This window comes from Agrobacterium rosae, from assembly GCF_002915175.1.
In the GTDB taxonomy this organism is placed as follows: domain Bacteria; phylum Pseudomonadota; class Alphaproteobacteria; order Rhizobiales; family Rhizobiaceae; genus Agrobacterium; species Agrobacterium rosae.
On record NZ_NXEJ01000006.1, the window covers coordinates 113,193 to 561,455 of the forward strand.

Sequence of the window (448,263 nt, forward strand, 5' to 3'; positions counted from 1 at the left end):
ATGTCGGCTCGGACGCTGCATTTCCTGATGTCTCGGCGCGAGATGCCGCTGCACTTCGTGAATTGGGTGTAGCCATTTAAGAAAAGTGCCGGATGAATTGCACTTTGGGCGTTCATCCGGTAAACCTGCCTGAAAATGGCCGGATTTTAGCACCAATGCGGGCTGCCGGTCGTCTGGACGGCTTGGGCGGAAGGGTTTCCATGAGCATGACGCAGAGTTTTCGCATGTATGGCACGATTGCGGGCGCAGTGACTGTTGGCCTTGCGCTGAGCGCATGCACCAGCCCGACCTACGGCACGGGAAAGACCTCGGCTGAACAGCTGGTGGACGATCTTGGTAGCGCCACGTCGATTACGGGCAACCAGGACAAGCGTAACCTGAAATACAATCCGCGCCCCGGCCTCGTCGTGCCGGCACAGGCACGCGCAGATCAACTGACGCAGCCGCAGCAGAGCCTTGCCAACCGCGAAACCAACCCGCAATGGCCGGAAACGCCGGAAGAGGCGCGCGAGCGTCTGCGCCAGGAAGCCGACGCCAACAAGGACAACCCGCATTACCGCTCACCACTTCTCGCCGGTAACGGCACCAACGGTCAGATGACCGAAAGCCAGAAGTGGGAAGCGTTCCGCAAGGCCAAGGCCGACGCGCAGGGCGGCACCGTCGTGAACAGCAACCAGCGCAAATTCCTGACCGACCCGCCAGTGGAATACCGCAACCTGCCACAGGATCAGTTGGCCGACTTGGGCGAGCCGGAAGCGAAAAAAGAAAAAGAACGCAAGAAGAATGCAGCCATGGCCAACACCGGCAAGAGCTGGTGGAACCCGTTCCAGTAAGGGGATTTTCTGGTTCGTGAGGCGGGTATGAATTTGCCTACGTCGTTGTCTTAAGGTCGCGGCAAACTCAACCTCCGTCATCCTCGGGCTTGACCCGAGGATCTAACGAACCCCAACATCCAAAGTGGTAGATCCTCGGGTCAAGCCCGAGGATGACGTTGAGTGTGGGGCGAGCGTAGCAACCGCTCCAACCCTACTTACACTCTGCTATCATTCCGCTTCCCCTGAAAAAACTCCCGCAAAACCTCGCTGCTCTCCCGCTCTGCTATCCCCGAATAAACCTCCGGCGCATGGTGACAGGTCGGTTGATTGAAAAACCGCACACCACTTTCTACCGCACCACCTTTGGGATCGTTCGCACCATAATACAGGCGGCGGATGCGGGCAAAGGAGATGGCGGCGGCGCACATGGTGCACGGCTCCAGCGTCACATAAAGGTCGGCACCTGACAGGCGTTCCTGTCCCAGTTCCTCGCATGCCATGCGTATGACGGCGATTTCGGCATGGGCGGTCACGTCGTTCAATTCGCGGGTTCGGTTGCCGGAACGGGCAATGATGCGGCCATCCAGCACCAGCACTGCACCGATGGGAACCTCGTCACGGGAGCCCGCTGCTTGCGCTTCGGCAAGCGCCAAGTCCATGAAATGCGTCGTTTCCGCCATTGTTCGTGCAATTTCCTCTTAACCAGTGCCGCGTGACCTGATAGGACACGCCAAACAACAGGCAAACAACAAATGACATTCAAAGACAAGCCGAAGCGCGCTGGGGCTAAGACATTCGACCGGGATAGCAAGCCGAAGTCCTCCGGCAAGCCCGATGCTGCGCGTGAGAAAAAGCCGTTCGTGGCAAAAACGGAGAGTGCCGTCGCGGAAACCGCAGCGGCAAAACCCGAGCGTATTTCCAAGATCATTGCCCGCGCAGGCGTGGCCTCGCGCCGCGATGTCGAGCGGATGATCATGGAAGGTCGCGTCTCGCTGAATGGCGTGAAGCTTGACAGCCCCGTCGTGAACGCCACCCTCGATGACAAAATCGAGGTTGATGGCGAACCGATCCGTGGTGCCGAGCGCACGCGCCTTTGGCTCTACCACAAGCCGTCGGGTCTGGTGACGACCAATTCCGATCCGGAAGGGCGCCCAACCGTTTTTGACAACCTGCCGAAAGAGCTTCCCCGCGTCCTGTCTATCGGGCGTCTGGATATCAACACCGAAGGCCTGCTGCTGCTGACCAATGATGGCGGCCTGTCGCGGGTTCTCGAGCTGCCGACCACCGGCTGGCTGCGTCGCTACCGCGTTCGCGCCCACGGCGAGGTCGATCAGGCCGCACTCGACAAGCTGAAGGACGGTATTGCCGTCGATGGCGTGCTCTACGGCGCAATCGAGGCGACGCTGGACCGCACGCAGGGTCGCAACGTCTGGATCACCATGGGTCTCCGCGAAGGCAAGAACCGTGAAATCAAGAACGTCCTCGGCGCTCTCGGCCTTGAAGTGAACCGCCTTATCCGTATTTCCTATGGTCCTTTCCAGCTTGGCGACCTGCCTGAAAGCCAGGTCGTGGAAGTGCGTGGCCGTATGCTGCGTGACCAGTTGGGTCCACGCCTCATTGAAGCGGCTGGCGCCAATTTCGATGCGCCGATCTATGATGCTGTTGGTGATGAAGACGAAGCCCCGGCTCCGCGTCCCGTAAAGTCCGAGTGGACCAAGCGTAGCGCAGCGGAGCAGAACCCGCGCGGTGGCAACTTCGCCGAAAAGCGAGATAATACTCGCGATAGCGTACAAGGAAAGCCGGATGGCAAACGTCCAGGCAAACCCTTCGCCAAGGGCCGTGATGAGGGTCAGGAAGACCGTGGTCCCAAGCGTCCACCAATGGGCAGCAATCGCACGGCCAATGTGTGGATGGCACCGGGTGCCAGGCCAACTCGCGACGGCAAGGAACGCAAATCTTACCGGGATGAAGCTGAAAGCGTTTTCAAACCATCAGCAGAAGCCGATGCCCGCCGCGCGATCGTCAGACACAAGGATGTCGATGGCGAGTGGATCCGCGCGGACAAGCCAGCGCAGGATGAAAGCCGTGGACGCGGCAAGGGTGGCGACCGTGGTGACCGCGGCGGCAAATCCTTTGGTGATCGTCCAGCCCGTGGCGGCGAACGCAGCGACCGCCCATTCGGTGACCGCAAGCCGCGTGAAGGCGGCGACCGTGCAGAACGCCCCCGTGGCGAACGGTCGTTCGGGGATCGCCCGGACCGCGGCGGCAAATCCTTTGGTGATCGTCCCGCCCGTGGTGGCGAACGCAGTGAGCTCCCATTTGGTGACCGGAAGCCACGTGAAGGCGGCGATCGCGCAGAGCGTCCCCGTGGCGAACGATCCTTCGGGGATCGTCCAGACCGAGGCGACCGGCCCGCACGTCCAGAAAGATCATTTGGCGACCGTCCGGCTCGCAGTGGTGAACGTAGCGAGCGCCCCTATGGCGACCGCAAGCCCCGTGAGGACGGAGATCGTCCACGCGGTGAGCGTCCTTTCGGTGACAAGCCCCGTGGCGTAAAGCCGTTTGGCGATAAGCCGCGCGAAGGCAGACCTTCTGGTGGTAAGCCGGGTGGTTTCGCAGGCAAGCCAGCGTTCGGAAAGCCGCGCGGCGAGCGTTCCGAAGGCGGGTTTTCGGGCAAGGGTCCCGGAAACAAGGGGCCTGGCGGCAGCGGTCCCGGTGGCAAGGGCCCGGGTGGTAAGCCAACTGGAAGCAAACCGACTGGAAACAGGGGAATGACGCGTAATGCGGATCGTAGGCGGTGAGTTTCGCGGCCGGTCACTGGCCGCTCCGAAATCGAATGCAATCAGGCCGACTATCGATCGTACGCGTGAAAGCCTCTTCAACATCCTGAGCCATGCCTATCCGGAAAGTCTGGATGGGACGCGGATTCTCGATGTGTTTGCCGGAACCGGCGCGGTGGGGCTCGAAGCCCTGTCGCGTGGTTGCCGGGTTGCACTCTTTGTCGAAAACGGCGTCGAGGGCAGGGGCCTCTTGTGGGAAAACATCGATGCTCTCGGTCTGCACGGTCGTGCGCGCATTCTGCGCCGCGATGCCACCAAGCTCGGCAGCGTCAACAATATCGAACCCTTCGATGTCTTGTTTGCAGACCCACCCTATGCACAGGGGCAGGGCGAAAAAGCTTTCGTCGCGGCCCATTTGGGTGGTTGGCTGGTGCCGGGGGCTCTGGCCATTCTCGAAGAACGCGCCGATGTCCTCGTGACGGTCGATCCGGCGTTCAAGCTGATGGAAAGTCGCACCTTTGGTGACTCCATCATGCATTTTTACCGCTACGAGCCTTGATACGTCTTTGCAGGCGGTGATGCACGAGGTTGCAGTCGTGCGTCACTCTCCTGTCGTCTTTGTGTCATAGAGCGGGAAGCGAAATGACTTGAAGGAGAGGCCGCACCCGTGGCTGACAAGAAAAAGAAACTCTCTGGCAAAAAGCGTAAACGCGAAGAAGCTGCCAGAGAAGCCCGCGTAAAAGAAGTTCGCGATCCGACATTCGCGCTGGCCCTGGGTGGCGGTGGTGCACGCGGCATCTGCCATATCAATATCGTTGAAGCGCTGGATGAGCTCGGTATTCGTCCCACAGCCATTGCGGGTTCGTCCATCGGCTCCATTATCGGTGCTGGCATGGCCGCTGGCATGAGTGGCCGCGACATCAGAGAATACACGCTGGAACTCATGGGCAAAAAGGGCAGCGTTGCCAACAAGCTGTGGAGCTTGGGGCCCGCCTCAATGCGCCACGCCGTGTTCGGCTTTCGCCTGGGGCAGTTCAATCTGGAGCTTGTTCTCGATGCTTTGCTGCCATCGGCCATGCCAAAGACCTTTGAAGGGCTGAAAATCCCGCTGAAGGTAACGGCAACGGATTATTATGCGCAGTCGGAGGTCATCGTCGAAAGTGGCGACCTGCGCCAGGCGCTTGCCGCGTCCTCGGCCATTCCCGCACTGTTCATGCCCATCCGCATGAATGATCGCATCATGATCGACGGCGGCATTTTCAATCCGGTGCCTTACGATCACCTGTTGGATAAGGCGGATATCGTGATTGCGATCGATGTCGTCGGCGGGCCGGAAGGCGATGGCACGACGATGCCCAGCCGCTTCGAGAGCCTGTTTGGTGCCAGCCAGTTGATGATGCAATCGGTGATTTCGTTGAAGCTGCGCATGCACCCGCCGCATATTTTCCTGCGCCCGCCGGTCAACCGTTTTAAGGTGCTGGATTTTCGCAAGGCGCATGAGGTGCTGGCCGAATCCCTGGTCAGCAAGGACGATCTCAAGCGCCAGATTGAGATGCAGGTGGAGCTTTATCATCGCGGCCACGGCGTGGACGTATAGGCATTTCCCTCAATTACCGGTGAAATGCCGCTTTGGCCTTGATGCGGCAGGTGCGCCGCAATAAATGAAGGTCAACGAAAGGCTTAACCCATGTCCTCAGATATCGATTCCTCCAAGCTTCTCGAGCGTGCCAGTGAACTGGTCGATATGGCCCGCCGCGCTGGTGCCGATGAAGCGGATGCCGTCATCGTGCGGTCGCGGTCGCAATCCGTCGGCGTGCGGCTCGGCAAGGTGGAAAGCACGGAGTCGTCCGAGAGCGACGATTTTTCGCTGCGCGTATTCGTCGGCAAGCGCGTCGCCAGCGTTTCGGCCAATCCCGGCTTCGACCTGAAGACACTTGCGGAACGTGCGGTGGCCATGGCCAAGGTGTCGCCGGAAGACCCCTATGCCTGCCTTGCAGACGGCAACCGGCTGGCAAAGTCTTACGATGATTTGCAATTGTTTGACCCGACCGAAGTCTCCGCAGACCAGTTGCGCGAGGCGGCGCTTGCGGCGGAAGAAGCGGCGCTGGCGGTTACGGGCGTTAGCAATTCATCAGGTGCCGGTGCTTCCAGCGGCATGGGCGGCATGGTCCTCGTTACATCTCATGGCTTTTCCGGCAGCTACATGGGCAGCCGCTTCGGCCGCTCCGTCAGCGTCATCGCCGGTGAAGGCACCAAGATGGAGCGCGACTACGATTATGACAGCCGCCTCTATTTCGCCGATCTCGACAAGCCTGAAGACATTGGACATCGCGCGGGTGAGAAAGCAGTCAAACGCATCAATCCCCGCCAGGTCGATACCGGCAGCAACGTGACTGTAGTGTTCGACCCGCGCATCGCCCGTGGCTTTGTCGGCGGCATTGCCGGTGCCATCAATGGTGCTTCGGTTGCGCGCAAGACCAGCTTCCTGCGCGACAAGATGGGCCAGCAAGTGCTGAAAAAAGGCCTTGTCATCACCGACGATCCGCAGATCGTGCGCGGCGCGTCGTCGCGTCCTTTCGATGGAGAAGGCGTGCGTGGCGAAAAGCTTGTCATGATCGAGGACGGTGTTTTGAAACACTGGTTCCTCTCCACCTCCACGGCGCGGGAAATCGGGCTGGAAACAAATGGTCGCGGCGTGCGCGGCGGCACATCAGTTTCTCCGGCATCCACCAATCTGGCGCTGGAGCCTGGCGATATCTCGCCGGAAGATTTGATCGCGCAGGTCGGCACCGGCTTTTACGTGACCGAACTCATCGGCCATGGTGCCAACCTCCTGACGGGCGAATATAGCTGCGGGGCGAGCGGCTTCTGGATCGAGAATGGTGAAAAAGCATTCCCTGTCTCCGAGGTGACGATAGCGTCCAATCTCAAGGATATGTTCATGCGGGTCACCCCTGCAAACGACATCGACCGCAAATTTGGCGTCGCTGCACCGACGATCGCTATCGAAGGCATGACCATAGCGGGACGCTGATAGCACCATTCATCGGTTGCTTTGAGGGCAATGGCCGATGCATGTTGATGCACCGGAGACAGCGCAATGAACGACGATAATATGACTGATGTTGCAGGAGCCGACTGGAGTTCCGATCTCGAGCTCATTCTGGATGCCGCCCGCGAGGCCGGTCGCGTTGCGATGACATTTTTTCGCAAAGACCCTGAGGTCTGGTGGAAAAAGGGCCATTCGCCTGTCAGCGCTGCGGATTACGCCGCGAACGAAGCTCTGGAGACGATCCTTCGCAAGGCACGCCCCGGTTATGGCTGGCTTTCGGAAGAAACCGACGACGATGAGGACCGTCTATCCAGAGACACGCTGTTCGTTGTGGATCCAATCGACGGGACCCGCGCATTCATCGGCGGCAAGGACACGTGGTGCGTCAGCGTCGCTGTCGTGCACCATGGCAGGCCCACCGCTGCTGTTCTCGTCGCCCCGGCCTTCAACGAGGAATTTACGGCAGTTCTGTCTGGACCTGCCATGAAGAATGGTCAGGTACTGTCTGTGTCTGATGCCAGTTCCGGAGACATCAAGCTTGCAGCGCCCGAAGATGTGATTGCGCAGCTTCCTGCGCATCTCAAATCACGCGTTCACCGCATTCCGCATGTGCCGTCGCTCGCCTATCGCTTGGCTATGGTATCAGACGGTCGCATCGACGGAACGCTGGTCAAGGCCAATTCCCATGACTGGGATTTGGCAGCGGCCGATCTCATTCTGGAGCGCGCCGGCGGACAGCTTCTGGACCTATCCGGAGCTCCACTGACGTATAATCGTCGTGAGGTCAGCCACCCCGAATTGTGCGCCGCAGCAAATCATTTGCTGCCAGACCTGTTGGAGCGGTTGAAGTCACCGGCCAGAGGTTGATTTTCACCGGAAAATCCCGCAGATGAAGGCCTCACGGAGCGGGACTGCGAAAGACATTCTGGATTTTTCGCATAAAATCCCGATCCTTTCGGTGAAGATCAGAACGTCGATAGTCTGCAAAAGACTTCCGATCCATCTGATCACAAGACTTTGAACGATGAGAAAGAAGAGAAGACTATGACCGTAGCGGGCAACGAAAAACAGCTTCTGCACCTGGTATTCGGCGGCGAGCTGGAAAATCTTCAGGACGTACAGTTTCGCGATTTGAAGGCGCTCGATATCGTCGGCATCTTTCCAGACTATGCAACGGCACTGACAGCGTGGAAGTCAAAGGCGCAGCAGACTGTGGATAACGCCCATATGCGTTATTTTATAGTGCATATGCACCGCTTGCTTGACCCCCAGAGCAAATAATCGCTGGTTTCCTACTTCCTTTGTACTATCGTGAATGGACAAGAGGTTGTGTGAGTCTGCGGGGACACGCATAGCCTCTCCGGCCTCGGCATCATTTTTTCGTTGGCCTTTTATGCTCTGAGACAAAAAAGACGCATTTTCATAAGAAGTAGGTTTTACGTCATCGACCCGAGGAATGTGGCGCTGTTCTCGGGACATTCGATGCTCAAATGAAAAACAGGGCAACGCGGACGGTTCCATTTTATGGCCTGACGCTCTGATATCGATCACAGGGGAAAACATTGCGCGCATTGATCAAAGGCAGCATGTCATGAATAGCCGGATCGCACGTTTCGCCCTTTCGGGTTACAGAATTGCTGGCGTTGCCGCCTATCCCTTTGCCAGACCCTATCTGATGTATCGCTCTACAAAGGGCAAGGAAGACAAGCGCCGCCGGATGGAACGTTTCGGCCATGCCAGCGCAGACCGTCCGCGCGGCCCGCTGGTCTGGTTTCATGCCGCAAGCGTGGGCGAAACGCTGGCTCTCGTTCCGCTCATCCGTGAAATCCGCAAACGCGACATTCACGTTCTTTTGACCACTGGCACAGTCACGTCAGCAGAGCTGAGCAAAACCCGTTTGGGTGATGACGTCATCCACCAATATGTGCCGCTCGATATCAAGATTTCCATCAACCGCTTTCTGAGCTACTGGACGCCGGACGCCGCAATTACCGCCGAGTCCGAGATTTGGCCCGTCACCATGATGGAGCTCGAGCGCCGCCATATTCCGCAGATACGCGTCAATGCGCGGCTGTCCGATCGCTCTTTTGGTCGTTGGCAGCGTCACTCCGAATTTGCAGAGGCTCTGTTCAGCAAGCTGGCTCTGGTCGTGGCGCAGTCCGACGTCGATGCCGAGCGCTTCCGTGATCTCGGTTCATGGCCTGTCGTGGTATCGGGTAATCTCAAGGGTGATACCGATCCGCCGCCGTGCGACGCTGCCCTGTTGGATACCTATCGTCGCCAGATCGGCAATCGCAAGACATGGGCCGCGATCTCTACATTCGATGGTGAAGAGAAGGCTGCTGCTACCGTTCACGCAGCTATCAAATCGCGCGACGGGCAACTGACATTGATCGTACCGAGGCACCCGGAGCGGGCGGATGATATCGAGGCCATGCTCAAGGGCATGAACCTGACCGTGGCGCGCAGAAGCCGCAACGATGTCATCACACCGCAAACGGATATTTTCCTTGGCGACAGCATTGGCGAGATGGGCCTTTACCTGCGGCTGACCGAACTGGCTTTTGTTGGGCGTTCGTTGATGGCTGAAGGTGGTCAGAACCCGCTGGAACCGGCGATGCTGGGCTGTGCCGTATTGTCTGGCGCGCATGTCCAGAACTTCCGCGAAGCTTACCAGAAACTGCTGCGGTCGGGCGGCGGACGCATTATCCGAGATGTGGAAATGCTGGCCAAAGCCGTGCATTACCTGTTGGTCAACGACAATGAGCGATACAAGATGATCGATGCCGGTGGCAGGGTCATTCAGGATATGCGCGGCGCGCTGTCTGCAACGGTCAAGGCGCTTGAGCCCTATATCAATCCTTTGACGGTGACGGCGAAGCTTCAACCGCGCAGTGCGGCCGGCTGATCGTGGACGTCAAGGCCCCTGCAAAATCACCCGCCGCCATTGCGGCTGTCCTGTTCGACAAGGATGGGACGCTCATCGGCTATGATGCAAGCTGGGGTCCGGTCAATCGGCAGCTTGCAGCGATTGCTTCGAAAGGCGATGCCGAACTCGCGGATCGCCTTCTTCTCGCCTGCGGCATGGACCCTGTTACTGGCCACGTCCAGCCAGATAGCCTGCTTGCTGCTGGCAATACGGTGCAGATTGCCGAAGGGCTGGTGGCAGCGGGTTCTGCTTGCGACCTCGCTGAACTCACACAACGCCTCGACCGGTTGTTCACCGAGGCGGCTGGAAAATCGGTTGCCGTGACCGATCTCAAAGCCTTTTTCGCGCGCCTCAAGGGCAGGGGCTACAAGCTTGGTATCGCGTCCAGCGACAATCAGGCCTCTATTTGGCAACTTGCGAAACGCTTCGGCTTCGAAACCGATCTCGATTTCGTTGCGGGTTATGACAGCGGTCACGGGACAAAACCACAGCCGGGCATGGTGCTGGGCTTCTGCAAGGCAATCGGTATGCCACCGCACCGTGTTGCCGTGGTAGGAGATAACAACCACGATTTGCACATGGCGGCCAATGCGAATGCCGGTCTGCGGATTGCCGTGCTGACCGGCACGGGCTCGAGAGAGAGCCTGCGTGCGGATTCGGATTATTGTTTTGACGATATCACCGACCTTGAAGGCCTGTTGCCGCAGCGGCCAGCCCTGTAGGGCTGAATTTCAGTGCTTTCGTACCGCCTTTTTGCAAAATCCTTACCTTTCTGCGAGATAGCTTCTGCTACCACATTGGCAAAGCGGGAGTTTGGAGACTGATGGTTTCGGAAGCGCCGCCATTCTGGTGGGAACAGCCCGGTTGGCAGGCATGGGCTCTGTCGCCCTTTTCTTATCTGTATGGCAAGGTTGCCGGGCGGCAGATGAGGACGTCGAAGCGTGCGTCCGTGCCGGTTCCCGTCATCTGCATCGGCAATTTCACGGTAGGTGGCGCAGGCAAGACCCCGACCGCGATCGCTATCGCCAGAGCCGCAATCGACAAAGGTTTGAAGCCAGGTTTTCTCAGCCGTGGTTACGGTGGAACCCTGGATGTCACCACGCTTGTAGATGTGGGTCACCATCGTTCCGTGGATGTCGGCGATGAGCCGTTGCTGCTGGCGCGAGAAGCAACCACGGTCATTTCGCGAAAGCGCGTCGATGGCGCGCGCAGGCTGGTGGCTGAAGGCGTCGATTTCATCATCATGGATGACGGGTTTCAAAGTGCACGGCTGACGCTGGATTATGCGCTTGTCGTCATCGACACTCAGCGCGGCATCGGCAACGGTCATTTCGTCCCGGGCGGACCCGTCCGTGCACCTCTGTCCGAGCAGATGCGCCAGCTTTCAGCCATCCTGAAGGTCGGCAACGGGCAGGCGGCAGATGCCATTGTGCGAACCGCATCGCGCGCGGGCAAGCCTGTCTTCGTTTCATCCATCCAGCCCAGACCGCAGCCGGATTTTGCGGGCAAACGCGTGCTGGCCTATGCGGGTATTGCCGATCCGAACAAGTTTTATCGGACTGTCGAGCAGCTCGGCGGCGAGATTGTGGTGAAACGATCCTTTCCGGACCATCATCATTTCAGTGATGAAGACATTCAGAACGTGGCCGAAGAAGCCGCTAAATTTGATCTCTTGCCGGTTACGACAGCCAAAGATGCTGTGCGCCTTGCCGGACATCATGGCGGTGCAGCTCAATTGCTTGAACGCACGCTCGTCATCGAAATCGACATGAAGTTCGACGATCCGACCGCGCCGCAGATGATCATTGAGGCCGCCTTCGAGAATTACAGCCGTCGGAAGCTCCAGAGACAATCATCGTGATGTAATTTGTCGATTATCACCTTGCCGAGGAACAATCGGGGCTTGCAGGGCTTCTCTTCATGAAGAATTCCAATTTTGGATTGTTGTGAGGAGAAAACGATGGCGCAAGACAAGGTCGAGAAAAAAGTATTCACCCCGCGTGAAAGCCGCCAGGGTTTAAAGGGCAGTCCGGTTCTGATCATTTTGGTGATAAGTCTGCTGCTGGCGGGAGCAGTTTGGATCGTCGCGGAAACATGGGGCGAATCGACGGCTCCCGCAACGTCTGAAGTGCAGCCAGCGCCGGGTCCGGGAACACCGGCTACCACGCCAAATCCGGGTGCGCAGGGTGCCAATACGTTCGATAACAATACGCCTTCCGGCTCGACACCGCCGACAGAGGGAACGGACAGAAACCCCAGTTCAACCAACACGACCACACCATAACGAAAAAAAGCCGGGCGATATGCCCGGCTTTTTTCTTGCGTTGTAAAGCTTAAGCAGCCTTTTGAGCAGCTGCATTGACCGAAGCAGTGGCAAGCTCCGTCAACGCCTCGTCGGTTGTGGACTCTTCATTCAGCGTCGCTTCGAGAAGCGGTACAACTTTGGTGTGTCCAAGCTTTTCAGCCCAGGCCTTCAAGGTGCCATAACGGGTGATCTCGTAGTGTTCGACGGCCTGCGCTGAAGAGATCAGGCCAGCGTCAAGAGCAGCGGTGCCCTTGTAGTCTTCGATGATTTCTTCACCTTCGGCGATGATGCCCTGAATGGCTTCGCAAGTTTTGCCCTGAGCACGCTTGCCGATAAGCTCAAAAACTTCCTGGAGCCGTTCGATGTGCCCCTGGGTTTCTTCCTTGTGCTTTTCGAATGCTGCCTTCAGCTTTGGGTCGGTCGCGGCTCGGGCCATCTTCGGCAATGCCTTCAGCACCTGACGCTCGGCATAGTAGATGTCTTTCAGCGTATCGTAAAAAAGATCGTCTAGTGTTTTCTCGGCCATGTTCATCTCCCATTGAAAATCGTGCTTTTGCATTACACTCCGAGCTAACCAGCGCCGGGTGTGATCGTTCCTGCTCGATCGCGCACAACTTCAATTATATTTTAGGGAAATGTGTTTTTAGGTCAGGCACTGCGTTTCTGATTGGGCAGCGCTCCTGCACGTTTTTCCGCTTCGAACGACGCGGCTGCATCGGCATAGGGCTCCTGACGGACAACGCTCCAATAACGCAACTCATCGATTGGAATATGTTTGCCGGTCATGGCGCAGATGACATAGGAACCGGTCTGGACGATGCGCATATCGCCATCGAGATATTCGATCTTGGCCTCGCGATTGCTGCCACCTTCAAATCTGTTCATTTGTCCTGTCTCCTGACGCTGGGTCTTTTTAACGTTGCCGCAGCCGGAATACCAGCGTGGCATGCGGGGAAATATCTCAGCTTCTGCCGAAGAGCTTTTCGATGTCCGCAAGCTTGAGTTCGATATAGGTCGGGCGTCCGTGGTTGCATTGGCCGGAGCCGGGCGTGTTTTCCATCTGCCGCAACAGCGCGTTCATTTCCTCCGGCCGCATGCGGCGGCCTGCCCGCACTGAGCCATGGCAAGCCATCGTGGCCGCGACATATTCCAGCTTGCTGGCAAGGCTGCCCGCCGTATCCCATTCGGCAATTTCATCGGCGAGTTGCCGCACCAGGCCCTGTACATTGACCTCGCCCAACATGGCAGGCGTTTCACGCACCGCCACGGCGCCCGGCCCGAAACGTTCGATGGTCAGCCCCATGCTGTCGAAGTCGCTGGCATGTTGCATCAGCCGGTCGCAGTCTTCTTCCGGCAAATCGATGATTTCGGGGATCAGCAAAACTTGCGATGCGGGACGCTTGGAATGCAGCGCTTTGCGAATCTCCTCGAATACGAGGCGCTCATGCGCTGCGTGCTGATCCACGATCACGAGACCGTCTTCCGTCTGGGCGACGATGTAGTTGGCGTGAACCTGCGCCCGCGCAGCGCCCAGTGGATAGCGAGAGGATTCCGTCACCGCCGTCGCGTTAGTGTCGGTGTGATCCGCGCGCGCTGTGGGCATGCCGATGTCGGTGAACTGAGACTGCGGCGTTTCGTGCAGAGACAAACCACCTGAAACCAAAAGCGGTCGGGAAGGTGAAGTGGCAGGCGACCATGCCTGTGATGAAAAGGGCCGCACGGTCGATGGGCTGTATCCCGGACGAAACGCATTCATCATCTGCGCAGCCCCGGTGGTTGCGGCGCGGTCTCCCTCACGGGCCAAGGCCTGACGCACGGCACCGACGATGAGCCCGCGAATAAGGCCGGGGTCGCGAAAGCGCACATCGGATTTGGCTGGGTGCACGTTGACGTCCACCAGCGCTGGGTCAAGCCGCAACGCCAGGACTGCAATGGGGTAACGCCCATGCGGTATGGTCTCGGCATAAGCTCCGCGAATGGCCGAAAGCAGAAGTTTGTCCTGTACCGGGCGACCGTTCACGAACATATATTGATGCGCGGAGTTGCCACGATTGAAAGTCGGCAGGCCGGCAAAGCCGGTCAATGTCACGTCTTCGCGCTCGGCATCGATCTCGATGGCATTATCCTTGAAATCCGCACCGAGAATCTGCGCCATTCGCGCAAGGTGGTCATCACCGGTTGCTGGAAACTCCAGCGTCGAGCGGTCCGTGCCTGAGAGCACGAAGCGGATATGCGGAAACGCAATCGCCATGCGCTTGACGATTTCGGTGATCGCCGCCGCTTCGGCCTTTTCCGTCTTCAGGAACTTCAAACGCGCAGGCGTGGCAAAGAACAGGTCGCGCACTTCTACAATCGTGCCGGTATTGGAGGGAGCCGGTCGCACGGGTGAAAGCTTGCCGCCGCTCACCGAAATAATCGCACCTTCGGCGGCACCCTGCTGGCGGCTGGTAATCGTCAGCTTGGCTACGGAGCCGATGGAGGGCAGAGCTTCACCGCGAAAACCCAGCGTGCGGATATCGTCCAGCGCTGTGGAAATCTTCGATGTGCAATGTCTGCGGATTGCCAGTTCCAGATCGCCGGGCGACATGCCGCTGCCATTGTCGGCAATACGCACAAGCCCTTTGCCGCCACCGGCGGTCGCGATCTCGATGCGCGTCGCACCGGCATCGATGGCGTTTTCGATCAGTTCCTTGGCAGCACTGGAAGGTCGCTCGATGACCTCGCCTGCGGCAATCTGGTTGATGAGGGTCTCGGAGAGCTGTTTGATGGACATGGTGCTATTTTCGTGGATTCTTCCGTCTTGTGAAAGGAAAATCACACCGATTGTGGCAGATGTGTTGGTTGTCCCGCTAAATATTTCTGGGAAACAACGTTAAGCGCGTCTTAAGGGAAAGCTTCTACTGTGCAATCAGCTGGAAATGAATGCAGCATCTATGTCCCTTCGCTGCCGCCAGGGGACGTGTGACGGAAAGCTGGGGCCGTTACATGATCTCAAACGTCTGCTTTGAGAATCCAACCCGCATGTCCAATAGTTTATCCATTTCCATGCGGCCATTGGCCGGCTTGTTGTGAGTGCATTTTGCCTTGAGACGTGCGTGTGAGGAATTGCAATGAAGGGTGAGGGGGCGGTCTGTGCAGACATTTACACTGCCATGCTTGACGCCGTTTGCGATTCGATTTCCTGCGCATTGATCATCTATGATCGCGACGACCATATCGTCTTCGTCAATCGTCGTGTTCTCAGCTATTTGCCCGTTTGTGAAACCAAGCTCACGGTTGGCACCCGGCTTCGCGATTTTTTGGCCTCGTTGTACGATGGCCGAAAGACAGCTGACAGCGATTTGCTGCCGCGTGGCGTCGAGCGGGACGATTGGGTCGCCGAACAACTGTCTTCCCATTGGAAAGAGCGCTCCGAAACGGTGGAGCAGCGCGCTGGCGGCAGATGGCTGCGCCTCGTCAAGAGACGCTTTCCGTCCGGCCTGGGCATCTGCGTCGTCTCTGATATTTCCGAGCAGAAGAAGCGCGAAGATCAGTGGCGTTCAGATATCGAACGTGTGCAACTGACCGAAGAAATTCTCGATACGCTACCGCTTTCAATTTTCGTCAAGGATCGTGACACCTACTACGTTGCCGTCAACAAGGCAGGATGCGCCCTGTTGGAAACATCTGCCGATCTCATTCTGGGTCGCACGGTTTCGGATATCCATGCAGAACCGCTCGCCTCGCGTATCGATGCCATGGATCAACACGTTCTTGAAACAGGCACACCTGCTATTCTGCCGGAGCGGGTCACGCGGCTGACGGGCGAAGAAGTTCTTGTCATCACGCGAAAGCAGCGCGTGGGTAAGCCTGGTCGATATTTCCTCGTAACGACGATGGACGACGTGACGACATTTGCGACGGCGGATGCCGATGGCAAGGGTGTCATTCGCGGGCTGGAGCACATGTCTTTCACTCCGTCGTCTTATCTGGAGGACGAGCATCATCAGTCCTCGCAGATATTGACGGGTCGCAGCATTCTACTCGTCACGCCCAATGATCATCTCGGAGAAGTGGCGCGCAAAAAAATGGTCGCCGTTGGTGTCGATTGCGCGGTCGCGAAAAGCCAAAACGAAATGAAGGCTTTCATCGAGTTTGCCACCTCGGCCAAGGTCCGGATCGACCTTGTGATCGTCGACGTGCAACTGGATATCGCCTGTCTGGATCTGCCACAAACCTATGGCCTGGATGCCATGACTGCCGATGATTTTCAGTTGGAAAGTTCTCTGATCAACCAGATGACGCGCCATTTTCGAAACAAGCATCAAGCGCTATCATCGACGCAGGCGGATGGCAGTCTGGAAATCTGCACCGGAAGCACACCGGCATCGACGAAAAAAACGACACTCGATGTTCTTGTCGTGGAAGATAACAACATCAACCAGATCGTTTTTTCGCAAATCCTCGAAAGTCTGGGGCTGAGCTACAAAATTGCCGCCACCGGCAAACAGGCATTGCAGCTTTTCGAGCAGGAAAAACCATCCTTTGTGTTGATGGACACGACGCTACCGGACTTCGATGGTTTCGAAGCAACACGCCGATTGCGCAATATAATGGGAGCGGAGCGCACCCGTACGCCCGTCATCGGCGTCGTCTCGCTGGCTTTCGAAGGTGATCGGCAAGCCTGTCTGGACGCCGGCATGGACGACATGCTGCTGAAGCCTGTCAGCCCTGACATGGTGGAGATATTGCTCAAGCGATATCTGCCGGAAAGCCAACATCGTATTCGAGGATGATTGACGCAAAGTGGCGGAATCCTGTGAAAATCGATGGCTATTTCGCAGACTTCAGCAATAGTGTTATTTTAAGAATCACACATCATTCTCAGCAAAACTTCCCACAATCTGTTGTTCAGGATGCGCGCATGAAATTGCTAGAGCCAAATGCGCCGCATGTAAGCCAGCACGAGTTGCAGGCCATGGCCTACAGCGATCCCCTGACAGGTCTGGGAAACCGGTACCGGCTGCGTGATAAAATCCGCATGCTGGCAGCAGAGCGCGCCAGCGACCCGGCACCTTTTACCATTGGGGTCGCGAATATTGACGGTTTCAAACCGATCAACGATCTTTTCGGCGTCGAGGCGGGGGATGAGATACTCTGTCAGGTCGCCCATCGCCTCAAGGCCTGTGTGCCGGATGGTGCGGTCGTGACCCGTCATGACGGCGATGAGTTCGCCTTCGTTTTGCCGCTGGTCTTCGAGCGCTCAGGCGCAGAGCGTGTCGGACATATGATCAAGGACGTGCTGTCTGCGCCCTATGATTTGGGAGACCGGAACGTTCGTCTGTCCTCGTCCTTCGGCTTTGCAATCTACCCTTTTGCGGGCGAAGAGTTCGAGGATTTGTTGAAGAGCGCGGAAACCGCGCTTTATCGTTCAAAGCGCCGTGGCAGTGGCCAGATCACCGTTTATTCGCGCGAGATCGCGCAGGAAATGAAACGCGCGACGCAGCTTGAGCAGGCTTTAAGAAACGCTATCATCAACGACGCCGTTGACGTCCATTTCCAGCCTATCGTGCGTCTCAACGATGCGACGGTCATCGGGTTTGAGGCACTGGCGCGGTGGAACGATCCCGATCTGGGTTTCGTGTCGCCCGCCGTCTTCGTGCCACTAGCTGAAGAGCGCGGCTTCATCGATGCTTTATCCGAGACGCTCTTGCGCAAGGCCGCGGAAGCGGCACTTTCCTGGCCACGAGAACTGTTCTTGTCCTTCAACCTGTCCTCGGCACAGTTGATGGATCCCGGTACGGCGGAAAATATCCTGTCGATCCTGCGGCGCGTCGGCCTCGATCCCCGTCGGGTGGAACTGGAGATCACTGAAACGGCGGTCATGACATCGGCCGATACCGCGCAGCGCATCATCACCGAGCTTCAGCAGGCGGGTGTCCGTATTTCGCTGGACGATTTCGGCACCGGCCAATCGAGCCTGGGGCGTTTGCGTGATTTCTCATTCGACAAGGTCAAGATCGACCGCGCCTTCGTCTCACGCATCAGCACCGACCGCCCTTCGGAACATATCATCAAGGCCATTGTCGCCATGTGCGACGGGCTTGATCTCGAGGTTGTCGCAGAGGGCATCGAGGATAAAACCGAGGCGGAAAAATTGCGCAGCCTCGGTTGCGCCATGGGCCAAGGTTATTTCTATGGTCGACCGGTGGATTCTGCGGCAACACACCGCTATCTGCAGGAAAACTATCGCGACATGTCAGCCTCTGGCCGCGATTTCGGATAGTAAGGAGGCGCGTATTACACGTTTGCCAGTGGCCTCTAACCTCTCCGCCGTCATGCTCGGGCTTGTCCCGAGCATCTAACGAACCACGACATTCAACGTGATCAGATCCTCGGGACAAGCCCGAGGATGACGAAACGCGGGCGTCTGTGGACTGAAGAAACGTGGCTGAAATGGAAATCACTCAAACCCTATAAGCCCCATCCAGCACGCCGTTTACCGTGATACCAAGATCGACAGTCGTTCCGTAAAGCGGATTGGCCTTCACTGTCTCGTCGTCCAGACCTTCGCAGGCTGAGGTAACAGCAAGGCGATTGGCGGCAGCGCCGAAAAACACCGGGCAGGTCGTCTGTTTCGCTGGCACTTCATATCGGTCGAGATGCTGTCCGGTCGGTGAATAGCGGTCCACGGCACCGACGCCCCATCGCGCGTTCCAGATGTTGCCTTCAGCATCGCAGACAGCGCCGTCCATGCCACCTTCTTTGCCTGCCTGATCGATCAGGACTTTGGCCGAGCCGGTTGGAAGGCCCGTCTGTGGGTCCAGCGGCACGCTCATGAGCTTGTTCACTTTTGTGTCGACATAATATCCCGTTGCGCCATCCGGTGAAAAGCAGATGGCATTGGAAATGCTGATATTCTCGAACAGCGTCGTCACCACGCCCTTGGCCACGTGATAGATGCCGCCTGCACCGTTTTCCGCCTTCTTGCCCATGGTGCCGATCCACAGCGAGCCGCTCTGGTGCACACGCCCGTCATTCGAGCGGTTGCCAGGTTTACCAGGCTCGAAATCGACATGGAGGAAGAGGTCGCCCGTTGCCCGGTCACGAATGAACAGACCTTCTTCGGACGCCAGCAATTGCCGCTTCTCGTCGATCCGTGCCACGACGCTCGCCATGAAGGGCAGGGCGTGGACGGTTTTCTCGCCGGTCGCCGGATCGAGTTCGTGCAATTCCTTGCCGAGAATATTCAGCCAGCAAAGCTTGTTGCTCAGCGGATCGAAACTCGGTCCTTCACCCAGATGCATCTGTGTCGCGTCCAGCACCGTGCCTGCAAATTCGTGGATATCAGCCATGGTTTATGCTCCGATCGCAATGTCGTAGGCTTTGATAGTGAGCAACGCGCGTTCCCGAACGTCCGCCGCCGTCATGCCGGGCTTGTAGAGGCTGGTGCCGAGACCAAAGGCTGTTACGCCGATGCTGGTGTAATCGCTGAAATTCTTGTCGGAAACGCCGCCGACAGCCGCAACCAGCGTATCCTTGGGCAGAATGGCGCGGATGGCGTTGATGCCGGATGGGCCAAGAACGCTGGCGGGGAAGAATTTCAGGCCGGTGGCACCGGCTTTCAACGCCAACAAAGCTTCGGTCGGGGTCAGGACGCCCGGCATGGTGACCATGCCCTTTTCGCGCGCCGCCGTGATGACCTCGACATCGACATTCGGGCTGACCATCAGCTTGCCGCCTGCCGCATCGAGCTTCGCGACATCTTCGACGGTCAGTACGGTGCCGGCACCGATCAGCGCATCTGCCGGGGCAAGCTTTGCGGCGATTTCGATGGAGCGAAAAGCGTCGGGCGAATTGAGCGGAATTTCAATGGCGCGCAGGCCGCTTTCCAGAAGCACGCTCACCACGCCCTCTGTTTCTTCTGGCCGGATGCCGCGCAGAATGGCGACGAGCGGGTATTTCATTTCGGGGAAGGGAATACGCATTGTAAAATCTCCTCAGTGCCAGATGGTATGTGCAGCGGCGACAAGCCCGTGGCGAACGGCTTCATCGGCATCGATGGTTACGAAATTGATGGACAGGGCGTCGAAGGCCGCCTTGTAAAGCGCGCCCAAAGCGCCGGATGCGATGAGCACCACCTTTGCGCTTTTCGGTGCAGTGGAATGGGCTCCGGCGATCTCCAGACCGATCATGGTGCCGGAAAGCTTCGCCTTGGCGTCTGTCGCGGAAAGGCCGTGCAGCAGTTGCCCGGACCGGACCGTAAACAGCCGGTTCGTCGCCATTTGCGGGTTGGCGTAGCTGTCCGCAACGGCTGCGCGGAAGGCAGGCAGATCACCGGTAAAGGCTTCCGCCTCGGAAACGGCATGCGACAGGATGGAGTGTTTGGAAATGACGTCGAACAGTTCCCCGGTCATGAAGGTGGAAAAGCCCGTGACCTTCAGATTGCTGACGCTGACCCATTTGGAATGCGTGCCGGGCATGCAGACCAGTTGATCGCCGGTTCTGTAATCGGCAGACAAGGCACCCAGAAGCTGGGTTTCCTCGCCGCGCATTACGTCAGGTGTTTCTGCCGCGCGCTGGGCAAGCCCGGGAAGAATACGAATATCGTCAGCCTGGCCCGGTACGCGCACCGCACCCTTCAACACATCCGAGAGATCGGCGGGCACATCCACATAACCGGCCTCGACCCAGCCCTGCCGCGCTCCTGCCATACCGCAGATGATGACGGGAAGGCCTGATGGTGCGGAAAGGGCGGCAAGATGGGAGGCCAGCACCTCTGGAAAACCCGTCCGCATGGCGGTTGTCATGCCTTCGGAACTGCGTCGTTCGCCCAGTATGTCGCCGGATTTGCTCATCAACCAAAGCCGGAAACTGGTCGTACCCCAGTCCACGGCAACAAATGCGGCATCGGACATTACAAAAGACCTCCATCGATGATGATTGTTTGGGCCGTCATGGCGGCAGATGCCGAAGAGGCCAGAAAGAGACAGGGACCGACGAGATCGTCAGCCGTCAATGCGCGCTTGAGGCACTGGCGCGCAACACCCTGCGAAATCGAATCGTCCGTCAGCCACAGTTCCTTCTGCCGCTCGGTCACGATCATGCCCGGCAGAATAGCGTTGACGCGAATGTTTTCCGTGCCCAGCCGTCCGGCGAGGCTTTTCGTTAGGCCGACGATGCCAGCTTTGGCAGAGGCATAGGCCGGCAATTCGCCCATGTTCAGCAGATAGGAAATGGACGAGAAATTGATGATCGACGCGCCCTCGGCTTTGCGCAGATAGGGCAGCGCCGCCTGTGTCACGAAAAACACCGGCTTTAGGTTTACCGCGTGGTTTGCATCCCAATAATCGCTGGTTACGGTGTCGATATCGTGTCGATCATCCCAGGCTGCGTTGTTCACCAAAATTTTGATGCCGTCAGTCGCGTCCGCCGCTACCTTCACGGCATGTGCCAGTTGCGATTGATCGCGAAGGTCGGCTTCGACGAATGTCACAGGATGGCGCGTTCTCGTGGACAGATTTTCGACAAGGCTCTGGCTGGCAGACACATTGATGTCGATGAAGGCGACTTTTGCGCCTTGCTCGGCAAAAGCCGTGACCAGCGATGCGCCGATGCCCGAACCTCCGCCGGTAATAAGGACGCCCTGGTCCGCGAATTCGGAAAACTGCCCGGAATTTTCCGCCATCACGCCTCCCAGCACGGATTGCAAGTTCCATTATTTGGAACTAAGTTTCATTTGACGGAATATTGCCCTTTCCCTCTTTGAAATGTCAAGCGCAGCAATGTCGCACATGGAGATAACATGGTGTCCCATCTTATCGAAAACACAGCGGATAGCACCACCGGTACGCTGGGAAAGGCAATCGCTTTGCTGGAACTGGTCGTCATGTCGCCGCAACCGCTTCGCTTCACCGATATTCTCCAGCGCTCCGGTCAGCCGAGAGGCACGCTTCACCGGCAACTGGTGCATCTGCTGGAAGAGGGCCTGCTGGAACAAAAGGACGATCAGACCTACGTCGCGGGTGCGCGACTTTTGACATTCGCATCGCAGGCATGGAGCGGCAACGATCTACGCTCCATCGCCGCACCGCATTTGCGCATTTTGCATGAAAAGACTCAGGAATCGGTGCATCTGGGTGTGCTGCGGGGCGCGGAAATCATCTATCTCGACAAGATCGACGGCCAGCATGCGGTGCGCATGTATTCGCAAATCGGCCGTGTTTCGCCAGCCTATTGCACGGGGATCGGCAAGGCAGCGCTATCGCTCCTCCCGGAATCCGAGTTCTCTGCTATTTCTAAAGCCATCGCGTTTCATCCCTATACGTCAAGTACGATCATTTCTGCAACCAAGCTAAAACAGGAAGTCGACACTCTTCGCATGCGTGGTTTCGGCTTCGATCTGGAAGAACATGAGAGCGGAATTCAGTGCATAGCGGTTCCCATTGCCGCGCCGGGCCAGCGTTTTCACGCTGCCATCTCTGTAACCGGCCCGGCTTATCGCCTCACGCGTGAACGTTTGGAGGCGTGGTCGGAGATCGTCCGCGAAGCAGCGCAGAATATTTCTTCAGATTTATTGGTGCGCCTGCCACCAACGCACGAGTGAGCAGATAGAAACCGCGCCCGATTGTACAATAACAATATTCGGGCTGCAAAGTATGATTGGTGACTGCAATCAACTTTTGTTTGCAAAAAAGTAGCGTGTTGATATTCATGCCCTAGCAAATTTGTGCTATGTAATCTCTTCTTTTAAGCCGATCTCGCAAAGAATCAAAAATCAATGTTGACCCCTGAACTTTCCCCTTCTTCGCATCCCGGTGCGGAATGCGCGCAGGACGTGGAGCAGTTAAAGACGCAGTTCGATATCTTCCGCTTTCTGAAGAAAATAACCGAAGCATGGGGGATGAAGGCCTTCATGGTCATCAACCTCCCGTCCCACATCGCGCTGGAGTTGTCACAATATACTGTCATCACCAATTGGCCAGCGGAGTTACTGCACCAGTATGATCATGAAGGTTTGCTTTCGCGCAGCAACGTGCTTCGGACGCTGAAGCAATCCAGCGTTCCGTTCCGGGTCGATCTGGAATTCACCACGCGGGGTCATGATGATGTCTTCGCCAAGAAAATTTCGGATCTCTTTGGTCGTTTTGGCATGACGAGTGCGTTGTGGTTTCCGGTACAAGATCCTTCCGGTCAGAGAGGTGCGGTGTCGTTTCATGGCGACAACATTGATCTGGCACCGCGCTGCGTCGCTGAAATAGCTTATATTTCAGCTCATGTTTTCAGCCGTCTCGCTTACGTCCGCAGCCTTGATTCTCGAATCCCCGAAACGCTGACGGATCGCGAGATCGACTGTCTGAACTGGACTGCTGCCGGCAAGACCAGCGCGGAAATCGCCGAAATTCTCACGCTTTCGGAACATACCGTCAATCATTACCTGAACCGCGCAACCAAAAAACTCAACACGGTCAACCGCACCCAGGCAGTAGCAAAAGCATTGCGTGTCGGTATTATAAAGTAGAAATATTTTCGATTTTTCCATTGTTATCTGCATGAACGTAAGCAATTCTTGGATTGCTCGTGGCAGAGGAGATTCGTTTGGCGGCTTCGAAAAGCTTCAAGGCTGGGTTTTCTCCGACAATCGATTGCGCTGTGCTCGTTGTCGCAGCCGAAAAAGGTTTCGACACCGACGAGGGTCTTTCTCTGGAGCTCGTGAAAAAGCCAAGCGCAGGCGACCTGTTGGTCGCGTGGGGCGCTGGCGATCTCCACGGGCTTCATCTTCCAGCCTCCTTGCCTGTCGCGTCGGCTCTTGGCCTGCCGGATATGCCTGCTGACCTCGTTGCGCCATTCGTTCTGGCGACAGGAGGCGCAACGCTCACTGTCTCGCAGATCCTGCACGATGATCTCGCCGAACAGGGAATGAAGATACCCGATCCCGCCACCGTCGCCCGCGCTGTTGCCCGCGTGGCGGCATCACGCCAACTTGCGAAGCTGAAACCGTTGGTGTTTGCCGTCGAGCATCTTCTGGCGGTTTCGGTGTTCGAGTTGCGGTATCTGCTGGGCAGTGCGCATCTGCACACGGATCGGGATGTCAACATGATTGCAGCCTCACCGGCAGATATGCCGGACATGCTGGAGGCAGGTGACATAGACGGTTTTTATGTGGGTGAACCCTATGGTAGTGCAGCGGTTCTGCGAGGAACGGCGCGTATCATCACCACGAAATCGCACATCTGGCAGAATGCACCGGAAAAAGTTCTGGCGCTTTCACGCGATTGGGCAAGTGCCCAGCCGGCCACATTGGAGGCGCTGCTGCGCGCGCTGTACCGTGCTGGTGAATGGTGCTCCAGCCACGCCAATATCGAAGAGCTTGCGGGCATTCTGGCTGCTCCGCATTATCTGGACGTAGATGGCGATTTCATCCTGCCCGCGCTCACGGGCTATGTTTCGCATTCACCAGCCCGGATGCTGGAATGCCCCGGCTTCTTTTCCACCAGCAGCAAGGCGGCGAATTTTCCTTGGCAGAGCCAGGCATTGTGGTTCTTCAGCCAGATGCTGCGGTGGGAGGATTGCCCGCCGGAATTTGCCGAGGACGCGAAGGCCTACGAGGCGGCATGCCAGGCCTTTCGCCCGGACCTCTTTCGCAAAGCGATGAAGCCGATCTTCGCACCCGTGCCCGCCGCCAATATGAAGCTTGAGGGAACATTACAGGTGCCGGTTCACGTGGGCGCATCGCGGTCCGACCTTATTCTAGGCCCAGATGCCTTCTTCGACGGACGAATATTCGACCCCGAAAAGCTGGGGGCTGGCAGCGAAAGCTGAGAAGTGGTTGTTACCGAAGTCAGCCATTTATGCTTTATCATTGGCGAAACGGGCGCGGTTGGTTATTGAAGACCGGCGCATCGGGCGCAATGGATACCGGCATGACACAGGGCGATAAGAAGCAGATCGAGCAGGCATTGGAGAGCGTTGTCTATCCGGGCGGCGATAAAAGCATCATCGCGCTTGGCATGGTGTCGGAAATATTCATTGCGGATGCCAAAGCCTATTTCTCAATTACCGTTCCGGCTGATAAGGCCGACGATATGGAGCCCTTGCGACTTGCGGCCGAAAAGGCAGCGCTGAGTGTCTCCGGCGTAAAAGCGGCCATGGTTGCGCTTACGGCAGATCGCAAGCCCGGCTCCGCTCCTCCGCCCAAAGCTGCACCCGCACCTGCACCGGCAAAGTCGGCACCGCAGCCGCGCACCAAGGCTGGTGTTCCAGGTATTGGCGCGATTATCGCCGTGGCGTCCGGTAAGGGTGGCGTGGGAAAATCCACGACGTCCGTCAATCTGGCGCTTGGGCTTCAATCGCTCGGCTTGCGCGTCGGCATTCTGGACGCGGATATTTATGGCCCATCGCTGCCCCGATTGCTGAAGATTTCCGGTCGCCCGCAACAGGGCGAGGGCCGCGTCATCATGCCGATGGAAAATTATGGCCTCAAGGTCATGTCCATGGGCTTCCTTGTGGATGAAGAGGCGGCGATGATCTGGCGCGGGCCGATGGTGCAGTCTGCCTTGATGCAGATGCTGCGCGAGGTGGCGTGGGGAGAACTCGACGTGCTGGTGTTGGATATGCCGCCGGGCACGGGAGATGCACAGTTGACCATCGCCCAACAGGTGGCACTGGCAGGGGCCGTTATCGTATCGACCCCGCAGGACATGGCGCTGATCGACGCCCGCAAGGCCGTCACCATGTTTAACAAGGTCGAAGTGCCGATCCTCGGCATCGTCGAAAATATGAGCTATTTCATCGCGCCGGATACGGGTGCGCGTTACGATATTTTCGGCCATGGCGGGGCAAAGGCGGAAGCGGAGCGCATAGAGGTGCCTTTCCTCGGAGAGGTGCCGCTGACAATTTCCATTCGAGAGTTGTCGGATGCTGGAACCCCGGTTGTCGTGGCGGAGCCGGATGGACCGCAGGCGCAGATTTATCGGGATATTGCTCAAAAAGTCTGGACGCAGGTTGGTGCCGGTCCGCGCAGGACCGCACCACGGATCGTGTTCGAATAACAGGCCGTTATTGATGCACTATGCGCATAGCACTCGGTCTTTCGCACGGCTTGACAGGGCCGCGCTTAGGTAGAAATCCATGTCGACTTTCTTTTATAGCGGGAGATTTCGGTCTGCGGCGTCATCTATGATATTCTGCTAAAATACTGAAATACATTGGTTTTTATCAAAAAATTAGAATGTTGCTGCAATGGTGTCCTGCAAGTGGTGTGGTCTGCTTCCTGCGTCGCATCGTCTCGGTCGGCTAGGCCTGTTAAAAAATACTCCTTGATTCTTATGGGCATAGGGAGCATAGGCCGCGCCGTTTGATCCGCCGTCCATCCCGGACGTTTGCGGAAGCCACACATGATGTGTTAGAGCAGCCTACCGGCATTTGTCGGTGTGCTGACCGGAGAAACTGATTGATTAAAGCCTATCGCTCGAATTGCGAGGCAATCAGCCTGTCGGCGGACCGTTCGGTCCCGCAGATTTCGGACGATATTGTCTGGATCGACCTCATCAACCCGGAGCGAGCCGAAGAGATTTTCGTTGAAAAGGCGCTGGGTGTCGAGCTGCCAACCCGCGAAGATTTGAAGGACATCGAGCCGTCCAGCCGTCTTTATGTGGAAGATGGCAATGTTTTCATGACGGGTTCGCTGGTTTGGAATGCAAACTCCAAAGACCCTCGGCTCACGGACGTCGCCTTCATTCTGGCCGGCAAACGGCTTGTGACCATTCGTTACGCTGAACCGAAATCATTCAACCTTTTCACGGCAGCCATTACCCGTGTGCCGCATGAGATGCGCAGCGGTGCCGCCCTTCTGTTGAAGCTTCTAGAAACCATCGTGGATCGCACCGCAGAAATTCTGGAGAATTCCGTTGTTGGCATCGATACGGTCGCCGCAGGCATTTTCGGAGAGCAGGCGCGCAGTAAACGCAAGGCACCGCGCTATCTGGAAGACAAGATTGCGGATATCTCTGCCTATCACCGACTGATATCGAAGGTGCGCGATAGTCTGGCGTCACTGGCCCGCCTGCAATCTTTTCTGCAAGCCACACCAAATGTGCAGCAGGACAAGGAAGCCAAGGAAACGGGGCGCTCGATCGGCCGCGATATCCAGTCCCTGTCGGAGCATGCCTCCTTTATATCAGGCAATCTCACATTTCTGCTGGACGCGGCGCTCGGCATCATCAATGTCGAGCAGAACGCTATCATCAAGATTTTCTCCATCGCGTCGGTCGTTTTTCTGCCGCCAACGCTCGTGGCATCTGTTTACGGAATGAACTTTAACGTCATGCCGGAGTTGCAGTGGTCCTATGGGTATCCACTGGCAGTCATCGTCATGCTTGTCTCGGCTATTATTCCGTTCATTTTTTTCCGATGGAAGGGCTGGCTCTAACCGGTCAGAATCAACATGTCTCATACCTTGGATAAGGAAGACCTCGGCAAGCCGGAGGCGGATGATCACCGCCTGAAAGGGTTGTTTGCGGCCATGCTGGGTTCTATCGGCGTCGTCTACGGCGATATCGGTACCAGCCCGCTCTATGCCTTCCGCGAAGCTCTGAAGCCGATATCGGGCGACGGATTGACCGAAGCGGAGATCATCGGCCTCATATCGCTGATGATCTGGTCTTTGACCATTATCGTCACCATCAAATACATCTGTTTTCTGCTGCGGGCGGATAATGATGGCGAAGGCGGCACACTGTCGCTTCTGGCGCTTCTGATGAAGTCGGCGGGCAGCAAGCGCGGCGTGCTGATCATGCTGGGCCTTATCGGCGCTGCTCTCTTCATGGGTGATGCCATGATCACGCCAGCCCTTTCCGTGCTGTCGGCGGTGGAAGGGCTGAAGCTCGTCACTCCGCAGATGGATTCCTTCATCATTCCCATCTCTGTCGTCATCCTCGTCGGCCTTTTTGCCATCCAATCTCACGGTACCGAGGTTGTGGCCAAGTTCTTCGGCCCGATCACCGCTGTCTGGTTTTTGGTCATGGGCATGGTGGGCCTGCTGCACATTTCGGATGATTACAGCATTCTCTACTCCTTCAATCCGTACCATGCCGTCGAATTTCTGCTTGCCGAAGGCTTTTACGGCATCGTCGTTCTCGGTGCCGTGTTCCTGACCATCACCGGTGCCGAAGCGCTCTATGCGGATCTGGGGCATTTCGGTCGCAGACCCATTCAGTGGGCGTGGTTCGTGCTGGTCTTCCCGGCACTGACGCTCAATTATCTCGGTCAGGGCGCGCTGGTTCTTAAAGACCCGACCGCCATGTCCAACCCGTTCTATTTGATGTTCCCGCAATGGGCTCTGCTGCCAGCGGTTATTCTCGCGACCGCCGCCACCATCATCGCCAGCCAGGCGGTCATTACCGGTGCCTTCTCGCTCGTCCGTCAGGCCATCCACCTCGGCTACCTGCCGCGCATGGAAATCCTCTTCACGTCAGAGACCAATACAGGGCAAATCTATCTGCCTTCGGTCAACACGGTCCTGTTGTTCGGCGTCGTTGCGCTGGTGCTGACGTTCAAAAGTTCCGACGCGCTGGCCACGGCCTATGGTATCTCGGTCACGGGCGCGATGGTCGTCACCAGCCTGCTGTTCTTCCAGTTCGCCCGCAGTCATTGGAAGTGGTCGAAATCTCTGGCGATGCTGGTGATTTTCCCGTTCATCTCTCTGGAACTCATCTTCCTCGGTGCCAACCTGTTGAAGATCCATGATGGCGGCTACGTACCGGTGCTGCTGGCCATGGCCTTTGTCATCATCATGATGACATGGCAGCGCGGGTCGAAAATTCTGTTCGCCAAGACACGCCGTACCGATGTGCCGTTGAAAGCCTTCGTAGCATCGGTCGAAAAAGAAAGCTCGCATGCGCCGGTGCGCATTCCCGGCACGGCGATCTTCCTCACGGGCGATCCCGAGACGGCACCTGCGGCGCTGCTGCACAATCTCAAGCACAATCACGTTCTGCACGACAAGAACGTCATCCTGACGATCCGTACCGAAGACACGCCGCGTATCCACCCGGACAAGCGCTATACGATCACCAAGATCAGTGAGCGTTTCGTGGTTGTGGAGCTTCACTTCGGTTTCATGGAAACGCAGAACGTTACGCAGGCCTTGGGATATCTGCGCCGCACCGGCTACAAGTTCGATATCATGTCCACGTCGTTTTATCTCGGCAGACGCAAGTTGGTTCCTGATCCCAAGTCCGGCATGCCCGGCTGGCAAAACCGCCTGTTTATCGCCCTTGCGGAAACCTCGGCAGACCCATCGGATTACTTCCGCCTTCCGGCCAACCGTGTGGTGGAGCTCGGTTCGCATGTTGTGATCTGAACCACGCATAGTCCCGATTTCTACGTCATCAGCGCCATCCTTGGAAAAGGGTGGCGCTTTTTCATTGGCCAACACGTTAACGTGAAGGTGGGCAAGCGCTCACCGTTAACCAAGCATCAAGGTTAATGAGAGATTATTCGGCTGTGTAGCAGTGTGTTGCGTTGTCCGGAGTACTGGTTTTGCGTTCAAAGAAAGTATCGCGTCGCGGGTTCTTCTTCTCGTTCGAGAAATGGACATCGCCTGTCGTCTTCGGGCTTGCAGCCTGGCTTGTCTTTCCATCCTTCGCCGCGCGTGCCGATCTGGCGTCGCTCCTGGCCGGGCTTGATGCCGGCGGTGAGCAATGGCGTATGGTCTTGACCAACTCTCCCGCAGGTTCGGTTCACAGCGCGTCACTGGCATTCAACGATGCTGATTTGGCACCGGCGCTCAGCGGGGCAGGGATGATCACGCCCGATGGCCGAAAGGTCGCCTTCGTGACGGGCAAGAATGGCAAGGAAACATCGCCGGATAGCGACCGCGTCAATCGCGCTGCCAAAAAGGGTCGTGTTGTTTCTTCAGAAGTCATGCAGCCCCCGAAAGCCTTCACGGCTGGCTCGGTTCTTCAGCGCACCAGCATGCTGGATGTCGAACCGTTGAAACGCAAAGACCGTACCGCTTTCACCAGGCAGAAGAAGAGCAAGGACATCGAGCTCGCATCCTTCTATTTCCGCAGGGATGAGACCAAGACGGAAAAAAGCGTCTCGCCGATGGTAGCCGAGCTGATCACCAATCGCTCTGCCGATGTTTTGGCAACGGCCTATGCGCCGCCAGAGCCAGACTTCGCCCGCGAGTCGCCTTTCGATGCCATTTTGAAAAAGCCGAACGCTGGACGCTTCGTTCCGCAGATTGCCGCCGATGACCATGCCTGGGCCGCGACGCCACTGCCGGCAGAGGTGTTTTCCGCGGCCGAGCAGCAGTGCCTCGCATCCGGTATCTATTTCGAAGCGCGTGGCGAATCGGTCAAGGGTCAGGCGGCGGTCGCGCAGGTCATTCTTAACCGCGTCCGCAACCCGTCCTACCCTAAAACCATCTGCGGCGTGGTTTACCAGAACAAGGATTGGCGCAATCGCTGCCAGTTTTCCTTTGCATGCGACAATATCAAGGACCGCATCAACTCCGAGCGTCACTGGAAGATGGCGAGAGAAGTGGCCATGGCAACATCGGCTGGCAAGATTTGGCTGAACGAAGTCGGCTCCGCTACCCACTATCACGCCGTGTATGTGCGCCCGGCCTGGGGCAAGAGCATGAAAATGGTGGGTAGAATCGGTTTGCACGTCTTCTACCGCACCTATGGCGGTGGATGGAGCTGATATCCCGGGCTTTTTACCGGGATATGACGATCAAAATCGCCGATTCCACAGCCGAACAATGTCCCTAAATTGCAAATATCGGCCAAGTCATTGTTTTGATAACGTAATTTTGTATATTGTGAACGGCCTTCTGTGCCTTGACTAGAGAAGTCCCTAAAACTATGTTGCGCCCGACTTCAGAGCGGGCTGGAACATGCGCAAAGCCCTGCCGTTTACAACTCCAAAGAGTTCTGGCACCACCAGAACGGAGCAAAAGGGCAGGATTTGAAAATGACCGGCAACCGTAACGATAGTCTGGAAGAGCGCCGAAAACACCTTGCCGATCAATTGGCCAAGGTCAAAACGGATGACGCGGCCGAGAGACGAACGGAGCAGAATGCGCAGGAGAGCCGTAAAGGTTATGCACTTGCGATCAAGCTGTCTTCAGAATTCATCTCCGCCATCATCGTCGGTGCCATGCTGGGCTATCTTCTGGACTATTTTGTGGGCACGTCGCCGTGGGGGATGATCGTACTTCTTCTTCTCGGATTTTGTGCCGGCGTACTGAACGTTCTGCGTTCTGCCGGAGTGGTGGCAAAGCCGCCGCTTCTCGAAGGCGGGCTCGGACAAGACAAGAGTGGAAAGCAGGGCGACTGATGTCGCTCCTTTCCATATAAGACGTTAAAGTGTCGCCTTTCGCGGCAAAAGGTAAAGAGGGCATACGTTGGCAAACGATCCGACCCATCAGTTCATGGTTACGCCGATCATCCCGATTGAGATCGGCGGCGTCGATTTTTCGTTCACCAATGCGTCTCTTTTCATGGTCGCAACGGTCGCAGCAGCGTCCGGCTTCCTGTATTTCGCAACGTCGAACCGCGGCCTGATCCCAACCCGCATGCAGTCCGTTGCTGAAATGTCCTACGAATTCATCGCATCGATGCTGCGTGAAGGTGCTGGCAAGAAGGGCATGGTCTTTTTTCCCTTCGTGTTTTCGCTGTTCATGTTCGTTCTGACGGCGAACCTTCTCGGCATGTTCCCGTATTTCTTTACGGTCACCAGCCAGATCATCGTGACATTTGCACTGTCGTGCCTGGTCATCGGTACGGTCGTTGTTTACGGTTTCTACAAGCATGGTCTGCATTTCCTCGGCATTTTCGCTCCGGCAGGCGTTCCAAAGGTCCTGTTGCCGCTTGTGTCGTCGATTGAAATCATCTCCTTCCTGTCGCGTCCGATCAGCCTTTCCGTTCGTCTTTTTGCGAACATGCTGGCAGGTCACATCACGCTGAAGGTTTTCTCGGGCTTCGTCGCCTCCATGGGTGCCTTGGGCGCTCTGGGTATCGGTGGCGCAATCCTGCCACTCATCATGACGGTCGCAATGACCGGCCTGGAATTTCTCGTCGCCTTCCTGCAGGCATACGTCTTCGCGGTACTGACTTGCATGTACCTGAACGACGCCGTGCATGGCGGTCACTGAGAAGTAAAGTCGCTGACCCCGATACCGGGTGTCAAACATAGCCGCAACAACCATTCTAAGGAGCTTAACATGGAAGCGGAAGCAGCAAAGTACATCGGCGCAGGTCTCGCATGCCTCGGCATGGCTGGTACGTCCCTCGCTCTCGGCCGTATCTTCGGCGATTTCTTGTCGGGCGCACTGCGCAACCCGTCTGCCGCTGACAGCCAGTTCGGCCGTCTGGTATTCGGCTTCGCCGTTACGGAAGCTTTGGGCATCTTCTCGCTGCTCGTCGCTCTCCTTCTCCTGTTCGCTGTCTAATATCGGCATCAGGTATGGATCACGGCTCGCAGCAGCGTGCCGTGATCCTTCGCATTTGCACTACCCCTGGAGGTGAGCATGTTCGTGACCGAGGCTTTGGCCCAGTCAGCACCGGCGACAAGTGAAACGAATACCGGAACTCCGGCTGTCGGTCAGACCGCTCCGGAAGCAACGCATACGGAAACCGGAGTGGCACATGATGCCGGTCACGGCTCCCCTGTGTTCCCGCCGTTCGATCAGTCCACTTACGCATCCCAGCTTCTTTGGCTGGCCATTACGTTCGGCCTTTTCTACGTGCTCATGAAGAAGGTCATCGTGCCGCGTGTCGGCGGTATTCTTGAAGACCGTCACGGCCGTATCGCACAGGATCTCGATGAAGCGTCCCGGCTGAATGCCGAAGCGGATGCCGCTATCGAAACATATGAAAAAGAACTTGCCGCTGCTCGCGCCAAGGCCGGCTCCATCGCCGCCGCCGCCCGTGATGCTGCGAAGGTCAAGGCAGATGCCGATCGCGCAGCGATCGAAGCAGACCTGGCTCAGAAGCTGACCGCTGCCGAAGCCCGCATCGCTACGATCAAGCAGCAGGCCTTTGCTGATGTCGGCGCAGTTGCCGAAGAAACCGCAACCGCGATTGTCGATCAGTTGATCGGCACCAAGGTCACAGAAACGGATGCCAAGGCAGCAGTTGCCGCCGCATCCGCAGTGAAGGAGGCTTGATATGGCGTTCGATGCAACATTTTTCGCACTCGTCGGTCTCGTCCTTTTCTTCATTCTGATTGCCTACCTCAAGGTTCCAGGCATGTTGGCAGGCTCGCTCGATGAGCGCGCTGGCAACATCAAGGAAGAGTTGGCGGAAGCAAAGCGCCTGCGTGAAGAGGCACAGCACCTGCTGGCCGAATATCAGCGCAAGCGTAAGGAAGCCGAAGCGGACGCTGCCAATATCATCGCATCCGCAGAACGCGAAGCCGCTGCCTTGACCGCGGAAGCCAAGGTCAAGACTGAAGAGTTCGTCGCACGCCGCACTGCGCTGTCCGAACAGAAGATCAGCCGTGCCGAAGCCGAAGCCATCAGCGCCGTTCGCTCCGCAGCCGTTGATCTTGCTATCGCAGCATCAGAAAAGATAATTGCTGAAAAGGCTACGGCCGCTACGAAAGCGAACCTTTTCAACGCCGCCGTTGGCGAAGTCAAAACGCGTTTGAATTGATGGTATGAAGCGGAACGCTTCGAGCTGTTCCGCAAGACCAGCCTTTGAAAACCCCTGCCGAGCAATCGGCGGGGGTTTTCGTTTTCTGACCGTTATCTTTGCTGCGTGCAATACTTGATAGTCAGATCAACGATGGCAAGTCGCGGCGAGGTAGTTCGGTTCATAGGTCCCGCTCCGTTTTGACTGGCTTCAGACTTTCTCTTTGGATCTATAATAACATCCGAGAGGCCGAAGTATTTTCGAAAACCTATGGTGCAGACGCTGCGGAAATTTGTCCGTTTCGCTCATAAATATGCGTTCTTTAGTTGTATTAATGATTGCGTAATATAGCTTTACAAATTTAATAAATTTTAAAATATAGTAATAGATCATATTTATTAGAGTATGGTTTGAAATATATTGTCCGCCGGCAAGATTCTTTAGTGTCTTGCGCTTGGAAGCCATTTTCAATCTCCATACATATTATGCATGCAGCAATTTATATCCGAAAATACCATTTAGCGGTTGGAATATTCCGCATCGGGAGGTCATTCATGAAGATATCCATAGGTGTTGTTCTAGCCGGTCTGTCGGGTATTATGTTGCTCGTCGCAGGCGTGCAGGGAAGTTTCTCTATTTCCTCGCTTAACCAGATCAGAAGCGGCATAGACACCATCGTCGGTGATCGCGTTCCGGCTTTCATTCTGCTGGGTAAGGTCAGTGCGGAAGTCAGCAATATACGTGATGCGCAGGCCTCCATCGTGAGCGCGACGCCAGATAGCTGGCCGCAATTTGAGACGCAGATGCAAAATGCCCGAACAGCCCTGGATGCTGACTTCCGTCAGTACCAGGAATACATCGTGGACGAAGCAGACCGCAGGCTCTTCTCGAATTTCAGCGAAAAGTGGCGGCTGGCGGATGGTCGCTGGAACGATGTGAAGACATTGCTGACAAGCGGCAAAATCGACCAGGCAAGGTCCAGCTTTGTGGGCGAAGCACTGACGGCTTTTAACGACGCCAAGACCGTTCTTCGAAGTGCAGTTGACGATATGGAGAACGACGTTCGGAATGAGGGGGCGTCCACCACTGACATCGCAGAGACCGCTGCCGAACTCAACTATATTTCCCTTGCCGCCGCCCTCGCCATCGGTGCGGCCGCTGCGCTCTTCGGAAATTTCCATCTTGCAAGACCTCTAGTGCGGATGACGAATGTCATGCGACGCCTGTCGGACGGTGACTCGGATATCGTCATTCCCGCACGCGGTCGAAAAGATGAAATCGGTGCTATGGCCGAAGCCGTGGAAATATTCCGTCTCGCTGCTATCGAAAACAAGCGTCTCGAGGCGCAGGCCGAGACTGATCGCACGCGAGCTGAGGTCGAGCGACTGGCTGCACAGCAGAAGGCCGAAGCCGATGCTGATGAACGATTGAGGGCTGCAACGTCTGGACTGGCGGATGGCTTGAAGCGTCTGGCGTCTGGCGATCTCGCTTTTCAGATCAATGACGTCTTCGCTCCGGATTTCGAAACTCTGCGACACGACTTTAACCGTTCGCTGAAGCAACTGGGTGCCACGCTGTCTGAAATCTCGCACTCCATCGATACCATGAATGATGGAACCCGTGAGATCGCCCACGGCTCGGTGGACCTTTCAAAGCGCACGGAGCAGCAGGCCGCAACGCTTGAGGAAACGGCCGCTGCGCTCGATGAGATAACGGTGAACGTTGCCAGCTCCACCAAGCGTGTCCATGAGGCAAGAGGGGCCGCAACGGAAGCCAATCGCGCCGCCAAACTATCGGGAGACGTGGTTGCCACCGCAGTGGACGCCATGCAGCGGATCGAGCAGTCATCCAGGCAGATTTCCAACATCATCGTGGTGATCGACGAGATCGCGTTTCAGACCAATCTCCTGGCTCTGAACGCGGGTGTCGAGGCAGCGCGTGCGGGGGAGGCGGGTAAAGGCTTTGCGGTCGTGGCACAAGAGGTGCGCGAGCTCGCCCAGCGTTCGGCAAAGGCCGCCAAGGAGATCAAGGAGCTCATCAGCAAGTCATCGGTGGAAGTTGAAAACGGTGTCAAGCTCGTGCAGCAGACGGGCGAAGCGCTGAAAACCATCGAAAGCCATGTCACTGTGATGAACGAGCACATGGGAGCCATTGCGACGTCCGCTCAGGAGCAGGCAACAGGCCTTGCGGAGCTGAACACCGCCGTCAACCAGATGGACCAGACGACCCAGCAGAATGCTGCGATGGTCGAAGAAACGACATCTGCAACATCGGCGCTTGCCAGCGAAAGCGATAAGCTGCGCACCTTGTTGCAAAAATTCCAGCTCGTCGCACAGGGATCGCAAGGGCGGGATAACGGTAGCTACGAGATGCGACGCGCCAGCTAAGGTTATGCCTTGCCGTCACTCTGTCCGCATGGGCCTGAAGCTCATGCGGTGCAGCGGGCAGGGGCCATTGGCCTCGATGGCACGCAGATGCGTCGGTGTGCCATATCCCACATGCGCTTCGAAACCGTAGGCCGGGTGAATCAATCCAGCCCTCTCCATCATCCGGTCTCTGGTGACCTTGGCGATGATGGAGGCGGCGGCAATGGAGACGGAGCGACCGTCGCCCTTGATAACGGCCTTCGCATCACAGGAAAGACCCGGAGGAATATCGCGCCCATCGGCCAGCACAATGGCAGGCGCTATATGAAGTCCAAGCACGGCCCGCCGCATGGCATCCAGGCTGGCCCGCAATATGTTCATGCGGTCGATCAGGACGGGACCGGATGAGGCGACAGACACAATGGATGTTTCCAGGATTTTCTCGAACAGAACCTCTCTTCGGGCTTTGGAAAGCTTTTTCGAATCATTCAGTCCATCAGGAATATTCTCAGGATCGAGAATGACAGCAGCGGCAACCACAGGACCGGCCAATGGCCCACGTCCTGCTTCATCCGTGCCAGCCACCGGCCACTGACCGCGTTTCCTGGCCTCACGTTCCAAGCTGAAATCCGGGCCGGTATCGGTCATGTCAAAAAGTGCAGGAGAATCGGATGCTGTGCGTTGCTTCATGCGGCGGAAACTCGCACAGGCAACCGATCTCCCGCAAGCCCCCGGTCGCAGGGCGTTCGCAACAGCCACGGGGCGGAGGCTGTTGCACGAGGTCTCATGACCTCTGGCTCTTCAATTGGGGCAAAAGAGCAAAACGCATGCGAGGCGGCAGATTGCCGGGGGCATAATCCGTAGCGCAGGGCATAGACGCTACGGATATTCTTGAAACATCAGCCCTCAAGGCCTGATGCCTTTTTGTATTCCAGTCAGTCTTGACTGTTCAGATCGAAGACGAACTGGTTGAGATTGTCACAGCAGTGAAAGCTGCACGCCTGCACCTCCTGGAGCGATGAAGAGATCGTCGCGAAGGTGGATGCCGCGGCGGATCAGGCCAAGCCTTTTGGTCGCCATCTCGAACCGGCGGCCAATCTGCCAGGCATAGGGTCCGGCCCCTTTCATCCGCTTGCCGAATTCGGCGTCATAATCCTTGCCATCGCGCATGGAGCGCACCAGCGACATGACATGCTGATAACGATGCGGATAGCTGCGCAACAACCATTCACGAAACAGCGGACTGACCTCCAGTGGTAGGCGAAGCAGCACATAGGACGCTTCTGTCGCACCGGCTGCCTTTCCAGCCTCCAATACCCGCTCGATCTCGTGGTCGTTAAGGGCCGGAATGACCGGTGCCATCATCACGGCCACCGGAATACCAGCCTCCGTCAGTGTCTTGATCGCTTCCAACCGCTTGGTCGGCGTCGATGCGCGCGGCTCCATGCTGCGAGCGAGCTTGCGATCCAGTGTCGTCACCGAAATACCGACCTTCACAAGCCCCTTGGCGGCCATGGGAGCAAGAATGTCGATATCGCGGGTGATCAGTCCGGATTTGGTGACGATGGCGACGGGATGCTCGGCTTTTGCCAGTACTTCGAGGATTTGCCGCATGATGCGCCATTCCCGCTCGATGGGCTGGTATGGATCGGTATTGGTGCCGATGGCAATCACCCGCGCCTTATACCCCGGCTTGCCCAGTTCCCGTTCCAGAAGCTTTGCGGCATCCGGCTTGGCAAATAGCTTTGCCTCGAAATCCAGACCAGCAGACAGACCCATGTAGCTATGGCTCGGCCTCGCGAAACAATAGATGCAGCCATGCTCACAACCGCGATAGGGGTTTATAGAGCGGTCGAAGGGAATGTCGGGTGAATCGTTACGGGTAATGATGGTGCGGGGTTTTTCCACCTGCACTTCGGTACGAAACTCCGGCAGTTCCTCAATGATTTGCCAACCATCGTCGACAGGCTCGTGCTGCAAGGTCTCGAAACGTCCACCGGGATTGATGCCCGCGCCACGTCCACGACGCCGGTCGATCTCAATCCGCAGGCCCGATGCATCGGCCAGCGCATTGGCAATATCTGGCGTATGGCCCGGCTGAAAAGCAGCCTGCCCGGAAAGCACATGTTGTCTCATCTGGATGCTCCTGACCGGCATGAACCGGCTTGGTGGATGCATCGATTCTTAAACCACGAATGAGAACATTACAAGAACAAAATGCCGAAACGCGCCATAGCTATTTCTTTTGCATTGCGGTAGGAATTTTATCGATGAAATGTTGTGCCGGCGCAGGCTTTGCTATTTTATCGATCATAGGGATCACAAGCTGATAGACATATGCTGACAGTCATCATGGAATGCCGGGATCAGGAGCCGGAGCTTGCTCATACCCTTTCCACGCTCGTTTCGGGTGCCGTGGAAGGGCTGATCAGTGACGTCATCGTGTTGGACCACGCCTCCAGCGACGGCTCTGAGCGTGTGGCTGAAGCCGCTGGCTGCCGGTTTCATACGGAATGGGACATCAGGGATATCATCGGCTCGGCACGCGGCGAGTGGATATTGATGATGGAGCCGGGCAGCCGCCCGCAAAACGGCTGGATCGCTGACATCAGCGAATATACGGCGCTGAGCAGGATGCCGGCACGCTTTGCTCCCTCGCGCCACTACCGCCCATCGTTTCTGTCGCGTTTCATACGGCGCAGACCGCCGCTGGAATATGGCCTGCTGTTAGCCAAGCAGGAAGCGCTGTCAATAGCAAAGTCCGGCATGCCGCTCGATCATTTCCCCAAATCGCAGAAAACCCGTCGCCTGAGCGCGGAGCTTATACCTTCTTGGGTGCTGCGCGCGGCGCGCTAGTTACCCTTGCGCCTTGCCGCGCTTCAGGTGCTCGTCCAGACGCGGCATGATCTCCACGAAATTGCAGGGCATGTGGCGGTAATCCAGTTGCGCCTTCAAGATTCCGTCCCATGCATCCTTGCAGGCACCGGGAGAGCCGGGCAGTACGAAGATGAAAGTGGAATTGGCAAGCCCCGCAGTTGCGCGCGATTGGATGGTGGATGTGTTGATCTTGTCATAGGAAATGCGGTGGAAAACGGCGGAAAAGCCATCCATGCGCTTCTCAAACATCGGCTCCAGCGCCTCCGGTGTCACGTCCCGCCCGGTAAAACCCGTGCCGCCCGTGGTGATGACCACATCGATCTCGTCGGACAGCGTCCAACTGCGCACCTGCGCCGCGATAGCTGCCTTATCATCCGCCACGATGGCGCGGTCCACCAAAAGATGACCAGCCTCGGCAATGCGGGCGACAAGTGTATCGCCGGATTTGTCGTCGGCCAACGTGCGGGTGTCGGAGACGGTCAGGACCGCGATGCCGACGGGAATAAACGCTCTTTCAACAGTCATCTTGGCAGCCCATCTATGGTTTTCGTTGATTGAACATACCAGCCGGGGCGCTGTTGGCGAAGCGTGTTAGCCGCAGTTTCAGCGCCCTGCACAGTCGAAAAAATCCCGAAACAGGTCGCGCCGGAACCGGACATGCGCACCAGTTCAGCACCGGCCTGTGACAGCAGGTCAGATGCCTCGCCGATTTCGGTCAAAACCGCCCGCGCTGGCGGCTCGAGATCATTGCGGCTTTTGCCGATAAAGGCCATCCATGGTTCATCGCCACGTTCTCCCAGCGTATGATTGTTCTTGCTCGTCAGGCGCTTGAAAATCTCCGGTGTCGAGACACCTTTTAGCGGATTGACGAGAACGAGGTTCAACACCGGCATGTCATGGAGCATTTCGATGTCTTCACCAATGCCGCGTGCAATCAGCGGCTGACTGGCAAGGCACATTGGCACATCGGCCCCCAGTTTAAGGGCGATCTCAGCGAGTTTTCCGGGTGCTAATGCGATGTTCCAGTGGCGACACAGAACACGCAAAGTCGCTGCCGCATCCGCCGATCCACCACCGATTCCCGATGAAACGGGCAGATTTTTCTCAAGATGAATGGCAACCGGCCGAAATTCGAGCCCGGATGCCTGACGCAGCAAATCCCGTGCCTTGAGCACCAGATTGTCTCCGGCATCGCTTTGCATGAGAGTTTGGGAGAACGGTCCGGAGATGGAAAAACGGTCTTCCAGCGCGTCTTCAATGTGAACGACGTCGCCCACTTCAGTAAACGTCACCAGCATTTCGAGCAGATGATACCCATCTGCCCGCTGACCTGTCACATGTAGCGCGAGATTGATTTTGGCAGGAGCGGCCTCTATCGTTTCGACCGCTCCTATAGGCTTATGCGAGAGCATAGCGCCTTAGGATTTCTTGTCCGGGGTAGGGGCAGGTGCCACGGGCGGCTGTGGTGTGGCCTGATCCTTCTTGGCTGTGTTCTGCGCGTCTTTTTCCAGCGGCGGTAGGCCGTTGGCGATCTTTTCCTTCACCTTCGCCTTGTCGACATCGTCGCTATCGCCGATCAGAGCGCGGTTCCACTGATAGACCGCTTCGATCTTGCGACCCACGCGCCAATAGGCGTCACCCAGATGGTCGTTGATGGTCGGATCGCCAGCGCGCAACTCGATAGCCCGTTCCAGTTCCGTCACCGATTCATCGAAAGCGCCGAGGCGGAAATGCGCCCAGCCAAGCGAATCGACGATGTAGCCATCATTCGGACGAAGCTCGACGGCGCGGCGGATCATGTCGATCCCCTCATCGAGGTTCATATTCTTGTCCACCCAGGAATAACCCAGATAGTTCAGAACCTGGGGCTGCTCAGGGTTGAGTTCCAACGCCCGTTTGAAGTTGGGTTCCGCCTTGTCCCACTGCTTCAGGCGCTCATAGGCGATGGCACGCTGAAAAAAGATGGTCCAGTCGGTCTTCTTCGGCACGGCACCGATGACCTCGACGGCCTTGTCATAGTTCGCAGCCATGGCCGCGTAGTCCTTGGCATCGGACAAGACCGAGCCATAGGCAAGATAGGAGCGAATGTCGGTTGGATCGGAGTCGAGCAATGATTTGAGGTGCTTGCGCGCCTCTTCCACCTTGTCCGTCTGCGCCAGCGTCAGGCCAAGCTGCAATTCGGAGATACGGTGCATCGGCGAATCCGCAGGCACTTCGCGGTAGAACGCAATGGCGCGGTCCGGCTGCTTCTGCGCTTCGGCAAGACCACCGAGCAGGATCAGCGTGTCGGCGCTTTTCGGGTCGAGTGCACGCGATGTCTGAAGGTAAAGCGTGACGATTTCTTCCGCACCTTCGCGGTTCAATGCACCGGCAATGGAGAACATCACGGAAGCCGCACCTTCTTCAGCGGTCTCGACCTGCTGATCGGGCTTTTCACCCTTTTCGATGCTCTGGCGCAAAGCCTTCAGCGGCGCATAGTTCGGCGCGAATGTATCGCCAACGGCAATGGTGTCCAGCGCCTTCTGCTTGTTGCCAGCTTTGGCCTCCAGCCGGGCCAATGCCATCACGGCGCGCATGTAAGTATCGGTCGCAGTCGCACCGCCTTCGCGGTCCGCGACGGCATCGTTCAGGTTTTTGCGGGCAGCTTCGGTGTTACCCGTAACCAGCGCTATGGCACCGGCATGATATTTCTGGAAGATCGAGATCCAGCCCGGTCCCTTCATGCCATTGACGAGAGCCAGGGCTTCCTTGCCTTTGCCAGCACCGGCGCGCGCCCATGCGGTCAACAGCGTGTTGACCATGCGGTCCAGATCGTTGGGGCCGGTATATTTCAGGATTTTTTCCGCAGCGGAAAATTCCTTGTGCTTGATGGCCGCCAGAGCACGAATGATGGTGGTCACGCGCTCTACGGACGAATCGTCCTTCAGCGAATCAGCAATCTTCGCACCGGCTTCGAAATCGCCACTCAGCAACTGTGCGATCATCAGGCGCTGACGAATTTCCACATTGGCCGTGTCGAATTCCAAGGCTTTTTGGTAGAGCGTGATGGCGGTAGCGAAATCCTGATCCACATCGGCTGTGCGGGCTGCCAGAAACGCGCCGGAGAAAGTGTTGACCTTTGCGGGGTCGAAAGTCACCGTTTCCTGAGCCTTTTCGGCAGGTTTCGTCTCGGCAAAGGCGGCGGTAGGGCCAGCGCTTATGGAGAGTGCGGCGATGAAAGCCGCGCCACAGAGAAGACGAAATGCTGGTTTGCGCCGCATAAAGGAACCTTTGCTTTTGTGCATATGCACCGAAATTTCCGCTGCCGCCTTACAGTTCGGCGCAAGCGGATGCACCTTGACGCTGTAATGCTTGAACTGGATTGTCCTGCCCGAACCGAAACGATTCAGGCGATGACGCACCACGTCACGACAGAATGGCTTTTTTGAAGCAAGCCCGCAAGAAATTCTGCGCCTGATATTCGATTTGTGAGATGTTGGCATCGCGAAATGCCTGAATGGTTTCGCGATGCCTGAAGGCCTTCAGTTCACCCGGTCGATACAGAAGTCGATCACTTCCATCAGCGCGTTTTTCCACGGGCTTTGCGGCAGAGGCGCCAGCGCATCACGGGCAATGGTACCATAATGGTTGGCGCGGGTAATGGTATCCGCAAGGCCATTATACTTCCTGATGAGGCCGAGTGCCGTCTCCAGATTTTCATCCGTGCTCTCGCCGTTTTCAATCGCTCGCTTCCAGAAAGCGCGCTCTTCCACCGTGCCGCGACGATAGGACAGGATAACGGGAAGCGTGATTTTGCCTTCGCGGAAATCGTCACCGGTGTTCTTGCCCAGATCGGCAGACTTGCCGCCATAATCCAGCACGTCATCCACCAGTTGGAAGGCAAGGCCGAGATTCATGCCATAGGATTTCAGCGCGCTGCGGGTGGCCTTGTCGGTTTTGGCAACGATGGGGCCCACTTCGGCGGCGGCGGCAAACAGCGCTGCCGTCTTGGCGCGAATGACCTGAAGGTAATCGTCTTCGGTCGTTTCCATGTTCTTGGCAACGGAAAGCTGAAGAACTTCGCCCTCGGCAATAACGGAGGCAGCTGTGGACAGCACATCCAGCGCATCCAGCGAGCCGACTTCCACCATCATCCGGAAGGCCTGGCCGAGAAGAAAGTCACCAACCAGAACGCTGGCCTGATTGCCCCAGATGGTGCGAGCCGTGGATTTGCCGCGGCGCAGATCACTCTCATCCACCACATCGTCATGCAGCAGGGTGGCGGTGTGCATGAACTCGACGCTGGTCGCCAGCTTGATGTGGTGGTCGCCCCTATAATCGAACATGGCGGCGGATGCGAGGGTCAGCATGGGTCGCAGGCGTTTTCCACCCGATGAGATCAGGTGGTTGGCCACTTCGGGTATCATCTGGACATCTGAACCGGCCTTGGAAAGAATAAGCTGGTTAACCCTTTCCATGTCAGGAAGGGTCAGGTCGACAAGCGGCTTGACGGATGCGAGTTTGTTTTTGCTTTCTTCAAGCGGTATGACGACGCCCAACGGTCCGGACTCCTGTTCACTATTGGGGCCGACAATAGAAAGCGTCGATGGAAGCGGCAAGGGGCGAATTGCCTCACACCGTTCAAAAAGATGGGATTTGGGGTGGAAACTGACCTATGCGTGAACTGATCCGTACAAACGATGCCGTTCTTCTGTCCTTCTCGCAGAGCCTGATGAAAGACGCCGGCATCCACTGCCTCATCGCCGATCAAGGCATGAGCATTCTCGAAGGTTCGCTCGGGCTTCTTCCCCGTCGTTTTCTGGTGGAGGAAGAGCGCGGCGACGAGGCGCGCCGCATTCTGACCGATGCCGGGCTTGCAGACGAGCTGCGCGACGACAAGGCTTGAAAACCCATGGCAGCCACCGTTTCCGAAACAGTCGATGCGTTTCATCGCGGACGCTTCCAGATTTTACAGCCAAAGGGCAGGGGCCACAGGGCTGGTATGGATGCAATGCTGTTGGCCTCTCTCGTAGCTGATGATACCGCGTGTCGCGTGGCTGACCTTGGGGCTGGAGCCGGGGCCGCAGGCATGGCGGTGGCCTCACGTCTGGAAAAGGCTGACATCACCTTGTTTGAGTTTTCGTCGGAAATGGTCGATTTCGCGCAGCGAAGCCTGCAACTTCCGGCCAATGCCATTTTTAAAAATCGTATCCGCGTCCAACAGGCAGATGTCACCCTGCGCGCCAATGCCCGCAGGGAAGCGGGGCTGCTCGACAACCATTTCCACCACGTCATCATGAACCCGCCTTATAATGACGCAGGCGATCGTAAAGCCCCGGATGCGTTGAAAGCCGCAGCCCATGCCATGACGGACGATCTGTTCGAAAACTGGCTGAGAACCGCCGCCGCCATCATGGTGCCCGGCGGCCAACTCTCCCTCATCGCCCGCCCCCAATCCATAGCCGACATCATCACCGCCTGCGGTCGCCGCTTCGGCGGCCTGGAGATTACCCTCATCCACCCAAGGGCAGGCGAGGACGCGGTACGAATGCTCGTCACCGCCATCAAGTGCTCCCGAGCACGCCTCACTTTCCGCGCGCCGCTGACAATGCACGAAAACGACAGCCACGCGTTTTTGTCGGTGGTGGATGATTTGAGCAATGGACGGGTAGGGTATGGACGGAATCGGAATTAGTCTCGGCGCAGCAACCCCCATCATGAGTAACTTAGCTCAGGTGCGGAGTCGCCTCCGCAGTGTAGACCAAGAGTTAAGGGCTCGACGGTAGCAGCCCTCATCCTGAGGTGCGGAGGCAAAGCCGTAGCCTCGAAGGACGAGGGTTGCGGGTGGTCGGAAGCGACGGATGCCGCAACGTCTCTCCGCCCTATGGTGAGGCGCGCGGCCCGAAGGGCGGAGCCTCGAACCATCGAGGGCGGCCCCTAGTTTAAGCTGGTTGCTTAGCGACCGCTGGTCCCCTTCGCGAAAGCTCCGGCAGCGTGTCATAGGCCATCGCAATCAAAGCTTCCTTCTTGCGCCGGGACCAGCCTTTGATTTGGCGCTCCCGCTCGATTGCATCGACAATGCGGTCATAGGTCTCTGTAAACACAAGTTCCACCGGGCGGCGTTTGGAGGTGTATCCATCGTAGATACCGGCGTTGTGTTCCCACACGCGGGCTTCCACGGACTGCTTCGTCAGTCCGGTATAATATGATCCATCGCAGCAACGAACGATATAGATGGTTACTTCCATGGCGGGAATTTGCTGTGCTTGCGCAACCAGTTCAATGCTGAAAACTGCGGGTGTTTTGCCTTTTGGAGTAAAATAGTCCGCAGCCCCCGCCCTTCGAGGCCCCTGCGGGGCACCTCAGGGTGAGGGCCGCTACCGCTGCGGAGCAACAGGCTCAACGGTAGCAACCCTCAACTATCCAGAGCCACGGGCTCGACCCAGCAACCCTCACCCATCCTGAGCCTGCCGAAGAGGAGGTGTCTGTCTGTGCTGGGCTCAACCGATAGCAACCCATCCTTCCGATGCGCCCTTCTGTGCTGGGCTCAACGCAGCAACCCTCATCCTGAGGTGCGGAGGCGAAGCCGGAGCCTCGAAGGACGAGGGTTGCGGGCCAGTGGCATCAGGTCGTTAAAGCACACACCCACTCACCCCTCACCAAATTATCACCACCCCCACCATTGTCTTTACCCCAGCCATACCCACATCGGTTCACATAGGAATGACGATGAGGATAAGATGGCTGGAATTTTGAAGCGACTGGTGCCGAAGCGGTTTCGTAAGACGGAGCTGATCATTCCCGTGGTCCGTATGCATGGGGCCATTATGGCAGGCGGCAGTCAGTTTCGTCCGGCACTCAATCTGGCATCCTATGCGCCGCTGCTGGACAAAGCTTTCGGCATGAAGGACGCGCCGGTCGTCGCTATTACCCTCAACTCACCCGGTGGTTCGCCGGTCCAGTCGCGGATGATCTATAACCGTATCCGCCAGCTGGCCGAAGAAAAGAACAAGAAAGTCCTGATCTTCGTGGAAGATGTGGCGGCATCCGGCGGTTACATGATTGCGCTGGCGGGGGACGAGATCATTGCCGATCCTACCTCCATCGTCGGCTCTATCGGCGTCGTTTCCGGCGGTTTCGGCTTCCCGGAAATGCTGAAGAAGATCGGTGTTGAAAGGCGTGTCTATACGGCAGGTCAGAACAAGGCGATTCTTGATCCTTTCCAGCCGGAGAAGGAAGGCGATATCGAATATCTGAAGTCGCTTCAGCTTGAAATCCACAATGTTTTCATCGACATGGTCAAGCTGCGCCGTGGTTCAAAGCTGAAGGACGATCCGGCGCTCTTCTCGGGCCTGTTCTGGACCGGTATGCGCGGCCTCGATCTGGGGCTCATCGATGGTCTTGGCGATATGCGCGATGTGCTGCGCCGTCGTTACGGCGATAAGGTCAAGCTTCAGCTTGTCAGCGGCGCGCGCAATTTCTTCGGTAAGAAATTGCCCGGCGTCGATCTGCATGCCCAGTCAATCGCTGCATCCACCGCTTCGGGGCTTGCGGAAGTGGCGGAAGAAAAGGCATTGTGGGCGCGTTACGGATTTTGATGGACAAACGATAGATGGCCCAATTGATAACGCTCGCCCTGCTCATGTTCGGGGCGATCATTCTTTACAAACGCTTCGTTGGCGATGCGAAAAAACTGTCCGAGAAAACCAAACGGCAGGAAAAAGAGCGTGAGACCGGTGCCACCGGCACGCTGATCAAAGATCCGAAGACTGGCGAATACCGCGTCAAGAAGGAAGACGAGGTCTGATCAGGCCTCAAGCAGTTGGCTCACCAGCCACCGCCTCCACCACCACCGCCACCAGACCCAGACGAACCACCGCCACCGGAAAAACTCGACGAAGACGAGCTGACCGGTGCCGGTATCGTTGAAGCAATGGTCGATGCCATGGTGGAGGAGAAGCCGCCAATGCGGGTTCCGAAATTGCTGTAGTTACCGCTGTACCATCCAGGCGAATATTCTCCCGCTTGGGCATTCGCCAGCCACGTCTCGAACGTCTCGCTCCAGGGTTTCTCGACGCCCAGCGCCACCGCGTAGGGCAGCAGGGTTTCGAAATGCTGCGGCGACATTTGCGGCGCGCCCTGCATGTTCATCCGGTCCTGTTCGGCAACCGTCAGGTAAAGCCGCAGTCCTTCGATTCCGTCCATCAGTTTGCGCCCCAACGGGGTCGGCGCGCCCATCAGCATAACAAACACGATGTTAGCGGTGATGATACCGGCCACGGACATGATGGCGGGCAAGTGCAGTGCTTCGAGCGTTTCCAGCGAGACGATGGTGATCGCTCCGCCAATACCGGAGATCAGCATCGATCCCACCAGCGCAAGAACGACGATCATACCTATGCGCTTGAGCAGAGATCCACCACGCGTCAACGATTTCCCGAATAGGAGTGCAAAAATCGTTCCGACAAAGGTCATGATGCCGATAACGAACATCGCAACAAGGGCTTCAGGCTCGAAATTGCCGAACAACAAAACTGCTAAGACGATGAAGATGGACAGGAAAATGCCTAAGATGATGAAGCCAACATTGCCATGGTAATATTTGCCACTATGCTCCGACTCGATCGCTTTGCGAAAAGCATTGCCGAGCGATACGACCCGTGAGCCGTTTTCCTTTTTGATCTCGAATGCCATGCCCGGTTCATCGACCGTATTGATCAGCGTTGCCTCACCCGCCTGCAACTTGCCCTCGATCGGCTTTTCGGTGCGACGAATGATGAGCGAATTCTTCAAATCCTCCAGCACCACGTAACCTTTGACCGCAAGGTTGAGGGCGGCGGCGGAAAACGCCGTCCAGCCATTATCGGAAAAACCGTGATTATCGACGTAGTTGACGAGCGCAGGCGACAATCCTTCCGGCGCGTCCCAACGCGGCACGATAATGCCTTTGGCAGGATCGCGGCCAACAGCTGACCAAGCCCGGTAATAATAAAGCAGGATGAGCATGAAGCCGGAAACACCCAGCACCGAACCCAAATGGTCCTGCAACCACCAACTCCGCGCCTGCGCAGCCGATGGCGCGTCGATTGCACCCTTCGGCAGTTTCACTGCAATCGTCATGCCTTCGCCCTGATAGAAGGGGCGCGTCGAAGCGAAGAACACCTCGTTGCCCTCGGTCATCACGCGTGCGTCCTTGCCGGTCGCGCCAAGCTTTCCGGTAAAGACAGCGGTATCGGTCGGCGTCACGTTTTCAGGCAGGGAAACGGTGGCGGAGATGTCGCGCATGGGAAACTGCCAGCCATTGCCGGTCACGTTCCAGGTCAACTCGTCATAGATGTCGAAATAGCGGATCTGCCTGTCGGTGGTGTAGGTAATCTGGAAAACATGATCGCCGGTCTGCAAAAACCGGTCGGCATTGCCGGTATAGATGCGAATGCCGCCATCGATGCTTTCGGTTCGCCAGTCTTCTGGTGCGCCATCTCGCTCCACCGATAGAACCTTGAAGCCGACTTTGGTGCGGCGGCCGTTCTTGTCCAGCGCATAGAGCGGGAAATCACGGAAAATGCCGCGCTTGATCCGGTTGCCTTCGGAGCGAGCCGTGATCGTTTCCGTCACCGTCAGCTCACCGCTTTTGGCGACATCCACCACCGAATGATAGGAGCTGATGAACTCCTCAGCTGCAGCGGGAAGGGCCGCGAGCATGAAGACGAAAAGTGCGAGACATCTGGCAGCAATGGTCTTCACGGTCGGCGCGCTCCCTAAAATCAGTCCTGTCCGGTTTCGCTGTAATCCACACCCAGTGAACCGAGCGCCTTCCAGTAACCCGGATAGGTCTTGCCCACGCAAGCAGGGTTCTGAATGGCGATGCCGCTGGTCTTCAGACCAGCCAGCGCAAAGCTCATGGCAATGCGGTGGTCGTGGAACGTGTCGATGGAGGCAGATACCGTTTGCCCCGCAAGGTCGGGATCGGCATGCACGATGAGGTCGTCGCCGTCTTCCTCGGCCAGCCCTTCGCGGATTGCGTTGAGGCCGAGCGACAGCGCCCTGATACGGTCGCATTCTTTCACCCGCAGATTGGCGATGCCGACGAAGCGTACCGGCGTTGTGTTGTAAGCGGCCAGCACGGCAATCGTCGGAATGGCATCCTGCATCTGGCTGCCATCGATTTCGGCGGGCAGGTTCGGAAACTGCGCCATGACGGCATAGGCCTTGGCATCCGGCTGGGTGAACTTGTCGGATGGCGTGCCGATATCGATCTGGCCGCCCGTCAGCAGTTCAGCACCCCAGAGATAGGTGGCGGCGGATGCATCCGGCTCGATGTGGAAATCGGTGGCCTTGTAGCCTGTCGGGTGCACGCGCCAGATGGCGTTGCTGACCCGCTCCACCGTCCCGCCGAAGGCTTCCATGGCAGACACGGTCAGGTCGATGTAACCCTTGGCACCGATATCCTCACCCGCCAGAATAATGTCCAGCGGCTGTGCGCCGCACGGTGCCGCCATAAGAAGAGCCGAGACATATTGGCTGGAAAGATTGGCATCGATGGTGACGCTGCCTTTGGTGAAGCCCTGACCGTTGCCCGTCACCGTCACCGGTGGGCAGCCGGTTGCCGCCTCCGCTTCGATGCCCAGCGCGTTCAGCGCCTCGACCAGCGGCTGGATCGGCCGTTTGCGCATATGCTCGTCACCATCAACCACAATGGTGCCCTCCACGGATGCAACCGCCGCCGTCAGAAACCGTGTGGCCGTGCCGGCATTTCCGAGGAAAAGCGGCTTGTCGGGCGCGGTCAATACGCCGCTGCTTTCCACCACGAAGCTTGTCGCATCCGGCTCGGTCACCGTCACGCCCATGGCGCGCAAAGCGTCTGCCATATAGAGTGTATCATCGCTTTTCAGCGCGCCGGTGAGAAGGCTGCGGCCCTTGGCAAGACCGGCCAGCAGCAACACGCGGTTGGTGATGGATTTGGAGCCGGGCGGCTCCACCTTGCCGGAAAGCGGATGGTTTGGCGGGGTGATGGTCAGTTCGATCATGGCGTTATCGTTTTCTCAACCAGCCAGATGCCGGTTTTTAGTATCAGAATTTCACGGAAGGAACGGCGCGGTCCGCCTCGTTGGTGATCTCGAAAAACGGGGCTTTGATAAAGCCGAAATTGCGCGCGACGAGGTTGGAGGGGAAGCTCTCCACCTTGACGTTCAGATCCCGCGCCGAACCATTATAATAGCGGCGAGACATCTGAATTTCGCCTTCGATGGTGTCCAGCGATTTTTGTAATTCCAGAAAGCCTTGATTGGCCTTGAGGTCCGGGTAGGCTTCCGCCAGCGCAAACAGCTTGCCCAGCGCCTGGCTCAACAGTCCTTCGGCTTGCGCACGCCCCTCGACATCACCGGCGGGCACGGCTTGAGCGCGGTTGCGCATGGCCACCACTTCCTCAAACGTGGTTTTCTCGTGGGCGGCATAGCCCTTCACGGTCTCGATGAGGTTGGGAATGAGATCGGCGCGGCGCTTCAGCTGCACGTCGATACCGGACCACGCTTCCTCCGTCATCTGTCGCGCCGAAACGAGGCCGTTATAGATGAAGACGACATAAACCGCGATTGCCGCGATGATTGCCAGTGCGATAAACATGTCCCATTCCCCCTCAGAAAACCTGCGTTCCAGCCGGACGATAGTCGTTCCAGCCAGCCATGTCATCGCCTGTCAAAATAAGTCGTCAGGCAGCCTTGTTCCAGTTCGCGCCGCCCGCATCCGTCATCAAAAACGCTTCGCCACAGGCCTTGGACAATGTGCGAACGCGCAGGATATAGCTCTGCCGCTCGGTCACGGAAATCACGCCGCGTGCATCCAGAAGGTTGAAGACGTGGGATGCCTTGATGCACTGGTCATAGGCCGGAAACACGCATTTGTGCAGCATCTGGTTGGCATTTTCGCCCGGCGCTCCCGCCGCCAGCAGCGCCTGGCATTCCTTTTCCGCATCGATGAAGTGGCGGTGCAGCATGGCGGTGTCGGCATATTCGAAGTTGTGGCGGGAATATTCCTGTTCGGCCTGCAAAAACACATCGCCATAGGAAATCTTCTCGTCGCCTTCGCGGCCGTTATAGTTCAGGTCGTAGACATTATCGACGCCCTGAACATACATGGCCAGACGCTCCAGACCATAGGTCAACTCACCCGCAACGGGAGAGCATTCAATGCCGCAAACCTGCTGGAAATAAGTGAACTGCGACACTTCCATGCCATCGCACCAGCATTCCCAACCCAGACCCCAGGCACCCAGCGTGGGGCTTTCCCAGTCATCTTCCACAAAGCGCACGTCATGCAGCAACGGGTCGAGACCGATTGCCTTCAGCGAACCCAGATAGAGTTCCTGCAAATTGGACGGGTTTGGCTTCAGAATGACCTGATACTGGTAATAATGCTGCATGCGATTGGGGTTTTCACCGTAGCGCCCATCGGATGGACGGCGCGATGGCTGCACATAGGCGGCCTTCCATGGCTTCGGCCCCAGCGCCCGCAGCGTTGTTGCCGGGTGAAACGTCCCTGCGCCCACTTCCATGTCATAAGGCTGCAACACCGCGCAGCCCTTGTCGGCCCAGTAATTGTGCAGCGTCAGGATCAGCGCCTGAAAGGAACGCTTCGGGTTCATATGGTCTGGAACGTCGGTCATTGCAGTCATCACGGCCATCGATTGTTGTCAGTAAGTACTTACTTACTTCGGATGCGGACAGGTGCCATGGGTAGGGGCTGCGGGTCAAGGCTTCTGTGCGGGGGAGGTTGCCTTGCACGCACGCATACGACGGTAGCTACCCTCATCCATCATCCTGAGCTTGTCGAAGGAGAGGTGCCCCGCAGGGGCCTCGAAGGACGAGGGTAGCGGGCTTAGGGCAGAGTGCGCGGCGGATGCTTCGAGGCTTTGTCCTTCGGCCAAAGCACCTCAGCATGAGGGCGGTGGGCGTGGCAGCTACGAAGACAACGTGTATAAGCCACACCCGCAAACGCCAACAGCAGAACCTCCACCCGATATTAACAATTGTGCACCCGCCTCAAATTTTGCTAGCAGAGGCCAACCGAAAATCCATCAGACCGGAAAATAGATATGCCTGATCTTCTGCTCGAACTTCGCTCCGAGGAAATCCCCGCCCGCATGCAGCGCAAGGCGGCGGGTGATCTGAAGAAGCTTGTTACCGATGCGCTGGTGGAAGCAGGCCTGACCTATGAGGGTGCGCGCGAATATTGGACGCCGCGCCGCCTGACGCTGGATATTCGCGGCCTCAATGCGCGCTCTGCCGATGTGCGTGAGGAAAAGAAGGGTCCGCGGACCGACTCCAATGAGAAGGCCATTGAGGGCTTTTTGCGCGGTGCCGGTCTGTCGTCGGTCTCGGAAGCGCAGGTCGTCAGCGATCCGAAGAAGGGTGATTTCTATATCGCCATCATCAACAAGCCGGGCCGCCCGGCGGAAGATATCATTGCGGATGTGATGCCCGGCATTATCAGGGGTTTCCCGTGGCCGAAATCCATGCGCTCCGGCTCGGCCTCCATGCCGAAGGGTTCAAGCTATGGCGGCATCGAGGGCAAGGGGTCTGAAAGCCTGCGCTGGGTGCGTCCGCTGCAATCCATCGTCTGCCTGTTCGGCCCTGAACATGACGAGACGAAGATCATTCCTTTCGAGATCGACGGCATCGTTGCATCCAACATCACCTATGGCCACCGCTTCCATGCGCCTGAAGCCATCACCGTTCGCCGGTTCGAGGATTATTCCGCCAATCTGGAAAAAGCCAAGGTCATTCTGGATGCCGAGCGCCGCAAGGACATCATTCTGCACGACGCCAAGGATTTGGCATTCGCCAACGGTCTGGACCTGGTGGAGGATGAGGGTCTGCTGGAAGAGGTCTCCGGCCTGGTGGAATGGCCGCAGGTGCTGATTGGCACATTCGAGGAAGATTACCTCGAAATCCCCGCCGAAATCATCCGCCTCACCATCAAGACCAACCAGAAGTGTTTCGTCACCCGTCCACAGGGTGCGACCGAAGGCCTCTCCAACCGCTTCATTCTGGTCTCCAACATCGAGGCGAAAGATGGCGGCAAGGAAATCATGCACGGCAACGGCAAGGTCGTGCGCGCCCGCCTGTCGGATGCCAAACATTTCTGGACCCGCGACCAGGGCGACCTGCCGGACCTTGAAACGCTAAAAGATTCCGCCGCAAAGTTTGACTTGGACCTGACCAAGCCGCTGGACCAGCGCATGGCCAAGCTGGATGCGCTGAACGTCACGTTCCACGCGAAGCTCGGCACACAGGGTGAGCGCGTGGCGCGCATCCGTGAACTGGCCAAGCAGCTTGCACCGGTCATCGGTGCCGATGCTGATCTCGTAGACCGCGCCGTGGTTCTTGCCAAAGCCGACCTGCGCACAGAAGCCGTTGGTGAATTCCCGGAACTGCAGGGCCTGATGGGCCGCAAATACGCGGCGCTTCAGGGTGAACCATCATCAGTCGCCGCCGCGATAGAAGATCATTGGAAGCCCAATGGCCCCTCCGACCGTCTGCCGGAAGATAAGGTTGGTTTGACCGTAGCGCTCGCCGACAAGCTCGACACCCTCGTCGGCTTCTGGGCCATCGATGAAAAGCCGACGGGTTCGAAAGACCCGTTTGCGCTGCGTCGTGCGGCGCTGGGTGTGGTCCGGATGATTTTGGAGCGGAATGTTCGGTTGGGCCTAGCGGACATATTTATATTCTCGGGGCGGCACTTGCTTGCTCAATTTCTGAAGGCTGATGCTCGGCAATTTGATGTTTTAAGCCGGATAATTGAGAAGCAATATATCGGCGGCTGGTTAGGCCAGTTGGCAGGTAATGAGAATAGTGATGACGCAAACTATAAGATGTACGGGTTTGATGAGATCAACAAACTACCAATCCAGGCATGGGAGGAAAGTCGCGCTTCAGACCTCCTCTCTTTCTTCCATGATCGCCTCAAAGTCTACCTCCGCGATCTCGGCGCTCGCTACGATCTCATCGAAGCTGTCCTCACGCCCGAGACCGACGATCTACTCATGGTCGCCCGTCGCGTCGAAGCGCTGACGGCTTTCGTGACGGATCAGGATGGCATCAACCTTCTGGCCGGCACCAAGCGGGCCACCCAGCTTCTGGCTGCGGAAGAAAAGAAGGGAACTGTGGTGGCTGACAGCGTTTCGGAAGAGTTGCTGAAGCTCGACGCGGAAAAGGCGCTCTACGCTGCCATCAAGACCGCATCCGCCGATGCCGCCAAGGCCGTCGAGACGGAGGACTTCCGCTCCGCCATGCAGGCGCTTTCGACGCTGCGCGCACCGGTCGATAAGTTCTTCGAAGACGTCCTCGTCAATGATGAAGACAACGCCATCCGCGCCAACCGTCTGGCCCTGCTCAAGGCCATTCGCGAAGCGACGGGAACGGTTGCGGATTTTTCGAAGATCAGTGGATGAGGTTGACAGGGGGCGTAGAGTGCGTCGCTCACCCCCCTCTGCCCTGCCGGGCATCTCCCCCACAGGTGGGGAGATCGACTCGCAGATAGCACTCGACCATCTTGAGCGTTGTGGAGACGATCTGTGATGACGGTGCGGATGAACCAGCGAGCTTGCGCCCAGCTAATCTCCCCACCTGTGGGGGAGATGCCCGGCAGGGCAGAGGGGGGCTAGCCACGCATGAAAACATTCAACGACCAGCCCGCAAAAATCCTCATTAGCGCCTGCCTGCTCGGCCATGCCGTCCGCTATGATGGTAAAGGCAAGCCGCTTGCTCATCCTGCCATCGAGCGCTGGAAAGCCGAGGGCAGGTTGGTGACGATCTGTCCGGAGATGGCGGGTGGGATGGCTGTTCCGCGTCCACCTGCGGAAATAGAGAAGGGTGCTTCTGGTCTCGATGTGCTGGAAGGGCGCGCTCGCGTTTTGGAAGTCACCGGTGGTGATGTCACGACGCAATTTATAGCCGGAGCTCAAAAGGCGCTGGCGTTCGCAAAAGCCAATGATTGCGCCTATGCCCTGCTGATCGACGGCAGCCCCTCCTGCGGGTCGGTTGCGATCTATGATGGCTCCTTTTCAGGTCGCAAACATGCGGGAAACGGCGTCACCGCAGCATTGCTTCAACAGGCCGGTATCGCGGTCTATCCCGATCACCAGATCGATGATCTCGCCAGCCGTCTCAGCTAATTTATAAAAAAAACGCCGGAGATTTCTCCCCGGCGTTTTCGTGTGTTGCATGATGTCTGCGCGGTTCAGCTCGCGCGGCGCATTTCCTGTGCCATGCCGTGCAGGCTGCCGTTCTGGGAGCCGGAGACGCGGAAGGTGCGGATGAGGTTGAGCAGTTCTTCGGTATCCACGGAGAGCGATTCTGCCGATGCCGTGGTTTCTTCGGCCATGGCGGCATTGTGCTGCGTTGCCAGATCCAGTTGGTTCACCGAAGACGAGATGGAGCGCAGGGTCGTGTCCTGTTCGGATGCCGAATGCGCGATCTTGCCGACGATTTCGTTGGCCGATTTGATCTGGTCGGAGATGCGCTTGAGCGCTTCGCCGGCCTCGCCAACAAGGCGAACGCCGTTCTGCACCTGGGTGGAGGAGCGGGCGATCTGGTCCTTGATTTCCTTGGCGGCAGCCGCGGAGCGCTGGGCCAGTTCGCGCACTTCCTGGGCAACCACGGCAAAGCCCTTGCCGGATTCACCGGCACGTGCGGCCTCGACACCGGCATTCAGCGCCAGAAGGTTGGTCTGGAAGGCAATTTCATCGATCACGCCGATGATCTTGGAAATCTCGGCGGAAGACTGTTCGATGCCGGTCATTGCGCCAATGGCTTCTTCCACCACGCGGTCGCTGCGGGTGGCTTCGGTGCTGACGGCACCCACGCGCTTTGCTGCTTCATGCGCGCCGTCTGCGGTTTGGCGCACGGCAACGGTCAATTCGTCAAGGGCGGCAGACGTCTCTTCCAGATTGGCAGCCTGACGTTCGGTGCGCTGCGAAAGCTCGCTGGATGCCTTGCGGATTTCATCCTTGGAACCGCCGATGTCGATACCCTTGGAATTCACCCGCGCCATGGCGGCATCGAGATGCGCCAGCGCTTCGTTGAAGTTGTCGCGCAGATCGGCATAGCGTGTGCCAAGGTCGCGGCAGCGAACGGTCAGATCGCCCTGTGCCAGTTTTTCCAAGGCTTCGCCAATGGTGGCCACCACGCGTGCCTGAAGTTCGGCTTCGCCGCGCTGGGTGTCCAGGTTGGCCTGGCGTTCCGAGTTCATCTGTTCCTGCTGCTCGTCCTGATGGCGCTGCATCGCATGGCGCTCCCGGACTTTTTCCTGCAGAGCCTTCGTCGCGTTGGCCATCATGCCGATTTCGTTTTTCATGCCCGTATGGGGAACGGTCAGGTCGATGTTTTCATTGGCGACTTCGCCCAGCGCCTTGTGAATATCATTGAGCGGCTTGGAAATTCCGCGAATGACGAGATAGGCGGCGATGAGGCCCAGAACGAAAACGAACAGCCCGATGGACAGCGCCTTGACGATGGTGGAACGCACCTGCGCCTGAAGGTCATCGATATAGACCCCCGTCACGACAGCCACCTTCCATGGCTCGAATGCCATCGTGTAGGAACTCTTAAGGAAAGTGTCGCCCTCAAAGCCCGGCTTTGGACCGTAGAAGGTAGCTTCACCGCCGCCTGCGCGGGCAAGCCGCACCAGTTCGTCGCGGTAGGCGAAGCCCTTGCTATCGGTCTTGCCCTTCAGGCTTTGTCCTACGCGCTTGGCTTCCGGATGGAACACCACCGTCACGTCGTAATCATAGCCGAAAATATAGCCATCCGGTACGTAACGCATGGCCGAAACCGTTTCGAACGCTTGGGCCATGGCCTGTTCGTGGGTCAGCGTGCCAGCCTTTTCCTTGTCGTAGAAGGACTGGAAAATGGCAATGGACGACTGCACCTGTGTGCGCAGCATGTTGTAACGTTCCTGATAGATCGCATCGACAGACGATTTGATCTGGACGTAGGTGGCCAGCGTAAAGGCTGCCATCAGCGCAACCACCAGCAGGATCAGTTGGCGGGAAATCGGCAAGTTCTTCATGAGTGCTCACAGAGGTACTGCTCCGCAGCTGAACGGCGACGGGCGATTGAAATGCATTTTCAGAAGGAGCGCATGATGCGCGATACATGTGCACTCATCGCACGACCTAATAAAGTCATAGCTTTAAAAATTTGAATAAATATTTAAGTTTCAGCCAATGAAAGTGATCTGCAAGAATTATTGTAGGATTTATATCTTGCAGCGCTGGTTTTCTCCGCCTTCGGTTGCTTGCGAGAACGAAGAGTAACTCGAGAAGACGGCTGTAAGCTTTACTGGGATTGTCGCAACATTACCCCGTCAAGCACCAGCGGGGCGGACATATTCGCAGTCAACGGCGGCGCAATGTCTTTTTCAACGACATTCTCAATTGCTGACGTCTTCACCAGCCTATCGATCGTCGGTGTGTTTTCTGTACCTGCCGTTGAGGTGTCCTCAGCGGGCAGCCAGGCCGGATTGTTGCTGACATAGGTGACAGGCGAACCGCCGAGCCACGCTTCCGTGCGCACAATCTGTTTCTTGCCGTTCACATCACGAATGGAAATATCTTGCGTGCCCGGTGTGAGAGAAGGGGCAACATTCGCGGTTTTCAGCTTTGCTTTGAACGGAGGACACGCTTCGCATAAAACGGATACGACGCTGTCGTTGCCGGTGCGGTTTCCCTTAATGACTTCGATGGACGACGCCATAGCAGAACCGCTTGCGAGCACAATCGCTATTGTCAGCAAAGTCCTGCTCATGAAAACACCCGTTTCGTCGCTTGAATACAGGTGGAGTTTTACCGGAACTTCCTTTCCAACCGGTCAGGAATTTTGGTAAATATTGAACGAAATCCGGTACTATCGATCTTGTTTTTCGCGGGCCACCGCCTGCCAGCCAATGTCACTGCGGCTAAAACCATTGTCCCATTTCACCTCTTTGGCGAGGGCATAGGCGCGGCTCTGCGCTTCGGTAACGGTCTTGGCAAAAGCCGTCACGTTCAGCACGCGCCCGCCGGTGGCGACCAATTGGCCGTCCTTCAGCGCGGTGCCGGCATGAAACACCTTGGCGTCTTCACGGGCTTCGGGAATGTGCGCGATCGGCGTGTTCTTGTCGTAGGAGGCGGGATAACCCTTGGAGGCCAGAACGACGGTTAGCGCGGCATCATCGCGCCACTCGGCCGTGACCTGATCCAACGTACCGGTGGCTGTGGCATGGAGAATGGGCAGCAGGTCGCTTTTCAGGCGCATCATCAGCACCTGGCATTCGGGGTCACCGAAGCGCACATTATATTCGATCAGTTCCGGGCCTTTTTGCGTGATCATCAAGCCTGCGAAAAACACGCCGGAGAAGGGATTTCCGTCCTTCGCCATGCCTGAAATCGTCGGCTCGATGATTTCCTTCATGGTCCGCTCGACCATCTCAGGCGTCATGACCGGGGCGGGAGAGTAAGCACCCATGCCGCCGGTATTTGGGCCGGTGTCGCCATCGCCAACGCGCTTATGGTCCTGCGCGGTGGCGAGCGCCAGGGCCGTCTTGCCATCGGAAAGGCAGAAGAAACTGGCTTCCTCGCCATCCAGAAAAGCTTCCACGACGACTTCCGCGCCTGCAGAGCCGAAAGCACCATCAAAACAATCATCTATGGCAGACACCGCCTCGGCCTCGGTTATGGCAACCGTGACGCCTTTGCCCGCTGCCAGCCCATCCGCCTTGATGACGATAGGCGCGCCCTGTTGGCGCACATATTCTTTGGCTGGCTTGGCAGCTTTGAAGCGCTTGTAAGCACCGGTCGGAATATCGTAACGGGCGCAGAGATCCTTGGTGAATCCTTTGGAGCCTTCCAGCTGCGCTGCGGCCTTTGATGGGCCGAAGGTGGCGATGCCAACGGCGCGCAGATCATCCGCGAGACCAGCAACCAGCGGTGCCTCCGGACCGACGATGACGAAGTCGATGTCGTTTTCCTTGGTAAAGGCAATGACAGCGGCGTGGTCTTCAACATCAAGCGTTACAAGCGTCGCGTGTTCGGCAATGCCGGGATTGCCGGGGGCGGCAAAAAGCTGAGTGAGGCGGGGGGACTGGGCGATTTTCCACGCCAGTGCATGTTCGCGTCCGCCGGAACCGATCAACAGAACTTTCATGGTCAACACCCCTGTCATCTCGTGTTTTATCGTGTTGTTGGGGCGTTAAGGGCCAAGGGCTGAAAGGTCAAGCGCGGCGCATGCTTTTCTGTGGAATCGCGGAACCTTCTTGTTGTCATGCCATAATCAGTATCTATGTTCGGGCAAATTTCAAAACAGTCCAGAGAACCATATGTCCGCAGATAATGCCCGCCTCGCTCCCCTTATCGCTTCCGAAATCAACGCCCGTGCCGAACAGGTGACTGCGGCGATTGCGCTGCTGGATGAAGGCGCAACCGTTCCCTTCATTTCCCGCTACCGTAAGGAAGTGACCGGCGGTCTTGACGATACGCAGCTTCGCACGCTGGCTGAGCGGTTGTCCTATCTGCGCGAACTGAATGCCCGCCGGGCTTCGATCACTGAATCCATCAACGGTCAGGGCAAGATGACCGATGAGCTGTTGCGCAAGATCGTCTCGGCCACGACGAAGGCGGAACTCGAAGACCTTTACCTGCCCTATAAACCCAAGCGCCGAACCCGCGCCGAAATTGCCCGTGAGCGCGGTCTTGGACCGCTGGCGCAAGCGATCTGGGACAATCGCGGCGCTGATCCGGCCACTTTGGCGCAGGCCTATGTTCAGGGCGAAGTGGCAGACGTGAAGGCAGCGCTTGAGGGCGCTCGTGACATCGTAGCCGAAACCATGACTGAGAATGCCGATCTGCTGGGCCGTCTGCGTGATTACATGCGCCGCAACGCCACCTTCCGCGCCAAGGTGGTGGAAGGAAAGCAGGCGACAGGCGAAAAATTCTCCGACTATTTCGACCATTCCGAAAAATGGGCGACGGTGCCGGGCCACCGCGCCTTGGCCATGCTGCGCGGCTGGAACGAGGAAGTTCTGACGCTGACCATCGATGTCGATGCGGATGATCCGTCGCCGGTCAAACCGGCGCAGCGCACCATCGCCAGCGCATTCGATATCCGCAGCGCTGGCCCTGCGGATGCGTGGCTGATGGAGGTCGCGGGCTGGACGTGGCGCGTAAAGCTTTCCATGTCGCTATCGCTTGATCTGATGCGCGAATTGCGCGAGCGTTCTGAAGAAGAGGCAATCCACGTCTTTGCCCGTAACCTCAAGGATCTGCTGCTGGCAGCACCTGCCGGTTCGCGCGCCACCATGGGTCTCGATCCCGGCATCCGCACCGGCGTCAAGGTCGCCATCATCGATGGCACCGGCAAGCTGCTGGAAACGACGACCGTCTATCCATTCCCGCCAAAGAATGACATTCGCGGCACGCAGGCAGAGCTTGCGAGCCTCATCAAGAAACACAATGTCGAGCTGATTTCCATCGGCAACGGCACCGGCAGCCGCGAAACGGAACGGCTGGTGGCAGACATGCTGGGGCAACTGAGTGGCGCAAAGCCCACCAAGGTCATCGTATCAGAAGCGGGCGCGTCGATCTATTCCGCCTCGGCCAGTGCCGCTGCGGAATTTCCCAATCTCGACGTAACATTGCGTGGCGCGGTTTCCATCGCCCGCCGCCTGCAGGACCCGCTGGCGGAGCTGGTGAAGATCGAGCCGAAGTCCATCGGCGTCGGCCAGTACCAGCACGATGTCGATCAGGGCAAGCTTTCGCGCTCGCTGGATGCTGTCGTGGAAGATGCGGTGAATGCTGTCGGCGTCGATCTTAACACGGCATCCGCTCCGCTTCTGTCACGCGTTTCCGGCCTCGGCGCATCGATTGCCGACGCCATCGTTCTGCATCGTGACCAGACGGGACCGTTTGCCAGCCGCAAGGAACTGTTGAAAGTGCCACGCCTGGGACAGCGCACATTCGAGCAATGCGCGGGCTTTTTGCGCATTACCAATGGCAAGGAGCCACTGGATTCGTCTTCCGTACACCCGGAAGCTTACGGCGTGGCCAAGAAGATCGTCGCCGCCTGCGGTCGCGATCTGCGCTCTGTCATGGGCGATAGTGCCGCGTTGAAATCGCTCGACCCGAAACAGTTCATCGATGAGCAGTTCGGTCTTCCGACCGTCAAGGATATCATTGCCGAACTGGAAAAGCCGGGCCGCGACCCGCGCCCGAGCTTCAAGACAGCAACCTTTGCAGATGGCGTGGACGAAATCACCGACCTGAAACCCGGCATGCTGCTGGAAGGCACGGTTACGAACGTCGCCGCCTTCGGTGCCTTCGTGGATATCGGCGTGCACCAGGATGGCCTCGTCCACGTGTCGCAGCTTGCAGATCGCTTCATCAAGGACCCGCATGAGGTGGTGAAGGCTGGCGATGTGGTGAAAGTGCGTGTGGTGGAAGTGGACGTGAAACGCAAACGCATTGGCCTCACCATGCGCAAGGATGGCGGCGAGGCTGCGCCCCAGCCCATGCGCGAAAAGGGCAACGCCAATGCCATGCGGCATGCTAGTGCAAAGCCGCAGCCGCGCGCTGAGACGGCGCCACCCGGCGGTGCATTGGCGGCGGCTTTGGCTGAGGCGATGAAGAAGCGGTGAGGGGTGAAACGCCTTCTTTCACGGTGTGCAGGACGCAGATTTAGACGGTAGTGGGTGTGGCTTACCCCCCTCTGCCCTGCCGGGCATCTCCCCCACAAGGAGGGAGATCGGCTGGGCTCCTGCTCATCACCCTATCCGCAGCCTTCAAGATGGCCGAGCGGTTTCCACGAGTCGATCTCCCCACCTGTGGGGGGAGATGTCCGGCAGGACAGAGGGGGGTAAGCCCACCCACCGTCGCTTCCCCTCTATTAAAACCCAAAGAACCAATCTGAAATCATTCAATATTTTTGAAAATAGAGTGGCTTGAAACTTTGTATGAAAGGGATAGCTTAATTCCAAATTGATAAGTGAGACTTAGCTTATTAGGGGATGAAATGGCCTCGTCTTTGCATGCTTTACTTGGAAAAATAGTCAAGACCGGCAATCTGGTCGTTACCGGCCCAAGTGGGCTGCACGTTTACGGCGATGGTACCGGAAAACGGGTTGCCCTCAACTTTACCGATGATGCGGCGATGGATGAAATCGCCGCCGATCCGGCGCTGAAGCTGGCGGAAATGTTCATGGAAGGGCGCATGGCTGTCGTTGAAGGCGACATCTATGACTTTCTGGCATTGATCAAAAGCAACACGCTGAGCGAAGCGCTGACAATCGGCATGATCTGGCGTGGCATGGCGCGGATTATTGCAGCGCGCATCAAGATGCATCTGCCGGTCAATCACAACAAGGACAATGTCGCTCACCACTATGATCTCAGCGCCAAGCTGTTCGACCTGTTTCTGGACGAAGACTGGCAATATTCCTGCGCCTATTTCAACCCGCCGGGCATCAGTCTCTATGAAGCGCAGGTCGCCAAGAAGCGGCACATTGCCGCAAAGCTGATGCCGCAACCGGGGCAGCGTGTGCTGGAAATCGGTTCCGGCTGGGGCGGCATGGCCATGTATCTGGCTGAAAGCTCTGATGTGGACGTCACCGGCATTACGCTCAGCGAGGAGCAATTGCGGGTTTCGCGCGACCGGGCGCAGAAACGCGGTCTGGCGGATAAGCTGCGTTTCGAATTACAGGATTATCGCTATCTGTCTGCCGCGCAACCTTTCGACCGCATCGTTTCGGTCGGCATGTTCGAACATGTCGGGCCGACGCATTACCGCGAATATTTCACCAAGGCGGCGGAGTTGCTGGACGATAATGGCGTGATGGTGATGCACTCCATCGGCCAGCCCTATCCGGCGCTGGCGACCAATCCCTTTATCGAAAAATATATTTTCCCCGGCGGATACATTCCCTCGCTGGCGGAGGTTCTGCCTGCGGTGGAAAAATCGGGACTTTTGGTGCGCGACATCGAAATTCTGCCGATGCATTACGCTCACACGCTGCGCAAATGGCGGGAGCGTTTCGTCGCCAACAAGGCAGAGGCCATCGCGATCTACGATGAGCGCTTCTTCCGCATGTGGGAGTTTTATCTGGCTGGCTCTGAAATGGCGTTTACGCACGAAAACTTCTATATTTTCCAGATACAGCTGACCAAACGAGGGGGCGTGGTGCCGGATAATCGCGACTACATCGCAAAAAACGAAGCGCGATTGCTGGAATTTGAAAAGACTCGATCGCCGCTGGAAAAAGTTCTGTTTTGACAGGTGGAGCGTGCCGCATGTGCGGTGTTTTGCTTGACGCTTCGTAAATGCCGAGCGTAGAACGCTGGCATGGTTGACCAAGGTGATCTTTCCGGCCGCGTTTCCGACGCGCCATCCAACAATTGGGTCTATCGGATATTACCGAGGACCCTGTGGCCCTATGCGCAATTGGCCCGTTGGGACCGTCCCATAGGCTGGGAATTGTTGATGTGGCCGTGCTTTTGGTCAGCGGCGATGGCGGCCAATGCGGCGCAGCATCTCGGCACATTCTCTTGGGGCCTTCTGCTCTTCCATCTTTTCCTGTTTTTTGCCGGTTCAGTCGCCATGCGCGGCGCGGGCTGCACCTATAATGATCTGGTCGATCACAAGATCGATATGGCGGTGGCGCGCACCCGCTCGCGTCCGCTGCCGTCGGGACGCGTCAGCCGCAAACAGGCGAAAATCTTCATCGTCATTCAGGCGCTCGTCGGACTTGCGGTGTTGTTGTGCTTCAACGGTTTTGCGATTGTCGTCGGCCTGTCATCCCTGATCTTCGTGGCAATCTATCCCTTCGCCAAGCGCTTCACCAACTGGCCGCAGTTTTTTCTGGGTCTCGCCTTTTCATGGGGGGCATTGATGGGCTGGGCGGGTCAATTCGGGTCGCTGTCTGTCTCACCGGTGCTGCTTTACGTCGGCGCAATCGCCTGGACGATCGGTTATGATACGATCTACGCCCATCAGGATAGGGAAGATGACACGGCCGTCGGCATAGGCTCCACCGCGCTGCTGTTCGGAGATAAGACACATGGCTGGCTGATTGGTCTTTATGGCACAGCGCTCGCCTCCATCTTTGTGGCCTTCCTGACGGCAGGCGTTAACTGGAGTGGCTACCTCGGACTGGTCATCGCGGCGTTTTTGCTGTTCCGGCAGGTGAAGGTGCTGGATATCAACAATGTGGAACAGTGCCTCGCTCTGTTCAAATCCAACAATCGCGTCGGCCTCCTGATTTTTGCAGGTCTGCTTTTGCCGTTGGTCTTCGGTTGATACGAAAAACCCGGCTGCGTTTGATAACGCGCCGGGTTTACCGTTTATCCACAGGATGGTGGATCAGCTGCGGGCGATGATTTCCTTGCCCTGAATACGCATGGTCAGGCCCAGCGAACCGGTGCTGCGGCGCACGAGGAAGCGTGGGCGGCGGTCTGCGAAGTAAGAGTGGCGGCGGCGCGGGCGGGTAGCCTTGGTGCTGATATGGCCGAGATGATCTTCCAGCGGGCGGGCGATGCCATCGGCTTCCACCATCAGCATGGGAATGCGATACTTTTCCGACCAGCTGCGCCAATCGGCAGCGATGTCGCACAGGTCGTGCGCCACCAGCAGCGGAATGCAGAGGTCCGGGTCGTCGTGGTGAAGTTCGAGCGTCACGGTAACCTGTCCGTCACCATGGTCGATGGCGCGGGCAGCAACGCCCTTGAAGGCGCGTGCCGGAAGGGCAAAGGACAGCGGAAGACCGCTGGAATGGAGAACCTTGCGGAGAACCGCGCCGCGCTCGTCGAGCGTGATAGCCACATCGGCTGAACCTTTGTCCTTGCCGTAGGTGATCTGCTGCGGAAACCGCGTAGGGTCTAGCCGGAGTGTCGCGCCTGCCCATTCGGGCTTCAGAACAGTGTTGGTCATATCATGCTATCCTTGTTTTACCTGAGAGCCGTTTCATGGTCTCGTCCGGGACTTTTCGTCCTCTGATAGGGAGAAGATAGCGGCCGCATCTTCGTGACAGCTTAAAAATCGAGGTTAAGAAAACTTTGCATTCCCAAATGGTTAGCAAAACGCAGACCGATAGGGTTTCGAATTCCTGAATTGGCACGTGCGCCATTGCGCAGGCGTTTGTGCCAACATGACATTTCCGGATGATATGAATTCGGAGAAAACGCGCTGGCTGTCCCCGCGCTTATCGCCTTGAAGACAGCTTGCGCAGGGCAAGTCGCTCTGGACAATTGCCAAAGATGCGAAAGCCAAAAATGGGTGGGGATGAGGTGTGCGCAGCCCAAAAAAAGGCAACGCCATAGGGTGCCCGCAAATGTTGCCCGACGCTCTATCTCAGGACTGAGGCGATGAAATCCGCGCTAGATGCGAACCACTTTGCCGGGGTTCATGACACCCGCCGGGTCAAACGCTGTCTTGATTCGGCGCATCAGTTCCATTTCGATACCGGGGCGGATGGCGGCCAGCTCGTCACGCTTTAACTGTCCAATACCGTGCTCGGCAGAAATCGAGCCGCCATGCGACAGCACGATGCCATGGACGATGTGGTTGATCTCGCGCCAGCGGGCGATGAACTCCGCCTTATCCGCACCAACTGGCTGGGAGATGTTGTAATGGATATTGCCATCGCCCAGATGACCGAAGGCGCAGATGCGCGCACCGGGCATGGCTTGCAGGACACCGGCCTCTGCTTCCGCCATGAATTCCGGTATTTTTGAAATCGGCACGGATACATCATGCTTGATGGAGCCGCCCTCCGGCTTTTGCGCATCCGACATGCTTTCGCGCATGTGCCACAAGGCCTGACGCTGTGCCTCGGAGGAGGCGATGACCGCATCCTGCACGACACCAGCCTCAAAGCCCTGCTCCAGCAGGGTTTCGATCATGGTTTGCGCTGTCTCTGCCGTATCGGAAGTCGAGATGTCGATCAGCGCATACCAGGGATGCGGCGTTTCCAAGGGGTCGCGAACGCCGGGAATGTGTTTTGCGGTGAACTCTATACCAATACGCGGCATCAGTTCGAAGCCGGTGAGGGCCGCGCCGCAGAGCGTCGAGGCGCGGTCGAACAGGGTCAAGGCGTCTGCGGGCGAGTTCAGACCGGCAAAAGCGACCTGATTACCTCTGGGCTTTGGAAAAAGTTTCAGCACCGCACCGGTGATAATGCCGAGCGTCCCTTCGGAACCAATGAACAGATCACGCAGATCATAACCCGTATTGTCTTTCTTCAGCCGACGAAGACCGTTCCAGATTTCGCCGGTGGGCAAAACCACCTCAAGGCCCAGGCACAATTGCCGCATATTGCCATAGGCCAGAACGGCGGTGCCGCCCGCATTGGTGGCAAGGTTTCCACCGATGCGGCAGGAGCCTTGCGATCCCAGCGACAGCGGAAACATGCGCTCTACCTTATCCGCCGCTTGATGGACGGTATCGAGAATGCAGCCGCCATCCACGACGATGACATTGGCGACGGGATCGATATCGCGCACGCTGCTCATCCGTTCCAGAGAGAGAATGACATCGCTGGCATCGCTGCGGGGCGTCTGCCCGCCCACAAGGCCGGTGTTACCGGTCTGCGGCACGATGGCTGTACCGGTTTCGCTGGCGAGGGTCATGATGGCTGCGACCTCTTCCGTCGATGCCGGTTTCAACAGAAGCGGCGAGGCACCTTTATAAAGCCCGCGATTTTCCACCAGATGCGGAGCAAGATCGGCCTGATCGCGCACGGCGTTCTTTTCACCGACGATGGTGACGAAACGCTGGATCAGATCATCGGGCAGAGCAATCGTCGTCATGAGGTCCTCGTGGTCAGTCAGGGGCGGGGGGCAGCGGCACGCGCCAGCCGATCGTTGATGGCTTCACCCAGCCCTGTTGCCGGGATGGGCATGATGGCGATGCTACCAGCACCGCTGGAATCGGCGGTCTTGAGGTGATCGAAAAGATTGGTGGCGGCTTCCGCAAGATCGCTGGTGGCGCTGAGATTAAGAACGATTGCGGCGTTCTCTTCCCCAGCGACGCGCTCGCCACCGAAGCGGATCAGCGCCTCACCCTTTTCGACGGATACCGCATTCAACCGCACGGATGCACCGGGCGCATAATGCGAGGCCAGCATGCCGGGGGCCTCGATGGCGGCAGATGCCTTTTCCGAGCGGATGAGCTTGAGGCCGATGACCTGTTCGATATCTTCGGCAACAAGACCACCGGGGCGTAACAGGCGCACGGTGCCGTTCTCTTCAACCTTGACGATGGTGGATTCCACGCCGACCGTTGCTGCCCCGCCATCCAGGATAAGGCTGACCTTCTCACCCAAATCCGCTTCCACGTGGGCCGCGCTGGTGGAGCTGATCTTGCCGGAGCTGTTGGCGCTGGGGGCGGCGAGTGGTTTGCCGAAGGCGGCGATCAGGTCGCTGGCAAAACCCTTGGGAATACGGATGCCGACTGTATCCAGACCGGCTGTCGCCAGCGCATGGATCGTGCTTCCGGGTTTCAACGGTAGAATAAGGGTGAGTGGCCCGGGCCAGAAAGCTTCTGCCAATTTGCGCGAGATGGGATCGAAGATCGCGTAGTCTTCTGCCATCGCGATGCTCGCCATATGGCAGATCAGCGGGTTGAACTGCGGGCGGCCCTTGGTTTCGTATATGCGGGCAATGGCAGCGGGGTTCGTCGCATCGGCAGCAAGGCCGTAGACCGTTTCGGTGGGAATAGCGACGGGATGGCCGGACGACAGGACATCGACAGCCTCGCGGAGAGCCGTTTCCCGGTCCTGGTCAATGTGAATATGACGCGCCATGAATGCTGCACCTTATGAGGCGCGCCGCTGACAAGCGCCGCACAGTTTTGCGCGACTGCTTTAGAGCTTTTCAGCTTGCTTGGAAAGCCGTTAGCTCCGGACTCAGAGCGTGCGGATCAACTTGCGCATTTCGTTGGAGCGGGTGCCAAGCATCAACACGTTCTTGAGTGCGATCTTCGGATCGTGTGTGCGAAACAGCAGGCCATCGCGGTGGATGGTCTTGTCGATCTGCACGGTTTTGTCACCGTTCATATCCATCGCGACCGCGAAATACATGCGGGAATGGCGCGGGTCGATATTTTCGAAGAACTGTTCGTCGCCGCACAATTCCGAAAAGAAGTTGGCGAAATAAAACGACCACATGACCTGCTTTCGCAAGTCGAAACTGGTGCGTGATGCCGTGACGTGGCAATAGCCCAAATGCGGGCTTGCTTCGATTGTGCGATGAAACACCATCTGTGGAAAGTAAATGGAACGGTGAAAGGAGTTGAGCCGTGAATGGGTCATCTCACCGGCGGTCTGGAGCTTGCGGCCGGTCATTTCGGCGACTTGGTCATGTGTGAGATAGCGCGGTTCGCGCGGAACCCACTTCTCCTCATAACGGGCGATTTTACCGGTGCGCAGAAAATCCGAATGGGCCGTTTTCGAGCGTGGGGGTGCCGCCATACGTGCATTCGCATCGAAGTAGCGGATTGGCGTTCCCTTCTGCATCGGGTGAGCTCCTGTTGCCGATCCACAGATTTTTACCGGAAGGGGGTTAAGATTCCCTTGTCGTGCAGTGGCGGATGTTAAGGATTGGCTGCACTGGCGTTTGTGTCATATTGCGACTGCTTCTCCCGGAAAGAGAAGAATAAGCCGCTGTTTTCGAAACAAAATTAGAAACTATTGCTTTTATGCGGCATGTCGCAAATTGTCGCCAATGCGGAAGCCGATGTCGCTGTATGTGGTGCTGAAGATCGGCGTGAATGGTTAGATAATTCCAGCTAAACGCGGGGAGACGCCTTCAAAGGCGCACCGCGACTTTTCGAGGACATGGCCATGGATTTGCGTGAAACCGTATTGCGCCAACTGAAAAACCGTCGTGAAGGCTTCACGCTGGACCAGCCTTTCTACGTGGATCAGGACTATTTCCAGCTGGATATGGAAAACATCTGGTATCGCGATTGGTTGTTCGTGGCGCATGATTGCGAAGTGCCAAAGACCGGCACCTATCTCACGGTCCAGATTGGCGATTACTCGGTTGTCATCGTGCGCGGCAAGGATGGCACCATTCGCGCCTTCCACAATTCCTGTCGCCACCGTGGATCACGCGTCTGCACCAGCCAGAAGGGTCAATCCGCTCGCCTCGTCTGTCCATACCACCAGTGGACCTATGATCTGGATGGCAAGCTTTTGTTTGCGCGCCATATGGGGGATGATTTTAACAAGGAAAACTTCGGTCTGAAGCCGATCGCCTGCGAGACCGTCGCCGGTTACGTCTTCATCTGTCTGGCAGAACAGCCGCTGGATTTTGCGCCGGTGCGCGCGGAAATCGAAGCCTACATGGCACCGCACCGCATCTGGGAGGCCAAGGTCGCCCATGAAAGCACCATCATCGAAAAAGGCAACTGGAAGCTGGTGTGGGAAAACAACCGCGAGTGCTACCATTGCGCCGCCAACCACCCGGAACTCTGCCGCACCTATCCGGAAAATCCGAGTGTGACGGGCACCGATGGCGGCGCGAGCGACCCGGAGATCGGCGGCCACTGGGCGCGCTGCGAAGCCGCCGGGCTGCCCAGCCGCTTCAAGATCGATCCCCAAGGCCAGTTCCGTGTGGCGCGCATGCCGCTGATCGGCGAGGCCGAAAGCTACACCATGTCCGGCAAGCGCGCGGTTCGCCGCCCGCTGTCTGACGATGTGACCATCGATCATATCGGTGCACTGCTTCTGTTCCATTACCCCACGACCTGGAACCACTTCCTTGGCGACCACCTGATTTCCTTCCGCGTGCTGCCGCTGGGGCCACAGGAAACGCAGGTCACGACCAAGTGGCTGGTGCATAAGGATGCCGTGGAAGGCGTGGATTACGATCTTGAAGACCTGACGCATGTCTGGAACGAGACCAACGATCAGGACCGCCGCATCGTCGAGGAAAACGCCTTCGGCATTCGCTCGCCTGCTTATGAGCCCGGCCCCTATTCGATGGAAGATGAGGGCGGCGTCATGCAGTTCGTAAACTGGTATGCCGATTTCATGATCGACCGTCTTTCGGGCGACAAGCAAAAACTTTCGGCTGTCGCATGACCGCGATGAACATGAAGACGACATACAAGCATATCGATGAGATGAAGCCGTGGAGCGACAAGCTTCACATGCTGGAATGCATTTCGGTGACGCCCGAAACGCCTGACGTGATGACATTCCTGTTTCGCTCCGAAGGCCCGAACTGGTTCCGTTATCTGCCCGGCCAATTCGTGACGCTGGAACTGCCGGTGGGGCCGGAGCCGCTGTTTCGCACCTATACGCTGTCATCCAGCCCATCGCGCCCCTATGCGCTCGCCGTCACTGTCAAGGCTCAGGCTACCAGTGTGGGCACGCGCTGGATGTTCAACAACCTCAAGCCGGGCATGCGCATCCGTGCTCTCGGGCCGCTGGGCGACTTCTCCTATGTACGCCATCCGGGCGAGAAATATCTGTTCATCTCGGCAGGCTCTGGCGTTACGCCGATGATGTCGATGGTGCGCGATATGAGCGACCGCGCGCCGCAAAGCGATATTTCCTTCATCAACTGCTCGCGCTCTCCATCAGACATCGTGTTCCGGCACGAGCTGGAATATCTCGCACGCTTCATGCCCAACCTGTCACTCGGTTTCATCGTTGAGAGCTGCGGGCGCACCGATCTCTGGTCGGGACTGAAGGGCATGGTGGACAAGGCCAAGATCGCGCTGCTGTCACATGATTTCATGGATCGCACTGTGTTCTGCTGCGGGCCGGAGCCGTTCATGGCGGCGATCCGCTCCATGCTGGATGCCTCGGACTTCGACATGGCGCGTTACCATCAGGAAAGCTTCTCCCCGGCCATGCCTGTTGCCGTCGGCGAAAGCGATTTGCCCGATGAAGGCGAAGTGCTGGCGAAGATCGGCTTTACCTTGTCCGGCAAAGATGTGCCATGTCAGCCCGGCCAGACTATTCTGATGACGGCGCGTGCCGCTGGCGTTCGCATCGGGGCTGCCTGCGAATCCGGCATATGCGGAACCTGCCGAGTTCTGAAATTGTCCGGTGAAGTCGAGATGAACCACAATGGCGGTATTCTCGATGAAGATATCGAGGAAGGCTATATCCTCGCCTGCTGCTCACGTCCTTTGACGGATGTACAAGTAGAGGCCTGATTATACTTGGTTTCATTTTGCACAATGGAACCAAAATCGAATTTTCCCGTTAGTTGGTCATCGATGCGCGGTCTCAACGCGTAATGTCATAAAACGGAGGAAACTCATGCTGAATTTGCGCAAGACCAGTGTTGCGACAGCTTTTATCATGCTTCTGACGAGCTTTACGCCGTCTCAGGCATTCCAGGTCCCACTTCCAATGCCAAAGCCCGTCCAGTCGACCACCACAACGACAGACAATGTCGTGCAGGTGCAGTATGACGGACGTCGCATCTACCGCGACCGCAATTTCCGCAATCGGGATTTCCGTAACCGCGACCGCGATTACCGCCGCCCATCTTACCGCCAGGGCTATTACAATGGCCACCGCGGCTATCGTGACCGTCGCCCCGGCTATCGCCAGCACAATGGCATGTGGTTCCCGCTCGCAGCTTTCGCAACCGGTGCCATCATCGGCGGTGCCATGTCGCAGGGTCGTCCAGCCTACGGCAACAGCCATCAGCAGGCCTGTGCAAGCCGTTACCGTTCGTACCGCGCTTCTGACAACACATATCAGCCAAACAATGGTCCACGCAGACAGTGCGTTACCAACTAATCAATGATTTTAGAAGAGCCCGGCGGACGTCGGGCTTTTCCTATTGTATTTATTAAGAAGCCATCAAGTGACTGTGAACACACTGTTAATGCTGGGTTCAGCTAGCCATTTATAATCTGAGTTACATATAAATGAGCCCGCATCTTGTGGGCTGGAATGCCAAGACAAGAACAATCGTTATTCACAATGCGCCGGTAGAGTACCCGGTCGTGGATGGAGGAAATCAGATGCAAAATTATGTGAAAACCCTTTGGGCTGCCGGGTTCTCGGCGTTGATTGCCGCAGGATCTGTCGTACCAACACAGGCAATGCCGATCTCCGTTGCGCCGCCAGCAATCGAGAAGGCCGATAACGGCGTCGTGAACGTTCAGTACTGGCGCGACCGCGGTTACAGACGCGACTACGGCGGCGGCTATTATCGCGGCCATCGTGGCTACCGCGACTACCGTCCCGGTTATCGCCATCACAATGGTTACTGGTTCCCGCTGGCCGCTTTCGGTGCCGGTGCCATCATCGGGGGTGCCCTATCGCAGCCACGTGAAGTCTATCGCCCTGTGCCTGAATACCGTCCGCGTCCTGTCTACCGAGCCGCACCGCGTGCTGGCTTGAGCCAGAGCCACGTCAACTGGTGCTTCGGTCGTTATCGCTCTTACGATGCCTATAGCAACACGTTCCAGCCTTATAACGGCCCACGCCAGACCTGCTATTCGCCTTACGGCTGATCGATTGACACGTTGAAGTAAAAAACGCCGTCCGGCTCCATCCGGGCGGCGTTTTTGCGTCTAGAGAATACCGGCGCGGCGCAACACGACCCAGGCAAAAAGGATCGATGCGACGATGAAGCTGGCAGCGTAGATTGTACCGCTCGTGCCTTCGGTAAAAGGAAGGGCTCCGGTATTCATCCCGAAAAAGCCCGTGACCAGCGTTGGCGGCAACAGAAAAGCCGTCATCAGCGACAATATGTAGAGGTGGCGGTTCGTCTCCGATGAGAGTTTAGAGTCCACTTCCTCATGTAGCAGCCTTGCACGGTCCTGTAGCGCATAGACGTCGTGATCGACCGCCTCGAGTCTGCCTGTCAGTCGTGCAGCGACATCTTCGAAGCCTGCGGGCATATCCTCCTCGTCGGCAGCCGATGCCCTGCGCATGAGTGTCAAAACCGTGCGCAAATGCCGGTGCAAACGCACCACTGTGCGCCGGACCGGGGCCAGCCGGCGACGCTCATCACGCGGCGTGCTGTCATAGACGATATCTTCGATGGCGTTCAGCTCTTCGGTCGTTTCCATGACCAGCGTGATCAGAGTGCGCTGAAACTCTGCGACCAGTCCTTCAAACACGTGGGAGGGCGTTGAATAGCGCTTCGGGTTCTTGTCGATGTTGGCACGAAGACGGTCGATGGAGCGCAAGGGTTGCAGGCGCGTGGTGATTATGTAGCGCTCACTGAGCGCGAAATGCAGCCAGCCGATATCGCGGGTTTCCTGGTCGAATTCCCGCTGGAAATCCACCAGCGTCCCGTAAATCGCACCTTCATCGACAACGATGGATGGGTGCGTTTCGTGGGTCGTCAAACTTGCCTTCACGCTCTCGTCAAGGCCTGGCATCGTCTCCAAGAATCCGACAACACGGGTATCGGCAATATTGAGATGCAGCCAGAAAAACCCGTCGTCTGCCTGTAATTCAGTCAGCTCGACATCCGGCGGTAGCCGGGTGCAGTTTCCATTGCCCGACTGGAAGCGGTAAGCCCAGACGAGACCGGGAATGGCAGGGTGAGGGATGTCCATGGCGTGTTCCTGAGCGGCATTCGCGGCGGGCAGCGGTGCTACGTCCCGCTTTTGCGACGACGTCATGCTGATCAGAGTTTTGTGACAGTTTGATTACAATCAACTGATCCGCCAACCGGATTTTTCAAATTGACGTTTACGTAAAAATCAATTAGCCCCGAAGGCTATCGCATTGCAAGCTGACGCTTCGGGAGGAGGCAGGATGTATATCGCACCGGTAGACGATATCGCTTTTACGCTGAAACATGTGGCAGGTCTGAAGGCCGCGCTCGATCAAGGCGCGTTCGGCGATCTCGATGAAGACACTGTCGATGCCATTCTGCATGAAGCCGGTCGTTTCGCCACGGATGAGGTCGCGCCGCTCGCCGAGATTGGCGACAAGCAAGGTTCCAAGCTGGTGGATGGTGCCGTGCGCACCCCGGATGGCTGGGCAGATCTTTATCACCGTTGGGCGGAAGGCGGCTGGAACGGCCTGACTGCGCCGGAAGAATTCGGCGGGCAGGCGCTGCCGCATCTGCTGAACGTGGCAGCACTAGAGATGTGGAACTCCGGCTCCATGGCCTTTGCGCTTTGCCCCACCCTCACCATGGGCGCGGTGGAAGCCGTTGCCAAACACGGCAGCGACGACCTCAAGGCAACCTACCTAGAAAAGTTGGTATCCGGCGTCTGGACCGGCACGATGAACCTGACCGAACCGCAGGCTGGTTCGGATTTGGCAGCTCTGAAGAGCCGGGCGGAACGCGCCGGTGATGGGAGCTACCGGATTTTCGGCCAGAAGATTTACATCACCTGGGGCGAACACGACGCAGCTGACAATATCATCCACTTAGTGCTGGCCCGCCTGCCGGATGCACCGGCTGGAACACGCGGCATCTCGCTGTTTCTGGTGCCGAAATTCCTGCCGGATGAAGCGGGTAGTCCGGGCGAACGCAACGATCTCTTCTGCCACTCGCTGGAGCATAAGCTCGGCATTCACGGCTCTCCCACCTGCACCATGATCTTCGGCGATGGCCGCTACGGCTCCGAAAAAGGTGCGATCGGCTGGATCGTCGGTGAGGAAAACAAGGGCTTGGCCTGCATGTTCACCATGATGAACAATGCGCGTCTGGCCGTTGGCATGCAGGGTGTTGCGATCTGTGAAGCGGCGACGCAAAAGGCCATCGTCTATGCCAAGGAACGCACCCAGGGCAAGGCACCCGGCACCAAAGCCACGGGCATGAGCCCGATTATCGAACACCCCGATATCGCCAGAACACTGTTGACAATGAAGGCGCTGACGCAAGGCTCGCGCGCCATCTCGTTCTCCTGCGCTCACGCCATCGATATGAGCCACGCCAAGACGGATGCGACGGAGCGGAAATTCTGGCAGGAGCGCGCGGCCCTTTTGACGCCGATTGCGAAGTCCTTCTCCACGGATGCCGGTGTGGATGTGGCCTCGCTCGGCATTCAGGTGCATGGCGGCATGGGCTTCATCGAGGAAACCGGAGCGGCCCGCTACCTGCGTGATGCCCGCATTGCGCCGATCTACGAAGGCACCAACGGCATTCAGGCCATCGATCTCGTCACCCGCAAGCTGCCGCTCTCCGAGGGCACCCAGGTGCGCGGCTTCATTGCCGAGCTAAAAGAGCAGGCCGAGGCAGTGAGAGCGTCGAACACACCGGAGCTTGGCGAAACCGCGCGTTATCTAGACCAGAGCATCACCGATCTCGAAGAGGCAACCGAATGGCTGCTGGATGCCCTGGCAAAGGGCGAGACATCAGCAGCGCTCGCCGGTGCCACGCCGTACCAGCGGTTGTTCGGACTGGCGCTAACAGGTGCCTATCTCGCCAAGGGTGCGCTGGCATCGGTTGACGACGGGCAGGGGGCAAACCGAATTGCGCTCTGCCGTTTCACCGCCGAAAACCTTCTTGCGGAAACATCCGCCCTGAAGGATCGTGTGATTGCTGGTGCCGCGAGCCTTGAAGCGGCCCGTGCCGTGCTGGGTTAAGGAGTTCCCATGTCTGCCGATCATATTCTCTTGGAACGTCCGCAAGCCGCACCCGGTGTGCAGGTCATTCGCTTCAACCGCCCGGATAAGAAGAACGCCATCACGGATGCGATGTATCGTAGCATGATCGACGCCTTGCAGGCGGCAGATGCGGATGATGATATCCGCGCCATCGCTTTCCTCGGTTCCAACGGCTGCTTTTCGGCTGGCAACGACATGGCCGATTTCATGGCCTTTGCCATGTCCGGCGGCAAGGGACGACTGGCAGCGGGAGATTTTCTGCACGCGCTGGTCGGCGTCGGCAAACCGATCGTTTCCGGCGTCGATGGTTTGGCCATCGGCATCGGCACGACGCTGAACCTACATTGCGATCTGACGGTCGCCTCCAGCCGCAGCCTGTTCAAGACACCCTTCGTGGATCTGGCATTGGTACCGGAAGCGGCGTCCAGCCTGCTCGTGCCGCGCATCATGGGTCATCAGCGGGCCTTTGCGCTGCTGGCGGCGGGAGAGGGGTTTTCGGCAGAACAGGCGCTTCAGGCCGGTTTGATCTGGAAGGTCGTTTCCGAGGCTGATGTCGAAACGGAAACCTTGAAGATCGCTGCATCCCTGGCATCGAAACCACCACAGGCACTGAAGATCGCCCGTGATCTCTTGCGCGGTGACGGCGCGGAAGTGCGCGAGCGTATCGACGCTGAAATCGTTCATTTTGCCGCTCAATTGCAAAGTGCGGAGGCCAGAGCAGCCTTCGAGGCGTTCATGCGTCGTTAAGCGTGGCTGGTGAAAACTGGCAACCTTTACGGAACCGGAACAGATGGCGGATATTCCTTGTCGAATATCGTTCATCTCGTGAGAAAGCCGCCACCATGCGCAATATCGTCTTCGCAATGCTCGCCTTCATGCCCATCTCCAGCGTGGCGGAGGCGGCAAGTTTCCAGCCGCCGCTGATGTCGCAGCCAGCGCAGAGCGACGTTATCCAAGTTCAGAATTACAACAGTCAGGCCGGTCAATCCAATCGAAACAACAACTCCGACCGCCGTCGTCCGCGCTTCGTCTGCGTGGTAACGCCACCCGATAGCGCCAATCGCTCACGCCCCTACGTCTGCCCGGTGCAGCAGGGCCGCGTTGGCGGTCGCTGCCGTTGTGATGGCGTGACTGGTAATGGTAATATCGATACGGCCTGGTGAGGATAGCGAGTTCCCTCATTCCTGTCCTTGTGACAGGAATCCAGTCGCCGCGCGTCTGCGCGGCGGGAAGAGTCTTTTCAGCCCAACGACTTGGGTTGGCTGGATTCCTGTGACAATCACAGGAATGAGGGAGAAATAGCTTACTTCTCCAGCGTCGCAACCGCTTCCACATGTGGCGACCATAAAAACTGGTCGATCGGCGTAACCTTGGTGATGCGATAGCCGCCCTCGACCAGAATGGCGAGGTCACGCGCCAGAGACAACGGGTTGCAGCTGACGGCAACGATCTTCTTGACGCTGCTTTTCGCCAGTTCCTTGCACTGAGCTTCGGCACCCGCACGCGGCGGATCGAAGACGACGGCGTCGTAGTTCTTCAGTTCTTTGGCGGTCAGCGCATGGCGGAAGAGGTCGCGTTTTTCAATGGTGACCGGCTTCAAACCTTGCGTGTTGCGGGCCGCAAGATCGAGCGCTTTGAGCGCCTTGTCTTCGGCTTCCACCGCATGCACCTTACCAAGACGTGCCAGCCGCAGGGCAAATGTGCCGGACCCGCAGAACAAGTCGGCAATGCGCTTGGATTTACCCACATGCGTCAGCACCAGTTCGGCCATGGCATCTTCCGCCGGTTTGGTGGCCTGCGCGAAACCGCCGGATGGTGGCGAAATCATCACGCCGTCGAAATCGATCAGCGGCTTTTGCGGCTCGATCAGAATTTCACCGGCAATCGAAACACGCGCAATGGCGCGCGTGGCCAGCGTGATTTCCGTCGCCGTTCTACGCTGCTTGTCGGTTGGCGCTTTGATGCCTTCGAAGGAAATATCGAGCCCGGTCCGCGTTTCCATGACGGTGATACGGAACGGCTCGGCATTCGATACGAGCGGCAGGCCGATGGCACGGATGGCGTCCAAACGCGAGACGATGCCGTCCGATGCGATGGGACATTCCTCGATGGCGACGATGTGATGGCTGCCTGCCTGGCTGAAACCCAAAAGCAGGCCTTTTTCTGTTTTGCGCGCAGAAAAGACAACGCGGCGTCTGTCTCCGGGGCGACAGTGCACCAACCCGTCAACCTCGGCATCCAGCCCCTTGGATTTCAAGGCTGCAACGACAAGACTACGCTTGAAGACATGATAGGGTTCATCGGCCATATGCTGCAACGAGCAGCCGCCGCAGGTCCCGTTCTTGCCATCAGGGCCGAAGTGGCGGCACGCAGGCTCTTGCCGTTCCGGAGCCGCCTCGGTAATCGACATGATCGTGCCCACGTCCTTGACGCGTGCGATGGTCACGGTCTCTCCGGGCAGTGCGAAGGGCACATAGACAGTGCCGTCGGGACAGTGGGCGATGCCGTCTCCCTGGGCACCAAGGCTTTGTATCTTCACGGTCTGGGCTGTCATGGCTTTTTGCCTCCGAGAAGGAATTCCTCGTTGCCGTCACCACCCGCAATCGGCGAGGGAATGAGGCCGAGGCTGACCCAGCCCATGTCTTCCACCAGCCAGCGTTCAAGTTCTGCGGCAACGGCCGGTGCGGTCTCTGGCTCTTTTAGAAGCCCGGCTTTGCTGATCGCGTCGCGCCCGGCTTCGAATTGCGGCTTCACCAGCAAGACGGCGAACGCTCCAGCCTCGGCCAGTTCCAGCGCAGGTGCCAGTGCCAGCTTGAGCGAGATAAACGACACATCCGATACGATAAAGCTGATCTGCCTGTTGTCGATATCGTCGCTGGTCAGGAAGCGGGCGTTGAAACCCTCGATGCTGGTGACGCGCCTGTCGTTTTCTATGCGTGGGTGGATCTGGCCGTGACCGACATCGATCGAGGTGACGTGAGACGCGCCGCGCTTGAGCAACACTTCGGTAAAGCCGCCCGTGGACGCGCCGACATCAAGACATTCGCGATTGCGCGGGTCCAGCTGGAAATGGTCGAGTGCGGCGACCAGTTTCAAGGCCGCGCGCGATACGTAATCCTGCGCGGGATCGCTGATCTCGAAGACGACATTTCCGGGAAATGTCAGGCTGGGCTTGGTGACGACCTTGCCGTTGACGCGTACGGTGCCGCGCGCGACGGCATCACGTGCACGAGAGCGGCTGGCGAACAGGCCGCGCGATACCAGAAGCTGGTCCAGCCGGTGATTTTCAGATGAATTAGACATGGCCGTTTCAATGACTGCCAAACGCCCTTAGCGCAAGCATTTTATGCGTTTGAGCCGACAGCATAAGGCGCTCGCGCCAAATGAATATGCAGCATACATAATAGGTGTTGGGAAACTTAAGCGAAAATAAACGGCTTTATTGCATTCTGCGGCACAGTTGAGTTGATCTCACCCCTTCTGCCATGATGGCGGCCCCCGGATCATAATGTGTGATGTCGCAGACTGCTTTCCTATGCAGTCGCACCTGAAGCGTGTCGAAAGAGCCCTCGATGTCTTTGAAGAATCTCCCTATTAACCTCAAGCTGGTTGCCACTTTCGTAGCATTGATGGCTGTCTGCCTCGTGGCATCGGCGGTCGTCTTTCTGCAAACGATTGAAGCCAAGGGCTTGTCGGAACAGCAGACAAACACCGCCAGGATCATGTCGGCAGTTGATGATGCGAAGGCTGCGATGCTGGAGCAGGCGGTCAATCAACGCGGCTTCCTGCTGTTTCGCAGCGACAGCACATATAATGATGTGTTTACCCAGCGCGATCTGATGTTGAAAAAACTCGATGAGGCTCGCGGCCTGGCCGTCGGTCAGTCGGAAATCCTGAAGTCCATCGACGACATGCAGGCAACCGCGACGGTGTTCTACACGCAGTTGGCGCAGCCACAGATGGCAGCTCGCAAGAACACCGAGGCACCGATTTCAGAGGTCATCGAGATTGGACGCAATCAGGCCAAGGGTCAGTTGGATGGCTTCCGCGCTGCTGCTGCCAAAATCAAGGAACAGCTGTCGACCGCTTCTGCAAACCAGGTTGCTGCGCAGTCCGCCGCTCATAGCAATCTTGAACTCGCCCTCTTGGTTGGCGGTGCCGCCGCTGGCGTTGTTGCCGTGCTGCTGATCTGGGCGCTGTCTCGCGCCATCGTTTCTCCGATTGTCGGCATGACGGATGCGATGAGCCGCCTTGCTGGTGGTGATACGACCGTCGAGGTTCCCGCACTCGACCGCGGCGATGAAGTCGGCAAGATGGCAAAGGCCGTTCTGGTCTTCAAGGAAGCCGGTATCGAAAAGTCCCGCCTGGCAGACGAAAGCGACCGTTTGCGTTCATCGACAGAGGCAGACCGCCGCCGCAATGAAACGGAGAAGGCACGCGCCGACGCGGAACAGACTTTTGCCAGCGAAGAACTGGCGAAAGGTTTGCAGTCTCTCGCCGATGGCAATCTGGTCTACCGCATCGAAACCCCATTTGCAGAATCCATGGAGCCGCTGCGCATCAACTTCAACAACTCGCTGGACAAGCTTCAGGAAGCGCTTCGCAACGTTGGCGAAAATGCTTCTGCCATCAACGCCGGCGCGTCTGAAATGCTGTCTTCCGCAGACGACCTTTCCCGCCGCACCGAACAGCAGGCAGCGTCCATCGAAGAGACGGCTGCTGCCCTGGAGCAAGTCACGACGACTGTTCGTGACAGTGCAAAGGGCGCAGAAGAGGCAAGCGCTCTGGTTCAGCGTGCTCGCACCGGTGCAGAAAACTCCGGCGTCGTCGTTCGCAAGGCTGTTGCGGCCATGCAGGAAATCGAAAAGTCTTCCGGTGAGATTACCAATATCATCGGCGTTATCGATGACATCGCGTTCCAGACCAACCTTCTGGCGCTCAATGCCGGCGTTGAAGCGGCACGTGCCGGTGAAGCGGGCAAGGGCTTTGCGGTTGTCGCACAGGAAGTGCGTGAACTCGCACAGCGGTCTGCCAATGCCGCCAAGGAAATCAAGGCTCTAATCGGCGCATCCAGCGCGCAGGTCGAAAACGGCGTGAACCTGGTGGGCGAAACCGGCAAGGCTTTGCAGGCAATCATTGCCGAAGTCGAGGAAATCAACTCGCACGTCGCGACGATCGTTACCGCCGCCCGCGAACAGGCAACCGGCTTGCAAGAGATCAACACGGCCGTCAACACGATGGACCAGGGCACGCAGCAGAACGCTGCCATGGTGGAAGAACAGACCGCCGCCAGCCACGCTTTGGCACGGGAAGCAGAAAGCCTGAACGAACTGATCGGTCAGTTCAATCTTGGTGGCGGTGCACGCTCTTCGACGGCGTTCAAGCCGGCACAGCACAGCGTACCACGGTCGGCCTCCGTACCAGCACCAAAGCCGAACTATTCTGCGCCCGCTCGTCCAGCGGCAAAGATCGCGCAGCCTACCGCGCGTCCAGTCTCGTCGCCAGCGCGTGCGCTTGGCCAGAGCCTGGCGAAAGCCTTCTCACCGAGGACCGAGGCTGTCGCCGCGAAGCCGGTGGCTCAGGATTGGGAAGAGTTCTGAGATCGGCCACAGTCTGACATTCACAACCCGCCGGAGCGATCCGGCGGGTTTTCTTTTGTAGCTTAAGATGAAAGCCCGATTGTGATCGTCGCGGACAGGACGCCGCTTTCGAGTTTCTCGAAATCGAAAATATGGTCCGTCGCATCGGCTGGGATGATGTTATCGTCACCATTGGCGGTGTCGCGCCGTGGTCTGCCGATATAATCCGGATGCTGGCCATAGACGATATCGCTCAGCGTATCGTCAAAATAAAGCTGGCTGACGAGCAGTTCCTTACCATCGACCAAGATGCGGCAATGAATGTGAGGTGCGCGACCGCGATACCAGCCTGGATAAGCGGTGAGAAACGTTGCCTGACCATCCGCCTTGGTCAGTTGCCGCCCGCGAAAGGCAAGGCCGCTGAGGGCTTCGGCGTCGTTCGCGGTGCACATGTCGGCCGCCTCACGACCGGAATAGATTCCGCGGTGATCGGTATGCCAGATTTCCACGTCTGCATTCTCTATTGGCCGACAATCGGCGCTATGGACAATTCTGACCGCCATGCGCATGGGAAGACCAGACTTGCCTTCGGAAACATCTTCCCGCAGCGGCACGTTATTGACGTGGCAAGGGCCAACTGTCTGGGCTGCGGTGACGATGCAATTCGGACTGCTTCGAAACACCGGCGACGGTAGTTTCGCGATGTCGACCGCCTTGGTTCCACCGTGGAGAAAATCGGTTCCCTTCCAGTCGAACTGACGGGCGGCAATGGCTTTATGCTGGCGAGGCCACAGCGATATGCCCGCTGCGGATGCGGCGATAATAACGCCTCCTCCAAGAATAACAGTTCTTCTTTTCATCAATTTTTCCACTCTACAAAACGCTTGTTTGTAGAGGGCGGAAAAGGAAATCCAAGTTAAATCTTGTCCATGCGCGCAGGCAGAACGGCTAAACGGCGTAACCGACGCCCGCCTGTTTCTGGCCCAGTGCGTTGAATACGGTGGATACGATGCCCGCCCGGTCAAGGCCTGCATTGGCATACATGATTTCCGGCTTGGCCTGCTCGACCCACTGGTCGGGAAGCGTCAAGGTGCGGACTTTCAGGCCCGTGTCGAGCAGACCGGCACTGGCCATAAAATGCAGCACATGCGCACCGAAGCCACCTGCCGAGCCTTCTTCGATGGTGATAAGCACTTCGTGATGGCTGGCCAGTTGGCGAATAAGATCAAGGTCGAGCGGCTTGGCAAAGCGTGCGTCTGCAACCGTGGTGGAAAGGCCCGCCGCATCCAGATCTTCGGCCGCAGCCAAGCATTCCGCAAGGCGCGTACCGAAGGAAAGCAGCGCGATTTTTGTGCCTTCCTTGACGATTCGGCCCTTGCCGATCTCCAGAATTTCGCCGCGCACCGGCATCTCGATGCCGACCCCTTCGCCGCGTGGATAGCGGAAGGAAATCGGACCTTCATCATAGGCAGCCGCCGTGCGCACCATATGTTTCAGTTCCGCCTCGTCCGAAGCGGCCATCACTACCATGCCGGGCAGGGTGGCGAGGAACGTCGTGTCGAAAGAGCCGGAGTGAGTAGGGCCATCAGCGCCGACGAAACCGGCGCGGTCTATCGGAAAGCGCACCGGCAGGCTCTGAATGGCCACATCATGCACCAGCTGGTCATAGCCGCGTTGCAGGAAAGTGGAATAGAGCGCACAGAACGGCTTGTAGCCATCCGCAGCAAGGCCAGCGGCAAAGGTCACCGCATGCTGTTCGGCAATGCCGACATCGAAGCTGCGTGTGGGGAACAATTCGGCGAGCTTATCCAGACCCGTGCCGTTCGGCATGGCTGCGCTGACGCCAACGATCTTGTCGTCAAGCGTGGCTTCCTGGATCAGCGCTTCCGCAAAGACGCTCGTGTAGCTCGGTGCATTGGGCTTGGCTTTCGCCTGCGCGCCGGTGATGACATCGAATTTGTTGACGCCGTGATACTTGTCAGCAGCGGCTTCGGCGGGCGCGTAGCCCTTGCCCTTCTGCGTCACGACATGGATCAGCACTGGGCCCTTCTGGTTGTCGCGCACATTGCGCAGCACCGGCAACAGATGCTCGAAGGAGTGACCGTCGATAGGGCCGATGTGGTAGAAGCCCAGCTCTTCGAACAACGTGCCACCGGTGACATAGCCACGCGCATGGGTCACGGCACGGGTGATGGCGCGGTCGATGGTCTTGCCCAGATAGGCCGTCAACTTCTTGCCGAAATCACGGAAGCCCATATAGGTGCGGCCAGACGCCAGACGCGCCAGATAAGCGCTCATGGCACCGGTTGGCGGCGCAATCGACATGTCGTTATCATTGAGAATGACGATGAGCCGGGCATCCAGCGCACCGGCATTGTTCAGCGCCTCGAACGCCATGCCAGCGGACATCGAGCCATCACCAATGACGGAAATAACCTTGCGGTTGCTGCCGTCAAGCTCGGCCGCCACGGCCATGCCGAGACCGGCGGAAATGGAGGTGGAGGAGTGGCCAGCGCCGAAATCGTCATATTCGCTTTCCGCGCGACGGGTGAAGCCGGAAAGGCCGCCTTCCTGCCGCAGCGTACGGATACGATCACGACGACCCGTCAGAATCTTGTGCGGATAGCACTGATGGCCGACATCGAAAATCAACCGGTCTTCCGGCGTGTTGAACACCTTATGGATAGCAATGGTCAGTTCCACCACACCAAGGCCCGCACCCAGATGCCCACCGGTCGTGGACACGGCGTCGATCATCTCATCGCGCAGTTCCCTGGCCAGTTGTGGCAGGTCGCGATCCTCGATGGACTTGAGATCGGATGGGAATTTCACCCGGTCAAGCAATGGTGTCTCTGGCATTCCGGTCAATCGTTCGGCCTTCGTATTTTGGTGTTCGATCTGCCGCTTCCAGATGGTGTGCACTCTGGCCTTCGACAAGACTAAAATCGTTTTAACGAATTTCAACCCTGCGGCAAAGGGACAAACTCCTCTTCATCCCCCGGTACAATGTCGAAGCGTCCAGTTCTCCACTCTTCCTTGGCTTTTTCTATACGTTCTTTTGATGACGACACGAAATTCCACCAGATATAACGCTTGGAATTCAGCGCCGCGCCGCCAAAAATCATGATGTGGCAACCGGCGATGCCGCCCTTCAGCGTAATATCGTCCCCAGCGCGAAACACGATCAGTTGATCGGCGGCAAAAACATCTCCCGCCACTTCCAGGCACCCAGAGAGAATATAGATCGCCCGTTCCTCATGATCTGCCGCAAAGGGGAATTTGACGCCCGCGCCCAGCGTCAGGTCGACATAAAGCGTATCCGTGAACGTCTTGACCGGCGAAGATAACCCCGCAAACGAGCCAATGACGACACGGCCCGATGCACCTTTCACATCGTTGACAGGCATGGCGTCCCGCCCGGTGTGTGAAAAATCCGGCGCGATTTCTTCCTTGTTGTCGGGCAGGGCAAGCCATGTTTGCAGCCCGGACATGGACAGCGGATGACCCCGCAGGTTTTCCGGCGTCCGTTCCGAATGAACAATGCCGCGCCCCGCCGTCATCAGGTTTATGTCGCCCGGGCGGATGGTGAGTTCGGTGCCGAGACTGTCACGATGCTTGATTTCACCATCGAAAAGATAAGTCACAGTGGAGAGTCCGATATGCGGATGCGGCTTCACATCCAGCGCTTCCCCGGCTTTGAGAATGGCAGGGCCCATGCGGTCGAAAAAAATGAACGGCCCGACCAGTCGCCTGTCGCGCGTCGGCAATGCTCGTCTGACCGCAAACCCACCAATATCGCTGGAGCGCGGAATGATCAGGTTCTCGATGGCATCGCAGGCAAAGGCATCGCCTGCGGCGGGGTCATTTCCGGGAAAAAACGACATGGCAAATCTCCTGCGTGACTGGCAGGTAGATTAGCACGATTTGGGAGGCTGGTGAGGGTTCTCTTGTAAACGCTGTGTTCTCTGTTGCCCAAGGAGAGATGGGTGGATTCTGTATTAGATTTTCCGTCACCCTCGGGCTTGTCCCGAGGGTCTAACGAACCCCAACGTCAAACGTGATTAGATCCTCGGGACAAGCCCGAGGATGACGACGGTAAAGGGTGAGACCGGCGATCGTTCAAAGGGAGTTACACCTATTCTCCGTCCAACGGCTCCACGCCAACCGGCTTGCCCGCGCGATCCAGACGAATTTTCTCGATGCGCTTTTCAGCGGCCGTCAGCAGGGTTTCACAATGTTTCTTCAGGGCTTCGCCGCGCTCGTAAATGGCGATGGATTCGTCCAGCGCCACATCGCCGCGTTCCAGACGGGCGACAATGCTTTCCAGCTCGGCGACAGCCTTTTCGAAAGAATAACCGCTGACATCGGCTGTGTTGGCATTTTCCGTCATGTTCAACCCTTCATCATTCTCAAAATATGCATAGCTGCCGATTCCGCCAGCCCTTCCAGATCATAACCACCTTCAAGCAGGCTGACGACCCGGTTGGCGGCAAATTTGTCGGCCATCTCAAGAATTCGCCCCGTTGCCCAATCGAAATCATCGCCCACCAGATTGATCTGCGCCAAGGGGTCGCGGTGATGCGCATCGAAACCCGCCGAGATGATAATGAGATCGGGCGAGAAATCGGCAAGTGCCGGCAGGACGCGGGATTTGAACGCCTCGCGAAAATGATCGCTGCCGGTGTTGGGCGAAAGCGGCGCGTTCACGACGTTATTCTTGATGCCGGTTTCTTTTTTATCGCCGCTCCACGGGTAAAGGGGCATCTGGTGTGTGGAGCAGAACAGGACCGAGGTATCGTTCCAGAAAATGTCCTGCGTGCCGTTGCCATGGTGGACGTCCCAATCAACGATCGCAACGCGTTCCGCCCCATGCACCTTCTGCGCATGGCGGGCCGCGATGGCGGCATTGTTGAACAGACAAAAGCCCATGGCCTTTTCTGTTTCCGCATGGTGGCCTGGCGGGCGGCTGGCTACGAAGACATTGTCGGCAGCACCGCTAAACACATCATCCACTGCCGCCATGGCAGCGCCGATACCGGTCAGCGTCGCCTGCAGACTTTTGGGCGAGGCATAGGTATCAGCCTCGATGCGGTTGATCTCGCCATCCTCTTCCGGGATCTGCCGCATGATCGAGATCAGATGGCTCTCCGGGTGCGCCAGCAACACGGCATCCTCGTTCGCCTGCGGCGCTTGCTTGCGCTCCAGCCGCTCGAAATTGGGATGCTCTAGTGCGATGTTTAGCGACCGCAGCCGGTCGGGCCGCTCCGGATGACCCGCAGGCGTTATGTGTTCCAGGAATATCGGGTGCTCGTAAAGCCGTGTGGCCATGGCGGTGACTCCTGAAAAGGGGCAGCGTTATGCGCGTTGCGGCAGCAGCGGATATCCGGCCATCACGGCGCGGCCGGCGAATGCTGAGAGAACCGCCTTGAGGATATCGCCCGGAATGAAGGCCATGGAGCCGACAAAGGCCTTCTGAAAACCGATGCCAGCTGCAAAGCCGAGATAGGTGATGCCGAAGGCATACAGCACGATTACCCCACCGGCAACGCTGGCCAGAAAGAAGCTGACACCCTGCACGAGGGCCGACTGATCCCGATTGACCAAACGTTCGGACAGATAGCCGGTGGTGAAGACTGCGGCGATCCAGCCTATCAGGAAGCCTGTGGTCGGCGTATAGAAGATCGAAAGCCCACCGCGGCCGCCTGATAGCACCGGCAGGCCGATGGCGGCGATGAGGATTGTGAGAAGAACCGCCAGCGTGCCACGCTTTGCCCCCAGCACCACACCGGCCAGCATGACGCCAAGCGACTGCGCGGTAATGGGCACGGGAATGAAGCCAAGCGGGATGGGCGGCAACAGGCCAAGCGCGATGATGATGGCTGAAAATAGTGAAATCAGAACGAGGTCACGGGTCTTCATTCTCAATAGGCTCCATCTATAAATCTGAGGACGAGGTTTGGCCTCTGAAACCGCGCGCGTCAATGGCGTCTGCAATGGCATCGGCATCCTTCAACGTCATAATGATCAGCGGCACGAGGATCGTATGCAGTCTGGTCTTCATTCCCCGGGCGCGGTGCGCATCGCGCAAAGTCTCGTAGCGGTTGATGACTTCAGGCACGAAACGCACGACAAGCCCAACCGCCAAGCCGACATCGGCGGCCTTGGCAAGCCCCAGTTTTTCCAGCGGACGCAGCGCAAAAGCGATTTCGTCCATGAACTGGGAAATGCTGACGCTGGCCGTGATCGCCGTCGCCAGAAGCGTTAGGGCCGTCAAACGCAAAAGAGCAATCGCCGCATCCACTGCCGAAATCAGCAAAAAACTGAAAGCTGCAATGATGGCAATGGTCAGCAGAACAGGCCGCAGCCGCGCAACGATTTCCCGAACACCCAGATGCGTCTGCCACAGCACCAACCCTGCCACCAAAACGGCTGCGAAGAGGATGAACGGATCGCGCGTAAGGAACAGGCCAATGCTGAACAGGGCGAGGCTCGCCAGTTTGATGCGCGGCGATAGCTGGTAAAGCCAACCACTTCCTTCGACGTGCAGGCTTTTCATGTCAGTGCCAGCTCTCGGTAAAGCCGGATGGCCTCGGCAGGGGATGCGTCGGCGTGAAGCCGGTTCTGATGGAACAGAAGCACGCGGTCGAAACTTTCCAGCAGCGGAAGATCGTGGGTGATGACGATCAAATCCTGCTCCAGCCCCGCCATGGTTCGCTCCACCAGCGCACGGTTTTTCAGGTCCAGCTGGTTCGTCGGCTCGTCCATGATGAGGATTTTCGGATTGGTTATGGTCAGCGCTGCCAAGGCCGATAGCTGCAATTCGCCGCCGGAAAGCTCATGCGCGCGGCGTTTTGCCAGATGCTGGATATCGAAGCGCTGCAAGGTGGCGTCCACCGCCGCTTCGATGTCGGCCTTGTTCAGCCCCTTGTTCTTCAGGCCAAAGGCGATGTCGTCGCGGATGATAGGCAGGATGATCTGGTTTTGCGGGTTCTGGAAAATAAAACCGACATCCTTCAAAACCTCCGACGCGTCCTTGACCGTATCCAGCCCGTTGACGCTGACATGGCCACTCGTCGGTTTCGTCAGGCCATTGATCATCCGCGCGAAGGTGGTTTTGCCGGAACCATTGAGGCCGATAATGCCGATGCGTCGTTGGTTAAGCGTCAGCGTAAGAGGCTCGACCGCCGCTCTGCCCTCAAACGCCACCCCCGCATCGTTAAAACGAATATCCACTACCAGTCCCCAAATGCTGTCGCTGTTCCTATAAACGTAGGAGAGGGCAAACGAAACAAGGAACAAAAAAAGAACATTGATTTTTCAGTCTCGCAACCATAGGCTTTTACCATGGCGATTCTGATTTCGAACGAAGCAGCACGACGTATCTTCCTGGCGCGACAGGGGCTGTCCGCATCGCCCAGCCGTGCCATGGGCAAGGCCGATTTGTTGAAACTGATAACGGATATCGGTTTCGTACAGTTGGATAGCATCGCCACGGTTGAGCGGGCGCACCACCAGATCATTTTCTCGCGAAACCAGACCTACAAACGGCAGCATCTCACAGACCTGCTGGAGAAGGACCGGGCGCTGTTCGAGCACTGGACGCATGATGCCTCGATTTTGCCAGCGACCTTCTACCCCTATTGGAAACACCGTTTCCGCCGCCGGGAGCCCGTTATTCTGGAACGCTGGCGCAAGTGGCAGGGAGAGGGGTTCGATGCGGCCTTCGAGGAGACCTATCGTCGCATTGCCGAAAACGGCCCCGTCATGTCACGCGATATGAAGGCAGAGGGCCATCAGTCCGGTGGCTGGTGGAACTGGCATCCATCAAAGACCGCGCTGGAATATCTCTGGCACACCGGCAAACTGGCGGTGGCTGGCCGGATGAACTTTCAGAAGGTCTATGACCTCGCAGAGCGGGTCATTCCGGCTGAACATCATGATAAAGAGGTTCACCACGACGAGTTCGTCGACTGGGCCTGCCGTGAAGCACTGACGCGGCTGGGCTTTGCAACGTCAGGCGAAATCTCCGCCTTCTTCGACATCGTAACGCCGCAGGAAGCCAAGCAATGGGTAACTGATCATCGCGATGAGCTCTGCGAAGTCTCGCTGGCTTCTTCGGATGGTGCCAAGGAGCGTGTCTCCTATGCCTTCGAAGGGTTTGTGGGCGAGGCCGAATCGGAGATCGAGCCGCCCAACCGCATCCGCGTGCTCAGCCCGTTCGATCCCCTGCTGCGCAACCGCGCTCGCACCGAACGGCTGTTCGGCTTTTTCTACCGCATCGAAGTCTTTGTGCCCGAGCCGAAGCGGCAATACGGCTATTACGTCTTCCCGCTTCTGGAAGGGGACAGGTTGGTTGGTCGCATTGATATGAAGGCGGAGCGTAAAGGTGGAACGCTGGATGTGAGGCGCCTCTGGCTCGAAAAGGGTGTGCGTGCCTCTTCGGGCCGTCTGGCAAAGCTGGATGCTGAGCTGAACCGGCTGGCGAAGTTTACCGGTGTTGAGACTGTACGGTATTTGGATGGCTGGCTGGGGTGAGAGGGCGATGCCATTCCGCATCCTCATTCCTGTGCTCGTCACAGGAATCCAGTCGCCGCGCGTCTGCGCGGCGGGAAGACTTCTTTCACCCAAAGACTTGGGCTGGCTGGATTCCTGTCACAAGGACAGGAATGAGGGGTCAGGGAGATACTCTGAATTCACCCGATATCCGTCGAGCTAATCTGAATTCCAAAACCCTCGAGCCCGACATAGTGGCGCTCGCGGGAACTCAGCAGCTTGATCGAGGTGATGCCGAGTTCCTTGAGAATCTGTGCGCCGAGACCGATTTCCAGCCATTCGTCGTCACGTGTTCGGGCTTGGGCGTGCGCTTCTTCCGGGTCGCGGGATTTTCTGCGTCCGGCCACCTGTCCAACGCCAACCGAGCCTTCGCGCAGGTAGATGATGACGCCACGGCCTTCGGCTGCGATTTTTTCCATGTAATGCTGCACGGGCTGCTTCTTGCCGAAGATGTCGTCGGCCACGTTTTCCGGGTGCAGGCGCACGGGAATGTCGACGCCATCACGGATATCGCCGAAGATGACGGCCATATGCTCCATCGGGTCCCAGGGCAGGGAATAGGTCTGCGCCTTTGCGGGGCCGAACGGCGTTTCGAGCGTAAACTCGCTTTCCTTTTCGACCAGCGTTTCCTTGCGCTGACGATAGGCGATGAGATCAGCCACCGACACCTGCTTCATGCCATGGGTCTCCGCAAAGGCCGAAACCTGCGGGCCGCGCATGACGGTGCCGTCATCATTCACCAGTTCGCTGATAACGCCGATGAGCGGCAGGCCTGCCAGCTTGCAGAGATCGACTGCCGCTTCCGTATGGCCGGAGCGCATCAACACGCCGCCTTCGCGGGATACCAGCGGAAAGATATGGCCGGGTCGGGTGAAATCCGCAGCGCCTGCGTTTGGGTTGGCGAGGTTGCGAACCGTCACATTGCGGTCGCTGGCGGAAATGCCTGTGGTCGTGCCGTGTTTGAAGTCTACGGAAACGGTAAAGGCGGTGGTGTGGGCGCTATCGTTTTCCGCGACCATGGCGTTGAGATTGAGGCGTTTTGCCTCTTCCCGTGGCATGGGCGCGCAGACGATGCCGGAGGTGTGGCGCACGATAAAGGCCATTTTTTCCGGCGTGCAGTGCACCGCGGCAACGATCAAATCGCCTTCGTTTTCGCGGTCGTCATCATCCATGACAACAACGATCTCACCGGCCTCGAAGGCCCTGATAGCTTCAACGACACGCTTCTGATCATATGTCATGGTGGTTTGTGTTCCTATTTCAGGCGACCGGTCTGGCCACGGTCTCTCAGATAATGGTCGGCAACCGTGCAGGCCACCATCGCTTCGCCAATCGGCACGGCGCGAATTCCCACGCAGGGGTCGTGTCGGCCCTTCGTGCGGACATCGACATTGTTGCCATCGGTATCGATGGATTGCCGTTCCGTCAGAATGGATGACGTTGGCTTGATCGCAAAACGCGCGACGATAGGCTGGCCCGTTGCAATACCGCCCAGAATGCCGCCGGAATGATTGGAGAGGAAAATCGGCTTGCCGTCATTGCCCATCCGCATTTCGTCGGCATTTTCCTCGCCGGTCAGTTCAGCCGCAGCAAAACCTTCGCCGATTTCCACGCCCTTGACGGCGTTGATGGACATGAGGTTAGAGGCAATGTCCTGATCAAGCTTGGCATAGATGGGTGCGCCGATACCGGCAGGTACGCCTTCTGCTACGACTTCAACGACAGCGCCGATGGAAGATCCGGCCTTGCGGATGCCGTCCAGATACTCCTCCCAAACAGGAACCATTGCGGCATCAGGGCAGAAAAACGGGTTCTGATCCACCTGGTTCCAGTCCCAGTTAGCGCGGTTGATCTTGTGTTTGCCGATCTGCACCAGCGCACCGCGAACATCGAGGCTCGGAACCACTTTGCGGGCGAGCGCACCGGCGGCAACACGCGCTGCCGTCTCACGCGCCGAAGAACGACCGCCGCCGCGATAATCGCGAATGCCGTATTTCAGATCATAGGTAAAGTCGGCATGGCCGGGGCGGAAGCTTTTGGCAATTTCGCCGTAGTCCTTGGAGCGCTGATCGGTGTTTTCGATCATCATCGACACCGGTGTGCCCGTGGTGATCATCGTCTCACCGTCGCCGTCCATCATCACGCCGGAGAGGACTTTCACGATGTCATCTTCGCGGCGCTGGGTCACAAAACGGCTCTGGCCGGGCTTGCGCTTATCCATCCACTGCTGCACTTCTGCAAGCGTGAAGCGGATGCCGGGAGGGCAGCCGTCGATGACGCAGCCGAGCGCTGGACCATGGCTTTCGCCCCAGGTGGAAACACGAAAAAGATAACCGAAGGTATTATGCGACATGTGATCAGACCGAGCGAGCGGCATTCCGCTTGCGGAACGCATTTCTAAAAAGAGGCGGGTTTTTCATAGTGCAAAAGGCACGGAAGGCAAAAGCCTTTCTTTTGCCAATTCCGTTCCTACCTTTGCGTGTTTTCTAAAAATATCGTTGGGCTGGATCACGCGTCGTGATCGTCACGAGACTTTCAGCCATCTCTCACCACCGGCGAAATCGGAAAATTCCTCTGGGGGGAGCGGTCTGGAAAAAGCGTAACCCTGAAGCATGTCGCAACCTATCTGTCGCAGGAGAGCGGCGTGATCATGCGTTTCGACGCCTTCGGCGATGGTCTCGACACCCAACGATCGCGCGATATCCACAATGGAGCGAACAAGCGAGCGTTCCTGCGGTGAGGTGAGGATGGGCATGACCAGTTGGCGGTCGATCTTCAGCCGCTTTGGCTTCAGGCGCAAAAGGCTGATGATTGATGTGTGGCCGGTGCCGAAGTCATCGATTTCGATGTCGATGCCCAGAGCCTTGATGCGTTCGATGTTGCTGGTCGCGATATCTTCGTTCTCATCGAGGAAAATCGCCTCTACCAGTTCGAAGGTGATTTCGCCTGGCTTGATGGCCAACTGCTTGAGACTGTCTATCAGGTGATCGTCGTGCAGGCGGCGGACTGAAACGTTCACGGAAATGCGCGGCACATCAATGCCCTTCATGCGCCAGATTTCCTTGTCTTGCAGTGCATGTTGCAGAACGATCTGGTCTATCATCGATACAACATTGATTTCCTCAGCAATTTTCAGGAACTTGTCCGGGGTAAGAATGCCCCTGACGGGATGACGCCACCGGACCAGTGCTTCCACGCCGGTCAATGCGAGTGTGTTGGCGCAGAACTGCGGCTGATACCAGGCTTCGAATTCACCCCTCTCAAGTCCGGCCAGAATTTCGTCTGCCGTTCGTTTGTGGTTGACGATTTCGGCCTGAAGGTTCTGCGTGAAGAACTCGAAGCGGTTCCGGCCCGTCGCCTTGGCGCGGTAAAGCGCGAGATCCGCGTTGATGAGCGTCCGGCGAGCATCGGCGGAGCCGACATCTGCGAATGCGATGCCGATGGAGACGCCGCAGCGACAGGTAAAGCCATCGAAATCGAAGGGATAGCTGAAATCCGAGATGATTTTAGCCGCGATCGACTTGATGTTGTCCTTGTCGTTCAGCTGGCGGATCAGGATTACGAACTCGTCACCGCCGATACGCGCGACGACATCTCCCTCGCGCACGTTTCGGGTCAATATTTGTGCCGCATGGATCAGAACCGCGTCACCGGCCGCGTGTCCCAACGTGTCGTTGATCTGCTTGAAACGATCCAGATCGAGATGGAGAATGGCAAAACGCTTGCGTTCCCCTGATGATGGCGATGACAGAGCGTCCAGCTCCTGATCGAGCTTGCGGCGGTTTGCAAGGCCGGTGAGCGGATCGTGAAGCGCGTTGTGCTCGATACGGGTTTTTGCCTGTTCCAGCTCTGTGTTTCTTGCTTCGGCCTCATCCTTGGCGGAGCTGAGCTGTTCCGAAAGCAGAACGTCGGCGGTAACATCGAAAGCGATGCCGACGATCTTTCTGGTTCCATCGCGGTTTTCGTGAAGACGACCGACCGCTTTTACATACCGAATGCTGCCATCGGCCAAGACGACACGCTGTGTCGAAACGCGATCGGGGTCGTCGGCGTCTCTAAGCCTGTTTATAAGGGCAATGGGTCTTTCGTCGGGATGGAGACAGTTCAGGTAATCATCCCGTGTAACATGCCGCTCCGGCTCGCGTGGTAGCCCGTAGAGCTCGCACATGCGCTCATTCCAGACCGCGCTGGAATAGTCATGTGCCGCTTCCCATATGCCGCAATTGTAGGATTCCAATGCGAGTTTCAGGCGTCCGGAAAGCTCTTCCAACTCATGTTCACGGCTTGAAAGCTCATGCAGGGCAAGTTCGAGTTCCGCGTTCTTGATGTCGCTATTGTCTTTCGCCTCGCGCAGCTTTTGCGCCATGATCATGTCGGATGTGACGTCCCACAAAATGCCGGTGGTCTGATGCGATCCATCCGGCTTGATGTAGCTGGAACCGGCAGAACGCAGGTAGCGTACGGTTCCACCCGGCAAGGCAACCCTGTAGACCTCCGAGGAGGTCTGCTGACCGGAAGAACAGTTGAAGAAAAACCTTGCCGCTTTTGAGCGATCCTCAATTACCAATGCCGTGAGCCACTCAGTCAGCAGCGGTCGCCGCTCCAACATCGGGTAGCCGTGCAGGCTGGCAGCCCGCTCATCCAAATAACAGCGAGACGTGTCGTTTTCGATTTCCCAGATGCCGATACTGGAGGAGTCCATCGCCAGTTTGAAGCGTTGGGAGAGTTCGAGAAGTTTCGTCTCGCGAACACGAAGGGTTTTGATATTGCGATTGCGCTCCGATAGTAGCAGCGCCGCCACGATGATGGGCAGGAGCATGGAAATTGCCGCGATGGCGAGCGTCGTGCGCAAAGACCTGTAATAGGGCTTCACCGCATCCCATCCAGACGCGGGTGTCGCCCGGATTTCCCAACGTGAACCGGGCAAATCCACGGACTTGACCAAGGGGTTTTCGTGCAGCGGCTCCAAAACCTGGCCCACGATCTCATTGGTCACCGTGTCGCGGATTTCGAACCTGATATCGCCGGACTTACCATCGAGCGGCGCAAGCGTATCATAGCCGATTGTGTGCAGAAGCTTTCGCCTGTCGACCACGGCCAGAACCAGTTCGTCCTTTTCCGCATTGGTGGCCGTTTCGGGCGGCATTGTCACGATGACCAAAATGGTTCCGCCTGCCGCAGGCTCGAAAATTTGCGTCTCAGGCAGACGTTCATTGGCGGGAAGGGCAGCGAGTTTCGCCAATCGTTCGCTCAGCATCGCGCTGATTTGCTCTGCGGGAAAATCAGGTGCGGATTGCGACGTATAAAGTTTGTCCAGCTGGAAACCGCGCGCAAATCCAATGGCTATGAAATGATGGGATTGCTGCAACTGGTAATCGGCAATCTTGTCCAGTTCCGTCTGTGCACCCTCTGACGTAAAAGTCGCGTAGTGGCCGAGGGAGGTCAACGTCGAGACGTCGTTGCTCAAGCGCATGACGAGGCTGTCGTGTAAAACATCAAGCGCATATTTGGCGTGCGTTTCGAGGTCTTCACGAAGAGATACGGCACTTCGGTGATCGATAAGGTTGAATGCACCGAGCATGATACCGGCCATCGCCATCGCCAGCAGGGCGGCAACGATCCTTCGTTTCACGATTTCGTTAAGGCGTTCCCCAATATTAGCCCAAAAACTCACTCAAATTATCCTTCGGCAATATCGCATTTTTCTCTGCTATACAGCTTAAAATACAATATATTCTAAATCGCAGAATATAGTCTTTATGTTAAATTATACTAATTTAATAAATGCGCGGATTGCACGTACCTGAAGAGAAAGCTTCTCTAAAGGCTTGATTAAAAGTTAAAATCCATTCATCAATTGGATCGAAAATGTCATGGTTGCGGGCGAATTCCGCCACATTCGGGAGGCAAATCTTGTCGCATATGAAGTTCTTCAGCACCCTTAAGAAAGCCATAGCGATGCGTTTGATGATTGCCGCACTTTTGGCCACAGCCGGTCTGTTTGCTCCCTTTAATGCATTTGCGCAAAGCGTGGATGTCGAGTCGACAATCAGCAAGGTTGACGTAAAAGGGCTGTCGATAACGCTGGCCGATGGCAAGAATTACAAGGTGCCGGAAGAATTCAACTTCGATGGCCTGCAGGCCGGGGTCAAGGTCGTAGTGTTCTACACCGAAGTGGATGGCAAGCGTGTCGTGGATGATCTCGAGGTCATCCAGTAGCGATCACGCTGAGGGGTCGATCCACTCAACGGTGCCTTTTTCCGTTTCTACTCTCAATATACGATCCTGCGGAATGGCAATTTCCGCAGCTACATCCTTGTCCACACCGGATATCAGACGGAACATCGACCGGATGACGCCGCCATGGCAGACGCAGACGGTCGGACGATCAACCGAAGCCAGCCATGCTCCGATACGCCATGAAAGAATTTCATAGCTTTCGGCATCCTGCCCCGGCGGAATGAAATCCCATTTCGTCGCCTTGCGGGCTTTTACTTTTTCGGGTTCGGTAATCTTCAGTTCGGGAAGCGTTTGTCCCTCCCAGTCACCGAAGGAAATCTCCACAAGGCGTTCATCCGTGCGGTAAGCTGTGGGCTCCAGTCCCATAGCCCCGCGTAGCAGTTCCATTGTCTCGCGGGTGCGGCCCAGTGGACTGGCAACATAGTCGAAATCGTTGGCGGTGGACCCAAGAATGCGGGATAGTGTCTTGCCGTTTTCGGTCGCTTGCGAACGGCCGAAGTCATTGAGGGGAATATCCTTTTGACCTTGCAGTCTGCGGATTGCATTCCAGTCTGTCTGTCCGTGACGGATAACATAGACCAGCAATGCGCAACCCCTGTCTTATTCTTTCAACGATGCACCTGAGATAGGGCATGTCGTCTGTGATTGGCATATCTCGCGCAAAACTGCCCTACACGTTTGCGCGAGATATCGGTATTTCAGTCTTTTACAACGGAGATGTCGGGAGCGTCTACCGACTTCATTCCGATCACATGATAACCGGAATCGACATGGTGCACTTCACCCGTGACGCCTGTCGACAGATCGGAGAGAAGGTACAGTGCGGACTTGCCGACTTCCTCGATGGAAACGGTGCGCTTCAGCGGCGCGTTATATTCGTTCCACTTGAGAATATAGCGGAAATCACCAATGCCGGACGCAGCGAGCGTCTTGATAGGGCCTGCCGAAACAGCATTGACGCGAATACCACGATTGCCGAGATCTACGGCCAGATAGCGCACGCTGGCTTCAAGCGCTGCCTTTGCGACACCCATGACGTTATAGTTCGGCATGACTTTTTCAGCGCCATAATAGGTCAGCGTCAGAATTGCGCCGCCATCGTTCATCACCGGCTCGGCGCGTTTTGCAACGGCGGCCAGCGAGTACACGGAAATATCCATGGTGCGGTTGAAATTCTCACGGCTGGTGTCGAGGTAACGGCCGGTCAACTCGTCCTTGTCGGAGAAGGCGATGGCGTGAACGACGAAGTCGATCTTGCCCCAATGCGCCTCGATGTTTGCAAAAACACCATCGATCGTTCCAAGGTCTGTCACATCGCAGTGTCCAGCCATAAACGCGCCCAGTTCCTGAGCCAACGGTTCCACGCGCTTCTTGAGAGCGTCACCCTGCCAGGTGAAAGCAAGCTCGGCACCGGCATCGGCACAAGCCTTTGCAATGCCCCAGGCGATGGAGCGATTGTTTGCGATGCCCATAATGAGGCCACGCTTGCCAGCCATGAGGCCAGATGTCTGAGCCATTGTTTGCTCCCTATCCTTAAATCGAACTTGCCTATGGCATAGGCAGAACGCCTGTTCAAGCAGGGTTGCATCATCTCATGTTAGGGAACGTAACAATGGGTGCGTTGTTCACGGCTTTCGCTGTGACGGAACCGAAAAGCCGCTTGAAAATTTTGGCGCAGCGTTAAAGATAGAGCCCTTCACGCATATGGCGCATGAGATCCATCACCTTCGCATCCGGCGTATCCAGCAGAATGATGCGCAGTTCCACGACAAAATCGCCGTATCCGCCAGATCCGTCCTTCAATCCCTTGCCATCGACGCGGACGGCACGATCAGAACCCGACCATGCGGGTACCGTGACTTTCAGTTCGCCATGCGGGGACTGGACAGTGGCTTCGCAACCCAGCACAGCATCCGCCAATGAAATCGGGAAAGTGGTATGGATATCGAAATTGCGAATGGAGAATGTATCGTCTCGCGACGCCAGAAGCGTGACCACGAGATCGCCACGGGCGGATTCGGGTAGTTTCAACCCCTGACCCTTCAACCGAACCACATGGCCGTCGGTCATTCCAGGCTCCAGTTGGAAGCGAACTTCCCGCTCTTCCGGCATGCCGATCGTCACCCATTTCTGCTCGATAAGATCGGAAACGGTGACGATGGCTTCGGCGGTGATATCGGGAGCCTTGTCTGGAACAACAGTCGTGCCCCGTATGCGGCGCAAAAGGGCGCTGAAGAAGCTGCTGGCCTGCGCTGCACGCGCTTCCATCTTCTCACTCTGTGCTGTCGCATGTTCCTCTGCGGACATGTTGGGATTGTCGGTAGCAGCATCGGGCTTGGCCGCGCCTACTTTGGCCTTCGCGTCCGCACCGAAGATACGCTCCAGCATATCTTCTGCCGATTCCGGCTTGGCACTCTCGGGGTGTGGTTCGGCTTTGCTGGCGCGTGTTTGCGCCTTGGCGAGCTCTTCCATCAGCTTTTCGGCAGCCTTGGCGCGTTGCGCGGCTTCTCTGGCAGCGGCACGCTGTTGCATGATGGTCTGGTCGCGTTTTTTGGTTTCCGCCACGCGCCGAGCCTGATCATAAAGTCCGCGCTTTTGCGGATCCTTCAGCAGGTCATAGGCCTGGCCAATCTCGGCAAAACGCGCGGTCGCGTCCGGGTCGGTCTGGTTTTGATCGGGATGCACGGCTTTCGCCTGTGAGCGCCAGGCTGCTTTTATTTCATCTGATCCGGCATCTCTTTGAACGCCGAGAATAGAGTAAGGATCACGCATCCGAACCTCCAATCATCCCAGTCGGTTCAGGCCGTATTCTTTCGTCATGAAAAGCCTGCAACACGAAAACCACCCGTCTTGAACGTGCATGCAGTCTTTGCGTTGCATCGTTCGTTTGAAATCGGATTTGACTGTCGCAAGAAGTTGCTAATCAGACCTTTACAGCAGGCGTTGCAATGCATGTCGCGACAACTGTAATGGTAGACAGGGTAAATGCTTTATTTCTGGCTGAAGCGGGTCATCAACCATTCGCCGGTCTCGGAGAGACAAGCTTGACCGCTGTAGCTGGCAACGCCTTCGAAGGAATGGCGTGTGGTATCGAAGTCGCGGCATACGAAGCCGGTGTTTCTGTCTTCGCGTATCGCGGTCACGACGCCTGCGCTGCCTGTCGCTGCATTGGCCCAAGGCAGGGGCGAGTCTGAAATTTTGGCGAGATCGGCAGACGTAACGGCATTGCGGATCGTCGCATCATCTGAAAGTGTCTGTGTGGTCTGCTGGTTGGGAACGGAGGCAGTGGACAGCGACTTGTCGACCTTCTCTCCGCCAAACAGGTCGAGACTGACGCAACCTGTCAACATGACGAGCATGCATGCAGTGGCGGAAACATCCACGACTGACGACAAGAAGCTCTTTGTTCGACTGTTCGACTTTGCTATGACGATCACCATCTCTAGACCAGAACACATCTCTGGTACGCAAATCAGCTCAGGAGCATTTAATTCAATATGTCGGAAAGTGGGTTAACATCCAGTGACTTTACAGAGGAAAATGAACCTTTCGCACTTTTTGCGGATTGGTTGCGTGATGCGACGGCCTCTGAAATCAACGATCCAAACGCCGTGGCGCTCGCCTCGGTGGACGAAGACGGCATGCCCAGCGTCCGCATGGTCCTGCTGAAACACGCCGATGAGCGAGGCTTTGTTTTCTACACGAATTTCGAAAGCCGCAAGGGCATTGAACTGCTTGGCCAGCAAAAAGGTGCCATGTGCTTTCATTGGAAAAGCCTGCGCCGGCAGGTGCGAATCCGAGGTTCCGTCGAAGTCGTCAGTGATCAGGAAGCGGATGAATATTACGCGTCGCGTCCACGCGGAAGCCGCATCGGTGCCTGGGCCTCGAAGCAGTCGCGTCCTCTTGAAAGCCGGTTTGCGCTGGAAAAAGCTGTCGCCACCTACACCGCGAAATACGCGATCGGCGACATTCCTCGCCCACCGCATTGGTCTGGTTTCCGCATCCAGCCTCTGACCATAGAGTTCTGGCAGGACGGCAAGTTCCGTCTGCACGACCGCGTCGAATTTCGTCGTGAAACGCCCGAAGGTGAGTGGTCGAAGGTGCGGATGTATCCTTGAGCGCAGCCATGCGGCATGTAAAATTGCCGCATGGGTCCTATCGACACGACCGGGGAATCATGGTGAATTGCGCATGAACAAAGGAGGAACGAATGCTTTCTCAACTCATGCTGCAATTTGAACATGCCTCACAAAAATACGCGAACGAAAACGGTATCGAGCGAGACCCGGACTGGTACGTGCTCAAGCTTCAGGAAGAAGTGGGAGAGGTTACGCAGGCTTGGAACAGGTTGAGCGGTCGCGGGCGCAGCAAAGGCAAAACGCAAGAGGAAATGCGACAGGATCTTTCAGACGAAACGGCCGATTTGTTGGGGCATGTGCTGTTGCTTGCCCACAATAGCGGCCTCGACCTTGAAGCGTCGATCAAGCGCAAATGGCGTTTTGAGCCGGGCGTCTAGTTTAAAACAGAATTTATGCGAGTTTTAGAAGCGTTGCGACGTCGAAAAGACTGTCGCAGATCGTCACGCATTTCTCTCGCATCGCATCCGTCGCAGGCGCGACATCCGGCACCATCACGGTCTGCGTACCAGCACTCCATGCGGACTGGACGCCGTGATAGGAGTCTTCCAGCGACAGACAATCCTCCGGCGCAAACCTCAGACGTTTGGCGGCAGTCAGGTAGGGAAGGGGAGACGGTTTCGGTTCGGCATAGTCTCCACGCGCCAGAATATGATCGAAGCGCCGCGTGAGATCGAAAGCCCCCAAATGGCGGTTGACGGATTCGTGGCCGGAAGAGGTGGCGATGGCGCGGGGTATTTCGAGTTTATCCAGCAGATCGAGAATTTCGATAACGCCGGCTTTCAGCGCCACGCCATCGGCCATCTGGATCGCCAAATGTCGAAGCCACGCCTCTCTGAATGCCTCCATCGGAAAATCATCACCATATTCCGAGCGTATGGTTGCGGTGATGACGTCCCACGGGCTGCCGCAGACCCGTTGATACACTTCCACCGCCATGCCGTGTCCGCCCTCATCCGAGGCGGCCAGAAACGAATCCCGGTAGTGTTTTTCGCTTTCGATCAGAACTCCGTCCATGTCGAAAATGACCGCTTTTGGTCTGCGCAGAAGTTGAGCCATTTCTGTTTAGCCGAACCGGAACTGGCGTTCGCCAAGGCTTTCGAAGGGTCGGATCAGGTAGCCATCGGGATCAGCGACGATGAATTGTCGGTTGCCGACTTCGGTTTCGCCCTTGCGATACCATTTTTCTTCCACGGGCAGAAACAACTCCACACCTGCCCGTGTCAGCCTGTCGAGAATGGGCTCCAGTGACGGAACAGCCAGTTGCAGGTTCATGCCGCGTCCATAGGGATAATTCACCGGCGCATTTTCCTGCTCGAATGTCCGCCCCGCTCCAACCTGATCGATCATCAACTGGGCATCCCCCAGCGCCAGATAGGTAAACCCTTCCTCCGGTCGCTCATAGACCACATGAAAGCCGATCAGATCGCAATAAAACATGCGGCTCTTCGGCCAATCGCTGACGGCAAGTTCGGGAACGAGGGCGTTCGCTATAAAGGTCATGATGTCCTTAGGTTAAAGTGGATCGTGCTAAACCGGATAGTCCCAGCAACTGTCAGAGATGACAAACACTTTGTCTCAAAGACGTTGAATCACTCTGACTGTGTCAGGCCTTCGTTCCGCCCACGGTAATCTGATCCATACGCAAATGCGGCTGGCCGACGCCGACGGGAACCCACTGACCTGCCTTGCCGCAATTGCCGATGCCGGTATCGAGCTTCATGTCGTTGCCGATCATCGTCACGCGTTTCATCGCATCCGGACCATTGCCGATCAGCATGGCACCCTTGACCGGCGCGCCGATCTTGCCGTTCTCGATGAGATAGGCTTCCGTGCAGCCGAAGACGAATTTACCCGAGGTTATATCTACCTGACCGCCGCCGAAGGAGACTGCGTAAATGCCCTTCTTGACCGACGCGATGATTTCTTCCGGCGTCTTGTCGCCACCCAGCATATAGGTGTTGGTCATGCGTGGCATCGGCACGTGTGAATAGCCTTGCCGGCGTCCGTTGCCGGTGGCTTTCATGCCCATCAGGCGGGCATTCTGCCGGTCCTGCATGTAACCGACCAGCTTTCCGTCTTCGATCAGCACATTATAGGCGGAAGGCGTGCCTTCATCGTCTATCGTCAATGAGCCACGGCGGTTGTCGATGGTGCCGTCATCCACCACGGTTACGCCGGGAGCGGCGACCATTTCGCCCAAAAGGCCAGCAAAAGCAGAGGTTTTCTTGCGGTTGAAATCGCCTTCCAGTCCGTGGCCAACGGCTTCATGCAGCATCACGCCCGGCCAACCGGCACCCAGCACCACATCCATGGTGCCAGCGGGGGCATCAATGGCCGTGAGGTTCACCAGCGCCTGCCGCAACGCCTCATCTGCACCGCGCTGCCAGTTTTCGGTGGTAATGAAGTCGCCAAAGCCGACGCGTCCGCCAATACCGTAGGAACCGCTTTCCTGGCGGTCGCCTTCACCGGCAATCACCGAAATATTGATACGGGTCATCGGACGGATGTCGCTGACGCGATGACCATCGGCGCGCAGAATATCTACGATCTGCCAGCTTGCGGCGACACTTGCCGTTACCTGGCGGACCTTCGGGTCCTTGTCGCGCAAATAAGCATCGATCTCGGTCAGAAGCTTGACCTTCTCCTCGAAGGTCGGTGCACCAATCGGGTTTTCGTCGCCATAAAGCTTCTTGTTGGTGCGTTGCGGGGCAGCCGCATAGGAGCCGGAATAGCCTTTGGTAACAGCGCCGACGGCATCGGATGCGCGCTTCAGAGCAGCCAGAGAGAGCTCGCCCGCATGAGCATAACCCACCGTCTCGCCTGCCACGGCGCGCAGGCCGAAGCCCTGATCCGTATTGAAGCTACCGCCCTTGAGGCGGCCATTGTCGAACGTCAGTGATTCCGCCTGCGCGTGTTCAACGAACAATTCGCCATCGTCAGCACTCGAAAGCGCATCGGCGATCTGGGCGCGCAGCTGTCCTTCATCGCAATCGAAAAGGGTCAAAAGGTCTTGGGTCATCGCGGGCTCCAGTCGTGGCTGTTAACAGCGCATTTAAGTGCTGGAGCCCTACGGCGCAAGATTGATCAGGGAAGCGTGTCGTAGCCTTCGGCAAAGCCGCGCAGTTCGATTGGAATGCCGACGCGGTCCTGATCAACGGATTCACGCAGCGCGAACACCGCGTTTTTGCCGGCGCGCAGAACCTTCAACAATTCGTCATCGATATCCACTTCCACGTAGCAGCCTTCGGAGAAGCAGCGTGTGAAATAGGCGCGACCGATATTGTTATTGTCGATGTAGAGCTCCATTCCGTCCTTCAGCAAAACGCCGAGCGGAGCGAGAATACGAAGAATCCGGGATTTGCGGTCCGCAGTTTTCAAGATGACCACGGAAAGACCGACTTCCGGACGGTCGTCCGCAATCACGTTCTGCATCAGAGCGCACTGCTCTTCGGAAGCGCCTGCAGGTTTGTCACAGATGACCGACCACGCGCCATGCGTCGATTTCGGCGTCCCCGGCTGCTGCGGCTGACCCGGCACCGGCTGCTGCTGCGCAAAACCCGCAGCGGGAACGATAATGGAAAGACCGGCGGCGATAAAAAAAGCGCGCGCAATCGGAGACAGACGCATGGATACCTCAGGATTCGAATCAGTGCGGCTATTTTGACGTCCCGACCGGGAAATGAAAGAGCCAGCCACCTCAATTCCAAGCGAGTGCGGCCAAAATAGGACTTTGCAGCATGCGGCGCTGCACCAATGCAGCTTCTGAGGCTATGATACGTGCCGACCGGGAGGCGGGATAGCCTTAAAAATCGGACCAATGCCAACCAAGGCGATATTGCGGCGAAAGGCAAACTATGATTTGAGTCATAAGTATAAGCATGGATTCTGCGTTTGAGATTGATCATGATCAAACGCGTGAGGGAGAGGTACCGTGACTAACAGAATTTACGCAAGCTTGGTGGGCATAATCTGTCTGCTCACGGCTGTCGGCGCTCGCGCCGACCAGCCGAGGGAATGGCAGATGGGATTGCAGGAGGCGGCAACGCCCATCATGCATGAAATTCGCTGGTTCGAACAATATACGCTTTGGTTTATCGTCCCGGTCACGCTGTTCGTGCTCGCATTGTTGATTATCGTGGCGGTCAAGTTCCGCGCATCGAAAAACCCAGTCGCATCCAAGACCAGCCATAACACGGCCATCGAAATCGTCTGGACGCTCGCTCCGGTTCTGATCCTGATGTTTTTGGCATTTCCATCGTTCAATCTGCTCAACGCGCAGCTGACGCAGCCGGAAAATCCGGATTTGACGCTGAAGGCAACGGCGACGCAGTGGCAGTGGAATTATGAGTACACGGCCGCGCAAGGCGCAGAGCCACTTGCTTTCGACAGCTACCTTCTGAAGGACGTCGACCGCGCAGCCGCTGGCAAGAATGACAAGGCTGTTTATCCACGCCTTCTGGCCGTCGATAACGAAATGGTCGTTCCTGTTGGTAAAACCGTGCGTCTGCTGGTTACGTCAGCACCGACGGATGTCATTCATGCTTTCGCGATGCCCGCTTTCGGCGTCAAGATCGATGCCGTTCCCGGTCGTTTGAACGAAACATGGTTCAAGCCTGAAAAGGAAGGCCTTTATTACGGTCAGTGTTCCGAGCTTTGCGGCAAGGATCACGCCTATATGCCAATCGCCATACGGGTGGTTTCCGAAGAGCAATATAAAACCTGGTTCGCCGCTGCTGCCTCAGATTTGAGCGGTGCGAACCGGGCGCTCATGGCCTCGGTGGATGGTGCGTCTAGCACTGTTCAGGTCGCCGAAAACGAAACCAAATAACGTAAGGAGTGAGGACAATGGCTGGACATTCCACACACGACGATCATCACTCTGTCGAGCGCGAAGCGCACCATGATGATCACGCGCACCATGCGCATACACCGAGCTTCGCTCAGCGCTGGCTCTTTTCAACCAACCATAAAGATATCGGTACGCTCTATCTGATCTTCGCGATCATTGCAGGCATCATCGGCGGCGGCCTTTCGGTCGTCATGCGTATGGAGCTTCAGGAGCCCGGCATTCAGATTTTTCACGGCCTCGCAGCCATGGTCTATGGTTTTGAGGGCGATGCCGCTATCGATGGCGGCAAGCACATGTACAATGTGTTCACCACTGCGCATGCGCTGATCATGATCTTCTTCATGGTCATGCCAGCCATGATCGGCGGCTTCGCCAACTGGATGGTGCCGATCATGATCGGCGCGCCTGACATGGCGTTCCCACGCCTCAACAACATCTCCTTCTGGCTGATCGTACCGGCTTTTATCCTGCTGCTTCTGTCGCTCTTCGTTGAAGGACCGGCTGGTGCCTATGGTGTCGGTGGCGGTTGGACGATGTATCCGCCGCTCTCTACCAGCGGCATGCCTGGGCCTGCGGTGGATCTGGCGATCTTTGCGCTTCACATCGCCGGTGCGTCTTCCATTCTCGGTGCCATCAACTTCATCACCACGATCTTGAACATGCGCGCGCCGGGCATGACCCTGCACAAGATGCCGCTGTTTGCCTGGTCGGTGCTGGTCACGGCGTTTCTGCTGCTCTTGTCTCTGCCAGTTCTGGCAGGCGGCATCACCATGCTTCTGACAGACCGCAACTTCGGTACGTCCTTCTTCGCGCCTGAAGGCGGCGGTGACCCGATCCTGTATCAGCACCTGTTCTGGTTCTTCGGTCACCCGGAAGTTTACATTCTGATCCTGCCCGGCTTCGGCATCATCAGCCACATCATCTCGACCTTCTCGAAAAAGCCGATCTTCGGTTATCTCGGAATGGCCTATGCCATGGTCGCCATCGGTGCCGTCGGCTTCATCGTGTGGGCGCACCACATGTATACGGTCGGTCTGTCACTGGAAGCGCAGCGTTACTTCGTTTTCGCAACCATGGTCATCGCGGTTCCGACGGGCATCAAGATTTTCTCCTGGATCGCAACAATGTGGGGCGGCTCGCTGACCTTCACGACGCCGATGATCTGGGCGATCGGCTTCATCTTCCTCTTCACCGTTGGTGGTGTGACGGGCGTACAGCTGGCCAATGCCGGTCTCGACCGCTCGCTGCATGACACCTATTATGTCGTCGCACACTTCCATTACGTGCTGTCGCTGGGTGCGGTGTTTGCCATCTTTGCTGGCTGGTACTACTGGTTCCCGAAGATCACCGGTTACATGTACAGCCAGAAGATCGGCAATCTGCACTTCTGGGTCATGTTCGTCGGCGTCAACCTGATCTTCTTCCCGCAGCACTTCCTCGGACTTGCCGGTATGCCGCGCCGCTATATCGACTATCCCGATGCCTTTGCTGGCTGGAACTATGTTTCCTCCATCGGTTCGTATATCTCGGCCGTTGCCGTCCTCATCTTCCTCGGCGGCGTATGGGAAGCTTTCGCAAAGAAGCGTGTGGCTGGCGACAATCCATGGGGTGAAGGTGCGACAACGCTGGAGTGGCAGCTGTCTTCGCCGCCGCCATATCACCAGTGGGAACAGCTTCCCCGGATCCGCTGAGGCATTTTGTCAGAGCGTCTATCTCGACTGAACATGATAGATGTCAGTTTCACGCTCAGACAAAAGACGTAAAGGAGCGCCGCATATATGCGCGGCGTTTCCTATGAAAGCAGGAAAAATGACTGTTATCGACAATCGCGACACGCTGGACATGGATAGCTTCACGCTATCAGAGGCGAGTGCGCGCGATTATTTCGAACTGCTGAAACCCCGCGTTATGTCGCTGGTGGTGTTTACCGGTTTTGCGGGCCTCGTTCTGGCTCCCGGTAGCATCAACCCGTTTTTGGCACTGGTTTCCATCCTCTGCATCGCAGTGGGTGCGGGTGCCTCCGGCGCACTGAATATGTGGTATGACGCCGATATCGACGCGGTCATGACACGGACCGCCAAGCGGCCAATACCTTCGGGACGCATTCAGCCCGGTGAAGCGCTTGCTTTTGGTCTGATACTTTCCGTGTTTTCGGTTGCCATTCTTGGTTTGGCCGTCAACTGGTTTGCCGCTGGCCTGCTGGCATTTACGATTTTCTTCTACGCCGTCGTTTACACGATGTGGCTGAAGCGTTCGACGCCGCAAAATATCGTCATCGGCGGTGCCGCTGGTGCGTTTCCACCCATGCTCGGCTGGGCCTGCGTTACCGGTGGTGTGTCGCTTGACAGCACCATCCTGTTCCTCATCATCTTTCTTTGGACTCCTGCCCATTTCTGGGCTCTCGCGCTCTTCAAGATGCGCGATTACGGCTCGGTCGGCATTCCCATGATGCCGAATGTTGCCGGTGAACGCTCCACCAAGAACCAGATGATCGCCTACGCCGTCCTGACGGCTTTCGTTGCAGTGGCACCGTACTTTACCGGCCTTGCAGGTGGTGGTTACGGTATCTTTGCAGCCGTTCTCAGCATCATTTTTATCTACTGTTCCATCTCGGTCCGTCTTATGCCCGACGGAGATGAGCGGATGGTGCAGGCGAAAAAGATGTTTGCCTATTCCGTTTTCTATCTCTTTGCGATCTTCTCCGGCCTTCTGGCCGATAATGTCGCGCCGTCGTTTCTGACATTGATCAAAGGGGCTGCGTGATGGAAACGATCAAGCTGAACGATGCGCAGAAGCGCTCTCGCCGAGGTCGAAACATCGCTCTTGGCGTCGTGTTGGCGGCGCTGGTGGTTCTTTTCTACATCATCACCATCATAAAAATCGGCGGCTTCTAAGCACCGGGCGACAAGAGGGGGAGGGATATGACAGCAACAGCAACATCCACGAAGAAAACGAGCAACAGTTCGATTCTTGTGCTGTGCCTGGTTTTTGTCTGCGGCATGGTCGGCATGGCCTATGCGTCAGTCCCGCTGTATCGCCTGTTCTGCCAAGTCACCGGCTATAACGGCACGACCCAGCGCGTCGAGCAATATTCGGATGTCATTCTCGACAAGACGATGAAGGTGACGTTCGATTCCAACACTTCCAACGGTTTGAACTGGGATTTCCAGCCGGTTAACAAATCCGTGGAGCCGAAAATCGGCGAAACGGTTCAGGTCATGTTCCGGGCGACAAACCGTTCTCCTGTGGCGACCTCCGGAAGTGCGGTCTTCAACGTGACGCCGATGGAAGCGGGTGCCTATTTCAACAAGGTGCAATGTTTCTGCTTCACGGAAACAACCTTGCAGCCGGGTCAAACGCTTGAAATGCCGGTCGTTTTCTTCATCGATCCAGAGATCGTCAAGGCTCGGGAAACGAAGAACATTCATACACTGACACTGTCCTACACATTTTATCCGTCGAAGACGGAAAAACCGGTTGCGTCCTTGCCGGTAAAGACTGAACGTGACGAAACGAAACTATGAGAGAGGGAGGTGCGGCCGGTTCCGGTCGCGCTGCATGAGTGGCCTTTAACGAGTGCCGCTTTATTGAATGACTAGGGAAGAGCCTGCGGGGATCGTTCACATGGCAGACACACATCAGAAGAAACATGACTACCATATCATAGACCCCAGCCCGTGGCCGCTTCTGGCCTCGGTCGGTGCGTTCTTCCTTGCCTTCGGCGGCATCTGTTACATCCGCTACCTGAATGGCGGTTCGTTCAAGCTGTTCGGTCTGGAATGGGCTAACCCCTGGCTGTTCTATGTCGGTCTCGCCATCATCCTGTACGTGATGTACGCCTGGTGGGCAGATACGGTGAAGGAAGGGCATGAGGGTCACCACACCCGCGTCGTCGCGCTGCATCTGCGCTATGGCATGATCATGTTCATCGCGTCAGAAGTCATGTTCTTCGTTGCATGGTTCTGGGCCTATTTCGATGCCAGCCTTTATCCACACGAGGCCATTCAGGCGTCGCGCCTCGCATTTACCGGCGGACAATGGCCACCAAAGGGCATCGAAGTTCTCGATCCCTGGCATCTGCCGCTCTACAACACGGTCATCCTGCTGTTGTCTGGCACCTGCGTAACGTGGGCGCACCACGCGCTGCTGCACAATGATCGCAAGGGCCTGATTTCCGGACTGGCATTGACGGTCGCACTCGGTGCATTCTTCTCTTTCGTGCAGGTCTATGAGTACATGCACGCGCCGTTCGACTTCAAGAATTCCATCTATGGTGCGACCTTCTTCATGTCGACCGGCTTCCACGGCTTCCATGTTTTCGTCGGAACGGTGTTCCTGCTGATCTGCCTGTTGCGCGCCATGAAGGGTGACTTCACGCCCAAGAATCACTTCGGTTTCGAGGCCGCCGCCTGGTACTGGCACTTCGTTGACGTCGTTTGGCTGTTCCTGTTCTTCGCTATCTACGTATGGGGCGGCTGGGGCGCACCTTTGGCGGGTTGAGACTGATGCATTGGTTTTGAAAAGGGCGGCGCGTGCCGCCCTTTGCTTTTCTGAGGTCCCGCAGCAGAGTGAAAACGAGACGACGATGCAAGATGATGAAACGCTTTATCCACCTGTCGATCCCGTGAAAGTGGGTCTGCGTGGCTGTTGTCCGCGATGCGGGCACGGTCGGCTTTTCGATGGTTTCCTGAAGCTGAAACCGCGATGCAGCGCCTGCGGTCTGGACTATGCCTTTGCCGATGCGGGGGAGGGGCCTGCGGTTTTCGTCATGCTGATTGTCGGTTTTCTCATCATCGGCATGGCGCTGTGGCTCGATGCCCGTTTTGCACCGCCTGTCTGGGTGCATGCGTTGATCTGGATACCCGCTGCGATCATCATCTCTCTGATTTTGCTGAAGAAGATGAAGGGCATCATGATCGCCTTGCAATATCGCAACAATGCACGCGAAGGCAGCCTTGATCGTGACTGACACCAAGACCACCACATCCAGCCAGCGAAGCCTTTGGTTTGCCGCCCCTTTCGTGCTTCTGGTTCTCGTTCTTCTGCTGGCGCTCGGCACATGGCAGGTAAAACGCCTGTATTGGAAAGAGGCGCTGATGGCGGATATCGAGCAGCGCATTCATGCCGCACCCGTACCGCTTTCGGATATCGAAAGATTGGCGGCATCGGGCGGCGATATCGAGTATCGCACCGTTGCGCTGTCGGGGACATTTGACCACACAAAAGAACAGCATTTTTTCGCGACGTTTCAGGGCCAAAGCGGATATTACATCTATACACCGCTGCGCCTTGACGATGGCCGCACTATTTTCGTCAATCGCGGTTTCGTGCCTTACGATATGAAAGAGCAGACAAAACGGACGGCGGGCGAAGTCTCGGGTGTCGTTTCTATCGAAGGGTTAGCGCGGGCTCGTCTGGCGGCCAAGCCGTCCAGCCTGTTGCCAGACAATGACCGCGCGAAGAATATCTATTACTGGAAAGACCTGACCGCGATGACCGATAGTGCCGGGATCGCGCCTACCAATGTGCTGCCCTTCTTCGTGGATGCCAATGACGCACCCAATCCCGGCGGCTGGCCAAAGGGCGGGGTGACGTTGATCGATCTGCCGAATAATCACCTTCAATATGCGATAACATGGTACGGATTGGCGCTCGCCCTTGTCATCGTTGCAGGTTTTGCCTATGTCCGGGGCGTAAGAAATTCCAGAGAATGAAGCACCGGGAGGCTGAAGGAGAAGGAATGAATATTGCCGTTTCCAAACCGCCTCTGACGATCAGGCTCTGCGGCCCGCGCGGTTTCTGCGCCGGTGTCGACCGTGCCATCCAGATCGTCGTGCTGGCTTTGAAAGCCTATGGCGCACCCGTCTATGTTCGCCATGAGATCGTCCATAACCGCTATGTGGTCGAAGGGCTAGAAGCCAAGGGTGCGATTTTCGTTGAGGAATTGAACGAAATTCCAGCAGAACATCGCCAGCAGCCAGTGGTTTTTTCAGCGCACGGCGTGCCGAAATCCGTGCCTGAGGATGCGCAGGCCAGAAACCTGTTTTATCTCGACGCAACATGCCCGCTGGTATCGAAGGTCCATAAACAGGCCATGCGCCACCAACGTCTCGGTCGTCACGTCGTCCTCATCGGTCATGCCGGCCACCCGGAAGTCATCGGCACCATGGGTCAATTGCCCGAAGGTGCGGTATCGCTGGTGGAGACGGTGGAAGATGCGGCGCTTTATCAGCCCGTCGATACGCAAAATCTGGGTTTCGTGACGCAAACGACGCTCTCGGTGGACGATACTGCAGGCGTCATCGCCAAGCTTCAGGAACGCTTTCCAGCCATGCAGGCCCCGGCGGCAGACAGCATCTGCTATGCCACCACCAACCGTCAGGATGCGGTCAAGCAGGCAGCACCCGGCTGTGACCTGTTCATCGTCGTCGGCGCGCCGAACTCTTCCAATTCAAAGCGCCTTGTCGAAGTCGCCTTGCGGGCTGGTGCCAAACGTTCGGTTCTGGTCCAGCGCGCCGCTGAAATCGACTGGGACCAGATTGGCGATGTGCAGACGGTGGGTCTTTCTGCGGGCGCGTCCGCGCCGGAAGTTATCGTCGACGAGATCATTCAGGCCTTCAAGGCTCGTTTCGATACCACGCTGGATCTGGCCATCACGGTCGAAGAGACCGAGCATTTTCTGGTGAATCGCGAACTGCGTGAGATCGAACTGACAACGCAGGACATGGCCTTCGTCAATGGCACCGCAAGTGACGCTCTGCCACCAAAGCCAGCCTCCGGCTTTTGATTACAAATACCCCCGCATTCTTCAAGAGATCAGACATTGGCAGTTTATACGGATATCAGCGAAGACGATCTGAAGCATTTTCTCGGGCAATATGACGTTGGCGAGCTGACGTCCTATAAGGGCATTGCCGAGGGCGTGGAAAACACTAATTTCCTGCTGCACACGACCAAGGAGCCGCTGATACTCACGCTCTATGAAAAGCGCGTGGAAAAGTCGGACCTGCCGTTTTTCTTAGGTTTGAAGCAGCATTTGTTCGCAAAAGGTCTGTCCTGCCCGTTGCCGCTTCCCCGTCACGACGGTGAATTGCTGGGCGAACTGTCGCAGCGGCCTGCCGCCCTGATTTCGTTTCTGGAAGGCATGTGGTTGCGCAAGCCGGAAGCCAAACACTGCCGGGAAGTGGGCAAGGCTCTTGCCGCCATGCATCTGGCCGGGGAAGGGTTCGAACTGAAACGTCCCAATGCCTTGTCAGTCGAGGGCTGGAAGGTTCTCTGGGATAAATCCGAAGCCCGCGCCGATGAAGTCGAGGCTGGTTTGCAACAGGAAATCCGCGCCGATATCGATTTTCTCGCCGCCAACTGGCCGAAGGATTTGCCCGCAGGCGTCATCCACGCCGATTTGTTTCAGGACAACGTCTTTTTCCTGGGGGATGAGCTATCGGGCCTGATCGACTTCTACTTCGCCTGCAATGATTTGCTGGCCTATGACGTGTCCATCTGCCTCAACGCGTGGTGCTTCGAAAAAGATGGCTCCTATAATGTCACCAAGGGCAAAGCGCTTCTGGAAGGCTACCAGTCAGTGCGGCCGATGAGCGATGCGGAGCTTGATGCGTTGCCGCTTCTGGCGCGGGGCTCGGCGCTACGCTTCTTCCTCACGCGTCTCTATGACTGGCTGACGACGCCGGAAGGCGCGCTCGTCGTAAAGAAAGATCCGCTGGAATATCTGCGCAAGCTGCGCTTCCACCGCGCCATCGGCCACTTTACCGAATACGGGCTGGTGGGGCGATGAAGCACGTCGAGATTTATACCGATGGTGCCTGTTCCGGCAATCCCGGGCCGGGCGGCTGGGGCGCTGTTCTTCGCTATGGCGAAACCGAGAAGGAACTGTGCGGCGGTGAGGCGGAAACGACCAACAATCGCATGGAACTCATGGCCGCTATCTCGTCGCTCAACGCGCTGAAATCCCCCTGCGAAGTCGATCTCTACACCGACAGCGCCTATGTGAAGGACGGGATTACCAAGTGGATTTTCGGCTGGAAGAAAAAAGGCTGGAAGACCGCAGACAACAAGCCCGTCAAGAATGTCGAGCTGTGGCAGGCGCTGGAGCTGGCGCGCGAGCGCCACAAGGTGACGCTGCACTGGGTTAAGGGCCATGCGGGCCACCCGGAAAATGAACGCGCCGACGAGCTTGCCCGCAAAGGCATGGAGCCGTTCAAACGGCGGTAACAGACAGGTGCTTTACTGGGGTTTGCGGATTGCGCTTCCCGGCCTATCTTCATCAAAAACATAAAGCAGAAGAGGGACACCCATGATCTTACATTGCGTTTTCGTGCGCTTCAAATCCGCGACCGCGACGGCGGAAAAACAGGCGATCTATGAGGCCATTACGGCGCTGAAAGATGTCATCCCCGGCATCATCGACGTAAAATGCGGACAGAATGTTTCATCCGAGGGTCTGAACGGCAATTTTCTGGATGGCTTTATCGTCACGCTGGAGAGCCTGGAAGCACGGGACGAATATCTCGCCCACCCGCAGCATGTCGATGTTGGTGAACGCCTGATCGGACTGACCGATGGCGGCGCGGCGGGCCTTCTGGTCTTTGATATGTCAGTCTAATTTACGACTGCGGCGGTAAGCCGCCGCAGTCGTTGCATCCATCAGCTTGATTTGCTGATGGCAGCCGCTATCTGCTCGACATTGTAGCGGAACATCTTCTCATAGGTCGAAGCAGGGCCCTTGGCCTTGGAAAGCGCTTCGACATACAATTCGCCGCCAGGCTCTGCGCCGGTGGCTTTGGCAACCTGCTTTACCAAACGCGGATCATTCGAGTTCTCGAAGAAATACGTCTTCACATGCTCGGCCTTGATCTGCTCGATCAGCTTGCCGACATCTCCGGCAGACGCTTCTGTCTCGGTGGACACGCCCAGTGGCGACAGGAATGTTACCTTATATTCCCGCCCGAAATAGCCAAATGCGTCATGGCTCGTCAGCACCTTGCGGCGATCTTCCGGAATGGCATCGAATTTCGCATGCGCGAAGGCATCGAGACCATCCAGTGTCTTGAGATAGGCCTCGGCATTTGCCTTGAAATCTTCCTTGTCCGTCGGGTCCGCGGCGGAAAGCGCCGTTTCGATGTTCTTGACCCAGATTTTAACATTGACCGGGCTGTTCCACACATGCGGATCGGTCACGGTCTTGCCGTCTTCGTCCATCTCTCGCGTCTTGATACCATCGGAAACCGTCACGGGTGTTCCCTTGTAACCGGAGGCAGAAATCAGCCGGTCCATCCATCCTTCTAGGCCGAGCCCGCTGACGAAAACGACGTCTGCCGCCTTCAGGTTTTTCGCATCGGCGGGCGATGGCTCGAATTCATGCGGATCGCCATCCGGCTTCACGAGGCTGGTCACGGTCACATGCTTGCCGCCTACCTGCTTGACCACATCGGCAAGCACGGTAAAGGACGCGACGGCCTTCAGTTCTGCGGCGGATACGGGAGCCGAAAGGGCGATAAGTGCGGAAATGGCAGCAGAGAAAAGTAAAGTGCGGGATAACATTGGCACGTCTCCAGATTTAGCCCTTTAAATGCGGGCGGGTGAAATAGCGGCCTGCGAGACCTGCGGGTGCCGCCACGATGGACAGCCCGTAGAGGCAGGTTGCAGCCATGATGATGGTTGGCCCCGAAGCCAGTTCGAAATGGTACGAGATGACAAGGCCGACATAGCCGGAGATGGCGGCGCTCACAGCGGCAACCACCAGCATGGAGGGAAGATTGCGCGTCCATAATTGCGCAATGGCCGCCGGTAGCATCATCAACCCCACCGCCATCAGCGTGCCGAGCGCCTGAAAGCTTGCCACCAGATTGATGACGACAAGCACCAGAAAGATGACGTGATAGACGGGACCTCGACCGCCCACGGCTCTCAAAAAGCCGGGATCGAAGCATTCGGTCACCAACGGGCGATAGATGATGGCGAGGACGACGAGTGTCAGCGAGGTGATGGCACCGATCTGGTAGAGAGCTGGCGCGTCGATGGCGAGGATCGTGCCGAAAAGTACATGCAGAAGATCGACGTTCGATCCATGCAGGGAAACGATCAGAACCCCGAGCGCCAGTGACGCCAGATAGAAACTTGCAAAGCTCGCATCCTCCTGCAACGGCGTGATGCGGCTGACGATACCCGAGAGAAGCGCCACCGAGAGCCCGGCAACCAGTCCGCCAATACCCATGGCGGTCAGAGATAGGGAACCGGCGATGAGATAACCGATGGCCGCGCCCGGCAAAATGGCATGGCTGAGCGCATCTCCCATCAGGCTCATGCGCCGCAACATCAGGAAAACGCCGATCGGGCTGGCACCGGCTGCAAGGCAGAAGCAGGCGATCAGCGCACGCCGCATGAAGCCGTAGTCCTGAAACGGCGCAAGGAAAATATCATAGGCCGTCATGCTGCGGGCTCGCAGACGTCGCTGGCATCATCCCACCTTTCGGCCATGATACGGGCGCGTAACAGATTGACGGGCGACATGACCTGATGTGTCGGTCCCCATGCAATGAGTTCACGCGCGATCAGCAGCGTCTCGGGAAAATGCGTGCGCACCTGTTCAAAGTCATGCAACACGGCAATGACGGTGCGGCCCTCGCCATGCCAATGTGTAACGATATCCAGAAGGTCGCGGGTCGTGCGCGCATCGATTGCGGTAAAGGGCTCATCCAGCAGAATGACGCTGGCATCCTGCATCAACAGGCGGGCGAACAGAACACGCTGGAACTGCCCGGCAGACAGCGCGCCTATCGACCTTTTTTCAAAGCCCGAAAGGCCAACCGTTGCTAGCGCCTCTTCCGCCCGCTTTTCATCTTTTTGGGTGACGCTGCCAAATGCGCCTGCGGTTTTCCATGTGCCGAGTAACACCGTTTCCAAAACAGAAATCGGGAAACGCCGGTTGATGTCTGTTGCTTGCGGAAGGTAACCGAATTCGGCGCGCTTGAGCGCGTGATCGACGGAGCCTTGGGAGGCTCTAATATCGCCGATGATCGCCTTCAGCAGCGTCGATTTACCGGCGCCATTCGGGCCAGCAACCGCCGTCAGGCTTCCCTTGGCAAAACTGCCCGAGATGTGGTGCACCGCCGGGTGGCGGTCGTAAGCCACCGTCAGATTATTGATCGTCAGCACCGCAGGATTGCTCATGACAACACCACGGCCCAGTGGATGCCGAGCCAAAGCGGAGCGAGAATGATGAGCGCGATGATGAGGCGTGTGGATATGGATTGTTGCAGGAGGCGGCGAAAAGAAAAGGCATGCAGCATTTGGATGCTCACAATAATGTTATACAATTACGGTAATAGTATAACAATTGCGGCGGAAGAATGGCGCTTGAATGGGGATTAGCTGATGGGTGTTATGCTGCTCAACGGCATGCGTGGCGCGTCACGAAGAGCGAGTGGCAGGAAATCCTGGGCTCTACGCCCAGGATTACATCAAAAGCAAATTAAAGCTGCTCGATCATCGTCGCAGCGGACGAAACCGTTGCCTGACCGGGATTTTCTTCAACGTTCAGCGATTTGACCACGCCGTCTTCCACCAGCATGGAGTAGCGCTTGGAGCGAACGCCGAGGCTACCAGCGGAGAGGTCGGCATCGAGGCCGAGCGCCTTGGTGAAGGATGCATCCCAGTCTGCCAGGAAGTGGATTTTGCCTTGGCCGCCTGAGGATTGCGCCCATGCGCCCATGACGTGCCAGTCATTGACGGCGATAACAGCGATGTCGTCGACGCCGCGCGCAAGAATGGTATCGCGGTTTTCGAGATAGCCGGGAAGGTGGTTCAGCGAGCAGGTGGGTGTGAACGCGCCTGGGACGGCGAAAACAACGACCTTCTTGCCGTTGAAAAGAGCGTCTGTCGTTGTTTCAACCGGGCCGTCAGCCGTCTTTTCCTTGAAGGTCGCAGATGGAAGTTTGTCGCCGATCTTGATGGTCATGATGTCGCTCCTGTGGCAATGATCCGGCGCGACTATAGAGGATGATTTCGCAATGTCGCCAGCGAATTTCATCGTCCCTCACTGCGGAAAATCAAGCGGAGCTTCCATCACCTTCTCACCGGATTTCACCAGAATGGTCCAGCGCTGACCCTTGGGATTATAGGACTTCGGAAGTCCTTTTATGTTCATGTAGAAAGACAGCTTGCGCTTGTCGCGCACCATGTTCTGCGGCTCGAAATAGGCGTAGCCGGAAGGGCCGGCAACGAAGATTTCGGTCTCCTTCGGCGCATCCTCCGGTAGTCGCAATTCAACACCCAGTAGGGTCTTGTCGGGCGTGATGTGGAAACTCTGCACCCGAAAATCGTCGTTGGCCGGTTCCGGCAAAGCCATATTTGCGGTTTCTACGGCCTGCGTCTCTTCTTGTGTGGCCGCTTTTCCGTGATCCTTGCGGATGTCGAAATTGGCTTCGAATGGAATGCAGATATTAAGGCAGACGCCGATAAAAGCCGTCAGCCGCGCCCTGTCTTCATCGGAGCCGGGCTGAGACTGCAATGTGAAGGGCAGGCTGACGGGCGTGTCATAACCGATGTCGCTGATCTCGTCGTTCTTGATGAGCTTAGGCACCGGAAACGCCAGCGAGGTCAGGGTTGCGCCACTGGAGGGGTCAAGCTTGATCTTTGGCGGAATTCCAGCTTCTCCCGGCTCGCGCCAGTAGGTTATCCAGCCGGGCTTGAGCTCGATCTGCAGAACTGCGTCGATGCGGCCAGTGGCGTCGGCCGGCTTGCTGACGACGCGCATGCGCCCGCCTTCACTCGCTTCCCACTTCGTTACATCGGCCTGTGCGAGTTTGGGGGGAGATGCCAGTGCGAGCGTAAGAGCAAACAGTGGCAGAGATGCGCGTAAGAAAAGAAAGAGCGTAGCGTTCATGTCTTCGGTCTAGCCTAACATCTATCAGGGGGCCAGTTACGATTTTCACCCCTTCATCATTTTCGGTTGATTGATCGGCCTCTATGTCGCATCCTTCGTCTATGACCAACCCTTATGCCGTACCTCTTTCCACGAGAATATAGCAGACCGGAGGCGCCAGTGACCTTTTCGACCCTGATGGACAAAAAAGAGCGTGGCTTTCTGGATGGCCATTTTCTCATCGCCATGCCGGGACTGGAGGGTGGTTCGTTCGAGCGCTCGGTGGTCTATATTTGCGCCCATTCAGATGCGGGTGCCATCGGCTTCATCATCAACCGCGCCCAGCAGATCACCTTTACCGATGTGCTGCTGCATCTGAAGATGATGGATCAGAACGACGCCATCATGCTGCCTGACCGCACCCGCGAATTTCCCATTCAATGCGGCGGGCCTGTGGAGTCCGGCCGGGGTTTCGTGCTGCATTCGGATGATTACAGCAGCGAATCCAGCATCCCCGTCAGCGACGATATTTCCCTAACGTCGACGCTCGATATCGTGCGCGCCATTTCCGGCGGGCGGGGGCCGGACAAGGCAACCATGCTGCTGGGGTATGCTGGCTGGGGGCCGGGACAGCTTGAAAACGAGATGGTCAACAATGGCTGGCTCAACTGCCCCGCATCCGAAGAGCTGATCTTTGATCGCTTCCTCGACAACAAATACGAGCGCGCCCTTGGTTTGATGGGTGTGGACCCGCGAATGTTGTCGGCGCAGGCGGGTCATGCTTGAGAGACGTAAATTTTAGCGGAACTAAAATTTGATCCTGACGTTTTTACCTCGGTCGCCAGCGCCACGTCTGGTTAAAAAACTAGGGAGAAATATCATGGGTAGCACATCCGATAAAGTCGCTGGCAAGGCCAACGAAATTGCAGGCAAGGTCAAGCAGAGCGTAGGCAAGGCAACCGACAATGACAGCCTGCGCGCCAAAGGTGCAGCGCAGGAAACCAAGGGCAAGATCCAGACCACGACTGGTAAAGCCAAGGATGCCGTCAAGGGTGCGGTCGACCGGGCCTAATCTGCCTGTAGCTCAGCGACCGCGCTGACAACAGTTCAATAGAAGCGCATGTGTTCTTGAAACACATGCGTTTTTTTATCTGTCATCTCACATTTCCTCTTAGCTCAGAGCCGATTTTGCGGTTCGTTTCCAGGAGCGATACATGCGCCTATTTTCATGCGCTGCTTGCGGTCAGCCCGTCCATTTTGACAATCGCTCATGTGTCAAATGCGGTCACCGTCTGGTCTTTGTGCCTCAGACGCTTTCCATGGAAGCGATCGAGCCTGCCGGTGATCCAAACTGGTCGCTCGTGGCGCATCCGGAGCGTCAGGTCCGGTTTTGTGCCAACGAAGTCAACGACATCTGCAACTGGTCCGTGCCAGCAGAAAGCAACAGCAATTTTTGTCCGGCTTGCAGCCACAACAGGCTGGTGCCAGATGCTTCGACCGAAGAAGGTGTCGAACAATGGCGCAGGCTGAGCCAGGCCCAGCGACACCTTTTTTATTCCATGCTTCGCTTGAAGCTGCCGCATCCCAATCGCGACGTCGACCCGCAGGGCGGTCTCGTTTTCGACTTTCTGGTGGATGAAGTGGCGCCGGATGGCTCGATCATTCCGGCCATGACCGGCCATGATGAAGGCCTGATCGCCATCCGTGCCGCCGAGTCTGACGATGCGACGCGCGAGCAGATCAAGAGCAACATGAATGAGCCCTACCGCACCATGCTCGGCCATTTCCGCCATGAGGTCGGTCACTTCATCTGGAACAAGCTGGTGCGCGATGCGGACCGGCTGGAAGCGTGCCGCGCCGTGTTCGGAGACGAGCGCGAGGATTATGGCGAAGCGCTGAAGCGTAATTACGAGCAGGGACCACGTCTTGGCTGGCAGGAAACATTCATCAGCTCCTATGCCTCCGTCCATCCGTGGGAAGACTTTGCAGAGTGCTTTGCGCATTACCTGCACATAGTCGATACGCTGGAAACCGCACACGCATTCGGCATCGCCATCGAGCCTGAAGGTCATCAGGAGCTGGAAACGGATGTTGCCTTCGAGCCTTACAGCGCAAGAAGCGCGCAGCAATTGGTCGATGCGTGGATCCCTCTGACGGTCGCTCTCAACTCCATGCAGCGCAGCATGGGTGAGGCGGATCTCTATCCCTTCGTGCTGGCCCCCGCAGTGGTGGAAAAGCTGGAATTCATGCACAAGCTATTGCACGACAAAATTCCAGCGAACCAGCAGACCGATTGGCAACAGGGGTTTCAGCAGCAGGCGCATCAGGATCAGGCCCTTTTGACCACCTGAAAACGCTCCCGAAGCAGTCTTAGGGCTGCATCGGGTGTGTCCGGCGTACCGAACAGGAAGCTTTGCCCGTAATGACAATTCATGCGGGCAAGCTCTGCTGCATCTTCCGGCGTTTCGATACCTTCAGCAACCACCTGCATCTCCAAGGCACGCGCCATGGCAATGATGGAGCGTAGAAGCACATTGCGCTTGTCGCTGGTGTTGGCGACCAGCGCCTTGTCCAGCTTGATCGTGTCGAACGGGAAGCGTGTCAGATAGGCGAGCGAGGAATAGCCCGTTCCGAAATCATCCAGCGCAAGGCTCAGGCCGGTTTCCTTGAGCTTGGCGAGAACAAGCCGCGCCTGTTCCGGATTTTCCATGACGACAGACTCGGTCAGTTCCAGCTTCAATTGTTTCGGATTGCAGCGGGTTCGCTGCAACATGCTGCGCACATCCGTATAAAGCTCGTTATTCAGCAGCTGTGCGCTGGAAATATTGACCGAGATGAAAATCGGCAGCTTGTCGATGGCATGTTGCCAGTCCATTAGGTCAGTCGCTGCCCGTTCCAGAGCGAACATTCCCAAAGGCTCGATCAGCCCGGAGGCCTCCGCCACTGGAATAAATTCGCTTGGCGGAATGGTGCCGCGCTTGGGATGTTCCCACCGCATCAGCGCTTCAAAGCCAGCGAGATCGCCATTATCCAGCTTGATGATGGGCTGGTAAGCAAGCGATAGCTCCTTGCGCTCGATAGCGCGGCGCAAATCGCTTTCCATTTGCAGGCGGTCGGTGCCCGATGTGCGGAAGGCCGGGCGGAACGGCTCGACACGGTTGCCACCAGCGCGTTTGGCGCGGTACATGGCAAGCTCGGCATCGCTGAGCAGACCCGCAGCATTTTCCTGTTGATCGATCCACGAGACGAGGCCGATGGAGGCCGTCAGAATGATTTCGCGATTGGCGAAGTTGATCGGCACCATGATGGCTTTGTTCACGGCATCGGCAAAATCCGCCACGCGCTGCGGGTCTCGCTCCGAAACCAATATCAAACCGAATTCGTCACCCGAAAGCCGCGCCAAGGTGTCTTGCGGTTTCAGAAGACGACGCAAGCGTCGTGTGAGCGCGATCAGAATATTGTCACCGGCGGCAATGCCCAGCGTGTCATTGACCAGCTTGTAGCGGTCGATATCGATCGCCATCACAGTCGGGCGAACCGTCTCACCCTCGGGTGCGAGGTTGAGGACGGATTGCAGGCGGTCGAGGAAGACCTGGCGGTTCGGCAGGCCGGTTAGATTGTCGCTCAACGCATCCTGCAACAGCCGCTCGATGGAGTTTTTCTGTTCGGTAATATCGGTGATCGTGCCGACGCAGCGAATGATTTCACCGTTCGAGCCCAGCACGGGCCGTGCACGAATTTGCAGCCAGTGGAAATGCCCGTCTTCGGCGCGAATGCGGAATTCGTGGTTCAGACGTCCCTTGCGGTGGTCCAGCAGAACGTCCAGTGTCGCCTTGAAGCGGTCGCGGTCGTCAGGATGCAGGCGCGGTATCCAGTTTCTTGCCGCGCCATGCATAGTGCCGGGATGAAGCCCAAGCTTGACCGAAACATCGGGCGTCGTGACGATGCGGTCGCGCGTGACGTCCCAGTCCCATACCGTATCTCCGCTGCCGGTCAGAGCCAGCGATTGCCGCTCCAGATCGGAAAACAGTCCCTGCTGGTAGGCGCTACCCGCAAAGGCGTGCTGAATAACGGTAAAGCCGATCAGCAGGACGATCAGCACCAGCCCGCCACCAAGGGCAGGCTGGACGATGTCGTTGTCCAGTTGTCCGGTGACCGTCAGCCAGCTTCCAAACAGCCAGACGATGATCAGCGCCCAAGACGGCACGAGCAAAATGGCGCGGTCATAGCGGTTGAAACCGAGATAGATGATCAGCACGATGCCAGCCGTTGCCGTCAACGCGAAGGACAGGCGAGCGATACCGGATGCGATGGACGGATCATAGATCGCTACGCCGAACAATGCGCCAAGGCCGATGATCCATGCGAATGTCGCGTAACCCAGATGCGCATGCCACCGGTTCAAATTGAGATAGGTGAACAGGAAGACCACGAAACTGGAAGCGAGCGCCACTTCGGCACCCGCGCGCCATATTCGCTCGTCGCTGGAGGTAACGGTGATCAGCTTTTCCAAAAATCCGAAGTCGACGCAGATATAGGCCAGAACCGCCCAGGACAGCGCCGCCGAAGCGGGTAGGACGGACGTGCCTTTGACGACGAAGAGAATGGTCAAAAGGACCGCCAACAGGCCGGCAATACCCAGAACAATGCCGCGATACAGCGTGAAGGCGTTGATCGTGTCCTTGTAGGCCTCTGGTTCCCACAGATAAATTTGCGGCAATTGCGGCGTCGACAGTTCCGCCACGAAGGTGATCACCGCGCCGGGGTTGAGCGTGATGCGAAACACGTCCGCGTCGGCGCTGGGTTGCCGGTCCAGCGCAAAACCTTCACTGGGGGTGATGGCGATGATGCGCTGGGAGCCGAGATCCGGCCAGAAAATTTTCGAGTTTACCAGCCGAAAATGCGGTGCGACGATCACGCGCTCCAACTGTTCTTCAGACACATTGGCGAGTGCAAACACCGCCCAATCGCCCTGATGCGCGGGAGAGGAGGCACGCACCTCGATACGACGACGAATACCATCGGGACCGGGTGCGGTGGAAACCTGAAAAGCCTCGCCCTGATTGGCGTAGATATCTGTTGTTGCGGTCAAATCCAACGCCGTATCGTCGCGGGAAATCTTGACCGGCTCAAACGCATGCGCTTGTGCGGTAAACAGCACGAATAAAAACAGCAGAGGCGTAAAGCGCGCTGCGGCCACAAGACGTCCAACGAGGCGCGACGCAAGGCTAATATATTTCATCTATCCTACTGCGTCCCGGCGGGATTTTGCTTATCGGAAATGAGGGAGAACATGACGTGGTCCCGCCAATTGCCGTTTATTTTCAGATATTCCCGCAAGAGACCTTCCCGCTGAAATCCGGCATTTTCAAGCAGCCGTATGCTTTTGAAGTTTTCTGGAATACAGGCTGCCTCAATACGGTGCAACTGAAGTCCGTCGAAGATGTAGGGTATTACCAGCTTTAATGCGGCAGACATATGGCCTTGGGCCGCGTAAGCCTCACCAATCCAGTATCCAATCATGCAGCTTTGCGCGGCACCGCGCCTGATATAACCGATGGTGATGCCGCCCAGCAGCGTTCCATCCTGGGTAAAGAGCAGCAGCGATATCGCCATGCCCGAGGAAAATTCCTGGCCGTTGCGGGTCACGCGCACGCGAAACGAACTCTCGGTCAACTCGTCCGCGCGCCACGTCGGCTCCCATGGCTGGAGGAATTGCCTGCTTTCCGACCGCAGCTTGTACCACTGCCTGTAGTCGGAATAGCGCGGCAATCTCAGCAGATACTCAGCGTTACGAAGTTCCGGTGTATCGCTGTTGCGGGAAAGAAAACGCAGCATGTAAGGTCAGACCTCATCCCCACTTGCCGCGGACATATGCCCTTGCCGTCAGCCGTTAGCCTGTATTTTGGTGGATGGCGTTGCCGAAAGCTCCGCCGTAATGTCCGAAAGCGGCAGCAGGTTTTCCAGCGGGCCGATGGCGGACAATGTTGGAACTGTATCGAAAAACAAGCGGCCTGCAAGATCGGTCAGACGTTCTGTAGTGATATCGCCCAGACGCTGCATCATCTCGTCATTGGGAATAGGGCGGCCATAGAGCATCATCTGGCGGGCGATCTGCCCGGCGCGCGCCGCAGGGCTTTCCTGACCCATCAAAAGCTGAGCGCGGATTTGCGCCCGGGCGCGGTCGATTTCTTCCTGATGGATGGTCTGCGACGATTTGCGAAGCTCATCGAGGATGACAGGAACGAGTTCCGCTAGGTCGTTGCTGCCGGTCGCGGCATGAATGCCGAAAATGCCGGTATCGGAAAAACCCCAATGGAAGGCATAGACCGAATAGCAGAGGCCGCGAAACTCACGGACTTCCTGAAACAGCCGCGAAGACATTCCGCCGCCCAAGATATTGGCGAGAATCTGCGAGCAGTAGAAATCACGGGCGTGATAGGCTTTGCCTTCGAAACCCAGCAGGACCTGCGCATCCATCAGATCACGCGTTTCACGGATTTCACCGCCGGTATAGATCGCTTTTTCCATGACGGGGGTCGCGACCGGAAGCTGCGGCAGACCGGCGAAACGCTGCTCGACCTGCTTGACGAAGCTCTCGTGATCCACGGCACCTGCGGCCACCACGAACATGCGGTCGGTGGTGTAGTTGCGTGCCAGATAATGACGAATTTGACCTGTCGAGAAAGACTGAACCGTATCGGGCGTACCCAGAATAGGGCGACCGATGGTCTGATCGCGATAGGCGACACCGGAGAAATTATCGAAGAGAACGTCATCGGGCGTATCGGTCGCAGCGCCGATTTCTTGCAGGATTACGTTTTTCTCACGCTCCAGTTCCGCCTCGTCAAAGGCTGACTCCGTCAGGATATCGGCGAGGATATCGACAGCCAGCGGCACATGGTCTTTCAGGACGCGGGCGTAGTAGGAGGTGGTCTCGGTCGATGTAGCGGCATTGACTTCGCCGCCGACATTCTCGATTTGCTCGGCAATTTGCCGGGCGGTGCGACGGGCCGTGCCCTTGAACGCCATATGTTCGAGAAGATGCGCGATGCCATGCTCGTCATCGGTCTCGTTGCGGGAACCGGATTTGATCCAGACCCCGAGAGCAACGCTTTCAAGGTGAGGCATTCTTTCGGTAACAACCGTCAACCCGGAGGAAAGCCGGGTTACATTCACACTCATATCAAGTCTTTCCGCGTCACTCACCCTTGGCGCGAGCATGTTTGCCGATGAATGTTTCTACGGCGTCCAGCTCAGCATTCAGGATATCGAAACGCTCCTCCCGGTTCATCAGATCAGCAAGCCATACTGGAAGCGCTGGATCGATTTCGCAAGCGGATTTTACAGCAGCAGGAAATTTCGCCGGATGCGCAGTGGACAAAGTGACCATCGGAGTGTTTGATTTTTCGTGCTTTTTCGCTACGAAAACAGCAGAGGCCGTGTGCGGGTCGAGCAGGTAGCCACTCTCGGCCAAAGTATCGCGAATGGTCGCAGCAACCTGTTTTTCCGTGGCGCGGCCCGCGCGGAAATCGCGCTTGATGAACTTCATCGCCTTGTCGGAAATATCGAAAGCGCCAGATTGTTTCAGGCCATCCATGGAGCGTTTGACGGCCCCGGCATCGCGATCATAGGCTTCAAACAGAAGCCGCTCGAAGTTGGATGAAATCTGAATATCCATGGACGGCGACGTTGTGGCGTGGACGCCGCGCATTTCGTAACGACCGGTCTTCAGGGTTCGCGCCAGAATGTCGTTGTCATTGGTGGCAATCACCAGCTTGTCGATGGGCAGGCCCATCTGCTTGGCAACGTAACCTGCAAAAATGTCGCCGAAATTGCCTGTCGGGACAGTGAAGGACACCTTGCGGTCGGGACCGCCCAGCGAAAGCGCTGCCGTAAAGTAATAAACGACCTGCGCCATGATGCGCGCCCAGTTGATGGAGTTCACGCCCGACAGCTTAACGCTGTCGCGGAATTTACCGTCGTTGAACATCTCTTTGACGAGGGTCTGGCAGTCATCGAAATTGCCATGAACGGCAATCGCGTGAACGTTGGACGCTGTCGAACTGGTCATCTGGCGCTGCTGCACTGGCGAAACCTTGCCATGCGGAAACAGAATGAAAATATCGGTGCGTTCGCGGCCCGCAAAGGCATCGATGGCAGCGCCGCCGGTATCACCCGATGTCGCGCCGACGATGGTGGCGCGTTCGTTGCGCTCTGTCAGCGTGTAGTCCATCAGGCGGGCGATAAGCTGCATCGCAACGTCCTTGAAGGCGAGCGTCGTGCCGTGGAAAAGCTCCAGAATGAACGAATTGGGACCAGTCTGCACCAAGGGAACGACTGCCGGGTGGCGGAACGTGGCGTAGGCGTCATCAATCATCGCGCGGAACGCATCGGCCGGAATCTCGCCGCCGGTAAAGCGGTAGAGAACCTCGAAAGCGACTTCCTGATAGGTTTTTCCGCGAAGCGCGCGAATTTCCTTTTTCGACATGGTCGGCCATTTGCGGGGAACGTAAAGTCCACCGTCACGCGCCAGACCCGCCAGAAGCGCGTCGGAAAAACCAAGAGATGGGGCGCTGCCCCTGGTCGATACATATTCCACGAGATAGTCCCTTATCGTCGGCGGCGTCTGCGCTGGAAGCCCTTGTTTGGCAGCGTTGTGAAGGATTTTGCAAATTTAGAGCAAATCCGAACGCAACCAATCGATTTTTTCCAGCGCCGCTGCTATAGACCATCGCCGACGGGCATGAAAGGCCAATAAACGGGTTCTACGGTCCTGCATCGGTGTAGTTTTTGAAGGGTTGAACAGAGTGACAGGGAATATTTTGCGTTTGTCCGCCGCCATATCGCTTCTGGCTGTGATCAGCGGTTGCAACTCTTCCAATCCATCGGACTCGATGGCGGTGAATGCACCGACCGCTGAGGCTGTGTCACCGGTTGTTCAGGCGAATTGCCCGGGTATCACCATTCTCGACTCCAACGCCGTACACCGCGTTTACGCCGGTGGTGGGAGCGATCCGACGAAGCTGGTCTATCAGGCATCACTTTCCGATACGACGCGCTCCTGCAGCATGAGCAACGACACTTTGACCGTGAATGTGCTGGCGCAGGGCCGTCTTGTTCCCGGCCCGCTCTCCAAGCCCGGCCGCATCAACCTTCCCATCCGCGTAACGGTGAAGGACGGCAACGGCGAAATCTTCTCGCAGGTCACGAATTTCCCTGTCGATCTTCCAGCAGGCGATGCAGGCACGCAATTCATCTTCAACAACCCCAACGTCGCCATTCCGAACGGACCCGGCGGCGCATCGCGCCAAACCAATGTTTTCATCTCGTTTGATGAGGGCGGTGCTGGCACGAAGAAGGGGCGGCGCGGGTAGGTTAGCCAAGCAGTGTTTGCTTGGCTCTAAAGCCCTGCGGCTTTGCGCAGGGCTTCGTTCATGCGGCCCTGCCAGCCTTTTCCGCTTTGACGAAACCTGGCAATCACGTCCTCATCCAGACGCAACGTGATTTGTCTCTTCGGGTTTTCCAGGGTAGGGCGTCCGCGGGACACGCGCTGTTCGTCCATGGCTTTGAAAAATTCTGCGGGTAAAACCTCTGCAGCAGGTCGCGCACGCTCTAGCTCAGCTTCGGGGATTTCGGGAAAGTCTACGGCGTCCCAATCGGCTTCGCTATATCCACGTCCGGCTTGGAAGGTCTTTGCTTTTAAGGTCTTGGCCAAGGTAGCCTCCTTCTTTCCCTGTCGCTGGCCTGCCGGAAGCTTACGATGGAGATCGCTTCCGCCCCGAGCGTCGCAAAGATGACGGCGGCGGTTCCATCGCGGAAATATCCTACCGCCTTGAAGCGCCGCTGGCTTCGCTCACTGACCAGGCTTTCTTCAACGAGGGCATTTCCCCAATCAAACTCGCCGATATCGGCAAAGTCAAAACCATGCTTGTCGATATTGGCGAGTCGCTTTGGCTCGTCCCAGATAATCTTCATGAATTAATGTAACTACATTTATTAAAATATCAATGTCGTTACTCAAATCAGGAAAATATCTGCATGGCAACTCAAGCCACCCCGGCCCATTCCGACAGCGCTTCGATCGTCGCGGGCAAGTCCTGCATGCGAGCGATCACCGTTTCGGCGCCGGCATCCGTCAGGCGATCCGCGTGGCTGGGGTAGGTGTGGGATGCACCGGTGAAGCCGATGACGCGCATGCCTGCGGCGCGTGCGCCTTTGATGCCGTGAACGGAATCTTCAATCACCACAACGCGGTCCGGCGGGACGTTGAACTGTTTTGCGCCATGCAGGAAGATATCCGGCTTCGGCTTGACGCGGTCAGCACCCAGATCCTTGGCGGAATAGATATGGCCTTCGAAGTAGGGCTTCAGGCCAACCTTGGTCAGCATCATCTCCAGACGGGCGCTGGAGGAATTGGAGCAGATGCAGCGTGGCAGGGTCAGGCGCGACAGTGCGGTCTTGACGCCTTCGATCACCTTCACGTCACGCTCGAGCCGCGCATCCAGAAGTTTCTCGGACTTTTCCAGCAGCGATGCGGATAGGGGAATGCTCGCTTCGCGCTCGACTTCGAGAAGAATGTTCTTCCACGTCATGCCGGAGAAGCGCTCGCCCATTTCCTCGGTCGAGATCGGGTAGCCGGCATCCGTCAGCAGGCGTGCTTCAACCTGGGCGGCAATGATTTCGGAATCGACGAGAACGCCGTCGCAGTCGAAAATGATGAGATCAAAGCCGCTCATGGGCTCTCCTTAGCGATTGGGTATGGAGGAAACGGTTGATACCGAAATATTTGGGCGCTTTTAGACCATGTGGACCATAAGCTCAACCGATGCCATCGCAGACGAGCCTTGCTCGACAAGTTTCGTGCCGCGCTTTATGTCATGCCATGGCCAAAACTCCGAAAACCAAACCCGAAGATACCATTGCCGCAAAAATCAGCCGGACCCTGGCAGACCGTATCGTGCGTGGGGAACTCGCCCCCGGCGAGCGGCTGCGGCAGGACCATGTCGCCGAGGAGTTTGGTGCCTCGCATGTTCCGGTCCGCGAGGCGTTTCGTCGTCTGGAAGCGCAGGGGCTTGCCGTCAGTATTCCGCGCCGCGGCGTGCGGGTGGCCGATTTCGGCCTGCCCGATGTCCAGGAAGTGGCCGAGATGCGGGCGGCACTGGAAGTGCTGGCGCTGCGCCACGCCATTCCCAACATGACGCCAGCCATTCTGGACGAAGCGGAGGCGGCAACGCTGGCGGGTGACAGGGCTATGGATGTGCGCCAGTGGGAGGAAGCCAACCGTCGCTTTCACCGGCTTATCACCGCGCCCTGCGCCATGCCGCGATTGATGGAAGCGATCGACGGACTTCATGCAGCAAGTGCGCGTTTTCTGTTTTCGGCGTGGCGGGCAGGATGGGAACGGCGCACGGACACCGACCACCGCGCCATCATTGATGCCCTGCGCGGCGACCGCGCGGAGGAGGCTGTGCGTATTCTGGATGGGCATGTGCAGTGGATTGGCCGCACGGCAATCCGTACCTCGACTGGCTTGACCCGCGACGCCTTCGTTATCGTCGGCTAAATTATAGATAATTTTAAATGGCGCTATACTGCTGATTTTGTAAGGTTTATGCGGATTCTATCCACATGGCGTGATTATCCCTGAATGAATTCTTACACCCGTCTCTGGCTTCCGATGAGTTTTTCGTTATCAATCATGCTGTCTTTGAGGAATTATCTATAATTTGAAAAGGAAGACACTATGACAGCTCAGATTCGTAACGCTCCCTCCGGTTTTCTCGATCTCTCATCAAAATCTTTTGTCCAGCAGTCCCTATTCGTCGTTGCTGGAACGTTGGTCTTGGCGCTCGCATCGAAACTCTCAGTCCCAATGATCCCGGTGCCGATTACCATGCAGACGTTCGCTGTTACGATAATCGGCGCTCTCTATGGCTGGAGGCTCGGGACGTTGACAGTGCTTGCATGGTTGGGTGAAGCCATGCTTGGCATGCCGGTTCTCGCTGGCGGTTCATCCGGTCTTGCACCCTTTGTCGGGCCGACTGCCGGTTACCTTGTTTCCTTCCCCATCATGGTGGCGCTTGTTGGCTTCATGACGGAGAAGGGGATCAACGGTCATCGTCCGATTGGCGGTTTCCTGCTGCATCTCTCCGCAAATGCGTTGGGTCTCGCCCTCGGTTGGGCATGGCTTGCGGGTCTGTTGGGTGCTGAAAAAGCCTGGATCGCGGGCGTTGCGCCTTTCATTTTGGGCGCCGTTATGAAATCGGCTCTTGCCGCTGCCGTTCTCAAAGTCGTCGCGCTGCGTGCAGAAGCGTCCAAATGACGGTTCGTCTCAGGGCACATCATTTGCTCTGCATGCTGACCTATGTCGGCAAAGGTTATACGCCCGGCTTCACGGTCAATTACGACCGTGTGGCCGAGCGGCTGAATGGCGGAGAAGAGATCGAAATCGTGTCCGGACCGGACGACATCTGCGCACCCCTGCTGGGCGATGATGCCGCCCACTGCTTCAAGGACAGTGTGAATGGACGGGACGCAAAAGCCTTGGAAGTCGTGGCGGAGTGGCTTGGCGAAACGCCTAAAATTGGCGACCGCATCGGGCCGGATGAAGCCTTCATCGAAAAGCTTCGGTCCGGTTTTCAGCAGGGGCATCTGAGAAAAGCATGTTCGGGCTGCGAATGGACAAGCCTCTGCGACCGCGTCTCGCAATCCAATTTCTGCGGCGTAAAAATCGCGCCGCAGATTGCTTCCAAGGTTATTCGGTGATGTTCAGTTCGGTGCGTTCAGCAGCGGTTACCGTTGCGTTGACTTCCTTGGGCTCACGCTTGGATTTATCGTCATAGGTGACTTTCACCGCGTAATTGCCTGGGCGCAGGGTTTCCTGATGCTTGGTGTCGTAGCGCCCTGAAATTTCCTTCTGGGTTCCCTGAATGTCCCTGGTCGTTTCGAGAATGTCGATGCGCTGCGCATCCGGCGCGGAAACAGCCAGAACGCCAGCGTCCAGATTGACGGTCAGGTTCGTGCGCTGTCCGGGGGTCACGGTAAAGGGTGTGTCGACGCTGACCTGTCCCAGCCGCGCACGCATGATGAAGTTGCCCGCGGGCATCTGCATCATCTTGCCCACACCGTAGGTGCCGGTCAGGGTTTCACGCGTGCCATCCAGCGTTTCGTCAGGGGAAAGGGTTTCGAAGCGGATATTGTCTGTTTCCACCGCGCGGCCACCTTCTTTGTAGACCGCGTTGGTCACCACGACACCGCTCGGAATGATGATGTCGTGGCTGATGGTCTCACCTGCCTTGACGGTGATCTTTTCTTGCGCACGGGCAGGGCCAATCCGGCCCTCCAGTGTCAATTCTCCGGCCGGCACGAAGATTTGCTTTGATCCATAAATGCTGTCGCTGAAGCCGGCACCCTGTTTGACCTCGACCCGTGCGAGCGGCTCGGCTTCCTTACTGTCTTGGCTGCGCTTGGGAACGATGGTCAGTTGCGCGGCATTGAAATCGACCTTCACCTCCGCAACCGCACCGTCCTTCACATCGACGGCTACCTCGCGGCTGATATTGCCGAGGGCAGCCACCGCCACATATTTGCCCACTGGTATTTTCTCTTCGAATGTCGCGTCGTAAGCGCCGCTGACATTCTCGTCGCTCCGTCCGCCGGTGCTGTCGGCCTTGTAGAAATCCCAACGCACCTTGTCGCTGTTGCCCAGCGAAGGTCCACCCTGAACGAGGACGGCATCCGTCTTGACGTTGATCTGCGGTTTGATAACCGGTGGTTTCGCTTCCTGTGAAAAAGCAGTCGTCGCGAAAAGCGTGGAAACGATAATCAGTGAAACGCGCATCTAGTATTTACCCCTGCAACCCATACCCTTGGCTCCATCTGCTAGATGGCGCGCAAAATTCCGAAATCACAACGATAATCATAGGCATCTTGTTCCACCGACTGTTTTTTTTGATTTTTCTGCCACGCGTTCAGCCTTTGATAACCATCTTCGGTAACCATAGCGTCAGTTCAGTCGAGTAAGCGTATGGAGCGAGTACCTATGGCATCAGTGTTTCCGCTGGCCGATTTTCGGCACGCCGGTTTTGATCTTGCAGGTGAAAGCGATGCCTGGAAAGACAGTATCATAAAGGGCGATTGCGTTGCCGCTCTCGAGGCTCTGCCCAGCCAGTCCATCGATGCAATTTTTGCCGATCCACCGTATAATCTCCAGCTTGGTGGCACGCTTCATCGCCCGGACCAGTCGTTGGTCGATGCTGTCGATAATGATTGGGACCAGTTCGCATCCTTCGAAGCTTACGATGCCTTCACCCGCGCCTGGCTTCTGGCCTGCCGCCGGGTACTGAAGCCCAATGGCACCATCTGGGTCATCGGCTCCTATCACAATATCTACCGCGTCGGCTCCATTCTTCAGGACATGAATTTCTGGATTCTCAACGACATCGTCTGGCGCAAGACCAACCCGATGCCGAACTTCAAGGGTCGCCGGTTCCAGAACGCACATGAGACCATGATCTGGGCCAGCCGCGATGCGAAGGCGAAAAGCTACACCTTCAATTATGAAGCGCTGAAAGCCTCCAACGACGACGTGCAGATGCGTTCCGACTGGCTGTTCCCGATCTGCAGCGGCGGAGAGCGCCTGAAGGGCGATGACGGCAAGAAGGTCCACCCGACCCAGAAGCCGGAAGCATTGCTTGCCCGCATCATCATGGCGTCCACCAAGCCAGGCGATGTCGTGCTCGACCCTTTCTTCGGCTCCGGCACGACAGGTGCGGTTGCCAAGCGTCTCGGTCGTCACTTCGTCGGCATCGAGCGTGAGCAAGACTATATCGATGCCGCCTCTGCCCGCATCGCCGCCGTCGAGCCTCTTGGCAAGGCGGAACTTACCGTCATGACCGGAAAGAAGGCCGAGCCGCGCGTTGCCTTCAACGTGCTTCTCGAAAGCGGTCTGGTTCGCCCTGGTCAGGTTCTGACGGATGCGAAACGTCGTTACAGCGCCATCATCCGTGCCGATGGCACGATTGCTTCTGCCGGTACCGCCGGTTCCATTCACCGCCTTGGCGCGAAAGTGCAAGGACTGGATGCCTGCAACGGCTGGACGTTCTGGCACTATGAGGATGGTGAGGCTTTGAAGCCGATCGATGATCTGAGAACACTGATCCGTAATGAAATGGCAAAGGCTGGATAAAGCGATCCACCGCTTTGCCCTTGCCAACGAAAGGCGGTCTTGCCGCCCCACATACTTCATCCGGTTTTAGTACCTTCAGTCCCGGATGAAGAGTAACAGACGCCCGGCGTTCCCTGAACGTCGGGCGTCTGTGTATTCGTTATTAATCATAGCAGAATTTTCTTAAATATATCAATTGCATGGCAAGCCTGGAGCAAGTATGGCTCTGTAGCTGTGTGTCCAAGGGAGCCACAGCAAGCCGCCAATGGGTCTGGCCGGAAATCAGAATTGATTTTCGGCAAAACATGATTCGCAAATAACAAAGGCGGCAACTTTCCCGGATATGAGATTTACAAATCTGGTCGCTTGCGACCAGACTGGTGCAGGTAGAAGACCGCCATTTTCGCCTGCACCAGCCATTCTCATCTTATACGTCGATGCCATATGTGGCCAAATCGGCTCTCAATTTCTCAGCACCGGTAAAATGCACGGCCTGCCATCCGGCAGCTTTCGCGCCTTCCACATTCGGCAGCGAATCGTCAATGAAAATGCTGCTGGCGGGATCGAGATCAAACGTCTGCGCATGCAATTCATAAATCGCGACATCCGGCTTGATCAGGCCGACATCACCCGAAACGGTCACGCCGCGCGAAAGGGTGAGGAAGGGATACATCTTCTGCGCTTCGCGGAACGTGTCTGAGGCGAAGTTGGTCAGCATGGTCACATCATAGCCGCCATCGATCAGGCCTTTGAGGATGGCGACCGAATCGTCATAGGAATGCGATACCATTTCGTGCCAGTGCAGGCGAAAGGCGCGGATCGTTTTTTCGTGATCGGGATGGTCCTGCAAAAGCAGCGATTCGGCCTCATCCCAAGTCCGTCCACGATCCTGCTCCAGATTCCATTCATGGGTGCAGACGTTTTCGAAGAACCATGCCCGCTCGTCAGCGTCAGGGATCAGGCGACTGTAGGGAATATCAGGGTCGTAATGGATCAGAACCTTGCCGATGTCGAAAACGATGTGATTGATCTTGGTCATCAATTTTTCCTGCTTTTATCAAATGCGAGAGGAATAGCCTGAGAGATGGCTTTTTTCATCACGGTTGGCAAAGCCTGAGCTTCAAGATTTGTGACGGGCTCCCACCATTCGTCATTGGGACCGGGTTGCACGCGTCTCGAAACTTTAGCCCGGAAAATGGAAAGCCTAAGCTCGAAATGGGTAAAGACGTGAACGATTGTCCCCGCAGGCTCCCATTCCGCGTCGAAGGGCGCATGCTCTGTACCGGTGCCGCCATCGATTCGGGCGGTCCATGCCGTGGTCGGCACCTCAGTCATGCCTCCGAGAAGCCCGGTTTCGATACGGCGGCGCAGCAGAATCTCGCCTTTGTCATTCAGCGCAACGAAGGCCGCACCGACGCGCACCGGCTTCTCCTTCTTGGCAGCCTTCACCGGAAAGCGCTCCGGCTCACCCTGTGCAAGCGCCAGACAGTGGCTGTTGTAAGGACAGATTGCGCAAGCCGGGCGCTTCGGCGTGCAGATTGTCGCCCCGAGGTCCATCATCGCCTGCGCAAAATCACCTGGACGATCAGCCGGCGTGATCTCCGCCACCTTCGCCCGCATCACACCTTTGGAACCGGGCAGGGGAGCGTCGATGCAAAACAGGCGGGAAATCACTCGCTCGACATTACCATCCAGCACGGCTGCCTGCCGGTTGAACGCAATGGCCGCAACAGCTGCCGCCGTATAATCGCCAATGCCGGGGAGCTTTTTCAAACCTTCTTCGGTGTCTGGAAACACGCCGCCATGCTCATTCGCAACGGCTTCGGCGCATTTCTTCAGGTTGCGGGCGCGAGCGTAATAGCCAAGCCCCGCCCAAGCCGACATAACGTCGTCGCTCGGGGCGGCGGCCAGATCCTCGACCTTTGGCCATAGCGCCAGAAACTTGGCGAAATAAGGCTTTACCGCTTGAACGGTGGTCTGTTGCAGCATCACCTCGGACAGCCAGACGTGATAGGGATTGGCCCGCAAGCCCCTGGCCGTCATCGGCGGCGAGGTGCGCCACGGCAGGTCGCGGTGGTGCCGGTCATACCACGCCAGCAGCATATCCGCGTAAGGCGGGTGTTCGATTTTATGAAGCATGGTTTGCTGTGGCCCTCGTATTGCGCCTATACTTGGTTCATCCGCTTGCGCCGATCAAGCCGCGAGTTGACGAGGTGAGAATGAAAAAGCCCCGCAAAGGCGTTATCCAGATTGCCGAAATCGCAAACGGCATCATCGACCCCGTTCTGGCGAAACGCGCTGGAATCAGCACGTCTCTGCTCGGTTCGTGGGACGAAATTGCAGGAAGCGACTTTGCCGATTGCACACGCCCGGAAAAGATAACATGGCCGCGCCGTGACGAGGGGCCGGACCGTGGCGGATATCAGGCAGGCGTCCTGACCATTGCCTGTGAAGGTGCGCGCGCGCTGTTTCTGACCCATGCGCAAGGTGAGTTGATTGCCCGCATCAACGGCTTTTTCGGCTTTCCTGCGGTGCGGCAAATCAGGATCGTCCAGAAACCGGTATCGCAAACGCTTAATCGCCGTCCCAAGCCGCAGCCCTTGCGTGGCGAGGCCGCCAAGCGCCTGGAAGGCATGATGGACGGCATTGAAAGCGAGGCTTTGCGCAAGGCCGTGGAGCGCCTCGGCACCGCCGTTTTGCAAAAGCGTGTTCGTCGCGGCACGATTTGACGCAGCCTAAAGACGCACACTGTCCTTGACTGGTCACAATTCTTTGACAAGAAGAAAAGAAATGGCCGCTTGTTCTGAACAGGTGGTCGCTATATCGCAATTGTAGACAATTTCAGTCTTTCACAAACAGGTGCTTGATGCATTTTCCCGAATTCAATATCACCCGCCGCAATCTTCTTGGTGGTGTCGCCCTTGCAGCCGTTGCCGCCGCCTTGCCATTTGCATTGACGCCGGGTGTCGCCCTTGCGCAGGAGTTGCCGGAATCTTCCGGTAATGTCGATATGGCCGCCGTCATGAAACCCGGCCCGCTTCCAGACCGCGGTCTTGGAGACGTGAATGCACCGGTGAAGATTGTCGAATACATGTCCATGACATGCCCGCACTGCGCGAATTTCCACAATAAGACGTTCGATGAGATCAAAAAGAAGTACATCGATACGGGCAAGGTCTATTTCGTCATCCGCGAGTTCCCGTTCGATCCGCGCGCTGCCGCTGCCTTCATGCTGGCCCGTTGCGCACCTGAACAGCAGTACTACCCGTTCGTTTCCATGCTGTTCAAACAGCAGCAAAGCTGGGCCACGGCGCAGGATGCACGCGCTGCCCTGCTGCAAATGTCGAAAATGGCCGGTTTTTCACAGGAGACATTCGAGGCCTGCTTGACGAACCAGAAGCTTCTGGATGATGTGAACGCAACGATGCAACGCGGTGCGACGGAATTCGGCGTCAACTCGACCCCGACCTTCATCATCAACGGAAAGCGCTACGCTGGAGACATGTCTGTTGAAAACATGTCGGCTCTTGTCGACAGCCTGCTCTAAGAGACGTTACCGGACAAAAGCGGGCGACGGATATTTCCGTGCGCCCGTTTTTTATGATCGCAGGGTAGCAGCATGAAGTTCAACAAGCTTCGCCTGCTCGGCTTCAAATCCTTCGTTGAGCCTTCGGAATTCATCATTGAGCCCGGCCTGACCGGCGTCGTCGGTCCCAATGGCTGCGGCAAGTCCAACCTTGTCGAGGCGCTTCGCTGGGTGATGGGCGAAAACTCCTATAAGAACATGCGCGCATCCGGCATGGATGACGTCATTTTTTCAGGCTCAGGCAATCGCCCCGCCCGCAACACCGCCGAAGTCGGCCTCTACCTCGACAATTCCGACCGCACCGCGCCCGCCGCCTTCAATGATGCAGATGAAATTCAGGTCACGCGCCGCATCGAGCGAGAGAACGGCTCGGTCTATCGCATCAATGGCAAGGAAGCCCGTGCCAAGGATGTGCAGCTTTTGTTCGCCGACGCTTCCACCGGTGCGCGCTCGCCGTCCATGGTGGGGCAGGGGCGCATTGGCGAACTGATCAACGCCAAGCCGCAGGCACGCCGACAGTTGCTGGAAGAGGCGGCGGGTATTTCCGGTCTGCATTCGCGCCGCCATGAGGCGGAACTACGCCTGCGCGCCGCCGAGACCAATCTGGAGCGGCTAGAAGATGTCACGGCGCAGCTGGAAAGCCAGATCGAAAGCCTGAAACGGCAGGCGCGTCAGGCCAACCGTTTCAAGATGCTGTCGGCGGACATCCGCGCCCGCGAGGCGACCTTGCTGCACATCCGCTGGGTGGAGGCCAAGCAGGCCGAAGGTGAGGCGGAAAGCGCGCTCAATCAGGCAACCAACGTGGTCGCGGAAAAGGCGCAGGCACAGATGGAAGCGGCCAAGGCGCAAGGCCTTGCCAGCTTCAAACTGCCGGAACTGCGTGAAAACGAGGCCAAGGTCGCTGCCGCTCTGCAACGCCTGCAAATCGCTCGCACGCAACTGGATGAGGAAACCAACCGCATCCTGCGCCGCCGTGACGAGCTTGCCCGTCGTCTGGCGCAACTGGGCGAGGATATCGAGCGCGAAGAGCGAATGGTTTCCGACAACTCTGAGATTCTTGCGCGTCTGGATGCCGAAGAAGCCGAAATCCTCGAAATCTTGGCCGACTCGGGCCGCTATTCCGAGGAAACCCGCGAAGCTTTCGAGGAAGCTGCCGCCAAGCTGGCCGAGAGCGAGCGGGTTTTCGCAAGCTTGACCGCAGAACGCGCCGAAGCCTCCGCCAACCGCACGCAGCTGGAACGCACCATCCGCGATCTGGCCGACCGGAAAGCACGGCTTGACCGTCAGGCATCGGATGCTGCTGCCGAAATTGAAAATATCGATGAAAAACTCTCTGGCCTGCCCGACCCTTCGGAAAAACGCGAAAGCGTGGAGGCCGCCGAAATCGCAGTCGAAGACGCTTTGATTGTCGTGGAGGAAGCCGAATCGGCGGTAGCCAATGCGCGTTCCGCAGAAGCGCTGGCGCGTGGACCTGTGGATACGGCGCGCAATCGTCTCAACGCGCTGGAAACCGAAGCGCGCACCATCTCCAAAATGCTCGCCGCCGGTGCCGTCTCCGGTTCGTTCACGCCGGTGGCCGAAGAATTACGGGTTGATCGCGGCTTTGAAGCAGCTCTCGGCGCCGCCTTGGGCGATGATCTCGAAAGCCCGCTCGACCCTGCCGCTCCGGCCTACTGGACCGCCAACGGCGAAGGTGCCGCAGACCCGGTACTACCGCACGGCGTTGCGACCCTGCTTGCGCATGTCGCGGGACCGGACGCGTTGAAACGCACGCTGCGTCAGACCGGCATTGTCCCCAGCGCCGAAGAAGCCAAGCGGCTGATGCCCACGTTGAAGCCCGGTCAGCGCCTCGTTACCAAAGACGGTGCGCTGTTCCGCTGGGATGGCCACATCACCAGTGCCGATGCTCCCGGGAACGCGGCGCTTCGGCTTGCCCAGAAAAACCGCCTTGCTGAACTGGAAGGCGAGATTGAAGAGGCCCGTTACGCCTTGGAAGAGGCTGAAGAGCAGCTTGCCGCCAGCGCCGACGAGATTCGCCTTGTTGAAAGTCAACTTGCCGACGCGCGGGACCGTAGCCGCATCGCGTCGCGCCAGCTTGTCGAAGCCCGCGATGAACTATCCATGGCCGAACGCGCCTCCGGTGATCTTCTGCGCCGCCGCGATATCGTTTCCGAAGCGATCAACCAGATTAGCGGCCAGATCGAAGACATTGCCGTTCAGGAAGAAAATGCCCGCATCGAGTTGGAAGACGCGGCCGATCTCTCCGATCTCGATCTGCGCCTGCGCGAAAGCCAGCTTGAGGTCGCAACCGATCGCAGCCTTGTGGCCGAAGCCCGTGCCAAGCATGAGGGCCTGAACCGTGAGGCGGAAGCCCGCCAGCGCCGCATCAATGCCATCGCGCAGGAGCGTGCCACATGGCAGGGCCGCGCCGCCAGCGCCAGCGGCCACATCGCCACCTTGCGCGAACGCGAAGACGAGGCCCGCGATGAGCTTGCGGAGCTCGATATCGCGCCAGAAGAGTTCGATGAAAAGCGTCGCAATCTTTTGACGCAACTACAAAAGACCGAGGAAGCACGGCGACAGGCTGCCGACCAGCTGGTTGAAGCGGAAAACCTTCAACGCGAAGCGGACCGCACAGCGACCATCGCTTTGTCGGGGCTGGCAGAAGCCCGCGAAAAACGCGGTCGCGCCGAAGAACGCCTCGTCTCCGCCCGGGAAAAACGTGGGGAAGGCGAACATCGTATCCGCGAAGCCTTAAACGTCGAGCCGCATCTGGCCTTCCGTTTGACGGGTCTTGGTCCTGATGCGCCGATGCCCGAGACCCGCGATGTCGAACGTGATCTGGACCGGTTGAAGATAGAGCGCGAACGCTTGGGCGCGGTCAACCTGCGCGCCGATGAGGAGCAGGCGGAGCTTTCCGAAAAGCTGGCAGCGCTGATCAAGGAACGCGACGATATTATCGATGCGGTGCGCAAGCTGCGCGCTGGCATCCATAATCTCAACCGCGAAGGACGCGAGCGTCTGGTCGCCGCCTTCGATATCGTCAACACGCAATTCCAGCGGCTGTTCACCCACCTCTTCGGTGGTGGTACGGCGGAGCTGCAATTGATCGAATCCGATGATCCGCTGGAAGCGGGCCTCGAAATCCTCGCCCGCCCGCCGGGCAAGAAACCGCAGACCATGACGCTGCTGTCGGGCGGCGAGCAGGCGCTGACGGCGATGGCGCTGATCTTCGCAGTCTTCCTCACCAACCCCGCACCCATCTGTGTGCTGGATGAGGTGGACGCGCCGCTGGATGACCATAATGTGGAGCGTTACTGCAATCTGATGGACGAAATGGCGGCAACCACGGATACGCGCTTTGTCATCATTACCCACAACCCCATCACTATGGCGCGCATGGACCGCTTGTTCGGCGTCACCATGGCCGAACAGGGCGTTTCGCAGCTCGTTTCAGTCGATTTGCAGATGGCTGAACGGTTGATTGAAGCCGTCTGACCCGTCAACCTCGGCTTTTTATAAAAAAGACTCCCAAAGCAGCTCAAACTTCCGTAACGTGAAGTATAATTATTTATCTATCCTAATGATATATTGCCTTATATTCTCTCTTCCAAGTTGGCCTCATCACATCATCAGATGAATATTGCTCATCCCTCAGTTGGTGTTTTTTCTTGCAGATGAGCTGTTATGGTCAAGATGCGAGCAATTTGATCAATTTTTCAGCAGAATAGTTGTGTTTCATATCTAATTAATTGTTCAATAGCATTCTTTTAGTGCGTGTTCTGGAAACTACCTTGTGTGTCGTTCCGAATAGCCTGCGATTTTATGGTGGTGCGTCGCTCAAGAGGATTTCCATGTCTATTCGCTCCAAACTTCTGTCGTGCATATTTTTCCTTGTAGCAATACTTGCGGTTACGTCCGTATTCTCGATTTACGCTTTGAATGAAGAAGCAAGGCTTCTGCGCAGCATCGTCGCGGACCGGGTCATGCCCATGGCCCAGCTCAAATCCATCTCCGATGATTATGCAGTGAAGATTGTCGATACTGTCCATAAGGTCAGCGGTGGTTCTCTGAGTATCGATCAGGGCATTCAGAACATCAGTGACGCCAAGCAGAATATTGACAAGTCATGGGCCGCCTACAGCGGCACTTATATGGAAGACGATGAGAAACGCCTTGCGGATGATTTTCAACGCATGCGCCAATCGGCTGACGAGAAAATCGAAGGCATTGTGACGCTTCTCAGGGGCGGCGATATCGAGGAGATCGGCAAATTTGCAGATGGCAAGCTCTACGCGATCATTGATCCATTGGGCGAAGCCGTTTCCAAACTCATCGCGATTCAGCTAGACGCGGCCCATGACGGCATGACGGCTGGCGAAGAGCTCAAGTCTTTCATCTTGCACACTTTGCTTATTCTTGGCGTGATTGCCCTTGTTTGCGCGGCCACCTGTGTCTTCATCGTCCTGCGCGGTGTCATCAGGCCCATTCAGGTCATGACCGGCTCGATGTCATCACTGGCATCCGGCAATATCGATCTGGAAATTCCAGGCGCTGAGCGCAAAGACGAAATCGGCAGAATGGCGCAGAACGTGGTTGTTTTCCGCAACAATGCCATTGAGCGTCTGCGTCTTGAACAGGAAACGGAAGCCAATCGCAGCCTGTCCGAAAAAGAGCGGATGGCGCGTGAAGAGCAGAAGGCCAGAGAAGCAGCCGACACCAGCTTTGCCGTCGATAATCTCGCAGATGCCCTGTCTCGCTTGTCGGATGGCGATGTGTCGTTCCGCATCAGCCAGCCTTTTGCCGCACATCTGGACAAGGTCCGCGAGAACTTCAACGGTTCTGCCGAAAAACTGCAGTCGGCGCTGAGCCGCGTTGCCGAAAATGCCCGTGGTATCGATGCCGGTGCCAATGAAATCCGCTCGGCTGCCGACGATCTGGCCAAGCGCACGGAACAGCAGGCCGCGTCGGTGGAAGAGACCGCAGCGGCGCTGGAAGAAATCACCACCACGGTAAAGGATTCGACCAAGCGTGCCCAGGAAGCCGGTCAACTCGTGGCCAAGGCACGCACTGGTGCTGAGCAGTCCGGCGATGTCGTTCGCAAGGCCGTTGTTGCTATGGAGCAGATCGAGAAGTCCTCGTCGGAGATTTCCAACATCATCAGTGTCATCGATGAGATCGCCTTCCAGACCAACCTGCTGGCGCTCAACGCCGGTGTGGAAGCGGCCCGTGCCGGTGAAGCAGGCAAGGGCTTTGCGGTGGTAGCACAGGAAGTGCGTGAACTGGCGCAGCGTTCTGCAAAGGCTGCGAAGGAAATCAAGGCGTTGATCACGACGTCGAACGACCAGGTTCAGCAGGGCGTACAGCTGGTCGGTGAAACCGGCCGTGCTTTGGAAACCATCGTCACCGAAGTGCAGGAAATCAACCGTCACGTGGTGGCGATCGTGGATGCGGCACAGGAACAGTCCTCCGGCTTGCAGCAGATCAATACCGCCGTGAACCAGATGGACCAGGACACGCAGAAGAACGCAGCGATGGTGGAAGAGCAGACGGCGGCCAGCCATGGTCTGGCGCGTGAAGCAGCATCGCTGAACCATCTGCTTGGCCAGTTCAAGCTGGGTGGCGGTTATGAAGCACCGGTTCGTGCAGCAACACCAGTCGAGCGTCCGGTTCAGTCACCAGCCCGCGCACTGGGGCGCAAGGTTGCATCCGCCTTCAGCGGCAATGCCGCCGTCAAGTCCGACTGGGAAGAATTCTGAGCAGAAGCATCTGAGTAAATTGTTGGGTGTCACGCCGTCCGCGCCTGTCGCGGGCGGTTTTTTGTTGCCGCTGGAGCGGCTTGCGCCGCATTTATGCTGCACTGCGGTGGCATCGTGGAACAGAGGCCGTTTCCAACACTGTGACAATGCTGTAAAGGGTTGAAAAATAATAACGCTTCTGGGTGGAGAGCGTAGAATGAAAAAGTGGGTTTATACCTTCGGCGACGGTGCTGCCGAGGGCCGCGCGAGCGATATCGCCATATTGGGCGGCAAGGGTGCAAACCTTGCCGAAATGGCGAGCCTCGGCCTGCCCGTTCCCCCCGGCCTGACCATTATCAGCGAAGCCTGTGCGCGTTATCATCAAGGTGGTCGCTGCCTGCCCGAAGAGTTGAAATTACAGGTCACCAGCGGCATTTCCGGCATGGAAGCCATCACCGGTCGTACCTTCGGCTCCGGCTCTCAACCCCTTCTCTTGTCAATCCGCTCCGGCGCGCGCGCCTCGATGCCTGGCATGATGGACACGGTTCTCAACCTCGGTCTCAATGACGAGACGGTGCAGGCGCTGGCCGATAATTCCGGCGATGCCCGTTTCGCATGGGATAGCTACCGCCGTTTCATCCAGATGTATGCCGATGTGGTCATGGGGCTGGATCACGAAATCTTCGAGGAGATTCTCGAAGACGAGAAAGGTCGTCTCGGCCACGAATATGATACGGAGCTTTCCGCGCCTGAGTGGCAGCATATCGTCTCGCTCTACAAAAGCCTGATCGAAGACGAACTTGGCGATCCCTTTCCGCAGGATATGCAGGTGCAGTTGTGGGGTGCCATCGGTGCCGTCTTTGCCAGCTGGATGAACACCCGTGCCGTCACCTACCGCCATCTGCACAATATTCCCGGCGATTGGGGCACGGCGGTCAATGTTCAGGCCATGGTGTTTGGAAATCTCGGCTCGTCCTCGGCCACCGGCGTTGCCTTTACCCGCAATCCATCCACGGGCGAAAAAGAGCTTTACGGCGAGTTCCTCGTCAACGCCCAGGGTGAGGATGTCGTGGCGGGCATTCGCACGCCGCAATCCATCACCGAAGAGGCGCGCATTACCTCCGGCTCAGACAAGCCGTCCATGGAAAAGCTGATGCCGGAGGCATTCGCAGAATTCATCAGCATTTGCGGACGGCTGGAAAGCCATTATCGCGACATGCAGGATATGGAATTCACCATCGAGCGCGGCAAGTTGTGGATGTTGCAGACCCGCTCCGGCAAACGCACCACCAAGGCGGCGATGAAGATCGCTGTCGATCTGGTGGAGGAGGGGCTGATCACCACCGATGAGGCGATCTGCCGTATCGAGCCTTCCTCGCTCGACCAGTTGCTGCACCCCACCATTGATCCATCCATAGAGCGCCCCATCATTGGTTCCGGCCTCCCGGCCTCACCGGGGGCGGCATCCGGTGAGATCGTCTTCACCTCCGAAGAAGCCGTTTCAGCTGCCGCCGAAGGCCGCCCCGTCATCCTCGTGCGCATGGAGACGAGCCCGGAAGACATTCACGGCATGCACGCCGCCGAGGGCATTCTGACCACCCGCGGCGGCATGACCAGCCACGCGGCCGTCGTGGCGCGCGGCATGGGCATCCCCTGCGTTTCCGGCGCTGGCTCCATGCGGGTGGATGTGCGCAACAACGTGCTGATCGGCGTTGGCTGCGTGTTGAAGAGGGGCGATGTCATCACCATCGACGGCTCATCCGGGCGCGTGATGAGGGGCGAGATACCGATGACCCAGCCCGCTTTGTCCGGCGATTTCGGTAAGCTCATGGAATGGGCCGATAGTACACGGCGCATGAAGGTGCGAACCAACGCCGATACGCCGGCGGATGCGCGTGCCGCCCGTGCCTTTGGTGCGGAAGGCATTGGGCTGTGCCGTACCGAACACATGTTTTTCGAGGGTGACCGCATTCAGGTGATGCGCGAGATGATCCTTGCTGAACATGAAGCGGGCAGGCGCGTCGCGCTCGATCAACTGTTACCGATGCAGCGGCAGGATTTCACCGAACTGTTTTCCATCATGCACGGCCTGCCGGTGACGATCCGTCTACTGGACCCGCCCTTGCACGAATTCCTGCCGAAGACGGATGGCGAGATCGTAGAGGTGGCGGCGGCCATGGGCATGTCGCAAACGCTGTTTCGCCAGCGGCTGGATGCACTGCATGAGTTCAACCCGATGCTTGGCCACCGCGGTTGCCGTCTGGCAATTTCCTATCCTGAAATCGCTGAAATGCAGGCCCGTGCGATTTTCGAAGCCGCTGTCGAAGCCGCACGCCAAACAGGCGCACCCGTGGTGCCTGAGATCATGGTGCCGTTGGTCGGCCTGCGCTCGGAGCTGGATTATGTCCGCGCCGTCATCGACCGGGTGGCAGCAGCCGTGGCGCAGGAAACCGGTATGACGCTAGAATATCTGACGGGCACGATGATCGAGCTGCCGCGCGCGGCACTTCGCGCCCATGTCATTGCCGAGGCCGCAGAATTCTTCTCCTTCGGCACCAACGACCTGACGCAGACGACATTCGGCATATCGCGTGATGATGCCGCCCGCTTCATCGAAACCTATCAGCGCAAGGGCATCATCGAGCGCGACCCGTTCATCTCGCTCGATTTCGACGGCGTAGGCGAGTTGATCCGCATAGCGGCCGATCGTGGCCGTCAGACGCGCCCGGAACTCAAGCTCGGCATCTGCGGCGAACATGGCGGCGACCCGGCCTCCATCCATTTCTGCGAGGATGCGGGTCTGGATTACGTTTCCTGCTCGCCGTTCCGCGTGCCGATTGCGCGGCTGTCTGCGGCGCAGGCCACGCTCGCCATGGCGGAAAAACGGGAAACCGATACCGCCTCGAAGGTCGTACCACTGAGGGCCATTCCGGCGAAGGTGTGAAGCTCTAGCGGTTCTGTACGATGATGCGGCGTTCCACCACGACCGGGCGATAGAACATGTCGCGGCTGGATTGCGCCTGCCATGCACGGGCATCGGCCCGGCGATCCAGGTCCAAATCCAGCAGGCATCCGGCCATCTGGTCGGTGTTGGGGCGGAAGCCATAACCACGGCAGGTGGTCTCATCACGCGCTCGTCGTTCCTCCGGGCTCAATGTCTGGCAGGATGAAAGCGCCAGCATTGTCGCAACTGCGCCAAGAACGATGGAAACACGCATGATGTTAACTCCCTGTAGTGCCAGCTCACGCTGATCTTGCTGCCTGCTGATTACGCTGGTTTCGCCGCATGGAAAAGCCCGTCATGCGTCAAAGGTTGCAAGTGCTGCGCAGCCTATTTCGCGCGAACAGATTCCATTCGACGTCGAAACCCATTATGACACGGTAGATGAGCGATTCCCGCGAGTCCTGACCCTATCTGCGGAATGTCTTCGTTGCAAAAACTACAGCATCCGGGTGCCGCTTCATGACTGTGCGTTTCGTTCGGCCCGTGTCCCATGCGGCCTATCTTTCCCGATATCTCGGCTTTGCTGCGCTGGCACTCTTCCTCATCGCAGCGCCGTTGCACCGTTTCGGTCCGTTGACGACGCCCGATTTCGTTTCGCTGACGCTGATCTCCGCAGCCATTGCAACGGTTGCCCTTCTGCTGGCCATCATCGGCTTGCAGCGGCTATGGTCGGTGGGCGCAAAAGGCGGGCTATGGTCGCTTTCCGCGCTGCTGCTCTGCGCCATACCGCTTGGAACGATTGCATTCGGCACGTTTCTATATTGGCAAAAACCGCAGCTCTATGACGTTTCCACCGATATCGTCGATGCACCAAACTGGCTGTCCATTCCCACCGCCAATCAGCAATGGCTGCCGCGCCCGGCTATCGTTTCCAAAGCAGACCGCGATGTGCAGGCTGCGGCCTATCCAAGCCTTGCCGGCCATCGCTACGAAGGCGCGATCGACCGTGTTTATACCGCTGCTCGCAAGGTCGCCAAGGCACAGCGCATCCGCATCGCCCACACGCAAGGCCTGATAGGCTCGCTGCCGGACGTGCAGCCCGGCATGCCGCGTCAGGACCAGACCGAAGGCGCAACGGACACGCCGATCGAGGAGCTTCCCACCAATGTGCCCGTGCCACTGGCACGACCAGCGGACGCCCCCGCACCGACCTTCTTCGATGGCAGCGGCGTGGTGATGCTGCAGGGCGAGACGCGCACGTTGATCTGGGGCCTGCGTTTCGACGTCATCATCCGCCTGCGCGAAGACACGGAGACCACCTTGGTCGACGTCCGCGTCGCCTCTCGCTTCGGCCCGAATGACCTGGGTATGGGAGCCGAAATCGCAGAAGCCTATCTCGATGCGCTGGATGCTGAAATGCAGGGTCTCAACGACAATTGATGACCATCAAATGAAGCGTTCGCGTTCCTCGGCAGTCGGCATCCGGCAGGCCTGACGCCGTCCCGCAATCATCATGCGGTTGCGCGCAACAAGATCGTAGACATGGTCTCGAAGACGATGCGGCACGCCCCGCAACATCGCCGCAATGCTGATGGTGCCGCCCAGAAGTTTGAGCACGCGCAACACGCCATCGGAGCGAGGGTAGGCGATGCCGTGTTCGATCAGGAGACTGGTTTCGTAATTATCCGTTCTATAGCCGTAATGTCGCATCAACGCTGTGCCTAGTTCAGATTGGGCAGGCGTGAAGCGAAACAATTTTTTCGTGTCATGACGCAAGACGAAGTCGATATCGCGAGAGCAAAAGCCGCATTCACCATCAAAAACGATGAGCGGCTTGTCATCGGGAAAGTTTGGAACGGATGGATCTTCGCGATAGCTATAGGCTGCGGTCATAAAGTTTGCCTTTAGACAGGGTGGTATATTCCACCAAGGAATGGCGGGCCATCAGTCTGCACTTCGCCTTTCTCGATCAGGTCTTCGATATGGGCGAGAACGGATAGAGCGGCGGCTCCGTGCAGACGCGGGTCGGTACTGCGGTAGATGACTTTCACCATATCAGCTATGGTTCGGTCTCCGGCCTTGATGCGGGCCAGCACCGCTTTTTCCCGCATGCGCCGGTGGGCGCGAAGCCCGCGCATGAAGGCGGTCGGGTCGTTCACCGGTCCGCCATGGCCGGGCAGAAACAATCGGTCTTCACGGCGCAGAAGTTTTGCAAGCGAGCCCATGTAATCGCTCATCGAACCATCCGGCGGCGCAACGATTGTCGTCGCCCAGGCCATCACATGGTCGGCGGAAAACACGATGCCGGTATTATCGAGCGCAAAGGCTGAATGGTTTGCAGTGTGGCCGGGCGTGTGCAGGGCGGTTAGCGTCCATCCGTCGCCGGAAACGCTTTTTCCATCACCCAGTGCGATATCAGGCACGAACTCCGTATCGGAGCTTTCCGCGAAGGGGTTACGCTCACCTTCATGCAAAGGTCGTGCGGCGCGATGCGGCCCTTCGGCAACGGTCATCGCACCGGTTGCCAGCTTCAACCGTTCAGCCAGCGGTGAGTGGTCACGATGCGTGTGGCTGACGAAGATGTGCGTCACCTCCCGCCCGGCGAGCGCTGCCGTCAATGCCTGAAAATGCGCTTCGTCGTCTGGACCGGGATCTATGACGGCGACGGATGTGTCGCCGACAATATAGCTGTTGGTGCCGTGAAAGGTGAAAGCGGATGGATTGTTGACCGTCAGGCGCTGCACGCCATCCGCCACAGGCACGGCGGTGCCATAGGCGGGGTCGAAATCACGGTTGAATTCCGGGTCTGCCATAGGCTCGGTCAATGTCCCTTACTTGTATTCGATCTCAATGAAAGACATTGGCTCGTCGCCGGCATTGATGACATTGTGCGAAACACCGGCCTCACGACGGTAAGGTATGCCCCGCGCCGAATCCACCCGACGGCTGCCAGTCTCGTCTTCGATCAGGAAATGACAATCCGTCATCGGCACCACGACATAGCCCAGCCCATGCGTGTGGTGGCCGGTATCGGCACCCGGCTCGAAATCCCAACGAATGATCCGCACCACGGCATCATCCAGCAATGTCGTGGGTATGGCAGGGGGACGGGCACTATATTTGCTCATGAACACCTTCACCGGAAAAGGCCTGAAAATTCGGCTGTTTTCTGACCTAACATGAAGCATTGGCTGGACACACAATAAATATTGCCGATCCAGCAACTTAATCATTGCCGCTGCCGTCTCGCTTTGCTAATCAGGCGCCGTTCAGGCAGTGGCGTTTCGCCAATCTGCCCTGTTGGGGCGTCGCCAAGCGGTAAGGCACCGGTTTTTGGTACCGGCATTCCCAGGTTCGAATCCTGGCGCCCCAGCCATTGTCGAAACAGGTCCATCCTGCGGCAAACCGCGAGAGCCAAATCAACCTTTTGTTGATTTTTGTCGGCGAAATGATTAGGTTAAACGCATGTTAAACCCAATCCATCGCGGGGAGTTTCGATTATGACTACAAAATCAGCCGCTCCTAAGCCGGTAGATAAGCCCAGCTACGAGCCACGCCCGCAAAAGGGGCCGGTGGATTACGAAGCGTTAGGCCAGTTGGCAATCAAGCGTTTCCCTAAGACTTTGGCCGAACTTGCTAAGTGAGCCCAATTGGTTGCCCGCTGAAGCAATCATCAAGTTCAATAGACAGCAAGTCGCGTTAACTGACGAAAATCATGCGCTCCTGTTTCCCGAGAAGCTTGATGGCGCTATCGTGCGCCCTCAAAACAGCTTCTATTACGACGGAAATTCAGATGCCGTTTCTCTGTCAGTAAATCTTATGCTTTCAGTTGCAAGCGCTCATGCGTTTGAGCAGGGCAATAAACGAACAGGCTTCGTTTCAGGATACGCGTTTCTCTTATCAAACGGCTATGATATTCACGCTGATCTACTGGACAGCGCGTATTTGGGTCAGGCTTTCACGGATTTAATCAAGCGTGTCCGTAGCGCTTCGGAATTCGAAGCCATTCTCAAAGCCAACGTTTTCGCTGTGTAAAACCGAGCACTTCGTTTAATTGATTTATACATAAGAAAGGCACGCCCGAAGACGTGCCTTTGTATTCGAATATTTTTGACAGGCGATGATGCCTGTCAAAATCGATTATTATAGCGCCATGTCCGGGCGCTTCACGGCGGGTTCGCTGGTTGTTGCGCCCGACGCTGCGTTGATCGCTGCCATATCGATCTGCGGCGGCGTTGGCAGTTGCAGATGTTCGCTTGTGTAAGCCCATTCCTGCATGACCTTTTCCGGGTCAGCATTCAACTTCGTGCCATAGCTCGGAACGATTTCGCGAATCTTGGCTTGCCATTCCGGGCTGGCGACCTTGTCCTTGAAGACCTTCTCGAGCACGTTGAGCATGATCGGTGCTGCCGTGGACGCGCCTGGGGATGCGCCGAGCAGAGCGGCGATGCTGCCGTCCTTGGCGCTGACGATTTCGGTGCCGAGCTTCAGCACGCCGCCCTTGTCCTTGTCGCGCTTGATGATCTGTACGCGCTGTCCTGCCTGCCACAGACGCCATTCGCTCTGCTTGGCACCGGGGAAATATTCCTGAAGTGCTGCAAAACGGTCGTCGTCGGACAGCATCAGCTGACCAGCCAGATATTCCACCAGCGGATATTCATCTATGCCGACGCTCATCATCGGCCATGCGTTGCTCAAAGTGGTCGATGTCAGCAGGTCGAAATAGGAGCCTTCCTTGAGGAACTTGGTGGAGAAGGTCGCAAAGGGTCCAAACAGCACCACACGCTTGCCGCCGATGACGCGCGTGTCCAGATGCGGGACGGACATGGGTGGCGAACCGACGGATGCCTTGCCGTAAGCCTTGGCCAGATGCAGCATGGTGACATCGGGGTTTTCGTTGACGAGGAAGGAGCCGCCTACCGGGAAGCCCGCATAATCGTCACCTTCGGGAATGCCGGACATCTGCAGCAGGTGGATGGCACCGCCGCCAGCGCCCACGAAGACGAATTTCGCATCGACGGTGCGCTCGGAATCGTCTTTGAGGTTGCTGTAGGTCACGCGCCATGTGCCATCGGTGTTACGCTCGATGGCGGTGACTTCGCTGGAAACCTGAAGGTTGAAGTTCTGTTGCGTCTTCAAATGCGCAACGAACTGGCGGGTGATTTCACCGAACTCCATGTCGGTGCCGAGCGGAGACCATGTCGCGCCGATTTTCTGGCCAGGGTCGCGGCCCTCCATCATCAGCGGAACCCATTTCTTGATCTGCTCCGGGTCGCTGGAATATTGCATGCCGGCAAAAAGCGGGCTCGCCTTCAGCGCCTCGTAGCGCTTTTCCAGATAGGAGATGTTCTCATCGCCCCAGACAAAGCTCATATGCGGCGTGTGGTTGATGAAGGAGCGCGGGTTCTTTAGAACGCCGTTGCGCACCTGCCATGCCCAAAACTGGCGCGAAATCTGGAACGCTTCGTTGATTTCAACGGCCTTGGAAATGTCGATACCGCCATTGGCGGTTTCCGGTGTGTAGTTCAATTCCGCAAGGGCGGAGTGGCCGGTACCGGCATTGTTCCAGCCGTTGGAGCTTTCCAGTGCCACGGCATCCAGACGCTCGAGCATCTCGATGGACCATGTCGGCTCCAGCTCATGCAGCCAGACGCCAAGCGTGGCACTCATGATACCGCCACCAATCAGCAGCACATCGACCTGTTTATCGGCAGATTGCGCCAATGCAGGCGCGCCCGGCAAGGCCGCAGCGGCGAGACCGGCAAACGCCGTGCCCAGCACCTGGCGACGGTTCATGGTAAAGTTGTCGTGCGAAAATCCGTCGGTCAGGCCATTGCCCTTATCGTTTTTAATCACGTCTTTTCCTAAACTGATGATGGTTTTAAATTTGTGCGGCGCAATAACGCAAACCAACCTGTAAGACAACGCCGTCAAAATATGACTAACGAGGCAGCGTGAGAATTTGGGGTGACTACAGCACTAAGTCGATCCGCCAAAATTCCGCCTCAGAAAAAACACCGACTGCGACATTTTGCCTTAGTTTTCCGCACCATAGGGCGGGGCCCGCGTTCCAGACATAGGCTGGATCAAGATGCGCGCTAGTGGCTTTAAATCGTTTAGATTGCGCGTTATGCGCCATTTGCATAACAGCCGTGCAAGCCGGGATTGAGCTATGCATTGCTGCGAAAAGCGATGCCGAGTGAGCTCTGCTCAGTAAAAAGCCCGCCGGAAAAATCCGACGGGCTTTTTGGGAAGTGAGGATATCAGGACTTATTCGCCGCCAAGAAACTCGGCGCAATAGCTCGGTCCGTTCACGCCGGGGCGGTCCGACACGGTGCGGATGGAGCGGATCGTATAGTCGCTGCCAACAACCAACTGCACGGTGCAGGAGAGATAGACCTTGCGGGCAGACGACGTCTGGCGACCGCGCTTGCCGTCCTTGGCCTCGTCAAACTTCGCAGGGATAGTGGTGGTCTTGTAACCGCCGCGCCAGTTGTAGGTCGTCGTGTTGCCGGAATCGACATCGCTCAACGGTGGGCCATATTTGGCAAAGAACACGCCAGCCGACTGACCAACCCAGCGGGTTTCCACGGCGCTTTTAGGAGCAAGCGAAGGGGTTGTGGTGGTGCAAGCGGAAAGGGCAATCGCCAGCCCTGCCAATGTTACACTGCGAAATCGCATGTCGAGATATCCTTGTTGTGCCGTTTCCGGTGTTTTCGCGGGAGATGATGTTCCCCTAGCAGATTTATGGGCAAACGGCAGTGGCGGCAGACGTCACAATGAATATTTTTTGCCACAATTGCTTTTTTGTAACGATTGCGGTGTCGCAAACCAACATCGAGCCGCTGTGAACGGGGGCATAAAATTTTGTAAGCCCGCTTGTCGAAGAAAATGTGCCGTTTTATACCGGCGCTGTTGGTCACGGAGTGTAGCGCAGTCTGGTAGCGCACGTCGTTCGGGACGACGGGGTCGGAGGTTCGAATCCTCTCACTCCGACCATTTGCAACACCAGTGTTGCAGGGCTTCTGGATCTATTGCCCGTTAAAGTAACTCCGTTCTCCGAAAGCAGGATTGTGCACATCGTCACAATGTGTTCCGCTATCATGGGTCACAACTTGCGCGACTATTTTTGGGCTAGAAGCAAATTCCGTCGCTTTTAACGTGAAAGTCCGGGGCCGTGTCGCGGATGGAATATGGTGTATTAGTAAAATTGATATTATGCTTTTCTTCGTCTTGCTTATGAAAAACGTCCAGCTGTAACGTTTCAGTTTATTCTTCAGCTTCGCCTGACAGATAAGGTAAATGGATGCCGCACTCTCGTAGACGAAAAGCGAACGTAAAAGTCACATTGCAGGATGTTGCAAAGGAGATAGGTGTCAGCGCGATTACGGTTTCGCGCGCGTTGCGTGAGCCGGACAAGGTTTCGGAGGCCCTGCGGGGGCATATTCTCAGCGTCGTGGACAAAATGGGGTACGTTCCTGATTTCAACGCCAGAGCCTTGGCCAGTGGGACCAGCACATTCATCGGCGTTCTGTTGCCATCCCTGTCCCATCCCGCCATCAGCGCGATTCTGAACGGCATAGAAGCGCGGATAAGGGGCACCGATTACCGAATTCAATATGCCAATACCCATTATGACGCCGAGGAGGAGGTTAGGCAGTTGCGATCTTTCGCAGCACATAGCCCGGCGGGTGTCATCGTTGCGGGTACGGATCGACTTGAAAATCTGGACGCCATCGTCAACGAGGCCGGTTGCCCGGTTGTCCAGACCATAGATATTTCACTGAAAATCAACGGCGTTGCTCTCGGCATCAACCATAAACAGGCCGCCATGGTCGCCACCCGACATATGCTGTCCCAGGGGTATCGTCGAATTGCCATGCTTGGCTGCGGCAACGACATTAGAGTTCGATTACGGCAGGCGGGCTATTGTGAGGTCATGCAGCAGGCGGGCTTGTTCGATGAGAGCCTGATCATCTGGCAGGATGCTCCACCCAGTATTCACCTCGGCTCTCGTTTGATCCGTCGCTTCCTCGAGGAAAGGCCTGACGTGGATGCCGTGATTTGCCACAGCGACGACTTGGCTCTCGGTGTCATTTTCGAGTGTCAGCGCTTGGGTATTCGTGTGCCGGAAGAATTCGGAATCTGCGGCTTCAATGATTTGGAATATGCTGCTACGACCGAGCCGCCGCTGACCACCATTCGCGTCCCGCGCTTCGATATAGGCTATACCGCTGCAGATATCGTCATCACCTTAGGGCAGGGCGGAAGCATAGGTGAGCGGACTTTGGATTTGGGTTTCGAATTGGTCGAGCGCCAAACCACCCGCCGCTCCAAGGCCGTCGCCTCCGCGTAGATCATTGTCGGGAGAACGGGCTGCCGTCGTGGCCCGCAATGGCAGGCGAACAATATTTTCCTCAAGGAACCTTTGCCCACGAGCATGCGTTAGGTCAACAAGGTGAAAAGGAGAAAAATATGCTAAAAGCTATGGTTTTGTGGGCAATGGGTGTGCCTCTGGTCGTCGTGGTTCTGATCTGGATGTTCTTCTTCTGATCATGAACTTGACGTGAGAATATAACCGAAAAAGCGCTGGTCTTAGACCGGCGCTTTTTGTTAGTTCTCTTACGTTCAGGCCTATCACGAGGTATTTTAGTTCAAACCACCCGGAGTTGGTGGTCTGCGAACATCGATGATCAATCCCGTCGAATTGGCGGAGATTGCCGTTAAGGTGGTGCGAGCTACTTCCTCCGGGTCGAGAAGTGTCAGAGGGTCTTCAATCCCAAAATTTGCGGTTCGCATTGGCGTCTTCGTGCGTTCTGGATTGATGCAATGAACGCGGATGCCGTCATTGTGCCATTCCTCGGCAAGCGCCTGAGTCAGGTTCACAATCGCAGACTTTGTGGACGAATAGATTGCGTAATACGCGCGACCTCGCGTGTAAGAGCTTGATGTGAAATTGATGAGGGCTCCGCGTGATCTCATCAGATGGTCGCGAGCGGCATAGGCGACGTTGATGGCACCGTAATAGTTGATCGCAACCATCTCGTTGATTTGCTGATGGGTCATCTGCGAGAGCGGACGCTTGATCAATATACCAGCGGTATTGACGATAGCGTCGATGGGGCGATCGGACGCGACTTTCGCAAGGAAACCATTGACGGAATTGAAATCTGCGACATCGACACTGTTGGACGAGCGGCTGGCGACAATCGCTTCGGCACCGTTGACGAGCGCCATCTCCCGAATCGACTTCCCGATGCCACTGCTGCCGCCAAACAGAACAATTCTCTTTCCGGCCAGTGATCTGAGATCAGCCTCATTCGTCAAGGCGCTGGTGCGGGATTGCATGAGTTTTTCAGCGAGAAAAAGATCTGTCGGGGTGGTGACCTTAATGTTGGTATCTGCACCATGAACCGTGGCGACGGGAAGGTGAGGGAGCATTCCACGCACGACACCACAATCGCACGTAAAATCTTTCAGTCCGCCGGCGATTGCTTTTTCATATGCCTGCTTCAGGACGCCAAGCGTGAAGGCTTGAGGCGTCTGCCCTCGGCGCATCGTGCTTCTTGGCGGGATACTGGAGATGCAGCCGTTGTCGTGGACTGAAACGATTGTGTCTGAAGAGGGAATCACCACGTCGACAGCCGGAAATACGTCCAGTGCCGTAACGCACCGGTCCAGAATTTCCTCGGTAACAAAAGGTCGGACAGCGTCGTGCAGCACGACTTTCGTGCCATCGTCAAAATCGCTTAGAGATTTGATTGCGGAGTATGTCGAGTCCATCCGCTCCTGACCGCCGACAATGACTTTCGTGACCTTCGACCAGCCATTCAGATTGACCAGATGCCAGCATTGGTCGACATAGTCCAAGCGTGTGACCACGATAATCTCGTCGATATGCGGGCTTTTTTCAAAGACGTCGATCGTATGCTCGATGATCATACGACCTGCCAACTTCAAGAACTGTTTGGGGGTGGCTGCGCCAAAGCGCGCGCCAACGCCGCCACCCAAGATAACACCAACAGTCTTCATTTATGGCTCCGCTTGATTATGTTTGTCGTATCGTGTCGAGAGTTTTGACGCCTAGTTTAAACCGTCCCTGATGCCTTCGGCGATCGTGTCGAGAATGACGGCAGAGGCTTGTCCGCGATGAGGGATGATGCTGTCGAACAGCGCTTTTCGCTCGGCTTCAAACCCCCACGCCTTGCCATTCTTGTATTCGAGAACGGCATGCTGAAGCTGATCGAACGTGGTAACGCGTCTGGAGGCGGCTTCTGCCAATTTTCCCAAGTCGTTGAATTCCACGTGGTTCTGTGAGTCAAAAAAGACCAAGGGCTTATTGAAAAGCGGGTATTCCGCGAGGAAGGATAGCCCATCCGATATCATCAGGTCCGATGCGGCAAAAAGCGGGCCATACTGCTCCTCTGAAAACGTGCAGTTCGGCATATTATTCCAGGCGTTGCGAAACATCGTCCGTGCCTCGGGGTTGAGGACGCTGCCGAAAAGAGCCGGATGAGGTTTTAAGACAAAATCGATATCCGGGCTTTGTCTGGCCCAGGACAGCATCTGCTCCCAGATACGGTCGAATACGCCAAAACCCAGGCCTCCTCCTTTACCAAGGGAGTAGTGTGGTGCCCATACGACCTTGAAGTTCTGGCGATCCTGATGGGAAATCGGCCAGGATGGCGCGTCGATATCACCCAGCAAGCGGTCAAATTTCGGAAAGCCGCTGGTGATGAATTTCTTCGGATCTGAATGTTCGAACGAACGGAAATACTCTTGTATTTTGGGCGTTTCGCAAAAAATCCGCCAAGCCGCGCGGTGAAAGGGCTGGTCGAAGCCGAGCGCTGAAACGTCGGTCACGACAGCATCGCCCAGCGAGGCTGCGAGACTGAGCGCATAGGGAACATAGCAAAGGCGACTGAAGGTCAGTTCCTGCGTCCGAAATGCAGGCTGCACACCCATATCCCACTGCTGCTGGCGGAATATGACGGCTGGCTTCAACGCTTTGAGAATATCCAGTGCCGCATAGGAATCGTCCATATTGAAGCGAAGATGGGGAATTCCCTTCTCCGAAAAAGCACTGCTGACCTTGTCCTCACCCTCGAAAACCCCGCGCCCCAGAATTCCAACATGGATGGAGATGATGATCGGGTCAAACCTGTCATCCGCTACCATGGCGTCATAGACGTCAGAAAGCGCATCCCACATGGGTATGGACTGGATGAGGAAGACGGTGCGGATTGGAAAAACCCCGCTTGTCTGTTCGCGCAGGGTCATGTTCGCGGTTTGCTTTAGGGAAGCGATATCAATCGTCTTTTGCCTGCTGTCATGCACGATGGCGAGACCAATTTTCGACAGGTCACTGCGAAGACCACCGTCTGCCGTCGTCGTGACGGCGTTGGACAACTCGTCTACTTTGCTGTCCAAATCCAGTTGGGCATTCTGCATATGCTGCAGCAGCTTGACCACTTCGATTTGAATTTCGCCATTCATTTCGTTGTTTTGTATCAAGGCATCCAGCCTCGAGCCAACGTCTTCGATTTTTGAGGCGAGAGCATCAAGCCGGTCAGTCAATTGAAGAGAGATTGAAGCGTCCATATAGCCCGTTCCGAGTTTTACTGTGAATTCCGTGAGCGGCGTTGGCGCGCAAACGGATTTGGACAGTGAATATACTAGTGACGGAAGTACCTGACTGAACTGTAGTGGGGCTTGCGTGGCAGCGGTCATCGATGAGATCGGAATGCGCAGCGACGGCGAACATCTCAAAACGCAGAAAGGCACCGGTGTTGACCGGTGCCTTTCATATTTACGGAGCCAGCGTTTTAATCCAGTTCGTCCAGCAATCTGGAGGCCGTTGCAGCACTGGTGCGACGGACTTCGATCTCGTCTCGTCGGCTGGAAAGCTGCTCGCCGGCCAGCAGCGCTTCGGCCAGATCGGCTGGAAGCGAGATGATGACGCGTTCGCCCTGGGAAATCTTGCCCGTGTCGGCGCGTTTGCCGATGATCATGCCACCCGCGACGGTGTTGTTGGTATCGGGGTCGATCAGGATGAAGGAGCCGGTGGAACGGTTCTGTTCGTAAGGGTCGAAGATGGCGGTTTCGTCAAAGGCAAGGCGAACCTTGCCGATGGCGTTCATGGCGAGCGTGTCGGTATGGGCTGCCCACTGACCGTTCTTCAGGTCGAGATGCGTCACTGGCTGAACCGTAACGCGCTGGCGGCGGCTGCCGCTTTTCAGCCAGTAGCGCTTGCCGGGCTCGATGCCGCCGGGCTGAAGCGCCACGATCTGCGCATCGAAGGCATGACCGGTCTGCGGTTGCGCTTCGATGGATACGATCATATCGCCACGCGACACATCTACCTGACGGTCGAGAACCAGCGTGATGGCATCGCCGGAGACCGCTGCGTTGCGTACCAGATCGAAGGTGACGATCTGCTTGACGTTGGCCACCATGCCGGATGGCAGAATGACAACGGAGTCGCCGGGTTTCACAGCGCCACCGGCAACCGTGCCCTGATAACCGCGGAAGCTTTCGCCGGGGCGTGATACGCGCTGTACGGGCAGACGGAAGCCACCGGTCTGCGTGGACCGCGCTGTGGCCAGCTCCAGCGTTTCCGCAAGCGTCGGCCCTTCATACCACGGCATGGAGGGCTTTCCGGAGAGAACGACGTTCTCGCCTTTCAACGCCGACATGGGAATGGCGGTGATCTGCTTGATGCCGAGCGACAGCGCAAATTCGCGGAAGTCGTGGGCAATCAGCTCGAAACCGGCCTTGTCGTAGTTGGTCAGGTCGATCTTGTTGACGGCCAGCACGAACTGACGAATGCCCATTAGCGCGGCAATCGTTGCGTGGCGGCGGGTCTGTTCGAGGATGCCGGTGCGGGCATCGACCAGCAGTACGGCCAGATCGGCGGTCGATGCGCCGGTGGCCATGTTGCGGGTATACTGCTCATGGCCGGGTGTGTCGGCAACGATGAAGGCGCGCTTGTCGGTGGCGAAATAGCGATAGGCGACATCGATGGTGATGCCCTGTTCGCGCTCAGCCTGCAAACCGTCCAGCAGCAACGCAAAATCGGGCAGGCCGAGATCGTTCTGCTTACCGCTGTCGCGGTGCAGCGTGGCGGCCTGATCTTCCTTCACCGCCTTGGTGTCCCAAAGCAGGCGGCCGATCAGAGTGGACTTACCGTCATCGACACTGCCGCAGGTAATCAGACGCAAGGGTCGCGTATCTCTCACGGCTTTTGCAGGCTCCACAAACGGCAGGATGGTGGCGGATTGAGCTGTGGTGTTCTGGGTCATCAGAAATAGCCCTCGCGCTTTTTCTTTTCCATGGAGCCGGACTGGTCGCGGTCGATCGCACGGCCCTGACGTTCCGAAACGGTGGCGATCTCAAGCTCGGAAATCACCTCATCCAGCGTCGTCGCCTCGGAGTTGATCGCACCCGTCAGCGGGAAGCAGCCCAGCGTGCGGAAACGGATCATGCCGTGCTGGATTTCTTCGCCGGGCAGCAATTCCAGCCGCTCGTCTTCAGCTAGGATCATCATCCCGTCGCGTTCGACATAAGGGCGCTCAGCGGCGTAATAGAGCGGCACGAGCGGAATATTTTCGGCTTGAATGTAGCGCCAGATATCGACCTCGGTCCAGTTGGACAGCGGGAAGGCGCGCACGCTTTCGCCCTGACGAACCATGCCGTTATAGATGTTCCACAGTTCCGGGCGCTGGTTGCGCGGATCCCATTTATGATCAGGCGTGCGGAAGGAATAGATACGCTCCTTGGCGCGGCTGGCTTCCTCGTCGCGGCGCGCACCGCCAAAGGCAGCGTCGAACTTGCCGGCATCCAGTGCCTGACGCAGCGCTTCCGTCTTCATGATGTCGGTATAGAGCGCCGAACCATGTGTGAACGGCGTCACGTTTTCGCTCGCGCCACGTGGGTTGGTGTAGGAGATGAGGTCGAGATCGTATTCCTTGACGATGTTGTCGCGGAACTCGATCATTTCCTTGAACTTCCAGCCCGTATTGACGTGAAGCAGCGGGAAGGGGATGCGACCCGGGAAGAACGCTTTGCGCGCCAAGTGCAGCAGCACGGACGAATCCTTGCCGATGGAATAGAGCATCACTGGATTGTCGAATTCCGCCGCAACTTCGCGGAAAATGTGGATGGCTTCGTTCTCGAGGGCCTTCAGGTGGGGATCGAGCGGCTGCTTTGGTGTGCTGACATTGCTGCCTTCCGTCTCCGGAACTGCATTGGACATTGTAAACTCCGGCAATCTGATAAAAGTCTAGGATTGTTGTGAGGCGGCTGAGATGGATGAGGCTTGAGGGGCCTCGGCCACGTGAAGACCGCATTCGCGCTTCTCGTCATTCTCCCACCACCATCGACCGGCGCGTTCTGTTTCGCCGGCCTTGATGGCACGGGTACACGGCTCGCAACCGATGGATGGATATCCACGGGCGTGGAGAGGATTGACGGGAATGTTTTCCGCTATGACATGCGCGTTGATCACTTCGATATCCCAGTCCGCAAGCGGATTGATCTTGATCAGATTGCGCTCGGCATCATATTCGGCAAAGGGCGTTGTCGCCCTGTTACCCGACTGGCCCCGGCGAAGGCCGGTAACCCAGAAGCTTGCGCCCTCAAGCGCTTTCGCCAAAGGCACCAGCTTACGCACATGGCAGCAAGCGTGCCGGGCTTCGACGCTATCGTAAAAACCGTTGAGGCCGAATTTCGCGGCATAGGCGTCGATATCATCCTGTGCCGGGTAAAAACGCTTGATGGCTATATCGTAGCGCTCTTCAGTTTCGCTGATGAGGTTGACGGTCTCTGTAAACAGCCGTCCGGTCTCCAGGGTGGCAACATCGACTGGCAAACGATGTGTGCCGATGGCCGCCGTAATGACCTGATCCTCGATACCAAGGCTCGTTGTAAAGACCGCTCGTCCACCCAGGCCAGCAATTAAAGCCAAACGACCTGCGAGATCAAGATCAGCAAGCGTGTTGTCTAACGATGTGACATCATGGGCGGAAAGGATATGCGAGGCGGTATTGAGGGTCATTCCAAGGGTTCCGAACTCTACTGCTCGGAATATCGCTGAATTCGGCGTCTTTTGACAGGAATGGCTATGCTTGTGTGGATCGTCAAAGAGCAAATATCTCTCGTGTGCGCACAATATGCGCAAAAGACACCCACAGATGCAGTATTGGCGCATCTCAGCCGCTGCATAAAATCGTTTTGCCGCTAAAAAGCAAGATCAATTTGCGATATATTCGCTAATTTTTGTAGATTTCTACTGCCGGGCGGTGCCGGTGAACGATCCGAATGGTGCCAGTCGCTCAGAAAAACATTCCCATCAGCTAAATTTTTTCCGTATTCGCGGCGGAAATATGGTAAAAATGCGAACTGATTTTGCGTTCACCGCCCGTTTTTCGTGCGTCCTGTTGCGTGTTTTGTTAGACTGGCGGCGTGTTTGTTGCCGTTCAAGCAACCCCAATGGAAACACTTTTGCGATTGGATCGCACCTGATTGACCGGCCGGGCTTTACAAGTAGTGTGAGGCGCAGAGCATCTAGGAGGGTTACGATGTCCAAATTACTATCCAGCCTCAGCGCTGTCGCGCTCGGCTTGTCTGTCACTCTGGGTGCTGTCGGAACGGCCTCGGCAGATACCAAGCTGTTGAACGTCTCTTACGATCCGACCCGCGAACTCTATAAGGACTTCAACGAAGCCTTCGCGAAAAAATGGAAAGCCGACACCGGCGAAGACGTCACCATCCAGCAGTCGCATGGCGGTTCCGGTAAGCAGGCCCGCTCGGTGATCGACGGTCTTGAAGCCGATGTGGTAACACTGGCACTTCAGAGCGATATCGACGCCATCGTCAAGAACAGCGGCAAGATCAACGCCGACTGGCGCACGCGCCTTCCGCACAATTCATCGCCTTACACTTCCACAATCGTGTTCCTCGTTCGCAAGGGCAACCCGAAGGGCATCCACAATTGGGGTGATCTGGTAAAGGGCGATATCCAGATCGTCACGCCAAACCCGAAAACATCGGGCGGCGCGCGCTGGAATTACCTCGCAGCCTGGGCTTGGGCTAACGAGGAATACAAGGGTGATCAGGCCAAGATCAAGGCTTACGTAGGCGAACTCTACAAGCGCGCTCCGGTGCTTGATACGGGTGCCCGCGGTTCGACCGTGACATTTGCACAGCGCCAGATCGGTGACGTGTTGTTGGCCTGGGAAAACGAGGCCTACCTGGCCGGTGAGGAATTCGGCAAGGACGAGTTCGAGATCGTCGTTCCGCCAATCTCCATCCTCGCTGAACCACCGGTCGCCGTCGTTGACAAGAACGTCGATGAGAAGGGCACACGCAAGGCTGCCGAAGCCTACCTGCAATATCTCTATTCTGACGAAGGTCAGAACATTGCAGCCAAGCACTTCTACCGTCCGTCCAATCCTTCTGTCGTCTCCAAGGATTTGCTGAAGCAGCTGCCGGATATCAAGCTCGTCACTATCGACGATCCGCAGTTCGGTGGCTGGGCGAAAGCACAGCCGGAACATTTCGGGGATGGCGGCATTTTCGACCAGATTTACAAGCCCGCCAAGTAAGCGGATGATGTAAAACACCAAACAGGCCGCGCCATCGCGACCTGTTCGGATCGGAGACACGATCGACCGGCCTTGGGGCCGGTCGATGGCGCATAAGAGGGCGGCTGACGATGGCCCCCGTTTTACCCGGAGCCTTGATGAGCAATACCCCATCGCCAACCAAGTGGAAGTGGCGTCAATCCAGTGTCCTGCCGGGCTTCGGTCTGACGCTCGGTTACACCATCACCTACCTGTTTCTGATCATCCTCATTCCGCTCGCCGGCCTCGTCTGGTCTACGGCAAGGCTCGGCCCCGGAGAATTCTTCGCGATTGCCACCGATAGCAGAACGCTCAACGCGTTGCGTATCTCGTTCACCACCGCATTTCTGGCAGCGCTCGTCAACGCCGTCTTCGGCGTCCTCATCGCCTGGGTGCTGGTGCGCTATCGTTTTCCCGGTCGTCGTTTCGTTGATGCCATCGTGGACTTGCCGTTCGCGCTGCCCACAGCCGTTGCCGGTATTGCGCTGACCGCGCTCTATTCCAACCGTGGCTGGGTCGGGCAGATGTTCGAGCCCTTCGGCATCAAGATCGCCTTCACACCGACCGGCATCGTCATCGCTCTCATCTTCATCGGCCTGCCTTTCGTCGTGCGTACGGTGCAGCCGGTCATGGAAGAGATTGATCGTCAGGTGGAAGAGGTGGCCGCAACGCTGGGTGCAAACCGTTTCCAGACCATCACCCGCATTCTGCTGCCGGGCCTCACGCCCGCCATTCTCACGGGCTTTGCGCTGGCCTTCGCGCGTGGGGTAGGGGAATACGGTTCGGTCATCTTCATTGCCGGGAATATTCCCTATGTCTCTGAAATCGCACCACTTCTCATCGTCATCCGGTTGGAAGAGTTCAACTACCCCGCCGCCACCGGCATCGCCACCATCATGCTGATCATTTCCTTCTCCATGCTGTTCGTCATCAATCTCATTCAGGCGTGGAGCCGCAAGAGGTACGGTTATGCCTGATAACGCGCGCACCATCTCATCCAGACCCTTCCGTGATCCGGCCAGCGAAGGCCTGCCCGCAAAGCTGGTGTTGATCGGCCTTGCCTTCCTGTTTCTGGCGCTGTTTCTCGTTCTTCCGCTGGTCGCCGTCTTCGTGGAGGCCTTCCGCAAGGGCGGCGAATATTTCTGGGAATCGATCATCGAGCCCGACGCGCTTTCGGCTATCCGTTTGACGCTTCTCGTCGCCGCCATCTCGGTGCCGCTCAACGTCGTCTTCGGCGTTGCCGCCGCCTGGGCCATCGCGAAATTTGAGTTCAAGGGCAAGGCGTTTCTGATCACGCTGATCGACCTGCCTTTCTCCATCTCGCCGGTCATCTCGGGCCTCGTCTACGTCATCCTGTTTTCGTCCCACAGCGTGCTGGGGCCTTTCCTCAAAAGCTATGGCATCGAAATCCTCTTCGCCGTGCCAGGTATCGTGCTCGCCACCATCTTCGTGACGTTTCCCTTCGTCGCGCGTGAGTTGATCCCGCTGATGCAGGATCAGGGCACGGGTGATGAAGAGGCGGCTATTTCGCTCGGCGCATCCGGCTGGCAGACCTTCTGGTTCGTCACCCTGCCGAACATCAAATGGGGTCTGCTCTATGGCGTGCTGCTGTGCAACGCCCGTGCCATGGGCGAGTTCGGTGCCGTCTCGGTGGTTTCGGGCCATATCCGCGGCGAAACCAACACCATGCCGCTGCATGTAGAGATCCTCTATAACGAGTACAATATCGGTGCGGCCTTTGCCGTGGCGACATTGCTGGCTGGCCTGGCGCTGGTCACGCTTGTTCTCAAAACCATTCTTGAAATACGCTTTGGCGCGGGCAACGCCGCCGGCAAGCATTGAAGGGCATGTCCATGGACGTCAAAGTTTCCAACATTACCAAGCAGTTCGACCGCTTTCCCGCATTGAACAATGTCTCTCTCGATATCCGCTCCGGGGAATTGATCGCACTGCTCGGCCCCTCCGGCTCCGGCAAGACAACGCTTTTGCGTCTCATCGCCGGACTGGAACAGCCCACTCAGGGACAGATATTCTTTGGTGATGAAGATGCCTCCCATCGCTCCGTGCAGGAGCGCAATGTCGGCTTCGTCTTCCAGCACTACGCTCTGTTTCGCCATATGACGGTGGCCGATAATATCGGTTTCGGCTTGAAGGTGCGCCCATCATCGAACCGTCCGTCGAGAGGCGATATCCGCAAGCGCGTCTCCGATCTCTTAGATATGGTCCATCTGTCCGGTCTCGAAAACCGCTATCCCAACCAGCTCTCCGGCGGTCAGCGTCAGCGTGTGGCGCTTGCCCGTGCCGTTGCCATCGAACCCAAAGTTCTGCTACTGGACGAACCTTTCGGTGCTCTGGATGCAAAAGTTCGCAAGGAACTGCGCCGCTGGCTGCGCGAGTTCCACGACCGCACCGGCCACACCACTGTTTTCGTGACCCATGACCAGGAAGAGGCGCTGGAACTGGCCGACCGCGTGGTCGTCATGAGCCAGGGCAAGATCGAACAGGTCGGCACTGCCGACGATGTCTACGATACCCCCAACTCGCCCTTCGTGTTCTCCTTCATCGGAGAATCGTCCAACCTGCCGGTCACCATCCGCGATGGGCACATGCTGTTTCAGGGAGAAAACATCGGCATCCGTGATGCCTGCGAGGGCGACGGCGATCTGTTCTTCCGCCCGGAAGACGTGGTCCTCACCGATGACCGCGATGCGCTCTACGGCAAGGTCACCATCTGCCGCCGTCTTGCGGGAACGCGGATTGCCGAGATCGATATCGCCAACAACGGCCACGCACCTTACCATCTGGAAATCGAAGTGCCACTCGACGCTACCGTCGCCGTCGGCAACGAAGTCCGCTTTCGCCCAACGCGCTGGAAAGTCTTCCGCAAGTAAAGCCCGGAATAGGAAAAGGGCCGCTTGTGGCGGCCCTTCCATGAGTTTGGTCTAGTGTCAGACCTGGAAACGTTTAGCAACGTCCCGCTGGAAGGCGGATTAAGCCGAGGGCTGCCTCGTCAAAATCAAATCCTTTCCATTGCCTGCTACGAAGACCGAAATCTCATTAGACATTGGATCACCTTCCTTTCACTACGTTGAACATGAGAAGAAGGTAATACGATTCGGCGAGATTGCAAGGGCTTGGGAAAATCATGCCGCCTTTTCTGCTTTCATGTCGAACTCGAAGTGAATGTTGTCGTACGGAAACGCGATGCCATTTTGGTGCTTGTCGATAATGCCCGCATTGATCAGCGTCGTTACATCACGGTGCACGGCCTGCACGTCGCGCCCCACACGTCGTGCTACTTCACGGATGGCGAGGGGGCCTTGGCCAACGAGGGTTCGGACAATACTCAGGCGCAACGGCGCAAGAATGCGGTGCAGATCGTCATAGCTCGAAAACTCGATGGAGGGCGTTGCTTCTACCGCCTTGCCTGAAAGGGCAAGCTCTCCGGCGGCCGCAAAACGGGCCTTCATATCGTTAATGGTGCTTAATCGTATCGTCAAACTCGTCATTTCAGTGCCCTTTCCATGTCGGTTTGAAAAGCATCGAAAAGTGCCTCAAGCGTTGTAAATTCAATCGCCTCTTCATGGTCACCAATATGGCGATGATCTCCTTTGCCACGCTCATTGTCGTAACGAAGAATACAGTCGCCATTCACCACAAGCGCCAACCGATATTTGAATGGATGTGTGCTGCCCGGTACGGCGTCTGGCAGATGCCACAACGCGACCTCAAAAAAGGTCGTGTCATTAACGACCCTCCGAGTTTTTTCAATCAGCGTCGCCTTCATGTTGTTATTTCTAACAACCCGCGAAGGTGTTGTCAATGTTAACAACGGAAAGCGTCACGAAACCCGCATCACAATCTTCCCGATATGGCTGCTAGACTCCATCAACCGGTGGCCGTCTGCCACATGGTCGAAGTCGATGATATCGTGGATGACCGGCGCAATTTCGCCAGCTTCCAGCAGCGGCCAGACCTGCGTTACCAGCTCATCGCGGATGGCGCGTTTTTCGTCTGCGGTGCGCGGGCGCATGGTGGAGCCGGTGACTGTCAGGCGTTTGACCATGATGGGGCGGAGATCGACCTTTTCTGCCATATTGCCGCCCAGGAATGCGATGATCGATAGACATCCGTCCTTGGCAAGTGAGGCGAGGTTCTTCTGGAAATATGACGCGCCGATCATGTCGAGGATGACATCGACGCCCTTACCATCGGTCTCCGACTTAATGACTTCGGCGAAGTCCTCTTCGCGGTAGTTGATCGCCCGTCTCGCACCAAGCTTTTCGCAGGCCTCGCATTTTTCCTTAGAGCCCGCCGTAGTGTAGACATCAGCGCCGAAAGCCTTGGCAAGCTGAATGGCCGTTGTGCCGATGCCGCTGCTGCCGCCGTGGATTAGCACGGTTTCGCCTTCCGTCAGCCCTGCCATCTGGAACAGATTGGCCCAGACGGTGAAGAAGGTTTCTGGCAATGCGGCAGCTTTCACCGCGTCATATCCTTTCGGAAAGGGCAGGGCCTGGCCCGCAGGCACCACGCAATACTCCGCATAGCCACCACCATTTGCCAGCGCGCAGACCTGATCGCCTAACCTGAACTCGCTGACCCCTTCGCCCAGTGCCACGACTTCTCCGGCAATCTCCAGTCCCAGCACAGGACTTGCATCCTTGGGCGCTGGATATGTGCCCTGCCGTTGCGCAACGTCCGGCCGGTTGATGCCCGCCGCCTGCACCTTCACGAGAATCTCTCCGGCCTTGGGGGCCGGCAAAGGCCCCGTTGCGAAGGTCATGACGTCGGGTGCGCCGAAGTTTGGCAGGTCAACAAATTTCATCGTTTCGGGCAAAGTCATCAAGGGCCTCCGTCGGGTTATCATTGCCCTGAACTTAGGTCACCTCTGCGGCACTTAAAAGAAGGCGCATTGTCGCTGAGCTCAAATAGTCTCGCCGTAGGTGCGCATGACAAGGCCAAAGTCGTTTTCCTTGGCAGCATTCTTGATCGTAGCAATCTCGCCGCCGATGCGCTCCGGGTCGCCAATGATCAAGCCCTTGGACAGTTGAAGCACGCCGATGGAGCAGCGCAGCAGCGCAAAGTCGCGCTCGTTACCAAACCGGTCGTGGCCCTTGATCTGCCCCGCTGCGCGGTCCTCGTCCGAATAAAGCTGCACCACGTCGTCGTGAAAATCGCTCAGCAGGCGCTCGAGAATTTCCGTGACTTCGTCCTGCGTCCAGTCGCGAACGCCGATGAAGAAATCATCGCCGCCGATATGGCCAAGGAAACAGTCGCCAGAAAAGAAATAGCGCTTCATCAAGGCCGAAAACAGCGTGATGGCATGGTCGCCAACATGGAAGCCGTATTTATCGTTGAAGGGTTTGAAATTGTCAAAATCGCAATAGCAGAAGAAACGGTTGTCGTCGCTGTCGCCGCAACTGTCTTCGATGAAGCCGCTGATAGCGCGGTTACCGGGCAGGGCCGTCAGTGGGTTTTGTTCCTGCGCCAGCTTCAACTGCTTTTCATTGATGACCTTGATCAGCGATGCGGCGGACACGACGCCGATATAGCGCATGTTTTCGGTCAGAATTACGCAGGCGCTGCCGCCTGTATTGGCAAAGACATTCATCAACTGATCAGCATCCGCATCCAGCCCGACGATGGGTGCACCATCGACGAAATGCGAAATCGTCCGCTCATAGACCTTGTTTTTGAGAAGATCCCGCCCGAACGGCTGGTAGATATATTCTTTCAGGTGATGCTCATTGATGACGCCGCGCGGCTCTCCATTGGCGTTGAGAACCGGAAAGAAGGCCTGTGCCGGGTTGCGACGAAACAGCTCGAAAACGCTGTCGATTGTGTCGTTTTCAAAAACAGTCGGCAGGCGCTCGATCTGCCGGCGGATAAGGATTTCGTCCAGCGTCTGGCTGCTGCGGCGCGTTTCACCCAGATGCTGGAGATGCGGAAAAGCGCTCTGCAATTCGCTGACGAAGGTTGTGGGGCGGGAAATGAACCAGCCCTGCACCAGATCCACGCCATGTTCGCGGCAGGCCAAAAATTCCGCTTCGGTTTCGATGCCCTCGGCAATCACCCGCACACCCAACACATGCGCGATGTTGACGATATTTTTTACCAGATGGCGCTTGCGCGGATTACGGTCCACACCGGAAATAAAGTATCGGTCGATCTTCAGATAATCGACCGGAAAATCGCACAGAAGCTTCATTTCGCCATGGCCGACACCGAAGTCATCGATTGCCAGTTTGAAACCTTCCTTGCGCATGCGCCCGATCAGCGCACTGAATTCCGGCACGCTGGTATTGTCGAAACGTTCCGAAAGTTCAAAGCAGATAGAGGACGGCGGAATGGACGCCTTGGCGAGATGCTCCAGAAGCTTGTCTAGAATGGCATCGCCATGCGGTATCAAGCGAACATCGAGATTGAGAAACAGCGTCGCGGAGGAGAACTCCGGCAAGGTGGAAAACTTCGCCAGCGCGCGTCCGGCCAGCATCTGTTCCACGGTTAGAAGCTGCCCATCTTCGGCAATCTGGTCCAGAAGATCGAGGGGGCTGGAAAAGCCGATGCGGTCGAAACCGCGCATGAGCGACTCATAGCCGAATACAGTGCCGGTCGACGCTTCGACAATGGGCTGAAACGCTGTTTCAAGGACAAGTTTTGCCATGGAAGCCATTTGCCCGCTAGCAAAACGCCTGATGACGTCCGGGTCGATCGCCGTCGACATATGATCTTCTCCACCGACTCGCCCAGTTTTATGGTTTTGGCGGGCGCTTTTGCGCAGGAGAATGGCCGAAAGTTCTCAACAAAAACTTTCTCGTTGATGAAGTTTTTTTGAATTTTTTATGACAGTGCTTCAACCCGCTAAAACAGCTTTAGCGAAACAACTTCAGTGTTTTAGCCGTGCCGGCGTTTCAGGGCGTGGGCTGCATAAAGCTCTGCAACGTTCAGATGTTCGCCGACTGGCGTGGATGAGTTGCCTCGCTTTGAAGCCTCGTTTCGACCAGCAGTCTCAACCCAAAGCCGAAGTGCTGCACGAACGACTTCGCTTCCAGATGCGTAGTCTCCGCAGTCGACTGCTTCGCGCATCTTCGCAGCCTGTTCCGGGGAAATAGATACAGTCACCATAGGCATCATGCTTCTCCCTGTTTGATCGTTCCGTTCTACAAAGATGTCAGAGCGAACCGTCATGGCCGTTTTAAATGTTCGTCACTGGCCAATCGTGAGCGAACTTGCGTGATTATTATATTAGCACAAATGTGAAGTGCGCCCGAAGAAACGCCGACCTCCCTTTTATGTTCCAGGTGAATGTTCGTTTTACAAAACGGGGAAGTGCAGCAAAAACCGCTCCGCTACCACGCGCATCGCGCCGGTAACTTTCGTTCATCAAGCGAATGTCATGGGTCATGCGTGCGGCCTCTCATCTGCCAGTGACCATAACCTAACACATTTGCGGCAACGGGCAAGGTTTCCAACCACTTTGGAGATGGCGCAAAGAACACGTTCGCGTGTCGCATTTATTATTGATTGATCAGTCAATCAATAATAAATTGCCCTCCAAAGGAGAGTGCCAATGCCCAAACTCGGAATGGAGCCAGTGCGCAAGAAAGCGCTGATGGATGCCGCACTTCGCACCATCGGTCAGCAGGGCTCCCTGAACGTAACCATGTCGGATATTGCCCGTGAGGCTGGGGTGTCGGCGGCGCTTGCGCATCATTATTTCGGCAGCAAGCAACAGCTTCTGCTGGAAACGATCCGCAGCCTGCTGCGCGCCCTTCGTGGCGACGCGATTGCGGCACTAAGCCAGGCATCAGGGCCTCGGGCACGGCTGAGCGCCATCGTGCGGGTTTCCTTCCACAGCGACCAGTTCACCAATGAAACGGTTGCCGCATGGCTTGCATTTTATGTGGAATCCCAAAGATCCGAAGACATGCGCCGCCTGCTGGTCATCTATAACAGACGCTTGCGTTCCAATATCGTGGATAGCCTCAATCGTCTGTGCCCGCCGGATGATGCAGCCCGCATTGCGGAAGGGGCGGCGGCCCTGATCGACGGGCTCTATATCAGGCACAGTCTTCAGGCCGCACCACTCGGTATCTCCGCAGCGCCAGCGCTGGTGGAGAATTATTTCGACACACAGCTCAAACCTTTTGCGGACGCCAAGCCGTCCATCCGCCTTTTGTAAGGACCACATAATGACATTGAAAGCTCAGCCGAAAGCCTCGCATTTCATCGATGGAGATTACGTCGAAGATGCTGAGGGCACTGTATTTGAAAGCATTTACCCGGCCACAGGCGAAGTCATCGCAAGACTGCATGCGGCCACGCCTGCCATCGTGGAACGCGCCATTGCTTCCGCTAAAAAGGCACAGAAGGAATGGGCGACCATGAGCCCCACCGCGCGCGGTCGCATCCTTCGCCGTGCAGCCGATATCATCCGCGAGCGCAATCGCGTTTTGTCGGAGCTTGAAACGCTGGATACGGGCAAGCCCATTCAGGAAACCATCGTCGCGGATTCGACCTCCGGCGCGGATGCCTTTGAATTCTTCGGCGGCATCGCGCCTTCAGCGTTGAACGGCGATTACATCCCGCTCGGCGGTGATTTTGCCTATACCAAGCGTGTGCCGCTTGGCGTCTGCGTCGGCATCGGCGCGTGGAATTACCCGCAACAGATCGCCTGCTGGAAGGCCGCACCGGCGCTGGTCGCTGGCAACGCCATGGTTTTCAAACCATCGGAAAATACACCGCTTGGTGCGTTGAAGATTGCGGAAATTCTGGTGGAAGCTGGTTTGCCGAAGGGCCTGTTCAATGTCATCCAGGGCGACCGGGACACTGGGCCGCTGCTGGTCAACCATCCAGATGTCGCAAAGGTTTCGCTCACAGGCTCCGTGCCAACGGGTCGTAAGGTGGCCGCGGCTGCTGCCGGGCATTTGAAGCATGTGACCATGGAACTCGGCGGCAAGTCGCCGCTGATCGTGTTCGATGATGCTGACATCGAAAGCGCAGTTGGTGGTGCCATGCTGGGCAACTTCTACTCGTCCGGCCAGGTCTGCTCCAACGGCACCCGCGTTTTCGTCCAACGCGGTGCAAAACAGCGCTTCCTCGACAACCTCAAAAGCCGCACCGATGCAATGATCATCGGCGAGCCCATGGACGAAGCGACCCAGATCGGACCGCTTGTTTCTAAGGCTCAACAGGAAAAGGTGCTGGCTTATATCGAAAAGGGCAAGGCCGAGGGTGCCACGCTCATCACCGGCGGTGGTATTCCCAACAATGTGCCGGGTGAGGGTGCTTACGTGCAGCCGACGGTGTTTGCCGACGTAACCGACACCATGACCATCGCCCGCGAGGAAATCTTCGGGCCAGTCATGTGCGTGCTGGATTTCGATGACGAAGACGACGTCATCGCCCGCGCCAACGCCACCGAATTCGGCCTCGCAGGCGGCGTCTTCACAGCAGACATCAACCGCGCGCACCGCGTGGTGGACCAGCTAGAGGCGGGGACGTTGTGGATCAACACGTATAATCTCTGCCCGGTCGAGATGCCGTTTGGTGGGTCGAAACAATCAGGGTTCGGGCGGGAGAATTCAGCGGCGGCGCTTAGTCATTATAGCGAGTTGAAGACGGTGTATGTGGCAACGGGGAAGGTGGATGCGCCGTATTGATCGAGATCAGAGGCTCATCCTCGTCCTTCGAGGCCCGTTTCACGGGCACCTCAGGATGAGGATGAGAGCACGCGTTTCGGCATTCAGCACTCCACAGCAACACACGTTTTCAACGACACAATGCAACGTCTCTCCACCCCATCCTTCGAGGCTCATTTTATGGGCACCTTAGGACAAGGATGAGAGCAGGCGTTTCGCCCTCAGGCACCCTAGCACGCACGTTCTTCAACGAAATAAATGCACAACCTCTCTCCACCTCATCCTGAGGTGCCCGTGAAACGGGCCTCGAAGGACGAGGTGGCCACAGCAAAGAGCAACCACAATGCAAAACGCAGATTTCGTCATCGTCGGTTCGGGTTCCGCAGGCTCTGCCATGGCCTATCGCCTGTCGGAGGACGGCAAATATTCCGTCATCGTCATTGAAGCCGGTGGTTCCGATTTCGGCCCCTTCATCCAGATGCCAGCCGCCCTTGCATGGCCGATGAGCATGAAGCGCTACAATTGGGGCTATCACTCCGAGCCCGAGCCGAACCTCAACAATCGCCGCATCACCGCTCCGCGTGGCAAGGTCATTGGCGGATCGTCTTCCATCAACGGTCTCGTCTATGTTCGCGGCCATGCGGAAGATTTCAACCGTTGGGAAGAGCTTGGTGCGCATGGCTGGTCCTATGCGGATGTGCTGCCCTATTACAAGCGAATGGAAACCAGCCATGGCGGCGAGGAGGGCTGGCGCGGCACGGATGGGCCGATGCACGTGCAGCGCGGTCCGGTCACAAACCCGCTCTTTCATGCCTTCGTCAAGGCCGGTGCACAGGCGGGGTTTGAACTGACGGACGACTATAATGGCTCCAAGCAGGAAGGTTTCGGCCTGATGGAGCAGACCATCCACAACGGTCGCCGCTGGTCCGCCGCCAATGCCTATCTGCGCCCAGCACTGAAACGGAAAAACGTCGCGCTAGTGCATGGTTTCGCGCGCAAGATCATCATCGAGAGCGGCCGCGCCACGGGTGTCGAGATCGAGCGTCGGGGCGGGGTGGAAACCATCCGCGCCAACCGTGAGGTGATCATTTCGGCCTCGTCCTTCAATTCGCCCAAGCTGCTGATGCTCTCCGGTATCGGCCCTGCCCAGCACTTGCGCGACATGGGCATAGAGGTCATAGCGGATCGCCCCGGCGTCGGTGCCAATCTTCAGGACCATATGGAATTCTATTTCCAGCAGGTCTCCACCAAGCCCGTTTCGCTCTATTCATGGCTGCCGTGGTTCTGGCAGGGCGTGGCGGGTGCGCAGTGGCTGGTGACAAAGGGCGGTCTTGGTGCATCGAACCAGTTCGAGGCCTGCGCCTTCCTGCGCTCCGAGCCGGGCCTGAAACAGCCGGATATCCAGTTCCACTTCCTGCCCGTCGCCATTTCCTATGATGGCAAGGCGGCCGCGAAAAGCCATGGTTTTCAGGTTCATGTCGGCTTCAACCTGTCGAAATCACGCGGCAATGTCACGCTTCGCTCGTCCGATCCGAAAGACGATCCGGTCATCCGTTTCAACTATATGAGCCACGCCGAAGACTGGGAAAAATTCCGCCACTGCGTGCGCCTGACGCGGGATATCTTCAGCCAGAAGGCATTCGATGACTATCGCGGACCCGAAATACAGCCGGGCGAGGGTGTCCAGTCGGATGAAGACATCGACGCATTTCTGAGAGAACATCTGGAAAGCGCCTATCATCCCTGCGGCACCTGCAAGATGGGAGACCGCAACGACCCGATGTCCGTGGTCGACCCGGAATGCAGGGTCGTCGGCGTGGATGGCCTGCGCGTCGCCGACAGCTCGATCTTCCCGCATGTCACCTACGGCAACCTCAACGGCCCCTCGATCATGACAGGGGAGAAGGCATCGGACCATATTCTGGGCAGACAGCCGCTGCCGCGCTCCAATCAGGAGCCATGGGTTAATCCGCGTGCGGAGGTGAGCGATCGCTGAGGATCAGTGGTAATCGTCTTCGCGCTGGTGACGAATGGCAAGGATGGAGACGGTTTCTGCGTCCTCGATTTCGATAAGGGCAATATAGCCTGATGAACCAAAGGGTATCAAAAGCTCTCGACGCCGCCCGTTGTCGCCAATGGTTTTCCGTGTCGCGAAAGGAAATTCCTTGAGGTTTTCTATGGTGCTGATGATTTTATCGAGGGCTTTTTCCGCTGTGGGGAAATCTTTTTCCAGAAGAAATTGATAGAGCCGCGTGATGTCGTCTCTGGCGGAGATCGTGTATCGAAGATTGAAACTCAACGGCCAAGCTCTGCCTTTTTAGCTGCAAGCATTGCCCGCAACTCCGCATGAACTTCATCTGCTGAATAATAAATTCCTGTCCGTTGTGATTCTTCCAACGAAGCAAGCCCGCGCGCGATGAACTCTGCTTGCGATTTCCGAATTTCCACCTGTTTGCGAACCGCCGCTTCCATGAATGCGGAAAGCGTCTCGCCTTCGTTTAAAACGCTTTCCGCCTTGTCGCGAAGTTCCGGCTCAACGCGCAGGGAAGGCAACGTGGCAGTTTTTAAGGGTCGGCTCATGGATAATGTTCCGCATTGCAATTGCGATGCGCGATCCTGCTCCATTCCGTGGCAATTGTCAAAGACGAGGTTGCAATCGTAGCATGGCAGGTCGATAAGAGGGCTTCTCCCGGACGACAGAAAAGTTGCCATGCCTTCCAAATACAAGAAAATGAAGATGTTTCGCCGCTCCCGCGTCATGTGGGGTTCGTGGCGTGTGTGGAAGCCTCGTGCTGTCTTCTGGACCGGCGCTCTGGCCGTCGGTGTCATCAGCGTCGCTTTTGCGAAGATGGCGGATTGGGCGCAGCATCTGTTCTTTTCCGTCACCTCGTCGGGAGAGTGGGCATTTCTTCTGCCATTGATCATCACCCCGCTCGGCTTCGCACTCTGTGCGTGGCTGGCCATCACGGTGTTTCCCAATTCCGGCGGTAGCGGCATTCCGCAGGCAATCGCGGCACGGCACTTTCATGATGACGAGGAACGGTCACGACTGCTGTCTCTGAAACTGGCCGTAGGCAAAATCGTGCTGACCATTGCCGGCCTCTTGTCAGGCGCATCCATCGGGCGTGAGGGGCCAACCGTGCAAGTGGGCGCGTCGATCATGCTTCAGGCGGCACGCATCGGCGGCATGGCGCAGGCGCGGGGGCTGATCCTCGCCGGTTCCGCCGCAGGCATCGCCGCAGCCTTCAACACGCCTCTCGCCGGTATCGTCTTTGCCATCGAGGAAATGAGCCGGACCTATGAGGCGCGTTCCAACGGTCTGGTGCTGACCGCCGTCATCCTGTCGGGCCTTGCGTCGCTGGGTCTTGTCGGAACCTACACCTATTTCGGCACGAGCACAGTCGTGGCGCAGACGGCGGCGGATTGGGGTCTGGTGCTGGTTTGCGGCATTGGCGGCGGTGTGTTCGGTGCGCTGTTCAGTGCGGGCGCGTTGAAAGCCTCGCAGCGCATTCGTCGCTGGAGCCACAGCGTGCCGTTGAAGCGGATGCTGATCGTTGCCGCCGCTTGCGGTCTGGCCTCCGCCATCATTGGTGTGGCAACGGGTGGTGCGACGTTCGGCACGGGGTATGAGCAGGCGCGCTCCGCGATCGAAGGGCAGGGCGCGCCGACCTTCTTTTTCCTCGAAAAGCTGGCATCGACGTTTCTTGCGATGATGTCGGGCATTCCCGGCGGCATTTTCGCGCCCTCACTGTCGGTCGGTGCCGGTTTCGGTAGCACGGTGTCGTCCATTCTCGGTACCAGCATCGGGCTTGGTGCCATTCTCGGCATGGCCGGATATTTCGCCGGGGTCGTCCAGGCCCCGATGACGGCCTTCGTTATCATTTTGGAAATGACCGGCAATCATGAGGCGGTTATCCCCATCATGGCGGCGTCCATGTTGGGATATCTGACATCACGCATGATTTCGGCGGAACCGCTTTACCACGGCCTGTCACGGGTCTTCATCGCGCAGGGTATTCGTGCCAAGCGCGCGCACCGCACGCCAGACGATCATACGCCCAGCGTTGATGCCGTGCCAAAATAGCCGAGCCCCGGTATTTTGATGCCGTGGTTCACGATGTCGATCCCGGCGACAAGACCGAGGAAATTGATCTCGAAACCACTTCTGGCACCTGCGGAGACGCCGAGGAAACCACCGAGCGAAACGCTCACATCCTTCCAGTCGTCCGCGACGTGGATAAATTCCCCGTTGGGCAGATAATCGCGACCGACAGCATCGGGCGGCAGCACCACACCCAGTTCCGGCACTTGGCGCAGCACATGCGCCACGAAGGTGTTGGAGTTGGGACCCGGATAGATGTGATAGCCGCCTGGCTTTCCATAGGGGTAATCGGCGATGGCCTGCTCGATTTTCGGGATCAGCCGTTCGGCTTCCTCCCCGTGCAGTTCAACGACGCGGCGCGGCATGTTGGAGTACCAATAGGCATCAGGCGCATAGGCATTGCGGCGGATGGGGTTGCCCCAGCCCACCTTGTCGTAGCGCTCGTAGGTGGAAGCCCCATCTTTTTTCACCACGATCCAGGCGTGGCTGGCAATCGAGCCTTTGAAGCCACCGGTCATGGCGGAATAGACGTAGATCGCCGCAGGCTTATCGGCCTGTGCTTCAGGCAGAATACCCGCCGAAGACCAGCGGGCATTGCGATAGCCGGTGGGGTGCTCCTTCATGGCCCACAGCCCTGCCGACGCCAGCGCCGGCAACAGGTAGATGACGAAGACGGCAACTAAAAAACGTTTGGCAAATTTCAATGCGGCAACCTCGTGCATCGTGACGACAATTCCTTTAAACAACGATCCCAAATTCGCATTTTTTGAGGCCATACCCATGCACAACCCCGTTACCGTCGAAGTCTTCAGAGGAAATCTCGTTGAAAGTCGTCATCGCGGCATGGCCGTCGTCATGGATGGCGCAGGCGAGGTCGTGTTCTCGGCGGGTGATATCGAAGGTGGCGTGTTTCCGCGCTCGGCCTGCAAGGCGATGCAGGCGCTTCCTCTAGTAGAGAGCGGCGCGGCGGATGCCTATGGTTTCGGGGCAAAAGAGTTGGCATTCGCCTGCGCATCTCATTCGGGTGAAGATGCCCACGTGCAGCTAGCGGCAAGTATGCTGGCGAAGGCTGGTAAAGACGTGGAGACGCTGGAGTGCGGCGCGCATTGGTCTTCCGATCAGAAGACCATCATCCACCAGGCCCGCACATTGGAAAAGCCATCGGCACTTCACAACAATTGCTCAGGCAAGCATTCCGGCTTCGTCTGCACCTGCGTCCATACGGGCATGGAAACGAACGGTTATGTCGGTTACGACCATCCTCTCCAGGCCGAAATACGTGCCACGATGGAAAGCCTGACGGGCGCTGCCATCGGCCATGATAATTGCGGTGTCGATGGTTGCTCCATTCCCACCTATGCCATTCCACTGAAAGGTCTGGCGCATGGCTTTGCCAAAATGGCGACGGGGCAGGGGCTGGAACAAGAACGGGCAAAGGCCTCACGCCGCCTGATCGATGCCTGCATGGCGCAACCCTTTTACGTGGCTGGAACGGGTCGTACCTGCACGCGGCTGATGGAGATCGCACCCGGTCAGATTTTCGCCAAGACCGGTGCCGAGGGCGTGTTCGTCGCCGCCCTGCCGCAGCAGGGTATCGCCATGGCCGTCAAGTGCGAGGATGGCACGACGCGCGCAGCGGAAGCCATGATTGCCGCGCTGCTGGCGCGTTATTTCGAAAAGGATAGCCCCGAGCAGCAGACGCTGTTGAGCATGGCAAACCGCTCCATGAAAAACTGGAACGGCATCCATGTCGGCGACATCAAAGTGACCACCCGGCTATAGGCGGGTTCACGCCGCTTCGTTGTTGCGGGCGTCCCACATGGCCTTGAACGCGGGGCGAGACTGGCAGCGTTCCAGCCACGCCTTGACCGATGGGTTGCCATCGAACAGCGGTGCGTGCGCCTGCGCGTAGCGCACGACTTCGGCGGCGTTGATGTCTGCGACGCTGAACCGGTTGCCGACCAGATAGTCTTTGCCTGCAAGGTGCTGCTCGAGAACCTTGAACGGTCGGCGTAACATGCGCGCCGCCACTTCGATCACCGCCTGCCCGGCGTCGCTGTCCGCCAGTCCTTCGGCGGCAGTGGACGAAATCTTCAGAGCGTTGGTCTCTATTTCGGTGGCTGCGAAGAAAGACCACTGCATCATCTGCGCGTCTTCGACGATATCCGCCGGGGCCAGCGCGGTGCCATGCTTGCGCGCAAGATACAGGTTGATCGCCATCGACTCGTAAAGGACCATGCCATCGTCACCGATGCAGGGAATGGTGCCCATGGGGTTGATCGCCAGATAGGACGGGCTCAGGGTGTTGATGGGGGCATCCGGTGCCAGAGGATCGCTTAACCGTCTGGCCTGGATGACGGGCACATGCGTGAACTCAAGCCCGAGTTCTCCGGCCAGCCACAACGTGCGCGTGGCTCTAGAGCGATAAACTCCATAGATCGTCAACATCAGCAATTCCCTTCGATTTGTGGAGGTAAACTATTGCTGACATTTGCAAAACGGAAGCCGGAATATCGAAAGGCCCCGCGATTTTTTCTGACAACCAAATGCATCTTTCGATTGCATTTTAAGTAGAATAGAGTTAATTGCGGATATATTGTACCCATATTGTTCAGCCGTAAATCTATTTGCAGATATTGACAGTGTTACGGCTTATTTTAATCGGGCATAAGTAATTTTGCTCTATGTTCGTAGTCGCTGATCTCTGTCCGTGAAATATGGTTTCCGGCTGTTCAGAGCAATGGACAAATGGGGAGAGTAGCGTTGGTAGGGGGCGTGGCACGATGCGTGAAGAAAATGGCGCTCGTTCGTTGAGCACACAAGCATTGGCAATGGATCTGCTCAAGACCGGCCTTTCCGACTCCAGACTGTCTTATCTTCTCGACAACATACCGGAGATGGTTTTTTTCAAAGATCTCGACGGCCGCTACAGCTACATGAACGCGGCTGCACTTGCATGCCTGGGCCACGAGGTCAGTTTCATTAAAGGCCGTCAACTGACGATTTTCGACATGGCCCCGCCAGATGTCGCGCGCCGGATCGATGAGATGGACCGACGCATCATGGCGACAGGCGAGGGATTGTACGAGGCCGAGGAGCGTATCTCCAGGGATGGCCACGTTCGTTGGTATTCGGGAACCCGCATCCCGATCCGTAATGACGAGGGCGAGATTATCGGTCTTGCCGGGGTTTCCCGCGATATAACCGCCGCCAAATGGCAGGAATCCCTGCGCCGCAGCCACGCGGCGCTTCTGGAAATGATCGTCCATGGGCAACCCTTGCCAACGATACTGGAAGCCATCGTCAATACGGTGGAAAACCTCTTGGACAATATCAACGGCTCGATTTTGCTGGTGGAGCAAAACCGGCTGCGCAATGGCGCTGCGCCATCTCTTCCGGAAAGCTACACATCGCTGATCGAAGGTGTAGAAATCGGCCCAGCGGTCGGCTCCTGCGGCACGGCAGCATGGCGGCGCGAAGCCGTTTATGTGAGCGATACGTTTCAGGACCCATTGTGGAAGGACTTCGTCGAGGTCGCCATGCGGCATGGCCTTCGCTCTTGCTGGTCCACACCCATCATGGGGCAGGGCGGCGCGCTGCTCGGTACATTCGGCCTCTATTCCGGGACTGTGCGGGAGCCCACGGAGATCGAAAAAGAAATCATCGATATGGCGACCAATATCGCCGGTATTGCGATTGACCGCCGCCGCGCCGAGGAACGGGTGCACTTCATGGCGCATCACGATCCGCTGACGGGGCTTTCCAACAGAAACCTGTTCTGGACACAGTTCCGACGCGCCATTCACGAGGCAAAGCGCGAAGACAGGCTGGTGGCGATCACCTATATCGATCTCGATAACTTCAAGCAGATCAATGACGTCCACGGACATGCCGTTGGCGATGAGGTTCTGCGCAGTCTGGCGGAGCGCATCAGCAGTTGCATTCGCGCCTCCGACATTGCCGTCCGGCTGGGCGGAGACGAATTCGCCATCATATTCAGCAATCCCAGACACGATGAGCCGGGGATATTGCGGCGACTGGAAAGCATTCGTGAGCGCACAGCCGAGCCGATTGCGCTGGAAAATGGTTCTGTCAGGGTAACCTGCTCGTCAGGCACGGCCTTTTACCCCAGCGATGGTGAAACGCCGGAAGCGCTGTTGGCAAAAGCCGATGCGGCCATGTACGAAGCCAAGAAGAATGGTCGCAACACCGTCCGCGTCTTCGAGCAATCCTTCGGTGCCGGTATCTGATTAAGCAGGTCGCTCTAGCGGCCCGTATCTGCTTTTGCCGCAGTCTGAAAAGCAACGGCATCCGGCGCAAGGCGCTTTTCGAAACGCCCGATGAACCTGTCGAACAATCTCGCAAATTCCGCGATGTCCTCGCTTGGCCAATCGCTGACCACCTCGCGAATGATGCTGATTTTGGCGCTGCGCATCTCTTCCAGAATGCTGTGGCCCAGCGGCGTGATATTGATAACGCTCCGTCGCCCGTCCTCCTGGGACGCCTCTCTTTTAAGAAGTTCGCGACCGACCATTTCCGCCACCACGCGGCTTCCGCGAGACGGGTCGAGACGCATGGCTTCGGCAATTGCTCCGACGGTTGCAACGCCGCCCGCGCGGTTGACGATATCCAGCACATCGATATGCGATAGCTCCAGCCCGGGTGCCAGCTTGGCAATCGCCATACGGCCAATCACGCGACGCCCGATCATCAGCCGCATGCGCGTCATGGTGTGGCTGATGTTTAGGACCTCGTCGCGGTCGACTGTGTCAGCATCTTCCGAAAACGATGTCGGCGCATTCATTCCTGCAATTCCCCCGATATTTCATGTGACGCTACCACAGACATAAAAATATGTCATTGACACATATGTGCGAAAGGCACATAAATTTCTCATCAAGTGTGAGATCTCCTATGAATATGTCCGTTACGCCCGTGGTGCCGCTGGTTCCAGATCGCCGCCGCAGGCTTGTCGTGTTTTCCTTTCTGATGCTGGCGATGTTCATGGCCACGCTCGACAACCAGATCGTATCGACGGCGCTGCCGACGATCGTCGGTGAGTTCGGCGCGCTGGAACGCTTTGGCTGGATCGGCTCCGCCTATCTCCTCGCCACCAGCGCCGTCATGCCGGTTTATGGCAAGCTGGGTGATCTGTTCGGCCGCAAATATGTGATGATGGCCGCCATCGTCATTTTCACTCTCGGGTCGCTGGCCTGCGGATTGGCGTGGTCGATGGATTCGCTGATTGCAGCGCGCGTGCTGCAAGGCTTTGGCGGCGGCGGTATCATGGTGTCGATCTTCTCCGTCAATGCCGATCTGTTCGAAGCGCGGGAGAGGGCGCGGTACCAGAGCTATTCCAGCCTCGTCATCATGGCATCGGGCAGCGTCGGTCCGCTCCTTGGCGGTACGATGAGCGATGTGTTCGGATGGCGCTCGATATTCCTGATCAACCTGCCCATCGGCATCGTGGTCCTCACCGGCCTTGCGTTCATGTTGCCTTATCGTCGTCCGGAGCGTCAGCCGAAGATCGATTATCTCGGCGCGTTGTTGCTGGCGCTGACAATTTCCAGCGTCGTCCTTTGGGCTGACAGCTCGCAACTCTTTGGCTCCATCTTCGCGTGGAAAAGCCTGTGCATCGTCGCCTTTGCCGCCATCACCGCATATTTGTGGGTGCAGGTGGAACGCCGCGCGCTCGAACCGGTCGTACCCTTGCGGTTGTTCAAGGACAGCACATTCCCGCTGTTCATGATTATCTCGCTGGTCAGCGGCGGGCTTGGCATCGGTATGGTCAATTATTATGCTCTGTTTCTGCAAACGACGACCGGCCTTTCGCCATCGTCTGCCGGGCTTTTCTTCATCGCCATCACCGGCGGGATCGTCATGGGGTCGCTGTCGGCAGGGCGCATGATCTCGAAAACCGGCAACTACAAACCCTTTTCCGTGGCGAGCCTGAGCATTGGTGTGGTTGCCATGCTGCTGTTTTCACAAATGCATGCCGGAACGCCGCTCTACATCATTGGTGCCATCATGTTCGTTCAGGGGCTGGGTGTCGGTCTGGGTCAGCAGGCCCCTATTATCGGCGTACAGAACTCGGCACCGAAATCCGATATCGGTGCAGCCAGCGGCGCGGTAACGCTGACCCGCATGGGTGGAGCCGCGATTGCGATTTCCGTTTATGGCGCGATAGTAGCGTCCAGCCTCAAGGGCCTCGCGGTGGATATTCCAGGCGTCGGCAAGATCGAGGAACTGACGCCGAAAATGCTGGCGGAGTTGCCGGCAGCTTCACAAACAGCCGTTGCCAACCTATACGCTGGCGCTTTCACCCCGCTGTTTTATGCGGCGGCTGCAACAGCGGCTATTGGTCTGGTGGCCGCACTGGCATTGAAAAATGTCCGGCTTCCCGCAACGGTCACGGAAAAGCCCGTCGCCGCGGTGGAGTAAGGACAAGCGCTGAAAACATTGTGGTGTGCGGAACGTGTTGCTGCGGCGCGCGTTTCTTCGTTCAACGCCGTAAATGATAGCGCATATGAAGCCAGAGAAATTACTCAATCCCACGCCGAAAGGGCTCTATTGCCCTGTCGGTGATTTCTATGTGGACCCTGTGCGCCCCGTGCCACGGGCGCTGATCACCCACGGCCACTCCGACCACGCCCGCGCGGGCCATGAAAAGGTGCTGGCCACCCGCCAGACCCTGGATATCATGCGCATCCGCTACGGTGAGGATTTCACCGGCAGCGAACAGGCAATCGGCTTCGGCGAAACAGTCGAGGTCAATGGTGTGACCGTCGGCTTTCATCCCGCCGGTCACGTTCTGGGTTCGGCGCAGATTTCCATCGAACATGACGGCACGCGCATCGTCGCATCGGGCGATTACAAACGCGGCATAGACCCGACCTGTGCGCCATTCGAGCCGGTGCCATGTGATGTCTTCATCACCGAAGCCACCTTCGGATTGCCAGTGTTTCATCACCCAAAGCCGGCCCGAGAGATCGCCAAGCTTCTGACCTCGATAAAACAGTTCCCGGAGCGTACCCATCTGGTCGGTGCCTATTCGCTTGGCAAAGCGCAGCGGGTGCTGCGTTTGCTGCGTGACAATGGATATTCCGATCCGGTCTATATTCACGGGGCGCTGGCGAAACTGTGCGACTATTATATCTCGCAAGGCATCGACCTTGGCGATCTGCGTCCGGCCACGCTGGAAAAGAGCAATCCCGCCCAATTCAAGGGTGCCATCGTCGTCGGCCCGCCATCGGCCTTTCAGGAAAAATGGGCCCGCCGTTTCAATGAACCGCTGATCTCGTTTGCATCCGGTTGGATGATGGTGCGGCAGCGCGCCAAGCAGGGTGGGGTGGAATTGCCGCTCGTCATCTCTGACCATTGCGACTGGCCCGAATTGCTGGAAACCATAAAAGAAGTCGCACCGTCTCAGGTGTGGGTGACCCATGGGCGCGAGGAGGCACTCGTGCGCTGGTGCGAATTGCAGGGCATTCCGGCCCGGCCGCTGCATTTGGTGGGCTATGAGGATGAGGGGGATTGATGGTGGCATTCGTTTCCCACGGCAAGACCCCTCCCCAACCCCTCCCCACAAGGGGGAGGGGCTTAACCCGGCTGCGCCCTCTACAGCGAGTTGAAATTCAGTTTTCTCGGCACGGTTTCTCCCCCCTTGTGGGGGAGATGGCCGGCAGGCCAGAGGGGGTCTTTCTCCACGAGGCTCTCCCATGAAATCCTTCGCAACCCTCCTAGACCGCCTCGTCCTGACCCCATCCCGCAACGGTAAACTCAAGCTGCTGACGGATTACTTCCGCGACACGCCCGACCCCGACCGGGGCTACGGTCTTGCCGCTATTGCTGGCACGCTGGACCTCAAAAGCGTCAAGCCTGCCATGCTGCGCGAGCTGGTCATGGAACGCATGGACGAGGTGCTGTTTCGGTATTCCTACGACTATGTCGGCGATCTCGCAGAAACCATCGCGCTGGTTTGGGATACGAGCCAGAATGCCGACGTGGCGCAGGCGGATGATCCCGGCCTTGGCGAAGTCGTTGGGCTGATGAACTCGCTGGGCCGAACAGAGGTCCGTTCCGCCGTGCGCGATCTTCTGGACAGGCTGGAGACGTCGTCGCGGTTCGCATTCCTCAAGCTCGTCACCGGTGGCTTGCGCATCGGTGTGTCTGCGCGGCTTGCGCGTCAGGCGCTGGCGGATTTCGGGGGCAGGGACATCACGGAAATCGAAACGCTGTGGCATGGCCTGACACCGCCTTATGAGCCGCTTTTCGCATGGCTGGAAGGCAAGGAAGAGCGCCCCGTTCTGGCCACGCCCGCCATTTTCCACTCCGTCATGCTATCCACGCCTGTCGGCGACAATGATCTGCAAAATCTCGATCCGCAGGATTTCGTTGCCGAATGGAAGTGGGATGGTATCCGTGTGCAGCTGTCCCGCTCCGGCGAGACCCGTAAGCTCTATTCCCGCTCCGGCGACGATATCTCGGGCGCGTTTCCGGATGTGCTGGAACGCATCAATTTCGAAGGCGTCATGGATGGTGAATTGCTAATTGGCGGCACGGCCCGCTCCAACATTGCGACCCGTACCTTTTCCGATCTCCAGCAGCGCCTGAACCGCAAGACAGTGACAGGCCGTATGCTCGAGGAATATCCGGCCTTCATCCGCGCTTATGACCTGTTGTTCGAGAGCGAAGAAGACATTCGTGCACAGACCTTTCTGAAGCGACGCGAAAAGCTTGAGCATCTCATCGACAACGCCCCGCATGACCGGTTCGATCTGTCGCCGCTGGTGCCGTTTGCCAGCTGGGATGAGCTGGAAACCTTGCGAAAAGCACCGCCAGATCCCGTCATCGAAGGCGTGATGATCAAGCGCAAGGACAGCATCTACCAGGCAGGGCGTGCCAAAGGTCCTTGGTTCAAGTGGAAGCGTGATCCCTTCAACATCGATGCCGTGATGATGTATGCGCAGCGCGGGCACGGCAAACGGTCCAGCTATTATTCGGATTTCACCTTCGGCGTCTGGTCGGAAAATGAGGATGGCGAGCAACTGGTGCCAGTCGGAAAAGCCTATTTCGGCTTTACCGATGCGGAATTGGAAGTGCTGGACAAGTTCGTGCGCGACAATACGGTCGAGCGCTTCGGGCCTGTCCGTGCCGTGCGCGCCACGCCGGATTTCGGCTTCGTGCTGGAGGTGGCATTCGAGGGCATCAATCGCTCCAATCGCCACAAATCCGGGGTGGCCATGCGGTTTCCCCGTATTGCGAGACTAAGGGCTGATAAATTACCGTCTGAAGCGGATCGGTTGGTCACACTTATGGCGATGATCGATGAGAAGGCTGGATAAATTGTCGCCAGTTTTCTCGAAACAGTGAGTGGACAATCGAATGGGTCAATGGTGAAATTGAAATGTGCGCAACGTTGTTCTTGGTGATCGCATATGCAAGATGATTCCTCCTCGCAAACAGTTTTTCGCAATGGCCTCACGCGCCGCCACTTGATGGTGGCGGCCGCCGGGCTTTCCGCTTTGGCACTCGTCCCCACGCGGACAAGCGCCAGCTTGAGCATGCCAAGCAGCCTTCCGCTTGAGGAGCTTGATTACGCCGCTGCGCGCAGGCGGTTTCGCACCCATCTGCTGCGCAAGATTTCCGCGCCGGAAAAATCCGCGCCGCTCGGCACGCCTGTGGACGGAACGCGGGTGACATATTCCGGCGGACCGAACGGATCCATCGAACTGGTGGCATGGCTCTCCAACTATACGCCGTCTAAGAAACTGAAGCCCGCCGTGCTATTTCTGCATGGTGGTAACGCCACGGGCGATGGCCACTGGGCTTTGATGAAGCCCTATTGGGAAGCGGGCTTCGTCGTTCTGCTGCCGTCTTTCCGCGGCGAAAACGGCCAGAAGGGCAATTATTCAGGGTTCTACGACGAGACTTCGGATGCCCTGGCCGCGGCGTCCTATCTCGAAGGCCTGCCTGGAATAGACCCGGATCGCGTCTTCCTGGCCGGTCATTCCAACGGCGGGACTTTGTCATTGCTGGCGTCCATGACGCGAAAATTCCGTGCAGCCGTACCGATTTCCGCCGGGGTCAATTCATGGCGTTACTTCAATCGCTATACGGATGAGGTCTGCTTTGATGACAGCAATCCGCAGGAATTCGTCATGCGTTCGTCGGTCTGCTTCGGGCCGAGCCTGAAATGCCCGACATTATTGTTGCGCGGCACGGAAGAGCGTCCCTTTGATGCCGACCACAAACTTTTGATGGAGCGGGTTCAATCGGCGGGAATGCGGATCGACAACATGCTGTTGCCAGGCAATCATAATGGTGTGGTGCCGGGCGCGGTGGTCGAAAGCATTCGTTTCTTCAACCAGTTTGCCTGATAGCATCCAGAACTGACCATTCCTCCAGCTTCGCGCCAGCCGGGTAGGTCATTGTTGCCGCAACGATCACTCCCTGTGAAGCGGTTCAATGACAGTTCTATCCTTGAAACACTGCCGTCGCCTTTTGTCCTTTGCGGTGCTTTCCCTCATGCCGATTTTGGGCGGTTGCCTTTTCGTGACGGATACGAGCCGCATGAATCCTGACGTGTTCGTGCAGGAAACGGCACCTGTCTTCAATTACAACAATGTCGGCTCCATTCCGCGCCCGCCACTTCCGCCAACCCCGGGTTCGATCAACAGTCGTCCGCCTGATCTTTTCCGCTCGCAGTTCCAGCAGCTTTACGGCCCGCCATCGACGGCCCAGCCGACAGGGTCTGGCCTGTCGCCCGCTTACAGCAACCGGACCGTTGGCTACGGCCTGCCGGTATCCAACCCACTGCACCGCGCCATGTACGACCAGATCAGCGATGAAGGTCATACGCTGCCCGCCATTCCCTATTCCCGTGTCGATCCGCGCTTTCTGCGCCAGGACGTAGACTACCAGACCGCCGAAGCGCCAGGCACGATCGTGGTCGATACGAAGCAGCATTTCCTCTATCTCGTTCAACCGGGTGGAAAAGCCGTGCGTTACGGCGTCGGTCTCGGGCGAGATGGTTATGCATGGGCCGGTCGCGGCAAGATACAATGGAAGGCGAAGTGGCCGCGCTGGACGCCGCCGGACGAGATGGTGCAGCGACAACCGGAACTGGCGTCGATATCGGCTGCCAATGGTGGCATGATCCCCGGTCTCAACAATCCGCTCGGTGCCCGGGCGCTTTATATTTTCAAGGACGGCAAGGACACGCTTTACCGCGTTCACGGCACGCCGGACTGGCAGTCGGTGGGCAAGGCGACATCATCCGGCTGCGTGCGCATGCTCAATCAGGATGTGGTCGATCTCTACGACCGAGTGCCGCAGGGCGCGCCGATTGTGGTTATTTGATCACGCGCGAAAAGAATGCTTGGCGAATGGGCCTATGTTGCAGACGCGCAACTGGCCTTTAGGTATGTATTAACCACTATACCAATACGTGATCTGTCGTGGAACAAACGACGTACAGCGAGATTGATGGATGGTTCTGCAAACCCGCGTAACATCCGCCCCAGTCGCTTCGATGTGAGAAAAACGGCCTTATGATGAGCACCGACACAGACTTTTCCAGACGTACCTTCCTTTCCCTTCTTGGCCTTTCCTCTGCATCGCTTCTGGCGGGCTGCGCCTCATCAGGCGTCAGACCCTTCAACAGCGTTGAACCGGGCAGCCTGGCCAGTAACTTTGCGGGCGATTTCCGCTCGATGTTCGCTGGCGGCATTTCCGATGCAGAGCTTGCCGTCATGTATGGCACCGTCGAGGATGGCGGCTACGTCATCCCCGCCATTCCCTACCAGAAAATCGATCGCCGCTATTATCGCCAGCGCGTCGTTGATCCGACCGGCGAGCCAGCAGGCACCATCGTTGTCGATACGCGCTCGCGTTTCCTCTACGTGGTGGAGCAGGGCGGTTCCGCCATGCGTTACGGCGTCGGCATCGGCCGTGAAGGCTTCGCATGGTCGGGCGAGGGCGTGATCCAGTGGCGTCAGAAGTGGCCGAAGTGGACACCACCAGACGAAATGGTTGCCCGCCAGCCGGAACTGGTCAAGTTCTCCTCCAAGAATGGCGGCATGCCACCAGGCCTGAAAAACCCACTCGGTGCCCGCGCGCTCTACATCTTCCAGAACGGCAAGGACACGCTTTACCGCCTGCACGGTTCGCCAGAATGGAACTCCATCGGCAAGGCCGTGTCTTCCGGCTGCGTCCGCCTGATGAACCAGGACATCATCGACCTCTACGACCGCGTGCCGAACAAGGCGCGGGTTGTGGTTTGGCAGTAAAAACAAGCTGTATCCGTAATCCTCGGCCTTGTGCCGAGGATTTGATCATGCGTCGAAGAGCTGAGTGCTTGGGATCGGGTGATGCCTCATTGTCCAAAAAGACGAGAACATTTTAAGTCATCACGCACACATTATTCGTAGCGATGTCTGGTCAATTCACCTGCACGCCACGCTCCTCCAGCGTATCGAGAATCTCGTTTGTTGCATTTTTCGTCTTGAAGTGACCCACTTTTTTTAGTGATGGCATATCGAGCAATGCGCTCAGATTGTCGGAAGGAACATTGATGCTTATCCACTCGAGTTTTTGCAGTGGAACCAGTGTACGAAGGTCGAAACGATCGATCATTGAAATCACCGAAATGCCTCTCAGATTAACGCAGTGATGAATATCTGATGTATCGTGGATGTCGAAGGCACCTTCTTCTCCACCCCAAAAATACCATGCATACGGATAGATTTCCTCGCCTCCGTCAAATTGTACCCAATCGACCGCCGCAAGCTGTTCCTCGCTTAGAGGGTATCGAACAAGATAATTCAGTGCTTGCGGAATCAATTCGTAACCATCCTGCTCCAAATCTACAGGTCGTCCAAGAACATGGGTGGCAAGTTGTTCTGGCGTTCCGATATCAAGCATTTTGAACCTTAAAAGTGCCGACATCACAGCAAGCTTGAGGTTCGGATCTGAGAACGGCGCACCCGGAACAGTATTTGCATCACGATATGGTGGTGCGCTTGGCTCAGCATATTTGGCTTCGGGATTGGAGATGGTGATCTCTGAAACAGCGTCATAGCTTATGCGCGTAGTCAGCAACCCCTCTGCTAAATGCATCGTCCCCAAGCGAGTTTGCTTACGCGCCTTGCTTTCCTCGCCAATCTGCAATTCTGGCACAGCCTTGCGAAGATCGGCGAGGTCCATCCCCATCGGAATGCCTGCGATGGTTTCCCTGAAGCGCGAGTCGAAGTCAATTTTTCCGATCAGTCCATTGCGATCAATACGAACAACGACGCCAACGGTGTTTTGTAGAACATCGACTACGCCACCCTTATGCGGGGCAGGCGCGCGCCATTTCGGTCCCATGGCTTTCTCGACCGCCGCCACCGGCATTCGTGGCCGCAGCGCTGCCAGAGCCTTCACATCGACCTCTTGATTTGATGCCGCCATGCCTTTGCCTCGCATCCTTAGAGATATCGCCAGCAATACCACTGTCATCAGGAAGTGTCTCTTGAGCATAGGCACCCCTCACTCTTTCACCAAATTCTCCCTCAGGGCATTTAGCCGATCCCGCAACTGTCCAAGCTCCTCCAGACTGCACCCCGTCGCCTCGCCAATCGAGCGCATGACGTTGGCGGCTTTTTTCTTCATGTCGGCACCTTCCGGTGTCAGCGCGATCAGCACTTGACGCTCATCCACCGTGCCGCGTTTGCGGGTAATCATGCCCGCCTGTTCCAACCGTTTCAGAAGCGGGGAAAGGGTGCCGGAGTCGAGGCCGAGCATTTCGCCCAACACTTTCACGGTTGCCGTTTCCTTTTCCCATAGCGCCATCAAAACGAGATATTGTGGATAGGTCAGGCCCAGTGGGTCGAGCAGAGGTTTATAGGCGCGGTTAAAGGCATGCGCTGCGCCGTAGAGCGCAAAACATATTTGCAGGTCGAGCCTCAAAAGGCCTTCCATCGTTCCGTCATCCATTGTGTGGGCTCCAAATATGCGGCTGGAGAGGGAACAATTTATCCCGTCACTCGGTTCCTGCCACATGCAAAAGGCAACGCAATCTTCCAAATTGTTATGTCAGAGATCGAAAAATATCTCAATGTGCAAAATTATATTGCGCACAATTCAATTGTGAGCTATATGAAACTCAACATCAACCGAAGGAAGTGAATGACATGGCTATTCTCTACACCACCCAGGCAAGCGCAACCGGCGGCCGTGCAGGCAACGCCAAGTCCGCAGACGGTGTTCTCGACGTCAAGCTGACCGTTCCAAAGGAACTGGGCGGCGATGGCGCAACGGGCACCAACCCTGAGCAGCTGTTTGCAGCTGGCTACTCTGCCTGCTTCCTCGGCGCGTTGAAGAACGTCGCTGGCAAGGAAAAGGTAAAAATCCCTGAAGACACGACTGTGACAGCAAGCGTTGGCGTTGGCCCGCGTGAAGATGGCGGCGGTTTCGGCATCGACGTATCGCTGAAGGTCAACATCCCCGGCCTCGACAAGGCAACAGCTGAAGACCTGGTCAAGAAGGCGCATATCGTTTGCCCTTACTCCCACGCACTGCGCACCTCCACTGAGGTTCCTGTTTCTGTCGAGTAATCTCGTCCCCCATGATTTTCGACACAGCAAGGGCTGGCACATTGCCAGCCCTTCTTGCTTTCAGAAATAAATCAGCTACATTCTTTCTATGGAAAGGATATGCACATGAATATCCAGATCAAACCCGTCGCTGATTCCGCTGAACAGGGCAGGGTCGTTACCAAGGCGGTTGTCTCAGCCGCAGAGCGTCTCGGCCTGAATGCGGCGCGCATCGCCGATATTCTCGGGGTTTCGGCACCCACTGTTTCGCGCATGAAAAAGCTCGATTTCATTCTCGAGCCCGGCAGCAAAGCCTTCGAACTTTCCGTTTTGTTGATCCGCGTCTTTCGCTCGCTCGATGCTATCGTCGGCGGCGATGAAGCGGTGGCGCGCGCATGGCTGCGCAATCACAACGATGCGCTGGCTGATGTGCCTGCCGAAAAACTCACAACGATAACTGGATTGCTCGATGTCCTTGCCTATCTGGACGCCAGACGCGCTCCAATCTGAAAAGCGTGACATATCAGGTCCTTGGTGGCGGCTTGTGGAAGCGCAACATCAGGTTTCCACCATGAAGCTCGTCGATACTGTGAATGAGCAATCGCTGCTGGAGGATATTCTGGAAGGCAGCAAGCGGCGGTTCCCGCCGGAATGCGCTGACCTGGATTATCTGCTGGCGACACCGTTTCGCTATGATTCAGCCTATCCGCACGGCTCACGCTTTCGCCGGGCAGGATGGACCAAGGGCGTTTATTATGCCGCCGCAAACGTTGAAACGGCGCTGGCCGAAATGGCGTTTTACCGCCTGCTGTTCTACGCGGAATCCCCCGCCACGCCGCTGCCCGCCAATGCGGCGGAGTACACCGCCTTCTCCGCCGAGATCGGCACATCCTCCGCACTCGATCTGACCAAGCCACGCCTTTCGGATGACAAGGCCATCTGGACGCATCCAACCGATTATGATCCCTGTCAGACGCTGGCAGAGACGGCGCGGGCGGCGGATATCGAAGCGATCCTCTACCAGTCCGTCCGCGATCCCGATGGCGGTCTGAACATCGCGCTTCTGACGCCGTTGGCCTTTGCCAAAAAACAGCCGGTAGAGCGGGTCAGCTGGCGCATTCGGCTGGCGAAGACCGGCATACAGGCGCTGTGCGAATTTCCCATGCGGCGTATTGGTTTTGCGGTGGAAGATTTTGCGGGCGACCCGCGCATTGCCGGGTTGTTAAGGGGGTAGGACCACCCACCACCTCCCTCATTCCTGTGCTTGTCACAGGAATCCAGCCGACGCGCGTCTGCGCGGCGGAGAGAGTCCTCCCAGCCCAAGGACTTGGGCTGACTAGATTCCTGTGACAAGCACAGGAATGAGGGTGGTGGGTGATTGGTTGGCTGGTGGGGAGGGTGCCTACCCCAAATCCACAAGATCCCGCCGCAGCCGGTCCGCATCGCCGCTTTCGATTTGGGCCTCAACCTCGCCATGCGTCCGGGTCCAGATGGGAACGGCGGAAGCGAGCACGGCCATACCTTCTGCCGTCAATTTCAGCCGCTTGCCGCGCTTGTCTTTCGGGTCGGGTTCTATGGAGAGCAGGCCGCGCTTTTGCAATGGTTTCAACGCCGCCGTCAGCGTCGTGCGGTCCATGGCCAACAGGTTCGCCACTGGCCCCATCGGCGGTGGCTCGGGTCGGTTGAGGGACATCAGCAGGGAAAATTGCCCATTCGTCAGCCCCACCGGCTTCAACGCCATGTCGAAACGGCGGGCCAAGGCGCGTGCGGCGCGCTGCGCGTGCAGGCAGAGGCACGTATCGCGTACCAGAAGCGTGGTTGAAAAGGGAATCACCGCTGCGTTTGACATAGGGGCAATATGTTGATATCAACGTAAATAGTCAAGCACATTTGTTTTCGTCGCCCGGCAGCATTTTACACGCCAATCAAGCCAAAGCCACGTGACGAGCATTATTCTTGCAGATGATAGATCGAGGAGGATCGGATCATGCCGCATGCTGTCGTTTCCAGAGAGGAGTGGCTGGAGGCCCGCAAGGCGCTTCTGGTAAAGGAAAAGGAACTGACCCGCGCCCGTGACAGGCTGAACGAAGCGCGCCGCGCTCTGCCTTGGGAACCGGTGACGAAAGAGTATATCTTCGGCACGCCGTCCGGCCCCAAATCGCTGGGCGAGTTGTTCGGCAATCGCAGCCAGCTCATCGTCTACCACTTCATGCTGGCACCGGATTGGGAAGAAGGCTGCGTCGGTTGCTCCTTCTTCGCCGACCATGTCGATGGCGCAATGGCACATTTGAAAGCAGGCGATGCCGCCTTCGTTGCGGCATCCCGCGCGCCGCTGGACAAGATCGAGGCATACAAGGCGCGCATGGGCTGGAAATTCCCCTGGGTTTCCGCTGATGGCAGTGATTTCAACTATGATTATCAGGCCTCGTTTCGCGATGAAGACGTCGCGTCCGGCACCATCCATTACAATTACACAGATATGCCCGCCATGGGCGATCTGAAGGATCTGCACGGCACCAGCGTTTTTGCGAAAGGCGAGGATGGCCAGATTTACCACACCTATTCCACCTATGCCCGTGGTGCAGAACAGACGCTGACGACGCTGATGCTGCTCGATCTGGTGCCGAAGGGCCGCAACGAGGAGGGCACCATGAACTGGGTGCGCCGCCACGATCAATATGAGAATGCCCCGAAACCCGCCAGCTGCTGCCATTAACGCCACGAGGAGGAAGCCAGAGATGGAAAGCGCAAAGCCGCAAAAAGAACACGCATTTCTCGAGCGCCTTGTCGGCGAATGGGTGATGATTTCAAGCTCCGGTTATGAAGGATACGATCCTGACGATGCCGAGCAGCGTTTCACCGAAAGCATCAAATCCGTCGGCGGTCTGTGGATTGTCAGCGATGGCAGGGGAAAGATGCCGGACGGGACGCCGATGGCGGCGATCATCACGCTCGGTTTCGACCCTGCAAAGGGCCATTATGTCGGTTCATGGATCGGCTCCATGATGACGACGCTGTGGGTCTACAAAGGCTGGCTGGAGCCGGACGGCAAGACGCTGGTGCTGGAGGCGCAGGGTCCGAAGTTCGATGGCAGCGGCGAAATCGTTACCTATCATGATGTTCTTACATTGCACGATGATAATAGCCGCACTTTCTCCGGCAGCGTGTTGCAACCGGACGGAAGCTTCAAGCAGTTCATGTCCTCGGAATTCCGTCGCAAGCAATAATGGGAGTAAAGCAATGTCAGATACACATGGGAAATTCATCTGGGCCGAACTGATGACGCCCGACAAGGATGCGGCAGGCCGCTTTTACAGCCACGTCGTTGGCTGGGAGTTGAAGGACTTCGGTTCGCCGGAGATGGGTTATAAAATATTCGAGGCCAATGGTGTGGGGGTCGGCGGCATGATGGAGCTGACGGATCAGCATAAAGGCGAGGGCATTCCGCCGAACTGGACACGCTATGTGGCGGTGGATGATGTGGACGCCTCGGCCAAGCTGTTCGAGGAAAAAGGCGGAAAAATCATGCGCCCGCCGCAGGACATCCCTGGAGTCGGCCGCTTTGGTGTCGTGACAGACCCTTACGGTGCGGTGTTGTGCATCATGAAGCCCCTGCCGATGGATAGTAGCAGCGGCTTTCCGGAAGATACCCACACACTCAACGGCCATGTCGGCTGGAACGAGCTTTTCACCGATGACGTGGACAGCGCCATGGCGTTTTACGGCGATGTCTTCAGCTGGACCAAGGACCACGATATGGACATGGGTGACATGGGTCCGTACCGCATATTCGCCTATAATGGCAAAGCCATTGGCGGCATCATGAAATGCCCGCCACAGGTACCCGTTTGCCACTGGGCCTATTATTTCAATGTCGATGGTCTGGACGACGCCGTTACCCGCGTCAGCACCGGCGGCGGCAAGGTTGTCAACGGCCCGATGGAAGTTCCCGGCGGTTCCTGGATCGTCAACTGCCAGGACCCGCACGGGGCTTATTTCTCGCTGGTTTCACCACGGAAATGAAGTGGAGGGGTGGGGATCACCCACCCCTCGGCAGCCGCACATGGTCGATGAAGGCGCGAAGCTTGGGTGCCAGATTGCGGCGGCTGGGGTAGTAGAGGTAGAAGCCTGCGAAGCTGTGGCAATAGTCTTCCAGCATCGGCACCAATTGCCCGCGCTCGATGTACGGGCGAAACGTTTCTTCCATTCCGAAGGTAATGCCGGCGCCAGCGCAGGCGAGCTTGATCATGAGCTGCATGTCGTTGGTGGTAAATTCCGGCTGCACCGTCACGGCATATTCACGGTCATTTTCTGCAAATTCCCAGCGGTATGGCGCAACGCCGGGGCGCGGACGCCAGCCAATGCAGCTGTGGCCAATAAGGTCTGCGGGGTGGGATGGCACGCCGTGGCGATCCCTATAGGTGGGCGAACAGACCGGAAGCTGGCGTTGCTCGATCGATACGGGGACGGCGATCATGTCTTGCGCAATCAACTCGCCCAGCCGCACGCCCGCATCATATTGCTCAGCCACGATATCGAATTCCTCATCGGTCACGATGATATCCAACTGAACATCCGGATAGGCCTCGGCAAAGCTGGCAAGCAGCGGGCCGGAGAGAAATCGTTCGGCAATCGACGACACAGCCAGTCGCAATTGCCCGCGCACGGCCCCGCCAAGTGATGAGGTGGTAAGCGCTGCCTGCGTGAGATTGGCGATGGATGGAGACACCTGAGCATAAAGGTGTTGCCCCGCTTCCGTCAGGCTGACACTGCGCGTCGTGCGCTGCACCAGCGCTATTCCCATTACCTCTTCCAGCTTGCGGATGGTCTGGCTGACAGCGGAACGGGTAACGCCCAGCCGGTCAGCGGCAGCGCGGAAATTACGCTCGTCGGCGACCATGCAGAAAATCGAGAGAGCATTGAGATCGATATGCATTGGTTAGATTTTCTATCCATTGACGTTAGCATTGAGGCAGTTATCACGACAATGCCACTGAACTATCTTGTTCGCAACAGCACCGCTCCAACAGGCGGGCTGGGAAACAAGGAGATAAATCATGACATTGAACAAAGTCGTTCTCATTACAGGTGCATCGAGCGGTATCGGCGAGGGCATCGCCCGCGAACTGGCCACTGCCGGCGCAAAACTCGTCATCGGCGCACGTCGTGTGGACCGTCTGGAAACGTTGGCGAATGAGCTTCGCCAGCTAGGCGCAGAGGTCGTTGCCCACCCCCTAGACGTGACGGACAGGGATAGCGTCGCAGCCTTTGCGGAAGCGGGACGCAAGGCGTTCGGTCCCATCGACGTCATCGTCAACAATGCCGGCATCATGCCGCTGTCGCTGATGTCATCGCTGAAAGTCGATGAATGGGACCGCATGATCGACGTCAACATCAAGGGTGTGCTTTACGGTGTTGCTGCCGTGTTGCCGGAAATGACCAGCCGCAAATCCGGCCAGATCATCAACATCGCCTCCATCGGTGCGCTGGCGGTATCGCCAACGGCAGCGGTCTATTGCGCCACGAAATTCGCGGTGCGTGCCATTTCCGATGGGCTGCGTCAGGAAAACAAGGATATCCGCGTGACTTGCATTCACCCAGGCGTGGTGGAAAGCGAGCTGGCCGGAACAATCACCGACCCCGCTGCTGCGGAGCTGATGAAGGGCTATCGCGCCATCGCGCTGAAACCCGCCGCCATTGGCCGCGCCGTGCGCTACGCCATCGAGCAGCCAGAGGATGTCAATGTCAACGAAATCGTCGTTCGCCCGACCGCTGCGTGAGGGGAGCAACCGATGAACATGGTCTCGACCTCGGTTGCCATCGCACTGGCAACCGCCGCCATTGATGGCATTTCACCCGCGGCCAACACCACCAGGGAGGTACAGATGACAAACCCGACATCCCAAAACCAAACTCACCCCTATCTCGGCATGTGGGTGACGGGCGATGGCCAAATCCGCCAAGAACTGCTGCCGAATGGACGATATGACGAAGCGCGTGGCAACCGAAAAAGCGCCTATCGGGGGCGCTATGAGGTCAACGGCGATCATATCGACTATTGGGACGATACTGGTTTTACCGCGGATGGGAAGTTCGTGGACGATGTGCTGTACCACGGCGGCATGATTTTCTATCGGGAGAAGTGACCTCTTCCCTCATTCCTGTGACGAGCACAGGAATGAGGGTGAGGGTAAGCACTGAAGTCTTTTTCTTGAAACGGTGCCTTTTTTACCGCCGCAAGCTTCCCAAAATACCCCGCACCAGTGCCCGCCCAACCGAACTCGCCACGGTCCGGGCGGCACTCTTCATCGCCGCCTCGATCACCGTTTCGCGCTGATAGCCGCCAGCCTTACGTTTCGTCCCGGTGGTGGAAGCCTGTGTCGGCTCTTCATCGCCAAAGCCCGGCAGTTTCCAGCGGCTTGCGGCGCTGTCGGCGGGCTGATTTTCCTGTTCTTCGGCCGCACGTTTGGCTGCTTCCGCATCGGCAGCTTTCTGCGCACGGGCCGCCAGCAGTTCGAAGGCCGATTCGCGGTCCAGGTCGACGTCGTAGACGCCCGCGACCGGGCTTGAAGCCATAATGCTTTTGCGTTCATCGTCGCTGACAGGGCCGACGCGGCCGGATGGTGGGCGAACCAGCGTCCGTTCCACGATAGAAGGTGCGCCCTTGTCGCCCAGTGTCGAAACCAGCGCTTCGCCGGTGCCGAGTGTGGTGATGGCGTCTGCCGTGCTGAAGGCGGGGTTCTGGCGGAATGTATCGGCAGCGGTTTTGACCGCCTTCTGTTCACGCGGCGTATAGGCGCGCAACGCGTGTTGCACCCGGTTGCCCAGCTGGGCCAGCACGGTTTCCGGCACGTCGAGCGGGTTCTGTGTCACGAAATAAACGCCGACACCCTTGGAGCGGATGAGGCGGACAACCTGTTCCACGCGCTCCGTCAGCACTCTCGGCGCATCGTTGAACAGAAGGTGCGCTTCGTCGAAGAAGAAGACCAGCTTCGGCTTGGTCGGATCGCCCACTTCCGGCAGTTCCTCGAACAGTTCCGACAGCATCCACAGCAGGAAGGTGCCGTAAAGGCGCGGGTTCATCATCAGCTTGTCAGCCGCCAGAACCGAAATCGTGCCGCGGCCATCGCTGGTGGTGCGCATGATATCGGAGATTTTTAGCGCCGGTTCTCCGAAGAAATGTTCCGCACCCTGCTGTTCCAGCACCAGCAGCCCACGCTGAAGCGAGCCCACTGATGACTTGGAAATCAGGCCATATTGGTTGGAAAGTTCAGAGGCATGTTCACCCATATAGTTGAGCAGCGCCTGCAAATCCTTCAAATCCAGCAGCGGCAAGCCGTTCTGATCGGCAATCTTGAAGGCGATGTTGAGCACGCCCTCCTGCGCTTCCGATGCATCCATGAGGCGGGCCAGCAGCAAAGGCCCCATCTCGGCAATGGTGGCGCGAACGCGGTGGCCTTTTTCGCCGTAAAGATCCCAGAAAATGACCGGAAACTGCTCGAAGGTGAGGTCGGTAAAGCCGATCTGCTCGGCGCGCTTTGTGACCCAGTCCTTGGCCTCGCCCTTGGCCGCAATGCCGGACAAGTCGCCCTTCACGTCGGCGCAGAACACCGGCACGCCCGCCTTCGCAAAGCCTTCGGCCAGCACCTGGAGGGATACGGTCTTGCCCGTACCGGTCGCGCCGGTAATGAGGCCATGGCGGTTTCCGAATTTGAGATCGAGATATTCGCCCTTGTTCAGGCTGTCGTCGGCGTTGCGGCTCGTGCCGATGTAGAGCTTTCCGTCCTGCAGCATCTGGCGATTCCTCCGGTATAGCGGGCAGTGGCTGCCCTTTATCCAATCTTTGCAATATACTTATAGGAACTGTTGGAAGGCTCAACAACTGTTTGATAAAGCTGTCAAAGCTTGAGGTGCAAACTTGGCCGCGGCGTCATTTCCCACCTTGTATCCAAACTTCAGTTGTTTTACGTTGACGTTAACGTCACTTATTTGTTCGGAGGAAAAAATTATGAGCGATATCGTCACCCAGGTTGCCGACAAGGTTGGTATTGAACATGACAAGGCCGAGAAAGCTTTGGGCATGATGCTGGGTTTCCTGCAGCGCGAGGCGGATGATGCCCCGGTTGCGAAGATGATCGAATCCATTCCCGGCGGACCTGATCTGGTTGCCCGCTTCAACGGCGAAGGCCAGGGCGGCGGCGGTTTGCTCGGTGGCCTGATGAGCGCCATCGGTGGTGGCGGCATCATGGGTCTGGGTCAGCAGCTGATGAGCCAGGGCCTCGGCATGAGCGAAATTTCAGCGCTGGCCAAGGAAACCATCGCCATCGCTCGCCAGCACGCAGGCGACGAGACAGTGGATCAGGTCATCGCATCCGTTCCAGGCCTCAGCCAGTTCGCGTAATATGTGACTAGACTGCCGGGCGCGGAGGGTGTTCGCTGAACAGTTTCCGCGCCTTTTCTATATCCGCATGGTGGGTTTCGGCCCATATCCAAACGCCGCAGAAGGCGCTGCCGAGGCTTTTTCCAAGCGGTGTGAGACTGTAGTCCACATGCGGCGGAATGACGGGGTGGATGACGCGTTTCACCAACCCATCGCACTCCATCTGCCGCAGGGTTTTCGTCAGCATTTTCTGGCTGATGCCGCTGACGTGGTGGCCGATCTGCGTGAAACGCAGCGTGCCGTTTTCTTCCAGAACCTCCAGAATCAGCATCGTCCACTTGTCGGCGACCTTGGCGATAATGTCGCGCACCAGCGCCTCGATGACCGGATCGGTCTCTTCCGGTGGCGGCGACTTGCGCTTTTCTTCAATGACCTCATCGGCCAGATGCCTTTTCATGCAGACACTCTCCTTTGGGTGCGTATAAATATTTTGGGTGCCTACTACCCTTTGGAGAGCAATCTACCTAGATTTTATCCAGACAACAAGGAAGGGCATTCCCATGAACGTCACAGGCAACACAATCCTCATCACCGGCGGCGGCACCGGCATTGGCCGGGCGCTGGCAGAAGCGTTCCACGCACTTGGCAACAAGGTCATCATTTCCGGTCGCCGCGAGGCGGTCTTGAAGGACGTTACGGCGGCAAATCCAGGCATGGCATGGGCCACCATGGACGCGACGGATGCCGAGGGCATTCGTACCTTTGCCGATAAGCTCATCGCCGACCATCCAGACCTCAACGCCGTCATCAACAATGCCGGCATCATGAAGAACGAGGATATCAAGGCAGCACCTGATTATCTGGAGATCGCCGAAGAAACCATCACCACCAATCTTCTGGCCCCCATCCGTCTCACAGCAGCGCTACTGCCGCATTTTCTGACGAAACCAAAAGCCGCGGTGCTGACCGTCTCATCCGGCCTCGCCTTCGTTCCCATGGTGGCCACACCCACCTACAGCGCCACGAAATCCGCCATCCACGGATATTCCATGGCCATCCGCGAACAGCTCAAGGATACGTCTGTCGACGTCATCGAAATCATCCCGCCCTATGTGCAGACCACATTGCAGGGCGACCACCAGGCCACCGACGAACGCGCCATGCCGCTTGAGGCCTATATCTCTGAGGTTATGGACATCCTGACCAACCAGCCGGATGCAACCGAAGTGGTCGTGGAACGTTGCAAGCCGCTCCGTTTTGCCGCGCAGAACGGCAATTTCGATCAGGTGTTCGCGATGGTGAATGGGTTGCATTCTTGAAAGAGTGGGAGGGCGGCGGATAGGTCACCCCTTCAGGCCACCATCACCCCGGCCTTTGGCCGGGGTCCAGCCAACCCAAGTCCTTGGGTTGGGAGACTTTTTGACCTGACAGACGTCAGGTCGCGAGATTCCGGCTCAAGGCTGGAATGACGGAGAGTGTTCAGTCGTCATTGCAGTTAAGCCATCGACTAGCGCAAAACTACTTATCCCAATCCGGTGCAAGATGACCCGGGTTGACGATTCGGCCATCTGCCTTCGCCAGCGCAAAAATCGCCTGCATCTCATCATTGGATAGCTCGAAATCGAAGATATCGTAGTTTTCCTTCAACCGGCTTTCCGTTGCCGTCTTGGAAAGCGCGATAACATCGGGCTGCTGTACGGCCCAGCGCAGTGCGACCTGCGCGGCGGTCTTGCCGTGTTTTGCGCCGATGTCCTTCAACACCGCATCACCTGGCACCTTGCCATCTGCCATCAGGTAATAGGCGGTGATCGAAATGCCGTTCTTGCGGGCGGCTTCGATGACCTTGGTCTGGTCGAGATAGGGGTGGTATTCGATCTGGTTGTTGGCAATGGGTGCGTCGGAAAGTTTTACGGCCTCTTCCATCAAGGCGACGTTGAAGTTGGAAATGCCGATATTGCGGACCTTTCCGGCCTTATGAACTTCGTTCAGCGCGCCGATGCGCTCGGATAGCGGCACATCGCTCTTTGGCCAGTGCAGCAAAAGAAGATCGACATAGTCGGTCTTCAGCTTGGTCAGGCTCTCATCCACGGATTTAATGAAATCAGCGTGCTTGTACTGGTCCACCCAGACCTTTGTGGTGAGGAAGATATCGCCACGGGCAATCCCGGAATTGGCGATGACTTCGCCGACAGACGCCTCGTTTTTGTAGATCTGCGCCGTATCGACATGGCGGAAGCCGAGCTTCAGCGCTTGCGGTAAAATGCGGTGGACATCTGCGTCTGGCATGCGAAATGTACCGAAGCCGAGAGCCGGAATATTTGCGCCATTGGCGTTCACTGTGTGCATGGTATTCTCCATTGTGGGAGTTGGCCCCGCAAGGATGCGAGGCGGGAATGGTATAGGGATAAGTGTGTCGGTAGCTGTTTGGTTCAAGCCGCGTGGGCGAGATTCGTCTGACGGCGGTCGAGCGAGCCGCTCAGAATCGTCAGGCCCAGCGCGCCTGCGACCAGAATGGCACCCACCCACGGCGTTGCGCCAAGGCCGAGCGGCGAGGCGACAACTATGCCGCCGATCCAGGCACCAACGGCGATGCCGAGATTGAAGGCGGCGATGTTGAGGGCGGATGCGACATCCACCGCACCGGGGCGGAAACGCTTTGCCAGTTGCACCACATAAAGCTGCAAGCCAGGCACACTGGCAAAGGACAGAAAGCCGAGAGCGACCAGCGTGACCAGAGCAGCGGGCGCAGAGGGTGCGGTAAAGGTGAAGACAGCCAGCACCAAGGCCTGAAAGGCGAAGAGCCATGTCAGCGCCTTGACGGGGTCACGGTCGGCGATGCGACCGCCACCCAGATTGCCGGCGGCAATGGCCAGACCATAAAGCACCAGAACGAGGCTGACGGTGCTTTCTGCAAAGCCTGTGATGTCCTGCAGAATGGAGGCCAGGAAGGTGAAGGTCACGAAAGTGCCGCCGTAACCCAGCGCCGTCATGCCGAAGACGATCAAAAGGCGTCCTGACCCCAGAACCCGAACCTGATCCATGATGCTGGCAGCAGGTGCTTTTTTGAGGTTGCCAGGCAACAGGGCTGCAATACCGAGCAATGCGATGACGCCGAGTGCCGCAACGGCCCAGAATGTGGCGCGCCAGCCAAAGGTCTGACCGATCAGCGTTCCCAGCGGCACGCCGGTGACGATGGCAACCGTCAGCCCCATGAACATCATGGCAATGGCGGAGGCACGGCGGTTTTCGGGTACCAGATCGGCGGCGATGGTTGCGCCGACGGAAAAGAAGACGCCATGCGCAAAGGCCGAGATGACACGTGCCACCAGCAGCATTTCATAGCTTGGGCTCAGCGCTGCGGCCGTGTTGCCGATGATGAAAAGCGCCATGAGGCCGAGCAGAAGTGGTTTGCGGTTGATGCCGCCCGTCAGGGCCGTGATAACGGGTGCGCCGAAGGTGACGCCGAGCGCATAGACAGAAACGATGAGGCCTGCCAGCGGCAGTGTTATATGGAGATCATTCGCAACGGTGGGCAACAGCCCGACGATGACGAATTCCGTGGTGCCGATTGCGTAGGCCGCAATCGTCAAAGCAAAGAGAGCCAATGGCATGGTCGTGCCTTTTCTGCCCGGGGGGTGGGCGATGGAGCTGAACGATGTGTTGGCATCAGATATCGGTGCGAATGACTTGTTTGATAATCCGGATTAATCGATAATCATCTGTGAAATAAAATCACAGGTGGTCCATGGATAATCGCGCCGGCGAAATGGAAGTCTTTGCACTGGCTGCGGAGCTGAAGAGCTTTTCGGCGGCTGGCAGGCGGCTGAAAATGTCGCCGTCTGCCGTCAGCAAGCTGGTGTCCCGGGTGGAGGAGCGCTTGGGAACACGCCTGCTGGTTCGCTCCACGCGGACGCTGGAACTGACGCCAGAGGGCGATATCTATCTGCGACGCGCCCGCCGCATCCTGAAAGACATAGAGGAGACCGAAGAGCTTGTGGCGGGAGGGCGTGAAGAGGCGAGAGGCCTTTTGCGGGTCAACTCATCCGTCGGCTTTGGCGAGCGCTGCATTTTGCCGCTTGTGGGTGAGTTCACGCAGAAGCACCCGAAGGTGCGGCTCGACCTGACGCTGACGGATGGCGTGATCGACCTGATTGGCGAACGAACGGATATCGCCATCCGTGTCGGCCCCATGCGGGATTCGTCGCTGATGGCACGACGCCTGTTTTCCAGCAGCCGGGTCATCGTCGCGTCGCCGGACTATCTGGAAAAACACGGGCTACCGAAATCGCCTGACGATCTGGACCACCACAATTGTATCGGCTTCAATTTCCGCCGCAGCCTGGATGAATGGCCATTCCGCGATCCCGGCTCCGATGTGGTCTACACAAAGGCCGTGACCGGCAATATTCAGGTCTCCAGCGGCTCCATCAAACGGCAACTCTGCCTTCTAGGCGTCGGCATTGGCCGCATCGGTGCGTTTCACGTCTGGCCGGATATCGAGGCGGGAACGCTGGTTCCTGTTTTGGAAAACTACAATGGCGGCGATGTGGAGGTTGTTCATGCCGTCTATGCCGGGCACGAACATCTTGCCGCCCGCATCCGGGCGTTCATCGATTTTCTGGCAGAGCGGATCGATTGATCCACCCCGCCAGATTTTTGTTAGCTCGTCAGGCGCGGTGAGGTGATAACCCGCTTGAACAGGGCGGCCATCGCGTCGGTGATGCCTTCCGTAGGGCTGACTTCGAAGTAGAGGCCGGGGGAAGCGCATTCCTGCATCTTGGTGCCGATCTGCGACTGGAACGGGCTGATCCATGTGTTGTACCAGGCATTCGTCGGCAATGGCAGATAGGTGGTGTAGAGCACCGCAATACGGTAGCCCTTGGTTTTTAATGCCGTGCAGAGCTTGGTGTCGATCGGTTCCTGACAGCGACCGCCGGTGACCTTCTTGGTGCAACCGGATGGCTTGTAGCTATCGCCGACACCATCAGACACGAAGAACACGACCTTGTCGGGTGTGGCAGAACTTGCGCCATTGCCGGGGTTGCCGATCTTGTCGCTGATCTGTGTCATCGCCCGGTCGAAATCCGTCATCTGGTCATTGTTGTAGCCCTGATACGGAATGGACATGAGGTCGATGGCACTTGCCTTCTTTTTGGTAGTGGCAAGATCGGCGCTAAGCGGGGCGACTTCCAAGAGTTTGGTATCTTCTGCCTTTTCACCGAAAGTGTAGACCGCCATTCGATATTGGTTGACGTTCTTTCTGGTGGCGACGGCAGTGTCCATCAAGCTTGCGGTGGCCGTGGCCACGACGTTGATGCGCGTTGTTACGCCCAGCTTTTTCGCCTTGAAATAGTAGCTGTTCTGATCGGCCACACCATCCTTGACGATGTGGCAGGCAAACGCACATTTGTCGCTGGTGTTGGCCACAAGCTTGGCGACGTCGTTGGGTGTGGCGCCAACGCCCATGGATGGGGTGTTGTCGAGCAGCAGATAGAAATCGCTGAACATTTCCGTTTCGTATTTCGCGGTGGCCTTGCCGGATACGGTCACGAAATCCTTGCCGAGTATCCGCGTCAGCGATGTGTTTACCGTTGCCTGAAAGGTCACGGCGGCCTGCACCACGTTGCCGACCTTTTCGACCGACAGCTTGACGGTATCGACATTGAAATCGTCGCGGCCAACGGCGTCTTTATTGAAGAAGTCGAGCGTCTCACCCGGTGGCAGTTCGATCGCGCCGTCGCTGGACATTTTTCGAGCTGCTTCCACCTGCGCCGACATCTTTGCCACCGCTGACAGCACGGCCGCATCTGCTTGCTGCTGAAGATCGGCCTTTACGGCCATGGCCTGGCTGATATCAAGCGCAACACCGGCGGTACCGAAAATAGGCACGACCATCAGCGCTGTAAGAATACCGAAGTTACCTGCTTTATCGTGCCAGAAATTTCGCACGGTCTACCCTCTCGCGTTAATATGTCGAGAAGCATAGACGAGCAGGATTGAGAACTCGTTTCGTGAGATAACTAACATCCGATGAATCTATTATATCAATCTATCGATATTATCGGTAACCGAGCAACGGCCAAGTAAAGCCGTCCATGAGGAGAAGTTTTTGTCCCGCTCTCAACGCCTGCTCGATCTATTGCATATTTTGCGCACGCACCGCAGACCGGTGAGCGGCGCTGAACTGGCACGGGCAACGGGTATCAGCCTGCGCACGCTCTATCGCGACATCGCAACCCTTCAGTCACAAGGCGCGAATATAGAGGGTGAGGCGGGCGTCGGTTATGTCTTGCGCCCCGGCTATCTGCTGCCGCCGCTGATGTTTACCGAAGCGGAAATCGAGGCGCTGGTGCTGGGTTCGCGCTGGGTGGCGGGCAGGGCGGATGGGCCAATGGCGGATGCGGCACTGGCAGCGCTGGCGAAAATATCCGCCGTTATCCCGCATGAGTTGGGGGAAGAGCTGGAAAACTCCACGCTGCTGATTGGCCCCGGCAAGGTGCTGGATGTCGCCCATATCGATCTTGGCGTGGTGCGCACCGCTCTCCGCAACCAGTCGAAGGCACAAATCGAATATGGCGATGAAGCCGGGCGCGGCTCACAGCGCATTATCTGGCCCTTCGCGCTGGCATTTTTCGATCAGGTCCGAGTGGTCGTGGCGTGGTGCGAATTGCGACAGGATTTCCGAAGCTTCCGTGCCGACCGTATCCTGTCTTTCCAGCCGCTGGGCATGAGATACACGCGCAGCCGCCAGTCGCTTCTCAAAGAGTGGCGTGAACGGCAGAAAATGACTGCTGACAAAAACTGACAGCAGCAGGGTCTAGGCTCACTCCATCATCAAAAAGGAGACAAAGCGATGACCCACCCCAACTTTACAATCCTGTTCGTCGATAACCCGGTAAAAAGCACGGAATTCTATCGAGACCTGTTCGGCATTGCCCCGGTCGAGGCGTCCGAAACCTTTGCGCTGTTCATTCTGCAAAGCGGTTTGAAATTCGGCCTCTGGTCACACCACACGGCAGAACCGGCGGTTACCGTTACCGGCGGCGGTGCGGAAATCGTCTTTCAGGTGGAACAGGACGGCGACGTGGATGCGTGGCACCGCGACTGGAAGGCGAAAGGGCTGACCATCCTGCAAGAACCGACCGCAATGGATTTCGGTTACACCTTCCTCGCCACCGATCCCGATGGACACCGTCTGCGGGTTTACTCGGTCCATGATTGATTTGCCAGCTTTTGTGGCACCTGAACCAGCCCGCCAACCTTTCTTCCGTCATGCTCGGGCCTGTCCCGAGCATCTGCTACGTCGAGTATTTTTCGACGTGATTGGATCCTCGGGACAAGCCCGAGGATGACGTGGGAGGTGAACTACGCGCTTACTTCTTGACCGCCACGATGAACAGGCGCGGGAAGCGCAGCAATCGCTGCCTGTCTGCCGCAGGCGGGTATGCGGCGTCGATGCGTTTCAGGTAATCCGCCAGGAAGGCGGCGCGGTTTTCTTCGCCCGCCGCCTCCAGATAGGGGCGAAGGCCGGTGCCTTTGACCCATTCCACGATCGCTTCCGCGTTGCGCATGGGGTGATTATAGATCGTGTGCCAGATATCGACGCGCGCGGATTTTGCGGACAGTCGTTCGAAATAGGTGGATGGAGAGGGTAGGGGTTTGCGGCGCAGCCTGTTGCCCTCGAATGCTGCCTTCCACGGCCCGGCAGCGCCGGTTTCTTCCATCGCCAAATGTGTCGGCTCACCCAGATTGTCCGGCATCTGCACGGCCAGAACGCCGCCGGGCTTGAGGTGATCCATCAGTGACACGAGAATGTCGAGATGGTTGGGCAGCCACTGGAAAACGGCATTGGCATAGAACAGATCGGCCTTTTGTTTGGGCTTCCATGTGGCGAGATCGGCCTTTTGGAACTCCGTATTCGGCAATCTCAGCCGCGCCTTTTCCAGCATATCGGCGTCGCTATCCACGCCGGTTATGACGTTGACGCCATAGCGCTCGGCCAGAAGTTCGGTGGAATTGGCAGGGCCACAGCCCAGATCGTATCCTGCCGTCAACCGTTCCAGCGGCACTTGCGCCAACAGGTCGCTGGCGGGGCGCGTGCGCTCATTTTCGAATTTCAGATATTGCTGCGCGGACCAGGCCATGATGCACTCCCTTAAAGGACCGAAACATCGCATGGCAGAACGATGCGGGCCAGAGCCTATCCATCAAAAAACGTTATGGATCAATCGATGCTGGTTTTGTCGTTGCGCAACAATATCCATCGCCGGGGCCGCTTTTCCGTAACTTTCCATCAATTTCGCAGATCGGTCGAATTTGGTCTTGACGCAAAAGGTGCAGAGGCATTCATTCCCGCCATTGCACAAGGAGAATGCCATGTCCGTCGATACAGCACCCCGTTCCCCCACCTGGACCTATGTCGATGGTCAATGGCTTCCCGGCAACCCGCCGCTGATCGGGCCGACCTCGCATGCCATGTGGCTGGCCTCGACGGTGTTCGATGGCGCACGTTCATTTAACGGTCTGGCACCGGATCTGGATTTGCACTGCCAGCGCGTCAACCGCTCCGCTATCAATATGGGCATGAAGCCGACCATGACGCCTGATGAGATCGAGCAGCTTGCGCTGGAAGGTGTCAAGAAATTTGACGGCAACGTGGCCATCTACATCAAGCCAATGTATTGGGCCGAACACGGCATGCCCGGCAGCGTCGTGGCACCGGATGCCGCATCCACCCGCTTTGCGCTGTGCCTGTTCGAAGCGCCGATGGATGCGGGCGCGCCGGTTACACTCACCGTCTCCCCCCTGCGTCGCCCGTCGCCGGAAACGGCCATGACGGATGCCAAGGCCGGCAGCCTTTACCCCAATAGCGGCCGCGCCATTCTGGAAGCCCGTTCGCGCGGGTTCAACGGCGCACTGATGCTGGATATGAACGGCAACGTCGCCGAAACATCCTCGGCCAACGTCTTCATGGTCAAGGACGGCGTCGTCTTCACGCCGGTCCCCAACCGCACCTTCCTCGCCGGTATCACCCGCTCCCGCGTCATGGGCCTTTTGCGCCAAGCCGGTTTCGACGTGCGCGAAGCAACGCTTTCCGTGCAGGATTTCCGCGAGGCGGATGAGATTTTCTGCTCCGGCAACTATTCCAAGGTCTCGCCGGTAACCAAGCTGGATGACCGGGAATTGCAGGCCGGTCCGGTGGCGCGCAAGGCGCTGGATTTGTATATGGAATGGGCGGCGAGCTTGGGTGCTGAGGCGGAGTGAGGCGGGCAAGTCGTGGGGTCGAGTTTGCGGCGGAACCCCTCACTTGCGATTTCTAACACTTGAGCTTCGCTCAAGATGTTGAAATCGCTTTCTCTCCCACAAGGGGAGAGATAAAATGCCGCGCCGCCGCAGGTTACCTCTCCCCCTGTGGGAGAGGACAGAAAATCACGATCTTAGCTGAAAGCTAAGTCGTAGATTTTCTAGGTGAGGGGTTCCGCCCCTCGCTCCAACCTCAACCCTGCACCAACACCCCCCGCGCCACATCCACCACCGCCTGCGTCAACGGCTTCAACCTCTCCGCAGCCAGTCTATTCACCTGCCAGTACAGCGGAATATCCAGCGGCGTCTCCGCCACCAGTTCCACCAGATCACGCGATGCCAGATGATCCCGAACCAGCATTTCAGGGTTCATGCCCCAGCCCATGCCCAGCAGGGCAGCATCGACAAAGCTCTGCGTGGAGGGAAGCCAGTGGGTGGGGTGGACCACCGGTGCGCCGAAGACCTTCGACACCCATTGATGTTGCAGCCGGTCTTTCTGGTTGAAGGTCAGCGCCGGTGCCTGCGAAAGCCGCGCTTCGGTCACGCCGCCGCCGAAATAGCGGGCCATGAAATCGGGGCTGGCCGTGGCGTGGTATCGGAGGGAACCGAGTGGCGTGACGCGGCAACCCGGCACCGGTTTTTCCAGGCTGGTGACGGCGGCCAGAACCCGGCCACGTTGCAGCCAGTCCGCCGTGTGGTCCTGATCGTCCACGGCGATGTTCATCAGATAGTTCGAGCCAGTCGAAAAGCCGGATATGGCCTTCAGAAACCATGTGCCGAGGCTATCGGCGTTGGTCGCTATATGCAGCGTCACTTTCTCGCCCGGTTGGTTCGGCGCCAGAAGCGCTGGCAGTTGCCCGAACAGCTCGTTTTCCAGCATGCCCACATGCTCCATGTGGCGGCACACCCATTCGCCTTTTTCGGTCGCGGTACAGGGGTTGCCGCGCAGAATGAGCACGGTGCCAAGCCGTTCTTCCAGCTGTTTGACCCGCTGGGAAATTGCAGACGGCGTCACATGCAAGGCGAGCGCCGCCTTTTCAAAGCTGCCAGTCTGCACCACCATGGACACTGCACGAAGCGCTGCATAATCGAGCATGAAATTAGCCTGCCTTAATCCACCTAAGAAACCTTAACTGGATTAACGTGAATGGCACACCTATGCCAAGCTTGAAACAAGGGCAGGGCTATGGATTTTTCGACCTATATGACGGGCTTGACGATGGGGCTGACGCTGATCGTCGCCATCGGCGCGCAGAACGCCTTCGTGCTGCGACAGGGGCTGCGGGGCGAACATGTGTTTGCTGTTGTGCTGGCCTGCGCCGTGTCGGATGCGATCTTGATTACCGTTGGCATTACTGCCTTTCGCCAGATCGCCGCCGTCCTTCCCGCACTGGAACCGGCCATGCGCTATGCCGGTGCAGCCTTTCTGTTCTGGTATGGCGCAAAAAGCCTGCAATCGGCGCTTGGTGCTTCGAATGTTCTCGTTGCCGCATCCGGTACCGTGACCTCTCTCGGCTCGACACTCGCCACTTGTCTCGTGCTGACATGGCTCAACCCGCATGTCTATTTGGATACGGTGGTTCTGCTCGGCACCATCTCCACACAGTTTCCGGGGTCGGAAAAAGCGTTTTGGGCTGGTGCCGTCACCTCATCCTTCCTGTTCTTCTTCTCCCTTGGTTACGGCGCGCGCTGGCTGCGCCCGATCTTCGCCAATCCTCAAAGCTGGCGCATACTTGAAGGCGTCATCGCGCTCACCATGTGGCTGATTGCCATCAAACTGTTGACCGGTGGGTGAGAATGGCTGAAAGCGCCCGCAAGGGCGCGGTCATATGTTTGTCGCGCCGGAGGCCAAGTGCCAGCTTGCGTTCAAGCTTGGGAGATAGAGAGCGGATCGTCAGCGGCGAAGATGTCGCCTCATCCCGTATAGCCATGGCTGGGACGATAGCCACGCCCAGCCCCGCTTGTGAAAGCTTCTTCAAGGCTTCGACGCTGCCCAGTTCCATCACCGGCTGTATCCGCTTGCCGCCCGCCTTCAACCACTCATCCACCAGCCGTCTCGTATTGCCGCCTTCATAAAGCAACAGCGGCTGAGCAGAGAGACACTCCGCGGTGATCTCTCCTGCTGGCAGTGTGGCATCTGGCGGAAAGATCGCAACCAGCTCTTCACAGTGGATATCGCGCAGTTCGATGCTGCGCCCGGTAGCGGGCAGAGTCACGATGGCCGCGTCGATCATATTGTCTTCCAGATGCCGCAGAATGTCCGGCGTGTTGCCGGTCTGAACCTTGATCTCGATATGGGGCATGGCGTGGCGGATTTGGCCCAGAATGGCAGGCAGAAAATAGATTAGCGCCGTCGCACCGGTGCCGATCCGCAACCGACCGGCAGCGCCGCTGCGGTGCGGGGCCACCGCCTCCATGGCTTGTGCGACATCCTCCGCAATCCGCCGTGCATAGACCAGCAGATCGCGTCCTGCCGGGGTCGGCTGTGCCCGCCGCCCCACGCGCTCCACCAGCCGGGTGCCCAACTGTTTCTCCAGCAGACGAATATGCAGGCTGATCGCGGGCTGGGTTACGCCCGCCTTTTGCGCCGCGGCGGAAAAACTGCCGAGATCGGCCACATCAATGAAGCTGCGCAGCTGCTTGAGATCGAAATCTATCACCAAAGAATCCCTTATGGTTTGCATAAGATGGATAATCTTTATTTTGGTTTCCGTCTGGTGCAAACTGTGCGCAGAGAATTTTCCAGGACATTGAAATGCATTCCCAGCCAAAACCAACTGTTACCATTCGCCCGTGCGAAGAGGGCGATATCGCTGCCATTACCGAGATTTACCGCCATGCGGTGCTGCACGGCACGGCCAGTTTCGAAATCGAGCCGCCATCCGTCGATACAATGGTGGAGCGCAGGCGCGCTTTGGTTGCGGGCGGCTTTCCTTATATAGTGGCGGAAGTCGAGGGCGCGGTTGCGGGCTATGCCTATGCCGGAGCCCACCGCGCCCGCCCGGCCTATGGCGCGACTGTCGAGGATTCCATCTATGTCGATCCTGAGCGTAAGGGCCTCGGCATCGGCAAGGCGCTGCTGCTGGCCCTGATCGAAGACGCGACCGCGCGTGGCTTTCGGCAGATGGTTGCCGTTGTCGGCGACTCGGACAACGTTGCCTCCGTCGGCGTCCACCGCGCAGCCGGTTTTGAAATGACAGGCACCCTGAAATCCGTTGGCTGGAAGCACGGGCGATGGCTGGATATCGTGCTGATGCAGCGCCCGCTGGGCGAGGCGGACACGACCCCACGTTTTAAGCCAGAAATATAGGGCTCACCGCGCCGCAGAACCGGGGATGTCGATTTTCACTGCGTCCTGCGGCAACTCTCCGCTGATTTCGACGGTTTTGGTCGTCTTGTCGAAAACGCAGACATGGCTGATCTCGGTCGCGGTTCCCTTGGCTTTGCCGGTGATGATGGCAAGGCCGTAGCTCTGGCTGCCGAAGGGGTCGACGACGATCTTCGGCTTCTCGATATTGCCCTCCACCGCGCCAAGACACCGCGCTTGAACCTCCGCCGAAAACGCCTTCCACGCATCGTCTGAAGATGCGGCGGCTGGCAGGGCGAAAAGGCTTGCGATGCAGGCGGTGAGAAACTGTCGTTTCACGGTAATATCCTTCCTATAGGTTCCCTCAGAAAAGCGAACGGATTTTCTGGAATCGGTACGCCAGCCTTGGCACGAAAAGTGTTTTTCCAAGGGCGGCGGGAAGAATTTTCTCTTTTGCTGGAACATTTTAACATTTAGCAGGTTGCCTCTCATCACGTCCGCTCTTATGGTCCGGGCACAGGTTTCAAGGAGCGGCCCTGCCGCTGCAACAAGGAGTAAACACCATGGCCTTCGAACTTCCCGCACTGCCTTACGATTACGATGCGCTGGCACCTTACATGTCGCGCGAAACGCTCGAGTTTCACCACGACAAGCACCACAAAGCCTATGTCGACAACGGCAACAAGCTTGCTGCCGAAGCTGGTCTTGCGGACCTTTCCCTGGAAGAAGTCGTCAAGAAGTCCTTCGGTACCAATGCTGGCCTGTTCAACAACGCGGCTCAGCATTACAACCACGTCCACTTCTGGAAGTGGCTGAAGAAGGACGGCGGCGGCAACAAGCTGCCGGGCAAGCTGGAGCAGGCATTCGCGTCTGATCTGGGCGGCTACGACAAGTTCAAGGCCGATTTCATCGCCGCTGGCACCACACAGTTCGGCTCCGGCTGGGCATGGGTTTCCGTGAAAGATGGCAAGCTCGAAATCTCAAAGACACCAAACGGTGAAAACCCGCTGGTTCACGGCGCAGAGCCAATCCTCGGCGTCGACGTATGGGAACACTCCTACTACATCGACTACCGCAACCTGCGTCCAAAGTACCTCGAAGCTTTCGTCGATAATCTCATCAACTGGGATTACGTTCTGGAGCGCTACGAAGCTGCTGCCAAGTAAGGTTTGAGCGATTTGACGTTTGCTCGTCGCGCTCCAACGTCATCCTCGGGCTTGTCCCGAGGATCTAACGAACCACAACCTTCAACGTGGTCAGATCCTTGGGACAAGCCCAAGGATGACGAAAGAGAGAGATGAGACTCGTTTATCAGTAGCACCCGGCCTCAGCGCCGGGTGTTTTCGTTTTGCCCTTGACGCCCCGGCTCAAGGCCAGAAATGACAACGAAGCGTTTTGTCACATGGCTGTCATCGCCCCGTCCTATGCGGGGGCATCATGACAGAAAAAACCGCACCGCTTTTCTCCTTCGGCATCATCGCCGATCCGCAATATGCCGATGTCGCGCCGCGCCCGGAAATGAAACGTTATTATGCGCATAGCCCGCAAAAGCTGGATGCGGCGATCGCTACGTTCAATGCTGAAAATCTGGCTTTCGTCGTCACGCTGGGTGATGTCATCGACCATGGTTGGGAAAACTTCGACACCATCCTCAAATGCTACGAGAAGCTCAGGCATCGCAGCATCATGCTGCCGGGAAATCACGATTTCGCTGTTGCACCAGAGCGCTTAGCAGACGTCCATGTGCGTCTCGGCATGCCGTCGCCATGGTATGATTTTGCGATTGGGCGCTTCCGTTTCTTAGTGCTTGACGGCAGCGATGTCAGCCTGTTTGCCCCACCTCACGGCGACCCGCGTCGGGAGCTGGCCGAGCAAAGGCTGAACGCTTTGAAAGAAGCGGCTGCCATCAATGCTCAAGACTGGAACGGCTCTTTCAGCGACGCGCAGGTAAAATGGCTTGCCGAAACTCTGGATGCAGCAGATGCGGCGGGCGAGAGCGCCATCATTTTCTGCCACTATCCGCTTTATCCTGATAATGCACATAATATGTGGGACGCGCCGCAAACCTTGGCTTTGCTCGGCACTCACCACAGCGCCAAGGCCTGGTTTTGCGGCCACAATCACGTCGGTAATTACGGGCTGCTGGGTCAGACGCATTTCGTGAACGTCAAAGGCATGGTCGACACATTGGACGAAAACACTTTTGCCATTGCCGATATGTTTGAAGATCGCATCGAAATTCGTGGTTTTGGCCGGGAAGAGAGCCGCTTATTGCTTCTCTCAGCGTCGGCAGACCTGCAGCAGCCAGCGGCGGCGCGGCGATAAAAGCAGACTACCAAAGGCGACTTTATATGCCTGATTTCGCCTTAGAAATCACCGGAATGTGACTTCTTTTTGCCATGTGAAACGGGCATCTTCTTTCATGTTCGTTCCTGCATGTCGGGCGGGTGGGACGCTGTTTTGCGACGATGACATGCGAGAACACCAGAATAGACACCCCTCCGGCGCGCCGGTTTCAGGAGAGAGAAACGATGAAGCTTAGAACCATTGCCGCTTCCATAATGATAGGCTGTCTTTGCGCCGGTGCGGTTTCCGCAGCCGGCGAGGTCGAAAAGCGCGAAGGCTTGATGAAGGGTATCGGCGGTGCCATGGGTGCGCTCGGTGCCATCGCCAAGGGTGAAAAGCCGTACGACGCCGCTGCCGTCAAGACCGCCGTCACCACCATCAGCGCCAACGCCAAGGCTTTCCCTGACCAGTTCCCCGCCGGTTCTGAAGGCGGCGCTGCGTCTCCGGCCATCTGGCAGAACTTTGCAGACTTCAAGGCGAAGTCCGAAAAGCTCGGTACAGATGCCGACACGGTTTTGGCGCAACTGCCGACGGATCAGGCCAGCGTCGGTGCTGCCTTGAAGACACTGGGCGCGGATTGCAGCAGCTGCCATCAGGCTTATCGCGTCAAGAAGTAACATGACAAATGTGATGGTCCGCCGGTCAAATGGCGGACCTTTTTCTCGATAGATCGATCAAATGGAGAAGACGATGGCTTCCATCTGGGCAAAGCTGGCGGGTGGTGCTGTTGTTGCCGGTGCTGTCGGGTTCGGCATTTTCATGTGGGTGACTGCGCCACAGCGCCAGCCGCCAAGCCATTGGGCCAATCTGGGCGAGCCCAATCTCGCCAATGGCGAAACCCTGTTCTGGGCAGGCGGCTGCGCAAGCTGCCATGCCGCGCCGGATGCCACGGGCGACGCGCTGAAGAGGCTGTCAGGCGGGCAGGCGCTGCCAAGCCCATTCGGCACCTTCCACATGCCCAACATTTCTCCCGATCCGCAGCACGGCATCGGCGCGTGGACAGTGGCGCAATTCGGCGATGCGATGACGCGCGGCGTGGGCAAGGACGGTGAGCACCTCTACCCATCTTTCCCGTACAATTCCTATGCGCGAATGACGCCGCAGGATGTCAATGATCTCTTCGCCTATCTGAAAACGCTGCCCGCCAGCACCAATGATGCGCCGGGCCACGATCTGCCGTTCCCCTTCAACATCCGCCTCGCCTTGGGTGGATGGAAATTCCTGTACTTCGACAAGGGCCAGCCGCGCGTGCAGCTTGCCAATGCCGATGCGGCAGTCCTTCGCGGGCAATATCTGGTGGAAGGCCTTGGCCACTGCGGCGAATGCCACACCCCGCGCGACGCACTGGGCGGTTTCCTGAAAGGCCAATGGCTAGCCGGTGGACCGAACCCGGAAGGCGAGGGCCGCATTCCCGATATCCGGCCTGAGTCTCAACCCATCGGTTCGTGGTCGCAGGCTGATATCGCCAATTATCTCGAGACCGGCTTTACACCGGATTTCGATAGCGCCGGTGGCTCCATGGTCAAGGTGCAGCAAAACATGGCGCACCTTCCCGCCGAAGACCGCAACGCGATTGCGGCCTACCTCAAGGCATTGCCCTCTCCGTGATCAGCCATTGACTCGGATGCGCTTCCGCCGGATAACGGTTGTGTGATGGTCTTTCCGGGTTTGCCCGGAAAGTGAAAAGGGAACACGATAGAAGCTGACGCTTCAATTCGTGGCTGCCCCCGCAACTGTGAGCGGATAGCCTGAAAACGAAAAGCCACTGACTGCAAAGTTCGGGAAGGTGTTTTCAAGGTTACGACCCGCGAGCCAGGAGACCTGCCATCACATGAGTGTCGTCAATACCGGCGGGGTGTCCGGAACAGCACGGTTGGCAGGTCGGTTCTCCGACCTTTAAAACCATGTGTCTCTTTTCCCCGTGGTGAATGTTGAATGCGGTCGTGTGGCTATTGATCAGCAATGCGCCCACCCGCACAGGAAGGGATCACCATGTCTATCCAGCAGAATACGGCCACATCAGCCGTATCAACCAAAACATCGAAGATTGCGCAGTCGTTGACCGCCGCCGCACTGGGCCTGTTCATCGTCGGTTTCGTTGGCTTCTCGCATATCGAAGCGGTGCACAACGCCGCCCATGATACGCGCCATGCCAATGCCTTCCCTTGCCATTGAGGGAAACAGAGATGCCATTTTTCCGTAATATCGTTTTCACCGCCGTTCTGGTGGGGCTGATTGCCGGTCTCGCCGTCAGCGCCATGCAGGCCGTCGGCACCACGCCACTCATCCTTCAGGCTGAAACTTTTGAAAATGCAGGCGGCGAGGCTGCTCCCGCCCACACCCATGATGCGGCAGCACCGGCCGACCATCATCATGATGCCGAAGCCTGGACACCAGCCGATGGTTTCGAGCGCAACGCCTACACCATCGCCGCCAATGTGCTGACCGCCATCGGTTACGCGCTGGTCCTGACGGCACTGATTTCCCTGCGCGGCTCCGAAGCTGGCTGGCGCGAAGGTCTGTTCTGGGGGCTTGCCGGTTTCGCCGCCGTCATGCTGGCACCCATGATCGGCCTGCCACCGGAGCTACCGGGCAGCCCGGCGGCGGCTCTCGGTGCACGTCAAACGTGGTGGATCGCGACGGTGGCCGCAACGGCGGGCGGCATTGCGCTGCTGGCCTTCAAACGGGGTGAGCCATGGGCGATCATTCTTGCGCTGGTGCTTATCGTTGCGCCGCATGTCGTCGGTGCCCCGCTGCCGCCGGAAGGCGAACATGCGCTGGCACCTCTGCCGCTGGAGCGCCGGTTCGTAGTTCTCGCCACCGTTACCAGCTTCGTGTTCTGGCTGATCCTCGGCTCTCTCAGCGGCCTGTTCCTCAAGCGCTTCGAGACAGCCAAGTAACGTGACGCAATCTAGGGAAAACGCGGTGGAGTGGAGTGATGAGCTTCAAGCCCTGCGTTTTTCGGTCCCCGGTCATGGCGCGCTCTGCGCCATGCACCGGCTGGCCTTCAAGTCGCTTCTGTCGCAAGAGCCGGGCAGGGAGGCCTGCCTCAGATTTTTCGCGGAAAACCAGCAAGCATTCTTGAGCGCGGCCACAGCCAAGATTTCGCGGTTGGCTCTACCCTCCGACCGAAGCCTGCACATCAACAGCCGCGATCTCAGGCGGGCGATGACGAATGTGCTTCCCGAAGGTCCGGTGCGCTCCTGCCGCGTGCTTGATCGGGGCTAAGGCGGATATCAACGCTATCCTGCAAGCCCCTTCGCCACATCGGCCAGCGTGACCTGTGAAAACCGTCTAAGCAACAGTTGCTCGGCCTCATCGAACACGCCCTTCAGTGTCGCGTTGACCGCCTGTTCGATCTGGCATCCCGGCATGTCATAGGCAGGTCCAACGGCGAAGATGGATGGTTCGCCAACGGCGCAATAAATATCGAAAAGCGTCAGCTGATCGAGAGGACGAGCCAGCCGCCAGCCGCCGCCATGGCCTTTTTCCGACAGCACAAAACCCTCATCGCGCAGGCCCGCCATCGTGCGGCGGATAACGACGGGATTTGCATCCAGCATCTGCGCGATCATCTCCGATGTCATCGCTCCATCGTGCTTATCCATGTGGATCAAAACATGCAGCATGCGCGAAAGCCGACTGTCCTGCCTCATCCTCGAATTCCTTCTGCAAATCGCGCCGATCTATAGCACGATTGCGTCACGATACAAATGAAGTGTCGTGACTATTGACTCTGGACAGTCACGACACTTATGTTGTTGCGAGAAAAGGAGCCAGTCATGAACGACACGATCTACGACGTCACCATCATCGGAGGCAGCTATGCGGGGCTATCGGCGGCGCTACAACTCGGCCGCGCCCGCAGAAGCGTGCTCGTCATCGATGAAGGCCTGAGGCGCAATCGGTTCGCCACACATTCCCACGGCTTCATCACGCAGGATGGTGTCGATCCAGCCGTCATTGCAGCAACGGCGCGCTCGCAGGTGACGCAATATCCAACTGTGCAGTGGCTGTCTGGCTGCGCGGATACGGCTCGGCGGATATCGCAGGAGGGTGACAAGGCAGCAGCCTTGTTCGAGGTGATGGTCGCAGAGACGCGAACTCTCTCGAAAACACTAATCCTGGCCGTCGGCGTGAAGGACATTCTGCCTAACATCGAAGGTTTGGCGGAACGCTGGGGAAAAAGCGTGTTCCACTGCCCCTATTGCCATGGCTATGAACTGAATCAGGGACAGATCGGCGTGATTGCCGGATCGGAATTATCCATGCATCATGCCCTGATGCTTCCCGATTGGGGACCAACGACGCTTCTTCTCAATGATGCCTTCGAACCCAGCGCCGATCAGCTCGCAGCGCTTGCCGCCCGTGGTGTCACGCTGGAGCGCAGCGCCGTGCAAGCACTCAAAGGTCATGCCGATGTGCAGCTCGCCAATGGCCGGACGCTCTCCTTTGCCGGGCTTTTCGCCCTCGCGTCGATTGAGATCGCCACTGCCATCCCGGACCAACTCGGCCTCGCTCTGGAGCCCGGACCTCTCGGCTCCATCATCAAGACAGATGTGATGAAGGAAACCAACATATCCGGCGTGTTTGCCTGCGGCGATGCTGCGCGCGCCATGACGTCCGTAGCGCTGGCTGTCGCGGATGGAAACCTAGCGGGTGTCAGCGCCCATAGGTCGCTGATGTCAGGGGTGATCGCTCACAGGTAAGTGGCTTCGCGTCACCGATGTTCCGCCGAAAACACTGCAATCTCGGCTTCCGCTTCCGGCCCCCAGAGGTCGAGCGCTTTCAGCACTTCGGCGGCGAATGTTACCGGTGCGCTGCCGGGGGCGGTGACGATGCCTTCGTGGCTCACCGCCTGTGGCTGGTCGCGGTAGTGTTCCGCGCCTTGATAGCTCTCATATCTGCTATGTGAATCCACAGAATTGCCGGTATGGGCCACATGGTTCAGCACGCCGGTTCCCGCCAGCGCGCTTGCCGCCGCACAAATGCCGCCGACCACGCGGTGCTGGGTGCGAAAGCGGTGCACCAGATCGGTAAAATCCGGTGCCGCACCCTTTTCCCAGATCAGTCCGCCGGGAATGACCAGCGCATGAATCGTCTCCGGGTCCAGTTCGTCATAGGCCATATCAGGCGTGACATTGAGGCCACCCATCGACGTAACCGGTGCGCCGTCGGGTGAGGCCGTTACGATATCGACGCCCAGATATCCACGTGCCGCCGCAATCAACAATGCGGGTTCCCAATCGGCAAAATCCTCGGTCAGGGCCAGCGCAATACGAGGCATTCTCTTCTCCTGAAATCCATCCATCGAAACACGAAACCGAAACAAGACCATGCGAAACGCTCGAAACTGCACGGTCGGTTCCGTTGTGTCTACCGCGTTAAGCTAACGCCTGCATGAAGCGCATGCCGGTAACGGGGCGTGGTATGAAATCCATGTTTTCGTAGAACTTGTGCGCGGCGAAGTTGCCGGTGGCTGCACCCACGGAAAGGAAATCACAGCCACAACGCTTGGCAACGTCCCGCGCGCGGCCCACAAGGTGCTGGCCGGTGCCATGGCCACGGTGACCATCACGTACGAACAAATGGTGCAGTTCCATGCCGCGACGGCCTTCCTGCGCACGGTAGAGCGGCACGAGAATGGCGTAACCGATCAACTCGCCATCGGCCTCGGCCACCAGCGCCGTAATCCACGGCACCTGGCCGAACAGATCGCGCTCCAGCTTCTCAGCCGTAATCGCCGCCGCATCGCCATGGTGGGCGGCCAGCAGCATAATCATCTCGTTAAGCTCAGGCAGATCGGCCTTGCGTGCACCACGAATGGTCACGACGGGCGGTCTCGGCAGGGTCAGAAGGCTGTCTTCGGTCATTATTTCGTCCTTCGGGTTCTGGTTTAGCCGTCAGGACGTTTGAAAACAACAAAGCCGCCTGACGGCGGCTTGTCGACAAAATGATCTGTCGAGCCGCCCTTAAAGGAAGGCCCAAAAATACGTGCAGGAAATGGGTGCGCGTGCGTTGATCATGGGAGAGTAGATGCGCTGGAATTGGGATTGTGTCAAGTGGGTTTGGAAACGAGCTTATAAGCCCTCGGCCAGTTGTCGGGTGTTGTAGCAACCATATGCTTGCGTCTTCTCACATCTGGCGCTGGTGGGTGCGGCTTACCCCCCTCTGTCCTGCCGGACATCTCCCCCTCAGGTGGGGAGATCGAATCGTGGCGACCTCTCGCACATCTTGAAGGCTGCGGAGAGCGTGGGGAGCAGGCGTCTAGCCAATCTCCCTCCTTGAGGGGGAGATGTCCGGCAGGACAGAGGGGGTAAGCCGCCCCCACCAGCGCCAGCTGAAATTCTCTGTCTTGCGAGACCCGCTTCAATGCTCATGCTCACACAGATCATGGTTCGATAATGCCCGAATAACATAACAATCCTCAATCGAATGCCCGTCACAATGGGAGACGATACGCTCTAGCTCGTGCTCCAGCTTTTTCAGCTTGGCGATCTTCTCGCGGACGGTTGTCAGGTGGTCTGCGGCGATGCGGTCGGCGTCGGTGCAGGGCATTTCGCGGTGCTGGCTGAGCGCGATCAGTTCACGGATGGCGTCGATGTTGAGGCCGAGATCGCGGGCGTGGCGCACGAAGGCGAGGCGCTCCAGGTCGGATTTCTCATAGCGCCGCTGGTTACCCTCGGAGCGTTCTGCCGCCCGCAGAAGGCCCATCTGCTCGTAATAGCGAATGGTCGGCACCTTGACGCCGGTGTTTCGGGATAGATCACCGATGGAATACATGGTCACGCCTCATAGCTCTAGTTTCTAGAGATATAGGTCATAGGCCCTTTGGTGGCAAGCATGTGGAGAAGGGGCTTGCGGAGCGTTGTGCAGCACTATACCCTACCCCCCTATACTATATTGAGAGAAAACCATGTCACACACCATCGAGAACAAGGACAAGCTTCTGGCGCGGATCCGCCGCCTCAAAGGGCAGATGGAAGCGGTGGAGCGGGCGTTTGAGGGTGGCAAGCCTTGTGGGGAGGTGCTGCAATTGCTGGCTTCCGTGCGCGGCGCGCTTTCCGGGCTGACGGGTGAGGTGATGCAGGATCATCTGCATGAGCATGTGCTGCATGCGGAAAATGATGAAGAGCGTGCCCGCGCCACGGAAGAGCTGGCGCAGGTTTTGAAAACGTACATTCGGTAAAGGTGCGCCATGACAGCGACGACAGAGCATAACCACGCCCACGGCACCCACAGCCACGTTTTTCTGGGGCAGGATCATGAGCGCAATGAACGCCGTGTCTGGACGGTGATTGCGCTGACGGCGGCGATGATGGTGGCGGAAATTGCAGCCGGAAGCTGGTTTGGCTCCATGGCACTGACAGCCGATGGCTGGCATATGGCTACCCATGCCGGTGCGATGCTGATTTCGGCGCTGGCCTATCTCTACGCCCGCAAACAGGCCAAGAACGCGCGCTTTACCTTCGGCACTGGAAAATTTGGTGATCTGGCCGGTTTTGCCAGTGCTGTCGTGCTGGGTGTGGCGGCCATCATGATTGCCTGGGAAAGCACGTTGCGCTTCTTTTCTCCGGTGCAGATCGATTTCAATCAGGCTATTGCGGTGGCGATGATCGGCCTGGTCGTCAACATAATCAGCGCTTGGTTGTTGAAAGACGACCACCACCACGGACATGACCACGGGCACTCCCATGGCAGCCACGCCCACCACGGCGACCACGCGCACTCTGGTGAGCACGCGCACCATGGTGAGCACGCCCATCATGGAAGCCATGGCGGCAAGGACAACAATCTGCGCTCTGCCTATCTGCACGTCGTGGCCGATGCGCTGACATCCGTTCTCGCCATCGTCGCTCTGCTGTTGGGGAAATGGAACGGCTGGACGTTCCTCGATCCGGCCATGGGCATCGTCGGCGGCATCGTCATTGCGCGCTGGTCTTGGGGTCTGCTGCGCTCTACCGGTGCCGTGCTTGTTGATGCTGTTCCGCAGGGTGATGTTCTGTCTGGCAAGATCCGCCGTGCAGTCGAGACGGAAGAGGAATGGATCACTGATCTTCACGTCTGGCAGGTAGGGCCGGGGCATCACGCTGCGATTGTCGCGATACAGTCTCCGTCACCGCAGGCTCCGGCCTTTTATCGGCGCAAGCTGGCTGCAATCCATGAGCTTTCACACATCACGGTCGAAATCGACGCCGCGAACCCAGCTTGAGCATGATGTGAAGAGAGGATTGTTTTGAAATATAGAGCCGCCATGGCGCGGCTTTTTTCTGAAAATTAATCAGTTATCAATCATAAATATGTTTGGTAGGCGCATCTTCAGACGTTCGGAATCGGCTGATGTCAGTGTTCTGTATAGGCCTGTCGAAGCCAGGCGGCTTCCAGCTGCGTGGAGGCTCCAGCAATGCTTTGCGTCGACGAGCTTTCGTCGGCAGCGTCGTTGCTGACGGTCCACAGGACATTGGCGAGCGATGTGGATTGCAGAGCGTTGACAAAAGAAATCTTGCCGCCGCTCAGCATGGTTTCCTGCTGCTCAGGGGTCACGGTTTCCGTCTGCCGCTTTTCGATATGCTGAGATCTGCTGTGCTGCGCAGAGCCTCCGATATTATTATCGATATTCATAGCAAGCCCTTTCTCTGACCCGTTAATGAAGTATTAACGGCCGAAGCTTGCGCGAAGCTTGCGTCATCGTGTTTGATGCGCGTTCTTCGCTTGACAGCATGGGAAGTGCTGCTTCGTTTTTGCATTTTAGGGGCTTGCAAAAACGCAAAAACGCGAGGAAATGCCGATTCTCTGACGTGAAGCGCCCTCCGCAACATCAAGTCGCGAAGGGCAAGCGTAGAATCAGGCGATCTTTTTTTCCGGCTCTGCCGCGTCAGGTGCCGGTGCTTGCGGTTCCTCCGCATCATGAACGGCTGGCGTCACCATTGCCGCGACCAGCGATTCGATACCGATGCTGCCCACGGCCTTGCCATCCTCGTCCACCACATGGGCGGTGGTCTCGTTGGCATCCGTCATGTCGCGGGCGATGGTTTCCAGGGTGGCCGTTTCCAGCACTGACATACTTTCCGGCGCACTCATGACCGGCTCCATGACGGTGGTTGCCTGCAACACACGGCCACGGTTCACGTCGCGTACGAAGTCGCTGACATATTCATTGGCCGGATGCTGAATGATGCTTTGGCCATCACCCTGCTGCACCATCTCGCCGTCTTTCAGGATTGCGATATGGTCGCCAAGCCGCAGTGCCTCGTCCAGATCATGGGTGATGAAGACGACGGTCTTCTGCAACTCCTGTTGCAGGTCGAGCAGCATGGTCTGCATGTCCACGCGAATGAGAGGGTCGAGCGCCGAATAAGCCTCGTCCATCAACAGAATGTCGGCATCGTTGGTCAGCGCCCGGGCAAGGCCCACACGTTGCTGCATGCCGCCGGATAGCTGGTTGGGATAGTTGTCTTCATATCCGTCCAGACCGACGCGCGCCAGCCAGTGGCGACCCTTCTCGATGCTGTCCTTTCGCGATACGCCTTGAATATCCAGACCGTAAACGCTGTTTTCCAGAACGGTGCGGTGCGGCAGCAGGCCGAATTTCTGGAACACCATCGCGGTCTTGTGGCGACGGAAGTCGCGCAAGCTGGAACCGTTCATCGAGCAGATGTCCTGCCCGTCATAGAGCACTTCGCCCGCACTCGGTTCTATCAGCCGGTTGATGTGGCGTATCAGCGTGGATTTGCCGGAGCCGGACAGCCCCATCACCACGGTGATCTTGCCGCCGGGCATGGTGATGTTGATGTTGTTGAGACCGAGAACGTGATTGTGCTTGTCGTTCAGTTCGGTCTTGCTCAACCCGTTTTTAACGGCCGAAAGGTGTTTTTCAGGGTGCTTGCCGAAGATCTTGTAAAGATTCCGGATTTCAATGTCCTTAGCCATGTTGCACCTCGCGATATTTCTGCAAACGCTTGCCGAAAGCCTGGCTGGCACGGTCGAACATGATGGCGATAGCCACCAGTGCAAAGCCGTTCAGAAAGCCGATTGTGAAGAACTGGTTGTTGATGGCCTGAAGCACGTTCTTGCCCAGTCCGCCAACGCCGACCATCGAGGCGACGACGACCATCGCCAGCGACATCATGATGGTCTGGTTGATGCCGGTCATGATGGTGGGCATGGCCAGCGGCAATTGCACGTTTAGCAGCTTCTGGGTGTTGGAAGAGCCGAAAGCGTCTGCCGCCTCCAGCGTTTCCCGATCCACCATGCGGATGCCCAGATTGGTCAGGCGGATCATCGGCGGAATGGCGTAGATGACGACCGCAATCAAACCCGGCACCTTGCCGATGCCGAAAATGACAACGACGGGGATGAGGTAGACGAAGCTCGGCATCGTCTGCATGACGTCGAGCGTGGGGTTGATGAAGCGCTGCAAGCGTTCCGAACGCGCCATGAGAATGCCCAGCGGCAGACCGATGATGACGGCGATCAGCGTCGCGATCGCCACGATCGACAACGTCGTCATCGCATCGCGCCACAGACCGACGGCACCAATCAGACATAGCGAAACTGCGGTGCCGAACGTGATGCGGAAGCTGCGACCGGCCAGATGCACCAGCGCCAGCAGACCGAGAAAGATGATGATCCACGGGGTCTGGATGAAGAAGCGTTCGGATGCGTTGAGAAACACTTGTAGCGGATGCACCACGGTATCGATGATATCGCCGTAACTGCGAACGATATCACGAAACCCGTCATCGATGGTCTTGCGTGCCACGCGCATGGTGCTGTTACCGATGGCCGGAAACTTGCACAGCATATCCGGCAGGAGATTACAGAGGGCCATTATTGTTTTTTTCCCTTAGTTTTGATGGAGGGATCTGTGGGTGTGGCTCACCCCCCCCCTCTGTCCTGCCGGACATCTCCCCCACAAGGAGGGAGATCGGCTGGGCGCACAAACCCCGCTTCACTCTCAACATTAGAGATGGCCGAGAGCTAACCACGAGTCGATCTCCCCACCTGTGGGGGAGATGCCCGGCAGGGCAGAGGGGGGTAAGCCACAAGTGCCGAGGCTGCGATAAAACCGCAGCCCCACCACACTCACATCAGATCGAAGCTTTAATCTTCTCAGCCACGTCAGGCGAGACCCACTTCGTCCAAATGTCCTCATGGTTTTCCAGGAAGTACGCCGCACCGTCTTCATTGGTGCCCTGGTTTTTGTCCATCCAAGCCAGAACTTCGGCAACGGTGTCGTTGCCCCACTGGCGCTTCTTGACGTATTCGATGGAAGGACCGGCCTTTTCGGCAAACTCCTTGGTCACGACCGTGAACACGTCTGCCACCGGATAGGCATTGGGCTTGGGGTCGGCGCAGTCGGCTTTGACGATGCAAGTGTCGTAAGCTTCGCGGTCCAGTTCAACGCCGTCGTCCAGCTTGACCATATCGTATTTGCCGAGAATGGCGGTTGGTGCCCAATAGTAGCCGAGCCAGCCCTGCTTTTTCTCATAGGCGTTGGAGATGGAGCCATCGAGGCCAGCACCGGAGCCGGTGTCAACCAGCGTAAAGCCCTTGTCGGCGGCTTTGCGGGCCTTGAAGAGATTGGCGGTGGTTGGCTGGCAACCCCAGCCGGGAGGGCAACCGAAGACGGCACCCTTGCTGGCATCTTCCGGTGCGGGGAACAGTTCGGGATGCTTGAGCGCATCTTCTACGGTCTTGATATCAGGATGCGCGTCGGCAAGATATTTCGGTATCCACCATCCCTCAACGCCGCCATCGTTCAGGATTTTGACCTCCTGAATGAGGTTGCCTTTCTTGACGGCTTCCTCGTAAGGCGCGCCCAGCGTGTTCACCCACATTTCGGGTGCCATATCGGGTTGGCCTTTTTCATTCATGGAGGTGAATGTCGGTGTGGTGTCGCCGGTCACGATATCGATCGTGCAATCATAGCCGTTTTCCATGATGAACTTGTCGACGTAAGCCGCGACACCGGCAGAGGCCCAGTTCATTTCAGCGATGGAGATATTGCCGCAGGTCTCAGCGGCGTTGGCGGAGCTTGCGCCAGCAGCGGCGGCAAGTGTGAAGCCCGTGACAAGAATGGTCGAGGCGAGGAGTTTCTTCATTGTAAGACCCCCAAGTCTAATGCAGTGTTTATGTGAGGCATACCGGGGCACTGCAAAGCCCGGCCTGCCAAAAGCGCCGGCGCAACATCGAAACGATACCGCTGCCAGAACGCAGAGCTAAAGCCATGGGGCATCAATTCCGCCAGCTTAGCTCGCGAAAGCCCCATGTTGAATGACACGCGCGGAAAGACGAACAAGACGTCGTCAAAGGAATGCCGCTAGACAGCGACGAAGAAAGCCGCAGTCACAGCGGCGAAAAAGCGCATAAATATGTCAACGGTTTTTATAATACGGCGAGAAGATGATATTGCAACGCGAAATGGCGCATTGCAGCCATGCAAGATTCTCCGGAACCATTTCGGATGATTTACAATACTTCGCGAAGTGTCATTTTTTACTGACGATATGCGTCACTTGACTGAATAAAAAATTAAAATTCAATTAATGTGAAATATATATTCAAATAACTCTGAATTCGGATTTTTGCGGAAAAAAATCTCAAATAAATCATTTAACGAAGTATTTTTCTCCCAAATGCGGAGAATTCGTCATCCTCGGGCTTGTCCCGAGGATCTAATCAAGCTTCTGCGGATGCAACGTGGCAGATATCAGGGACAAGCCCGAGCATGACTATCCGTTTGGGTTCGAGCGTTAATGGAACCTCGCATTCGACCACCACACTCCCCTCATTCCTGTGACAAGCACAGGAATGAGGGAGCGGGGGTGGCGCACGAGCCCTTAAACCGCAGCCTTACCCGCCACCTTCAACGCAAACGCATACTCAAACGCAATCTCTTCCAACCTCTGGAAGCGCCCGGACTTGCCGCCATGGCCAGCCGCCATATTGGTCTTCAGCAGGATCGGTGCTTCACCCGTCGTGTGTTCCCGCAACTTCGCTACCCACTTGGTCGGCTCCCAATAGGTCACGCGCGGGTCGGTCAGGCCGGAAATGGCCAGAAGCGGCGGGTAGGGTTTCGCACCGACATTATCGTAAGGCGAATAGGCGGAGATCCACTGATATTCCTCTTCCGACTCCAGCGGGTTGCCCCATTCCGGCCATTCCGGCGGCGTCAGCGGCAGGGTGTCGTCTAGCATGGTCGTCAGCACGTCCACGAAAGGAACGGCGGCGATGATGCCGGCGAATTTCTCCGGTGCCATATTGGCAACCGCACCCATCAGCATGCCACCGGCAGAACCGCCCTCGGCAATGATGCCGCTGTAGGAGGTGAAGCCGTCCTTCACCAGATGGTCGGCAGCGGCGATGAAGTCTTTGAACGTGTTCTGCTTGTGCTCCATCTTGCCGGTTTCGTACCATTCGAAACCCTTGTCCTTGCCGCCGCGAATATGGGCCACGGCATAGACGAAGCCGCGGTCGGCCAGCGACAGATTGTTGGTGCTGAAGGATGCGGGAATGGAAATGCCGTAAGCGCCGTAACCATAGAGCAGGCAGGGGCCCGAACCATCCAGTGGCGTATCCTTGCGATAGAGCAGGGACACCGGCACCAGCGCGCCATCATGCGATGTCGCCATAATGCGGCGCGTCACGTAGTCGTCAGGGTTGTGGCCAGATGGCACTTCCTGCGTTTTCAGCAACGTGCGCTCACGCGTCACCATATCGTAATCGAACAACTGGCTCGGCGTGGTCATGGACGAATAGCTAAAGCGGATGACGTTGGTATCGTATTCCGCCGCACCATGCAGTCCCAGCGAATAGGCCTCTTCGTCAAAGGCAACGCTATGCTCTTCGCCGCTCACGCGGTCGCGGATGACGATGCGCGGCAGGCCGTCGCGACGCTCCAGCCAGATGAGGTGGCGCGCATAGGCGTCGATATCCAGAATGAGGCGGCCCGGTTCGTGCGGCACAACCTCGGTCCAGTTCTCCTTGCCCGGTGCCGTCACCGGCGTCTGGCAGATGCGGAAATCCTTGGCGTCGCCATCGTTGGTCAGAATGTAGAAAACATCGCCGCCCTCACACAGCGAATATTCGATGCCTTCTTCACGTTCCGCCACGATCTGCGGTTCGGCGGTCAGGTCCTTGGTGGACAGAAGGCGGTATTCGCTGGTTTCATGGTCGTGAATGTCGATGAAGATGAAATCGTCCAGCACGGACGCGCCGACGCCCATGAAGAAGCCGGGGTCTTTTTCCTCATAAACCAGGCGGTCGGAAGACTGCGGCTCGCCGATGATGTGGTGGAAGACTTTCGACGGACGGTGGTTTTCATCCTGGAGCGAATAGAAAAAGCTCTTGCCATCCGGTGCCCAAGCACCACCACCGGCGGTGTTCTCGATCACATCGGCCAGGTCCTCGCCGCTCTCCAGCTCGCGAATGCGCAGCGTGTAATATTCCGAACCCTTGTCGTCATAACCCCAGATGCCGCGACTGTGATCGCTGGTCTGGTCGAGGCCCGCGAGGCGGAAATAGTCCTTGCCTTCGGCTTCCTTGTCGCCGTTCAACAAAACGTGTTTCTCGCCGCCACCGCGCGGCGTGCGGAAGTAATGCGGCTGCTCGCCACCCGTCACGAACAGGGTGCCGTAGGCGTAAGGGCCGTCATTGACCGGCACCGAGGAATCATCCTGCTTGATGCGGCCCTTCATCTCCTCGAACAGCTTTTCCTGCAACGGCTTGGTATCGGCCATAGCCGCTTCCATATAGGCGTTCTCGGCTTCCAGATGCGTGCGGATGGCCGGGTCCAGCAGGGTCGGGTCCTTGAACATCGCCTGCCAGTTATCCGCCCGGAACCACGCATAATCATCCGTGCGGGTGATGCCGTGATGCGTATCGCTGATCGGCTTTTTTTCGGCAACGGGTGCTGCGGGCAGGTTCTTGAAAATGGACAAGGTATCTCGCTTTCATGGAAATCGGTCTGCGTTTGCAAAAGATGTAGAGTGCGACCGGTGGTCGTTCAAGCTGCAAATCGCCACGCGCAAAAGAAGGCTCGAGCACAATTTGGTCCGCTTTCGATCACAATTTCACACTAGATCGCAAATCTGACACATCCGTGCAGATGCTTGCACAGCAACGCATTTGCCACGCGAATCAAAACAAGAAGAACGAAAAGCCCGACAGGATCCTATGTACAAGCTTATGCCCGTTGCCTTTCTCGCAGCCCTCTCTTGCCTGTCAGCAGCCATGCCTGCGCTGGCCATAGATGCCAGTATCCTTCGCCAGCTCAACGCGCTTGCCCCGGAGGAGCGCCTGGAGCAGCGATGTGACATCGAGGCCATGGAGCGTATCGCGAAGGAACAAAAAGGAATGAAGCCGGACAAGGTCATTGCCTATGCCTTCGGCGACCCTGACGTTGCCCCAGACAGCATCAATGCGTCCGGTGCTGTGTTCCGCAGTGGCGGGGAGTGGTACCGCCTGCGTTACAAATGCCAGATTGCGCCATCGACACTGGGCATCCGCAACTTCGACTACAAGGTCGGAGACAAAGTGCCGGAAGCCCAATGGGCAAAGCACTACATGTATGATTGAGAGCGTGGCCTCTCTTTTCTAATCAGGGAATGAACGGGTGCGTCTTGGTGCCTTCTACCCGTGGGGGAGAAGGTCGCGGCAGCGGGATGAGGGGGCAAGCTCTCCGAATCCATTGACGCTCGCCCCCTCATCCGACCCTTCGGGCCACCTTCTCCCCGGCGGGGAGAAGAAACCAGATCGCAACCGTGCGTCTCGCTGATCCCCTTGCGCTCGTCGCCTTGGCGTTGCCAATCCGCAACGATATCTAACTGATTTTATATTGATATTGCCGCATGCTGATTTGCTGATTAAGCCTTGTCCCAGAGGGTTTTTCAGGGGCAGGTTGCATGGGTGTGAGTTTTCACGGGCTTTCGGCTTTTCCGCTGACACCAGCGGATGAGGACGGGGTGGTCGATGTCGAGACACTGTCACGGCTGATCGAGCGTTTGAGCGCGGCACAGGTGGATTCGGTCGGGCTGTTGGGCAGCACCGGAAGCTATGTCTATTTCTCACGAGAACAGCGCCGTCGTGCGGTCGAGGCCGCAGCGCAGTGCTTGAACGGTGCTCGTCCGCTTATCGTGGGCGTCGGCACGTTGCGCACCAACGACGCCGTGACGCTGGCAAAGGATGCGGAAGCCGCCGGGGCCGACGCGCTGCTGCTGGCGCCCGTTTCCTACGCACCGCTGACGCAGGAAGAGGCCTATCACCATTTCGCAGCTGTTGCCGGCGCAACCAGTCTGCCGCTCTGCATCTACAACAATCCGTCCACCACGCATTTTTCCTTTGGCGACGAGTTGCTGGTGCGGCTGGCCTATATTCCCCACATCCGAGCCGTCAAAATGCCTCTGCCATCAGAGATGGCGTTCAAAGCGGAACTGGAGCGTTTGCGCCCGCGTCTGGGCGATGATTTTTCCATTGGTTACAGCGGCGATTGGGGTTGCTCGGAGGCTCTGCTGCAAGGTGCGGATAGCTGGTACAGCGTGATAGGCGGGCTGCTGCCGGTGCCGAGCCTGCGTCTGTTGAATGCCGCGAAAGCGGGCGATACGGCGGAAGTGCAGCGAATCGAAGAGCATTTCGAACCGCTCTGGGCGCTGTTCAGGGAATTCGGCAGCTTCCGAGTGGTCTATGCGGCGGCAAACCTGCTGTCGCTCACGCACCGCCAGCCACCCTTGCCGGTCATGCCACTCAGCGTCAGCGATTGCGCGCGCGTGGAAGAAGCCTTGGCCAAGCTTTCGGAACTCGATGGCCTGCCAGCCGCCACGCCATAATTCCGGCACTTTGCGGGCGGAATTGCCTTGGCATCGAAGATTGAAAGCCCTTGAAATGCGTAAGTCCCTGACGGTTGTCTCCCTGCTGGCTGTAATGGCGTCTCCCGCATTTGCGGGTTCGGGCCTTGTCGAGCCGACACTGCATATGCAGCCGGGCAAGGCGCATGCACCACGTGTCGCCATAACGCTGGATGCCTGCATGGGCAAGACGGATTTCCGCATTCTCGACACGCTCGTCAGCGAGAAAATTCCGGCCACCATCTTCGTCACGGCCCGCTGGCTCAAGCATAACCCGCAGGCACTGGCCGTGCTGATGTCCCATCCCGACCTGTTCGAGCTGGAAAATCACGGCGAAAACCATATTCCGGCCGTCGACAAGCCCGTCGCCATCTACGGCATCGCCGCGGCAGGCTCGACTGCGGCGGTGGAGCAGGAAGTGGAAGGCGGCAGGCTCGCCATCGCCGCTGCCACCGGCCATCAACCGCAATGGTTTCGTGGTGCCACGGCCAAATACACCAACTCCTCCATGGCCACCATCAATCAATTCGGAGAACGGGTCGCCGGCTACTCCATCAACGGGGATGGCGGGTCGCTGCTGGGCGCGGGCATGACGGCAAAGCACATCGCGTCAGCCAAGGATGGCGATGTCGTCATCGCCCACATCAACCAGCCCACCCACGAAGCCGGCGAAGGCGTCGTTCGCGGTCTTCTCGCCCTCAAGGCCCGCGGCGTGATCTTCACCCGCCTGGACGACCCTGCTTTCAACGCACCATCGAACTAAGACGGCAAATTCGGTACGACGCGGCGCGAGGGGAAGAGCTCTCGAGCTATGGTCATGCCGATCAGCGAGAGGGGCAGGGCCAGCATTGCGCCAGGAGCGCCCCACATCCATGTCCAGAAAATAATGGCGACGAAGACGAGGAAGGGATTGATTTCCATGTTTTTGCCAACCACCGCCGGGAAGGCCAGATTTTCCATCAGCAGGTGAATGGTGAAGAAAACGATGGCGGGGAGGAAGGCGAAGAGAAGGCTGTCATGGGTCAGAATACCTGCAATCGCCAGCGCCAGCGTCATGGCGGTAATGCCAAGGAATGGCACGAAGCTGGAGAGGAATGCAAACAATCCCCACAGGAATGGCATGGCGAGGCCGCCTGCATAGGCGATGATGACCATGGTCACGCCCAACCCGGCATACATCAGCGATGCTGTGGCGAAGTAGGAGCTGAGAACATGCTCGATGGAGGCGATGGTGCGGATGGTACGCAGGCGCTGATGTCTCTGCGGGAACGCCATGATCATGGCTTTGCGCAAGCGGATGCGGCTGTAGAGGAACAAAAGCAGTGCCGCAAAGAAGATCAGGCCCTGAACGATGGCTGGCGTCAGGTTGGATCCGACGACGGAAATGATGTCGCCGCTACGCGAGATGATGGACTCGAGCGAGATCGAGCTTAGGCTGAAGGTCGCAGCGGAGAAATTCAGCCAACGCAGGCTTTGCAGATAGGGCACAAAGCGGTCGATGGCCTTTTCGATAATGCCTGGGCCTTCCGATGCCAAAGTGGACAGCGGGTCGATCAGCGAGTTGATGACGAGGAAGAGCACGAAGGCGACAGCGGATGAGAGAATGAGCGCCACCGCAAATCCGGGAATGCCGTAGGAGTTCAACTTGCTCGCCGCAACACCGAGGATCATGCCTACGACGATGGCCATGACGACCGGGATCAGAATGATCGACAGTGAGTGGATGACACCCATCAATATGATGAAAAAGATGCCGACGATGGACCATGCCACCGCCACATCCAGCGCTTCGCGGCCCAGCGGCTGCTGGCTACGTTCGTCATCCTGCGCAGAGCCGAGCGCGCCGCGCATGACGATATCGCCTGCCGCTATGTTTGCCGCGTGTTTGCGGTTGGTAATCGTCTGATCATTCATCAAGCAGTCCCCCATCAGGCCGTATAACGCGTGACTGATAGTGCGGTTCCGGGGGCTGAATCATTAAATGGGCAGACGGAAGATGTCTGCCCGACCGGTCATCAGGCCGAAAGCTTCAGACCAATCCCCCAGGGGTCCTTCACCACAATCCCGTCGCTCTGCCGTTCGGTGGCAATTTCCATCTTGTCCAGTGCCGCCAGAGCCTTGTCGAACTCCGCTTTTTCGTTGAATTTCAACGAGTAACCGGAAAGTCCCGTCATGTTGTCTGAACGAGCCACAGCACCACGGCTGTTCCATATATTGGCCGCGACATGGTGGTGATAAGCGCCGGAGCCGAAGAAGCTGGCACCGGGGTAGCGCGCCATGATCTTGAGACCCAGCACGTCCTGATAAAAGGCATCCGCCTGTGGAATGTCGCCAACCTGCAAATGGATATGCCCGATGGCGGTACCATCCGCAGCCTTTGCGAAGGTCGCCTTTGGGGCGCTGTCATAAAGCTCCTGAAGATTGAGGCGCAGCGTCGACATCGCGACGGTGCCGTCCGGCTGGTACGTCCATTCTTCTGGCGACCGGTCACGATAGACCTCGATGCCGTTGCCTTCCGGGTCAGCCAGATAGATGGCTTCGCTGACGAGATGGTCCGAAGCGCCCTGAAGTCCCACATTGTTGTGAGCCACATGCGTCAGCCACAAGGCCAGATCGCTGCGGCTCGGCATCAGGAAGGCGGTGTGAAAAAGCCCAGCAGCGCCGCTTGGCGCGCGTGTCGCGTTCTGCGATGTCGTCAGCGTCAGGAGCGGTTGGCCGTTCACACCCAGCACTTCGCCGCTGGGGGATTTTTCGATGATCGAAAGCCCGATGATGTTCTGATAGAATTCGGATACCAGTGGCAAATCCCGCACCACGAGATGGGCTTGGCCGACATAGGCCGGGCGGGTCAGCGCAAATTGCTTGTTTTCATTCATGCCACGCACTCCTGTTCACGTAAATTGCGGGAACTATGAACCGACTTCATCGTTCAGAAAAGATAGCCATTTGGCGATGCAGCGTGTGCTATTTGTTGACAATGACTCCACACGGCAAACACGCTTTACTTTTACGACAGGCGTGAATGCAAAGTGATCGGCTTTCGTGCCGATGGTCTTGTTCCCGTCTCATATTGCCTGCATGATCTCTAAACCAATACGCGGGAACAGACTATGAGTGAGCTTTGGCGCTTTGGACGCCGCTATGATCTTCCAGAAATCGTCGCCGATGGCATCGTGCATGGGGTGGGTATCGTTTTTGCGCTGATCGGCGCGACGGCGCTCATCTTCTACGTCACCCTGTGGGGAAGTATCAGCGCCATTGCGGCTGTGTGGATCTATGCGTTCGGGCTCGTCGCTTGCCTGTCCATTTCCTTTACCTATAACATCTGGCCGCATTCCAACGTCAAATGGTATCTGCGCAGGCTGGATCATTCCGGTATCTTCATTCTTATTGCCGCGACCTATACGCCCATTCTCCAGCGCGGTATCGAAGATCCCTTCATCGCCGTAACGCTGGCCGGAATATGGGTGGCCGCGATCTCAGGCATCCTGCTGAAATGCTTCTTTCCCGGTCGGTTCGATCGCTTGACGATCCTGCTTTATCTCAGCATGGGTTGGAGCGGCGTGATGGTGGCGGATCGCCTGTCTTACCACCTGCCGCCCCTGAGCCTGTGGCTCATCGTCATCGGCGGCATCATTTATTCCATGGGCGTCATCTTCCATGTGTGGGAACGTTTGCGGTTTCAAAATGCCATCTGGCACGGCTTCGTCGTGGTTGCCGCCGCTGTGCATTACACCGCCGTCATGACCAGTTTCAGCATGACACCGGTGACCGCGTAAAATCGCTGCACAGTTTCGCGACATGCATTATGGTCGCCGGACATTGATTTGCAGCGGATATACAGCATGACCACAGAACTACGCGACGCCACCGTTGATGATCTTCCAGGCATCATGGAGATCTATAACGATGCGGTTTTGAACACGACCGCAATCTGGAACGAGATTCTGGTCGATCTGGAAAACCGCAAGGAGTGGTTCAAGATCCGCAAAGACCGCGGCTTTCCGGTCATCGTCGCCATAAAGGACGGAGCCGTTGCCGGTTACGCCTCCTACGGCGATTGGCGTGCCTTCGATGGCTACCGCCACACCCGCGAACATTCCATCTATGTGCACAAGAACGCGCGCGGTGCTGGCCTCGGCAAATTGTTGATGCAAGCATTGATCGATCACGCCAAAACACACGATGTGCATGTGTTGATCGGTGCCATCGAATCGGAAAACACCGCCTCCATCCGTCTTCACGAAACCCTTGGTTTTCGCGTTGCTGGCCGCTTCTCGGAGGTCGGCACCAAGTTCGACCGCTGGCTGGACCTCACCTGCATGGAACTGAAACTTCCGGTCGCTTAGGCGGCCCGCCGTCCAAAGCGGTCGCGGTAGGCCGCAGGTGTAGTGGAAAACTGCTGGCGGAAGTGGTGGCGCAGATTGGCGGCGCTGCCAAGCCCGCTCGTTTCCGCAATGGCCTCAATGCCGAGACGGGATGTTTCCAGCAGGTCCTTGGCCTTTGACAGGCGTTGCAACAGCAACCATTTGGCAGGCGTCGTGCCGGTCGCGGCCTCGAACCGGCGCAGAAATGTACGGTTGCTCATGCCCGCCATGCTGGCCAGCCGTGCGACGGTGTAATCCTCCGTCAGCTTCGCCTGCATGGCATCCAGCAAGGGGCCAAGCCGCGCCTTCTCATGGGTTTCGGGAACCGCCTTATCGATGAATTGAGCCTGCCCGCCATCCCGGTGCGGCACCACCACCAGCCGCCGTGCCACGGAATTGGCAGCCTTTGCGCCGAAATCGCGACGGATCAGGTGCAGGCAAAGGTCGATGCCCGCCGCACTTCCCGCAGCGGTCAGCACATTGCCACCATCCACATAGAGCACACCCGGCAGCACTTCGATGTCGCTGAACCGCGCCTTGAGCGCATCAGTATAGCGCCAATGCGTGGTGGCCTGTCTGCCGTCCAGAAGCCCTGCCGCGGCCAGCACGAAAACGCCGGAACACAGTGACAGAAGCCGCGCGCCCTTATCATGCGCCTTGCGCAAAGCCACACATAAGGCCTCCGGCACCGGCTCGTCGATGCCGCGCCAGCCCGGCACGATGATGGTTCCCGCCTGCTCGATCAGATCCAGCCCGCCATCGGTAACGAAGCGCATGCCGCCCATCGCCCGCATTTCACCCTCATCCACCGCCGCCACGGCAAAGCGATACCAGTCCTCACCCATTTCCGGGCGCGGCAGGCCGAAGACTTCGACGGCAACACCGAATTCGAATGTGCACAGCCTGTCATAGGCAAGGGCAACGACGAGGCGGTTGGGTTTGGATGGCGAGAGCGAACGGTTTGGCATGATGTTTACGATATATGGCAATCATGCCATCTGCTAGTGTTTTCGTGTCGGGCGTAAAGTCTTTTCAGTCCAACACAGGAGAGACCCATGAGCTACGTAACCGATATTCCCGCCGCATCATCGCAGGTCGCGATCGAGCATTTTGCCCAGCGGCTTTCGGTTGAAACCGATTGTGCGGATGTGGCTGCATCCATGAAAAGCGGAGAACAGGATTTCGTTCTCCTGCACGTCGTCGGCTCGCCGGACATCTTCGCCCGCAAGCACATTCCCGGTGCCATTCACCTGCGCCATGCGGATATGACGGCAGAGCGCATGGCGCAATGGCCGGTGGATACCCTGTTCGTGGTCTATTGCGCTGGCCCGCACTGCAACGGAGCCGACCGTGCCGCGCTTAACCTTGCGCGTCTTGGGCGGCCGGTCAAAATCATGATCGGCGGCATCACCGGCTGGCAGGACGAGGGGTTCTCATTTGCATCAGGGGAGGTTTGAGACATCAAAAAGCCACGTCGCCTTCCGGTAACGTGGCTTTTTCAATATCAAAAACCAACTCAGTCCTGCGGTTCAAAGACCATGGAATGGCCGTTGATGCAGTAGCGCAGGCCGGTTGGCGGTGGGCCGTCGGGGAAGACGTGGCCGAGGTGGCCGCCGCAATTGGTGCAGCGTATTTCGGTCCGCACCATGCCGAACGCGGTATCGCGATGTTCGGTGACCGCATCTGGCTTCACCGGTTCGAAATAGCTCGGCCAGCCGCAGCCGGCATCGAATTTCGTATCCGAAATGAACAGCGGCTCGTCGCAGGCGGCGCAGCGATACAGGCCTTTTTCCGTGCTGTTCCAATAGGGGCCGGTAAACGGTCGTTCAGTACCGTGCTCACGGAGAATGCGGTACTGGTCCGCCGTCAGTTCCTCGCGCCACTGCGCATCGGACTTGGTGATTTTGGGTGATTTGAGATCGCTCATGCGGAGATCCTTTCGTTTGTCCCCAAGATAGTGCACCAACCGCCCGGTTAAAAGAGGATGCGGGTTTAACTTGGCATCAAGGCGCTGTTATCTTCGCATCTGGCCAAAATATAAAACGCAGCCGCAAACGGCAGCAGGGGTGGGGGAGACGAGATGATCGCAAATGTCGCGCTGCTGACATTCGCCGTGCTGTTTCTGCCCTTCGTCATGGCATTGTGCGCACCCGTCGCTATCGGCAGGCTCGGCCACCGTGGCGTCTGGCTGCTGGCACTTGCGCCTGCCTTGGCCTTCGTCCACTTCTTGCGGTTCATCCCGGAAATCGCTGCTGGGGAAGTCGTCACCGGCGGCTATGTCTGGGTGCCCAGCTTCAATCTCAGCTTCTCCTGGTTCATCGATGGTCTGTCGCTCATCTTCGCGCTTTTGATCACCGGCATCGGCACGCTGGTCGTGCTTTATGCGGGTGCCTACATGAAAGGTCATCCGCAGCAGGGCTGTTTCATGGCGTTTCTGCTTCTCTTCATGGGTGCGATGCTTGGCGTGGTGGTGTCGGATAGCCTGATGATGCTGTTCGTCTATTGGGAACTGACATCGATCACGTCGTTCCTGCTGATCGGCTTCGATCATAAGCGGGAAGCCGCAAGACGTGCGGCCTTGCAGGCGCTGGTGGTGACCGGCGGTGGCGGGCTGGCGCTTCTGGCGGGCCTCATCTTCATCTGGAACATCAGCGGCACCACCCAGCTTTCATTGCTGGTTCACGGTGGCGATGTGCTGCGCCAGAGCCCGTTTTATTTCGCCACGCTGCTGCTGGTCCTGGGGGCCGCTTTCACCAAATCGGCGCAGTTTCCGTTCCATTTCTGGCTGCCCAACGCCATGGAAGCGCCGACGCCGGTATCGGCATACTTACACTCCGCCACCATGGTAAAAGCGGGCGTCTACCTGCTGATGCGGCTCAACCCCATCATGGGCGAAACGGCGGCGTGGGAAATTCTGCTGCCTTTTTTCGGCGGGCTGACGATGCTGACGGGCGCGTGTCTCGCCATCCGCCAGACCGATCTCAAGCTGATGCTGGCCTATACCACCGTCTCATCGCTCGGCCTTCTGGTCATGCTCACCGGCTTCGGCTCGGAACACGCCATCGAAGCGGCGGTGCTTTATCTGGTCGCCCATTCGCTGTTCAAGGGTGCGCTGTTCATGGTCGCGGGGATCATCGACCATGAAGCGGGAACGCGGGATGTGACGAAGCTTGGCGGCTTGCGCAAGGCCATGCCCATAACCTTCATTGCGGCCATGGCAGCGGCCTTTTCCATGGCGGGCCTGCCGCCTTTGCTCGGCTTTCTCGCCAAGGAAGAAATCTATTACGCGCTGGCGCACCCCAATCCGCGTGCCATTCTCTTCACCGGCATCGCCATAATAGGTAATGCCCTGATGCTGGCCGTCGCATTTGCTGTTGCGCTGAAACCCTTCGTTGGAAAACTGACCAGAACGCCGAAACAGGCCCACGAAGGCCCGGTTCTGCTCTGGCTCGGCCCTGCCGTGCTGGCATTCGCCGGTCTTCTGGCCGCGTTGTTTTCCGGGGTTTTCCACGACTATGTCTCCACGCCCATGGCCACTGCCATCGCAGGTGAAACACGCATCGTCGACATGTCATTGGTCCCGCATATCGGCGTTCCGCTGGCGCTGTCGCTCTTCACCGTGGCGCTGGGGGTAATGGTCTATACCAAATTATCGTTCGCCCGCAGGCTGATGAACCATGCGCTGGATGCTGCCGGTCCGGGGCCGGACAAGGCGTTCGATGGCGTCATGTCCGCGCTGGTCAAACTCTCTTTTTATACCACCCGCACCATCCAGACCGGCCGGCTGAAATCCTACGTCGCCATCACGTTTGCCATCATCGCACTTGTGCTGCTAGTGTCGTTGTCGGTCTATGATGAACTGCCTGCCATGCCCGCCTGGCCGGCGGATATCCAACTGCACGAACTCACCTTCATCGCCATTGCCATCATCGGTCTCATCGCCGTGCTGATGGCGACGAGCCGCCTGACGGCAATCGTCGCGCTCGGCATTCAGGGTTTCGCCGTCGCCGTGCTGTTTCTGCTGTTCGGCGCACCGGATCTGTCGTTTACCCAGTTCATGGTGGAAACGCTCTCCGTCGTCATTCTCACGCTGGTCATGACGCGGCTGCGCCTCTCGCCATCCGATCATCGTGAATTCCGCCAGAAACTGGTGGATGGCACCATTGCTGCTGCGTGCGGCACGGGTTTCGCGCTGATGCTGCTGAAATCCACCGAACGTCCATTCGACGCTAGCCTCACCGAATTCTTCAGCGCCTATTCCAAGCTCATCGCCCACGGAAACAATGTGGTGAATGTCATCATCGTGGACTTTCGCGGCACCGACACGCTGGGCGAAATCGCCGTGGTCATGATCACCGGCCTTGCCATTCTGGCGCTGATCCGCATCCGTTCAAAGCCCGCGGCCAATGCAGGCAAAGAGGAGGGTAGGGCATGAATACGCTGATTTTCCGCACCATTGCGCCTGTCATGACCAGCCTCATGCTACTGTTTTCCATCTTCGTGCTGCTGCGCGGCCATAACGAACCCGGTGGCGGCTTCATTGGCGGGCTGATTGCGGTGTCGGCGCTGGCGATTCACGGCATCGCATTCGGGGTTGAAACCGTGCGCCGCGCCATCGTCTTCCACCCGCTGTCCATCGCGGGCTTTGGCCTGTTGCTCGCCACGCTGTCCGGCATCGCATCTGTCTTTGTCGGCGTGCCATTCATGACCGGGCTTTGGATCTATCCAAGCTTTGCCGGTGTAGAGGTGCCGCTGGCCACCGTCATCTCCTTCGATATCGGCGTCTATCTCGTCGTGGTCGGTGGCTTTACGGCCATTGCGCTGGCGCTGGAAGAAAGGGAGCACGACTGATGGAAGCCGTTTTCTCTGTCCTTGTCGGCATATTCTTTTTCGCGGCTGTCTATCTCATGCTGTCGCGCCACACGGTGCGGATGCTGCTCGGCATCGCCATTCTCGGCAATGCCGTCAATTTGCTGCTTTTCACGGCGGGAAGACTGACGCGCGGCGTGCCGCCTATCATCGGCACCGGTGAGGATGTGCTGGCGTCACATGCGGCAAACCCGTTGCCACAGGCGCTCATCCTCACGGCCATCGTCATTTCCTTCTGCTTTTTCTGCTTTCTCGCGGTGCTGGTCTGGCGGTCGTTTCAGGCGTTGAAAACCGACGATAGCAACGAGATGCGCGCCGCAGAACCGCGAAGCGAACCGCTTCCACCACTCGGCTACTGAGAAACGGACATAACACATGGCCGTTTCCGGCTCCGCCCCCATCGATATGACCGCCGCACTCGTCATGCAGCCGACCCCGCTTGCCGACTGGTTGATCGTGGCTCCCGTTGCGCTCTGCATCAGCATCGGCGCAATCCTCATGATGGTGCGTCACTCAACCCGCCTTCACGCTGGCATTGCCATCTTCGGCCTATTCCTGCTTGTCGTCATCGATGCGGCATTGTTGTGGAAAGTCGCAACGCACGGCCCCGTCACCATGGTCATGGGCCGCTGGCTTCCACCCTTCGGCATCGCATTCACCGCAGACATGGCCGGTGCGGCCCTTGCTCTTGCCGGTGCCATCGCCGCCCTTGCCTGCGCAGTGCATGCCAGTGCTGATGTGGATGACAGCGGTCGGCGTTACGGCTTCTATCCGTTCCTGATGTTGCTCATGGCGGGCGTCAGCGGCGCGTTTCTGACCGGCGATATCTTCAATCTCTATGTCTGGTTCGAGGTGCTGCTGGTCTCATCCTTCGGCCTCATCGTGCTGGGCTCGACGAAGGAGCAGATCGACGGTGCGCTGAAATATGCCGTGCTCAATCTCATCGGCACTACCCTGTTTCTCATTGCCGTCGGCTATCTCTACGCCCTCTTTGGCACACTCAACATGGCCGATATCGTCTTGAAGGTCACCGCAGCCGGTGAAGGTGCGCCGTTGATGACGCTGGCCGCTCTTTTCACGCTGGCTTTCGCCATGAAGGCCGCAGCTTTTCCCGTCAATTTCTGGCTGCCCGCATCCTATCACACGCCCAAAATCGTCGTATCGGCGCTGTTTGGCGGGCTGCTGACGAAGGTCGGCATCTATGCGCTGCTGCGCGTCATGATCATGCTGTTTCCGGTGCAGCGGGACGAGTTGAGCCTTGCCATCGCCATCGTCGCGGCCCTTACCATGATCCTCGGTGCCATGGGTGCGCTGGCCCAGAACGATATCAGGCGCATGCTGGGTTATGTCGTCATCTCCGGCATCGGAACCATGCTCGCAGGCGTGGCCATCGGTTCTCCCTCTGCCGTGGCTGGCGTCGTCTTTTACGCGCTGAATTCCGTTGTGGTCATGACGGCGCTGTACCTCACCATCGGTCACGCCGCCCGGCTGGGCGGCGCTTGGACGCTGTCGGAGCTGAGCGGCCTCTACGCCAAGGCACACTGGTTTTCGGCAATGGCGCTTGCCCTGTTTTTCGCAGGCTCCGGCCTTCCGCCCTTTTCCGGCTTCTGGCCCAAGGCCATGCTGACCAAATCCGCAATCGATATCGGGGCCTGGTGGCTGGCGACGGCAATTCTCGTTTCCGGGTTCCTGTGCACCATCGCTTTCGCCCGTATGTTCCTGCTGTGCTTCTGGCGTCCATCACCCGCGGGCATGAGGGAGATAACGGTCCCAACCCAACCGCCGTCTTTTGTACCTCTCGCCGCTTTGACGTTTCTCGTCATCGGTTTCGGTCTGTTTCCCGAAGGCGTGATGCGGCTCAGCCAACAGGCAGCAGATGGCCTTGCCGATCCATCGGCCTATATCCGCTCCGTCTTTCCGAATGGAGCCGCCCGATGAGCCGTTATGTGCTTGGATTGCTGTTCGTCGTCATCTGGCTTGCCGTCTCCGGCGGCCTGACCATCGCCAACACGCTGTTGGGCACGCTGGTCGCCATCCTGTGTCTCGGTCTCGTCCGCCATCAGTTGAAGGCCGCTGAAACCCATTGGCTGCGCGTGCCTGCCATTGCCTCGCTCGCCCTGCTGTTCCTGAAGGAGCTGGCTCTGTCGGCTTGGACGGTCGCCATGCTTGCCATCAGGCCCAGGCTTGTGCTCAAGCCCGGAATATTCGCCTATCCGCTGAGAGTGACCAGCGACTTCGAGATCACCCTGCTTGCCAATCTCATCACGCTGACGCCCGGCACACTCTCCGTCGATGTCTCCGACGATCGCGCGACACTTTATGTCCATGCGCTGGATTGTAGCGACGTGGAAGCGACGAAGCGGTCGATTGCGGACGGTTTCGAGAAAAAGATCATGGAGGCGTTTCGCAAATGACACCGGAATCGCTGGTCTCCGTGGCAACCACCATTGCCACCGTCATTCTCTCCATCGCATTCCTGATGACGGTTTACCGCGTCATCGTCGGCCCGACATTGCCAGATAGGGTTGTCGCGCTGGACATGCTGGTCGGCATCGCCACCGGCTTTATCGCCGTCATCGCTATCAGCACCGAATTCGACCTCTACGTCGATATTGCCCTGGCACTCTGCCTCGTCGGGTTTCTTGCAACAGTTGCATTCGCGCGGTTCATTCTGTCGCGAAATGCGGAGCATGGGCCGCGCCGGAAAGGGACGCTGGACCGTGCCGATGGACCGGTCGCGACCGCCAAATCCAAGCGCGCAAAGTCAGGTAGAACCACAAGCAGGAAGGGCCGAAAATGAGCTGGTCTGTCGCGGTTTTTGTCACATTTCTGTTACTTTTAGGCGCACTCTTTTCGCTGGCCGCAGCCATTGGAATAAACCGGTTTCCCGACCTCTATACTCGCCTCCATGCCGCTTCGAAGGCGGGAACTGTTGGTTCAGGACTTCTTCTTGTTGCGGTGGGTATCAATTCGCTGGATATTTCTATTTTGGCGCGTTCTCTCGCAGCCTTTTGTTTTGTTGTTTTGACTGCCCCAGTATCAGCGCATTTGCTTGCCAAAGCTGCTTATCAGATGGGATATCGCCTATCTGGAGCAACTGTAATCGATGAGTTTGAAGCAGACCGTAAGTTGAATTGATATGTTGTTAGCGCGTTAACTTCGATGCGATAGGGACATACATCCATATTTTGTTACCTGTGATTTCTTGTAGATAGAATAGCTGCTTTTTGCTTTGAAATATTGCAAAATAATAATTGGACTTTTTTTGGTTTGGTGCTATCCACATCAGGTAAAGTAACTGATGTTGATTTGCGTCGTGCGTCACTGATAGTCCGGTTAACCATTTTACTAATGGCTAATCTATCTCTTTGTAGAATATCTGGGCATCTTTTCCGTTTAACGCAGTTGTCGCAAGAATTCTCGGCCCTTTCTGTATTGATCAGAAGTGCGGGTTGGTCTTTCAGCAAGCGCAAATCAGTGGGTTCGGGGTTAACTTCATTTCACTGGCAGACGGGCTGGACCGATGCCAGGGAAGACATGGACAGGAGAAACATACATGACTGAAACTACATACGGCGGCGCTCAGGATCTGCTTGTCGAACTGACGGCGGATATCGTTGCTGCCTATGTTAGCCACCACGTCGTTCCGGTTACGGAACTTCCAGGCCTCATTTCTGACGTTCATACAGCACTTAGCGGCACATCTACGCCTGTCGTGGCCGCCGTGAATGTCGAAAAGCAGAAGCCTGCGGTGTCTGTTCGCAAATCCGTTCAGGATGACCAGATCATCTGCCTGGAATGCGGCGGGTCTTTCAAGTCGCTCAAGCGTCACCTTACGACGCATCACAGCATTACACCGGAAGAGTACCGCGAAAAGTGGGACCTGCCTGTGGACTATCCAATGGTTGCCCCGGCCTATGCAGAAGCGCGTTCGCGCCTTGCAAAGGAAATGGGCCTCGGACAGCGTCGCAAGTCTGCTCGCTGATTCCACCTTATCCGCAAATCTCGAAAGCCGGTCCATGTGGCCGGCTTTTTTTTGGAATCGTCTACTTTTGTGATTAAGAAAATAATCCTTGTCGCTCCCATGCAAAAATACCGCTTAAGTTTTCAACCGCTTGTTGATTGAACGTTTTTCAGCGATTGTGGTTGATATCGTCAGGGTGTATGAATTAATTCCTATTTTATGAGGAGTTACATCATGTCCTTGAACCTTGAACCGTCCAGCCCAGCATCCACCATCGGCAATCTTTACCCAACCTATCGCGCCGGCCCAGCCTCTCCCGTCCCCGAGGCGCATCGGCTGGCCTGTCAGCGCGTGCGCGAGATAACCTGCACTCTGTTCGCAGACATCGTGGATCGTGACATGGTTCGGCGAGACCGGCGTCACGCCATGTCTCATATTCGCCAGATCGCCCTCTATGTCAGCCATGTCTCACTGTCCCTGCCGATTAGGGAGGTCGCCGTTTGCTTCGGACGAGACCCCTCGACTGTCAGCATCACCTGCCAACGGGTGGAAGATCGCAGGGACGATGAGGGCTTCGATGCCTTCGTAACCGCTGTGGAGCAAGCGGCCCACCCCATTCGCGAAACGCTTCAGGCAGGTGCGCAATGAGTGACGGCAAAGAACGGGGAATGGTACGTCTGCTGCGTTTCATCGGGCACGGACCCGCGCAGATGAAAGAGAGTGGCGTTGACATCGAAATCACCGTCCAGGGTACGACCGCATCGCGGCAGGTCGAAAAGCATGTTCTGGATCAGACGCTTTCTGCCGGATTGCTGCGCAGGGAAGGGAATGCACTTTACGTTGAGGACACCGCCAATGCTTTCATCAAGCGGGCCATGGTCAAGGATCGCGACGAGATTTTTCAGGAGCAGCACCGCCTGTGCGAAACCGTCTCTGTCGACATGGATGGTGCCCGTCACACCGCACGTCGCAATGAATTGTCCTCGCCCCTGCTGGCACTGTCACGACTGAAGGATCGCGATGGCCAAAGCTTCTTCGGTGCCGATACGCTCGAAGCGGGCGAGAGGCTGGCCCGCGATTTCCACCGAGGCCACCTCAGCCCGCGCATCACCGCATCCTGGGAGCCGCGTCTAGCGAAGCGCACGAAGGGGCAGGGCAACGGCGCGCAAGACTTGAGCGACACCGCCATGGCCGCCCGCATGCGGTTTTCAAAGGCCGCCGACGCCATGGGCCCGGAACTGGCAGGCGTTGCCATCGATGTCTGCTGCTTCGAAAAGGGACTGGAACTGGTGGAACGCGAACGACAATGGCCGGTCCGCTCAGCCAAACTCATGCTGCGCACCGCGCTACTCGCCCTCTCCAGACACTACGCCCCACCGCCACCACCCACCCGCAAACGCGACAGCCACCATTGGGGCGCAGAGGGGTATCGGCCGGTGGTGTAGTCAGCGCTGTCGCCCACGACAGATCAAGCGGCCAGCAACTGTGCCTCGGCGCGGATGCGGTTGACCATGGAGCGGAGGCCGTTGGCGCGTTGGGAGGACAGGTGTTCAACGAGGCCGATCTTGCCGAAGACTTCGATGGCGTCCAAGCTGGCGATTTCGGAGGCCTTCTTGCCGGAGTAGACGGCGAGCACGATGGCGACGAGGCCGCGCACGATGTGGGCGTCGGAATCACCCTCGAAGGTCAGCACCGGGTCGCTCGCGCCATCGCTATAGCTAACGACCCATACCTGGCTTGCGCAGCCCTGCACCTTATTCTCGGCCGTCTTCTTCTCATCGGCCAAATCCGGCAGCTCTTTGCCGAGCTCGATCACGTAGCGATAGCGATCCTCCCAGTCATCGAGAAAGGCAAAGTCGTCCATGATCTTGTCGAGAGAAGCCATTTGTCCGTATCCGTTGTTCGAACCGCATCAACGCCTCCCTCATTCCTGTGCTTGTCACAGGAATGAGGGAGGGGAGAACTACCGTCGCTTTAGACTTGCATATAGGTCAAACCGTCCCTGATTTGAACCGTCATACCGACGAAAAAAAGCCCTGCGACGAAGGGAATTCGTGCAGGGTTTGCAAGTCGGGCAGTCAGGCGGCTCACCGGGTGAGCCGCAAGGGGCGGGATAGAGGCAGGTTGCCTCAATGAAATGGGCGGGGTGTTCGGCTCAGAGTGCCGGGCGGCGCTGTGGCAGAGGAACGTAGGGCTGGGACTTGATGGTGCCGGTCTTGATGTCGTCGCTCTCCTGCGCAACATCCACGGTGGCTGCTGGTACGGTCACGGCGGGTGCTGCGGCATCTGCAAGCTTTGCAGGCTGTTCGCTGCCAGCCAATTGCGCGTCGATCAGTTGATAGGCGACCTTCGCGCCTTCGCGGGCTCGTTCACCCAGGGCATGAAATGTTTCCGCGCCCTTGACGCAGACGTCGGGTTTTTCCACGCAGATGGCGCTGACATAACGGTAGGCCTCGCTGGCAGCTGAGACAGCGCCGGCGACGTTCATCTGTGAGGTCTGCGAATTGCTGTCGCTGGAACTACCGAAGTAGGACAGCGCCACCAGAACCAGCGAAAAGAAGATCGATGACTTGATCAAAAACCACATTGCGAAACTACCCTGTTCAACCGTCGCCCTTTTCGGGTCATCCGTGTTTGCCCTGTTGTCCGGGCTTGGCATCACCCTATCCCCAACAGACAAACAGCCATTTGCAGAAACCGGCAGAATTTAATTCAAATTGTAGCTATTTGTTCCGTCGCTGGACCGACAATCGCTTTTCGTTAGAGTTTTAGCCGTTGATGTTAAGCATAATTGCGGCGGTCCCCAACAAATGCAGGGGATAGCGACGGTCCGGCCTGCCACAAAGATTAACGCAATGAGAAAAATATAACAAAATCCTTTGCTTACCCGTCATTAACCATGAAATGCAAAGTCTGGCGCAAATGCTCCGAAATGAGACTCTCAAGGGTTTTAGCGGCTGTAGGCGCAACCGCTTTTAGCCTTTCCTTAAGCCGGGGGCCTCTATTGTCGGGCATGGTTAAGGGCTGTCCGGCCCATATGGAATTCGGTGTTCAGGTATTGCGTAATATTACGGAAAAAGCGGTTGCGTTGATCGATCATGCCACGGGCATGTGGCTGTCGCGCATGGAAGAAGACGAAAGCGTGCGAACCGCAACGGTTCAGGCTTTGCGTCGTCTCGTCGCATTCGGCCTTGCTGCATTTTTCGTCGTTCCAGCGGTTTTCTGCCTGATTTTTCCGGTCTCCGTCGCGCTGCCTCTGGGCGTTGCGGCTGTCTTTGCCGTGTTCCTTGCCGCCGCCGCTTCGCTGCTGGCCCTGCGCAAACCGGTCAAGCCGGAAGCCCGTACCACGCTGGTGACAGAGAATATGGTGCTGGCAACGCAGGTGCCGGGTCTGCTGGTGGTCTTCGATGAGCACGGCGTCGTCAGAAGCGTGTCCGGTCGCGATCTCAAGCAATTTCCAGCGCGTTTCCAGAACTGCGCGGGCCATTTCTTCGCGGAGCTGGTGCATGTCTCGGATCGTATCGGCCTGATGCAGGCTTTCGATGCGCTACGGCAGGGCGAAGACAATGCCATTGCCGATCTGCGTTTTGAAAATGCCGCTGCTGCCCGCCAGACCCAGTTCATTTATGGCCGTATGGATATCACAGCCGAGCGTGATCGTTTCGGCAGGCTTGTCGGGGCTATCGGGCAATTGCGCGATATCACCGAAAAGGAAATCCTGCGCAAGGAAGTTGCCCGCAAGGTCGCGGAAGCCGAATCGGCCAATGATGCCAAGTCGCGCTTTCTTGCCGCCGTCAGCCACGAGTTGCGCACGCCGCTGAATGCCGTTCTCGGTTTCTCCGATATTCTGGCAGGCGAGTATTTCGGCAAGTTGGAAAATGACCGCCAGCGCGAATATGTCTCGCTCATCCGCCAGTCTGGCGCGCATCTCCTGTCGGTGGTCAACACCATGCTGGATATGAGCAAGCTGGAAGCGGGCCATTATGAATTGCTGATGGAGCCATTTCGCATCTCGGATGCCATCAACACCTGCGAAGGCATGTTGGGTCTTCAGGCCAAGCAGAAGGGCTTGACCCTGACCAGCCGCATCCAGCGCGACATGGGTGAGGTCGTTGCAGATCAACGCGCCATCCAGCAGGTTCTGATCAATCTGGCTGGCAATGCCATCAAGTTTACCGAATCGGGTGGTGTGGTCTCCATGGACGCCTCGCTGGAAGGCGACATGTTGAAGCTGACGGTCAGCGATACCGGCATTGGTATCGCTGCTGACAAGATCGCGCTTCTCGGCCAGCCTTTCATGCAGGTCCAGAACGAATATACCCGCCGCTACGAAGGCACGGGCCTTGGCCTTGCTTTGGTCAAGGGGCTGGTCGAATTGCATGGCGGCACCGTGACCATTACCAGCCGCCCCGGTGAAGGCACGATGGTAACGATCCTGCTGCCAGCGGATGGCTCCGGCCAGAAGACCGGCGGAGATTGGGACGATGCAAGAGAACCGGTGGAATTTCCACCGCGCCTCAAGCCACAGACACCTGTGACTGACACGATGAAGGAGGATGTTGCGGATGGCCGCGCCAAAGCGAAAATCGCCTAGGAAAACACCGGTTCGCAAGGAGCCGGGGTTCGTTTCCGTGGCCGCTCTCGCCATCGGAAACCAGCTTCTGCGTCATCCAAAACTCGTCGGCGGCTGCACCGCCTTTCTGGTGGTGTTCGGCTTCGTTGCGGCCAATGCACTGTGGTATCAGCCCGGCCACCACCCATCGCCTTTCCTGCGCACGCGTGATGAGGAAAACCCCAACGGGATTCCCGGATATCGTCTGGCCTCGGGGTTGGGAGAGCACGGCAACGTCACGACGTTCCGCATCGAACGCCAGACCGATACGCCGCAACCCGCTGCGCCGCCTTTGGCTGCCACGCCGCCGGCCGATCCGGTGGCGAGTGCGATAGCGCAGGCGACGCCGCATCAACCATCCGAAATTGTTGCCGAAATCCAGCGGGAGCTTGCCCGCCGTGGCCTTTACGAAGGTGTGGCGGATGGCATGCCCGGCCCCCGCACCACGGCGGCCGTGCTGTTCTTCGAAGAAACCGTCGGCATGGAACAGACCGGCGAGCCCACCAGCCGCATTCTTTCGGCCCTGAAAATAGACAGCGCCACCACAGTTGCGGCCATTCCCAAAGCCCTGCCGAAGGACCGCCCAGCTGCTGCCAATTCCGGTGGCGTGGCGATCGATCCCGTAGCGGCTGCTATTCGCAACGCCGAGAGCAATCCGCCCAAGGCGCAGCCGGTGTCGCTAACATCAGGCCCATCGGCCAAGCCTGCCGGAAAGGATCTCGTCGCCAAGATCCAGCAGGGTCTCGTCAACATCGCCTATGCCTCCGTGAAGGTGGACGGCGTGCCGGGCGAACAGACCCGCACCGCCATCCGCAACTTCGAGAAGCACTACCGCCTGCCGGAAACCGGCGAGCCGAACGAGGCCGTGCTGAAAAAGCTGAAATCCATCGGCGCTTTGTGATAGCTAATCGGATATGCGTCTTAAATCCGAGATTTTCGTTTCCGCCCTTGTCCGTCGCGTGTTTTCCGCAGGCGATTTCGCCGCCATCGAGCGCAAAGGCGCGGATGCGGCAGGAGCGATTTTCATCCGTCAACGCCTTCGCACCGGTCTGGAAAACCTCTATGGCCCAGCGCCTCAGAGCTTTTCCGATGATGAAGAGGAGAGGGCCGAACGTCGTTTCGAGCTACGCCTGACGAATGCCGAAGGGCCTGCAGTCGAGGCGTTGCTGGAGAAGGAACGCCGCTTCGACAGTGATTTGTGGGTGGTGGAGCTGGAGACGGAGACGGTGGAGGGGTTGTTTACGGTTGTTTTGGCGTGAGGCGCCGGTGGGTGCGGCCTCACCCCCCTCTGTCCTGCCGGACATCTCCCCCTCAAGGGGGGAGATCGACCAGTTGCTCGCTATCGCCCTTCTTGAACGTTGCGAGTGAAGCGTCAGTGGGCCGTCTTGCCGATCTCCCCCCTTGAGGGGGAGATGCCCGGCAGGGCAGAGGGGGGTGAAGCCACACCCACCGCCCCACACTTCGACCAAAAAACCCCCAACCCATATCCAACACGTCAAGCCGCGTTCGGCGTCTCCCAGCTGTCGGCTTCTGGGGCGGCAAAGATTGCGTTGAGATCGAGGAAGCAGATCATGACCTTATCGCGCGCGAAAATGCCCTCCGCATAGCCCGTGGTGGCAAGGCCGGCGGTGGCTGGCACTGGCTGCAGCTCCGACGCTGGCACGGTCAGAATATCCGAAACACGGTCCACCATCATGCCGATTGTCTTGCCCTTGACGCTGGTCACGACGATGGCGCTGCGTTCGTTTGCTTCGGCTGCGGGCATTCCCAGCTTGCAGGCCAGATCGATGATCGGGATGACCGTGCCGCGCAGATTCATCACACCCACGACTTCCGGAGGCGTGTGCGGCAGAGGCGTAACGGGAGCCCATCCGCGAATTTCTCGAATGGAGGTGGTACGAACGGCAAACTGTTGATCGTTCAGCATGAAGGCGATGATTTCAAGCGCGTCATCGGCCCGTTTGACTGGGTTGTGGTCCATCAAAATTCTTCCCAGTTGCTCTTGGATGTGTCGAGAGCGGCATTGCCGGAGAAGGCAGCGCTGATCTTACGGCCCAGCGCCCGGGCAGGGGATGCCGATGGCCGATCATGGGATGCAGCGACCCGTGGGTTGGCAGAGGTTGCGGCATAACCGTTTTCCGAAAGCTTGAACTGCGCCAGAATCTGGTTGAGGGAGCGAACTTCCTGCGCCAGACCATGGCTTGCAGCGGTGCTTTCTTCCACCATCGCGGCGTTCTTCTGCGTGTCCTGGTCCATCTGGTTCACAGCCGTGTTGATCTGCTGAAGACCGGATGACTGTTCTTGCGCCGATTCCGCAATCGCCGCGACATGGCGGTTGATTTCCTGCACCTCGGTCACGATGGTTTCCAGCGCAACGCCCGTTTCGCCAACCAGCTGCACGCCCTGCTGAACCTGCGTGTTGGAGGTGGTGATCAACGCCTTGATGTCCTTGGCGGCGTTGGCGGAACGCTGGGCCAGTTCTCGCACTTCCTGGGCAACGACTGCAAAGCCCTTGCCCGCTTCACCAGCGCGTGCCGCTTCGACACCCGCGTTCAGAGCCAGAAGATTGGTCTGGAACGCAATCTCGTCGATGACGCCGATAATGTTGGAAATCTCGCCGGAGGATTTTTCGATCTGCTGCATGGCGGAGACGGCTTTGCGCACGACCTCGCCGGATTTCTCGGCACCAAGCTTCGCACGGCTGACCAGCTGGCCAGCGTCCTGCGCACGTCGTGTCGCGTCCTTGACGGTGGTGGTGATCTGCTCGAGCGCTGCGGCCGTTTCCTCCACAGCTGCTGCCTGCTGCTCGGTGCGCTTGGCCAGATCGTCGGCGGCGGACTTGATTTCGTTGGCACCGGAATCGATGCCACGTGCATTCTGTGCCACGCGGTTCAGCGTCGATTGCAGCTGTTCTGCCGTGCGGTTGAAGTCGCCGCGGACACCATCGAGGGTTTGCGCGAAAGGCTGTTGCAGGCGATGCGTCGTGTCGCCGTCTGCAAGCTTGGAAAGTGCTGAGGCGAGATTGTCCACGGCGAACTGCACTTCTGCTGCCTCTTTTGTCTTTTGCGCCTCATGCGCGATGCGGTCCTTCTCGGAAGACGAGCGGTTGGCTTCCGTCTCTTGCTCCAGGCGAATGCGCGCGATGGCGTTTTCACGGAAGGCCTGCACGGCAGCGGCCATCTGGCCCACTTCATCCTTGCGGTCCATTCCGTCGATTTCGGCCTTCGTTTCCCCTGCGGCCAGTGAAGCCATCCGCTCGCGAAGGCGGGCGATCGGCGCTGTAATGCCCTGGATCGAGATATAAAGACCAAGACCAACCAGGAGAGCGGAGATGAGGATGATGCCGATCAGGCCGGTGAGAATGGTTTCGTTGGTGTTGACAGTCAGCTGATCGTTGCCTTCGTTCATCGACTTGATCAGCTGCTCCGTACCGGCGCTGATTTTCGGTGAGAGTTCAATGACCTTGGTCACCACATCCATGGCTGTCTGCTGGGCCTGCGCCTGCTGTCCGGCCTGGGCAAGGGCGACTGTTTTGTTGATGCCCGTTTCAATTTCGGTGAAACCCTCAAGAATGTCGCGCGCGCCCGCAGTTCGCTCAGGAACCAACTGAATGATCTGCGTCTGGCGTTCGTCGGCCTGCTTCAAATTCGACGTGAAGGTCTTGAGAGCATCCGCGAAGGCGGGGCTTGATGGATCGGCCAGCGACGCACGAAGCGCCTGCATGCCCAAGCCGTTCAAATTTCCGCTCGTGCGGGCATTCAGCACCGCTGCGTAGGCGGTCTTGCTGATGAAGTCGCCATATTGGCCGTCCGTGTTCTTATACTGCACGCTGACATAGGCCAGTCCGGCCACCGACGCTGCGCTCATCAATGCAATAACCGAAATGACTTTGGTCTTTATTTTCGTATTCGTCAGAAATGACATGGATTCCTCGAGACGGTGACTGAAGAGCGCGCATGAGTGGCACTCGAATGCAGATTGAAACATCGCGCGTAGCCATCCCCTTCATCGGGGCAGCAAGCAGTCACTGCGACACAGCCTTAAGTAGGCTGCGCTCCTCCGCTTGGTCTACTGATTCCATTCAAGAATGGAGTTTGCGGGGCGATCCTTCGACACTTAATCTAAAGATATGATTACTTGCCGACGAGAATAACTTCCGTAACGTAAGTTTGTCGAAATAATTGATTATTCTCGCTTAAAACGAGACAATGCGCTGGTGCATATTCCACGCTCAGTTGAGTTGATAGTATGCAAAAAGCGCTGACGGTTCGCCGACAGCGCTTTCATCACACATACAACTTTTACGGTTTTACCGTCTGACGACGAGCTTCTGAACGGGAGCAGGTTGCTCGCTGGGTGTGCTGTCGGCGCGGGCAGGATCGGCGGTGTAGCGATCGGCACGACGCCAGCTTTCAATGCGCTCTTCGCATTGCGCCGGGTCAAGATTTTCCAGTATGGTTTCGGCCAGCGTCATCTCGCCATCCTGCACTTTCAGATGCGGGTAGAAGCATTCCAGCACGAAGGCGGCATCGGCGAAGTCCATGCCAAGGCCGGTCATGGTGGTTGCCAGCTGCTGGCCGGAGATATCCAGCATCACCCGCTCCGAGAGCCAGTGGGTTGCGGAAAGAGAATCCGAAAGCGCCATCGAAAACTGCCGGGCATTGCGCTCGCGTGCAAAGCGCACGAGAAGCGCTTCCTGCACATCCGTCAGGCGGCGCACGCCCAGGGTGTCGCTGACCGGGCGTTGCAGTTGCCGTGCCATGGTGCGCAGCTGACGGCGCAAATCCTCTTCGCGTTCGGCAATCGTCCGTTCCATGGACTGTGCGATGTCGGCTGTCGCGGTCTGGTTTTCACGTTTTGGAGCCTGGCGCGCATGACGCAGCCCGACCAGCGCATCGATGACGGTGGGTGAAAGATCTTCTCGGCGAACGATGGTGCGCGCATGCGCCCCGCCTTGCGTGCGGGCAATGGCAATCAGCGTATCGTCATCAAGGCATTTGGACGAGACGAGGAACGGCGCGGACAACCCGATGGGCTGGCTTGCAATGAAAAAAGCGACCGCTGAGGGTATGTTGGGGTTTTGCGACAATGCCGCAACCGCTTCCCTCTTCGCTTCTGCGGTAGAGGCGGAAAACAGTGGCATGAACAGCTCCGCGAATTGACGAAGCTCGGATTTGGACGGATGAGACAGCCCTTCGAAACTCGATACGGTGGCCATAAGCACAACGTCTTTCTTCCTATCGGCGCTTGGCCTTTCTAGTTCTCGAAACCGGTCGGTCAACGCAATACCCAATGTGACGCAAAACAAAACGATCCGTTCAAGTTATAACAAACGTGTTGACGCCCTGTTAACCAGCACCAACGCAAAGCGGTTTTTTGCCGCTATGCACAGCAAATTTTTAAGACACTCAATTGGGTTGGGGAGAGGGGGAGACGCTGAAACGCGTCGAGCGTTGCCGGAGGCTAGCCGGGACTCGCCCGCCTTGCCGATGACATGGAAAGACGAGCCCCTGACCGCCATCATGGCGGCTATCTGCCTTAGACCTCACGCAAACGAGGCTCGTCAAATGCGTCCCGACAAAAAATTAACCAGCAATTTCCTGCATTTGGCAATTTGGTTATAAAATACAACGGCTTTCCATTTTGTGACGTTTTTACGTTCACAGAAGTGTGACGTCAGGCTTTATGACGTGTTTCTGCAATGCAGTAAATTTTAATGGTATATGTGTCGATGTGAGAACATTAGTATTAACGAATGATTAACCTATACATGTTTGTAATGGCATAGGCAGCCTGCAGATTCGGTGCTAGATTTCGAATTTGAAATTTAGCTTATACTGCAGCAAGCGATGTGCTTGCAGCGGCCTCTCGTCTCCCATGCCAGTCTGTGGACTGGAAATGCACAATGTTGTGGTGATGGCATTCCCGCGCGTGTCCAACGCATCCGCGCGCTTTATTCAACAACCAAGCGTCATGCCCCCTGAGAGGAGAAGACTATGACGGAAGTTATTTCGTTTTATGCGGCATCCCGCCGCCTCAGCAGACCGACAAATGCGCAGGTGCCTGCAAGCGGTCCGGCGCAACTTCTATTTTTCACCGGTGTCCGTTACGAGCGGCCCGTCGTTGACATCCAGATGGAAGCGCAGAAAAAGCCCCGCAAGCGCAAGACATCAGTCATCACTGCTGACGCCGCTGTCGGTTCCTGAATTCGCTGAAAAGGCTGTGGTTCAAGACCAGGGCGTCTGGTCGCACTTTGCCTCGCTCAGAAATCTCGTTGCCTCTTCCACGAAGCTTGGCTGCGGCACCATGGTTCGCAATACGGCGTAACCCTTGTTCTGCCCCGCTTCCACCAGAATGGATTTCGACAGTTCTGTCGGCTGCGCCTTACGAATGGCCGCAAGCTGAACCTGATTGGCCACCAGAATATCCAGCTCTCCGCCCGCCGACGTGCGATCGTTCATGCTGAAGATTTCATTGGACGCGCTGTCGAAAATCGACACCGACCAGAAGGGGACAACCCCGAAGGCCGCCAGCCGCGCCGGTTTCTCACTCACATCGAAAGTGCAGACTGCCACCCGCATGAAGGGATCGCCGCTGCCAAGCTCGGTTTTTTCGCGGCTGTCATCCAGCAGATGGAAGGCATTGGCAGCGCCCTCTGCCACCGCGCGCGTATAGGCATCGCGGTTGGAAAAATGCGGTGTCGACAGCAGGATGATCAGATGCAGCACGGCGGCACCCACCAGGCCGACGAAGATGGCAAAGATGACCTTAAACATTGCCGCACCCTGTTTTCTGGATGTCCGGCATCTTGATGTCGATCAGCCCCGTACTCCCTGCCACCGGCGTGTCCAGAAGAGTCAACACAAGCTTGAAATTGCCCCCTTGCGGCACAGCCAGCCAATTATAGGTCTGGGCGGTCGCAGCAACGGAAACATCCATGCCGCCACCCTGACCATGCAGCAGCGTGCGGGAATTCAGCGCAATGGGACGACCCGAGCCATCATCCAGTAGGTTGCCCTGCTGGTCGGCGGCATAAAGCGTCCAGAAGCGGGAAGGGGGAAGGGTGCCGGTCAATCTGTAACGGCATACGCCGGTCAGACGCTGCCCGCTGCTGTCGGCAGCGGCGGTAAAGCTTAAGCCTTCGGCCGTTCCATAGAGCAGCTTGCCCGCATCCGCCCGGTGCGATTTCGCATAGGGATCGGCCTCTATCGTCTGGGCTTCGGGAAAAGCATCCCATGCGCCGATCTTGATCGAGCCGAAACCATCGGTCGCTTCAAGGGCCGCAAGTGTGGATAATATTCCGCCGCCAAAGGCGATGATGAGCGAAATTGCAACAAGAAATGGAACTCGAAACACGCTGTTTTCCCGTTTTGGAACAGGTGAGGGTTAGCACTGATTTCGTTTGGGGGAAATGGGCAGAACGATGCCGAAGCGGGCTTTCCATAAATCTCCACGCTTGTTGCTGAGGATGTGCTAATTTGGCGCCTGGAACAGTCTAAAACCGGTTCGCAGAGGACGCCCACATGGCCTTCGATGACGATGTTGCTTCGCAACAGAACGCGTCCCGTCTGATCGATAAACGGATAGTCGAATTGGATGACTGGCGTGGGTCTATGCTCGCCCGGCTGCGCGGCATCATCACACATGCCGACCCTGATGTCACCGAGGAATGGAAGTGGCGCGGCGTACCGGTCTGGTCGCATCATGGCATTATCTGCACCGGCGAAACCTATAAGGCCGTCGTCAAGATGACCTTCGCCCACGGTGCGTCGCTGAGCGATCCCGCCCACCTGTTCAATGCCAGCCTTGACGGTAACACCCGCCGCGCCATCGATATTCACGAGGGTGAGGAGATCGATGCGGAGGCGTTGAAGGCACTGGTTCTGGAGGCGATAACGCGAAACACCTCTGCCGCCCGTTAATGCTGGGTGGTCTGAATCAATCCGGCTTAGCGTCAAGGGCAGTGCGGGCGATGTCCGAAAGTCGGGCATTCTGAAACGCCTTTGCCAGCACCAGCTCAGCCCCTTGAAATGCTTCCACCAGCCGCGCATTCGTCGCTTTTTCCACCGGGCAGGATGGGTGGTCGCTGGAAAGCGGGGCCTCGAGAATGGTCTCGCCCTGAAGCGCCCGTTGAACATCGAGGATTGTCAGCTCTTCAAGAGGTTTTGCAAGAGACCAGCCGCCGCCGCGACCACCTTCAGAGACGACGATGCCGTATCGACGCAACTCGCCCATGGTTCGCCGCACCACGACGGCATTGGTGTTCAACATCTGCGCAATGCGCTCAGATGTTTCCCGCCCGCCCAGAAGCCCCATGTGAACGAGGACGTGCACCATGCGCGCCAGTCGGCCATCCCTACTCAATGCTGACATCTCCATAAATCGTAACAATATTTGTTACAGTATCTTGATCCTGCTTATTCTGTAACATATCTTGATACGCAATGAACGCCAAGCGTCGCATTTGGAAATGGCGCTTTCCTGAAGCATGCCTTTCGAGGAGGTCGATATGAGACAGCGGATGATCAAGACGAAAACCCTGAACATGAACATTCTGGAAGCGGGCGAGGGGCCGTTGGTGGTGCTTTGCCATGGGTTTCCGGAAACCTCGCATGCGTGGCGTCACCAGATCAGCGCTTTGGCAGAGGCCGGGTTTCATGCCGTGGCACCTGATATGCGCGGCTATGGCCAGACGGAAGCACCGCAGGATTGGGCGCAGTACACCGTCTTCGACCTGGTGGCGGATATGGTGGCTCTGGTCGATGCGCTGGGTGAGGAGAAGGCCACCATCATTGGCAATGATTGGGGTGCGACAATTGCTTGGCAGTCCGCCCTTCTTCGCCCGGATCGCTTTCACAAGGTCGTTGCCATGGGCGTGCCCTTGATGGGCCAGCCACCCGTTGCGCCCAGTGCCATCTTCCCCGCCACGGATGACGCCCTGCTTTATGCGCTTTATTTCCAGCGGGATGAAGCGCTTGCTGAACTCGACAGGGACCCTGAAACGACGCTGCGCAAAATCTATTACGCCGCCAGCGGCGAGGCGGGCCCACGCCTACCGGGAGATGACACCCCCAACCCGTTCGGCATGGTGTCTCGCAAGCGTGGTTTGCTCGCCGATCTGCCGGATCGTCCCGTGTCATGGCTGACGGAGAGCGACTGGGAGGTGCTTGTCAGCGCCTTCACCACGTCCGGCTTTACGGGCGGTCTCAACTATTACAAAAATCTGGATCGGAACTGGCAGCTCCAGCATGCTCTGTCTGGCTTGAAGGTTACCGTTCCCGCGCTGTTCATGGTAGGGGAGCGGGATACCGGCCTTGCCATTCCCGGCATGAAAGAAATGATCGATGCCATGCCCTCGCTCGCGCCGGCTCTCCAGAAAACCCAGATCGTTCCGGGGGCTGGCCATTGGCTGCCGCAGGAGGCACCAGACGTGGTGAACAAGGCCATCATCGAATTTCTGAAAGGCTGAGACGTTCAGCCACTTACCCCGACCAATGAACGTAAAAACGCCGCCACCGGAGGGGTGACGGCGTTCTGAAAACTCGACTGTCAGTTTGCAGGTGCAGGGGCGGGCGCAATCGCCGGAGCCGATGGCGCAACCGGCTCTGCCGGGGCAGTTGCCGTTGGGGCAACGCCACCGGCGGAAATATCATCCGTCGCAATAGGGGAAGGTGTTACTTTGCCATCCGCTGCCGCAACACGCCACACCGTATTTCCTGCATCATCCGCCACCAGCAGCGCGCCGGTGCCGTCTATGCCGACGCCGACGGGGCGGCCACGGGCCTTGTCGCCTTGAATGAAGCCGGTGACGACATCCTGCGTCTTGCCCGCTGGTTTGCCGTTTTCGAACGGCACATAGGTTACGCGATAACCGTTGAACGCATTGCGGTTCCAGCTGCCATGTTCACCGATGAACGCTCCGTTTGCATAGGGTGCAGGCAAAGCGGAGTTTAGCGAAAAGGTGAGGCCGAGGGCTGCAACGTGGCTGGAAAGCGCATAATCCGGCTTGATGGCCTTTTCGACCATATCCGGGCGCTGTGGGTGGACGCGGGCGTCCACATGGTTCCCGTAATAGCTCCACGGCCAGCCGTAAAAGGCGTTTTCTTTCACCGAGGTCATATAGTCGGGCACGAGGTTCGGGCCCAGTTCGTCACGCTCGTTGATGACGGCCCAGAGTTCCTTGCTCTCAGGGTTGAAGGCAAGGCCATTAGGATTGCGCAGGCCGGAAGCGAACAGTTTGAAGGCACCAGTCTGGCGGTCCACCTGCAAGATTGCCGCGCGGTTCTTCTCGGCCTCTATGCCGTTTTCCACGATGTTGGAGTTGGAGCCGACGGAAACGTAAAGCATCTTGCCATTGGGGCTGAGCGCTAGATCCTTCGTCCAGTGGTGGTTGATCGGACCGCCAGGAAGCGGCGTCAGGATTTTCGGCTCTGCGGTAATCTCGTTCTGACCCAACTGATAGGGGTAGGCGAGAATATTGGAGGCGGTCGCGACATAAAGTGTGTTGTCGGCAAAGGCGACGCCGAAGGGTGAGTCGAGGTTGGTCAGCAACTCGTGCCGCTCATCCACCGTGCCATCGCGGTTCGTATCGCGCAGCAAGGTGATGATGTTGCTGGGCTTCTGCGGGCCTGTCTCACCATGGGCGATGGCCATAATCCAGCCGCGAATAATGTCCTTTGGGCGTGATGGCGGCTCACCTTTCGGGCCGCGGGACTGGACGACAAGCACATCACCATTCGGCAGCGTGTGCACGGTGCGCGGATTGACGAGGTCTTTCTGATAAGCGGTAATCTTCAGCCCTTGAGGCACGGTTGGCGTTTCACCATCTTTCCAACCGATGACCTCGGCCACCTTCAGGTCTGGAATGAGGCTGGGCGATGGATCGGGCAGAACCGGATCGGCACCGATTTGCTGTGAAAGATCGAAATTGCCGTTCTGATCGCTGCAGGCGGGCAAAATGACGGCGACGCTGCCCAGAAGGATAGCAGTACGGATAAAGCGCGGCGTGACCATCATACTCTCCAAGCCAGTCTTGCATATTTGCGGGTAGAAGCGGCAACCGCCATCAGCGACACGACGAAGGTGACAGCAGATAGAAGAAGCCCGTAAGGCACGACGGCCGTCCAGCCATCACCGGCGTGAACGAGGCTGTTGACGAAGGCCAGAAGCAGCATGACGATGAACAGAAGAATGGCGAAAAACGAAGGCCGCATAGGCCGCGTGCGCGCCCGCAGCAGATCGATCAGCCCGGCCAGCAAGCCCAGACCGCCGATGACCAGCCCGGCAAACAAAAGCCAGGCGGAAAAATTCTGCCACATCAGATTGCCGGTCTGCCAAAAGGCGATATCCGTTCCCAGCGCCAGCGAAAAGCAGACAAATGGAAACGGCACGAACAGCAATTGAAAGGGATATGCAGAGGCTTCTCTGCGAGACGAGATTTCATTCATGGAGAAGGCTCCGAAACTCAAGACGAATAGGGCAATCGCGTTGCATCGGCCACATGGAGCCGCGCGTGATAAATCAACGGTTTGGCGGGGATTTGGTTGCACGCTGCCATGATGTGCATAGGCAGCGCGATGCCAGCCAGAGCCTCGAAATCCTTGGCGCGCGGAACTGCATTCCCGTCCACGCCGTTACCGGACCATGACCGACACTGATCTCGCCGCCACCTATCGCGCCTATATTGCCTGCCTCAATGCGCAGGACTGGCAAAATCTCGGAAATTTCGTCGCCGAGAACGCGGTTCATAACGGGCGCGAATTGGGCCTGTCTGGCTACCGCGACATGCTGGAGAACGACTTCCGCGAAATCCCGGATTTGAGCTTCAACATCGAGCTCCTCGTCTGCCAACCCCCCGTCATCGCCAGCCGATTGCACTTCCATTGCACACCAAAAGGCACCTTCTTCAACCTCCCCATCAACGGCAAAACCGTCACCTTCAGCGAAAACGTCTTTTATCGGTTCGAGGGTGGAAAGATTGAGGAAGTGTGGTCGGTCATCGATACGGCGGCAATTGCTGTGCAGTTGTGAGGGCAACCTCAAGGGCGCGGCAGGTACCGGACATAGCACTCAGGATCAGCGAGAATTTCGCGGAGCATAGCGAAAAACTGTGAAGCCGTTTGGCCGATCGTATCAGGTGTGAAGTCGAACCAGAAGCGTCTGGAAAACTCGCCTTCCAGATCGTTGTGATAGCGCTCCAGAAAATGGTTTATCTCAGCAAGCAGCATCTGCTTTTCATCAGGTTTGGTGAAGCGCGCATAACCTGCAAGGGCTTCAGGTACAGTATCGTATTCGAGGTCCATATCCTGATGGAGACAGCCAGCGATAAGGCCGAAAAGTGCTGGAAAATCGTGGTCGGTTATGTTCATGCCACTCGACTTTGCTGTCGCTAGATTCTCGCTCCGTCGGCATGGTATGCGAAGGCAAGGCACGCATCGATCGGAGCGTCATGACCGCCGTCTTCTAAAACCCGAGCATGATTTTCGCACCTAAGTGATTGAGTTTTTCTGTCATTCTGTGGCATTTCAAAGGCGCTCACCAATGACGTCGCTCGAGCCTACGAAAAAGTTGAATAAGCCCTGTCGGCGACCTGCTCCACCATTCGTCTTCCATCCATATCATCCAGGGAGAACGGCCATGACGATAACGATCACTGCTTTTGAACGCTCGCCGGATCGTGGCAAGGGGTTGGCGCGGGATATGCGGGTGCGTTGGGCGCTGGAGGAGGTGGGGCGGCCTTATGAGGTGCGGCTTTTGTCGTTTCAGGCGATGAAAGAGCCGGATCATCTGGCGCTGCATCCCTTCGGGCAAATCCCGACCTTCGAGGAGGGCGATCTTGCGCTGTTCGAATCCGGGGCCATCGTTCTGCATATTGCCGAAACACATCCGGGTCTGCTGCCGACGGAGGCGCATGCGCGGGCGCGCGCCATCAACTGGATGTTTGCCGCGATCAACACCGTCGAGCCACCGCTCATGGAGCGCGTGGTTGCCAAAATTGTGGAAGGTGAGCGCAGCTGGGCGCAGGAGCGTCTGCCGCTGGTCGATGCGCGCATTCACCAACGTCTGGGAGAGCTTTCCGCCCGCCTTGGCGATGCCGAGTGGCTGGATGGTGCGTTCAGCGCGGGTGATCTGTTGATGGTGACGGTGCTTATGCGCGCAAAGGCTGGGGGCTTTCTAAGGGAGTACCCCAACCTCGCCGCCTATGTTGAACGCGGTGAGGCACGCCAGGCCTATCAGCGGGCCTTTGCGGCGCAATTGGCAGTTTTCAAGGCTGCCTCGGCGGGGTAGCAAGAACGCGGTTCGTGTTCGACATCTGATTCTCGATGGCGCATCGCAGAGCTTGTTCCAACGCGTCGTTAGCGGCGTGAAGCAGATGGCACTATATTACGAAAGGCGGGATTTTCCATGGCACCACGCGTGAAGCTTCGGGCTCTGGATGGGAATTACGGCGTGGCCCGGTTGGGCCCGTCCGATCCCATTCCCGGCTGGGCGGATGGGCAAGGCTTTGTCAGCATCAGCCGCACGGATGACGAACTCTCCATCGTCTGCCTGCGAGAGCGAATTCCACACGACGTGCAGGTGGATGGCGGCTGGTCCTGCATCAAGCTTCAAGGGCCGTTCGCCTTCGATGAAACCGGCATCGTGCTGTCTGTCATCCAACCGCTTTCAGCCAATGGCATCGGCATTTTCGTGGTGTCCACTTTCGATGGCGACCACCTGCTGGTCAAAACCGACGGTCTGGAAACCTCCCGCGATCTTCTGGTCAAAGCCGGGCATTCCTTCATCTGATCACCACTCCAACCTGAAAATGACATGTGATGAGCGACATAGAACAGCCCGTCCGCGAGCAGCTTGCGGCCTATAATGCCAAGGATATCGACGCCTTCATGCCGTGGTGGGCTCAGGATTGCGAATATTACGCGTTCCCATCTACCCTGTTGGCCAAGGGTGTAGACGAGATCCGCGAGCGCCACATAGAGCGCTTCAGAGAGCCCGATCTCCACGGAACGTTGCTGACCCGCATCACCGTCGGCAATGTCGTCATCGACCATGAAACAGTCACCCGAACCTTTCCTGAAGGACGCGGCGAGGTGGATGTGGTCTGCATTTACGAGATCGAAAACGGCAAGATCGCCAAGGCCTGGTTCAAGCTGGGCGAGCGCCGGATTTTGTAAGCACACCTGTCTGTTCGCATGAGCCGACCCGACCATAAGCGGTTGCGGTTCAACGCTTTTTCGAACAGACTAAGATATGCATGAAACCGTAAAGCCCCATTCCCGCCGCCGCGCATTCCTTGCCGATACGACGGCGCTGATCGTGTTCTTCACCACAACCGGCATCATCAATGAACGCTTCATCGCCGGCATGACATGGGAACAGGTGCTACACGCCAGACTTCTGGGCGCAGCCCTTATGGTGCCGGTGGGGCGGCCTTATGGCCTCTGGCGTGACTGGCTGATGCGTTTCGCAAAGCCCGGTCGCGTCTCGCAAATCCTCTGGGACAGCCTCGCTTTGGTTAGTTTCCAGGTGCCGATCTACGCCGCCATCATCGCCGTTACCGGCGCGTCCGGGCAAGGCCTGCTCTTCGGCATCCTCGGCGCTACCGTGATGATGCTGACGCTGGGGCGACCTTACGGCGCGTTCCTCAACTGGGTCCGAAGCCTCTTCGGCCTGCCGCCGGGCGGCGACAAACCCATGAGTTTGAAGAGTTTGGATTGAGACGCGGATTTCTCCGCGTCCACCCACTCTTCGTTTACCGCTTCACCCCATCACTCCCCACTTCCGCCACCTTCTGCACCGTCAAAGATGGCGCTGACGCTTCCTTCAGCTTTTTGCCGATGGAGCGGATGACGCGTGTCGCCTCGGCGGAAAGGGAGCGGGGGCGGGTGAGGGCTGGCAGGGCGTTGGCGTCTGCCACGACTGCGCCGGGGGCTGGTTGCGGGCGCGAGCCTTTGGGCAGCGGGTTCTGGATGCCGGGAATGGGGCGCAGTTCCATGCCTTGGTGGGCGTAGTCCATCAGCCGCTTGAACGTCATGGCGGGCAGGGCACCGCCGGTCATGTTGTTCATCGAGGTGAAGTCGTCGTTTCCGAACCAGACGGCGGTCGTGTAATTGCCGGTAAAGCCCACATACCAGGCATCGCGGTAGGATTGCGAGGTGCCGGTCTTGCCGCCGGAGACGATGCCATTGTCCAATGCGCCGCGCCGTGCCGTTCCCTCCACGGGAATGGTCACAAGCATGCGGTTCATCTTGGAATTGGCTTCTTCGGAGAGCACGCGCTGGGCTGGCGGTTCGTCACGGTCGAAATCGTAGAGAACCTTGCCTTCGTAATCCAGCACCTGCTCGATGCCGTGGCGGCGCGATTGCATGCCATCTGCCGGGAACACGGCGTAACCCGTGGCCTGATCCAGCACGGTCACTTCGGATGTGCCGAGCGGAATGGTCTTGTCAGACCGCAGCGGTGTGGCCACGCCCATGGCTTTGGCCGTATCCACGATGATCTGCGTGCCCAGCACATCCTTCGCCAAGCGCACCGGCACGGTGTTGTAGGATTTGGCAAGAGCGGTCTGCAACGTCACCTTGCCCGCATATGAGCGGCCGTAGTTCTGCGGCGACCAGCCGCGCCATGTCACGGGCGCATCTGATATCAGCGTTTCCGGCTTGTAACCCTTCTCCATGGCGGCGGAATAGGTGTAGACCTTGAAGGACGAGCCCGGCTGGCGCAGCGCCGCCGTTGCGCGGTTGAACTGGCTTTCGCCATAATCGCGCCCGCCGACCATGGCGCGAATGCCGCCGCCATTTTCGATGGTCACCATTGCGCCCTGCTTGACGCGGTAGCCCTCGCCAAACTCGCGAAGACTGCCTTCCATGGCCTGTTCTGCAGCCTGTTGCAGGCCGGCATCGATGGTGGTGCGAACGACGACCGTATGGTCCTTGATCTTGCCTTCCTTGGCCAGCTTCTGCACCTCGTCAAAGGCCCAGTCGAGGAAGTAATCCGGTGCCTTCACGTCTTCGCGGTCGATGACGGTGGCCGGGTTGCGGCGGGCACCGACGACCTGACCTTCGGTCATCAACCCGCCCTGCACGAGGTTTGATAGCACCGTGTTGGCGCGCGCGCGGGCAGCGGGTAGGTTGACGTGCGGCGCATATTTCGCCGGTGCCTTGAACAGACCAGCCAGAATTGCGGATTCCGCCAGCGTCACATCCGTCAGGTTCTTGCCAAAATAGAATTGTGCTGCCGCAGCCGCGCCAAAAGTGCCGCCGCCCATATAGGCGCGGTCGAGATAAAGGCTGAGGATTTCCTTCTTGGACATGTTGGCTTCCAGCCACAGCGCCAAGAAGGCTTCCTTGATCTTACGTTCCAGCGAACGTTCATTGGTCAAAAACAGGTTTTTCGCCAGCTGCTGCGTCAGCGTGGAGCCACCCTGCACGACGCCGCCGGCACGGGCGTTTTCGCTCATGGCGCGGGCAAGGCCGATGAAATCGATGCCGAAATGCTCGAAGAAGCGTCGATCTTCGGTGGCCAAGACAGCCTTGATGAAATGATCCGGCATCTGGTCGATCGGCACGGAATCTTCGTGAATGATGCCGCGATGGCCGATAGTATTGCCGTAGCGATCCAGAAATGTGACAGCAAAATCACCGCGATAACGCCAGTCCTTCTTGGTTTCCTCGAAGGCGGGCAGGGCCAGTGCCAGCATCAGCACGGTTCCGGCGGTGCCCACCGTCAGCGCATCGTCGGTGATGTTGATGAGAAATTTCTTCCAGCCGCGCACATGCAGCTTGCGGGATGCGACGGTAACGTCTTCCCAGAAGTCGAAAAAGCGGGATGCAGATGTCCACAGGCCGGAATCGATCCATGAATCGATGCGCAGCAGAATATGGCGTTTACGGCGCGCCTGTTTCTTGTTCTTATCTTCCTGCACGTAAAACGAATTCCTGTTCGATATGTCGAATGGATGCTTGACGCAGCAACCTTGCGCGGGTCATTCCCTCACCATTACTCCGCCGGATTTAAGAATTATCTTATAATCTGACGGATTGCGATATGACCAAATGGGTTAAGCCACGTTGCAGCCCGCCGCCCCAAAATGAAACGGAAATGTTAACGATGAGTGACGCGCCATTCTGGAAAACGAAATCGCTGGCGCAAATGAGTAACACCGAATGGGAAAGCCTGTGCGATGGTTGCGGCCTGTGCTGTCTCAACAAGCTGGAGGATTGGGACACCGGAGACGTGGTGTTCACCTCCGTCGCCTGCCAGTTGCTGGATGGGGAGAGCTGTCAGTGCTCAGATTATCCCAACCGGTTCGATACGGTGCCTGATTGCATCCAGCTCAACCTCAAGCTCGTCAACGAAATCGGCTGGCTGCCGCCCACCTGCGCCTATGCACTGGTGCGCGATGGTGAGGATCTCTACTGGTGGCACCACCTCGTCTCAGGTGATCCTGAGACGGTGCACATTGCCGGCATTTCCGGGCGTGGCCGGACGGTGAACGAGCTGAATGTGGAGGTGGATGATTTTGAGAATTACGTCGTGGACTGGCCTTTGACGGTAGGGGAGCAGCCGGAGGCGCAGCAGCGGTGAGATCATCGTGCATCCACTCCACCCTCATTCCTGTGCTCGTCACAGGAATCCAGCCAGCCTAAGTCATTGGGCTGAAAAGAGTCTTGCCGCCGCGCAGACGCGCGACGACTGGATTCCTGTCACAAGGACAGGAATGAGGGAAGAATATGGGCTTGTCCTATTCCTGCCCCATCCTGCCAGTAATCACAGTCAATTACTTTTATTACACGCCCGTTGCCGGCTATGATGACGACCGGACAATCAAGGAAAATGCATGCTGCCCCGCTGCGCCGTTCTTAAAGCTCTGTGCCTAGCCGCTTTCAGCCTGTCGCCCGTCTGGGCTCATGCCGCCACTCAGCCATATGAATGCACCTTCGTGACGTCGGTGGAAACCGGCGCGGTCATTACCCAGCAGGGCACCTGTGACCGGCGCGTGTCGCCCGGCTCTACCTTCAAAGTACCGTTGGCGTTGATCGGCTTTGATTCCGGCATTTTGCTGGATGAATTCAACCCCGCATGGGACTGGCAGAAGGGCATGGAGGCGAAGCCAGAAGAGCGCAAGAAGGTGGACCCCACGACGTGGCAGAAGGAGAGCATTCGCTGGTATTCCCGCGAAATCACCAGCCGTCTGGGACAGGAAAAATTCGCCGCCTATGTTAAGCGTCTCGGCTTCGGCAATGCCGATGTGGCCGGAAGTGCAGGGGACAATAACGGGCTGACGGATGCCTGGGTCGGGACTTCGCTGGAAATTTCGCCGGTGGAACAGATCGGCTTCATGCGCCGCCTGCTGGCCAACAACCTGCCGTTTTCCCGCGATGCGCAGAACAAGACCAAGGCCATCATTCCCGTCTATGACGGTGCCGAAGCCTGGAGCGCCCACGGCACGACAGGCACCGGCAACCTCAAGGGCGACGACGGTAAACCAGACCCCAACCGCCCCTTCGGCTGGTTCGTCGGCTGGGCCGAACGCGAAGGCCAGCACATCGTCTTCGTCCGCTTCCGTGTGTCCGACAAGCCCTCGGACAAGCCAATGGGGCAGGTGGTGCGCGATGAGTTCTTACGGGATATTCCACGGTTTTCAGTGCATCGGTGAAGGCTGGCCCGTAACCTGCGTGGGGATTTCACAGTGGCCTAAAAACGGCTTGCCCCCACAAGCGGGCTTGCAGGGGCAGACGATCTAACTTGCGGAATGGATACCGCAGACATGATGAAAATAGGTGTTATGCACGCCCATGTCAACGCGTGTTCTGGGCCCTTTGTCAGGGTAAAGCGTCAAGCAGAGATGCTAGTTGGCTCATAGCCAGTGCATGTAACACCGTTTTTCTAACTTCGCGAAAATCGCTTTTCGAAATGCTGACGGTTTGTCGCTTGCCAGCGAGATAGGGGCGGTCAAGCCTTTGATTGCTGACGGTTGAGATCAGGTCGGCTTTGACCCAGCTATCTTCTGCATGGCTTAAGAAATCATACGATCCGGCCGTGATTTTAAAATGAATTTTTAAAGGGGAGCGCGGCGCCACCGTCGATAACGGTACAACGGTCGTCAAACCATTCGAGGAATTGATCACGATGACCTGTCGTTCCTTGTAAATCTCAGGTCTCACGGCCAGTGGGCCGACCATCAAGCCCGGAGGTGTAACGTTGTCGGGATCTGGGCCGAAATCACACATCAGGACTTGGCCGGGAGAAGGACGAATTCCAGATGGTAGAGACATATCCAAATCCTGATTGAAAACTAGACATCAAATCGAACATATCAGAGGTTGAGTTGGCGCTGCGTTACGTTGTTATTGATGTTGTTTTACTTGCCGCTTCCTGAAATCGAAATAGCTAGAATCGCCTATTGACTCCATTATAATTAACTCTTGACCTTCCCATGATGGGAAGCATTACATGAGGTCTCGAAAGGGGAAATCCCATGAACGAGACAGTCAAGACCATCATCCCGGCAGAGCCGATTTCCGTGTCCGTGGAGGGCATGACCTGCGCGTCCTGCGTGCGGCGTGTGGAGGTGGCGGCGGGGAAGGTGCCGGGGGTGGCCGCGAGTTCGGTTAATTTTGCTACGAAGAAGCTGACGGTTGAGCCAACGGCAGGGTTTTCGGCAAAGACGCTGGCCGCGGCGGTGAAGAAGATTGGTTACGAGGTTGCGCCTGAAACGATAACGCTTTCGGCGCATGGCTTGAAGGGTGCGGATGATGCGGCGCGGTTGAAGGTCGTGCTGGAAGCTGGCCCGACCACTGTAAGCGCGGAGGTGGATGCGCAGAGCGGGGCTGTCACCATTGAAAGCATGGGCGGTGCGCGTCAGCGCGAGGTGCTGGTGGAAACGGCTCGGCTTGCCGGGTTTGCATTGAAGGCTCTGGATGCTGTTGGCCGCACTCATGCAGGGCATGAGCATATGCATCATGCCGGTGACGAAGCGTCGCTGAAGCGGGATGTCGTTCTGGCGGCCATCTTCACCGCGCCGTTGTTCGTGCTGGAAATGGGCGGGCATCTTTATGCGCCCATGCACCGTTGGCTGATGGGCGTTATCGAGACGCAGACGCTGTATTATGTCTATTTCGCGCTGGCGACGGTGGTGATTTTCGGGCCTGGATGGCGCTTTCTGAAGAGCGGTTTTCCGGCCCTTGCGCATGGCGCGCCGGAGATGAATTCGCTTGTGGCGCTGGGGGTGAGTGCGGCCTATCTCTATTCGCTGGTGACGACATTCTCGCCCGGCCTGCTGCCGGACAATGCCCGGCATGTCTATTACGAGGCGGCCACCGTCATCGTCACGCTGATCCTGCTTGGGCGGCTGCTGGAGGCCCGCGCCAGCGGCAAGACGGGTGATGCCATCCGCAAACTGGCGAGCCTTCAGGCGAAGACGGCTCGTGTGGAGCGGGGCGGTCAGACGTTGGATATCGCACCGGAAGAGTTGGTGGTGGGCGACATCATCATCATTCGCCCCGGCGAGCGCCTGGCCGTGGATGGCGAGGTGGTTGAGGGTGCGTCCTATATAGATGAATCGATGATTTCGGGCGAGCCGGTGCCGGTGGAAAAGACTGTGGGAACGCATGTCACCGGCGGCACGATCAATGGCAATGGCACGCTGAAATTCCGCGCCACGAAGGTCGGTGCCGATACGATGCTGGCGCAGATCATCGCGCTGGTGGAGCAGGCGCAGGGCGCAAAACTGCCGATCCAGCTTCTGGTGGACCGGGTGACGGCGCTGTTCGTGCCTGTCGTCATTGGCGTTGCGGTGTTGACTTTCGTGGTGTGGGCGATCTTTGGGCCGCAGCCAGCCTACACCTATGCGCTGATCAATGCCGTGGCCGTCCTCATCATCGCTTGCCCCTGCGCCATGGGGCTAGCCACGCCGACATCAATCATGGTCGGCACGGGGCGGGCTGCGGAACTGGGCGTGCTGTTTCGCAAGGGTGAAGCTTTGCAGGCGCTGCGGTCTGCTGGGGTCGTAGTCGTGGACAAGACCGGAACGGTGACGAAGGGCAGGCCGGAGTTGACCGATCTGGTGGTGGCGGATGGGTTCCAGCGCCATGAGGTTTTGAGGCTGGTGGCAGCGGTAGAGAGCAGGTCGGAGCATCCGATTGCGGAGGCAATTGTGCGGGCGGCGAGGGTGGAAGAACCCCTCCCCAACCCCTCCCCACAGGGGGGAGGGGCTAACCTGGACGTTCGCACTGAGGTTGATACGGTGCCGATTGAAACTCAGCGGGTGCCGCCTGTTTCTTCTCCCCGTGGGGGAGAAGGTGGCCCGGAGGGCCGGATGAGGGGGCCAGGGTTGAGAGATGCGGAGAGCTTGCCCCCTCATCCCGCTGCCGCGACCTTCTCCCCCTCGGGGAGAAGAACGCAAGATGCGGACTCGCTATCCATCTCTGAGCGGCCTGTCGGCGCTGGGGTCTTTGCCTCCACCATCACCAACTTCCAAAGCGTCACAGGCTACGGCATATCCGCCACCATCGATGGCCATAGAGTGCACGTCGGCGCAGACCGCTTCATGTCCAAACTCGGCCTCTCGGTCGCACCTTTCGCTGACACCGCACAAAAGCTGGGCGATGGAGGCAAGACGCCGCTTTATGCAGCCATCGACGGCCAATTGGCGGCGGTGATTGCGGTGGCGGACCCTCTGAAACCATCCAGCATCGATGCAATCAAAGCCCTGAAATCGATGGGCATAGAGGTGGCGATGGTGACGGGGGATAACGCTCTCACGGCCAAGGCCATCGCCCGTCAGGTGGGCATCGAAAAGGTCGTCGCCGAGGTGTTGCCGGAGGGCAAGGTGCAGGCGATCCATGATCTGCGGCGGGGCGGCAAGACGCTGGCTTTCGTGGGTGATGGTATCAATGATGCACCGGCGCTGGCTGAAGCCGATATCGGCATCGCGATCGGCACCGGCACGGATGTCGCCATTGAAAGTGCCGATGTGGTGCTGGTGGGGGGTGATTTGATGGGCGTGGTCCACGCCATCGACATGAGCCGCGCCACCATGCGCAATATCCGCCAGAACCTTTTCTGGGCCTTTGGGTACAATGTCGCGCTCATTCCCGTGGCGGCAGGCGCGCTCTATCCGGCCTTCGGCATCATGCTATCACCCATGGTCGGGGCGGGAGCCATGGCGCTGTCCTCCGTCTTCGTGCTGGGCAATGCTTTGAGATTGAAAACAACGAAGGTATCGCCATGAACATCGGTCAGGCATCGGAGGTTTCAGGCGTATCAGCCAAGATGATCCGCTATTACGAGCAGATCGGCCTGATCACGCCGGCAGCCCGCACGGGTAACAATTACCGAACCTATGGCGAGCAGGACGTGCACAATCTGCGCTTCATAAAGCGGTCCCGCACGCTGGGTTTTTCGCTGGAAGAGACGGAGACCCTGCTGAAACTCTGGCAGGACAAAACCCGCGAAAGCTCCGCCGTTAAAGACATAGCACTCGCCCACATCAACGATCTGGAGCGCAAGATCGCCGAGATGAAAGCCATGGTCAAAACGCTGTCCCATCTCGCCCACTGCTGCGGCGGTGACCATCGGCCAGACTGCCCCATTCTGGACGATCTGGCAGGCATCGATGCTTCAGTTGCGCAGAAGTAATTGGAATACAAAGGAAATCGACATGACAACCACCACCTTTACCGTACCCGACATGACCTGCGGACACTGCGAGAAAACGATACGGGGCGCCCTGACAGAAGCGCTCCCCGGCGCGGAAATCGGTATCGAACTGTCTATGCACCGTGTGACGGTGACTGGCGATGCCGCGACGGCTGGGGAGGCGATGCGGGAGGTGGGGTACAGCCCTGAACGTCTGGGGTGAGATTGCAAAAAATAGGACATGTGCTACATATGTAGCACGCGCGACGTGTTGAATGCTTATCGCGATCCGACAGGATTTTCGAGTCAAACCCCGGATGACGCAGAACGGTAATTTGGAGCAAGGCGATGACGGTAACGACTAAAATCAGAAGGCAGGGCGGCGCTGCGGTGATGACCATACCACCTGCTTTACTGAAACTTATGGGAACCGAAATCGGCTCCGAGATGACGCTGGAGATCGATAACGGCAACCTCGTAGCCAGCCCGGTCAATACGCAAAAGAAACGATATTCGCTCGCGGAGTTGCTGGAGGGTGCCGAGGAAATGGCGGCGCTGAATGCCGATGCATCGGCTTGGGACGCCGCTCCGCGTGTTGGTAAAGAGGCACTGTGATGGTGCGCAGCAATGTGCCGAAACGAGGTGACGTATTTCTCATCGATCTCAATCCGGTTGTCGGCAACGAGATGAAGGATGAGCATCGCTGTGTCGTCATAACGCCGAAAGAGATCAACGCCGTTGGGCTGTGTCTGGTCATCCCCATAACGACGGGCGGTATGTTTACGCGTAGAGCAGGATTGGCAGTCAATATTTCGGGTCACAAGACGACTGGTGTCGCACTGTGCAATCAGGTCCGAAGCCTGGATATCGTGGGGCGGATTGCGCAGAAAAAAGCGAGATATATCGAGACGTTAGACGATGCGACAATGCAAGACATAGTCGCGAGGGTCGTAAGCATGATCGACCCAACGTGAGAGACGGCTGTCTATGGAAGAAGATTTAGAAACGCCTCACGAAGCAAAGCTTGCTCCAGCGCCCACCGACTATGAAATCGAGCTTAGAGAGATACGCGTTACCCGATCATGCGGACAATTTCTATCCATGAGTGAGGGCAATCGGCGCATGGAAATGATGATTGAGGCAAAGAAGGAACTTTGCGGGTCAACGAAATTAGCGCCCCGCAAAGATTGAGAGGCGCTGGTTGTTTCAAACCTCGTCAAACTTCCCGCCTTCGCGGGACGGATTGCGGTCCAACACCTTTTCTTCGACATCGTCAGGCAAAGCATCGTCGCTTTCCTGGTAGGGGTCGTCGTCGGTTTCGGCTTCTTCTTCCCGCAGTTCCTGTTCGATCTGCTGGGAGAGTTCGCCGTCTTCCGGAAGGTCATCGACCTCGACGTCGAGGATTTCCTGATCGAGGGCATCTTCGTTTTCTGTGAGGGGCTTGCGCGGGTCCATGGTGGTTTTCCTATCGGGTTGGGGGGAATTGAGCAGATTTTTGCCGTTATGCCGACTGTGTTGTCATCACCACCACCATTGCCAAGTAGACGACGAAGGCCATGATGCCGACGCCTGCAATGACGAATATGATACCGCGACCGGCGCGGGTTTTCTCGCCCTTGTTCTCGTTGGCTTCAGACGGAAATAGAATGGGATCGGTTTCCTGAATCTTGGTCACGAAGCTCTCCTCTGGATATTTTCTGTTACCCAGAGAACGGTGTGGGGTCAGGAATGTTCCTGAGCGCTTACTGTTTTAGCGCCCAGATCGTGGCATGTGCGATGGCTCCGTCGATGCTTTTCAGGTGGGCAGCGCGCACGGGCTCGAAGCTTTCGATACGCTTCGTGCCGACATAACGGCCATGGTCCGCGAACACTTCGATGGAACCGTAATCGAGGAAAATGCGCAGCCGGAAGGGGCGTGCGCCTTCAGAAATATAGCGCGGCGAGGGGCCTTCACGACCATCTTCGTGGCGAATCCACAGGCCCGTTTCATCGCAGACGACGCCGAGTTTGACGCCGGGATGGTCGAGTTCCAGTTCGAAGGGGAGGCCGGGTTTGGTGAGTTCGAACAGGAGTTCGACAGCACCCGTCTGGAGGTCCACCCGCTCTCCCGCCGCCAGCCGCGTGCGGTCCAGAATACGGTGGCGCAGGCTTTCTGCGGCACCGATGGGCGGTGTCAGCAGCGCGCCGTGGGAGAAGTGCATGCGGCGCGGCAGGGTCATGGCGGTGGGGAAGTCGATTTCCGGCGTCGCATCCGCCCAATTGGCCAACCAGCCGATGCCGACGATGGTGTCACCATCCAGAAAGGCCTGAAACGCGTAATTATCCGTGCCGAAATCCAGCTCCTGCCCGAATTCCTTGACGAAGGTCTTGCCATCGAACCAGCCGACATCCGCCATGGTCAGGTTTTTGCGGCCGGTGGCGGCATCTTCCGAGTGCATGAGGCCATAGGTCAGCACCCAGCGTGTGGAGCGGGCATTGGCAGGGCCATCGAGAGGCAGCAGGCAGGGGCATTCAATGGCCGTGGTCTTGTAGCGCGTTTCCACCCACAGCTTACCGACATAGGTCCAGCCGGAGGCGGCTGTCGGATCCTGCGTCTCATAAAGCAGAATGACGCCGCCACCATCGCTCTGGCTGCCCAGCAGCATTTTCCATAGGCCATCAGGGCCGCGCACCACGTAAGGGTCACGGAAATCCGGCGTCAGGCCTTGGCCATCCGGGCGGTGGCCGAGAATGACATCCGCCTGGCCGGCCATGATGAGATCGGACGAGGTCGCGGTCAGCTGGATCTGCTGTTCCGGCACACGGTCTTGCACCTGTTCGGTGAAGAACACACGGATGCCAGTTCCTTCCACCAGCGGAATAGTAGAGCCGGAATAGGCACCGCCGCGCTTGTCCGGCCGTGTCGTCAGATCTTCGGAGGGGAAAAGGAAAATCGGCAGATGGCGCCAGCGCAGGTAATCCGAAGACACCGCATGGCCCCAATGCATGGTGTTCCAGCGCAGACCATGGGAGTAATGCTGGTAAAAAAGATGCGGACGCCCTTCGAAACGGCCAAAGCCATTGGGGTCGTTCATCCAGCCGAAGGGCGGGCGGAAGTGGTAACTATCAGGCAGATCGGGGGCGGCATTATCCGGCTTCGTGTGGACCACGGTAATACCGGTTTCCAATACGTCCGATGCAATGAACCAGTACATGACTGAAACGGCAGTGGTGACGGTATCATAGCTCAGCTCGACGCGACCGCCGCCGAAGACCTGATAAATGCGGAAATTATACTCATCGAGATTGGTGGTGGAGACCTCACCAAACTTGCCGTTGTGGTTGGAAAAGGACACCGAACCCGGCTCGTCTTCCTTTTTTGCCTTCAGCCAGATGTGGAACGTGGCATTGACCGGAAGATCGGTTTGTATGGTGCGAATGGCGCTTTCGATCTCTACGGGCAAGGCGGTATCGTTCATTCCACTATCCTTTCGTCTCTATTGCGGTGACAGGATAGCAACGAAAGTGGCAGGTTAAAGTTCAACCGCTTCAAAGTAAGCCGAGATGTCTGCGGCCTGGCGCGTCACATATGTCTAGAATGCGCCTTTACCCAGGGAGGCGAACTGGGTTTTGACATCCACCAGAAGACCTTGGAAGTTAAGCGACTTAGGGTCCCTCTCAATAGGGGACCGGGTGGCGGAAACCGCACGCTCTGGCATTCGACACGTGAAGCAGGTCAGCCCCGCCATTTGCTGTTGAGCGGCACCCGTAACCGGAAAACCCACCGTCAAATCCTGCGACGAGCCCTCCATAGGCCTATAGCCGTAACGGGCAAGGCCAACAGGCCGAAAATTCAGGGCCTTCGGTTGCTGAAGGGCTTGCAGCCTCGATATAGCAATGAGCCGCGAGCCTTCAGCCGAGGTATAATGAAGCACGTGTGTTTCCGTAGTCTTTTCAGCACGTTCCGCCGCAAAAATGGCTGTTTGCAACAGTGGCAGAACCGCACAGGCAGCGATTGTTCTCCTAAAAACGGACATCATCATTTGGAAAGTCCCCAAGCCGAATCACCCTCCCGCCTTATTCGGCAGGTTTCACGAGGGTGCTACGATTGGCAGATAATTTCAATTATAAATAATTTAGTAAGATATTTCGCACGGAAAGCGTTATTAAGGTTTACCTAAAAATTGTTGTAAAACAAAAATATCGAGTAGCATGGTATCGTTTGTGGATCAGGTTGTATTTTATGTTTAATCTACAAAAAATTGAATAAAATCGGACGCCATCGAGTTGTATTAGAGGCAGCGCTACCTATCGTCAAATTGAAGGGATTGGCGGGAAACAAAGGCTTCAGCCCCTATGGCTGGAATATCGCGGTAAACCCGCCCATATAAGGGGAAACAGGGAGAAACCCGTGATCCATTTTGACAATACCTATGCGCGCCTGCCGGAACATTTTACGGCTGCGGCTCTGCCGACACCGGTGGCGGCACCGTTGTTGATTGCGTTCAACCGCCCGCTGGCTGCGGAGCTTGGGCTCGACCTTGCTGATGTGGATGATGCGCGTCTGGCGGCGATCTTTTCTGGCAATGTCGTGCCGCCGGGGGCGGAACCTTTGGCGATGGCTTATGCGGGGCATCAGTTCGGCAACTTCGTTCCGAAGCTGGGCGATGGGCGGGCGATTTTGCTGGGTGAAGTGATTGATATCAATGGCAAACGGCGGGATATTCAGCTGAAGGGTTCTGGCCCCACGCGCTTCTCACGCCGGGGTGATGGGCGGGCGGCGCTTGGGCCGGTGCTGCGGGAATATATCGTTTCCGAGGCCATGCATGCGCTCGGCATTCCCGCAACGCGCGCGCTGGCGGCAGTGGCGACGGGCGAGCGGGTGCAGCGGGAAACCGGTCTGCCCGGAGGCGTGGTGACGCGGGTGGCGGCGAGCCATATCCGGGTTGGGACGTTCCAGTATTTCGCGGCGCGTGAGGACCATGCGGCCATCAAGGTGCTGGCGGATTATGTGATCAACCGGCATTATCTTGAGGTCAAACAGGCCGAGAAGCCCTATTTTGCGTTACTGCAAGCCATTGCGGAGCGGCAGCGCGAACTAGTTTGTCGTTGGCTGATGGTGGGTTTCATCCATGGTGTGATGAACACCGACAACGTGGCCATCTCTGGTGAGACAATCGATTTCGGGCCGTGTGCCTTTATGGATGAATATAATCCTAACAAGGTGTTTTCCTCCATCGATGCGCAGGGGCGCTATGCCTATAACAGCCAGCCCGGCATCGCCCAGTGGAACATCGCGCGGTTGGCGGAGTGCCTGTTGCCGCTGCTGGATGAGGATGCCGACAAGGCGGTGGAGCTCGCCAATGGCGTGCTCGCCGAGTTTGCCAGCGACTTCCCCAAGCGCTGGCTTTCTGGCATGCGGCAGAAGCTTGGCCTGACGACGCAAGACGATGCTGACGAGCAGTTGGTCCAGGATCTGTTGGCATTGATGCAGCGAAACGAGGTGGATTTTACACTGACATTTCGCAGGCTTTGCGATGCGGCTGATGGTAGCCCCGAGGCGTTTCGCGGGATGTTTACCGATCTTGCGGGTGCGGACGAATGGCTGGCCCGCTGGCGTCAGCGGACATGGCGCGAGAGCGCGACGGAAAGCGACCGGGCGCAGGCGATGCGGGCGGTGAACCCGGCGGTTATTCCGCGCAACCACCGTATCGAGGAAGTGATTGCGGCGGCGGTGGAGGATGGCGATCTGGAGCCGTTTCATGCGATGGTTCGGGCAACGGCGCGGCCGTTTGAGGAGGTGCCGGAGTTCGCGGTTTATATGCAGGCGCCGATGGGGCACGAGCGGGTGTTTCGGACGTTTTGTGGGACGTGAGGATTAGGAGTGAGGGTTGTGGATGTGGCTCACCCCCCTCTGTCCTGCCGGACATCTCCCCCACAAGGAGGGAGATTGGCTGGGCTCGGGACCATCGCTCTATCTTTAAAGCTCGAGAGGGGCTGAGGGGTAGCCACGATTCGATCTCCCCACCTGTGGGGGAGATGCCTGGCAAGGCAGAGGGGGGTGAGCCATACCCGCTGCCTACAATGTGAATTACCCCACCTTAGCCAACCCCTCCCGCGGCGCATAATACTGCCCAAAACGGTTGGCCAGGAAATCCGCCAACCCGATATCCTCCTGTTTCACAAAACCTTTCTGCGGCAGTTTGCCCTGATTCAGCAAATCCAGAACCGTGGTAATCCCGGCGGCGGTGGTGATCTGGATGGCGCTCATCATGCGGCCGGAAACGGGGCCAGCATAGACTTTGTGGGCGTAGGTTTCCTGCATGAAACGGCCGTTTTTGGTGCCGCAAACGGTGACGAAGACGATGACGACATCCTGCATGGTGGCGGGCAGAGCGTTTTCGAACAGGTCTTTCAACACATCACGGCGGTTGCGCAGATTGAGGTCGTTGAGCAGCGCTTTCATGATGGCGACGTGGCCGGGATAGCGGATGGTGCGGTAATTCATGGTGCGCACCTTGCCCTCCAGCGTGGCGGCCAGCGTGCCGAGGCCGCCTGACGTGTTGAAGGCCTCGTAGGTCATGCCGTCGAGCGAGAATTCCTCGCGTTCTTCCAGCGCAGGTACGGCGGTAAGGCGACCCTCGACGATGGCCTCGCAGGGCTCGATATATTCGTTGATAAGACCGTCCGTGCTCCAGGTGAGGTTATAATTCAAGGCGTTGGAGGGGTATTGCGGCAGGGCACCGACGCGCATGCGCACGCTATCCAGCTTATCGAAACGCGAGGCGAGATCGGCAGCGACGATGGAGATGAAGCCGGGCGCAAGGCCACATTGCGGGATGAGCGCACTCTCTGATGTTTCAGCCAGCTTCTTGACTTTGCGGGTGGATTCGACGTCTTCGGTAAGGTCGAGATAATGTGTGCCGACGGCAACCGCAGCTTCGGCAATGCCAGCAGTGAGGTGGAACGGGGCAGCCGAGAGGACGGCGAATTTGTCTTTCAACAGCGCCTGCAGGCCGAGGCGATCGGTGATGTCGACGATCTCCGTATCGACCCGCTCATGGCCGGGAACATTGGCGAGCTGGTCTGCGGACCGGTCCGCGACGGTAACGCGGTAATCGCCTGTGACGGCGAGCATCCATGCGATGGCAGAGCCGATATTGCCTGCGCCGATGATGACGATGTGTTTCATGCTGTCCCCTCAAGATTTTTGTTGAGGTAACAGAATGCCGCATTTGGAAGACGATTCGTAGCTTCACAATGTGCGAAATAGTTATTAGAATTGAGCATATTGCCCAAAGGATTTTGCATAATGCCTATGAGTGAAAAGGACCGGGCGTTGCTCTCGTTGCTGGCGGACAATGCCCGCATGCCGGTGGCAGAACTGGCGCGCAAGCTCGGCCTTTCCCGCACCACAGTGCAGGCGCGCATCGAGCGGCTGGAGGCGGACGGTGTGATCGCAGGTTACGGCATCAAGCTGTCGGACGCCTATCTTTCCGGGCTGGTGCGGGCGCATGTGCTGATTACGATTGCGCCCAAGGCGCTGGCGGGCGTGACGGCTGCGCTTGCGGCAATAAAGGAGGTAACGACGCTGCACTCCGTCAGCGGCAGCTTCGACCTGATCGCCATTCTGGCGGCACCTTCGATTGCCGATCTGGACCGGTTGATCGATGGCATCGGGGCGCTGGATGGGGTGGAGCGGACGTTGTCTTCGGTGATATTGTCGACGCGGATTTCGCGGTGAGGAACGAGTTGGGCTCGCTCGAGCTATTTATCCAAAAGGCAAAAACAACTGAGATCAATTTTTCCGATTTCATCGGGAGAAAGGACAATTGTCTCGGCTGCGCAGGGGAGAGATTTCCGCCTGATTGACTTAGAGCCTTTCGGATGCGGTTTGTTCATCTCGTTGGCATCAAGAATTTTTCTGCCTCTGTCCGAGTGATGTAGATGGTGTCATTCGCCATGGTCAAGAAACTGTTGTCCACGACCCCAAGTATACGATAACGGATGACGAGCGGAGTCTGTCCCATAAATGTGCTCTGACCAGTCGGGTTAATAAGCGTGAAGACGTCACCTTGATGTAACGATAATAGTTGAGCGAGCTTAGCGCCGACCAGCGCGCCTTCGCCGCGTTTGAACTCAATTAACGCGTTATCGCTTATGGAACTCGAAAGAGTCTTGAGGAAATACATGTCCTCAGCTTCGAAACCGAGAACGAAAACTCCCTGAGTTCTTTGGGCCACTGAGATAAGGGCTTGTCCCTCAACAACCGAGCTTTGTATCTTCGCCCCGTATGCGGGTTCCCCACCGAAGCAAGCATTCGAAAAGCAAAGCAAGAAAAACGTTGCGCACAAGGGAGAGCTACAGAACTTCATAGTGTTTCTCCTATTGCGATTACACAATAATATCAATGCGGTGGCGATCATATACTGAAGCTTTAGGTTGTGTATGATCGCATTGGGTGCGAAGCGGAAGCTACCTTAGAGCACAAATCAAAGAACCTAATGCCGACTTGAAATCATCATCCGCTCCCCTATCTCGGCAAGGCTTCGACCGACATTTTGGATATGGCCATTACACCGGGTCGATACTGCCCCGTTTCGCCTTGAAAAACATCTTCAGCCGCTGGATTTCGGCGGGTGTCCATCCCTGCGGTTGGGTCACTTCCAGCCAGGCGTCGATATAGTGTTCGGGCGCGTAGACGTGGCCGTAGCCCATGGGGGCTGTTGTGGCGGCGGCGACGTCTAGGAGCAGTTGCAGTTCGGTGACGACGGGGAACCAGCGGAAGGAGGTGGACACGTCGCGGCCGCGGGGTTGCTTCATCCATTCCGGGCGGCGGTAGAGGGCGGCGGTTTCGAAGAAGGTGATGGGATCGCTGGCATATTGCAGATAGACGATGCGCATCGGCCCCCACGGCTTATCCGGCATATGGGCGTTGGTGTACTGGTCTGCGAAGCGGATGACCGAGGAATCGCGGAATTTCGGCAGCCAATAGGGCGAGCCGGAGGTGCGGCCTGAGGTGGCCATGCGCCATGTGGGGCTGGAGAAGGGTGGGCCGCTCCACAGCGCGCCCTGGAAGGGGTCTGCGAGGACATCGTAGAGATCCGACGATTTCTGGCTGTTCAGCGCGCCGAGGCTGAGGCCGTGCAGGTAGAGCTTGGGGCGGGTGTCCTTGGGCAGCGTCGTCCAGTAGCCGTAGATGGCTTCGAACAGCGCGCGGGCGGTTTCCACGCCGTAATCCGGCTCGGTCAGAAGCGCGATCCAGCTGGAGAGATAGGAATATTGCACGGCGACGGTGGCGACATCGCCATTGTGCAAATATTCAAGCGTATCAATGGCTTCCGGATCGATCCAGCCTGTGCCGGTTGGGGCGATGACGACAAGCGTTTCACGCTCGAAACCGCCGGTGCGCTTGAGTTCTTCCAGCGCGAGTTTGGCGCGCTCTGCCGGTGTGGCACCGGCATTTAGCCCGGCGTAAACGCGGATGGGTTCCATGGCCGGGCGGTTGGTGAAGGCGGAAATCTCTGCGCTGTGCGGGCCTGTGGCGATGAATTCGCGGCCACGGCGACCGAGCGATTCCCACGACATGAGCGAGGCTTCGCTGCCGGTTTTCATGGGGTCGGACGGGCGCGGCACATCGGGCTCGATGAGACTATCCACCTGTTTCAGCGAGCTATCCATGAAGCGCAGGCCGACATCGACCACCAGCCCGTTGAGCAGCAGAACGGCGATGACGGCGGCGGCGGCGATGCCGACGACATTGGCCAGCGGGCGCGGCAAAAAGCGGCGGCTGCGCAGGGCAAACAGCCGCCGCACGATCTGAAACAGGCGTCCGAAACCGATGAGGAGCGCCGAGACGCCGATGGCGATGGTGCCGGTTTTGACGCGGTGGGCGCTATCCAGCGGCTCCAGTTCCATCAATGCGCGAATGGAGTTCTGCCATGTGGCCGCCTGCCAGAGAAACCCGACCGCGGCGACGATGGCCGCCAGCGAGACGACGAAGAGAACGCCGCGTTTGTCATGCCGCGAAGGCTGCGGCAGGCCGAGATAAATGGCGATATCTTTCAGGAATACGCCGATGAGATACCCAATGGCAAAGGAAAATCCGCACAAAACACCCTGCATGACGAAGGTGCGGGGAAGCAGCGATGGCGTGAGCGAGGCACAGAGCAGCACCGTGCCGACGACGATGCCGGTGCTGGAAAGCGGCATGACCAAACGCCTGATCCATCTCAAGATTTTGCTTCCTTCGCGATTGTTCGGAGACGCACTGTAGTATGGTGGCGAGGTGCGTGGAAGGAAGGGTGCGGAATAAATTTTGAAATAAATAGGAATTTAATCCTTGACGGCGTTACGGTTGTTTGGTAGTGTTTGGGTATAGTCGGAGAAGTGTGGGTGGGGTTGGTAGCGGTTTTGCTGCTGGACCTTTGGGTGTGGCTTTACCCCCCTCTGTCCTGCCGGACATCTCCCCCACAAGGAGGGAGATTGGCTGGGCGCTGACCCCTCGCTCTCTTCGCGAGGTTGGAGATGGGCGAGAGTTTGCCTCCTGCCGATCTCCCCACCTGTGGGGGAGATGCCCGGCAGGGCAGAGGGGGGCGAGCTTGCTCTGACGTTTGACGTTCTCACCAACAGGCAAACCATGACATCGACAATCGCGACAGACCTCTCGCTTTACCGCAAGTGGCCGCAAACGCATGTTTATGCCGATAATCCTGCGGTGCTGGAGTTGAAATCCGCGCTGCCGGACAAGGCGAGCGACGAGTTGTGGCGGTTGATGAATGAGATGACCGCTGAGATGCGGGAGCAGTTTCGGTTCTTTCGCCAATTGCGCGAAGGGGCGGGGGCGGCGCTGGAGGGGGATGCCGATGAGGTGGCGGGTAAGGGTGCGCGGGCAGATGTTAAGGCTGCGACCGATGCCATGTCGTTGATCGTGCGGACTTTGGAAAAGATCGATACGCTGCAACGGCAACTGGCGCGTGACCGTGAGGTTGCCGCCGAAAGCGAAGCGGAAACGCAAGATTACGAAGAGGCCGTCGCCTTCTTCCAGAGGCGGATGGATGAGCTCGTCGAGCAAAAATTGCGAGCAAGGCTTGTTGCTGCCGGTCTTTCGCCGGAAGGGCAACCGGCTGACGGGCTGGAATGATGCGGGGCGGGCCGTTCTGACCGATCATATCAGTGGTGATCCCACATGCCGCAGAGAGGAAATGCGTTACCGTATGGAAGCTCTGCTGGCGGAAAGACATCAACGAAACCACGTGTTTCGGCTCAAAAACGATTGGCGGATGATTGGCAACCACGTGCAACAGCAGCCGGAAGGCGACTGGCGCAACTGGCTGCTGATCGGCGGTCGCGGTTCGGGCAAGACCCGTGCCGGGGCCGAATGGGTGCATCTCATCGCTTCCACCGGCGACCATTCCGATCTGCGCATCGCGCTGGTGGCGGAAACGCTGGGGGATGCGCGTGAGGTGATGATCGATGGCGTATCCGGCATCTGCCGGATCGCCAAACGCAAAAGGCCGGATTTCGAGGCATCGCGCCGCAGGCTGGTTTGGCCGAACGGGGCGATGGCGCAAATCTTCTCCTCCGAAGACCCTGAAAGCCTGCGCGGGCCACAGTTTCATTTTGCCTGGTCCGACGAGCTGGCGAAGTGGCGCTATGCTCAGGAAACCTGGGACATGCTGCAATTCGGCCTTCGCCTTGGCGACCGGCCGCAGCAGCTGATTACCACGACGCCGAGGCCGATACCGCTTTTAAAAACGTTGATGGCTGACCCCAGCAGTCGTGTTGTGCGGATGCGCACGCACGACAATGCGGCGAACCTGTCTCCCGGCTTTATCGATGCGATGATGAAGCGGTATGGCGGCACGCGGCTGGGGCGGCAGGAACTGGATGGCGAGCTGATTGCGCAGCGCGATGATGCGCTGTGGAAGCGGGCGGATATCGAAGCGATCTTCGATGACAGGCCGGATGTTCTGGCGCGGATCGTCGTAGCGGTGGACCCGCCGGCGGGCAGCGGCGAGGGCTCTTGCTGCGGCATCGTGGTGGCGGGCATCGGCATCGATGGGCGGTTCTGGGTTCTGGCGGATTGTTCCGCCGAGGGCGCGACACCGGCGGGCTGGGCCCGCGCCGTGGTTGCCGCGCACCATCGCTTCGAGGCCGACCGGGTGGTGGCGGAAGTCAACCAGGGCGGCGAGATGGTGAGCGCCATGCTGAAAAGCATCGACGCCAACCTGCCCATTACCATGGTGCGGGCCAGCCGGGGCAAGTTTACCCGCGCCGAACCGGTTGCCGCACTCTACGAGCAGGGCCGGGTGCGGCATGCCGGACGGTTTGAGAAGCTTGAGGACCAGATGACGGACTTTGGCCTGGATGGGTTGTCTTCCGGCAAGTCCCCGGACCGGCTGGATGCGCTGGTGTGGGCGCTGACGGCGCTGGCGATGGAGACGATGGCAGAGCCGCGGGTGCGGGGGATGTGAGGGGTGGGTCTCCGGTTGGGTTGCGACTCACGCATTTAGACCTGAGAATGCCTAACCTAACGGTAAAAATGGAAAGCCTGAATGACAATCGTTCGGATCGCCGCTGCGCAAACGATAGAGTTCCGAGAGGACATCGAAGGCGCGCTTGCCTGTGCAACCAAACTCTTCGACGAGGCGGGTAACGCTGGGGCGAGGCTGCTTTGTTTCCCGGAAGGGTATTTGCAAGGATACTTTACCGACGATACATCCGCGCGGCGCGTGGCCTTAGACGTGAAATCACGTGAGTTCAACAAGCTGTTTGAGCGCTTCCCTATGTCCGGGCCAATGATTGTGATGGGCTTTATCGAGATATCGAAGGGTAGGCTCTTCAACAGCGCTTTGGTGATGGAGAATTCGACTGTCATTGGCTGCTATCGCAAACAGTATCTTCTGCCAGGTGAACACGCTTTCACAGCCGGTGAAGACGCGCCTATCTTTGAGGTGGATGGCCTGAAATTTGGAATAAACATCTGTTACGACACCAATTTTTCGGCTTCCGCTCGCTGTGTGGCCGATCTTGGTGCTGAACTTATTGTCTGCCCCGCCAACAATATGATGCGGCGAGACAAAGCCGAATTCTTCAAAGACGCGCATAACTATGGGCGAGGGGATAGATGTAGAGAGACCGGCCTGTGGCTCATCTCTGCGGATGTTACCGGGGAGCGCGATGGGCGTGTTTCATGGGGGCCGACCGCAGTCTTAAATGCAGCTGGGCAAGTTGTGAAACAACTGCCGTTGGAAATACCAGGTCTCCTAGTCGTAGATATTCCCGTGCGGAAAGAAGCTGTTGGGTGTTAGCCGGTGAGGACATGACAGGGAAATGCCCTCGCTGAGGCGAAATTCATCCAAGCTGAAATCGCTATCGGATTTGAAGTTCCTTTTGACGCGGTAGGAAATCCAACTCTCGTCATGCCGGGCGTCCTCCGTAGCAAGTGCGGAGTTCCGACTAAAATGCAAAACGCCCGCGAGGACCGATAACGGCGTTACACGGGGGGGTTCGCATTTCTACTGGGAGGGCAGTCTCAGCCCTCGATCCGTTACTTCTTTGGGGTCTGCGAAGGTTTCGTCTGCGCGCTGACTTCGCGCATCTGACGCCATTCGTTTTCGAGACGGTCGTAGGTGGTCTGAGGGATCGTCGCGGTCATGGCATTCCTCCTTCGGTTGGCGCAGTGCGTTGCGCGGTGTGAAACAGAGTAGGGGGCCAGAGGTTCCGCAATTCAAGGTAATTTTTACCCTTAAAACGGTTCGCATGAAATAAAATCGATTAGGATTTTTCTAAATCGATTTAGGTGCAGAAAGTCGCATATTAAAATCTGGGGTTTTATAGAAGGTTATTCACAGAGGGATGACGATGTTCAACAGGCAACGTTTTTTTGCGACGATTCGCACGGCTCCTTTTTCGGGTCGAATGAGTGCGCAGCAGGTGCAGGGCACCGAATTGGTGCTTGATGAATTCGAGGAAAGAGCGCCCGGCGGCGACATCAGGCATCTGGCCTATATGCTGGCAACCGCCTTTCACGAAACGGCGGCAACAATGCAGCCGGTGCGCGAAACGCTGGCGGCGAGTGATGAGGCCGCGATCTGCATTCTGGACCGTGCCTATGCGGCGGGGCGGCTGGGGCAGGTGCGCACGCCCTATTGGCGGCGCGATGCCGAGGGCAAAAGCTGGCTGGGGCGTGGCCTGGTACAACTGACGCACAGGCGCAATTACGAGGCGATGTCTGCGGTAACAGGCATCGACCTTGTGGCGCGACCCGAGCGGGCGATGGAGCCGCAGGTTTCCGCCGCCATTCTGGTGGAGGGAATGTTGCGCGGCAGCTTTACCGGCAGGCGGCTCTCGCAATATTTCAATGCGTCGCGTGCCGACTGGGAGGGTGCGCGCGCCATCATCAACGGCAACGATCGTGCCGCCCTTCTGGCGGGCTATGGCCGCAGCTTTCACACCGCCTTGATGGCCAGCCGGATTGAACAGCCAGCAGTGGGGTGATAGGCGGTTTTCACCCAAGATTTTTGCATGACAGGTGCTTTCATGATCCGCCACATCGTTTTCTTCACCGTAGCCGAGGCCAACCGTGATGCCGTGCGCAAGGGCCTTTCCGGCCTGACCGCCATTTCCCACGCGCAGAAGCTGGAAATTGGCGAGAACGTGAAGAAGGACCAATGGGGCAATTCGGTGGACTTCATCGTCTACGGTGAATTCGAGAATGAGGCGGCGCTCGCGGCCTATAAGGCTGACCCGGCCTATGAGCTTTCGACGAACACCGTGAAGCCGCTGCGGGACACACGGGTGGCGGCGGATTTTGATAGTGATAGGGCGGTGAAAGAGCCGATAAAATAAGTCAGCTTTCGGACCCACCATCTTAGCCACCTGCAAGGGTGGCTTTTTTGTTTTCTTTCAAAGGAAATATCCATGCGATTTTTTGGTCATCTGCCGTGGCACCGCCCGGTGGGGCGTGAGCCTGTGCGCGAAGAGAAAGCAGCGGGCGGGTTTTTGTTGCTTTCCGGGGAAGCCGGGCGGGCGCATTGGTCTGGCCGCGGTTATGGCGCTCTGTCTCGGGAAGGCTTCATGCGCAACCCGGTGGCGCACCGGGCGGCGCGGATGGTGGCGGAGGCTGCGGCTTCCGTTAGCTGGCTGCTGTATGAGGGTGACGACGAGATTGGCGAGCATGCGCTGTTGCGGCTGCTGGCGCGTCCTAATGGGCAGATGAGCGGGCCGGATTTTTTCGAGGCGCTTTATGGGCATCTGCTGCTCTCCGGCAATGGCTATATCGAGCCTTTGATGGTGGGCGAGCGGTTGCGGGAACTGCATCTGTTGCGGCCTGACCGCGTCAGCATCATCGAGGGGGCGGATGGCTGGCCTGCGGCGTTCGATTACCGCGCCGAGGGCCGGGCGGCCCGGCGCATCGCGGCGGATCGGGATAGGCTGGGGCTGCTGCATCTGAAGCTGTTCAACCCGCTGGACGACCATAACGGATTTTCACCGCTGGCGGCGGCGGGTGCGGCTCTGGATCTGCACAATGCCGCCAGTATCTGGAACAAGCGGCTGCTGGACAATTCCGCCCGTCCCTCCGGCGCGCTGGTCTATCAGCCCAAGGAGGGCGGCAATCTTTCCACCGATCAATACGAGCGGTTGAAGCGGGAGCTGGAGGAAGGCTATGCCGGGGCAGTGAATGCTGGGCGTCCGCTGCTTCTGGAAGGTGGGCTGGACTGGAAAAGCATGGGGCTTTCGCCCAAGGATATGGACTTCATGGAGGCGAAGAATGGCGCGGCGCGGGACATTGCGCTGGCACTCGGCGTGCCACCGATGCTGCTGGGCATTCCCGGCGACAACACCTATGCGAATTACCAGGAGGCCAACCGGGCGTTTTATCGGCTGACGGTTTTGCCGCTGATCAACCGGACGGCGGCGAGTTTATCGGCTTGGCTTTCGCCGTTGTTCGAAGGGACGTTGCGGCTGGAGCCGGATATGGACCGGATTGCGGGTTTGTCTGGAGAGCGCGATGCGTTGTGGGCTCGGGTGGGGGCGGCGGGATTCTTGAGTGATGAGGAGAAGCGGGAGGCGGTGGGGTATTGATGGGGGCGTTGCTTCATATTGGGTGGTGGTGGGTGGGGTTTACCCCCCTCTGTCCTGCCGGACATCTCCCCCTCAGGTGGGGAGATCGACTCGTGGTTAGCTCCCGGCCATCTCTTACGTCGAGGTGAAAGTGATGTCGGTGCGCCTAGCCGATCTCCCTCCTTGTGGGGGAGATGTCCGGCAGGACAGAGGGGGGTGAGCCACGAGCACAAGGCAATCGAATGCCTTCGCCTCTCTCGGCATTCCGTACAGCTGCGACGTTCCACCGTTGAACGACTTTCTCAACGACCGGAATCCATCTGTGAAGGGTTTCCTTCAACCGATTCCAGCGACTCAAGAAAAGCACGAAAACGAATGCCGCGGGTGCACGACATCCGCTGTACAACTTATCCAACTCTAACCCGGAATGGTTACTCATGTCTGAATTTGCCAATGAGGGCAGCATTTGGGCTGCTCGTTTTACCGGAGCCGTGGCGGGGGCCGGGGTTTCGCTGATCTATATGCTGCCACAGACGCACCGCGAGGCGGCCAGCCGGTTTTTGACCGGGCTTGCCTGCGGCGTGATCTTCGGCGGGCCCGTGGGGCTTTGGATCGCCCAGCGGTTGGGTATATCCGCCGGGCTTTCGAGCCAGGAGATCATGCTGACCGGCTCCGCTGCCGCCAGCCTTTGCGCGTGGTGGGGGCTGGGCGTGATGGTGCGTGTGGCCGAACGGTATGCGGCGCGGCCCAAGCCTTGAGTTGATCCCTCAGCGACAACTTCCTCAAAATCGCAGGAGAATTTCATGCACGCTTATCGCGGGCCGCGGCCCGCCACGCGCAAATTTGCCAATCTGGAGCTGCGCGGCATTGCCTTTGACGGCACGTTTTCTGGATATGCCAGCGTGTTCGGGGAGGTGGATCTGGGGCGCGATGTGATCGAGCCGGGGGCATTCAAGCGGTCCATCGAGGAGCGCGGCGCCGCCGGTATTCGCATGCTGTACCAGCACGACCCGGCCCAGCCCATCGGTGCTTGGCGCACCATTCGCGAGGATGAGCGCGGGCTGTTCGTCGAGGGGGTGCTGGCACCGGATGTGGCGCGGGCGAAAGAGGTGCATTCGCTGATGAAGACGGGTGCGCTGGACGGGCTTTCCATCGGCTTCCAGACCGTGCGGGCGGGCAAGGCTTCGCGCGGCGGTATCCGCCGTATTCTGGAGGCCGACCTCTGGGAAATTTCCGTCGTCACCTTTCCGATGCTGCCATCTGCGCGCGTTTCCAACGTCAAACAGGCCCGGTTCTTTCGCGACCGGGAGACGGAGCTGGTGCGGGCTATGCGCCGAATGGCGAAGAGTTTGGCGGGGGATACTTTTCGGCGGTGAGGGGGCTTTGGAGGCCCGCCGTTTCGCCCTCATTCCTGTGCTCGTCACAGGAATCTAGCCAGCCCAAGTCCTTGGGCTGAAGGGAGTCTTTTCGCCGCGCAGACGCACGTCGGCTGGATCCCTGTGACAAGCACAGGGATGAGGGAAGAGGAGTGGGTCTGCGACGAAGAAGAGTCTTTTGCATCGCAGACGCGATGCTGCTGGGCCCCGGATCAGGTCCGGGGTGACGGTGGGGAGGCGGGCATCGTCTTTCAAATTCAAACAATCAACAGAGGAAAACCACATGACGGAACAGACAGTTGCACCGCAGATCAAGGCCGTGCCGGATACGATGACGGCGGCGTTTGATGATTTTATGGAGGCGTTCGAGGCGTTTCGCGAGACCAACGACGAGCGGCTGGGCGATATTGAGCGCAAGATGGGCGCGGATGTGCTGACCCGCGAAAAGCTTGATCGCATCGACAAGGCGCTGGACGACAACAAAAAGGTGATGGACGAGCTTTCGCTGAAGAGGGCCCGACCTGCGCTGGGGCGCAAGGGTGCGGCCAATGCGGAAACCGAGGAGCATAAGGCGGCGTTCGAGGCGTATATTCGCCGGGGTGACGAGGGCGCGCTGCGCGATCTGGAGGCCAAGGCGTTTTCCGGCAGCGCGGGGGCAGATGGCGGGTATCTGCTGCCGCAAGAGACCGACAGCGATATCGGCAAGCGCATGTCGGTGGTGTCTCCGATGCGTGCGCTTTCCACCGTGCGGCAGGTTTCCGGTGCGGTGCTGAAAAAGCCGTTTGCACCGAGCGGCATGGCCACCGGCTGGGTTTCCGAGACGGCGGCACGCCCGCAGACAAACACGCCGCAGCTTTCCGAGCTGACCTTCCCGACCATGGAGCTTTACGCCATGCCGGCGGCGACGCAGGGGCTGCTGGATGATTCCGCTGTCGACATCGAGGCGTGGATTGCGTCCGAAGTGGATGTCGCCTTTGCCGAGCAGGAGGGTGCGGCTTTCATTTCCGGCGATGGTGTGAACAAGCCGAAGGGGCTGCTGGCCTATGACACGGTGGCGAATTCGGCCTGGGAGTGGGGCAAGATCGGTTATGTGGCGACGGGTGCTGCGGGTGCATTTGCATCCTCCGGCCCGCTGGATGTGCTGATCGACACGGCCTATTCGCTGAAAGCCGGACACCGCCAGAACGGCAGCTTCCTGATGAACCGCAAGACGCAGTCTACATTGCGGCGCGTGAAGGACACCACGGGAAACTATCTGTGGCAACCGCCAGCCTCTGCTGGACAGGCGGCGCTGCTGATGGGCTTTCCGGTGGCGGAGGCCGAGGATATGCCTGACGTGGCGGCGGGTAGCACGTCGATTGCGTTTGGTGATTTCCGCGCGGGGTATCTGGTGGTGGATCGCACCGGTATTCGCATTCTGCGTGATCCGTATTCGGCCAAGCCTTATGTGCTGTTTTACACGACCAAGCGTGTTGGGGGTGGGGTGCAGAATTTCGAGGCGGTGAAGCTGGTGAAGTTTGCGGCGAGTTGAGAACTCGGTTTTTCATCTTGACGTCGTCATGCCGGAGGTTTCTGGCATGACGAAAGACGAACAGAAGCGTCATCGCCTGTGGCTTACCCCACTCTGTCCTGCCGGACATCTCCCCCACAAGGAGGGAGATCGGCTAGACGCATGATCCCCACTCTATCCGCAGCCTTCAAGATGGGCGAGAGGCCTCAACGGGTCGGTCTCCCCACCTGAGGGGGAGATGTCCGGCAGGACAGAGGGGGATGAGCCACGGGCGATGACCGACAATAGTTGCTGCTGCAACACCCAATTTCCCCGGAGATACCATGACCTATGCCACACTAACTCCGCCCCAGGCGGAGGCGTTGACGCTTGCCGATGTGAAGGCGCATTTGCGGCTGGATGGCGCGGATGAAGACGCGCTTCTGGCATCGCTGATCACCACCGCGCGCGAATATCTGGAACGCCAGACCGGCTTGTGCCTGATGCGGCAGAGCTTTCGGCTGTATCTCGACGACTGGCCGCTAAATGGCGTGATTCAGATTGCGAAGGGACCGGTGCAAGTCATCGAAACGATTCTGGTTTTCGATGATGCGGGTGACCCGACCGATATTACTGAAACGGACAAGCTGTTGGATGGGCAGGCGCGACCGGCGCGGCTGTGGCTGCGCCAGCCGCCTGCGCCGGGACAACCGCTGAACAGTATCGAGATCGATTTTACGGCTGGTTTTGGCGAAAGCGGTGCGGATGTGCCGGATACGCTGAAACGGGCGATGCTGGTGCATATCGCGCATATGTTTGCGTTTCGCGGAGCGGTTTCGCCTGCCGACCAGCCTGCTGGTGTGCCAGCGGGATACGATCGGCTGATTGCGCCGTTTCGTCGGGTGGGGTTGTGAGCGATGAACTTGACGTTTCTCGACCCCGGCCAGTTGACGGCGCGGCTGGAGCTTGAGGCACCGGAAGAGTTGCCTGACGGGCAGGGCGGTGTGACGGCTGGCTGGCGGTTGTTGCGCTCGCTGTGGGCGGCCATCGAGCCGGTTTCGCAAGGGGCTTATGAGCGGGCATCCGCCGATGGCGTGGCTGTGACCCACCGCATATGGGCGGGTTTTCGCAGCGATATCGAAGCGGGCATGCGGTTTCGCAAAGGGGCGCGGGTGTTTGCGGTTAAATCCGTGATCGACCCCGACGAGACAGGCCGCTTCATCGTCTGCCGCTGCGAGGAGGAAAGCCGATGAGGGCGGCCAATGCGCTGTTGCAGGCCGTGCACATCAGGCTTGCCGGAGACGCGGTGCTGGTGGGGATGGTGGGTGCGCGCGGCATTATCGACCGGCTGCTGCCAAGGCCCGTTCTGCCTTGCGTGGCGTTTGGGGAGATCGACAGCCGGGATTATTCGACCGCTTCAGAACGGGGCGAAGAGCATTTCCTGACCATCGAGGTGTGGAGCGAAGAGGGTGGGCGAAAGCTGGCGCAGGACATTGCCGTGCGCGTTTTGACGCTACTCGACGACGCGCCGCTGGTGCTGGGCGGGGGGATTGCGCTGGTGAGCTTGTTTTATCGCAACAGCCGATCTGTGCGGCAGGCGAAGACGAAGCAGTTTTTGACGGAGATACGGTTTCGGGCGGTGACGGAGTAGGCTCCGGGTACCTCTCCCCCTGTGGGAGAGGAAGGAAAATCATGATCTTAGCTTGCTAAGTCATAGATTTTTCAGGTGAGGGGTCCGCTGAGGGTGCGGCAAACCCCTCACTTGCGATTTCTAACACTTAAGCAAGCTAAAGATGTTGAAATCGCTTTCTCTCCCACAGGGGGAGAGATACCCAGCCGCACCTGCTTCCTTCCAATTTTATCAATTCGAAAGGATACACCATGGTGGCGCAGAAGGGGAAAGACCTGCTGCTGAAGATCGATAATGGCGGAGCGTTCGTGACCGTTGCCGGGCTTCGCACGAAGCGGTTGGCGTTCAATGCGGAGAGCGTTGATGTGACGGATGCGGAAAGTGCTGGGCGCTGGCGGGAATTGCTGGCGGGGGCGGGTGTTCAGCGGGCGGGGTTGACGGCATCGGGCATTTTCAAGGACCAGCAGAGCGACGCGCTGGTGCGTGGGCAGTTCTTTGCGGGGGCCATTCCCCACTGGCAGATCGTGATACCGGATTTTGGCACGGTGGCGGGGCCGTTTCAGATCACCGCGCTGGAATATTCCGGGCGGCATGATGGCGAGGTGCAGTTCGAGACTGCGCTGGAATCGGCCGGTGCCATCAGCTTCGGAGCGCTGTGATGGGGGCGGGGAATTTCGGGCGGGCCAACCGCAGGCGCGGCGAGGTGGAGGCGGTGCTGGATGGTGAGCGGCGCATTCTGTGCCTGACGCTGGGTGCGCTGGCGGAACTGGAAACCGCCTTTGCCGCCGATGACCTGACGGGCTTGGCGAGCCGCTTCGCCAGCGGACGGATGAAGGCCGCCGACATGATCCGCGTCATCGGCGCGGGGCTTCGCGGTGCTGGCAACGTGTTTTCCGATGACGATGTGGGTGCGATGAGCATCGAGGGTGGAATTGCCGGTTATGCAACGATCGTGGGAGACCTCCTGACCGCGACCTTTGCCGGAACCGGCACAGAGGGGCAGGCCACGGCTTCCCCTTGAGTGCCGCAGCGGGTTCAAACCCTGATCATGGTGCCAAGCCCTTTCCCTGGGGGCAGGTGATCCATGCGGGCCTGAGCCTGCTGCGGCTTTCTCCAAACGTTTTCTGGGCACTGACGCCCGTGGAGTTTTTTGCCATGACGGGTGGGATGCGACCCAGGCGTGATGGGCTGGATCGGGGTGGGCTGGAGGGGTTGATGCGGGCTTTTCCTGATGGGTGATCAGGTTTTTGCCGTTTTCTTCGGGCGGCCGCCTTTTGCGCCATTGGCGCGGCTAGCGGCGGCTTTGGCGGGGGATCTGCTTTTCCCGCCACGGCTTTGCGCCTCCATAAAGGTCTTGCTGCCGAAGATGCCGCTCATCAGGCCGGTGACGGTATAATCCACGTCGAGGCTTTCCCAGTGGAGACCGGTTTCGCCGAGCAATTCGACTTCGGCGAGTTGCGCTGCTGTCGCCACTTCCAGCCCTTCGACCGCGCGAGCGGGGAACATGAAGGATGCACCATTGGTGAAATCCACGATGACGCGTTCTGATGGTGCGTCGAAGCGAACCGCGTTCGGGACAGGGCGCTCTTCACGTTCATGCGCCCAGCGCTTTTTTGCCTGGGCAAGCTCCTGATCGCTGATCTCAACCATGATATTTCCTCCAGGTATCGAGAAAGAGTTGCCGGTGTTCTTCGATCACATCCACCGCTCGTCGCACATCCCGGTCTGACATGCCTCCCTGTGTGATGACGCTGAGGTTGATGATATCGATGCGGCTTTCGCCTTCGCCGTAGACATGGGCGTGAGGCGGTTCGTGATCCGCGGTGTAGATGACGAAACGCATTCCATGCTGGCGAAGAACCGTGACCATTTCCTAAATAACCTAACTTCTTGGGTTTTTCAAATGATTTAGCAATTGATGCGTTTTTCCAATCCCCTAGCTTCCCAATTTGAATCAGAAAGGCAAGGCCGATGGCGGATGAGACGAATTTTGCTGGCCAGCGTGATGAGGCGCAGGCTTTGGCTGATGTGATGGAGGATCTGGAGCGGCGGTCGCAGCGGTTTGGGTCGGCTTTGACGTCTGCCTTGCAGGCCGCGACCACGGGTGGGAAGGGGTTGGATGGTGTGTTGCAAGGGCTGGGGACGCGGCTTTCCAATATTGCCCTGTCTGCCGGGTTGAAGCCGCTGGAGAACATGCTGTCTTCGGCGGTTAGCAGCCTCACGTCAGGGGCGGGATCACTGTTTGCATTTGCCAATGGCGGCGTGCCGGGGCGGGTGACGCCGTTTGCCGAGGGTGGGGTGGTCTCGAGCCCGACGTTTTTTCCCATGGGCAGCGATATGGGGTTGATGGGTGAAGCGGGTAGCGAGGCGATTTTGCCGTTGAAGCGTGGGGCGGATGGGTCGCTGGGCGTGGCGTCTGCCGGGGGAGGTGGCGGCACGCAGATCGTGTTCAATGTGACGGCGAGTGATGCGGCGAGTTTTCGGCGCAGCGAGGGGCAGATTTCGGCGATGCTGGCGCGGAGTGTGGGGCGGGGGCAGCGGGGGCTTTAGGTTGGCGTTGACGTGTTTTCGTGGTTGGCGTTGAGTTTGTGGCTGCCCCCTCTGTCCTGCCGGACATCTCCCCCACAGGTGGGGAGATCGACTCGTGGCGGCCACTCGGCCATTTCTGATGTCGAGATTGAGGTGGTGTTCGCGCCCAGCTGATCTCCCTCCTTGTGGGGGAGATGTCCGGCAGGACAGAGGGGGGTGAGCCACACCCGCTGCCGCTTGATGGCGGAAGAATGCAAGCGGGATGCTATCCGCAAAAATTTCACTTAAATCCAGGAAAATCAAAACCATGGCAGCATTTCATGAGGTGCGGTTTCCGTTGCGGTTGGCGTTGGGCACCAGTGGGGGGCCGGTGCGGCGGACGGATATTGTCAATTTGTCCAATGGGCGGGAGAACCGGAACCAGCGGTGGAGGAATTCTCGGCGGGCTTATGATGCAGGGTCGGGGGTTCGGTCTGTGAGCGACCTTTACGCGGTGCTGGAGTTTTTTGAGGCGCGGGGCGGGCAGCTTTATGGGTTTCGGTTTCGTGATCCGGTGGATTTTCGGTCTTGCCCGCCGCTGACGGTGCCGAGCGCGATGGATCAGCGGATTGGCACCGGGGATGGGGTGACGGCGGCGTTTTCGTTGCAAAAGACCTATGCCGATGCGGGGGGCGGGTGGACGAGAGCCATTGCAAAGCCGGTGGACGGGTCGGTGGTCGTTTCGGTGAATGGCGTGGCGACGACGGGTTTCAGCACGGACCATGCGACCGGGATCGTGACTTTTGCGGCGGGGCATGTTCCTGCTGTCGGGGCGGCTGTGAGGGCGGGGTTCGAGTTCGACGTACCTGTGCGGTTCGATATCGACCGCATCGATGTGAGCCTGAGTGCTTTCGAGGCCGGGCGTATTCCTTCCATTCCGCTGGTGGAGATTTTGCCGTGAAGACAGTGCCAGAGGATTTTGCCGCGCATCTTGGTGGCGAGGCGACGACGACGTGTCATTGCTGGAAGGTGAGCCTTCGCGATGGTGCGGTGCTTGGTTTTACTGAGCATGACGAGGCGCTGACATTTGGCGGTGTGACCTATCTGGCCGCGAGCGGATTTCAGGCTAGCGAAAACGACAGCGAGACGGGACTGGCGGCCAGCAGCGGTGAGGTGGCGGGTGGGTTTTCCAGCGAGGCGGTGAGTGAGGCGGACCTTGCGGCGGGGCGTTATGATGGCGCGAAGGTGGAGCTTTACCTCGTCAACTGGCAGGTGCCGGAGCAGCATGTGTTGCTGAAGGTGCGCGAGATTGGCGAGGTGACGCGGGCGGGTGGTGCCTTTACGGCGGAGCTGCGCAGCTTTGCCCACAGGCTGAGCCAGCCGCAGGGCCGGGTCTATGGACGGCGGTGTGATGCGGCGTTGGGTGATGCCAGATGCGGGGCTGATATTGCAGCGTTTCGGGCCAACGGCGCGGTAGTTTCCGTGGATGGCACCGGGCGGATGGTGGTCTCTGGGTTGGGCGCTTTTGCCGAAGGGTTTTTCAGGCAGGGCAAACTGATGTTTTCAAGCGGTGCGAATGCGGGCCGCGGTTTCGATCTGGATGACCATGCGCTGCGCGACGGGGTGGCGAGTTTGAGTTTCTGGCTGCCGCTGGAGGTGGCGCCACAGGCGGGCGATGCTTTCACCGTGAAGGCGGGGTGCGACAAGAGCTTTGGCGTCTGTAAGGCGAAATTTGCCAACCACCTAAATTTCAGAGGCTTTCCGCATATGCCGGGCGCGGATTTCGCCTATTCCTATGTGACCAGCCGGACGCAGCATGATGGCGGGGCGCTGTTTTCATGAGCGATATTGGTGGACGGGTTCTGGCGGTTGCCGAGGAGTGGATCGGTACGCCTTACCGGCATCAGGCCTGCATGAAGGGCGTGGGTTGCGATTGTCTGGGGCTGGTGCGCGGCATCTGGCGCGAGCTTTACGGGCAGGAGCCCGAACTGCCTCCGCCCTATGCGCGCGACTGGGCGGAGCGTGGCGGTGAGGACCGGTTGATGGCGGCGGCGGTGCGGCATTTCACGCCGGTTGCCAGCATGGCGCAAGCGCTGCCGGGCGACATGCTGCTGTTTCGCTGGCGTCCGGAATTCGCGGCCAAGCATGTGGGCATTCTGGCCGATGCCGACTACTTCATTCATGCCTATGAGGCGGCGTCTGTGCTGCGCTCGGCGCTGGTGCCGTCTTGGCGCAGGCGCATTGCGGGGGTGTTTCGGTTTCCAGAGGGGTGAGACCGGGTTTCTTCTCCCCGCCGGGGAGAAGGTGGCCTGAAAGGCCGGATGAGGGGGTAACGTTGCCGTACCCATCGACCCTTGCCCCCTCATCCAGCTGCCGCGACCTTCTCCCCAGCGGGGAGAAGGCGGAAAGACGCACCTTCTTCATTGATCCGCATAAGAGAGATAAGATATGGCAACCCTTGTTTTACAGGCGGCGGGCGCTGCACTTGGCAGCATTTTCGGACCGGTCGGTGCGATCATTGGCAGGGCGGCGGGGGCGTTGGCGGGGAGTGCGGTTGATAGCGCGCTGTTTTCCTCTTCGAAAACGGTGAGCGGTGCGCGGCTTTCGACGGCGCGCATTCCCGGTGCCGAGGAGGGGGCGGCGATTGCGCGTGCCTATGGCACGGTGCGGATTGGTGGCACACTGATCTGGGCGACGCGCTTTGAAGAGAGCGTGACGCGGGAGCGGCAGGGCGGCAAGAGCTCGAGTAGCAGCAGCACGACCGTCGAGACGTTTCAATATTTCGCCAATCTCGCCGTTGGTCTTTGCGAAGGCGAGGTGGCCATGGTGCGGCGGGTGTGGGCGGATGGGCAGGAGCTGGACCTGACCGGCATCGAAATGCGGTTCTACCCCGGTAGTGAGACGCAGCTTCCCGATCCGCTGATCGAGGCGCGGCAAGGGGCGGGCAATGCGCCGGCCTATCGTGGCCTGTCCTACGTCGTGTTCGAGCGGTTGCCGCTGGATGGTTTCGGCAATCGTATTCCGCTTTTACAGTTCGAGGTGGTGAGGCCCATCGGCAAGCTGGAGGGGCAGATCCGCGCGGTGACGGTGATACCCGGCGCGACGGAGCATGGTTATGCGACGGTTGCGGTGTCCGAACGGACGGGCGCCGGTGAAAGCCGGGTGATGAACCGGAATACGCTGGCGGCGGCGACCGACTGGCAGGCTTCCATCGACGAATTGCAGGCGCTGTGCCCCAATCTGGAAAGCGTGGCGCTGGTTGTGACGTGGTTCGGCACCGACATGCGCGCCGGTGAATGCCGCATTCTGCCCGGCGTGGAGGTGGCCTATCGCGACCGTGAAAGTGCGTCTTGGTCTGTCGCGGGCATGGGGCGCGGGCAGGCGTGGCTGGTGAGCCAGCGCGATGGCGGCCCGGCCTATGGCGGTACGCCTGATGATGCAAGCGTTTTGCAGGCCATTGCCGATTTGAAGGCGCGGGGCTTGAAGGCGTGCCTCTATCCGTTTGTGATGATGGATGTGCCAGCGGGCAATGCTCTGCCCGACCCTTATGGCAAGGTGGAACAGGATGCCTATGGCTGGCGAGGCAACATTACCTGCCACCCGGCTGCGGGGCAGAGCGGAAGTGCTGACCGCACGGTGGCGGGGCGGGCGCAAATTTCGACTTTCTGCAATCGTGCCGACGGGTACCGCCGCATGGTGCTGCATTATGCGGCGCTGGCGAAGCAGGCGGGCGGGGTGGACGCGTTTCTGATCGGCTCCGAGCTGCGCGGGCTGACGCGGGTGCGGGATCAGGCGAATGCCTTTCCCTTCGTGGAAGAGCTGGTACGGCTGGCGGGTGACGTGCGCGCCGTTGTGGGCGCTGCGACGAAGCTGACCTATGCCGCCGACTGGAGCGAATATTTTGGGTATCACCCGGCGGATGGTTCCGGTGACGTGTTCTTCAATCTTGATGCGTTGTGGGCGAGCCCGCATATCGATGCTGTCGGCATCGACAATTACATGCCGTTGTCCGACTGGCGCGACGAGGATGTGCTTGACGGTAATCCGGATGGTTTTGGAGGTGCCGACGATGCGGCGGGGTTTGGCCGCAGCATAGAGGGCGGTGAGGGTTTCGACTGGTATTATGCCAGCGATGCTGACCGCGCGGGCCGCAAGCGAAGTGCGATTTCCGACGGGTTGAGGGGCAAGCACTGGGTTTATCGCAACAAGGATTTGGCAGGCTGGTGGCAGAACCGGCATTATGACCGGGTGGCTGGCGTGGAACGTGCGACGCCAAGCGCGTGGGTGCCGGGCATGAAACCGTTCTGGTTGACCGAGCTGGGCTGCCCCGCGATCAACAAGGGCGCGAACCGGCCGAACACCTTCATCGACCCGAAATCATCCGAAAGCGCATATCCGCATTTTTCCAGCCGCATGCGCTCCGACAGTCAGCAGAGGCGGTTTCTGGAGGCGCATCACGATCATTGGGCGGGTGGTTTGGCGCTTCAGGGTATGGTCGATCCAGCCAGGGTTTTCGTCTGGACATGGGATGCACGACCTTACCCGGCCTTTCCGCAGGATGCGGCGACGTGGAGCGATGGTGCCAACTGGCGCACCGGTCACTGGCTGAACGGCAGGCTGGGGGCGACGACACTGGCCGATCTGATTGCGGCGGTTCTAAATGAGCATGGCTTTGCGGATTTCGATGTGTCCGCTGTCACCGGTGATGTGGCTGGTTATGCGCAGGGCGATGTGACGGCAGCGCGCAGCCTGTTGGAGCCTTTGCTGGAAGCGTTCCAGGTGGATGTGATTGAGGACGGGGCGACGCTTCGGTTTATCTCACGCGGACGTGCGGCGACGAAGACGAAGGTGGTGTCTGCTTTTGCGGATATCGAGGACTCGTCACTTTGGTCTGAGGCGCGTGGGCACGAGAGCGATTTTGCGGCGGAGGCGGTGCTGACCGCGTATAATCCAGCGCTGGATTACGAGCAGGCCAGCGTGCGCTCGCGCCGCGTCGATAATGCCGGCAACCGGGTGCTTCGGTATGATCTGGGCGCGGTGCTGGCGCAGGAGACCGCGCAGAACGCGGTGGAGGCGCTGTTGCGTGACAACCGGCTGGCGCGCCGCACGGTGCGCTTTTCGATTGCGCCGAACGAGATCGCGCTTGACCCCGGTGACTGTGTGGAGCTGGAGGGCGGGCCGAGCGGGCGGTTTCTGGTGAGCCGGATCGAAGATGGTGACGTGAGGCGCATCGAGGCGCGGGAATTCGCGCCATCGGCCATTGCCCTTTCCGGCGAGGCGGAAACGCCACGTACAGGTGGTGGCAGTGCATCCAGCGGGTTCGATCCGGATATCGTGCTGATGGATTTGCCGCGCTATGAGGCGGGCGAGGCACAGGGCTTTGCCCGGATTGCGGCCTTTGCCAAGCCCTGGCGGCGCATGGCGTTGTCCGCTTCTGCCGGAACCGAGGGTTATGAGGCGCGGGCGCTGCTGGACCAGCCAGCGAAGATCGGGGCACTCGCGAGCGCTTTACCGATGGGATTTGCCGGAAGGTTCAATGCATCTGGCGCAATCGAGATCACGTTGCCTTACGGCGATCTGGCTTCTGCCAGCGACCTTGCGGTGCTGAATGGGGCAAACCGCATTGCAATTCGTTGCGCTGGTGGTGCCTGGGAGATTGTCGCTTTTGCCAAGGCTGAAGAGGTAGCGGCCAAACGCTGGCGGCTGACGCGGCTGCTTCGGGGGCTTGCGGGCACCGAGGATGCGATGGCGGCGGGTGCCATCGCCGGTTCCGAGGTGGTGGTTCTGGATGCGGGCGTGGTGTCGATGGGCCTGCGCGGCGACGAGCGCGGGCTGCAACTGAACTGGATCATCGAGGCGGCGGGTGCGCAAATTTCAAGCGTTGGGCCGTTTGCCTTTGCGGGCGGAATGCGGGCGGAAACGCCGCTGGCACCGGTGCATCTGCGCGGGGTGCGAAGGGCGGATGGCGTGCGCCTGACATGGGTGCGGCGCGGGCGCGTGGAGGCCGATGGCTGGGACGCTGCCGATATTCCGCTGGATGAGGTGGCCGAGCGCTACCGTGTCGAGATTGTCTCAGACGGGGTGGTGCAGCGAGCAATCGAGGTGAGCGAGGCAGCTTGCCTTTATGCCGCGAGCGACGAGGTGGCGGATTTTGGTTCACCGCAGACAACGCTTGCGATTCGGGTGCGCCAATTGGGCCGGGCGGTGCCACTGGGCATCGCGGCCAGCGCCGTTTTGAGCGTGTAAACTTCACAATGACGTCAACCGAGAAAGGGTAGAACATGGACAATATGAAAGCCTGGTATCAGTCGAAAACCGTTTGGGGCGCGCTGATTGCAGTGTTGGCACCGCTGCTGCATGTGGTGGGGTTGAACCTGCCGACGGGATTCGAAGGCGAGCTTGCCGAGGGGTTGGTGACGGTGGCCGGCGGCGTGGGTGGGTTGATTGCGTTGTATGGGCGGTTGGCTGCGACGAGTGCGATTAGGTAGGGGATTGTGGGTTGGGCGGCAGTGGGTGTGGCTTACCCCCCTCTGTCCTGCCGGACATCTCCCCCACAGGTGGGGAGATCGACTCGTGGTTAGCTTTTGGCCATCTTTGACGGTGCGGATGAGCTGGTGAGGGTGCGCCCAGCTAATCTCCCCACCTGTGGGGGAGATGCCGGCAGGCAGAGGGGGGTGAGCCGCGCACGCTGCCGTTCAACGGGCGTTCACATACACCCTACCCCACATTCATTTGCCATTCAGACGCTTTGCGATACATATTCGGCCAAGAATTCGTTTCGACGTGCATCCGATTTTTCTTTGGAAGTTTTTTGCAATGGCATCACCCCTCATCATCGCGACGCTTGCAGCCGGTCTCTCCGGCTTTCCTGCGCCGCAGGTCGATGGGCAGGGTGTGCAGGTGCAGGGTCGGGTGCAGCAGGTTGCAAGCGACTGCAGCTCTGCCGTTTCCCGCGTGGTGCGCGAGACCGGCGGGCAGCTTCTTTCGGTCTATCCATCCAATGACGGCCAGAATTGTGTCGTGACCGTGCTCGTTCAGGGCAATGGCGAGCGCCCCCGCAAGGTGACGATGCGCGTACCAATGTAGACCGTCGCAATCCCCCAGAATCTGCCATAGGGTGCCGCGCGTCTGTGACGCGAAGAGGCACTCTATGGTTCTTGGGTGACACATCGTGCTTTACGAAAATCGATTCCGATTTTCGCGCCGATGCGCTAGACATGATTTGAATGACCGTCGCACTGCAGAAGTGACGGGTGGAATGAAAAGGGACGGACGATGCGCATTCTTGTGGTCGAGGACGATACCAACCTCAATCGACAGCTGACCGACGCGCTGAAAGAAGCGGGTTATGTCGTCGATCAGGCCTTTGACGGCGAAGAGGGGCATTATCTCGGCGATACCGAGCCCTATGACGCCATTGTGCTGGATATCGGCCTGCCGCAGATGGATGGCATTACCGTTGTCGAGAAATGGCGTGCCAGCGGCAAGTCCATGCCGGTTCTCATTCTGACCGCGCGCGACCGTTGGAGCGACAAGGTGGCGGGTATCGATGCTGGTGCCGATGACTATGTGACGAAGCCTTTCCATGTGGAGGAAATTCTGGCGCGTGTGCGCGCGCTGATCCGCCGTGCTGCGGGCCATGCGTCGTCCGAAATCGTCTGCGGTCCGGTGCGGCTGGACACGAAGTCCTCCAAGGCGACCGTCAACGGCACGACGCTGAAACTGACCTCTCACGAGTTCCGTCTTTTGTCCTACCTTATGCACCATATGGGTGAGGTGGTATCGCGAACAGAGCTGGTCGAGCATATGTACGATCAGGATTTCGACCGCGATTCCAACACCATCGAGGTTTTCGTTGGCCGTCTGCGCAAGAAGCTGGGCGTCGATCTGATCGAGACCATCCGCGGTCTCGGCTACCGGATGCAAGCACCCGCAGATGCGAAGTAATTCACTCACCGCCCGCGTTCTGCTGCTGGCCTCGGCATGGTCTGCCCTGGCGCTGGTGGTGATCGCGGTGGTGATTTCCACGCTCTACCGACAGGGCGTGGAGCGCAGTTTTACCGATTTACTGCGCGCGCAGCTTTATAACGTCATCAACTCCATTACCGTTTCCAACGAAAATACGCTGGCTGGTAGCCCACAGCTTGGCGATCTGCGGTTTTCGCAGCCCGAGACCGGCTGGTACTGGGTGGTGGAGCCATTGGGCAATTTTCAGACGGCACCGCTCGTTTCCTCATCGCTCGGCGTTTCGACGCTGCCTGTTCCCAGCATTCTGGATGTGCCGTTCGACAATCGCTACGAGCGCTATTACGTGGTGACGGACGAGGCGAAAAACCGTGTGCAGGTTGCTGAAACGGAGGTGGTGCTGGATGGAGAAGGGCGGGCGGCGCGCTTTCGCGTGACCGGCAACCTGAATGTCGTGGAAGACGATGTCAGTGACTTCTCCAATAGCCTCTATCTGGCGCTTGCCGTTTTCGGTGTCGGCAGTCTTGTGGTGAACGGCCTTGCGATTCTCTACAGCTTGCGACCGCTGGACAGGGCGCGTGTCGCGTTGGGCAAGATCCGCGCTGGCGATGCGGAGCGGTTGGAGGGCGAATTCCCAAGTGAAATTCAGCCTTTGGCAACCGAAGTGAATGCGCTGATCGAAAGCAACCGGCGTCTTGTGGAGCGGGCGCGCATGCAGGTGGGCAATCTGGCGCATTCGCTGAAAACACCGATTGCCGTTTTGCTGAACGAGGCGCGTACGCTGGACAGCCACCATGGCGATCTGGTGCGCGGCCAGGTGGATGCGATGCAGGCACAGGTGCAATCCTATCTTTCCCGCGCACGGATTGCCGCGCAACGCGGCTCGATTCTGGCACGGGTGGAAGCTGAACCGGCGCTGGAGCGGCTGGTGCGCGTGATGCGCCGGCTGAACCCGGAAAAGACATTCGAGTTGGACATGCAGCAGCCGGGAACAATTCTGGCGATGGAGCAGCAGGATCTGGAAGAAGCGGTCGGCAACCTCTTGGAAAATGCGGCACGCTTTGCTGAAACCAAGGTGGTAATCACGGTGATGCCGGGGACGCACCCGTCGTCTGATCCCGACGTGACACGCAGATCATGGGTCACGTTGCTGGTTGAAGATGACGGGCCGGGGCTAGAGCCCGAGCAGATCACTGAAGCGATGAAGCGCGGCAGGCGTTTGGACGAAAGCCGACCCGGGACGGGGCTTGGCCTTTCCATCGTCAGCGAGGTGGTTTCCGAATACCACGGTACCTTTGCCATGTCCCGCAGCCCGCTGGGCGGGCTGAAAGCCGAATTGCTTCTTCCCGGACTTTCGAAAGAGCTTGCATGACGGCTAAAAACTGGCAAGACATTTCGTGACGCATGACCGCGCCAGGATGGCGCGTGGATAAGGAGTGTATTCTTGGTTTACGTGATGGGCAAAGCCGGATCTGCCGGGATGAAATCCAACTTTATGCGCCCTGCCGTGGTTTCGCTGATCTGCCTTTCGGCGCTCAGCTCCTGCACCACATCCAACACCCGTGGTTCCGGTGGCGGTTTGATGGGTCGCGGTGGAGCGTCGGCAACGCCCTATATTTCCAGCCTTCAGGGCGGCATCGTCGGCAGAAGCGGCTTGCAGATGGGCCGTAGCGATTTCAACAAGGCGCTGGAAGCGGAATATCGTGCGCTGGAAACCGCGCCTGGTGGCCAAGCTGTCGTGTGGGGTGACGGCGACACGCGTGGCGAAGTCATCGCCAATGCGCCATACCAGGTCGGCAACCAGAATTGCCGCCAATACACCCATAATCTGACGGTAGACGGCAAGCAGGCGAAGGTGCGCGGTGCCGCCTGTCGCAACACCGATGGCACCTGGACGCCGCTGATCTGACGGTTGCTTGACGCGCGTCAAGGCAGGCAAGGCTGATCGTTAGAACGAGAGGCGTGGTGGAAATCGATCGAAGGGGATCGGTTCCACGGCGTTACGCGGCATAGTGCCTCAAATTCACGTCATCCTGCTGCGGCTTATTTCAAAGCGGCGCGCATTCGAGTAATTGAAACGGCATGTTCTGGATTTTTATCGCCCTGTTGACGGCGGCCGTGGCCATCGTTCTGACCTATCCGCTGATGCGCAGCAGCGGCGTAGCCGACACCGCCCGTGAAGGCGAGGTGGCTGTCTATCGCGACCAACTGGCCGAATTACAGCGCGAGCGTGAGAGCGGGCTGATTGGCGAGACGGAAGCTGAATATGCCCGCGCCGAAATCGGGCGGCGGCTGTTGGCCGCGGCCTCCGGCAAAACGGGCGAGGTTGCAGCGATCTCGCCACGGAAGCACAATGCGTTGGCCAGCATCGTGACTGTGCTGTTGCCGCTGACGGGGCTCTGTCTTTACTTGTTCATGGGCAGTCCTGGTATGCCGGACATGCCGCTACAGGCACGTCTTGAAAAGCCCGGCAATGACATGGACCTGATGATTGCCAAGGCCGAACGGCATCTGGCGCAGAACCCTGACGATGGCGCCGGATGGGATGTGCTGGCCCCGATCTATTTCAAGACCATGCGTTTAGGCGATGCGGAGATGGCCTATCGCAACGCCATCCGTCTTCAGGGTGAAAACCCTGAGCGTCTGACCGGCCTTGCCGAAACGTTGATTGCCACCAATGATGGTGTCGTTATTGATGATGCGCGCTCCGCATTGGAAGATGCGGAAAAGATGAGCCCCGGCAACCCGCGTGTGCGCTTTTATCTGGCGCTTTCGCTGGAGCAGGCGGGCAAAACGGATGAGGCGCGCAATGCCTTTGCCGCGCTGCTGAAGGATTCGCCCGAGGGCGCGCCGTGGATACCGCTGTTGCAGGCGCATCTGCAAAATACCGGCGGGGCAGACATTGCCGCTGCCCCGAAGCCGCAAGCGCCCGGCGGGCCAAGCGCCGAGGACGTGGCTGCAGCCAGCAACATGTCGGCCGAAGACCGGCAGGCGATGGTGGCGGGAATGGTGGAAAGTCTGGACGCGCGGCTGAAGGAAAACCCCGACAATTTCGAGGGTTGGATGCGGCTGGTGCGATCCTACGCCATGTTAAAGAATGACGAGAAGGCGCGTCAGGCTCTGGCCGACGGGCTAAAAGCCTTTCCGCCAGACGGTGAACAGGGCAAGCAGTTGATGGCGCTGGCGCAACAGTTGGGCGTTTCTGCGCAGGGAGTGACGCAATGACCCGCAAGCAGAAAAGACTGGCGATCATCGGCGGCGGTGTCAGCTTCATCATGATTGCAGCATTTCTGGTGATGTTCGCCTTTGGGCAGTCGATTGCCTATTTCTACATGCCTGGCGATCTGGAAAAGACCAGCGTTGCGCCCGGAACGCGCATCCGCCTTGGTGGGCTGGTGGCCGAAGGTTCGGTCAAGCGTGGCGAGGGGCGCACGGTGAGCTTTGCAGTGACCGATGGCGGCGCAACGGTGCCGGTCAGCTATACCGGGATTTTGCCGGACCTTTTTCGCGAGGGGCAGGGCGTGGTGACTGAAGGGACCTTCGATGCCGCGACGCATGCCTTTGTGGCTGACAGCGTTCTGGCCAAGCATGATGAAAACTACATGCCCAAGGAAGTCGCAGACCGGCTGAAGGACAAGGGCCTGTGGCAGCAGGCACCAGACGGTGTGACAAAGACCGGAGCGACGCAATGATTACCGAAATCGGCCATTATGCTCTGGTGTTGGCGCTGGGTGTGGCGCTCGTCGTGTCCACGCTGCCGGCGTTCGGGGCGCGCCGCAATGACAAGGCATTGATGGACATTGCGCCCATCGGCTCCGTTCTGCTGTTTCTGCTGGTGGGCATTGCCTTTGCATCGCTGACGCACGCCTATGCGGTCTCGGATTTCTCGCTGAAGAACGTCTATGAGAATTCCCATTCTCTGATGCCGATGCTCTATAAGCTGACCGGCGTGTGGGGCAACCATGAGGGATCGATGCTGCTGTGGCTGCTGATCCTCGTGCTGTTCAGTGCGATGGTTGCCGTCTATGGCCGCAATCTGCCCGATACGCTCCGCGCCAATGTGCTGGCCGTGCAGGCCTGGGTGACGACGGCGTTTCTGCTGTTCATTCTGTTGACGTCCAATCCCTTTGCGCGGCTTTCGCCGGTTCCCGCCGAAGGGCAGGATCTCAACCCGGTGCTTCAGGATTTCGGCCTCGCGATCCATCCGCCGCTGCTCTACCTCGGTTATGTCGGCTTCTCCGTCTGTTTCTCCTTTGCCGTTGCCGCCCTGATGGAAGGGCGCATCGATGCCGCATGGGCGCGCTGGGTGCGGCCATGGACCTTGGCTGCCTGGACCTTTCTGACGGCGGGCATTTCGATGGGCTCCTACTGGGCCTATTACGAACTCGGCTGGGGCGGCTGGTGGTTCTGGGACCCGGTGGAGAACGCCTCTTTCATGCCGTGGCTGGCTGGAACCGCGCTTTTGCATTCGGCGCTGGTGATGGAAAAGCGCGAGGCGCTGAAAATCTGGACCGTGCTGCTGGCGATCATGACCTTTTCGCTATCGCTGCTCGGCACCTTCCTTGTGCGCTCCGGTGTGCTGACCTCGGTGCATGCCTTCGCGACCGACCCGAGCCGTGGCATTTTCATTCTGTGCATTCTGATGATCTTCATCGGTGGCGCGTTTTCGTTGTTTGCATGGCGTGCGCCGATGCTGAAGGCCGGTGGCCTGTTCGCGCCGGTTTCGCGCGAGGGTGCACTGGTTCTGAACAACCTGATCCTGACGGTTTCCACCGCGACTGTGCTGATCGGTACGCTGTACCCGCTGGTTCTGGAAACGTTGACCGGCGAGAAGATTTCCGTCGGTGAGCCCTTCTTCAACCTGACCTTCGGGCTGTTGATGATTCCCATTCTGATCGTGACGCCATTCGGGCCTATGATGGCATGGAAGCGCGGCGATTTGCTGGGTGCGTTTCAACGGCTGTATGTGGCGGCGGCTCTGGCCTGCGTTGCTGGTTTGACGCTGTGGTATATCGAGCATGGCGGGCCTGTCATGGCCGTGTTGGGCATGATCGCAGGATTCTGGCTGATCTTCGGCGCGCTGGCCGATCTGTGGTATCGCGCCAATTTCGGCAAGCTCGCCTTTGGCATCGCGCTACGACGTCTCAAGGGTCTGCCACGCTCCACTTTCGGAACGACGTTGGCGCATATGGGGCTTGGCGTGACCGTGCTGGGCATCGTTATCGTGACCACCTTCGAGACGGAAACTGTGGTCGAGATGAAGCAGGGCATGGCGGTGGATGCGGGCGGCTATAGCCTGACCTTCGATGGTATCCGTCATCATGTCGGGCCGAACTATACCGAGGATCGCGGCCATTTCACTGCGCGTAAAGGCGGGGTCGAGGTGGCTGATGTGTGGTCATCGAAGCGGCTATACACGGCGCGGCGTATGCCGACGACGGAAGCTGGCATCATGACATTCGGGCTTTCGCAGCTTTACGTATCGCTGGGCGACCCGATGGCCGATGGCGGCATGGTGGTCCGCATCTGGTGGAAGCCGTTCATTCTGTGCATCTGGGGTGGCACGGTGTTCATGATGATTGGTGGGCTGGTTTCACTGTCTGACCGCCGGTTGCGCGTGGGTGCGCCGAGGCGGAAAGCGAAGGCGGCACCAGTGCTGGAGCCTGCGGAATGATGGGGCTCCATCTTCCCTCATTCCTGTGCTTGTCACAGGAATCCAGTGCGCCCAAGTCTTTGGGCGCGAAAGAGTCATTCACGGCGCAGACGCGCCGTGGCTGGATTCCTGTGACGAGCACAGGAATGAGGGAGGTTTTCTCTACGGTTGCCGTTCTCATCACCCTCCTATTTACATCACTCCCCGCATTCGCCTTCAACCCCGACGAAGTTCTCTCCGACCCAGCGCTCGAAGCCCGCGCACGAGCGCTGACCGTGCAGTTGCGTTGCATGGTGTGCCAGAATCAGTCCATCGATGACAGCAATGCAGAGCTGGCGCGGGATTTGCGGGTGCTGGTGCGCGAGCGGTTGACGCAGGGAGATAGCGACGACGCGGTGGTCGATTATGTCGTGTCGCGCTATGGCGAATTTGTTTTGCTGAAGCCGCGGTTTAGTGCGCGTACCATTGCGTTGTGGGGCGCGCCGATTGCGCTGATTGTGATTGGCGCGACGGCGATTTTTGTTTTTGCGCGGCGTCGGGTGGCGGTGTCCGAGGGACAGAAGCTGACGGTGGATGAAGAGGCGCGGATTCGGGATTTGTTGGGGTAGGGGTGAGTGGGGTGGCTTGCGACATACAATGCAAGCTGGCAACCGTGGCTCCCCCCCTCCGTCCTGCCGGACATCTCCCCCTCAAGGGGGGAGATTAGCTGGGCGCGGGCTCTCCACCCTATCCGCAGCATTCAAGATGACCGAGACATCGCCGCGAGTCGATCTCCCCCCTTGAGGGGGAGATGTCCGGCAGGACAGAGGGGGGTAGGCCACAAGCACTGCCCTATATTGCGGCGGTTAGGTTAAAGATAAAACGCAATATATTTCAACGATTTATAATCCATCCATAACCCTCTCTTCCGCAAATCCCCCAACATTACGGATTTTTCACGCGCCAGACACTTCGCTGTAAGGTGCGGGCACCTATATCTTCATCATCCACCGCTTCCCCGATCCACCGGGGCTCCAGTCTGAATGAAGAAAGAAGGTAAGTTCCATGTCTAATTTGCAAAACGGACGTCCCTCGTTGAAGACCATCCTCAAGTCTTCCGCTGTTGGCGGTCTGGCGACTTTGATGCTGACGACAGGCGTCGCTGGGCCAATCGCTCATTCTTTCGCAGCACCCGTTGAAGTGACCGCGCCGCAGGTGCCGAGCTTTGCCAACGTTGTAGACGCGGTTTCCCCTGCCGTCGTCTCTGTGCGCGTACAATCCAATGTGCAGCCGGCTTCCGATGATAACAGCGGCTATTCATTCAATTTTGGCGGTCGTGGTCTCGACCAGCTTCCCGATGATCACCCGCTAAAGCGCTTCTTCAAAGAATTTGGCGGACCGGGTGCCGGTGAAGGCGACAAGCGCGCCGACCGTGGTCCGAAGGCCCACCGCGACGGTAAAGGCCCGCTGCGTCCAACCGCGCAGGGCTCTGGCTTCTTCATCTCCGAGGACGGCTATATCGTAACCAACAACCACGTTGTGGATGATGGTTCCGCCTATACGGTTGTTATGAACGACGGCACGGAACTCGATGCCAAGCTGATTGGTCGCGATACTCGCACTGATCTGGCCGTGCTGAAAGTGGACGTGAACCGCAAGTTTACCTATGTTCAGTTTGCCGATGACAGCAAAATCCGCGTTGGTGACTGGGTCGTGGCTGTCGGTAACCCATTCGGCCTTGGTGGCACTGTAACGTCGGGTATCGTCTCCGCTCGTGGTCGCGACATCGGCTCCGGTCCTTATGACGATTACCTCCAGATTGACGCTGCCGTGAACCGGGGTAATTCCGGTGGTCCGGCCTTCAACCTCAACGGCGAAGTCGTCGGCATCAACACCGCGATCTTCTCTCCATCCGGCGGTAATGTGGGTATTGCTTTCGCCATTCCCGCATCCGTAGCCAAGGATGTCGTTCAGGATTTGATCAAGGATGGTAAGGTCGAGCGTGGCTGGCTCGGTGTACAGATTCAGCCTGTGAGCAAGGATATCGCTGAGTCGCTTGGTCTTGCCGAGGCAAGTGGCGCGCTGGTGGTTGCTCCGCAGGCCGGTTCGCCCGGTGACAAGGCTGGCATCAAGCAGGGTGACATCATCACCGCGCTGAATGGCGATACGGTCAAGGACGCCCGCGATCTCTCACGCCGCATCGGTGCCATGGCTCCGAATACCAAAGTCGAGCTTTCGCTGTGGCGCGGTGGTAAGGCGCACCCGGTAACGGTGACCTTGGGCGATCTTGCCAGCGATGATGCCTCCAAGGCAACGGCCAGCCAGAATGATGACAAGGGTAGCCAGCCTTCCAGCGAAAAAGCGCTGTCCAGCCTTGGTCTGACGGTTGCGCCTTCTGACGATGGCGCGGGCCTTGCGATCACCGACGTCGATCCAGACTCCGATGCCGCAGCCCGTGGTCTGAAGACCGGCGAAAAGATCACATCGGTCAACAACCAGCAGGTCGCGTCCGCTGCTGATGTCGAGAAGATTCTCTCGCAGGCCAAGAAGGACGGTCGTTCCAAGGCTCTGTTCCAGATCCAGACGGAAGATGGCAGCCGCTTCATCGCGCTGGATATCGACCAGGGTTGATCATGACACTGTGGCGGGAGGGGCAATTGCCTCTCCCGCCACTCCTCATTGAAGGTCACGCCGCGACATCTTCGGAGAAACCACATGGAAAACAAGACACAGGAATCATCTCCCGCATCTGTTTCCGGTTGTGCGGTTGATGTTGACAACGCTATTGTCCCGCACATGAAGATTCTTGTTATCGAAGACGATCTGGAAGCTGCGGCCTATATGACCAAGGCGTTCCGGGAAGCGGGCATTGTGGCCGATCACGCCAGCGATGGCGAGAGCGGCCTGTTTATGGGCGTTGAGAATGCCTATGACGTGATGGTCATCGACCGCATGCTGCCGCGCCGTGATGGGCTTTCCGTTATCAGCGAGTTGCGCCGTCGCGGTATCGAGACGCCGGTGCTGATTCTCTCCGCTCTGGGGCAGGTGGATGACCGCGTGACAGGCTTGCGGGCCGGTGGCGACGATTATCTGCCGAAACCCTATGCTTTCAGCGAGCTGCTGGCGCGCATTGAGGTGTTGGGTCGTCGCAAGGGCAAGCCGGAGCAGGACATGGTCTACCGTGTCGGCGATCTGGAACTCGATCGCCTTTCCCATGACGTGCGCCGCGCCGGTAAGGAAATTCTACTGCAGCCGCGCGAATTTCGCCTGCTGGAATATTTGATGAAGAACGCGGGCCAGGTGGTGACGCGCACCATGCTTCTGGAAAATGTCTGGGATTACCACTTCGATCCGCAGACCAACGTCATCGACGTGCATGTGTCGCGCCTTCGCTCGAAAATCGAGAAGGATTTCGACAAGCCGTTGCTGAAAACCATTCGCGGTGCGGGCTATATGATGAAGGATGAGGGGTAAAGCCGCCTCATGGCACGTCTTCGTCTTCTGTTCAGCTCGACGGCGGTGCGCCTTTCGGCGCTTTACATCCTGCTTTTCGCGCTTTGTGCTGCTTTCCTCGTTTTCTATGTGACCGCGCTGTCCGAGGGACTGCTGAACCAGCAGACGCGTGACGCCGTGCAACAGGAAGTCAATGACGTCCAGCGCGTCTATAATCGCGGCGGCATCAACCCGCTGTTGCGAATGATGGAACGCCGCGCGCGGCAGCCAGGGGCGAGCCTTTATGTGATCGCCGGGCCGAATGGCGAAATATTGGCTGGCAACGTCGCTTCCGTGCAGCCCGGTGTGTTCGACAATGAGGGCTGGACCGAGTTTCCGTTTGGTTACGAGCGCTATTCCGAAAGCGGCGATGCGGTGAAACATCTCGCCACCGCCAATATTTTCCGCCTCGATAATGGCCTGCGTATTCTGGTCGGTCGCGATCTGGGCGAGCCGACGAAGTTCCGGCTGCTGGTGCGCAATGCCCTGATGGTGGCGCTCGCCATTATGGGTGGTGGCGCTGTTCTCATCTGGTTTGCAATCGGTCGCAATGCGCTGAAGCGTCTCAACCGCATGTCCGATGCGACAAAGAAAATTATGGCGGGCGATCTTTCGCAGCGCTTGCCGCAGGGCCGTTCCGGCGATGAATTTGACCGTCTCTCGGGTTCGCTCAACGCCATGCTGGGGCGTATCGAGAAGCTGAACGAGGGTCTGCGGCAGGTTTCTGACAACATCGCGCATGACCTCAAGACGCCGCTGACGCGGCTGCGTAACAAGGCGACTGAGGCGCTGGAAGACCGGGATGACGACAAGCGTCGTTCAGCACTGGAGGGCATCATTGCGGAATCCGATCAACTGATCCGCACGTTCAACGCGCTTTTAATGATTTCCCGCGTTGAGGCGGGCTCCATCGCCGCCGAAATGAGCGATGTGGATGTATCCGCAATTGCCGAAGATAGCGCCGAGCTTTACGAGCCTGTCGCCGATGAGGAAGGCTTGACGCTGACGGCGGATATTACGCCGGGGCTGATCGTGCAGGGTAACCGCGAACTGATCGGCCAGGCGTTGACCAATCTCATCGACAACGCCATCAAATACGCCAGTGGGCATGAGGGCAAGAAGGGGCTTGCCGTGCGGCTGGTGCGGCAGGAGGACGGCATCGTTCTGTCGGTGGCCGACAATGGTCCCGGTGTGCCAGCCAACAAACGCGACGAGGTGATCAAGCGTTTCGTGCGGCTGGACGAAAGCCGTTCCAAGCCCGGAACGGGTCTGGGGCTTTCTCTTGTCGAGGCGGTGATGGAGCTGCATGGCGGTTCGCTGCGGCTTTCTGATACCGATCCTGAGAATGCCGCGGCACCTGGCCTGACTGTTTCGATGGTTTTTCCTGTGACTACACCTTAAGGTCCTCTCTGTTTTTCCCTCATCCCTGTGCTCGTCACAGGGATCCAGTCAGCCCAAGTCTTTGGGCTGAGGAGAGCCTTTTGACCGAGCAGACGCTCGGTCGCTGGATTCCTGTGACAGGCACAGGAATGAGGGGAGCCTGGGGTAGGGAGAGAGACATTGAGACAAGCGGCAACCGTCGAAAGACGGCTGGAAGACGTGCAGCCGGGTGTTATTCGCGCCTATACGCAAACGGAGCTGAAATCCGTTCTTTCCACTCTGAAGGATATTGGCAAAGGCGAACCTGATGTGGCCGCGCTTCTGGCGAGTGACAGGCCGCTCAAGGATTTCGTGGCGCAGGCGTTGTCGCTCTCTCCCTATTTACGTGATGCGGCGGTGGCCGATGAGGGTCTGCTGACGCTGGCGATATCAGGTCCGCTGGATGCAACGCTGGCGCGTTTGGTCGAAGATGCGCGTCATTGCTGGCGGCCGGATGGTGACGGCGTTGCCCCGACGGAAGCTGAGGTGATGACGCGGCTGCGCATTGCCAAGCGAAGGCTCTCCTTCATCTCCGCCATGGCCGATCTGGCGCGCATTTTCGTGGCGCGCGACACGACGCATTGGCTGAGCGATATGGCCGATGCCAGTCTGGCAGCAGCCATCGACCATCTGCTTCTGGCCAACCATCAGAGCGGAAAACTGACGCTGAAAAATCCCGAGGTGCCGAGCGAGGGTTCCGGCTTGATCGTGCTTGGTATGGGCAAGCTGGGCGCGCAGGAACTGAATTATTCGTCCGATATCGATGCCGTGGTGTTCTTCGAGCCATCCTCCTGCATCATACCTGACCCGCTGGATGCACTGGAGATTTTCGGGCGCATGATGCGACGGCTGATCCGGATCATGCAGGAGCGCACCGCCGATGGGTATGTGTTTCGAACCGACCTGCGGCTGCGCCCGGACCCCGGATCGACACCACTTGCCATACCCGTGGAGGCGGCGCTGACCTATTATGAGGGCCGGGGTCAGAACTGGGAGCGGGCGGCCTATATCAAGGCGCGGCCGGTGGCGGGGGATATCAAGGCGGGCGAAGGCTTCATGCGGGAGCTGACGCCGTTCGTGTTTCGCAAATATCTGGATTATGCGGCTATTGCCGATATCCACTCCATCAAGCGGCAAATTCACGCGCATAAGGGCCATGGTGCGATTGCGGTGAAGGGGCATAACGTCAAGCTCGGTCGGGGCGGTATTCGCGAGATCGAGTTCTTCGCGCAGACGCAGCAACTGATTGCTGGCGGGCGGATGGCTCCGCTGCGGGTGCGCTCCACGCAGGAGGCGCTGGCGGCGTTGACGGAGGCGAAGTGGATCGACGCCGGGACACGCGACAAGCTGACGGATGCCTACTGGTTTCTACGCGAAGTGGAGCACCGCATTCAGATGGTGCGTGACGAGCAGACCCATATTCTGCCGGATACGGAAACAGAGTTAAGGCGCATCGCCTTCATGCTGGGCTTTGCCGATACCAAAAGCTTTTCTGAAAAGCTGGAAGGCGTGCTGCGGCTGGTGGAGCGCAAATATTCGGCGCTTTTCGAGCAGGAAACCAAGCTGTCAGGGGAAAGCGGCAATCTGGTTTTTACCGGACAGAGGGATGACCCTGATACGTTGAAGACGCTGGCGAGGCTGGGTTTCGAACGGCCGGAATCCATGTCGGGCGTCATTCGCACCTGGCACAACGGGCGTTACCGCGCCACGCAATCCGTCGAGGCGCGGGAGCGTTTGACGGAACTGACACCGGAACTGTTGCAGGCCTTCGGCAAAAGCAAGCGGGCCGATGAAGCTTTGTTGCGGTTCGACAATTTTCTCTCCGGCCTACCTGCCGGAATTCAGCTTTTTTCCTTGCTTGGAAATAATCCGGCGCTGCTATCACTGCTGGTGACGATCATGTCATCCGCGCCGCGCTTGGCGGAAATTATTGCCGCGCGCCCGCATGTGTTCGACGGCATGCTGGACCCGGCTTTGATGACGGACGTTCCAACGCGCGACTATCTCGGCCAGCGTATGCAGGGGTTTCTGGCGCCGGCGCGGCACTATGAAGACATTCTCGACAGGCTGCGCATCTTTGCTGCGGAACAGCGTTTCCTGATTGGGGTGCGGCTGTTGACTGGCGCGATCCGCGGAGAGGTGGCGGGACGGGCCTTTACGTATCTTGCCGATCTGGTGATCGAGGCTGCGGTAAAGGCGGTGATGGCTGAAATGGAAGCTGCACATGGCAGATATCCTGGCGGTCGAGTGGCCGTCGTCGGCATGGGGAAGCTTGGCTCGTTCGAACTGACGGCGGGGTCCGATGTCGATCTGATTCTGCTCTATGATTACGACGATGCGGCGTCCGAATCCGATGGGGCAAAGCCGCTGGATGCTGTCAGATATTTTAGCCGTATTACGCAAAGGCTGATCTCGGCTCTATCAGCGCCGACTGCCGAAGGCGTGCTCTACGAGGTGGACATGCGGCTGCGCCCTTCCGGCAACAAGGGGCCGGTGGCGACGCGTATTTCGACGTTCGAGAAATATCAGCGGGAGGAAGCCTGGACATGGGAGCATCTGGCGCTATCCCGCGCGCGGCTGATCTGCGGCGATGCCTCGCTGATTGAGGATGCCGAACGCATCATTGCATCTGTCCTCTCGCAGAAGCGGGATGTGGCGAAGATCGCAGGTGACGTGGCGGAGATGCGCAAGCTGATCGGCGAGGAAAAGCCGCCTGCCAATGGCTGGGATTTCAAGCTCATCCCCGGCGGTCTGGTCGATCTGGAGTTCATTGCGCAATATCTGACACTGATTCCGCCCGCAAAAGGTCTGCCACCACATGTGACGGGTGAAAGCACGGCTGATGTGTGGAAACGCGTAGCAGCAGGGGCAATCGAGCCGCAGACCTATGACGACTGCATGGCGGCACTGAACCTTTTCACGGAACTGTCCCAGATCATCCGTCTGTGCATCGAGGGCGATTTCTCACCCAAGGAGGCACCCGCCGGACTGATCGATCTCGTCTGCCGTGCGGGTGATTGCCCTGATATTGGGACGCTCGAGGGTGAGGTGAAACGGCTGTCGAAAACTGTGCGGAAGGCGTTTTCTATCGTGGTCAAGGATGGCAGCGGAATAGTGAGGTGATACATGAAAACCGACTGGAATCTGGTCAGGGATATGCTCAATGCAGCAATCGATACGTGTGAGAGGATCGAGGCGGCGGGATATACGGAAAGCGACCGGGATGCTGACATAGACGTAAACGGACAAGCCGTCAGCGTTCAGGATTTTCTGGCAAGCGCCTGGACTGCATCGGAAAATCTTCGCTACAAGATTATCCGCAGCCGACACGAAAATGATGTCGATCTGGCCTATGTTCCAGAGACGGCTCGTATTCTGGTTGCAATGGCGCAGGCTGCCGCGGAGACAATCGGTGCTGGAGAAAAGGAACCACCAGCGGCCGATGATATCCGCAAACTGGTTTCATGGTTTCATGACCACGCCGCCCCAGGCATCGAACGCGCCATTGAAATGAAACGAAGCCAAGCTTTAGGCACTACGGAGACAGGCAGATGATTGGATACACCATGGTTGGCACGACGGATCTGGATCGCGCCGTGCGGTTTTATGATCCGGTGTTTACCGAGATGGGCTTGAAGCAGTGCTACAAGGATGAGCAGGTTGCATTCTGGGGCGACAAGACGGATGTGAATGCGCCGCGGTTTGCCACGGGTTATCCCTTCGATGGTGGCAAGGCTGGCGTTGGAAATGGGACGATGACGGCGTTTCTGATCGCTGGTTCCGAAACGATTGACAGGCTGCATGGCCTCGCAATGGCGAATGGTGGATCGGACGAGGGCGCGCCGGGGCTGCGTCCCGATTACGGCGAAGGGTTTTATGCGGCCTATGTGCGTGATCCCGATGGCAACAAAATCGCTTTTGTCTGCTACGATGTCAGGAAGAGCAGCTAGCTGCCTTGAGCATCGAGCTCCAAACACCATCTGTGTTTCAGGTTTCGGCGTAACAGCGCGGATCAATCCATTACCGGCATGGATTGATCCGTTTGCGTGCCGCGTCCGTAAACAGGATCAAACACAAGGGCATATTATGTTTCATCTTATATTTGGCATTCCCTGGCTGGTTGTCGTTGCGCGATTTATCCAGCCGCTGCCATGGGTGTGGTCTGTAAAGATTGCTCTGGGTCTTATCCTTCTCGTCGCGTCGCAATATCACCTGATTAATCGTCTCTCTTCAGGCTCCGTGTTTTCGCCCGAGTTCCCGCGGCCGCTGATCATTGCCATCAATGTACTGATGGGAACGATCCTGTTGCTGGCGATGTTTCAGATCGCACTGGATGTCGTGTCGATTATCATCACGCCGTTCAAGGGGCATTTTCCGGCTGTTCCGGTTGGCGTTCGTTATGCCATGGGCTTAGCTGCGTTCGGGCTTGCTGCGTTCGGCGTCAGCCAGGCGATCCGCGTTCCGCCGTTGAAGGATATCGAGATAACCATTCCGGGCCTGCCAGCCGCCTTTGAAGGCTATCAGATGGTGCAGTTGACTGACCTCCACATCAGTCGCCTGTTCGACAGTGGGTGGGCAAAGGAGGTCGTTGCACGAACGAATGCGCTGAATGCCGATCTCATCGTCATCACGGGCGACCTGATCGATGGCAATATCGAAAGCCGTAAACAGGACATCGCACCGCTCGCTGATCTCAAGGCACGTGATGGCGTCTACACCATTCCGGGAAATCATGAGTATTTCTTCGGCTATGAAGAGTGGATGGCGTATTATCGCGGCCTGAACATGATGACGCTGGCCAACAACCATGCCGTCATCGAGCGCAATGGCGAAAGCCTCGTCATTGCTGGAGTGACGGATCTGTCATCATCCAGAACCGGCTTTCCGCCTCCCGATGTGGCAGAAGCGATAAAGGGCGCGCGTGAAGGTGCCCCCATCATTCTGCTCGACCATCAGCCCATGGAAGCGGCACGGAATGCTCAGTTGGGCGTGGCTGTTCAGCTATCGGGGCATACCCACGGCGGCATGGTTCTGGGGTTAGATCGTCTCGTTGCGCGCGCCAACAAAGGCTTCGTCTCAGGCTTCTACCAGGTGGGCGGCATGCAGCTTTACGTGAACAATGGAACGGCGCTGTGGCCCGGTTTCGCTTTGAGACTGGGTATCCCGTCCGAATTGACACGCATCACGCTTCGTCGCGGTTCTTAAAAAAGCAATGCCGCCGCTCTCTGGAAAAGAGGAGCGGCGGCATGTTTGAAAGCATCATTAAGCTGCGTATTTGGCGGCTTCGTCGTGGGGAATGAAGAGGGTAACGACGGTACCCTTGCCCACGCAGGAGCGGATTTTCATCGTGCCGCCATGGAGTTTGACCAGAGAGCGGGAGATGGCAAGTCCCAGTCCGGAGCCGCCCTGGCTCTTGGCATATTGGCTTTGAACCTGTTCGAAGGGCTGGCCGATCTTATCGATGGCGGCAGAGGGAATGCCGATACCGGTATCTGCGATGGTCAGCATCAGACCCTTTTCGTGAACATGTGTGCGAAGCTCCACGCGCCCGCCATTGCCGGTGAATTTGACCGCGTTGGACAAAAGGTTGAGCATAATCTGCTTCATCGCGCGCCGGTCGCCGGTCATGTGCATATCTCTGCACACACGCTGCTGAATGGCGATATTCTTCTGGGCGGCCTGGATCGCGGTCAGGCGAAGCGTTTCCTCGACCAGCGGCACCAGATCGACCTTTTCGCGGTTGATTCGCATGTGGCCGGCCTCGATCTTCGACATGTCGAGAATATCGTTGATGACGTTGAGTAGATGCTTGCCGCTATCGTGGATATCGCGGGCATATTCGCTGTATTTCGGTGAGCCGACCGGACCAAACATTTCGGCCAGCAGGATTTCGGAGAAGCCGAGAATGGCGTTGAGCGGTGTGCGTAGCTCGTGGCTCATATTGGCGAGGAATTCGGATTTCGCCGTGTTGGCAGCCTCGGCACGCTCCTTTTCCGCCTGATAATTGGCATTGGCATCTGACAGTTCGGTCTTCTGTCGCTCCAGCTTGTGGCGCGACGCGGAGAGGTCGCCAATCGTTGCCATCAGGCGCTTTTCGGAATCGCGCAGGCGCTCTTCGTGGCGCTTGAGGAGAGTGATGTTGGTGCCGACGGACACGAGGCCTCCATCGCGGGTGCGGCGGTCATTGATCTGCAGCCAGCGGGCATCGGCAAGCTGGACTTCCGTGGTGCGCGACAGGCCAGATTGATCCGGGTCGGCCACGCGACGCTCGACAACGGGGCGGCAGGCGGCGGCGTTGACGACGGACCGTTCGGTACCAGCCACCAGCACGCTGTCCGGCAGGCCGTAGGCCTGCTGGAAGTGGGCGTTGCACATAACCAATCGGTCGTTCTTGTCCCACAGCACGAAGGCTTCCGATGTACTTTCGATGGCGTCTGCCAGACGCTGGTCCGCCTCGGCATAACGCTGGGCCAGGCGGTGCTGCTCGGTCACGTCCATGGCGATGCCGATGACGCGCGGACCGTTGGAGGTGCGGATGACCTGAGCGCGGGCGCGCAGCCAGACATAATGGCCGTGGGCGTGGCGCATGCGGAAGATCTGGTCGATCTGGCGAAGGTCGCCGCAGCCGACGGAGCGGGCCAGTTCGTAGAGATTGCCCTCTTCGGAATGCATCATGCGGGCCGCGTCGCTGAACGATAGCGGTTCGGTCTTGGGAGGAAGGCCGAGAATTTCGTAAAGCGAGGTAGACCAGAACATGCGGCGGGTGGAGAGGTCGAAATCCCAGAGGCCGCAGCGACCGCGAGACAGTGCCGTTTCGACGCGCAGATTGGACTCCACGAAAATTTCGTCAGCGGTGCGGGCGCGTTTTACCTGCATGTAATAGGCATAGAGAATGACGAGCAGGATCGCGGAAATACCGGTGAACAGCGTGACGTTCATGGCAACTTCGCTGCGCCAGAACGAACGGATCGGCTCCAGCGACCGTGCTGCGATGATCATGCCACCATCGGTGCCGAGCGGCAGCATCGTGGCATAATGCGGGGTACCTTCGATATCGGTTTCGATGGTGCCGGGCGCATCGGGAAAGCGGCGGATAATGGCGATCTCAGGCAGAAGGTTGGTCAGAGACGTGCCGGGATAAATCGAAGCCTCGCGTCCGATGCCACCGAAAATTCGACCATCGGCACCAGCGACCAGCAGCAATGTTTCCTTATCGAAGCTGCCCGCGGGGAAGGCGGCGTTGAGCCGGGTTTCCACGGCCGTCCGGTCCTGTATCATAAACATGGCTTCGTTGCCGGTGAGAGCCGCTTTTGCCGCCAGAGCTGCGAGAGCGGTAGTCTGCCGCGCAGATTCCTCCATGCGACCTGATTCGGCCATGATCCCCAGCATACGCGAGGCGGCAACCACGATGAGAAAAGCGAGAATGAGCACGGGGATCAGCCGCTTGAGCAGCGATTCCAGATGAGGCAATTTGAGACCGTCTTTCGGGCCTGTGGTCAACGCCACAAGATTTCCCGAAAACCTCTCACTCCATGCAGCAATATCACATATTTTGGCAAACGGGCGCTCATCGCCCGCGGTAGCCCGCCGCACGTTCGTCATTGTCCCGCCTTGATTGTCCCTCGGTTAATTCGAAGCATAAGCCCGAATCTGACACCAGTGAATCAAAGCTGATTCGGCTTGTCCAGAGCTGATGGTTAAAAGAATTTTAACCCCTTGAACCGACTCCGTATTTTTTTGGGACAGATTTGGCGGCCCTCCTGAAAACCGCCAAACTAACGTAACGTCAAGCCTTTAGCACGCGCTCGACGATGTCACGAACGTCTGTCGAGAGGGCAGGCGAGCGTTCGATTGTCATCAGCGCAGCGCGGGCATGATCGGCCCTCACGGGCTCCAGAGAGCGCCATGAGCGCATGGATGTGAGGATGCGCGCGGCCAACTGCGGATTGCGTTTGTCGATGGTAACGATCTGCTCGGCGAGGAAGCGGTACGCTTCACCATCCGCACGGTTGAAGCCGGTTGGATTTCCGAAGGCGAAGGTGCCGATGAGCGAACGAACACGATTCGGATTGGTGCCGACGAAATGCTTCGAGCCGGTGAGCGACTTGATGCGGCCAAGCGCACCTTCGCCGGGAATTGCGGCCTGAATGGACAGCCACTTGTCCAGCACCAGCGCATTGTCTGCAAAACGGGCTTCGAATGTCGCCAGCGCCTGTGCAGCCTCCGAAGAGTCCGGGAAACGCTGCGTCAAAATGCTGAGCGCGTGAGCGAGATCGGTCATATTGCTTGCCGCCGCGAAGGTATCCGCAGCGCGTTTTGGCGTTTCTTCCGCGAAGGAGAGATAGCTCATGGCGATGTTGCGCAGGGAGCGTCGACCGGCGCTCGTCGCATCCGGCGAATAGGTTCCCTTGTCTTCGAAGGTGTCAAACAGCGACGTCAATGTCTCCACGCCAGCCTTGGCGATGGCTGCCATGGCAGCGTTGCGCGCCGTGTGGATAGCATCCGGGTCGTTACCGCTACCGATTTCGCGGGCAATATCGGACTCGCTCGGCAGAGCAAGCACTTGGGCGCGGAAAGCCGGCTCCAGCGCGTCGTCACCGATGATTTCGATGAGCGTGTTGATGAAGGCCGCATCGAACTCCACGGTAGAGCCATTGCGAACGGCGTTCGTCGCTTTGACGAGGTTCGGCATGGCCAAGGTCGTCAGTGCCTGCCAGCGGGAGAACATGTCCGTGTCATGGCGAGCGATCTGGACCATGTCGTCGGCAGATTGCTCGAGATGCAGGTTGATCGGTGCCGAAAAGCTGCGATTGAGCGACAGCACCGGACGCGACGAAATTCCGCTGAAAGTGAACGTCTGGCTGCGTTCTGTCAGATGCAGAACGCCATCCTTGTACTCGCCGCCCTCCACTTTCGAAGGCTCGGCAATCTGGCCGTTATCGAGAATAAGCGCGGTGGACAGCGGAATGTGCAAGGCCTGCTTGTTGCTCTGGCCCGGTGTGGCCGGAACGGTCTGTTCAAGCGACAGCGTGAACGTAGAGGATGCGGCGTCGTAGCTTGTCGAGGCGCTGACCAGCGGTGTGCCGGCCTGAATATACCAGCGGAAGAATTGGCTGAGATCGCGGCCGCTTGCCTCTTCGAAGCACTTGACGAAATCTTCGACAGTGGCGGCGTCTCCGTCATGGCGCTCGAAGTAAAGGTCCATGCCTTTGCGGAAATCGTCTTCGCCGAGAATGGTGGCGATCATGCCGGTGATCTCGGCACCCTTCTCATACACGGTCGTCGTGTAGAAGTTGTTGATTTCGCGATATTTATCGGGGCGTGGCGGATGCGCCAGCGGGCCGCCATCTTCGGGGAACTGCTCGGATTTCAGGTGACGCACATCGGCAATACGCTTGACCGGGCGCGAGCGCATGTCGGACGAAAATTCCTGATCGCGATAGACGGTCAGGCCTTCTTTCAGGCAAAGCTGAAACCAGTCACGGCAGGTGATGCGGTTGCCGGTCCAGTTGTGGAAATATTCGTGTGCGATGATGCGTTCGATATTGGCGTAATCGGCATCGGTTGCGGTCTCAGGGTCGGCCAGAACATATTTGTCGTTGAAGACGTTGAGACCCTTGTTCTCCATCGCGCCCATGTTGAAATCGGACACGGCGACGATCATGAAAATATCCAGATCGTATTCGCGACCGAAGCGCTCTTCATCCCATTTCATGGAGCGTTTCAGCGCATCCATGGCGTAGGCAGCGCGCGGCTCCTTGCCGTGCTCGACATAGATTTTCAGCGCGACGTCACGACCGGACATGGTGGTGAATGTGTCTTCGATAAGGCCGAGGTCACCGGCCACCAGCGCGAAGAGATAGCTTGGCTTGGGATGCGGATCGAACCACGCCGCGAAGTGACGACCTTCATCATAATTGCCGCCACCGAGGAAGTTGCCGTTGGACAGCAGGAAGGTGTTGCCCTCCTTGGCCGCGACGATGGTGATGGTATAGGGTGCCAGAACATCAGGTCTGTCAGGGAAATAGGTGATGCGACGAAAGCCTTCGGCCTCGCACTGGGTGCAGTAGACACCGTTGGTGCGATACAGACCCATCAACTGCGTATTGGTTTCCGGGTTGATGTAGTTCGTCACACAGATTTCGAACGGCGCTTCTTCCGGTAGGTCGCGGATGGTGAGACTGTCCGGCGTCGCATCGTACTGCGCCGCGGGCACGTCGATCTGGTCCAGCAACAGGCCTGAAAGCGTCAACTCGTCGCCGTCAAGCACCAGCGGGGCCGACGCATCGACGCCTTCACGACGATGGAAAATCAGTCGCGCTTCGACCTTGGTATTTTGCGGATCGAGTTCGAAAGTGAGGTCAACTCGTTCGAGAACGAAATCGGTAGGGCGATAATCCGCCAGGTGAACGATCTGGCCCGTGTCTGTTCGCATGACTATTCCTGAATGAACCTTGTCTGCCACATCTCAGGTTTCATGCCACATGCCACCTGAAGCTAAAATTGAATTAGGGTCACGTTCATGTGAGATTCACAGAACATTATGTCCTGTTCGCTTTCTTGCCAGACGGTTGATTTCGTTAGGATCAATGAACGTGTCTCGCATTGCCACATTATTTCATTAAATGTTGAACGATTACTAAAGTTATTGCCGTTGCGAAATTATATTACAGTAAAACGTTCAATTGGTTAGCAATTCTGTTATGAGGATCGCTACGCGTTCAGGTTTTGAAGCCAAGACTGGCGCGAATGGTATCTTCATTTTCGGTTTGCTGAACGACCACGCCATACCAGCCCAGGCCGTCGTAATCTTCGTATCCAATGGTTTTCGCAAAAGCTACGATCGCGCCGTTGCTATCATAATAGCTGCCGCGCACAGCGCCCGCATTCTTCTGGAGATTAAACCGGGTGAAGCGCAAAGCCGGATTGCTGCTGGCGATCACCCGCATGTCGCCATCCAGCAACATCACGACCGTTCGTTCGGCGACCTGTGGGGGCAGATTGGCCTCTTTCTCGACAATGGCGCGGCCTTGCTCCTGCCAGTCGAAGTAGACGCCCAGCGTTCCCAGCAAGGCACCATCGTTCCTGCCGCCTTCTCTGATTCCTGTGGCGTAAACCAGAACGTCGCGATTGTCATGCAGTGGGCTGCTTTTGACCTGATCAACGATGTACTCATCACCACTGCGGCATTGCGAGGCTGCGATGACCCACGGCTCCAGTGTCAGGTTGCGGCCTTGCAGGTCGCGCTGGTATCGAGGGTTGGCGGATGCGATCACGGCACCCCGAAGGTCGGTCATGACCAGATCGATATAGACCGTGTAGAAACGGTTGATGGCACCCAGACGCTCCGACGCGAATGCGGCATCCGCCTTGTCGCGGCTTTGCAGGGCCTGCCACAGCGACGTATCTGTTGCCCACCAGCGAACATCGGCCGTGCGCTCGAACAGATTGCGGACGATCAGCTGGACCAGCGTTTGTGCCGTATCCGTCAGGCGAACGCCCTCCATTTCCTCGACGAGTGCTTCCGCCATATCGCGGCTGAGACCGATACGGCTGAGAACGGTATCTTGAAATGTCGACGAGATATCCGAAGCGATCTGCGCAAGGCGCTGTACTTCGTTGGCGACGACGGAAAAGCCCTTGCCAGCCTCACCGGCTCTTGCCGCTTCGATCAAGGCGTTGATTGCCAACAGCCGGATTTGTTTGACGATGTGGGTGTTATCGGTGCTGAACTGCTTGAGATCCGTCGACATGCCGTCCGTCACCACCCGCATACTGCGCGGTGTGGCGGATAGAGATGTATTTTTCGCAGCTGCCTTCGAAACCGGATTCATGAATGACCATCAATTCTCAATAGAGAGGTGAACCACCAGTCTTGCCGTTCGCTGGATTGCAAAACCAAGATTTTAAGTGCCAGAAGTAGAATATATCGTGATTAACATTTCATTTCGATCAAGATACGATAAGTAGTCATGCAGTTAAGTGCTGGAGCTTACTAAAGCGGCAAATGCATTTGTTTGCGGCAGTTTTTCAAGGATTTTGCCGCTTGTTTTCCAAAGCGTGGCATTTGCGCATAGTTTCGGGCAAAAAAATAATGATCGACACGATATGGATGAGTTTGTTTCCGACTCACGATGATAATCTGTTATCCAACACGGCACGTGCAGGCTGGTGCTGCCGCCTGTGAAATGCAACCGGTTCATGCCCTGAACCTATGAATGCCAGTTCTCATGAGTGCCGCCGCCTATAACCCCATCAGGGGCATAAGCTTCAAGCTGATATCCGTTGCATTTTTTCTGGTCATGCAGACATGCATCAAGGCGGCCGGTCCGGATGTGCCGGCAGGTGAGATCACTTTTTTTCGCTCCACCTTCGCCATCGTTCCCATCGTCATCTATCTTGCATGGTTGCGCAGTCTTTCCAGTGCCTTTTACACCAAGAACCTGGCGGGTCATTTCAAACGCGGTTTTCTCGGCATTGTTTCGATGATCTGCGGTTTCTACGGATTGAGCCTGCTGCCGCTGCCGGAATTCATTGCCATCGGTTATGCGTCTCCGCTGATGGCGGTCGTCTTCGCCGCCGTACTGCTGGGCGAAACGGTCCGCGTCTATCGCTGGTCGGCGGTTCTCGTCGGCATGACGGGCGTTGTCGTCATTCTTTGGCCCAAGCTGACATTGTTGCAAGCGGGCGGCTTTGCGGCAGGCGAGGGGATTGGTGCGCTCGCGGTGCTGTTGGGTGCTGTGCTGGGTGGGCTGGCCATGGTGCAGGTGCGTCAGTTGGTGGTAACGGAAAAGACCGCCACCATCGTTTTGTATTTTTCGCTGACCGGCAGCCTGCTATCCGCTCTTAGCCTGCCATTCGACTGGGAGTGGCTGGATATGAAGCAGACCATTCTGTTGATGTCCTGCGGTATCGCCGGCGGCATAGCCCAGATTTTTCTCACCGAAAGCTATCGCCACGCGGAAGTCTCAACGATTGCGCCGTTCGAGTATAGCTCGATCCTGTTCGGGATCACGGTTTCCTATGTGCTTTTTGGCGACATCCCGACGATGACCATGTTGATCGGAACTGGGATCGTCATTTCTGCCGGCATATTCATCATTTTTCGAGAGCATCAGCTGGGGCTTGCCCGTAAAGCAGCAAGAAAAGCGTCCACACCGCAAGGGTGAGGCAGTATTTGCCCTCTATTTCATCACTCGCAATGATGGATGTAGAAAAGCTGTATTTTTATCAAAGTTTTATTCAATTTTCGCCCGAACGTGTTATTCAATAATGCGGTGGTAAGGGTAAAATCTGGGTGGCATATCGTGTTTGGGGTAAAACGCGTAAGGTCCTGTTGTGTTCGGCTGTCTTTAACAGACGGATACGCGATACAATGGGCAAGTAGCATGGTGGCAACGCGCTGCCGATCTGCGAATTTCTTTCCGTCATTGTCGCAGGAATGGCTATGACGTATTCACATGCCGATCTTGTTGCGCATCCCCATTTGCTGGGAGCGATAAGAGCGCTCGCGCTCACTCTTCGCGGTGCCTATCACGACAATCCGCGCATTGCGCGGCTGCTTTCTGCGCACCAGAAGTGGCTGATGACGCAGGCCGGGATGGCTCTCAATCTCGAGTTGGGTGCCACTGGCTTTACGGTTGCGCAGGTGCGTGATCTGGTAACGCAAAATGGTGTTGCCAGCCGCAACACGGTTCAGAACTATCTCGATCAGCTCGAAATCTATCGCTACATCGAAAGGGTTCCTCCCGTTTCCGTGCGCCCGCGGCGATACAGAGCGACCGCTGTCAGCCAGCAATCGATTTTTATGTGGTATGTCGCCAACCTCAGCGCACTCGATGGGCTTGATGGTGGAACGCGGGCAGCGCAGATGATGGCGCGTCCCGAGCTCCTGGTGCTCGCACAGCCGCGCGCCGCACGACAATGTCTTCAAGACAGAAACTGGGTCGAGCCGCCGGAGCGCGTCGGGCTTTTTCTTTGGACGGAAGCCGGTGCACTTGTGATGGACGATTTCATCAGCCGCATAAAAGATGCCGAAAAGCAGAGCGACCGCATAGACATCGGCTTTGTCGATGCGCGCGCCATGGCTTCAGAATTCATGATGTCGCGCACACATTTGCAGCGCCTTCTCAACAAGGCTGCCGAACAGGGCACAATGGGCTGGCACGATGACAGCTTGCGCAGCGGCATGTGGTTTTCACGCGATTTCCTCGATGAATACTGCAAATGGCAGGCCATCAAGTTCGCTTATGTGGACGAAGCGTTTGCCGAAGCACTGAAATCGATCTGAGCCAGAGCAAGATCAGGCGTTGTCGATCTTGCTCTTCTCCAACTGGAATTTCGATCCGTGCTTGTCGCTCCCTTTCGCCGTCCAAAGGCTGGAAGCTGGATCGTAGCCCAGACTCATCAGATCGCCAGGGATGGAACCAAAGACAGCTTTGAAACGCCTTGCTCCGATCTTGAGGAGGTAGTGCGGTATTATCTGATCGATGTGGTAATGCGGATTGCGTGCGAGAACCGAGAGGAGCGATGACGCGAAGCGTCTCGAAAACAGAGGGACGTCTTCCGAGTTCTCGTAATAAACCGCATTGGCGAGGATTTTGTGCCAGGATTTGCGGGCATGCGGCCTGAAAACGAACGCGCCCTCCGTTTTCAGTTTGGCGAGTTTTTCCCACGGAGACGTTCTCGCGATCGTATCGATGTCGAGAATGAGGAGGCGCCCGACTTTCAGATCCAGCAACTGATCTGCGACGATGAAGCGAGAGCAATTGTAATAGATATTGACCTTCTTTGGCAGGTCTAGCCCCATGAGCGTATCAACGCTGAAGCTTATGGCGAGATTTTCAAGGCTTGAGCGGAGGTCTTCGATCTGAGCGAGAACATCTGGGCTCGGCTTGATAAGGTGAAGATGGACATGAAATGTCCCTTCAATCATCGATAATGACCTCAAGAAAGAGATCGCATAGTCCCAGAAATAGACCTCGTCGCAGGCGACAAGAATGACATCTTTTCCCTCGATGTCATGGGGAATATTCATCTTGATAGAGGCAGTATAGCGTAAGAGGTGATCAGAGAAAAAATGTCTCGATACCGATGCGCGAAGGCAATCCGCTAGGATGATACCTCTCCAGAGAAAATTATGGCGCTTTATTTTTATCGGGCCGACTTCGCAGCAGTCCATATCCGTTGTCATGAAGTTACCGCGTACTAAAATGTGCTTCGGGCCGATCTGCCGAAGTTTTGAATACAGATCAGTAATTGCGAAATCAAGGACGGCAAGAGTAGCGTAGGTAGAAAAACCAGGCGCCAAGAGAAATAACCGTAAAAATACACGACGGTCACCGCTGCCGAAGCTCGGTGGAATCAATATGCCGAAAAAGAGAAAGTAGAAACCAAAACGCAAAAGCGCCTCTCCATCGGAAAGGCGCTGCAAAGCGTCGGGCTATGATGCCTTCAATGCCGGAGGCGGAAGGCCATCTTATCAGCGCTCACGAAAATCCGCGAAGACTGCCGAAGGGCGTGTTGTGCGAACCTGCTGAGTAGACGCGCGAGCGGTCAGCTGTTCGTTGGTTCCACCGAAGCGGTGGTAGCCATCACTGGAGCGCGGGCCAAGGCCTGCGAGCCGGAGTGTTTCAAAGCCGGAGTGAACCGGACGGAAGCGAGTGGTCATTGCCTTGGTTCCTTAAACCGTTTCCTCCCAAGACGAGATGACTTATTGCAGTGCGGTATGGATTCGGCAATCAGGGTAAATGCGCCGCTGTTATGCGCCATTTGCATGGCTATTTTCATAAATGATTCACATTGATCAAAAAGGAAGCATTCACATTTGGCGAATGTGGGCCTGAAATGCTAATAAATCCTGCCATGCCAATGGTTTACTGGCTGGAGCGTTCAAAAGCTCCTGCGGGTGCAATGTGGCAATGGCGGGTACGGTTCCGTGTCCGGATGCGACATCACGCCACTGTCCGCGCAGTGTATGGATGGTGCCGGTACCGCCAAAGAAAAATCGGGCGGTAAAGTTGCCTAAAAGCAACAGTGCTTTGGGCTCTGCCAGCGCAACCTGTCGCTCGATAAAGGGGCGGCAGATTTCCATCTCCGGCCCGGAAGGTGAGCGGTTACCCGGCGGGCGCCACGGCACGACATTGGTCAGCAGCAGATTGGTGCGGTTTAAGCCGATGGCCGCCAGCATCCGGTCTAGCAGCAGGCCGGTTTTGCCGAGGAAGGGTTGGCCTTCGCGGTCGTCATCCGCATCCGGCATAGGACCGATGACCATGATGCCGGAGGAGGGGTCGCCTTCCGCGAAGATGGTATTGCGAGCGCTGTTTTTGAGATTGCAGCCGTTGAAGCTTTCCAGCGCGGACTTAAGTTCGGAAAGGGAGCGGGCGCTTTCCGCCGCAAAACGTGCGGCTGCGATGGCCTGCTCATCCGGCATGGCGACGTTGGTCTGGATCGGCGGCGCAGCGGGTGCGGCACGCGAAGGCGCATCCGTGCGTCGGCCTGTCTCGGTCTGGGCGGGAGCGCGGGATGCGGGCTCTGCCTGTTGCGGCTGCTGAGCATCTCTTTGAGCGGGACGGCTCTGGCGGCTTGCGGAAAACTCGGCGAAGCGGTCGATGGACGTGTCTTCCAGCAACCAGTCTACGCCCGCATCCGCATGGAAATGCAAAAGCGCCGCCAGTTCTGCCGAGGAAAGGTCTTGGGCCGAAATCATGGGACTAGAACTACCCTATGTGCTGGCCCCACGAAACCCCGTAATTACGCTGTCCAGCGCGCAATATCGCCGCTTTCGCCGATCATGGCCAGACCATGGGCGATGGAGAGCAATTCGCCGCCGCTCTCGATTTTGTCCGCATCGAAACGCCGGGTGAAAAGCTGGCGCACGGCAGGCACGAAAGAGGTGCCGCCGGTGAGGAACACCTTGTCGATCGCTTCAGGGGCGGTCTGGGTCTTTTCCAGAACTTCATCCAGCGCACCTTCGATCTTAGCCAGATCGTCGCTGATCCATTGATCAAAGTCGGAACGCTTGACGACCTTACGGCCAGCCTTGCCCAGCGGCGAAAAGTTGAACTCCGCTTCTTCATTTGAAGACAGCGCCATCTTGGTGGCCGAAATGGCCTGGTAGAGCGGGTAGCCCTCATCATGCTCGACAAGGTCGATGAACATTTCCAGCTTTTCCGGCTCCAATGCAGACCGCACCAGCGATTTCAGATCGGCAAACTCCTTGGTGGTCTTGAAGATCGACAGTTGGTTCCAGCGCCCAAAATTGACGTAATAACCGCTTGGCACATCCAGGATTTTGTCGAAGCTCTTGAACTTGCTGCCCTTGCCGATTTCCGGCGACACCAGATTGTCGATCATGCGAAAGTCGAAGTGGTCTCCTGCAACGCCGACGCCCGAGTGACCGATGGGGGTCGCGGAAAGCTTGCCGGCATGGGATTCGAAACGGATGAGCGAATAGTCGGTGGTGCCGCCGCCAAAGTCGGCGACCAGAACATTGGCGTCCTTATTGAGGCTCTGCGCAAAATAATAGGCGGCAGCAACGGGCTCGTAGACATAGTGGATTTCCGGAAAACCGGCGCGGGTCAGCGCGTCGTTGTAACGCGCAATCGCCAAGGCTTCATCCGGGTTGCCACCTGCAAAGCGAACCGGACGACCGGCGATGACGGTGGAAACGTCCTGCGGCCATTCATCGCCCGCATAGGTCTTCAGCTTGCGCAGGAACACTTCCATCAGGTCTTCGAAGCTCTGGCGCTTGGCATAGACCAGCGTGCCCTGAAACAGCGACGAGGCGGCAAAGGTCTTGATGGATTGCAGAAAGCGGCAATCGCCGGGATTGTCGATGAACTGGCGAATGGCCGCATGGCCCGCCTCGACTTGAAGCGCAGCGGCACCGAATGTGCCGGATTTCATGAAGGACAGCGCGGTGCGCATGCTGTCCGTGGTCCCGGCGCTGCTGGTAAAGCGCATGGAATGGCTGGTGTTGTTGCTGTCGGAGAGTGCCATGACCGTGTTGGTCGTGCCGAAATCGAGGCCGAGTGTCCGTGTCATTGCAATGATTCCTTGGTTTTTAGACAGGTCGAAATAGGCCGAGGCGTGCTCAAGCCCGTCAGTCCGGATGCCCATGGCATCGGTGATTTTTGAGGAGGGCGCGTCATTGCATGACGGCTGGCCTATGGCAAGCGGGGAGGCTCAGTTTTTTGCCATTTGTGCGGCCCGGCTTTGCTGCGCCTCTTCCTGCAGCCATTTGGAAAACGTTGCCATGGCAGGCGTAACCGCCCGCGATTTCAGCCGCGTGAGCCAATAGCATCCTTTTGAGACATACACCGGGAAAGGCTGCTCAAGCAGGCCGGAAGAGAGTTGTCGGCTGAACATCAGCGGCGGGGCAAGCGCAATACCGGCACCCTGCAAAGCGGCCTCAATCATCAAGACGGATGAGTCGAAAACGATGCCACGGATTTTCGGGGGCGAGACACCGGCGGCCTCGAACCATTCCGGCCATTCATCGACGCGGTAGGAACGCAAAAGCGGCTGGGCGGCGATATCCTGCGGTGAGCTCAGCTGGCGTGCGATGGCGGGAATGCAGAGCGCCGAATGTGGCGCTTCGAACAGCTCTTCCGCTTCCGTATCGTGCCATGCGCCATTGCCGAAGCGAATGGCGTAATCCAGCCCTTCGGCGGCGATATCGACGCGATTGTTATTGGTGGAAAGCCTGATATCGATGAACGGGTAACGCGCCTGAAATGCGCCAAGCCGCGGCAACAACCAGCCGATCGCGAATGTGCCAACGGCACCGAGAGTGAGCACATCGCGCAGATGCCCGTCCTCGAAGCGTTGCAACATATCGGCCATGCGGTCGAACGAGTCGCGCAGCGTCGGCAGAAGGGCAAGCCCGTCCTCGGTAATCATCAATCCGCGCGGCAGACGCCGGAACAGTTCCACGCCCAGCGTCTGCTCCAGAAGCTTGACCTGGTGGCTGATGGCGGTTTGCGTGACGCACAGTTCTATGGCCGCACGCGTGAAGCTGAGATGCCGCGCGGCGGCCTCAAAGGCACGTAAAGCGTTAAGAGGAAGATGTGGGCGTACCATGACAAGACCAACTATAATTCATGCCTGAAGGCAGATATCATCATTTGTCGGCACGCAACAGGTCGGAATACAAAGACGACGCCACAGCCAAAGGGAGAGTGTTGATGACGATCAAACGGCGCATAGGTTTCGTACTTTGTTCAGTGTTTACAATGAGTTGTTTTGGTTCTTTCGGCGCTCATGCTGCGGAGACTGTACAATGCACAGTCATTCTCGACGCAAAAAGCGGTGAGGCACTGCATCGAAACGGCGAATGCGACAAGGCGTTCGCACCGCAATCCAGTTTCAAGCTGCCCTTGGCCATCATGGGCTATGACGCGGGAATTCTGACGAACGAGACGACGCCGCGCTGGGACTACAAGCCGGAATGGAAGAGGCCGAAGCGCGAGCAGCAGGCCACCGACCCGACCATTTGGGAAAGGGATAGCATCGTCTGGTATTCGCAGGAAATCACCAGGCGTCTCGGGAAAGAGACGTTTGCCGATTACGTTCGCCGTTTCGATTACGGCAATGCTGATGTGCGCGGTGTGAAGGGCCAAACGGACGGGCTGACGGAATCCTGGCTCATGTCATCGCTGAAAATTTCCGGTGACCAGCAGGTGGATTTTCTGCGCCGCTTCTTGAGCCGCAAGTTGCCGGTTTCCACTGTGGCCTATGACAAGACGATGGCAATTATTCCGAAGTTTCCCGCTGCCGATGGCTGGCAGGTTCAGGGCAAAACGGGCTCTGGCCGCATGCGAACCAAGGCGGGCAAATATGACGGCGACAGCTGGCTAGGCTGGTTCGTGGGTTGGGCGCAGAAGGGCGACCGGCAGGTGGTTTTCGCCAAGCTCAACATCCAGGACTGGAAAAGCGATGAGCCGATCAGCTTTGCCACACGTGACGCGTTGATTGCCGACCTGCCGAAGCTGGTGAAATAGGTCTAGCGAACAAAGCGCCGGGCGGCGAAAATCAACGCCAGCCCGACGATGGCTACCAGCGCGCCACGCAACATCCACGGGCTCTGGTTGATCATGAAACTGGAGGCGGGGTAGGGGAAATATCCGCTGCCCTGCCCAATCCAGACGAGGCCGATGAGCGCAAGCAGTGCGCCGAGAACGGTCAGCGAAACCCGAAGTATCTGCATGATGAGCCTCGACAAGAGAAAACCTCTCCAGAGCTTACCCCGAAGAGGTTTGAATAGCCATGCGCTTGAGCTGATTGGATCAAGCGTCGGCGTAGTATTTCTCAACGAGACTAGGCTGCTCTTCTGCGCCGTCCTCGTCCTGTGTCAGGAGGCTGAACTTACTTGTTTCATCACTGTTGATGATGGAAGCAAGCAGGCCGCGCAGGTTACGATCCTTCTGAACCTCAATCGCAAAATTGCGAGCAGCCTCGATGGTGTCGTCGTTCTCGGTGGAGTCACGGCTTGACGATGATCTGGTTTCAATCGGCGCGAATTTGATGACATTGCTGGCCTGACGGGACGGCTCTGACGCAGAGGGTCGCACAGTGGTTGGCGCGGCACCGTTGGATGAGGCGGGCGCGATGGCAGGTGTTGGCTGTGCTGCCGTACTGCCGTTGCCCTGAACCTGTGTGGGAGAAGCCGTTCCCGATCCTGTCGCTGGCGAGGAAGTTGCAGTGTCCGGTTCTGATGCGGCGGGTTGTTCTTGCGCGGGCGACGCTGGTGCTTGGCTTTGTTCGGATGCCGCAGGCGTCTCGTCTGCTGGCGGCTGCGTGTCGGTAGCAGGTGCGTCAGCTGTATTATTGGAAGGTGCCGAAGATGCGGGCTGTTCTTCTGAGCCAGCAGGCTCGGCATCCGATCCCTGCGGTGCTTCTGCCGCCGGTGCAGTTGATGACGAGCCTTCGTTGGTTGCCGGTTCGCCCTGGGCTGGCTGCGTATCGTTCGCAGGAGCCTGTGACGTATTTTCGGACGGTGTCGGAGCGACAGGCTCCTGCGGCGCTTCTGCGGATGGTGCAGGTGCGGAGGTTTCGCTTTCGCTCTGTTGCTCCTGTGGCGCAGGCGCTACTGTCGGCGTGGACGGTGACGGGCTTTCGCTGGTCGTCGGTTCGCCTTGTTCGGGCTGTGTCTGCTGCGTTGGGGCAGGCGAATAGGTGCCGTCATCGACATCCTGATCATCGTCTTCGACGGGTGCAGGTGTGCTGGTGGCTGGCTGGCTTGCGCCGGAGCTCTGGCTGGCTGGCGCAGAAGACGAGCCGCTGCTTGCCGTGGAACCAGACGATTGGGAGCTGGACGATGTACCAGTGGTGGTTGGTGTTGTTGTTGGGGGGAACAGGACTTCTAACATGGAGCAAGCGCCGAAAAATTGATAATCGCCAGTTCCTAAGCCTGATCCCCCCAAAATTGAGTGCATTTGCGTTGTTGCATTTTATTAAAATGCCTCAGCATTTGCGTCGTGTAACAATTATAGTGAATATCTATTTACGTTTTCGTCAGCCACCCATGCGTCAGCTGACAGTTTCATTCCCTGTAGACTTCAAGACACTTAACTGTTCGCGCATCGTCTCCTGCACAAAGGTGCTGACATCGTTCATGGACATTCCATGATCGACAAGGCTGAGGACGAGGTTGGTGATATCGGCCCTGGCTGCTTCACTCACACCCGGCAGGTTGAGTGCACTGGCATGTTCGTCCATGAATGGTACGCGACGATAGAACCCTGTTCCAAAAATATGGAGCCACATGCGCTCTAGAATATAGCCGTTTGCGGCCGCTGCCCCGACGGAGAATTCGTAAATCAGTTCCTTCGACTCAGCTGGAAGTTTGGCTACGCCCTCGTTGCGGACGGCAAAGATCGCGCCATAGGAGAAAACGCCGACGCTGTGTTTTTCTGCCTGATCGGCAAGCGCGTCCAGCTTCCATTTGCGCAAGGCGTGGGCGGCGATGTTTCCGGTATTGGGTGACATGCCTTCAAGCGTCTTGAACACGAGGCCCATGTTCCATGCACCGGCATCGACAAATTCCAGCGCAACCCAGTCCATGAGGGAAAACGGTTCAGGGCGGACGCGAAGATGAAGCGGGAAGTATTCCTCATAACGGGCCAGGCTGGCCGCCGGAGGAATGTTTCTGGCCGTAAGCCACTGCCATGACAACGCCTGGACATCGTCCCATTTGCGCCAGTTTTTCAAAAGATCGATAAAATCAGGGCTATGTGTCATCGGGTCACCCTGCGAGAACACGGTGAAATACCGATCATCCGTCGCGCGGGTCATCATATGGTGACTATAGGTTTCGGACTCGCGGCCGATATTGGGCCGTGCAACGATTTCATCCGCGCGGGCAAGCACTTCCGGTGACGTGATCTCTTCGCCCTTGTTATAAATAATGACTTTAAAATCTGCCGGAATATCAGCGATCCATTCAAGTGGCTCGCTGTATCTCGCTAGAACGATAGTATGCATGGAGTCCCTCTGATCAATATTAGAGCCACCGTTATTGCGGGCTCTATATACATGAGAGGTAGCCATCTAAGCTTGTGTGGACGTTGTGTGGCGAGGTTGTACGCAGACGATAACGTATTGGCACAAAGTAAAGGCAAGCTGCTCGAGCCGAAGCTCGAGCAGTGTCGTTGTCTCAAATGGACTTTGATGCGCCGCCATCCACCCGCAGCATCGTGCCGGTGATGTAGCTGGCTGGCTCGGAGCACAGAAATGCTCCGGCTGCCGCAAATTCCTCGACCTTGCCCAACCGTCCGGCGGGAATGGTCTTGAGCGATGCTTCGCGCACCTCTTCAGGGCTTTTGCCAAGACGCTTGGCGTTGGCACCATCCAGTTCATCGATGCGGTCTGTATGGATGCGTCCGGGCAGCAACAGGTTGGCGGTGACGCCGGAGCCTGCCACTTCCGTCGCCAGAGTCTTGTTCCAGCCCACCAGCGCGCCGCGCAGGGTATTGGACAGCGCCAGATTGGGAATGGGCTCGAACACGCCGGAGGAGGCGACGGTGAGAATACGGCCCCAGCCTTGTTCCTTCATCTGCGGCAGGAGGGCACCGGTGAGCGTGATGACGCGCAGCACCATGGACTGAAAGAAGGTCTCAAGCTTGTCGATGGTAATGTCCTGCGCCGTGCCGGGCGTGGGGCCACCGGTGTTGTTGACGAGAATATCGATGCCGCCGAGCTTCTCGTTGACGGCCTCGACCATGGACGCCACGAAATTCTCCTGCGACAGGTCGCCCTGCACCCAATCCGCCTTGCCCTTGCCCAGCGCATCGATGGCATCCACGTTGGCGGCTAGCTTCTCGCTGGTGCGCCCGACGAGCAGCACATGGGCGCCCTCTTTCGCAAGCGCTGTCGCAATGCCAAGGCCAAGGCCGCGAGAGGAAGCCAGAACGAGGGCGCGTTTGCCGGAAATGCCGAGATCCATGATGTATTCTCCTGAAAGATGCTGCATGCGGTTATAGGGGTGGTCCGGCCGGTTTTGAAGGTCTTGGCAGGTTTATTTCGATATCGTCTTCCGCACAGAGTTGGGCGTAAGCTACTCGATCTCGCCTACAGTCTTGACCTCCCCATAAATCTCTTTAACTTACGTGAACGTAAGAGTAAGATATTACCGTTAAACCCGAGAATGTAATAGGCTCTGAACAGGATTTGCCGCACTTCCACCTCGACAATGAGTTTGTGCTTTGCGAAGAAGGAATTGGCTGGCGTGGTGGGGGTAATGAACCCTGCGGCTGCGGGCGCGTTAGAAAAACAACGCCGGACGGGACCGGTGAGCTGAGAGGGATGGACATGACGGAAGCGATGGAACTGCCGGAACGCGAAGCGATGGAATTCGACGTTGTCATCGTCGGCGCTGGACCTGCGGGTCTGTCTGCGGCGATACGGCTGAAACAGGTCAATCCGGATTTTTCCGTCGTGGTTTTGGAAAAGGGTGCCGAAGTCGGCGCGCATATTCTGTCCGGTGCCGTTGTCGATCCTATCGGCATCGACCGCCTGCTGCCAGGCTGGCGTGAAGAGGAGGGGCATCCCTTCAAGACCGAAGTGAAGGACGACCAGTTCCTGCTGCTCGGACCGGCTGGGTCGATCCGTCTTCCGAATTTCCTGATGCCGCCACTGATGAGCAACCACGGCAATTATATCGTCTCTCTCGGGCTGGTCTGTCGGTGGTTGGCGGAAAAAGCCGAAGCGCTTGGCGTTGAAATCTATCCCGGCTTTGCGGCAACCGAAGTGCTTTATAACGACGAAGGTGCCGTCATCGGCGTCGCGACCGGCGATATGGGCGTTGAGCGAAACGGCGAGCCGGGACCAGCCTTCACGCGTGGCATGGAACTGCATGGCAAATATGTGCTGATCGGCGAAGGTGTGCGTGGATCGCTGGCGAAACAGCTCATCCAAAAATTCGATCTGTCCAAGGACAGCGATGTCCAGAAATATGGCATCGGCATCAAGGAACTCTGGCAGGTCAAGCCGGAAAAGCACCGGCCCGGCCTCGTGCAGCACTCCTTCGGCTGGCCGCTGGGTATGAAAACCGGGGGCGGGTCGTTCCTCTACCATCTCGAAGACAACCTCGTTGCTGTCGGCTTCGTGGTGCATTTGAACTACAAGAACCCTTATCTCTATCCGTTCGAAGAGTTTCAGCGTTACAAGACGCATCCGGCCATTCGCGACACCTTTGAGGGCGGCAAACGCCTGTCCTATGGTGCGCGTGCCATTACCGAAGGCGGATATCAGTCCGTGCCGAAGCTGACCTTCCCAGGCGGCGCGCTAATCGGCTGTTCCGCCGGTTTCGTCAACGTGCCACGCATCAAGGGTAGCCACAATGCGGTGCTTTCCGGCCTGATGGCGGCGGACAGGATTGCCGATGCTTTGGCAGCCGGTCGCGCCAATGATGAAGTGATCGAGATCGAAAACGAATGGCGCGACAGCGACATCGGCAAGGATCTCAAGCGCGTGCGCAACGTCAAGCCACTATGGTCGAAGCTCGGCACCGCCATCGGCGTCGGTCTGGGCGGCCTGGATATGTGGACCAACCAGCTTCTCGGCTTCTCCATTTTCGGCACGCTGAAACACGGCAAGACGGATGCGGAAAGCCTGGAGCCCGCCAAGTTTCACAAGCCGATTGCCTATCCGAAGCCCGACGGTGTGCTCACCTTCGACCGCCTGTCTTCCGTCTTCATCTCCTCTACCAACCATGAGGAAGATCAGCCGGTACACCTGCAGGTCAAGGATATGGATTTGCAAAAGCGCTCCGAACACGATGTGTATGCCGGTCCTTCGACACGCTACTGTCCGGCCGGTGTGTATGAGTGGGTGGAAAAGGACGGCGAAGAGGTTTACGTCATCAATGCGCAAAACTGCGTCCACTGCAAAACCTGCGACATCAAGGACCCGAACCAGAACATCAACTGGGTGCCGCCACAGGGCGGTGAGGGACCGGTTTACGCCAATATGTGATGCCGTTTCCGCAAGGGAAATTCCATGGTGATGATACGTGCCGCGCGGGTTGATGAATTTGCGCGGCTGACAGAGATCGAACTCGATGCCTTCGTTGTCTGGGCGGAAGCCTGTGGTGTGACATCGCAGCCTTACGCCTCGCCGGAATTCATTCTCCAGCGCAGTTATGAGCAGGACCTCCTGTTTGTTGCGGAGGCGGATGCGACCGGCCACGTCGCGGGTTTTGCCGCCGGGCAGGCGGTGGGGAGCTATCTCTATATCGTCGAGATCGATGTCGAGCGCCCCGCGCAGGGACAAGGCACTGGTCGCGCGCTGATGGCAGCGATGCTTGGCAAGGCTCGGGACGCGGGACACAAATATGCTGTCCTGACGACGGATCGTTTTGCGCCCTTCAACGCGCCATTCTATGCGAAGATGGGATTTCGTATTCTGGAAAAGTGGGAGACACCACCTTTCCTGCAAGAAAGGCTGGACAAGCAGATAGCCGATGGTCTCGACCCCGCCCGTCGCGTGGCGATGCATCTGGACCTGCGCGCGCACTGAAACAGGACGGCGTTATCAGCCATGACCAGAGTTTTGATCCAACCCGTCAAGCGCTCGGATGCGCGGGAAATCGTGGCAGCGAATGTGCGCAGTCGCGACTACCACGCGCCGTGGGCGCAACCATTTACGGATATGAGTGGCTTCGATGCGTGGTTCGGGCAGTTGCTAACCGGGCCGAATGCGTCTTTCATCGCGCGCGATGTTGAGAGCAACGGCATGGTTGGTGTCTTCAATCTCACGCAGATTGTTTGGGGAGCGTTTCGCAGCGCTTATCTCGGATATTACGGAAACGTCGCTTTCGCCCATCGCGGACTGATGGCTAACGCCCTGGAACAGGTGAAAAATCACGCCTTCAACGAGTTCGGCCTTCATAGAATTGAGGCCAATATTCAGCCCGGCAATGTGGCCTCGATCAACCTTGTGCGTCGTGCCGGGTTCTCAAAAGAGGGTTACTCCCCGCACTATCTTCAGATCAACGGCGAGTGGTGCGACCACGAACGCTGGGCCTTGGTATCGGGCAATGATCAGAGCGTTTGATGCCTCCCATTTTTTAGAAAAATATCGTTGGTGACCTTGACCGTAACCCGTGCTTTCCGGTTTGGTATTTGCAGGATTCCCGCGAATGTCATACGTGTATGGGCGTAGCCCGACAGGTGTAAACGGATACGCTGGCAAGGTCGGGTGTGGGAGCAGATGATGAAGACGGCAGCAGGCAAAGTTTTTTCTAACCACAGTCCGAGGCTTGTTTGGCGCGCGGTTCTGACGGTGTTTGCGGCTTTGATCATTCCGGCGAACCACAGCCAGGCTGCCAGCTGCCGCTCGGATGCCGGTGCCGGGATTGACTGGAGTGCGTGCAACAAGCGGCTGTTGATGCTGGGCGGCAGCGTGCTTGACGGTGCGGATTTGCGGGGAACGGATTTTACCTTCACCGATCTTCGCGGCTCGTCTTTCAAGAAGGCCAACCTGGAAAAAGCAAAACTCATTCGCACCTCGCTCGCTTCATCGCAGTTGCAGGGCGGAAATTTCATCAAGGTGGAAGCCTATCGCGGTGATTTCAGCGATGCGGATGCGGAAAACGCCAAGTTCAACAATGCGGAAATGCAGCGCGCCAGTTTCCAGAATGCCAAACTCGTCGGCACTGATTTTACCAAGGCGGAACTCGGCAGGGCCGATTTCGAGGGCGCAACGCTGACGGGCGCGAAATTCACCATGGCCAACCTGTCGCGCTCCCGCTTCGAAGGGGCAAAATTCTCCGGGCCTATCGATTTTGAAAACGCGTTCCTGCTTCTGGCGCGCATCGAAGGATTGGACCTTTCCACGGCAACCGGACTTGAGCAAAAGCAGATCGATATTGCCTGTGGCGATCCCAAGACGAAGTTGCCGCAAGGGCTGACGACACCGACATCGTGGCCTTGCCCGGAGGATCCGGACGAGGATTGAGCGATAAGTTTGCGGGTGGGGCTTCACCCCCCTCTGTCCTGCCGGACATCTCCCCCTCAGGTGGGGAGATTGGCTGGGCTTTGGCTCGCTGGTTCATCCGCACCGTCATCACGCACCCGCGTTCGCAACGTTCAAGATGGCCGAGCGCTGTCTGCGAGTCGATCTCCCCACCTGAGGGGGAGATGCCCGGCAGGGCAGAGGGGGGTGAGCGGCAGTCTCAGCCGCTCATGAGGTCCCCGCCACTAAAACCCCGACAAAACAATCTTCCCCCGCGCAGTCCCACTCTCGATCAGCGCATGCGCCTTGATGAGATTGGCGGCGTTTATGGCGCCGAAGACCTCCGTCAGCGTTGTCTTGATCTTGCCAGCATCCACCAATTCAGAAACGTGGTTCAGCAATTTGTGCTGCTCGAGAATATCAGCCGTTTCGAAGACCGGGCGGGCGAACATCATTTCCCAGTGAATGGAGATGGCTTTGCGCTTGAACGGCATGGCGTCGAAGCCGTTTGCGGGATCATCGATCAGCGCAAACCGTCCCTGAGGCGCGATAAGCGCGATGCTGTCGGCGGCGTGAATGTCGCTTTGCGTGGTGGAAAAGACGAAGCCGGGTGCGCCGAGGCCAAGGGCTTCCACCTGCGGGGCCAGTGGCTGGCTGTGATCGATGACGTGATGCGCGCCGAGTGCCTTTGCCCATTCCTTGGTTTCAGGCCTTGAGGCCGTGGCGATGACGGTGATGTCGGTGAGCTGTCGCACGAGCTGGATAGCGATAGAGCCGACGCCGCCCGCGCCGCCGATGATGAGGATAGCATTGGCCGCGCCGGGAACGGGGTCTTTCAGCTTCAATCGGTCGAACAGGGTTTCATAAGCGGTGATTGCCGTCAGGGGCAAGGCGGCGGCTTCCTCGAAGCTGAGGCTTTTCGGCTTGGTGCCGACAATGCGCTCATCGACCAGATGGAACTCACTGTTGGAGCCGGGGCGGTTAATGGCACCCGCGTAAAACACCTCGTCGCCCGGCTTGAACAGCGTGACACCTTCGCCCACCGCTTTGACGATACCCGCCGCATCGAAGCCCAGAACGCGGGTCTGTCCGTTTTCCGGCGGCTGGTTGCGGCGCACCTTGGTATCAACAGGATTGACCGATACGGCCTTCACCTCGACCAGAAGATCATGCCCTCTGGCTTCCGGCACGGGAACATCGATGTCAACAAGCGCATCTGCTTCCGTGACGGGTTTTGCACTTTTATAACCGATAGCACGCATGGCGTTTTCTCCTTGGCTTGTTGCGTTGACCTCTATTTGATAGATATGAACGCAAGCTGCAAGAATGCACATATTCTGTATATACGTACAAAAAGGATACTGTGATGTCCCGACCCCGTGCCAAACTGACTGGTAACTTTCCCGGCTGTCCGGTGGAATCCACGCTGAGTTTTCTGGATGGAAAATGGAAGGGCGTGATCCTCTACCACCTGATGAATGAGGGAACGCTGCGCTTCAACGGGCTGCGCCGCCACATTCCAAGCGTTACCCAACGCATGCTGACCAAGCAGTTGCGCGAGTTGGAAGAGGCCGGGCTGATTTCCCGCAAGGTGTTTGCCGTGGTGCCGCCACGCGTGGATTATGCCCTGACGCCGCTTGGCCTCACCATGCAGCCGGTCATCGCCGCTTTGAAAGCATGGGGTGACGCGCACGTAATCTGCAAGGATGGCGAAAAGCGTGTGATGTCTCCCGACGAGATTATCGAGCCGCTGGCTGCTGCCTAATAACAAGACCTATTGCGCGCATCTGTCTGTGGGCTTACGGATTTACAAAACTCTTCACGTAAAGAAAAATTCCGCATTGCAACATGGAACTGCCCGGATTGCTTCATAGCGTCGCGGCAGTGATTCTCAGTCAGGGACGACAAGCATGGGTATTGGTTGGATCGAGGCCGCGATTCTCGGTTTTATTCAAGGTCTTACGGAATTTTTGCCAATTTCCTCCAGCGCGCATTTACGGATCGCGGGAGAGTTCTTAGGGACGGGTGAAGACCCGGGTGCCGCCTTCACCGCCATTATTCAGATCGGCACCGAACTGGCGGTGCTGGTCTATTTCTGGTCAGATATCATGCGGATTGCCATGGCCTGGCTTCGCCAGAACCTGCGCCTCGGCGGCAGCTACGATGCCGCAGATGCACGCATGGGCTGGCTCATCATCATAGGCTCTGTGCCGATTGTGCTGCTTGGCCTGCTGTTCAAGGATGCCATCGAAACCTCGCTGCGCAATCTCTACATCACCGCTGTCATGTTGATCGTCTTCGGTATCATCCTCGGTTATGCGGATAAGATCGGCAAAAAGAAGTACCCGCTCAACAAGCTCATCTGGCGCGACGGCATCCTGTTCGGTTTCGCACAGGCCATGGCGCTCATCCCCGGCGTTTCCCGCTCCGGCGGCACCATCACGGCAGGCCTGCTGCTGGGCTATACGCGCGAGGCAGCTGCGCGCTATTCCTTCTTGCTGGCCGTTCCCGCAGTGTTTGGCTCCGGTTTCTATCAGCTCTACAAAAGCATCGGCCAGGTCAATCCGGTCGGCTGGGGACCCACCGCACTGGCAACGCTGATATCCTTCATCGTGGGATACGCCGTAATCGTCGTCTTCCTGAAGTTGGTCTCGACCAAAAGCTACATGCCGTTTGTCTGGTACCGCATCGTCATCGGCGTGGTGTTGCTGGCGCTGCTGGGCACGGGTACGATCAGCGCGGCGTAAGGCAACGCTTCTGAATATCGTTTATCTGGTCATGCCGTTGATTAGCGGCGTGGCCCTCAACCGCTCGAAATACTAAACACATCCAAGCCTGCCACATCTTCTTCCAGAAGCGCAAAACCCTGCTTTAGATAATAGGCACGCTTATCGGCCGTTGCGCAGAGGTAGCAGGTCTCGTGGCCGCGTTGGGCTGCGTACTCCCTGCTGCTGGCGATCAGTTGCGCGGCGATGCCCTGTCGTCGGAAATCGGGCTCCACCCACAGGGCTGCTATCCATGGGGTGTAGTCTGGGCGCTCATCCAGATCGTTTTCGATGATGAGGACCGAGGCGATATAGCGGTCGTCGTCGTGGGCGACGAGTGCTGCGGGAATGCCGTCTGTTTCAAGCATCGGGTCGAGGTGGGCACGGTAGTCTTCGAGCGGGACGCCGCTTTCCGTCCACCATGCGTGCCAGCCGCGATCCGCTATCGTGTCGGCAAATGCTGGATGTTGTCGGAGGTTGGAAATCTGCAAAAGCCCGTCCTTTGTTTGAATCATAGTCGCAAGCGAAGGTTACAAGCTTTTGGAAAGGCGAAACAAGAGGTCGGGTTTTGAAAATAACCGGCCACAAGGGGATGCGGCCGGTTTTCGTCGTGATCCCACTTAAAGCAAAGTCCCGCTCAATATGGCCAGCGCCACCGAGAAATAGATTACCAGACCGGAGACATCCACCAGCGTTGCCACGAAGGGTGCCGAAGCGCTGGCGGGGTCGAGGCGCATGCGTTGCAGGATGAACGGCAGCATGGAGCCGCAGATCGAGCCGAAGGTGACGATGCCGATGAGGGCGCAGAAGACGGTGAAGCCGACCAGTAGCCAGTGATCGCCATAATCGTAGAAGCCAGCCTGTTGCCATACGGTCAGACGCAGAAAGCCGATGGCACCGAGGATTGCGCCTAGTGTCAGGCCCGTGGGCAGTTCACGCAGCAGCACCTTCCACCAGTCGGACAGTTTCAATTCGCCCAGTGCCAAGGCCCGGATGATGAGCGACGTTGCCTGCGAACCGGAGTTGCCGCCCGATGACATGATGAGCGGAATGAACAGCGTCAGCACCACGGCCTTTTCCAGCTCGCCCTCGAAATGCTGCATGGCGCTGGCCGTCAACATTTCGCCGAGGAACAGGGCAGACAGCCAGCCGGCACGTTTGCGGATCATGTCGAGAAAACCCATCGACATATAGGGCTTGCCGAGCGCTTCCATACCACCGAACTTGTGCGCATCCTCCGTCGTATCGGCAATCATGGTGTCGATAACGTCATCGACAGTGACGATGCCGAGAATGTGGGCGTGCTCATTCACCACAGGCATGGCCAGAAGGTCATGCTTGCGGATGAGGCGGGCAACATCCTCCTGTGACATCAGCGGATCGGCATAGGTGATACCTTCCTTGGATGCGACGGTGAGGATGGAAGCCGATGGCTCACCCGTGACCAGACGGCGCAGGGTAACGACCTTGGCCAATGTGCCATCTTCAGCCAGCACATAGATTGCATAGACCGTTTCGCGCGACCGCTCGACGATGCGAATATGGGCAAGCGTCTGCTCCACCGTCCAGCGGTCCGGCACGCTGACGAATTCCGTCGTCATCATCGAGCCGGCGGTGCGGGGCGGATAGGTCATCAGGTGGCGTATGGCGGTTGCCGTTGCGCGGTCCAGCCTGGAAAACAGCTTGGCGCGTGGCTCGTCGTCCATGTCGGCCATGACGTCCGCAACGCGGTCATCCGACATCAGGTTGACGAAACGGGCTGCCTGTTCCAGCGGAATATGGGCAATGATGTCTGCAGCATGGTGCAGTTCCGGGCGGTCCAGAACTGCCACGGCCTTTGGCTGGGACATTTTCAGCAGAGCGTCGACGGCTTCGGGCACGTCGAGAGCGTTCAACTGATCGACGCGTTCTGCAATGGTGGTGGGGCCGATGCTGCTGCTAAAAAGACGTGCAGCTTTGCTGGCTCTTTGGGAGAGGTTGTGAAAGTTCATGATTGCTCACCTTCGAGTCGATCCGCCGATTTCGACGGAACGCGGTGAGCCGACAGGTGTCAGATCAGTGCGCGTCTCGCCGGTCTCGGCAAAGGCAATCGACTACTACTGTCGCTAGACATCTAATGATGCTCCGTGGATATCTGCGCCAGATCGATGGTTTTGACCTGCGCATGAGATATCTGTTGCGCCTGAAAAAAGGCCAAGTCAAGCGGGCCAAATATGAAATTTTGGCAAGGTAGATGTGTGGTGAATGGCGTGCATATTTTGCGCCCTCATTCCTGTGCTTGTCACAGGAATCCAGTCAGCCCAAGTCCTTGGGCTGAAAAGACTTCTCTCCGCCGCGCAGACGCGCGGCGACTGGATTCCTGTGACAGGCACAGGAATGAGGGAGGTGGCCGATGCCACCAGTCGATGCTTATCGAGCGAAGGCCTTCTCGCGCCGTTCCAGCGCCACCGCGACACAGAAGACAGCGAGCCCGCCCAACGACAGGACAGCACCGATATATCCCGTCGATGCGTAGCCATAACCCATGGCGATGACGACGCCGCCAAGCCATGCGCCGAGTGCGTTGGCGATGTTGAAGGCGGAGTGGTTGGAGGCGGCGGCCAGCGTCTGGGCGTCGGCGGCGACATCCATCAGGCGTGTTTGCACGGCAGGGCAGGCGGCAAAGCCGCAGCCGATCAAGAAGACGCAGATGCACAGCATGTAGGGATTGTGCGCAGTAAGGCCGAAGAGCGCCATCAGCACCACATTCAAAGCCAGCATGCCGCCAATCGTGCCGTTGAGCGAGTAATCTGCCATGCGTGAGCCGACAACGTTACCGACATTCATGCCGATGCCGAACAGGGCCAGAACCATGGGCACCGTGGCAACCGGCATCATGGCGACATCGGTGGTGGTTTTGGCGATATAGCTGAACACGGCAAACATGCCGCCGAAACCGACGGATGCGACCGCCAATGTCAGCCAGACCTGTACGCGCCTGAAAGCGCCGAGTTCGCGCCAGATGCTGGCACCTTCCTGCACCTTGTCTCGTGGCTGGAAGAACCACAGCAGCGCAACCGTCAAAAGTGCGATGCCACCGACCATCATGAAGGCGGCGCGCCAGGAGAACATCTGGCCGAAGAAGGTGGCAAGCGGCGTGCCGAGCAGCGTGGCGATGGTGAGGCCCAACATGACGCGGCCAACGGCGCGGGCGCGTTTATGGATGGGGGCCATGGAAGCGGCCACCAATGCGGCTACACCGAAATAGGCACCATGCGGCAGACCGGTGATGAAGCGCAGTGCCGTGAAGGTGGCAAAGTCAGGCGCAATGGCGCTGAGAATATTGCCCGCCGCAAAGACACCCATCAGCGCCAGCAGAAGCACACGCCGGGTCATGCGCGCTGCCAGCACAGCAATGATGGGTGCACCGATGACGACACCCAGCGCATAAGCCGCAATGACGTAGCCAGCTTGCGGTACAGTGACACCATAGGTCGTCGCAACTTCCGGCAGCAGGCCCATAATAGCGAATTCACCCGTGCCTATGCCAAAACCACCGGCGGCAAGCGCAAGTTCGATGAGGGCGATGGAGAGAGGGGTGAGTGCTGTTGCAGGCAATGGCGCAACGGTGTCGACGTCCGCATCAGGGCGGTTTTCCGAGAGATGTGTGTGGGTCATGATTTCTGCGAAGGGAACGAAGAAAAAAAGGACAAGACCGAGGTCTCGGCCTTGCCCTGACTGGAGGTATGTGGTCACCAAAATGACCTTATCTTGACTGATATCATGGATTTGTGCGTCGCGGTAGTATCTGATTCTGTAAAATGCTCGACTCACGCAAAGGTGTACGGAACGGAAACCTCTCTATTTCATTTAGGGTCGCGCTTTGCGTGTAACGGGGGCTCGATAAGCATATGAAGCTGGTGGCGATCTTTAACCGCGATGGCGGTACCTTCAAAACCACAGACATGGATGCCTATTGCAAACATGCGCAGACTGTTTTCGAAAATGCAGGTCACGAAATCGAATGCCGTCTGGTTTCCGGCAAGGATATCGTGACCGAGATGGAGCGAACCGCCGATGACAAGGGGCTGGATGGCCTGATTGCAGGCGGTGGCGATGGCACGATCTCGGCAGCCGCAGGGATCGCCTGGAAGCACGGTATCGCGCTGGGCGTGGTTCCCGCTGGTACCATGAACCTGTTCGCCCGGTCGCTGAAACTACCACTCGACATATGGCAGGCGGTCGATACGCTGGCCGAAGGCCATGTACAGAATGTGGACATCGCCAGCGCCAACGGTCGCCCCTTCGTGCACCAGTTTTCCGCAGGTCTTCATGCGCGCATGGTGCGTTACCGGGATAAGATGGAATATGCGTCGCGGCTGGGCAAAATCCGCGCGAATATTCGTGCTGCCATTGGCGTTGTCTTCAATCCGCCGAAATTCGATATGGAATTTACCGTAGATGGAAAAACCCAGCATCGTCGCGCCTGTGCCATTTCCGCCTCCAACAACGAATTCGGACAAAGCCCGCTTCTGGTCGCCGACGATATCACGCAGGGAAAGCTCGGCCTTTATATCGCCGACGCTTTGACGCCATCAGGCGTCATGGGGCTTGCCATCGATATTCTGCGCGGCAAGCTGAAGGAAAATGCGGCGGTGACAGCCATGGCGGTGACGAATGTCGACCTGCATTTTCCAAAGCGGCACGGTGACGTGAAATGCGTGATGGATGGCGAATTGTTGCCGATGAAGCGTGATGTCGCGCTTAAAATTCACGCGGGCGAACTGAAGGTCATCGTACCGAAAGATTTCTCAAGCCTCTGATATTGTTGGCTAGGTGCCTGTCGTCAAAGACATGTGTGCGATGTCGCGGCGGCCTTGCAAAATGCTGCCGCGCCCGCCATGCTGATCCCATCAAGGCCAATGGGAGTGCATGACGCGATGAACGATAATGCCGGGACGATATCGAACCTCGCCGCCATCGACGCCGCCCATCACCTGCATCCCTTTTCCGACATGGGCAAGCTGAACGCATCCGGCACCCGCATCATCGAGCGCGCCGAAGGCGTGTTTATTTACGACAGCACCGGCAAAAAATATCTCGATGCTTTCGCCGGCCTGTGGTGCGTCAACATCGGTTATGGTCGAAAAGAAATCACCGATGCCGTTTCCCGGCAGATGAATGAGCTCCCCTATTACAACGCTTTTTTCGGTACCACCACGCCACCTGCAACACTGTTGGCGCAGAAGATCGTGTCCCATACCGGGCCGAATATGAACCATGTTTTCTTCACCAACTCCGGTTCCGAGGCCACGGATACGTGGTTTCGCATGACGCGCGTTTATTGGAAGGCGCTGGGCCACCCGACCAAGACACAGGTCATTGCGCGCCGGAACGGTTACCACGGCTCCACCGTCGCGGGTGCCTCGCTGGGCGGCATGACGTGGATGCACGAGCAGGGCAACCTACCCATCGAAGGTGTCTCCCACATCGGTCAGCCCTATTGGTATGCCGAGGGCGGCGATCTGACACCAGCCGAATTCGGCCTGAAGGTAGCGCGCGAGCTGGACGCCAAGATCGATGAACTCGGCGAGGACAACGTCGCCGCCTTCGTGGCCGAACCCATTCAGGGGGCAGGCGGGGTCATCGTGCCGCCGGAAACCTACTGGCCGGAAATTGCCCGTATCTGCAAAGCACGCAACATTCTGCTGGTGTCGGACGAAGTCATATGCGGCTTCGGGCGGCTGGGATCATGGTTCGGTTACCAGCGTTTCGGCTATGAGCCGGATCTGGCACCGGTGGCAAAGGGACTGTCATCAGGTTACCTGCCCATCGGTGGTGTGCTGGTCTCGGACCGTGTGGCCGAGGTGATGCTGACCAAGGTCGGCGATTTCAACCACGGTTTCACCTATTCCGGCCATCCCGTCTGCGCGGCGGCGGCGCTGGAAAACCTGCGCATCATCGAAGATGATGGGTTGGTAGAGCGTGTGCGCGACGATATCGGCCCCTATTTCCGCCAGGGCTGGGAAAGTCTGCTGGACCATGAGACGGTGGGCGAGGCGGTGAGTGTGGGCCTCATCGGCGGGCTGCAACTAACGGCGGAAAAGGCAACGCGCAGACGATTCGACAAGCCTGATGATATCGGCACCCTGGTTCGCAATCATTGCCTTGAAAACGGCCTTGTCATGCGCGCCACGGGCGACCGGATGCTAGCGTCGCCCGCATTCACGATCAGCCGGTCGGAAGTCGATCAGATCATCGAGACGCTGCGCAAGGGGCTGGACCACTTGGCGCAAACAGTAAGGACGTAAAAGACGTGGCAGAGCATGAGCATCACTACAAGGTCCAGATCACATGGACCGGTAACAAAGGCACCGGCACATCGGGTTACCGCGAATATGACCGCTCGCATGTGATTTCGGCAGACGGAAAACCCGACATCGCAGGCTCCTCCGACCCCGCTTTTCGTGGTGATGCGGCCCGGTGGAACCCGGAAGAGTTGCTGCTTGCCTCCGTCTCCGCCTGTCACAAACTATGGTATCTGCACTTCTGCGCCGTCTCAGGCGTCGTCGTGACCGATTATGTGGACGCGGCGGAAGGCACGATGGTGCTTGCGAAGGACGGGGCAGGGCACTTCACCGAAGTCGTGCTGAAGCCCATCGTCACCATCTCCAAGGGTGACCCGCAGACAGCACTTGAACTGCACGAAGAAGCTCATGAGAAATGCTTTATAGCCAATTCAGTGAATTTCCCGATCCGCGTGGAAGCGTCTGTGGAAACGAAGTGACGGGTTATTTCTGCTGCTCAAAGGTTTCGCGCACGATGTAATTCGGCGTCAAATCATCCCGATAATAAAGCCGCGCAATCATCTCCGCCAGAATGCCCGTGGTGATGAGTTGCACGGAGGATAGCAGCAGAACGACGCCGACCATGAGCATGGGTCTCGTGCCGATATCATTGCCGAGAATGAACTTGTCGATGAACAGGTAGGTCATGATGACACCTGCCAGTGCACCCAGCCCAAGCCCCAGAGAGCCGAAGAAGTGGCCGGGCCGCGCCTTGTAGCGCATGAAGAACATCACCGACAGAAGGTCGAGAATGACCCGGAAAGTACGGGAAATTCCGTATTTCGAGGCACCGAACTGACGGGCATGATGGGTGACCGGCATTTCGCCGATGCGGGTGCTGGGCACGACGCTTGCCACCCAGGCCGGGATGAAGCGGTGCATCTCACCCGTCAGCTTGACCTGCTTGATGATCGACGAGCGGTAGATTTTCAGGCTGCATCCATAATCATGCAGGCGAACGCCGGTGATCTTTCCGATCAGCCGGTTGGCAATCCAGGACGGAATCTTGCGGAGAAAAAGTCCGTCCTGACGGTTCTTGCGCCAGCCGACCAGAAGATCGAGTTCGCGCCGCTCCAGTTCCGAAACCAGCATGGGAATGTCTTTAGGATCGTTCTGAAGATCACCGTCGAGCGTGGCGATCAGGCGACCCTTGGCGGCATCGATGCCGGCCTGCATGGCGGCCGTCTGGCCGAAATTGCGCTGCAAGGCGACGATCTTGAGATCGAAGTTGGGTTGTTGCAGAAACGCGCGAGCGTTGACGATCGTCGCATCGGTGCTGCCGTCATCCACCAGAATGAGTTCCCAGGCAGACTGGTAGTTCGCCATGGCTTCGATGATGCGTGTGATCAGCGGCCCGACGCTTTCCTGCTCGTTGAAAATAGGTACGACCAGTGAAAGCTCCAATGCGTCTGCCGCAAGAACGTCTGTTAAAATGGCGGCAGATGTTGGCACGGCAATGTTTCCGTTTGTCTGTGAAGCTGGATTTCGCGCCTTGTCCTAGCGACGTTTTCCCGCATTTTCAACAAAGACCACAAAGTTTCGCTGGAAGCTCTTGTTTGCAAAGCCGAGTAAAGAGAATAGTGCGAACGATATGCGGAGATGAAACCGCAATGGGATGTGATTGGAATTTGAATTGAAGCCTTCCCGGTTCGCACGGCACTCTATGACCATTGTCACGGCCTTCGTGGTTGCCGTCTATGCCGCGTTCATCAGCTGGATGTGGGGCTGGGGAACGATTTTTGCGCTGTGGCAGAAGGCCGGGCTCGGAGCCATCTGTGTCGCGCTCGCGCTTCTCTTGTCCACCTACGTCCTGAGAACATGGCGTATCTACGATTATTTCCCAAAGGAAACGCAAGCCCAGTTCGCGCGCCTGTTCCGCCTTGTTCAAATCCACAATCTGCTCAACATCATGCTGCCGTTCCGCTCAGGTGAAACCAGCTTTCCGCTGCTGATGCGACAGGAATTCGACGTCCGACTGGCGCGGGGAACATCTGCTCTGCTTGTCATGCGGCTTTTCGATCTGCACGCGCTTCTGGCGGCGGCAGGCGTTGGGCTTGCGTTGGAAAAGCACTCGCTGACGGTTTGGGTTCTGTGGGCCATATTTTTGGCTCTGCCCGTCATTGCCTTTGTTGTCAGACACCGTTTTTTCGACTTGGCTCGGCGCATCGCGCCGAAGAAAGCGCAGGGCATCATCCACGAAATGCATGCGGGCCTTCCCGTGGATGGCCGCGCCTTCACGCGCGCATGGGGTGCAACCATCATTAACTGGTTCGTCAAGATCGCGGTTCTGGCCTGGGTTTTGGTGCTGATGGGCAAGATAGACCTGCCCGCAGGATTTGGCGGTGCGCTGGGCGGTGAGCTATCCTCCGTGCTTCCGGTTCACGCCCCCGGCGGCGTCGGAAGCTACCCGGCGGGCATCACAGCCGGGGCCATCGGTTTCGGGGCATCGACGGATAAAGCTGCGCTGTCGTCGCTGGGGCAGGCAGCCGTCAACGTGCATCTGCTGGTGATACTATCGTCGCTGATCGGCACGGCGCTTGCGCTGTTCGTGCGGGTGCGGAAGTCGTCAGGCGATGCGTAGGCCCAGATGTTCTGCCATAGGTGTGAAATCCCGGTCGGAATGCAACAGGGCGTGATCGTGTTCTATGCAGTAGGTGCCGATGATGAGATCGGTGGTTCTTCTGATAGTGATTCCGAGTTGACGTAGCCGACGATAATGCGTCGCTGCTTTGATGCCTAACTCAGGCGACAGCATAGAAACGACCTGAAATTTAGTCATTCGTGCTTGCATATTTGCAGCATGCTGGTGGCTTTGCGCGCCTTGAAGTATTTCAAGCAACACGACATCGCCTAACAGGATATCTCTCAAGCGTGGAATCGCACGAAACTTTTCCGTTTGTGCAGTTGTTGTTCCACTTAAGATCGAAATCCAGACTGAGCTATCAACAACGATCATTCTGCAGCGTGTTGATTATGGCTTTTTAAGTCGCCGCCACTCCGCATCTCATCAAGGTCGCCATCCCACCCCATGCCTGTCAGCTCATCCAAGGCTTTTCTTCGGCTGTGATATTCGATGAGCTCTCTTAGAGCGAGTTCAACAACCGCCTTTTTCGTTGGCAAGCCGCTCAACTCCATTGCTTCGGCAATCAATGCGTCGTCAATTTCGATATTCGTGCGCATGGCAACCGTCCTTGGTGTATCAATTCCCTAAATCATACACCAAGGCGATACCTGCCGCAAATCCTACTGAAACGCCGTTTCGTAAAAACTGCGCAGCTTGCGTGAATGCAGCGTCTCCGTCTGCATGGCCGCCAGCTTTTGCACAGCGCGAATGCCGATTTGCAGATGCTGGGACACTTGCGTTTTGTAGAATTCCGTTGCCATACCGGGCAGTTTCAACTCGCCGTGTAGCGGCTTGTCGGACACGCAGAGCAGGGTGCCGTAGGGCACGCGGAAGCGGAAGCCGTTGGCGGCGATGGTGGCCGATTCCATGTCGAGCGCGATGGCGCGCGATTGCGACAGGCGTTTGACCGGGCCTGCCTGATCGCGAAGCTCCCAGTTGCGGTTATCGATGGTGGCGACGGTGCCGGTGCGCATGATGCGCTTGAGCTCGAAGCCTTCATAGCCAGTGACTTCCGCCACTGCACTTTCGAGCGCCAGCTGCACCTCAGCCAGAGCCGGGATGGGCACCCAGACCGGCAGGTCGTCATCCAGCACGTGATCTTCACGCACATAGGCGTGGGCCAACACGTAATCACCAAGACGCTGGCTGTTGCGAAGACCGGCGCAATGGCCGACCATCAGCCAGGCATGCGGGCGCAGCACGGCAATGTGGTCTGTGATGGTCTTGGCGTTGGAAGGCCCGACGCCGATATTGACCAGCGTAATGCCCGCATGGCCCTTTTTCTTCAGGTGGTAAGCGGGCATCTGCGGCACGCGCCCCAGGGTCATGTCCGTGATCGGCCTGTCGGACCCGGCCAGCGTGACGATGTTGCCGGGCTCCACGAATTCCGTGTAGCCTTCACCACCATCCGCCATCATCTTTCGCGCCCATGTGGCGAACTCATCGATGTAGAACTGGTAGTTGGTGAACAGCACGAAGTTCTGGAAATGATTGGCGCTGGTGGCAGTGTAGTGGCTGAGACGCGCCAGCGAATAATCGATGCGCTGGGCGGTAAAGGGTGCAAGCGGTGCAGGCTCTCCCGGCACCTGATCATATTCGCCATTGGCAATCAGGTCATCGGTGTTGTTGAGGTCAGGCGTGTCGAATAGATCGCGCAACGGCACATCGGCAAGCGAGGATGCAGCGGAGGCTTCCACGAAGGCACCTTCGCCAAATGCAAAGTGCAGCGGAATGGGCGTGGCCGATTCGGCAACCGTGACATGAACGCTGTGATTCTTGATCAGAAGGCCAAGCTGCTCTTTCAGATAATGCCGGAAAAGCTGCGGGCGGGTGACGGTCGTCGTGTAGACGCCGGGCGAGGTCACGTGACCGTAAGACAGGCGCGAATCGACATGGCCGAAGCTGGATGTCTCGATGCTGACCTGCGGATAACAGGCGCGGTAACGGCCCTCGATCGGCGCGCCCTGCGCCAGATCGGTGAAGGATTTGATGAGGAAATTCGTGTTGCGCTCATAAAGCGCCGTCAACGCATCCACCGCCGCTACCGGATCGGTAAAGGTCTGCGGCGCAAATGGCTCGGGCGTGATGAAGGCGAGGTGCGAGATTGTGTGCTTTGCTATTGTCATGGCCCATTATAGAGAGCCAATTTCGACAGGCAAGCGACAGAAATATGTGCGTTTGAAAAAGACGTGAAAAACATCCGTCTCGGCCAAACCTGCCCTGTTTACAACGTCATGGAGCAATGGTTGGAGAGGCTGTGCTGGCAGGCAATGGATGCGCCGACGTTGACGCGCTGAAAGCTGCGATTGGGGTTAACCACCAAAGCTGCGAAAGACATCGCGAAAATTGCCATCAACAGAACGATGATCGTAAAGCGCCGAACCAATATTGTCATATCCATTCCCCTCCGTGTCATGGTTTTCCCTCATGTTGAACACGACATTGCCACAGTGGGACTGAACCGACGCTGAGGGCTGGGTTCATGTGGGGTTCAGGGTGGTTAATGGGGAAGGATGAACAAGTCGGCGGCTAGATTTGCTCAGTGTCGACCTGTTTCAGACGGTTCGTGATTTCCGGCACGCTCTCGTCCACGGAAAGCAGCGACGTATCGATACGAAGGTCGGGAGCCCATGCTTCGAATGTGCGTGCTTCTATCTGTTCCCACGTCGGTGGGATCAGGCCCTCAATGGTCGAAATTCGGCTTTCGGCCCGATGCCGATGAACGATTTTATCAGAGCAGGTGACTTCGATTTCGATGAACTTCCGATTCGCCTCAGTTGCCGTAGCCCGAAAGGCAGCACGCGTGATTTCAATAGAGTTGACGGAGTCGGCGATAACGGTGCGACCCAAGTGAAGATTGTCGGCGGCCATTTTGTAAAGAACAACATATCCCGCAGGCCCGACCTCAGCTCCCGCTGCCAAACAAGCAGAAGAACGTATGGCCTGCTCTATGGTGTCCAGCCGCAGGTAAGTCGCCTGCAATCTGAGCGCTAAAGCTTGGGCAATGGTGCTTTTTCCAGAACCAGGCAAGCCACCGAAAATAATCAGCATCGGACACCTCATTTTTGAAGAGGGTATTCCATCTCCGTCTCACTTTCATGATCGTTGTCGGCCAGAAGCGATCTTTGAACTTACGGAGACAGTCTCTAAGGTCTGCAAGTCAGAAAAGGCGGGGATACAAATGAAGCAAGCCGAATACGCCACCATATCAAGACTGCCCTCGGTCGAGGAGTACCTGCACCTTCGCGCGATCGCGGGTCTGAGTGCGTTTTCCGCGGATGCCGCAAGAGCAGGGCTGTCTGGAACGATCTATTCCGTCATGGTTATGCGCGATGGATTGGCCGTTGGGATGGGCCGATTGATCGGCGACGGTGGCTGCTTTTTTCAAGTCGTGGATATTGCTGTTCATCCCGAGCATCAGGGACGTGGGCTCGGAAAATCCATCATGGATGCGATCATGACCTATGTCTCGAACGAGCTGCCTACGACCGCATATGTCAGCCTAATCGCTGACGTTCCTGCCAACAAGCTTTATGAGAAATTTGGATTTGTGGAGACCGCACCACGATCGCTCGGAATGGCGTTTCGCGTCAAACGCTAGGCAGCGACAAGGGCCCAATGTCGAACGCAACCCCGTAATCCGTGTTGCCTATTGACGTGGACATTCGCATCAAAATTGAGGACAAGGCGAAAAGTGTGGTAAGCGCCAGCCAAATAACAACAGGAGTGTAACCGTGAGCGAACCTAGCGTAGCAGATGCGACCAGCCGAATTTATGAATCGCTCCAGGCGGATAATGCCGACATCGACGTGCACATCGCCACTCTCAAAGCAGCTCTGGCGCGGGAAGGTTTGAAAGAGGCCGTCTTCGACCCGGCCAAGCTGGTGCAGAACAACCGTTCTGGCCGGAAGCTGATGCAGGCCTATTTTCGGCAGCGCGGCGTGACGGTGAAATATACAGGCCCGTGATACGTTCCTGAGCAGCTGAGGTTGCAGTGATAGCAACGCCCATGACCGAATAACGCTTCGGTCTTTGGATAGAATACCGCCGCCTCATCCTTTCAAGAACAAGGCGGCGGGTGCAGTTGAACTTTACTTCTTGAACACCTTCGTCAGAAACGCCTCAAAAGAAGGCCGCCAGACGTCCATCTCATGGCCGAGGTCTTTGTATTCCTGGTAATCGTGGGCGATCTTCTTTTCGTCCAGCGTGGCTTTAAGACCAGCTATGTCCTTGCCGGTGACCACATCCTTGGTGCCGACGGTGACGGTGAGGTTGCGCAGCGCCTTGTTGATTGTCTCGGGCGCGTTCAGCGCGGCATCGACGGCCTTGTTGGGGACAGTGGTGGTAGTCACGCCGCTGAAGGTGGCGACCCAGCCGAAGGTTCCGAGGTGGGTGAGACCGGAAACGAGGGACTGGTAGCCGCCTTGCGAGAGACCGACCACGGCGCGGCCGTCTGCGTCGTCACGCACCTTATAGTGCTGCTTCATGTAGGGGATAAGGTCTTCCACCAGCTCGCGGTCGATGGCATCGGCATTGATGGGGTAGAAGTTCTTGCGGCGCTCGGCACCGGGGAAGTTTTCAGCGATGGCGTCGGGAATATCGGCTTCCGTATCGGGAATGACCACGATCATCGGCTCGATTTTCTTCTCAGCCAGGAGATTGTCGAGGATCTCAGGTGCGCGGCCCTGGGCAACCCACGAGGCAACCGTGTCGCCAAAGCCGTGGTAGAGATACATGACGGGCAGCGCTTCAGAGGAATCGCTATAGCCCGGCGGCGTGTAGACATAGGTCGCGCGCTGGGATTTCAAGGCTTTCGATGGGATGGTGACAAGACGAAGCTCGCCATGCGGCACATCGCGCACATCGAGAATGCTGCCGGGCACGAGAATGAGGCTGGTGTTCACCTGCCGCTGCGGCTTGGGATAATTGGTGCCGGTATCGATGCTGCGGAAGCCGTCTATGTTGAAATAATATTCATAGAGATTGGGCTTCAGCACATCGCTCTTGGCGCTCCAGACGCCGTTATCAGCGCGCTTCATCTCCACTGGCGCATTGGTGCCGAGAACCACGGAGACGGCCTTGGCAGAGGGCGCGAAGAGGCGGAAGTTGATCGATCCGTCTTTTTCGACGGATGTAACGAACTCGTTCAAGGGCCGGTCTGCCGGTGGGGACGCGGGCAACTCAATAGCCATGACGGGCGCACTCATGATGCAGCTTGCCACGATGATGCAAGGTAAAAATAAACGCATGGAAATTTCCTCCAATTCATAAAAAAGTCTCCCGATTCGAGAGTGGCAGATACCGCAGGCGCTTTCAACTCCATGAGGATGTTGATGAATTGGGTTTTCACCTTTAGGAGCTGTTTCCACCTGCGCAAGATCACCTCTGTTTCGTTTAATTGCCGAGGGCGCGGGTTTAAAGACGCATATGACGCTTAAGGACATAAAGTGAAAATTATCCAGGTGCTTACAACTGTGCTGATTGCCGTCGTGCTGATGGTCGGCTTCCGCTGGTACAGCTACGTGACGAATACGGATAGCCCGTACAACGAAGTCGGTATCGAGCTGAACAGCCGCATGCCAGGCCCGATCAACAAATGGGGTTGCGATAAGCTGCACCAGACCTTCGGCAATGTTTTGCCACCTTATGGCTGCCAGTCGGCGGATGGTACGCAGTGGCTCTAAGAGGTCTTTAAGACGCTTGAAGCAAAATCAAAAAAGGCACCGCAAAAGCGGTGCCTTTTTTATGTTTAGTGCGGCAATCAGCCGATCATGGCGTTGTCATCACGCTTGACGGCAATGAGGGCCGAGCGCGGCAGCTTGCCTTCGCCATCCGGGAAGGGGGCGTCGGGGTGCTGGATGCCGACGAAGTGGGTGCGTTTGTCGGCAGACCATGTCTGGCCGGTGACTTCCGAGCCTTTCGGTGCCGTCAGAAAACGCTCGATACGACCGGTAACGGGGTCGCCTGCCAGCATCTGATTGTTGCCTTGTCTGGCATACTGGCCGTCATTGCTGTCTTCGCCGTCTGTCTGAATCCACAAGAGGCCAGTCGAATCGAACATCATGCCATCGGGCGAGTTGAACATGTTGCCGGAATTGATGTTGGAGGAGCCGGCATAGGCATCCTTGTGAACATCAGGATTGCCGGCCATGCAGAACAGGTCCCACTTGAACTTGGCGTCGGCATGGTCGTCATTCTCAGGATACCAGCGCACGATCTGACCGTATTCGTTCTTTTCGCGCGGGTTTGCGGCGTTGAGAGCCATGGCATCGCCGCCGCCATTGGCGCGCAGCTTGCCGTCTTTCGTGACGCCGCGATTGGTGTTGTTGGTCAGCGCGCAATAGGCTTCGATGGCGACGGGGTTGATGGCCACCCATTCCGGGCGATCCATGGTGGTGGCACCTACCTTTGAGGCGGCCTGGCGGGTGAAGACGCAAATCTCGTCCATCTTCATGCCTGTCGATTCTGGCGTCAGCGCCACCCACTCGCCATTGCCGTCATCGGTGAACTTGGCGACGTAAAGCGTGCCTTCGTCCAGCAGCTTGGATGTATCGCCACCCGGCACATAAATGCCGTTGGAGATGTACTTGTAGAGAAACTCTCCACGTTCATCATCGCCCATATAAACGACCACGCGACCATCACGCGCGATGACGACAGCGGCATTCTCATGCTTGATGCGGCCAAGGGCTGTGCGCTTGATGGGTGTGGACGATGCGTTGGACGGATCGATTTCTACAACGTAACCGGCGCGGCGCGGCTCGTTGGGGTGTTTGGAAACGTCGAAGCGCTCATCGAACAACTCATAGCCGTAACGGGTTTCGGCAGCGATGCCGTAGCGCTTGTAATCGTCAGGCATTTTGAAAGCAGCATCGGTGGAGCCGAAATAGCCGTTGAAGTTTTCTTCGCAGGTCAGGTAGGTGCCCCACGGCGTGCGGCCCGCGCCGCAATTGTTGAAGGTGCCAAGACAGTCGATGCCGTTTGCGTCGGCCTTGGTCTTGACCAGTTCGGAGCCAGCAGCGGGGCCGGAAAGCTTCATTGGCGTGTTGTGGTGAATACGGCGGTTGAACGGGCTGCCGACGACGATCTGCCAGCCATCATTGCCTTCCGCCACTTCCATAACGGTCACGCCCTGCATGTGCTGGAGGATTTTGACCTCGTCCAGATTGGCAGGCATGCCTTTTTCGCGGTGGGGTAGGTTGGTCTCGTTGTTCACATATTCATGGTTGACGGCAATCAGTTGATGGCTGCCGACAACGAAAAGCTCCATGCCATCGGTGTTTTCGCCGAAAACCTTGTCCGAGTTCTCAAGGCTGACACCCTTCACCGGATCGATATCCGGCACGTTGGGAAACAGCGGCTGGCCCCACTTGGCGACTGGCTTCCAGCTGTAACCCTCAGGCACATGGATGGTGTTGTCAGTGGTGGCAGCGATAGGCTTGAATGGGAAGCGCGAGGCTGCTTCCTGTGCCTGCGCGGATGTCGACGATGCCAGATTGCCGAGCGTGCCCAAAGCGGCAGCTGCAGAACCAAAGGCCAGAACGCCACCAAGAAAACCGCGACGCGAAATCGCAGATTCGACCACACGGTCGAAATCCGTCACGGCAGGGGGCGTGTTCTGCAGTTCATCCCACTCGTCCCAGCTCAATTTGCTCGTGTCGATCTTTGTCATAGCGCTCTCCGTCGGCTCGCAGTTTGGAATAATTCCAGACAAGGCAACTAAAGAGGGTTTATTACAGCGATATGACGGATAAAATTCGATTTAACGCATATATTGCAACCAAAAGTAATGCTGAATGAGGCGTCAAACAAATACAGGCGGGGTTCAACCCGCCTGTAAACACGCGCTCAGTCCATGCCGTGCTGATTACAGACGCGACCACGTCTGGGATTTGCACAGCACCTTCAGCACACAGCCCTTCATGCTGAGCGAGCTGCCCGAAACGGTGCCGGTGCCGCTGTAGGTCTTGTCATTGGCGGGGTCGGTGATTTCACCGGAATAGCTGTTGCCGTTTCCGCTCATCTTGCCGATCTGCTTTCCAGCGTGCTTGCCGGTTTTAAGCGTGACGCAAAAGGCGGAGCCGCAAGGGGCGATGACGGCGGTTTCGCCGCTGGCCGTCTTCCAGTTGCCCTCGATCGCTTCCGCGGCGAAGGCGCTGCTGCCGATCAAAAACGCGGCTGCGGCTGCAATCATGATTCTCTTCATATGGACCTCCCAATCCAGCTTGGCGGAAACCTGTGTCAAATCAGGTCTCAGTGCTCGCAACTCCTCATGCGAATGCCAGGATTTATAATTGACGTGAACGTAAAAGGAAATATGCCGGACGGGAATTTCGCTGTTTTTTCCGGGGTCGGGGGCTCGAAAAAATCGGGGTCGAAAAATCCCAAGTCGAGACGTGGTTACGAAAGGGTTGAAATCCAACCGTAAAGTTTTCGTAAAATTGTCTGCAAAGTCCTTAATTTCCGGGGCCTGTCATATTTAACAAAAACCCAACTTTACCAATCGTTTGGACTTTGTTTGTCCCCTATTAATCATGGATTTTAAGCGCCCGTTGAAGCCCGTTTGGCATAGTGGGGACATCGAAAGAGCAGGGAAAACCTGCCGACGGAAAAGGTCAGAACAAGCCGCAGAAGACGGTAAGGCCTGAACCGGAAAGCTCCCGAAGAGGAGCGCAGACAAAACGCTAACGGGCAAACAGGATAAAGAAAAATGGCACGCTTTGAAGTTCGCGATATCGAAATGGCAGTTGCCGGTGGCCAAAGCCGTGCGGACGTCTTCTGCAACCTCGGTCTGATCTACGCGACAGGCCGTGGCTGCCCGGTGGACCTCATTGCTGCCCACAAGTGGCTCAACATCGCCGCCATCAAGGGTTCGGACCGGGCAGCGTCGCTGCGTGCCGATCTGGCCCGCAACATGAACAAGGCAGACCTCGCGAAGGCACTGCGTGCCGCCCGCGACTGGATGACCACGCATTAACAATCGAGCATCGGACCAACCGACGCCACACAAAAAGACAGAGCGGTCAAAAGACCGCCATTCTCTCCGGCTGGTTCCTCCAGTCCCGGCCGGCCACAAAAAGAATACTCCCGCAAAGGGACAGCTCAGATCCACGCTGAAAAACATCAAACCGTGACCGGCAGAAACAAGGCTGGCACGGTTTTTTTGTTTGCCCATCTCCAGGGTCCGACGCTGGTGAACGCTCTAGCCGTCGTCCTTGTCTGCCGGGTCGGTTTCTGCCTTGCCAAGCAACAGCGCGTGATAGCGTTTCAACCGCTCGAAATGCGCGTTCATGGCGCGGGCAATCTGGCTGGAGTTTTTGACCGTCAGAAAATGATCGACAATTTCCGCATAGTGATTTGCCTGGCGCGGGAGCCTTTGTTCAGGCTGTTTGCGGTCGTTGATCTCGTCATCGCTCATCACCTGAACGACTTGCGCGGGGGCGGGCAGATCGGGAAGCGCGGCAGGGCTGCGCGGCAATGTGCCATTCATCAACTGGGACACCGGGTCGAAATGATGAAACAGGATTGCTTCGAGGTCGTTGATTTCGCTCTTGTCTTCAACGGGATAGGCCCAGACATAAGCGATTTCCCAGACATCAATCTGGCGATTGGCGATGATGTCCGAACGCGCAGATGTTAAGTGTCTGGAAACACGCGCTCTGATGCCGTCTTTCGATTGACCGACATAGATCGGCACATTGTCCAGATCAGCGAGCACATAGACGCCGATCCGGTTTGTCAGCGCTCTGACGGCAGCTTTGCGATAATTGAAATCGACGGCCAAATCAGGCGATCCTGCCCGCGTCCGACAGGGATGTCGGTATCGAATCACGCTGTCCGCTGATGATCGGCTCGAAAATGTGGTGGGCGAGATAGCGCACGACCGGGACCGCCACACCATCGCCTGTCAGATGATAGGCCTCATTATAGCGTCGCGGAAGGCGGTAGCTTTCGCTCAGCCCCATCAATCGCGCCGTCTCGCGCGCGGAGATGAGGCGTGAGCGGACCATATCTCCATCGACAACGAGGATCGTCTGTCTGGACGATCCACCATTGGGCGTTCTGAGGCAGCCTGAAATATCGTCAAACCGAACTTCTGCTCTCACGACGCGACCATTTGCTTCTGGTCTGGTGCGTTTATAAACGCCACCAACCATGCGACGGTCAGCGCGCTTTGCGGCCTCGACCTTGGCGATGTTGACCAGGGACATGGAGGCCAGCAGCTTTTCCGTCTGCTTGGACGTGTTCCACTCCACATCCGTCGGGCTCTCTTCAATGATGTCGGAGAATGTCGTGGTGCGGATAGCGGGCAATGGCAGGTTCCACCACACCCAGTTCTTGCGGGCCTTCGCGTCTAAGCGCTGATAGGCATTTTGCAGCCCGCGTGTATGGAACGTCTGCGTCGGACCCGGTGCCACGAGCGTCTCGGCAATGGTAACATCATTGCGGACACCGATAACGAAAAGCCGGGGTCTGGATTGCGGCAGAAAGGCTTTCGCATCGATCACGACGGCACCATGACGGTAGCCTGCCTTTGAAAAGGTTTCGCAGATAACTTTGAAATCGTCTCCCTTGTGGGAGGTCAGCGTTCCACAAACATTTTCGAGCGCAATCAGTTTCGGCCCTCTGCCTTCGCTGATCAGGCCATTCATAATATCCCAGAAAGGGTAAAACGTCCCGGAGCGCTCGCCGCGCAGACCGGCACCGCCGCCAGCCAGCGACAAGTCCTGGCAGGGAAACGAGCCCCATGCGAGGTCCGCAATTCCGGCAAGGCTGGAGGACTTGACCGAGCGAACATCACCCACGCACAGTTCGCCGCCGGTACCCCAATTGTCCTGATAGGTCAGGCCTTTTTTTCCATCGAAGTCATTGGCGAAATCGCAGCGCCAGTCAGCACCCAACCCCGCCCGCACCATTCCACCGCCAGCGAAGAACTCGTAGAAAGAAAAACGCTCAGACATGAAATACCTCGCGGTTCAAATGCGTATCTCCGCGTCGACGGCCGGTTTCGTTTCTGGTTTGTTCCCTTTTAGCATGCTTTCGCCGCAAGCTGCAACCGCCATTCTTGGCCGCGCGAAAGTTCTTTTCCGCCGTTGGATATGATGTGAGTTTCAAGCGTGAGCGGAGCACCATTACTCCAGCGCTTTCAACACCTTCGGCAACGCCTCTGCAAACAGATCCAGCTTGCTGTCGGGTGCTGCGCTGACACGAATGCAGCGGTTCAGAGGCTCGACGCCAGGCATACGAATGAAGACGCCGTGGTCCATCAGCCCATCAACGATGGATTTGGCGTAGGCGCTGTCCTTGTGGCAATCGATCGTGACGAAGTTCGTCGCAGAGGGCAGGGGCGATAGGCCATTCTGGCGGGCGATGGTGGAGATGCGTTCGCGGGCGTTGGCGATGCGTTTGACGACGTCGCGCAGGTAGACCTGATCCTTCAGCGCTGCCAGCGCGGCAGCAACCGAAACGCGGGGCATTCCGAAGTGATTGCGGATCTTGTCGAAGGCTTGCGCATTGCCGAGTGTGCCGATGGCATAGCCCACGCGCGCGCCGGCCAGCCCGTAGGCCTTGGAGAAGGTGCGCATGCGCAGCACGTTCGGCATGCCAATCATGGCGCGGACGCTGGGGACAGCACTTTCCGGCGCGGTTTCGCAATAGGCTTCGTCCAGCACCAGAAGGCAGCTGTCCGGCAGGGCTTTTGCGAATGTCAGAACCTCGCTTGCCTCCCACCAGCTTCCCATCGGATTGTCAGGGTTGGCGAAGTACACCAGCGGTGCGTTTTCCTTTTTGACGATGTCCAGCAAGCCGTCCAGATTTTCATGATCGTCCAGATAGGGCGTCGTCACCAGCCGTCCGCCAAAACCGTTCACATGATAATTGAAGGTGGGGTAACCGCCGAAGGAGGTTACGACCGGCGTGCCTGGCTCCACCACCAGCCGCACGATCTCGCCCAGAAGGCCGTCCACGCCGTTGCCGATGGCAATATTATCGCGCGAAATGCCGTGATGAATGGCAAGCGCTTCCCGCAACTCGAAGTTTTCAGGATCGGCATACATCCATGTCTCGGACGCCGCCTGCTTCATTGCCTCAATGACAGAAGGTGCCGGGCCGAACCCGCTCTCATTCGCACCGATTCGCGCTTTGACGGTGAGCTTGCGGTTGCGCTCGATAGCCTCTGGGCCGACGAACGGCACTGAGGAAGGAAGCGAAGCGGCGAGCGACGTAAAACGCGAAAATGCGGACATTTCAGAGGGTTCCGGAATCCGTTGGAAGAACCGCCTCACAATATAATCAAAATTGGCCCGCGCAAGGCGGGCTGCAACAAATGCTTCCGTTGTGAAAGGGTTTCTTTGCCGCAGCAAAGATATCCGGGCGTTTGATTATACCGCCGTTTCGAAGCTCAAGCGCCGGATGTGATGCAGAAACTCGGCATCAATCAGCATGTTGAAACCGACCGTCGCCTGTTCCTCTTCCCGGCGGATCAGGGTGCAGCCTATTTCGTCACGAATCCCCAGGACTTCGAGATAGAAGTTGGTCGGCATTTCCAGATGCGGACTCACTTCTATATCGGCACCGTAGAGCGAGATTTTTCTGATCAGGCAGCGCATTGTGTTCTTGGCGCTGAGGTGATGGCCGATGAATGTGATCTTGCCGGGACGATCGAGCGAGTACTTCTCGTACATCTCATCATGTGGAACGGCATCGTTTGCATTGATATTTACGTTGAGTGCCATGACAACCTCCCGATTGCCTTCTGTTCAGAATAGAATCATACGCCCGCTTCATTGCCAAACGCTGAATGGAAACGATAAAATCTGACCATTTCTGGCCTGTTTTGCCACAGCGTTTTGTGCCGTCAAACCGAACTCGCGAGGTGAAACGTGTTTATAGACAGAAGGTTGCGTAAAACTGATTTGTCGTCACCTCAGCGGGCCTGCATGCCGCCCAAGATGGTTGACGCGTGGCGTACTTAGCATTACGCCTTTGCCATCTTATGGAATGATGGAGCAGCAGAATGGCAGGCACACTCGTCATCGTTGGCGCGGGCCAGGCCGCCTTTGCTCTTGCCGCGAAATTGCGCGCGCTGAAAGACGAGCGGCCCATCACCATCATCGGTTCTGAAGATGTTGCGCCCTACCAGAGGCCGCCGCTTTCCAAAAAATACCTGATGGGCGAGATGAGTTTCGACCGCTTGGAATTTCGTGGTCCGGAGTGGTTTGCGGAAAACAATGTCGAACTGCGGCTTTCCACCTGGGTGGAAGAGATAGACCGGACAGCCAAGACCGTGCGCATGCAGGATGGCAGCACGCTGTCCTACGACAAGCTGGCGCTGGCAACGGGTGCGGCCCCGCGTGAACTGCCCGCAGGTGTCGGCGGAGATCTCGACGGTGTCTTGACCGTACGTGACAAAAGAGACGCCGACCGGTTGATGGCGGAAATGCAGCCCGGACGCCGTTTGCTGGTCATCGGCGGTGGTTACATCGGGCTGGAAGCGGCGGCCGTTGCCCGGCAGCTTGGCCTAGACGTCACGCTGATCGAAATGGCCGAGCGGATATTGCAGCGCGTGGCATCGAGCGAAACCGCCAGCATCATGCGCGATATTCACCGCGCACGCGGCGTTTCCATTCGCGAAAAAACCGGCCTTACGCGGCTCATCGGTACGGATGGGCAGGTCAGCGCCGCCGAGCTTTCCGATGGTACGGTGCTTGACGTGGACGTCGTCATTGTCGGCATCGGCGTTTTGCCGAATGACCGGTTGGCGCGCGAATCAGGTCTGGATATCGGCAATGGCATTCTGGTCGACGCGTTCACCCGCACGTCCGATCCAGACATCCACGCCATAGGCGATTGCGCGCTGTTGCCCATGAACGGCGCAAACGTCCGGCTGGAATCGGTGCAGAACGCGGTGGACCAGGCCGAGGCCGCAGCCCTTATCCTTGCCGGCGATGAGCAGCCTTATCATCCCAAGCCGTGGTTCTGGTCTGATCAGTATGATGTGAAGCTGCAAATCGCCGGTTTCAACATGGGTTACGACGAAACCCTGTTAAGGCCCGGCCAGCGGGAAGGCAGCTACTCTGTCTGGTATTTCCGTCAAGGCCGCTTCATCGCGGTGGATGCTATCAACGATGCAAAGGCCTATGTCAGTGGAAAGAAGCTGCTGGATACGGGCAAGGAGCCCAACCGTGCGGTCCTCGAAGATCATTCCGCCGACCTGAAACTGTTGCTCGCGTAAAGGACTGCCCGATGCCCGCATCTGAAAACCGCTTCAAGACCGCCATCCAGCACGGCAAGCCGCAAATCGGCCTGTGGCTGGACATGGGTGAGGCGATTACCGCCGAAATTGCCGGAACCGCCGGTTTCGACTGGCTGGTGATCGACGGTGAACACGGGCCGAACGATCTGCGCAGCATCATCGACCAATTGCGCGCCCTCTCGACATCCTCCGCAGAGCCTGTCGTGCGTGTGCCCACAGGCGAAAGCTGGATCATCAAGCAGATGCTGGATGCCGGCGCGCGCACCCTGCTGGTGCCGATGGTCGATTCGGCAGATCAGGCAAAGGCGCTGGTCGCCGCCATGCATTATCCTCCGCGCGGTATTCGCGGCATGGGTGCAGCCGTTGCCCGCGCATCCGGTTTCGATACGATCGAGAATTATTCGCAAACCGCGTCTGACGGCGTCTGCCTTCTGGTGCAGGCGGAAACCCGCGCCGCGATTGCTGATCTCGACAATATTCTGAAGGTGGATGGCATCGATGGCGTTTTCATCGGCCCGGCCGATCTTGCGGCAGATATGGGATATCTCGGGCGCATCGACGAAAAAGAGGTCCAAGACACGATAGAGGCGGCGATTCGCAAGATCGTGGCTTCAGGTAAGGCCGCTGGCATTTTGACCTTTAATGAGACCTTCAATAAGCGCTATCTCGAACTCGGCGCGACATTCGTGGCCGTTGGTGCCGATGTCACGGAGTTCTCAAGCGCACTGAAGTCACTATGCGCGCGATATAAGGGTGGCACGAGCAACAAGGCTTCCAGCTACTGATTCGTCTCAGTCATCATTGCTGGCATTCAGCTTTGCAGGGTGAATGCCTTCCTCGCCGGAAAACAAAAAGCCTTCGCGTACAAGCCACTCCCTCAGAATCCGCTGGATCGCCTCATCGCGCCCGAGATTCATCTCCTGCGAATACGCCGCAAGAGCAGTCTCGATTTCATGGGTAAAGTTCATAGTCCATCTCCCTGTCGAACAACAAATGGGGCAAGGAGAACGCATCTCCTTGCCCCATCTGAATGGTAATAAAAATTTAGCGCCAGCGATAAATGCTGCTGCTCTTCTGCTCGTTCGCCGCTGTCGCAACGAAATAGCCCAGTGCAAAGCCAAGCGCTCCGACGACTGTCAGCACGGATGTTGCTGTGCCGGGGTTTTCCTTGACGGCTTCGACCACATTGTGGCCCTGAACCTTTACCGTCTGTGCGGCAGTCTGTGCTGCACGCTGAAGACGGCCACTGGCTTCGTCTACGAATTCCGAAGCATCGTTCGAAAGCGTACCGGCACGTGCCGAAACGGATTTGGACAATGACGAAATCTGCGAACGCAGCTCCGCAATCTGATTCTCAACTGTATCTTCGACAACATTCAATTTGGTCTGAGCCATCTGAAATCACCTCTTGCTGTTTCCGAGGTGGTAACGCAGTAGGCGAACGAATGTTCCGCAGTGCAGCGATAATGATTTTTTGGGGGGGGGTGGAAAATTGTCTAGATGGCGGAGAGGATGGGATTCGAACCCACGATACGCTTTTGACGTATACTCCCTTAGCAGGGGAGCGCCTTCGACCACTCGGCCACCTCTCCGGTGCCGCCTGATTATTGTGTAAAAAAATCGAATGCAAGGCCTTTTCTATAAAGAGACGAAAAAGACCTCTCATTTGAATGTTTTCCACGGATGGAAGGCTTCATTGGAGAGAAAGGTGAGGACTTCGATTCGAATGATGACGAATCGAGAGACGACGATTCTCTAGCGAATGGATGCGCCGCATGACTGTTGTTGCCCAAATCGAGATCAGCAGTAGTGGCGGAACGTGCACTCAGACATAAACCAAAGGCCAGAGAATGCGGGGTTTCGGCCGTTGGCTGAACACGTGGCTGCGTCGGCAGTTTCATCTATTCTGTTTTAAGTGGCGGATTCAAAAGGGATTTTTTAATGTTTTGTAAACTTTTGACCCAGTTCGCTGAACCGAATGTGTGTTTTTGGCAACATAGTGAAATGAAGCAGACGGATAAAGCTGTCATATCAGGCATTGTCGATTGCAAGAGCGGCCAGCATACGTATTTTCAACAACGGAAGCGCGGCGGTGGATCGTCCGTTTTCAAGAACACGGGAATGGGGCAGGGAATGCTGTCCTTCAGCTTAAGAACCCAGACCCTTTTGAAACTTGACTGGAGGTCAACATGAACATTAAGAGCCTTTTGATCGGCTCCGCTGCAGCTCTCGCAGCAGTATCTGGCGCACAGGCTGCCGACGCTATCGTCGCTGCTGAGCCAGAGCCACTTGAATACGTTCGCGTTTGCGACGCTTTCGGCACAGGCTTCTTCTACATTCCTGGCACCGAAACCTGCCTGAAGTTCGGCGGTTACGTTCGTTTCCAGACTAACTTCGGTCGTGACCTTTCTGGCACGTCTGACTGGGACTCGTTCACACGCGCTCAGTTCGAAGTTGACACAAAGACAGACACCGAACTCGGCGCTCTGCGTGGCTTCATCGGCTTCCGTGGCAATGCTGACAACGGTTCTGCTGCTTCTTCTTCCGTATTCGTTGACCAGGCGTTCATCGAACTCGGCGGCCTGAAGGTTGGTAAGTTCTACAACTGGTGGGACGATGGTCTCTCTGGCGAATCTGACGTTCTGTCCACGAACACTCTGTTCAACTCGATTCGTTATACCTACGATGCAGGCTCTTTCTGGGCTGGCGTTTCGGTTGACGAACTTGAAGGCCTGAACTCGCAGCTCGCTCGCCAGGTTGGTACTGTAACGGTTCCTGCTGGTACGTTCGGCGTATTCTCCACAGAAGCTGACAACAACGTCGGTATCTCTGCTGGCGTTGGTGCCAAGCTCGGCGGCGCAACACTTCAGCTGATCGGCGGCTATGACGTTGACCAGGAAGAAGGCGCAGTTCGCCTGATCGGTACTGCTGACATCGGTCCTGGCACGCTTGGTCTGGCTGGCGTTTGGGCATCCGGCGGTAACGCTTACTACTCAAACTCTGAATGGGCTGTTGCTGCTGAATACGCAATCAAGGCAACTGACAAGCTGACAATCACTCCAGGCGGTCAGTACTTCGGCAACGTTGCTGATACGATCGTTCTCGGTGGCCTCAATGCTGCTGGTACCGCGTTCGTTCCAACAGGCACAGCTCGTCGTGGCGATGACTTCTCGAACCGCGATGCATGGCAGGCTGGCGTAACTGTTGATTACAAAATCACACAGGGCCTCTCCGCTAAGGTTGCAGTTAACTACTACGACGAAGACAACCGCGACGACCAGGTTAACGGCTTCGTTCGTCTTCAGCGCACGTTCTAATCTGATCTAACTTTTGTTAGTGATGGAAAACCCGGCTTTCGAGCCGGGTTTTTTCGTTTCTTTGATGCTTGTTCATGTGAAAACATCATCGCCATTGAGTGATCGAGAATTAAGACGCCATTAACACTTAGACCGACTCGGGGCCGATTTGTGGCGAAGTTGCAACAGCGCGGCGGCAACGGTTTGTCATTGATGCCAAATCTGTGTGTTCAAGATTGCACGACTCGCCTGTTCTGGCTTTAATCAATTTCAAGAGCAGCAAACTCCCACCCGCTGTTTCCCATCACTTGACTTGGAGGTCATCATGAACATTAAGAGCCTTTTGATCGGCTCCGCTGCCGCTCTCGCAGCAGTATCTGGCGCACAGGCTGCCGACGCTATCGTCGCTGCAGAGCCTGAGCCACTTGAATACGTTCGCGTTTGCGACGCTTTCGGCACAGGCTTCTTCTACATTCCTGGCACTGAAACTTGCTTGAAGTTCGGCGGTTACGTTCGTTTCCAGACCGATTTTGGTCGTGACGAGTCTGGCACTTCCGATTGGAACTCCTTCACACGCGCTCAGTTCGAAGTTGATACAAAGACAGACACAGAACTCGGCGCTCTGCGCGGCTTCATCGGCTTCCGTGGCAACGCTGAAAACGGTTCGGCTGCTTCCTCTTCCGTATTTGTTGACCAGGCCTTCATCTCTCTCGGCGGTCTGACCGTTGGTAAGGTTTACAGCGAATGGGATAACGACCTGAACGGCGAAACGGACATCCTGTCCACCAATACGCTGTTCAACTCTATTCGTTACACATACGACGCTGGCTCTTTCTCGGCCACTCTGTCTGTTGACGAACTTGAAGGCACGCTTTCTACACGTGACAACAACGTTGGTATCACTGGTGTTGTTGCTGCGAAGTTCGGCGCAGTAAGCGCAACGATCGTCGGTAGCTATGATACAGACCTCGAAGATGGTGCCATCCGTGGTATCCTGTTTGCTGACATCGGTCCTGGCACACTCGGTCTTTCCGGCGTCTGGGCTTCCGGTGCGACATCTTACTACGCAGTGTCCGAATGGGCCGTTGCTGCTGAATACGCAATCAAGGCAACAGACAAGCTGACGATCACGCCTGCTGCTGAGTACCTTGGCAACGTAGGTCCTCGCGGTCTTGACGGCGCGATCTATGGTGCAGGCATTTCGCCAAACGCCGACTTCAGCTCCAACGATGCTTGGACGGCTGGTCTGACCGTCGACTACAAGATCACTGACGGTCTTGCTACCAAGATCACTGCAAACTACTACGACGAAGACAACAATAACGACCAGGTCACTGGTTTCGTTCGTCTTCAGCGTACGTTCTAATCTGATCTGACTTCGGTTGGTTAGGAAAGCCCGGCTTTTGAGCCGGGCTTTTTGTATTTGGGTCGCTGCGTGGCGGCCGGTCTTTGCATGTTACATTGGGTAAAGAAAAAGCGCCGTTAAGACGGCGCTTTTGTACTTCCTGCAATCTACGTTTAACTCACCCCGAACGGCCATCGCGCAAATCCGATACAATATCGGCCTTCTGACCAAGGCGTGTCTTGTAGATCTGGTAGTTCTCCATCACCCGCTGAACATAGTTGCGGGTTTCGGGGAAGGGGATGCGTTCGATCCAGTCTACCACGTCATCGATGGGTTTGCCGCGGGGGTCGCCGTATCGGCCGATCCATTCGGGGACGCGTTTTGGTCCTGCATTGTAGGCCACAAAGGTGAGGATGTAGGAGCCACCGAAGCTGTCGATTTGCTCGCCGAGATAATGTGCGCCGAGGGTGGCGTTATAACCGGCATCGGTCGTCAACTTGGCCTGGGTGAAATCCATGCCGTGACGGCTGGCGACGCCCTTTGCCGTGCCGGGCAGAAGTTGCAACAGGCCGCGGGCGTTTGCGGGGGAGACTGCGGCTGGGTTGAAGGCGCTTTCCTGTCGTGCAATCGCATAGGCCAATGCCATGCCGGAGCCGGAAATGTTGGCCGTGCCGGGTATGACGCCGATCGGGTAGGCAAGCGCCGCCGCATCGATGCCGCGTCCGAAAGCGGTTTTGCCGATCTGCAGGGAAACCTGATGATTGTTGTTCTTTTCCGCGCGCGTCGCGAGGATCGCGAGTTCACCGGGGCTGTCGATCTGTTCGGCCAAGGCCCGGTAAAGCCCATCGGCGCGCCAACTATAGCCGGCAGCTTCCAGCCGCTCAATGGCGCGCACGGCTTCGCGGTCCGCAAAATGCTGCCGGTCACTGTCCGTCGGGGAGGGGTAGGTGACATTGATCGTCGTGGTGCCGATTCGCGCTGCGGCAAGCTGACCGTAAAATGTGCCGGGATGGGCGGCGGCTTTTGTGAAATAGTCATGCGCATCGCCCGGGCCACCGGCTTCGGCCGCACGTCCCAACCAGTAATAGGCGCGGGAAGCGGAAAGCGGGCGGTTCGATGTTTCCAGAAGCCTGTTGAAATGTTTGGCGGCAGCGGCCGGGTCTTGCAAGGCGCGCAACGCATACCAGCCCGCATGGAATTCCGCATCGGCAATATCGACTGGCGATGTCGCCGAATGATTGGCCGTGATGAGATATGCTTGGCTGAAATCACCAAGGTCTGCCAGACCACGTGCCACGATCCGGCGCTCGTTCCACCATTCGCCTGGGTTGACGAGTTTAGCCTGATCCGTTGGTGCCTGCGCCAGAAGCTTGGCCGCATCCTCATATTTCTGCTGATGGCGCAGGTTCTCAATGCGCGCAAAAAGATAGGCCGGATCGTTGCGCATCGGGCCGCTGACCGCATTCAATGCAGTGGACGCATTTTTCGTTCTTTGCAAAACGGCAGCCCAGGCATCATAGAGCGGTAGCGCCTTGCCCAGATCAGCAAAGCGTTTCGCCTGGCTGACGCGGCTGCGATACATCAGAAAATCCATCCGCGCCTTGTGATCGGCGGCAGAGAGAAAGCCGGAGAACTGGCCGATGACTCGATCTTCCAGACCCGTGTCCATGCCTTCGCTGACCCACAATTGCTGGATCAGCTTTTGTGCCTGCGCGGCATTGCCCGAGCCGTTCATGGCCTGCGCCAGGGCAATCGTACCCTCCGGGGTTTCTGGCGTTGCGTTAGCGAAATAGGCGAAGATTTGCGCAGCCGGCGGGTTTTCCCGTAGCAGGGCGCGCTCAGCATTGGCGCGGAAAGTGGTAGTTCCCGGCCACCCCGTCAACTCGCGTTGTGCGGTCGCAATTTCACTGGAGGCCACGTCGCGCTGGCCGGAAATGGCGATTGCCCAGGTGAGAATATGACGGTCGAGGTTCGTGGTGGGCAAGCTGTTGCGAATGGAAATGGCGCGCAGCGCATCCCGGCTGGACAGCGCGTCGAGGCCGGCTTTCAAATCGGAAACGTCGAGCGGCGTGTTCGGGCGAATGATGGAACCGGTCACCTCTTGATTGGCAAGCGGAAAGGCCGCGGATGTCGGCGCGTTCGGCTTGACGAAGGGCAGGGGCATAAGGTTGTCCGAAGACGGACCCGCCCATGCACTCCAAACAGTTGCGGCCAGACCCGCTGCCACCAAGCCCAAAGCTGTTTTCTTCATGCTTTTACCCGCGACTTCGGAAGGACTGTCAGCGCCGTTCCAAGTTTTCGTTCAAGCCTCACGGCAGATAACATACCTTCCATTAGTAACTTTCAGCATTAACGAAACCTTAAACCAAAGCCTCGCATTCGATCAATTTTCAGTCAGGCGAAACTCTGCACGACGGCTTTGGCAGCCCTTGCCGGATGTCACTCCGGCTTTGCCTTGAACGCTGCAAATATTTGCATTTCCGGTTCAAAAAGGCGCTGTAAACAGCTTGTCGGTGGCGTGGCCCCACTCTAATGTGACATCGTTTTAATCATGGAATGCGGCTGAAGCATGGACTGGCTCACCGCAAGGAGTTTTGCATGTTCAAGGGATCCATTCCCGCCCTCATTACGCCGTTCACCGCGCAAGGTGCTGTGGACGAAACAGCGTTTGCCGCCCATGTGGAGTGGCAGATTGCTGAAGGCAGCAGTGGCCTCGTGCCCGTCGGAACAACAGGGGAATCTCCGACCCTGTCTCATGACGAGCATAAACGGGTCGTTGAACTGTGCGTGGAAACGGCGGGCAAACGGGTTCCGGTCATTGCCGGCGCTGGCTCCAATAACACCAGAGAAGCGATAGAGCTTGGCCTGCATGCGCAGGAAGTGGGCGCGGATGCGCTGCTGGTCGTCACGCCCTACTACAACAAGCCGACCCAAAAGGGCTTGTTCGCGCATTTTTCGGCCATTGCCGAAGCCGTGACGCTGCCGATCGTCATCTACAACATCCCGCCGCGTTCCGTCATCGATATGATGCCGGAAACCATGGGTGCGCTGGTCAAGGCGCATAAGAACATCGTCGGTGTGAAGGACGCGACCGGCAAGCTGGATCGTGTGTCCGAGCAGCGCATCACCTGCGGCAAGGACTTCATTCAGCTTTCGGGTGAAGATGGCACGGCACTTGGCTTTAACGCACATGGCGGCGTCGGCTGCATTTCCGTTACGGCCAATGTCGCGCCACGCCTTTGTGCGGATTTCCAGGCGGCAATGCTGGCCGGCAATTACGCGCTGGCGCTGGAATTTCAGGACCGTCTGATGCCGTTGCACAGAGCGATTTTCCTGGAGCCTGGCGTCTGCGGCACGAAATATGCGCTGTCGCGCACCCGCAATGTCAGCCGCAAGGTGCGCTCGCCGCTGATGGACACGCTGGAACCGGCAACGGAAGCCGCCATCGATGCGGCTTTGAAGCATGCCGGTTTGATCAACTGAGAGAGACCAAGATGCGCTGGCAACGGCGCATCTTCACTTTTGGCACTCTTGTCACTACATAGAGGCCAAGCCGCAGATAGTTTGCGGGAGAATGAAACGGATTGAAAAATGGCCCCCAAAGGCAGTCAGCGCGTCGTGAACAAGGTCGTTGCGGAAAACCGCAAGGCCCGCTTCAACTATGAAATCCTCGATACATACGAGGCTGGCATCGCTTTGACTGGCACTGAGGTTAAAGCCCTGCGCGAAGGCAAGGCGAATATCGCCGAATCCTATGCGTCTGACGAGAATGGCGAGATATGGCTGATCAATTCGCACCTGCCTGAATATCTGCAGGCCAACCGTTTCAACCATGAGCCACGCCGTCGCCGCAAGCTGCTTCTGTCCAAGCGTGAAATCCATCGCATGCGGATCGGCATCAATCGTGAGGGCATGACGCTCGTTCCGTTGAAGATTTACTTCAACGAAAAAGGTCGGGCGAAGCTTGAGCTTGCCATCGCCAAGGGTAAGAAGCTCCACGACAAGCGTGAGACGGAGAAGGAACGCGACTGGAACCGCCAGAAATCGCGTCTTCTCAAAGGCAGCGCTAGCTGATCACGGAAAGTCTGAAGAAGCGGAATCGCTGGGTGGCTATTCACCCAGCTCCATGACGAGTGACAGCGGCGCACGGAACGTCGCGATCAAGCCGCTTTCCGTGAAGTTCTTTTCCACGTCACCGGTTCCGGCAATTCCCATGCGGATAAGGCGCGAACCGAAGCCTCTGCGCTTTGGCTCTGCGGCGGGCGGGCCACCCTTTTCTTCCCATTTCAACGTCAAAATCGGTTTTTCCGAATCGTCTGACACGTGCCAGCTGATGTCGACAACGCCGGTATCTGACGAGAGCGCACCGTATTTGATGGCATTGGTGCCAAGCTCATGCAGCAGCAGAGATAGAGACAGGCCGGCTTTCGGACCAAGCGGAACCTCCGGGCCGGACATGATAACCTTGCCGTCCCCCGCGTGAAGATGCATGACCCTGCCGATGACTTCACGCAGCCGCGCAGTCGACCATGATTGCTGAAGCAGAACGTCATGGGCTGAGCTCAGCGCCTGAAGTCGGCCGTTGAATGCCGCAACCGCATCTCTTTCGGTCACGTTTTTCAGTGTCTGCGCGGCAATGGCCTGCACGATGGACAGTGTGTTCTTGAGCCGGTGGCTGAGTTCCTGATTGAGGATGCGTTGTTCGGATTCCGCGTTCAGCCTGGCGATGGCCGCATAGGCACGATCGGCGACGCCCCAGGCAAAATCGAGTTCCAGCTTGCTCCAGAAACGCGGTTTCGAATCATGTGCGAACAGCACGCCGACCAGTGCGCCCCTATCGATGATGGGAACCTGGACGAAGGAACGCACGCCGATCGCCGCATAGGCCTCCGCATCGCTGTCGAGCCAGCTGGCGGCATTGATGTTGGGGACGGCCAGCGTATCGCCAATTTCCAGGCGCTTGGTCGTTGCCTGAAAAAGGTTCAGCGCATGGTGACCGGCAATGGATGTTGCGCCGGATGCGAGCCAGTTGAACTCGACAAACAAACTATCCGTCGCGCTGTTTATCGTTGCATATCCTGAGCGGTTGACCCCGAGACCCTCGGCCAGAATTTCCGAGGTTATCCGGGAGATGTCCTGCACGGTCTTGCCCACGCGCAGTCTGTCTCCGAGCGTCAGCAGGGCGGCAATTCGTGCGTCTTTGCGCTTGGAATCGGTGATGTCGATGACAACACCGATCATTTTCACCGGTTTGCCGCGTTCATCTTCAATGAACTGCGCGCGCCGCGCCACCCAACGTACACGCTGGTCGTTGCCACGCCGCACCCGGTATTCGACGCTCAAAGGCGCGCTGGCCGTGCCTCGGCTGGACGTTTCAGATGCCGTTTTTCTGTCACCATCGACGATGAGGTTCTGGAACACGGACGCCTTATAGTGCGGCTGTTCCGGCACGCCGAAAATCCGGCAGAATTCATCCGACACGATCATCTCGTCGGTTTCGATATCGACCTCGAAAATGCCGATGCGGCCTGCATCATGCGCGGCTTTTGACCGCTCATCCTTGACGCGCAACGCTTCCGCTTTGGCCCCGACCTTGCTTGCGCGGACCTGCCGTTTTGCCGAGAGGCGACGCTCGAGCATGAGATCATAGGACATTGCGTGCAAGGTTCGTCGCAACTCCAGCTGTGACATGACCTGACGGGCAAGCGCTTGAAGGGATGTCTTCTGAACCTCCGTCAGCTCTTTCGCTTCGTAGCCGAGCGCGCAGACGGTTCCGATGGGCAGACCATCGTCGGATTTCAAAAGGGCGCCCGCATAAAAACGAATATGCGGCTGGCCGGTAACAAGCGGATTATGGTCGAAGCGCGGGTCTTTCGTGGCGTCCGGGACGACCATGAAATCCTGCTCCAGAATAGCTCTTGCGCAGAATGAACTGTCCAGAGGCGTTTCGCGGACGCCCAAACCCACTTCGGCTTTGAAAAACTGCCTGCCATCACCAATCAAATTGACGACAGCAATAGGCGTGCCGCAAATCGTGGATGCAAGCTGGGCAATGTCGTCAAAATCCTGCTCGCGCGGCGTATCGAGGATATTGTAGCTCTCGAGTGCGGCTAACCGACGCTGTTCTTTAGAAACAATACCTTCCATGGGCCTTTTGGGTCTGGAGCTGTCGATGCCGCATCGGCTCGAAGCAGCCGATCATTTAATTCATTTGATACAATAATTTGCACCATTACCAAAAGAAAAAAACAGTGAACGCTTCAGTTTCGCCAGTGCCGAAACCGTGTCGTCGTGGAAGTGTGGCATCGGTGCCCCGGAAAGCGTCTGGCAGCCTATCGAAACTGCTTCGACGCTTTCGGTTTTACCATCAGGCTGCGCGGTACATCGCAGGCTGATGGCGCATGGACTTTTGCACGTTGAAACGGCTGACCAAAGCCGCGAGATTGTTGCTGACGTCACTCAAGCCATGGGTGGCCGCGTTGGTTTCTTCCACCATGGCGGCATTCTGCTGCGTCAATTGGTCCATGCTGCTGATGGCCGAGTTGATTTCGCGGATGCCCACGGCCTGTTCCTGCACAGCCTGGGTAATGGCACCAATATGGTCTTGGATGTGATCGACCTTTTCACCGATCGAGTTCAACGCTTCGCCCGTGCGGCTGACCAGCGACACACCGGTTGTCACATCCTGAGACGATTTGTCGATGAGAACACGGATTTCCTTGGCGGCATTGGCGGAACGCTGCGCCAGTTCGCGAACTTCCTGAGCGACAACCGCAAAGCCTTTGCCTGCTTCCCCCGCACGCGCAGCTTCGACACCGGCATTGAGTGCCAGCAGGTTCGTCTGGAAGGCAATTTCATCGATAACGCTGACGATCTGGGCAATCTTTTGTGAAGACTGCTCGATGGCGCTCATCGCTTCCACGGTTTCCGTCACGATATGGCGGGAACGCGCGGCCTCTTCGGCGGAGCTTTTGACGATATCCCGCGCCTGTTCCGTGCGCTGAGCGGACTGTCTGGAAATGGTGGTGATTTGCTCCAGCGATGCCGCGGTCTGTTCGAGAGATGCTGCCTGCTGTTCGGTGCGGCGCGCCATGTCGTCGGTCGAGGCAGTCAGTTCGCGGGTGTTGTCCGAGATCTTTTGAGATTCCTCAATGATTTCGGAAAAGGCATCGGAAAGTTTGCCGAGCGCCATGTTGAAATTGTTTTTCAAACCATCGAATTCAGAGGCGAGGTCGCCGTCGAGACGCGATGTCATGTCGCCCTGCGCCATGCGGTTCAGCGCCGTATTCAGCAAGGACAGAACGTGTTCCTGTTCCTGCTTCATGCGCTCCTGTTCAAGCTCTGATTTGGCGCGCTCTTCTGCAAGGGCTTCGAGATAGACGGAAATCGAGTAGTCCATATCCAGCATAGCCGCCTTGACCGCGACGGTGATGTCCTTGGCGACCTTTTTGCCCTTTTTCTCGACCATGAACCCTTTGAGCTGCGATTCGACCACGGCCTTGATAATGCCTTCGAGAACAAGGGCGTAGCCGCCAATGTACCAGCGCGGCTCAAGCCCAAGGCGCGCATGGGTGCGCCCGATGGCGGTGACTGCCGTGGTGTATTCGCTGTCAAATGCCGCAGAAGCGATGCGGGACCAATGTTTGACCTGCATGGTTTTGGCATGTTGGATGTGGGCCTCATTCGCGAAGAACTTCGCCGTATCGGGGACGGCTCTCGCTTTTTTGTAGAACGCGTCCAGCGAGCCATCGAGGGAAGCGGTTATGACGGGCTTCAACGCGGCTAGATCGCGCCTCTGCTCGGCACCAAGGCCAATGAAATCAAGCCTCTCGTTCAGATAATGTCCGCTCTTTTGTCCCGTCATTCCGTAAACCCCTGAATTCGCAAGGCGCGATCCCCACCGCGCCGAATAGGGGTCTACTGAACACTTTTATACTTAATGAACTGCTAAATTTGGTCCGCCAGAACGCCAAGACCAAAAAAAGCACGGGCACCGTAAAGGTGCCCGTGCTTCAATCATTGCCACGATGTAAACGTTTACTCGACGGTCTCGGTATTTTCGACCACACGGTGAGCACGCTCGCTCGGGTCGCGGCCGATTTCTGCCTTGAGCGACAACAGGTCGATGAAGTGATCGGCCTGACGACGCAGGTCATCGGCAATCATCGGTGGCTGAGTCGACATGGTGGAGATGACGGAAACCTTGCGGCCTCGGCGCTGAAGCGCGTCCACCAGAGTGGTGAAATCGCCATCGCCCGAAAACAGCACAAGGTGGTCCACCGTCTCGGACTGCTCCATGGCATCGACAGCAAGCTCGATGTCCATGTTGCCCTTGATCTTGCGGCGACCCATGGCGTCGGTGAATTCCTTGGCGGGCTTTGTCACAACCTTGTAACCATTATAGTCCAACCAATCGATCAGCGGGCGAATCGATGAGTATTCCTGATCTTCGATAAGGGCAGTGTAATAATAGGCGCGCAGCAGATAGCCACGCTTCTGAAAGGCCTTCAGAAGCTTTCGGTAGTCGATATCGAAGCCGAGGCTTTTCGAGGCGGCATAAAGATTGGCACCATCGATAAAGAGCGCAATTTTCTCGCGTGGATCGAACATGGAAACAAAATCCTCCCTGGGCGAACGGGCCGCCAATAATTTAAACAGTATCGGTTAGCGAATATAAGCGCGTCATACGGTACATTATTAAGCATTCATATAAGCGTCATGGTTCGCCAGTCCAGCCCCTTGGGAAAATTATGTGTAAAGTTTAATCGAATTGACGATTTTAGGGGGCAGGCGTGCTTGGGAAACGGGCAGGTCAGGAAAAACTTGAAATCTTTCGTCAATACCTGTATCGGGACGGGTAATCCGCGACATTAAGACCGCAAAGGACAGGCAATGGCCCGTGTCACCGTAGAAGATTGCATTGATAAAGTAGACAACCGTTTCGAACTGGTTCTTCTTGCCAGCCATCGTGCGCGCCAGATTTCGCAGGGGTCGCAGATCACGATCGATCGCGACAACGACAAGAACCCTGTCGTTGCTCTGCGCGAAATCGCCGACGAAACGCTGTCGCCTGACGACCTGAAGGAAGACCTGATCCACTCGCTGCAGAAGCATGTTGAAGTGGACGAGCCAGAGCCCGATCCAGTATCGATCGCGGCTGCCGGTTCCAGCGACGCGGAAGACGACGATGCGCCTGAGACCGTCAATTTCGACCAGATGACGGAAGAAGATCTTCTTGCCGGCATCGAAGGCCTTGTGCCGCCGGAAAAGAACGACGATTATTGATTTTATCGACGCGCGGCCGGGCAGGGTACTACCGGTTACGCTCTGTAAAGCTTTATCGTCATAATCTGGACCCAGATTATGCAGCAGTGTGCGCCGATCTAACGATTGGCGCGCTTTCTTTTTCGGGGCATCCCATACATGATGCGACAGTACGAACTCGTTGAGCGGGTTCAAAAATACAAGCCTGAAGCCAACGAGGCCTTGCTGAACAAGGCCTATGTCTATGCCATGCAGAAGCATGGTCAGCAGAAGCGCGCCAACGGCGACCCCTACATATCGCATCCGCTGGAAGTCGCGGCCATCCTCACCGAAATGCATCTCGACGAATCGACGATTGCGGTTGCCCTGCTGCATGACACGATCGAAGACACCAGCGCCACGCGCGCTGAGATCGATGAGCTGTTCGGCGAAGATATCGGTCGACTCGTGGAAGGGCTGACAAAGCTCAAGAAGCTCGATCTTGTTACGAAAAAGGCCAAACAGGCCGAAAACCTGCGCAAGCTCTTGCTGGCGATTTCCGATGACGTGCGCGTTCTCCTGGTGAAGCTGGCCGACCGCCTTCACAATATGCGCACCATGGAGCATATGCCGGAGGACAAGCGCAGCCGGATTTCCGAAGAAACCATGGAAATCTATGCGCCGCTTGCGGGCCGCATGGGCATGCAGGACATGCGCGACGAGCTGGAAGACCTCTCGTTCCGCTATCTAAACCCGGAAGCATTCGAGACGGTCACCAAGCGTCTGCAAGCACTGGAAGAACAGAACCAGGGCCTCGTCAAGAAGATTGAAGACGAATTGCGCGAACTGCTTGTCGCCAATGGGGTCGAGGGTGCTTACGTCAAAGGACGGCAGAAGAAACCGCATTCTGTGTTCCGCAAGATGCAGTCGAAGTCGCTGTCTTTCGAACAGCTTTCCGATGTCTATGGCTTCCGCATTCTCGTGCCGGATCTTCCCGCCTGCTATCGGGCGCTCGGCATCGTGCACACCCGCTGGCGCGTGGTGCCGGGTCGGTTCAAGGACTATATCTCGACGCCGAAGCAGAACGACTATCGCTCCATTCACACCACCATCGTCGGCCCGTCGCGTCAGCGTATCGAGCTGCAAATCCGCACCAAGCGCATGCACGAAATTGCCGAATACGGTATTGCTGCCCATTCGCTCTACAAGGATGGCGAAATCCGCGATGGCGATGTGCTGTCGCCGGAATCCAACGCCTATTCCTGGCTGCGCCACACCATCGAGGCTTTGGCGGATGGCGATAGCCCGGAGGAGTTTCTGGAGCACACCAAGCTCGAACTCTTCCAGGATCAGGTCTTCTGCTTCACGCCCAAAGGCAAGCTCATCGCGTTGCCGCGTGGCGCGACGCCGATCGATTTCGCCTATGCCGTTCACACCAATATCGGCGACACCACCGTCGGTGCCAAGATCAATGGGCGGATCATGCCGCTGGTGACGCGGTTGAACAATGGTGACGAAGTCGAGATCATCCGCTCCGGTGTGCAGGTTCCGCCTGCCGCATGGGAAGAGGTGGTCGTTACCGGCAAGGCGCGTTCCGCCATTCGCCGTGCCACCCGCATGGCCATTCGCAAACAATATGCCGGTCTCGGCTACCGTATTCTGGAGCGCACCTTCGAGCGTGCCGGCAAGCCGTTCTCTCGCGAAGGGCTGAAGCCCGTGCTTCACCGCCTGGCGCAGAAGGATGTCGAAGACGCCATAGCAGCGGTTGGTCGCGGTGAAGTGTCGTCGCTTGACGTGCTGCGTGCCGTTTATCCCGATTATCAGGATGAGCGCGTCACCGTGAAGATGACCGGGGATGATGGCTGGTTCAACATGCGCAGCGCATCCGGCATGATTTTCAAGATACCGGGCAAATCGCGCTCGGTTCTAGAAGATGACGGTGCTGCCGAGGTGATCGATGGTCCTGACCCGCTGCCTATCCGTGGTCTATCCGACAATGTCGAGGTGCATTTCGGCGCAGCCGGCGCTGTTCCGGGCGACCGCATCGTCGGCATCATGGAAAAAGGCAAGGGCATCACCATCTATCCGATCCAGTCGCCGGCGCTACAGCGCTTCGATGACGAGCCGGAACGCTGGATCGATGTGCGCTGGGATCTCGATGAGGCCAACAAGTCACGGTTTATGGCCCGCGTCATGATCAATGCCCTCAACGAACCCGGCACGCTGGCGTCGGTCGCGCAGTCCATCGCAACGCTGGACGTGAATATTCGTGGACTGAACATGGTGCGCATCGGCACCGACTTTTCCGAATTGGCCCTCGACATCGAAGTGTGGGATTTGCGACAGCTCAACCAGCTTTTATCGCAGATGAAGGACCTGGACTGCGTGTCCACGGTCAAACGTGCCTTCGATTAAGGCATATTTGCTCAGAAAACGACCATCAAGGCCGCCGTTATGCGTTCAGCGCATGGCAGCGGCCTTGTCCTGTCTGTAGTCAAAGGCACCAAACGGGACTATTTTCAGCTTCAGAAATCAAGAGCAAGCAAGCGGCCAGCCGGTATAGACCGATGAAGTGGCCGATGTATCTGAAAAGGAAACGAAGATGTTTGGACCGCTCCGCAAGATCGCCCGTGCCGTTCGTGGCAAGACCACTCAGGAACGTGAATTCGATTACTTGAGCGATTCCGTATCGCGCATCGACCTGGAATTCCGCCAGCGTGAAGTCGATCGTGGCATGTTCCGCAAGTAATGCAAAAACGCATACCGGCCATGCCGGTATGGGATGTGATTGAGCGCATATGAGACGGCGTGCGATATACGCCAAATGCGCTCTTTGAGTTTCAGCTGTGGTTTCGCCCTTGGCGTAATCGAAACGATGCAATAAGTTCCCCGTATGCCGTTTCGTCGCCGTAAACCCGTTGGACACCTTGAAAGACTGCGCGCCGTTCTGTGGCCGAGCATGGGCTTTCGCCGTTCGCTTCGTTATCTGAAGCTGAGGCTCGTGCGGCTGTCGGCATCTCCTTACTCCGTGGCGGCGGGTGTTGCGGTGGGTGTGGCAGTCGCATGGACGCCGTTTCTGGGCGTTCACATCATCATCGCCATGGCTCTCGCCTTTATCCTGCGCGCCAATCTGGTCGCCGCAGCCCTCGGCACGACATTCGCAAATCCACTGACATTCCCGCTCATCTGGGCGGCGACATGGGAACTCGGTCATGTCATCCTCGGGCGCAACAGCGATAGCGCGTCCTCACAGGTCGATTTTGCCGCCATGTTCAGCCACATGAACTTCCTGCATCTCTGGGCCCCGGTGCTGGAGCCGATGACCATAGGTGCCATCATTCCCGGCGCGCTCTCTGCCATCGTCGCCTATTTCAGCGTTTACGCCGTCATTCGCGGGTTCAGGGCGCAAAAGCATCAGATGCTGGCGCAGCAGATAGCCGACCGTAAATCCGCTTTGGGTGTTACCGAATGATCATAGGCATGGGCAGCGACCTCATCGATATCAGACGGATCGAAACCTCCATTTCACGCTTCGGCGATCGGTTCACCCATCGCTGCTTTACCGACGTCGAGCAGAAGAAGTCCGATGGCCGCAAGAACCGCGCGGCGTCTTACGCCAAGCGTTTCGCTGCCAAGGAGGCCTGTTCCAAGGCTTTGGGGACAGGGCTGGCGCAGGGCGTTTTCTGGAAAGACATGGGTGTCGTGAACCTGCCCAGCGGCAAGCCGACAATGCGGCTGACCAATGGCGCAGCGGAGCGTCTCGCTAAACTTTTGCCCGCCGGACATGAGGCGGTTATCCACCTTACCATCACCGATGAATTTCCTTACGCGCAGGCGTTTGTGATCATCGAGGCGCTTCCAACCGCTAAATAACGTCGAATTGCGCCGTTGTATCGGTTTTAGCCCCATTGCACATGATGGAACCGCTTCCCTTTGCCTTTGAAAGGTTCTAGAGAAGTCCGTCGAAAATGAAGAACGAGCAGGCAGGTCTTAAGTGTCCGAAAAAGCTGAAAAGAAGCAAAGCGCCCTCTGGGAAAACGTCAAGGTCATCGTGCAGGCGTTGCTGCTGGCAATGGTCATCCGCACCGTCCTTTTCCAGCCTTTCACCATCCCGTCCGGCTCCATGATGCCGACGCTGCTGGTCGGTGACTACCTGTTCGTCAACAAGTTCTCCTACGGCTATTCGAAATATTCGCTGCCGTTTTCGCCGAACCTATTCTCCGGACGCATTCTGCAGTTCAGCGAACCGAAGCGCGGCGATGTCGTCGTCTTCCGCCTGCCGCCAAATCCCGATGTCGATTACATCAAGCGCCTTGTCGGTCTGCCGGGTGACCGCATTCAGGTGACCAACGGCGTGCTTTTCGTTAACGGTCAGCCTGTTCCCAAGCAGCCGGATGGTGCCTTCACGTCCGACTACCGCGCTGATCCCGGTTCCAACGTTCCGGTTTTCCGCGAAACATTCGATAATGGCGTCACCTTCGACACGCTCGACCAGTCTCCGGACTCGCGTGGCGACAATACCCGGGAATTCCTGGTCCCCGAAGGTCACTATTTCATGATGGGCGACAACCGCGACAACTCGCTGGATAGCCGTTTCGACGTCGGTTTCGTGCCTGCCGAAAACCTGATTGGCCGCGCAAGCGTCATCTTCTTCTCGCTCGGCAACGACACGCCATTCAGCCGCGTCTGGGATTGGCCCGCCAATATGCGTTGGGACCGCCTGTTCAAGGTTGTTAAATGAGCAAGGTCAAGTCGCTTTCGGCGGATGAAATCGGCCGTCTGGAAGCCCTTATCGGATATGAATTCAAGGAAAAGGCCCGGCTCGACCGGGCCTTGACCCATGCAAGCGCCAGTGCCGGAAAGACCGGAAATTACGAGCGTCTGGAGTTTCTGGGCGACCGTGTGCTGGGCCTGTGCGTGGCCGAACTGTTGTTCACGACGTTCCGCAACGCCACCGAAGGCGAGCTTTCCGTGCGGCTGAACCAACTGGTCAGTGCCGAATCCTGCGCCGCCATTGCCGACGAGATGGGCCTGCACCTGTTCATCCGCACCGGTGCCGACGTCAAGAAACTGACCGGCAAGGCGATGTTGAACGTGCGCGCCGATGTGGTCGAAAGCCTGATTGCGGCCATTTACATCGATGGCGGTCTGGAGGCTGGACGCGCCTTTATTTTGAAATACTGGAACAAGCGCGCCACCCGCGTGGATGCCGGGCGGCGTGATGCCAAGACCGAATTGCAGGAATGGGCGCATGCGAAATTCGCAACGACCCCGCATTACAGGATTGACGACCGCACCGGACCGGACCACGATCCAAGCTTCACGGTGACGGTGGAGGTACCCGGCGTTAAGCCGGAAACGGGCGTTGATCGCTCCAAGCGCGCCGCCGAGCAGGTTGCAGCGACGAAATTATTGGAACGCGAAGGCGTTTGGCAGAAATCATCTGCCGCAAATTGATTGGATACCCCATGACTGAACATGAAATCGACGCCACGCCGTCAGAAGAAACCGTTGAAACCCGGCCGACCCATTCTGGCTTCGTTGCGCTGATCGGCCCCACCAATGCGGGCAAGTCGACGCTGGTCAACCATCTCGTCGGCGCCAAGGTTTCCATCGTCAGCCACAAGGTGCAGACGACTCGCGCCGTCATGCGCGGCATCGCCATCCACAACAATGCCCAGATCGTTTTCATGGACACGCCCGGTATCTTCAAGCCGCGCCGTCGTCTGGACCGCGCCATGGTCACATCCGCATGGGGTGGTGCCAAGGACGCCGACATCATTCTGCTGCTGATCGATAGCGAGCGCGGTCTGAAGGGCGATGCACAGACCATCCTCGAAGGCCTGAAGGACGTGAAGCAGACGAAAATTCTCTGCCTCAACAAGATCGATCAGGTCCAGCGCGAGGATCTGCTGAAGCTGGCGTCTGCTGCAAACGAGATCGTCAATTTCGACCGCACCTTCATGATTTCTGCGACCAATGGTTCGGGTTGCGACGATCTGATGAACTATCTGTCGGATGAACTGCCGCAGGGCCCGTGGTATTACCCGGAAGACCAGATTTCCGATCTTCCCATGCGCCAGCTCGCTGCCGAAATTACCCGTGAAAAGCTGTTTCTACGTCTGCATCAGGAGCTTCCTTACGCTTCGCACGTGGAAACGGAAACGTGGGAAGAGCGCAAGGACGGCTCTGTTCGCATCGAGCAGGTCATCTATGTCGAGCGCGAAAGCCAGAAGAAGATCGCTCTTGGCAAGAACGGCGATGCCATCAAGGCCATCTCGTCATCTTCGCGCAAGGAACTGTCTGCCATTCTCGAGCAGACCGTACACCTCATCCTGTTTGTGAAGGTGCGCGAGAATTGGGGCGATGACCCGGAACGTTTCCGTGAAATGGGTCTGGAGTTTCCGCGGAACTGACTGTCCACGGCGGAGCCGGTTCGGTTTCCGGGTGAATGCTCTGATAACCTTATCGATTTCGTTGTTTATGGATCCTCATGTCGCCCAAGAAGCCGAACGGAATGTCGACCACGCCTTGCGAACAGTGTCCTTTGCGTGGTCTCAAATATTTCCGTGACTTCACGCCCCCGGAGCTGGATTTCGTATCGCGCTTCAAAACCGGTGAACTTTCGGTGGAGCCGGGTGCCATCGTGCTGATGGAGGGTTCTCACAGCGCGCATCTTTATACGATTCTGCAAGGCTGGGGTTTTCGCTACAAAACGCTGGAAGATGGCCGCCGCCAGATCCTCAATTATCTGATGCCGGGCGATCTCGTCGGCTTGCAGGGAACGGTGATGGGGGAGATGCAGCACTCCGTCGAGGCTCTGTCTCCGATCACGCTGTGCGTCTTCGAGCGCGGGCGGCTGAACAGCCTTTTCGGCGATCATCCCTCGCTTGCCTATGACATCACCTGGATTGCCGCGAGCGAAGAACGCATGCTCGACAATCACTTGCTCAGCATTGGCCGGCGCACGGCGTTGGAGCGGGCGGCCTATCTTCTGGCGTTTCTTTACAACAAGGCGATCAGGGTAGGGCTTCTGGAAAAGAACGGCCCCATTCCCGTGACGCAGCAGCATGTTGCCGATACGCTCGGACTGTCCATCGTTCACACCAACAAGACGTTGCGCAAGCTCGCGGATCGGGAATTGATTCGCTGGACGGACAAGGGCTGCATCGTGCTGGATGACACAGGTCTGGCCCAAACAGCAGGCTGGGATCCAGATTCTCGCAATGCCAGGCCATTTATTTAGATATTTCTGATGTAATCCCGTTCCTTTTTGATATGTCTTTTTTAAATGACGCAGTCAGGCCGATCTGCGATGTGATAGGAATTGGTTCTGTGAATGTTCACGGATTTTTTTGATGCTACGGTGTCCGTAGCCAGAGAAAGATAAAATATGTTGCCTCAACGGGTTCTCATCGTGGAGGACGAGTATCTGGTTGCAATGGATGTGGAGACGTCTCTTCAGTCCATGGGCGTAGAAACCATCGATATCGCGACCACATTGCTACAAGCCAAGGAATCCCTGCTGCGGGAGAAGCCGGATTGCGTGCTTCTCGATGTCAGCCTTTCGGATGGGACGAGCTATGAGCTTGCGCGTCATTTGAGGGAGTATTCGATTCCCTTCGGCTTCGTCAGCGGGTACGGAGATACCAGCGGTTTCCCGCCTGATTTTGCGGAGTGCCATCTTTTGGATAAGCCTTTCGGCGAGATGGAGTTGAGGGCGTTCGTCACGAAGATCATGGCGTAACGAAACCGAGCGCTCTTGCACCGTAGCTGATACAGTATGGTTTGAATCGGCATATTGAGCGAAACATTCCATGCAGTGGCAGGACGATGCAATTATTCTGGGCGTAAAGCGTCACGGCGAAACAAGCGTTATTGCCGAGCTGATGACGCGAACGCGTGGACGCTATCTCGGCCTTGTCCGCTCCGGGCGCTCGCGCAGCATGCAGCCGGTGCTTCAGCCCGGCAACCGGGTTGATGTCACGTGGCGGGCGCGCCTGGACGATCACCTGGGTGAATACCGCATAGAGCCGGTGCAATTGCGTGCTGCGCAGCTCATGGAAACGGCAACTGCCGTTTACGGCGTGCAGGCCATGGCCGCATTGCTGCGCCTGTTGCCGGAGCGTGATCCGCATCCCCATTTGTTCGAGGCGCTGGACGTTATTCTCGACAATCTGTCTGACCCTGCCGATGCCGGTGAGCTATTCGTTCGTTTCGAGCTGGCAGTGCTTGATGATTTGGGTTTCGGGCTGGACCTGAAGGAATGTGCGGCAACCGGACTGCGCAGCGATCTCGTCTATGTATCGCCGAAAACGGGCAGGGCGGTGTGCCGCACTGCAGGCGCGCCCTATGCCGACCGGATGCTGGCATTGCCGCCGTTTTTGAGTGCGGAACACTCCAAGGCCGCCGATAGCGAAAGCCTCGCGGCGGCCTTCCGCCTGACGGCGCATTTTCTCAACCGGCATGTCTACGAGCCGCGTGGCCTCAACGAAAACTCCACCCGTGATGGTTTCGTGCAGGCGGCCCTGAAGGCGCTGGACAAGGCTGGCTGAATGAAAGCTTCAGGCCATTGCCGGCCTAAACACCGGGCGTTCCTCGATCGGCCAATGCACGACGGCGGCAAACAGGCCCATCACGACACCCAGCCACCATACGACATCGTAAGAACCGAGCTTGTCATAGAGAAAGCCGCCCAGCCAAACGCCGAGGAACGAGCCGATCTGGTGCGACAGAAACACGACGCCGCCCAGCATGCCGAGGTGGCGCGTGCCGAACATGATGGCGACGAGGCCGTTTGTCGGCGGCACGGTGGAAAGCCACAGAATGCCCATCACGGCCGCAAAAATGATGACCGATGTGGGTGATTGCGGCAGCAACAGAAACGCGGTGACCGCAATCGAGCGGCCGATATAGATATAGGCGAGGAGGTAGGGCTTGGAATAACGCTGGGCGATGAAGCCCGCGGCCAGCGAGCCTGCAATGTTGAAGAAGCCGATCAAAGCCATGGCGATGACGGCATAACGTGGTTCGATGCCGATATCGCCGAGATAGGCGGGGAAATGTGCGGTGATGAAGGCAACCTGAAAGCCGCAGACGAGAAAGCCGGTGGCCAGCAGCAGATAGCTTTTATGGCCCAGCGCTTCCTTCAAAGCCTGTGCCGCCGTCTGCTGAAACTGCGCCTTGGACTGCGTGCCGGATGACGAATTGCCCCGCAACGGCCATGCCAGCAACGGCACGATCAACATCATCGCCGCCAGCCAGACAAGACTGTCAGACCATCCATAGGTGGAGATTAGACCCTGGCTGATCGGCGCAAAGACGAACATGCCAGCAGAACCCGCAGCGGTGCCGATGCCAAACGCCATGGAGCGCTGCTCCGGCGTCACATGCCGGGCAAAGGCAGAGAGAATGACGCTGAACGAACCCGCTGCGATGCCAAGCCCGACAAGAACGCCGCCACCCAGATCCAGCCACAGCGGCGATGTGCCAACCGACATGCAGACAAGTCCAGCCGCATAGATCAGGCCAGACAGCACCAGCACGCGGCCCGTTCCGTATTTATCCGCCAGCGCCCCGAAAAATGGCTGGCCAAGACCCCAGAACAGGTTCTGCAACGCCATGGCAAAACCGAAGGTGGAGCGGTCCCAACCCGTATCCGCCAGCATGGGCAACTGAAAGAAACCCATGGCCGAACGCGGCCCGAAGGTCAGAACGGCAATCAGCGAGCCAGCAACAATGATCAGCCATGGCATACGGCTTGTAGACGGGGTGGCGATTTGGGACACGGGATTTCTCTCCAGACAGGAAACGAATATTACCTTTTGCCGAAGTGTTTCGCCAACGACTTTTCTTGACGGGGATATAAGCGGGTTTGATGGGTGGGGTCGCGGCAGAGTTTACGGTTGAGTATGCGGCTTACCCCCCTCTGTCCTGCCGGACATCTCCCCCACAGGTGGGGAGATCAACTCGTTGAGACCTCTCGCCCATCTTGACGGCGGCGGAGATCGAGGAGCAAGCGTCTAGCCAATCTCCCTCCTTGTGGGGGAGATGTCCGGCAGGACAGAGGGGGGTAAGCCCCACACTCTGACATTCCCTATAATCGCTTACGAACATAAACGCTCTCACCGCCGCTTAAATGCCCACCCCTCCACGCGCTCCTCCACAACCCTCGCCATATCCCCCACAGCAATCGATCCTTCCCCGCGCGGCGTCACGTTCCAGCCGAAGAGCGGGCCGGGGACGCGGCGGTCGGCGGACATGCGTAGGCGGCCCATGGCTTTCATGGGGGAGGGTACGTCGCGGGAGCCGGTGGTTTGATCCTGCGTGGTCATGATACAGCGGGCGCAGGGTTTGACGAGGTCGAAGCGGATGCCGTTGATCTCGAGCGCCGCCCAGCGGTCTTCTGCCCAGGGCTCATCGGTTTCCAGCACGATATTGGGGCGGAAGCGTTCCATGCCGACATGGTCTTCGCCATTAGCGGCCATGTTCTCGTTGAGTGCGGCAAGAGATGCCGTGGTGGTGACGAGGATCTGGTAGCCATCCGCGAAGGTAACCGGCGTGTCGTTGCCGGTCCATTCGACGCTGGCGCTTCGGCGTGACTGCGCATCGAAGAAGGCCAGCTTTACATCCCGCCCAAGCCAGCCGGATAGGGTGCTATTGACCTCATCGGTCGCAACGGCGGCATCCACCACGGATTTCCACACGGTCGCATGGATGCGGGCATTGGAGGGTTCAGCGTTGACCTGGCCTTTGCCATCGACCGAGAGATGAAAACCGTTCTGCTCAGCCCTGACGTTGATCGTGGCGATTTGCGGCAGTTCGCGCTGGGTGATGAATTGGCCGGATGGATCGACCAGCATGGCGCGGCGGTCGCCCGGCAGGCCCTCGGCGCTGATAGGGCTTTCTGTCAGCGAAATGCCGCGCGCGCTTTTCAGCGGGTAGATGTTGAGTTCGGTAATGCGCATCATGGGCCTCATATCTCGTCCAGAAACAGGTCGAGCACCTGTTTCAGCCGCTCATGCCGTTCCTTGGCGATCTGCCGTCCGGTTTCGGTCTGGAAACCGTCTGCCAGCTTGAACAGCTTGTTTTCGAAATGGTCGATGGCAAAACGCCGGTCGTCAAGCGGGCGGTTTTTTGCCAGCGGATCGGCGGGATCGTAAAGGGCCGAGCCCATACGCCCGGCGATGTAGAAACAGCGCGCCGCACCCACCATGCCGATGGCATCCAGCCGGTCCGCATCCTGAAGGATTTTCGCCTCCAGCGTTTGCGGGGTGATATTGGCCGAAAAACTGTGGGTCAGAATGGCGTGGGCGACGGCCTGGATATCCGCGTCATCCCAGCCGAGTTCACGCAGAATACCGGAGGCTTTTTCCGCTGCCAATCGTGAGGCTTGCGCGCGCAGCGGCGAGTTCTTTTCCACGGCCACGCAGTCATGCAGCAAAACGCTGGCCGCCAGGACTGTGCCATTGCCGCCTTCCTGCGCGTGAATGCGCAGGGCATTGCGGAACACGCGGTGGATATGCGCCAGATCATGCGAGCCGTCGTCGCCTTCCGCCGCATGCGGTATCAGCGTTTCGGCAAGCTGTTCGTAAGGCGCAAAGGCTTGTGCCTGCATGTGATTCCCCCGTCTCGACGGTTGCTTTTAAGACGCGGGCAAAGCAGGCGCAATCACCCCTGCGCTTCCTCTGGCTTGGGCTGGGCGGTCAGTATCTTCTGGTAGAACAGGCCGATGCCGATCAGCACGACGCCAAGACCGATGAAGGACAAAGCGCGCAGCACCCCTTCCAGATTGCTCATATCAATGAGGAAAGCCTTGGCGACGGCCAGCAGAACCAGAGCCGCCGAGGCCAGCCGCAGGCTCTTGGCATTAAAGCGGGAGCCGAGAACGAGCAGCAGCACGCCGATAACCAGCCAGACGACGGAATAGCTGTAGGTTTCGCCCTGAAGGAAGCCCTTCCAGTCCGCGATATTCTCGCCCTGCCAGAAGCGGCGCACCGACAGCGTTGCCCATGCGAAACCAAGTGCTGCGCCGGAGAGAGCCAGCAGCGTAACATAGGCTACGGGGCGTTTGCCGCGCGCATACCAGGCCAGCCCGGCATAGGCGATGGCCGGGAGCAGATAGCCGATCAGCAGCAGGTTGAGGAACGGCCACGGCCCGGTGCCTTCGCCGGTAAAGTAAGGGTTGAGCGCGAAGAAATGCGCGACCAGCACGTTGAACATGGCAATGACGCCCGCCAGCATGGAGCCATAACGGAAGATAGGGCTTGGGCTTTTCAAATCCAGCGTCATCAACACGCCGGACATTCCGATGGTCAGCAGCGTGTAGATGGACTGTTCGCCCAGCGTCGGCACCGAGTCGTTGAGAACGCCGCCATTCATGGCATGGCGCACGAGGATGGCGATGGCCAGCAGGCCCATGAGGCTGGCAATGGCTTGCAGGAAGTTCTTTGCCCGCACGCCCGGCCAGTCGCGCAACAGCCATGCGGATACGATGGCGAGCAGCGCCGGAATGCCGTAACCGGGCAACAGCGCGTTGAACACAGGCGTCGTGCCGAGGTTTTGCGGGCCGACGATGGTGGGCTCCCAGGCGATGCGGCCGAGAACGAAAAGGCAGGCCAGCGCCATGACCCATGGCAGCGCCGCCCAGGAGCGCTGGCGCGTGGCAAGCACATAGGCAAAGCCGATAACCGGAATGAGAATGGTCGTTGCAAGCCCTTCTGTCAGCGTATGGACGACGAAGGTGAAGGCCAGGAACGAGCCAAGCACCATGGCGTTGACAGGCGTGACGAAAGCGTCATCCCGTTTGCGGTCCAACCAGTAGGCGCTACCCAGCAGAACGAGGCCAACCGACAGGCCATAGGCGGCATGCAGCCAGTCGCGCGTCAGGTTGCCATATTGCACGAAACTGATGATGCCGAGACCGAGCGGGACAACCGAGCCAATAACGGCCCACAGGGTTCCAAAGGACGGGTCGTTTGACGTCTTGCTCCGGACGGCCTGCCAGGAAAACAGCAGGAACACAATGCCCAATATCCGCGTGACCGGTCCCTGCACGGCAACCGCGTCAGCTGTGGAAAGCGCAGTCGTGGCATCACCCAGCACCGGAAGATAATTGATGCCGAAGCCGGCCAGGAGATTAGCGCAGCCAAGTGCCGCCAGCGACGCGAAGATGGCGGGCCAGATGGCATAGTTGCGGCCCGCGCCCAGCGCCGCCAGACCGATAATGAGAACGGCCATCGCAAAGGCCGGATGCATCGTGATGGCAGTTTCAATGACCGAGAAAGCCAGCGCCGGGAGCACCACTGCCAGAGACAGGGTCACACCAAGGCTGGCCGGTGGACGGCCGAGCAATTCCGCAACGACAGGCAAATAGCTGTCCGAACGCGGCGTATAAATTGCCATGTCACGCGGTTGGCCGGGGTATTTTCCGGGCCAGATCCAGATCGAGCCGGCAATCATGGCCATCAGGCTGGCGACAACAGGTTCGGCCTCGATAATGGGCGCAAACACCATGTAGCCGATCGCCCACAGGCCCAGCCCGGCATTGGCGAGAGCGGGAACGACATGCCAACGCTGGCGTCGCGCTGCCCCTGCCGTGGCAAGCCATGAGACGGTAAGGAAGCCGAACAGCGCCCAGATATTGGGGCTTTCGGTGGAAATCAGCGCCGGCGTGACCATGGAGCCGAGAAGGCCGAGCCCGGCCAGCGCCTGTCCGTGCAGAAGTGACAGGGCAATGGTGGCGAAGCCGACAAGCGCCAGTATGACGAATGCCGTCGTCGGCCCGATATAGTCGTAAATGCCGTATGCCGCGTAGGTGACACCGAACAAAGTCAGCGCGCCCGCTGCCGTCAGCACGCCGGGAATCATGGCATTGGAATAGGCGCTGGCAATGCCCGGCACAACCTTGCGGCGGATCGCCTCACCGGCGGCTGCCAGCAGAAGACCGAAGATGGCCGCCATGGAAAGCCGCACGGCGGGGCTCAGAAGACCGCTTTCGATGGAATATTTGACGAGGAAAATGCCGCCCAGCGCCAGCGCCAAGCCACCAGCCCAAACCGCCCAGCGGGCACCGAGCCTGCTTTCGAAGCTTTCTTTCGGGCGAGCAGGCGTGGCAGGCAACGTAAAGGTTTCCGACGCTTCCTCCGCTACGGGCTCATCTGCCGCAGCCCGTGCGGCGATTGCCTGATCTTCTTCGGATGCTTCCGGGGCGGAATCAGCCTGGAATGCTGCGTCGACGGGCGTCTGCTCTTCGGCTGCCGTTGCGTCCTGCGTGGGGAGGGCTACCACCCCGCCCGCAGCGATCTGCGCTTTGAGCTTCGTCAACTCCGTCTCGACAAGCAAAAGCCGTCTGGAGTTTTTGATGCTCGCATTCAACGTGTAAAAGAAAGCGACGACGTAGCCGATGATGAGCAGAAACAGGAACAGTGTCATAAAAACCCCGAATATGGTCCTGTTTTTTAAGCCTTTTCTAGCCGTTTATGCAAGTCCGGTTGTGGGCAACGCGTTTGCCCATCGTTTGGCAAGCTCGACATCATCAAGTCCCAACTCGTGGCCATGCGGAACAAGCGCCACTTCGGCCTCCGCGCCAGCACCGATGAGATGCTGTTTCAGTGCTTCGACTTTGTCGCGGTAACGGTCCGTTTCGCCAGCCGCCAGCGTCAATCGCGTGGCCGAAAGATCGGTCTCCGGCCAATGGTCCAGCACCGGCATGGGCCGTAAAAGCAGCGCATCCGCTGCAAATTGCGGATGGAGCGCAAAGAAAGCGGCGAGGAAATTTGCGCCGTTGGAATGGCCGATGAAGCTGAGCTTGCTTTTATCGATACCATAGGCCTGCATCGCCCGCTCCATGAAGACAGCGAAGGCTTCTGCTTCCGAGACAATATCCTTCTGATCGAAAGTCGAATCGGCAAAACGGCGGAACCAGCGGGCAATGCCTTCTTCTGTGCTACGTCCACGCACACCCAGCAGCGTTGCATGTGGATTGGCCGTGTGGGCGAGCGCCATGAGGCTGGTTTCACTGCCGCCGGAGCCATGCAGCAAGATAATGGTGCTGCCATCCGGCTCTTTTGGTGTGTAGAAGCGGTGCACGAAGGGCAGGTCGCGGTAGATGACGCGCTCCTCACCCGGCAGCGAAAACTGAGGCAGCGCGACGCGCACGTCCTCTTCATCGCGCATGAAAAGCGGCGGGATGAACAGTTGCTCCCCCATTGTCTCGAACGGTTCGTCCACCGTCATGCCGGGTCCATCCGTCGCCATCTCGATCAGCACGTCGCCCGGCTCGCGCACATAAAGCGAGTGGAAATATTTGCGATCATGCGCATTGGTGGGCGAGGAGTTGAGCGATTTCAGCCCCTGGAGCGTTTCGTTCAGGTCGTCCATATCTGCCGCGCGAAAGGCGATATGATCCACCGTGCCGGTACCGGGGGCGCTGGACCAGAAGCCGGTGGCATCCCTGACATCGATGATATCGCCCGAGGCTGAAACAGTGCGGCGGATGGAGCCGTGCTGGCTGACGCTGATATAGCCGAAATGCTTGGCCAGGAAGTTTTCGGTTTCCTCCGGCACTTCGCTCAGCATGGTTGCGCCGCGAATACGGCGAATGGCATGTTCCAGCGGAATGCCGGGCGCTTCATGCGGGGTCGCTTCTGGAAAAGCATGGGTGCCGACGAGTTTCAGGATGATACCATCTGGGTCTTTCAGGCGAATGACCGGCTCGCCGAACTCTTCCATCGGGCCTTCCGTGCGAATGCCGGCAGACAGCCCTCGCGTCAGCCAGAAACCGATGCTGGCGGGATCGATGGCAAGCGACACTTCCAGCGTCTGGCCATAACCCACCCGGCCTTGCGCCCCATCTTCCCAAACCAGAAAGGTCAGAAGAGAGCCGGGGGAGGCGGCATGATCTCCATACAGCAGATGAAGTTGCATCGCGTCTTCGAAGCCGGCGGTGCGCTTTACCAGTCTCAAGCCCAGAAAGCCGACGTAGAAATCCACATTGGCCTGCACCTTGCGGGTAATCATGGTGATGTGGTGGATGCCAAGGGCCGATGTCATGAGCGGTGTCTCCGTGTCTTCATTCATGGCGGTATGTTCTTCGAGCAAAGTTTTTTGGCAATCCCACGCCAAGAGAACGATGTGTTCATTTTGTGAACAATCACGTGACAGTCTTCCCGATTGCCTGCGAAATATGCTTTCTGCACATAAGCGTGAAGCTTATTGATTATATTTTATGCGATATAAATTTTGAGCAAAATATGTGCGATTTTTGCTTGCTATCCCAATTTAAATTGGTTTGTATGGTCCCAACGAGATAAAAATCTCCAGAGGGAAAAAATCAGAATGTTGACGCGAAGGCTGTTTTCAAAAACAGCGGCTTTGGCCGCTATCGGTATGTTTGCAACTGTTGCAACTGCCCCAATACCAGCCTTCGCGGAAACACCCATAAAATTCACACTCGATTGGAAGTTCGAAGGTCCATCCGCAGGTTTCCTGCTGGCGCTGGACAAGGGTTACTTCAAGGCCGAAGGCCTGGATGTGACCATCGATAGCGGCAACGGCTCGGTCGAGGCCATCCCGCGCGTCGCGACCGGCGCGTACCAGATGGGTTTCGGCGACATCAATTCCGTCATGAAGTTCCTGGACGAAGACCCGACCCAGAAGGTGAAGGCCGTCTATATGGTCTATGAGCGCCCGACATTTGCAGTCGTGGGCCGCAAGTCGCTGGGCATCACGGGTGATCCGAAATCACTGGAAGGCAAGAAGCTGGGCGCACCGCCGCCGGATGGTGCCTTTGCGCAGTGGAAGGCCTTCAAGCAGGTCGCCAAGATCGATGACAGCAAGATCGATATCCAGTCCATCGGGTTTCCGGTTCGCGAGCCGATGCTGGCTAAAGGTGACGTGGACGCCGTCTTCGGCTTTGCCTTCTCCGTTATCTTGAACCTGAAGGCTCAGGGCATCGCGGATGACGATATCGCCACCATTCTGATGGCCGAACACGGCTTGAATCTCTATGGCAATGCCGTGCTGGTAAACACTGATTTTGCAGAGAAAAATCCTGAAGCAGTAAAGGGTTTCCTGAAAGCGCTGGCAAAGGGCTTCGCCGAGTCGGTCAAGAACCCGGAAGAGGGCGTGGCCGCGGTTTTGAAGCGCAACGAAACGCTGAACAGCGACATCGAATTGCAGCGCCTGACCATGGCCAATGCCATGAACATCAAGACACCTTACGTGGTGGAGAATGGCATGGGCGGCGTCGACCCGGCGCGTCTGGCAGCTTCCATGGAAACGCTGAAAGTCTCCGTCGGCCTTAAGGGCAATGTGAAGGCCGAGCAGGTTTTCGACGCCAGCTACCTGCCGCCCAAGGATGAGCGTCTGCTACCTTGATTGGGACGCGCTTACACCTTCCCTTCGTCATCCTAGGGCTTGTCCCTAGGATCTAACCACGTTCAATGTTGGGGTTCGTTAGATCCTCGGCACAAGGCCGAGGATGACGCTGAGTGAACTATTAGCGCCACGTTCCCCTCATGCTGCAAGAGATTCTATTACGAACAGGAACAAGCATGCCTCATCTGGTTGAAATCGATGGCGTCGATATGCGCTATGGCGGGGCATCGGGTACGCTTGCCGTTTCAGGTCTGGATCTCAAGGTCAAGAAAGGGCAGTTCGCGGCCGTCGTCGGGCCATCCGGTTGCGGTAAATCGACCTTGATGAAGCTCGTCACCGGCCTGCATATTCCGCAAAAAGGCAATGTCATCGTGGCCAATAAGCAGGTGACAGAGCCGGTGTCCATCGTCGGCATGGCGTTTCAGAACCCCACGATGTTGCCATGGCGCACGACGCTGGAAAACATTCTGCTGCCGCTGGAAATCGTTGAAAAACATCGCCACCGGCTGCGCGCGAACAAGGCTGAATATGTCGCCAAAGCGGAGCGTCTACTGGAAATCGTCGGGCTGAAAGGCTTCGGCTCCAAATTTCCATGGCAGCTGTCCGGCGGCATGCAGCAGCGCGCCAATCTGTGTCGCGCCTTGATCCATGAACCAGACTTGCTGATGTTGGACGAGCCCTTCGGCGCACTGGATGCCTTCACCCGCGAAGAATTGTGGTGCGTCATCCGCGATCTGCACGCCGCCAAGCGCGTCACCATTATTCTCGTCACGCATGATCTGCGCGAGGCGACATTTCTGGCCGACAAGATTTTCGTGATGAGCGCAAGACCGGGCCGGGTGCTGGCGGAACACAAGGTGCCTTTCGCCCGCCCGCGCCAACTCGATCTGATGTATGAAAAGAGCTTCAACGAAATGGTTCAGCAATTGCACGGCGAAATCGCCAAGGCGAGGGTGGCGGCATGAGCGCGGTTGTCGAAAACCCCGTTACCAAGGAGCCCCGCCTGCCACTGGTTGCCCGCGTGAACTGGGTCAAGGCTGCGCCCTGGCTCTATACGCTTGCGCTTTTTCTTGCGTGGGAACTGCTGGTCTACGCACTGAAGATGCCGCAGACCGTTTTGCCGTCGCCGGTGCGTGTCGGCCAGGCCATCATCCAATACTGGTCGCCGATCTGGAAAAACTCGCTGCAAACGCTTTACACGACGACGCTCGGCTTCGCGCTGGCTGTGGTTGCGGGGCTGGGAATCGGCCTGTTTATCGGCTGGTCGAAAACCATTTATGCGGGGCTTTACCCGCTGATGATCGGTTTCAACGCCATTCCCAAAGTCGCGCTGGTACCCATTCTCGTCATCTGGTTCGGCATCGGTACCGTGCCTGCGGTGCTGACGGCGTTTCTGATTTCCTTTTTCCCCATCGTCGTCAATGTCGCGACCGGCCTTGCCACCATTGAACCGGAAACCGAAGACGTTTTGCGGGCGCTGGGTGCCAAGAAAATGGACATCATGCTGAAAGTCGGCATTCCCCGCTCCATGCCCTATTTCTTCGGCTCCCTCAAAATCGCCATCACACTCGCCTTCGTCGGCTCCGTCGTCTCCGAAACCGTCGCCTCCAACTACGGCCTCGGCAACATGATGAGCTCGGCGCAAAGCCAGTTCAACGTACCGCTCGTCTTCGCCGGTCTGCTGATGCTGGCCGTAGAGGGCATCGTCATGTACGCACTGATGGCTTGGGTTGAGAGACGCATGACAGGCTGGGCGCACCGGTCCACGATGGGGCAGTAAGCGTATTAGGCGCGCGTTTCTTCCAAGCTATCCAGAATGCTTTGAACAGCATTTTTGAGCGGTGCGATGTGTTCGGTCACAACCGCCCAGACGACATCGTCGGCGACCTTGTGATATTCGTGGCGAAGGACATTTCCGACACCGCGAATCTGTTTCCAGGGAACATCGGGCGCGATGGCGAATAAATCATTAGGAATATGCCGCGAGGCCTCTGAAATGATTTCCAAGGCGCGCTGGATGGCAAGCTTCAACAGCCACTCGCGTTCGAAATCCTCTATGGTCTTTCCGGTCGTATGAGTCTCGATGCCATTGATTGCATCCAGCATCTCGACAAGAACCACATCGACCATGCGTTCCGCCATCAGAATATCCGGATTGCGGATTGTTCGATGTCGCCTTTCAGCATCGGGTGAAGGCTGGTGCGCGTGGTGACATCCACGGTTACCGATAGCTCTTCTTCCAGAAATTGCTTGATGCCGACCAGCTCGAAGAGGGAGAAGCGCTTTGCGGGATCATGATCGATGAAGAGGTCCAGATCGCTTGATGCAGAAGCCTCATCCCGTGCTGTCGAACCGAACATATAAAGCGTCGTTGCGCCCATGCGTTTCATCGCATCGGCGCGTTGCTTGAGCTTTTCTATGGCGACGGCTTTTTCCATGGTTGGACTTTATACCATCTGCCGCGCGCCATCTACTTCAATAAGCTGCGCTTAAGCCCCCTCGGCACTGACCTGCACATCCCGCTCATCAAACGCCGCCTTCAGCGCCTTGGTCACGTCGCGGGTGGTCGCGAACCAGTTTTCGCTGCGCGCCCAGTAGCGCAATTTTACCGTCGCGCCGTCATTGCTGACGGAATCGATGAAAGTGGTGGGCGCGGGGTCCAGCAGCACGCGGCTGTCGGAGCGGGCGATGGTCATCAGCATGTTCTGGGCGTCGGCGGTGCTTTCGCCCTTTGGGACGGTGACGCTGAGTTCGTGGCGGCGGGAGGGGAAGCGGCTGTAGTTGGTGATCGGTACGTTCCAGAGCGTGGAGTTGGGCGCAAGGCGGTAGAGGCCATCGCTGGTCTTCAGCTCTGTGGCGAAGAGGCCGATTTCAACGACGGTGCCGGTAACAGCGCTGGTTTCGATATATTCGCCGACGCGGAAAGGGCGAAGGACGAGCAGCATGATGCCAGCGGCGATGTTCTGAAGCGTTCCCTGAAGTGCGAGACCGACGGCCAAGCCTGCGGCACCCAGTGCGGCGAGGATGGATGCGGTCTGAACGCCGAACTGTCCGAGCACCATGACGAGCACGAGGATGAGGACGACATAGCGAACAATGCCTGAGAAGAAACGCGCCAGCGTTTCATCGAAACCACGAATGCGGGAAAGTCCTTCATAGGACCAGCGCTGTAACAACATCGCTGCAACCCAGCCGATGATGAGCAGTATAAGAGCGCCGACGATCGAGAAGGAATATTGAACCATCAAGGCGCTTGCCTGGCGAAGTGCCGCCTGGGATGCGACGATGATATCGGTTGCCTGCTGGTCCATAAAACTGCCCTTGTTCAATTTCAGTTGATTTCGTAACGAATGATGTCGGGCAGAGTTCCGCTTTTTTTCGCGGTTACGCCAGAACCGGCAACACGAAGGGCACGTTGCCATCCGTATCCGCACCGCGCCCAATCGTCTTGATCGCGGCAATCAGCGCACCGCCACGACCCAGCAACCGGTCGCCGATTTCAATGATGCGGGCATTGGGTGTGGCATAGGGGGAAACGGTGCGAAGCCGTGCGGCAAGGGCCGCATCGTCCTGCTCAGGCTGAACCGCAAGAGCGACGATAATGGCCGCAGCCGGGGAGCGGGAAACGCCCATCCAGCAATGGATCAGCAGCGGGGCCGATTGATCCCAGCCATGGGCGAAATCGATCAGTTGCTGAACGTGCAGATCGTCAGGCGCAATCAGCTTGTCGGTGCCTTTGAAGGTTATGTCGTTCATTTGCAGCGTCAGATGCCGGTCTGCGGAAATCACAGCAGGGCGATGAAAGGCCTGCTCCTTGGCAATCAACGTCACCATTTCCCGCGACTTATGGCGCACGGCCATTTCCGCGATACGCGAAAGAGGGCAAACAACGATCTGGCTCATGCCTTGCCCTTTCGCAGCACATCAATGGCCTCGAAGCGGTCGATGAAGCGGCTTTGGGCTTCAAGGGCTGGCACGGGGTCTATCTCGATCATGTCCTTGGTAATACCGCGCGGCAGGCCGAAAAACTTCTGCGCTTCAGCCATGGAAAACCCGGCAAGTTCGGTCGCTTCGAAATAGGCGGCCACAGTGTCCGCCTTCTTGATGCGGTCTTTGAGATCGCGGCTGGCATGCGGCGGCAGGGCAAAGCGCAGGTGCACGGCGGCTTCCAGCCGCTTCTCCACGCTCTTGTAGCCACCACCCACCACGGATTTGAACGGGGAGATCATGTCGCCGATGACATATTCGGGCGCATCATGCAGCAGCGCCATCAGCATATCGTCAGGCGTGGCAGCGGCGTTCATCCGGCAAAAGACCGTCTCGACGATCAGGCTGTGTTGCGCAACCGAAAAGGCATGGTCGCCGCGCGTCTGGCCGTTCCAGCGCGCCACACGGGCAAGACCATGGGCGATATCCGCCAGCTCCACGTCGAGCGGTGAGGGGTCCAGCAGGTCCAGCCGCCTGCCGGAAAGCATGCGCTGCCATGCGCGGGGTGTCTTAGACGTCGCCACGCTCAGTCTTCCGAAGTGGCTGACGGATCGACAGCGGGAAAGGTGAGGCCGCTCCATGCGGGCAGGGCAACGGTCACGGCGATGCCGCCGGTGGTGATATCCGTGCCAGATGCCATGGCATCTGCGGCGCGATCCGTGCGAATGATCGCCAGACCCTGCTTTCCGCTGACAGAGCCGAGTGTACCAATAGGCTTGCTGCCCGCGACGATTTCCGTGCCGGTAGCGGGGAGTTCAGCTTCGGAGGTCACGATGACCACGCGGCGTCGCGCCGTGCCGCGATGTTTCATGCGCGAGACGACTTCCTGACCGACAAAGCAGCCTTTTTTGAACGACACGCCGTCATTCACGTCCATCAGCACATCATGCGGAAAGGCGTCGCTCAGCGCGTAATCGATACCGGCGACGACGATGCCGTTTGCGGCGCGCAGGGCATCATAGGGGGAGGCTTCGCCAGAGGCGGCAGAACCGGGCAGCCGGTAGAGTTCGACGCCAGCTTTGGCAAAACGGCTATCCTTGATGGCACCTTCGGGTGCGGCTTCGTCCCAGAATACGCTTGCGCCCTTGGCTTCGTCCGCCTTCAAATCCACCGGCGCGCGCAGCTTGTACATGGTCAGGCGACGCAGCAGCGCGTCCTGCTGGTCCGCGCCCGTTTCCAGAACGTAACCTTCACCATTCCGCCAGATCACAAATTCGAACATGATCTTGCCCTGCGGCGTCAGCAGCGCGCCGACGCGTGCTTCGCTTTCAGGTAGTGAGTCGAGATCGGGCGTGATCAGATTTTGCAGGAAATCCGTGGCTCCGGTGCCGGAGACATGAATGAATGCGCGGTCTACTAGGAATGCGGAGGACATGTGCTTTACCATTCGGGTTGGTTTACCCCGAACAGTTAAGGTCTTTAACCACCAACGGCAAGCGTTGTGACTTCAGTCACCGGCGCTAAAGAACTTCCACTGGCCATCAGGCGAGATGCCGATGCGGTAAAAGCTGTAATTGCCATATTCCTGCATGTCGGCCAAATCGCCTGCCGTGATGATGCGCAGCAACTCCACCTTTTCCGGCGGTGTCAGCGTCGTCAGCGACTTTCCAGCGAAATAGGGGAAGACATACATTTCATCTGGGGTGCCAGCATCGACCCGTGCATAACCTGTGGAGAGGAGGTCGATGATGATGGCGAGCACTTCCAACCCGTCTGGATCACCGGAAAAGCTTTTCAGAGCGGCAATCGGGTCATTGCCGTTGTCGCCATCCACGCGGGCCTGGCTGGGGCCGGTATTGACGAGCGGACGCAGCTTTTCGATGTCGCCGGTGGAAGCGGCATCGATGATGAGCTGGCGCAGGCGACGCACGGGTTCCGGTGCCTTGCTGATATCATGTTCGATCTGTGCGGAAATCTGCGGCGCGTCGGCCTGCTGTCCGGATGAGCGGTTCACCAGAGGATCCGGCAGGGGAATGCCGTCCGAATCGCCTTCCACTGCTTCCGGTTCAACGGGCTGCTGCTTGTCGGCGGGCTTTTCGCTCTCACTTGCCGCGTCCGGTGCCGGGCGAAGCTCGGAAAGCGCAAAGGCACCATGGGGCACGCTGGCAACGGCCAGCGACAACATCAAGGAAAGCGCGGCAGAAGAGCGCAAAAGCCCCTTGCTAAAGCAAGACATGACTGAACTCCGGCTTACTGAATAATACGGTGAGGGGAGAATTCGCCCTCGAGCATCCGCTGACGCAGCGATTCGAGCATGGCTTCAGCGCCTGCTTCACCATGCATACGGACGGTTTCGCGCATGGCCAGAGCAATAGCGGCGTCTGCGATGATCTCCGGCTCGATGCCATCGGCCATACCATCGGCCCATGCTTCGTTCTGATGTTCCAGAGCGACCTGCATTTTTTCATGCACGATCATATCGTGGATTTCGTTACGGCTTGTTTGCATCTTTCATCCTCGACAGGCAGGCAACTCGTTACCACCCTGTTAACAACTCTAACAGTCTTTTATCAAAACGGCACGGCCTGCGGCCAAAAGAGGTTAATAAACCTCTAATTTCCAAACCTAGACGCGATTTCTTGCGCCAGTGTTGCCCCTTCGATACGGTATTTCTCTTCCGCCGCAATTGCAGCCGACGTGCAGGTGGTGTGGACCGCTGCAAATGTGCGGTATCCGCGGTTGAAAGCGGCCGTCATGCGTTGTTTGCGCTCCGGTTCGCTGGCGGTATCCGCCACCAGCAGATCGTTCATCGCCTTGCGCCATTCTTCCGAACCGGAGGCCGGGCAAATCGTGCGCAGATATTGCACCGCACCCAGTATTTCAGACAGCCGCGCCATCTGGTTATCGTAAGGGGCAGGCTTGTTGGCCGGCGGTGGTGCAACGGATTTTACCGACGGCTGCGCACCAACCTGAGATGTCATCGGCAAGGCAATGCCGAGACCCAGAAGCAGTGAGAGCAAAATCCGTGGTTTCATCAGTTTACGCATTACCCGACATGTCGTTTCGACAACGTGTGCACAACTAGCCGCGATTCTGCTCAGCATTGCAACTGGCCCAGCAAACGTTCAGCGCATTCCACAACGCTGTCAGGCGCGGGCAGACTGCGGATTTCCTCCAGCGTGTACCAGCCCGCATCCGCAGCATCATCTGCCGCCAGCACAGCGGCTTCAGCATCCGCTTCCACAGTGTAGACCGAAAGGAAGAAATGGCTCGTCAAATGTCCGTCGGCGTCATGGCTTGGCAGATCATAGGTCGCGAAAAGCTGTGGATGACGGGCAATGATGCCGGTTTCCTCCTCCAGTTCACGCAGCGCCGTCACTTCAGGTGTTTCTCCGGGCTCGCCGCGACCGCCGGGAAAGGCGAACATATCCTGTGATGGCGGGTTGATGCGCCGCACGAGCAGCACACGATCACCACGTCGGACGATTGCGGAAGAGGCAGGTTGGGGCAGGGGCATGCAGTGTCCTTATAAGGTTATGCATGCCATTATGCGCTCAACCTTGCAGGAAACGTGGCGGCATCTTATCGTTGTAGGGAAAATACTGAAAATAGGGCCGCGCCTCGGCAATCGTGCGCCTGACCGAAGGGCGCTCCATCAGTCGCTCGAAATAAGCCTTGGTGTTCGGCATGTCATCTTTGAACGGATGAAGGATCGACGCGTAAAACAGAGCAGGCGATGCCGCGCAATCCGCCATGGAGAAATGATCAGCGCCCGCCCACAGCCTTCCGGTCATGTGTTTTTCAAGCACGGCATAGGCCTTGTCCAGCATCGCAAAGGCTTCCGTAACGCCGTGCGGATCAAGGCAATCGGCCGGACGCAGCCGCTCCCCGACGATCCTCTGCATCGGCATATGGACGTAAAGGTCGAAAAAGCGGTCCCACAGCCGCGTCTGCAACGCCTGCTCCGCATCCACGGGCAACAGCTGCGCCGCACCCGGATAGTGCTGCTGCACATATTCGATCATGATGCTGGTTTCCGGAATATCCATGCCGGTGGCGCTATCATGCAGCACGGGAATTTTACCAATGGCCCAGCGCGAAAACAGCGCCTCTCTTGATTCGGAATCACCAAAATTGACCGTAACTGCTTCAAAAGGCGTCTCGTTTTCGTAAAGCGCAACAAGAGCCTTGTGACAAAAGGATGAGAGCGGATGAAGGTAGAGCGTAAGGGTCATGGTACCAGTTCCAATAAGTGATGGTCTTCAAGACGCGGCATTCAATATCGGATTGCTTCCGATATGATGCGCCAAAGGAATCGAAAATTCCACACTGTCGTTTGGCTGGAAAACGGAATGAAACTCTACCTCATCTACGCAGCCGCAGCGCTTGCCGAGATCGCCGGATGTTTTGCATTCTGGGCGTGGCTGCGCATGGAAAAATCCGGCGCGTGGATTTTGCCGGGGATGGTTTTGCTCGCAGCTTTTGCGTGGTTGCTGACGCTGGTACCGACAGAGGCGGCGGGCAGGGCCTATGCGGCTTATGGCGGCATCTATATTGTTGCCTCATTGATCTGGCTGTGGAGTGTGGAAGGACATGTGCCGGATCGTTGGGATGTGGCGGGCGGCGTTGTTTGTCTGGCGGGTGCATCGCTCATTCTTTTTGGACCGAGAGGTTAAGTCATGTGCGGGCGGTTTGTCTTGAATGCTTCGCCGGAAGAGGTGGCGGACTATCTGGATCTGATCGGGCTGGAGGATTTTCCGGCGCGGTTCAACATTGCGCCGACCCAGCCCATTCTCATCGTGCTCGAAGGCACGCAGCCTGAACCGGGCAGCAATCTGCCCAACCGGCAGGCCATGCTGGTGCGATGGGGCTTCATGCCCGGCTGGGTGAAAGACCCCAAGGAATTTCCGCTGCTGATCAATGCCCGGTCCGAAACGGCCATCGGCAAGGCGTCATTTCGCGCCGCCATGCGCCACCGGCGCGTTCTCATTCCCGCTACGGGATTTTACGAATGGCGCAGACCCGCCAAGGATGAAGGTGGAAAGCCGCAGGCTTTTTACATCAAGCCCAAAAAAGGCGGCATCATTGCCTTCGCCGGATTGATGGAGACATGGTCCTCTGCCGATGGTTCGGAGGTAGATACCGGCGCAATCCTCACCACATCCGCAAATCGCTCCATCGCGCGCATTCACGACCGCATGCCGGTGGTGATCTCACCCGAGGACTTCAGCCGGTGGCTGGATTGCAAAACGCAAGAGCCGCGCGAAATCCTTGATCTGATGAAAGCAGCCGACGAGGACTTCTTCGAGATGATCCCGGTGTCTGACAAGGTCAACAAGGTCGCCAATACAGGTGCCGATTTGCTTGAGCCGGTGGCGGAAGTGCTGGCTCCCGCACCAAAACAAGCGCCCAGAGACGATGCGCAAATGTCGTTGTTCTGAGCGAGAAACCCGTTATCGCCGGTCGATTTCGCGCATTTCGCTGCGAATGGTGACGTCGGAATAGACCTGGTTTCGCCCATTGGCTTTTGCAACGTAAAGCAACTGGTCGGCTGCCGTCAGTTGGTGGTCGATGGAGCCGCCCGTTTCAACCTCCACCACGCCCACGGAGATCGTGAGCGCAATATCCGTACCGCTCAAAGCTTTGCCGTTGCTCTCGACTTCCATACGCAAGCGCTCACAAAAAGCATGCGCTTTCTCGCCGTCCAGTCCTTTGAGGAAGATCGCAAATTCCTCGCCGCCAATACGGGCGACGATATGGTCTTGCGGCTCGCAGAAGCTGGAGAGCAGCTGTGACAGTTTCTTGAGCGCCTTATCACCGGCATTATGGCCAAATGTATCGTTGATCTGCTTGAAGTGATCGATATCCAGAATAGCGACGGCGCCGCTACTGATCGTCCCGTCACTGTTTTTCAATGCGTTGAGAAGGACATCCGCTTGCTCGAAGAATGAGCGCCGGTTGGGCAGACCGGTCAGGTGGTCCTTTTCCGCAAGTTCACGCAGCCGCATCAGTTGCTTCAGGGTTTCGACATTGTTGTCGATGCGACATTGCAACTCCTCGGGTACGAAGGGCCTGTAAATGAAGTCCGATGCGCCAGCCTTGAGAAAGTGTGCGGACAGCATCCTGTCTGTGGAAGAAGAAACGCCAATGATCCGAATATCCTCGGAGGAACGTTTTGCACGAATGAGCCGCGTCAGCTCATAACCGTCCATGTCAGGCATGTAGTAGTCGGTAATCACCAGTTGGATTGAGGAATCGCCGGATAGTATGTCCAGCGCCTGTGCGCCCGAATGGGCTTCGCGCACGCTGAAATTCTGCCGCGTCAAAATTTCCACGAGACTTGATCTCGCAGCCTTGGCATCATCGACGATGAGAATGGAAAATTGACGGTTGGTCAAAATCCGCTCCACGGTTTTGACCACTGTATCCACCGTACGGCGTCCGTCCTTGACGATGTAGTCGATGATTTTCTTCTCGGCATAATGCTGCCGCGCTTTTTCATCCACTGTCGCTGTGAAGACGATGGTGGGGACCTTGTGCTTTTCCAGCAGATTTAGGATTTCACCGTTCGGCGCATCGGCAACTGTCAGCCCGGTCAATGCCAGGGTAAAATTGTGCTGCGTCAGCAGGCCGGAGGCCTCCTTCAGGCTCTCGCAGTGAAAAATCTCAGCTGCCGTATCGTCTGTAAGTTTGTTTTTGAGCAAGATGGATAGAGCAACGGAATCTTCGATGAGAAGAATTTTATCCTGCATGACCTGGTCTCAACTTCTGAAAACGAATTGCGGAGTCATTGTTTTCGTTAAGCTGAAAAGCTCAGTTGCAGCAAACAGTGAAGAAACAATCATCCGAAAAGGCGTCGCGATTTGTAAAATTTAATATGTATTTAGTCTGTTTTACTTTTTCGTGAAGAGCCCAATTTTTACGATGAAATAGCGCATATCGAGTTTACGGCTGTGTGAACCGGCCAATAAAAATGGCACCTCGAAGGGTGCCAGTTCTGGTCAGCTTATGAGCGAATACCGCTAAAGATCAGGCCGCCTTTGACTCTTTCGGCTTGCGTGTCAGCATCATCGCAGCGGCTGCTACCGCCTTGAGACCGAGTGGTCTGTAGTGGCTGTTAAGATCAGGCTTTGCCGCCGATTCGGTGTTTTTCGTCTCGCTCATGTCAGTCTCCGAAGTTCCCCTTGAACGCGTCGATCTGACTGCGTTGCTGATAACCTCTCTCGAAGGAAATCGTGACGAATTCGAGGCAATTTTAATCAATTGAAAATTGCAGACTGCGACATTTCGTGTTCACCCACAGACATTATACTGCCGCAATGAAGCTGGCGGTTGTCCGAGCGAACTAAAGGCCTCGGTCCATACCGCCGCCGTGGTCATCATGAACATCCTCAATCGTCAGTGTACCAAAGCGTTTGTGCCAGAGGCGAGCGCTGAACGGCAGGAAGATCAGATAGGCGAGAACCGTCAGAACCAGCACTTCCCATGTGAAGCTCATCAATAGCGCGACGTACAGCACGACGATGAGGATAGCGGGCAGCACCAGATCGCGGCGAATGCGGCTTTCGGATTTGCCGGACCAGACCGGCAAACGGCTGATGAGGAAGTAAGCGATCAATACAGTGTAAGCAGCGGAGATGTAGGCAAATGTCTTGCCGGCCTCGACGCCGATGAAGCCAAGATAGACGGGCAGAAGCACCAGCATCGCGCCCATGGGGGCAGGTACGCCGACGAAGAATTCGTTCTGCCAGGGTGCTTTGACTTCACGCTCGATCATGACGTTGAACCGCGCCAGGCGAAGGCCCGCCGCGATAACGTAGATGAGGGCGGCAATCCAACCGAGAGACCGAGCCTGATCCAGCAGATAGGCATAAACGACGAGGGCAGGGGCGACGCCGAAATTGACGATATCGGCCAGCGAATCCATCTGCGCGCCGAACTTGGACGTTGCCTTCATCATGCGCGCCAAGCGGCCATCGACACCGTCGAGAAACGCAGCCAGCAGAACCATGGCCACCGCCAGTTCGAACCGGCCCTCAAAGGCCAGCCGAACACCGCTCAGACCTGCGCAAATGGCAAGAACTGTAACGAGATTGGGAATGACGAGACGCAGCGGGATTTCCCGCAAACGCGGCCCGCGTCCACCATCCGTGTCAATCTCTGGCTTGCCGTTGATGCTTGGTTCAGACGTCGGCGTTTCCATGGCGCTTGCCTCCCTGTCGTTCTATCAGCCGCGACGGCTGACGAGCGGGCCCTTGGCCGAGCCGAATTCCGCCAGAACGGTTTCACCGGCAATGGCGGTCTGGCCAACGGACACGCGTGGCTGGAAACCTTCCGGCAGGAAGATGTCGAGGCGCGAGCCGAAACGGATGAGGCCGAAGCGCTCACCGGCATCCACAGGCTCGTTCGGCTTGACCCAGCAGACGATGCGGCGGGCAACCATACCGGCGATCTGCACGACGCCGACCTTGCCATGTGCGGTCTCGATGACGAGGCCGTTGCGCTCATTGTCTTCCGAAGCCTTGTCGACTTCGGCATTGAGGAACAGGCCAGGGCGATAGGCAACGTTGATGATGCGACCGCGCACCGGTGCGCGGTTTACGTGGCAGTTGAAGACGTTCATGAAAACGGAGATGCGAACCATCGGTTCTTTGCCGAGTTCCAGCTCCAGCGGTGGAACGACGGTCATCACGGCAGAGACCTTGCCATCGGCAGGGCTGATGATGAGGTCGTCATCCTGCGGCGTTACACGCTCAGGATCGCGGAAGAAATAGGCGCACCAGAGGGTGAGAACGAGGCCGACCCAGAAAAGCGGTTCGGCTATCCAGCCAAGCACCAGCGATGCGATGAAGAAGGCGGCGACGAAAACATAACCTTCCTTATGGATCGGCACGATGGTGTTACGAATGGTGTCGAACAGGTTCATTGATCTTTCTTCTCCGAATTGGTTATCGCTGCATATATAATTGTTTGACGCCGATATACATGTTCTAACGCGATAAAACACGCATAGGTGACTACAGGCAAACCGTGTCACGGGCAATGTGTTCCGCTTGCGCGCAACGGGTTATACCGCTCAATGCGCTGGTTCTCCACGGTCTACGACACCCAGATCGTCTTTCTCACGCACTTCGCGCAGCCGTTCCTCGGCCTGAATGGCTTCGCGCTGACGGCTCCACATGGAGGCGTAGAGTCCGCCGGACGCGATGAGGGAGACATGTGTGCCACGCTCGGCAATCATGCCGTCTTTCAAAACGATGATCTCATCCGCACCGATAACGGTCGACAGGCGGTGGGCGATGACGAGTGTGGTGCGGTTTTTCGACACCACATCCAATGCGCTTTGGATTTCCTGTTCCGTATGCGTATCCAGCGCCGAGGTCGCCTCATCGAGAATGAGAATGGGCGGTGCCTTCAAAATCGTGCGGGCAATGGCGACGCGCTGTTTCTCTCCACCGGAAAGCTTCAAGCCGCGCTCACCCACCATGGTCTGGTAGCCATGCGGCAACTTGCTGATGAAACCGCTGATCTGTGCCGCATTTGCCGCCGCAAAGACGTCCGCTTCCGTCGCATCCGGCCGTCCATAACGGATATTGTAAGCCAGCGTATCGTTGAACAGCACCGTATCCTGTGGAACCATGCCGATGACCGAGCGCAGGCTCTTTTGCGTCACGCCACGAATATCCTGGCCATCGATGGTGATCGAGCCATCCTGGATATCGTAAAAGCGGTAGAGAAGACGCGACAGCGTGGACTTTCCGGCCCCCGACGGCCCAACGATGGCCACCGTCTTGCCTGCGGGAACATCGAAGGAAATGCCCTTGAGAATAGGCCGCTCCGGGTCATAGGCAAAGCGCACATCGCGAAAACAGAGCGCACCGGTGCCGATCTGTAATTCTTTCGCATCCGGCGCATCCACCACTTCCGCCTGGACTTCCAGCAGGTCGAACATCTCTTCGATATCCGTCAGGCCCTGGCGGATTTCGCGGTAGACGAAGCCGATGAAGTTCAGCGGTACCGAAAGCTGCAACAAAAGCGCATTGATGAAAACGAAATCACCGATGCTCTGTTCGCCGCGTTGCACAGCCATCGCCGACATGACCATCATCACAGTCGAGCCGATGCCAAAAATCACGCCCTGGCCGAAGTTGAGCCAGCCGAGCGACGTCCAGATGGCGGTGGCTGACTTCTCGTATTTCGCCATGGAGGCATCGAAACGATTGGCCTCCATCTGTTCGTTGCCGAAATATTTGACGGTTTCGAAGTTCAAGAGAGAATCGATCGCCTTGGTGTTGGCGTCGGTGTCGCTGTCGTTCATGGAGCGGCGAATGCCGATGCGCCAGTTGCTGGCCCTGACCGTAAACCAGATATAGGCCCATACGGTGATGACCGTGACCGCCACATACCAGAAGCCGTAGGACAGCCAGAAGATGACGGCGGTCAGCAGAAACTCGATAAACGTCGGCGCGGTGTTGAGAATGGTGAAGCGGACGATGGTTTCGATGCCCTTCGTGCCGCGCTCGATGACGCGCGAAAGGCCGCCTGTCTTGCGCTCCAGATGGAAGCGCAGCGACAGCCGGTGCATATGCACGAAGGTCTTGTAGGCAAGTTGGCGAACCGCGTGCTGGCCGACGCTGGCAAACAGCGCGTCGCGCAACTGGTTCAAGCCGATCTGGATGAGGCGCGTCAGATTATAGGCAATGACCAGCACCACGGCACCCAGCAGGAAAACGGGCAAGAGACCCGCCATATCCAGCTTGCCATTCAGCGCATCCGTTGCCCATTTGAAGAAGTAGGGAACAGAGATCAGCACGAACTTGGCGAGGATGAGGAAGAAGGTTGCCCAGACCACGCGCATCTTCAGGTCAGGCCTGCCTTGCGGCCACATGTACGGCCACAGGTTGATGATGGTCTGCAGCGGATTTCCCGCATCCGCTGAAATCGTCTTTTTCTGGTCGGTCATAACATGCTCCGGTGTCTGCCAGAGTGCAGACAGCAAGACGGCGGCCCGCTGATCCGGGCCGCCGTCTTGACGTTAAATAATGGTGACATCACACGATTGCAATGCCTGGCAGCGCTGAGATCAGCGACCCATCATGCGCTTGCGGTGCAGTTCTTCCGCATTCGGCAAGGCACTCTCGGGAACACCGAAAATCTGGCCCGGCTCGATGAGGTCGGGGTTTTTGATTTGGTCCCGATTGGCAAGATAGATCGTCGTGTAACGCACGCCCTGGCCATAAACGCGGCGCGAAATCTGCCACAGCGTATCGCCACGACGGATGATCACGGCGCTATCGCTATGGGCAAGCGGTGCCTGTTCGAATGTCTTCGGACCCGTCGTTGGTGCCTGGGCCTGGGCCTGAGCGGAAGAGGCATCGGCAGAAGCAGGTGCTGGCGCATTCAGTTCTGCGAAGCGATCCGCCAATCCGGCAATCTGCTTGCCAACCGCCGCAACATTGTTTGGCAATCCATCGATGATGGTAAACAGCGCACGCGCCTTGGCAGCAATGTCACCGGCGAAAGTCGTAAACGCCGCATCCGCAGTTGCGGCAGTGCGGAACTCGGACAAAGAGCGCAGGGCAATTGCGGTCGCAGATTTTGCAGCGGCAACCTCTTCCAGAGCAGGCGTGTTGCCGTCCTTGTAGAGCCCCGAAAGAATGGAGAATGCTTTGGTCACATCGATGCGCAATGCTTCGAAGGCCGAGCGGTCGCTGACCACATCAGGCGTTTGTGCAGCGGTGCCATTTGCAGGGGCAGATGGCTGAGCCGGTGTCTGTTGCATGGCAACGGTTGCCTGATCTGTCTCGGGACGCGCAAATGGCACACGCACGCGAACGGTAACGTTGCCAGCCGCATCCAGTGCTTCGGCGGTCACGATGTGATTGCCGACCGAGAGATCGACATCGCCTTCGATCACGAAACTGCCGGACGCTTCTGCCTTGCCGTTGCCGATCTGCTTGTCATCCACGAGAACCCGAACGGCTGCACCGGCAGGCGCAGAGCCCGCAACGAAGATTTTGGACCCTTCGAATTCCACAGCCAGAACACGAATGGTCGGCGTTTCAGATGGCGTGGCCGCAGGCGTTTGGCTTGGCGACACCGTCGTCGTGCCGTTTTGCGCCGGCGTGGCAGGTGTCGTTTGTGGCTGTGCAGGCACCGCTGTCGCTGGAGGCGTGGCCTGCGCAGTGTCTGTAGCGGGCGCGCCTTCCGGTACGCTCATCAGGCGGCTTGCCTTGCCGGGTGTGGTTACCATGGCAAGCAGCTCGCCGTTTTTCTGCGCAGGTACGGAAACCGTGGCGGTCTCCTGAGACTGCACCGCGTTGCCATCCGTGCCGGTAGAGCGAAGAATAATTTCGTGGTCACCGGGCTTGAGCGGGTTGTCGAGGACGGCAACGAAATCACCGCTTCCTTCGACCTTCGTCTGGGCAATCACCTGACCATTGTTGACGATTTCGAGCTTGGAGCCGGGCACGGCCTTGCCAGCGATGACGGCGGAGCCATTCGGCTCGACACGAAGGACATCGAAGGTTGGCACCTTTGCCGCGTCTGCGGGGGTCGAGGCCGGGGCAGGGGCGGGAGCCGCAGGTGTTGGCGCGGTCGCAGGCTTTTCCGGAACCGGTGCACCATCATCGGTGCCAGCGAAGACGCCACCGAGACGACGGACCTGAGCTGCAGCAGCGGATGCATCCGCAGGCAGGCCACGCAGGAAGGCAATTGTTCTTTCAGCCGCAGTGCGCGCCGTCGTAATCAGTCGCGAGGTGGTCTCATCCAGAGATTCGGGAATGGCGACGTTGTCGAGTTCCTTCAGCGAGTCCTCGACCTTCTTTCGGGCAGCGGCGAACTCTTCATTGGAAGGCACCTTGTTGTCCGCGAAGCGACCGGTCATATCCTTGATGGACTGGTTTGCCGATTCCGCCAGCCGGCCGACTTTTTCGGCCACGTTTTCCGTGTCCTTGGCGGCGTCAGACAAGAGATCGCCCGCCTTTTCGCCACCCATTTCCACACTGTTCTTGACGTCGTTGCCAGCCTGATTGATTACATCACCAATCGGCTTGTCGTCACTGGACATGCGTGGAAGAACGAAGAAGACCATGAGCAGCGTCGCGACGCCCAGCACGATAAGCGCCAGCAGTCCGGCCCTTTTATTGTTCATTGTCTATCTCCGGGTAACGTTCTTGTCTTTACGTTGCGATAGCTAGCGTCTAAGTCGTGCGCGCACAAGCGGCACCCCCTGCAAAAGCTGTGTTTCCGGGCTGTCAGTCCCCAAATTTTCTTGACGGATCGGCTGCCCCATAGTTCCCTCGTGCCATGACTGAAGAAAATACACCGATTCGATCCATCTGCGTTTATTGCGGTTCCCAGCCCGGGCGTGATCCGGCCTATATGGAAGCGGGACGCCTTCTCGGAAAATCCATCGCCGAAAACGGCATTCGCCTCGTCTATGGCGGCGGCACGAAAGGCATCATGGGTGCCGTCGCAAGCGGCGTCCTGTCCAGCGGCGGCGAAGTCACCGGCATCATACCGGAATTTCTGGTCGATATGGAGGCCACACGCCATTCTCTCGGACAATTGAACGAATTGATCATCACCAAGGACATGCATGAGCGCAAGCACATGATGTTCGAGCGCTCCGATGCCTTCGTCACCTTGCCCGGCGGCATCGGCACGCTGGAAGAGATCGTCGAGATCATGACCTGGGCGCAGCTTGGCCGCCACGCCAAGCCCATGGTCTTCGCCAATATCAACGGCTTCTGGGACCCGATGCTGGAACTGATCCGCCATATGCGCGATCAGGGCTTCATCCACCGCGCCCATCTGCTGAACCCGTTGGTAATCGACGAGACGCAAAACATCGTTCCCGCCATCATAGAACGCGCCAAGGCGCAGCAAAACCCTGAAGGCGATCAGTCGGTCATCTCTCAGCTTTGAGATCTGACGCTTACTTTGCAACCTTCCCACGGATCAGCCCCGGCACTGTGTAGATCACCAGTGCCGACCAGATCATGATGAAGGCGATGAGGCGAACCGTGTCGAACGGCTCATGGAAGACAAAAATGGCGATGATGAAGATCATCGACGGGGCGATGTACTGCATGATGCCGATGGTGGAGAGCTTCAGCAGTTTCGCGCCATTGCCATAGAAGATCAGCGGTGTTGCGGTGACGATACCGCTGGCAATCAGCAACCACGTATCTGCCGGCGTTCCCGCCATGAAATGCGCCTGACCGGTGCTCATGAGATAGACGATGAAGGCAATGGCCGGAGGGGTCAGCAGCAGCACCTCCAGCAGGAAGCCCTGCGTCGGTCCGATCGGGAGTGTTTTGCGGAAGAAGGCGTAAAAACCCCAGGATACGGTCAGCGCCACGGAAACCCAGGGCAGGCTGCCCGCGTGCCATGTCAGCAAGGCGACGGCGGATGCCGACAGCGCGATTGCGACCATCTGCACACGGCTCAATCTTTCCTTCAAAAGCACAGCGCCAAGGAAAATGCTGAACAGCGGGTTGATGAAGTAACCCAGCGCCGCATCCAGTGCGCGTCCGGAGCCGATGGCCCAGATATAAACGCCCCAATTGATGCTGATGATGGTTGCCGTCAGGCAGGCCATGACCAGCATACGCGGCGTGGTCAGCGCCTTTTTGATTTCGGCCGTGCGCCCCAGCACGATCAGCACGGCGGCTGCAATCGGCACGGACCAGATGACGCGGTGCGCGATGACTTCCAGCGGCGAAACATGCGCCACCGCCTTCATGTAAAACGGCAGAAAGCCCCACAGAATGTAGGCAATGAAGGCATATGCAAACCCACGGGCGCTATCGCCCGATTGTGGTGCGGGAATTGTCTGGTTCATTGCCATGGGAGCCGCCAATTGAATAGGAAAGCACCGGCCTATTCCTCTTTCACGTGATATACCAATTCATTTGCGTGAAGGATCTGATGAAAAAAGCTTCATCTGCTGAAAAAATGGATACGTCGCCTGAATCAGAATGTCAGGCGGCGCAGCTACGACGTTGTAAAGATTGACGTTACTTACCCGCGAACCGATCCGTGGCGCGAATAAGCTGATCGAGAATACCGGGTTCGCTGAGGGCATGGCCTGCGGCTTCCACGATGTGTAGATCAGCCTTCGGCCACGCCTTGGAAAGCTGCCAGGCATATTTCAGCGGGCAGGGCATGTCGTAGCGACCGTGGACGATGACGCCGGGGATATCCCTGAGTTTATACGCATCGCGCAGCAACTGGCCGTCTTCGAACCAGCCCGCATTGACGAAATAATGGGTTTCGATGCGCGCAAAGGCGATGGCATATTGCTCTTCGCCAAAATCATCCACACGGCTTTGATCGGTCACGAGTGCGATCGTTGCACCTTCCCACTGGCTCCATGCCTTGGCGCATTCCAGCTTTTTCGTCTCGTCGGTGCCGGTCAGATATCGGTTATAGGCCACCATCGTCTCATGGCGCTCGGCCTCGGGAATGGGCGCGATGAAGGTTTCCCAACGGTCCGGGTACATTTCGGAGACGCCAAACTGGTAGTACCAGTCCAGCTCCGGTTTCGTCAGCGTGTAGATGCCGCGCAAAACCAGTTCGCTCACGCGCTGCGGGTGGGTTTGCGCATACGCAAGCGCCAGCGTCGAACCCCATGAACCGCCAAACACCTGCCATGTCTCGAAACCGAATTTTTCCCGCAGCCTCTCCATATCCGCCACCAGATGCCAGGTGGTGTTGGCTTCCAGAGATGCATGTGGCGTGGAGCGCCCACAGCCGCGCTGGTCGAACAGGATCACGTCGTAAAGGGCAGGATCGAACACGCGCCGGTGCGTCGGGTTGACGCCGCCGCCGGGGCCACCATGCAGAAAAACGGCGGGCTTGCCGCCCTTCGTGCCGACGCGCTCCCAGTAGATCACATGGCCATCGCCCACATCCAGCATGCCGGTCTCGAAGGGCTCGATCTCTGGATAGAAGCTGCGCAAGGTGTCACTCATTCTGTATTCCTTAATTCACACTGTCTTCTGGCGGCCAAACCTCGGTATCATGGTCCGGGTGCTGGTAAGACACCATCGTGCTCTCATCCAGACTTTGCTGCGCATGTGGCTTGTCGAACAGCGTCTTGATCCACGGCATCTGCATATGGGCGTTGACTTGCACCTGCGGCTCGATCTCCTGCGGATGGTCGAAGGCACCAATGGCGATCTCCACGCCGCCGGGGTGATGATAGGTCAGCGGCGTGCCGCATTTGTTGCAAAAGCCGCGATGGATTTTCGCAGACGAGCGGAAAAGGCTCGGCTGCCCGCGCGTCCATGTCAGATGCGCCTGATCCGCCGTGACCAACGCCCCGAAGAAATTGCCGAACTGTTTCTGGCACATGCGGCAATGGCAGATGGAAGGACGGCCAATCTTGCCCGCATGAAACCGCACCGCGCCGCACTGGCAACCGCCGGAATAACCCGCATCACTCATCTGTCTTTCTCCTGTGGCCATGCCTGCGTATCGTGGTCTGGGTGCTGATAGGATGTCAGATCAGCCAGATAGTCCACCGACGTCAAATCATCTTCCGTCGGCACGGCTGGCAGGGTGTGGAGGCCATCCACAAACTCGATCTTGCGCTCGACACCCCACTGGATAGATGGCGGAAACGCCTGGGGATCATCGAACGCCCCTGCCGCAACCGCCATACCGTCAGGCGCCTCATAGGTCAGCGGCGTACCGCAATCGCCGCAAAACCCACGGCTCACCACACTGGAAGACCGAAACCGCTTCGGCTCGCCGCGCGTCCAGGTGAAGTCGGCACCACGCACGGAAACCAGCGGCGCATAATAAGCCCCGAACGCCTTCTGGCACATGCGGCAATGGCAGATGGAACTGTCGTTGAGATCGCCCTCGACGCGAAAACGGATCGCACCGCATTGGCATCCGCCGGTGTGGATCGTCATGGTCGGTGCTCCCCGATTGTTCTGACGATGTGGAGACAGACATTGTCGATGTCGCTCAGAATGTCGTGGTTCCAAAAACGGATGACGGTCCAGCCATCTTTTTGAAGTCGCGCGGTTCTTTCATCATCGTACATAATGGCCGCATCCTGCGTATGTTGGGAGCCATCTATTTCGATAATGAGGCGATGATCTGAGCAGGCGAAATCAACGATATATCCTGCAACTGGCATTTGCCGCCGGAAACTCATCCCTTCCAAACGGTGCCCACGAATAGCATTCCAGAGTTTAAGCTCTGCGTCCGTCATCGCCTTTCGCATTTGCCGCGCGTATGCGCGATGCTGCGGTTTTACGTCAGCGTGGGGCATAGTTGGCTCGCGGCTTTGGTTTTCAGCCGAAGATTGGTTCAATGAGCAAAAAATCGCAAGCCGATTATAGCAATGGTTGCGTCAGCTTCATTGTAGGCTGGAGGGTGTGGCTCACCCCCCTCTGTCCTGCCGGACATCTCCCCCACAGGTGGGGAGATCGACTCGCGGCGACCTCTCGGCCATCTCTGGCGTCGAGAGTGAAGTGGTGTCAGAGCGCCCAGCTGATCTCCCTCCTTGTGGGGGAGATGCCCGGCAGGGCAGAGGGGGGTAAGCCACACCCTCCGATCCCTCGTGGAACGACAGCCCAAACCCTAACGCCTAATCTCCCAAGTCGTCACCCGCTCACCACTCACCTTATCTTTACCGTCCTTCAACTGAATGCCCTTCGCAGAAAGCTCGTCCCTAATCCGATCCGCCTCCGCAAAATTCTTAGCCTTCAGCATCTCCAGCCGCATGGCGACAAGCGAGTCGATGGCGTCGGCAATGGCCCCATCCACCTCTGCCTTTTTCGGCAGAACACCCAGCAGCGCCGCACTCGCTGCAAAGGCCGTCAGCTTTTCCGGGTCGGCATTGGCGGCTTGGGCAAGCGCATGCAGAGCCTGCACCGCAGCCACCGTGTTAAGGTCGTCCGCCAAGGCATCCAGCACGGCTTGATCCGGCTCGGCATCACCAACATCGGCGGCAGGCCACTTGGCCAGCAGGCGTTCCGCTTCCTCCAACCGCTTCACCGAAAAATCAATCGGCTCCCGGTAATGCGTCATCAGCATCGCCAGACGCAGAACTTCGCCCGGCCATTGGCGGCCGCCGAATTTTTCCGTATGCAGCAGCTCGTAAATGGTGATGAAGTTGCCGTCGGATTTCGACATCTTGCGGCCTTCGACCTGCACGAAGCCGTTGTGCATCCAGACATTGGCCATGACATGCGTGCCGTGGGCGCAACGGGATTGGGCGATTTCGTTTTCGTGGTGGGGGAAGATCAGGTCCAGCCCGCCGCCGTGGATATCGAAGACCTCGCCGACGTAACGCCCCGCCATGGCGGAGCATTCGATATGCCAGCCCGGACGACCGCGACCCCACGGGCTCTCCCAGCCCGGCTCGTTGTGGCCAGACAGCTTCCACAACACGAAATCACCAGGGCTTTTCTTGTGGACCTCGACTGCGACACGCGCGCCAGCTTGCTGCTCATCCAGCGGACGCTTGGAAAGCTGGCCGTAATCGCTCATGGATTTCGTATCGAACAGCACTTCGCCGCTGGCGACATAGGCGTGGCCGCGTGCGATCAGCTTTTCGATGATCTCGATCATCTGAGGAATATTGTCGGTGGCGCGGGGCTCGACGGTTGGCTCAAGGCAGCCGAGCATGGCGACGTCGTCATGGAACTGCTGCGCCGTCTTTTCCGTCACCGCGTGGATGGCGTCGTTCAGCGGCAGGTTCGGATAATCGCGCAGCGCCCGCGCATTGATCTTGTCATCGACGTCGGTGATGTTGCGCGCATAGGTAACGTGCGCATCGCCATAGACATGGCGCAGCAGGCGATAGAGAACGTCGAAGACGATGACGGGCCGCGCATTGCCGATATGGGCGAAATCATACACCGTCGGCCCGCAGACATAGATGCGCACATTATCGGCATCGATCGGCTGAAACTCAGCCTTTTCGCGGGTCAGTGTGTTGTGGAGTTTCAGGCGCAAGGACATGGCTCTTCCTCAAGGGCAATCAGTTTCCCCAGCCGGAACGTTTGTCTGCTTTTGACCTTTCGGGAGACGAAAACGATCTGGCCGGGTGTGAGACCAGCAAAATTTAACTCAGCAACAGCAGGAGATCATCGTTTTCATGGCTTGCCTTATGAAACGGCAAGCGGATTTGGTCAAGAGCGATTGGTGCTTGGGCGTCGCACCAATCTGTGCCTTCACTCCGGCGCGCGGTAGCTCACGAATTTACGGTCCCTGACAACATAAATCTTGCCGGTCTCTGTCACCTCTGCCGAAGCCAGCGGCAGGAGAGCAGCAGCGATCTCGGATGGGTGTGGCAGGGTATCTGGGTCTTCACCGGGCATGGCCTGCGCACGCATGGCCGTGCGGGTGGCACCCGGATTGATGCTGTTGACGCGCAACGCGGTCGTTTCCGTCTCCGCTGCCCATGTGCGGGCAAGCGCTTCGACGGCGGCCTTGGAGGTGGAGTAAGCGCCCCAGAACGGGCGACAGGAATGTGGCGCGCCGGATGACAGGATAAGGGCGCGGCCAGCATCGGATTTCAACAGCAGCGGTTCCACAGAGCGGATCAACCGCCACGTGGCGGTGACATTGATGGTCATCACCTTTTCGAACACCTTGGCCTCGATGTGGCCGACAGGGGAGATGACGCCGAGAACGCCGGCATTGGCGACGAGAATATCCAGCTTGCCCCAGCGCGCGTTGATGGAAGCACCGAGCGCATCGATGGCATTCATGTCTGCCAGATCAAAAGGCACCAGCGTCGCCGTGCCACCCGCAGCCTTGATCGCATCATCCAGGTCTTCAAGACCGCCAACCGTGCGGGCGCAGGCAATGACATGCGCGCCTGCTTTTGCCAGTTCCAGCGCCGTGAAATAGCCGATGCCACGGGAAGCGCCGGTAACGAGCGCGATGCGGCCTTTAAGGTCTGTCGTCATGCTTTAAAATCCCCCGCCGAACCTTGTGATCCGGCCTCTTCTCCAAACGGTTGCCGATGGCTCCTCATCCCTGTGCTTGTCATAGGGATCCAGTGCGCGCAAGTCCTTGCGCGCTAAAGCCCCTTTCACGGCGCAGACGCGCCGTGGCTGGATTCCTGTGACATCCCCGGGCTTGATCCGGGGAACAGGAATGAAGGAAGTAAACCGTCAGCCGTTGCTGGCCAGCATGGAAATCTTGTTGCCCATCGATTCGCCGTTCTTGTCGAGCAGGCGGGTCGGGTATTCACCGGTGAAATAGTGGTCGGTGAATTGCGGGCGCGCATTGTTGCGGTCTACACCGCCAACGGCTTGGTAAAGCCCGTTGATGGACAGGAACGCCAGCGAATCCACGCCGATGAATTTCGCCATGTCCTCGACATCTGCATACTGGTTGGCCAGCAGCTTGTCGGCATCAGGCGTATCGATGCCGTAGAAATCCGGGTGGAAAATCATCGGGCTGGCAACGCGGATATGAACTTCCTTGGCACCGGCCTCACGGATCATCTGCACGATCTTGACCGATGTCGTGCCGCGCACGATGGAATCATCCACCAGAACGACGCGCTTGCCTTCTATCATCGCCCGGTTGGCGGAGTGCTTCAGCTTCACGCCCAGCGCACGGATCGATTGCGTCGGCTCGATGAAGGTACGACCGACATAATGGTTGCGGATGATGCCGTATTCGAAAGGAATGCCACTTTCCTGCGCAAAGCCGAGCGCCGCAGGCGTTCCGCCATCCGGCACCGGCACCACGACGTCAGCCTCGAGCGGCGCTTCCTTGGCAAGGATGCTGCCCATGTTCTTGCGGGTGGTGTAAACGTTGCGGCCACCCACGACGGAATCGGGACGGGCGAAATAGACATATTCGAACAGGCAGAGACGTTCCGGCTGCGGCTTGACCGGCTTGCGCGCATCGATGGTAACAGAACCATCCGGCTGTATTTCGCAGATGATGACTTCGCCATTTTCAACATCACGGACGAACTTCGCGCCGATAATGTCGAGCGCACAGGTTTCCGAGCAGAAGATCGGCTTGCCATCCAGATCACCCATGACCAGCGGGCGGATGCCCGTGGGATCGCGGGCGGCAATCAGCTTCGTGCGGGTCATGGCCAGCATCGAATAACCGCCTTCCATCTGGCGGATGGCATCGATGAAGCGATCAGCTGTGGAGGAATGGCGGGAGCGGGCGATGAGGTGAAGGACCACTTCTGTGTCTGACGTAGACTGACAGATGGCACCGGTGGCGATGATCTGGCGACGAAGCGTCAGGCCATTGGTGAAGTTGCCGTTATGGGCAATGGCGATGCCGCCTTCTTCAAGTTCCGCAAACAGTGGCTGCACGTTGCGCAACGCAACTTCGCCTGTCGTGGAGTAGCGTGTATGGCCGATGGTGATGGAGCCGGGCAGGCGGGCAAGGGTAACCGGGTTTGTATAATGATCACCAACGAGGCCCATATGGCGTTCCTGATAGAAACGCTTGCCATCGAACGACACCATGCCCGCCGCTTCTTGTCCGCGATGTTGCAGGGCGTGCAGACCGAGCGCCGTCAGTGCCGCCGCATCCGGGTGTCCGAGAACGCCGAAGACGCCGCATTCTTCATGCAAGGTATCGCCATCGAGAATGTCGTTGAAGGTGGAATGCGAAAGCGGCTCGTTCATCTGGCTTGCCTTTGCTGAAGTACCAAAAACAAAAACCGCGCTGGTAAGTGTTGTCTACCAGTGTGGTCTGTCTGCTGCTTGAAGTGAATGTCTAGCACAAATAGCGCGCCTTGCATGCATTGCAAGACGCGCCTGTTGTCAATTCGTCGTAGTCGGTGGGTTTGTTGCCGGAGCATCGTCCGCCGGTGTCTGTTCCGGGGTGCCTTCTGCCGGTTTGCCAAGAATGCGAGCCCGGATTTGCGGTTCGATATTATCCGGCAAGGCCGCTTCCAGCTTGGCCACAAGGCCATCCAGGAAAGGTTTGGATTTCGCCTGTGTCACCCATGTCGGCTGCGTTCTGACATCGACCAGCCAGTTCCAGAAGGCGACGGCAACGACCAGCAGAAGAATGCCGCGTGCTGCACCGAACAGGAAGCCAAGGGTGCGATCCAGAGCGCCGATGCGGCTGTCGATGATAAAATCGGCAATGCGCGACGTTATGAACGAAATGATGATGAGCGCGACGAGGAAGATGACACCGGCAGAACCGGCAATCGCGATCTTGTCGTCATCCGTGTAGTTGCGCGCATAGGGCAACAGCATGGGATAGAGATAATAAGCGGCTGCGACCGAGCCGCCCCAGCTGGCGATGGACAGGATTTCACGCGAGAACCCTCGCACCATGGCGAGAACAGCGGAGAACAGGACAACGGCGATAACGATGCCGTCGAAAATCGTAATGGGCATTTACCAACTCCGGAGGTCGCGACACTGAATGGAAGCGCCACTGTGCCAACTTTCGTTCCTCTTACACTAGCCGTTTAGCCAGCGAAAGGATCAATCTTAGTCTTCCTCAACCTGTCTGAACCGGTTGCCTGATCCCGCAATTCGCGAGACGAGGTCCGGCAGGCTTTCGATCTCAGTCCAGCGCCCTTTGGCACCCTTCGGCAGCTCAGCAGAGGCCGAAGGCAAAAATGCGGTGGAAAAGCCGAGTTTTTCAGCCTCTTTCAACCGTTGCCCCGTATGCGACACCGGCCTGACCGCGCCCGACAGGCTGACCTCGCCGAAATAGACGCAATCGGCGGGCAGGGCAAGACCGGCAAGCGATGAAACCAGTGCAGAGGCAATTGCCATGTCAGCCGCCGGTTCGGAAATGCGGTATCCACCTGCGACATTGAGGTAAACATCGTGGCTGCCCAGCTTCACGCCGCAATGGGCCTCCAGCACGGCAAGAATCATCGCCAACCGCGACGAATCCCAACCGACCACGGCGCGGCGCGGGGTGCCGAGCGATGTCGGCGCGACCAGAGCCTGCACTTCCACCAGCACCGGGCGCGTTCCCTCCATGCCCGCAAAAACGGCGGCACCAGGGGATTTCTCGTTGCGCTCGCCGAGAAAGAGTTCGGACGGATTGGAGACTTCACGCAGCCCCTTGTCCGACATTTCGAACACACCGATTTCATCCGTGGGTCCGAAGCGGTTCTTGACGGTGCGCAGGATACGGTAGTGATGGCCGCGATCGCCTTCGAAATACAGTACGGCATCCACCATATGTTCCACCACGCGCGGACCGGCAATCTGCCCATCCTTGGTCACGTGCCCGACGAGAACCATGGTGGCACCCGTCTGCTTGGCAAAACGGATCATGGCCTGAACGCCGGTACGAACCTGTGTCACGGTTCCGGGGGCAGAATCAGCCGTATCGCTCCACAGTGTCTGGATGGAGTCGATGATGATCAGATCCGGCCGCTTGCCCTCGGAAATCGTCGCCAGAATGTCCTCGACATTGGTTTCGGCTGCCAGCAACACATCGGTATCGGCTGCACCCAGACGCTGGGCGCGCAGCCGCACCTGCGCCACCGCCTCTTCGCCCGAGACATAGACGATGCGATGCCCGCGCCGAGACAATGCTGCCGCCGCCTGCATCAGCAGCGTGGATTTACCTATGCCGGGGTCACCACCGATCAGCACCGCAGACCCGCGCACGAACCCACCGCCGGTTGCCCGGTCCAGTTCGCTCATGCCGGTTGGGATACGCGGCGCTTCCTCGATTTCACCGGACAGCGAGGTGAGCGTAACGGGCCGCCCCTTCTTGGGCGTCCTGCCCGGACCAGAGCCGATGCCACCCATCGGGTCTTCCTCGACGATGGTGTTCCACTCACCACAGCCCTCGCATTTACCCGCCCAGCGGGTGTGAACAGTGCCGCAGTTCTGGCAGATGAATTGTGTCTTGGCTTTGGCCATAAATGTCAGTTTTCTTCTTGTTTGAAGTCTTTAGGAGACAGGTGTCTGCGGCCATGCATGACACGCAAAATGCGTACGGTATCGGCCTCGATACGAAAATATATGCAGCGTTGTCTGTAAGGCAGCGCTTTCAATCCTTGGGAAAGCTCATCGCGCGGTAGACCAGGGAAACCACTGGCCGCGATCCATTCTATTTTTCTTGTTAAATCTCGGATGAATGCTGAGGCCGTCATCGTGTCGTCAGCCGCGATCCAAAGAAACATCTCAAGAAGGTCTTGATCAGCGAGAGGTGAGTAAATTAGCTGCTTCGGTCTAATTGGCTCATTCCTCTTTTTATAATAGAATCAGCCCAATTGTCTGCTGTCGTGAGTGTGAGGTATTCCCCACGCTCAAACTGCGCGTCCGCTTCCGCAATCATTCGCTTGAGTTCTTCTTGTTCACTTCCAAGTAACTGCAAGCTTGCGTGAACCACAGCATCCGCATCTTCGAATGCGCCGGCTTTCACCTGCTCATCAATAAACTTGCGATCCTGCTCGCTGAGATGGATTTCGGTCATTTCGATCTCCTTTTGTTCTCGTATAGCACAGGTCTTCGGCGCTTTCCAAGAGGCAAGAAAAGCTTCACGCGTCTTCGATCAGATATTGTCGCTCGTAGCGCAATCCAAGGCCGGTCAACATTTCGTAACCGATGGTTCCAGCCGCCCGCGCCACCTCATCCACCGGCACGTTGGGGCCGAAAAGTTCGATGTAATCGCCGGCGCGGATGGCATTTGGCGGCACGTCCGTGACGTCGAAAATCGTCAGATCCATCGTCACACGGCCAGCAACCGGCACCTCGTAGCCATTGATGAAGCCGTAAGCGCCGCCATAGCCCATTTCGCGCAGCGGAATGCCGGAGCCAGAGAGCGAGCGATGATAGCCATCGGCGTAACCAACGGATGCAATCGCCAATCGGCTGGCGCGCTTGAGAATGAAGGTGCCGCCATAGCTCACCGTCTGGCCTTCCCCGGCATCACGGATCTGGATGATCCGCGCTTCGGCCTTTGCGACCGGGCGCATCGGGTTGGCCATATCGTTCACCGCTTCTGCGCCATAAAGCGCGATGCCGGGGCGGGTGAGATCGAAGTGGTAGTCTGCGCCGAGGAAAATTCCGGCTGAGGCCGAAAGGCTTGATTCGATGCCTTCGAAGGCGGCGCTAACCTGCCGGAATGATTCAAGCTGTGCCTTGTTCATGGGGGATGATGGCGTGTCGGCGCAGGCGAGGTGGGAGAGCACGAGGACAGGATCGAAGCTGGCGGGCCGTGTCGTATCATCAGCCAGAAACAGCGCGTCCTCCAGCGGCAGGCCCAGCCGGTTGAAACCCGTGTCGATGTGAAGCGCAAACGGATGGTCTCCGCGCTCGGCCAACGTTCCCATCCAGAAAGAAAGCTGTTCTTCGGACGCGATAACAGGCACGAGATCATTGCCGAAAACGTGGCTCTCCTGTCCCGGCCAGATGCCGGAGAGCACGAAGATACGCGCTTCCGGCGCATGCGGGCGCAGCGTCGCACCCTCTGCGACAGTGGCGACAAAAAAGTCCCGCGCACCCGCATGATAAAGCGTCGCGCCGCAATCCTCGATCCCCATGCCGTAGGCATCCGCCTTCACCACAGCCGATGCTCGCGCCTTGCCCGAGCGCCTAGCCATATCACGCCAGTTATCGGCGAGCGCGCCAAGGTCCACCGTCACGCGAAGCGGCGCGGTATCGAATGCGTCTGCCTCGGAAAAGCTGTCGTCAAACTCGTCTGTCATGATCCTGCACCGCTGAGAAAGATAGCTACGATCTATCACTTTTGTTCAAGGTGGTCATGACGGAGTCGGGTAAACTTTGTCTATGCACAATGTTTCGCAGCCAGACGTCGGGCGGAATCGAATTGTGAACAGGTACCGCCAAACCCCTGAAAAGGCACCGCCCCACGTCTTGGAAACGCGAGGCGGAATATAGAAATCAATGCTCTTCGTATTGCGTAAACGATGGATCGGCCAGGTCCGCAAAGCGCGTGAACTCGGCCTGGAACGCCAGCTTCACCGTACCCGTCGGTCCGTGACGCTGCTTGGCGATGATGACGTCGGCGGTACCCTTTACCTTGTCGAACAGCGCTTCCCACTCGGCATATTTCGGGTCGGAAATATCGCGTGGCTCCATGTTCTTGACGTAATATTCCTCACGGAACACGAACAGCACCACGTCGGCGTCCTGCTCGATAGAGCCCGATTCACGAAGGTCGGAAAGCTGCGGGCGCTTGTCTTCGCGGCTTTCCACCTGACGGGAGAGCTGGGAGAGCGCGATGATGGGAACGTTGAGTTCCTTACCCAGCGCCTTCAGGCCTGTGGTGATCTGGGTGATTTCCTGCACGCGGTTTTCGCCGCCTTTGCCGGAACCTGTCATCAGCTGAATATAGTCCACCACAAGGCAATCGAGGCCACGCTGGCGCTTGAGGCGACGGGCGCGTGCGGAAAGCTGGGCGATGGAAATACCACCGGTCTGGTCGATATAAAGCGGCACTTTCTGCATCATCTGGCTGCAAGCAACCAGCTTTTCGAAATCGGCCTCGGTGATTTCACCACGGCGGATTTTCGAGGACGACACTTCGGTCTGTTCGGAAATGATACGCGTGGCCAGCTGTTCGGAGGACATTTCGAGCGAGTAGAAGCCGACGACGCCGCCGTTCTTGGCTTTATAGGAGCCGTCGGGCTGCACTTCCTGCTCGTAGGATGCCGCGATGTTATAGGCGATGTTGGTGGCAAGCGAGGTCTTGCCCATGCCGGGACGTCCCGCAAGCACGATCAAGTCGGAACGCTGCAAGCCACCCATGCGGCCATCCAGGGAGTGGATGCCAGTGGAGATGCCGGAGAGATTGCCGTCACGCTCAAACGCTGCTCCGGCCATGTCGATGGCCAGCGATACCGCATCGTTGAAGGACTGGAAGCCGCCATCGTAACGACCGGTTTCCGCCAACTCGAACAGGCGGCGCTCGGTGTCTTCGATCTGCGTCTGCGGCGGCATGTCCAGCGGCGCATCATAGGCAATGTTGACGACGTCTTCACCGATCTGGATCAGCGCACGGCGCAGCGCAAGGTCATAGATGGCGCGGCCATAGTCTTCCGCATTGATGATCGACACAGCATCGGAGGCAAGACGCGCCAGATATTGCGCAACCGTCAGGTCACCGATCTTGCCATCGGCGGGCAGGAAGGTCTTGATCGTCACCGGGTTGGCGGTCTTGCCCATGCGGATAATATCGCCGGCAACTTCGAAAATCTTGCGGTGAAGCGGCTCGTACAAATGTACGGGCTTCAGGAAGTCGGAGACACGGTAATAGGCATCGTTATTGACGAGAATGGCACCCAGCAGTGCCTGTTCCGCTTCGATGTTGTTCGGCGCTTCGCGGTACAGCGGTTCAGCAGCCGGGGCGGGGGTGATCTTTCTCACAGCGTCGTTCATGGTTTTCTGTGATCTCCCTTGAGGCTGGTTCGAAGCCTTCGTTTCTTGCAAGCCTGCCGGTTTGAAGCGAGCGGCAGCGGCAGTCAAGGACAATGCGGCAACAGTGGCAGACAGGCTTACCTTACAGTGGCAGGCGGCCTCATAAAGTGTGTTGTTAACAGTAATCCACAGGCTGAAACGTGGGCGTGATGACCACGAAAAACGAATCGGTTTCGGTCCGTTATGAGTTTACGGCATGGCAGCTATTTCAACAAAGCCTCTTGCATATTCCCAATCGCGAAAATAAATAGGGATGAAATAGATAGCGTGCTAATTATAAGGTCTAAGTATTTGTCTCGTGCGACAGAAAAAGAGCAGCTTTTCGATGAGATGGCGGCTTTCAACCGAAAGCTTAGGTCCTTCTTTGATGCCAGAGTGGCGGAGCAGGGGCTGACGCTTGCCCGCGCCCGGGCGCTTTTTGCCCTGTCGCGTCGCGGGCCGTTGACCCAGAAGGAGCTGGCCGAGGAGCTGGAAATCGAAACACCAACTTTGGTTCGCGTGCTTGATGCGATGGAGAAACAAAACCTCATCGAGCGGCGTTCTGACGAGATCGACCGCCGGGCCAAGCGCGTACACATGACGCCAGATGGCGTAACGACATTTGAGGATGTGCATATGCAGGCAAAATCCATGCGGGCCGCCATCGCAGCCGATATTTTGACGGATGATATCAGTGCTGCACTGGATGTGGTCCGCCGCCTGTCTGCCAACCTTCAAAATCTCGCTGGCGAAAAGGTGCAGTCGTGAGCAACGCCGTTTCAACCACCCTGGATACGCCAGATGCGGCACCCGAAGCGGTGCCGGAAACACCTGTTGCACCTGCCCCCCCACCAGAGAAATCCTTTCCTGCAAAGCTTCTTTATATTTTCGCTGGCCTGTCGTTTTTCGTAACGCAGGGCATGGGCATGAACATCGTCATGGCCAATATCTACCAGTTACAGGGCGAGTTTTCGGCAACGATTGCCGAGGTCGCGTGGTTGTCTGCGGCCTATATGGCACCTTATGCCACCTTCTCCATCGCACTGTTCAAGGTGCGCCAGCAATATGGGCTGCGTCCCTTTGCGGAAATCAGCATCATCTGTTTCGTGCTGGCATCCTGTCTCAATCTCTTCGTGACGGATCTGCATTCAGCCATTGTCGTACGTTTCGTCAGCGGCATGGCGGCAGCACCGCTGTCATCGCTAGGCTTTCTCTATATTCTCGAAGCTTTTCCGGTACAGCGCAAGCTGACGCTGGGCCTCAGCATCGCGCTGACGGGGACGCTGCTGTCGGCACCGCTGGCACGCATCATCTCCCCTGAATTGCTGGATATCGATGGCTGGCAGGCGCTGTACACCATGGAGGTCGGGCTTTCGCTGGCCGTGCTGCCCATCATTTATCTGCTGCCGCTGACGCCACCACCGCGTGCCAAGGTCATCGAGCGCATGGACATCTTGAGCTACCTGCTGTTTGCAGGCGGCCTCGGCTGTCTCGCCGTATTCCTCACGCTCGGCCGCTTCTACTGGTGGTTCGAAACGTGGTGGCTCGGCGTCTTGCTGGCAACCTCCATCGGCCTGCTGGCATTGATGACCGCGATCGAACTTCCTCGTAAAAATCCGATGCTGGACTTGCGCTGGATATTCTCGCGCACCAACCTGCACCTGATTGCGATCCTGCTGATCTACCGCGCCGTCTCGTCTGAACAGTCTTCCACGGCGGTCAGCCTGTATCAGCAACTGGGCATCTTGAACGAGCAGACGACCGGGCTCTATGCGCTCATCATCGTTGCGACGCTGCTCGGCGGTGCCTTGTGCGCGTTGTTGATGCTGACGAAATATGTGGATACCGCCCATGTCATCGCACTGGCGCTAATCGCGCTCGGTGCCTTCATGGATAGCGGCCTGACCAATCTCGTGCGGCCGGAACAGATGTATCTGAGCCAGGCGATGATTGCTTTCGGCGCGGCCATGTTCCTGCCGCCTGTCATGGCGAAAGGATTTGGCGCAGCCTTGGCAAAAGGCCCGCCTTACCTCGTCAACTTCATCACCATCTTCATTTTCACGCAGATCACAGGTTCCCTGCTAACGACCGGCCTTCTCGGTTCCTTCGTGACGCTGCGGGAAAAATTCCACTCGAATATTCTGGTGGAAAGCATCCTCTTGCAGAACCCGCAGGTGGCGCAACGCGTCAGCCAGCTGTCCGCTGGCTACAGCCATGTCATCACCGATGCCGCACTTCTGAAGGCAGAGGGTCTATCGCTGCTGGGCGCGCAGGTTACGCGCGAGGCTTATATTCTGGCTTATAACGATACGTTTTTGCTGATTTCAGTCTGCGCCGCTGCTGCTCTTGTCATGCTTTTGCTTCATCTTGCATGGTTACGTCTCAAGTCTCTGCTGAAAAGCGAAGACGAGACCGTGGCCGCACCTCAATCCTGATTGTCCGAGATATAAAAATGCTGAAGAAATTATTCACGCCTCTTACTCTCATCGTTCTCCTGGGCGGCGTCGCCGGTGTGGCGCTGGTGCTTTACGCATGGCGGTTGCCACCCTTTTCCAGCTCAGTCGAAATGACCGACAACGCCTATGTGCGCGGCTATGTCACGACCATGAGCCCGCAGGTCAGCGGTTACATCGTCGATGCGCCGGTCAAGGATTATCAGGAGGTAAAGCAGGGCGACATTCTGGCCAAGGTGGATGACCGCATCTTCCGCCAGAAATTGGCGCAAGCCGAGGCATCGTTGGATAGTCAGAAGGCGGCCTTCGACAATTCCCGCCAGCAGGAAATCGCCGCCAAGGCGAATATCGCCTCTGGCGAAGCGGCCGTCGATGGCGCACAGGCCTCCCTCAAGCAGGCCCAGCTTGCAGCCGACCGTCAGGATAGTCTTCTGCGCAGTGGTGCCGGAACCTCCAGTGTGCAGGAAGAAGCACAGGCCAATCTCGACAAGGCCCGTGCCGGTCTTTCGCAATCGAAAGCAGCGCTTGAGGTGGCCCGTCAGGATCTCCAGACCATCATCATCAACCGTGGTTCCTTGCAGGCCGCAGTCGCCAATGCAGAAGCAGCCGTGGAACTGGCCAAGATCGATCTGCAAAACACGGAGATTCACGCGCCTAGGGATGGCAAGCTCGGCGAAGTCGGCGTTCGCATAGGACAGTATGTGGCGGCTGGAACGCAGCTGATGGCGGTCGTGCCGCATGACGTCTGGGTCGTTGCCAACTTCAAGGAAACGCAGCTCGGCGGAATGGAAGCAGGGCAGGTGGTTTCGATTTCCGTCGATGCCCTGCATCGCCGGAAGCTGACGGGCAAAGTAGAACGCTTCGCCCCCGCCGCCGGCTCCGAATTCGCGGTCATCAAACCGGATAACGCCACTGGCAACTTCGTGAAAATCGCGCAGCGTCTCGGCGTGCGCATCTCCATCGATCCGGACCAGCCGCTGGCTGCCGAGCTTTCGCCCGGCATGTCCGTGGTGGTGCGGGTGGATAAGGCCGTCGCTCCGGCAGGCGCTGAAACGGCTAAAAAATAAAAAAAGTTTTCTCCACGCTCATCCTTCCCATGCCTACGATCTCCCCACGTCCGCAGCCGGAATGTGTCGCGAAACATTTGGCGGGAGGCGGAGGTTGGTGGTTGGTTGTAGACGTGCAGCCGGACACTAGAATTGGTGGACCGACCACCTCGATCCGAGGACCATTCACGGCTTCGGAAAATCGAGGCGGCGAAGTTTCACCGGAAACTGCTTATAAATCTCAGGCCGGGTCTTTTATGATCCGGCTTGAGCAAGACGACCGGGGCCACGCAAATGCGGAGCCAACGACAAACACCAAACCAAAGACATATCCGCATTTGCGTGTGTTCTTGGGGTCGAGGGTAAAGCAAGCCACGGGTGCAGGGCACCGCGTGAACGGCGAAGCGTGACCAAAGTGGAATTAGTTTTGTCGTAGAAATTTTTTGACGTAGCGGGTGGGGTTTACCTCCCTCTGTCCTGCCGGACATCTCCCCCACAGGTGGGGAGATCGAATCGCGGCACGCTTGCGGCCATCTCAGACGTCGAGACAGAGGCTGCGTCAGTGCGCCCAGCCAATCTCCCTCCTTGTGGGGGAGATGTCCGGCAGGACAGAGGGGGGTAAGCCCCACCCGCGACGCCCCACCAACCCCATAAAACCCAAAAACCCCGAATGTCGCCATCCGGGGTTTCAGTATTCAGTTCAACAGGCCAGAGACGATTATTCGTCGTCGCCTTCGCCGTTGAATTCTGCGTCTGGATCAAAGAAGTCTTCTGGACGAAGAGCGTCTTCGTCAACGCCGTAGATGGCGTCGGCGGATGTGAGGCTTTCGCCCTTGGCCTGACGCTCTGCTTCTTCAGCCGAACGGGCAACGTTCAGTTCAACCTGAAGCTCGACTTCGGCGTGCAGGTGAAGCGTTACGTTGTGCAGACCGATTGTCTTGATCGGTGTGTTGAGTTCGACCTGGTTGCGGCCGATGTTGAAGCCTTCAGCGCCGAGGATTTCAACAACGTCACGAGCAGCAACAGAGCCGTACATCTGGCCAGTTTCGCCAGCAGAACGGACAACGATGAAGCTCTTGCCAGCCAATGCGTCGGCAACGGTCTGTGCTTCGGACTTGCGCTCAAGGTTACGAGCTTCGAGCGTTGCGCGCTCGGATTCGAAACGGGTCTTGTTGGCAGCGTTGGCGCGAAGTGCCTTGCCGTGTGGCAGCAGGAAGTTACGTGCGTAGCCATCGCGAACCTTTACGGTTTCGCCCATCTGGCCAAGCTTTGCGATGCGTTCGAGAAGAATGACTTCCATCTTCTTGATCCTTTCTAAGGTTTGGTTTCGTTATTGTCAGGGTTCCGTGGTGGCGTGAGGGAGATCGTGCTGCGCACGTCGCTCAAACCAAGCACAAGAATGAGAAGCAGCGGAAAGACGAAGACCGCCGATATGTAAGCCAGGACCAGAACCGGCCAGCGCCAGTCCTTGCCCTTGGAACGATGATGCAGGGAGGCATAGCCCGCCATGATGAAGCCTGCGCCGAAGGTGCCGCAGACGACCGCGCCGACCATCGCCACGGTGCCTCCGAGGAAGGTGAGGACAATGCCGCCGAGGAAGATGAAGATCGCGTTGCGGTGCATGCGCAGTGCGGCTGCGATATCTTCACGCGGGCGCAGACCCTTGCCGAAGGAGCGAACCGCACGGCTGGCGAAATAATAGGCTGCAAACAGCATGATGACCCAGAGACCGCCCTGAACCATCGGCAGCATCAGCACCAAAAGTGTTTTCGTCTGCGCAAGCGCCGTCGCATCCGGCGTGAAGGCTGCTTCGCGCGTCTGCACCGACGCCATCATCACATCGACCAGTTGCGACACGAGGTCGGGGCCATAACCGATCATCGTGCCGAGGACGATGACGGAGACGGTGATGAGCGCGCAGAGATGCAGGACGATACCCGAAAGCGGATACCATGCCATCAGATCGTCAGGGCCACCCAACTCGGATGCAGGACGCGCCAGATTGGCAAGGTGAGACAGCCAGCCAGCCGGGATCAGCGTAAATATCGCGATCGTCACGGCGAAGACGGGAGATACGGCGAGGGCACCGAGGAAACCAGCTGAGAGAATGGCGATGATGGCAGACACATTGCCCCAGCCCAGCCCGGCAACGAGAACCGGCATGGCGGAGGCAGCATAAAGCAGGAAAGACATCGACGACTGTGCGGTTGCGCCGAGCGTTAGAAACGCTGCGCATATGCCGGCAAGAATGCCGGGAATCAGCACTGTCTGGTTCAATTTTGGCAAGTCGCTGTCCTGCTGAACTTTGTAGCAGTTAGAGGATGGTCCGTTAGAACCGCGTCCCCAACATGGGTTTTCATTTCAAGATCGATCCACGCCCAACGCGGAAGGATGTCGTCATGGAGAAAACGAGGCCGCGCAAACGCGCAGCCTCGCAGATTATATTAGGTCAGAACGTATGGCAGCAGGCCGAGGAAACGAGCGCGCTTGATCGCCTGAGCGAGTTCGCGCTGCTTCTTCTGGGAAACAGCTGTGATACGGGAAGGAACGATCTTGCCACGCTCAGAAATGTAGCGCTGCAGAAGACGTACGTCCTTGTAGTCGATCTTCGGAGCGTTTGCGCCGGAGAAAGGGCACGTCTTGCGACGGCGGTGGAACGGGCGGCGTGCCTGGGAAGAAGATGCGTCAGCCATTATATATGCTCCTTATGCACGGTCTTCGCGCGGACGGCGCGGACGGTCTTCACGGTCGCCGAAGCCACCTTCGCGAGGTGGACGAGGACCACGATCGAAGCCACCTTCACGTGGGCCACGGTCAGGACGGTCGCCATCGCGGCGAGGACGGTCGTCACGGTCGCGCTTCTGCATCATTGCAGATGGGCCTTCTTCGTGGGCTTCCACGGAGATGGTCATGTAGCGAAGAACGTCTTCGTTGATGCGCATCTGGCGCTCGATTTCGTGGATCGCCGGTGCCGGAGCATCGATGTCCATGAGAGCGTAGTGAGCCTTGCGGTTCTTCTTGATGCGGTATGTCAGGGACTTGAGGCCCCAGTTTTCGACGCGTCCGACCTTACCGCCGTACGATTCGATAACGCCCTTGTACTGCTCGACAAGTGCGTCGACCTGCTGGGCAGTGATATCCTGCCGGGCAAGGAAGATGTGTTCGTAAAGAGCCATTTAAGCTTTGCCTTTCTTGCGTTTCATTCATCACCCGGCAACGGCGCTAAGCCTCAACGACTGCTCCTGTTTGGCAAAAGCCAAGGGCAAGAAAAGCGTTGTTCGAGACGGTCGAGAGCGGAGACACGGGAGGCCGGAAACCTTATGGTCCTGCTGTTTCGTCACCGAAACCAGCCCTCCGTTCAGCCACCAGCCAATTGGACCGGGTGTTGTGAACAGCGCGCTTATACGGATTTTTGGGCCGAATGCAAGCGCGCTGCCCGAAAAAGCATGGTTTGTGCCGCGTCAGATCGGCATCGGGTACTGCCGGTGAATGTCGGCAATGCTTTTCAGGACCTCGTCCGAAAGCTTGATATCGGCTGCCGCAATATCCGTCTTCAGCTGTTCCATGGTCGTCGCTCCGATGATGGAGGATGCCATGAAGGGGCGGGACAGGGTGAAGGCGATGGCGAGTTGGGATGGGTCCAGGTCGTGTTCGTAAGCCAGTTCGAGATAGGCCTTGACCGGGGCTTCCTGCAATGGCTGCAAGCGTCCGCCGATATCCTTGTTGATCGAACCGCGTGAACCGTCCGGGCGACCGCCATTCTGGTATTTGCCGGTCAGAATGCCGCCTGCCAGTGGTGAGTAGGCCAGCAGGCCGACCTGTTCGTGGTGGGAGACTTCGGCTAGGTCCAGATCGAACGACCGGTACAGAAGGTTATATTCGTTCTGAATGGAGGCGACGCGCGGCAGGCCTTTGGCTTCGGCGATGTCGACGTATTTCTGCGTGCCCCAGGCGCTTTCATTGGAAAGGCCGATGGCGCGGATTTTGCCGGCCTTGACCAGTTCGCCCAGCGTTTCCAGCTTTTCGGTGATTTCGGACAGCGTCTTTTCGGTGTTCTGCGTCGAAGCGTCGAAACCCCATACGCCACGGAAATGGTAGGTACCGCGGTTGGGCCAATGGATCTGGTAGAGATCGATATAATCGGTCTTCAGGCGTGCAAGGCTGGTATCGACGGCCTCGCGAATCGAGGCGGCATCGATATCGCGGCCACCTCTGATGTAGTCACGACCGGAGCCTGCGACCTTGGTGGCCAGCACGATATCCTTGCGCTTGCCGGTCTTCTGGAACCATGTGCCGATATATTCTTCGGTGCGGCCCTGCGTTTCAGGCGAAACCGGCGTGGTGGGATAAAGCTCGGCGGTGTCGAAGAAATTGACGCCGTTCTCGACGGCATAATCCATCTGTTCGTGCGCTTCGGCCTCGGTGTTCTGCGTGCCCCACGTCATGGTGCCGAGGCAGATTTCCGACACGGAAATGCCCGTACGTCCCAGGGTGTTATGTTTCATGGAAATGTCCTGATGATTGGCTGATGGCTTGGAAGGTGCGCTGGAGACTATCTCTGATTTGGCCAAGCGCAAGAAAAAACATTCCAGAAAATTCAATGCTTATGGCCATTATCAAGCGATTTATCTCTCAAGGGTAGCAATTCAGGTTTGACTATTGCAAAAACGGGGATGCATTTCCCTTTTTGCGCGCAACCATTTTCTGCTGTGTGCATTTGGGTTCGATCATAAACCAGCGCGGAGGACCGTGAATGACAGACAGTGCAGCAATTGCACAGCCGACAACAGGTGACGACAAGGCGATACCACCGGCAACCGGACGATGGAAACTCATCGGTCCCGGCATCGTCGCTGCCGCCACCGGTGTGGGCGCGGGCGACCTCGTTGCCACGCTGATCGCCGGTTCTCGATTCGGTTATGCGCTTTTGTGGGCTGCTGTCCTCGGCTGCATCGTGAAGATTGCTTTGGCAGAGGGTTCCGCGCGCTACCATCTGGCCACAGGCTCCACCATGCTGGAGGGCTGGCGGTCTCTGGGCAAGTGGACCAGCTGGTATTTCGGCATCTACATCATGGTCTGGGGTTTCGTGTATGGTGCCACGGCCATGAGCGCCACGGCGCTGCCGCTCGCCGTCTTCTTCCCCTCCGTGCCGCTGTGGATATGGGCTGTGCTGACCGGCCTTTCCTGTGCTGCTTTCGTGGCCTTCAACCGATATGACGCGTTCGAAACCGTCATGAAGATTTTCATCGGAATCATGTTCGTCATCGTGATCGGCATCGCCATCATGGTCTCGCCGAATGTGGGGGAAGCCGTAACGGGCCTTATTCCGTCCGTACCAGAGGGATCGGCCATTTATACACTCGGCCTCATCGGCGGTGTTGGCGGCACCATCACCATGGCGTCCTATGGTTATTGGGTGAATGCCAAGGGCTGGCGCACACCGGCCTGGATGGGCGTGATGCGGCTGGATAACCGTGTTGCCTATATCGTCACCGGCATGTTCGTCGTTGCCATGCTGATCATCGGTGCCGAACTGCTCTACGCGTCACAGATCGCGCTTTCGACCGGCGACCGTGGTCTTCTCGATCTCGACCGGGTGCTGGAGGAACGATTCGGCAGCACCATGTCCACGCTGTTCCTGATCGGCTTCTTCGCAACGGCCATCTCATCGGTGCTAGGCGTATGGCAGGGCGTGTCCATGCTGTTTGCGGATTTCGTACGTGGCATCAAAGGCGAGACTGGCTCCCGTGAAGGCCTGGAAAAGACGCCTGCCTTCCGCTTCTACCTGTTCTGGCTGACGATCCCGCCCATGGTGCTTTTGTTCCTCGGACGGCCTTTCCTGCTCGTCATTATCTATGGTGCGCTCGGAGCCTTCTTCATGCCGTTCCTGGCGCTGACGTTGATCTGGCTGCTCAACTCCTCACGCGTGCCGAAGGAATGGCGCAGCGGTTGGCTGTCTAACGGTCTGTTGGGCATTTCCGCGCTGCTGTTCATCGTTCTGTGCATCAGCGAAGTGATCGGGCTGTTTACGCGGTGAAGCGTCAATTACGGGGTGTGAGAGGTGGACAGACGCTTGGCACCCCCCGCAAAGCCTTGACTCCGCTGGCCGGAATGTGAATGGAAGTCCCCAAGAAAATAAGAGAAGGGATGGATCCCATGGCTATTGCATTCACATTTCCGGGTCAGGGCAGCCAGGCTGTCGGTATGGGCAAGGAGCTTGCCGAGAACTTCGCAGAGGCACGCGCTGTCTTTGAAGAGGTCGATGAGGCGCTTGGCCAGAAGCTTTCCGACATCATGTGGAACGGCCCGGAGGAAACACTGACGCTGACGGCAAACGCGCAGCCAGCGCTGATGGCCGTCTCCATCGCCGTCATGCGCGTGCTGGAAGCTCGCGGGCTGAAGCTTGCGGAAAAGGTTTCCTATGTTGCTGGCCACTCGCTTGGCGAATATTCGGCGCTTTGCGCTGCCGGAACATTCTCACTATCAGATACCGCCCGCCTGCTGCGCATTCGTGGCAATGCCATGCAGGCAGCAGTGCCGGTGGGTGAGGGCACAATGGCCGCCATCATCGGTCTTGAGCATGGCGATGTCGAAGCCATCTGCACGGAAGCGGCTGTCGGTGGCGTTTGCCAGATCGCCAATGACAATGGCGGCGGACAGTTGGTCATTTCCGGCTCGAAAGCTCCGGTGGAGAAAGCTGCGGCACTGGCATCCGAAAAGGGCGCAAAGCGCGCCATCATGTTGCCGGTATCAGCGCCCTTCCATTCCGCGCTGATGGCACCTGCTGCTGACGCCATGCGCGCCGCGCTGGCTGATGTAGCCAAGAAAAGCCCAATCGTGCCTGTCATCGCCAACGTGCGTGCAGCACCGGTGTCGGATGCCGAAGAGATTGCCAGACTGTTGGTCGAACAGGTAACGGGACAGGTGCGCTGGCGCGAAACCGTGGAGTGGTTTGCGGCAAATGATGTTACGACACTCTACGAAATCGGCTCAGGCAAAGTGCTGACCGGCCTCGCTCGCCGCATCGACAAGACGGTGAGTGGTGTTGCCGTCGGCACGCCTGCCGATATCGATGCTGCACTCGCAACACTTCTCGGCTGAGTTCTAAAGATAGACAAAGGATAAACATCATGTTTGATCTGACCGGCCGCAAGGCTCTCATTACAGGTGCAACCGGTGGCATCGGCGAAGAAATCGCCCGCACGCTGCATGCGCAGGGCGCAACCGTCGGCCTTCACGGCACCCGCGTCGAAAAGCTGGAGGCGCTTGCGTCCGAGCTTGGTGATCGCGTCAAGATTTTCCCGGCCAACCTTGCCGACCGCGCTGAAGTCAAGGCGCTGGGCGAAAAGGCCGAAGCCGAGCTTGGTGGCGTCGACATTCTCGTCAACAATGCCGGCATCACCAAGGACGGCCTGTTCGTGCGCATGAGCGATGAGGACTGGGACAATGTTCTCGAAGTCAACTTGACCTCGATGTTCCGCCTGACGCGCGAACTGACGCATCCGATGATGCGCCGCCGGTTTGGCCGCATCATCAACATCACCTCCATCGTCGGCGTGACCGGTAACCCCGGTCAGGCGAATTATTGCGCATCGAAGGCTGGCATGATCGGCCTGTCGAAGTCGCTGGCGCAGGAAATCGCCACGCGCAACGTCACCGTCAACTGCGTTGCACCGGGTTTCATTGAAAGTGCGATGACCGGAAAGCTGAACGACAAGCAGAAAGAAGCTATCATGGGTGCCATTCCCATGAAGCGCATGGGCACCGGTGCAGAAATCGCATCCGCTGTTCTTTATCTTGCGTCCAACGAAGCAAGCTATATGACTGGTCAGACGTTGCACGTTAATGGCGGCATGGCGATGATTTAAGAATCGTCCCGCTGACGCGCGATGTTGGAAAATTGCCTGTAGAGCAAGATGCTTAGCACTATTTTAAGGCTTTTTTCCCGCAACAAACCGTGTTAAGCGGGCGAAGACTGTGAACAGTCGTCCCGGAACCAAAGGCGACCGTTGCGATTTCTTAGCGCGATGTTTAGCTTGAACCGGGTTGAACGGGTTTGCCCACGGTACCTGCAAAAGGTACTTGGGGATTTTAACAGGGCAGGGTGTCTGAAGAGGGCATTCCTTTCAAAGTAAAGGTCGAGGAAACCGACATGAGCGATATCGCAGAACGCGTAAAGAAAATTGTAGTTGATCATCTTGGCGTCGACGCCGAAAAAGTCGTCGAGGGCGCAAGCTTCATCGACGATCTGGGCGCTGACTCGCTCGACACTGTTGAACTGGTTGTGGCGTTCGAAGAAGAATTCGGCGTTGAAATTCCAGACGACGCAGCTGACTCGATCCTGACTGTGGGCGACGCTGTCAAGTTCATCGAAAAGGCTCAGGCTTAATCGCTTGAAAAGCCAAGGGAAGGCATCTGCCTTCCCGATATGGCCCGGCCAGTCCGGGCCAATATTTTATTCTGTGTCACTTGGCATCGCGCGAGTGCTGCAACAAATATAGCGATGATAGGGTAAGGGCGGAGCATTGGCGATGAGACGTGTCGTTATCACCGGTACCGGCATGGTATCTCCTCTTGGATGCGGAACGGAAATTACCTGGGAACGGCTTTTGGCTGGCCAGAACGGTGCTCGTCTCGTAACCGAGTTCGAGGTCGAAGATCTTCCTGCAAAAATTGCATGCCGCATTCCCGTCGGTGACGGTTCCAATGGAACGTTCAATGCCGACGACTGGATGGAGCCGAAAGAACAGCGCAAGGTCGACCCCTTCATCGTTTACGGCATGGCCGCAGCCGAGATGGCTCTCAATGATGCCGGCTGGCACCCGATGACCGGCACCGACGAAGACCAGATCATGACAGGTGTCCTGATCGGCTCTGGTATTGGTGGTCTGGAAGGTATTGTCGAGGCTGGCTACACGCTGCGCGACAAAGGCCCACGCCGCATTTCTCCGTTCTTCATTCCCGGTCGTCTGATCAACCTCATTTCCGGCCAGGTTTCAATTCGCCACAAGCTGCGCGGACCCAACCATTCCGTCGTCACGGCCTGCTCCACCGGCGCACATGCCATTGGTGATGCCGCTCGTCTGATCATGTGGGGTGATGCCGATGTCATGGTGGCAGGTGGTGCGGAATCGCCCGTCTGCCGCATCTCGCTTGCCGGTTTCGCCGCCTGCAAGGCGCTGTCCACCCAGCACAATGACGACCCGCGAAAGGCTTCGCGCCCCTATGACCGTGACCGCGACGGTTTCGTCATGGGCGAGGGTGCCGGCATTGTTGTTCTGGAAGAGCTGGAACACGCAAAGGCCCGCGGCGCAAAGATTTATGCTGAAGTCGTCGGCTACGGTCTGTCCGGTGACGCGTTCCACATCACGGCACCATCAGAAGATGGTGAAGGCGCTTACCGCTGCATGTCCATGGCGCTGAAGCGCGCTGGTCTGACGCCTGCCGATATCGACTACATCAACGCCCACGGCACATCGACCATGGCCGACACCATCGAGCTTGGCGCTGTCGAGCGTCTGGTTGGCGATGCGGCTTCGAAGATTTCCATGTCGTCCACCAAGTCGGCAACGGGCCACCTGTTGGGTGCAGCCGGTGCCATCGAGGCAATTTTCGCTGTTCTCGCCATTCGCGACAACATCGTGCCACCGACGCTCAATCTCGATAATCCCGATGTCGAGACGGAGATCGATCTGGTGCCGCACAAGGCGCGCAAGCGGACCGTCAATGTCGCGCTGTCCAATTCCTTCGGTTTTGGCGGCACCAACGCGTCGCTGGTTCTTCGTCGTTACGAAGCTTGAGGTCGATCGGCTCTTGCCGTTTCGTCAGGAATCGCAGAAAACCATCCTGTTTCCCGGTGTAACAACCGGGATGCTTGTAATGCTGCCTGTTGAGGTGGCTTGAAAGTTTGGAAACGCGCTCGTCCCTGTAAGGGATGTGCATTGATGTTTCCTCATGTACCGAGTGCAGATTAGCCTGCCGAACCTGTTTTTGCCGCATTGCCTGCTCACATAAGCCGCTGTAATGCCGAACTGAAAAGGACCGCCGGTGAGCGATACGAGAGATGACAATCAGGCCCCTTATGGACGTGAAGGCTCTAGCGAGAGCAAGGGCGGCCCGATCATTCCGAAATCACCGACAGAGGCACTGAGACCAGAGCGTGTACCGGCCCCGCCCAAACGCTCCCGCAAGGCACATAGTCAGGTGGTGATCTTTCTCAATTTCCTCATGACGCTGGTGGTTGCCGTCTGCGTGGTCGGTATTGCCGCCTTTTACTACATGATCAATTCGTTTCATGAGCCGGGTCCGCTTGAGCTCAATAAGACGATCACGGTTCGCAATGGTGCCGGTCTTGTCGAAATCGCCAATAATCTGGAGCGCGAAGGCGCGATCTCCAATGGCCGCATCTTCCGCCTGATGGCAGACCGTTACATGTCGCCGAGCCAGACACCGAAGCCCGGCGAATATGAAGTCAAAGCTCGTACATCCATGAAGGACATTCTGGCGCTGCTGGAATCCGGCAAGTCTATTCTCTACAGCGTGTCCATGCCGGAAGGTCTGACCGTAAAGCAGATGTTCATGCGCCTTGCGGCCGAAACGACGCTTGAGGGTGACCTGCCAGCACAGCTGCCGCCGGAAGGCTCCTTGCGGCCTGATACCTATCCTTTCACGCGTGGAACGAAGCGCGAGGAAATCGTCAACCAGATGCGCGCCGCCCAGACGCGGCTGGTTCAGGCGACATGGGAACGTCGCGACCCGGATCTGCCGATCAAGACCGTCGAGGAATTCGTCACGCTTGCTTCCATCGTCGAGAAGGAAACCGGCAAGGATGACGAGCGAGGGCATGTGGCATCCGTCTTCTACAATCGCATGAAAAAGAACATGCGCCTGCAGTCCGACCCGACCATCATCTATGGATTGTTCGGCGGTGAAGGCAAACCTGCGGACAGACCGATCTACCAGTCCGATCTGCAAAAAGAGACGCCCTACAACACCTACATCATCCGTGGCCTGCCGCCGCACCCCATCGCCAATCCAGGCCGGGCAGCGCTTGAAGCGACGGCCAATCCCTGGCGCACCGACGACCTCTACTTCGTCGCGGATGGAACCGGTGGTCATACCTTTGCCAAGACGCTGGATGAGCACAACACCAATGTTCGCCGCTGGCGCAAGATAGAGGCCGAACGCACCGCCAATGGCGGCGTGCCGGAGACCGTGGTGGATGGCCAGCCTGACGGATCGCAGGCGGAACGGCCTCGCAGTAATTGATTTGATTGAGCGACCGCTGCTGCCCCGATTGGGCGGCAGCTTTTCATTTGGGGATATATTCAATGGCATTGCAATCCATGACAGGCTTCGCACGGACCGAAGGTTCGTGCGGGCGTTATCGCTGGGCGTGGGAACTCCGTTCCGTCAACGGCAAGGGGCTCGATCTTCGCCTGCGTCTGCCACCGGGCATGGAAGCGCTGGAAGTTGCGTTGCGCGACATTGCATCGAAGAGCCTTTCGCGGGGCAATATTCAGATCGCACTCAACACATCCGCATCCGAAGCGAAGATGGAGGCGGTGGTCAACCGCGATGCGCTGGATGCCGTGCTGGCGCTCAAGCGCGATCTGGGCGATGCCGTCAGCGACGCGCCACTCAGCTTCGATACGCTGCTTTCCGTGCGCGGACTGGTGGAGTTTCGCGAGCCAGAAGAGGGTGCAGACGCGCAGGAAGCGCGCAATCGAGATATCATCGATGGTTTCACTGGGGCGATTGCGGCGCTGAAGACCATGCGGGAGCGGGAAGGCGAGGCGTTGTTCGGCATTCTTTCCGGCCACATCGATAAAATAGAACAACTGACTGGGATCATCGAGGCCGACCCTTCTCGTCAACCCGAACAGATCAAAGCGCGGCTTGCGACCCAGATCGCCCTGATCGGCGACGGCAATGGGCTGGATAGCGACCGTCTGCATATGGAGGCCGTTCTACTCGTCACCAAGGCGGATCTTCGCGAGGAAATTGACCGTTTAATTGGGCATGTGGCTGCCGCAAGAGAGCTTTTGAACAGCAGCGTGCCCGTTGGGCGCAAGTTGGACTTTCTTGCACAGGAATTTAACCGGGAGTCGAATACAATCTGTTCCAAATCCAATGCCAGTGCTGTAACCGCTGCTGGTATCGAATTGAAAGTCGTGATCGATCAATTCCGCGAACAGGTCCAAAATCTGGAGTAGACCCCATGGCGTCCGCCAGCATTCCTCCCGTCCATATCGCCCGTAGGGGCCTGATGCTGGTTATTTCCTCTCCATCGGGGGCCGGCAAATCCACCATTGCCCGCAATCTTTTGGAGAAGGACAAGAATATCAGCCTGTCTGTCTCCGTCACGACCCGGGCGCGACGTCAGAGCGAAATTGACGGTATTCATTACCACTTCATTTCCAAGCGCGATTTCGAGCGGATGCGCGAAGGTGAAGAGTTGCTGGAATGGGCCGAGGTTCATGGCAACTATTACGGCACGCCGCGCGAACCGGTCGAAACCGCAATGGCCGAAGGCAAGGATATGCTGTTCGACATCGACTGGCAGGGGGCCGAGCAGCTTCAGGACAAGATGAAGGCGGACGTGGTTTCGATCTTCATTCTGCCGCCTACGATGACCGAGCTGCAATCACGGCTGCACCGCCGCGCGGAAGACACCGAAGAGGTCATCCAGACCCGCCTCGCCAATTCCCGGTCCGAAATCGAGCATTGGCGCGACTACGACTACGTCATCCTCAATGACGATTTGCAGGCCGCATTCGAAGCGATAGAAGCCATCGTCAAAGCCGAACGCGTCCGCCGCGACCGCCGCCACGGCATGTTCGATTTTGTGCGTGAGTTGTTGGAAGAAGTGCCGGCATTGCCTGTGCGGTAGCCCGGTTCACGTCAATCGCTTGAATTTGAGCAGACGAAAGCGTATGTATATCCAAGTTGGATATACGGAGCTCTGCTATGGCCACATCGACGGTTTTTCTCAGCAATCGAAGCCAGGCAGTACGGCTGCCAAAGGCAGTCGCTTTTCCGGAAAACGTACATCAGGTGGACATCCTCAAAATTGGCCGCACACGCGTCATCGTACCCCATGGTAAGCGGTGGGATGATTTATTCGCATCTGGACCAGGAGCGAGCGACGATTTTCTGACCGACCGCGAGCAGCCTTCGGCAGAAGAGCGCGAGTCCTTTTGATGCTGACATATATGCTCGATACCAACATCTGCATTTACGTCATGAAAACATATCCGCCCGAGCTTAAGGACAAGTTCAATGCTATTGCGGAGCAATTGTGCATATCGAGCATCACATTGGGTGAACTCTGTTATGGTGCCGAGAAATCAGCCCGTCGAAATGAAAATCTGGTTGCAATAGAGAACTTCGTGTCGAGGCTTGAGGTGCTCCAATTCGTCGATAAGGCAGCTGTACATTACGGACAGATCAGAGCAGAGTTGGCACGTGCCGGAACGCCATGCGGCGTGCACGACATGCAGATTGGCGGTCACGCGCGCAGCGAAGGTCTTATCGTCGTGACCAATAACATGCGGGAATTTGTACGCATGCCGGGGCTGCGGGTGGAAAACTGGGTCTAGTTTCCGATCTGACCAAGCATATTCGCCAGTCTCACGAACTCTTCCACCGACAAGGTCTCGGCGCGTCTCGTGGGGTCGATCCCGGCCTTTTCCAATAACGCTTCACCACCAATGGATTTTACGCTTTGGCGCAGCATCTTGCGGCGCTGACCGAAGGCGGCTTCGGTGACTTTTTCGAGGTTGGTCACATCGCACGGAAACGGTTTGTCTCTGGGCAGCAAGTGCACGACTGTTGATGTTACCTTGGGTGGTGGGCTGAAGGCTTGCGGCGGCACGTCGAAGGCCATTTCTGGCACTGTGCGCCAGCCGGTGAGGACGCCGAGGCGGCCATAATGATTGTCGCCTTCTTCGGCCACGATCCGCTGTCCGACTTCCTTCTGAAACATCAGCGTCAGCGACAGCCAGAAGGGCGGCCATTGCTTTGGCAGCAGCCAGTTGATCAGCAGCTGCGTTCCGACATTGTAGGGAAGGTTGGCGATGACGCGGACGGGCTCGCCTTTCGGCGCAAGAGTCTCGAAATCGACTTTGAGCGCATCGCCTTCGATAACCTCAAGCCGGCCAGGATAATGATCTGAGATTTCGGCAAGAGCGGGCAGGCAACGGCTGTCGCGCTCCACGGCGATCACTTTCTTCGCACCAAGCGATAGAATAGCGCGGGTGAGGCCTCCGGGGCCGGGACCAACCTCGAATACAGTCACGCCGTCGAGCGGGCCAGCGGTTCGGGCAATCTTCTGCGTCAGATTGAGATCGAGCAGGAAGTTCTGGCCGAGCGATTTCTTCGCATCGAGCCCGTGGCGCTGAATGACATCGCGCAGCGGCGGAAGACCATCGATGGCTGCCATTACGCTGTCACCCGGCGGGCTGCGATCTCTGCCGCCATCTTCAAGGCGGCGACGAGGCTGGATTCGTTGGCAATGCCCTGTCCTGCAATGCCGAATGCCGTGCCGTGGTCGGGCGATGTGCGAATGAAGGGCAGGCCGAGCGTGACATTGACAGAATCGTCGAAGCCGAGTGCCTTGGCGGGAATGAGCGCCTGATCGTGATACATGCACACCGCCACGTCATAACGTCTGCGGGCGGCCTCGTGGAACATCGTGTCTGCGGGCAGGGGGCCGAAGGCGTCGATGCCATCCTTGCGCAGCTGGATTGTTGCGGGATGGATGATGTCGCGATCCTCGGTACCGATAGCACCATCTTCACCCGCATGCGGGTTGAGGCCCGCAACGGCAAGGCGAGGGGCTTCAATACCGAACTTGTCTCTAAGATCAGCGGCAATAATGCGGCAGGTTTCGATGATCAGCTCTTCCGTGAGTGCGGCTGGGACGTCTTTGACCGGGATATGGATGGTTACGGGTACGACGCGCAGCTTTGGCCCGGCAATCATCATGACGGGTGTAACGACCTGACCGGTCAGCTTGTTGGCAAGTTCCGCAAGAAACTCCGTATGGCCGGGAAAACCGAAGCCCGCCTCATACAACACCGACTTCGCGATGGGGTTGGTGACGACTGCCGAGGTGCGTTTTTCAACGGTCAGCGAAACCGCTGTCTCGATCGCCTTGATGGTGGAGAGGGCCGTACCGACATGCGGTTGACCGACCTGTACGTCAAAGCCGACGGCAATGGGAAACACGGGCAAGGCATCCGGGAAAATGGATGCCGCCTGCTCAGGCTCACAGACGACCACATCCGTATGGATGCCAAGAAGGTTGGCTCTGCTGGCGATGACGTCAGGATCACCGATGAAGATAAACGGCGGGAGGCCGAGTTCTTTACGTTTTGCCCAGGCGACAACAGTGATATCGGGACCGATCCCGGCAGGATCGCCCTGTGTCAGAGCGAGAGGCAATTGTTGCAGGGTCACGAAAGGCACTTTCACGTCAGGTGCTGGTAATCTGGGCCTTCTTGCGCAGCTCTTCGAGATATTTCTTCTCGTTGGGATTTTCACCCTTTTCAGCCTTCATCAGATCCTCTGAACGGAAAACGACCTCGGCGGCGTAGTCGTCAGACACCTGCTGCTTTTTGCAGATGGCCAGATATTCAACGCCTTTTTCCGTCACGCGCGTGCCGGTGGTGCCACCTTCAGGCGTCTTTTCCACCAGAGGCTTCCAATCCGGCGGCAATTCCGGCTCGAGCATGCGGCCAAGATCCTTGATCGATACATCCAGCATCGTTGCGGCAAAGGTCTTTGCCTGTTCGCAACCGGGATAGCGTTTGCGCGAGGCTTCTGCTTCCGACTTTCGCTTGCCCGTAATGGAATTGCGCTTGGCTTCTGGAATAACGAAAATGACCTGCTGCAGGAAATATTCGTTCGTCACAGGTTTATTGCCGCGCTCTTTCAAACGCGTCACGAAATCCTGCGTCGACATTTTGTTGCGGCCGCCATAGCGAGCGTTGACCAGACGGGGCCAGCTCATCTGGATTGCGATGAAGGATTTGAAATGCTCAGCGCCGACACCGGCCTGGGCAAGGACCTTGGTCAACTGATCGGTTGTCATCTTGTTGGTGGACGCGAAACGCGCAAAGGACGCATCGACATCTGCGGTGCTGACGGACATTTTGACGCGTGCGATCTCTTCACGCTTCAACGCCTCATCGATCAGCTGCTCACGAGCCTTTTCGGCAAGATTTCCGGACTGGCGCTGCAGCTTGAGAAAAGCCATGCGTCTTGCGATATCGTCAGTCGTGATCGGCGTCTTGTTGACCACAACCTTGACCGCAGTTGCCGCAAAAGCCTGGTTGGCTGGCAGCGTGACGGACATAGGAACTGCGAAAATCGCAAGGGCGAATGCAGCATTGCGCAACGCCGTCTTTCCGAAATTCATGCTGTTCTCTCCCTGTCGACACGTCGGTTCCCGATGGTGCCGACTTTGCTCTTTTAAACATCTCACAGTATCGGATGAAGCGGATATGACCGCCCGTCAACCAATAAAGTTGAATTTTGCTACAGTTTTAGCCTGAACGCGACCGTATATATCACTGAAATCAGTCAAACGACAATCGCTGGCGTTCCCAGACATTGAAGATATGTTGCGGCAAAACAGTGGCGTGCCAGCGATACCGCCGATCACGCTGTTTC

459 protein-coding genes, 3 tRNA genes and 1 riboswitch (1 of these 463 cut by a window edge) are annotated in these 448,263 nt (G+C 57.7%); of the genes, 249 read left to right on the plus strand and 213 right to left on the minus strand.

Annotated elements, in window-relative coordinates:
- A protein-coding gene (gene ileS / locus CPJ18_RS11670) for an isoleucine--tRNA ligase (RefSeq protein ID WP_103659079.1) crosses the window boundary here: on the plus strand, window positions 1-80 show its 3' end. Its footprint begins 2,956 nt before the window's first position; 80 of the gene's 3,036 nt are visible here — the last part of the coding sequence; its start codon lies off the left edge, out of view; its stop codon occupies window positions 78-80.
- Between the two features lie 126 nt (window positions 81-206).
- Window positions 207-833 carry a hypothetical protein gene (locus CPJ18_RS11675; protein WP_371479402.1) on the plus strand — a complete coding sequence of 209 codons (627 nt, stop codon included), beginning with the start codon at window positions 207-209 and terminating at the stop codon, window positions 831-833.
- A gap of 197 nt (window positions 834-1,030) precedes the next feature.
- On the opposite strand, the gene CPJ18_RS11680 is transcribed toward CPJ18_RS11675, so the two are convergent.
- On the minus strand, window positions 1,031-1,495 hold the full coding sequence (locus tag CPJ18_RS11680) for a nucleoside deaminase (protein WP_103658446.1): 465 nt from the start codon (window positions 1,493-1,495) through the stop codon (window positions 1,031-1,033).
- A 72-nt stretch (window positions 1,496-1,567) separates the two neighbouring features.
- Here CPJ18_RS11680 and CPJ18_RS11685 point away from each other — a divergent pair, with 72 nt between their 5' ends.
- From CPJ18_RS11685 to CPJ18_RS11730, 10 genes are all read left to right on the plus strand, one after another.
- Complete coding sequence (locus CPJ18_RS11685; RefSeq protein ID WP_103658447.1) at window positions 1,568-3,616, plus strand: pseudouridine synthase; 2,049 nt, start codon at window positions 1,568-1,570, stop codon at window positions 3,614-3,616.
- The gene (gene rsmD, locus CPJ18_RS11690; RefSeq protein WP_077101821.1) at window positions 3,597-4,154 is read left to right on the plus strand and encodes a 16S rRNA (guanine(966)-N(2))-methyltransferase RsmD; all 558 of its coding nucleotides are present in this window, start codon (window positions 3,597-3,599) and stop codon (window positions 4,152-4,154) included. Before CPJ18_RS11685 ends, rsmD begins: the two co-directional genes overlap by 20 nt.
- A 207-nt stretch (window positions 4,155-4,361) precedes the next feature.
- Window positions 4,362-5,192 (plus strand): patatin-like phospholipase family protein, encoded by an 831-nt coding sequence (locus CPJ18_RS11695; RefSeq protein ID WP_153366653.1) that lies wholly within the window; start codon window positions 4,362-4,364, stop codon window positions 5,190-5,192.
- A gap of 90 nt (window positions 5,193-5,282) precedes the next feature.
- A complete protein-coding gene (locus tag CPJ18_RS11700) occupies window positions 5,283-6,629 on the plus strand; it encodes a TldD/PmbA family protein (RefSeq protein ID WP_103658449.1) in 1,347 nt (448 codons plus the stop codon).
- A gap of 81 nt (window positions 6,630-6,710) precedes the next feature.
- Window positions 6,711-7,514, plus strand: a complete 804-nt coding sequence (locus tag CPJ18_RS11705; RefSeq protein WP_103659080.1) for a 3'(2'),5'-bisphosphate nucleotidase CysQ — start codon at window positions 6,711-6,713, stop codon at window positions 7,512-7,514.
- 177 nt (window positions 7,515-7,691) lie between these two features.
- A complete protein-coding gene (locus CPJ18_RS11710; RefSeq protein WP_077101825.1) occupies window positions 7,692-7,928 on the plus strand; it encodes a DUF4170 domain-containing protein in 237 nt (78 codons plus the stop codon).
- A 310-nt stretch (window positions 7,929-8,238) separates the two neighbouring features.
- Complete coding sequence (gene waaA / locus CPJ18_RS11715) at window positions 8,239-9,555, plus strand: lipid IV(A) 3-deoxy-D-manno-octulosonic acid transferase (protein ID WP_077101827.1); 1,317 nt, start codon at window positions 8,239-8,241, stop codon at window positions 9,553-9,555.
- A gap of 2 nt (window positions 9,556-9,557) precedes the next feature.
- Window positions 9,558-10,298 carry an HAD family hydrolase gene (locus CPJ18_RS11720; protein WP_103658450.1) on the plus strand — a complete coding sequence of 247 codons (741 nt, stop codon included), beginning with the start codon at window positions 9,558-9,560 and terminating at the stop codon, window positions 10,296-10,298.
- Between the two features lie 101 nt (window positions 10,299-10,399).
- Window positions 10,400-11,437, plus strand: coding sequence for a tetraacyldisaccharide 4'-kinase (lpxK, locus tag CPJ18_RS11725; protein WP_103658452.1), 1,038 nt, complete (start codon window positions 10,400-10,402; stop codon window positions 11,435-11,437).
- 99 nt (window positions 11,438-11,536) lie between these two features.
- Window positions 11,537-11,860 carry a hypothetical protein gene (locus tag CPJ18_RS11730; protein ID WP_103584953.1) on the plus strand — a complete coding sequence of 108 codons (324 nt, stop codon included), beginning with the start codon at window positions 11,537-11,539 and terminating at the stop codon, window positions 11,858-11,860.
- 49 nt (window positions 11,861-11,909) lie between these two features.
- Here CPJ18_RS11730 and CPJ18_RS11735 read toward each other — a convergent pair whose 3' ends face one another.
- From CPJ18_RS11735 to mutL, 3 genes are all read right to left on the minus strand, one after another.
- A complete protein-coding gene (locus tag CPJ18_RS11735; RefSeq protein WP_077101906.1) occupies window positions 11,910-12,407 on the minus strand; it encodes a YciE/YciF ferroxidase family protein in 498 nt (165 codons plus the stop codon).
- A gap of 122 nt (window positions 12,408-12,529) precedes the next feature.
- Window positions 12,530-12,766 carry a DUF2093 domain-containing protein gene (locus tag CPJ18_RS11740; protein ID WP_077118866.1) on the minus strand — a complete coding sequence of 79 codons (237 nt, stop codon included), beginning with the start codon at window positions 12,764-12,766 and terminating at the stop codon, window positions 12,530-12,532.
- Between the two features lie 76 nt (window positions 12,767-12,842).
- Window positions 12,843-14,654, minus strand: a complete 1,812-nt coding sequence (mutL, locus tag CPJ18_RS11745) for a DNA mismatch repair endonuclease MutL (RefSeq protein ID WP_103658454.1) — start codon at window positions 14,652-14,654, stop codon at window positions 12,843-12,845.
- Between the two features lie 337 nt (window positions 14,655-14,991).
- Here mutL and CPJ18_RS11750 point away from each other — a divergent pair, with 337 nt between their 5' ends.
- Complete coding sequence (locus CPJ18_RS11750; RefSeq protein ID WP_245445396.1) at window positions 14,992-16,656, plus strand: response regulator; 1,665 nt, start codon at window positions 14,992-14,994, stop codon at window positions 16,654-16,656.
- 128 nt (window positions 16,657-16,784) lie between these two features.
- On the plus strand, window positions 16,785-18,146 hold the full coding sequence (locus CPJ18_RS11755; RefSeq protein ID WP_077119329.1) for a putative bifunctional diguanylate cyclase/phosphodiesterase: 1,362 nt from the start codon (window positions 16,785-16,787) through the stop codon (window positions 18,144-18,146).
- Between the two features lie 181 nt (window positions 18,147-18,327).
- On the opposite strand, the gene CPJ18_RS11760 is transcribed toward CPJ18_RS11755, so the two are convergent.
- From CPJ18_RS11760 to CPJ18_RS11775, 4 genes are read right to left on the minus strand one after another with little or no spacing between them, the layout of a single operon-like run.
- Window positions 18,328-19,215: an SMP-30/gluconolactonase/LRE family protein gene (locus CPJ18_RS11760; RefSeq protein WP_103658456.1), complete on the minus strand. Its 888-nt coding sequence runs from the start codon at window positions 19,213-19,215 to the stop codon at window positions 18,328-18,330.
- A 3-nt stretch (window positions 19,216-19,218) separates the two neighbouring features.
- Window positions 19,219-19,848, minus strand: coding sequence for a 2-dehydro-3-deoxy-6-phosphogalactonate aldolase (locus CPJ18_RS11765; protein ID WP_103658458.1), 630 nt, complete (start codon window positions 19,846-19,848; stop codon window positions 19,219-19,221).
- Window positions 19,849-19,860: 12 nt separating this feature from the next.
- Window positions 19,861-20,778, minus strand: a complete 918-nt coding sequence (locus CPJ18_RS11770; RefSeq protein WP_103658460.1) for a 2-dehydro-3-deoxygalactonokinase — start codon at window positions 20,776-20,778, stop codon at window positions 19,861-19,863.
- A complete protein-coding gene (locus tag CPJ18_RS11775) occupies window positions 20,778-21,548 on the minus strand; it encodes an SDR family NAD(P)-dependent oxidoreductase (RefSeq protein ID WP_103658462.1) in 771 nt (256 codons plus the stop codon). The genes CPJ18_RS11770 and CPJ18_RS11775 overlap by 1 nt, the downstream gene beginning before the upstream one ends.
- Before the next feature lie 117 nt (window positions 21,549-21,665).
- Between CPJ18_RS11775 and CPJ18_RS11780 the strand changes: the two genes are divergently transcribed.
- The 13 genes from CPJ18_RS11780 to CPJ18_RS11845 all read left to right on the plus strand — a co-directional run bounded on the left by CPJ18_RS11780 (window position 21,666) and on the right by CPJ18_RS11845 (window position 35,891).
- The gene (locus tag CPJ18_RS11780) at window positions 21,666-22,466 is read left to right on the plus strand and encodes an IclR family transcriptional regulator (protein ID WP_103658464.1); all 801 of its coding nucleotides are present in this window, start codon (window positions 21,666-21,668) and stop codon (window positions 22,464-22,466) included.
- A gap of 174 nt (window positions 22,467-22,640) precedes the next feature.
- Window positions 22,641-23,381 carry a helix-turn-helix transcriptional regulator gene (locus CPJ18_RS11785; RefSeq protein ID WP_077118878.1) on the plus strand — a complete coding sequence of 247 codons (741 nt, stop codon included), beginning with the start codon at window positions 22,641-22,643 and terminating at the stop codon, window positions 23,379-23,381.
- A 77-nt stretch (window positions 23,382-23,458) separates the two neighbouring features.
- The gene (locus CPJ18_RS11790) at window positions 23,459-24,682 is read left to right on the plus strand and encodes a CmpA/NrtA family ABC transporter substrate-binding protein (protein ID WP_103659082.1); all 1,224 of its coding nucleotides are present in this window, start codon (window positions 23,459-23,461) and stop codon (window positions 24,680-24,682) included.
- Window positions 24,683-24,783: 101 nt separating this feature from the next.
- Entirely contained in the window at window positions 24,784-25,911 is a 1,128-nt protein-coding gene (locus CPJ18_RS11795; protein ID WP_103659083.1) for an Mrp/NBP35 family ATP-binding protein, read from the plus strand.
- 401 nt (window positions 25,912-26,312) lie between these two features.
- Window positions 26,313-27,290 (plus strand): magnesium/cobalt transporter CorA, encoded by a 978-nt coding sequence (gene corA / locus CPJ18_RS11800; protein ID WP_103658466.1) that lies wholly within the window; start codon window positions 26,313-26,315, stop codon window positions 27,288-27,290.
- Between the two features lie 93 nt (window positions 27,291-27,383).
- On the plus strand, window positions 27,384-29,222 hold the full coding sequence (locus tag CPJ18_RS11805; RefSeq protein WP_244554107.1) for a potassium transporter Kup: 1,839 nt from the start codon (window positions 27,384-27,386) through the stop codon (window positions 29,220-29,222).
- A gap of 179 nt (window positions 29,223-29,401) precedes the next feature.
- The gene (locus CPJ18_RS11810; protein WP_167397885.1) at window positions 29,402-30,571 is read left to right on the plus strand and encodes a cell wall hydrolase; all 1,170 of its coding nucleotides are present in this window, start codon (window positions 29,402-29,404) and stop codon (window positions 30,569-30,571) included.
- 270 nt (window positions 30,572-30,841) lie between these two features.
- Window positions 30,842-31,207, plus strand: a complete 366-nt coding sequence (locus CPJ18_RS11815; RefSeq protein WP_103658468.1) for an AtpZ/AtpI family protein — start codon at window positions 30,842-30,844, stop codon at window positions 31,205-31,207.
- Between the two features lie 67 nt (window positions 31,208-31,274).
- Complete coding sequence (locus CPJ18_RS11820; protein WP_077101863.1) at window positions 31,275-32,024, plus strand: F0F1 ATP synthase subunit A; 750 nt, start codon at window positions 31,275-31,277, stop codon at window positions 32,022-32,024.
- Between the two features lie 69 nt (window positions 32,025-32,093).
- Window positions 32,094-32,321 carry a F0F1 ATP synthase subunit C gene (locus CPJ18_RS11825; protein WP_027673924.1) on the plus strand — a complete coding sequence of 76 codons (228 nt, stop codon included), beginning with the start codon at window positions 32,094-32,096 and terminating at the stop codon, window positions 32,319-32,321.
- A gap of 78 nt (window positions 32,322-32,399) precedes the next feature.
- A complete protein-coding gene (locus tag CPJ18_RS11830; protein ID WP_077118883.1) occupies window positions 32,400-33,038 on the plus strand; it encodes a F0F1 ATP synthase subunit B in 639 nt (212 codons plus the stop codon).
- Between the two features lies 1 nt (window position 33,039).
- Window positions 33,040-33,525 (plus strand): F0F1 ATP synthase subunit B, encoded by a 486-nt coding sequence (locus CPJ18_RS11835; protein ID WP_103584942.1) that lies wholly within the window; start codon window positions 33,040-33,042, stop codon window positions 33,523-33,525.
- A gap of 533 nt (window positions 33,526-34,058) precedes the next feature.
- Window positions 34,059-35,891, plus strand: a complete 1,833-nt coding sequence (locus CPJ18_RS11845) for a HAMP domain-containing methyl-accepting chemotaxis protein (RefSeq protein WP_103658473.1) — start codon at window positions 34,059-34,061, stop codon at window positions 35,889-35,891.
- A gap of 15 nt (window positions 35,892-35,906) precedes the next feature.
- Here the strand turns inward: CPJ18_RS11845 and CPJ18_RS11850 are convergent, their stop codons facing one another.
- Together CPJ18_RS11850 and CPJ18_RS11855 are read right to left on the minus strand one after the other, a co-directional pair.
- Entirely contained in the window at window positions 35,907-36,560 is a 654-nt protein-coding gene (locus tag CPJ18_RS11850; protein ID WP_103658475.1) for a ribonuclease HII, read from the minus strand.
- Window positions 36,561-36,848: 288 nt separating this feature from the next.
- Window positions 36,849-38,006, minus strand: coding sequence for a PA0069 family radical SAM protein (locus tag CPJ18_RS11855; protein WP_077103507.1), 1,158 nt, complete (start codon window positions 38,004-38,006; stop codon window positions 36,849-36,851).
- 201 nt (window positions 38,007-38,207) lie between these two features.
- On the opposite strand from CPJ18_RS11855, the gene CPJ18_RS11860 reads away from it, so the two are divergent.
- A complete protein-coding gene (locus tag CPJ18_RS11860; protein ID WP_103658477.1) occupies window positions 38,208-38,726 on the plus strand; it encodes a glycosyltransferase family protein in 519 nt (172 codons plus the stop codon).
- Here the strand turns inward: CPJ18_RS11860 and moaB are convergent, their stop codons facing one another.
- The 4 genes from moaB to CPJ18_RS11880 all read right to left on the minus strand — a co-directional run bounded on the left by moaB (window position 38,727) and on the right by CPJ18_RS11880 (window position 43,285).
- Window positions 38,727-39,272 carry a molybdenum cofactor biosynthesis protein B gene (gene moaB / locus CPJ18_RS11865; RefSeq protein ID WP_103658486.1) on the minus strand — a complete coding sequence of 182 codons (546 nt, stop codon included), beginning with the start codon at window positions 39,270-39,272 and terminating at the stop codon, window positions 38,727-38,729. It abuts the gene before it with no gap.
- Window positions 39,269-40,159 carry a 4-(cytidine 5'-diphospho)-2-C-methyl-D-erythritol kinase gene (locus tag CPJ18_RS11870; RefSeq protein ID WP_103658488.1) on the minus strand — a complete coding sequence of 297 codons (891 nt, stop codon included), beginning with the start codon at window positions 40,157-40,159 and terminating at the stop codon, window positions 39,269-39,271. Before CPJ18_RS11870 ends, moaB begins: the two co-directional genes overlap by 4 nt.
- 6 nt (window positions 40,160-40,165) lie before the next feature.
- On the minus strand, window positions 40,166-42,007 hold the full coding sequence (locus tag CPJ18_RS11875; RefSeq protein ID WP_103659085.1) for a tetratricopeptide repeat protein: 1,842 nt from the start codon (window positions 42,005-42,007) through the stop codon (window positions 40,166-40,168).
- Between the two features lie 261 nt (window positions 42,008-42,268).
- The gene (locus CPJ18_RS11880) at window positions 42,269-43,285 is read right to left on the minus strand and encodes a polyprenyl synthetase family protein (RefSeq protein WP_077103827.1); all 1,017 of its coding nucleotides are present in this window, start codon (window positions 43,283-43,285) and stop codon (window positions 42,269-42,271) included.
- Window positions 43,286-43,401: 116 nt separating this feature from the next.
- Between CPJ18_RS11880 and CPJ18_RS11885 the strand changes: the two genes are divergently transcribed.
- Window positions 43,402-43,632: a putative signal transducing protein gene (locus CPJ18_RS11885; protein WP_103658490.1), complete on the plus strand. Its 231-nt coding sequence runs from the start codon at window positions 43,402-43,404 to the stop codon at window positions 43,630-43,632.
- 6 nt (window positions 43,633-43,638) lie between these two features.
- The gene (locus tag CPJ18_RS11890; RefSeq protein WP_103658492.1) at window positions 43,639-44,421 is read left to right on the plus strand and encodes a tRNA1(Val) (adenine(37)-N6)-methyltransferase; all 783 of its coding nucleotides are present in this window, start codon (window positions 43,639-43,641) and stop codon (window positions 44,419-44,421) included.
- 247 nt (window positions 44,422-44,668) lie between these two features.
- Here the strand turns inward: CPJ18_RS11890 and CPJ18_RS11895 are convergent, their stop codons facing one another.
- Entirely contained in the window at window positions 44,669-44,974 is a 306-nt protein-coding gene (locus CPJ18_RS11895) for a GIY-YIG nuclease family protein (protein ID WP_103658494.1), read from the minus strand.
- A gap of 492 nt (window positions 44,975-45,466) precedes the next feature.
- Here CPJ18_RS11895 and CPJ18_RS11900 point away from each other — a divergent pair, with 492 nt between their 5' ends.
- Window positions 45,467-46,324 carry a S49 family peptidase gene (locus tag CPJ18_RS11900; RefSeq protein ID WP_167397886.1) on the plus strand — a complete coding sequence of 286 codons (858 nt, stop codon included), beginning with the start codon at window positions 45,467-45,469 and terminating at the stop codon, window positions 46,322-46,324.
- 14 nt (window positions 46,325-46,338) lie between these two features.
- The gene (locus tag CPJ18_RS11905) at window positions 46,339-46,533 is read left to right on the plus strand and encodes a hypothetical protein (RefSeq protein ID WP_103658496.1); all 195 of its coding nucleotides are present in this window, start codon (window positions 46,339-46,341) and stop codon (window positions 46,531-46,533) included.
- A gap of 20 nt (window positions 46,534-46,553) precedes the next feature.
- Here the strand turns inward: CPJ18_RS11905 and CPJ18_RS11910 are convergent, their stop codons facing one another.
- The 4 genes from CPJ18_RS11910 to CPJ18_RS11925 all read right to left on the minus strand — a co-directional run bounded on the left by CPJ18_RS11910 (window position 46,554) and on the right by CPJ18_RS11925 (window position 51,396).
- Complete coding sequence (locus tag CPJ18_RS11910; RefSeq protein ID WP_103658498.1) at window positions 46,554-48,470, minus strand: DUF2207 domain-containing protein; 1,917 nt, start codon at window positions 48,468-48,470, stop codon at window positions 46,554-46,556.
- Between the two features lie 20 nt (window positions 48,471-48,490).
- Window positions 48,491-49,753: a 3-phosphoshikimate 1-carboxyvinyltransferase gene (locus CPJ18_RS11915; protein WP_103658500.1), complete on the minus strand. Its 1,263-nt coding sequence runs from the start codon at window positions 49,751-49,753 to the stop codon at window positions 48,491-48,493.
- 43 nt (window positions 49,754-49,796) lie between these two features.
- A complete protein-coding gene (locus CPJ18_RS11920) occupies window positions 49,797-50,348 on the minus strand; it encodes a LemA family protein (protein WP_103659087.1) in 552 nt (183 codons plus the stop codon).
- Between the two features lie 85 nt (window positions 50,349-50,433).
- Window positions 50,434-51,396 (minus strand): glycine--tRNA ligase subunit alpha, encoded by a 963-nt coding sequence (locus CPJ18_RS11925; RefSeq protein WP_077103531.1) that lies wholly within the window; start codon window positions 51,394-51,396, stop codon window positions 50,434-50,436.
- A gap of 420 nt (window positions 51,397-51,816) precedes the next feature.
- On the opposite strand from CPJ18_RS11925, the gene glyS reads away from it, so the two are divergent.
- Together glyS and CPJ18_RS11940 are read left to right on the plus strand one after the other, a co-directional pair.
- Window positions 51,817-54,174 (plus strand): glycine--tRNA ligase subunit beta, encoded by a 2,358-nt coding sequence (gene glyS, locus CPJ18_RS11930; protein ID WP_103658502.1) that lies wholly within the window; start codon window positions 51,817-51,819, stop codon window positions 54,172-54,174.
- Window positions 54,175-54,393: 219 nt separating this feature from the next.
- Window positions 54,394-54,897 carry a 2-thiouracil desulfurase family protein gene (locus tag CPJ18_RS11940; protein WP_103658504.1) on the plus strand — a complete coding sequence of 168 codons (504 nt, stop codon included), beginning with the start codon at window positions 54,394-54,396 and terminating at the stop codon, window positions 54,895-54,897.
- Between the two features lie 65 nt (window positions 54,898-54,962).
- On the opposite strand, the gene CPJ18_RS11945 is transcribed toward CPJ18_RS11940, so the two are convergent.
- The 3 genes from CPJ18_RS11945 to purD form a co-directional block, all read right to left on the minus strand.
- The gene (locus CPJ18_RS11945; protein ID WP_103658507.1) at window positions 54,963-56,792 is read right to left on the minus strand and encodes a methyl-accepting chemotaxis protein; all 1,830 of its coding nucleotides are present in this window, start codon (window positions 56,790-56,792) and stop codon (window positions 54,963-54,965) included.
- Between the two features lie 269 nt (window positions 56,793-57,061).
- On the minus strand, window positions 57,062-57,529 hold the full coding sequence (locus CPJ18_RS11950; RefSeq protein ID WP_146258682.1) for a plant virulence effector HPE1-like domain-containing protein: 468 nt from the start codon (window positions 57,527-57,529) through the stop codon (window positions 57,062-57,064).
- Between the two features lie 99 nt (window positions 57,530-57,628).
- Window positions 57,629-58,906, minus strand: a complete 1,278-nt coding sequence (gene purD, locus CPJ18_RS11955; protein WP_103659088.1) for a phosphoribosylamine--glycine ligase — start codon at window positions 58,904-58,906, stop codon at window positions 57,629-57,631.
- A gap of 172 nt (window positions 58,907-59,078) precedes the next feature.
- Between purD and CPJ18_RS11960 the strand changes: the two genes are divergently transcribed.
- The 3 genes from CPJ18_RS11960 to ubiA all read left to right on the plus strand — a co-directional run bounded on the left by CPJ18_RS11960 (window position 59,079) and on the right by ubiA (window position 64,045).
- Window positions 59,079-61,391 carry a Tex family protein gene (locus CPJ18_RS11960; RefSeq protein ID WP_103658511.1) on the plus strand — a complete coding sequence of 771 codons (2,313 nt, stop codon included), beginning with the start codon at window positions 59,079-59,081 and terminating at the stop codon, window positions 61,389-61,391.
- 374 nt (window positions 61,392-61,765) lie between these two features.
- Window positions 61,766-63,022, plus strand: a complete 1,257-nt coding sequence (locus CPJ18_RS11970) for a cyclopropane fatty acid synthase (protein ID WP_103658513.1) — start codon at window positions 61,766-61,768, stop codon at window positions 63,020-63,022.
- A 69-nt stretch (window positions 63,023-63,091) separates the two neighbouring features.
- Entirely contained in the window at window positions 63,092-64,045 is a 954-nt protein-coding gene (gene ubiA / locus CPJ18_RS11975) for a 4-hydroxybenzoate octaprenyltransferase (RefSeq protein ID WP_103658515.1), read from the plus strand.
- Window positions 64,046-64,108: 63 nt separating this feature from the next.
- On the opposite strand, the gene CPJ18_RS11980 is transcribed toward ubiA, so the two are convergent.
- From CPJ18_RS11980 to CPJ18_RS11995, 4 genes are all read right to left on the minus strand, one after another.
- Window positions 64,109-64,675 (minus strand): DUF6101 family protein, encoded by a 567-nt coding sequence (locus CPJ18_RS11980; RefSeq protein WP_077103548.1) that lies wholly within the window; start codon window positions 64,673-64,675, stop codon window positions 64,109-64,111.
- A gap of 446 nt (window positions 64,676-65,121) precedes the next feature.
- Window positions 65,122-66,552, minus strand: a complete 1,431-nt coding sequence (locus tag CPJ18_RS11985; protein ID WP_103658517.1) for an FAD-binding oxidoreductase — start codon at window positions 66,550-66,552, stop codon at window positions 65,122-65,124.
- A gap of 17 nt (window positions 66,553-66,569) precedes the next feature.
- Entirely contained in the window at window positions 66,570-67,547 is a 978-nt protein-coding gene (locus tag CPJ18_RS11990) for an L-threonylcarbamoyladenylate synthase (RefSeq protein WP_103658519.1), read from the minus strand.
- A gap of 102 nt (window positions 67,548-67,649) precedes the next feature.
- Window positions 67,650-68,258 carry a DUF6656 family protein gene (locus CPJ18_RS11995; protein ID WP_077118922.1) on the minus strand — a complete coding sequence of 203 codons (609 nt, stop codon included), beginning with the start codon at window positions 68,256-68,258 and terminating at the stop codon, window positions 67,650-67,652.
- Between the two features lie 327 nt (window positions 68,259-68,585).
- Between CPJ18_RS11995 and CPJ18_RS12000 the strand changes: the two genes are divergently transcribed.
- The 4 genes from CPJ18_RS12000 to CPJ18_RS12015 all read left to right on the plus strand — a co-directional run bounded on the left by CPJ18_RS12000 (window position 68,586) and on the right by CPJ18_RS12015 (window position 72,232).
- Window positions 68,586-69,830, plus strand: coding sequence for an aromatic ring-hydroxylating oxygenase subunit alpha (locus CPJ18_RS12000; protein ID WP_103659089.1), 1,245 nt, complete (start codon window positions 68,586-68,588; stop codon window positions 69,828-69,830).
- 5 nt (window positions 69,831-69,835) lie between these two features.
- Complete coding sequence (locus tag CPJ18_RS12005; protein ID WP_103659090.1) at window positions 69,836-70,915, plus strand: FAD-binding oxidoreductase; 1,080 nt, start codon at window positions 69,836-69,838, stop codon at window positions 70,913-70,915.
- 106 nt (window positions 70,916-71,021) lie between these two features.
- Window positions 71,022-71,510, plus strand: coding sequence for a BA14K family protein (locus tag CPJ18_RS12010; RefSeq protein ID WP_077118923.1), 489 nt, complete (start codon window positions 71,022-71,024; stop codon window positions 71,508-71,510).
- Between the two features lie 227 nt (window positions 71,511-71,737).
- Window positions 71,738-72,232, plus strand: coding sequence for a BA14K family protein (locus CPJ18_RS12015; RefSeq protein WP_103659091.1), 495 nt, complete (start codon window positions 71,738-71,740; stop codon window positions 72,230-72,232).
- A gap of 60 nt (window positions 72,233-72,292) precedes the next feature.
- Here the strand turns inward: CPJ18_RS12015 and CPJ18_RS12020 are convergent, their stop codons facing one another.
- Entirely contained in the window at window positions 72,293-73,288 is a 996-nt protein-coding gene (locus CPJ18_RS12020; protein ID WP_077119340.1) for a transporter, read from the minus strand.
- 202 nt (window positions 73,289-73,490) lie between these two features.
- Between CPJ18_RS12020 and CPJ18_RS12025 the strand changes: the two genes are divergently transcribed.
- The 3 genes from CPJ18_RS12025 (at window position 73,491) to CPJ18_RS12035 (ending at window position 76,459) form a co-directional block, all read left to right on the plus strand.
- Window positions 73,491-75,275, plus strand: a complete 1,785-nt coding sequence (locus tag CPJ18_RS12025; protein ID WP_103658521.1) for an acyl-CoA dehydrogenase — start codon at window positions 73,491-73,493, stop codon at window positions 75,273-75,275.
- 9 nt (window positions 75,276-75,284) lie between these two features.
- A complete protein-coding gene (locus CPJ18_RS12030) occupies window positions 75,285-76,043 on the plus strand; it encodes a crotonase/enoyl-CoA hydratase family protein (protein ID WP_103658523.1) in 759 nt (252 codons plus the stop codon).
- Between the two features lie 95 nt (window positions 76,044-76,138).
- Window positions 76,139-76,459, plus strand: a complete 321-nt coding sequence (locus CPJ18_RS12035; RefSeq protein WP_103658525.1) for a hypothetical protein — start codon at window positions 76,139-76,141, stop codon at window positions 76,457-76,459.
- 140 nt (window positions 76,460-76,599) lie between these two features.
- Here CPJ18_RS12035 and CPJ18_RS12040 read toward each other — a convergent pair whose 3' ends face one another.
- Both CPJ18_RS12040 and CPJ18_RS12045 read right to left on the minus strand, forming a co-directional pair.
- A complete protein-coding gene (locus tag CPJ18_RS12040) occupies window positions 76,600-77,850 on the minus strand; it encodes a class I SAM-dependent RNA methyltransferase (RefSeq protein WP_103658527.1) in 1,251 nt (416 codons plus the stop codon).
- Entirely contained in the window at window positions 77,847-78,599 is a 753-nt protein-coding gene (locus CPJ18_RS12045; protein ID WP_103659092.1) for a TlyA family RNA methyltransferase, read from the minus strand. The genes CPJ18_RS12040 and CPJ18_RS12045 overlap by 4 nt, the downstream gene beginning before the upstream one ends.
- Before the next feature lie 269 nt (window positions 78,600-78,868).
- Between CPJ18_RS12045 and CPJ18_RS12050 the strand changes: the two genes are divergently transcribed.
- A complete protein-coding gene (locus tag CPJ18_RS12050; RefSeq protein ID WP_103659093.1) occupies window positions 78,869-80,896 on the plus strand; it encodes a methyl-accepting chemotaxis protein in 2,028 nt (675 codons plus the stop codon).
- A gap of 62 nt (window positions 80,897-80,958) precedes the next feature.
- On the opposite strand, the gene CPJ18_RS12055 is transcribed toward CPJ18_RS12050, so the two are convergent.
- The 8 genes from CPJ18_RS12055 to CPJ18_RS12090 all read right to left on the minus strand — a co-directional run bounded on the left by CPJ18_RS12055 (window position 80,959) and on the right by CPJ18_RS12090 (window position 88,108).
- Window positions 80,959-81,735 carry a dioxygenase family protein gene (locus CPJ18_RS12055; protein WP_103658529.1) on the minus strand — a complete coding sequence of 259 codons (777 nt, stop codon included), beginning with the start codon at window positions 81,733-81,735 and terminating at the stop codon, window positions 80,959-80,961.
- A gap of 88 nt (window positions 81,736-81,823) precedes the next feature.
- A complete protein-coding gene (gene dxs, locus CPJ18_RS12060) occupies window positions 81,824-83,734 on the minus strand; it encodes a 1-deoxy-D-xylulose-5-phosphate synthase (RefSeq protein WP_245445406.1) in 1,911 nt (636 codons plus the stop codon).
- Between the two features lie 101 nt (window positions 83,735-83,835).
- A complete protein-coding gene (locus CPJ18_RS12065; protein WP_103658531.1) occupies window positions 83,836-84,759 on the minus strand; it encodes a pirin family protein in 924 nt (307 codons plus the stop codon).
- Between the two features lie 251 nt (window positions 84,760-85,010).
- A complete protein-coding gene (locus CPJ18_RS12070; RefSeq protein WP_042618153.1) occupies window positions 85,011-85,265 on the minus strand; it encodes an exodeoxyribonuclease VII small subunit in 255 nt (84 codons plus the stop codon).
- A gap of 2 nt (window positions 85,266-85,267) precedes the next feature.
- A complete protein-coding gene (locus tag CPJ18_RS12075) occupies window positions 85,268-86,203 on the minus strand; it encodes a histone deacetylase family protein (protein ID WP_103658533.1) in 936 nt (311 codons plus the stop codon).
- Between the two features lie 27 nt (window positions 86,204-86,230).
- Window positions 86,231-86,794, minus strand: a complete 564-nt coding sequence (locus CPJ18_RS12080; RefSeq protein WP_103658535.1) for a biotin transporter BioY — start codon at window positions 86,792-86,794, stop codon at window positions 86,231-86,233.
- Window positions 86,795-86,810: 16 nt separating this feature from the next.
- Window positions 86,811-87,431: a CbiQ family ECF transporter T component gene (locus CPJ18_RS12085; protein WP_103658537.1), complete on the minus strand. Its 621-nt coding sequence runs from the start codon at window positions 87,429-87,431 to the stop codon at window positions 86,811-86,813.
- On the minus strand, window positions 87,428-88,108 hold the full coding sequence (locus CPJ18_RS12090) for an energy-coupling factor ABC transporter ATP-binding protein (protein WP_103658539.1): 681 nt from the start codon (window positions 88,106-88,108) through the stop codon (window positions 87,428-87,430). Before CPJ18_RS12090 ends, CPJ18_RS12085 begins: the two co-directional genes overlap by 4 nt.
- A gap of 111 nt (window positions 88,109-88,219) precedes the next feature.
- Here CPJ18_RS12090 and CPJ18_RS12095 point away from each other — a divergent pair, with 111 nt between their 5' ends.
- A complete protein-coding gene (locus CPJ18_RS12095; RefSeq protein WP_103658541.1) occupies window positions 88,220-89,410 on the plus strand; it encodes a winged helix-turn-helix domain-containing protein in 1,191 nt (396 codons plus the stop codon).
- 158 nt (window positions 89,411-89,568) lie between these two features.
- Here CPJ18_RS12095 and ribB read toward each other — a convergent pair whose 3' ends face one another.
- The 3 genes from ribB to CPJ18_RS12110 form a co-directional block, all read right to left on the minus strand.
- Complete coding sequence (gene ribB / locus CPJ18_RS12100; RefSeq protein ID WP_103584904.1) at window positions 89,569-90,669, minus strand: 3,4-dihydroxy-2-butanone-4-phosphate synthase; 1,101 nt, start codon at window positions 90,667-90,669, stop codon at window positions 89,569-89,571.
- Window positions 90,670-90,683: 14 nt separating this feature from the next.
- Window positions 90,684-91,781, minus strand: a complete 1,098-nt coding sequence (gene aroC / locus CPJ18_RS12105) for a chorismate synthase (RefSeq protein WP_077119345.1) — start codon at window positions 91,779-91,781, stop codon at window positions 90,684-90,686.
- A 171-nt stretch (window positions 91,782-91,952) separates the two neighbouring features.
- Entirely contained in the window at window positions 91,953-95,102 is a 3,150-nt protein-coding gene (locus tag CPJ18_RS12110) for a bifunctional diguanylate cyclase/phosphodiesterase (protein WP_245445397.1), read from the minus strand.
- A gap of 284 nt (window positions 95,103-95,386) precedes the next feature.
- On the opposite strand from CPJ18_RS12110, the gene CPJ18_RS12115 reads away from it, so the two are divergent.
- Window positions 95,387-95,647 carry a DUF1344 domain-containing protein gene (locus tag CPJ18_RS12115; protein WP_077103841.1) on the plus strand — a complete coding sequence of 87 codons (261 nt, stop codon included), beginning with the start codon at window positions 95,387-95,389 and terminating at the stop codon, window positions 95,645-95,647.
- A 3-nt stretch (window positions 95,648-95,650) separates the two neighbouring features.
- On the opposite strand, the gene CPJ18_RS12120 is transcribed toward CPJ18_RS12115, so the two are convergent.
- From CPJ18_RS12120 to CPJ18_RS12135, 4 genes are all read right to left on the minus strand, one after another.
- Window positions 95,651-96,253, minus strand: coding sequence for a histidine phosphatase family protein (locus tag CPJ18_RS12120; protein WP_103658543.1), 603 nt, complete (start codon window positions 96,251-96,253; stop codon window positions 95,651-95,653).
- Between the two features lie 113 nt (window positions 96,254-96,366).
- On the minus strand, window positions 96,367-97,185 hold the full coding sequence (fabI, locus tag CPJ18_RS12125) for an enoyl-ACP reductase FabI (protein ID WP_077103593.1): 819 nt from the start codon (window positions 97,183-97,185) through the stop codon (window positions 96,367-96,369).
- A 163-nt stretch (window positions 97,186-97,348) separates the two neighbouring features.
- Window positions 97,349-98,440, minus strand: coding sequence for a DnaJ C-terminal domain-containing protein (locus CPJ18_RS12130; protein ID WP_103658545.1), 1,092 nt, complete (start codon window positions 98,438-98,440; stop codon window positions 97,349-97,351).
- Between the two features lie 218 nt (window positions 98,441-98,658).
- Complete coding sequence (locus CPJ18_RS12135; RefSeq protein WP_244554141.1) at window positions 98,659-99,063, minus strand: RT0821/Lpp0805 family surface protein; 405 nt, start codon at window positions 99,061-99,063, stop codon at window positions 98,659-98,661.
- Window positions 99,064-99,165: 102 nt separating this feature from the next.
- Here CPJ18_RS12135 and pdxH point away from each other — a divergent pair, with 102 nt between their 5' ends.
- Entirely contained in the window at window positions 99,166-99,786 is a 621-nt protein-coding gene (gene pdxH / locus CPJ18_RS12140) for a pyridoxamine 5'-phosphate oxidase (RefSeq protein WP_077118958.1), read from the plus strand.
- A 92-nt stretch (window positions 99,787-99,878) separates the two neighbouring features.
- Window positions 99,879-100,184, plus strand: a complete 306-nt coding sequence (locus tag CPJ18_RS12145) for a pyrophosphohydrolase domain-containing protein (RefSeq protein WP_103658547.1) — start codon at window positions 99,879-99,881, stop codon at window positions 100,182-100,184.
- A gap of 13 nt (window positions 100,185-100,197) precedes the next feature.
- Here CPJ18_RS12145 and CPJ18_RS12150 read toward each other — a convergent pair whose 3' ends face one another.
- The 4 genes from CPJ18_RS12150 to CPJ18_RS12165 all read right to left on the minus strand — a co-directional run bounded on the left by CPJ18_RS12150 (window position 100,198) and on the right by CPJ18_RS12165 (window position 103,434).
- Window positions 100,198-100,863: an HAD family hydrolase gene (locus CPJ18_RS12150; RefSeq protein ID WP_103658549.1), complete on the minus strand. Its 666-nt coding sequence runs from the start codon at window positions 100,861-100,863 to the stop codon at window positions 100,198-100,200.
- Window positions 100,864-100,869: 6 nt separating this feature from the next.
- Window positions 100,870-101,307, minus strand: coding sequence for a bleomycin resistance protein (locus CPJ18_RS12155; protein ID WP_103658551.1), 438 nt, complete (start codon window positions 101,305-101,307; stop codon window positions 100,870-100,872).
- A 103-nt stretch (window positions 101,308-101,410) separates the two neighbouring features.
- Window positions 101,411-102,826 carry a metalloprotease TldD gene (tldD, locus tag CPJ18_RS12160; RefSeq protein ID WP_103658553.1) on the minus strand — a complete coding sequence of 472 codons (1,416 nt, stop codon included), beginning with the start codon at window positions 102,824-102,826 and terminating at the stop codon, window positions 101,411-101,413.
- 65 nt (window positions 102,827-102,891) lie between these two features.
- Entirely contained in the window at window positions 102,892-103,434 is a 543-nt protein-coding gene (locus CPJ18_RS12165) for an invasion associated locus B family protein (protein ID WP_103584896.1), read from the minus strand.
- A 394-nt stretch (window positions 103,435-103,828) separates the two neighbouring features.
- Between CPJ18_RS12165 and coxB the strand changes: the two genes are divergently transcribed.
- The 12 genes from coxB (at window position 103,829) to CPJ18_RS12225 (ending at window position 113,276) form a co-directional block, all read left to right on the plus strand.
- Window positions 103,829-104,635: a cytochrome c oxidase subunit II gene (coxB, locus tag CPJ18_RS12170; protein WP_246670349.1), complete on the plus strand. Its 807-nt coding sequence runs from the start codon at window positions 103,829-103,831 to the stop codon at window positions 104,633-104,635.
- 17 nt (window positions 104,636-104,652) lie between these two features.
- Window positions 104,653-106,347, plus strand: coding sequence for a cytochrome c oxidase subunit I (gene ctaD / locus CPJ18_RS12175; protein WP_077103609.1), 1,695 nt, complete (start codon window positions 104,653-104,655; stop codon window positions 106,345-106,347).
- Between the two features lie 118 nt (window positions 106,348-106,465).
- Window positions 106,466-107,419: a heme o synthase gene (locus CPJ18_RS12180; protein ID WP_103659096.1), complete on the plus strand. Its 954-nt coding sequence runs from the start codon at window positions 106,466-106,468 to the stop codon at window positions 107,417-107,419.
- On the plus strand, window positions 107,419-107,550 hold the full coding sequence (locus CPJ18_RS27460) for a hypothetical protein (RefSeq protein ID WP_045231343.1): 132 nt from the start codon (window positions 107,419-107,421) through the stop codon (window positions 107,548-107,550). Before CPJ18_RS12180 ends, CPJ18_RS27460 begins: the two co-directional genes overlap by 1 nt.
- A 27-nt stretch (window positions 107,551-107,577) precedes the next feature.
- Window positions 107,578-108,180: a cytochrome c oxidase assembly protein gene (locus CPJ18_RS12190; RefSeq protein WP_103658557.1), complete on the plus strand. Its 603-nt coding sequence runs from the start codon at window positions 107,578-107,580 to the stop codon at window positions 108,178-108,180.
- Window positions 108,181-108,280: 100 nt separating this feature from the next.
- The gene (locus CPJ18_RS12195) at window positions 108,281-109,156 is read left to right on the plus strand and encodes a cytochrome c oxidase subunit 3 (RefSeq protein ID WP_077118975.1); all 876 of its coding nucleotides are present in this window, start codon (window positions 108,281-108,283) and stop codon (window positions 109,154-109,156) included.
- An 85-nt stretch (window positions 109,157-109,241) separates the two neighbouring features.
- The gene (locus CPJ18_RS12200; RefSeq protein ID WP_103659097.1) at window positions 109,242-109,625 is read left to right on the plus strand and encodes a DUF983 domain-containing protein; all 384 of its coding nucleotides are present in this window, start codon (window positions 109,242-109,244) and stop codon (window positions 109,623-109,625) included.
- On the plus strand, window positions 109,594-110,370 hold the full coding sequence (locus CPJ18_RS12205) for an SURF1 family protein (protein WP_103658559.1): 777 nt from the start codon (window positions 109,594-109,596) through the stop codon (window positions 110,368-110,370). The genes CPJ18_RS12200 and CPJ18_RS12205 overlap by 32 nt, the downstream gene beginning before the upstream one ends.
- Window positions 110,371-110,396: 26 nt before the next feature.
- Window positions 110,397-111,443, plus strand: coding sequence for a 4-hydroxy-3-methylbut-2-enyl diphosphate reductase (ispH, locus tag CPJ18_RS12210; protein ID WP_103659098.1), 1,047 nt, complete (start codon window positions 110,397-110,399; stop codon window positions 111,441-111,443).
- Window positions 111,444-111,479: 36 nt separating this feature from the next.
- Window positions 111,480-112,448, plus strand: coding sequence for a homoserine kinase (locus tag CPJ18_RS12215; protein ID WP_103658561.1), 969 nt, complete (start codon window positions 111,480-111,482; stop codon window positions 112,446-112,448).
- Complete coding sequence (gene rnhA / locus CPJ18_RS12220) at window positions 112,445-112,885, plus strand: ribonuclease HI (protein ID WP_067651561.1); 441 nt, start codon at window positions 112,445-112,447, stop codon at window positions 112,883-112,885. Before CPJ18_RS12215 ends, rnhA begins: the two co-directional genes overlap by 4 nt.
- An 82-nt stretch (window positions 112,886-112,967) precedes the next feature.
- Window positions 112,968-113,276 carry a Dabb family protein gene (locus CPJ18_RS12225; protein ID WP_077103623.1) on the plus strand — a complete coding sequence of 103 codons (309 nt, stop codon included), beginning with the start codon at window positions 112,968-112,970 and terminating at the stop codon, window positions 113,274-113,276.
- 41 nt (window positions 113,277-113,317) lie between these two features.
- On the opposite strand, the gene CPJ18_RS12230 is transcribed toward CPJ18_RS12225, so the two are convergent.
- The 5 genes from CPJ18_RS12230 to CPJ18_RS12250 all read right to left on the minus strand — a co-directional run bounded on the left by CPJ18_RS12230 (window position 113,318) and on the right by CPJ18_RS12250 (window position 117,557).
- The gene (locus CPJ18_RS12230) at window positions 113,318-114,214 is read right to left on the minus strand and encodes a metal ABC transporter substrate-binding protein (RefSeq protein WP_103658563.1); all 897 of its coding nucleotides are present in this window, start codon (window positions 114,212-114,214) and stop codon (window positions 113,318-113,320) included.
- Window positions 114,215-114,230: 16 nt separating this feature from the next.
- A complete protein-coding gene (locus tag CPJ18_RS12235; RefSeq protein ID WP_103658565.1) occupies window positions 114,231-115,103 on the minus strand; it encodes a metal ABC transporter permease in 873 nt (290 codons plus the stop codon).
- Window positions 115,100-115,843 carry a metal ABC transporter ATP-binding protein gene (locus tag CPJ18_RS12240; RefSeq protein ID WP_103658567.1) on the minus strand — a complete coding sequence of 248 codons (744 nt, stop codon included), beginning with the start codon at window positions 115,841-115,843 and terminating at the stop codon, window positions 115,100-115,102. Before CPJ18_RS12240 ends, CPJ18_RS12235 begins: the two co-directional genes overlap by 4 nt.
- A 301-nt stretch (window positions 115,844-116,144) precedes the next feature.
- The gene (locus CPJ18_RS12245; RefSeq protein WP_077103846.1) at window positions 116,145-116,630 is read right to left on the minus strand and encodes a peroxiredoxin; all 486 of its coding nucleotides are present in this window, start codon (window positions 116,628-116,630) and stop codon (window positions 116,145-116,147) included.
- Between the two features lie 78 nt (window positions 116,631-116,708).
- Window positions 116,709-117,557: a protein-disulfide reductase DsbD domain-containing protein gene (locus tag CPJ18_RS12250; RefSeq protein ID WP_103658569.1), complete on the minus strand. Its 849-nt coding sequence runs from the start codon at window positions 117,555-117,557 to the stop codon at window positions 116,709-116,711.
- Window positions 117,558-117,716: 159 nt separating this feature from the next.
- On the opposite strand from CPJ18_RS12250, the gene CPJ18_RS12255 reads away from it, so the two are divergent.
- From CPJ18_RS12255 to CPJ18_RS12265, 3 genes are all read left to right on the plus strand, one after another.
- The gene (locus tag CPJ18_RS12255) at window positions 117,717-118,322 is read left to right on the plus strand and encodes a YqgE/AlgH family protein (RefSeq protein WP_103584884.1); all 606 of its coding nucleotides are present in this window, start codon (window positions 117,717-117,719) and stop codon (window positions 118,320-118,322) included.
- Between the two features lie 94 nt (window positions 118,323-118,416).
- Entirely contained in the window at window positions 118,417-118,608 is a 192-nt protein-coding gene (locus CPJ18_RS12260; RefSeq protein ID WP_077118991.1) for a CsbD family protein, read from the plus strand.
- Between the two features lie 142 nt (window positions 118,609-118,750).
- Window positions 118,751-119,887 carry a zinc-binding metallopeptidase family protein gene (locus CPJ18_RS12265; RefSeq protein WP_103584882.1) on the plus strand — a complete coding sequence of 379 codons (1,137 nt, stop codon included), beginning with the start codon at window positions 118,751-118,753 and terminating at the stop codon, window positions 119,885-119,887.
- Here CPJ18_RS12265 and CPJ18_RS12270 read toward each other — a convergent pair.
- The 4 genes from CPJ18_RS12270 to thrC are packed head-to-tail and all read right to left on the minus strand — an operon-like array spanning window position 119,866 to window position 126,138.
- Entirely contained in the window at window positions 119,866-122,778 is a 2,913-nt protein-coding gene (locus tag CPJ18_RS12270; protein WP_077103635.1) for an EAL domain-containing protein, read from the minus strand. The genes CPJ18_RS12265 and CPJ18_RS12270 overlap by 22 nt on opposite strands.
- A gap of 5 nt (window positions 122,779-122,783) precedes the next feature.
- On the minus strand, window positions 122,784-123,374 hold the full coding sequence (locus CPJ18_RS12275; protein WP_077118995.1) for a GNAT family N-acetyltransferase: 591 nt from the start codon (window positions 123,372-123,374) through the stop codon (window positions 122,784-122,786).
- 48 nt (window positions 123,375-123,422) lie between these two features.
- The gene (locus CPJ18_RS12280; RefSeq protein WP_077118997.1) at window positions 123,423-124,721 is read right to left on the minus strand and encodes a M16 family metallopeptidase; all 1,299 of its coding nucleotides are present in this window, start codon (window positions 124,719-124,721) and stop codon (window positions 123,423-123,425) included.
- A gap of 16 nt (window positions 124,722-124,737) precedes the next feature.
- Entirely contained in the window at window positions 124,738-126,138 is a 1,401-nt protein-coding gene (gene thrC, locus CPJ18_RS12285; protein WP_077118999.1) for a threonine synthase, read from the minus strand.
- A gap of 229 nt (window positions 126,139-126,367) precedes the next feature.
- On the opposite strand from thrC, the gene CPJ18_RS12290 reads away from it, so the two are divergent.
- The gene (locus tag CPJ18_RS12290; protein WP_153366661.1) at window positions 126,368-126,913 is read left to right on the plus strand and encodes a PilZ domain-containing protein; all 546 of its coding nucleotides are present in this window, start codon (window positions 126,368-126,370) and stop codon (window positions 126,911-126,913) included.
- Window positions 126,914-126,939: 26 nt separating this feature from the next.
- Here CPJ18_RS12290 and CPJ18_RS12295 read toward each other — a convergent pair whose 3' ends face one another.
- From CPJ18_RS12295 to CPJ18_RS12305, 3 genes are all read right to left on the minus strand, one after another.
- Window positions 126,940-127,254, minus strand: coding sequence for a BrnA antitoxin family protein (locus CPJ18_RS12295; protein WP_103658572.1), 315 nt, complete (start codon window positions 127,252-127,254; stop codon window positions 126,940-126,942).
- Window positions 127,239-127,514 carry a BrnT family toxin gene (locus tag CPJ18_RS12300; protein ID WP_103658574.1) on the minus strand — a complete coding sequence of 92 codons (276 nt, stop codon included), beginning with the start codon at window positions 127,512-127,514 and terminating at the stop codon, window positions 127,239-127,241. Before CPJ18_RS12300 ends, CPJ18_RS12295 begins: the two co-directional genes overlap by 16 nt.
- A 71-nt stretch (window positions 127,515-127,585) precedes the next feature.
- Entirely contained in the window at window positions 127,586-128,275 is a 690-nt protein-coding gene (locus tag CPJ18_RS12305; protein ID WP_103658587.1) for an HAD family hydrolase, read from the minus strand.
- 146 nt (window positions 128,276-128,421) lie between these two features.
- Here CPJ18_RS12305 and CPJ18_RS12310 point away from each other — a divergent pair, with 146 nt between their 5' ends.
- The 3 genes from CPJ18_RS12310 (at window position 128,422) to CPJ18_RS12320 (ending at window position 130,304) form a co-directional block, all read left to right on the plus strand.
- Window positions 128,422-129,102 (plus strand): GntR family transcriptional regulator, encoded by a 681-nt coding sequence (locus tag CPJ18_RS12310; protein ID WP_077103649.1) that lies wholly within the window; start codon window positions 128,422-128,424, stop codon window positions 129,100-129,102.
- Window positions 129,103-129,282: 180 nt separating this feature from the next.
- Window positions 129,283-129,861, plus strand: a complete 579-nt coding sequence (locus tag CPJ18_RS12315; protein ID WP_103658589.1) for a biotin transporter BioY — start codon at window positions 129,283-129,285, stop codon at window positions 129,859-129,861.
- Window positions 129,858-130,304 (plus strand): DUF1284 domain-containing protein, encoded by a 447-nt coding sequence (locus CPJ18_RS12320; protein ID WP_103658591.1) that lies wholly within the window; start codon window positions 129,858-129,860, stop codon window positions 130,302-130,304. The genes CPJ18_RS12315 and CPJ18_RS12320 overlap by 4 nt, the downstream gene beginning before the upstream one ends.
- Here CPJ18_RS12320 and CPJ18_RS12325 read toward each other — a convergent pair.
- Window positions 130,294-131,379, minus strand: coding sequence for a hypothetical protein (locus CPJ18_RS12325; protein ID WP_103658593.1), 1,086 nt, complete (start codon window positions 131,377-131,379; stop codon window positions 130,294-130,296). The genes CPJ18_RS12320 and CPJ18_RS12325 overlap by 11 nt on opposite strands.
- A 201-nt stretch (window positions 131,380-131,580) precedes the next feature.
- Between CPJ18_RS12325 and CPJ18_RS12330 the strand changes: the two genes are divergently transcribed.
- Window positions 131,581-132,726 (plus strand): site-specific DNA-methyltransferase, encoded by a 1,146-nt coding sequence (locus CPJ18_RS12330; RefSeq protein ID WP_077119013.1) that lies wholly within the window; start codon window positions 131,581-131,583, stop codon window positions 132,724-132,726.
- Window positions 132,727-133,132: 406 nt separating this feature from the next.
- On the opposite strand, the gene CPJ18_RS12335 is transcribed toward CPJ18_RS12330, so the two are convergent.
- Together CPJ18_RS12335 and mutY are read right to left on the minus strand one after the other, a co-directional pair.
- A complete protein-coding gene (locus CPJ18_RS12335; protein ID WP_103658595.1) occupies window positions 133,133-133,744 on the minus strand; it encodes an HAD family hydrolase in 612 nt (203 codons plus the stop codon).
- A complete protein-coding gene (mutY, locus tag CPJ18_RS12340) occupies window positions 133,744-134,844 on the minus strand; it encodes an A/G-specific adenine glycosylase (RefSeq protein ID WP_103658597.1) in 1,101 nt (366 codons plus the stop codon). The genes CPJ18_RS12335 and mutY overlap by 1 nt, the downstream gene beginning before the upstream one ends.
- Window positions 134,845-134,924: 80 nt before the next feature.
- On the opposite strand from mutY, the gene CPJ18_RS12345 reads away from it, so the two are divergent.
- From CPJ18_RS12345 to ppdK, 5 genes are all read left to right on the plus strand, one after another.
- Window positions 134,925-135,434, plus strand: coding sequence for a DUF721 domain-containing protein (locus CPJ18_RS12345; RefSeq protein WP_103659099.1), 510 nt, complete (start codon window positions 134,925-134,927; stop codon window positions 135,432-135,434).
- A 137-nt stretch (window positions 135,435-135,571) separates the two neighbouring features.
- On the plus strand, window positions 135,572-136,252 hold the full coding sequence (locus tag CPJ18_RS12350; protein WP_103658599.1) for a DsbA family protein: 681 nt from the start codon (window positions 135,572-135,574) through the stop codon (window positions 136,250-136,252).
- 72 nt (window positions 136,253-136,324) lie between these two features.
- The gene (locus tag CPJ18_RS12355) at window positions 136,325-139,789 is read left to right on the plus strand and encodes an AAA family ATPase (RefSeq protein WP_103658601.1); all 3,465 of its coding nucleotides are present in this window, start codon (window positions 136,325-136,327) and stop codon (window positions 139,787-139,789) included.
- 356 nt (window positions 139,790-140,145) lie between these two features.
- Window positions 140,146-142,050: a HAMP domain-containing methyl-accepting chemotaxis protein gene (locus CPJ18_RS12360; RefSeq protein ID WP_103658604.1), complete on the plus strand. Its 1,905-nt coding sequence runs from the start codon at window positions 140,146-140,148 to the stop codon at window positions 142,048-142,050.
- A gap of 196 nt (window positions 142,051-142,246) precedes the next feature.
- Window positions 142,247-144,973, plus strand: a complete 2,727-nt coding sequence (gene ppdK, locus CPJ18_RS12365; RefSeq protein WP_103658606.1) for a pyruvate, phosphate dikinase — start codon at window positions 142,247-142,249, stop codon at window positions 144,971-144,973.
- Between the two features lie 4 nt (window positions 144,974-144,977).
- Here the strand turns inward: ppdK and CPJ18_RS12370 are convergent, their stop codons facing one another.
- Window positions 144,978-145,247, minus strand: a complete 270-nt coding sequence (locus CPJ18_RS12370) for a hypothetical protein (RefSeq protein ID WP_067651628.1) — start codon at window positions 145,245-145,247, stop codon at window positions 144,978-144,980.
- A 245-nt stretch (window positions 145,248-145,492) separates the two neighbouring features.
- Between CPJ18_RS12370 and CPJ18_RS12375 the strand changes: the two genes are divergently transcribed.
- On the plus strand, window positions 145,493-146,413 hold the full coding sequence (locus CPJ18_RS12375; RefSeq protein ID WP_103658608.1) for a DUF1499 domain-containing protein: 921 nt from the start codon (window positions 145,493-145,495) through the stop codon (window positions 146,411-146,413).
- A 6-nt stretch (window positions 146,414-146,419) separates the two neighbouring features.
- Here CPJ18_RS12375 and CPJ18_RS12380 read toward each other — a convergent pair whose 3' ends face one another.
- The 3 genes from CPJ18_RS12380 to CPJ18_RS12390 are packed head-to-tail and all read right to left on the minus strand — an operon-like array spanning window position 146,420 to window position 148,101.
- On the minus strand, window positions 146,420-146,866 hold the full coding sequence (locus tag CPJ18_RS12380; RefSeq protein ID WP_103658610.1) for a thiol-disulfide oxidoreductase DCC family protein: 447 nt from the start codon (window positions 146,864-146,866) through the stop codon (window positions 146,420-146,422).
- A gap of 11 nt (window positions 146,867-146,877) precedes the next feature.
- Window positions 146,878-147,786, minus strand: coding sequence for an MBL fold metallo-hydrolase (locus CPJ18_RS12385; RefSeq protein WP_103658612.1), 909 nt, complete (start codon window positions 147,784-147,786; stop codon window positions 146,878-146,880).
- Between the two features lie 18 nt (window positions 147,787-147,804).
- Window positions 147,805-148,101, minus strand: coding sequence for a cupin domain-containing protein (locus tag CPJ18_RS12390; protein WP_103658614.1), 297 nt, complete (start codon window positions 148,099-148,101; stop codon window positions 147,805-147,807).
- A gap of 173 nt (window positions 148,102-148,274) precedes the next feature.
- Here CPJ18_RS12390 and CPJ18_RS12395 point away from each other — a divergent pair.
- Window positions 148,275-148,349 (plus strand) — tRNA-Gln (locus CPJ18_RS12395).
- 278 nt (window positions 148,350-148,627) lie between these two features.
- Window positions 148,628-149,008 (plus strand): type II toxin-antitoxin system death-on-curing family toxin, encoded by a 381-nt coding sequence (locus CPJ18_RS12400; protein WP_167397887.1) that lies wholly within the window; start codon window positions 148,628-148,630, stop codon window positions 149,006-149,008.
- Between the two features lie 108 nt (window positions 149,009-149,116).
- On the opposite strand, the gene mqo is transcribed toward CPJ18_RS12400, so the two are convergent.
- Together mqo and CPJ18_RS12410 are read right to left on the minus strand one after the other, a co-directional pair.
- Window positions 149,117-150,769, minus strand: coding sequence for a malate dehydrogenase (quinone) (gene mqo, locus CPJ18_RS12405; protein WP_167397903.1), 1,653 nt, complete (start codon window positions 150,767-150,769; stop codon window positions 149,117-149,119).
- A gap of 474 nt (window positions 150,770-151,243) precedes the next feature.
- The gene (locus CPJ18_RS12410) at window positions 151,244-151,654 is read right to left on the minus strand and encodes a hypothetical protein (RefSeq protein ID WP_077103687.1); all 411 of its coding nucleotides are present in this window, start codon (window positions 151,652-151,654) and stop codon (window positions 151,244-151,246) included.
- A gap of 241 nt (window positions 151,655-151,895) precedes the next feature.
- Here CPJ18_RS12410 and CPJ18_RS12415 point away from each other — a divergent pair.
- The 3 genes from CPJ18_RS12415 to CPJ18_RS26815 all read left to right on the plus strand — a co-directional run bounded on the left by CPJ18_RS12415 (window position 151,896) and on the right by CPJ18_RS26815 (window position 153,526).
- Window positions 151,896-151,972 (plus strand) — tRNA-Pro (locus CPJ18_RS12415).
- A gap of 307 nt (window positions 151,973-152,279) precedes the next feature.
- Window positions 152,280-153,329, plus strand: coding sequence for a LacI family DNA-binding transcriptional regulator (locus tag CPJ18_RS12420; protein ID WP_103658618.1), 1,050 nt, complete (start codon window positions 152,280-152,282; stop codon window positions 153,327-153,329).
- A gap of 38 nt (window positions 153,330-153,367) precedes the next feature.
- Window positions 153,368-153,526, plus strand: a complete 159-nt coding sequence (locus CPJ18_RS26815; RefSeq protein ID WP_153366622.1) for a hypothetical protein — start codon at window positions 153,368-153,370, stop codon at window positions 153,524-153,526.
- A gap of 96 nt (window positions 153,527-153,622) precedes the next feature.
- On the opposite strand, the gene CPJ18_RS12425 is transcribed toward CPJ18_RS26815, so the two are convergent.
- From CPJ18_RS12425 to CPJ18_RS12445, 5 genes are all read right to left on the minus strand, one after another.
- Window positions 153,623-155,005 carry a bifunctional cytidylyltransferase/SDR family oxidoreductase gene (locus CPJ18_RS12425; RefSeq protein ID WP_103658620.1) on the minus strand — a complete coding sequence of 461 codons (1,383 nt, stop codon included), beginning with the start codon at window positions 155,003-155,005 and terminating at the stop codon, window positions 153,623-153,625.
- A gap of 51 nt (window positions 155,006-155,056) precedes the next feature.
- Window positions 155,057-156,574, minus strand: a complete 1,518-nt coding sequence (locus tag CPJ18_RS12430) for a hypothetical protein (protein ID WP_103658622.1) — start codon at window positions 156,572-156,574, stop codon at window positions 155,057-155,059.
- Between the two features lie 224 nt (window positions 156,575-156,798).
- Complete coding sequence (gene cysN, locus CPJ18_RS12435) at window positions 156,799-158,274, minus strand: sulfate adenylyltransferase subunit CysN (RefSeq protein WP_103658624.1); 1,476 nt, start codon at window positions 158,272-158,274, stop codon at window positions 156,799-156,801.
- On the minus strand, window positions 158,274-159,227 hold the full coding sequence (gene cysD / locus CPJ18_RS12440) for a sulfate adenylyltransferase subunit CysD (protein WP_045231306.1): 954 nt from the start codon (window positions 159,225-159,227) through the stop codon (window positions 158,274-158,276). Before cysD ends, cysN begins: the two co-directional genes overlap by 1 nt.
- Window positions 159,228-159,254: 27 nt before the next feature.
- Window positions 159,255-160,028 (minus strand): phosphoadenylyl-sulfate reductase, encoded by a 774-nt coding sequence (locus CPJ18_RS12445; protein WP_103658626.1) that lies wholly within the window; start codon window positions 160,026-160,028, stop codon window positions 159,255-159,257.
- Between the two features lie 523 nt (window positions 160,029-160,551).
- Here CPJ18_RS12445 and CPJ18_RS12450 point away from each other — a divergent pair.
- From CPJ18_RS12450 to CPJ18_RS12465, 4 genes are all read left to right on the plus strand, one after another.
- Complete coding sequence (locus CPJ18_RS12450) at window positions 160,552-161,577, plus strand: sulfate ABC transporter substrate-binding protein (protein WP_077103699.1); 1,026 nt, start codon at window positions 160,552-160,554, stop codon at window positions 161,575-161,577.
- 137 nt (window positions 161,578-161,714) lie between these two features.
- Window positions 161,715-162,572, plus strand: a complete 858-nt coding sequence (gene cysT / locus CPJ18_RS12455; RefSeq protein ID WP_077103701.1) for a sulfate ABC transporter permease subunit CysT — start codon at window positions 161,715-161,717, stop codon at window positions 162,570-162,572.
- On the plus strand, window positions 162,565-163,437 hold the full coding sequence (gene cysW, locus CPJ18_RS12460) for a sulfate ABC transporter permease subunit CysW (protein ID WP_103658628.1): 873 nt from the start codon (window positions 162,565-162,567) through the stop codon (window positions 163,435-163,437). Before cysT ends, cysW begins: the two co-directional genes overlap by 8 nt.
- Before the next feature lie 11 nt (window positions 163,438-163,448).
- The gene (locus CPJ18_RS12465; RefSeq protein WP_103659101.1) at window positions 163,449-164,486 is read left to right on the plus strand and encodes a sulfate/molybdate ABC transporter ATP-binding protein; all 1,038 of its coding nucleotides are present in this window, start codon (window positions 163,449-163,451) and stop codon (window positions 164,484-164,486) included.
- A gap of 252 nt (window positions 164,487-164,738) precedes the next feature.
- Here CPJ18_RS12465 and CPJ18_RS12470 read toward each other — a convergent pair whose 3' ends face one another.
- The 5 genes from CPJ18_RS12470 to CPJ18_RS27545 form a co-directional block, all read right to left on the minus strand.
- Complete coding sequence (locus tag CPJ18_RS12470) at window positions 164,739-165,104, minus strand: HVO_A0114 family putative DNA-binding protein (RefSeq protein WP_103658630.1); 366 nt, start codon at window positions 165,102-165,104, stop codon at window positions 164,739-164,741.
- The gene (locus CPJ18_RS12475) at window positions 165,101-165,382 is read right to left on the minus strand and encodes a toxin-antitoxin system TumE family protein (protein WP_103658632.1); all 282 of its coding nucleotides are present in this window, start codon (window positions 165,380-165,382) and stop codon (window positions 165,101-165,103) included. Before CPJ18_RS12475 ends, CPJ18_RS12470 begins: the two co-directional genes overlap by 4 nt.
- Window positions 165,383-165,436: 54 nt before the next feature.
- The gene (locus CPJ18_RS12480; protein ID WP_167397888.1) at window positions 165,437-166,438 is read right to left on the minus strand and encodes an NAD(P)H-quinone oxidoreductase; all 1,002 of its coding nucleotides are present in this window, start codon (window positions 166,436-166,438) and stop codon (window positions 165,437-165,439) included.
- A gap of 81 nt (window positions 166,439-166,519) precedes the next feature.
- Window positions 166,520-168,319 carry a GGDEF domain-containing protein gene (locus CPJ18_RS12485; RefSeq protein ID WP_103658636.1) on the minus strand — a complete coding sequence of 600 codons (1,800 nt, stop codon included), beginning with the start codon at window positions 168,317-168,319 and terminating at the stop codon, window positions 166,520-166,522.
- 170 nt (window positions 168,320-168,489) lie between these two features.
- Entirely contained in the window at window positions 168,490-168,726 is a 237-nt protein-coding gene (locus CPJ18_RS27545) for a ribbon-helix-helix domain-containing protein (protein ID WP_103659102.1), read from the minus strand.
- Window positions 168,727-169,165: 439 nt separating this feature from the next.
- Here CPJ18_RS27545 and betI point away from each other — a divergent pair, with 439 nt between their 5' ends.
- The 3 genes from betI to betA all read left to right on the plus strand — a co-directional run bounded on the left by betI (window position 169,166) and on the right by betA (window position 173,232).
- Window positions 169,166-169,777, plus strand: coding sequence for a transcriptional regulator BetI (gene betI, locus CPJ18_RS12495; protein ID WP_103658638.1), 612 nt, complete (start codon window positions 169,166-169,168; stop codon window positions 169,775-169,777).
- Between the two features lie 16 nt (window positions 169,778-169,793).
- The gene (gene betB / locus CPJ18_RS12500) at window positions 169,794-171,257 is read left to right on the plus strand and encodes a betaine-aldehyde dehydrogenase (protein WP_188348518.1); all 1,464 of its coding nucleotides are present in this window, start codon (window positions 169,794-169,796) and stop codon (window positions 171,255-171,257) included.
- Window positions 171,258-171,579: 322 nt separating this feature from the next.
- Window positions 171,580-173,232, plus strand: coding sequence for a choline dehydrogenase (gene betA, locus CPJ18_RS12505; RefSeq protein ID WP_103658641.1), 1,653 nt, complete (start codon window positions 171,580-171,582; stop codon window positions 173,230-173,232).
- A gap of 3 nt (window positions 173,233-173,235) precedes the next feature.
- Here the strand turns inward: betA and CPJ18_RS12510 are convergent, their stop codons facing one another.
- Window positions 173,236-173,535, minus strand: coding sequence for a type II toxin-antitoxin system RelE/ParE family toxin (locus CPJ18_RS12510; RefSeq protein WP_103658643.1), 300 nt, complete (start codon window positions 173,533-173,535; stop codon window positions 173,236-173,238).
- Entirely contained in the window at window positions 173,532-173,816 is a 285-nt protein-coding gene (locus CPJ18_RS12515) for a YlcI/YnfO family protein (RefSeq protein WP_103658645.1), read from the minus strand. Before CPJ18_RS12515 ends, CPJ18_RS12510 begins: the two co-directional genes overlap by 4 nt.
- Window positions 173,817-173,946: 130 nt before the next feature.
- Here CPJ18_RS12515 and CPJ18_RS12520 point away from each other — a divergent pair, with 130 nt between their 5' ends.
- Window positions 173,947-175,320, plus strand: coding sequence for a chloride channel protein (locus CPJ18_RS12520; protein ID WP_167397889.1), 1,374 nt, complete (start codon window positions 173,947-173,949; stop codon window positions 175,318-175,320).
- Here the strand turns inward: CPJ18_RS12520 and CPJ18_RS12525 are convergent.
- Window positions 175,287-176,042: a DUF3750 domain-containing protein gene (locus tag CPJ18_RS12525; RefSeq protein ID WP_167397904.1), complete on the minus strand. Its 756-nt coding sequence runs from the start codon at window positions 176,040-176,042 to the stop codon at window positions 175,287-175,289. The two genes, CPJ18_RS12520 and CPJ18_RS12525, sit on opposite strands and share 34 nt — an antisense overlap.
- 76 nt (window positions 176,043-176,118) lie before the next feature.
- Between CPJ18_RS12525 and CPJ18_RS12530 the strand changes: the two genes are divergently transcribed.
- Entirely contained in the window at window positions 176,119-177,120 is a 1,002-nt protein-coding gene (locus tag CPJ18_RS12530) for an asparaginase (protein ID WP_103658647.1), read from the plus strand.
- Window positions 177,121-177,126: 6 nt separating this feature from the next.
- On the opposite strand, the gene CPJ18_RS12535 is transcribed toward CPJ18_RS12530, so the two are convergent.
- Window positions 177,127-177,786 carry a glutathione S-transferase family protein gene (locus CPJ18_RS12535; protein ID WP_103658649.1) on the minus strand — a complete coding sequence of 220 codons (660 nt, stop codon included), beginning with the start codon at window positions 177,784-177,786 and terminating at the stop codon, window positions 177,127-177,129.
- 335 nt (window positions 177,787-178,121) lie between these two features.
- On the opposite strand from CPJ18_RS12535, the gene CPJ18_RS12540 reads away from it, so the two are divergent.
- Entirely contained in the window at window positions 178,122-179,588 is a 1,467-nt protein-coding gene (locus tag CPJ18_RS12540; protein WP_167397890.1) for a sensor domain-containing protein, read from the plus strand.
- Window positions 179,589-179,602: 14 nt separating this feature from the next.
- Here the strand turns inward: CPJ18_RS12540 and CPJ18_RS12545 are convergent, their stop codons facing one another.
- Entirely contained in the window at window positions 179,603-180,142 is a 540-nt protein-coding gene (locus CPJ18_RS12545) for a MarR family winged helix-turn-helix transcriptional regulator (RefSeq protein WP_103658653.1), read from the minus strand.
- A 110-nt stretch (window positions 180,143-180,252) separates the two neighbouring features.
- On the opposite strand from CPJ18_RS12545, the gene CPJ18_RS12550 reads away from it, so the two are divergent.
- The 6 genes from CPJ18_RS12550 to CPJ18_RS12580 all read left to right on the plus strand — a co-directional run bounded on the left by CPJ18_RS12550 (window position 180,253) and on the right by CPJ18_RS12580 (window position 187,628).
- On the plus strand, window positions 180,253-181,779 hold the full coding sequence (locus CPJ18_RS12550) for an MDR family MFS transporter (protein WP_167397891.1): 1,527 nt from the start codon (window positions 180,253-180,255) through the stop codon (window positions 181,777-181,779).
- 85 nt (window positions 181,780-181,864) lie between these two features.
- A complete protein-coding gene (locus CPJ18_RS12555) occupies window positions 181,865-182,875 on the plus strand; it encodes a ligase-associated DNA damage response exonuclease (RefSeq protein ID WP_103658655.1) in 1,011 nt (336 codons plus the stop codon).
- Window positions 182,876-183,056: 181 nt separating this feature from the next.
- The gene (locus tag CPJ18_RS12565; protein ID WP_103658659.1) at window positions 183,057-184,682 is read left to right on the plus strand and encodes a cisplatin damage response ATP-dependent DNA ligase; all 1,626 of its coding nucleotides are present in this window, start codon (window positions 183,057-183,059) and stop codon (window positions 184,680-184,682) included.
- Between the two features lie 93 nt (window positions 184,683-184,775).
- A complete protein-coding gene (locus CPJ18_RS12570; protein ID WP_103658661.1) occupies window positions 184,776-185,717 on the plus strand; it encodes an alpha/beta hydrolase family protein in 942 nt (313 codons plus the stop codon).
- Window positions 185,718-185,805: 88 nt separating this feature from the next.
- Entirely contained in the window at window positions 185,806-186,699 is an 894-nt protein-coding gene (locus tag CPJ18_RS12575; RefSeq protein ID WP_103658663.1) for a L,D-transpeptidase, read from the plus strand.
- A 191-nt stretch (window positions 186,700-186,890) separates the two neighbouring features.
- Window positions 186,891-187,628 carry a L,D-transpeptidase gene (locus CPJ18_RS12580; protein WP_083716366.1) on the plus strand — a complete coding sequence of 246 codons (738 nt, stop codon included), beginning with the start codon at window positions 186,891-186,893 and terminating at the stop codon, window positions 187,626-187,628.
- Between the two features lie 151 nt (window positions 187,629-187,779).
- Here CPJ18_RS12580 and CPJ18_RS12585 read toward each other — a convergent pair whose 3' ends face one another.
- Together CPJ18_RS12585 and CPJ18_RS12590 are read right to left on the minus strand one after the other, a co-directional pair.
- A complete protein-coding gene (locus CPJ18_RS12585) occupies window positions 187,780-188,838 on the minus strand; it encodes a DUF7256 domain-containing protein (RefSeq protein WP_245445398.1) in 1,059 nt (352 codons plus the stop codon).
- Between the two features lie 30 nt (window positions 188,839-188,868).
- Complete coding sequence (locus CPJ18_RS12590) at window positions 188,869-189,315, minus strand: MarR family winged helix-turn-helix transcriptional regulator (protein ID WP_103658666.1); 447 nt, start codon at window positions 189,313-189,315, stop codon at window positions 188,869-188,871.
- Window positions 189,316-189,512: 197 nt separating this feature from the next.
- Here CPJ18_RS12590 and CPJ18_RS12600 point away from each other — a divergent pair, with 197 nt between their 5' ends.
- The 3 genes from CPJ18_RS12600 (at window position 189,513) to CPJ18_RS12610 (ending at window position 191,148) form a co-directional block, all read left to right on the plus strand.
- Window positions 189,513-189,935 carry an organic hydroperoxide resistance protein gene (locus CPJ18_RS12600; protein WP_077103742.1) on the plus strand — a complete coding sequence of 141 codons (423 nt, stop codon included), beginning with the start codon at window positions 189,513-189,515 and terminating at the stop codon, window positions 189,933-189,935.
- A 105-nt stretch (window positions 189,936-190,040) separates the two neighbouring features.
- Window positions 190,041-190,424, plus strand: a complete 384-nt coding sequence (locus CPJ18_RS12605) for an MbcA/ParS/Xre antitoxin family protein (RefSeq protein ID WP_103659106.1) — start codon at window positions 190,041-190,043, stop codon at window positions 190,422-190,424.
- Window positions 190,384-191,148: an RES family NAD+ phosphorylase gene (locus tag CPJ18_RS12610; protein ID WP_103658670.1), complete on the plus strand. Its 765-nt coding sequence runs from the start codon at window positions 190,384-190,386 to the stop codon at window positions 191,146-191,148. Before CPJ18_RS12605 ends, CPJ18_RS12610 begins: the two co-directional genes overlap by 41 nt.
- A gap of 168 nt (window positions 191,149-191,316) precedes the next feature.
- On the opposite strand, the gene CPJ18_RS12620 is transcribed toward CPJ18_RS12610, so the two are convergent.
- The gene (locus CPJ18_RS12620) at window positions 191,317-191,763 is read right to left on the minus strand and encodes a MarR family winged helix-turn-helix transcriptional regulator (RefSeq protein ID WP_103658672.1); all 447 of its coding nucleotides are present in this window, start codon (window positions 191,761-191,763) and stop codon (window positions 191,317-191,319) included.
- Window positions 191,764-191,901: 138 nt separating this feature from the next.
- Between CPJ18_RS12620 and CPJ18_RS12625 the strand changes: the two genes are divergently transcribed.
- Genes CPJ18_RS12625 through CPJ18_RS12635 form a run of 3 tightly spaced genes read left to right on the plus strand, consistent with a single transcriptional unit; the run spans window position 191,902 to window position 193,937 of the window.
- Window positions 191,902-192,630 carry a DUF899 domain-containing protein gene (locus tag CPJ18_RS12625; RefSeq protein ID WP_103658674.1) on the plus strand — a complete coding sequence of 243 codons (729 nt, stop codon included), beginning with the start codon at window positions 191,902-191,904 and terminating at the stop codon, window positions 192,628-192,630.
- Between the two features lie 22 nt (window positions 192,631-192,652).
- Complete coding sequence (locus CPJ18_RS12630) at window positions 192,653-193,141, plus strand: DUF1579 domain-containing protein (RefSeq protein WP_103658676.1); 489 nt, start codon at window positions 192,653-192,655, stop codon at window positions 193,139-193,141.
- Between the two features lie 13 nt (window positions 193,142-193,154).
- Window positions 193,155-193,937: a VOC family protein gene (locus CPJ18_RS12635; RefSeq protein ID WP_103658678.1), complete on the plus strand. Its 783-nt coding sequence runs from the start codon at window positions 193,155-193,157 to the stop codon at window positions 193,935-193,937.
- A 16-nt stretch (window positions 193,938-193,953) separates the two neighbouring features.
- On the opposite strand, the gene CPJ18_RS12640 is transcribed toward CPJ18_RS12635, so the two are convergent.
- Window positions 193,954-194,850 (minus strand): LysR family transcriptional regulator, encoded by an 897-nt coding sequence (locus CPJ18_RS12640; protein WP_103658680.1) that lies wholly within the window; start codon window positions 194,848-194,850, stop codon window positions 193,954-193,956.
- 121 nt (window positions 194,851-194,971) lie between these two features.
- Here CPJ18_RS12640 and CPJ18_RS12645 point away from each other — a divergent pair, with 121 nt between their 5' ends.
- Both CPJ18_RS12645 and CPJ18_RS12650 read left to right on the plus strand, forming a co-directional pair.
- Complete coding sequence (locus CPJ18_RS12645) at window positions 194,972-195,694, plus strand: SDR family oxidoreductase (RefSeq protein ID WP_103658682.1); 723 nt, start codon at window positions 194,972-194,974, stop codon at window positions 195,692-195,694.
- Between the two features lie 12 nt (window positions 195,695-195,706).
- Window positions 195,707-196,060, plus strand: coding sequence for an Atu4866 domain-containing protein (locus CPJ18_RS12650; protein ID WP_103658684.1), 354 nt, complete (start codon window positions 195,707-195,709; stop codon window positions 196,058-196,060).
- Between the two features lie 82 nt (window positions 196,061-196,142).
- Here CPJ18_RS12650 and CPJ18_RS12655 read toward each other — a convergent pair whose 3' ends face one another.
- Complete coding sequence (locus tag CPJ18_RS12655; RefSeq protein WP_103658686.1) at window positions 196,143-197,708, minus strand: helicase HerA-like C-terminal domain-containing protein; 1,566 nt, start codon at window positions 197,706-197,708, stop codon at window positions 196,143-196,145.
- A gap of 214 nt (window positions 197,709-197,922) precedes the next feature.
- Between CPJ18_RS12655 and CPJ18_RS12660 the strand changes: the two genes are divergently transcribed.
- Window positions 197,923-198,315, plus strand: coding sequence for a DUF937 domain-containing protein (locus tag CPJ18_RS12660; RefSeq protein ID WP_077119099.1), 393 nt, complete (start codon window positions 197,923-197,925; stop codon window positions 198,313-198,315).
- Between the two features lie 7 nt (window positions 198,316-198,322).
- On the opposite strand, the gene CPJ18_RS12665 is transcribed toward CPJ18_RS12660, so the two are convergent.
- A complete protein-coding gene (locus tag CPJ18_RS12665; RefSeq protein WP_103658688.1) occupies window positions 198,323-198,751 on the minus strand; it encodes a winged helix-turn-helix transcriptional regulator in 429 nt (142 codons plus the stop codon).
- 103 nt (window positions 198,752-198,854) lie between these two features.
- Between CPJ18_RS12665 and CPJ18_RS12670 the strand changes: the two genes are divergently transcribed.
- Window positions 198,855-199,613, plus strand: coding sequence for an SDR family oxidoreductase (locus tag CPJ18_RS12670; RefSeq protein WP_103658690.1), 759 nt, complete (start codon window positions 198,855-198,857; stop codon window positions 199,611-199,613).
- Window positions 199,614-199,812: 199 nt separating this feature from the next.
- Here the strand turns inward: CPJ18_RS12670 and CPJ18_RS12675 are convergent, their stop codons facing one another.
- Window positions 199,813-200,640, minus strand: a complete 828-nt coding sequence (locus CPJ18_RS12675; RefSeq protein ID WP_103659107.1) for an aldo/keto reductase — start codon at window positions 200,638-200,640, stop codon at window positions 199,813-199,815.
- Between the two features lie 83 nt (window positions 200,641-200,723).
- Entirely contained in the window at window positions 200,724-201,905 is a 1,182-nt protein-coding gene (locus tag CPJ18_RS12680; protein WP_103658692.1) for an MFS transporter, read from the minus strand.
- A gap of 134 nt (window positions 201,906-202,039) precedes the next feature.
- Between CPJ18_RS12680 and CPJ18_RS12685 the strand changes: the two genes are divergently transcribed.
- Window positions 202,040-202,933 (plus strand): LysR family transcriptional regulator, encoded by an 894-nt coding sequence (locus tag CPJ18_RS12685; protein WP_103658694.1) that lies wholly within the window; start codon window positions 202,040-202,042, stop codon window positions 202,931-202,933.
- A gap of 20 nt (window positions 202,934-202,953) precedes the next feature.
- On the opposite strand, the gene CPJ18_RS12690 is transcribed toward CPJ18_RS12685, so the two are convergent.
- On the minus strand, window positions 202,954-204,243 hold the full coding sequence (locus CPJ18_RS12690; RefSeq protein ID WP_077119107.1) for a TadE/TadG family type IV pilus assembly protein: 1,290 nt from the start codon (window positions 204,241-204,243) through the stop codon (window positions 202,954-202,956).
- A gap of 160 nt (window positions 204,244-204,403) precedes the next feature.
- Between CPJ18_RS12690 and CPJ18_RS12695 the strand changes: the two genes are divergently transcribed.
- Window positions 204,404-205,099, plus strand: a complete 696-nt coding sequence (locus CPJ18_RS12695) for a helix-turn-helix transcriptional regulator (protein WP_103658696.1) — start codon at window positions 204,404-204,406, stop codon at window positions 205,097-205,099.
- Window positions 205,100-205,147: 48 nt separating this feature from the next.
- The gene (locus CPJ18_RS12700) at window positions 205,148-205,516 is read left to right on the plus strand and encodes a VOC family protein (RefSeq protein WP_103658698.1); all 369 of its coding nucleotides are present in this window, start codon (window positions 205,148-205,150) and stop codon (window positions 205,514-205,516) included.
- Between the two features lie 151 nt (window positions 205,517-205,667).
- On the opposite strand, the gene tam is transcribed toward CPJ18_RS12700, so the two are convergent.
- On the minus strand, window positions 205,668-206,438 hold the full coding sequence (gene tam, locus CPJ18_RS12705) for a trans-aconitate 2-methyltransferase (protein WP_103658700.1): 771 nt from the start codon (window positions 206,436-206,438) through the stop codon (window positions 205,668-205,670).
- 232 nt (window positions 206,439-206,670) lie between these two features.
- Here tam and CPJ18_RS12710 point away from each other — a divergent pair, with 232 nt between their 5' ends.
- Window positions 206,671-207,558 (plus strand): branched-chain amino acid aminotransferase, encoded by an 888-nt coding sequence (locus CPJ18_RS12710; protein WP_103658702.1) that lies wholly within the window; start codon window positions 206,671-206,673, stop codon window positions 207,556-207,558.
- Between the two features lie 232 nt (window positions 207,559-207,790).
- Here CPJ18_RS12710 and CPJ18_RS12715 read toward each other — a convergent pair whose 3' ends face one another.
- Window positions 207,791-208,693, minus strand: coding sequence for a LysR family transcriptional regulator ArgP (locus CPJ18_RS12715; protein WP_103658704.1), 903 nt, complete (start codon window positions 208,691-208,693; stop codon window positions 207,791-207,793).
- A 90-nt stretch (window positions 208,694-208,783) separates the two neighbouring features.
- Between CPJ18_RS12715 and CPJ18_RS12720 the strand changes: the two genes are divergently transcribed.
- Window positions 208,784-209,392, plus strand: coding sequence for a LysE/ArgO family amino acid transporter (locus tag CPJ18_RS12720; RefSeq protein WP_103584818.1), 609 nt, complete (start codon window positions 208,784-208,786; stop codon window positions 209,390-209,392).
- Here CPJ18_RS12720 and CPJ18_RS12725 read toward each other — a convergent pair.
- Window positions 209,370-210,257 carry a LysR family transcriptional regulator gene (locus tag CPJ18_RS12725; protein WP_103659108.1) on the minus strand — a complete coding sequence of 296 codons (888 nt, stop codon included), beginning with the start codon at window positions 210,255-210,257 and terminating at the stop codon, window positions 209,370-209,372. The genes CPJ18_RS12720 and CPJ18_RS12725 overlap by 23 nt on opposite strands.
- 95 nt (window positions 210,258-210,352) lie before the next feature.
- On the opposite strand from CPJ18_RS12725, the gene CPJ18_RS12730 reads away from it, so the two are divergent.
- Window positions 210,353-210,907, plus strand: a complete 555-nt coding sequence (locus tag CPJ18_RS12730) for a GNAT family N-acetyltransferase (RefSeq protein WP_103658706.1) — start codon at window positions 210,353-210,355, stop codon at window positions 210,905-210,907.
- Between the two features lie 3 nt (window positions 210,908-210,910).
- On the opposite strand, the gene CPJ18_RS12735 is transcribed toward CPJ18_RS12730, so the two are convergent.
- On the minus strand, window positions 210,911-211,243 hold the full coding sequence (locus tag CPJ18_RS12735) for a hypothetical protein (protein WP_245445399.1): 333 nt from the start codon (window positions 211,241-211,243) through the stop codon (window positions 210,911-210,913).
- A gap of 224 nt (window positions 211,244-211,467) precedes the next feature.
- Here CPJ18_RS12735 and CPJ18_RS12740 point away from each other — a divergent pair, with 224 nt between their 5' ends.
- The 7 genes from CPJ18_RS12740 to CPJ18_RS12770 all read left to right on the plus strand — a co-directional run bounded on the left by CPJ18_RS12740 (window position 211,468) and on the right by CPJ18_RS12770 (window position 216,478).
- A complete protein-coding gene (locus CPJ18_RS12740) occupies window positions 211,468-212,070 on the plus strand; it encodes a superoxide dismutase (RefSeq protein WP_077103789.1) in 603 nt (200 codons plus the stop codon).
- A gap of 271 nt (window positions 212,071-212,341) precedes the next feature.
- Complete coding sequence (locus tag CPJ18_RS12745; protein WP_103658708.1) at window positions 212,342-213,229, plus strand: metallophosphoesterase; 888 nt, start codon at window positions 212,342-212,344, stop codon at window positions 213,227-213,229.
- Between the two features lie 206 nt (window positions 213,230-213,435).
- Window positions 213,436-213,867, plus strand: coding sequence for a c-type cytochrome (locus CPJ18_RS12750; protein WP_077119124.1), 432 nt, complete (start codon window positions 213,436-213,438; stop codon window positions 213,865-213,867).
- A gap of 73 nt (window positions 213,868-213,940) precedes the next feature.
- Window positions 213,941-214,858 (plus strand): cytochrome c, encoded by a 918-nt coding sequence (locus CPJ18_RS12755; RefSeq protein WP_103659111.1) that lies wholly within the window; start codon window positions 213,941-213,943, stop codon window positions 214,856-214,858.
- Window positions 214,859-214,887: 29 nt separating this feature from the next.
- Window positions 214,888-215,093: riboswitch (cobalamin riboswitch) on the plus strand.
- A gap of 149 nt (window positions 215,094-215,242) precedes the next feature.
- Window positions 215,243-215,425, plus strand: a complete 183-nt coding sequence (locus tag CPJ18_RS12760; RefSeq protein WP_103584813.1) for a CbtB domain-containing protein — start codon at window positions 215,243-215,245, stop codon at window positions 215,423-215,425.
- An 11-nt stretch (window positions 215,426-215,436) separates the two neighbouring features.
- A complete protein-coding gene (locus tag CPJ18_RS12765) occupies window positions 215,437-216,150 on the plus strand; it encodes a CbtA family protein (protein WP_103658710.1) in 714 nt (237 codons plus the stop codon).
- Window positions 216,151-216,175: 25 nt separating this feature from the next.
- The gene (locus CPJ18_RS12770; protein WP_245445400.1) at window positions 216,176-216,478 is read left to right on the plus strand and encodes a hypothetical protein; all 303 of its coding nucleotides are present in this window, start codon (window positions 216,176-216,178) and stop codon (window positions 216,476-216,478) included.
- 14 nt (window positions 216,479-216,492) lie between these two features.
- On the opposite strand, the gene CPJ18_RS12775 is transcribed toward CPJ18_RS12770, so the two are convergent.
- Window positions 216,493-216,906 (minus strand): Rrf2 family transcriptional regulator, encoded by a 414-nt coding sequence (locus CPJ18_RS12775; RefSeq protein WP_103658714.1) that lies wholly within the window; start codon window positions 216,904-216,906, stop codon window positions 216,493-216,495.
- Between the two features lie 126 nt (window positions 216,907-217,032).
- Between CPJ18_RS12775 and CPJ18_RS12780 the strand changes: the two genes are divergently transcribed.
- Window positions 217,033-217,959 carry an NAD(P)/FAD-dependent oxidoreductase gene (locus CPJ18_RS12780; RefSeq protein ID WP_103659112.1) on the plus strand — a complete coding sequence of 309 codons (927 nt, stop codon included), beginning with the start codon at window positions 217,033-217,035 and terminating at the stop codon, window positions 217,957-217,959.
- 11 nt (window positions 217,960-217,970) lie between these two features.
- On the opposite strand, the gene CPJ18_RS12785 is transcribed toward CPJ18_RS12780, so the two are convergent.
- The 3 genes from CPJ18_RS12785 to CPJ18_RS12800 all read right to left on the minus strand — a co-directional run bounded on the left by CPJ18_RS12785 (window position 217,971) and on the right by CPJ18_RS12800 (window position 220,033).
- A complete protein-coding gene (locus CPJ18_RS12785; RefSeq protein WP_103659113.1) occupies window positions 217,971-218,537 on the minus strand; it encodes a type 1 glutamine amidotransferase family protein in 567 nt (188 codons plus the stop codon).
- Window positions 218,538-218,634: 97 nt separating this feature from the next.
- Window positions 218,635-219,123: a GNAT family N-acetyltransferase gene (locus CPJ18_RS12790; RefSeq protein WP_077119138.1), complete on the minus strand. Its 489-nt coding sequence runs from the start codon at window positions 219,121-219,123 to the stop codon at window positions 218,635-218,637.
- A 496-nt stretch (window positions 219,124-219,619) separates the two neighbouring features.
- Window positions 219,620-220,033 (minus strand): MerR family transcriptional regulator, encoded by a 414-nt coding sequence (locus CPJ18_RS12800; RefSeq protein WP_077119141.1) that lies wholly within the window; start codon window positions 220,031-220,033, stop codon window positions 219,620-219,622.
- 133 nt (window positions 220,034-220,166) lie between these two features.
- Between CPJ18_RS12800 and dmeR the strand changes: the two genes are divergently transcribed.
- Window positions 220,167-220,439: a Ni(II)/Co(II)-sensing transcriptional repressor DmeR gene (gene dmeR / locus CPJ18_RS12805; RefSeq protein WP_103658716.1), complete on the plus strand. Its 273-nt coding sequence runs from the start codon at window positions 220,167-220,169 to the stop codon at window positions 220,437-220,439.
- A gap of 9 nt (window positions 220,440-220,448) precedes the next feature.
- Entirely contained in the window at window positions 220,449-221,462 is a 1,014-nt protein-coding gene (dmeF, locus tag CPJ18_RS12810; RefSeq protein ID WP_103658719.1) for a CDF family Co(II)/Ni(II) efflux transporter DmeF, read from the plus strand.
- Window positions 221,463-221,593: 131 nt separating this feature from the next.
- On the opposite strand, the gene CPJ18_RS12815 is transcribed toward dmeF, so the two are convergent.
- The 5 genes from CPJ18_RS12815 to CPJ18_RS12840 form a co-directional block, all read right to left on the minus strand.
- A complete protein-coding gene (locus CPJ18_RS12815; protein ID WP_103658720.1) occupies window positions 221,594-221,872 on the minus strand; it encodes a hypothetical protein in 279 nt (92 codons plus the stop codon).
- A gap of 222 nt (window positions 221,873-222,094) precedes the next feature.
- Window positions 222,095-223,180 (minus strand): quaternary amine ABC transporter ATP-binding protein, encoded by a 1,086-nt coding sequence (locus tag CPJ18_RS12820; RefSeq protein ID WP_103658722.1) that lies wholly within the window; start codon window positions 223,178-223,180, stop codon window positions 222,095-222,097.
- A complete protein-coding gene (locus CPJ18_RS12825) occupies window positions 223,173-224,081 on the minus strand; it encodes an ABC transporter permease (RefSeq protein WP_103658724.1) in 909 nt (302 codons plus the stop codon). The genes CPJ18_RS12820 and CPJ18_RS12825 overlap by 8 nt, the downstream gene beginning before the upstream one ends.
- Window positions 224,082-224,340: 259 nt before the next feature.
- Window positions 224,341-225,354, minus strand: a complete 1,014-nt coding sequence (locus CPJ18_RS12835; protein ID WP_103658726.1) for an ABC transporter substrate-binding protein — start codon at window positions 225,352-225,354, stop codon at window positions 224,341-224,343.
- 738 nt (window positions 225,355-226,092) lie between these two features.
- The gene (locus tag CPJ18_RS12840) at window positions 226,093-228,192 is read right to left on the minus strand and encodes a S9 family peptidase (RefSeq protein ID WP_103658728.1); all 2,100 of its coding nucleotides are present in this window, start codon (window positions 228,190-228,192) and stop codon (window positions 226,093-226,095) included.
- Window positions 228,193-228,427: 235 nt separating this feature from the next.
- On the opposite strand from CPJ18_RS12840, the gene CPJ18_RS12845 reads away from it, so the two are divergent.
- The 3 genes from CPJ18_RS12845 (at window position 228,428) to CPJ18_RS12855 (ending at window position 230,857) form a co-directional block, all read left to right on the plus strand.
- A complete protein-coding gene (locus CPJ18_RS12845; RefSeq protein WP_083716615.1) occupies window positions 228,428-228,829 on the plus strand; it encodes a DUF930 domain-containing protein in 402 nt (133 codons plus the stop codon).
- Window positions 228,830-229,155: 326 nt separating this feature from the next.
- The gene (locus CPJ18_RS12850) at window positions 229,156-230,076 is read left to right on the plus strand and encodes a dihydrodipicolinate synthase family protein (protein WP_103658730.1); all 921 of its coding nucleotides are present in this window, start codon (window positions 229,156-229,158) and stop codon (window positions 230,074-230,076) included.
- A gap of 55 nt (window positions 230,077-230,131) precedes the next feature.
- Window positions 230,132-230,857: a polysaccharide deacetylase family protein gene (locus tag CPJ18_RS12855; RefSeq protein WP_103658732.1), complete on the plus strand. Its 726-nt coding sequence runs from the start codon at window positions 230,132-230,134 to the stop codon at window positions 230,855-230,857.
- Here the strand turns inward: CPJ18_RS12855 and CPJ18_RS12860 are convergent.
- Together CPJ18_RS12860 and CPJ18_RS12865 are read right to left on the minus strand one after the other, a co-directional pair.
- Window positions 230,854-232,008 carry an AI-2E family transporter gene (locus CPJ18_RS12860; RefSeq protein ID WP_167397892.1) on the minus strand — a complete coding sequence of 385 codons (1,155 nt, stop codon included), beginning with the start codon at window positions 232,006-232,008 and terminating at the stop codon, window positions 230,854-230,856. The two genes, CPJ18_RS12855 and CPJ18_RS12860, sit on opposite strands and share 4 nt — an antisense overlap.
- A gap of 101 nt (window positions 232,009-232,109) precedes the next feature.
- Complete coding sequence (locus CPJ18_RS12865) at window positions 232,110-232,970, minus strand: VOC family protein (protein ID WP_103658736.1); 861 nt, start codon at window positions 232,968-232,970, stop codon at window positions 232,110-232,112.
- A 234-nt stretch (window positions 232,971-233,204) separates the two neighbouring features.
- On the opposite strand from CPJ18_RS12865, the gene trhA reads away from it, so the two are divergent.
- Together trhA and CPJ18_RS12875 are read left to right on the plus strand one after the other, a co-directional pair.
- The gene (gene trhA, locus CPJ18_RS12870) at window positions 233,205-233,873 is read left to right on the plus strand and encodes a PAQR family membrane homeostasis protein TrhA (RefSeq protein ID WP_077119161.1); all 669 of its coding nucleotides are present in this window, start codon (window positions 233,205-233,207) and stop codon (window positions 233,871-233,873) included.
- Window positions 233,874-233,939: 66 nt separating this feature from the next.
- Window positions 233,940-234,443: a GNAT family N-acetyltransferase gene (locus tag CPJ18_RS12875; protein WP_103658738.1), complete on the plus strand. Its 504-nt coding sequence runs from the start codon at window positions 233,940-233,942 to the stop codon at window positions 234,441-234,443.
- Here CPJ18_RS12875 and ftrA read toward each other — a convergent pair.
- Entirely contained in the window at window positions 234,440-235,429 is a 990-nt protein-coding gene (ftrA, locus tag CPJ18_RS12880) for a transcriptional regulator FtrA (protein ID WP_103658740.1), read from the minus strand. The two genes, CPJ18_RS12875 and ftrA, sit on opposite strands and share 4 nt — an antisense overlap.
- Before the next feature lie 87 nt (window positions 235,430-235,516).
- On the opposite strand from ftrA, the gene CPJ18_RS12885 reads away from it, so the two are divergent.
- Window positions 235,517-235,918, plus strand: a complete 402-nt coding sequence (locus tag CPJ18_RS12885) for a rhodanese-like domain-containing protein (protein WP_103658742.1) — start codon at window positions 235,517-235,519, stop codon at window positions 235,916-235,918.
- 59 nt (window positions 235,919-235,977) lie between these two features.
- Here CPJ18_RS12885 and msrB read toward each other — a convergent pair whose 3' ends face one another.
- Window positions 235,978-236,388 (minus strand): peptide-methionine (R)-S-oxide reductase MsrB, encoded by a 411-nt coding sequence (msrB, locus tag CPJ18_RS12890; protein ID WP_077119166.1) that lies wholly within the window; start codon window positions 236,386-236,388, stop codon window positions 235,978-235,980.
- A gap of 153 nt (window positions 236,389-236,541) precedes the next feature.
- Here msrB and CPJ18_RS12895 point away from each other — a divergent pair, with 153 nt between their 5' ends.
- The 10 genes from CPJ18_RS12895 (at window position 236,542) to CPJ18_RS12940 (ending at window position 244,739) form a co-directional block, all read left to right on the plus strand.
- Window positions 236,542-238,896, plus strand: a complete 2,355-nt coding sequence (locus CPJ18_RS12895; RefSeq protein ID WP_103658744.1) for a putative monovalent cation/H+ antiporter subunit A — start codon at window positions 236,542-236,544, stop codon at window positions 238,894-238,896.
- Window positions 238,893-239,312: a Na(+)/H(+) antiporter subunit B gene (locus CPJ18_RS12900; protein WP_103658746.1), complete on the plus strand. Its 420-nt coding sequence runs from the start codon at window positions 238,893-238,895 to the stop codon at window positions 239,310-239,312. The genes CPJ18_RS12895 and CPJ18_RS12900 overlap by 4 nt, the downstream gene beginning before the upstream one ends.
- A complete protein-coding gene (locus CPJ18_RS12905; protein WP_103658748.1) occupies window positions 239,312-239,689 on the plus strand; it encodes a Na+/H+ antiporter subunit C in 378 nt (125 codons plus the stop codon). Before CPJ18_RS12900 ends, CPJ18_RS12905 begins: the two co-directional genes overlap by 1 nt.
- Window positions 239,690-239,705: 16 nt before the next feature.
- The gene (locus CPJ18_RS12910) at window positions 239,706-241,268 is read left to right on the plus strand and encodes a Na+/H+ antiporter subunit D (RefSeq protein WP_103658750.1); all 1,563 of its coding nucleotides are present in this window, start codon (window positions 239,706-239,708) and stop codon (window positions 241,266-241,268) included.
- Window positions 241,265-241,744: a Na+/H+ antiporter subunit E gene (locus CPJ18_RS12915; protein WP_103658752.1), complete on the plus strand. Its 480-nt coding sequence runs from the start codon at window positions 241,265-241,267 to the stop codon at window positions 241,742-241,744. The genes CPJ18_RS12910 and CPJ18_RS12915 overlap by 4 nt, the downstream gene beginning before the upstream one ends.
- On the plus strand, window positions 241,741-242,130 hold the full coding sequence (locus CPJ18_RS12920) for a cation:proton antiporter (protein ID WP_103658754.1): 390 nt from the start codon (window positions 241,741-241,743) through the stop codon (window positions 242,128-242,130). The genes CPJ18_RS12915 and CPJ18_RS12920 overlap by 4 nt, the downstream gene beginning before the upstream one ends.
- Window positions 242,127-242,468 carry a monovalent cation/H(+) antiporter subunit G gene (gene mnhG / locus CPJ18_RS12925; RefSeq protein WP_103584792.1) on the plus strand — a complete coding sequence of 114 codons (342 nt, stop codon included), beginning with the start codon at window positions 242,127-242,129 and terminating at the stop codon, window positions 242,466-242,468. The genes CPJ18_RS12920 and mnhG overlap by 4 nt, the downstream gene beginning before the upstream one ends.
- A gap of 418 nt (window positions 242,469-242,886) precedes the next feature.
- The gene (locus CPJ18_RS12930) at window positions 242,887-243,315 is read left to right on the plus strand and encodes a Ros/MucR family transcriptional regulator (RefSeq protein ID WP_045231215.1); all 429 of its coding nucleotides are present in this window, start codon (window positions 242,887-242,889) and stop codon (window positions 243,313-243,315) included.
- A gap of 213 nt (window positions 243,316-243,528) precedes the next feature.
- Window positions 243,529-243,942 (plus strand): helix-turn-helix domain-containing protein, encoded by a 414-nt coding sequence (locus CPJ18_RS12935; protein ID WP_167397893.1) that lies wholly within the window; start codon window positions 243,529-243,531, stop codon window positions 243,940-243,942.
- The gene (locus tag CPJ18_RS12940; RefSeq protein WP_103658758.1) at window positions 243,939-244,739 is read left to right on the plus strand and encodes a DUF6456 domain-containing protein; all 801 of its coding nucleotides are present in this window, start codon (window positions 243,939-243,941) and stop codon (window positions 244,737-244,739) included. Before CPJ18_RS12935 ends, CPJ18_RS12940 begins: the two co-directional genes overlap by 4 nt.
- 23 nt (window positions 244,740-244,762) lie before the next feature.
- Here CPJ18_RS12940 and CPJ18_RS12945 read toward each other — a convergent pair whose 3' ends face one another.
- Entirely contained in the window at window positions 244,763-245,179 is a 417-nt protein-coding gene (locus CPJ18_RS12945; protein ID WP_103658760.1) for a SufE family protein, read from the minus strand.
- 270 nt (window positions 245,180-245,449) lie between these two features.
- On the minus strand, window positions 245,450-245,881 hold the full coding sequence (locus CPJ18_RS12950; protein ID WP_103659114.1) for a DUF5330 domain-containing protein: 432 nt from the start codon (window positions 245,879-245,881) through the stop codon (window positions 245,450-245,452).
- A 426-nt stretch (window positions 245,882-246,307) separates the two neighbouring features.
- Between CPJ18_RS12950 and CPJ18_RS12955 the strand changes: the two genes are divergently transcribed.
- The 3 genes from CPJ18_RS12955 to CPJ18_RS12965 are packed head-to-tail and all read left to right on the plus strand — an operon-like array spanning window position 246,308 to window position 249,165.
- Complete coding sequence (locus CPJ18_RS12955) at window positions 246,308-247,888, plus strand: sensor histidine kinase (protein ID WP_245445407.1); 1,581 nt, start codon at window positions 246,308-246,310, stop codon at window positions 247,886-247,888.
- Entirely contained in the window at window positions 247,860-248,807 is a 948-nt protein-coding gene (locus CPJ18_RS12960) for a peptidoglycan-binding domain-containing protein (protein ID WP_103658762.1), read from the plus strand. The genes CPJ18_RS12955 and CPJ18_RS12960 overlap by 29 nt, the downstream gene beginning before the upstream one ends.
- A gap of 13 nt (window positions 248,808-248,820) precedes the next feature.
- A complete protein-coding gene (locus tag CPJ18_RS12965) occupies window positions 248,821-249,165 on the plus strand; it encodes a DUF1491 family protein (RefSeq protein WP_103658764.1) in 345 nt (114 codons plus the stop codon).
- Window positions 249,166-249,401: 236 nt separating this feature from the next.
- Here CPJ18_RS12965 and CPJ18_RS12975 read toward each other — a convergent pair whose 3' ends face one another.
- The 3 genes from CPJ18_RS12975 to CPJ18_RS12985 form a co-directional block, all read right to left on the minus strand.
- A complete protein-coding gene (locus CPJ18_RS12975) occupies window positions 249,402-249,887 on the minus strand; it encodes a chemotaxis protein CheW (protein WP_077106842.1) in 486 nt (161 codons plus the stop codon).
- Window positions 249,887-251,830, minus strand: a complete 1,944-nt coding sequence (locus CPJ18_RS12980; RefSeq protein WP_103658766.1) for a methyl-accepting chemotaxis protein — start codon at window positions 251,828-251,830, stop codon at window positions 249,887-249,889. The genes CPJ18_RS12975 and CPJ18_RS12980 overlap by 1 nt, the downstream gene beginning before the upstream one ends.
- A gap of 385 nt (window positions 251,831-252,215) precedes the next feature.
- On the minus strand, window positions 252,216-253,187 hold the full coding sequence (locus CPJ18_RS12985; RefSeq protein WP_103659116.1) for a DUF2336 domain-containing protein: 972 nt from the start codon (window positions 253,185-253,187) through the stop codon (window positions 252,216-252,218).
- Between the two features lie 715 nt (window positions 253,188-253,902).
- Here CPJ18_RS12985 and CPJ18_RS12990 point away from each other — a divergent pair.
- Window positions 253,903-254,112: a hypothetical protein gene (locus CPJ18_RS12990; RefSeq protein WP_077119188.1), complete on the plus strand. Its 210-nt coding sequence runs from the start codon at window positions 253,903-253,905 to the stop codon at window positions 254,110-254,112.
- Window positions 254,113-254,133: 21 nt separating this feature from the next.
- On the opposite strand, the gene CPJ18_RS12995 is transcribed toward CPJ18_RS12990, so the two are convergent.
- The gene (locus tag CPJ18_RS12995; protein ID WP_077119190.1) at window positions 254,134-254,682 is read right to left on the minus strand and encodes a DUF1254 domain-containing protein; all 549 of its coding nucleotides are present in this window, start codon (window positions 254,680-254,682) and stop codon (window positions 254,134-254,136) included.
- A complete protein-coding gene (locus tag CPJ18_RS13000; protein WP_103658768.1) occupies window positions 254,675-255,262 on the minus strand; it encodes a DUF1214 domain-containing protein in 588 nt (195 codons plus the stop codon). Before CPJ18_RS13000 ends, CPJ18_RS12995 begins: the two co-directional genes overlap by 8 nt.
- A 167-nt stretch (window positions 255,263-255,429) precedes the next feature.
- On the opposite strand from CPJ18_RS13000, the gene CPJ18_RS13005 reads away from it, so the two are divergent.
- Complete coding sequence (locus CPJ18_RS13005; RefSeq protein WP_103658770.1) at window positions 255,430-255,828, plus strand: DUF1801 domain-containing protein; 399 nt, start codon at window positions 255,430-255,432, stop codon at window positions 255,826-255,828.
- Between the two features lie 16 nt (window positions 255,829-255,844).
- Here the strand turns inward: CPJ18_RS13005 and CPJ18_RS13010 are convergent, their stop codons facing one another.
- A complete protein-coding gene (locus tag CPJ18_RS13010; RefSeq protein ID WP_245445402.1) occupies window positions 255,845-256,270 on the minus strand; it encodes an RrF2 family transcriptional regulator in 426 nt (141 codons plus the stop codon).
- 145 nt (window positions 256,271-256,415) lie between these two features.
- On the opposite strand from CPJ18_RS13010, the gene CPJ18_RS13015 reads away from it, so the two are divergent.
- Window positions 256,416-257,375 (plus strand): alpha/beta fold hydrolase, encoded by a 960-nt coding sequence (locus CPJ18_RS13015; RefSeq protein ID WP_103659118.1) that lies wholly within the window; start codon window positions 256,416-256,418, stop codon window positions 257,373-257,375.
- Between the two features lie 80 nt (window positions 257,376-257,455).
- On the opposite strand, the gene CPJ18_RS13020 is transcribed toward CPJ18_RS13015, so the two are convergent.
- Genes CPJ18_RS13020 through CPJ18_RS26820 form a run of 3 tightly spaced genes read right to left on the minus strand, consistent with a single transcriptional unit; the run spans window position 257,456 to window position 259,535 of the window.
- A complete protein-coding gene (locus tag CPJ18_RS13020; RefSeq protein WP_103659119.1) occupies window positions 257,456-258,919 on the minus strand; it encodes a PQQ-dependent sugar dehydrogenase in 1,464 nt (487 codons plus the stop codon).
- Complete coding sequence (locus CPJ18_RS13025; protein WP_103584776.1) at window positions 258,919-259,353, minus strand: DUF2231 domain-containing protein; 435 nt, start codon at window positions 259,351-259,353, stop codon at window positions 258,919-258,921. The genes CPJ18_RS13020 and CPJ18_RS13025 overlap by 1 nt, the downstream gene beginning before the upstream one ends.
- Window positions 259,354-259,370: 17 nt before the next feature.
- A complete protein-coding gene (locus CPJ18_RS26820) occupies window positions 259,371-259,535 on the minus strand; it encodes a hypothetical protein (RefSeq protein WP_153366626.1) in 165 nt (54 codons plus the stop codon).
- Between the two features lie 14 nt (window positions 259,536-259,549).
- Between CPJ18_RS26820 and CPJ18_RS13030 the strand changes: the two genes are divergently transcribed.
- On the plus strand, window positions 259,550-259,936 hold the full coding sequence (locus tag CPJ18_RS13030) for an ester cyclase (RefSeq protein ID WP_103658772.1): 387 nt from the start codon (window positions 259,550-259,552) through the stop codon (window positions 259,934-259,936).
- Between the two features lie 8 nt (window positions 259,937-259,944).
- Here CPJ18_RS13030 and CPJ18_RS13035 read toward each other — a convergent pair whose 3' ends face one another.
- Window positions 259,945-260,274 (minus strand): contact-dependent growth inhibition system immunity protein, encoded by a 330-nt coding sequence (locus CPJ18_RS13035; protein WP_103658774.1) that lies wholly within the window; start codon window positions 260,272-260,274, stop codon window positions 259,945-259,947.
- 268 nt (window positions 260,275-260,542) lie between these two features.
- On the opposite strand from CPJ18_RS13035, the gene CPJ18_RS13040 reads away from it, so the two are divergent.
- The 4 genes from CPJ18_RS13040 (at window position 260,543) to alaE (ending at window position 262,624) form a co-directional block, all read left to right on the plus strand.
- Window positions 260,543-261,193 (plus strand): glutathione S-transferase family protein, encoded by a 651-nt coding sequence (locus CPJ18_RS13040; RefSeq protein ID WP_103658776.1) that lies wholly within the window; start codon window positions 260,543-260,545, stop codon window positions 261,191-261,193.
- Between the two features lie 117 nt (window positions 261,194-261,310).
- The gene (locus CPJ18_RS13045) at window positions 261,311-261,694 is read left to right on the plus strand and encodes an ACT domain-containing protein (RefSeq protein ID WP_103658778.1); all 384 of its coding nucleotides are present in this window, start codon (window positions 261,311-261,313) and stop codon (window positions 261,692-261,694) included.
- Between the two features lie 29 nt (window positions 261,695-261,723).
- A complete protein-coding gene (locus CPJ18_RS13050; protein WP_153366628.1) occupies window positions 261,724-262,080 on the plus strand; it encodes a nuclear transport factor 2 family protein in 357 nt (118 codons plus the stop codon).
- A gap of 76 nt (window positions 262,081-262,156) precedes the next feature.
- Window positions 262,157-262,624, plus strand: coding sequence for an L-alanine exporter AlaE (gene alaE / locus CPJ18_RS13055; RefSeq protein ID WP_103658782.1), 468 nt, complete (start codon window positions 262,157-262,159; stop codon window positions 262,622-262,624).
- A 34-nt stretch (window positions 262,625-262,658) separates the two neighbouring features.
- On the opposite strand, the gene CPJ18_RS13060 is transcribed toward alaE, so the two are convergent.
- Window positions 262,659-264,830, minus strand: coding sequence for a transglycosylase domain-containing protein (locus CPJ18_RS13060; RefSeq protein ID WP_103658784.1), 2,172 nt, complete (start codon window positions 264,828-264,830; stop codon window positions 262,659-262,661).
- Window positions 264,831-265,015: 185 nt separating this feature from the next.
- Between CPJ18_RS13060 and CPJ18_RS13065 the strand changes: the two genes are divergently transcribed.
- Window positions 265,016-265,492: a YcgN family cysteine cluster protein gene (locus tag CPJ18_RS13065; RefSeq protein ID WP_103584766.1), complete on the plus strand. Its 477-nt coding sequence runs from the start codon at window positions 265,016-265,018 to the stop codon at window positions 265,490-265,492.
- Between the two features lie 253 nt (window positions 265,493-265,745).
- Window positions 265,746-266,564 carry a class D beta-lactamase gene (gene blaOXA, locus CPJ18_RS13075; protein ID WP_103658786.1) on the plus strand — a complete coding sequence of 273 codons (819 nt, stop codon included), beginning with the start codon at window positions 265,746-265,748 and terminating at the stop codon, window positions 266,562-266,564.
- A 166-nt stretch (window positions 266,565-266,730) separates the two neighbouring features.
- On the opposite strand, the gene CPJ18_RS13080 is transcribed toward blaOXA (CPJ18_RS13075), so the two are convergent.
- Window positions 266,731-267,183, minus strand: coding sequence for a type II toxin-antitoxin system PemK/MazF family toxin (locus CPJ18_RS13080; RefSeq protein ID WP_103658788.1), 453 nt, complete (start codon window positions 267,181-267,183; stop codon window positions 266,731-266,733).
- Window positions 267,184-267,386: 203 nt separating this feature from the next.
- Here CPJ18_RS13080 and CPJ18_RS13085 point away from each other — a divergent pair, with 203 nt between their 5' ends.
- The 6 genes from CPJ18_RS13085 (at window position 267,387) to CPJ18_RS26595 (ending at window position 271,738) form a co-directional block, all read left to right on the plus strand.
- Window positions 267,387-270,140 carry a heavy metal translocating P-type ATPase gene (locus tag CPJ18_RS13085; protein ID WP_103658791.1) on the plus strand — a complete coding sequence of 918 codons (2,754 nt, stop codon included), beginning with the start codon at window positions 267,387-267,389 and terminating at the stop codon, window positions 270,138-270,140.
- Complete coding sequence (gene cueR / locus CPJ18_RS13090) at window positions 270,137-270,547, plus strand: Cu(I)-responsive transcriptional regulator (protein WP_103658793.1); 411 nt, start codon at window positions 270,137-270,139, stop codon at window positions 270,545-270,547. Before CPJ18_RS13085 ends, cueR begins: the two co-directional genes overlap by 4 nt.
- Window positions 270,548-270,569: 22 nt before the next feature.
- Window positions 270,570-270,770 carry a heavy-metal-associated domain-containing protein gene (locus tag CPJ18_RS13095; RefSeq protein WP_103659120.1) on the plus strand — a complete coding sequence of 67 codons (201 nt, stop codon included), beginning with the start codon at window positions 270,570-270,572 and terminating at the stop codon, window positions 270,768-270,770.
- 125 nt (window positions 270,771-270,895) lie between these two features.
- Window positions 270,896-271,162, plus strand: coding sequence for a type II toxin-antitoxin system antitoxin MazE (gene mazE, locus CPJ18_RS13100; RefSeq protein WP_077119222.1), 267 nt, complete (start codon window positions 270,896-270,898; stop codon window positions 271,160-271,162).
- A complete protein-coding gene (gene mazF / locus CPJ18_RS13105; protein WP_077119224.1) occupies window positions 271,162-271,521 on the plus strand; it encodes a type II toxin-antitoxin system toxin MazF in 360 nt (119 codons plus the stop codon). Before mazE ends, mazF begins: the two co-directional genes overlap by 1 nt.
- A 13-nt stretch (window positions 271,522-271,534) precedes the next feature.
- On the plus strand, window positions 271,535-271,738 hold the full coding sequence (locus CPJ18_RS26595; protein WP_146258683.1) for a hypothetical protein: 204 nt from the start codon (window positions 271,535-271,537) through the stop codon (window positions 271,736-271,738).
- A 15-nt stretch (window positions 271,739-271,753) separates the two neighbouring features.
- Here CPJ18_RS26595 and CPJ18_RS13110 read toward each other — a convergent pair whose 3' ends face one another.
- The 4 genes from CPJ18_RS13110 to CPJ18_RS13120 all read right to left on the minus strand — a co-directional run bounded on the left by CPJ18_RS13110 (window position 271,754) and on the right by CPJ18_RS13120 (window position 274,461).
- Window positions 271,754-272,002, minus strand: coding sequence for a hypothetical protein (locus CPJ18_RS13110; protein WP_103658795.1), 249 nt, complete (start codon window positions 272,000-272,002; stop codon window positions 271,754-271,756).
- 46 nt (window positions 272,003-272,048) lie between these two features.
- The gene (locus tag CPJ18_RS26825) at window positions 272,049-272,222 is read right to left on the minus strand and encodes a hypothetical protein (protein ID WP_167397894.1); all 174 of its coding nucleotides are present in this window, start codon (window positions 272,220-272,222) and stop codon (window positions 272,049-272,051) included.
- 67 nt (window positions 272,223-272,289) lie between these two features.
- Entirely contained in the window at window positions 272,290-274,005 is a 1,716-nt protein-coding gene (locus tag CPJ18_RS13115) for a GH32 C-terminal domain-containing protein (protein WP_103658797.1), read from the minus strand.
- Between the two features lie 114 nt (window positions 274,006-274,119).
- On the minus strand, window positions 274,120-274,461 hold the full coding sequence (locus CPJ18_RS13120; RefSeq protein ID WP_146258684.1) for a hypothetical protein: 342 nt from the start codon (window positions 274,459-274,461) through the stop codon (window positions 274,120-274,122).
- Between the two features lie 479 nt (window positions 274,462-274,940).
- On the opposite strand from CPJ18_RS13120, the gene CPJ18_RS13125 reads away from it, so the two are divergent.
- A complete protein-coding gene (locus CPJ18_RS13125; RefSeq protein WP_103659121.1) occupies window positions 274,941-276,401 on the plus strand; it encodes a protein adenylyltransferase SelO in 1,461 nt (486 codons plus the stop codon).
- Window positions 276,402-276,617: 216 nt separating this feature from the next.
- On the opposite strand, the gene CPJ18_RS13135 is transcribed toward CPJ18_RS13125, so the two are convergent.
- The gene (locus CPJ18_RS13135) at window positions 276,618-277,718 is read right to left on the minus strand and encodes a saccharopine dehydrogenase family protein (RefSeq protein WP_103658801.1); all 1,101 of its coding nucleotides are present in this window, start codon (window positions 277,716-277,718) and stop codon (window positions 276,618-276,620) included.
- Between the two features lie 120 nt (window positions 277,719-277,838).
- Between CPJ18_RS13135 and CPJ18_RS13140 the strand changes: the two genes are divergently transcribed.
- Window positions 277,839-278,270 carry an Lrp/AsnC family transcriptional regulator gene (locus CPJ18_RS13140; RefSeq protein ID WP_103658803.1) on the plus strand — a complete coding sequence of 144 codons (432 nt, stop codon included), beginning with the start codon at window positions 277,839-277,841 and terminating at the stop codon, window positions 278,268-278,270.
- 154 nt (window positions 278,271-278,424) lie between these two features.
- On the opposite strand, the gene CPJ18_RS13145 is transcribed toward CPJ18_RS13140, so the two are convergent.
- Together CPJ18_RS13145 and CPJ18_RS13150 are read right to left on the minus strand one after the other, a co-directional pair.
- Window positions 278,425-278,901: an ABC transporter permease family protein gene (locus CPJ18_RS13145; protein ID WP_103658805.1), complete on the minus strand. Its 477-nt coding sequence runs from the start codon at window positions 278,899-278,901 to the stop codon at window positions 278,425-278,427.
- 199 nt (window positions 278,902-279,100) lie between these two features.
- Window positions 279,101-280,738: an alpha/beta hydrolase gene (locus CPJ18_RS13150; RefSeq protein WP_103658807.1), complete on the minus strand. Its 1,638-nt coding sequence runs from the start codon at window positions 280,736-280,738 to the stop codon at window positions 279,101-279,103.
- Between the two features lie 427 nt (window positions 280,739-281,165).
- On the opposite strand from CPJ18_RS13150, the gene CPJ18_RS13155 reads away from it, so the two are divergent.
- The 15 genes from CPJ18_RS13155 to CPJ18_RS13230 all read left to right on the plus strand — a co-directional run bounded on the left by CPJ18_RS13155 (window position 281,166) and on the right by CPJ18_RS13230 (window position 292,328).
- Window positions 281,166-281,669 (plus strand): hypothetical protein, encoded by a 504-nt coding sequence (locus CPJ18_RS13155; protein WP_103659122.1) that lies wholly within the window; start codon window positions 281,166-281,168, stop codon window positions 281,667-281,669.
- Window positions 281,670-281,742: 73 nt separating this feature from the next.
- Window positions 281,743-283,002 carry a DNA-packaging protein gene (locus CPJ18_RS13160; RefSeq protein WP_103659123.1) on the plus strand — a complete coding sequence of 420 codons (1,260 nt, stop codon included), beginning with the start codon at window positions 281,743-281,745 and terminating at the stop codon, window positions 283,000-283,002.
- A gap of 81 nt (window positions 283,003-283,083) precedes the next feature.
- On the plus strand, window positions 283,084-283,839 hold the full coding sequence (locus CPJ18_RS13165; RefSeq protein ID WP_103658809.1) for a carbon-nitrogen hydrolase family protein: 756 nt from the start codon (window positions 283,084-283,086) through the stop codon (window positions 283,837-283,839).
- Between the two features lie 553 nt (window positions 283,840-284,392).
- Window positions 284,393-285,028: a hypothetical protein gene (locus CPJ18_RS13170; RefSeq protein WP_103659124.1), complete on the plus strand. Its 636-nt coding sequence runs from the start codon at window positions 284,393-284,395 to the stop codon at window positions 285,026-285,028.
- 42 nt (window positions 285,029-285,070) lie between these two features.
- The gene (locus CPJ18_RS13175) at window positions 285,071-285,379 is read left to right on the plus strand and encodes a Dabb family protein (protein WP_103659125.1); all 309 of its coding nucleotides are present in this window, start codon (window positions 285,071-285,073) and stop codon (window positions 285,377-285,379) included.
- A 72-nt stretch (window positions 285,380-285,451) separates the two neighbouring features.
- A complete protein-coding gene (locus tag CPJ18_RS13180) occupies window positions 285,452-286,615 on the plus strand; it encodes a phage portal protein (protein WP_103658811.1) in 1,164 nt (387 codons plus the stop codon).
- Window positions 286,616-287,031: 416 nt separating this feature from the next.
- On the plus strand, window positions 287,032-287,352 hold the full coding sequence (locus CPJ18_RS13185) for a DUF6107 family protein (RefSeq protein WP_103658813.1): 321 nt from the start codon (window positions 287,032-287,034) through the stop codon (window positions 287,350-287,352).
- A 45-nt stretch (window positions 287,353-287,397) separates the two neighbouring features.
- The gene (locus tag CPJ18_RS13190; RefSeq protein WP_103658815.1) at window positions 287,398-287,970 is read left to right on the plus strand and encodes an HK97 family phage prohead protease; all 573 of its coding nucleotides are present in this window, start codon (window positions 287,398-287,400) and stop codon (window positions 287,968-287,970) included.
- 283 nt (window positions 287,971-288,253) lie between these two features.
- Window positions 288,254-289,501 carry a phage major capsid protein gene (locus tag CPJ18_RS13200; RefSeq protein WP_103658817.1) on the plus strand — a complete coding sequence of 416 codons (1,248 nt, stop codon included), beginning with the start codon at window positions 288,254-288,256 and terminating at the stop codon, window positions 289,499-289,501.
- Window positions 289,502-289,803: 302 nt separating this feature from the next.
- Complete coding sequence (locus CPJ18_RS13205; RefSeq protein ID WP_103658819.1) at window positions 289,804-290,373, plus strand: head-tail connector protein; 570 nt, start codon at window positions 289,804-289,806, stop codon at window positions 290,371-290,373.
- Window positions 290,374-290,376: 3 nt separating this feature from the next.
- Window positions 290,377-290,712, plus strand: a complete 336-nt coding sequence (locus tag CPJ18_RS13210; RefSeq protein ID WP_103658821.1) for a phage head closure protein — start codon at window positions 290,377-290,379, stop codon at window positions 290,710-290,712.
- Window positions 290,709-291,110: a DUF3168 domain-containing protein gene (locus tag CPJ18_RS13215; protein ID WP_103658823.1), complete on the plus strand. Its 402-nt coding sequence runs from the start codon at window positions 290,709-290,711 to the stop codon at window positions 291,108-291,110. The genes CPJ18_RS13210 and CPJ18_RS13215 overlap by 4 nt, the downstream gene beginning before the upstream one ends.
- A gap of 230 nt (window positions 291,111-291,340) precedes the next feature.
- A complete protein-coding gene (locus CPJ18_RS13220; RefSeq protein WP_103658825.1) occupies window positions 291,341-291,748 on the plus strand; it encodes a phage major tail protein, TP901-1 family in 408 nt (135 codons plus the stop codon).
- Window positions 291,748-292,110 (plus strand): gene transfer agent family protein, encoded by a 363-nt coding sequence (locus CPJ18_RS13225; protein ID WP_103658827.1) that lies wholly within the window; start codon window positions 291,748-291,750, stop codon window positions 292,108-292,110. The genes CPJ18_RS13220 and CPJ18_RS13225 overlap by 1 nt, the downstream gene beginning before the upstream one ends.
- Window positions 292,107-292,328, plus strand: a complete 222-nt coding sequence (locus CPJ18_RS13230) for a rcc01693 family protein (protein ID WP_103658829.1) — start codon at window positions 292,107-292,109, stop codon at window positions 292,326-292,328. The genes CPJ18_RS13225 and CPJ18_RS13230 overlap by 4 nt, the downstream gene beginning before the upstream one ends.
- On the opposite strand, the gene CPJ18_RS13235 is transcribed toward CPJ18_RS13230, so the two are convergent.
- Both CPJ18_RS13235 and CPJ18_RS13240 read right to left on the minus strand, forming a co-directional pair.
- On the minus strand, window positions 292,329-292,739 hold the full coding sequence (locus CPJ18_RS13235; RefSeq protein WP_103658831.1) for a DUF2442 domain-containing protein: 411 nt from the start codon (window positions 292,737-292,739) through the stop codon (window positions 292,329-292,331).
- Window positions 292,732-292,959, minus strand: coding sequence for a DUF4160 domain-containing protein (locus CPJ18_RS13240; RefSeq protein WP_103658833.1), 228 nt, complete (start codon window positions 292,957-292,959; stop codon window positions 292,732-292,734). The genes CPJ18_RS13235 and CPJ18_RS13240 overlap by 8 nt, the downstream gene beginning before the upstream one ends.
- Window positions 292,960-293,060: 101 nt before the next feature.
- Between CPJ18_RS13240 and CPJ18_RS13245 the strand changes: the two genes are divergently transcribed.
- From CPJ18_RS13245 to CPJ18_RS13355, 21 genes are all read left to right on the plus strand, one after another.
- On the plus strand, window positions 293,061-293,639 hold the full coding sequence (locus CPJ18_RS13245) for a phage tail tape measure protein (protein WP_103658835.1): 579 nt from the start codon (window positions 293,061-293,063) through the stop codon (window positions 293,637-293,639).
- 286 nt (window positions 293,640-293,925) lie between these two features.
- Window positions 293,926-294,558 carry a TIGR02217 family protein gene (locus CPJ18_RS13250; protein WP_103658837.1) on the plus strand — a complete coding sequence of 211 codons (633 nt, stop codon included), beginning with the start codon at window positions 293,926-293,928 and terminating at the stop codon, window positions 294,556-294,558.
- The gene (locus CPJ18_RS13255) at window positions 294,555-295,439 is read left to right on the plus strand and encodes a DUF2163 domain-containing protein (protein WP_103658839.1); all 885 of its coding nucleotides are present in this window, start codon (window positions 294,555-294,557) and stop codon (window positions 295,437-295,439) included. The genes CPJ18_RS13250 and CPJ18_RS13255 overlap by 4 nt, the downstream gene beginning before the upstream one ends.
- The gene (locus CPJ18_RS13260) at window positions 295,436-295,870 is read left to right on the plus strand and encodes an NlpC/P60 family protein (protein ID WP_103658841.1); all 435 of its coding nucleotides are present in this window, start codon (window positions 295,436-295,438) and stop codon (window positions 295,868-295,870) included. The genes CPJ18_RS13255 and CPJ18_RS13260 overlap by 4 nt, the downstream gene beginning before the upstream one ends.
- A gap of 175 nt (window positions 295,871-296,045) precedes the next feature.
- Window positions 296,046-299,843, plus strand: coding sequence for a baseplate multidomain protein megatron (locus tag CPJ18_RS13265; protein ID WP_103658843.1), 3,798 nt, complete (start codon window positions 296,046-296,048; stop codon window positions 299,841-299,843).
- 35 nt (window positions 299,844-299,878) lie between these two features.
- Entirely contained in the window at window positions 299,879-300,085 is a 207-nt protein-coding gene (locus tag CPJ18_RS13270; RefSeq protein WP_103658845.1) for a hypothetical protein, read from the plus strand.
- 328 nt (window positions 300,086-300,413) lie between these two features.
- Window positions 300,414-300,683: a hypothetical protein gene (locus CPJ18_RS13280; RefSeq protein ID WP_077106195.1), complete on the plus strand. Its 270-nt coding sequence runs from the start codon at window positions 300,414-300,416 to the stop codon at window positions 300,681-300,683.
- A 189-nt stretch (window positions 300,684-300,872) separates the two neighbouring features.
- A complete protein-coding gene (locus tag CPJ18_RS13285; RefSeq protein ID WP_077106194.1) occupies window positions 300,873-301,544 on the plus strand; it encodes a response regulator transcription factor in 672 nt (223 codons plus the stop codon).
- Window positions 301,534-302,934, plus strand: a complete 1,401-nt coding sequence (locus CPJ18_RS13290; protein WP_077122314.1) for a sensor histidine kinase — start codon at window positions 301,534-301,536, stop codon at window positions 302,932-302,934. Before CPJ18_RS13285 ends, CPJ18_RS13290 begins: the two co-directional genes overlap by 11 nt.
- A 108-nt stretch (window positions 302,935-303,042) precedes the next feature.
- On the plus strand, window positions 303,043-303,471 hold the full coding sequence (locus CPJ18_RS13295; protein WP_103585470.1) for a hypothetical protein: 429 nt from the start codon (window positions 303,043-303,045) through the stop codon (window positions 303,469-303,471).
- 173 nt (window positions 303,472-303,644) lie between these two features.
- The gene (ccmI, locus tag CPJ18_RS13300; RefSeq protein WP_103658847.1) at window positions 303,645-304,787 is read left to right on the plus strand and encodes a c-type cytochrome biogenesis protein CcmI; all 1,143 of its coding nucleotides are present in this window, start codon (window positions 303,645-303,647) and stop codon (window positions 304,785-304,787) included.
- Window positions 304,784-305,254 (plus strand): cytochrome c maturation protein CcmE, encoded by a 471-nt coding sequence (ccmE, locus tag CPJ18_RS13305; protein ID WP_077106191.1) that lies wholly within the window; start codon window positions 304,784-304,786, stop codon window positions 305,252-305,254. The genes ccmI and ccmE overlap by 4 nt, the downstream gene beginning before the upstream one ends.
- The gene (locus CPJ18_RS13310) at window positions 305,251-307,236 is read left to right on the plus strand and encodes a heme lyase CcmF/NrfE family subunit (protein ID WP_103658849.1); all 1,986 of its coding nucleotides are present in this window, start codon (window positions 305,251-305,253) and stop codon (window positions 307,234-307,236) included. Before ccmE ends, CPJ18_RS13310 begins: the two co-directional genes overlap by 4 nt.
- Window positions 307,237-307,361: 125 nt before the next feature.
- The gene (locus CPJ18_RS13315) at window positions 307,362-307,823 is read left to right on the plus strand and encodes a cytochrome c-type biogenesis protein (RefSeq protein ID WP_103658851.1); all 462 of its coding nucleotides are present in this window, start codon (window positions 307,362-307,364) and stop codon (window positions 307,821-307,823) included.
- A gap of 436 nt (window positions 307,824-308,259) precedes the next feature.
- Window positions 308,260-309,825 carry a Do family serine endopeptidase gene (locus tag CPJ18_RS13325; RefSeq protein WP_103658853.1) on the plus strand — a complete coding sequence of 522 codons (1,566 nt, stop codon included), beginning with the start codon at window positions 308,260-308,262 and terminating at the stop codon, window positions 309,823-309,825.
- An 84-nt stretch (window positions 309,826-309,909) separates the two neighbouring features.
- Complete coding sequence (locus CPJ18_RS13330; RefSeq protein WP_103584686.1) at window positions 309,910-310,668, plus strand: response regulator transcription factor; 759 nt, start codon at window positions 309,910-309,912, stop codon at window positions 310,666-310,668.
- A 9-nt stretch (window positions 310,669-310,677) separates the two neighbouring features.
- Window positions 310,678-312,087: a sensor histidine kinase gene (locus CPJ18_RS13335; RefSeq protein WP_103658854.1), complete on the plus strand. Its 1,410-nt coding sequence runs from the start codon at window positions 310,678-310,680 to the stop codon at window positions 312,085-312,087.
- A gap of 189 nt (window positions 312,088-312,276) precedes the next feature.
- Complete coding sequence (locus CPJ18_RS13340; RefSeq protein WP_407026455.1) at window positions 312,277-315,228, plus strand: bifunctional [glutamine synthetase] adenylyltransferase/[glutamine synthetase]-adenylyl-L-tyrosine phosphorylase; 2,952 nt, start codon at window positions 312,277-312,279, stop codon at window positions 315,226-315,228.
- A gap of 3 nt (window positions 315,229-315,231) precedes the next feature.
- On the plus strand, window positions 315,232-315,660 hold the full coding sequence (locus CPJ18_RS13345; RefSeq protein WP_103658858.1) for a hypothetical protein: 429 nt from the start codon (window positions 315,232-315,234) through the stop codon (window positions 315,658-315,660).
- Window positions 315,657-316,055: a VOC family protein gene (locus CPJ18_RS13350; RefSeq protein WP_103658860.1), complete on the plus strand. Its 399-nt coding sequence runs from the start codon at window positions 315,657-315,659 to the stop codon at window positions 316,053-316,055. Before CPJ18_RS13345 ends, CPJ18_RS13350 begins: the two co-directional genes overlap by 4 nt.
- 136 nt (window positions 316,056-316,191) lie before the next feature.
- Window positions 316,192-317,310 carry a metallophosphoesterase gene (locus CPJ18_RS13355; protein WP_103658862.1) on the plus strand — a complete coding sequence of 373 codons (1,119 nt, stop codon included), beginning with the start codon at window positions 316,192-316,194 and terminating at the stop codon, window positions 317,308-317,310.
- A gap of 57 nt (window positions 317,311-317,367) precedes the next feature.
- On the opposite strand, the gene CPJ18_RS13360 is transcribed toward CPJ18_RS13355, so the two are convergent.
- The 3 genes from CPJ18_RS13360 to CPJ18_RS13370 form a co-directional block, all read right to left on the minus strand.
- Complete coding sequence (locus CPJ18_RS13360) at window positions 317,368-319,707, minus strand: PAS domain-containing sensor histidine kinase (RefSeq protein WP_103658863.1); 2,340 nt, start codon at window positions 319,705-319,707, stop codon at window positions 317,368-317,370.
- A 184-nt stretch (window positions 319,708-319,891) separates the two neighbouring features.
- Window positions 319,892-322,540 carry an aminopeptidase N gene (gene pepN / locus CPJ18_RS13365; RefSeq protein ID WP_103658865.1) on the minus strand — a complete coding sequence of 883 codons (2,649 nt, stop codon included), beginning with the start codon at window positions 322,538-322,540 and terminating at the stop codon, window positions 319,892-319,894.
- Between the two features lie 286 nt (window positions 322,541-322,826).
- Window positions 322,827-323,939 carry a methyl-accepting chemotaxis protein gene (locus CPJ18_RS13370; RefSeq protein ID WP_103658867.1) on the minus strand — a complete coding sequence of 371 codons (1,113 nt, stop codon included), beginning with the start codon at window positions 323,937-323,939 and terminating at the stop codon, window positions 322,827-322,829.
- A 396-nt stretch (window positions 323,940-324,335) separates the two neighbouring features.
- Here CPJ18_RS13370 and CPJ18_RS13375 point away from each other — a divergent pair, with 396 nt between their 5' ends.
- Both CPJ18_RS13375 and CPJ18_RS13380 read left to right on the plus strand, forming a co-directional pair.
- Complete coding sequence (locus CPJ18_RS13375; RefSeq protein ID WP_077106210.1) at window positions 324,336-325,274, plus strand: DMT family transporter; 939 nt, start codon at window positions 324,336-324,338, stop codon at window positions 325,272-325,274.
- Between the two features lie 278 nt (window positions 325,275-325,552).
- On the plus strand, window positions 325,553-326,395 hold the full coding sequence (locus CPJ18_RS13380; RefSeq protein ID WP_103659126.1) for a hypothetical protein: 843 nt from the start codon (window positions 325,553-325,555) through the stop codon (window positions 326,393-326,395).
- A gap of 12 nt (window positions 326,396-326,407) precedes the next feature.
- Here CPJ18_RS13380 and CPJ18_RS13385 read toward each other — a convergent pair whose 3' ends face one another.
- The 5 genes from CPJ18_RS13385 to CPJ18_RS13405 all read right to left on the minus strand — a co-directional run bounded on the left by CPJ18_RS13385 (window position 326,408) and on the right by CPJ18_RS13405 (window position 331,188).
- A complete protein-coding gene (locus tag CPJ18_RS13385) occupies window positions 326,408-327,508 on the minus strand; it encodes a hypothetical protein (RefSeq protein WP_146258686.1) in 1,101 nt (366 codons plus the stop codon).
- Between the two features lie 78 nt (window positions 327,509-327,586).
- On the minus strand, window positions 327,587-327,775 hold the full coding sequence (locus tag CPJ18_RS13390; protein WP_077106178.1) for a hypothetical protein: 189 nt from the start codon (window positions 327,773-327,775) through the stop codon (window positions 327,587-327,589).
- A 150-nt stretch (window positions 327,776-327,925) separates the two neighbouring features.
- Entirely contained in the window at window positions 327,926-328,813 is an 888-nt protein-coding gene (locus CPJ18_RS13395; protein ID WP_103658871.1) for a uracil-DNA glycosylase, read from the minus strand.
- Between the two features lie 44 nt (window positions 328,814-328,857).
- Window positions 328,858-330,150, minus strand: a complete 1,293-nt coding sequence (locus CPJ18_RS13400; protein ID WP_153366634.1) for an Hsp70 family protein — start codon at window positions 330,148-330,150, stop codon at window positions 328,858-328,860.
- Window positions 330,151-330,291: 141 nt separating this feature from the next.
- Window positions 330,292-331,188 (minus strand): LysR family transcriptional regulator, encoded by an 897-nt coding sequence (locus tag CPJ18_RS13405; protein ID WP_103658873.1) that lies wholly within the window; start codon window positions 331,186-331,188, stop codon window positions 330,292-330,294.
- 152 nt (window positions 331,189-331,340) lie between these two features.
- On the opposite strand from CPJ18_RS13405, the gene blaOXA (CPJ18_RS13410) reads away from it, so the two are divergent.
- Window positions 331,341-332,108 (plus strand): class D beta-lactamase, encoded by a 768-nt coding sequence (blaOXA, locus tag CPJ18_RS13410; protein ID WP_103658875.1) that lies wholly within the window; start codon window positions 331,341-331,343, stop codon window positions 332,106-332,108.
- A 2-nt stretch (window positions 332,109-332,110) separates the two neighbouring features.
- Here blaOXA (CPJ18_RS13410) and CPJ18_RS13415 read toward each other — a convergent pair whose 3' ends face one another.
- The 4 genes from CPJ18_RS13415 to CPJ18_RS13430 form a co-directional block, all read right to left on the minus strand.
- A complete protein-coding gene (locus CPJ18_RS13415; RefSeq protein ID WP_077122296.1) occupies window positions 332,111-332,314 on the minus strand; it encodes a hypothetical protein in 204 nt (67 codons plus the stop codon).
- 79 nt (window positions 332,315-332,393) lie between these two features.
- Window positions 332,394-333,476 carry a hypothetical protein gene (locus CPJ18_RS13420; protein WP_103658877.1) on the minus strand — a complete coding sequence of 361 codons (1,083 nt, stop codon included), beginning with the start codon at window positions 333,474-333,476 and terminating at the stop codon, window positions 332,394-332,396.
- A 160-nt stretch (window positions 333,477-333,636) separates the two neighbouring features.
- Window positions 333,637-334,590: a hypothetical protein gene (locus tag CPJ18_RS13425; RefSeq protein WP_103658879.1), complete on the minus strand. Its 954-nt coding sequence runs from the start codon at window positions 334,588-334,590 to the stop codon at window positions 333,637-333,639.
- Between the two features lie 172 nt (window positions 334,591-334,762).
- On the minus strand, window positions 334,763-335,551 hold the full coding sequence (locus CPJ18_RS13430) for an SDR family oxidoreductase (protein WP_103658881.1): 789 nt from the start codon (window positions 335,549-335,551) through the stop codon (window positions 334,763-334,765).
- Between the two features lie 365 nt (window positions 335,552-335,916).
- Between CPJ18_RS13430 and CPJ18_RS13435 the strand changes: the two genes are divergently transcribed.
- The 4 genes from CPJ18_RS13435 to CPJ18_RS13450 all read left to right on the plus strand — a co-directional run bounded on the left by CPJ18_RS13435 (window position 335,917) and on the right by CPJ18_RS13450 (window position 339,564).
- Window positions 335,917-337,581 (plus strand): electron transfer flavoprotein-ubiquinone oxidoreductase, encoded by a 1,665-nt coding sequence (locus CPJ18_RS13435; RefSeq protein ID WP_103658883.1) that lies wholly within the window; start codon window positions 335,917-335,919, stop codon window positions 337,579-337,581.
- Window positions 337,582-337,605: 24 nt separating this feature from the next.
- Window positions 337,606-338,124, plus strand: a complete 519-nt coding sequence (locus CPJ18_RS13440) for a GNAT family N-acetyltransferase (protein WP_103658885.1) — start codon at window positions 337,606-337,608, stop codon at window positions 338,122-338,124.
- A 21-nt stretch (window positions 338,125-338,145) separates the two neighbouring features.
- Window positions 338,146-338,661: a GNAT family N-acetyltransferase gene (locus CPJ18_RS13445; RefSeq protein ID WP_103658887.1), complete on the plus strand. Its 516-nt coding sequence runs from the start codon at window positions 338,146-338,148 to the stop codon at window positions 338,659-338,661.
- A gap of 159 nt (window positions 338,662-338,820) precedes the next feature.
- Window positions 338,821-339,564 carry a pentapeptide repeat-containing protein gene (locus tag CPJ18_RS13450; RefSeq protein WP_103659128.1) on the plus strand — a complete coding sequence of 248 codons (744 nt, stop codon included), beginning with the start codon at window positions 338,821-338,823 and terminating at the stop codon, window positions 339,562-339,564.
- Between the two features lie 242 nt (window positions 339,565-339,806).
- Here the strand turns inward: CPJ18_RS13450 and CPJ18_RS13460 are convergent, their stop codons facing one another.
- A complete protein-coding gene (locus CPJ18_RS13460; protein ID WP_103659129.1) occupies window positions 339,807-340,823 on the minus strand; it encodes a zinc-binding alcohol dehydrogenase family protein in 1,017 nt (338 codons plus the stop codon).
- 104 nt (window positions 340,824-340,927) lie between these two features.
- On the opposite strand from CPJ18_RS13460, the gene CPJ18_RS13465 reads away from it, so the two are divergent.
- Complete coding sequence (locus CPJ18_RS13465; protein WP_103658889.1) at window positions 340,928-341,326, plus strand: winged helix-turn-helix transcriptional regulator; 399 nt, start codon at window positions 340,928-340,930, stop codon at window positions 341,324-341,326.
- A 145-nt stretch (window positions 341,327-341,471) separates the two neighbouring features.
- A complete protein-coding gene (locus tag CPJ18_RS13470; protein ID WP_103584664.1) occupies window positions 341,472-342,308 on the plus strand; it encodes an undecaprenyl-diphosphate phosphatase in 837 nt (278 codons plus the stop codon).
- Window positions 342,309-342,364: 56 nt separating this feature from the next.
- On the opposite strand, the gene CPJ18_RS13475 is transcribed toward CPJ18_RS13470, so the two are convergent.
- From CPJ18_RS13475 to CPJ18_RS13485, 3 genes are all read right to left on the minus strand, one after another.
- On the minus strand, window positions 342,365-342,817 hold the full coding sequence (locus CPJ18_RS13475; RefSeq protein ID WP_103659130.1) for a GNAT family N-acetyltransferase: 453 nt from the start codon (window positions 342,815-342,817) through the stop codon (window positions 342,365-342,367).
- Window positions 342,818-342,946: 129 nt separating this feature from the next.
- Window positions 342,947-344,317 carry a magnesium transporter gene (gene mgtE, locus CPJ18_RS13480; protein ID WP_103658891.1) on the minus strand — a complete coding sequence of 457 codons (1,371 nt, stop codon included), beginning with the start codon at window positions 344,315-344,317 and terminating at the stop codon, window positions 342,947-342,949.
- 418 nt (window positions 344,318-344,735) lie between these two features.
- Window positions 344,736-345,983 (minus strand): MFS transporter, encoded by a 1,248-nt coding sequence (locus CPJ18_RS13485; protein WP_103659131.1) that lies wholly within the window; start codon window positions 345,981-345,983, stop codon window positions 344,736-344,738.
- A gap of 233 nt (window positions 345,984-346,216) precedes the next feature.
- On the opposite strand from CPJ18_RS13485, the gene CPJ18_RS13490 reads away from it, so the two are divergent.
- From CPJ18_RS13490 to CPJ18_RS13500, 3 genes are all read left to right on the plus strand, one after another.
- Window positions 346,217-347,128 carry a diacylglycerol/lipid kinase family protein gene (locus CPJ18_RS13490; RefSeq protein WP_077106164.1) on the plus strand — a complete coding sequence of 304 codons (912 nt, stop codon included), beginning with the start codon at window positions 346,217-346,219 and terminating at the stop codon, window positions 347,126-347,128.
- A gap of 117 nt (window positions 347,129-347,245) precedes the next feature.
- Window positions 347,246-348,616: an aspartate aminotransferase family protein gene (locus CPJ18_RS13495; protein ID WP_103659132.1), complete on the plus strand. Its 1,371-nt coding sequence runs from the start codon at window positions 347,246-347,248 to the stop codon at window positions 348,614-348,616.
- Window positions 348,617-348,621: 5 nt separating this feature from the next.
- The gene (locus CPJ18_RS13500) at window positions 348,622-349,092 is read left to right on the plus strand and encodes an OsmC family protein (RefSeq protein WP_103658893.1); all 471 of its coding nucleotides are present in this window, start codon (window positions 348,622-348,624) and stop codon (window positions 349,090-349,092) included.
- Window positions 349,093-349,096: 4 nt separating this feature from the next.
- On the opposite strand, the gene CPJ18_RS13505 is transcribed toward CPJ18_RS13500, so the two are convergent.
- Entirely contained in the window at window positions 349,097-350,104 is a 1,008-nt protein-coding gene (locus CPJ18_RS13505) for a glycosyltransferase family 2 protein (RefSeq protein WP_103658895.1), read from the minus strand.
- Between the two features lie 211 nt (window positions 350,105-350,315).
- On the opposite strand from CPJ18_RS13505, the gene CPJ18_RS13510 reads away from it, so the two are divergent.
- The gene (locus CPJ18_RS13510; protein WP_103658897.1) at window positions 350,316-351,233 is read left to right on the plus strand and encodes a lysylphosphatidylglycerol synthase domain-containing protein; all 918 of its coding nucleotides are present in this window, start codon (window positions 350,316-350,318) and stop codon (window positions 351,231-351,233) included.
- Here CPJ18_RS13510 and vapC (CPJ18_RS13515) read toward each other — a convergent pair.
- From vapC (CPJ18_RS13515) to CPJ18_RS13530, 5 genes are all read right to left on the minus strand, one after another.
- Window positions 351,219-351,608, minus strand: coding sequence for a type II toxin-antitoxin system VapC family toxin (gene vapC, locus CPJ18_RS13515; protein ID WP_103658899.1), 390 nt, complete (start codon window positions 351,606-351,608; stop codon window positions 351,219-351,221). The two genes, CPJ18_RS13510 and vapC (CPJ18_RS13515), sit on opposite strands and share 15 nt — an antisense overlap.
- The gene (locus CPJ18_RS13520; protein ID WP_103658901.1) at window positions 351,605-351,832 is read right to left on the minus strand and encodes a type II toxin-antitoxin system VapB family antitoxin; all 228 of its coding nucleotides are present in this window, start codon (window positions 351,830-351,832) and stop codon (window positions 351,605-351,607) included. Before CPJ18_RS13520 ends, vapC (CPJ18_RS13515) begins: the two co-directional genes overlap by 4 nt.
- A gap of 63 nt (window positions 351,833-351,895) precedes the next feature.
- Window positions 351,896-353,401 carry an AMP nucleosidase gene (amn, locus tag CPJ18_RS13525; RefSeq protein WP_103658903.1) on the minus strand — a complete coding sequence of 502 codons (1,506 nt, stop codon included), beginning with the start codon at window positions 353,399-353,401 and terminating at the stop codon, window positions 351,896-351,898.
- A 98-nt stretch (window positions 353,402-353,499) separates the two neighbouring features.
- On the minus strand, window positions 353,500-353,670 hold the full coding sequence (locus CPJ18_RS26605; protein WP_167397881.1) for a hypothetical protein: 171 nt from the start codon (window positions 353,668-353,670) through the stop codon (window positions 353,500-353,502).
- 134 nt (window positions 353,671-353,804) lie between these two features.
- Window positions 353,805-354,326, minus strand: a complete 522-nt coding sequence (locus CPJ18_RS13530) for a P-loop nucleotide/nucleoside kinase family protein (RefSeq protein ID WP_103658905.1) — start codon at window positions 354,324-354,326, stop codon at window positions 353,805-353,807.
- Between the two features lie 130 nt (window positions 354,327-354,456).
- Between CPJ18_RS13530 and CPJ18_RS13535 the strand changes: the two genes are divergently transcribed.
- Together CPJ18_RS13535 and CPJ18_RS13540 are read left to right on the plus strand one after the other, a co-directional pair.
- On the plus strand, window positions 354,457-354,876 hold the full coding sequence (locus tag CPJ18_RS13535) for a GNAT family N-acetyltransferase (protein WP_103658907.1): 420 nt from the start codon (window positions 354,457-354,459) through the stop codon (window positions 354,874-354,876).
- A gap of 133 nt (window positions 354,877-355,009) precedes the next feature.
- On the plus strand, window positions 355,010-355,243 hold the full coding sequence (locus CPJ18_RS13540) for a hypothetical protein (protein ID WP_103658909.1): 234 nt from the start codon (window positions 355,010-355,012) through the stop codon (window positions 355,241-355,243).
- A 123-nt stretch (window positions 355,244-355,366) separates the two neighbouring features.
- On the opposite strand, the gene CPJ18_RS13545 is transcribed toward CPJ18_RS13540, so the two are convergent.
- Window positions 355,367-356,524, minus strand: coding sequence for an esterase (locus CPJ18_RS13545; RefSeq protein WP_103658911.1), 1,158 nt, complete (start codon window positions 356,522-356,524; stop codon window positions 355,367-355,369).
- Window positions 356,525-356,722: 198 nt separating this feature from the next.
- Between CPJ18_RS13545 and CPJ18_RS13550 the strand changes: the two genes are divergently transcribed.
- Entirely contained in the window at window positions 356,723-356,959 is a 237-nt protein-coding gene (locus tag CPJ18_RS13550) for a hypothetical protein (RefSeq protein WP_244554252.1), read from the plus strand.
- Between the two features lie 77 nt (window positions 356,960-357,036).
- On the opposite strand, the gene CPJ18_RS13555 is transcribed toward CPJ18_RS13550, so the two are convergent.
- Window positions 357,037-358,947: a PhoX family protein gene (locus CPJ18_RS13555; protein WP_103658913.1), complete on the minus strand. Its 1,911-nt coding sequence runs from the start codon at window positions 358,945-358,947 to the stop codon at window positions 357,037-357,039.
- 195 nt (window positions 358,948-359,142) lie between these two features.
- Window positions 359,143-359,481: a DUF2147 domain-containing protein gene (locus CPJ18_RS13560; RefSeq protein ID WP_103659133.1), complete on the minus strand. Its 339-nt coding sequence runs from the start codon at window positions 359,479-359,481 to the stop codon at window positions 359,143-359,145.
- 504 nt (window positions 359,482-359,985) lie between these two features.
- Here CPJ18_RS13560 and CPJ18_RS13565 point away from each other — a divergent pair.
- Complete coding sequence (locus CPJ18_RS13565; protein ID WP_077122273.1) at window positions 359,986-360,252, plus strand: SEL1-like repeat protein; 267 nt, start codon at window positions 359,986-359,988, stop codon at window positions 360,250-360,252.
- Between the two features lie 225 nt (window positions 360,253-360,477).
- Here the strand turns inward: CPJ18_RS13565 and CPJ18_RS13570 are convergent, their stop codons facing one another.
- The 4 genes from CPJ18_RS13570 to CPJ18_RS13585 all read right to left on the minus strand — a co-directional run bounded on the left by CPJ18_RS13570 (window position 360,478) and on the right by CPJ18_RS13585 (window position 364,009).
- Entirely contained in the window at window positions 360,478-361,059 is a 582-nt protein-coding gene (locus CPJ18_RS13570) for a GIY-YIG nuclease family protein (protein ID WP_197710901.1), read from the minus strand.
- A gap of 1 nt (window position 361,060) precedes the next feature.
- Window positions 361,061-362,236 (minus strand): DNA cytosine methyltransferase, encoded by a 1,176-nt coding sequence (locus tag CPJ18_RS13575; protein WP_103658917.1) that lies wholly within the window; start codon window positions 362,234-362,236, stop codon window positions 361,061-361,063.
- A 171-nt stretch (window positions 362,237-362,407) separates the two neighbouring features.
- Entirely contained in the window at window positions 362,408-363,520 is a 1,113-nt protein-coding gene (locus CPJ18_RS13580; protein WP_103658919.1) for a pyridoxal phosphate-dependent aminotransferase, read from the minus strand.
- A 135-nt stretch (window positions 363,521-363,655) separates the two neighbouring features.
- Window positions 363,656-364,009 (minus strand): hypothetical protein, encoded by a 354-nt coding sequence (locus CPJ18_RS13585; protein ID WP_103658921.1) that lies wholly within the window; start codon window positions 364,007-364,009, stop codon window positions 363,656-363,658.
- 281 nt (window positions 364,010-364,290) lie between these two features.
- On the opposite strand from CPJ18_RS13585, the gene CPJ18_RS13590 reads away from it, so the two are divergent.
- Both CPJ18_RS13590 and CPJ18_RS13595 read left to right on the plus strand, forming a co-directional pair.
- The gene (locus CPJ18_RS13590; RefSeq protein ID WP_103658923.1) at window positions 364,291-365,508 is read left to right on the plus strand and encodes an NAD(P)/FAD-dependent oxidoreductase; all 1,218 of its coding nucleotides are present in this window, start codon (window positions 364,291-364,293) and stop codon (window positions 365,506-365,508) included.
- An 11-nt stretch (window positions 365,509-365,519) separates the two neighbouring features.
- Window positions 365,520-366,314: an aldolase/citrate lyase family protein gene (locus tag CPJ18_RS13595; protein WP_103658924.1), complete on the plus strand. Its 795-nt coding sequence runs from the start codon at window positions 365,520-365,522 to the stop codon at window positions 366,312-366,314.
- 6 nt (window positions 366,315-366,320) lie between these two features.
- Here CPJ18_RS13595 and CPJ18_RS26830 read toward each other — a convergent pair whose 3' ends face one another.
- The 3 genes from CPJ18_RS26830 to CPJ18_RS13605 form a co-directional block, all read right to left on the minus strand.
- Window positions 366,321-366,497, minus strand: coding sequence for a hypothetical protein (locus CPJ18_RS26830; RefSeq protein ID WP_167397895.1), 177 nt, complete (start codon window positions 366,495-366,497; stop codon window positions 366,321-366,323).
- Window positions 366,498-366,573: 76 nt separating this feature from the next.
- Complete coding sequence (locus CPJ18_RS13600; protein ID WP_077106144.1) at window positions 366,574-366,924, minus strand: hypothetical protein; 351 nt, start codon at window positions 366,922-366,924, stop codon at window positions 366,574-366,576.
- Window positions 366,925-367,030: 106 nt separating this feature from the next.
- Window positions 367,031-367,121 (minus strand) — tRNA-Ser (locus CPJ18_RS13605).
- Window positions 367,122-367,718: 597 nt separating this feature from the next.
- Here CPJ18_RS13605 and CPJ18_RS13615 point away from each other — a divergent pair.
- A complete protein-coding gene (locus CPJ18_RS13615) occupies window positions 367,719-368,846 on the plus strand; it encodes a porin (RefSeq protein ID WP_103658926.1) in 1,128 nt (375 codons plus the stop codon).
- A 304-nt stretch (window positions 368,847-369,150) separates the two neighbouring features.
- Window positions 369,151-370,191: a porin gene (locus tag CPJ18_RS13620; RefSeq protein WP_103659134.1), complete on the plus strand. Its 1,041-nt coding sequence runs from the start codon at window positions 369,151-369,153 to the stop codon at window positions 370,189-370,191.
- A gap of 157 nt (window positions 370,192-370,348) precedes the next feature.
- Here CPJ18_RS13620 and CPJ18_RS13625 read toward each other — a convergent pair whose 3' ends face one another.
- Window positions 370,349-372,421 (minus strand): lytic transglycosylase domain-containing protein, encoded by a 2,073-nt coding sequence (locus CPJ18_RS13625; RefSeq protein WP_153366637.1) that lies wholly within the window; start codon window positions 372,419-372,421, stop codon window positions 370,349-370,351.
- Window positions 372,422-372,768: 347 nt separating this feature from the next.
- On the opposite strand from CPJ18_RS13625, the gene dapA reads away from it, so the two are divergent.
- Window positions 372,769-373,653 carry a 4-hydroxy-tetrahydrodipicolinate synthase gene (dapA, locus tag CPJ18_RS13630; RefSeq protein WP_103659136.1) on the plus strand — a complete coding sequence of 295 codons (885 nt, stop codon included), beginning with the start codon at window positions 372,769-372,771 and terminating at the stop codon, window positions 373,651-373,653.
- 108 nt (window positions 373,654-373,761) lie between these two features.
- The gene (smpB, locus tag CPJ18_RS13635; RefSeq protein ID WP_077122261.1) at window positions 373,762-374,244 is read left to right on the plus strand and encodes an SsrA-binding protein SmpB; all 483 of its coding nucleotides are present in this window, start codon (window positions 373,762-373,764) and stop codon (window positions 374,242-374,244) included.
- A gap of 36 nt (window positions 374,245-374,280) precedes the next feature.
- Here the strand turns inward: smpB and CPJ18_RS13640 are convergent, their stop codons facing one another.
- From CPJ18_RS13640 to CPJ18_RS13650, 3 genes are all read right to left on the minus strand, one after another.
- Window positions 374,281-376,317, minus strand: a complete 2,037-nt coding sequence (locus tag CPJ18_RS13640; protein ID WP_103587590.1) for a GAF domain-containing protein — start codon at window positions 376,315-376,317, stop codon at window positions 374,281-374,283.
- Window positions 376,318-376,537: 220 nt separating this feature from the next.
- Complete coding sequence (locus CPJ18_RS13645; protein WP_103658927.1) at window positions 376,538-378,034, minus strand: methyl-accepting chemotaxis protein; 1,497 nt, start codon at window positions 378,032-378,034, stop codon at window positions 376,538-376,540.
- Window positions 378,035-378,207: 173 nt separating this feature from the next.
- On the minus strand, window positions 378,208-378,780 hold the full coding sequence (locus tag CPJ18_RS13650; RefSeq protein ID WP_045231782.1) for a LabA-like NYN domain-containing protein: 573 nt from the start codon (window positions 378,778-378,780) through the stop codon (window positions 378,208-378,210).
- A 282-nt stretch (window positions 378,781-379,062) separates the two neighbouring features.
- Between CPJ18_RS13650 and rpoZ the strand changes: the two genes are divergently transcribed.
- The 11 genes from rpoZ (at window position 379,063) to recO (ending at window position 387,968) form a co-directional block, all read left to right on the plus strand.
- Complete coding sequence (rpoZ, locus tag CPJ18_RS13655) at window positions 379,063-379,455, plus strand: DNA-directed RNA polymerase subunit omega (RefSeq protein WP_077122258.1); 393 nt, start codon at window positions 379,063-379,065, stop codon at window positions 379,453-379,455.
- A 138-nt stretch (window positions 379,456-379,593) separates the two neighbouring features.
- Complete coding sequence (locus CPJ18_RS13660; RefSeq protein ID WP_077106134.1) at window positions 379,594-381,828, plus strand: RelA/SpoT family protein; 2,235 nt, start codon at window positions 379,594-379,596, stop codon at window positions 381,826-381,828.
- A 187-nt stretch (window positions 381,829-382,015) separates the two neighbouring features.
- Entirely contained in the window at window positions 382,016-382,162 is a 147-nt protein-coding gene (locus tag CPJ18_RS13665) for a DUF3563 domain-containing protein (RefSeq protein ID WP_077106133.1), read from the plus strand.
- A 144-nt stretch (window positions 382,163-382,306) separates the two neighbouring features.
- Window positions 382,307-382,885 carry a DUF2062 domain-containing protein gene (locus CPJ18_RS13670; protein WP_103658928.1) on the plus strand — a complete coding sequence of 193 codons (579 nt, stop codon included), beginning with the start codon at window positions 382,307-382,309 and terminating at the stop codon, window positions 382,883-382,885.
- Window positions 382,882-383,286, plus strand: a complete 405-nt coding sequence (acpS, locus tag CPJ18_RS13675) for a holo-ACP synthase (protein WP_077122256.1) — start codon at window positions 382,882-382,884, stop codon at window positions 383,284-383,286. Before CPJ18_RS13670 ends, acpS begins: the two co-directional genes overlap by 4 nt.
- Window positions 383,287-383,407: 121 nt before the next feature.
- Complete coding sequence (gene lepB / locus CPJ18_RS13680; protein ID WP_077106130.1) at window positions 383,408-384,154, plus strand: signal peptidase I; 747 nt, start codon at window positions 383,408-383,410, stop codon at window positions 384,152-384,154.
- Window positions 384,151-384,870: a ribonuclease III gene (rnc, locus tag CPJ18_RS13685; protein ID WP_103658930.1), complete on the plus strand. Its 720-nt coding sequence runs from the start codon at window positions 384,151-384,153 to the stop codon at window positions 384,868-384,870. The genes lepB and rnc overlap by 4 nt, the downstream gene beginning before the upstream one ends.
- Before the next feature lie 11 nt (window positions 384,871-384,881).
- Window positions 384,882-385,829, plus strand: coding sequence for a GTPase Era (gene era / locus CPJ18_RS13690; RefSeq protein ID WP_077106128.1), 948 nt, complete (start codon window positions 384,882-384,884; stop codon window positions 385,827-385,829).
- 77 nt (window positions 385,830-385,906) lie between these two features.
- On the plus strand, window positions 385,907-386,659 hold the full coding sequence (locus tag CPJ18_RS13695; RefSeq protein WP_077122254.1) for a Crp/Fnr family transcriptional regulator: 753 nt from the start codon (window positions 385,907-385,909) through the stop codon (window positions 386,657-386,659).
- A gap of 147 nt (window positions 386,660-386,806) precedes the next feature.
- A complete protein-coding gene (locus CPJ18_RS13700; RefSeq protein WP_077106126.1) occupies window positions 386,807-387,160 on the plus strand; it encodes a response regulator in 354 nt (117 codons plus the stop codon).
- A gap of 70 nt (window positions 387,161-387,230) precedes the next feature.
- A complete protein-coding gene (gene recO, locus CPJ18_RS13705) occupies window positions 387,231-387,968 on the plus strand; it encodes a DNA repair protein RecO (protein WP_103658932.1) in 738 nt (245 codons plus the stop codon).
- A 9-nt stretch (window positions 387,969-387,977) separates the two neighbouring features.
- Here recO and CPJ18_RS13710 read toward each other — a convergent pair whose 3' ends face one another.
- The 5 genes from CPJ18_RS13710 to CPJ18_RS13735 all read right to left on the minus strand — a co-directional run bounded on the left by CPJ18_RS13710 (window position 387,978) and on the right by CPJ18_RS13735 (window position 395,466).
- The gene (locus tag CPJ18_RS13710) at window positions 387,978-389,168 is read right to left on the minus strand and encodes an MFS transporter (protein ID WP_103658934.1); all 1,191 of its coding nucleotides are present in this window, start codon (window positions 389,166-389,168) and stop codon (window positions 387,978-387,980) included.
- 369 nt (window positions 389,169-389,537) lie between these two features.
- Window positions 389,538-390,380, minus strand: a complete 843-nt coding sequence (locus CPJ18_RS13720; protein ID WP_103659137.1) for an MOSC domain-containing protein — start codon at window positions 390,378-390,380, stop codon at window positions 389,538-389,540.
- An 8-nt stretch (window positions 390,381-390,388) separates the two neighbouring features.
- A complete protein-coding gene (locus tag CPJ18_RS13725) occupies window positions 390,389-391,030 on the minus strand; it encodes an HD domain-containing protein (protein ID WP_103658936.1) in 642 nt (213 codons plus the stop codon).
- Window positions 391,031-391,083: 53 nt separating this feature from the next.
- The gene (locus CPJ18_RS13730) at window positions 391,084-393,846 is read right to left on the minus strand and encodes a DUF2339 domain-containing protein (RefSeq protein WP_103658938.1); all 2,763 of its coding nucleotides are present in this window, start codon (window positions 393,844-393,846) and stop codon (window positions 391,084-391,086) included.
- 45 nt (window positions 393,847-393,891) lie between these two features.
- Window positions 393,892-395,466, minus strand: a complete 1,575-nt coding sequence (locus CPJ18_RS13735) for a VOC family protein (protein WP_103659138.1) — start codon at window positions 395,464-395,466, stop codon at window positions 393,892-393,894.
- 285 nt (window positions 395,467-395,751) lie between these two features.
- On the opposite strand from CPJ18_RS13735, the gene CPJ18_RS13740 reads away from it, so the two are divergent.
- The 3 genes from CPJ18_RS13740 to CPJ18_RS13750 all read left to right on the plus strand — a co-directional run bounded on the left by CPJ18_RS13740 (window position 395,752) and on the right by CPJ18_RS13750 (window position 398,572).
- On the plus strand, window positions 395,752-396,792 hold the full coding sequence (locus tag CPJ18_RS13740) for an ABC transporter substrate-binding protein (protein ID WP_103658940.1): 1,041 nt from the start codon (window positions 395,752-395,754) through the stop codon (window positions 396,790-396,792).
- A 176-nt stretch (window positions 396,793-396,968) separates the two neighbouring features.
- Window positions 396,969-397,757 carry an ABC transporter ATP-binding protein gene (locus CPJ18_RS13745; RefSeq protein WP_077107173.1) on the plus strand — a complete coding sequence of 263 codons (789 nt, stop codon included), beginning with the start codon at window positions 396,969-396,971 and terminating at the stop codon, window positions 397,755-397,757.
- Entirely contained in the window at window positions 397,754-398,572 is an 819-nt protein-coding gene (locus CPJ18_RS13750) for an ABC transporter permease (RefSeq protein ID WP_077122248.1), read from the plus strand. The genes CPJ18_RS13745 and CPJ18_RS13750 overlap by 4 nt, the downstream gene beginning before the upstream one ends.
- 5 nt (window positions 398,573-398,577) lie before the next feature.
- Here CPJ18_RS13750 and CPJ18_RS13755 read toward each other — a convergent pair whose 3' ends face one another.
- From CPJ18_RS13755 to CPJ18_RS13805, 11 genes are all read right to left on the minus strand, one after another.
- The gene (locus tag CPJ18_RS13755) at window positions 398,578-398,934 is read right to left on the minus strand and encodes a HepT-like ribonuclease domain-containing protein (protein ID WP_103658942.1); all 357 of its coding nucleotides are present in this window, start codon (window positions 398,932-398,934) and stop codon (window positions 398,578-398,580) included.
- A complete protein-coding gene (locus tag CPJ18_RS13760; protein ID WP_103658944.1) occupies window positions 398,934-399,230 on the minus strand; it encodes a nucleotidyltransferase family protein in 297 nt (98 codons plus the stop codon). The genes CPJ18_RS13755 and CPJ18_RS13760 overlap by 1 nt, the downstream gene beginning before the upstream one ends.
- A gap of 51 nt (window positions 399,231-399,281) precedes the next feature.
- Window positions 399,282-400,103 (minus strand): mechanosensitive ion channel family protein, encoded by an 822-nt coding sequence (locus CPJ18_RS13765; RefSeq protein ID WP_103658946.1) that lies wholly within the window; start codon window positions 400,101-400,103, stop codon window positions 399,282-399,284.
- A 73-nt stretch (window positions 400,104-400,176) separates the two neighbouring features.
- Window positions 400,177-400,695: a tyrosine phosphatase family protein gene (locus CPJ18_RS13770; protein ID WP_077122244.1), complete on the minus strand. Its 519-nt coding sequence runs from the start codon at window positions 400,693-400,695 to the stop codon at window positions 400,177-400,179.
- Window positions 400,692-401,303 (minus strand): YfbR-like 5'-deoxynucleotidase, encoded by a 612-nt coding sequence (locus CPJ18_RS13775; protein WP_167397896.1) that lies wholly within the window; start codon window positions 401,301-401,303, stop codon window positions 400,692-400,694. The genes CPJ18_RS13770 and CPJ18_RS13775 overlap by 4 nt, the downstream gene beginning before the upstream one ends.
- 2 nt (window positions 401,304-401,305) lie before the next feature.
- On the minus strand, window positions 401,306-402,154 hold the full coding sequence (gene ygfZ, locus CPJ18_RS13780) for a CAF17-like 4Fe-4S cluster assembly/insertion protein YgfZ (protein ID WP_103659140.1): 849 nt from the start codon (window positions 402,152-402,154) through the stop codon (window positions 401,306-401,308).
- 72 nt (window positions 402,155-402,226) lie between these two features.
- A complete protein-coding gene (locus CPJ18_RS13785; RefSeq protein WP_103658950.1) occupies window positions 402,227-402,955 on the minus strand; it encodes a hypothetical protein in 729 nt (242 codons plus the stop codon).
- A gap of 14 nt (window positions 402,956-402,969) precedes the next feature.
- Complete coding sequence (locus CPJ18_RS13790; protein ID WP_077107164.1) at window positions 402,970-403,227, minus strand: hypothetical protein; 258 nt, start codon at window positions 403,225-403,227, stop codon at window positions 402,970-402,972.
- 104 nt (window positions 403,228-403,331) lie between these two features.
- Entirely contained in the window at window positions 403,332-403,757 is a 426-nt protein-coding gene (locus CPJ18_RS13795; RefSeq protein ID WP_103659141.1) for a TIGR02301 family protein, read from the minus strand.
- Window positions 403,758-403,816: 59 nt separating this feature from the next.
- Window positions 403,817-404,236: an NUDIX hydrolase gene (locus tag CPJ18_RS13800; RefSeq protein WP_103658952.1), complete on the minus strand. Its 420-nt coding sequence runs from the start codon at window positions 404,234-404,236 to the stop codon at window positions 403,817-403,819.
- A gap of 37 nt (window positions 404,237-404,273) precedes the next feature.
- On the minus strand, window positions 404,274-404,954 hold the full coding sequence (locus CPJ18_RS13805; protein WP_103658954.1) for a glutathione S-transferase family protein: 681 nt from the start codon (window positions 404,952-404,954) through the stop codon (window positions 404,274-404,276).
- Between the two features lie 117 nt (window positions 404,955-405,071).
- On the opposite strand from CPJ18_RS13805, the gene CPJ18_RS13810 reads away from it, so the two are divergent.
- A complete protein-coding gene (locus CPJ18_RS13810; RefSeq protein WP_103659142.1) occupies window positions 405,072-405,395 on the plus strand; it encodes a YnfA family protein in 324 nt (107 codons plus the stop codon).
- A 3-nt stretch (window positions 405,396-405,398) separates the two neighbouring features.
- Complete coding sequence (locus CPJ18_RS13815; RefSeq protein ID WP_103658956.1) at window positions 405,399-406,160, plus strand: SOS response-associated peptidase; 762 nt, start codon at window positions 405,399-405,401, stop codon at window positions 406,158-406,160.
- A gap of 12 nt (window positions 406,161-406,172) precedes the next feature.
- Here CPJ18_RS13815 and CPJ18_RS13820 read toward each other — a convergent pair whose 3' ends face one another.
- The 6 genes from CPJ18_RS13820 to CPJ18_RS13840 all read right to left on the minus strand — a co-directional run bounded on the left by CPJ18_RS13820 (window position 406,173) and on the right by CPJ18_RS13840 (window position 413,872).
- Window positions 406,173-407,471 (minus strand): GGDEF domain-containing response regulator, encoded by a 1,299-nt coding sequence (locus tag CPJ18_RS13820; RefSeq protein WP_103658958.1) that lies wholly within the window; start codon window positions 407,469-407,471, stop codon window positions 406,173-406,175.
- Window positions 407,472-407,748: 277 nt separating this feature from the next.
- Window positions 407,749-407,883: a hypothetical protein gene (locus CPJ18_RS27465; RefSeq protein ID WP_281063041.1), complete on the minus strand. Its 135-nt coding sequence runs from the start codon at window positions 407,881-407,883 to the stop codon at window positions 407,749-407,751.
- 181 nt (window positions 407,884-408,064) lie between these two features.
- Complete coding sequence (locus CPJ18_RS13825) at window positions 408,065-408,922, minus strand: CDP-alcohol phosphatidyltransferase family protein (protein WP_077107157.1); 858 nt, start codon at window positions 408,920-408,922, stop codon at window positions 408,065-408,067.
- Between the two features lie 24 nt (window positions 408,923-408,946).
- Window positions 408,947-409,645, minus strand: a complete 699-nt coding sequence (locus CPJ18_RS13830; protein WP_103587628.1) for a phosphatidylserine decarboxylase — start codon at window positions 409,643-409,645, stop codon at window positions 408,947-408,949.
- A 150-nt stretch (window positions 409,646-409,795) separates the two neighbouring features.
- The gene (locus tag CPJ18_RS13835) at window positions 409,796-411,682 is read right to left on the minus strand and encodes an ABCB family ABC transporter ATP-binding protein/permease (protein WP_103658960.1); all 1,887 of its coding nucleotides are present in this window, start codon (window positions 411,680-411,682) and stop codon (window positions 409,796-409,798) included.
- A 120-nt stretch (window positions 411,683-411,802) separates the two neighbouring features.
- Window positions 411,803-413,872, minus strand: a complete 2,070-nt coding sequence (locus tag CPJ18_RS13840) for a LysM peptidoglycan-binding domain-containing protein (protein ID WP_103658962.1) — start codon at window positions 413,870-413,872, stop codon at window positions 411,803-411,805.
- A gap of 155 nt (window positions 413,873-414,027) precedes the next feature.
- Here CPJ18_RS13840 and CPJ18_RS13845 point away from each other — a divergent pair, with 155 nt between their 5' ends.
- Entirely contained in the window at window positions 414,028-414,648 is a 621-nt protein-coding gene (locus tag CPJ18_RS13845) for an LOG family protein (protein WP_077122233.1), read from the plus strand.
- 10 nt (window positions 414,649-414,658) lie between these two features.
- Here CPJ18_RS13845 and rarD read toward each other — a convergent pair whose 3' ends face one another.
- The 14 genes from rarD to CPJ18_RS13925 all read right to left on the minus strand — a co-directional run bounded on the left by rarD (window position 414,659) and on the right by CPJ18_RS13925 (window position 428,069).
- Complete coding sequence (rarD, locus tag CPJ18_RS13850) at window positions 414,659-415,573, minus strand: EamA family transporter RarD (RefSeq protein WP_103658964.1); 915 nt, start codon at window positions 415,571-415,573, stop codon at window positions 414,659-414,661.
- A 169-nt stretch (window positions 415,574-415,742) separates the two neighbouring features.
- Complete coding sequence (gene pip, locus CPJ18_RS13855) at window positions 415,743-416,699, minus strand: prolyl aminopeptidase (protein ID WP_103658966.1); 957 nt, start codon at window positions 416,697-416,699, stop codon at window positions 415,743-415,745.
- 10 nt (window positions 416,700-416,709) lie between these two features.
- Complete coding sequence (locus tag CPJ18_RS13860; protein WP_103658968.1) at window positions 416,710-417,174, minus strand: GFA family protein; 465 nt, start codon at window positions 417,172-417,174, stop codon at window positions 416,710-416,712.
- The gene (locus CPJ18_RS13865; protein ID WP_103658970.1) at window positions 417,171-417,647 is read right to left on the minus strand and encodes a GFA family protein; all 477 of its coding nucleotides are present in this window, start codon (window positions 417,645-417,647) and stop codon (window positions 417,171-417,173) included. The genes CPJ18_RS13860 and CPJ18_RS13865 overlap by 4 nt, the downstream gene beginning before the upstream one ends.
- Window positions 417,644-418,012 (minus strand): endonuclease domain-containing protein, encoded by a 369-nt coding sequence (locus CPJ18_RS13870; RefSeq protein WP_103658972.1) that lies wholly within the window; start codon window positions 418,010-418,012, stop codon window positions 417,644-417,646. The genes CPJ18_RS13865 and CPJ18_RS13870 overlap by 4 nt, the downstream gene beginning before the upstream one ends.
- A 311-nt stretch (window positions 418,013-418,323) precedes the next feature.
- A complete protein-coding gene (gene cysS / locus CPJ18_RS13880) occupies window positions 418,324-419,709 on the minus strand; it encodes a cysteine--tRNA ligase (RefSeq protein WP_103658974.1) in 1,386 nt (461 codons plus the stop codon).
- A 212-nt stretch (window positions 419,710-419,921) separates the two neighbouring features.
- On the minus strand, window positions 419,922-420,662 hold the full coding sequence (locus CPJ18_RS13885; protein ID WP_077122226.1) for an SDR family NAD(P)-dependent oxidoreductase: 741 nt from the start codon (window positions 420,660-420,662) through the stop codon (window positions 419,922-419,924).
- 207 nt (window positions 420,663-420,869) lie between these two features.
- On the minus strand, window positions 420,870-422,363 hold the full coding sequence (purF, locus tag CPJ18_RS13895; RefSeq protein ID WP_103658978.1) for an amidophosphoribosyltransferase: 1,494 nt from the start codon (window positions 422,361-422,363) through the stop codon (window positions 420,870-420,872).
- A gap of 138 nt (window positions 422,364-422,501) precedes the next feature.
- Window positions 422,502-423,089: a CvpA family protein gene (locus tag CPJ18_RS13900; protein ID WP_103658980.1), complete on the minus strand. Its 588-nt coding sequence runs from the start codon at window positions 423,087-423,089 to the stop codon at window positions 422,502-422,504.
- Between the two features lie 96 nt (window positions 423,090-423,185).
- Window positions 423,186-424,586: a DNA repair protein RadA gene (gene radA, locus CPJ18_RS13905; protein WP_077122223.1), complete on the minus strand. Its 1,401-nt coding sequence runs from the start codon at window positions 424,584-424,586 to the stop codon at window positions 423,186-423,188.
- Window positions 424,587-424,591: 5 nt separating this feature from the next.
- Window positions 424,592-424,849, minus strand: coding sequence for a type II toxin-antitoxin system RelE/ParE family toxin (locus tag CPJ18_RS13910; RefSeq protein WP_103658981.1), 258 nt, complete (start codon window positions 424,847-424,849; stop codon window positions 424,592-424,594).
- 35 nt (window positions 424,850-424,884) lie between these two features.
- Entirely contained in the window at window positions 424,885-425,142 is a 258-nt protein-coding gene (locus CPJ18_RS13915; protein WP_103658983.1) for a type II toxin-antitoxin system ParD family antitoxin, read from the minus strand.
- Window positions 425,143-425,206: 64 nt separating this feature from the next.
- A complete protein-coding gene (alr, locus tag CPJ18_RS13920) occupies window positions 425,207-426,376 on the minus strand; it encodes an alanine racemase (protein WP_103658985.1) in 1,170 nt (389 codons plus the stop codon).
- Between the two features lie 196 nt (window positions 426,377-426,572).
- Window positions 426,573-428,069 carry a replicative DNA helicase gene (locus CPJ18_RS13925; protein ID WP_067643954.1) on the minus strand — a complete coding sequence of 499 codons (1,497 nt, stop codon included), beginning with the start codon at window positions 428,067-428,069 and terminating at the stop codon, window positions 426,573-426,575.
- 330 nt (window positions 428,070-428,399) lie between these two features.
- Here CPJ18_RS13925 and CPJ18_RS13930 point away from each other — a divergent pair, with 330 nt between their 5' ends.
- The 3 genes from CPJ18_RS13930 (at window position 428,400) to CPJ18_RS13940 (ending at window position 431,607) form a co-directional block, all read left to right on the plus strand.
- Window positions 428,400-428,855, plus strand: coding sequence for a MarR family winged helix-turn-helix transcriptional regulator (locus CPJ18_RS13930; protein ID WP_103658987.1), 456 nt, complete (start codon window positions 428,400-428,402; stop codon window positions 428,853-428,855).
- A 152-nt stretch (window positions 428,856-429,007) separates the two neighbouring features.
- Entirely contained in the window at window positions 429,008-430,522 is a 1,515-nt protein-coding gene (locus tag CPJ18_RS13935) for an MFS transporter (protein ID WP_103659143.1), read from the plus strand.
- A 17-nt stretch (window positions 430,523-430,539) separates the two neighbouring features.
- A complete protein-coding gene (locus CPJ18_RS13940) occupies window positions 430,540-431,607 on the plus strand; it encodes an HlyD family secretion protein (protein WP_103658989.1) in 1,068 nt (355 codons plus the stop codon).
- 697 nt (window positions 431,608-432,304) lie between these two features.
- Here CPJ18_RS13940 and rplI read toward each other — a convergent pair.
- The 5 genes from rplI to CPJ18_RS13975 all read right to left on the minus strand — a co-directional run bounded on the left by rplI (window position 432,305) and on the right by CPJ18_RS13975 (window position 436,091).
- Entirely contained in the window at window positions 432,305-432,886 is a 582-nt protein-coding gene (gene rplI / locus CPJ18_RS13950; protein WP_067643944.1) for a 50S ribosomal protein L9, read from the minus strand.
- A gap of 14 nt (window positions 432,887-432,900) precedes the next feature.
- Entirely contained in the window at window positions 432,901-433,872 is a 972-nt protein-coding gene (locus CPJ18_RS13955; RefSeq protein ID WP_103658991.1) for a DUF2232 domain-containing protein, read from the minus strand.
- 158 nt (window positions 433,873-434,030) lie between these two features.
- Window positions 434,031-434,279 carry a 30S ribosomal protein S18 gene (gene rpsR, locus CPJ18_RS13960; RefSeq protein WP_067643937.1) on the minus strand — a complete coding sequence of 83 codons (249 nt, stop codon included), beginning with the start codon at window positions 434,277-434,279 and terminating at the stop codon, window positions 434,031-434,033.
- A 12-nt stretch (window positions 434,280-434,291) separates the two neighbouring features.
- Entirely contained in the window at window positions 434,292-434,762 is a 471-nt protein-coding gene (rpsF, locus tag CPJ18_RS13965) for a 30S ribosomal protein S6 (RefSeq protein ID WP_067643934.1), read from the minus strand.
- A gap of 285 nt (window positions 434,763-435,047) precedes the next feature.
- Entirely contained in the window at window positions 435,048-436,091 is a 1,044-nt protein-coding gene (locus tag CPJ18_RS13975) for an aldo/keto reductase (protein WP_103658993.1), read from the minus strand.
- A gap of 16 nt (window positions 436,092-436,107) precedes the next feature.
- On the opposite strand from CPJ18_RS13975, the gene CPJ18_RS27470 reads away from it, so the two are divergent.
- From CPJ18_RS27470 to vapC (CPJ18_RS14025), 11 genes are all read left to right on the plus strand, one after another.
- Entirely contained in the window at window positions 436,108-436,242 is a 135-nt protein-coding gene (locus CPJ18_RS27470) for a hypothetical protein (RefSeq protein WP_281063042.1), read from the plus strand.
- A gap of 97 nt (window positions 436,243-436,339) precedes the next feature.
- Window positions 436,340-437,623 (plus strand): Nramp family divalent metal transporter, encoded by a 1,284-nt coding sequence (locus tag CPJ18_RS13980; protein ID WP_103658995.1) that lies wholly within the window; start codon window positions 436,340-436,342, stop codon window positions 437,621-437,623.
- Between the two features lie 119 nt (window positions 437,624-437,742).
- A complete protein-coding gene (gene fabD, locus CPJ18_RS13985) occupies window positions 437,743-438,687 on the plus strand; it encodes an ACP S-malonyltransferase (protein WP_103659144.1) in 945 nt (314 codons plus the stop codon).
- A 29-nt stretch (window positions 438,688-438,716) separates the two neighbouring features.
- On the plus strand, window positions 438,717-439,454 hold the full coding sequence (gene fabG / locus CPJ18_RS13990; protein ID WP_077106569.1) for a 3-oxoacyl-[acyl-carrier-protein] reductase: 738 nt from the start codon (window positions 438,717-438,719) through the stop codon (window positions 439,452-439,454).
- A 284-nt stretch (window positions 439,455-439,738) separates the two neighbouring features.
- A complete protein-coding gene (locus CPJ18_RS13995; protein ID WP_103659145.1) occupies window positions 439,739-439,975 on the plus strand; it encodes an acyl carrier protein in 237 nt (78 codons plus the stop codon).
- A 142-nt stretch (window positions 439,976-440,117) separates the two neighbouring features.
- Complete coding sequence (gene fabF, locus CPJ18_RS14000; RefSeq protein ID WP_103658997.1) at window positions 440,118-441,386, plus strand: beta-ketoacyl-ACP synthase II; 1,269 nt, start codon at window positions 440,118-440,120, stop codon at window positions 441,384-441,386.
- Window positions 441,387-441,633: 247 nt separating this feature from the next.
- Complete coding sequence (gene mltG / locus CPJ18_RS14005; RefSeq protein WP_103658999.1) at window positions 441,634-442,854, plus strand: endolytic transglycosylase MltG; 1,221 nt, start codon at window positions 441,634-441,636, stop codon at window positions 442,852-442,854.
- A 62-nt stretch (window positions 442,855-442,916) separates the two neighbouring features.
- The gene (locus tag CPJ18_RS14010; RefSeq protein ID WP_103659011.1) at window positions 442,917-443,801 is read left to right on the plus strand and encodes a YicC/YloC family endoribonuclease; all 885 of its coding nucleotides are present in this window, start codon (window positions 442,917-442,919) and stop codon (window positions 443,799-443,801) included.
- A 5-nt stretch (window positions 443,802-443,806) separates the two neighbouring features.
- The gene (gene gmk, locus CPJ18_RS14015) at window positions 443,807-444,478 is read left to right on the plus strand and encodes a guanylate kinase (RefSeq protein WP_077122757.1); all 672 of its coding nucleotides are present in this window, start codon (window positions 443,807-443,809) and stop codon (window positions 444,476-444,478) included.
- Between the two features lie 77 nt (window positions 444,479-444,555).
- A complete protein-coding gene (vapB, locus tag CPJ18_RS14020; protein WP_103659013.1) occupies window positions 444,556-444,789 on the plus strand; it encodes a type II toxin-antitoxin system VapB family antitoxin in 234 nt (77 codons plus the stop codon).
- A complete protein-coding gene (gene vapC, locus CPJ18_RS14025) occupies window positions 444,789-445,187 on the plus strand; it encodes a type II toxin-antitoxin system tRNA(fMet)-specific endonuclease VapC (RefSeq protein ID WP_103659015.1) in 399 nt (132 codons plus the stop codon). The genes vapB and vapC (CPJ18_RS14025) overlap by 1 nt, the downstream gene beginning before the upstream one ends.
- Here the strand turns inward: vapC (CPJ18_RS14025) and rsmA are convergent.
- From rsmA to CPJ18_RS14040, 3 genes are read right to left on the minus strand one after another with little or no spacing between them, the layout of a single operon-like run.
- The gene (gene rsmA / locus CPJ18_RS14030; RefSeq protein ID WP_103659017.1) at window positions 445,184-446,029 is read right to left on the minus strand and encodes a 16S rRNA (adenine(1518)-N(6)/adenine(1519)-N(6))-dimethyltransferase RsmA; all 846 of its coding nucleotides are present in this window, start codon (window positions 446,027-446,029) and stop codon (window positions 445,184-445,186) included. The genes vapC (CPJ18_RS14025) and rsmA overlap by 4 nt on opposite strands.
- The gene (pdxA, locus tag CPJ18_RS14035) at window positions 446,029-447,048 is read right to left on the minus strand and encodes a 4-hydroxythreonine-4-phosphate dehydrogenase PdxA (protein WP_103659146.1); all 1,020 of its coding nucleotides are present in this window, start codon (window positions 447,046-447,048) and stop codon (window positions 446,029-446,031) included. Before pdxA ends, rsmA begins: the two co-directional genes overlap by 1 nt.
- A 16-nt stretch (window positions 447,049-447,064) precedes the next feature.
- Complete coding sequence (locus tag CPJ18_RS14040; protein ID WP_103587670.1) at window positions 447,065-448,009, minus strand: SurA N-terminal domain-containing protein; 945 nt, start codon at window positions 448,007-448,009, stop codon at window positions 447,065-447,067.
- Between the last annotated feature and the right edge of the window lie 254 nt (window positions 448,010-448,263).

Bases quoted from the DNA above. Each gene is read 5' to 3' on its own strand.
- CPJ18_RS11675 (WP_371479402.1), top strand. From the start codon at position 207: ATGACGCAGAGTTTTCGCATGTATGGCACGATTGCGGGCGCAGTGACT.
- CPJ18_RS11680 (WP_103658446.1), bottom strand. From the start codon at position 1,495: ATGGCGGAAACGACGCATTTCATGGACTTGGCGCTTGCCGAAGCGCAA.
- CPJ18_RS11685 (WP_103658447.1), top strand. From the start codon at position 1,568: ATGACATTCAAAGACAAGCCGAAGCGCGCTGGGGCTAAGACATTCGAC.
- rsmD (WP_077101821.1), top strand. From the start codon at position 3,597: ATGCGGATCGTAGGCGGTGAGTTTCGCGGCCGGTCACTGGCCGCTCCG.
- CPJ18_RS11700 (WP_103658449.1), top strand. From the start codon at position 5,283: ATGTCCTCAGATATCGATTCCTCCAAGCTTCTCGAGCGTGCCAGTGAA.
- CPJ18_RS11705 (WP_103659080.1), top strand. From the start codon at position 6,711: ATGACTGATGTTGCAGGAGCCGACTGGAGTTCCGATCTCGAGCTCATT.
- CPJ18_RS11710 (WP_077101825.1), top strand. From the start codon at position 7,692: ATGACCGTAGCGGGCAACGAAAAACAGCTTCTGCACCTGGTATTCGGC.
- waaA (WP_077101827.1), top strand. From the start codon at position 8,239: ATGAATAGCCGGATCGCACGTTTCGCCCTTTCGGGTTACAGAATTGCT.
- lpxK (WP_103658452.1), top strand. From the start codon at position 10,400: ATGGTTTCGGAAGCGCCGCCATTCTGGTGGGAACAGCCCGGTTGGCAG.
- CPJ18_RS11730 (WP_103584953.1), top strand. From the start codon at position 11,537: ATGGCGCAAGACAAGGTCGAGAAAAAAGTATTCACCCCGCGTGAAAGC.
- CPJ18_RS11735 (WP_077101906.1), bottom strand. From the start codon at position 12,407: ATGGCCGAGAAAACACTAGACGATCTTTTTTACGATACGCTGAAAGAC.
- CPJ18_RS11740 (WP_077118866.1), bottom strand. From the start codon at position 12,766: ATGAACAGATTTGAAGGTGGCAGCAATCGCGAGGCCAAGATCGAATAT.
- mutL (WP_103658454.1), bottom strand. From the start codon at position 14,654: ATGTCCATCAAACAGCTCTCCGAGACCCTCATCAACCAGATTGCCGCA.
- CPJ18_RS11750 (WP_245445396.1), top strand. From the start codon at position 14,992: ATGAAGGGTGAGGGGGCGGTCTGTGCAGACATTTACACTGCCATGCTT.
- CPJ18_RS11755 (WP_077119329.1), top strand. From the start codon at position 16,785: ATGAAATTGCTAGAGCCAAATGCGCCGCATGTAAGCCAGCACGAGTTG.
- CPJ18_RS11760 (WP_103658456.1), bottom strand. From the start codon at position 19,215: ATGGCTGATATCCACGAATTTGCAGGCACGGTGCTGGACGCGACACAG.
- CPJ18_RS11765 (WP_103658458.1), bottom strand. From the start codon at position 19,848: ATGCGTATTCCCTTCCCCGAAATGAAATACCCGCTCGTCGCCATTCTG.
- CPJ18_RS11770 (WP_103658460.1), bottom strand. From the start codon at position 20,778: ATGTCCGATGCCGCATTTGTTGCCGTGGACTGGGGTACGACCAGTTTC.
- CPJ18_RS11775 (WP_103658462.1), bottom strand. From the start codon at position 21,548: ATGGCGGAAAATTCCGGGCAGTTTTCCGAATTCGCGGACCAGGGCGTC.
- CPJ18_RS11780 (WP_103658464.1), top strand. From the start codon at position 21,666: ATGGTGTCCCATCTTATCGAAAACACAGCGGATAGCACCACCGGTACG.
- CPJ18_RS11785 (WP_077118878.1), top strand. From the start codon at position 22,641: ATGTTGACCCCTGAACTTTCCCCTTCTTCGCATCCCGGTGCGGAATGC.
- CPJ18_RS11795 (WP_103659083.1), top strand. From the start codon at position 24,784: ATGACACAGGGCGATAAGAAGCAGATCGAGCAGGCATTGGAGAGCGTT.
- CPJ18_RS11805 (WP_244554107.1), top strand. From the start codon at position 27,384: ATGCTGGGTTCTATCGGCGTCGTCTACGGCGATATCGGTACCAGCCCG.
- CPJ18_RS11815 (WP_103658468.1), top strand. From the start codon at position 30,842: ATGACCGGCAACCGTAACGATAGTCTGGAAGAGCGCCGAAAACACCTT.
- CPJ18_RS11825 (WP_027673924.1), top strand. From the start codon at position 32,094: ATGGAAGCGGAAGCAGCAAAGTACATCGGCGCAGGTCTCGCATGCCTC.
- CPJ18_RS11830 (WP_077118883.1), top strand. From the start codon at position 32,400: ATGTTCGTGACCGAGGCTTTGGCCCAGTCAGCACCGGCGACAAGTGAA.
- CPJ18_RS11835 (WP_103584942.1), top strand. From the start codon at position 33,040: ATGGCGTTCGATGCAACATTTTTCGCACTCGTCGGTCTCGTCCTTTTC.
- CPJ18_RS11845 (WP_103658473.1), top strand. From the start codon at position 34,059: ATGAAGATATCCATAGGTGTTGTTCTAGCCGGTCTGTCGGGTATTATG.
- CPJ18_RS11850 (WP_103658475.1), bottom strand. From the start codon at position 36,560: ATGAAGCAACGCACAGCATCCGATTCTCCTGCACTTTTTGACATGACC.
- CPJ18_RS11855 (WP_077103507.1), bottom strand. From the start codon at position 38,006: ATGAGACAACATGTGCTTTCCGGGCAGGCTGCTTTTCAGCCGGGCCAT.
- CPJ18_RS11860 (WP_103658477.1), top strand. From the start codon at position 38,208: ATGCTGACAGTCATCATGGAATGCCGGGATCAGGAGCCGGAGCTTGCT.
- moaB (WP_103658486.1), bottom strand. From the start codon at position 39,272: ATGACTGTTGAAAGAGCGTTTATTCCCGTCGGCATCGCGGTCCTGACC.
- CPJ18_RS11870 (WP_103658488.1), bottom strand. From the start codon at position 40,159: ATGCTCTCGCATAAGCCTATAGGAGCGGTCGAAACGATAGAGGCCGCT.
- CPJ18_RS11875 (WP_103659085.1), bottom strand. From the start codon at position 42,007: ATGCGGCGCAAACCAGCATTTCGTCTTCTCTGTGGCGCGGCTTTCATC.
- CPJ18_RS11885 (WP_103658490.1), top strand. From the start codon at position 43,402: ATGCGTGAACTGATCCGTACAAACGATGCCGTTCTTCTGTCCTTCTCG.
- CPJ18_RS11890 (WP_103658492.1), top strand. From the start codon at position 43,639: ATGGCAGCCACCGTTTCCGAAACAGTCGATGCGTTTCATCGCGGACGC.
- CPJ18_RS11895 (WP_103658494.1), bottom strand. From the start codon at position 44,974: ATGGAAGTAACCATCTATATCGTTCGTTGCTGCGATGGATCATATTAT.
- CPJ18_RS11900 (WP_167397886.1), top strand. From the start codon at position 45,467: ATGGCTGGAATTTTGAAGCGACTGGTGCCGAAGCGGTTTCGTAAGACG.
- CPJ18_RS11905 (WP_103658496.1), top strand. From the start codon at position 46,339: ATGGCCCAATTGATAACGCTCGCCCTGCTCATGTTCGGGGCGATCATT.
- CPJ18_RS11915 (WP_103658500.1), bottom strand. From the start codon at position 49,753: ATGATCGAACTGACCATCACCCCGCCAAACCATCCGCTTTCCGGCAAG.
- CPJ18_RS11920 (WP_103659087.1), bottom strand. From the start codon at position 50,348: ATGTTTATCGCACTGGCAATCATCGCGGCAATCGCGGTTTATGTCGTC.
- CPJ18_RS11925 (WP_077103531.1), bottom strand. From the start codon at position 51,396: ATGACTGCAATGACCGACGTTCCAGACCATATGAACCCGAAGCGTTCC.
- glyS (WP_103658502.1), top strand. From the start codon at position 51,817: ATGCCTGATCTTCTGCTCGAACTTCGCTCCGAGGAAATCCCCGCCCGC.
- CPJ18_RS11940 (WP_103658504.1), top strand. From the start codon at position 54,394: ATGAAAACATTCAACGACCAGCCCGCAAAAATCCTCATTAGCGCCTGC.
- CPJ18_RS11945 (WP_103658507.1), bottom strand. From the start codon at position 56,792: ATGAAGAACTTGCCGATTTCCCGCCAACTGATCCTGCTGGTGGTTGCG.
- CPJ18_RS11950 (WP_146258682.1), bottom strand. From the start codon at position 57,529: ATGAGCAGGACTTTGCTGACAATAGCGATTGTGCTCGCAAGCGGTTCT.
- purD (WP_103659088.1), bottom strand. From the start codon at position 58,906: ATGAAAGTTCTGTTGATCGGTTCCGGCGGACGCGAACATGCACTGGCG.
- CPJ18_RS11960 (WP_103658511.1), top strand. From the start codon at position 59,079: ATGTCCGCAGATAATGCCCGCCTCGCTCCCCTTATCGCTTCCGAAATC.
- CPJ18_RS11970 (WP_103658513.1), top strand. From the start codon at position 61,766: ATGGCCTCGTCTTTGCATGCTTTACTTGGAAAAATAGTCAAGACCGGC.
- ubiA (WP_103658515.1), top strand. From the start codon at position 63,092: ATGGTTGACCAAGGTGATCTTTCCGGCCGCGTTTCCGACGCGCCATCC.
- CPJ18_RS11980 (WP_077103548.1), bottom strand. From the start codon at position 64,675: ATGACCAACACTGTTCTGAAGCCCGAATGGGCAGGCGCGACACTCCGG.
- CPJ18_RS11985 (WP_103658517.1), bottom strand. From the start codon at position 66,552: ATGACGACGATTGCTCTGCCCGATGATCTGATCCAGCGTTTCGTCACC.
- CPJ18_RS11990 (WP_103658519.1), bottom strand. From the start codon at position 67,547: ATGGCGCGTCATATTCACATTGACCAGGACCGGGAAACGGCTCTCCGC.
- CPJ18_RS11995 (WP_077118922.1), bottom strand. From the start codon at position 68,258: ATGCAGAAGGGAACGCCAATCCGCTACTTCGATGCGAATGCACGTATG.
- CPJ18_RS12000 (WP_103659089.1), top strand. From the start codon at position 68,586: ATGGATTTGCGTGAAACCGTATTGCGCCAACTGAAAAACCGTCGTGAA.
- CPJ18_RS12005 (WP_103659090.1), top strand. From the start codon at position 69,836: ATGAACATGAAGACGACATACAAGCATATCGATGAGATGAAGCCGTGG.
- CPJ18_RS12010 (WP_077118923.1), top strand. From the start codon at position 71,022: ATGCTGAATTTGCGCAAGACCAGTGTTGCGACAGCTTTTATCATGCTT.
- CPJ18_RS12015 (WP_103659091.1), top strand. From the start codon at position 71,738: ATGCAAAATTATGTGAAAACCCTTTGGGCTGCCGGGTTCTCGGCGTTG.
- CPJ18_RS12020 (WP_077119340.1), bottom strand. From the start codon at position 73,288: ATGGACATCCCTCACCCTGCCATTCCCGGTCTCGTCTGGGCTTACCGC.
- CPJ18_RS12025 (WP_103658521.1), top strand. From the start codon at position 73,491: ATGTATATCGCACCGGTAGACGATATCGCTTTTACGCTGAAACATGTG.
- CPJ18_RS12030 (WP_103658523.1), top strand. From the start codon at position 75,285: ATGTCTGCCGATCATATTCTCTTGGAACGTCCGCAAGCCGCACCCGGT.
- CPJ18_RS12035 (WP_103658525.1), top strand. From the start codon at position 76,139: ATGCGCAATATCGTCTTCGCAATGCTCGCCTTCATGCCCATCTCCAGC.
- CPJ18_RS12040 (WP_103658527.1), bottom strand. From the start codon at position 77,850: ATGACAGCCCAGACCGTGAAGATACAAAGCCTTGGTGCCCAGGGAGAC.
- CPJ18_RS12045 (WP_103659092.1), bottom strand. From the start codon at position 78,599: ATGTCTAATTCATCTGAAAATCACCGGCTGGACCAGCTTCTGGTATCG.
- CPJ18_RS12050 (WP_103659093.1), top strand. From the start codon at position 78,869: ATGTCTTTGAAGAATCTCCCTATTAACCTCAAGCTGGTTGCCACTTTC.
- CPJ18_RS12055 (WP_103658529.1), bottom strand. From the start codon at position 81,735: ATGAAAAGAAGAACTGTTATTCTTGGAGGAGGCGTTATTATCGCCGCA.
- dxs (WP_245445406.1), bottom strand. From the start codon at position 83,734: ATGCCAGAGACACCATTGCTTGACCGGGTGAAATTCCCATCCGATCTC.
- CPJ18_RS12065 (WP_103658531.1), bottom strand. From the start codon at position 84,759: ATGTCGTTTTTTCCCGGAAATGACCCCGCCGCAGGCGATGCCTTTGCC.
- CPJ18_RS12070 (WP_042618153.1), bottom strand. From the start codon at position 85,265: ATGACGGAAAATGCCAACACAGCCGATGTCAGCGGTTATTCTTTCGAA.
- CPJ18_RS12075 (WP_103658533.1), bottom strand. From the start codon at position 86,203: ATGGCCACACGGCTTTACGAGCACCCGATATTCCTGGAACACATAACG.
- CPJ18_RS12080 (WP_103658535.1), bottom strand. From the start codon at position 86,794: ATGAAGACCCGTGACCTCGTTCTGATTTCACTATTTTCAGCCATCATC.
- CPJ18_RS12085 (WP_103658537.1), bottom strand. From the start codon at position 87,431: ATGAAAAGCCTGCACGTCGAAGGAAGTGGTTGGCTTTACCAGCTATCG.
- CPJ18_RS12095 (WP_103658541.1), top strand. From the start codon at position 88,220: ATGGCGATTCTGATTTCGAACGAAGCAGCACGACGTATCTTCCTGGCG.
- ribB (WP_103584904.1), bottom strand. From the start codon at position 90,669: ATGACATATGATCAGAAGCGTGTCGTTGAAGCTATCAGGGCCTTCGAG.
- aroC (WP_077119345.1), bottom strand. From the start codon at position 91,781: ATGTCGCATAATACCTTCGGTTATCTTTTTCGTGTTTCCACCTGGGGC.
- CPJ18_RS12115 (WP_077103841.1), top strand. From the start codon at position 95,387: ATGCGTTTGATGATTGCCGCACTTTTGGCCACAGCCGGTCTGTTTGCT.
- fabI (WP_077103593.1), bottom strand. From the start codon at position 97,185: ATGGCTCAGACATCTGGCCTCATGGCTGGCAAGCGTGGCCTCATTATG.
- CPJ18_RS12130 (WP_103658545.1), bottom strand. From the start codon at position 98,440: ATGCGTGATCCTTACTCTATTCTCGGCGTTCAAAGAGATGCCGGATCA.
- pdxH (WP_077118958.1), top strand. From the start codon at position 99,166: ATGTCGGAAAGTGGGTTAACATCCAGTGACTTTACAGAGGAAAATGAA.
- CPJ18_RS12145 (WP_103658547.1), top strand. From the start codon at position 99,879: ATGCTTTCTCAACTCATGCTGCAATTTGAACATGCCTCACAAAAATAC.
- CPJ18_RS12150 (WP_103658549.1), bottom strand. From the start codon at position 100,863: ATGGCTCAACTTCTGCGCAGACCAAAAGCGGTCATTTTCGACATGGAC.
- CPJ18_RS12155 (WP_103658551.1), bottom strand. From the start codon at position 101,307: ATGACCTTTATAGCGAACGCCCTCGTTCCCGAACTTGCCGTCAGCGAT.
- tldD (WP_103658553.1), bottom strand. From the start codon at position 102,826: ATGACCCAAGACCTTTTGACCCTTTTCGATTGCGATGAAGGACAGCTG.
- CPJ18_RS12165 (WP_103584896.1), bottom strand. From the start codon at position 103,434: ATGCGTCTGTCTCCGATTGCGCGCGCTTTTTTTATCGCCGCCGGTCTT.
- coxB (WP_246670349.1), top strand. From the start codon at position 103,829: ATGGGATTGCAGGAGGCGGCAACGCCCATCATGCATGAAATTCGCTGG.
- ctaD (WP_077103609.1), top strand. From the start codon at position 104,653: ATGGCTGGACATTCCACACACGACGATCATCACTCTGTCGAGCGCGAA.
- CPJ18_RS12180 (WP_103659096.1), top strand. From the start codon at position 106,466: ATGACTGTTATCGACAATCGCGACACGCTGGACATGGATAGCTTCACG.
- CPJ18_RS27460 (WP_045231343.1), top strand. From the start codon at position 107,419: ATGGAAACGATCAAGCTGAACGATGCGCAGAAGCGCTCTCGCCGAGGT.
- CPJ18_RS12190 (WP_103658557.1), top strand. From the start codon at position 107,578: ATGACAGCAACAGCAACATCCACGAAGAAAACGAGCAACAGTTCGATT.
- CPJ18_RS12195 (WP_077118975.1), top strand. From the start codon at position 108,281: ATGGCAGACACACATCAGAAGAAACATGACTACCATATCATAGACCCC.
- CPJ18_RS12200 (WP_103659097.1), top strand. From the start codon at position 109,242: ATGCAAGATGATGAAACGCTTTATCCACCTGTCGATCCCGTGAAAGTG.
- CPJ18_RS12205 (WP_103658559.1), top strand. From the start codon at position 109,594: ATGCACGCGAAGGCAGCCTTGATCGTGACTGACACCAAGACCACCACA.
- ispH (WP_103659098.1), top strand. From the start codon at position 110,397: ATGAATATTGCCGTTTCCAAACCGCCTCTGACGATCAGGCTCTGCGGC.
- rnhA (WP_067651561.1), top strand. From the start codon at position 112,445: ATGAAGCACGTCGAGATTTATACCGATGGTGCCTGTTCCGGCAATCCC.
- CPJ18_RS12225 (WP_077103623.1), top strand. From the start codon at position 112,968: ATGATCTTACATTGCGTTTTCGTGCGCTTCAAATCCGCGACCGCGACG.
- CPJ18_RS12230 (WP_103658563.1), bottom strand. From the start codon at position 114,214: ATGTTATCCCGCACTTTACTTTTCTCTGCTGCCATTTCCGCACTTATC.
- CPJ18_RS12235 (WP_103658565.1), bottom strand. From the start codon at position 115,103: ATGACGGCCTATGATATTTTCCTTGCGCCGTTTCAGGACTACGGCTTC.
- CPJ18_RS12240 (WP_103658567.1), bottom strand. From the start codon at position 115,843: ATGAGCAATCCTGCGGTGCTGACGATCAATAATCTGACGGTGGCTTAC.
- CPJ18_RS12245 (WP_077103846.1), bottom strand. From the start codon at position 116,630: ATGACCATCAAGATCGGCGACAAACTTCCATCTGCGACCTTCAAGGAA.
- CPJ18_RS12250 (WP_103658569.1), bottom strand. From the start codon at position 117,557: ATGAACGCTACGCTCTTTCTTTTCTTACGCGCATCTCTGCCACTGTTT.
- CPJ18_RS12260 (WP_077118991.1), top strand. From the start codon at position 118,417: ATGGGTAGCACATCCGATAAAGTCGCTGGCAAGGCCAACGAAATTGCA.
- CPJ18_RS12265 (WP_103584882.1), top strand. From the start codon at position 118,751: ATGCGCCTATTTTCATGCGCTGCTTGCGGTCAGCCCGTCCATTTTGAC.
- CPJ18_RS12270 (WP_077103635.1), bottom strand. From the start codon at position 122,778: ATGAAATATATTAGCCTTGCGTCGCGCCTCGTTGGACGTCTTGTGGCC.
- CPJ18_RS12275 (WP_077118995.1), bottom strand. From the start codon at position 123,374: ATGCTGCGTTTTCTTTCCCGCAACAGCGATACACCGGAACTTCGTAAC.
- CPJ18_RS12280 (WP_077118997.1), bottom strand. From the start codon at position 124,721: ATGAGTGTGAATGTAACCCGGCTTTCCTCCGGGTTGACGGTTGTTACC.
- CPJ18_RS12300 (WP_103658574.1), bottom strand. From the start codon at position 127,514: ATGAAGATTATCTGGGACGAGCCAAAGCGACTCGCCAATATCGACAAG.
- CPJ18_RS12305 (WP_103658587.1), bottom strand. From the start codon at position 128,275: ATGAGCGGCTTTGATCTCATCATTTTCGACTGCGACGGCGTTCTCGTC.
- CPJ18_RS12310 (WP_077103649.1), top strand. From the start codon at position 128,422: ATGGCCAAAACTCCGAAAACCAAACCCGAAGATACCATTGCCGCAAAA.
- CPJ18_RS12315 (WP_103658589.1), top strand. From the start codon at position 129,283: ATGACAGCTCAGATTCGTAACGCTCCCTCCGGTTTTCTCGATCTCTCA.
- CPJ18_RS12320 (WP_103658591.1), top strand. From the start codon at position 129,858: ATGACGGTTCGTCTCAGGGCACATCATTTGCTCTGCATGCTGACCTAT.
- CPJ18_RS12325 (WP_103658593.1), bottom strand. From the start codon at position 131,379: ATGCGCGTTTCACTGATTATCGTTTCCACGCTTTTCGCGACGACTGCT.
- CPJ18_RS12330 (WP_077119013.1), top strand. From the start codon at position 131,581: ATGGCATCAGTGTTTCCGCTGGCCGATTTTCGGCACGCCGGTTTTGAT.
- CPJ18_RS12335 (WP_103658595.1), bottom strand. From the start codon at position 133,744: ATGACCAAGATCAATCACATCGTTTTCGACATCGGCAAGGTTCTGATC.
- mutY (WP_103658597.1), bottom strand. From the start codon at position 134,844: ATGCTTCATAAAATCGAACACCCGCCTTACGCGGATATGCTGCTGGCG.
- CPJ18_RS12345 (WP_103659099.1), top strand. From the start codon at position 134,925: ATGAAAAAGCCCCGCAAAGGCGTTATCCAGATTGCCGAAATCGCAAAC.
- CPJ18_RS12350 (WP_103658599.1), top strand. From the start codon at position 135,572: ATGCATTTTCCCGAATTCAATATCACCCGCCGCAATCTTCTTGGTGGT.
- CPJ18_RS12355 (WP_103658601.1), top strand. From the start codon at position 136,325: ATGAAGTTCAACAAGCTTCGCCTGCTCGGCTTCAAATCCTTCGTTGAG.
- CPJ18_RS12360 (WP_103658604.1), top strand. From the start codon at position 140,146: ATGTCTATTCGCTCCAAACTTCTGTCGTGCATATTTTTCCTTGTAGCA.
- ppdK (WP_103658606.1), top strand. From the start codon at position 142,247: ATGAAAAAGTGGGTTTATACCTTCGGCGACGGTGCTGCCGAGGGCCGC.
- CPJ18_RS12370 (WP_067651628.1), bottom strand. From the start codon at position 145,247: ATGCGTGTTTCCATCGTTCTTGGCGCAGTTGCGACAATGCTGGCGCTT.
- CPJ18_RS12375 (WP_103658608.1), top strand. From the start codon at position 145,493: ATGACTGTGCGTTTCGTTCGGCCCGTGTCCCATGCGGCCTATCTTTCC.
- CPJ18_RS12380 (WP_103658610.1), bottom strand. From the start codon at position 146,866: ATGACCGCAGCCTATAGCTATCGCGAAGATCCATCCGTTCCAAACTTT.
- CPJ18_RS12385 (WP_103658612.1), bottom strand. From the start codon at position 147,786: ATGGCAGACCCGGAATTCAACCGTGATTTCGACCCCGCCTATGGCACC.
- CPJ18_RS12390 (WP_103658614.1), bottom strand. From the start codon at position 148,101: ATGAGCAAATATAGTGCCCGTCCCCCTGCCATACCCACGACATTGCTG.
- mqo (WP_167397903.1), bottom strand. From the start codon at position 150,769: ATGAACCGTCGCCAGGTGCTGGGCACGGCGTTTGCCGGTCTCGCCGCT.
- CPJ18_RS12410 (WP_077103687.1), bottom strand. From the start codon at position 151,654: ATGCGATTTCGCAGTGTAACATTGGCAGGGCTGGCGATTGCCCTTTCC.
- CPJ18_RS12420 (WP_103658618.1), top strand. From the start codon at position 152,280: ATGCCGCACTCTCGTAGACGAAAAGCGAACGTAAAAGTCACATTGCAG.
- CPJ18_RS26815 (WP_153366622.1), top strand. From the start codon at position 153,368: ATGGCAGGCGAACAATATTTTCCTCAAGGAACCTTTGCCCACGAGCAT.
- CPJ18_RS12425 (WP_103658620.1), bottom strand. From the start codon at position 155,005: ATGAAGACTGTTGGTGTTATCTTGGGTGGCGGCGTTGGCGCGCGCTTT.
- CPJ18_RS12430 (WP_103658622.1), bottom strand. From the start codon at position 156,574: ATGGACGCTTCAATCTCTCTTCAATTGACTGACCGGCTTGATGCTCTC.
- cysN (WP_103658624.1), bottom strand. From the start codon at position 158,274: ATGACCCAGAACACCACAGCTCAATCCGCCACCATCCTGCCGTTTGTG.
- cysD (WP_045231306.1), bottom strand. From the start codon at position 159,227: ATGTCCAATGCAGTTCCGGAGACGGAAGGCAGCAATGTCAGCACACCA.
- CPJ18_RS12445 (WP_103658626.1), bottom strand. From the start codon at position 160,028: ATGACCCTCAATACCGCCTCGCATATCCTTTCCGCCCATGATGTCACA.
- CPJ18_RS12450 (WP_077103699.1), top strand. From the start codon at position 160,552: ATGTCCAAATTACTATCCAGCCTCAGCGCTGTCGCGCTCGGCTTGTCT.
- cysT (WP_077103701.1), top strand. From the start codon at position 161,715: ATGAGCAATACCCCATCGCCAACCAAGTGGAAGTGGCGTCAATCCAGT.
- cysW (WP_103658628.1), top strand. From the start codon at position 162,565: ATGCCTGATAACGCGCGCACCATCTCATCCAGACCCTTCCGTGATCCG.
- CPJ18_RS12465 (WP_103659101.1), top strand. From the start codon at position 163,449: ATGGACGTCAAAGTTTCCAACATTACCAAGCAGTTCGACCGCTTTCCC.
- CPJ18_RS12470 (WP_103658630.1), bottom strand. From the start codon at position 165,104: ATGACGAGTTTGACGATACGATTAAGCACCATTAACGATATGAAGGCC.
- CPJ18_RS12475 (WP_103658632.1), bottom strand. From the start codon at position 165,382: ATGAAGGCGACGCTGATTGAAAAAACTCGGAGGGTCGTTAATGACACG.
- CPJ18_RS12480 (WP_167397888.1), bottom strand. From the start codon at position 166,438: ATGACTTTGCCCGAAACGATGAAATTTGTTGACCTGCCAAACTTCGGC.
- CPJ18_RS12485 (WP_103658636.1), bottom strand. From the start codon at position 168,319: ATGTCGACGGCGATCGACCCGGACGTCATCAGGCGTTTTGCTAGCGGG.
- CPJ18_RS27545 (WP_103659102.1), bottom strand. From the start codon at position 168,726: ATGCCTATGGTGACTGTATCTATTTCCCCGGAACAGGCTGCGAAGATG.
- betI (WP_103658638.1), top strand. From the start codon at position 169,166: ATGCCCAAACTCGGAATGGAGCCAGTGCGCAAGAAAGCGCTGATGGAT.
- betA (WP_103658641.1), top strand. From the start codon at position 171,580: ATGCAAAACGCAGATTTCGTCATCGTCGGTTCGGGTTCCGCAGGCTCT.
- CPJ18_RS12515 (WP_103658645.1), bottom strand. From the start codon at position 173,816: ATGAGCCGACCCTTAAAAACTGCCACGTTGCCTTCCCTGCGCGTTGAG.
- CPJ18_RS12520 (WP_167397889.1), top strand. From the start codon at position 173,947: ATGCCTTCCAAATACAAGAAAATGAAGATGTTTCGCCGCTCCCGCGTC.
- CPJ18_RS12530 (WP_103658647.1), top strand. From the start codon at position 176,119: ATGCACAACCCCGTTACCGTCGAAGTCTTCAGAGGAAATCTCGTTGAA.
- CPJ18_RS12535 (WP_103658649.1), bottom strand. From the start codon at position 177,786: ATGTTGACGATCTATGGAGTTTATCGCTCTAGAGCCACGCGCACGTTG.
- CPJ18_RS12540 (WP_167397890.1), top strand. From the start codon at position 178,122: ATGCGTGAAGAAAATGGCGCTCGTTCGTTGAGCACACAAGCATTGGCA.
- CPJ18_RS12545 (WP_103658653.1), bottom strand. From the start codon at position 180,142: ATGAATGCGCCGACATCGTTTTCGGAAGATGCTGACACAGTCGACCGC.
- CPJ18_RS12550 (WP_167397891.1), top strand. From the start codon at position 180,253: ATGAATATGTCCGTTACGCCCGTGGTGCCGCTGGTTCCAGATCGCCGC.
- CPJ18_RS12555 (WP_103658655.1), top strand. From the start codon at position 181,865: ATGAAGCCAGAGAAATTACTCAATCCCACGCCGAAAGGGCTCTATTGC.
- CPJ18_RS12565 (WP_103658659.1), top strand. From the start codon at position 183,057: ATGAAATCCTTCGCAACCCTCCTAGACCGCCTCGTCCTGACCCCATCC.
- CPJ18_RS12570 (WP_103658661.1), top strand. From the start codon at position 184,776: ATGCAAGATGATTCCTCCTCGCAAACAGTTTTTCGCAATGGCCTCACG.
- CPJ18_RS12575 (WP_103658663.1), top strand. From the start codon at position 185,806: ATGACAGTTCTATCCTTGAAACACTGCCGTCGCCTTTTGTCCTTTGCG.
- CPJ18_RS12580 (WP_083716366.1), top strand. From the start codon at position 186,891: ATGATGAGCACCGACACAGACTTTTCCAGACGTACCTTCCTTTCCCTT.
- CPJ18_RS12585 (WP_245445398.1), bottom strand. From the start codon at position 188,838: ATGACAGTGGTATTGCTGGCGATATCTCTAAGGATGCGAGGCAAAGGC.
- CPJ18_RS12590 (WP_103658666.1), bottom strand. From the start codon at position 189,315: ATGGATGACGGAACGATGGAAGGCCTTTTGAGGCTCGACCTGCAAATA.
- CPJ18_RS12600 (WP_077103742.1), top strand. From the start codon at position 189,513: ATGGCTATTCTCTACACCACCCAGGCAAGCGCAACCGGCGGCCGTGCA.
- CPJ18_RS12605 (WP_103659106.1), top strand. From the start codon at position 190,041: ATGAATATCCAGATCAAACCCGTCGCTGATTCCGCTGAACAGGGCAGG.
- CPJ18_RS12610 (WP_103658670.1), top strand. From the start codon at position 190,384: ATGTCCTTGCCTATCTGGACGCCAGACGCGCTCCAATCTGAAAAGCGT.
- CPJ18_RS12620 (WP_103658672.1), bottom strand. From the start codon at position 191,763: ATGTCAAACGCAGCGGTGATTCCCTTTTCAACCACGCTTCTGGTACGC.
- CPJ18_RS12625 (WP_103658674.1), top strand. From the start codon at position 191,902: ATGCCGCATGCTGTCGTTTCCAGAGAGGAGTGGCTGGAGGCCCGCAAG.
- CPJ18_RS12630 (WP_103658676.1), top strand. From the start codon at position 192,653: ATGGAAAGCGCAAAGCCGCAAAAAGAACACGCATTTCTCGAGCGCCTT.
- CPJ18_RS12635 (WP_103658678.1), top strand. From the start codon at position 193,155: ATGTCAGATACACATGGGAAATTCATCTGGGCCGAACTGATGACGCCC.
- CPJ18_RS12640 (WP_103658680.1), bottom strand. From the start codon at position 194,850: ATGCATATCGATCTCAATGCTCTCTCGATTTTCTGCATGGTCGCCGAC.
- CPJ18_RS12645 (WP_103658682.1), top strand. From the start codon at position 194,972: ATGACATTGAACAAAGTCGTTCTCATTACAGGTGCATCGAGCGGTATC.
- CPJ18_RS12650 (WP_103658684.1), top strand. From the start codon at position 195,707: ATGAACATGGTCTCGACCTCGGTTGCCATCGCACTGGCAACCGCCGCC.
- CPJ18_RS12655 (WP_103658686.1), bottom strand. From the start codon at position 197,708: ATGCTGCAGGACGGAAAGCTCTACATCGGCACGAGCCGCAACGCCGAC.
- CPJ18_RS12660 (WP_077119099.1), top strand. From the start codon at position 197,923: ATGAGCGATATCGTCACCCAGGTTGCCGACAAGGTTGGTATTGAACAT.
- CPJ18_RS12665 (WP_103658688.1), bottom strand. From the start codon at position 198,751: ATGAAAAGGCATCTGGCCGATGAGGTCATTGAAGAAAAGCGCAAGTCG.
- CPJ18_RS12670 (WP_103658690.1), top strand. From the start codon at position 198,855: ATGAACGTCACAGGCAACACAATCCTCATCACCGGCGGCGGCACCGGC.
- CPJ18_RS12675 (WP_103659107.1), bottom strand. From the start codon at position 200,640: ATGCACACAGTGAACGCCAATGGCGCAAATATTCCGGCTCTCGGCTTC.
- CPJ18_RS12680 (WP_103658692.1), bottom strand. From the start codon at position 201,905: ATGCCATTGGCTCTCTTTGCTTTGACGATTGCGGCCTACGCAATCGGC.
- CPJ18_RS12685 (WP_103658694.1), top strand. From the start codon at position 202,040: ATGGATAATCGCGCCGGCGAAATGGAAGTCTTTGCACTGGCTGCGGAG.
- CPJ18_RS12700 (WP_103658698.1), top strand. From the start codon at position 205,148: ATGACCCACCCCAACTTTACAATCCTGTTCGTCGATAACCCGGTAAAA.
- tam (WP_103658700.1), bottom strand. From the start codon at position 206,438: ATGGCCTGGTCCGCGCAGCAATATCTGAAATTCGAAAATGAGCGCACG.
- CPJ18_RS12710 (WP_103658702.1), top strand. From the start codon at position 206,671: ATGTCCGTCGATACAGCACCCCGTTCCCCCACCTGGACCTATGTCGAT.
- CPJ18_RS12715 (WP_103658704.1), bottom strand. From the start codon at position 208,693: ATGCTCGATTATGCAGCGCTTCGTGCAGTGTCCATGGTGGTGCAGACT.
- CPJ18_RS12720 (WP_103584818.1), top strand. From the start codon at position 208,784: ATGGATTTTTCGACCTATATGACGGGCTTGACGATGGGGCTGACGCTG.
- CPJ18_RS12730 (WP_103658706.1), top strand. From the start codon at position 210,353: ATGCATTCCCAGCCAAAACCAACTGTTACCATTCGCCCGTGCGAAGAG.
- CPJ18_RS12740 (WP_077103789.1), top strand. From the start codon at position 211,468: ATGGCCTTCGAACTTCCCGCACTGCCTTACGATTACGATGCGCTGGCA.
- CPJ18_RS12745 (WP_103658708.1), top strand. From the start codon at position 212,342: ATGACAGAAAAAACCGCACCGCTTTTCTCCTTCGGCATCATCGCCGAT.
- CPJ18_RS12750 (WP_077119124.1), top strand. From the start codon at position 213,436: ATGAAGCTTAGAACCATTGCCGCTTCCATAATGATAGGCTGTCTTTGC.
- CPJ18_RS12755 (WP_103659111.1), top strand. From the start codon at position 213,941: ATGGCTTCCATCTGGGCAAAGCTGGCGGGTGGTGCTGTTGTTGCCGGT.
- CPJ18_RS12760 (WP_103584813.1), top strand. From the start codon at position 215,243: ATGTCTATCCAGCAGAATACGGCCACATCAGCCGTATCAACCAAAACA.
- CPJ18_RS12765 (WP_103658710.1), top strand. From the start codon at position 215,437: ATGCCATTTTTCCGTAATATCGTTTTCACCGCCGTTCTGGTGGGGCTG.
- CPJ18_RS12775 (WP_103658714.1), bottom strand. From the start codon at position 216,906: ATGAGGCAGGACAGTCGGCTTTCGCGCATGCTGCATGTTTTGATCCAC.
- CPJ18_RS12780 (WP_103659112.1), top strand. From the start codon at position 217,033: ATGAACGACACGATCTACGACGTCACCATCATCGGAGGCAGCTATGCG.
- CPJ18_RS12785 (WP_103659113.1), bottom strand. From the start codon at position 218,537: ATGCCTCGTATTGCGCTGGCCCTGACCGAGGATTTTGCCGATTGGGAA.
- CPJ18_RS12790 (WP_077119138.1), bottom strand. From the start codon at position 219,123: ATGACCGAAGACAGCCTTCTGACCCTGCCGAGACCGCCCGTCGTGACC.
- CPJ18_RS12800 (WP_077119141.1), bottom strand. From the start codon at position 220,033: ATGTATTCCATCGGTGATCTATCCCGAAACACCGGCGTCAAGGTGCCG.
- dmeR (WP_103658716.1), top strand. From the start codon at position 220,167: ATGTCACACACCATCGAGAACAAGGACAAGCTTCTGGCGCGGATCCGC.
- dmeF (WP_103658719.1), top strand. From the start codon at position 220,449: ATGACAGCGACGACAGAGCATAACCACGCCCACGGCACCCACAGCCAC.
- CPJ18_RS12815 (WP_103658720.1), bottom strand. From the start codon at position 221,872: ATGAATATCGATAATAATATCGGAGGCTCTGCGCAGCACAGCAGATCT.
- CPJ18_RS12820 (WP_103658722.1), bottom strand. From the start codon at position 223,180: ATGGCTAAGGACATTGAAATCCGGAATCTTTACAAGATCTTCGGCAAG.
- CPJ18_RS12825 (WP_103658724.1), bottom strand. From the start codon at position 224,081: ATGGCCCTCTGTAATCTCCTGCCGGATATGCTGTGCAAGTTTCCGGCC.
- CPJ18_RS12835 (WP_103658726.1), bottom strand. From the start codon at position 225,354: ATGAAGAAACTCCTCGCCTCGACCATTCTTGTCACGGGCTTCACACTT.
- CPJ18_RS12845 (WP_083716615.1), top strand. From the start codon at position 228,428: ATGTACAAGCTTATGCCCGTTGCCTTTCTCGCAGCCCTCTCTTGCCTG.
- CPJ18_RS12850 (WP_103658730.1), top strand. From the start codon at position 229,156: ATGGGTGTGAGTTTTCACGGGCTTTCGGCTTTTCCGCTGACACCAGCG.
- CPJ18_RS12855 (WP_103658732.1), top strand. From the start codon at position 230,132: ATGCGTAAGTCCCTGACGGTTGTCTCCCTGCTGGCTGTAATGGCGTCT.
- CPJ18_RS12860 (WP_167397892.1), bottom strand. From the start codon at position 232,008: ATGAATGATCAGACGATTACCAACCGCAAACACGCGGCAAACATAGCG.
- CPJ18_RS12865 (WP_103658736.1), bottom strand. From the start codon at position 232,970: ATGAATGAAAACAAGCAATTTGCGCTGACCCGCCCGGCCTATGTCGGC.
- trhA (WP_077119161.1), top strand. From the start codon at position 233,205: ATGAGTGAGCTTTGGCGCTTTGGACGCCGCTATGATCTTCCAGAAATC.
- CPJ18_RS12875 (WP_103658738.1), top strand. From the start codon at position 233,940: ATGACCACAGAACTACGCGACGCCACCGTTGATGATCTTCCAGGCATC.
- ftrA (WP_103658740.1), bottom strand. From the start codon at position 235,429: ATGCCAAACCGTTCGCTCTCGCCATCCAAACCCAACCGCCTCGTCGTT.
- CPJ18_RS12885 (WP_103658742.1), top strand. From the start codon at position 235,517: ATGAGCTACGTAACCGATATTCCCGCCGCATCATCGCAGGTCGCGATC.
- msrB (WP_077119166.1), bottom strand. From the start codon at position 236,388: ATGAGCGATCTCAAATCACCCAAAATCACCAAGTCCGATGCGCAGTGG.
- CPJ18_RS12895 (WP_103658744.1), top strand. From the start codon at position 236,542: ATGATCGCAAATGTCGCGCTGCTGACATTCGCCGTGCTGTTTCTGCCC.
- CPJ18_RS12900 (WP_103658746.1), top strand. From the start codon at position 238,893: ATGAATACGCTGATTTTCCGCACCATTGCGCCTGTCATGACCAGCCTC.
- CPJ18_RS12905 (WP_103658748.1), top strand. From the start codon at position 239,312: ATGGAAGCCGTTTTCTCTGTCCTTGTCGGCATATTCTTTTTCGCGGCT.
- CPJ18_RS12910 (WP_103658750.1), top strand. From the start codon at position 239,706: ATGGCCGTTTCCGGCTCCGCCCCCATCGATATGACCGCCGCACTCGTC.
- CPJ18_RS12915 (WP_103658752.1), top strand. From the start codon at position 241,265: ATGAGCCGTTATGTGCTTGGATTGCTGTTCGTCGTCATCTGGCTTGCC.
- CPJ18_RS12920 (WP_103658754.1), top strand. From the start codon at position 241,741: ATGACACCGGAATCGCTGGTCTCCGTGGCAACCACCATTGCCACCGTC.
- mnhG (WP_103584792.1), top strand. From the start codon at position 242,127: ATGAGCTGGTCTGTCGCGGTTTTTGTCACATTTCTGTTACTTTTAGGC.
- CPJ18_RS12930 (WP_045231215.1), top strand. From the start codon at position 242,887: ATGACTGAAACTACATACGGCGGCGCTCAGGATCTGCTTGTCGAACTG.
- CPJ18_RS12935 (WP_167397893.1), top strand. From the start codon at position 243,529: ATGTCCTTGAACCTTGAACCGTCCAGCCCAGCATCCACCATCGGCAAT.
- CPJ18_RS12940 (WP_103658758.1), top strand. From the start codon at position 243,939: ATGAGTGACGGCAAAGAACGGGGAATGGTACGTCTGCTGCGTTTCATC.
- CPJ18_RS12945 (WP_103658760.1), bottom strand. From the start codon at position 245,179: ATGGCTTCTCTCGACAAGATCATGGACGACTTTGCCTTTCTCGATGAC.
- CPJ18_RS12950 (WP_103659114.1), bottom strand. From the start codon at position 245,881: ATGTGGTTTTTGATCAAGTCATCGATCTTCTTTTCGCTGGTTCTGGTG.
- CPJ18_RS12955 (WP_245445407.1), top strand. From the start codon at position 246,308: ATGGTTAAGGGCTGTCCGGCCCATATGGAATTCGGTGTTCAGGTATTG.
- CPJ18_RS12960 (WP_103658762.1), top strand. From the start codon at position 247,860: ATGGCCGCGCCAAAGCGAAAATCGCCTAGGAAAACACCGGTTCGCAAG.
- CPJ18_RS12965 (WP_103658764.1), top strand. From the start codon at position 248,821: ATGCGTCTTAAATCCGAGATTTTCGTTTCCGCCCTTGTCCGTCGCGTG.
- CPJ18_RS12975 (WP_077106842.1), bottom strand. From the start codon at position 249,887: ATGGACCACAACCCAGTCAAACGGGCCGATGACGCGCTTGAAATCATC.
- CPJ18_RS12980 (WP_103658766.1), bottom strand. From the start codon at position 251,830: ATGTCATTTCTGACGAATACGAAAATAAAGACCAAAGTCATTTCGGTT.
- CPJ18_RS12990 (WP_077119188.1), top strand. From the start codon at position 253,903: ATGACGGAAGTTATTTCGTTTTATGCGGCATCCCGCCGCCTCAGCAGA.
- CPJ18_RS12995 (WP_077119190.1), bottom strand. From the start codon at position 254,682: ATGTTTAAGGTCATCTTTGCCATCTTCGTCGGCCTGGTGGGTGCCGCC.
- CPJ18_RS13005 (WP_103658770.1), top strand. From the start codon at position 255,430: ATGGCCTTCGATGACGATGTTGCTTCGCAACAGAACGCGTCCCGTCTG.
- CPJ18_RS13015 (WP_103659118.1), top strand. From the start codon at position 256,416: ATGAGACAGCGGATGATCAAGACGAAAACCCTGAACATGAACATTCTG.
- CPJ18_RS13020 (WP_103659119.1), bottom strand. From the start codon at position 258,919: ATGGTCACGCCGCGCTTTATCCGTACTGCTATCCTTCTGGGCAGCGTC.
- CPJ18_RS13025 (WP_103584776.1), bottom strand. From the start codon at position 259,353: ATGAATGAAATCTCGTCTCGCAGAGAAGCCTCTGCATATCCCTTTCAA.
- CPJ18_RS13030 (WP_103658772.1), top strand. From the start codon at position 259,550: ATGACCGACACTGATCTCGCCGCCACCTATCGCGCCTATATTGCCTGC.
- CPJ18_RS13035 (WP_103658774.1), bottom strand. From the start codon at position 260,274: ATGAACATAACCGACCACGATTTTCCAGCACTTTTCGGCCTTATCGCT.
- CPJ18_RS13040 (WP_103658776.1), top strand. From the start codon at position 260,543: ATGACGATAACGATCACTGCTTTTGAACGCTCGCCGGATCGTGGCAAG.
- CPJ18_RS13045 (WP_103658778.1), top strand. From the start codon at position 261,311: ATGGCACCACGCGTGAAGCTTCGGGCTCTGGATGGGAATTACGGCGTG.
- CPJ18_RS13050 (WP_153366628.1), top strand. From the start codon at position 261,724: ATGAGCGACATAGAACAGCCCGTCCGCGAGCAGCTTGCGGCCTATAAT.
- alaE (WP_103658782.1), top strand. From the start codon at position 262,157: ATGCATGAAACCGTAAAGCCCCATTCCCGCCGCCGCGCATTCCTTGCC.
- CPJ18_RS13065 (WP_103584766.1), top strand. From the start codon at position 265,016: ATGAGTGACGCGCCATTCTGGAAAACGAAATCGCTGGCGCAAATGAGT.
- blaOXA (WP_103658786.1), top strand. From the start codon at position 265,746: ATGCTGCCCCGCTGCGCCGTTCTTAAAGCTCTGTGCCTAGCCGCTTTC.
- CPJ18_RS13080 (WP_103658788.1), bottom strand. From the start codon at position 267,183: ATGTCTCTACCATCTGGAATTCGTCCTTCTCCCGGCCAAGTCCTGATG.
- CPJ18_RS13085 (WP_103658791.1), top strand. From the start codon at position 267,387: ATGAACGAGACAGTCAAGACCATCATCCCGGCAGAGCCGATTTCCGTG.
- cueR (WP_103658793.1), top strand. From the start codon at position 270,137: ATGAACATCGGTCAGGCATCGGAGGTTTCAGGCGTATCAGCCAAGATG.
- CPJ18_RS13095 (WP_103659120.1), top strand. From the start codon at position 270,570: ATGACAACCACCACCTTTACCGTACCCGACATGACCTGCGGACACTGC.
- mazE (WP_077119222.1), top strand. From the start codon at position 270,896: ATGACGGTAACGACTAAAATCAGAAGGCAGGGCGGCGCTGCGGTGATG.
- mazF (WP_077119224.1), top strand. From the start codon at position 271,162: ATGGTGCGCAGCAATGTGCCGAAACGAGGTGACGTATTTCTCATCGAT.
- CPJ18_RS26595 (WP_146258683.1), top strand. From the start codon at position 271,535: ATGGAAGAAGATTTAGAAACGCCTCACGAAGCAAAGCTTGCTCCAGCG.
- CPJ18_RS13110 (WP_103658795.1), bottom strand. From the start codon at position 272,002: ATGGACCCGCGCAAGCCCCTCACAGAAAACGAAGATGCCCTCGATCAG.
- CPJ18_RS13115 (WP_103658797.1), bottom strand. From the start codon at position 274,005: ATGAACGATACCGCCTTGCCCGTAGAGATCGAAAGCGCCATTCGCACC.
- CPJ18_RS13135 (WP_103658801.1), bottom strand. From the start codon at position 277,718: ATGAAACACATCGTCATCATCGGCGCAGGCAATATCGGCTCTGCCATC.
- CPJ18_RS13140 (WP_103658803.1), top strand. From the start codon at position 277,839: ATGCCTATGAGTGAAAAGGACCGGGCGTTGCTCTCGTTGCTGGCGGAC.
- CPJ18_RS13145 (WP_103658805.1), bottom strand. From the start codon at position 278,901: ATGAAGTTCTGTAGCTCTCCCTTGTGCGCAACGTTTTTCTTGCTTTGC.
- CPJ18_RS13150 (WP_103658807.1), bottom strand. From the start codon at position 280,738: ATGCCGCTTTCCAGCACCGGCATCGTCGTCGGCACGGTGCTGCTCTGT.
- CPJ18_RS13155 (WP_103659122.1), top strand. From the start codon at position 281,166: ATGACATCGACAATCGCGACAGACCTCTCGCTTTACCGCAAGTGGCCG.
- CPJ18_RS13160 (WP_103659123.1), top strand. From the start codon at position 281,743: ATGGAAGCTCTGCTGGCGGAAAGACATCAACGAAACCACGTGTTTCGG.
- CPJ18_RS13165 (WP_103658809.1), top strand. From the start codon at position 283,084: ATGACAATCGTTCGGATCGCCGCTGCGCAAACGATAGAGTTCCGAGAG.
- CPJ18_RS13170 (WP_103659124.1), top strand. From the start codon at position 284,393: ATGTTCAACAGGCAACGTTTTTTTGCGACGATTCGCACGGCTCCTTTT.
- CPJ18_RS13175 (WP_103659125.1), top strand. From the start codon at position 285,071: ATGATCCGCCACATCGTTTTCTTCACCGTAGCCGAGGCCAACCGTGAT.
- CPJ18_RS13180 (WP_103658811.1), top strand. From the start codon at position 285,452: ATGCGATTTTTTGGTCATCTGCCGTGGCACCGCCCGGTGGGGCGTGAG.
- CPJ18_RS13185 (WP_103658813.1), top strand. From the start codon at position 287,032: ATGTCTGAATTTGCCAATGAGGGCAGCATTTGGGCTGCTCGTTTTACC.
- CPJ18_RS13190 (WP_103658815.1), top strand. From the start codon at position 287,398: ATGCACGCTTATCGCGGGCCGCGGCCCGCCACGCGCAAATTTGCCAAT.
- CPJ18_RS13200 (WP_103658817.1), top strand. From the start codon at position 288,254: ATGACGGAACAGACAGTTGCACCGCAGATCAAGGCCGTGCCGGATACG.
- CPJ18_RS13205 (WP_103658819.1), top strand. From the start codon at position 289,804: ATGACCTATGCCACACTAACTCCGCCCCAGGCGGAGGCGTTGACGCTT.
- CPJ18_RS13210 (WP_103658821.1), top strand. From the start codon at position 290,377: ATGAACTTGACGTTTCTCGACCCCGGCCAGTTGACGGCGCGGCTGGAG.
- CPJ18_RS13215 (WP_103658823.1), top strand. From the start codon at position 290,709: ATGAGGGCGGCCAATGCGCTGTTGCAGGCCGTGCACATCAGGCTTGCC.
- CPJ18_RS13220 (WP_103658825.1), top strand. From the start codon at position 291,341: ATGGTGGCGCAGAAGGGGAAAGACCTGCTGCTGAAGATCGATAATGGC.
- CPJ18_RS13225 (WP_103658827.1), top strand. From the start codon at position 291,748: ATGGGGGCGGGGAATTTCGGGCGGGCCAACCGCAGGCGCGGCGAGGTG.
- CPJ18_RS13235 (WP_103658831.1), bottom strand. From the start codon at position 292,739: ATGGTTGAGATCAGCGATCAGGAGCTTGCCCAGGCAAAAAAGCGCTGG.
- CPJ18_RS13240 (WP_103658833.1), bottom strand. From the start codon at position 292,959: ATGGTCACGGTTCTTCGCCAGCATGGAATGCGTTTCGTCATCTACACC.
- CPJ18_RS13245 (WP_103658835.1), top strand. From the start codon at position 293,061: ATGGCGGATGAGACGAATTTTGCTGGCCAGCGTGATGAGGCGCAGGCT.
- CPJ18_RS13250 (WP_103658837.1), top strand. From the start codon at position 293,926: ATGGCAGCATTTCATGAGGTGCGGTTTCCGTTGCGGTTGGCGTTGGGC.
- CPJ18_RS13260 (WP_103658841.1), top strand. From the start codon at position 295,436: ATGAGCGATATTGGTGGACGGGTTCTGGCGGTTGCCGAGGAGTGGATC.
- CPJ18_RS13265 (WP_103658843.1), top strand. From the start codon at position 296,046: ATGGCAACCCTTGTTTTACAGGCGGCGGGCGCTGCACTTGGCAGCATT.
- CPJ18_RS13270 (WP_103658845.1), top strand. From the start codon at position 299,879: ATGGACAATATGAAAGCCTGGTATCAGTCGAAAACCGTTTGGGGCGCG.
- CPJ18_RS13280 (WP_077106195.1), top strand. From the start codon at position 300,414: ATGGCATCACCCCTCATCATCGCGACGCTTGCAGCCGGTCTCTCCGGC.
- CPJ18_RS13285 (WP_077106194.1), top strand. From the start codon at position 300,873: ATGCGCATTCTTGTGGTCGAGGACGATACCAACCTCAATCGACAGCTG.
- CPJ18_RS13290 (WP_077122314.1), top strand. From the start codon at position 301,534: ATGCGAAGTAATTCACTCACCGCCCGCGTTCTGCTGCTGGCCTCGGCA.
- CPJ18_RS13295 (WP_103585470.1), top strand. From the start codon at position 303,043: ATGAAATCCAACTTTATGCGCCCTGCCGTGGTTTCGCTGATCTGCCTT.
- ccmI (WP_103658847.1), top strand. From the start codon at position 303,645: ATGTTCTGGATTTTTATCGCCCTGTTGACGGCGGCCGTGGCCATCGTT.
- ccmE (WP_077106191.1), top strand. From the start codon at position 304,784: ATGACCCGCAAGCAGAAAAGACTGGCGATCATCGGCGGCGGTGTCAGC.
- CPJ18_RS13310 (WP_103658849.1), top strand. From the start codon at position 305,251: ATGATTACCGAAATCGGCCATTATGCTCTGGTGTTGGCGCTGGGTGTG.
- CPJ18_RS13315 (WP_103658851.1), top strand. From the start codon at position 307,362: ATGAGGGAGGTTTTCTCTACGGTTGCCGTTCTCATCACCCTCCTATTT.
- CPJ18_RS13325 (WP_103658853.1), top strand. From the start codon at position 308,260: ATGTCTAATTTGCAAAACGGACGTCCCTCGTTGAAGACCATCCTCAAG.
- CPJ18_RS13330 (WP_103584686.1), top strand. From the start codon at position 309,910: ATGGAAAACAAGACACAGGAATCATCTCCCGCATCTGTTTCCGGTTGT.
- CPJ18_RS13335 (WP_103658854.1), top strand. From the start codon at position 310,678: ATGGCACGTCTTCGTCTTCTGTTCAGCTCGACGGCGGTGCGCCTTTCG.
- CPJ18_RS13345 (WP_103658858.1), top strand. From the start codon at position 315,232: ATGAAAACCGACTGGAATCTGGTCAGGGATATGCTCAATGCAGCAATC.
- CPJ18_RS13350 (WP_103658860.1), top strand. From the start codon at position 315,657: ATGATTGGATACACCATGGTTGGCACGACGGATCTGGATCGCGCCGTG.
- CPJ18_RS13355 (WP_103658862.1), top strand. From the start codon at position 316,192: ATGTTTCATCTTATATTTGGCATTCCCTGGCTGGTTGTCGTTGCGCGA.
- CPJ18_RS13360 (WP_103658863.1), bottom strand. From the start codon at position 319,707: ATGACGAACGTGCGGCGGGCTACCGCGGGCGATGAGCGCCCGTTTGCC.
- pepN (WP_103658865.1), bottom strand. From the start codon at position 322,540: ATGCGAACAGACACGGGCCAGATCGTTCACCTGGCGGATTATCGCCCT.
- CPJ18_RS13370 (WP_103658867.1), bottom strand. From the start codon at position 323,939: ATGAATCCGGTTTCGAAGGCAGCTGCGAAAAATACATCTCTATCCGCC.
- CPJ18_RS13375 (WP_077106210.1), top strand. From the start codon at position 324,336: ATGAGTGCCGCCGCCTATAACCCCATCAGGGGCATAAGCTTCAAGCTG.
- CPJ18_RS13380 (WP_103659126.1), top strand. From the start codon at position 325,553: ATGACGTATTCACATGCCGATCTTGTTGCGCATCCCCATTTGCTGGGA.
- CPJ18_RS13390 (WP_077106178.1), bottom strand. From the start codon at position 327,775: ATGACCACTCGCTTCCGTCCGGTTCACTCCGGCTTTGAAACACTCCGG.
- CPJ18_RS13395 (WP_103658871.1), bottom strand. From the start codon at position 328,813: ATGATTTCGGCCCAAGACCTTTCCTCGGCAGAACTGGCGGCGCTTTTG.
- CPJ18_RS13400 (WP_153366634.1), bottom strand. From the start codon at position 330,150: ATGACACGGACACTCGGCCTCGATTTCGGCACGACCAACACGGTCATG.
- CPJ18_RS13405 (WP_103658873.1), bottom strand. From the start codon at position 331,188: ATGGTACGCCCACATCTTCCTCTTAACGCTTTACGTGCCTTTGAGGCC.
- blaOXA (WP_103658875.1), top strand. From the start codon at position 331,341: ATGAGTTGTTTTGGTTCTTTCGGCGCTCATGCTGCGGAGACTGTACAA.
- CPJ18_RS13415 (WP_077122296.1), bottom strand. From the start codon at position 332,314: ATGCAGATACTTCGGGTTTCGCTGACCGTTCTCGGCGCACTGCTTGCG.
- CPJ18_RS13420 (WP_103658877.1), bottom strand. From the start codon at position 333,476: ATGTTAGAAGTCCTGTTCCCCCCAACAACAACACCAACCACCACTGGT.
- CPJ18_RS13425 (WP_103658879.1), bottom strand. From the start codon at position 334,590: ATGCATACTATCGTTCTAGCGAGATACAGCGAGCCACTTGAATGGATC.
- CPJ18_RS13430 (WP_103658881.1), bottom strand. From the start codon at position 335,551: ATGGATCTCGGCATTTCCGGCAAACGCGCCCTCGTTCTGGCTTCCTCT.
- CPJ18_RS13435 (WP_103658883.1), top strand. From the start codon at position 335,917: ATGACGGAAGCGATGGAACTGCCGGAACGCGAAGCGATGGAATTCGAC.
- CPJ18_RS13440 (WP_103658885.1), top strand. From the start codon at position 337,606: ATGGTGATGATACGTGCCGCGCGGGTTGATGAATTTGCGCGGCTGACA.
- CPJ18_RS13445 (WP_103658887.1), top strand. From the start codon at position 338,146: ATGACCAGAGTTTTGATCCAACCCGTCAAGCGCTCGGATGCGCGGGAA.
- CPJ18_RS13450 (WP_103659128.1), top strand. From the start codon at position 338,821: ATGAAGACGGCAGCAGGCAAAGTTTTTTCTAACCACAGTCCGAGGCTT.
- CPJ18_RS13460 (WP_103659129.1), bottom strand. From the start codon at position 340,823: ATGCGTGCTATCGGTTATAAAAGTGCAAAACCCGTCACGGAAGCAGAT.
- CPJ18_RS13465 (WP_103658889.1), top strand. From the start codon at position 340,928: ATGTCCCGACCCCGTGCCAAACTGACTGGTAACTTTCCCGGCTGTCCG.
- CPJ18_RS13470 (WP_103584664.1), top strand. From the start codon at position 341,472: ATGGGTATTGGTTGGATCGAGGCCGCGATTCTCGGTTTTATTCAAGGT.
- mgtE (WP_103658891.1), bottom strand. From the start codon at position 344,317: ATGAACTTTCACAACCTCTCCCAAAGAGCCAGCAAAGCTGCACGTCTT.
- CPJ18_RS13485 (WP_103659131.1), bottom strand. From the start codon at position 345,983: ATGACCCACACACATCTCTCGGAAAACCGCCCTGATGCGGACGTCGAC.
- CPJ18_RS13490 (WP_077106164.1), top strand. From the start codon at position 346,217: ATGAAGCTGGTGGCGATCTTTAACCGCGATGGCGGTACCTTCAAAACC.
- CPJ18_RS13495 (WP_103659132.1), top strand. From the start codon at position 347,246: ATGAACGATAATGCCGGGACGATATCGAACCTCGCCGCCATCGACGCC.
- CPJ18_RS13510 (WP_103658897.1), top strand. From the start codon at position 350,316: ATGACCATTGTCACGGCCTTCGTGGTTGCCGTCTATGCCGCGTTCATC.
- vapC (WP_103658899.1), bottom strand. From the start codon at position 351,608: ATGATCGTTGTTGATAGCTCAGTCTGGATTTCGATCTTAAGTGGAACA.
- CPJ18_RS13520 (WP_103658901.1), bottom strand. From the start codon at position 351,832: ATGCGCACGAATATCGAAATTGACGACGCATTGATTGCCGAAGCAATG.
- amn (WP_103658903.1), bottom strand. From the start codon at position 353,401: ATGACAATAGCAAAGCACACAATCTCGCACCTCGCCTTCATCACGCCC.
- CPJ18_RS26605 (WP_167397881.1), bottom strand. From the start codon at position 353,670: ATGACAATATTGGTTCGGCGCTTTACGATCATCGTTCTGTTGATGGCA.
- CPJ18_RS13530 (WP_103658905.1), bottom strand. From the start codon at position 354,326: ATGCTGATTATTTTCGGTGGCTTGCCTGGTTCTGGAAAAAGCACCATT.
- CPJ18_RS13535 (WP_103658907.1), top strand. From the start codon at position 354,457: ATGAAGCAAGCCGAATACGCCACCATATCAAGACTGCCCTCGGTCGAG.
- CPJ18_RS13545 (WP_103658911.1), bottom strand. From the start codon at position 356,524: ATGCGTTTATTTTTACCTTGCATCATCGTGGCAAGCTGCATCATGAGT.
- CPJ18_RS13555 (WP_103658913.1), bottom strand. From the start codon at position 358,947: ATGACAAAGATCGACACGAGCAAATTGAGCTGGGACGAGTGGGATGAA.
- CPJ18_RS13560 (WP_103659133.1), bottom strand. From the start codon at position 359,481: ATGAAGAGAATCATGATTGCAGCCGCAGCCGCGTTTTTGATCGGCAGC.
- CPJ18_RS13565 (WP_077122273.1), top strand. From the start codon at position 359,986: ATGGCACGCTTTGAAGTTCGCGATATCGAAATGGCAGTTGCCGGTGGC.
- CPJ18_RS13575 (WP_103658917.1), bottom strand. From the start codon at position 362,236: ATGTCTGAGCGTTTTTCTTTCTACGAGTTCTTCGCTGGCGGTGGAATG.
- CPJ18_RS13580 (WP_103658919.1), bottom strand. From the start codon at position 363,520: ATGTCCGCATTTTCGCGTTTTACGTCGCTCGCCGCTTCGCTTCCTTCC.
- CPJ18_RS13585 (WP_103658921.1), bottom strand. From the start codon at position 364,009: ATGGCACTCAACGTAAATATCAATGCAAACGATGCCGTTCCACATGAT.
- CPJ18_RS13590 (WP_103658923.1), top strand. From the start codon at position 364,291: ATGGCAGGCACACTCGTCATCGTTGGCGCGGGCCAGGCCGCCTTTGCT.
- CPJ18_RS13595 (WP_103658924.1), top strand. From the start codon at position 365,520: ATGCCCGCATCTGAAAACCGCTTCAAGACCGCCATCCAGCACGGCAAG.
- CPJ18_RS26830 (WP_167397895.1), bottom strand. From the start codon at position 366,497: ATGAACTTTACCCATGAAATCGAGACTGCTCTTGCGGCGTATTCGCAG.
- CPJ18_RS13600 (WP_077106144.1), bottom strand. From the start codon at position 366,924: ATGGCTCAGACCAAATTGAATGTTGTCGAAGATACAGTTGAGAATCAG.
- CPJ18_RS13615 (WP_103658926.1), top strand. From the start codon at position 367,719: ATGAACATTAAGAGCCTTTTGATCGGCTCCGCTGCAGCTCTCGCAGCA.
- CPJ18_RS13620 (WP_103659134.1), top strand. From the start codon at position 369,151: ATGAACATTAAGAGCCTTTTGATCGGCTCCGCTGCCGCTCTCGCAGCA.
- CPJ18_RS13625 (WP_153366637.1), bottom strand. From the start codon at position 372,421: ATGAAGAAAACAGCTTTGGGCTTGGTGGCAGCGGGTCTGGCCGCAACT.
- dapA (WP_103659136.1), top strand. From the start codon at position 372,769: ATGTTCAAGGGATCCATTCCCGCCCTCATTACGCCGTTCACCGCGCAA.
- smpB (WP_077122261.1), top strand. From the start codon at position 373,762: ATGGCCCCCAAAGGCAGTCAGCGCGTCGTGAACAAGGTCGTTGCGGAA.
- CPJ18_RS13640 (WP_103587590.1), bottom strand. From the start codon at position 376,317: ATGGAAGGTATTGTTTCTAAAGAACAGCGTCGGTTAGCCGCACTCGAG.
- CPJ18_RS13645 (WP_103658927.1), bottom strand. From the start codon at position 378,034: ATGACGGGACAAAAGAGCGGACATTATCTGAACGAGAGGCTTGATTTC.
- CPJ18_RS13650 (WP_045231782.1), bottom strand. From the start codon at position 378,780: ATGTTCGATCCACGCGAGAAAATTGCGCTCTTTATCGATGGTGCCAAT.
- rpoZ (WP_077122258.1), top strand. From the start codon at position 379,063: ATGGCCCGTGTCACCGTAGAAGATTGCATTGATAAAGTAGACAACCGT.
- CPJ18_RS13660 (WP_077106134.1), top strand. From the start codon at position 379,594: ATGATGCGACAGTACGAACTCGTTGAGCGGGTTCAAAAATACAAGCCT.
- CPJ18_RS13665 (WP_077106133.1), top strand. From the start codon at position 382,016: ATGTTTGGACCGCTCCGCAAGATCGCCCGTGCCGTTCGTGGCAAGACC.
- CPJ18_RS13670 (WP_103658928.1), top strand. From the start codon at position 382,307: ATGCCGTTTCGTCGCCGTAAACCCGTTGGACACCTTGAAAGACTGCGC.
- acpS (WP_077122256.1), top strand. From the start codon at position 382,882: ATGATCATAGGCATGGGCAGCGACCTCATCGATATCAGACGGATCGAA.
- rnc (WP_103658930.1), top strand. From the start codon at position 384,151: ATGAGCAAGGTCAAGTCGCTTTCGGCGGATGAAATCGGCCGTCTGGAA.
- era (WP_077106128.1), top strand. From the start codon at position 384,882: ATGACTGAACATGAAATCGACGCCACGCCGTCAGAAGAAACCGTTGAA.
- CPJ18_RS13695 (WP_077122254.1), top strand. From the start codon at position 385,907: ATGTCGCCCAAGAAGCCGAACGGAATGTCGACCACGCCTTGCGAACAG.
- CPJ18_RS13700 (WP_077106126.1), top strand. From the start codon at position 386,807: ATGTTGCCTCAACGGGTTCTCATCGTGGAGGACGAGTATCTGGTTGCA.
- recO (WP_103658932.1), top strand. From the start codon at position 387,231: ATGCAGTGGCAGGACGATGCAATTATTCTGGGCGTAAAGCGTCACGGC.
- CPJ18_RS13710 (WP_103658934.1), bottom strand. From the start codon at position 389,168: ATGCCATGGCTGATCATTGTTGCTGGCTCGCTGATTGCCGTTCTGACC.
- CPJ18_RS13720 (WP_103659137.1), bottom strand. From the start codon at position 390,380: ATGCGCATTACCGAACTCAACATCTACCCGCTGAAAAGCGCGCGCGGC.
- CPJ18_RS13725 (WP_103658936.1), bottom strand. From the start codon at position 391,030: ATGCAGGCACAAGCCTTTGCGCCTTACGAACAGCTTGCCGAAACGCTG.
- CPJ18_RS13730 (WP_103658938.1), bottom strand. From the start codon at position 393,846: ATGACACTGTTCCTGTTTCTGCTCATCATCGGCTACGTCGTCGCTTTC.
- CPJ18_RS13735 (WP_103659138.1), bottom strand. From the start codon at position 395,466: ATGACATCGGCCCTTGGCATCCACCACATCACCATGATTACCCGCAAG.
- CPJ18_RS13740 (WP_103658940.1), top strand. From the start codon at position 395,752: ATGTTGACGCGAAGGCTGTTTTCAAAAACAGCGGCTTTGGCCGCTATC.
- CPJ18_RS13745 (WP_077107173.1), top strand. From the start codon at position 396,969: ATGCCTCATCTGGTTGAAATCGATGGCGTCGATATGCGCTATGGCGGG.
- CPJ18_RS13750 (WP_077122248.1), top strand. From the start codon at position 397,754: ATGAGCGCGGTTGTCGAAAACCCCGTTACCAAGGAGCCCCGCCTGCCA.
- CPJ18_RS13755 (WP_103658942.1), bottom strand. From the start codon at position 398,934: ATGGCGGAACGCATGGTCGATGTGGTTCTTGTCGAGATGCTGGATGCA.
- CPJ18_RS13760 (WP_103658944.1), bottom strand. From the start codon at position 399,230: ATGGAAAAAGCCGTCGCCATAGAAAAGCTCAAGCAACGCGCCGATGCG.
- CPJ18_RS13765 (WP_103658946.1), bottom strand. From the start codon at position 400,103: ATGGACCAGCAGGCAACCGATATCATCGTCGCATCCCAGGCGGCACTT.
- CPJ18_RS13770 (WP_077122244.1), bottom strand. From the start codon at position 400,695: ATGAGCCAGATCGTTGTTTGCCCTCTTTCGCGTATCGCGGAAATGGCC.
- ygfZ (WP_103659140.1), bottom strand. From the start codon at position 402,154: ATGTCCTCCGCATTCCTAGTAGACCGCGCATTCATTCATGTCTCCGGC.
- CPJ18_RS13785 (WP_103658950.1), bottom strand. From the start codon at position 402,955: ATGTCTTGCTTTAGCAAGGGGCTTTTGCGCTCTTCTGCCGCGCTTTCC.
- CPJ18_RS13790 (WP_077107164.1), bottom strand. From the start codon at position 403,227: ATGCAAACAAGCCGTAACGAAATCCACGATATGATCGTGCATGAAAAA.
- CPJ18_RS13800 (WP_103658952.1), bottom strand. From the start codon at position 404,236: ATGCCCCTGCCCCAACCTGCCTCTTCCGCAATCGTCCGACGTGGTGAT.
- CPJ18_RS13805 (WP_103658954.1), bottom strand. From the start codon at position 404,954: ATGACCCTTACGCTCTACCTTCATCCGCTCTCATCCTTTTGTCACAAG.
- CPJ18_RS13810 (WP_103659142.1), top strand. From the start codon at position 405,072: ATGAAACTCTACCTCATCTACGCAGCCGCAGCGCTTGCCGAGATCGCC.
- CPJ18_RS13815 (WP_103658956.1), top strand. From the start codon at position 405,399: ATGTGCGGGCGGTTTGTCTTGAATGCTTCGCCGGAAGAGGTGGCGGAC.
- CPJ18_RS13820 (WP_103658958.1), bottom strand. From the start codon at position 407,471: ATGCAGGATAAAATTCTTCTCATCGAAGATTCCGTTGCTCTATCCATC.
- CPJ18_RS27465 (WP_281063041.1), bottom strand. From the start codon at position 407,883: ATGAGCGAGACGAAAAACACCGAATCGGCGGCAAAGCCTGATCTTAAC.
- CPJ18_RS13825 (WP_077107157.1), bottom strand. From the start codon at position 408,922: ATGGAAACGCCGACGTCTGAACCAAGCATCAACGGCAAGCCAGAGATT.
- CPJ18_RS13830 (WP_103587628.1), bottom strand. From the start codon at position 409,645: ATGAACCTGTTCGACACCATTCGTAACACCATCGTGCCGATCCATAAG.
- CPJ18_RS13835 (WP_103658960.1), bottom strand. From the start codon at position 411,682: ATGACCGACCAGAAAAAGACGATTTCAGCGGATGCGGGAAATCCGCTG.
- CPJ18_RS13840 (WP_103658962.1), bottom strand. From the start codon at position 413,872: ATGAACAATAAAAGGGCCGGACTGCTGGCGCTTATCGTGCTGGGCGTC.
- CPJ18_RS13845 (WP_077122233.1), top strand. From the start codon at position 414,028: ATGACTGAAGAAAATACACCGATTCGATCCATCTGCGTTTATTGCGGT.
- rarD (WP_103658964.1), bottom strand. From the start codon at position 415,573: ATGGCAATGAACCAGACAATTCCCGCACCACAATCGGGCGATAGCGCC.
- pip (WP_103658966.1), bottom strand. From the start codon at position 416,699: ATGAGTGACACCTTGCGCAGCTTCTATCCAGAGATCGAGCCCTTCGAG.
- CPJ18_RS13860 (WP_103658968.1), bottom strand. From the start codon at position 417,174: ATGAGTGATGCGGGTTATTCCGGCGGTTGCCAGTGCGGCGCGGTGCGG.
- CPJ18_RS13865 (WP_103658970.1), bottom strand. From the start codon at position 417,647: ATGACGATCCACACCGGCGGATGCCAATGCGGTGCGATCCGTTTTCGC.
- CPJ18_RS13870 (WP_103658972.1), bottom strand. From the start codon at position 418,012: ATGCCCCACGCTGACGTAAAACCGCAGCATCGCGCATACGCGCGGCAA.
- cysS (WP_103658974.1), bottom strand. From the start codon at position 419,709: ATGTCCTTGCGCCTGAAACTCCACAACACACTGACCCGCGAAAAGGCT.
- CPJ18_RS13885 (WP_077122226.1), bottom strand. From the start codon at position 420,662: ATGACGACAGACCTTAAAGGCCGCATCGCGCTCGTTACCGGCGCTTCC.
- purF (WP_103658978.1), bottom strand. From the start codon at position 422,363: ATGAACGAGCCGCTTTCGCATTCCACCTTCAACGACATTCTCGATGGC.
- CPJ18_RS13900 (WP_103658980.1), bottom strand. From the start codon at position 423,089: ATGCCCATTACGATTTTCGACGGCATCGTTATCGCCGTTGTCCTGTTC.
- radA (WP_077122223.1), bottom strand. From the start codon at position 424,586: ATGGCCAAAGCCAAGACACAATTCATCTGCCAGAACTGCGGCACTGTT.
- CPJ18_RS13910 (WP_103658981.1), bottom strand. From the start codon at position 424,849: ATGTTTCTTTGGATCGCGGCTGACGACACGATGACGGCCTCAGCATTC.
- CPJ18_RS13915 (WP_103658983.1), bottom strand. From the start codon at position 425,142: ATGACCGAAATCCATCTCAGCGAGCAGGATCGCAAGTTTATTGATGAG.
- alr (WP_103658985.1), bottom strand. From the start codon at position 426,376: ATGACAGACGAGTTTGACGACAGCTTTTCCGAGGCAGACGCATTCGAT.
- CPJ18_RS13925 (WP_067643954.1), bottom strand. From the start codon at position 428,069: ATGAACGACGCTGTGAGAAAGATCACCCCCGCCCCGGCTGCTGAACCG.
- CPJ18_RS13935 (WP_103659143.1), top strand. From the start codon at position 429,008: ATGGGCATGAACATCGTCATGGCCAATATCTACCAGTTACAGGGCGAG.
- CPJ18_RS13940 (WP_103658989.1), top strand. From the start codon at position 430,540: ATGCTGAAGAAATTATTCACGCCTCTTACTCTCATCGTTCTCCTGGGC.
- rplI (WP_067643944.1), bottom strand. From the start codon at position 432,886: ATGGAAGTCATTCTTCTCGAACGCATCGCAAAGCTTGGCCAGATGGGC.
- rpsR (WP_067643937.1), bottom strand. From the start codon at position 434,279: ATGGCTGACGCATCTTCTTCCCAGGCACGCCGCCCGTTCCACCGCCGT.
- rpsF (WP_067643934.1), bottom strand. From the start codon at position 434,762: ATGGCTCTTTACGAACACATCTTCCTTGCCCGGCAGGATATCACTGCC.
- CPJ18_RS13975 (WP_103658993.1), bottom strand. From the start codon at position 436,091: ATGAAACATAACACCCTGGGACGTACGGGCATTTCCGTGTCGGAAATC.
- CPJ18_RS13980 (WP_103658995.1), top strand. From the start codon at position 436,340: ATGACAGACAGTGCAGCAATTGCACAGCCGACAACAGGTGACGACAAG.
- fabD (WP_103659144.1), top strand. From the start codon at position 437,743: ATGGCTATTGCATTCACATTTCCGGGTCAGGGCAGCCAGGCTGTCGGT.
- fabG (WP_077106569.1), top strand. From the start codon at position 438,717: ATGTTTGATCTGACCGGCCGCAAGGCTCTCATTACAGGTGCAACCGGT.
- CPJ18_RS13995 (WP_103659145.1), top strand. From the start codon at position 439,739: ATGAGCGATATCGCAGAACGCGTAAAGAAAATTGTAGTTGATCATCTT.
- fabF (WP_103658997.1), top strand. From the start codon at position 440,118: ATGAGACGTGTCGTTATCACCGGTACCGGCATGGTATCTCCTCTTGGA.
- CPJ18_RS14010 (WP_103659011.1), top strand. From the start codon at position 442,917: ATGGCATTGCAATCCATGACAGGCTTCGCACGGACCGAAGGTTCGTGC.
- gmk (WP_077122757.1), top strand. From the start codon at position 443,807: ATGGCGTCCGCCAGCATTCCTCCCGTCCATATCGCCCGTAGGGGCCTG.
- vapB (WP_103659013.1), top strand. From the start codon at position 444,556: ATGGCCACATCGACGGTTTTTCTCAGCAATCGAAGCCAGGCAGTACGG.
- vapC (WP_103659015.1), top strand. From the start codon at position 444,789: ATGCTGACATATATGCTCGATACCAACATCTGCATTTACGTCATGAAA.
- rsmA (WP_103659017.1), bottom strand. From the start codon at position 446,029: ATGGCAGCCATCGATGGTCTTCCGCCGCTGCGCGATGTCATTCAGCGC.
- CPJ18_RS14040 (WP_103587670.1), bottom strand. From the start codon at position 448,009: ATGAATTTCGGAAAGACGGCGTTGCGCAATGCTGCATTCGCCCTTGCG.